A 400,857-nucleotide genomic window follows, 5' to 3' on the forward strand; every position below is an offset into this window, starting at 1 on the left:
GCTCGATCTGGTCGCTGAACTGGCGCAGTTCATCCAGGCTCATCTCGGCCAGGTCCTTGCCGGTGTCAACGCCATACTTCACCGCATGGCCGACGATCTCGTGGCAATCACGGAACGGCAGGCCGCGACGCACCAGGTAGTCGGCCAGGTCGGTGGCGGTGGAGAAGCCGCGCAGGGCCGCTTCGCGCATGATCGCGTGCTTGGGCTTGATGGCCGGGATCATGTCGGCAAAGGCACGCAGCGAATCGCGCAGCGTATCAGCGGCGTCGAACAGTGGCTCCTTGTCTTCCTGATTGTCCTTGTTGTAGGCCAGCGGCTGGCCTTTCATCAAGGTCAGCAGGCCGGTCAGGGCGCCGAACACGCGGCCGCTCTTGCCGCGCACCAGCTCAGGTACGTCGGGGTTCTTCTTCTGCGGCATGATCGAGCTGCCAGTGCAGAAACGGTCGGGCAGGTCGACGAACTGGAACTGGGCGCTGGTCCACAGCACCAGCTCTTCAGAGAAGCGCGACAGGTGCATCATCGCCACGCTGGCGGCAGCGCAGAATTCGATGGCGAAATCACGGTCCGACACGCCATCCAGCGAGTTGCCGGCCACGGCTTCGAAACCGAGCAGCTTGCAGGTCAGCTCGCGGTCGATCGGGTAGGTGGTACCGGCCAGCGCAGCGCTGCCCAGGGGCATGCGGTTGGTGCGTTTGCGGCAGTCCACCAAGCGCTCGTAGTCGCGGCTGAGCATTTCGAACCAGGCCAGCAGGTGGTGGCCGAAAGTGACCGGCTGGGCGGTCTGCAGGTGGGTGAAGCCCGGCATGATGGTTTCGGCTTCGCGCTCGGCCTGTTCCAGCAGGCCCTGCTGCAGGCGGGTGATTTCGGCCAGAATCAGGTCGATCTCGTCGCGCAGCCACAGGCGGATGTCGGTGGCGACCTGGTCGTTGCGGCTACGGCCGGTGTGCAGCTTCTTGCCGGTGATGCCGATGCGGTCGGTCAGGCGTGCTTCGATGTTCATGTGCACGTCTTCGAGGTCGACGCGCCAGTCGAAATTGCCGGCCTCGATTTCAGCCTGGATGGTGTTCAGGCCGTCGATGATGGTGTCGCGCTCGGCATCGCTGAGTACACCGACCTGCGCCAGCATGGTGGCGTGGGCGATCGAACCCATGATGTCGTGGCGGTACAGGCGCTTGTCGAAATCGACCGAGGCGGTGAAGCGGGCGACGAAGGCGTCGACGGGTTCACTGAAGCGGCCGCCCCAGGACTGATTGGTCTTGTCGGTGCTCATGGATTCACTCGTTGAAGGCGTGAACGAAAAAGTGGCGGCGATAATAGCAGGGTTGGGCGTGTGGCCGAAGGACGCCGGTCGACAGAAATCGGCATAAAACCCCGCTCGATTGAGGTAAAGACGATATTCAACGATTGAACGGCAGTGTTCCACGGACCGTCTACAGTTGGACAAAGGACTGGCAGCGAATCTGCCAGCGCAGTGAATCTTTGGCCATCGTATTGGTCTAGAGCGTGACCGCAGTGTCGCTCGACCTGCAACTGTCTACGCTATACCTGTGCGAGACTCACTCAGGAATCCAGAGCAATTATGAATGTCCTGATCGTTGATGACGAATCCCTACCCCGTGAACGCTTGGCGCGGCTATTCGGGGAGCTGGAGGGGTACACCGTGCTGGAGCCCAGCGCCACCAGCGGCGAGGAGGCCCTGGCCCTGATTGAAAGCCTCAAGCCTGATGTGGTCCTGCTGGATATTCGCATGCCGGGCCTTGACGGCCTGCAGGTCGCGGCCCGCTTGTGCGAGCGCGAATCACCGCCATCGGTCGTGTTCTGCAGCGACGCCGATGACGATGAATACGGCGCAGAGGCTTTCACCGACAGCACCCTCAGCCATGTATCCAAACCGATCCATCCCCATGCTCTGCGTGATGCTTTGCGCAAAGCTGAGAAACCCAGTCGCACGCAGTTGGCGGCGCTGACCCGGCCAGGAAGTGAAGGGGGTGGCCCGCGCAGCCATATCAGCGCGCGTACGCGCAAGGGCATCGAGCTGATCCCTTTGCTCCAGGTGATCTATTTCATCGCCGACCACAAATACGTCACGCTGCGCCACGAAGCGGGCGAAGTGTTGCTCGATGAGCCACTCAAGGCCTTGGAAGATGAGTTCGGCGACCGCTTCGTGCGTATCCACCGCAACGCCCTGGTAGCCCGCGATCGCATCGAACGCCTGCAGCGCACGCCGCTTGGGCATTTTCAACTGTTCCTCAAAGGCCTCAATGGTGATGCCTTGACTGTCAGCCGCCGGCATGTGGCTGGCGTACGCAAGATGATGCAGACGCTCTGAGCGCTGCCAGTGCCCCATCGCCGGCGACCTGGCGATGAGGGCGCGCATGGCCAGCCTGGTTAATGACCCACATCTGCTAGCGATACCGACGGAGCTGTTATCATCGGCGGCATTCCTAAGCATCGGGGCGTTCCATGTCCACTCGCGAAATCCGCATTGCCACCCGTAAAAGTGCCTTGGCCCTGTGGCAGGCCGAATATGTCAAAGCCCGCCTCGAACAGGCGCACCCTGGCCTTCTGGTGACGCTGGTGCCCATGGTCAGCCGCGGCGACAAACTGCTCGACGCGCCGCTGGCGAAGATTGGCGGCAAAGGCCTGTTCGTCAAGGAGCTGGAAACAGCCCTGCTGGACAATGAGGCCGACATCGCCGTGCATTCGATGAAGGATGTACCCATGGACTTCCCCGAAGGCCTGGGCCTGTACTGCATCTGCGAGCGTGAAGACCCCCGCGATGCCTTCGTTTCCAACCGTTTTCCCAGCCTCGAAGCGCTGCCGGCCGGCAGCATCGTCGGCACCTCCAGCCTGCGCCGTCAGGCCCAGTTGCTGGCCCGCCGCCCTGACCTGCAAATCCGCTTCCTGCGTGGCAACGTCAACACTCGCCTGGCCAAGCTCGATGCCGGTGAGTACGACGCCATCATCCTTGCCGCGGCGGGCCTGATCCGTCTGGGCTTCGAAGACCGCATCACCGCCAGCATCAGTGTCGACGACAGCCTGCCGGCCGGTGGCCAGGGCGCGGTGGGTATCGAGTGCCGTAGCGCAGACAGCGAGATCCATGCGCTGTTGGCGCCTTTGCACCACATCGATACCGCTGACCGTGTGGTGGCCGAACGCGCGTTGAACAAGCACTTGAACGGTGGCTGCCAGGTACCGATTGCCTGCTATGCCGTGCTCGAAGGCGAGCAGCTATGGCTGCGCGGCCTGGTCGGCCAGCCCAGCGGTGGGACCCTGCTGATGGCTGAGGCGCGTGCACCGCGGGCATCCGCTGAAACCTTGGGGGTGCAGGTGGCCGAAGACCTCCTGGGCCAAGGTGCCGCCGCCATTCTCAAGGAAGTCTATGGTGAGGCCGGGCATCCGTGAGTTCGTGGCGCCTGTTGCTGACCCGTCCTGAAGAGGACTGCGCGGCGCTGGCCCAGACGCTGGCCGCGGCCGGCATTGCCAGCGAGTGCCTGCCGTTGCTGGCGATCGAGCCGGTGCAGATGGATGCTCTGCAGCGTCAGCAGCTTGCCGGCCTAGGGCAGTACCAGGCGATGATCGTGGTCAGTAAGCCGGCAGCCAGGTTGCTGCTTGCGCAGCTTGCTCAAGCAGGGCTGCAGCCGCCCCCAGCTGGTTGGTTCACCGTAGGTCAAGCCACGGCCGCGGTGTTGCAGTCTGCGGGGCTGTCGGTGGCTTTCCCTGCACAGGGTGACGACAGCGAAGCCTTGCTCATGCTCCCGGCGTTGGACCAGGCTATCAAGGGTCCCGCACCCCGTGTCCTGATCGCCCGTGGGATAGGAGGTCGCGAACTGCTGGCCGAGCGTCTTGCAGAGCAAGGTGCTAGTGTCGATTATCTGGAACTGTATCGTCGTTGCCTGCCGGTATACCCGGCGGGCACGCTGGTGGCTCGCATCGAAGCGGAACGCCTGAACGGCGTGGTGGTCAGCAGTGGGCAGGGTCTTGAACACCTGCAACAGTTGGCCGCTGCCGATTGGCCGCGTGTGGCTCGCTTGCCCTTGTTCGTGCCGAGCCCCAGGGTCGCCGAGCAGGCCAGGGCCGCAGGGGCACAACAGATTGTGGATTGTCGTGGCGCGAGTGCCACGGCCTTGCTGGCAGCCGTGCAGCGCAGCGCTGCACCTGCCTCTTAAGGCGCTAAGCTCAGAGCGACGCGCCCCCATGCAAAGGATGGATACGTGAGCGAAACTGTCTTGTCCCACAACGATCAGCCGTCGGCGCAGGAGCCGACGCAACCCGTCACCCCGCCACCTGCCAAACGTTCCGGCACAGGCCTGGCCTTGCTGGCATTGTTAGTGGGTGCCGCCGGGGTCGCAGTGGGCGGGTGGGGTGTTTGGCAGGTGCGGCATCTGCAAGGCAATGAGCTGAGCCAACGTCAGCACCTTGAGACGCTGAGCCAGCGTGCCGCTGCTCTGCAGCAGCGCGAGCAACAGATCAGTGCCCAGTTGGCCAGCCTGCCGGCAGCCAGCGAACTGGAAGACCGCCGCCGCCTGGTGGCGCAGTTGCAGGGTGACCAGCAGCGCCTGAGCCAGCGCCTGGAAACCGTGCTTGGCGAAAGCCGCAAGGAATGGCGCCTGGCCGAGGCCGAGCACCTGTTGCGCCTGGCTACTTTGCGGCTTTCGGCCCTGCAGGACATCACCAGCGCCAAGGCCCTGGTCGAAGGCGCAGACGAAATTCTGCGCGAGCAAAGCGACCCTGGTTCCTTTGCCGCCCGCGAACAGTTGGCGCGTAGTCTGGCAACGCTCAACAGCACCCAGCAACCGGACCGTACCGGGTTGTATCTGAAACTGGCGGCCCAGCGAGAGTTGGTGCAGCACCTCAACGCCCAGTCGCCGGAGTTCGACAGCGATGCCGATGCCCTCGGTGCCTTGACCGCCGATGGCGATGGCGCCAGCCGCCTGGCGCAGTGGTGGGCGGAGATTTCCAAGTACTTCCAGATCGATTTAAACGCCGACGACAATGTACGTCCGTTGCTGGCCGGGCAGTCGCTCAACCAGTTGCGCCTGGCCCTGAGCCTGACCATCGAGCAAGCCCAGTGGGCTGCGCTCAATGGCGACGCCAAGGTCTACACCCAGGCGCTGGATGACGCGCGCAGTGTGCTGGTGGCCAATTTCGACGCTGACAACCCGCAGAGCAAGGCCATGCTCGAAAGTCTAAATGCGCTGGCCGAGCAACCGGTGTCGGTGGTTACCCCGGACCTCAGTGAAAGCCTGGCGGCGGTGCAGGCGTATATCCAGCGCCGCCACCTGCCTGCCGAGGGTGAGGGGGGCAAGCCATGAAGCGTGTGTACCTGCTGGCCGTGCTGGCGATTGTGATCGCCGCGGCACTGGGCATCGCGGTGGCCAAACACAGCGGCTACGTGCTGGTCTCCTACGGTGGCTTCCGTTACCAGTCCGGGCTGTGGGCGGCGCTCGCGGCCCTGGTTGCCGTATTTGTACTGTTGTGGCTGCTGCGCTACCTGGTCGGGCTGGTGCTGACGTCCAGTGGCGTGGTCAACCCGTGGTCGCGACGTAACCGCAGCCGTCGCATTCGCATCGCGATCGAGCAGGGCCAACTGGACCTCGCAGAGGGCCGTTGGGCCAGCGCCCAGCGCCACTTGCACCGCGCAGCCGAGGCCGAACGCCAGCCATTGCTGTATTACCTCGGTGCTGCACGGGCGGCCAATGAACAGGGGCGTACCGAAGACAGGGACAACCTGCTCGAGCGTGCACTGGAGCGTCAGCCCCAGGCGGAATTGGCGGTCGCCCTGGCCCATGCGCAATTGCAGATGGACCGCGGCGAGAGCGACGGCGCCTTGGACGCCCTGTTGGCCATGCAGGAGCGGCACCCGCACAACAACCAGGTCTTGCGCCTGTTGCAGCGCCTGTATCTGGAGCGCGGCGACTGGTCGGCGCTGATTCGCCTGTTGCCTGATTTGCGCAAGGGCAAAGTGCTGCCGGCCGAGGAGCTCGCTGCACTGGAGCAGCGTGCCTGGGGTCAGAACCTGGGGCTTGCGGCGACCCGTGGCGACGATGAGCAAAGCGCCCGTCAGTCGTTGGAGCGGGCCTGGCAACAGCTGACTGCGGCCCAGCGTCAAGAGCCCCGGTTGGTGCTGGCTTATGCCGAACAACTGCGCCAGGTTGGCGCTCAAGGCGAGGCCGAGCAGGTATTACGTGCCGCGCTCAAGCGTGATTACGAAAGTCACCTGGCGCGGCTCTATGGCCTGGTGCGCGGCGATGATCCGGCGCGCCAACTGCAAACAGCCGAGGGCTGGCTCAAGGCGCACCCACAGGACCCGAGCCTGTTGCTGACGCTTGGGCGTCTGAGCTTGCAAAACCGCCTTTGGGGCAAGGCGCGCGATTACCTGGAAAGCAGCTTGCGCATGGAGCGCAACCCAGAGACCTGCGCTGAACTGGCCCGGCTGCTTGCTAGCCTGGGGGAGACCGAGCGCAGCAACCAACTGTTCCAGGAAGGCCTGGGCCTGCTCGATGAGCGTTTGTTGGCCCTGCCATTGCCGCAAGGCGTGCGCGCCTGAGAGATCCCATGAGCCCGCGCTGAGGGCGGGCTCATGGGGTGTTTGAGGCGTCTCGCGATCCCTGCCTTATTCTGTAATACCCTTCGCAAGATTTTTCCCACATTGCGATTGGAAATTTCTGCTGCCCCTCAGTGACTTATCTCCCCTGTAGTGCCTTGAAACAAAGCACCTCTTTCCTCTACCGTTCCAAGCCACTCAATTTGCCCCGGGACCACCACCTTTCATGTTGCCGGCCCGCTTGCGCACGTTTTTTCTACCGGCCTGCCTTGCCTCGTTGGCGGTGCTGATCGCGTCCTTTTACCTGGAGATCACCCTCGGTCTGGTGCCTTGCCCGCTGTGCTTCAGCCAGCGGTTCCTGCTGGGCGTGTATGCCATGATCTGCCTGTGTGCGGCCGTGCATGCGTCGGGCGTTGCCGCTATGCGCCAGTACGCGCGTGCTGCCCTGGGCTGTTCCGCGGCCGGGGCTCTGCTGGCGGCCAGGCATGTCTGGATACAAGGGGAGATCGCTACGAGCCAGGAGTGCCCGGTGCCTTTCTGGCATGTACTGGAACGCTCCTGGGGTGAAGCGGCCCGTCAACTCTTGCTTGGCGGCCCCGATTGCAGCTCGCTGACCTGGAGCTTTCTGGACCTGACCTTGCCCGAATGGAGCCTGTTGTCCTTCTTGCTGCTGGCAGTGCTGCCCTTGACTCGCCTGATGGCGTATCGTTTCCGCACGCTGGCCAACGCTTGATTGGGTGCGGCTGCGCTAGCCGGCACGACCAGTGGTGCTGCCCCAGGGTATTAAACACTTGTATGAACTTTGTCTGCTGCGTACCTTGAAGGGCAGCACGCACGGGAATAATCTCCCTGCACGCCTATCAAAAAACACAACTGCTCGATGCCGTCCTGCTGATGTCACCTTTGTGCCGCACGATCGGGGTGCGAGGTGCAGCGGCATCTACCCAGAAGGGATGAGATCGCCATGCTCGATAGTTGTCAGAACGCCCAGGAACGCTGGGGTGGGGTTCACAAGCTGATCGACCGCTGGCTCAAGGAGCGAGAGGAGCTGGTTCAGGCTTTTCGTGCCTTGCGCGATGCCAAGCCGGCATTTGCGGACAAGGAAAAAAACCGAGATTTCTGCGCGGTGCTGGTCGATTATGTGTCGGCTTGGCATTTTGAAGTCAGCGAGCAATTGGTCAGTGAAGCCAAAGCTTTCGGTGACACGCGTGGCCTGGAGCTGGCCAAGCAAATCACTCCGCGTATCGATGCCATCACCGAAATCGCGTCGGCCTTCAATGACCATTGCGAAAAGGGCGATTGCAAGGACCCGGACCGTTTCGCCAAGAAGCTCGGCGAGCTTGGTAGTCTGCTGCATGAACGCTTCGAGCTCGAAGACTGTCTGATCGAAGTGCTGCATACCGCGCACAAGGAAGAGGGCGCGGTCGAGGCTTGAGGGTCGGCGTCAGTCGCCGACCGCCAGCAGTTCTATCTCGAACACCAGTGGCGTATAGGGCGCGATCAGGTCACCCGCGCCCTCGGCACCGTAGGCTTGTGCCGATGGGATCACCAGGCGCCATTTCGCCCCCGTTTTCATGTGTGGCAACGCCACTTGCCAGCCTTCGATCACCGAGTCCAGGCTGAACCACTGTGGCTGTTGGTTCTGATCGAATACCGTGCCGTCAGGCAACTTGCCTACATAGCGTACCTGCACCTTGCTCTTGGGGTTGGGCTGCGCGCCGTTACCACTTTTCAGTTCACTGTAGAGCACGCCCTCAGGCAGCTCATGCACGCCGGCTCGTGCGCGCTCGTTGGCCATGAAGCGCGCCTCGATGCCTTGCAGTTTTTCCACTTCGGCTTGAACGGCGGTATTGTTCGCCTGTTCTTCATGCTGCTGAAGAATGGCTTGCATGCGTGCCTTGTCGAGTTTCAGCGGCTGGTTCTGGTAGGACTGGCGAAGCCCTTCAACCAAAGCCTCCAGTTGCAACCCAGGCACTTCCTCGCGCAGCCGCTCCCCCAGGCTGGCGCCCAGGCTGTAGGCCACATCGTGATCACTGGGGGGCGCCGTTTCAGGGGCGGCGAGTGCGATGGGAGCCGCCAGGCATAGGCCGATAAAAAGATAACGAGGCATGGTCAACTCCGAGCTCAAGAGCCGAGAAGTATGCCAGCCTTGTTGCATCGATTTGCGTAAATCTCGGCAACCATTTGTTGAGCAACTACACTTTCACGCAGCTGCAAGACAACAACTTTGCCCAGGCATGCAACGCGGCGCCAACGATACTGTCCACATGCCCTAGCGGCGGTAGCAGCACAAGCATAGTATTAGCCGCAATCTCGTCAGCCAGGAGGTAAACCATGTCGGCCAAGAAGAAGCCAGTAAGTACGCCGTTACACCTGCTCCAGCAACTTTCGGGCAGCTTGCTCGAACACTTGGAAGATGCTTGCTCGCAAGCGCTGGCCGATGCGGAAAAACTGCTGGCGAAGTTGGAGAAGCAGCGTGGCAAGGCTCAGGAAAAACTGCACAACGGTCGCCTGAAATTACAGGACGCGGCCAAGGCAGGTAAAACCAAGGCCCAAGGCAAAGCCCAGAAAGCCATTGGTGAACTCGAGTCGTTGCTCGACTCGCTCAAAGAGCGCCAGACGCAAACCCGTTCTTATATCCAGCAACTCAAACGCGATGCCCAGGAAAGCCTGAAGCTGGCCCAGGGTGTAGGTAAGGTGCGTGAGGCTGCTGCCAAGGCCCTGGACCAACGGGCAGTTGCAGCCAAGTCGGCTAAACCAGCCGCTGCCAAAGCGCCTGCCAAAGCTGCGGCCAAACCTGCAGCAAGGTCTTCCACCAGCGCTGCGGCAAAAGCGCCTGCCAAGGCCGCTGCTGCCAAGGCACCGTCGCGCGCTGCTGCCGCCAAGCCTGCTGCCGTAAAAACCCCGGCCAAGGCTGCGGCTAAACCTGCGGCTAAAGCTGCAGCCAGGCCAGTCACTGCCAAAGCGGCTGCAGCCAAGGCGCCATCGCGCACTGCTGCGGCCAAGCCTGCTGCCACCAAGGCCCCCGCCAAAGCCGCTGCTGACAAGCCTGCCGCCAAACCCGCCACGTCCAGAGGCACTGCTGCCAAACCGGCCGCGGCCAAGGCGCCGGCTAAAACCACTGCAGCCAAGCCTGCTGCGAAAACTGCTGCCGCCAAGCCTGCCGCTAAGGCCACAGCCAAGCCAGCTGCCAAGGCCCCGGCCAAGCCCGCAGCCAAACCAGCTGCCAAGAGTGCGGCCAAGCCCGCCGCTGCAAAACCGGCCACCAGCAAACCAGCTGAAACCAAGCCAGCGGCGCCTGCGGTGACCAACTCGGCAGGCCCTGCCGCCCCGGCGACGTCCTCCGCCGCACCGGCAAGCACCTCGCCTCAGGCGCCGTCTTCGGCCTCCTGAAGCCCGGTGGCCGCGACACGCAGCTGAGTCAGCGAGTCGTGGCCATGGACCTGGTCGGGCGCCAGCCTGGCCAGCCAATCGTCCACGGGTTCAGGCGAGCCCGTGGGCCATTGCCTTGCACATGCCTCCAGGCGTTGCAGCAAGTGCTTCTCTGCCTGTAATTCCAAGCCCTTTACCTGCTCACGCAACGCCTGCAGGTGCGGGTCATGCTGCGCGGCCGCCCGCCATTGCTGGCGCAAATGGCGTAGCGGCGTTACCACTTCAGTTTGCCAAGGCTCGGCAATTGCGCGCAAAGCGTCAATTCGCCCGGCTTCTACGGCGACACCTCGGGTTTGCAGCCAGCTCGCGCACAACAGAAGGCACACATCGCCCCCCTCGGCCTGCACGCTCAGGCAAGCCGCTTCGACGCCCGGCCGGCCATACAGGGCCAGGGCGTAATTCCACAGGTCGGTGTACATGATTCCACTTACGCTCCGGGTCGAGGAAGCTGGTAGACTCCGCGACCATCATGATCAGACTATCCAACCTCACTTTACAGCGTGGTCCGCAGCGCTTGCTAGAAGGCGCCGAGATGACCCTGCACGCCGGTCACAAGGCCGGCCTGATCGGCGCCAACGGCGCCGGAAAATCCAGCCTGTTCGCCTTGCTGCGCGGTGAGCTGTCGCCTGATGCCGGCGACTGCCAACTGCCGGGTGACTGGCGCATCGCCCACATGCGTCAGGAGGTCGATACCCTCGATCGGCTGGCCGTGGACTATGTGCTCGACGGCGACGCGCGCCTGCGCAAGGTCCAGGCCGAGCTCGCTGTAGCCGAAACCGCCCACGACGGCACTGCCCTGGCACGCCTGCACAGTGAGCTGGAAAGCGCCGACGGCTATACCGCCGATGCCCGTGCGCGCAAATTGCTGGCCGGTCTTGGTTTTACCAACGAGCAGATGGACCGCCGCGTCGGCGACTTCTCCGGTGGCTGGCGGATGCGCCTGAACCTGGCCCAGGCCCTGATGTGCCCATCCGACCTGCTGCTGCTCGACGAACCGACCAACCACCTGGACCTCGATGCGATCCTGTGGCTCGAAGACTGGCTCAAGGGCTACCCGGGCACGCTGTTGCTGATTTCCCACGACCGCGACTTCCTCGACGCCGTGGTCGACCATGTGTTGCATGTCGAGCAGCGCAAGCTGAACCTGTACAAGGGTGGCTATACCGCCTTCGAGCGCACCCGTGCCGAGCGCCTGGCGCAGCAGCAACAAGCCTACGAGAAGCAACAGGCCCAGCGTGCGCACATGGAAAAGTACATTGCCCGCTTCAAGGCCCAAGCCACCAAGGCCCGTCAGGCGCAGAGCCGGATCAAGGCCCTGGAGCGCATGGAGGAGCTGTCGGCGGCGCACGTGGATTCGCCGTTCGACTTCGTTTTCCGTGAATCGCACAAGATTTCCAGCCCGCTGCTGAGCCTTTCCGAAGGCCGTCTGGGCTACGGCGACAAGGCGATCCTCGACAAGGTCAAGCTGCAGCTGGTGCCCGGTGCGCGCATCGGCCTGCTGGGCCCCAACGGCGCTGGCAAGTCGACCCTGATCAAGAACCTTGCCGGCGAACTGTCGCCGCTGTCGGGCCGCCTGGTGCTGGGGGAGAACCTGGCCGTCGGTTACTTCGCCCAGCATCAGTTGGACTCGCTGGACGACAAGGCCAGCCCGCTGTTGCACTTGCAGCGTATTGCGCCGGCCGAGCGCGAGCAGACCCTGCGTGATTTCCTTGGCGGTTTCGACTTCCATGGCGACCGCGTGGACGAGCCGGTGGTGAATTTCTCCGGGGGCGAAAAAGCCCGCCTGGCGCTTGCCCTGATCGCCTGGGAGCGGCCTAACCTGCTGCTGCTCGACGAGCCGACCAACCACCTGGACCTGGAAATGCGCCTGGCACTGACCATGGCGTTGCAGGAGTTCGCGGGTGCTGTGGTAGTCGTTTCCCACGACCGTCACTTGCTCAAGAGCACCACCGACGATTTCCTGCTGGTGGCCGATGGCAAGGTCGATACCTTCGATGGCGACCTGGACGACTACAGCCGCTGGCTGGTCGAGTACCGGCAGCGCAGCGCACCGGCGAGCAACGCGCCGGTCAACCCGGACAAGACCGACAAGAAGGCCCAGCGCCAGGCCGCCGCTGCCTTGCGCCAGCAGCTGGCACCGCACAAGAAGGCTGCCGACAAGCTGGAGGCCGAACTGAACCAGGTGCATGCGCAGCTGGCCGAGGTCGAAACCGCCTTGGGCGACAGCGGCCTCTATGAGGGGGCGCGCAAGGACGAGCTGCGCGACCTGCTGGCCCGCCAGAGCAAGCTGAAGCAGCGTGAAGGCGAACTCGAGGAAGACTGGATGCAGGCCCTGGAAACGTTGGAAAGCATGCAGGCCGAGCTTGAGGCGCTGTCCTGACAGCGAGGTTGAGCTAGACCGACGCAGGGTGTGCGGCTGTCAGGCTGAGCGTTTGCAACGAGCGCATGATCGAGCGACGCCCGCGCGGGCGGCGCTCGATGTACAACACATCCGACAAACCACGCTTTCCCTTCGCGCCCTACAAAATTTGCTGGTTATTTTTTCGCCAACATCTTAGCTTAACGTTTTGCAACATATGTTCGAACGAGGTGTGTGATGTCGATGGAAGTGTGGTTGGGCTTCTTTGCCGCTTGTTGGGTGATCAGCCTTTCTCCCGGGGCCGGGGCGATCGCCTCGATGTCCAGCGGCCTGCAATATGGTTTCTGGCGCGGTTACTGGAACGCCCTGGGCCTGCAGATTGGCCTGGTCGTGCAGATCGCCATCATCGCAGCGGGTGTCGGCGCCATTCTTGCGGCCTCCGCCACGGCCTTCACCCTCATCAAGTGGTTTGGCGTCGCTTACCTGGTCTACCTGGCCTACAAGCAATGGCGCGCCCTGCCGATGGACATGACTGATGAATCCACCGTGCGTCCGATCGGCAAGCCTTTGAGCCTGGTGTTCCGTGGTTTCCTGGTCAACGTCAGCAACCCCAAGGCCCTGGTGTTCATGCTTGCTGTGCTGCCACAGTTCATCAACCCGCATGCACCGCTGTTGCCGCAATACGTGGCGATCACGGTGACCATGGTCACCGTCGATATGCTGGTGATGGCGGGTTATACCGGGTTGGCTTCACGGGTGCTGCGCCTGTTGCGCACCCCCAAGCAACAGAAACGTCTGAACCGGACGTTCGCCGGCCTGTTCATCGGGGCTGCCACGTTCCTCGCGACCCTGCGCCGCGCGCCTGTCTGACCGTTTCGCGGGGGCCTCGTGCAGGCCCCTCATTTCCCCCGGTCCATCATCCCCTTGAGCAAGTCCAAGGGCATTGGGAAGACGATGGTCGAGCTCTTGTCCCCGGCAATCGACCCCAGCGTCTGCATGTAGCGCAACTGCATGGCGCCCGGCTCCTTGCTGAGCATCTGCGCGGCCTGCATCAATTTTTCCGACGCTTGCAGTTCCCCTTCGGCGTGGATGACCTTGGCCCGCCGCTCACGCTCGGCCTCGGCCTGACGGGCGATGGCGCGCACCATCGATTCGTTGAGGTCGACGTGCTTGATCTCGACGTTGGCCACCTTGATGCCCCAGGCGTCGGTTTGCGCGTCCAGCACCTGGCGGATGTCCAGGTTCAACTGTTCCCGCTCGGCCAGCAGCTCGTCGAGTTCGTGCTTACCCAATACCGCGCGAAGGGTTGTCTGTGCCAGCTGGCTTGTGGCGACCAGGAAGTCTTCGACCTGGATGATCGCCTTCTGAGGGTCGAGCACACGGAAGTACAGCACCGCATTGACCTTCACTGACACGTTGTCGCGGGTTATCACATCCTGCGGTGGTATATCCAGCACCACGGTGCGCAAGTCCACCCGCACCATCTGCTGGATCACGGGGATGAGCAGAATCAGCCCCGGCCCCTTGACCTGCCAGAAGCGCCCCAATTGAAACACCACCCCACGCTCGTATTCGCGCAAGATGCGAAACGCCGACAGCAACAGCACGCCCAGCAGCATCAGCAGGGCCCCGAAACCCAATTGCATGAACATCGTCATTCTCCTTGCGCTGGAGGAGCAGCAGCGCTCACTTCGAGCATCACGCCATGACGCGCGGTGACCCGCACCTGCTGGCCGAGCTGCAAGGGCGTAGTGCACTGGACCTGCCATTGTTCGCCCTGGGCCTGTACTGCGCCACAGAACGGGTTGTCTGCCACCACCTGAGTGACGCTCACCAAGCTGCCCACCAAGCCGGCGTCACCGCTGACCAAGGCCCGCTTGCGAGCTTTGAGGGCCATGCCCAGCACACCCCCTATCAGCAATGCCGAGAGCACCGCCAGGCTCGCGATCAACGCCAGCGGAATGCCGAACCCGGGGGCGTCGGTGTCTATCAGGATGACCGCGCCCACCACGAACGCCACGATGCCGCCAAAACCGACCACACCGAAGCTGGGCAGGAACGCCTCGGCGATCATGAAGGCGATACCGAGCATGACCAGCGCGACACCGGCAAAGCTCACCGGTAGCAACTGCAGGGCATACAGCGCCAGCAACAGGCAGATGCCACCGACCACGCCGCCCACGCCGGAGCCTGGGTTGATGAACTCGAACAGCAGGCCATACACGCCGATCATGATCAGAATCAGTGCCACGCTAGGGTTGGTGATCACGGCCAGCAGGCGTGTGCGCCAGTCCGGCAGATGCTCGACCAGGTTGGCGTCACGGGTCTGCAACGGGTGCGGCTGGTCAGCGGCGATGAGGGTCTTGCCGTGGAGCTGGCGCAGCAGGTCAGGCAGGTCGTTGGCCACGTAGTCGACCACTTTTTGTTTGAGCGCTTCGCTGGCCGACAGGCTCACTGCTTCGCGTACAGCCTGTTCTGCCCAGTCGGCGTTGCGTCCGCGCAGCTGCGCCAGGCCGCGGATATAGGCGGCGGCATCGTTCACCTGCTTGCGCGCAAGGGCTTGTTCATTGCTGTCGGGGTTGGCCTTGTCATCCCTTGGTGCACCCGGTGGGCCGCCAATCTGCACGGGTGTGGCGGCGCCGAGGTTGGTCCCGGGCGCCATGGCCGCTACGTGGCTGGCATAAAGGATGTAGGTGCCAGCGCTGGCAGCACGGGCACCGCTTGGGGCAACGAAGGTCGCAACCGGCACGGGACTGGCGAGGATGACCTTGATGATCTGACGCATGGCGCTGTCCAGGCCGCCGGGGGTATCCATGCGGATCACCACCAACTGCGCGCCCTGTTCCCTGGCCTGGTCCAGGCCGCGTAGCACATAGTCGGCAGTGGCCGGCCCAATGGCATCATCGATGCTCAGCACCCAGATTGCTCCGGGCGCGGCCTGGCTGCCTGGGGCGAGGCCAAGCATCAGCACCAATAACCACCAGCGCCAGCAGCGAGCGATCACCTGTCGTCACCTTGTTCGCTTCCGTTCTCCAAGTTTAGCCCTGCCCGCCCCGGCAGGGCCTAAAATTGGAGATGGGGGCGAAACCGGAGGTGCATCATGCGAATGGCCAAGACCCTGCAGCAGCGCCTGGACCAGGCCAACTGCGACTACGACATCATTCCCCATCCCCACTCGGCGACCAGCCTGGAATCGGCGCGTACGGCTGGCGTGCCGGCCAAGCGGGTCGCCAAGTCGGTCATGCTCGACGATCGCCATGGCAACTACATCATGGCGGTGCTGCCTGCCAACCGGCACCTGGACATGAGCAAGGTGCGCATGTCTGGCGCCTGGCAACTGACCCGCGAAAGCGGCCTGCCGAGCCTGTTCGGTGACTGCGAGCGTGGCGCCATCCCGGCAATGGGTGACGCTTATCAGATAAAGATGCTGCTCGATTCGAGTCTTACCCGCCAAGGCGATGTCTACCTGGAGGCGGGTGACCACGATCACCTGATCCACATGAGCATGGAGCAGTACCTGAAACTTGTGCCGCAAGCGGAAGTACGCGAGCTGTGCTGATGTTCTCAAACCAATGCCGGGCTGGCGTCGTGGACGGCCCGCCCGGTACCCAGGAGGAAACATGGAAGCGCCTACCCATCACTTTTCCGAGCTGTTCAAGCAGTTGGGCTTGCCCGATGATCCTCAGAGCATCGATCAGTTCATCTCCAGCCATTCGCCGCTGAAAAACGAGATCAAGCTGGTGGACGCGCCGTTCTGGACCGACTCCCAGCGCGCTTTTCTCAAAGAAAGCATCATTGAGGATTCTGATTGGGCAGTGCCCTTCGATCAACTCAACGAAGCGTTGCGCCGCCCCCGAAAATAAAGCGCCGAGCGGCACCTGACGAGTGATCGGCCGTTGCTATGCTCAGGAAAACAATAAGGGGATATGCGCGATGAAAGATCCCTACGCACCAGGTTTCTGGTGCACCGTGACCATCCTAGGCACCCTGACGGCCGGTTACTTCTACGGTATCCGCCACACACACCACATGAGCCAGGCTGTGCAGTTTCTGTACGCTGCTGCGGCAGTCGCTGCAGCGGTCGCGCTGCTGGGCCTGACGTGGATCGCGTGGCAGCAACTGCACCTGAACAAGCGCGAGGTGATCCAAGGGCGAACGTTGCTTACCATCTGGAACACCAAGGTGGCGCTACGCCGGGTAGAGACGGTATTCGACCGGTATTTCTGGGGCAGCTATTGGCATTCGGGGCGCACCTTCGAGGAAGTGATGGGCGAGCTCAGAGGTACACCCCTGGAACAAAGCCTGGACGCGCTCAAGCGTCAGTGCCGAGCCCTGGACCGCGAGGTCCACGATCATCACCATCACTGGTTGGCCAACGCCCGGGATCTGTCCAGCGTCGCCACAGCCATGGCACGCGAACGTTATCAACTCGACCTGCTCGAGCCCTCGAGCAGTGGCCATGGCAATACCGCAGTGCTCAATCGTGACCTTGAAGTGCTGGTCTACACATGGTCGGCGCGCCTGCGCAGCTTCGACCATCAGTTGGACGAACTGGAGCGCGCCTACCACTGAAGTGGGTCATTCACCGCGGATGTACTGCTCCAGCTGCACGATCAGGCTGGCCTGCTCGGCGATGGTTTCCTTGACCAGGTCGCCGATCGACAGCAGCCCGAGCAACTCGCCGTTGCTGACCACCGGCAGGTGGCGCAGGTGGCGGTTGGTCATGAGGTTCATGCAGTACTCCAGATTCTGCTTGGGCTCCACCGTGACCACGGGTGCACTCATGATTTCCCGCACCGGCGTAGCCGCCGAAGACCGGCCCTTGAGCACCAGCTTACGGGCATAGTCACGCTCGCTGACGATTCCGATCACCTGGTTGTTCTCCACGACCGGCAGCGCACCGACGTTTTTCTCCGCCAGCATTTTCAGGGCTTCGAGCACCGAGTCGTCAGGGCCGATGGTGTAGACGGTCTGGTGCTGGGACTTGGTCCTGAGGATTTGTTCGACGTTCTTCATACAGGCCTCTGCGGATGGAAAAAACGGGCTCTTGGAGTAACTAAAGCATCCGGCACGCTGGGCTGCACGGCAATGCAGGAAGCGGCATCGAGTCGATTGAAAAACGTCATGGATGCGTCCTGCTCGATACACTGACGAAGGTGCTGCTCCGCAGTCCATAGCTGGCAAGCCAACTCCCAGATAGATGTCGAGGGTACCGCTCAGGTTGGAGGCTCTAGCCGTTCACTGGCCTTTAGCTTGCCGAGGAATCGGTGCCGTCGAAGGCCCTGACGATCGCGGTGGACTGCTGCTGCATAAGGTTGGCCTGGGCGGGTAGGGTGAACAGGCTGATGCTGGCCAGCAGCAGGGTAGTGGCAGTGAGCTTTATCAAATGAATGGGTGTAAGCATTCCTTCGCAGATCAGCGTCATTGGGGTGCCCGTCTACAAACGGGAAGATGCCCACGCTAACATCAGTCACCCATGGCACAGGAGTGCCAGAAACGTGAAGCACTGCACCAACGAAAAAGCCCCGGGCGCAGGCCCAGGGCTTTTTGATATGGCGCACTCGGCGGGATTCGAACCCACGACCCCTGCCTTCGGAGGGCAGTACTCTATCCAGCTGAGCTACGAGTGCAACGCGCACGCATGATACCCATCTGATTCGGTCGCGTCCATCGCCTTGATCTTCGTCCATTTTTCCTGATCCAGGCGCACTTGCGCGACGCATACCAGATTGCGCAATTTTTGCGCAATCACCTCCGCCCGATGCCAGCTCAGCCCGCCGATACCTACTTCGATGTCCAGCAAATCATCTTGCTGGCTGACCTGCACGCTGTGCGGCGTCAGAAACTGCAGGGCGAACAGGTTGAGTACCCGGCACAGGGTGTCCGGCTCGGCTTCGGCTTGCAGGCGATAGCACACGTTGCTGTGGCTACTGCTGGCGGCCCAGACATCGGTTCGGGGCAGGGCGCGTTCGAATGGGTTCATGCTGGTCTCCGCAAAGGTGGGAGAAATTCTGGCAGGTTGATGCGGGTATTTTTTCGCTATTATTTGATGAATGGGCCAGTGCGGCGAATTGATCAATTTGAAGAATACGAGATCAGGGAATTTTTAATGCAAAGCGAACTGGATGCGTATGACCGGCGGATTCTCGAGCTTCTTCAGGAGGATGCGTCACTGTCCAGCGCGCAGATTGCCGAGCGCGTAGGGCTGTCGCAGTCACCGTGCTGGCGCCGTATTCAGCGGCTCAAGGACGAGGGGGTGATTCGTGGGCAGGTCACCTTGCTCGATCGCAAGAAGGTCGGGCTGAACACGCAGATCTTTGCCGAGGTGAAACTGAACGCCCATGGTCGCTCCAACTTCACCGAGTTCACCGAGGCGATCCGGGGCTTTCCCGAGGTGCTGGAGTGTTATGTGCTGATGGGGTCAGTGGACTTCATGTTGCGTATCGTCACGCAGGATATCGAGGCTTATGAGCGGTTCTTCTTCGAAAAGCTCTCGAACGTACCGGGGATTCAGGAGGTGAACTCCATCGTGGCGCTTTCGGAGATCAAGTCCACCACCTGCCTGCCGCTGACCCGCTGACGCTGTCGCCTGCAAGCCGGCCCCTAAACGTCAACCGCGGCCTGCGAGGCCGTGGTGACAGGGGAGCCGGCTTACCGGCGATGATGCACAAGCGGATGTCAGGCCTTGAGCAGGTGCTTCCAGCCGCGGCTCTGATCAATCGCGCGGGCCTGCTCCACGCGGGCTTCCAGCAGCTCGTCAGGCGCTTCGGCCAATGGCAGTTCCGCCAGCTCATGCAGCTTTTTCAGGTCGCCATACAGGCGGTCCATCTGCGGCGCCTCGAGCACCTGGCGCGCATGGTGCAGCCAGGCCAGCAACTGCTCGATACGCGGCAGTTGTTCAGCCAGGTCTTCCGGGCGTTGGGTGTAAAGCGGTAGCTTCAGTGCACGGCCTTCCTCGCCCAGCAGGTGTGCCAGCCAGCTGGCCAGGTGCGCCTTGCCCTGGCGTTCGCCACGGCCCTTGCGCTCTGCGGTCCAGGCACGGGCCAGCAGCCAGCGTGATGTTTCCAGAGAGAATTGGCCCCAGCGAACGTCCTCGAGTTCTTCGAGGAACTGCTCTGGCGCGGCGCGACGGATGTCCTCGTCGTCATTGCCGGCCTGAACCAGCGGGCGCCAGTCTTCCAGCAGCGCGTCCAGGCTGGCGCGCAGGTCACGGGTGCTGGCACGCGGGGCGGCCTGGCCAAGGCTGGCGACCAGTGCACGCAGTTCTGCCAGGCACTGCACCCAGTCCTGCAGCAGGCGCCAGTGGCCATTGTGGCGGTATTGCTCTGCCAGGCGCTGGCTGCTGCCCAGCAGTTGCCAGGCGAGGGCCGCGAAGGCATCGTCGACCGGCATTTCAGCGTCCAGTTCGCTGCTTGGCAAACCCAGCTCGTAGCTGTCGGGCTCCAGCAGGCGGTAACCGCGCTCTGCCTTGCTGATGTCGCACGGCATCAGGGGCAGGCTGGCGGCCAGCTCAGCGGCCAGTTCCAGCAGCGCCTCGGGGGCACCTTCGCGCAGTTCCAGCTCCAGCTCGCAGATCGCTTCCTTGCGTTTGCCGGCGATCACGAAGCCCTGGTCCAGCGCTGCCTCGATCACCACTTTGCTCTTGCCGCGGCCCCAGGCGATCTCGGCGAATTCGCGGGTGAAGTCGGTGGTGAACAGCGGTTTGATGGATTTTTTGTCAAGCTCGGCCAGTTGCTCAGGCCAGCAGGTGGCGTCGAGCTTTTTCAGGTCGAGTTTGACTTTGTCCAGGTGCCACTCGTATTCGTTGCGTTCGGACAGGCCGGCGACGCTTTGGCCACGGCACTTCAAGGTCTGGATGATCACCTCGCCGTCGCGGCGCAGGCGCAGCGCGACTCGGGCAGCAGAAAGTTCGCGCTCAGGGGTGTCGAAGTACTGGTTGAGCAGCTCGCGGGTCTGCCAGCCGGACTTGTTGCGCTTTTTCAGCAGAGGGTGCTCGCGCAGTGCGGCCAGTGTGTCGCGGCTGGCGCGGAGCTTGAGTTCGGTTTCTTTGTGCATCGCAGGCTCGAAGAGGGGCGTGATTGCCGTGCAGTCTACAGCAGTGTGCCGGCAACGGTTTATTCCTTACGGCGGATGGCCCTATGATGGGCAATGCTTCCGAGGAGTTCGCGCATGCCGTTGCCAACGCTGAAAGACCAGTTTGCCGCTTTGATCGCCGCGCCCTCGGTCAGCTGCACCCAGCCTGCCCTGGACCAGTCGAACCGCCAGGTCATCGACCTGCTGGCCGGCTGGTTGGGTGACCTGGGGTTCAGCTGCGACATCCAGCAGGTCGGCCCAGGCAAGTTCAACCTGTTGGCCAGCCGTGGCAGTGGCCCGGGTGGGCTTGTGCTGGCAGGCCACAGCGACACCGTGCCGTATGACGAGCAGTTGTGGAGCAGCGACCCGCTCAAGCTGACCGAGGTCGATGGCCGCTGGGTGGGCCTGGGCAGCTGCGACATGAAAGGGTTCTTCGCCCTGATCATCGAAGCGGTGATTCCATTGCTGGAGCACGACTTCAAGCAGCCGCTGCTGATCCTCGCCACCTGCGACGAAGAAAGCTCGATGTCCGGTGCCCGAGCCTTGGCTGAGGCGGGTCAGCCACTCGGCCGTGCGGCGGTCATCGGTGAGCCGACCGGTCTGCGCCCGATTCGCATGCACAAAGGTATCCTCATGGACCGCATCGACATCCTCGGGCGCAGCGGCCATTCCTCGGACCCAAGCCTTGGCCACAGCGCGCTGGAGGCCATGCACGCGGTGATGGGTGAGCTGATGGGCTTGCGCCGGCAATGGCAGGAGACCTACCGCAACCCGCAATTCACCGTGCCCACGCCGACCATGAACTTTGGCTGCATTCACGGTGGCGACAACCCCAATCGGATCTGCGGGCAGTGCGCCCTGGAGTTCGACCTGCGCCCACTGCCAGGCATGGATGTAGAGCAGCTTCGTGCGGCCATCCGTGAAAAGCTCCGGCCGGTGGCCGAGCGCCATGAGGTGCGCATCGACTACGCGCCGCTGTTCCCCGAGGTGCCGCCGTTCGAGCAGGCGGCCGATGCCGAACTGGTGCAGGTGGCCGAGCGCTTGACCGGCCATCGCGCCGAAGCGGTGGCGTTCGGTACCGAAGCGCCTTATCTTCAGCAGCTGGGGTGCCAGACGATCGTGCTGGGCCCTGGCGACATTGCCTGCGCCCACCAGCCGGGCGAATACCTGGAAATGTCACGAATCGAGCCTACCGTGCGTCTATTGCGTGACCTGATCCGGCACTATTGCCTGAATTAAACGTCCACCCTGCTGATTCGTCTTTGCCTAGAGGAGACCGCGCGTGACCGCAAGCCTGTTCCGACGATGATCCTGAACGCCGTGTGATCCAACGTTCTCCGTCCACTTTATCCACAGGCCCTGTCATGCCCGATTACGTCAACTGGCTGCGTCATGCCTCCCCGTACATCAATGCCCATCGCGACTGCACCTTTGTCGTCATGCTTCCCGGCGATGGGGTAGATCACCCCAATTTCGGCAATATCGTCCATGACCTGGTGTTGCTGCACAGCCTGGGCGTGCGCCTGGTGCTGGTGCATGGTTCGCGCCCGCAGATCGAAAGCCGCCTGGCAGCCCGTGGCCTGACCCCGCACTACCACCACGGCCTGCGCATCACCGATGCCGCAACCCTGGACTGCGTGATCGACGCCGTGGGTGCCTTGCGCCTGGCCATCGAAGCGCGCCTTTCGATGGACATCGCCGCCTCGCCGATGCAGGGCTCGCGCCTGCGCGTGGCTTGCGGCAACCTGGTGACGGCCCGGCCTATCGGCGTGCTCGAAGGGGTGGACTACCACCACACCGGTGAAGTACGGCGCATCGACCGCAAAGGCATCAGCCGCCTGCTCGACGAGCGCTCGATTGTGCTGCTGTCGCCGCTGGGCTATTCGCCGACGGGTGAAATCTTCAACCTGGCTTGCGAAGACGTGGCCACCCGCGCCGCCATCGAATTGGGTGCCGACAAGCTGTTGCTGTTCGGCGCCGAGCCCGGGCTGCTGGATGAGAGCGGCAAGTTGGTGCGTGAGTTGCGCCCGCAGCAGGTCGCACCGCACCTGGCGCGGCTGGGCAGTGATTATCAGGGCGAGTTGCTCGATGCCGCCGCCGAGGCCTGCAAGGGCGGCGTGGCACGTAGCCACATCGTCAGCTATGCCGAGGACGGCGCACTGCTCACCGAGCTGTTCACCCGCGGCGGTGGCGGCACGCTGGTGTCGCAGGAGCAGTTCGAAGTGGTGCGCGAGGCGACCATCGAGGATGTGGGTGGGTTGCTGGAGTTGATCAGCCCGTTGGAGGAGCAGGGCATTCTGGTGCGACGCTCGCGTGAAGTGCTGGAGCGTGAGATCGAGCAGTTCAGCGTGGTCGAGCGCGAGGGCATGATCATCGCCTGCGCGGCGTTGTATCCGATTGCCGATTCCCAAGCCGGTGAGCTGGCGTGCCTGGCGGTGAACCCGGAGTACCGCCACGGCGGGCGCGGTGACGAGCTGCTGGAGCGGATCGAGAGCCGGGCGCGGGCGTTGAGGTTGAACACCTTGTTCGTGCTTACCACCCGGACCGCGCACTGGTTCCGCGAGCGTGGCTTTGCCCCTAGCGGGGTAGAGCGGCTGCCTTCGGCACGAGCATCGCTGTACAACTACCAGCGCAATTCGAAGATTTTCGAAAAGTCTCTGTAAACCAGGCGATCGATGGCCCTGCCAACCCCTGCAAAACGCCGCCCCAGAGGGCGGCGTTTTCATTTACACGGTATGCAGATACCAGTTGTACTCGAGGTCGGAGATCGAATGCTCGAACTCCTCCAGCTCGCTCTCCTTGCACGCGACGAAGATGTCGATGTACTTCGGATCGATGTACTTGTTCAGGATCTCGCTGTCGTCCAGCTCGCGCAGGGCATCGCGCAGGTTGTTCGGCAGGCTCTGCTCCAGCTGTTCGTACGAGTTGCCTTCGATCGGCTCACCTGGCTCGACCTTGTTGGTCAGGCCATGGTGCACACCAGCCAGCACGGCGGCCATCATCAGGTACGGGTTGGCGTCGGCGCCGGCCACGCGGTGCTCAAGGCGTACGGCGTCGGGCGAGCCGGTCGGTACGCGCAGGGCCACGGTGCGGTTGTCCAGGCCCCAGCTCGGCGCGTTCGGCACGTAAAACTGAGCGCCAAAACGACGATACGAGTTGACGTTCGGGCAAAGGAACGCCATCGACGCAGGCAGGGTCTCGAGCACACCGCCGACAGCGTGACGTAGCGCGGCGTTCTGCTCGGGATCCTCGCTGGTGAAGATGTTGTTGCCATCCTTGTCCAGCACGGAAATGTGTACATGCAGGCCGTTGCCTGCCTGGCCCGGGTAGGGCTTGGCCATGAATGTGGTGTCCATTTCATGGTCGTAGGCGATGTTCTTGATCAGGCGCTTGAGCAGCACTGCATAGTCACAGGCCTTGAGCGGGTCAGGGACGTGGTGCAGGTTGACTTCGAACTGTGCCGGGGCGCTTTCCTTGACGATGGCGTCGGCCGGAATGCCTTGTTCCTTGGCGCCTTCGAGGATGTCCTGCAGGCAATCGGCGTATTCGTCCAGGTCGTCGATCAGGTACACCTGGGTCGACTGCGGGCGCTTGCCCGAGATCGGCGAGCGCGGTGGCTGCGGGCGGCCGTTCACGTTCTCCTGGTCGATCAGGTAGAACTCCAGTTCGAACGCGGCGCAGATGGTCAGGCCCATGTCGTCGAACTTGCTCACTACCTGACGCAGCACTTCACGAGGGTCGGCGAAGAAGGGCTCGCCTTCAAGCTCGTGCATGGTCATCAGCAGCTGTGCGGTGGGGCGTTTCTGCCAAGGCTCGTTACTGAGCGTACCCGGGATCGGATAGCAGATGCGGTCAGCATCGCCGATGTCCAGGCCAAGCCCGGTGCTTTCGACGGTGGAACCGTTGATATCGAGGGCGAAGAGGGAGGCCGGCAGGTTGATGCCTTTCTCGTAAACCTTGTGGAGGCTGGTGCGCTCTATGCGCTTGCCGCGCACCACACCATTCATATCTGCAATCAGAAGGTCAACGTAGAGAACCTCAGGATGTTCCTTAAGGAACGCGTTCGCTTCGTTAAGCTGAACGGCACGCGGGGGTACCGACATGATGCAACACCTTTGTTGTTAAAAATATCAATCAAGGGGGGCTTGCAGGACCAGTCAATCGAAAAGCCATACTGATGTCAAGCCAACCCCATGATGCCCTGAAATGGCACATCGACGGCAGATTTGCTGCATATCGGGGCGTGCCATTATCCGCTATTTCCCTGCCAATGGGCTATCTCCGACATGCCGTGTTTTATTTTTTACGGAGGTGTTGTGTAAAAAAATGAACAAGGCTAAGCTCGGTCTCAACCCAAAACACAATAATACGAGGGTCACATGGTCCGCTTGTCGCGACCTGAAAGCGCTGCCTGTGCAGTGCGCTCGGGTATCCCTGCCGTTTCGGCACGCATCGATCGCGCTGTGGCCGCACTGGCCGCAATAATTGACGCTTTGCGTTTCTGGACTACCCCTCGTAGCGCCGTTTCGCTTCCTTTCTTGTATTCCTGCCCTTCGAACTCATTACGGACACGCTTGTTTCCAGTGTATCCACTGTGGTCCTGCGTGGGGGTTTTTGCTTTAGCAACCCACTCCATCCAGAATCAATGCGCGGACCACATTACCTCCTGAGGTATCTATGAGTAACAACCTCGACCAGCTCACCGATTGGTTGAAAGAGCACAAGATCACCGAAGTCGAATGCCTGATCAGTGACCTGACCGGCATCACCCGCGGCAAGATCTCGCCGACCAACAAGTTCATCGCCGAAAAAGGCATGCGTCTGCCCGAGAGCGTGTTGCTGCAGACGGTGACCGGCGATTACGTCGATGACGACATCTATTACGAACTGCTCGACCCGGCCGACATCGACATGATCTGCCGGCCCGACGAAAACGCTGTGTTCCTCGTGCCGTGGGCCATCGAGCCTACCGCCCAGGTCATCCACGACACCTACGACAAGAAGGGCAACCCGGTCGAGCTGTCGCCGCGCAACGTACTGAAGAAAGTCCTGCAGCTTTACGCCGACAAGGGCTGGCAACCGATCGTCGCGCCAGAGATGGAGTTCTACCTGACCAAGCGCAGCGAGGACCCTGACTTCCCGCTGCAGCCGCCGGTAGGTCGTTCCGGCCGCCCCGAAACCGGCCGCCAGTCGTTCTCCATCGAAGCTGCCAACGAATTCGACCCGCTGTTCGAGGACGTCTACGACTGGTGCGAGCTGCAGCAGCTGGACCTCGATACCCTGATTCACGAAGACGGCACGGCGCAGATGGAGATCAACTTCCGTCACGGCAACGCCCTGCACCTGGCCGACCAGATCCTGGTGTTCAAGCGCACCATGCGCGAAGCGGCGCTCAAGCACAATGTGGCCGCCACTTTCATGGCCAAGCCCATGACCGGCGAGCCGGGCAGTGCCATGCACCTGCACCAGAGCGTGGTCGATTCGGTCACTGGCAAGAACATCTTCAGCAATGAAGACGGCAGCATGAGCGAGCTGTTCCTGCACCACATCGGTGGCCTGCAGAAGTTCATCCCCGAGGCGCTGCCGCTGTTCGCCCCGAACGTCAACTCGTTCCGCCGCTTCCTGCCCGACACGTCGGCCCCGGTCAACGTCGAGTGGGGTGAGGAAAACCGCACCGTCGGCCTGCGCGTACCGGATGCCGGCCCGCAGAACCGTCGGGTCGAGAACCGCCTGCCGGGCGCCGATGCCAACCCTTACCTGGCCATCGCAGCCAGCCTGCTGTGCGGCTACATCGGCATGGTCGAAGGCATTGCCGCCAGCGCCCCGGTGCAGGGGCGCGGTTATGAGCGGCGCAACCTGCGCTTGCCGCTGACCATCGAGGACGCCTTGGAACGCATGGAAGTCAGCCGCGCGCTGACCCAGTACCTGGGCAAGAAATTCATCACCGGTTACGTCGCCACCAAACGCGCCGAGCATGAGAACTTCAAGCGTGTCATCAGCTCCTGGGAGCGTGAGTTCCTGCTGTTTGCTGTGTGATCAACCCCTGAGGCCGCCCGCCGGCGGCCTGTGGACCCTGGAGAAGCACATGAGCGTCAAAAACCCGCAAACCCGTGACTGGCAAACCCTGAGCGGCGAGCACCACCTTGCACCTTTCAGTGACTACAAGCAGCTGAAGGAAAAGGGGCCGCGCATCATTACCAAGGCGCAGGGTGTGCATTTGTGGGACAGCGAGGGGCACAAGATCCTCGACGGCATGGCCGGCTTGTGGTGCGTCGCGGTGGGTTATGGCCGTGAAGAGCTGGTCCAGGCTGCCGAAAAGCAGATGCGCGAACTGCCGTACTACAACCTGTTCTTCCAGACGGCGCACCCGCCTGCGCTGGAGCTGGCCAAGGCCATTACCGACCTGGCGCCCGAGGGCATGACCCATGTGTTCTTCACAGGCTCTGGCTCCGAAGGCAATGACACGGTGCTGCGCATGGTCCGCCACTACTGGGCGCTCAAGGGCAAGCCGCAGAAGCAGACCATCATCGGCCGTATCAACGGCTACCACGGCTCGACGGTCGCCGGTGCAAGCCTGGGCGGCATGAGCGGCATGCACGAACAGGGCGGCCTGCCGATCCCGGGCATCGTGCATATCCCGCAACCGTACTGGTTCGGTGAAGGCGGCGACATGAGCCCGGACGAGTTCGGGGTGTGGGCGGCCGAGCAATTGGAGAAGAAGATTCTCGAAGTCGGCGAGGACAACGTGGCGGCCTTCATTGCCGAGCCTATCCAGGGCGCCGGCGGCGTGATCATCCCGCCAGACACCTACTGGCCCAAGGTCAAACAGATCCTCGCCAAGTACGACATCCTGTTCGTCGCTGACGAAGTGATCTGCGGTTTTGGCCGCACCGGCGAGTGGTTCGGCTCTGACTACTACGGCCTCAAGCCCGACCTGATGACCATCGCCAAAGGCCTTACTTCCGGTTACATCCCCATGGGCGGTGTGATCGTGCGTGACAAGGTGGCCAGGGTGCTCAGCGAAGGCGGCGACTTCAACCACGGGTTCACCTATTCCGGGCACCCGGTGGCCGCTGCGGTTGGCCTGGAAAACCTGCGCATCCTGCGCGACGAGAAGATCGTCGAGAAGGTCCGTACGGAAGTGGCACCCTACTTGCAAAAACGTCTGCGTGAGCTGCAGGACCACCCGCTGGTGGGCGAGGTACGCGGCCTGGGCCTGCTCGGCGCGATCGAGCTGGTCAAGGACAAGGCCTCCCGCAGCCGTTACGAAGGCAAGGGGGTGGGCATGATCTGCCGCAACTTCTGCTTCGACAACGGCCTGATCATGCGCGCGGTGGGTGACACCATGATCATCGCACCACCGCTGGTGATCAGCCATGCAGAGGTAGACGAGTTGGTGGAAAAGGCACGCAAGTGCCTGGACCTGACCCTCGAAGCGATCCGTTGAGCGCCTGCTAGGCTAGCGATGTGACATTAAGTCGTTACAAGGGGCTGGTTTCCTTGAAACAGCGCCTTGTAACTTGCCAGACTAGTGGCTGTTTCAGTCGCCCGGCGCTCTGCACGGTAGGTTCTGGCTGCTGAACAGATGGCTAAATAAAAATTCTGGAGCATGACGCATGAAGAAAATGGGCAAGACGTTGTTGGCCGCCGCCCTGATGGGAGCCATGGCCACCGCTGTACAGGCTGAAGACAAGGTGCTGAACGTCTACAACTGGTCGGACTACATTGCTCCGGACACCATCGCGAAGTTCGAGAAACAGACTGGCATCAAGGTCAAGTACGACGTCTTCGACAGCAACGAAACCCTGGAAGCCAAGCTGCTGGCGGGCAAGTCCGGCTATGACGTGGTCGTACCGTCCAACAACTTCCTGGCCAAGCAGATCAAGGCAGGGGTCTACGAAGAGCTCGACCGCTCGAAGCTGCCAAACTGGAAGAACCTCGACGAAGACCTGCTCAAGGCCGTGGGTGACGCCAGCGACAAAGGCAACGAGCACGCGTTCCCATACATGTGGGGCTCGATCGGTATCGGCTACAACCCGGAGAAGGTCAAGGCTGCTTTGGGCGTCGACAAGATCGATTCGTGGGACGCCGTATTCAAGCCGGAGAACATCGCCAAGCTCAAGAGCTGCGGCGTGAGCTTCCTCGACGCACCGACCGAGATGCTGCCGGCCGCGCTGCACTACCTGGGGCTGCCTAGCGACAGCACCAAGAAAGAAGACCTGAAGAAGGCCGAGGACCTGTTCCTGAAGATCCGTCCTTCGATCACCTACTTCCACTCGTCCAAATACATCGGCGACATGGCCAACGGCAACATCTGCGTGGCCGTCGGTTACTCGGGTGACCTGGAGCAATCCAAGGCGCGCGCCCATGAAGCCGGCGACAAGGTCAAGGTCGACTACATCATTCCGAAAGAAGGCGCCGGTACCTTCTACGACATGGTCGCTATGCCCAAGGATGCCGAGCACAAGGAAGCCGCCTACAAGTTCATGGACTTCCTGATGCAACCGGAAATCATGGCCGAGATCACCAACGCCGTACGCTTCCCGAACGGCAACGCTGCTGCGACCCCGTTGGTGGACAAGGACATCACCAGCGACCCGAGCATCTATCCGCCTGCCGACGTGAAAAAGCACCTGTACGCGATCGCCGCGCCAGAAGCTGCTGCCCAGCGCCTGATCACTCGCAGCTGGACCAAGATCAAGTCGGGCAAATAAGCCTGACTGCAACAGCTCTGGGCCGGGGTTTTCCGGCCCAGAGCCGGTGAATGGCAATTGATGATTGCGGCATCGTGGCTGCGAAGGTAAGTTGCGCGCCGGTTTTGCGTGCGTGGCAGCGCTGCGCCGTTACCAAGGCACTGATTGTGAGGACCACCCACTTGTCTATTTCTGTATTACGCAAAGCCTTGATGGCTGGAGCGGGCCTGACGCTGGCATGCAGCGTCCAAGCGGCGCCTACGGTGCACTTCTACAACTGGTCCGACTACATCGGCCCGACCACGCTCGAAGACTTCGAGAAAACCACGGGTATCAAACCTGTACAGGACGTGTTCGACTCCAACGAAACCCTGGAAGGCAAGCTACTGGCCGGCAACACCGGTTATGACGTGGTAGTGCCGTCCAACCATTTCCTCGGCAAGCAGATCAAGGCGGGCGCGTTCCAGAAGCTCGACAAGAAACTGCTGCCCAATTATTCCAACCTGGACCCGGCGTTGATGAAGCGTCTGGAAAAGAACGACCCAGGTAACCAGTACGCCGTGCCTTACCTGTGGGGTACCAATGGCATCGGCTACAACGTCGACAAGGTCAAGGCGGCCCTGGGCGTGGACACCATCGATTCCTGGGCCGTGCTGTTCGAGCCCGAGAACATGAAGAAGCTGTCCAAGTGCGGCGTGGCGTTCCTCGACTCGGCGGATGAAATGCTGCCAGCGGTGCTCAACTACATGGGGCTGGACCCCAACAGCACCAACCCCAAGGACTACGCCAAGGCCGAGCAGAAGCTGCTGGCCGTACGCCCGTACGTGACCTACTTCCACTCCTCCAAGTACATCACGGACCTCGCCAACGGCAACATCTGCGTCGCAGCAGGTTTCTCCGGTGATGTGTTCCAGGCCAAGGCCCGCGCTGAAGAAGCGAAGAAGGGCGTGAACCTGGCCTACTCGATTCCCAAGGAAGGCGGCAACCTCTGGTTCGATGTGCTGGCGATCCCCAAGGACGCCAGGAACGTCAAAGAGGCCCACGCCTTCATCAACTATTTGCTGAAACCTGAGGTTATCGCCCAGGTCAGTGATTACGTCGGTTACGCCAACCCGAACCCCAAGGCTGGCGCCCTGATGGACCAGGCCGTGAGGACTGACGCCGCGGTTTACCCACCGCAGGAAGTGCTGGACAAGATGTTCGTCAACAGTGAGTTGCCACCCAAGGTGCAACGTTTGATGACCCGCAGCTGGACCAAGGTCAAGTCGGGCAAGTAAAAATCCAGGCCCGCCGCCAAAGCAGGGGCGGGCACACAAATCTTGTTGGGAGTTTCACTCATGGCAGTTGCCTCCGGTGCCTATAAGAAAGCCCTCGAGGGTGGCCAGCAACCCAAGCAGGTGTTGGTCAAGATCGACCGGGTCACAAAAAAATTCGACGAAACGGTAGCGGTGGACGATGTGTCGCTGGAGATCCGCAAAGGCGAAATCTTCGCCCTGCTCGGTGGCTCCGGTTCGGGCAAGTCGACCTTGCTGCGCATGCTGGCCGGTTTCGAGCGGCCGACTGACGGGCGCATTTTCCTCGATGGCGTAGACATCACCGACATGCCGCCCTACGAGCGGCCGATCAACATGATGTTCCAGTCCTACGCGCTGTTCCCGCACATGACCGTGGCGCAGAACATCGCCTTCGGCTTGCAGCAGGACCGGATGCCCAAGGCCGAGATCGACGCCCGCGTGGCCGAGATGCTCAAGCTGGTGCACATGACCCAGTACGCCAAGCGCAAGCCGCACCAGCTCTCCGGTGGTCAGCGTCAGCGTGTGGCCTTGGCCCGCTCGCTGGCCAAGCGCCCCAAGCTGTTGCTGCTCGATGAGCCCATGGGTGCGCTGGACAAGAAACTGCGCTCGCAGATGCAGCTGGAACTGGTCGAGATCATCGAGCGCGTGGGCGTGACCTGCGTGATGGTGACCCACGATCAGGAAGAGGCCATGACCATGGCCCAGCGCATCGCCATCATGCACCTGGGCTGGATTGCCCAGATCGGTTCGCCTGTGGATATCTATGAAACGCCCACCAGCCGCCTGGTGTGCGAGTTCATCGGTAACGTCAACCTGTTCGAGGCCGAAGTGATCGACGATGCCGAAGGCCATGCGCTGATCGCCTCGCCGGAACTCGAGCGCAAGATCTACGTTGGCCACGGTGTGTCCACTTCGGTCGAAGACAAGCACATTACCTACGCCCTGCGCCCGGAAAAAATGCTGGTCACAACCGAACAGCCGGACTTCGAGCACAACTGGTCGCGCGGCAAGGTCCATGACATCGCCTACCTGGGCGGCCACTCGGTGTTCTACGTCGAGCTGCCCAGCGGCAAGGTGGTCCAGTCTTTCGTCGCCAACGCCGAGCGCCAGGGCACCCGCCCGACCTGGGGCGATGAAGTGTACGTGTGGTGGGAAGACGACAGCGGCGTGGTACTGCGGTCATGAAACTGCGCAAGCTCAAGCGAGCCTTCCAGCGCCTTATCCCCGAGGGGCGGCACCTGGTGATCGGCGTGCCGTTCATCTGGCTGTTCCTGTTCTTCATGCTGCCGTTCTTCATCGTGCTGAAGATCAGCTTTGCCGAAGCCGACGTGGCGATCCCGCCGTATACCGAGATCTATAGCTACGTCGAAGACAAGGTGCAGCTGGTAATCAACCTGGCCAACTATGGCCTGTTGACCGACGATGAGCTGTACATCTCGGCTTATCTGGGCTCGTTGAAGATGGCCTTCATCAGCACCGTGCTGTGCCTGCTGATCGGCTATCCGATGGCCTACGCGATCGCCAACGCACGCAAGGAAACCCAGACCGTGCTGTTGCTGCTGATCATGATGCCGACCTGGACCGCGATCCTGATCCGCGTATATGCCTGGATGGGCATCCTCAGCAACAACGGCCTGCTCAACGGGTTCTTGATGTGGACCGGGCTGATCGACCAGCCGCTGCAGATCCTCAACACCAACCTGGCGGTGTATATCGGCGTGGTCTATTCGTACCTGCCGTTCATGATCCTGCCGCTGTTCGCCAACCTGGTAAAGCACGATCAGAGCCTGCTCGAAGCCGCATCGGACCTGGGTTCGAGCACCTTCAACAGCTTCTGGAAGATCACCGTGCCGCTGTCGAAAAACGGCATTATCGCCGGCTGCATGCTGGTGTTCATCCCGGTGGTGGGCGAGTTCGTCATTCCCGAACTGCTGGGCGGCCCGGAAACCCTGATGATCGGTAAGGTGCTGTGGCAAGAGTTCTTCAACAACCGTGACTGGCCGGTGGCATCTGCCCTGGCGGTGGTGATGCTGTTGATCCTGATCGTACCGATCCTGCTGTTCAACCGCAGCCAGGCCAAAGAGATGGAGGGCAGGGCATGAAGCGCTTCAGTTTCTCCAAGCTGATGCTGGTGCTCGGCTTGTTGTTCATCTACCTGCCGATGCTGATCCTGGTGATCTATTCGTTCAACGCCTCCAAGCTGGTAACGGTGTGGGGCGGCTGGTCGGTCAAGTGGTACGTCGGCCTGCTCGACAACACCCAGCTCATGGGCTCGGTGATGCGCTCACTGGAGATCGCCTGCTACACGGCGGTGGCGGCGGTGGCTTTGGGGACCCTGGCAGCCTTCGTGCTGACCCGGGTCACCCGCTTCAAGGGCCGCACGCTGTTCGGTGGCCTGGTCACTGCACCGCTGGTGATGCCTGAAGTGATCACAGGCCTGTCGCTGTTGCTGCTGTTCGTGGCCATGGCGCAGACGATCGGCTGGCCGCAGGAGCGTGGCGTGGTCACCATCTGGATCGCCCACACCACGTTCTGCGCGGCCTATGTGGCAGTGGTGGTGTCGGCGCGCCTGCGAGAGCTGGACCTGTCGATCGAAGAAGCGGCCATGGACCTGGGCGCCAAGCCGTGGAAGGTGTTCTTCCTGATCACCATCCCGATGATTGCGCCGTCGCTGGCGGCGGGTGGCATGATGTCGTTCGCCCTGTCGCTGGATGACCTGGTGCTGGCGAGCTTCGTTTCCGGGCCTGGTTCGACCACCTTGCCGATGGAAGTATTCTCCGCTGTGCGCCTGGGCGTGAAGCCGGAGATCAACGCCGTGGCCAGCCTGATCCTGCTGTCGGTGTCGTTGGTGACCTTCATGGTCTGGTACTTCAGCCGCCGCGCCGAAGAGCACCGCCGCAAGGCGATTCAGCAGGCGATCGAAGAGGGGGCTGCTGCCAACGTTTCGCAGCCGCAGATCAAGCGCCCGACGGCCACCGCTGCGTCGGCCTGAGTGCGCTAGCTCCGGCCGGGCCCGCTTCCAAAGGACCGTTGCACGCCGCAAGGGCTGCATCAGTCCAGTGGGAGCGGGCTTGCTTCAGGGCCCGCCTCCCCGCCATGGCCGCCCAACTGACCCTGGTCAGTGTTTTTTCTGAACCCTGATCTACGCTAACAGTCGCATCCCACGAATCATTTGCGCGCAAGCTAGGAGCCTGCATGAGGGTGACGCGTTCACTGTTGGTTGTAGGCTTGGGGCTGCTTGGCCTGCTGACAGGTTGCAGCAAGGAAGAGGCTCCCGAGGTTTTGCCACGGGTGGGGGTACTGCAGGTCCAACCCACTGACTTCGCCGCCAGGGTCACCTTGACGGGCGATGTGCAGGCGCGTGTGCAGACCGATCTTTCGTTTCGCGTGGGTGGCAAGATCATCTCGCGCAGCGTTGACGTGGGCGATCACGTGAAGGCCAACCAGGTGCTGGCCCGGCTGGACCCCAAAGACCTGCAGAACAATGTCGATTCGGCCAAGGCCGAGGTGTTCGCCGCTCAGGCGCGCGTCACCCAGACCAGCGCGGCCTTCGTCCGCCAGCAAAAGCTCTTGCCCAAGGGCTACACCAGCCAGAGCGAATACGACGCCGCCGAAGCATCGCTGCGCAGCAACCAGAGCGCGCTCAAGGCGGCCCAGGCGCAACTGGCCAATGCCCAGGAGCAACTGAGCTATACCGCCTTGGTGTCAGAGGCCGATGGGGTGATCACCGAGCGCCAGGCCGAGGTCGGTCAGGTGGTCCAGGCGACCATGCCGATATTCAGCCTTGCGCGTGATGGCGACCGCGATGCTGTCTTCAATGTCTACGAGTCCCTGCTGGTGGCGCCGCCGAGCGATGCCGGTGTAATGGTCAGCCTGCTCGACGACCCCAAGGTCCAGGCACAAGGCTTTGTCCGGGAAATTACCCCGACCGTATCGGCGCAGAGCGGCACGGTCCAGGTCAAGGTGGGCCTGCGTGATGTGCCTGCGGCGATGCTCCTGGGTTCACCGGTTACCGCCACGGCCAACACGCAAGGGCGGCCGAGCATCGAATTGCCCTGGTCGGCACTGACCAAGGCGTTGCATGAGCCTGCGGTGTGGGTGGTTGGCGAAGGCGACAAGGTTGAGCTGCGCAAAGTCCAGGTAGCCCGCTACCTCACCGGCAAGGTTGTCATCGCCCAAGGCATACAAGGCGGGGAGACGGTAGTCGTCAGCGGTGGCCAGTTGCTGCATCCCGGTATGCAGGTCGAGAAAATCGATGCTAAGGACGGAGGCGCCGCGCCATGAACAAAGTACTGTTGCTGTGTGCGGCAGGCTTGCTGTTGACGGCCTGTGGCAGTGAGGAAGAACAACCTGAAGCCGTGCGCCCTGTGCTGTCGACCGTGGTCGAGGCCCAGGCGCAGTCGCAGCTTGGCCGCTTCGCCGGCACCATCCAGGCACGCTATGAAAGCACCCTGGGCTTCCGGGTGGCCGGGCGCATTGCCCGGCGCTGGCTGGATGTGGGGGCCCAGGTAAAGCCGGGCGACACGCTTGCCACCCTTGACCCCACCGACCAGCAGAACCAGCTGCGCGCTGCCGAGGGCGACCTGGCCAGGGTCCAGGCGCAATGGATCAACGCCCAGGCCAATGCCCGCCGGCAACAGCAGCTGTATGACCGCGGCGTCGGCGCCCAAGCCCAGTTGGACATTGCCCAGACCGACCTGAAAACCACCGGCGCGAGCCTGGAGCAAGCGCGCTCGGCGGTCAGCCAGGCGCGTGACCAGCTCGATTACAGCACCCTGCGCAGCGACCATTCGGCGGTGATCACGGCGTGGCAGGCAGAGGCCGGGCAGACGGTCACCGCCGGTCAGGCGGTGGTCACGCTGGCGCGACCAGACATCAAGGAAGCGGTGATCGACCTGCCCATCGGCATTGCCGAGCAGCTGACCAAGGACCTGACGTTCACGGTTGCCTCGCAACTGGACAACAGCATCAATACCACCGCCACGCTGCGTGAACTGGAACCCCAGGCCGATGCCGCGACGCGCACCCGGCGTGCCCGTCTGACCCTTGCCAGCACTCCCGATGCCTTCCACCTGGGCACCGCGATCAGTGTCACCTTGACCTCGGCGATCACCCCGCGCAGCGAACTGCCGCTGAGCGCGCTGCTCGAGCGTGATGGCAAGACCCAGGTATGGGTCATCGACCCGCAGCAAAAAACCGTCGCTACCCGTGACGTCGCCCTGCTGGAGCGCTCCGCCGACAGTATCGTGTTGGCCTCTGGAGTGCAGCCTGGTGAGCGGGTGGTCACTGCCGGTGTCAACAGCCTCAAGCCTGGCCAGAAGGTCACCTTCGACGAGGAAGCGCAATGAAAGGAAGCTTCAACCTGTCCGACTGGGCGTTGCGCCATCAATCTTTCGTCTGGTACCTGATGTTCGTCGGCCTGCTGATGGGGATTTTTTCCTACTTCAACCTTGGCCGCGAAGAAGACCCGTCGTTCACCATCAAAACCATGGTGATCCAGACCCGCTGGCCGGGCGCGACCCAGGATGAAACCCTGTACCAGGTCACCGACCGCATCGAGAAAAAGCTCGAGGAGCTGGACTCCCTCGACTACACCAAGAGCTATACCCGCCCGGGTGAGTCGACCGTCTACGTCTACCTGCGAGACACCACCAAAGCCGCCGACATCCCGCAAATCTGGTACCAGGTGCGCAAGAAGATCCAGGACATTCGCGGCGAATTCCCCCAAGGTATCCAGGGCCCAGGGTTCAACGACGAGTTCGGCGATGTCTTCGGCTCGATCTACGCGTTCACCGCAGATGGCTTGACCTTGCGCCAGTTGCGCGATTACGTGGAGCAGGCCCGTGCCGAGGTGCGCGAGGTCCCCAATATCGGCAAGATCGAGCTGGTCGGCACCCAGGATGAGGTGCTCTACCTGAACTTTTCCACGCGCAAACTGGCCGCTCTGGGCATCGACCAGCGCCAGGTCATGCAGGCCCTGCAGCAACAGAACGCGGTAACGCCGGCCGGGGTGATCGAAGCAGGCCCAGAGCGGATCTCGGTGCGCACCACTGGGCAATTCGCCTCAGAGAAAGACCTGCAAACGGTCAACCTGCGCATCAATGACCGCTTCTTCCGCCTGGCCGATATCGCCGATATCGAGCGCGGCTATGTCGACCCGCCGTCACCGATGTTCCGTTACAACGGCCAGACCGCGATTGGCCTGGCCATCGGCATGAAGGCCGGCGGCAACATCCAGGTATTCGGCGCCGCACTCAAGAAGAAGATGGACAGCATCGTCAACGACCTGCCCGTTGGCGTAGGCGTTCATACCGTGTCCGACCAGGCGGTGGTGGTGAAAGAGGCCGTTGGGGGCTTCACCAGCGCACTGTTCGAGGCCGTGGTAATTGTACTGGCAGTGAGTTTCGTCAGCCTTGGCGTGCGAGCAGGGCTGGTGGTGGCCTGCTCGATCCCGCTGGTGCTGGCCATGGTCTTCGTGTTCATGGAGTACAGCGGCATCACCATGCAGCGGATCTCGCTCGGCGCGCTGATCATCGCGCTGGGCCTGCTGGTGGATGATGCGATGATCACCGTCGAGGTCATGGTCACACGCCTTGAGATGGGCGAGAGCAAGGAACAGGCTGCGACCTTCGCCTATACCTCGACCGCGTTCCCGATGCTCACCGGTACCCTTGTGACCGTCGCTGGCTTCGTGCCGATCGGCCTCAATGCCAGTTCTGCAGGCGAGTACACCTATACCCTGTTCGCGGTGATTGCCGTGGCGCTTATCGTGTCCTGGGTGGTGGCGGTGTTCTTCGCGCCCGTGCTTGGCGTGCATATTCTCAAGAGCGACAAGCTCAAGGGCCATGAGGCGGAACCCGGCCGCGTCGGGCGAGCGTTCGAAGGTGGGTTGCTGTGGTGCATGCGTCACCGCTGGCTGACCATCGTCGGCACCATCCTGTTGTTCGCCCTGGCCCTGTTCAGCATGCGCTTTGTGCAGAACCAGTTCTTCCCGTCCTCGGACCGTCCGGAAATCCTCGTCGACCTCAACCTGCCGCAGAATGCCTCGATAGAGGAGACGCGCAAGGTGGTCGATCGCCTGGAGGCAAAGATCAAGGATGACCCTGACATGGTGAGCTGGAGCACCTACATCGGCCAGGGCGCCATCCGTTTCTATTTGCCGCTGGATCAGCAACTGCAGAACCCGTACTACGCCCAGCTGGTCATCGTCAGCAAAGGCTTGGAGGAGCGTGCGGGCATGATGGCGCGCCTGCAGAAGCTGTTGCACGAAGAGTTCGTCGGCATCGGCACCAACGTGCAGTCGCTGGAAATGGGCCCGCCGGTAGGGCGGCCGATCCAGTATCGGGTCAGCGGCAAGGACATCGACCAGGTGCGCAAGCATGCGATCGACCTCGCCACCCTGCTCAATACCAATGAGCACATCGGCGAGATGATCTACGACTGGAACGAGCCGGGTAAGGTGCTGCGCATAGAAATCGCCCAGGACAAGGCGCGCCAGCTCGGGCTGTCGTCCGAGGACGTGGCCAATGTGATGAACAGCATCGTCAGCGGCGCGCCGGTCACCGAGGTCAACGACAACATCTACCTGGTGGACGTGATCGCCCGTGCGGTGGACAGCGAGAGGGGCTCACCAGACACCCTGCAGAACCTGCAGATCGTCACGCCCAGCGGCACGTCGATACCCTTGCTGGCATTCGCCACGGTGCGCTACGAGCTGGAGCAGCCGCTGGTATGGCGCCGCGACCGCAAACCTACCATCACCATCAAGGCATCGGTCAACGGCGACATCCAGCCTACCGACCTGGTCGCGCAGCTCAAGCCGAAGATCGACGAGTTCGCCAGCCAGTTGCCTGTCGGTTACGAGGTGGCGACAGGTGGTACGGTGGAGGAGAGCAGCAAGGCACAAGGGCCGATTGCCAAGGTCATCCCGCTGATGCTGTTCCTCATGGCGACGTTCCTGATGATCCAGCTGCACAGTGTGCAGAAGCTGTTCCTGGTGGTCAGCGTGGCGCCGCTGGGGTTGATCGGTGTGGTCGTGGCATTGGTGCCGACGGGCACGCCCATGGGCTTCGTGGCGATTCTCGGGATACTCGCGCTGGCGGGGATCATCATTCGTAACTCGGTCATTCTGGTGACCCAGATCGATGAGTTCGAAGCGCAGGGCTACTCACCCTGGGATGCGGTGCTCGAAGCCACCAACCACCGTCGCAGGCCGATCTTGCTGACTGCTGCAGCGGCCAGCCTGGGCATGATCCCGATCGCTCGTGAGGTGTTCTGGGGGCCGATGGCCTACGCCATGATTGGCGGCATCATCAGCGCAACGCTGCTGACCCTGCTGTTCCTGCCGGCGCTTTACGTGGCCTGGTACAAGATCCGCGAGCCACAGCACAGCGAAGAACCTGCGGCGTGACTTTTGTGGGGGTTGGGTACGACAGCCCCCATGAACGCTTCGAACTGCTAATCAAAAATGGTTATATAAAAATTCTTAAAGAGTATTTTTAAGAATAACTACGCCTGTCTACTATCGCTCCCAAGCCAGGCGCAAATCCCCTTCAAACATGTCTGCCCGGCACCTCACTCACAGGAGAGCGAGCATGAGTGCATCAGTGCGCAGCATCGACGGTCAGGACGAAGCCACCATTTTGCGTGAGATCCAGAGCGCCTTGCGCGATCTGCGTTTCGGTGCAGTGGAAATCACCGTGCACAACGCCCAGGTCGTGCAGATCGAGCGTAAGGAGAAGTTCCGCCTGCAACAGCCCGGCAACAAACCCAGCTGATCACGCACCACACACAAAATTAGAAAAATGCCAATCGGGAGCTTCACCATGTCCATCCGCCGTTATGCACTCGCCGCTTTGGCCAGTGCTGTTATTGCCGGTTCCGCCATCGCCAAGGACTACGAACTGCTGAACGTGTCCTACGACCCGACCCGTGAGCTGTATCAGCAATACAATGCTGAATTCATCAGGCATTGGCAGCAGTCGCACCCGGATGACAAAGTGAAGATCCAGCAGTCCCATGGCGGCTCGGGCAAACAGGCCCGCGCGGTAATCGACGGCCTGCGCGCCGACGTGGTGACCCTGGCCCTGGCGGGTGACATCGACGAGATCGCCAAGCTGGGCAAGGCCTTGCCGGAGGACTGGCAGAAGCGCCTGCCGGACGCCAGCACCCCGTACACCTCGACCATCGTGTTCCTGGTGCGCAAGGGCAACCCGAAAGGCATCAAGGACTGGGGTGACCTGATCAAGAAGGACGTTACGGTCATTACCCCCAACCCTAAAACCTCCGGTGGCGCTCGCTGGAACTTCCTCGCTGCCTGGGCCTACGGCCTGAAGCAAGGTGGCAGCGAAGCCAAAGCCAAGGAGTACGTGCAGGAGCTGTTCAAGCACGTGCCGATTCTGGATACCGGCGCCCGTGGCTCGACCATCACGTTCGTCAACAACGGCCAGGGTGATGTGCTGCTGGCCTGGGAAAACGAAGCCTTCCTGGCGCTGAAGGAGGACGGCGGGGCCGACAAGTTCGAAATCGTCGTGCCTTCGCTGTCGATCCTGGCAGAACCCCCTGTGGCGGTGGTCGACAAGAACGCTCAGAAGAAGGGTAATGAACAGATCGCCGAGGCGTACCTCAAGCACCTGTACAGCCTGGCTGGCCAGAAAATCGCTGCCGAAAACTTCTACCGCCCACGTGACGCGAAGGTCGCAGCCGAATTCGGCAAGCAATTCCCTAAACTGGATCTGGTAACCATCGACAAGGACTTCGGTGGCTGGAAGACGGCACAGCCCAAATTCTTCAATGATGGCGGTGTGTTCGACCAGATCTATCAGGCGCAATAAACGGCCATGGAACAGCGGGGCCGCCTTGCGGCCCAGGATTCACAAGCCTGCACCCGCCTGGCATGACTGCCGGGCTTGGTGCGTTCAACCAGGGATCTTTATGTCACGTCGCATTTCCCCTGTCATACCCGGCTTCGGGCTGACACTGGGCTACACCTTGGTGTATCTCAGCCTGATTGTGCTGATACCGCTGGCCGCCATGTTCGTGCATGCCGCGCAGCTTACCTGGGAGCAGTTCTGGAACATCATCAGTGCGCCGCGCGTGATCGCCGCGCTCAAGCTGAGTTTCGGCACCGCCCTGTTCGCGGCCATCATCAATGGTGTCATCGGTACCCTGCTGGCTTGGGTGCTGGTGCGCTACACCTTCCCTGGGCGCAAGATCATCGATGCGATGATCGACCTGCCGTTCGCTCTGCCCACGGCCGTTGCGGGGATCGCCCTGACCGCGCTTTATGCCCCGGCAGGCTGGGTCGGTCAGTTCGCCACCGACCTGGGCTTCAAGATCGCCTACACCCCTCTGGGCATCACCCTGGCGCTGACCTTCGTCACCCTGCCGTTCGTGGTGCGTACCGTGCAACCGGTGCTGGCGGACATCCCGCGGGAAGTCGAAGAGGCTGCTGCCTGCCTGGGCGCCAAACCACTGCAGGTGTTCCGCCACGTACTGGCACCGGCCCTGCTGCCGGCCTGGCTCACCGGGTTTGCCCTGGCCTTTGCCCGTGGTGTGGGCGAGTACGGTTCGGTGATCTTCATTGCCGGCAACATGCCGATGAAGACCGAGATTCTGCCGCTGCTGATCATGGTCAAGCTCGACCAATACGACTACACCGGCGCGACTGCCATCGGCGTGCTGATGCTGGTGGTTTCCTTCATCCTGCTGCTGCTGATCAATCTGCTGCAGCGCCGCATTGAAACCCCTTGAAGGAGGCCGGCATGTCCAGTTCATCCCTGACTACCGCCGACGCCAATGCCGCACGGCGTGGCAGCGCCACCTCGCGGCGCATCCTGATCGGCCTCGGCTGGCTGGTGTTCGCACTGTTTCTGCTGCTGCCACTGGTGATCGTGGTGTCGCAGGCGCTGAAGAACGGTTTCGGCACCTTCTTCGAGGCGATCTTCGAGCCTGATGCCTTGTCGGCGCTGAAGCTGACGCTGCTCGCGGTCGTCATCTCGGTGCCGCTGAACCTGGTATTCGGCGTCAGCGCCGCCTGGTGCGTGAGCAAGTACACCTTCCGTGGCAAGAGCATCCTGGTCACCCTGATCGACCTGCCGTTCTCGGTATCGCCGGTCATCGCCGGCCTGGTCTACGTGTTGATGTTCGGCGCCCAAGGCTTGTTCGGGCCTTGGCTGCAGGATCACGACATTCAGATCGTCTTCGCTTTGCCGGGCATCGTGTTGGCGACCATCTTCGTCACCGTGCCCTTCGTTGCCCGTGAGCTGATCCCGCTGATGCAGGAGCAAGGCACCCAGGAAGAGGAGGCTGCGCGCCTGCTCGGCGCCAACGGCTGGCAGATGTTCTGGCACGTGACCCTGCCGAACATCAAGTGGGGCCTGATCTACGGTGTGGTGCTTTGTACCGCGCGGGCCATGGGCGAATTCGGTGCGGTATCTGTGGTCTCGGGCCATATCCGTGGCGTCACCAATACCTTGCCGCTGCACGTGGAGATCCTCTACAACGAGTACAACCACGTCGCGGCCTTCAGTGTGGCCAGCCTGTTGCTGATCCTGGCGCTCTTCATCCTGCTGCTCAAGCAGTGGAGCGAGAACCGTATTAACCGCCTGCACCATAGCGCAGCGGAGGAATAAGTCATGTCGATCGAAGTTCGTAACGTCAGCAAGCGCTTCAACAGCTTCCAGGCCCTGGACAACATCAACCTGGATATCCACAGCGGTGAGCTGGTGGCCCTGCTTGGCCCCTCAGGCTGTGGCAAGACCACCCTGCTGCGCATCATCGCCGGCCTGGAAACGCCGGACGACGGCAATATCGTGTTCCATGGCGAAGACGTATCCGGCCACGATGTACGCGATCGCAACGTCGGTTTCGTGTTCCAGCACTACGCGCTGTTCCGCCACATGAGCGTGTTCGACAACGTTGCCTTCGGCCTGCGCATGAAGCCCAAGGGCGAGCGCCCGAGCGAGAGCAAGATTGCCGAGAAGGTGCATGAACTGCTGAACATGGTGCAGCTGGACTGGCTGGCGGACCGCTACCCCGAACAGCTGTCCGGTGGCCAGCGCCAGCGTATCGCCCTGGCCCGCGCTTTGGCGGTGGAGCCCAAGGTGCTGCTGCTCGATGAGCCGTTCGGAGCCCTCGATGCCAAGGTGCGCAAGGAATTGCGCCGCTGGCTGGCGCGTTTGCACGAGGACATCAATCTGACTTCGGTATTCGTGACCCACGACCAGGAAGAGGCCATGGAAGTGGCCGATCGCATCGTGGTGATGAACAAGGGGGTGATCGAGCAGATCGGCTCCCCAGGGGAAGTGTATGAAAAGCCGGCCAACGACTTTGTCTACCACTTCCTCGGCGACTCCAACCGCCTGGCGTTGAGCGAGGGTCATCATGTGCTGTTCCGGCCACACGAGGTGTCGCTGTCGCGCCATGAAACAGAAGGGCACCACGCCGCCGAGGTGCGTGATATCCGGCCATTGGGCGCGACTACCCGGGTGACCTTGAAGGTGGAAGGGCAAAGCGAGCTGATCGAGGCCGAGGTGGTCAAGGATCACGACAGCCTGACCGGCCTGGCGCGAGGTGAAACACTGTTCTTCAGGCCGAAGGTCTGGCAGAAGGTGGCGGATATCTGAGCCGCGTAAACGATTTGGGGCCGCAGAGCGGCCCCAATAACGCTGAAAGGTTGGCATTCTCGTATTGATTTTTGGTTATTAGCAAATGCCTACTTATTCCTTTACCAATATAAGCGCCTCCCTATACTTTGCCTCTCAGCACACAAATTCACAGGAGGCGCCCCCATGCGCAATGAGTCCATTCGCTACCTGATTGTGCCGGGTTGGCAAGGCTCGCCAGACAATCATTGGCAGAGTCACTGGCAACGCACCTTGCCCAACAGCGCGCGGGTCGATCAGCAGGACTGGCTCACCCCACAGCGCCAGGACTGGGTGCAGGCGTTGGAGCAGGCAATCGCTGCTGAACCCTCGCCAGTGATACTCGTTGCCCATAGCCTGGGCTGCATCACTGTCGTCCATTGGGCTGCCCAGGCCAAGCCGGCCTTGCTGCGGCGCGTGCGCGGCGCGCTGTTGGTTGCCCCGGCGGATGTCGAGCGGCCGACCTGCTCGCCCGCCCTGCGCAACTTCGCGCCAATGCCGCTGCAGGCCCTGCCGTTTCCAAGCCAGGTGATCAGCTCGGACAACGACCCGGCCGTGAGCGTGCCGCGCGCCCTGTACCTGGCGCAGGCTTGGGGCGCCGAAGCGGGGTTGCTGACCAATGCCGGGCATATCAACGTCAAATCCGGGCATGAGCGCTGGGAGCAGGGTTTTGCCTACCTGTATCGCTTGCAAAGCCGTGTGGAACAGCGCGCGCTGCGCCGCGCCTGACCGGCACCCCTGTCTATCGTTTGCCTGACGCCCAGCCCGCAGAGGCCTGGGCGGGAGTTAGTCATGACTTTTCAAAACCCGTTTGGCCAGCCGCTGCTGACTTTTCCTGAACTGGACAAGAGCCCGCTCAGCATTCGTGCCAAGGCGCTGGTGTTCATCGACCCACGCTCGCAGCAGGTGCGTCAGGCGCTGGAGTACCTGGCACCGCAAGCCCTGCCGGTGCTGATCCGCGGTGAGACGGGGACCGGCAAGGAGTTGCTGGCACGGCAAATTCACCGGGCCAGTGATCGTGCCGGGCTCTTCGTCTCGGTAAACTGCGCGGCCATCAGCCCTACCTACGCCGATGCCGAGCTGTTCGGCTACAGTGCCGGCACCCAGGGTGGCACCGCCAGCAGCCGGGCGGGCTGGTTCGGCTCGGCCAACGGCGGCACGCTGTACCTGGACGAAATCGCCGACTTGCCGTTGGCGATCCAAGGCAAGCTGCTGGCCGCTCTGGAAAACCGCGAGGTCACCCGCGTCGGCGCGCATCAGCCGCAGCCGGTGGACGTGCGTCTGGTGGCTGCGACCAGCATTGACCTGGCGCGGGTTGTAAAAGCGGGCAGATTCAACGAACGCTTGTACCAGTACTTGCGCGAGGGCGCGCTGGAGCTTCCTCCGTTGCGTGAGCGCTGCGGCGATATCCTGCCGTTGGCTGAGTATTTCGTGGGCATCTACTGTGCACGCCTGCAGCGCCCGGTGCCGTTGATCAGCGAAGCGGCCCAGCAGGTGCTCGAAGCCCACGCATGGCCCGGCAATACCCGCGAACTGGAGAACATCATCCACTTCGCCCTGCTGGTCAATGACAGTGAACAGATCCAGCCAGAGGACCTCGACCTGCCGAACACCGCACGCTAGACGTCGCTCATAAGCAAAGTGGGTAATGGCATTCTGCTTTTGGAATAAGCAGCTAATTAAAAGGTATTGTTGCGGAATAAAAATTCTCGGTATCTTGCGCTCCACGCCCGCTGATGAAACGGTTGGGCACCTGACTTCGCCATCACCGATGGCCCAGAAACAAAACAAGGACCACCATGAAGAAGACCCTGCTGACCACCGCCCTGGCCGCTGCCCTGTCGTTCTCCGGCCTGGCTGCCGCCGCCGAAAAACTGGTGGTTGCCGCTACCCCTGTGCCCCACGCCGAAATTCTGGAGCTGATCAAGCCGACCTTGGCCAAGGAAGGCGTGGACCTGCAGATCAAGGTCTTCACTGACTACGTACAACCCAACGTACAGGTAGATCAGAAGCGTCTGGACGCTAACTACTTCCAGACCCTGCCTTACCTGAAGAGCTTCAACGAGGGTAAAGGTACCCATCTGGAAACCGTGATCGGCGTGCACGTCGAGCCGTTCGGTGGCTACTCGAAGAAGATCAAGAACCTGTCCGAACTCAAGGATGGCGCTACCGTTGCCATTCCTAACGAAGGCAGCAACAGTGGCCGCGCCCTGATCCTGCTGCAGAAGGCTGGCCTGATCACCCTGAAAGATCCTAAAAACGCCCTGGCCACTCCGAAAGACATTGCCGAGAACCCGAAGAACCTGAAGTTCAAGGAACTTGAGTCGGCCATGCTGGCGCGTGTGCTGGACCAGGTGGACCTGGACATGATCAACACCAACTACGCCCTGGAAGCTGGCCTGAACCCGGCCAAAGATGCGTTGGTGATCGAGGGTAGCGATTCGCCGTACGTGAACTTCCTGGTGGCCCGCCCGGACAACAAGAACAGCGAGGCGATGCAGAAGCTGGCCAAGGCCCTGACCAGCCCCGAGGTCAAGGCATTCATCGCCAAGAAGTACAGCGGTGCGGTGCTGCCGGCGTTCTGATACGCCTGCTTACCCCTTGTACGAAAAACGCCGACGCATTTGCGTCGGCGTTTTTTTTTGCGGTGGCCCAACGCTCAGCGTTGGCTACCCAGTGCCCGGCTCAATGCCAGCAGCCACAGCAGTTGTTCGTTGGCGTCAGTCGGGCAGGGGCTTTTCATCGTTATCGTCCTTGTAGTGTGATGGCCATGCGGATCGCAATCTGAAGCGCTTGGAGAAGCCGACCCGAAGAAAAGTTTCCATCACTCTGTCGGCACCAGACGCAAGGTAGTGTGAGCCGGTATCACCCCCATCTGGGCGCGCTGATATTGCCCCTCGATATAGCCTTCAGCCTGGTCCGAATAGTGGCGGTCAAACGGCACGCCACTTTGCCCGACCGGGTTGCTGGTCAAGGCCTGGCCAACGTCGGCGAAGTCGATCAGCCGCCGGGTCGAAGGCCCATACGTCACCGGCCACGGCGCAGGTCCGATTTTCGCTGACAGGTTGTTGGGTACCTCATGGGTCCCCGGTGCAGCAAACGGGCCGACGTTGAACAGCAGGTTCAACGGTTTTTTAATACCCAGTGGATGGTTGTGCGTCAGGGTATGCGCCTTGCCCCATTGCCAGCTGGCTGGGTCTTTGCCAAAGGTTTCACGCAGGTGCGCGAGGGTTTGCTGCCAAGCGATGCGCACGATGGTAGTGCGGTCGGTACGCTGGTCGGCACCGCGCGTGTCCCACCACGGTGATTGCGCGTCCGCTGCCAAGCGTGGCAGGGCAGAGTCGATGGTCCGGGTACTGATGAGCACCGGGAACCAGGTGTCGCCCAGCTCGTCATGCAGCGCGGCATGGGCCAACTGGTAGAGAAACTGGTTGAACAGCGTGGCGCTGGTCGAGTCCAGCGGGTGATCTCCGCGCCAAGCGGCCAGTTGCTCGACCAGCTCCTTTTCCTCCTCGCCCTGGGCGATGTCGCGCAGGGTCGCGAGCAGGGGCGCCAGGGTGCGTGGGCCGTAGTCGTTGGCGGTGTCCAGCTGCAGCGCCTGGCTGTTCTGGGTATCCCACTTCACCTGCGGGTTGGCCAGGTGGCGCTCCAGCTGACGGCCCCGGTCTGGCAAGTTGTAATAGCCCGGTATCGGTACCGCCGCTGGCGGCTGGTAATTGGCTGAAACGATGTAACCGCTGGCCGGGTTTTCCTGCTGTGGGTTGACGCTGAATGGATAGAAACCCAGCTTGTCGGCCTGGACGCTCGCGCCATCGAGGATGAACGACGGGTTGACGCCATCCGGGCGGATCGGCAGTTGCGCCGCCGCCCACCAACCAATGTCGCCACCTGCACTGGCCCAGACGAAGTTGAGCCCAGGCGCCTGAACCATGGCCGCCGCCTCGCGCATCTTGGCAAGGGAGTCGGCACGGTTGAGCTGATAGAAGCCTTCGAGAATCGGATTGTCGGTTTCCAGAAAGGCCCACCACATGGCGATTGGCGTCGTGCCGGCGGTCGCGCCCAGCACGTCGTTGACGATCGGCCCGTGGGGTGAGCGGCGCAGGCTGATGACGACCGGCTGCTCGCCTTTGACGGCGATTTTCTCCTCAGTCTTTTCCAGTGTTCGCCATTGGCCGTTGACCATGACCTGATCGCTGTTTGCCGGGTTGGTCTTTTCCGCAATCAGGTCGACGTCGTCGTTCTGGAACATGGTCAGGCTCCAGCCGAAGTCGCGATTGTGACCGAGCAGCGCGAACGGGTTCAGCGCCTGGAAGTAGCCGTACAGGTTGAACCCTGGCGCCGACAGCTCGGCCTCGTACCAGACGGCCGGCACCGCGAAGCTGATGTGCGGATCGCCGGCCAGCAGCGGCTTGCCGCTGCGGGTACGGCGGCCGGCCACTGCCCAGGCATTGCTGCCTTCGAATTGGGGAATGCCGGCATCGCCAAGGGCTTCGTGGCTGAGACGGGCGAGGGCTTCAAGGCCCTGCCAATCGGCCGTCGCCAGCGGGGTGCCCAACGCGCCGTCAGGTTGCCAGTCGAGGTCGAACATCTTCAGGTACTGCGGCCCGAGCTGGTCGCGGATATAGGTCAAGGCAGGCTCGGTGCGGAACGCGGCGGCAAAACTGTAGGCCAGGTAGCCGGCGATGCTCAGGGTATCCTCAGCGGTGAACGGCCTGGGCGTGATGCCGATCAGGTCGAACTCCATGGGCTTGGGGTGGCTCGCTTGCCAGGCGTTGATGCCATCGAGGTAGGCTTGCAGGGCCTTGTACGCGGGGGACTGGCGGTCCAGCCGCTGCACCATCAGCGCCGCTTGATCACGGATGCGCAGGCTGCGGAACAGGGTATCGGTGGGCAGCAGCTTTTCGCCCAACACCTCGGCCAGCTCTCCGCGGGCCAGGCGGCGCATGATTTCCATCTGGAACAATCGGTCCTGGGCATGCACGTAGCCAAGGGCGCGGTACAGGTCTGCTTCGTTCTGCGCCTGCAGGTGCGGCACGCCGCGGGTGTCATAGCGCACACTGACCGGGGCCTGCAGGCCGGCGATCGCTACCTCGCCGTCACGCTGCGGCAGTTTGCCGTGCACGTACCAGTAACCGGCACCGGTGGCCATGGCCACTACCACGGCTAACAGGGTCAGGCTGCGCTTCATCGAGGCTCCTTGTGCATTCGAGCGGAAATTGTGGTCCGATCTTCGGCAGATTTGCGCAAAGAGCATAGCCCTCTCCAAGGAGTTTCCATGTTTCTCAGCGAAAAACAGAAAATGCTTAGTGGTCAGCTCTACCATGCCGGCTGCCCCGAACTGCAGGCCGAGCAAATCGCCACCAAGCACTGGATGCAGCGCTACAACACCAGCGTCGAACTGCTTAACGAAGCCCGCAATGGCTTGCTTGCCGAGCACTTCGGCCATGTGGGCGAAGGCACGGTCATTCGCCCACCGTTCTATTGCGACTACGGCTACAACATCAGCGTCGGCCGCAATACCTTCATGAATTTCAACTGCGTGATCCTGGACGTGCTGCCGGTACGTATCGGCGATGATTGCCAGATCGGCCCGGCGGTGCAGATCTACACCGCCGATCACCCGCTAGACCCTGAAATTCGGCGTACCGGGCTGGAGAGCGGAAGGCCGGTGACCATCGGCAACAACGTGTGGATTGGTGGCGCGGCAATCATCCTGCCTGGGGTGAGCATTGGGGATAACGCAGTGGTTGGTGCGGGCAGTGTGGTAACCCGCGATGTGCCGGCAGGCGCAGTAGTGATGGGTAACCCGGCGCGCGCGCGTCAGCCAGCCCAAGGGCAATAGCAGCCGACGGCCAGCGTGTTCGATGCCTTGACTTGGCGGCCATCGAGCAAGGCCTTGAGGATTGGCTCGATGAAGCTGTTGCTGGCGTTGCATACCGCGCCTTCGCTGTAGGGGCCGAAGTAGGCGAGGTCGCCTTGACGGTCCCAGATCGCTACGGCTGGAGAGGCGGGCAGGTTTTCACTGCCCGGAAGTTGGGTTATGGGCTGCAGGCGGGTGAGGTTGGCCGGCAGCTGGCCATGGCTGCCGGGCTTTTGCACGACGTGGAAGGTCACGCCCTTGTCGGCGAACTGGCCGAGCAGGTCACTCAGGTGCTGCTGGTTGCCGACGTTGCATGGGCAGGTCGGGTCCAGGAAGTGCACTACGCGAACAGGGCCGGGGCCGGCGAGCTCGGCGGGCAGGCGCAGTTGGGTGCCGTCGAACAGCGTGGTCTGGCTTTCGAACGGGCGCAGGTAGCGGGACTGGAAACTCTCGTATGCCCACCAGAGCACGGCGGCGCATGACAGCAATGCAATGGCTGAAAGTATCGGCTTGATTGTTGGTGTTTTCATGGCCCATCCGCAACCCTGAAGGAGCGGTATCGTTGATTCAAAGTTGGCAAGCTTGCCACGGCGCAGCCAAGAGCTGAATATCCCGGATCAATACTCGCTTCGCTCTGGATGTACCCGATGCCCGCTGCTATTCACCCTGACCGCCTGCGCGCCAGCCTCGCGCCCCTTGGCAAACGCCAACCTTTATCCGTGCAGGCGCAGGATTATCAGCGCTTCTATGGCCTGAACCTGTCGACGCAGAGCTGGCTGGGCGGTTTTCAGGCTGCGGGTTTCGAGCTGGTGGGGCAAGTCTGGCTGCCGGCTCAGCCTGTGGCGACAGTGTTTCTGCTGCATGGCTACTACGATCACATGGGCCTCTATCGCCATGTGATCGAATGGGCAGTCAAGCAGGGTTATGCCGTTATCAGCTGCGACCTGCCTGGCCATGGCCTGTCCAGTGGCGAGCGCGCCAGCATCACTGATTTCGCCCTCTACCAACAGGTGCTCGATGCCCTGTTCGAGCAGGCGCGCGGCCTTGATTTGCCGCACCCGTGGCACCTGTGCGGGCAGAGCACGGGCGGCGCCATCGCCGTCGATCACCTGTTGCATCAGGGGCTACAGAGCCCGGTTGATGGCCAGGTTATCCTGCTTGCGCCGCTCGTGCGCCCACGCGCGTGGCTGTGGTCGAAACTCAGTTATCGAGTGTTGCGCCACTTCGTCAATGGCATTGAGCGGCGCTTCAGCGAGAACAGCAATGACCCGACGTTCCTGCCGTTCCTGGAGGCCGACCCGCTTCAGCCTCGGCGCCTGCCGACAGCCTGGGTCGGCGCGTTGATGGCCTGGGTCAAGCGGATCGAGGCTGCACCCTGCAGTGCGCGGCGACCATTGATCGTGCAGGGGCAGGCTGACGGCACAGTGGACTGGCCCTACAACCTCGAAGTGCTCAAGGCCAAGTTCGCCGAGCCCCAGATACTGCTGCTGCCCGAAGCCCGTCACCACCTGGCCAACGAACTGCCGGCCATCCGCCAGCGCTATTTCGACTTCATCGACCAGCGCTTGGGCTGATCACTTGAGGTTCGCGCCGCTCTGGCCGACTGCCAGGCCGGCGCGCACAGCTGCCACGGCGGCTTGGTAGTACGCTTTGCCTTCGGGTGACTCGGCGAAGGTGGCGAACTCTTCCAGCTCGGCGTCGGACAGGTCGCGGTACACGTATAGCAACGTGTTGTTGAGGTCTTCGCCAATCTGGTTCATCAGCCGCTGGCGCTGGCCTTCGAGCAGGCCTTGGGCCTGGCCACCGCCGAACAGGCCGGGGATCATCGAACTGAGGCTGTCGGCCGCTACGCCGGCGATCGCCAGGCTAACCTCGGCACCGGCTTCGCGGGCCGGGAGCGCCTGAGCCAGGTGCCCGATGATCAGCAGACGGTCATCACTGGCCTGGATTTTCGGCAAGCCCTTGGCGTGCTTGGCCAGTTGGTCCTTGCGCGTGGCCAGCAGTTCGGCAGCTACGATCTTGCGCCCCAGCGGTGACTGGAAAAAGGCCAGTGCCGGCGCGGGGTCGGGCAGCGCGCTGCGCAATTGTGCCTGGGCACGGCGGTCCATGGCCTCAGCCTGGAAGCGCTGATTGCTGTTGCTGACCAGCGCCTGGTAAACCGCAGGCGGCAGGCTGTTGCGGTAGCGCTGCTGGGCGGCGCTCACGGCATCATTGAAATGGGCGCGCTGGTCGGGCCAGCCGGCGGCCTTGTAGAGCTGATCGAGGCTGTCTGCCCAGACAGGCACGGTGCAGATCATCAGCAAAATCAGGGAAAACAGACGGCGCATTCAGGACTCCTGTCGGCAGATGGCTATTGTCCTTGGCTCGGCGCCGGTTTGTCGAGATAGGGGCGTGTTTCTCGGCCAAGTGGCGCTGTGCGAGGGCATGGCTAATGGATATGATGCGCGCCATGCATATCTCCCCTGAAAACCCGATGCTTGCAGCCGTCGTTGACGATCTGGCCACCCGTGGCTGGTCGCAGCAGGCCCTTTTCCTGCCCGCTGAGCTGGTCGGCGCGCTTGCGGCCGAGTGTCGTCGGCGTAATGCCGAAGGCCAGCTCAACCCCGCTGGGGTGGGGCGCGGTGTGGCCCAGGAGGTGCGCGAGGCGATCCGCGGGGACCAGATCCAGTGGATCGACCCGGGTCAGGCCCAGGCCTGCGATCAGTACCTTGAAGCGATGGACCAGCTGCGTCTGGCCATCAACCAGGGCCTGTTCCTGGGCCTTGAAGACTTCGAGTGTCACTTCGCCCTGTACCCGGCAGGTGCGTTCTATCGTCGCCACCTTGACCGTTTCCGCGACGACGACCGGCGCATGGTCTCGGCCGTGCTTTACCTCAATGAAAACTGGCAGCCGCAGGATGGTGGCCAGTTGCGCATGTTCCTGGCTGACGCTGTCGAGCATGATGTGCTGCCCGTGGCCGGTTGCCTGGTGGTGTTTCTATCGGGTGAAGTGCCTCATGAAGTCTTGCCTGCGGGGCGTGAGCGGCTTTCGTTGACGGGGTGGTTCCGGCGCCGTGGTAATGACCCGTTCTGACCCGCCCAAGGTGCTGGTCAGCGCCTGCCTGCTGGGGCAACCGGTGCGCTATGACGGGCGCGCCAGCGGCCATCCTGATCTGTTGCAGCGCTGGCAGGCTGAAGGGCGTGTGGTGCCGTTGTGCCCGGAGGTGGCGGGTGGCCTGCCCACACCGCGCCCGCCCGCGGAGATACCGGGCGGGCAGGGCGGCGAGGTGCTCGATGGCGCCACGCAGGTGCTGACGATCGATGGCGAGGACGTAAGCGCGGCCTTTCTTGCCGGTGCCCGGCAGGCGCTGGCGCTGGTGCGTCGGCATGGCATCCGGGTGGCGGTGCTCAAGGCGGGCAGCCCTTCGTGTGGCAACCGCTTGACCTACGATGGCACGTTCGCTGGGGTGAAAGTGCCAGGGCAGGGGGTGACCACCGCACTGCTGCGGCGGGAGGGCGTGCTGGTGTTCAGTGAACTGGAGTTGGAAGAGGCCCAGCGAGCGCTGGCTGGGCTGTCAGCGTAGTTGGGTGCTGGCCCGTTCGCGAGGGTTACCCGCGAATGGCTGTGCAGGCAATAACGGACTTACTCTCCGGTAGCCGTCTGCTGCACACCCTTGAACCACTTCTGCTCAAGCTCCGCTGTTCGGCCGCTGTCCTTGAGGCGCTGCAGCGCGTTGTTCACCGCGCTCTCGAACGCCGGGTTGTCTTTCTGGAACGGGATGACCAGTTTCCTCTCGCCAAAAGGCTGGCTCAGGTCAAACGGTGTGTCGGCCTTGGGGGCATTTTCCGCTGGGGTCAGGGTGATGTCGTATTTGCCCGTTTCAACACCGGGGAGTATCTCGGCCTCAGGTGTTTCAATGAACTCGACACGCAGGTCCAGTTGTTTGGCCAGCTCTTGGCCGAACTCGATCTCAAAGCCGGTCAGGTGCTCGTTTTCCTTGAAGGCATACGGCGAGTTGTCGGCCTGTACGGCAATGCGCAGTTCGCCCCGATCGGCGATTTCGTCTATCAGCTCGGCTTGAGCCAATGGCGTGATCAGTACTGCCAGCAGTACACCCAGCGTCGAACGCATCTAATGCCCCTTTTCTTTGGCAAATGAATAACTTTCGCCACGACTTTCTTCCTCGTCGTGGTCGAGCGCAGCCTATGACCTTGAAGCCTTGGCGATGTTTAACCCTAACTGAAATTTTTCTCTTTGTGGGCTATGGTGGACTTCCGCCGCCGTTCGTTTGCAGGTGGCGGTCAATGAGTGAATCACAGGAGAAGTGAATGAACAGCCTATTTTCGCGTGCTGCCGTAGCCGGTCTGCTGATGGGGGCCTCGGTACTGGCCAGCGCTGCGGATGCGCTGAAGAGCCAGGAGCCGCCCAAGGATGCCAAGGTCTTCATCGTTTCCCCCGCTGATGGTGCAACGGTCGACAAGACCTTCACCGTCAAGTTTGGCATCGAAGGCATGGGGCTCAAACCTGCGGGTGACCAGACCCCGCACACCGGCCACCACCACCTGCTGGTGGATGTGGACAAGGAGCCTGCAGCCGATCAGCCACTGCCGACCAGTTTGATGCCTGAAGGCGGGGCAGCGCTGCCAGCCGGCCCACAGGTGCTGCACTTCGGCAAGGCCCAGACCGAGACCACCCTTACCCTGACGCCGGGCAAGCACACCCTGCAGTTGGTACTGGGTGACCGGTATCACGTACCGTTCAAGCCAAGCGTTGAGTCGAAGAAGATCACGGTCGAAGTGAAGTAAGCCGACGCCGCTGGCATCGCTAAGGGGGGCGGGCTTGTTGGCCGAACTATAAAGGTGGCCATCAAGTTCGAGGCCCCTCGGCTAAGCGGTTGGGGCCGCTTTGCGGCCCATCGCCGGCAAGCCGGCCCACAGAATGGGCTACCCCAGGACTTTGGATGGGTGTCCAGCTTGCTTGGGGCAGTTCAGAGACCGCGCAGCGCTTGAGGCCTGCGCGCAGCCCGTGGGAGCCGGCTTGCCGGCGATGGGCTGCGTAGCAGCCCTGATAACGGTAACTGACTGGCAGCCGCTACCAGGGCTTGGCAATCAAGCTCAGAACAGTACGCGCGAGCGGATGGTGCCCTTGACGTGCTGCAGCTTCTCTTGCGCCAGGTCGGAGTACTCGGCGTCAACGTCGATGACCACGTAACCCACTTTCTCGTTGGTCTGCAGGAACTGACCGGAGATGTTGATACCGTTCTCGGCGAAGACTTTGTTGATCTCGCTGAGCACGCCCGGGATGTTTTCGTGGATGTGCAGCAGGCGGTGCTTGCCCGGGTGCGCCGGCAGGGCGACTTCCGGGAAGTTGACCGACGATACAGAGGTACCGTTGTCGCTGTACTTGACCAGTTTCTCGGCCACTTCCAGGCCGATGTTGGCCTGGGCCTCGGCGGTGGAGCCACCGATGTGCGGGGTCAGGATCACGTTGTCCAGGCCGCGCAGCGGGCTTTCGAACTCTTCATCGTTGGAGCGCGGCTCGACCGGGAATACGTCGATGGCGGCGCCGATCAGGTGCTTGTCTTTGATGGCCGCGGCCAGGTGGTCCAGCTCTACCACGGTGCCACGGGCGGCGTTGATCAGGATCGAGCCCTTCTTCATCGCGCGGATTTCTTTCTCACCGATCATCCACTGGGTGGATGGCAGCTCAGGCACATGCAGCGAGACGATGTCGGCCAGGCCCAGCAGTTCGTGCAGGCTGGTGACCTGCACGGCGTTGCCCAGCGGCAGCTTGGTCAGCGGGTCGTAGAAGTAGACCTGCATGCCCAGGCTCTCGGCCAGTACCGACAGTTGGGTACCGATCGAGCCGTAGCCGACGATGCCCAGCTTCTTGCCGCGGATTTCGAACGAGTTGGCAGCGCTCTTGATCCAGCCGCCACGGTGGCAGGAGGCGTTTTTCTCGGGGATGCCGCGCAGCAGCAGGATGGCTTCGGCCAGCACCAGCTCGGCCACCGAGCGGGTGTTGGAGTATGGCGCGTTGAACACGGCAATGCCGCGCTCGCGGGCAGCGTCCAGATCGACCTGGTTGGTGCCGATGCAGAAGCAACCGACGGCGACCAGTTTCTTGGCGCAGTCGAAGATCTCTTCGGTCAGCTGGGTACGCGAACGGATGCCGATGAAGTGGGCATCGGCGATCTTTTCCTTGAGTTCCGCTTCCGGCAGCGAGCCAGTGAGGTACTCGATGTTGGTGTACCCGGCGGCCTTGAGGGTATCCACCGCGTTCTGGTGCACACCTTCAAGGAGAAGGAACCTGATCTTGCTCTTGTCGAGAGAAGTCTTGCTCATCTGCGTAAACCTGTATCCCGGAGAAAAAATGGCGAGAAGTGATGCTAGGCGCGGCGTCGGCCTTAGCATGAACAGCGGGAGCGCTATGCTAGCATACGCGACACAATCTGAGCTTATCCCGACAGGTGAAGAGTACTCAGGGTGACTATGAATAAGTCGAGAGTTCCGGCGATGACGCAGCCCGCGGTAATTGATGAACTGATGACCTTGGTAGACCCTGGCAAGGTCCTGACCGATGCCGTTTCCCTGGAAACGTACGGCAAGGACTGGACCAAGCATTTCCCGCCCGCGCCGACTGCCATCGTGTTCCCCAAAAGCGTGGAACAGGTTCAGGCGATCGTTGGCTGGGCCAATCGCCATCAGGTTGCCCTGGTGCCTTCCGGCGGTCGGACCGGGCTCTCCGCCGGTGCCGTGGCAGCCAATGGTGAAGTGGTGGTCGCCTTCGACTACATGAACCAGATTCTCGATTTCAATGCCTTCGATCGCACGGTGGTCTGCCAGCCTGGGGTCATCACCCGCCAGCTGCAGGCATTCGCCGAAGAACAGGGGCTTTATTACCCGGTGGATTTCGCCTCGAGCGGCTCCAGCCAGATTGGCGGTAACATCGGCACAAACGCGGGTGGTATCAAGGTCATTCGCTATGGCATGACCCGTAACTGGGTCGCTGGCCTCAAAGTTGTCACGGGCAAGGGCGAACTGCTCGAGCTGAACAAGGACCTCATCAAGAACGCCACGGGCTATGACCTGCGCCAGTTGTTCATCGGCGCCGAAGGCACCCTGGGGTTCGTGGTCGAGGCGACCATGCGCCTGGACCGCGCCCCACGCAACCTCACTGCCATGGTGCTGGGCACGCCGGACTTCGATTCGATCATGCCGGTGTTGCATGCCTTCCAGGGCAAGCTTGACCTCACGGCATTCGAGTTCTTTTCCGACAAGGGCCTGGCCAAGATCATGGCCCGTGGCGACGTTCCTGCGCCGTTCGCCACCGACTGCCCGTTCTATGCCTTGCTGGAGTTCGAGGCCAGTACCGAGGAGGTGGCCAACGAAGCGCTGGCCACTTTCGAGCACTGCGTCGAGCAAGGCTGGGTACTGGACGGGGTGATGAGCCAGAGCGAAGCCCAGTTGCGAAACCTCTGGAAACTGCGCGAGTACCTGTCCGAAACCATCTCCCACTGGACGCCGTACAAGAACGACATTTCGGTCACGGTTTCCAAGGTGCCGGCCTTCCTGCGCGACATCGATGCCATCGTCAGCGAGCACTATCCCGACTATGAGGTGGTCTGGTACGGGCACATCGGTGACGGCAACCTGCACCTGAACATCCTCAAGCCCGAGCCCATGAGCAAAGACGATTTCTTCGCTTCATGCGCCAAGGTCAACAAGTGGGTGTTCGACATCGTCCAGCGCTATAACGGCTCGATCTCCGCTGAGCACGGTGTGGGCATGACAAAGCGCGATTACCTTGGCTACAGCCGCTCACCGCAGGAAATCGCCTGCATGAAGGCGATAAAGGCCGTCTTCGACCCTAACGGCATCATGAATCCGGGTAAGATCTTCGCTCCTGAATAAAAGCAGTAATCAAAGGAGTCGGCCATGAGTTACCAGCACCAGTACGTAGACGGCACCCGTATCCACTTCCCGTTGGGCAAGGTTGTTTGCGTTGGCCGCAACTATGCCGAGCACGCCAAGGAATTGGGCAACCCCATTCCGAGCGAGCCGTTGCTGTTCATCAAGCCGGGCAGTTGCGTGGTACCGCTGGAGGGTGGCTTCAAGATTCCTACCGACCGTGGGTCGGTGCACTACGAAGCCGAAATCGCGGTGTTGCTGGGCAAGCCGCTGTCGGCGCACCCGTCCGAAGAAGAAGTGCTGGATGCCATCTCAGGCTTTGCCCCAGCGCTGGACCTGACCCTGCGCGACGTGCAAGCCAAGCTCAAAGAGAAGGGCATGCCGTGGGAGACCGCCAAGAGTTTCGACGGTGCCTGTGTACTGCCGCCTTTCGTTGCTGCCGGCACCTTCGACGACCTGGCCGACATTCCCGTGCGCCTGACCATCAATGGTGAGGTTCGCCAGGACGGCAACAGCGCGATGATGCTCAACCCGATCGTGCCGATCATCCAGCACATGGCCTCGCACTTTTCGCTGTTGCCGGGGGATGTGATCCTGACCGGGACCCCGGCAGGCGTCGGGCCCTTCGAGGTGGGTGATGAACTGGTGCTGGAGTTGCCGGGCGTGAGCCGCTTCGAAAGCCGGGTGCTCTGAGCCGAGACTGCGCCGCCCGCGAAGCGGGCGACGCGATTTACCGTTTTTTTCACAACCCATCTGGATAATGCGCGAATCTCCGCCTATTTACCCAGGAACACTCTGTATGGCCCCGTCTTCCAGCGCTTCCGTATCCCCCAAGCGTCGCTTCTACCTGCGCTGGCCATTCGGCCTGGCCGTGGCTGCGGTGATTGGCTATGGCGTGGCCGTGGCAATGCACTGGGATGACCGGGGCCGGCTGTGGTTGCAGGAAGGCTTCGAGAGCAGCGCAGAGCGCGGCGAAAGCGTCTGGTTGCCGGACTACCAGGTCGATATCGATGCCAAGCCCCTGCCGGGCATGGACGACGATGAAGCGTCGGACGTGGCGTTCAATCCGCATACGCGTACGTTATTTGTGGTCATGGGCAAGAACCCGTTCCTGGTCGAGTTGAGCCTCGAGGGTGATGTGCTGAGGCAGATCCCATTGCAGGGGTGGAACAACCCTGAAGGGGTTGCCGTGCTGGAGGATGGCCGCTTGGCCATTACCGATGAGCGTCTGCACGACCTGACCGTGGTCAAGGTGGATGCGCAAACCAAGTCGCTGAACCATGCAGATTTTCAGAGCCACGACTTGGGCGAGTCGGTGCAAAGCAACAAGGGCTTCGAAGCCGTGGCATGGGACCCGATGCGCCAGCGCCTGGTGATCGGCGAGGAGCGGCCGCCAAAGCTGTATACCTGGAGCACCGATGGGCGTAGCCCGCTGCAGGGTGACAAGCAGCCGCTGGCCAGCGACGAACTCGACCTGCGCAACCTCTCCGCCCTGGGCGTCGACCCGCGTACGGGCCACCTTCTGGTGCTGTCGTCGGACTCCAACATGCTGCTGGAGCTCGACGAGCAAGGTCAGCAGGTCAGCTTCATGACCTTGCTGGGCGGGTTCAACGGCCTCAAGGACACCATTCCGCGTGCTGAAGGGGTGGCAATGGATGACCAAGGCAACCTGTACATGGTCAGTGAACCGGCGCTGTTCTATCGATTCAAGAAAACTGACTGAAAAATCAGATATTTCGGATGCTGGCATTAAGCTTTACTTCAGTTGGTCGTGGTTAGATTCGTCGTCCTCAAACCGAGTCTGCCCTATGCGTCGTTATGTTCGTCTGCCCTTGATCCTGGCCGTCACTGGTCTGCTCGCTGTGCTCTTGCTGGGCGTGGCGCAGCAGCAGTTCCGTTTGCTCGAGCGTGGCTGGTTCAACGTCAAGTCCTGGTGGCAGCCCGCTGAACGAAGCATGGGCCTGGATCGCTATCAGGTGGTGATCCAGGCGCAGTCCATCGACGGGCTGGACGATGATGTTTCGGCGCTGACGTACGACCCCGACCGCAAGACGCTGTTCACCGTGACCAACAAGCGGTCCGAACTGATCGAATTGTCCCTCGACGGCCGTATCCTGCGGCGGGTGCCATTGACCGGTTTCGGCGACCCCGAGGCGGTGGAATACGTTGGGCCCAACAGTTACGTGATCACCGATGAGCGCCAGCAACGGCTGATTCGCGTGCGCCTGGAGGATGACACGCTGTTCCTGGATGCCAACGATGCCGAGCAATTGAGCCTGGGTATCGGCCTGAACGGTAACAAGGGCTTCGAGGGCCTGGCCTATGACACGGCGGGCAAACGCCTGTTCGTGGCCAAGGAGCGGGACCCGATGGTGATCTATGAAATTCACGGGTTCCCCCATGAAAATCCGGAGCAGCCCTATGCAGTGCATGTGGCGCAGGACCGCAAGCGCGATGAGGGGCTGTTCGTGAGGGATCTGTCGAGCCTGCAATTCGACGAGCGCAGCGGGCATCTGCTGGCGTTGTCGGATGAATCACGGCTGGTGCTGGAGCTGGACGTGAAGGGAAAACCGTTGAGCACACTGTCGCTGCGCAAGGGTTACCAGGGGCTGAAGCAGACGGTGCCGCAGGCGGAAGGGATTGCGATGGATGAGGCGGGGACCATTTATCTGGTCAGTGAGCCCAACCTGTTCTACGTGTTCAAGCAGCCGGTCGATTGAGTGTGTTGTTGCCCCAACCGCCGGCTTGCCGCCGAGGCGTTACTCGGCAGTGAGGCGCTTGACGCCTTCAGCGGTGCCCAGCAGCAGCAGGTCGGCCGGGCGCGCGGCGAACAGGCCGTTGGTGACCACGCCGACGATCGCATTGATCTGCGCTTCCAGCTCCACCGGGTTGGTGATCTGCAGGTTGTGAACGTCCAGGATGACGTTGCCGTTATCGGTGACCACCCCCTCACGGTACACCGGATCGCCCCCCAGCTTGACCAGTTGACGCGCCACGTGGCTGCGGGCCATCGGGATGACCTCGACCGGCAGCGGGAAGGCGCCCAGCACCGGCACCAGCTTGCTGCCATCGGCGATGCAAATGAAGGTCTTGGCCACGGCCGCGACGATTTTTTCGCGCGTCAGTGCCGCGCCACCCCCTTTGATCAGGTTCAGGTGTGCGTCGCTTTCGTCGGCGCCGTCGACGTAGAACTCTAGATCGCTGACGCTGTTGAGCTCATACACCGGGATGCCGTGGCCCTTCAGGCGCTGTGCCGTGGCTTCGGAGCTGGCGACCGCGCCGTCGAACGCGGTCTTGTGCTGGGCCAGGGCGTCAATGAAGAAATTGGCAGTCGAACCGGTGCCGACGCCGATGACGCTCTTTTCATCCAGCTTGGGCAGAATGAAGTCGACAGCGGCCTGGGCGACGGCCTGTTTGAGTTGGTCCTGGGTCATGCGGGCTCCGGAAAGGGGCAGGGCGGTAATGAAAGGAGGCTAGTATAACGGCTCGGACGGCTTTGCTGTGGTCGCCCGACGTGGCGCTGGGGTAGACTCGCAGCCCTTGTCCCGCGGCCAGTGATGCTTTCCCGATGCTTGAACAGTACGTCAAGAAGATCCTCACCTCGCGCGTCTACGACGTCGCTGTCGAAACCCCGCTGCACAGCGCCGGGCAACTGAGCAAGCGCCTGGGCAACCAGATCTGGCTCAAGCGTGAAGACCTGCAGCCGGTGTTCTCCTTCAAGATCCGTGGGGCGTACAACAAGCTGGCGCAACTGAGCCCGGAAGAACTGGCACGCGGCGTGGTTACCGCGTCGGCCGGCAACCATGCTCAGGGCCTGGCGTTGGCCGCGCGTGAGATGGGCATCAAGGCCACCATCGTGATGCCCAAGACCACGCCGGAGATCAAGGTCGAAGGCGTGCGTTCGCGGGGCGGCAAGGTTGTCTTGCATGGCGACTCGTTCCCAGAGGCGCTGGCCTACTCGCTGAAGCTGGTCGATGAGAAGGGCTTGGTCTATGTCCACCCTTACGACGACCCGCACACCATCGCCGGCCAAGGCACCGTGGCCATGGAGATCCTGCGCCAGCACCCGGGGCAGTTGGACGCGATCTTCGTGCCGGTGGGTGGTGGCGGCCTGATCGCCGGTATCGCGGCCTACGTGAAATACCTGCGCCCGGAAATCAAGGTCATCGGCGTCGAACCTGACGACTCCAACTGCCTGCAGGCCGCCATGGCCGCTGGCGAGCGCGTGGTCCTGCCGCAGGTAGGGCTGTTTGCCGATGGTGTGGCGGTGGCGCAGATTGGCCAGCATACCTTCGATATCTGCCGGCTGTACGTGGATGACGTGATTACCGTCAGCACTGACGAGATCTGTGCGGCGATCAAGGATATCTACGACGATACCCGCTCGATCACCGAACCTGCTGGCGCGTTGGGCGTTGCCGGTATCAAGAAGTACGTGGAGCTCACCGGTGTGAGCGGCCAGACCCTGGTCGCTATCGATTCCGGCGCCAACGTCAACTTCGACCGCCTGCGCCATGTCGCCGAGCGCGCCGAGCTGGGCGAGAAGCGCGAAGCGATCATCGCGGTGACCATCCCCGAGCGCCCCGGTAGCTTCAAGGCCTTCTGCGAGGCCATCGGCAAGCGCCAGATCACCGAATTCAACTACCGCAAGCATACCTCCGACGAGGCCCATATCTTCGTTGGTGTGCAGACCCACCCAGAGAACGACCCGCGCGCCGCGCTGGTGCAACAGCTGACCGACCAGGGCTTCCCGGTCACCGACCTGACCGACAACGAACTCGCCAAGCTGCACATCCGCCATATGGTCGGCGGCCATTCGGCCGGTGCCAGTGACGAGATCGTGCTGCGCTTCGAATTCCCTGAGCGGCCGGGGGCGTTGTTCAACTTCCTCAACAAGCTGGGCGGGCGCTGGAACATCTCGATGTTCCACTACCGCAACCATGGCGCGGCTGACGGCCGTGTCGTCGCTGGGCTGCAGGTGCCGGAGGACGAGCGCCACCTGGTGCCGGCAGCGCTGGCCAAGATCGGTTACCCGTACTGGGATGAAACCGAAAACCCGGCCTACCGGCTATTCCTGGGTTGAGCGGCTAAGCTTGGCTAACCACCCAAGGACGTGACGACATGGAACACCTGACCACCCTCAAGGCCCTGCACATCGTCGCCACCGCGTTGCTGCTTCTGGGGGCGCTGGGCTTGGCGATCTGGACTGTACGCGCCAGGCGCCAGGGCGATGCCGATGCCTACGGCAAGTTGCTGCGACGGCCGCTGGTGTTCGTCTGGGTGTTGATGGGCGTGTGCCTGTTGAGCTTGCCATTCACCGGCTGGTGGCTGGTGCACCTGGTGGGCTGGCCGTTGGGGCAGACCTGGGTGCTGGCTTCCAGCGTCCTCTATACGGAAGGCGCGTTTTCCGCATGGTGGCTGCTGGTGCGCCTGAATCGGCTGCGCAAGGCTGAGGTGGTGGGGTTGCGGTTTACCCTGGCCCTGGCGGTGTTCAGCGGGGTCTGCTTATTGTCCATTGCCGGCCTGATGGGCGCCAAACCGGTCTGAGCCGATGGGGCTGCGCGGCAGCCCCAACCCTTTCAATCCCGCAGGGAAATCACCGGCCAGCCGCGTCGTTCTGCCTCGGCCTGCAGGTTAGGGTCCGGGTCCACCGCCACCGCGTGCGTTACCCGCTCCAGCAAAGGCAGGTCATTCATCGAGTCGCTGTAGAAATAGCTGTCTTCCAGGTCGAAGCCGTTCTCCAGCATCCAGCGCTCCAGCCGCGTCACCTTGCCTTCACGGAAACACGGTATATCGGTACTGCGCCCTGTGTAGCGGCCCTCCTGCATCTCACATTCGGTCGCCAGCAGCACCCGCACGCCCAGGCGGCGGGCAATCGGTGCGGTGACGAAGCGGTTGGTGGCCGTGATGATCACCAGCTGGTCGCCGGCATCGCGGTGCTGCTGCAGCAAGGCCAGTGCCTTGGGCAGGATGATCGGCTCGATGCAGTCGCGCATGAAGTCGCGGTGCCATTGGTCAAGCTGCGCCGGCTCGGTCGCCGCGAGGATTTCCATGGAGAAGGCCAGGTAGGCCTGCAGGTCCAGGGTGCCGTTCAGGTAATCCTGGTAGAAGGCGTCGTTGCGGCGTTTATAGGCGATGGGGTCCAGAATGCCCCGTTCGCACAAATAATCACCCCAGGCGTGGTCACTGTCGCCACCAAGGAGGGTATTGTCCAGGTCGAATAAAGCCAGGCGCATTGCGGTTACTCGCGTCAGCCATAGGGAAGGCCCGCAGAATACGGAGTTTTCACCTCGCTGCACATAAGCGTGGCGGGCGCGTTGCTGCCCTCGCAAGCTTTGTGGAACAATGCGGTGACATGCGTTTGCGAGGTTGCTGCCGTGATCGACCCGGATGGTTTTCGCCCAAATGTCGGGATCATTCTCACGAATGATGCCGGGCAGGTGCTATGGGCTCGGCGGATCAACCAGGATGCCTGGCAATTCCCTCAGGGTGGTATCAACCCTGACGAGACGCCGGAAGATGCCCTGTACCGCGAGCTGAACGAAGAAGTTGGCCTTGAACGCGATGATGTGGAAATTCTTGCCTGCACCCGCGGCTGGTTGCGTTATCGTTTACCCCAGCGTCTGGTACGTACCCACAGCCAACCGCTGTGTATCGGCCAGAAGCAGAAATGGTTTTTACTGCGCCTGCTGAGCAATGAGCAACGGGTGCGGATGGACCTGACCGGCAAGCCCGAATTCGATGGCTGGCGCTGGGTCAGCTATTGGTACCCGCTGGGCCAGGTGGTGACCTTCAAGCGTGAAGTGTATCGCCGCGCCCTGAAAGAGCTAGCACCGCGTCTTTTGACGCGCGACTGACGACGGAGTTCGACCCCGAGCCATGCTCAATACGCTGCGCAAGATCGTCCAGGAAGTGAACTCCGCCAAAGATCTCAAGACGGCGTTGGGTATCATTGTCTTGCGCGTCAAGGAGGCCATGGGCAGCCAGGTCTGCTCGGTCTACCTGCTCGACCCGGAAACCAACCGCTTCGTGCTGATGGCCAGCGAAGGCCTCAACAAGCGTTCCATCGGCAAGGTCAGCATGGCCCCCAACGAAGGCCTGGTTGGTCTGGTCGGTACCCGGGAAGAGCCGCTGAACCTGGAAAACGCTGCCGATCACCCACGTTACCGCTACTTCGCTGAAACGGGCGAGGAGCGTTTCGCATCCTTCCTCGGTGCACCGATCATCCACCACCGTCGTGTGGTCGGCGTACTGGTCATTCAGCAGAAAGAACGCCGCCAGTTCGATGAGGGTGAAGAAGCGTTCCTGGTCACCATGAGTGCCCAGCTCGCCGGGGTCATCGCCCACGCCGAGGCCACCGGCTCGATTCGCGGCTTGGGCCGCCAGGGCAAGGGCATCCAGGAAGCGCGCTTCGTCGGCGTGCCAGGCTCGCCGGGTGCTGCCGTCGGGCGTGCCGTGGTCATGTTGCCGCCGGCCGACCTTGAGGTGGTGCCGGACAAGACTGTCGAAGACATCGACGCTGAACTCAAGCTGTTCAACAACGCCCTCGAAGGCGTGCGTGCCGATATGCGCAAGCTGTCGGCGAAGCTGGCCACCCAGCTGCGCCCTGAAGAACGCGCGCTGTTCGACGTGTACCTGATGATGCTGGAGGATGCAGCCCTTGGCGGTGAGGTGACGGACGTCATCAAGACCGGCCAGTGGGCCCAGGGCGCCTTGCGCCAGGTGGTAGGCGAGCACGTCAACCGCTTCGAACTGATGGACGACGACTACCTGCGCGAGCGCGCCTCGGACGTCAAAGACCTCGGCCGCCGTCTGCTGGCCTACCTCCAGCAAGCCCGTTCGCAATCGCTGGTGTATGCCGACAACACCATCCTGGTCAGCGAGGAACTGACCCCGGCGATGCTGGGCGAGGTGCCCGAAGGCAAGCTGGTGGGCCTGGTCTCGGTGCTGGGCTCGGGCAACTCCCACGTCGCCATCCTGGCCCGTGCCATGGGTATCCCGACGGTGATGGGCCTGGTCGACCTGCCGTATTCCAAGGTCGACGGTATCGAGCTGATCGTCGATGGCTATAAGGGCGAGGTGTTCACCAACCCCAGCGATGTGCTGCGCAAGCAATACAGCGAGGTGGTCGAAGAAGAGCGTCAGCTGGCCCAGGGCCTGGATGCGCTGCGCGAACTGCCTTGCGTCACCCCGGACGGTCATCGCATGCCGCTGTGGGTCAACACCGGCCTGCTTGCCGACGTGGCCCGTGCCCAGCAGCGGGGCGCCGAAGGGGTGGGGCTGTACCGCACAGAAGTGCCGTTCATGATCAACCAGCGCTTCCCCAGCGAAAAAGAGCAGCTGGCCATCTATCGCGAACAGTTGGCGGCGTTTCACCCGCTGCCGGTGACCATGCGTACCCTCGACATCGGCGGGGACAAGGCGCTGTCGTACTTCCCGATCAAGGAAGAAAACCCGTTCCTGGGTTGGCGCGGCATACGCGTGACGCTCGACCATCCGGAAATCTTCCTGGTCCAGACCCGCGCCATGCTCAAGGCCAGCGAAGGCCTGAACAACCTGCGCATTCTGCTGCCGATGATTTCCGGCATTCACGAACTCGAAGAAGCGCTGCACTTGATTCACCGCGCCTGGGGCGAGGTTCGTGACGAAGGCACGGACGTGCCCATGCCACCCGTTGGCGTGATGGTCGAGATCCCGGCTGCGGTTTACCAGACCAAGGAGCTGGCGCGTCAGGTGGATTTCCTTTCGGTAGGCTCCAACGACCTGACCCAGTACCTGCTGGCGGTGGACCGCAACAACCCGCGGGTTGCCGACCTGTACGATTACTTGCACCCGGCAGTGCTGCAAGCCTTGAACACCGTGGTGCGTGATGCTCACGGCGAGGGCAAGCCCGTCAGTATCTGCGGCGAGATGGCCGGTGATCCGGCAGCTGCGGTGTTGTTGATGGCCATGGGCTTCGACAGCTTGTCGATGAACGCTACCAACCTGCCCAAGGTCAAGTGGATGCTGCGTCAGATCAACATGAGCAAGGCCAAGGAGCTGCTGGCCGATGCCCTGAGCCATGACAACCCGCAGGTTATCCACAGCTCGTTGCAATTGGCCCTGAAAAACCTGGGGCTGGCGCGGATGATCGGGCCAGAGGCCAACAAGACCCTCTGAATTCCAGGGCCGCTGTGCGGCCCCAGGGTCTCAGACCGAGAGCTCAACCTCCCCAAGGTGCCCACCAAACGGGCCGAAGCTGCGTTCTATCAGCCTTCTATTACCCTGATCGTCCACGATCAGCACCGTACTGGCGCGTGTCCCGTAGTTTTGGCTGGCAATGAACACACTCGACAGCAGCTTCTCGGTCGCCACGCCCACGCCAGTTTCCGGCAGGTCTGCTTCAGGCGCCGTCTCACCATCGGCCAGCAACGCCATCAAACCCTGCGGGGCCGCTGAATCCAGTACCCGTGCCAGCCCCTCGCGCGCCTTGATCAGCTTAGGCCATGGCGTGTCCAGCCCGGCATTGGAAAGCCCATAGACCCCAGCCGCCAGCAAGCGCGGCGCCGGGTCTCGGGCGTGCAGAAACCCCAGGCGCGCCCCATCGCCTACCAGCAGGTTGAACCCCGAGTACTGTTGGCTGCGGCTGGCGACCTGGTCCAGGTATGCCTCGACCCCAAGTTCACCTTGCAGGTAGGCCGCCACCAGCTCGCCGCGCGAGCGGGGGCCCAATGGCTGCCCGGGGTCGCGAATATTGGTCAGCGCAGCGAACCGCCCCTGCGGCCCCACGCCCAGCCAGGTACCACCGGCCTCCAGGTCACGCCCGGCATATACGCCGGGCGCATCTTCCCAGGGTGCCAGCGCCTGAGTGGGCCGGGCATAGAACTCGTCGCGGTTGGCCGCCACGATCAGCGGCAAGGCATGCCCTGGCCGCCAGGCGAATACGATCAGGCACATAGGTTGGGCCTCTGTGTTTTTTGCCACTGTACCCACAGCGGCGGCGCCGATCCATCCTGTCACAGAGTTCACTAGAGCCCCGAGCCCGGCTTCCGTTACCATGCCGGATTGTTTTGTCGGGGACGACGAATGGAGTTCGCACTCTATCTGCTTCTGGGCGCCTGTGCCGGTGTGCTGGCCGGGTTGTTCGGCGTGGGCGGTGGCATCATCATCGTGCCGGTGCTCGTGTTCAGCTTCACCTTGCAGGGTTTCGACGCTTCGGTGCTCACTCACCTGGCAGTCGGTACCTCGCTGGCCACCATCGTCTTCACTTCGATCAACGCCGTGCTCGAGCACCATCGCCGGGGCGCGGTGCAGTGGCCGGTCTTCGCCTGGATGACCGTGGGTATCTTGCTGGGCGCCGGGGTGGGCGCCAAGACGGCTTCGCTTATCCAGGGCCCGCTGTTGCAGAAGATCATCGGCGTATTCGCCCTGATCATTGCCGCGCAGATGGCACTGGAGCTCAAGCCCAAGGCCAGCCGCGGCATTCCCGGCAAGCCCGCACTCATCGGCGCCGGTGGCGTGATCGGTTGGGCCTCGGCAATCTTCGGGATCGGCGGTGGTTCGTTGACCGTGCCATTCCTGACCTGGCGCAGCCTGCCGATGCAGCAGGCGGTCGCCACGTCTTCGGCCTGTGGCCTGCCGATTGCCGTGGCCAGCGCCCTGAGTTTCATGTGGCTGGGTTGGCACGATGAGCATCTGCCCGCCCATAGCGTGGGCTTCGTGTACTTGCCAGCGCTGGTCGGCATTGCCGTGACCAGCATGTTTTTCGCCCGCTTCGGCGCGCGGCTGGCGCACAAGTTGTCGCCCCGTCTGCTCAAGCGTTTGTTCGCCGCGCTGCTGTTTTGCGTAGGTCTGAGCTTTTTGATTTGAAACCAGAGGAATATCCATGCTGCCTTACCCGCAGATAGACCCCGTGGCCGTTGCGCTCGGGCCGCTGAAAATCCATTGGTACGGCCTGATGTACCTGATCGGCATTGGTGGCGCCTGGCTGCTCGCCTCGCGCCGGCTCAACCGTTTCGACCCCACCTGGTCGCGTGAAAAGCTCTCGGACCTGGTGTTCTGGTTGTCGATGGGGGTCATCGTCGGCGGGCGCTTGGGTTATGTGCTGTTCTACGACCTGCACGCCTACCTGGCCAACCCGACGTTGATCTTCGAGGTATGGAAGGGTGGCATGTCGTTCCACGGCGGCTTCATCGGTGTGATGCTGGCCGCCTTGTGGTTCGGCAAGCGCAACAACAAGTCGTTCTTCGAGCTGATGGACTTCGTCGCACCACTGGTGCCGATCGGTCTGGGAGCAGGGCGTATCGGCAACTTCATCAACGCCGAACTGTGGGGCAAACCGACCGATGTGCCGTGGGCGATGATCTTCCCGCCGTTCAGCGACCCGGCCCAGCTGCCGCGCCACCCATCGCAGCTGTACCAGTTCGCCCTGGAAGGCGTGGCGTTGTTCGCCATCCTCTGGCTGTTCTCACGCAAGCCACGCCCAACCATGGCGGTGTCTGGGATGTTCGCGCTGTTCTACGGCATCTTCCGCTTCGTCGTCGAATTCGTCCGCGTGCCGGATGCCCAACTGGGCTACATTGCCTGGGGCTGGCTGACCATGGGTCAGATACTCTGCATCCCGATGATTCTGGCCGGCCTCGGATTGATCTGGTGGGCTTATAATCGCAAACCCACGGCGAAACCCGCCATCTGATTCCCAACGGCAGGGGCGATCCCCCTGCCGTTATTGTTACAGGTAAGCCATGAAACAGTATCTGGACCTGGTCCGTGACGTCATCGAAAACGGCACCCTTCAGGAAAACCGCACGGGCATCCGTACCATCAGCCTACCGGGCGCCATGCTGCGCTTCGATCTGCAAAAGGGCTTTCCTGCCATCACCACGCGCAAGCTGGCATTCAAGTCCGCCATCGGCGAGATGGTCGGTTTCCTGCGTGGCGTGAAGAACGCGGGTGAATTCCGTGAGCTGGGCTGCAAGGTGTGGGATCAGAACGCCAACGAGAACGCCCAGTGGCTGGCCAACCCGTTCCGCCAGGGCCATGACGACCTCGGCGAGATCTACGGTGTGCAGTGGCGCCAGTGGCCGGGTTACAAGCGCATCCCGCTGAGCAATCCGGCTGCGATCGAAATGGCCGAACAAGCCGGCTTTCGCAGGATTGCCCAGGACGAAGAAGATGGCCAGGCGTTCGTCGTCCTGTACAAGGCCATCGACCAGGTGCGTCAGTGCCTGGACACCATCGCCAACGACCCGGGCAGCCGCCGCATCCTGTTCCACGGCTGGAACTGCGCGCAGCTGGACGAAATGGCGCTGCCGCCCTGCCATCTGCTGTACCAGTTCCACCCGAACGTGCAGACCAGGGAAATCTCACTGACGCTGTACATCCGCTCCAACGACTTGGGCCTGGGCACGCCGTTCAACCTCACCGAAGGTGCGGCGCTGCTGTCGCTGTTCGGCCGCCTGACCGGCTACACGCCGCGCTGGTTCACGTACTTCATTGGCGATGCCCATGTGTACGAAAACCATCTGGACATGCTCAATGAGCAACTCAAGCGTGAACCGCTGCAAGCGCCGAAGCTGGTGATCAGCGATCGCGTACCTGCCTTTGCCGAGACGGGCAAGTATGAGCCTGAGTGGCTGGAGAAGATCGAACCGAGCGATTTCAGCCTGGAAGGCTATGAGCACCACGCACCGCTGACGGCGCCGATGGCGGTCTGATTCACGCGAAGGCCGAGGGCTGCACAGCAGCCCCACGGCGTCAATGCCCGTGGCTACGCCCCACGTGCGAATGCTCAGAATCTGGCACGGATACACCCCCGTTCACTTCCAAACGCTGCAAGATCGCGCATTCCTCTCCCTGCTCACTGCACCGCCTGCGTAATTCCACCAGTTGCTCCTGCAATGCCACCAGTCCATCGATCCGCGCCTGCACGTGTTCGATATGTTCATCGATCAACGCATTCACGCTGCCACATGAACCCGTCGGGCTGTCACGCAGGCGCAAAAGGCTGCGGATCTCGTCCAGGGTCATGTCCAAGGTGCGGCAGTTGCGGATGAAGGTCAGCCGCTCGACATGGGCTTGGGTATACAACCGGTAATTACCGTCGGTACGTGCAGGCTCCGGCAGCAGCTGTTCACGCTCGTAATAACGGATGGTCTCCACTGCACAGTCGGTGGCTTTGGCCAGTTCTCCGATTTTCATGGCGAATCTCCAACAGGTGGCTTGACCCTATAGTGGCTACAGGGTGTTCACTTGGCAACAGGTGCTCACTAAGGATGACCCCATGAACCAGCCTGTCAGCCACGAACACGTGCATGACCATGACCACGTCAACGCCAGTAAACGCCATTGCCACGACGCCCATGCACACAGTTGCTGCGGGCCCCGTGCGGCACCTGCGTTCGTGCAACTGAGCGAAAAGGCCAGTGGTCAGGCCCGCCTCAGCCGTTTTCGCATACAAGCCATGGACTGCCCGACAGAACAGACCCTGATCCAGGACAAGCTCGGCAAGCTGGCCGGCATCGAGCAGCTGGAGTTCAACCTGATCAACCGCGTACTGGGCGTGCGCCATACCCTGGAGGGCACTACTAAGATCGAGCGGGCCATCGAAAGCCTGGGTATGAAGGCAGAACCGCTGGCTGCAGAGGATGAGGGTGGCGCCTTTGCGCCAGCCAAGACTCGCTGGTGGCCATTGGCATTGTCCGGCGTCGCGGCGATCGCCGCCGAAATAATCCATTTCAGCGCCTTGGCGCCTGAGTGGGTGGTAGCCGCGCTGGCGCTGGCCGCGATCCTTGGCTGTGGCCTGGGCACCTACAAGAAGGGCTGGATTGCCCTGAAGAACCGCAACCTGAACATCAACGCGCTGATGAGCATTGCCGTGACCGGTGCCGTGCTGATCGGCCAATGGCCTGAGGCGGCCATGGTCATGGTGCTGTTCACCCTCGCCGAACTGATCGAGGCGCGTTCACTTGACCGTGCGCGCCATGCCATCAGTGGCCTGATGCAGCTTACGCCGGACATGGCCACGGTGCAGCAGGCTGACGGCCAATGGCGTGAGGCGCAGGTGCGCGATGTGGCGATCGGTGCCCTCGTGCGAGTACGCCCCGGTGAGCGTATCGGCCTGGACGGGGAGGTGGTCAGTGGGCAATCCAGCGTCGATCAGGCGCCGATCACCGGCGAGAGCCTGCCTGTGGAAAAGGCCCCTGGCGACAAGTTGTTCGCCGGTACCATCAATCAGGCCGGCGCGCTCGAGTACCGGGTAACGGCCGTGGCGGGGCATTCCACATTGGCCCGTATCGTCAAGGCCGTGGAGGAGGCGCAGGGCGCCCGCGCGCCTACTCAACGTTTCGTCGATACCTTCTCGCGCATCTACACACCTGTGGTTTTCGCCCTGGCTTTGGCCGTAGCGCTCCTCCCGCCGCTGCTGATGGCCGGCGCCTGGTTCGACTGGGTCTACCGCGCTTTGGTGCTGCTGGTGGTGGCCTGCCCCTGTGCCTTGGTGATTTCCACGCCGGTGACCATAGTAAGTGGCCTGGCGGCTGCGGCGCGCAAGGGGATCCTGATCAAAGGTGGCGTGTACCTGGAGGGGGGGCGCAAGCTGGATTTCCTGGCCCTGGACAAAACCGGCACCCTTACCCACGGCAAACCGGTGCAGACCGATACCAAGGTGCTCGACCCCTTGTTCGAAGGCCGCGCCCAGGCACTGGCGGCAAGCCTGGCCGAGCGCTCAGACCACCCGGTATCGGCTGCCATCGCCCAGTTCGCCAGGGCGCAGGGGCTTGAACTGAGGGAGGTCAGCGGGTTCGCTACGTTGGCCGGGCGGGGTGTGCGCGGTGTTATCGATGGCGAAACCTATCACCTGGGTAACCATCGTTTGGTCGAAGAGCTGGGCCTCTGCTCACCGCAGCTCGAAGCGCAGCTGGACCAACTCGAGCGTCAAGGCAAGACGGTGGTGCTGTTGCTTGACCGCTCTGGCCCGTTGGCGCTGTTCGCCGTTGCCGACACGGTCAAGGACAGCAGCCGCGAGGCCATCGCCGACTTGCATGCGCTTGGCATCAAGACAGTCATGCTGACCGGCGACAATCCTCACACTGCCCAGGCCATCGCTGCCCAGGTCGGTATCGACCGCGCCGAAGGCAACCTGCTCCCTGCCGACAAACTGAGCACGATCGAGCAGCTCTACGCCCAGGGGCACCGGGTTGGCATGGTCGGTGATGGCATCAACGATGCGCCGGCGCTGGCCCGCGCCGAGATCGGTTTTGCCATGGCGGCTGCCGGTACCGACACCGCCATCGAGACCGCCGATGTGGCACTGATGGATGACGACTTGCGCAAAATCCCGGCCTTCGTCAGGCTGTCGCGGCAAAGTGCGGCGATACTGAAACAGAACATCGTTCTGGCGTTAGGTATCAAGGCCATCTTCCTGGCGTTCACCTTTGCCGGCATGGCCACGTTGTGGATGGCAGTGTTCGCCGACATGGGCGTAAGCCTGCTGGTGGTGTTCAACGGTCTGCGCCTGTTGCGCAAGTAGCAGCGGCAAGCGGCAAGCGGCGAGCTGCAAGCGGCAAGCTGATCGAGGTGGAATCGAGATCTATGAAACTACACAGTACTGCCTTAGCTTGCAGCTTGCAGCTTGGCGCTTGCAGCTGCGGAGCCCGCCGCTGCGGAGCCCCGCAATGCTGAGTGCCGAGCTCAAAGCCTTCTACATGGTGGCCCGCCTGGGCAGCATCACCCTGGCGGCGAAGAAGCTTGGCCTGAGCCAGCCGACGGTGACCACCCAGATCCGCAACCTCGAAAGCCAGTACGCGGTGGAGCTGTTCTACCGCGGCGGGCGGCGCCTGGTGCTGAGCGAAGAGGGCGTGCGCCTGCTGCCGATGGTCAAGGCGCTGCTGCAACAGGAAGCCGACATCGAGTTCGAACTGCGCAACAGCGGCCATGCCCAAGGCAACCTGCGTATCGCTGCCACCGCGCCGTATTACATCCTCGATCTGGTGAAGATTTTCCGTGAGCGCTTGCCACAGGTGGGCGTGGCCGTGGAGATCGGCAATTCGCAGCAAGTGCTGGAGATGCTGGAAGACTACCGCGTCGATCTCGCCGCCTCCTCACAGTTGCTGGAAGATGCGCGCCTGGTCAGGCGGGTGCTGGGTACGGATCCGCTGGTAGTGGCGGTGCACCGCAATCACCCGCTGGCGCACCGTCAGGTGGTCTCGATCGAGGTGGTGGCAGGGCAATGCCTGCTGATGCGCGAAAAAGGCTCGACCACGCGCAAGCTCACCGAAGAAATGATGCAAGGCGCTGGGGTGAAGGCTGAAGCGATGCTGGAAATCGGCAGCCGCGAGTCGATCCGTGAGGCGGTGCTGCGTAATATCGGCATCAGCGTGATCGCCCGGCACGAGGTGCCGCACAATCCGGAGCTGCGGGTGCTGACCCTGGAAGACGCGCCGGTGATGCACGAGTACCTGTATTGCCTGAAAGAAAGACGCCAGGCCCGCTTGCCGGCAGCCTTCCTCGGGGTAGCCCAGGAAGTGGTGGGGTCGCAGTTCTAGCCAGCAACGCCACTACAAAATCTGCCTATACCACTATCGCCCGCTTTTGCCTCACCGCCACAGAACCTTCGCACAGCCTTCCTAGCATGGCCACATCTGCTCGATGAGGCTTTGCCATGAACCACGCCACCCCAGGCGCACACATGAAAGTGCGCGGTATTCACAAGCGCTTCGGCGCCTTCACGGCGCTGAACGATGTCTCCCTGGACGTCGCTGCGGGCGAACTGGTCTGCCTGCTCGGCCCCTCGGGCTGTGGCAAGACCACGCTGCTGCGCTGCATCGCCGGCCTCGAGCGCCAGGACCGTGGTGAGCTGTTCATTGGCGAGCGTGACATCTCTGAACTGCCGCCACAGGCGCGTGATTACGGCATCCTGTTCCAGTCCTACGCGCTGTTCCCCAACCTCACCGTCGAAGCCAACATCGCCTACGGGCTGACCGGCAGCGGCCGGGATGCAAGTCGCCAGCGTGTGGGCCAGATGCTCGAACTGGTCGGCCTGACCGGCAGCGAAAAGAAATACCCCGGCCAGCTATCCGGCGGCCAGCAGCAGCGCGTGGCCCTGGCCCGTGCGTTGGCGCCGTCGCCTTCGCTGTTGTTGCTCGATGAGCCGATGTCGGCTCTGGATGCGCGAGTGCGTGAGCACCTGTGCACCGAATTGCGCCAGCTGCAGCGCCAATTGGGCATCACCACCCTGATGGTCACCCACAACCAGGACGAAGCCATGCTCATGGCCGACCGCATTGCGGTGATGAACAACGGCCAGGTCGAGCAGTACGCCACGCCGCAGGAAATCTACGATCAGCCCGCCACACCGTTTGTCGCCGAATTCGTCGGCCAGGGCAACTGGCTGCCGTTCCAACGCACGGGCGACAGCTCCGCCCAGGTCGGCGGCATCAGCATGCGTCTGGCATCGGGGGCGCCGCGAGCCAGCAGTGGCCGGTTGTTCTGCCGCCCGGAGGCGATCACCGTCAACCCGGTGGTGCATGAGGAAAACCTGTTCCCGGCCAAGGTCCGCGAGATCACCTTCCTCGGCAACCGCTGCCGCATGAGCTTCGAGCTCCAGGCCCTGCCGGGCCACGCCCTGCTCGCCGAGCTGGCGCCAGAAGCCATGCCGCGTCTGGGCTCGCAGGACATCTGGGTGGCGCTGCCGCCGCAGAGCCTGCAGGTGTTTGCCTGAGATGGGCGCGTCAATGTCGCTGCCGCTCACCCAGGCCAGGCGCGGTGATGTCGCCTTGGGGGACCGCCTGTTCGTCGTCGGTGGCAAAAGCCTGCTGCTGTTCATGCTGCTGCTTGCGGTGCTGATGCCATTGCTGGCGATCTTCTGGCGTGGCTTCAGTGGCGATGCCGGCCAGGGCGGTGGCCTGCACGCGGCCCGTGAGCTGTTCGCCAGCGCGAATTTCCACTGGCTGCTCGGTAACAGCCTGTCGGTGGCCCTGACCGTTGCCGCGATCGTGATCCCGCTGGCCTACCTGTTCGCTTACGCCCTGCAACGCACGCTGATCCCGGCCAAGGGCCTGTGGCGGGGGATTTCGCTGTTGCCGTTACTGGCGCCTTCCATGCTGCCAGCCATTGCCCTGGTGTATCTTTTCGGCAACCAGGGCCTGCTGCGTGGGCTGCTCAGCGACAATATCTATGGCTTCTGGGGCATCGTCCTGGGTGAGGCCATCTACACCTTCCCGCATGCGCTGATGATTCTGCTTTCGGCCTTGTCGCTGGCCGATGCGCGGCTGTTCGACGCTGCTTCCAGCATGGGCGCCGGGTCATGGCGGGCGTTTTGCAGCATCACCTGGCCGGCCACGCGCCAGGCCGTGTTCGCGGCCTTCTGCCTGGTGTTCACCCTGACCATCACCGATTTCGGTGTGCCGGTGGTTGTCGGTGGCGACTACCAGGTGCTGGCACTGGAGGCTTACAAAGCGGTCGTAGGCCAGCAGCAATTTGGCCGTGGTGCATTGATCGGCATGGTGCTGCTGGTGCCGGCGTTGCTCAGCTTCGCGGTGGACGCCTGGCTGCGTCGTCGCCAGGGCGAGTCCATGAACGGCCGCGCCCAGGTGTTCGAGCCCAAGCCGTCGCGCGGCCGCGATGCCTGCTACCTGACCATCGTCGTGCTGGTGTGTGTGGCGCTGGTGGGGGTGATCGGCATGGCGGTGTACTCGTCGCTGGTGACCTTCTGGCCCTACAACATGACCCTGTCGTTCAAGCATTACATGTTCGAGGACACCGCAGGGGGCGGCTGGCTGGCGTATCGCAACAGCGTGACCATGGCCCTCGGCACCGCCCTGATCGGCAGCATCGTGATCTTCGCCGGTGCCTACCTGATGGAGAAAACCCCGGGGCAGCGCCTGCTCAATCAGGCACTGCGCCTGCTCAGCTTCATCCCCATGGCGGTGCCGGGGCTGGTGCTGGGCCTGGGTTACGTCTTCTTCTTCAACCTCAATGGCAACCCACTGCATGTGTTCTACGGCGGCATGGGGCTGCTGGTGGTATGCACCATCGCCCATTACCTGACCACCGCGCAGATGACCGCAACTACGGCGCTACGCCAGCTCGATGGCGAGTTCGAGGCCGCCGCGCTGTCGCTCAAGGCGCCGCTGTACAAGCACTTCGTGCGGGTCACCGTGCCGATCTGCCTGCCTGCGCTGCTGGACATCATCCGCTACCTGTTCGTCTCGGCGATGACCACCGTTTCGGCGGCGATTTTCCTGTATAGCCCGGACACCATCCTCGCCGCCGTCGCCGTGCTGAACATGGACGATGCCGGCAACGTGGGTGGCGCTGCCGCCATGTCGACCTTGATCCTGCTGACCAGCGCCGCTGCATCCCTGCTGCTGGCCGGTGCTTCCCGCGGCCTGCTGCGCCGCTCCCAGGCCTGGCGCCAGCGCGCGCCTGGCCATTGACCGACTGCCCACTCTGATAGGAACCGCATCATGTTCAAGCCCCTTGCACTTGCCGCTGCCGTATCCGCTGTATTCAGCCTGCAGGCCTCGGCCGCCAGCACGCAGCTGACCGTCTACACCGCCCTGGAAGCCGAGCAGCTCAGGAGCTACAAGCAGGCCTTCGAAAAGGCCAACCCGGACATCGAGATCAAGTGGGTGCGTGACTCCACCGGCATCATCACCGCCAAGCTGCTGGCCGAGAAAGACCGCCCGCAGGCCGATGCGGTGTGGGGGCTGGCGGCTTCCAGCCTGGCCATCCTCGACCAGAACGGCATGCTCGAAGCCTATGCACCGAAAGATCTGGGCACGATCTCCGCGAACTACCGTGACGCGGCCAACCCGCCAGCCTGGGTCGGCATGGACGTCTGGGCCGCGACGATCTGCTTCAACACCATCGAGGCTCAGAAGCAGGGCCTGAGCAAGCCGGTGAGCTGGCAGGACCTGACCAAGCCGGAGTACAAGGGCAAGATCGTGATGCCGAACCCGGCGTCGTCCGGTACCGGCTTCCTGGATGTGAGCGCGTGGCTGCAGACCTTTGGCGAGCCGCAAGGCTGGGCTTACATGGACGCGCTGCACCAGAACATCGGCCAGTACGTCCATTCCGGCTCCAAGCCGTGCAAGCTGGCAGCGGCGGGCGAGTTCCCGATCGGTATATCGTTCGAATACCCGGCCGTGCAGCTCAAGCGCCAGGGCGCACCTCTGGACATCGTCCTGCCGAAAGAAGGGCTAGGCTGGGAAATCGAGGCGACCGCGCTGATCAAGGGCTCGCCAAAGGTTGAAGCCGCCAAGCGTCTGGCCGACTTCTCGGCAAGCCCGGCGGCGATGGAGCTGTACAAGGAGAACTTCGCCGTGCTCGCTGCACCAGGCATTGCCAAACCGCAGACCGAACTCCCGGCCGACTATGAACAGCGCCTGATCAAGAACGACTTTGCCTGGGCCTCGAAGAACCGTGACCAGATCCTGGCCGAGTGGCGCAAGCGCTATGATGGCAAGTCGGAGAAAGTAGCGCAGCAGTAACCCGAGGAAGCCATTGGATGACCACGCCAGTCCAGATTATCGACAACACGTTTGCCCTGTATGACCGCCACGGCAGCGACGACTACATCGGCGAAGCCATCACCCAGCTGGAGCACATGTCCCAGGCTGCGCAATTGGCCATGGCCGAAGGCTTCGACGACGACGTGGTGCTGGCCGCGTTCTTCCACGATATTGGCCACCTGTGTGGCGGTGAAGGCGACATGGGCGGTTATGGCGTGGTCAGCCACGAGCGTATCGGCGCTGAGTACCTGCGCCGTTGCGGTTTTGGCGAGCGCATGGCGCGGCTGGTGGAGTATCACGTCGAGGCCAAACGGTATCTGACGCTGCGCAAGCCGGGTTATTACACACTGCTGAGCGAGGCCAGTCGGCGGACGCTTGAGTATCAGGGGGGCGTGATGACTGAAGCGCAGGCGGATGCCTTTGAGCGGGATCCGCTGTTCAGCGTGAGTTTGCGCATGCGGGAGTGGGATGAGCGGGCCAAGGAGGTTGGCGTGCCAGTGGTTGATCTGGCGGCATTGAAACGCAAGGCGTTGGCGTTGCTTCAAAAGGATGCTGCCTGAGCGGGCCTCTCTACGGGGCAAGCCTGCGAATAGGGCCTGCCAGGCACCCTCAAATCTGCAAAACCAGCGCCTCCAGCTGCTCCTGCCGCTCAGGCTGATTCACCCGCGCCCCAGGGTTGAGCGTGGACCACTGCGGATGTGCCCTGGCCTTGCTCAAGGCCTCGGGCAGCTTGCCTTCGCGCCAGGCCTTTTCATCCAGCTCACCGAGGCGAATGCTGTTCTGCGCCGCATGCCCGCGGCTGTCCAGCGCAACCATCAGCTGCTGCTGACGCAACGCCAGCAAGCGCAGCACGGTATCGTCCACGGTCAGTTCGCGCTGGCCCTTCAACTTCCCCAGCAATCTAGCGCCATAATTGCGCGCAGTCTGCAGCGCGCCCCCGGCAATGGCGCCGGCCAGTGCTGCAGCACCTAGCGTGATACCACCGACCAGCAAATCAACGCCTGCACCGGCCGCGGCGCCCGCCGCCACGCCGCTGCCCAGGCGCACGCCGAGTAACTTCAGCGTTTCGGGGTTGAACAAGTCATCGCCCCAGCGCCCATCCAGCAACGGCAGGTCCCCGGCATTGGCATCCTCGCGGCGGAACGCATAGAGCTTGAGCAACGCCTCTACGCAACGCTGCTCACGTTGGCGTACGTCCTGGCGCAGCGCTTCGATAGCCTTGGCCTCGGCTGCCGGTTCGGCTGCAACGCTGCGCCGGCAAGCAGCGCAGTCCAGCAGCAACTCCGCGATCAGCCGCTTGCCGCTTTGCTGGCGAGCGAGGCGCTGCGCCTGTTGGTCGTCGATCAACCGCTGCAGCGCCGGGCGGGCGTCCTCCAGCAGCAAGGCCAGGCTTTCGTAAAGGCGACGTTCGCCGTCTTCCGGGGGCGCCACGCTGTCGAACCGCACCAGCGCATGCAGGCCCAGGCGGGCCAGGGCATCACGCCATTCGGGTTCACGATGCTGGCTGCTGGCGACGAAGTTGAGCACCGGCAACAGCGGTTTGCCGCAACTGGCCAGTACTTCCAGTTCATCGCGGTATTTGGCCAGCACCGGCTCGCGGGCGTCGATCACATACAGGCCGGCGTTGCTGGCCAGCAACTGGCGCAGCACCTTGGCCTCCTGCTCGAAGCGCTGGCGCGCCTCGCTGCCTTGCAGAAAGCGCTCCAGGCGTGCCGGGCCGTCGAGGCGCTCGCCCGGGCGCTCCAGGCGCTCCAGGTAATCGAGCAGGGCGATGGCATCTTCCAGGCCCGGGGTGTCGTAGAGTTCGAGCAGCGCTTGGCCGTCCACCGACAGGCGTGCGCCTTCGACGTGGCGGGTAGTGCTTGGGCGATGGGACACCTCGCCGAAGCCTACATCGCGGGTAAGCGTGCGCAGCAACGAGGTCTTGCCGACATTGGTGTGGCCGACCACGGCCAGTTTCAGCGGCTCAGTCATGGCCATGCTCCAGCCAGGTCAGCGGTGAGGTGTCAGCGTGAGGCAGGCCGAGGCGCTCCAGTGCTTCGTGCCAGTCGCCCAGGCGCTCGGCGTCCAGGGCCTGGCCGGGTGCCGCCTGCAGCAACCAGATGCGCGTGGCGCCGGCATTGCGTGCCAGTTCGGCCAGCAGCGCGAGGCTGCCACGGTCCGGCGAACGGCGCGGGTCGCAGGCGATCGCCAGGCGCGCCGGGGGGAAGCGGCTGAGCTGTTCGAGCAGGCGGTTGCGCGACTCGCGGCTGTCGAGCACACCCGCGTCGGTCACGCCCTTGCTCAGGGCGGGGGGCCACGGGCGCTGGTCGTCCAGTTCCAGCCCGACCAACAGGGCGCCGCTGCTGCCGGAATCCAATTGGCCAGCCTGGAATTGGGGCAGGGAGTGGGGCGCCGTATCTTGCACGCCGATACGTTCGCTGCGCGGCATCAACGCTTCACGCAGTTGCGCATAGCCTGGCAGGCTGAGGTCCAGGGCCAGGCGTTGGCGGCCCTGGCGCCAGCGCCACAGGCACAGCCCGGCCAACAGCACACGGGGCAGCAGGCCATACACCAGCACCACGCCGAGCAGCCAGCTGGCCCACGCCTGGCGGGCGATGTCGAGGGCGGGCAGGGTGTCGCCGCTGAGGCGGATCATGCTCTCGTCCGGCACGGCGAAGCCGAGCAGCGAGGGCAGGGCGCCGAGGGCCTGGGTCAGGTTGACGAAGGGGTCGGCAGCGAGCAGCGTGGTCTCCCAGACGAAGCCATAGCGCCGGGTGGCGAGCAGTGCCAGCAACAGCGCCAGCGCGCTGAGCATGGCCAGCGCCCACAAGCTGTGGACCAGCAGGCCAAGCAGCCAGCGGTTCAGGCGCTGGCGTTGCAGCAGCACCAGCAGCGCCGGGGCCAGGTGCGCGGCCTTGGCATCGCGGGCGAAGCGTTCGCTCAGCCACAACCACAGCCGCCCGAGGTTGGCGCCGTGTTCGCCGCTCAGCACCAGGCCTGCAGCCCATCCCAGCAGCATCAGCAGGTTCAGCCCGAGCAGACTGCCCAGGGCCCAGAAGACGTTGACCGGGCGTTGCCCGTCGCCCAAGGCGGCAAAGGCCATGCCGGCGCCACTGACGACGGCCAGCAGCGTCAACGCCAGCAGCGCCAGGCGTGCGCCTTGCTTCCAGCGCTGCAAGGCGGTGCTGATGCCATCGCGTTCCGCCAGGAACATTGCGCGTGCTTCGATGCGCGCGGCCAGGTCGCCCCCGTGCTGGCGGGCGTGGCGGTTGGCTTCCTGGTCTTCCAGGGGGCCGGCGTGTTCCTCGCGCAGGCGTATCGCTTCGGTGAGCCAGCGCTTGTCCAGTGGAGTCGGTCCAGTCACAAGGTCTTCCATTGCACGGTTCAGGGCGCAAGCATAACCCACTGCGGGTTTGCTATCCTCGCCGGCATGACTACCTCACTCCCTCTCAGCCTGATTGCGGCGCTCGCCGAGAACCGCGTGATCGGCATCGACAACTCCATGCCCTGGCACTTGCCGGGGGACTTCAAGTACTTCAAGGCCACCACCTTGGGCAAGCCGATCATCATGGGCCGCAAGACCTGGGATTCGCTCGGCCGGCCGTTGCCAGGGCGCCTGAACCTGGTGGTCAGCCGCCAGCCGGGCCTGGTGCTGGCCGGCGCCGAAGTGTTCGCCTCGCTGGAAGATGCGCTGCTGCGCGCCGAACAATGGGCGCGTGAGCAAGGCGTCGATGAGCTGATGCTGATCGGCGGCGCGCAGTTGTATACCCAGGCGTTGGACAAAGGCCTGGTCAGCCGCATGTACCTGACCCGGGTGGAACTGGAGCCGCAAGGCGATGCCTGGTTCCCTGAGTTCGACAAGGGGCAATGGCGGCTGGCTTCGAGTGAGCCGCAGGCCGAACCGGACAAGCCTGCTTATCACTTCGAGGTGTGGCACAAGCGTGGTTGAAAGGGGGGCTGCAGCAGCGGCCCCCCTTCATTTCAGGAGTGGCTCAGCTCGGCGTGCTCATCGCCGGCCAGCACATCCTTGTCGGTTTCTTTGAGCAGTTGGCTGGTCACCACGCCCGCCGTCATCGACCCGTTCACGTTCAGCGCCGTGCGGCCCATGTCGATCAGCGGCTCGACTGAAATCAGCAGCGCCACCAGTTCCACTGGCAGGCCCATGGCCGGCAGTACGATCAGCGCCGCGAAGGTCGCACCACCGCCCACACCCGCAACGCCCGCCGAGCTCAGGGTGACGATCGCCACCAGGGTCGCGACCCACAGCGGGTCGAACGTATCGATGCCTACGGCCGGGGCTACCATTACCGCCAACATGGCCGGGTACAGGCCGGCGCAGCCGTTCTGGCCGATGGTGGTGCCGAACGATGCGCTGAAGCTGGCGATCGACTGCGGCACGCCCAGGCGGCGGGTTTGCGCTTCGATGTTCAGCGGGATGCTGGCGGCGCTGGAGCGGCTGGTGAAGGCGAAGGTCAGCACTGGCCAGACCTTGCGGAAGAAGCGCAGCGGGCTGACGCCGGTGGCGGCGAGGATGATGCCGTGCACCACGAACATCAGGCCCAGGCCGATGTACGACACCACCACGAAGCTGCCCAGTTTGAGGATGTCATCCAGGTTGGAGCTGGCCACGACCTTGGTCATCAGCGCCAGCACGCCATAGGGGGTGAGCTTCATCACCACGCGCACCAGGCGCATCACCCAGGCTTGCAGGGTGTCGATGGCCGACAAGGCCCGCTGGCCCTTTTCGGCATCGTCCTTGATCAGCTGCAACGCGGCCAGCCCGACGAACACGGCGAAGATCACCACGCTGATGATCGAGGTCGGTTTGGCCCGCGCCAGGTCGCCTACCGGGTTGCTGGGGATGAACGACAGCAGCAATTGCGGGATGTTGAGGTCGGCGACCTTGCCCGCGTAATCGCTGTGGATAACGTGCATGCGTGCACTTTCCTGGGCACCGGCGACCAGGCCTTCGGCGCTCAGGCCGAACAGGTTGGTCAGGACGATGCCGATCAGCGCAGCGATGGCGGTGGTCAGCAGCAGGGTGCCGATGCTCAGCACGCTGATGCGGCCCAGTGAAGAGGCATTGTGCAGGCGGGCCACGGCGCTGAGGATCGAGGCGAAGATCAGCGGCATGACGATCATCTGCAGCAAGCCGACGTAGCCGTTGCCGACCAGGTCGAGCCAGCCGATGGTGGCTTTGAGGACCGGGTGGCCTGCACCGTAGATCGTGTGCAGCACCAAGCCGAAACCTACGCCCAGTGCCAGGCCCAGCAGGACTTTCTTGGCCAGGCTCCAGTCAGTGTGGCGAGTTTGCGCCAGGCCCAGCAGCAAGGCCAGGAACACCAGCAGGTTGAGAGACAGCGGCAGGTTCATTGAAGCTCCAGGAAAAAGCAGAAGAGGCATCGCCTCTGTGAGCGATTGCGAACGGAAATGCTAACAGCCTGAAAACAAACGAATTTATACCCAAAAGTAATTGGATTAGTCGTTTATGGAATAACAGGCTGTCGCTAATAGCAATGAACACGACGTTTACCATTGTGTGAACGTCGTAGTGAAAGGGGGCACGGGTGGATTGTTGGTCTAGTTTTTCCCGGTCACTTCAGGAGATTGATATATGAAGTTTGCTCCGAAAGCCTTGGCCATCGGTTTGTCCCTGCTGTTCAGTATCGAAAGCGGAGCCACCGAGCTCAAGCATTGGCCAGCCGAGGCGGCCAAGCAGCTCGACGCGATGATCGCCGCCAATGCCAACCAGGGTAACTACGCGGTGTTCGACATGGACAACACCAGCTACCGCTACGACCTTGAAGAAGCCTTGCTGCCATTCATGGAGAACAAGGGCCTGCTGAGCCGTGAAAAGCTCGACCCTTCACTCAAGCTGATCCCGTTCAAAGACACCGCACAGCACAAGGAAAGCCTGTTCAGTTATTACTACCGCCTGTGCGAAATCGACGACATGGTCTGCTACCCGTGGGTGGCTCAGGTGTTCTCGGGCTTTACACTGAAAGAGCTGAAAGTGCAGGTCGATGAGCTGATGGCGTCTGCCAAATCTATCCCCAGCACCTACTTTGACGGGGACCAGGTAAAAGCCATCGAGGTGCAACCACCCAAGGTCTTCACCGGCCAGGCCGAGCTTTACAACAAACTGATGGAAAATGGCATCGAGGTGTATGTCATTTCGGCCGCCTCCGAAGAGCTGGTACGCATGGTGGCGTCCGACCCCAAGTATGGCTACAACGTGAAACCGCAGAACGTCATAGGCGTCAGCCTGCTGCTCAAGGACCGTACCAACGGCCACTTGACCACCGCACGCAAGCAGATCAGTGAAGGCAAGTACGATGCGACGGCCAACGCTGGCCTGGAACTGATCCCCTACCTATGGACGCCGGCGACATGGATGGCGGGCAAGCAAGCGGCGATCCTCACCTACATCGATGAGTGGAAGAAGCCGGTGCTGGTGGGGGGTGATACCCCGACCAGTGATGGCTACATGCAGTTTCATGGCGTGGACGTTGGCAAGGGCGGCATCCACCTGTGGATAAACCGCAAGGCCAAGTACATGGACCAGTTGAACGGGATGATCGCCAAAAACGCGGCGGCCCAGGCCAAGGCGGGGTTGCCGGTGACAGCAGACAAGAACTGGGTGGTGGTCACCCCGGAGCAGATTCAGTAGGCCATTGGGGCTGTGCAACGCCTCGCTGGCAGGCCAGCGCCCCATACCTGTGGGCGCTGGCTTGCCAGCGATGGGCCGCAGAGCGGCCCCAAATCGCTTGACTGACTCGTATCAGCGCTCAGGGCCTCACAGCCCTTCCAGCATCGCCTTGTTGCGCACCGCACCCTTGTCGGCACTGGTCGCCAGCAGGGCGTAGGCCTTCAGCGCGGTGGTCACCTTGCGTGGGCGCACTTCGGCCGGTTTCCAGCCTTTCTTGTCCTGCTCCACGCGGCGCGCAGCCAGCTCTTCATCGCTGACCTGCAGGTTGATCGAACGGTTGGGGATGTCGATCAAAACCTTGTCGCCGTCACGCACCAGGCCGATCGCGCCGCCAGCAGCAGCCTCGGGCGAGGCGTGGCCGATCGACAGGCCCGAGGTACCACCCGAGAACCGGCCATCGGTGAGCAACGCACAGGCTTTACCCAGGCCTTTGGATTTCAGGTACGAAGTCGGGTAGAGCATTTCTTGCATGCCCGGGCCGCCTTTCGGGCCTTCATAGCGGATGATGACGATGTCACCGGCCTTCACTTCGTCGGCGAGGATGCCGCGCACGGCGCTGTCCTGGCTTTCGAAGATCTTGGCGTTGCCTTCGAACACATGGATCGACTCATCGACACCTGCGGTTTTCACCACGCAGCCGTCCAGGGCGATGTTGCCGTACAGCACGGCCAGGCCGCCTTCCTGTGAGTAAGCGTGTTCGAAGCTGCGAATGCAGCCGTTTTCACGGTCGTCGTCCAGGGTTTCCCAACGGGTCGACTGGCTGAAGGCCGTCTGGGTCGGGATACCCGCCGGGCCGGCTTTGAAGAAGGTGTGCACCGCTTCATCGTCGGTTTGGGTGATATCCCACTTGGCGATGGCTTCTTCCATGCTGCGGCTGTGAACCGTCGGCAGGTCAGTGTGCAGCAGGCCGCCACGGGCCAGCGAACCGAGGATGCTGAAGATGCCGCCGGCGCGGTGCACGTCTTCCATGTGGTACTTCTGGATGTTCGGCGCCACTTTGCACAGCTGCGGCACTTTGCGCGACAGGCGGTCGATGTCGCGCAGGTCGAACGCCACTTCACCTTCCTGGGCTGCGGCCAGCAGGTGCAGGATGGTGTTGGTCGAGCCGCCCATGGCGATGTCGAGCATCATGGCGTTTTCGAACGCCTTGAAGTTGGCGATGCTGCGCGGCAGGACCGACTCGTCGTTCTCGCCGTAGTAGCGCTTGCACAGCTCGACGATGGTGCGCCCGGCAGTGAGGAACAACTGCTCACGGTCGGCGTGGGTGGCCAGGGTCGAGCCGTTGCCCGGCAGGGCCAGGCCCAGGGCCTCGGTCAGGCAGTTCATCGAGTTGGCGGTGAACATGCCGGAGCACGAACCGCATGTCGGGCAGGCGCTGCGCTCGTATTCGGCGACTTTTTCGTCGGACGCCGTGGAGTCCGCGGCGATGACCATGGCGTCGACCAGGTCCAGGCCGTGGCTGGCCAGTTTGGTCTTGCCGGCTTCCATCGGGCCACCGGAAACGAAGATCACCGGGATGTTCAGGCGCAGGGCCGCCATCAGCATGCCGGGGGTGATCTTGTCGCAGTTGGAGATGCACACGATGGCGTCGGCGCAGTGGGCGTTGACCATGTATTCCACGGCGTCGGCAATGATCTCGCGGCTTGGCAGCGAGTACAGCATGCCGTCGTGGCCCATGGCGATGCCGTCATCGACCGCGATCGTGTTGAATTCCTTGGCCACGCCACCGGCGCGTTCGATTTCGCGGGCGACCAGCTGGCCCAGGTCCTTCAGGTGCACGTGGCCCGGGACGAACTGGGTGAACGAGTTGGCGATGGCGATGATCGGTTTCTTGAAGTCTTCGTCCTTCATCCCGGTGGCGCGCCACAGGGCACGGGCGCCGGCCATGTTGCGGCCTTGGGTGGAAGTCTTGGAACGATAATCAGGCATGAAGCACTCCTGGCGGCTTAATCAGGTCACAAAAAGGGGAGTGAGCTTCTCTTTTCCTATGCGCCTCAGGCCGGTTGCCACTGGCACGGATGGGGCCGAAGACACTACGGGATCGCCGCGTGCTCGACCAGAGCTCATAAACCCGCCGGGGATGACTGGCGATGAATAGCCCGATTCTACACCGCTGGCGCGGTGAGGGAATGGCGATGTGTCTGGGCGGTGGTTCGGGAAGTGTGACCGGCACTTTGTAGGACCCATCCGAAAAGCCCGATGCGCTGCTGACAGGTACGTCCTGGCTGCTTATGATCCGCCGCGCCGCATGTGCGGCTTCACGAGACACTACCTCAATGGACCTTCCCAGTTTCAGTTCTTACAGAACCTGCAAATTGGCGCTGAGCGCGCCGTCGTCAGGGCTTGCGAAGGCTTGAGTCGATCAGGCTGAGGTTCGCGGGTGCCTGTGTCGGCGCCTGGAGAATCTCATGCAACACCCGTCCGATTTCGTCGTTTCCCCGCTCGACCTGCGTCAGGCTGCCCAGGCGCGGCGTGATGGCCTGCTTCATCCTGAAGGCTACGCCGAAGGCACTGCCGGCTACCTGATGACCAGCGAGTATTCGTGCCTGGATGCCGGCCTCACTGCCAGCCAGGCGATCGACATGCTGCGCCGTGAGGCTGCAGATGCCGAAACCATCTATCAGTCCTATGTGCTCGACGAGAGCCGCAACCTGCTGGGTACGCTTTCCCTGCGCGAGCTGATCCTTGCCGCGCCTGAACAGCCGATCGAGCAGCTCATGGTGCGCAAGGTCATCTACGTATTCACCTCGACCCGTCAGGAGGAAGTGGCGCGGTTGATCCGCGAGCACGACCTGCTGGCGCTGCCGGTGCTGGATCAGGCCGGCCGGCTGGTGGGCCTGGTGACCTGCGATGACGCACTCGATGTGGTTGTCGAAGAGGCTACCGAAGACTTCCACAAGGGCGCATCCATCACCAACCACGTGGGCAACCTCAGGGACGCCACTGTCAGCCTGCTGTACCGCAAGCGGGTGCTGTGGCTGGTGCTGCTGGTGTTTGGCAATCTGTTTTCGGGGGCAGGGATCGCGGCATTCGAGGAAACCATCGCCGCGCATATCGTCCTGGTGTTCTTCCTGCCCCTGTTGGTGGACAGCGGTGGCAACGCGGGCGCGCAATCGGCGACATTGATGGTGCGTGGCCTGGCAACGGGCGAGGTGGTGATGCGCGACTGGTTGCGCATGCTGGCACGTGAATGCGCGGTGGCGCTGGCGCTGGGCGGCACCATGGCGGTGGCGGTGGCATCGCTGGGGGCGCTGCGCGGTGGGACGGAGGTCGCCTTGATCGTTGCCAGCAGCATGCTGGTGATCGTCCTGCTAGGCAGCCTGATTGGCATGAGCCTGCCCTTCATGTTCACCAGGCTCAAGCTTGACCCGGCCACTGCCAGCGGGCCGCTGGTGACTTCGATCGCCGATGCGGCAGGGGTACTGGTGTACTTCGGTATCGCTTCTTACGTGCTCGGCATCTGAGGCACCCAGGGGGCGGCAACGCGGCCCCCTGGGCGTGAATCAGCTGTTGGGCAGCAGCCGGCAGGTAATGCTCTTGATGTAGCGGGTTTCAGAGATGGCCGGGTGAACCGGGTGGTCCGGGCCTTGGCCGCCGCGCTCGAGCAGTTGCAGGTTGCGGTCCAAGTGGCGGGCGCTGGTCAGCAGGATGTTGTTCAGGTCGTCCTCGGGCAAGTGCATCGAGCACGAGGCGCTGACCAGGATGCCATCCTTGGTCAGCATGCGCATGGCCTGTTCGTTGAGGCGGCGGTAAGCGGCTTCGCCGTTTTTCAGGTCTTTCTTGCGCTTGATGAACGCGGGTGGGTCGGCAATGATCACGTCGAAGCGCTCTTCTGCGGCCTTCAGCTCGCGCAGTGCCTCGAATACATCGCCTTCGATGCAGGTCAGTTTTTCGCTGATGCCATTGAGCGCGGCATTACGTTCCACGCCATCCAGGGCAAAGCCTGAGGCATCCACACAGAACACTTCGCTGGCACCGAATGCGCCGGCCTGCACGCCCCAGCCACCGATGTAGCTGAACAGGTCGAGCACACGCTTGCCTTTGACGTAGGGCGCCAGGCGTGCGCGGTTCATGCGGTGGTCATAGAACCAGCCGGTCTTCTGGCCTTCGCGTACCGGCGCTTCGAACTTCACGCCGTTTTCTTCCAGCGGGACCCAGTCCGGCACTTCGCCGTAGACGGTTTCGACATAACGCTGCAAGCCTTCGGCGTCACGGGCGGCGGAGTCGTTCTTGAACAAAATGCCGCTGGGCTTGAGCACCTGGACCAGGGCGGCGATCACGTCGTCCTTGTGCAGCTCCATGGTGGCAGAGGCCAGCTGTACCACGAGAATGTCGAAGAAGCGGTCGACCACCAGGCCCGGCAGCAGGTCAGAATCGCCGTAGACCAGGCGGTAGCACGGCTGGTCGAACAGGCGCTGGCGCAGGGACAGGGCGACGTTGAGGCGGTGTACCAGCAGCGACTTGTCCAGCGGCAGCTTGGCATCGCGCGACAGCAGGCGGGCGCAGATCAGGTTGTTCGGGCTCAGCGCCACGATGCCCAGCGGCTTGCCGTTGGCAGCCTCGAGAATTGCCTGTTGGCCGGCCTGAAAGCCCTGCAGCGGCGTCGCGGTGACATCGACTTCGTTGCTGTAGACCCACAGGTGGCCGGCGCGCAGGCGGCGGTCGGCATTGGCTTTGAGGCGAAGGCTGGGCAGGGACATGACGTCGCTCCGGGAAAAAAGAGCGGGAGTATAACCGGTTGGCCCTTGGTTCGGTGCAGGGCACGACAAAGTGCCCTGCCTGTTCGCCAGCACAAGCGCTACAAGTCGAGCGAGCTACAGGGTTAGAATCGCTCGTCCTCAAAGAGTATGTACGTATGTCCCAAGAACTCAGCGCCGAACAGATCCAGCAAGCCTTGCAAGGCATTACCATCCCGCCGCAACCGCAGATCATGGTCGACCTGCAGTTCGAGCAGTACATGCCCGACCCGGACCTGGAAACCATCGCCAAGCTGATTTCCCAGGATCCGGGCCTGTCCGGTGCCTTGCTCAAGCTGGTCAACTCGCCGCACTTCGGGCTGTCCAACAAGATCGGTTCGATCCAGCGTGCGGTGAACCTGCTGGGTAGCCGTTCGATCATCAACCTGATCAACGCCCAGTCGATCAAAGGCGAGATGAGCGACGAGACCATCGTCACCCTCAACCGCTTCTGGGACACTGCCCAGGATGTGGCCATGACCTGCCTGACACTGGCCAAGCGCACCGGCATCCAGGCGGCGGACGAGGCCTACACCCTGGGGCTGTTCCATGATTGCGGCATCCCGCTGATGCTCAAGCGTTTCCCCAGCTACATGGATGTCCTGGAGGAGGCCTACGCCAAGGCTGACGCGCAAACCCGGGTGGTCGACACCGAGAACCGTGCATTCAATACCAACCATTCGGTGGTCGGCTATTTCACCGCCAAGTCCTGGCGGCTGCCGGAGCACATCAGCGCGGCCATCGCCAACCACCACAATGCCTTGGCCGTGTTCCGCGAGGAGTCGCTGCGCAACACCCAGAGCCAGCTGAAGAACCTGCTGGCGGTGCTCAAGATGGCCGAACACATCTGCGCGTCCTACCGTGTGTTGGGCAACCAGCCTGTCGACCACGAGTGGCATGCGGTCGGCCCGCTGGTACTGGACTATATCGGTTTGTCGGAGTACGACTTCGAGAACCTCAAACAGACCATTCGCGAGCTGGGCGGGCACTGATTCATGCCGGAATTACCCGAAGTCGAAACCACGCGGCGCGGTATCGCGCCGCATCTGGAAGGCCAGCGGGTCAGCCGCGTGGTGGTGCGAGACCGGCGTTTGCGCTGGCCAATCCCGGAGGACCTGGACGTGCGTTTGTCCGGGCAGCGTATTCTCAGCGTCGAGCGGCGCGCCAAATACCTGCTGATCAACGCCGAGGTGGGCACCTTGATCAGCCATCTGGGCATGTCGGGCAACCTGCGCCTGGTGCAGATGGGGCTACCGGCGGCCAAGCATGAGCACGTCGACATCGAGCTGGAGTCAGGGCTGGTGCTGCGCTACACCGATCCGCGTCGTTTCGGCGCCATGCTCTGGAGCCTCGACCCGCTCAATCATGAGTTGCTGCTGCGCCTGGGCCCAGAGCCGTTGACCGACCTGTTCGATGGCGAGCGCCTGTTCCAGCTGTCCCGCGGGCGGACGATGGCAGTCAAACCGTTCATCATGGATAACGCGGTGGTGGTGGGTGTGGGCAATATCTACGCGACCGAGGCGTTGTTCGCCGCCGGTATCGACCCGCGCCGTGAGGCGGGTGGGATATCCCGTAGCCGCTACCTGAAGCTGGCCATCGAGATCAAGCGCGTGCTGGCGGCTGCCATCGAGCAAGGGGGCACGACGTTGCGCGACTTCATTGGCGGCGACGGGCAGCCGGGTTACTTCCAGCAGGAACTGTTCGTCTACGGCCGAGGCGGGCTGCCGTGCAAGCTGTGCGGCACTACCTTGCGTGAGGCCAAGCTTGGGCAACGGGCCAGCGTTTACTGCCCACGTTGCCAGCGGTGAATGGTATGGCCCAATCGCCGGTTTAGCAGCGAGTGGGCCATACGCAGCAGCGCAGCGATCACGCCTTGCCGGTGATCCGGCGGTACTTGGCCATCAACTGCTCTTCGGTTTCCGGGTGCGCCTCATCCAGCGGGATGCAGTCGACCGGGCAGACCTGCTGGCACTGCGGCTCGTCATAATGACCCACGCACTGGGTGCACAGGTTCGGGTCGATCACGTAGATCTCTTCGCCTTGGGAGATGGCCTCGTTCGGGCACTCGGGTTCGCAGACGTCGCAGTTGATGCAATCGTCGGTGATAATCAGGGACATGGGGACTCCGGCCGGGGCTCACCGCCCGGGCATGTTCAACGCAATGGGCACAATTGTGCCGCATTCGCGCCCGCAGTGCACGCGGGCGCGATAATCAGCGCTCAGGCTTACTTCTTGAAGCGTTCAGTCAACGCTTCGGCCACCACTGGGTGCACGAATTTGGTGATGTCGCCTCCCAGCGCAGCGATTTCCCGGACCAAGGTCGAAGAAATGAACGAATAGCGCTCCGACGGCGTGAGGAACAGGCTTTCGACCTCAGGCGCGAGTTGCCGATTCATGTTCGCCAACTGGAACTCGTATTCGAAGTCGGACACCGCCCGCAGCCCCCGCAAGAAGACGTTGGCGCCCTGTTCCTTGGCAAAATGCGCAAGCAGGGTGGAGAAGCCGATGACTTCGACATTGGGCAAGTGCCTGGTGACCTCACGGGCCAGCGCTACACGTTGCTCCAGCGGGAACAGCGGGTTCTTCTTCGGGCTGGCTGCCACAGCGATGATCACGTGGTCGAACAGCCGCGAGGCGCGCTCGACCAGGTCGCCATGGCCCTTGGTAATAGGGTCGAAAGTACCCGGGTACAACACTCGGTTCATCGCGTCATCCTGGCTGGAGTGCGTTGGGGAGTCGGATGGTAGCGCAGCGATTGCGCCCGGCCAAGTCATGCGGCCGGCTGATGGCACTATAGACAGCAGGGGCATTTGTTGTCATGCACTGTGTGCCAGGCGGGTTATCAGGGCGTCGGTGAGCTTCGCGCTGATGGCGTAGACCGACAGTTGTGGGTTGGCACCGATGCTGGTCGGGAACAACGAGCCGTCGTGAATCGACAGGTTTTCCAGCTGATGGTGACGGCCCAGGCTGTCGCACACCGCATGCTGTGGATCTTCGCCCATTGCGCAGCCGCCCATCACGTGGGCGCTGCCCAACCGCGTATGGAACGGCTCCAGGCGCAATCCGTCGATCATGCGTTGGGCCTGCGCCAGGCGGGTAGCTGCGCGGGCATCGCTGTGCGCGGGTGTCACCTGCGTGGCGCCCGCGGCGAACTGGATCTGCGCCATGCTGTGAAAGGCACGGCGCAGGCCGTCTCGCAAGTAGTCGGTGACCGGGTAATCGAGCACCGGTGAGCCATCGCCACGCAGCTCCACCGTGCCGCCTGGGCTTTCGGGATGGAACCCGTCGCGCAACAGCGCAAGCATGACGTGGGTGTGCGGCAGCTCGGCCATGCGCTGGGCATTTTCGACACCCTCGCCACCGAGCAGGGTGCTGGCCAGCGCCGGGTGCAGGGGCGGCACTTCAAGTTTGTAGCCGACCGCGCCATCGACGCCGTCCTGCCATTGGAAGTGGTCACTGTAGATGGACTGCGGGGCGCCGTAATAGGGGTCGATGCGTGCGTCGAAGCGGGCCGCGCTGAAGTTGACCAGGTGCAGGAAGGTCCGTTTGCCCAGGCGCTCGTGGGGGTCAGGAGCCTTGGAGCGCAGTAGCAGGGCGGGGCTGTTGATGCCGCCGCCCGCGAGGATGTAGTGGCGGGCGCGCACCGTGATGCTGCGCCCGTTGGGGTGTAGGCCTTGCGCGTCCAGGCCTTGGCAGCGCAGCTGCGCAATGCGTTCGCCGTCATGCTCGAAGCGTTCGGCCCGGGCCAGGTACAGCAGCTCGCCGCCCTTGTCGAGCAGGGCTGGAATGCGCGTCACCAGCATCGATTGCTTGGCGTTGACCGGGCAACCCATGCCGCAATAGCCAAGATTCCAGCACCCCCTGACATTGCGTGGGATCACCGCCCATCGGTAGCCGAGCTGTTCACACCCACGGCGCAGTACCTCGTTGTTGGCGTTTGCCGGCATCGCCCAAGGGGTGATGCCGAGGTCTTGCTCGATGCGTTCGAACCAGGGACGCAGTGCGTCGTCGCCCAGCCCTTTGACGTTGTGGGCCGTCGCCCAGTGGGCCAAGGTCGGCGCGGGTGTGCGAAAGCTGGAGGTCCAGTTGACCAGCGTGGTGCCGCCCACCGCGCGGCCCTGCAGAATGGTGATGGCGCCGTCCTTGCTCATCCTGCCCAGGCCTTCCTGGTAGAGACTGGCGTAGGCCTCATTCTCTAGCAGGCGGAAGTCACTGCTGGTCTTGAGCGGGCCTTCCTCGATCAGCAGTACCTTGAAGCCTGCGGCGCTGAGCATCTGCGCGCTGGTGGCGCCGCCGGCGCCGCTGCCTATCACGGCGATGTCGGCTTGCACGCTGAGGTCCTGCCCCAGGCGCGAGGCGTCATGGGTGATCCAGCCGCGTTCGAGGCCTTGGCGAAACGGGTCGATGACAGGCATTGAAAGTGCTCTTGTTGTTGTTGTTGTTGTTGTTGTTGTTGTTGTTCAGATTTTCGGTGGCCCCGGGTAGCCACAGGCGGCCCAGCTTTCCGGGCATTCATACCAGGCCATCGTCAGCAGTTGCACGATCGACGCGTGCCCCATGCGCAGCAGGTTCAGGGAACTGCTCTGCCAGCGTTGCAGAAACGCCGCTATCTGCTGTTCACCCGCCAGGTCCCAGGCGCCCCAGACCCCAGTCAGTGGGCCGCGGGTCAGCGGCAGGCTGAGCACATCGAACAGTTGCCGGGTGAGCTTGAGCATTGGCGGGGACAGTGCCGCCAGTTTGTCGTCCAGCCTGGGCAGCACGAGTGTTGCGCTTGCCGACGTACCGGCAAGCACCACCGGGATCAGTGCCCGTAGCAATGGCAGGTCGTCATCGCGCAGTACCTGGTACCCGGTAGCACGCCCCTGCGGGCTGCAGCCGACCAGGCTGGCACTGGCCAGAAACACGCTGGCGCCCAGGCTGAAGCGCAGAAGGTCACGACGTTGCATGGCCCAGACCTCAGCGGATGAACAGTGTGTAGACCAGGCGCTGCAGCGCCTTGCCATATGGCGGGTAAATCAGGCGCGCGGCGTTCAGGCGCTGCTTGGCCAGCACCGCCTTGGCCTTGCTGAAGGTCAGGAAGCCGTCACGGCCGTGGTAGTGGCCCATGCCCGAAGGGCCGATGCCGCCGAACGGCAGGTCGTCCTGAGCGACATGCAGCAGTGTGTCGTTGATACAGACTCCACCGGAGTGGCTGCGCTGCAGCACATGCTCTTGCTCGGCATGGTCGTAGCCGAAGTAGTACAGCGCCAGTGGGCGTGGCCGTTCATTGATGTAGGCCAGTGCACCGTCGAGGCTGTCATAGGGCACTACCGGCAGCAGCGGGCCAAAGATTTCGTCCTGCATCACCTGCATGCTGTCATTCACCTCCAGCAGCACGTGCGGCGGCAGGCGCCTGCCCTGGCGAGGCTCGTCCGGGTACAGGTCGATGACCTGCGCGCCCTTGCTGCTGGCGTCGTCCACCAGCTGTTGCAGGCGCTGCAATTGCCTCGGATTGATGATGGCGCTGTAGTCGGGGTTGTCGGCGATGCGCGGGTACAGCCGGTGGACCGCCCTGCGGTAGGCCTCGCTGAAGGCGTTCAGGCGCTCGCGTGGCACCAGGACGTAGTCTGGGGCGACGCAGGTCTGGCCGGCATTGAGGGTCTTGCCGAATGCGATACGCTCGGCGGCGCTATCGAGCGGCACGCTGGACGAAATGATGGCCGGTGACTTGCCGCCGAGTTCCAGTGTGACCGGGGTCAGGTTCTGTGCAGCCGCCAGCATGACCTGGCGGCCGACGCTGGTGGCGCCGGTGAACAGCAGATGGTCGAAGGGCAGCCGGGCAAATGCCTGGCCGACTTCCACATCACCCAGCACCACGCTGACCAGGTCGTGGGGGAATACCTGCTCAAGCAAGGCTTTGAGCGCCAGGGCGCTGGCAGGGGTGGCCTCACTGAGCTTGAGCATCACGCGGTTGCCGGCGGCCAGGGCGCACGTCAGCGGGCCGATGGCGAGAAACAGCGGGTAGTTCCACGGCACGATAATGCCAACCACCCCCAGCGGCTGGTACAGCACGCGGGCGCTGGCGGGCTGGAAGGCCAGGCCGACGGTTCGCCTGGCGGGTCGCATCCAGCCCTTGAGGTGGCGTTCGGCATGGCGAATCCCCTGTACGGAGGGCAGTAGCTCGGCCAACAGGGTTTCGTCGGCGCTGCGCCCGGAAAAATCCGCATCGATCGCCTCTATCAGCCGTTGTCGATCCGCCAGCAATGCTTCGCGCAAGCTTTTCAGCCATTGCCGGCGTTGGGCCAGCGGCGGCATGGGGTTGCCGGCAAATGCCTTGCGCTGGGCAGTGAATGTGCTTGTCAATTCAGTGTCGAACTGCAGAGGGGGCAAGGCGATAGGAGAAGTCACGGCGGCTCCCATAGGGGCTGAGAATCTCTAGAGCCTATACTCTAATCGGTACGATGGTGCGATTTTTTTCGCGCCGGCGCACGGTGCATCCGGGCCCTGTTACACCGTAAGATGAACCCCTTACCGAAAGCCTGCAGACTGGGAGCTGAGCATGGCCCCGCGCATCAAGACCCGAGAGCGCATCGTGCAGAACAGCCTTGAACTGTTCAATCAACAAGGCGAGCGTAGCGTGAGTACCAACCATATTGCCGCGCACATGGAGATTTCGCCCGGCAACCTCTACTACCACTTCCCCAACAAGCAGGCGATCATCGCCCTGTTGTTCAGCCAGTATGAAGAATTGGTGGACAGCTTCCTGCGCCCCCCGCAGGGCCGCGCCGCTACCGTCGAAGACAAGCGCTTCTACCTCAAGGCATTGCTCGCAGCGATGTGGAACTACCGGTTCCTGCACCGTGATCTCGAGCACCTGCTCGACAGCGACCCTGAGCTGGCTGCCCGTTACCGACGCTTTTCCGAACGTTGCCTGCGCCAGGGCCAGGCGATCTACCGGGGCTTCGTCGAGGCCGGCATTCTGGTCATGGCCCCTGCCCAGATCGAATCGCTGACCATCAACGCCTGGATCGTACTGACCTCTTGGGTCCGCTTTCTCAGCACCACGCGGGAGCACTCCGCTCATCTGGGTGAAGAAGCCTTCAAGCGTGGCGTGTATCAGGTGCTGGTACTGGAACTCGGCTTCGTCACCGCCAACGCCCGCAGTGCCGTGGATGCCCTGTGCCATGAATTCCATGTTCCGTTCAACCAGGCCCTGGAGCGATAGCCCAGAGCCTTCGTGCCATCGATCAGGAGATTGTCATGCCTCTTGCGCAATTGATCACCCCGCAGCAACTGGCCGAGCGTCTGGGCTCGCCCAAGCTGGTGATCCTCGATTGTCGGTTTGCCTTGGAAGACGCGGATTATGGCCAACGCAGCTATGCCGAGGGGCATATAGCCGGGGCCCACTTCGCCGACCTGGAGCGCGACCTGAGTGGCCCGGTAATCAAGGGCCAGACCGGCCGCCATCCCTTGCCTGATCCGCAGCGGCTGGTCGAGCGGCTGCGTGAGTGGGGGCTGGACAATGACAGCGAGGTGGTGCTGTACGACGACGGGCCTGGTGCCTTTGCCGCCCGTGCCTGGTGGCTGCTGGCCTGGTTGGGCAAACGCACCGGTGTGGCCATTCTCGACGGAGGCCTCAAGGCCTGGCACGCCGCGGGCCAGCCATTGAGCCTGGACGCGCCAGCACGGTATGAGGGGACGTTCAGCGGCAAGCCGGATACCAAGCTGCTGATTGACGCCGAGCACGTGGTCACCGAGCTAGCAAGCCCCGAGCTGACGTTGATCGATGCGCGTGCCTTGCCGCGTTTTCGTGGGGATGTGGAGCCGATCGACCCAGTGGCCGGGCATATACCCGGCGCTCAGTGCGCAGCATTCACCGACAATCTGAACGAAGAGGGGCGCTTCCTGGCGCCAGAGCAGCTCAGGCAGCGCTTTGCCGAGAAGCTGGGGGGGCGTTCAGCGGAACGTTTGGTGGCCTATTGCGGCTCGGGCGTGACGGCTTGCCATAACCTGTTTGCCCTGGCGTTGGCGGGGTATCCGCTGGGCAGGCTGTATGCCGGATCGTGGAGTGAGTGGATCAATGATCCCGCGCATCAGGTTGCCACGGGCGACTGAGCCGCGGGTTCATCGCCCATCCACCAGCCACTGCGGAATCCGCCGCTCAAGGTAATACCCCGGGTTTCGCAGGCTGCCCTCGACAAAGCCCACATGCCCACCCCGCTCATGCAGCTCGAACTGAGTCTGCGGTGCCAGCTCGCTCGGCGTGGGCTGGCTGTGGCGGGACACGAACGGATCATCGTTTGCGTGGATGATCAGCGTCGGCGTGCGGTTCTCCCCGAGGTAGTAGCGGCTCGATGAGCGACGGTAGTAGTCGTGTACATCGTCAAAGCCGTTGAGTGGCGCGGTCACTTTGCCGTCAAAATCCCAGAAGGTCCGCAGTTTGCGCAACGATCCGAGGCGGTCGAGTGCGGCAAGCCCTTCATGATGGCCCTGAGCACGAAAATGCCGCTGCTTCACCTGCACATAGGCCATCATTTCGCGCATGAAATGTGCCTGATAGACCTTCGAAAAGCCTTGGCCGATGCGGTCGGCGCACTGATCCAGGCGAAACGGTACGGAAACCGCCACGGCCGCCTGCAATTGGCTGGCGCTGCCACTTTCACCCAAGTACTTGAGCAGTACATTGCCGCCCAGCGAATAGCCGACGGCATATAAAGGGGCCAGCGGGCGTTGGGCACGCAGATGGGCGACCACCTCGGCCAGGTCCCCGCTGGCCCCGGAATGGTAACTGCGTGGCAGCAGGTTCGGCTCGCCAGAGCAGCCGCGCCAGTTCACCGCAACGCTGGCCCAGCCGCGGGCATCGAGCGCCTGCTGCAGGCCTTTGACATAGGGCGAATGGGACGAGCCCGTCAGGCCGTGCAGCACCAGCACCAGCGGTGTATCTGGCTGGTGCGGCCCGTGCCAGTCGAGGTCGATGAAGTCACCATCGGCCAGCCACAGGCGCTCGCGTTTGCGCTCAAGCGCAGGCAGCTTGCGCCACAGCGGGCCCCAAAGGGTTTGCAGGTGAGGGTTGGATAACCCGGTGGCCGGGCGGAACGTGGCGGTAAGGCTGGGCATGCTGGGCGACTCGTGTTGTGCCGTCCTAGATTGCCATGAAATACCGCCGTTGTACCCGCGCTATTGGTCGGTCAGGTCGGTTCGGGCAAAGGTTGTTGCGCAGGGGCCGGGCCGACAGTGATGAATACTTCCTGCGCAGGGGGCAGCCATATCCGGGCGGCTTCGCGAATGTCCATGGGTGTCAGCGCTGCCAGGCGCTGGACATAGGTCGCAAAGTGATCGGCGGGTTGCCCCAGGTGGCTGGAGGTTGCCAGGCTCTTGGCCAGCTCTGCGTTGCTCACCAGGGTGCGATGCAACCTGCCTGCTATCTGGTTGCGCGCCATGTCGCACTCCGCCTGGCTTGGGCCATGCTCGCGCAGGCAGGCCAGCATCCCTGAAACCAGCTCACGTGAGGCATCTCGGTATTCGGGTGCGATGTCCCATTGAATCTGCAGCAGGCTCGCCGCATCGAAGGGGGTGAGCGATGAGTGGATGCTGTAGGTCAAGGCACGTCGGCTTCGCAGCTCTTGTGTAAGGCGCGACTCGTAGCCGCTGCCGAGGATTTCATCGAGCATGGTCAGCGCTGCATACCCCGGCTTGTCGGGGGATGTGGGCAACAGCAGCGCCAGCGTGGCCAGTGTGGTACTTGCGGTGTGTGGTTGATGCCGGGTAAGGGCCTCTGGCAACGGCGCCGGTGGTGGGGCCTGTCCCGCCCAGTGTTGCGGTAGCGCCTGAAGGAGTTCCGTGATGAGGGTTTGCGCCTCGTCACGCGACAGGTCGCCCACCAGGCCGATATCGAGGTTGTTGGCAGAGTAGGCGCGTCGGTGGAAAGCCCGCATTTGCTGCTCGTCGATCCGCTCGAGGCTTTCAGGCGTGCCAGCCCAATGGGTGGCGTAGGGATGGCCATCGAACACATGGCTCATGATCGCCGGGGACACCCCATAGACCGGGCTCGACGCCATTGCGCGAGCGTGATTGAGCAGTCGTTCGCGGATGCCTGCGACGGCTTCCTCGCGGAAGGCGGGGCGTGCCAGCATTTGGGTGAGCAGTTGCAGGGCGCTTGTGCGAAGCGCCGGCAGGCTCAGGCAGCGCAGCGTGATCACCGCCTCGTCCTGGTTCACCCGCCTTGCCATGATCGCACCGAGCCCCTCCATAGCCTGAGCGAACTGGGCGGCGTCCAGAAGCTCGCTACCCTGATCGAGGCTGTAAAGGACAAGGGCGGCGAGGCCCGGGCTGTCGCCATCGAGCGCACTGCCAGCGCGAAAGCGCAGCGCCATGTCGAATATCGGGCGGCCATGGGACGGGCTGAAGCTGACCCTGGCGCCTTCGTCGGTCTGCCATTGCTGTATCTGGGCCGGCAACTGCTGCAGCTGCTCCAGGTCAAGGCCTTGCGCGGACTCCAGCCTGGCCATTGCCGCCACAGCGGTATCGCTCACGGGGCCTTTGCAAATCAGAGGCATATTGCTGGTGGTAAGCGATGTGTTCATGCCGGTGCTCCTGCCTGCAGATGAGTGATGGTCAGCCTTTCGCGGCTCAGGTAGTCGAACGCTACCTGCTGTAATGTCGCGCTATCGAGGTGGCGGATACTGTCGGCTTCTTGATCGATCAGCGAGGGGGGCAGGCCAGCGGCCGCTGCTGCGCCGATGCGGTCAGCTTGCAGGCTGATGCTGTCGTGGCTGAACAGGCGACGGGTGAGCATGCGCAGTTTCGCGCGCTTGAGCTCCTGGGTGGAAAGCGGCGTATGGCGCAGGGTATCGATCGCGGTATAGATCGCCTCCTCGGCCTGCTCGTGCGTAGACCTTTGACTGTTGATATAGGTTGATAGGGTCAACAGCGTGTCACCACGCGCCATTGGCTCATATGCCAGGGTGAGGCCCTTGAGCAGCCGTCGGTCTCGCACCAACTCGCTGTAGAGCCTTGCGCTGAACCCTTTGCCAAGCACCTCGCAGAGCAGGCCCAGGGCAGGCACTGTCGTTGCGTCGGTGGCCGTGGCGTGGCTGGGTACATTGAAGGACATGAACAAACCATCACGGCCTGGCAGTGTCAGCTTCTGGCTTCGCGCCTGCAGGTGCGCGTCATGCCGGGGGACGGGTACTGCGTCAAGCGCAGCCCTGGCAATGCTGCCGAAATACCGGCTCACGTGCTGGCCAAGCGTGGCAAGATCGACGGCACCCACCACCACGAGGGTGGCGTTATTGGGCCGATACCACTTTTGATACCAGGCGCGCACGGTTTCCACGCTCAAGTTGCGCAAATCTGCCGGGTTGCCGAACGTCGCCGTTGCATACGGGCTGCTGCCGTGTGCAAGTGCATTGTGTCGTTCAGCTGCCTGCTGGGCAGGGACGTTGTCAACTTTGAGCCGGCGCTCGTCTTCGATGGCTTTGGCTGCCCGCTCCAGGGCTGCCTGGCCAAAGGTCGCGCCCTCCATGGCATCGGCCATTATTTCTAGGGCAACCGGTAGCCGTGCCGCAGGTAACAGCATTTCGTAGACCGTTGCATCATCGATGGTATTGGCATTGGCCTCCCCGCCGAGCCGTGCTATCACCTGGCTGTATCGGCCCGCCTCAAGTTTGCGGCTGCCTTCGAATATCAGGTGTTCCAGCAGGTGCGAGATGTTGGTATGGCCGGCTGACTCATGGCTGGTGCCCACGTGGTACCGGAGCTGAATCGCGGCGAGCGGGGTGCTGTGGTCTTCACGCAGGTAGACAGCCAGGCCGTTGTCCAGTGTGAAGTGCTGCAACGGGGGCTGGGCGGCATCGGCGATGGACTCGATGCCGGCTGACAGGGTTGTGTCGTCGAGGGTGAACGGTGGAGTCGATGGCATTGCTCAAGTGCTCCTGGTTGGGTGACCAGGAGCAGCTTCGGTGAGATTCTGCGCTTGCCTGCGTTACATAATTACGGCTTGCCGTCAGGCGCGCTGCCACAGCGCGTAATGCACCTGGCCGGTCTTTTTTTCGCGGTGCAGGCGCCAGTTGCCTGGCATTTGCAGGGTAGAGGGAGCCGCTTCGCTCTCGGTGTAGATCCACGCCTGCTCGCGCAGCCACTGGTTCTGCTCCAGCAGGTTGCAGGTGTTGGCCAGCAGGTCCTGATGGAACGGGGGGTCGAGAAACACGACGTCGAACTGTTGCTTGGCCGGTGCTTGCAAGTAGCGCTGGGCGTCGGTCTGGAGGATTTGCCCGCGCGGGCAGCGCAGGATCTCCAGGTTGTTCTTCAGGTTGCTGATAGCCGCTGGGTTGCTGTCCAGCGCAACGGCATCTGCAGCACCGCGGGACAACGCTTCGAGCACCAGGGCGCCACTGCCGGTGAAGGCATCCAGCACCCGGGCGCCTTCGATGTAGGGTGCCAGCCAGTTGAACAGGGTTTCCCGCACGCGGTCGGTGGTCGGCCGCAGTCCGTCGCCTTCAGGCACCGCCAGGCGGCGGCTGCGCCACTCGCCGGCGATGATGCGCAGGTGGCCCTGGCCCTTGCTTTGGCCCTGCTGAGAGCGGGCGGGAGGGGTGGATCTAGGCATTAGTGCTCCGGTACGCCGAGGGGCTGCTCGGCGGGTTTGTCAGTAGGGGCTGGCAGCGGTTTTTGCGGTACGCTCGGGCCGACGGTAACGATCACCAGTTTATCGGCGGCCAAGTGCTTGTTCATGGCTGCCTTGACCTGCTCGACGGTCAGTGCCTGGGACTGCTGCATGAAGTCTTCCAGCCAGGTCAAGGGCAGGTCGTAGAAGCCGATGGCGCCCAATTGGCCGACGATGCTCGCATTGCTGGCGTTCGACAGCGGGAAGCTACCGGCCAGTTCGCGCTTGGCGTCGTCCAGTTCCTGCTGGGTCGGGCCGCTCTTGAGGTAGTCGGCAAGAATGCCTTGCACCAGCTTGAGGGTGCCCTCGCTGAGTTCGGCACGGGTCTGCAGGTTGATCATGAAGGGGCCGCGCACCTGCATCGGGCTGAATACCGAGTATACGCCGTAGGTCAGGCCGCGTTTTTCCCGCACTTCGCTCATCAGGCGCGTACCGAAGGCGCCACCGCCGAGAATCTGGTTGCCCAGCGACAGGGCTGGCCAGTCCGGGTCTTGGCGGTCGATGCCCAGTTCGGCCAGCATCAGGTGGGTCTGCTTGGATGGGAAGTCTATGTGGGTCGCGCCAGCCTTGGGCTCGACGGGTTGCGCAGGCTTGGCCAGTGCCGGGCCTTTGGGCAGGGCGGCGGAGACCTGGGCGGCAATCGCCTCGGCCTCTTCACGGCTGAGGTCGCCGACCAGGGCGATTACCGCGTTGCCCGCTGCATAGGCTTTGGCGTGGAATGCGCGCAGCTGCTCCAGGGTGATGCCCGGGATGCTTTCAGCGGTGCCGTCGCTTGGATGGCCGTACGGGTGTTCGCCATAAAGGTTGCTCAACAACGCCTTGCCGGCGATCTTGCTGGGGTTCTGCTTCTCGTATTCGAAACCTGCCAGCAGCTGGTTCTTGATGCGCTTGAGTGCGTCCTCTGGGAAGGTCGGCTTGCCGGTCACTTCAGCGAACAGCTTCAGGGCCGGCTCGCGCTTGTCCTTGGCACTGAGGCTACGCAACGAGGCCACTGCCATGTCGCGGTAGGAGCCGTTGCCGAAGTCTGCGCCGAGCCCTTCGAAGCCTTCGGCGATGGCGGTCACATCCTTGCCGGCAATGCCCTCGTTGAGCATGGCGTTGGTCAGGGTGGCCAGGCCTGGCGTGTTGCCGTCCTGGCTGCTGCCGGCGGCGAAGGTCAGGCGCAGGTCGAACATCGGTAGCTCGCGGGCTTCGACGAACAGCACGCGTGCACCTTCGGCGGTGGTCCAGTTCTGGATGTTCAGCTGGCGCCGGCTGGGGGCTTTGCCGTCCAGTTCGGCCAGCGATTGCAGGGTATTGGCGGGGCGGGCTGCGGTGCTGTCGGCTTCGGAATGCGCGGGGCGCGCCAGCACGGCGGCAAGCGCCACCACCAGGGCGATGATGCCTGTGCCGATCAGGGTGTAGCGTGGTGCGCTGCGATCACTCATGAGCGGACTCCTCAGGCAGTACATGGGCAACGCTCAGGCGTTCGCGGGTGAAATAGGTGCGTGCGGCGGCCTGGATGTCCTCTGGGGTCACACGCTTGAGTTCGTCCAGTTCGCTGTCGATCAGTTTCCAGGACAGGCCGACCGTTTCCAGCTGGCCAATGGTGGTGGCCTGGCTGCTGATGGAGTCGCGGTCGTAGACCAGGCCAGCGATCACCTGGGCACGTACACGTTCCAGTTCCTCGGCGCTCGGTGGGGTCGTCTTGAGCTCATCGAGCAACTGCCAGACGCCTTTCTCGACATCGGCGAGGGTCTTTTGCTTCTGCACGTTAGGGGTAGCCGAGATCAGGAACAGGCTGTCGCCGCGGGTGAAGGCGTTGTAGCTGGACGAGGCGCCGGCCACCAGTTCCTGACCGCGCTCCAGGCGCGCCGGCAGGCGGGCGCTGTAGCCGCCGTCGAGCAGGGCCGAGATCAGCCGCAGGGCGTGCGCGGTGCGTGGGTCCTTGGCGGTCGCAAGGCCCGGTACGTTGAAGCCGTAGATCAGGCTGGGCAGTTGGGTGCGCACGTGCAGGGTCAGCTGACGCCGGCCTGGCTCGGTCAGCTCCAGCGGCAGCTTGGCCGGCGGAACAGCGCGCTTGGGGATACTGCCGAAGTATTTCTGCGCCAGGCCTTTGACCTCGGCGGCGGTAACATCGCCGACCACCACCAGGGTGGCGTTGTTCGGCGCGTACCAGGACTCGTACCAGTGGCGCAGCTCCTCGACTTTCATGCGTTCGAGGTCGGCCATCCAGCCGATGGTCGGGGTGTGGTAGCCGCTGGCCGGGTAGGCCATGGCGCGGAACAGTTCGAATGCTTTGGCGCTTGGCTGATCATCGGTACGCAAGCGGCGCTCTTCCTTGATCACCTCGATTTCGCGGCTGAACTCATCGGCCGGCAGGCGCAGGCTGGCCAGCCGGTCGGCTTCCAGCTCCAGCGCCACCGGCAGACGGTCGCGGGCCAGAACCTGGTAGTAGGCGGTGTAGTCGTCGCTGGTGAAGGCGTTCTCTTCCGCGCCCAGGTCGCGCAGGATGCGCGAAGCTTCGCCGGGGCCGACCTTGGCGCTGCCCTTGAACATCATGTGCTCCAGGGCGTGAGACAGCCCGGTCTGGCCGGGGGTCTCGTAGCTGGAGCCGACCTTGTACCAGATCTGCGAAACCACCACTGGCGCGCGGTGGTCCTCGCGCACGACCACTTTCAGGCCGTTGTCGAGGATGAATTCGTGGGTGGGTTGCACATCGGCGGCAAAGGCTGCGAGCGGCAGGCAGAGCGTGCCGAGCAACACGCCAGCGGCGCGGCGGGCTAGAGCATTCATAAGGTGTTTAACCTGTTCGGCGGCCTGCAGGGTTTAGCGTCGGCGGGCCAGGAGGTGCTAGGATACTGATCCGGTTGCCTGGCGACCATGCCTGTCGCCGTTCTGGCCTGCAGGTCCATTAAGACAAAACATTGCGCATGAACCAGCCGGCTACAAAATAGTCTGTTCTGCGTTTAGAGAATTCCAGATGAGCCGCTGCTGGCCCATCGCTACCCTGAGATAGCCGTCTTCCATGTTTGGTTCAAACGACGACAAAAAAGCGCCGGCCGAGGCTGGCGAGAAAAAAGGCCTGTTCAGCTGGTTTCGCAAGAAGCCGCAGCAACCTGTCGCCGAACAGCCACAAGCCCCTGATGCGCAGGCAGTAGAGCCGGTATCGCCGCAGCCTGCCGCCGAGCAGCCTGAGCCGGTTGCGGCCGAGCCGGTGGCTGGCGAAGCGCCCACGCCTGCCGTTGAGCCGGTAAGGCCCGCCGAGCCGGTGCTGGCCCCGCAGCCTGCGCCTGTCGTTGCCCCCGCTCCGGCCCAAGCGCTCGCGCCGGTGCCTGAGCCGGCCCCGGCTCCGGCTCCTGAAGTGGCCCCGCTCCCAGAGCCTGCTCCGCTCCCTGAGCCAGTGCCGGTTCCCGAGCCTGCTGCGGCCCCTGTGCGGGTGGACCTGCCGGCACGTTCCGAGCCTGCTGCCGCTCCGCTCGAAAGCCCTGCTCCAGTGGCCGCAGCCCCCGAAGCCCCGGTCAGCAACCTGGTCCTGCCGGTTGCCGAAGAGCCGGTCGCCCTGGTTCCAGACCTGGAGCCCAAGGCCCCGCCAGCGATTCCCGAGCGCCCGGCCCCCGAACAGGCCGTCGCGGCCATCACCCCAGCCGATGCCGAACCTGCCAAACCCGGCTTCTTCGCTCGCCTCAAGCAGGGCCTGTCGAAGACCAGTGCCAGCATTGGCGAAGGCATGGCCAGCCTGTTCCTGGGCAAGAAAGTCATCGATGACGACCTGTTGGACGAGATCGAAACACGCTTGCTGACCGCCGACGTCGGCGTCGAGGCGACGTCGATCATCGTTCAGAACCTGACCCAGAAGGTTGCGCGTAAACAGCTGGCCGATGCCGATGCCCTGTACAAGTCGCTGCAGGAAGAACTGGCCGCGCTGCTTCGCCCGGTCGAGCAGCCGCTGAAGATCCAGGCGCAGAACAAGCCCTATGTGATCCTTGTCGTCGGCGTCAACGGCGCCGGCAAGACCACCACGATCGGCAAGCTGGCCAAGAAGCTGCAGCTCGAGGGCAAGAAGGTCATGCTGGCGGCGGGTGACACATTCCGTGCTGCCGCAGTCGAGCAGTTGCAGGTCTGGGGCGAGCGCAACCAGATTCCGGTGATCGCTCAGCACACCGGTGCCGATTCCGCGTCGGTGATCTTCGATGCCGTGCAGGCCGCCAAGGCCCGTGGCGTCGATGTGCTGATCGCCGATACCGCCGGGCGGCTGCACACCAAAGACAACTTGATGGAAGAGCTGAAAAAGGTTCGCCGGGTCATTGGCAAGCTTGACGCCGAGGCGCCCCACGAGGTGCTGCTGGTGCTCGATGCCGGTACTGGCCAGAACGCCATCAGCCAGGCCAAGTACTTCAATCAGAGCGTCGAGCTGACCGGCCTGGCCCTGACCAAGCTGGATGGCACCGCCAAGGGCGGGGTGATCTTCGCCCTTGCCAAGCAGTTCAACATCCCGATCCGCTTCATCGGCGTGGGTGAAGGCATCGACGATCTGCGCACCTTCGAAGCCGAGCCGTTCGTCAAGGCTCTGTTTGCCGAGCGAGAGCACCCATGATCCGATTCGAACAGGTTGCCAAGCGCTACCCCAACGGCCATGTTGGCTTGCATGAGCTGAGTTTCCGGGCGCGCCGGGGCGAATTCCTGTTCGTCACCGGCCATTCCGGGGCCGGCAAGAGCACCTTGCTGCGCCTGTTGCTGGCCATGGAGCGCCCGACCAACGGCAAGTTGATGCTGGCCGGGCAGGACCTGGGCCAGATCAGCAATGCGCAGATCCCGTTCCTGCGTCGGCAGATCGGGGTGGTGTTCCAGAATCACCAGTTGCTGTTCGACCGCACCGTTTTCAACAACATCGCCCTGCCGCTGCAGATTCTCGGCCTGTCCAAGGCAGAGATCGCCAAGCGCGTGGATTCGGCGCTGGAGCGTGTGTCGCTGGTCGACAAGGGGGAGCTGTACCCGGCCGACCTGTCCACTGGCCAGCAGCAGCGGGTCGGTATCGCCCGTGCGATCGTCCACCAGCCCGCCTTGCTGCTGGCCGACGAACCCACCGGTAACCTTGACCCGCGCCTTGCCGCAGAGATCATGGGGGTGTTCGAGGACATCAACCGCCTGGGCACCACGGTGTTGATCGCCAGCCATGACCTGGCACTGATTGCGCGCATGCGCCACCGCATGCTGACCTTGCAGCGCGGCCGTCTGATCGGCGATGGGGAGGCCGGGCAATGAGCACTACACGTACACCCAAGGTTTCCGAGCGTGTCGCGCCCAAGGCGGCCGACGCGGATACCCGCAAAAAGCGCGGCGAGCATGATGATGACGGCCCGGACTTCCGCACGCTGTTGCATGCCTGGCTGGACAGCCACCGTGCCAGCCTGGCCGACAGCCTGCGCCGCCTGGGCAAGCAGCCAATCGGCAGCTTCTTCACCTGCCTGGTGATGGCCGTGGCGCTGAGCATGCCCATGGGCTTGTCGCTGCTGTTGAAGAACGTCGAGAAGCTGGGGGGCTCCTGGCAGCGCGCCGCGCAGATTTCCCTGTACCTGAAGCTCGACGCGGGCAGCAAGGAGGGCGAGGCCCTGCGCGAAGAGATCAAAGGCATGCCTGGGGTGGCCGATGCCTTGTACATCAGCCCAGGGCAGGCGCTGGAAGAGTTCCAGCAGCAGTCGGGGCTGGGCGAAGCCTTGCGTGAATTGCCCGACAACCCGCTGCCTGGTGTCGTGGTGGTAACCCCGACCGAAGTCGATAAGCCCGCCCTGGAAGCGCTGCGTCAGCGTCTGGCCGAGCTGCCTCGGGTTGAAAACGCACAACTTGACCTGGTGTGGGTGGAGCGCCTGGCGGCGATCCTGAAACTGGGCGACCGGTTCGTCTTCGGCCTGGCGGTGATGCTGATTTCTGCCTTGCTGTTAGTAATCGGTAACACAATTCGTCTACATATCGAAAACCGCCGTACCGAGATCGAAGTCATCAAGCTGGTAGGCGGCACCGACAGCTACGTGCGGCGGCCTTTCCTGTACATGGGCGCGTTGTATGGCCTGGGTGCGGGCCTGCTGGCCTGGGGTATCCTGGCCTTCGGCCTGAACTGGCTGAACGAGGCCGTGGTAGGGCTGTCCGGGCTCTACGGCAGCGACTTCTCCCTGGGCGGGGTGCCAGCATCCGATGGTCTGTCGCTCTTGATCGGAGCGGTGCTGTTGGGGTATATCGGTGCATGGATTGCGGTGGCTCGCCATTTGAACGAGCTGGCCCCGCGATAGTTTTTCTGAGCCAGCATTGACAATTTTTCATCTTTGGAACTTGCACCTTGGTTCCAGGTCTATGTTGGCAGTGCTCACAAGGCACGAGTCTGGTAAGTCGGAGGTTCTTGAATGACCACATCGTTGCAACCTGCCTATGCCCTGGTTCCCGGTGCAAACCTGGAAGCCTATGTGCACACGGTCAACAGCATCCCGCTGCTGACTGTCGAGCAGGAGCGTGATCTGGCCGAGCGTCTCTATTATGAGCAGGATCTTGAGGCCGCTCGGCAAATGGTGATGGCCCACCTGCGCTTCGTCGTACATATCGCCCGTAGCTATGCTGGCTACGGCTTGGCCCAGGCCGACCTGATTCAGGAAGGCAACGTCGGCCTGATGAAAGCGGTCAAGCGCTTCAACCCGGAAATGGGTGTGCGCCTGGTGTCGTTCGCCGTGCACTGGATCAAGGCTGAAATCCACGAGTTCATCCTGCGCAACTGGCGCATCGTCAAGGTGGCTACCACCAAGGCCCAGCGCAAGCTGTTCTTCAACCTGCGCAGCCAGAAGAAACGCCTGGCCTGGTTGAACAACGATGAAGTTCACCGCGTGGCCGAAAGCCTCGGCGTCGAGCCGCGTGAAGTGCGTGAGATGGAAAGCCGCCTGAGTGGCCAGGACATGGCCTTCGACCCGGCAGCAGAGGCGGATGACGACAGCGCCTTCCAGTCGCCTGCACATTACCTGGAAGACCATCGCTACGACCCGGCTGTGCAGCTCGAAGATGCTGACTGGAGCGACAACTCCACCAGCAACCTGCATGAAGCCTTGCAGGGCCTGGACGAGCGTAGCCGCGACATTCTCTACCAGCGTTGGTTGGCTGAAGAGAAAGCCACATTGCATGAGCTGGCGGACAAGTACAGCGTTTCGGCTGAGCGTATTCGCCAGTTGGAAAAGAATGCAATGAACAAGGTAAAAGCGTTGATCGCAGCCTGATTGGCGCCTGATGCCTGAAAAAGCCGCTGACCCGTAGCAGGGTGAGCGGCTTTTTTGTTCGTGCAGGCTTTACCGGCTTGTGGAAGGGGCAGTTAGAGCCCGCGTCTCCATTCAGGGCTTGCGCGAAGCATCCAGTTGCATCAGGTAGCTCGGCCCACCCAGCTGGCTCATCTGCCGGCGAATCCAGCCTGCTCGGCTTGCCACGTAGGCGCTCGGCCGGCTGGCGCTCCACTTGATGGGGCTGGGCAGCACGGCAGCCAATTGAGCCGCCTGCTGGCGGCTCAGCCGACTTGCATCGACACCAAAGTGGTAGCGCGCCGCAGCTTGCGCACCGAACACCCCTTTGCCCCATTCGGCACTGTTCAGGTAGACCTCAAGGATCCGCTCTTTCGACCAGAACAGCTCGATCAGCGCCGTGAACCAGGCTTCCAGGCCCTTGCGCAGCCAACTGCGGCCCGGCCACAGGAACAAGTTCTTGGCCACTTGCTGGGTCAATGTGCTGGCACCCCGGATGCTGCCGCCGCGCTCGTTATAGGCCAGTGCCGCCTGAATGGCAGGGATGTCGAACCCCCAATGGTTGGCGAACTTCTGGTCCTCACCGGCGATGACCGCGACTTTGAGGTCGTCGGAAATATTCTCCCACGGCTGCCAGTCACGCTGCAGGTCGATCGGCTCGCCACTGACCCACGACTGCACCTTGCGCTCGACCATCAATGCCGTGCCGGGAGGCGGCACCGAGCGGAACACCAGCACCAGTACGATGCTGCCGGCAGCGAACCAGAGCAGGGCGCGGGCGAGGCGGCGGAGTAGGGATGACAGCATGGCGATAGCTTGGCCGGACCGGTGGAACGGGCCATTATACAGACCCGATCCCAGGAGTCGTCCCATGCTTCGCACCTTCCTCATGCTCGCCGCCTTTTTTGGCTTTACCGGCGTCGGCCTGGGCGCATTCGCCGCCCACGGCCTGAAAAACCGTCTGAGCGCAGATTACCTGGCCATCTTCCAAACCGGGGTGACCTATCAACTGGTGCATGCCTTGGCAATCTTCGGTGTCGCGCTGCTCGCCGCGCACTTGCCGGGGCGTCTGGTTGGCTGGGCCGGTGGTCTGTTCGCCCTGGGCATCGTGCTGTTCTCCGGTAGCCTGTACCTGCTGACCCTGAGCGGGCTGGGCAAGCTTGGCATCATCACCCCTATCGGTGGCTTGTGCTTCCTGGCCGGCTGGCTCTGCCTGGGCATGGCGGCATGGCGCTTAGGCTGACCAAGCGGTCCACAATCACGACTAATGGCGTGCACTGCCCTTGGGTTAACGCGTTGATCGGCGCTAGAATGCTGGCCCCCAACGCACAATGGTGGCCGTGCGCATGCGCATTCAATTGAACGGTGAACCCTACGAATTGCCCGCTGGCGAAAGCGTCGCGGCGCTGCTGACCCGCCTGGACCTTACCGGGCGCCGGGTGGCAGTGGAATTGAACCTGGATATCGTGCCGCGCAGTCAGCACGACAGCACGCAGCTCAACGACGGCGACCAGGTCGAAGTGGTGCACGCCATTGGTGGCGGCTGATTCCGGCCTGGTGATTCACCTGCAAGCCCAGCAATCTATTCCAGAGGATCTCTGATGAGCAACGTTCGTAGCGACAAGCCCTTTACCCTGGCCGGGCGCACTTTCCAGTCGCGCCTGCTGGTTGGCACCGGCAAGTACCGTGACATGGAAGAAACCCGCCTGGCCATCGAGGCCTCGGGCGCTGAAATCGTCACTGTCGCCGTGCGCCGCACCAACCTCGGCCAGAACCCGGGCGAGCCGAACCTGCTCGACGTGTTGCCGCCGGACCGTTACACCATTTTGCCGAACACCGCCGGCTGCTATGACGCCGTCGAAGCGGTGCGCACCTGCCGTCTGGCCCGTGAATTGCTCGATGGCCATAACCTGGTCAAGCTGGAAGTCCTGGCAGACCAGAAGACCTTGTTCCCCAACGTGATCGAAACCCTCAAGGCCGCCGAAGTGCTGGTCAAGGACGGCTTCGACGTGATGGTCTACACCAGCGATGACCCGATCATCGCTCGTCAACTGGCCGAAGCAGGCTGCATCGCGGTGATGCCGCTGGCCGGCCTTATCGGCACTGGCCTGGGCATCTGCAACCCGTACAACCTGCAGATCATCCTGGAAGAATCCAAGGTGCCGGTGTTGGTCGATGCAGGCGTGGGTACTGCCTCCGATGCCACCATCGCCATGGAAATGGGCTGTGAAGCGGTGCTGATGAACTCGGCCATCGCCCACGCCCAGCAGCCAGTGCTGATGGCCGAGGCCATGAAACACGCAATCGTCGCCGGGCGCATGGCCTACCTGGCCGGGCGCATGCCGAAGAAACTCTATGCCAGCGCGTCTTCGCCGCTGGATGGTCTGATCAAGTAAGAGCTACTGATGACTGAATCGCAAGATACGCCGATCACCACCGACGGCGACGCGCGCCCACACCGCCGCATCAAGAGTTTCGTGATGCGCGCCGGGCGCATGACCGAAGGCCAGCAACGTGGCCTGGACCAGGGCGGCCCGCTTTATATCCTGCCGCTGGCCGACAGCCCAGTGGACTATGACCAGGTGTTTGGCCGCTCGGCGCCGCGCACCCTGGAGATCGGCTTCGGCATGGGCCATTCCCTGTTGGAAATGGCCGCCGCCGCACCTGAACAAGACTTCATCGGTGTTGAAGTGCACCGCCCAGGTGTGGGTGCACTGCTGAACGGCGTGCTGACCGAAGGCCTGAAGAACCTGCGGGTCTACGATTGCGACGCCATCGAAGTGCTCAACCGCTGCGTGGCCGATAACAGCCTCGACCGCTTGATGCTGTTCTTCCCCGACCCATGGCACAAGGCGCGCCACCACAAGCGCCGTATCGTGCAGCTGGAGTTCGCCGAGCTGGTGCGTCGCAAGCTCAAGCCGGGTGGCGTATTCCATATGGCCACCGACTGGGAACCGTATGCCGAATACATGCTGGAAGTGATGAGCGCGGCTCCGGGGTACCGCAACCTGGCAGCGGACGGGGCTTATGTACCGCGTCCCGAAGAACGTCCCATCACCAAGTTCGAGCGCCGTGGTGAGCGCTTGGGCCATGGGGTTTGGGATTTGAAGTTCGAGAAGGTGGATTGATTGGCCGTTTGAGCCTTTCGATTGTGCGCTGATCTGCCTGTGCAAGCCCTTCGGGGCTTGTTTGCATTCAAGGCCCGGGGTGATTTCATGCGGATCAGTTCGGCGCACCCTGTATGGGCAGCCCAGTGGTAGGGCTGCCCTGATGCTGGGGCAGCTTGCAGTGAGCTTTATCCCCGCCGATCAGCGACCACGCCAATCAACACCAGCACCACCAACAGCACCGGCGCCAACGCGTAGTTGTTGAACTGGCTCAGGCCCCTCACCACCCACGGCGTGGCATAGATCAACGCCGCGCCGCTGCCGATCATCACCAGCAGCGCCATGAACGGCACCCGCAGGGCTCCTGCCAGGCCGCCCAGCCGTTGTTCCACCCAGCCCTTGATGTCGGTACCAAACAGCACCAGCAGGCAGCCTACCAAGGCCAGCGAAATCTCAGACAGGTTGCTACGGCTCCAGCGGGAAACCGTTGCCAGCAGGTCAAGTACCAGGTCCATGGGTCATCCTTAGGTCAAGAAATACTGCAGCAGGTCATTGAGGAACAGCTGGCCGCGCGGCGTGGCCACCAACCGATCCGGTTCGACCTGCAAAAGGCCTTTTTGTTCGGCGGCGCGGCGGGCCTCAGCCAGCTGTGCCAGTGGCAGGCCGGTACGCTGGCTGAACAGCTCGGCTTCCACGCCATCGGTCAGGCGCAGGGCGTTCATCAGGAACTCGAACGGCAGTTCGTCCACCGGCAGCAGCTTCTCGCCGGCCTTGAACGGCTTGGCCAGGTTCAGGTAGTCCTTGGGCAGGCGGGTCTTCCAGGTGCGCAGGATGCGCCCATCGACAAAGGTCAGCTTGCCGTGGGCGCCGGCGCCGATGCCGATGAAATCGCCAAAGCGCCAGTAGTTGAGGTTGTGCTTGGCGGCACGCCCAGCCTGGGCATAGGCCGAAACCTCGTACTGCTTGTAGCCGTGGGCCGCCATCAGGGCCTGGCCAGCCTCCTGGATGTCCCAAAGGATGTCGTCCTCGGGCAGTTCCGGTGGCTGGTTCCAGAACACCGTGTTTGGCTCCACGGTCAGTTGGTACCAGGACAGGTGCGTCGGCCCCAGGTCGATGGCCTGGCGCAGGTCGCCCAGCGCATCGTCCAGCGACTGATCGGGCAGGCCGTGCATCAGGTCCATGTTGAAGTTGTCGAAGCCGGCTGCCCGGGCCATGCCCGCTGCGCGGATCGCTTCGTCGCCATTGTGGATGCGCCCGAGCGCTTGCAGTTTGGCCGGCTGGAAGCTCTGCACGCCAATCGACAGGCGATTGATGCCCGTTTGCCGGTACGCCTTGAACTTCTCCTGCTCGAACGTCCCTGGGTTGGCTTCCAGCGTGATTTCAATGTCCGGGGCGAAGGGGATGCGTTGCTCCACGCCGCGCAGCAGCCTGCCGAGGGCATGGGCGCTGAACAGGCTCGGAGTACCGCCGCCGAAGAAGATCGACGAAATCGGCCTCCCCTGAACCGCTGGCAGCTCTTGGTCGAGGTCGGTCAGCAGGGCATCGACATAGGCCTCTTCCGGAAGCTCAGGCCCGGCCGCGTGGGAGTTGAAGTCGCAGTAAGGGCATTTGCGTACGCACCACGGAATGTGGATGTACAGCGCCAAAGGCGGCAGCGTGGCGAAACCCGCCACGCCAGGCTGGCGCGGCTGGGTGGGCAGCACTTCGATCATGCCAGGCCCAGACGTTGGCGCAGCAGGACCATGGCCCGCGCGCGGTGGCTGAGCTGGTTCTTGTCGGCAGGCGCGAGATCGGCGCTCGAGCAGTTGCGCTCAGGCACCCAGAACAGCGGGTCATAGCCAAACCCTTGATCGCCGCTGGCTTCGAACATGATGCGCCCATGCCACAGGCCTTCGCAGAGGATGGGCAGTGGGTCGTCGGCATGGCGTACCAGCGCCAGCACACAGACGAACTGGGCGCCGCGCTGATCTTGCGGGACATCCTTGAGTGCTTCGAGCAGTTTGGCGTTGTTTGCTGCATCGCCCTTACCGTCGGCATACCGCGCCGAGTAGATGCCTGGCGCGCCGCCGAGAAAGTCGACCGCCAGCCCGGAGTCGTCAGCCAGCGCCGGCAACCCGGAAATGCGTGCGGCATTACGCGCCTTGAGGATGGCGTTTTCGACGAACGACAGGCCGGTTTCCTCCGGCTCTACCTGGCTGAACTCACCGATCGAGCGCAGTTGTACAGTCTGGCCGAGCATGGCCTGAAGTTCCTTGAGTTTGCCGGCATTGTGGCTGGCCAATACGAGTTGCTGGAGATTCATCATTCGCCTGGGAACACTTCCTGGTTGAAGCTGAGTTTATGACTGATCCCGCCGGTTTCGACATTCAGGTCGAAGGTCAGCGTCTCGGCCTGGTCGATCTTGAACTGGGCGATATAGTAGATCGCGCCGCGATCGGTGATTTGCTTGAACGATAACGGGTTGCTGCGCCCGGTGAGGTCTTTCACCGTGCCGCTGACCACCGCCATGGCGGGTTTGCTGGCCTTGAGCACGGCAATGTTGAGCACCCCCTGATTCTTGCTGCGTACAAGCCCTGTGGCGGCGGCAATGTCCGGCTGCAGCATGCTGGAGGTGAAGGCGCTGTAGTGCACCGTCACGTCGCCGAACACCTCCTTGCGCTCGGCTTTGGCGGCATCGGCCGCCAGTGCCGGCAGCGCCAGGCACAGGCTGATCAGGAACAGGGCTAGGCGGCGCATGGGGCGATTCCTCTGCTGGGCGTCAGACCGCGAGCGGGTGCTCCTGCAGGCCTGGGCTACTGACGCGGTAGATGCCGATTTCCCCTAACAGATTAGGCCAAAGCCGGCCGCCCCACCCGTTGCGGTGCAAGTGGTCGACGGCCAGGCGGTCCAGGACCTTGGCACGGCGCTCATGGCACAGCTGTTCGAAGTCGGCGAAGGTGCAGAAGTGGATGTTCGGCGTGTTGTACCAGGTGTACGGCATGAAGTCCGAAACCGGCATGCGGCCTTTGGTTGCCAAGTACCAGCGGCAACGCCAGTGGCCGAAGTTGGGGAAGGTGATGATGCACTGGCGGCCCACCCGAAGCATCTCGTCGAGAATGCGGTCGGGGTACTCCACGGCCTGCAGGGCCTGGGTCATGATCACAACGTCGAAGCTGTTGCTGGCGAAGTTGCCCAGGCCTTTGTCCAAGTCCTGTTCGATGACGTTGACGCCTTTGGCCACGCACGCGGCGATGTTGTCGGGGTCGATTTCCAGCCCATAGCCTGTAACCTGCTTGCGGTCACGCAGCGAAGCCAGCAGCTCGCCACTGCCGCAGCCCAGGTCGAGTACCCGGCTGCCGGCGGGAATCCAGTCGTGGATGATTTCCAGATCGGCTCTCATGCTGTCCTCAGATGGCGATGCGGTTCATGTAGTTCGCGAAACCCTGCATGTAGCGAGGCGTGGGGATCAGGAAGGCATCGTGCCCGTAAGGGGAATCGATCTCCAGGTAACAGACGTTCTTGCGTGCCGCCATCAGGGCATTGACGATCTCGCGCGAGCGAGCCGGCGAGAACCGCCAGTCGGTGGTGAACGACATGATGCAGTAGTCGGCCGTGACGTGGGCCAGGGTCGCGGCCAGGTCGCCGCCATTGGCCGCCGCCGGGTCGAAGTAGTCCAGCGCCTTGGTCATCAGCAGGTAGGTGTTGGCGTCGAAGCGCCCGGAGAACTCTTCGCCCTGATAGCGCAGGTAGCTCTCTACCTGGAATTCCACGCTGTGGAAGTCGTAATTGAGCTTGTCGCTCTTGAGCTCCCGGCCAAACTTTTCACCCATCGAGTCGTCGGACAGGTAGGTGATATGCCCGACCATGCGCGCCAGCATCAGACCACGCTTGGGGATCACGCCCTGGTCCTGGAACGAGCCGCCGTGGAATTCAGGGTCGGTGAGGATGGCCTGGCGCGCCACTTCGTTGAAGGCAATGTTCTGCGCCGACAACTTAGGTGCCGAGGCAATGTCGACGCAATGGCGCACGCGGTCGGGGTAGGTCATGGTCCACTGCAAAGCCTGCATGCCGCCGAGGCTTCCGCCGACAATGGCCGCCCACTGCTGGATGCCCAGGCGATCGGCCAGGCGTGCCTGGCTGTGTACCCAGTCTTCGACGGTCAATACCGGGAAATCGGCGCCATACGGCTTGCCGGTGGCGGGGTTGACGCTGCTGGGGCCAGTGCTGCCGTTGCAGCCACCGAGGTTGTTCAGGCTGACCACGAAGAAACGGTTGGTGTCGATCGGCTTGCCGGGGCCGATGCAGCTGTCCCACCAGCCGGGTTTGCGGTCGGTGGCAGCGTGGTAGCCGGCCGCATGATGGTGGCCAGACAGCGCATGGCAGATCAGCACAGCATTGCTGGCGTTGGTATTGAGGGTGCCATAGGTCTCGTAGACCAGCTCGTAGCTGGCCAGAGCGCGGCCACAGGCCAGGGCCAGCGGTTCATCGAACCGGGCTATTTGCGGTGTAACCAGACCGACGGAATCTTCGGGAAGGACAGTGGACATCGACCCTGCTCACGCTTGACGGAGGCGTAAGTCTAAAGAGCGCTACCCCCAGCGGCAAGCAAAGGCTTGCCGCTGAGAACAACAGGGGTCAGATCATCCGCCACAGTTCCTGTGGCATGCCGGCATAGGCTGCCAGCGGGGGCATGACGAACGATTGCAGCACCTGGATGGCGATGAAGGCGAAGATCGGCGAAATGTCCATGCCGCCCAGGTTGGGTACGATGCGGCGGAACGGCGCCAGCACGGGTTCGCTGATCTGGTAGGCCAGCTCGGCCGCTGGGTTGTGGCTGTTCGGCGCGACCCAGGACACGATCACCATGACGATCATCGCGACCCAGAAAATCTTCAGGAACAGCGAGGTGATGCCGATGATCGCCCACATCAGCAGGTGCAGCACATCACCGAAGGTGCCGTAGGTCACCATCAGCACGAAGCCCATCAGCAGAGCCTGGATCACCACTGCCAGCAGCAGCGACGAGGTATCCAGGCCGCCGACGCTCGGGATGATGCGACGGATCGGCTTGAGCAGCGGTTGCGTGGTACGCACCGCGAATTGGCACAGCGGGTTGTAGAAGTTGGCCTTCACCAGCTGCAGCACGAAACGCAGCAGGACGATCACCAGGTACAGGCTGACCAGGGTTTGCACCACGAAGATCGCGGCGCCGGACAATGCATTCATCTAAGACTCCTTATTTGCCCAATTGCTCGGCCAGCTCGGCAGAACGCTTCGCCGCGGCGGCCAGTGCCTGCTCGACGATGGCTTCGAAACCGTTGCTCTGGAACGACTTGATCGCGGCTTCTGTGGTGCCGGCTGGCGAAGTGACCCGGCGGCGCAGCTCGGCGGCGTCAACGTCGCTGGCCACCGCCATGTGCGCGGCACCCAGTGCGGTCTGCAGGGTCAGCTGGGTAGCGGTTTCGCGTGGCAGACCAAGCTTCTCGCCGGCGGCAGTCATGGCTTCGATCAGCAGGAAGAAATAGGCCGGACCGCTGCCCGAAACCGCTGTCACGGCATCGAGCTGGTGTTCGTGCTCAAGCCACAAGGCGGTGCCCACGGCCGATAGCAGCTGCTCGGCCTGCTGGTGCTGTGTGCTGGTGACTTCGGCGGTGGCATACAGCCCGCTGACGCCTTGGCGCAGCAGGGCCGGCGTGTTGGGCATGCAACGTACCACCGGGCGGGCGCCTAGCCAGGCCTGAAGGCTGGCGCAGGTGATGCCGGCGGCAATCGAAACGATCAGCTGGCCATCCTGCAGGTTCGGCTGCAGGGCCTCGCAGACGGTTCTCATCACCTGCGGTTTGACTGCCAGGACGATCACGTCGGCCCCGGCGATGGCTTGTGCGTTGTCTTCGAATACCTCGATACCGTGCTCGGCCTGGACCCGGGTGCGGGTTTCGGCGCCTGGATCGCTGGCGCGGATCTGCGTGGCGTCCAGGCCTTGGGCGCGCAGGCCGCCGATCAGGCTGGCAGCCATGTTGCCGGCGCCGATGAAAGCAATACGTGTCTTGCTCATGTCAGGTCCTTGAGGGAAAGAGAGAGTAAAGCATGGAATCAGACCGGGCCGTAGCTGCGCGCCCCGAACAGGGCGGTGCCGATACGCACCCAGGTCGCACCCTGCGCGATGGCGGCTTCCAAGTCATGGCTCATGCCCATGGACAGGGTATCAAGGCCAAGATTCAGGCCCTCCTGCAGCTGGCGCAGGCTGGCAAAGGCGGCTTCTTGCTCGGCGCGGTCTTCGCTGGGTTCGGGGATGGCCATCAGCCCGCGCAGGCGCAGGTTGGGCAGTGTGGCCACGGCATTGGCCAGGCCCTGCAAGTCCTCGGGCGCACAGCCCGATTTGCTGGCCTCGCCGCTGACATTCACCTGCAGGCAGATGTTCAGTGGCGGCAGGCTGGGTGGGCGCTGTTCAGACAGGCGTTGGGCGATCTTCAGGCGGTCCACGGAGTGTACCCAGTCGAAATGCTCGGCAATGGCTTTGGTCTTGTTCGACTGAATGGGGCCGATGAAGTGCCAGATCAAGGGCAAGTCCTGCAGGTCCTGCTGTTTGGCCAGGGCTTCCTGCAGGTAATTCTCACCGAAATCGCATACCCCTGCGGCATGCAGCTCGCGGATGGCACTGGCCGGTTTGGTCTTGCTGACTGCCAGCAACGTGAGGCTGGCCGGGTCGCGTCCAGCCGCCTTGGCTGCGCTATCGATACGGGCGGCAAGGGCGCGAAGGTTGTCTGCTATGGTGGACATGGATCGATGCCGTTGGCTCAGGAGTCAGCGGCATTCTACCTGCTTGATGGCCGTTGGGGAGTCTCATGGACGTGACTGACCTGTTGGCTCGGGCTGGCGATGCAGGGGCGAGCGACCTGCACCTGGCCGCGGGCGAGATACCGATGCTGCGCGTGGAGGGTGAACTGCGGCGCATGGCGCTACCGAGCATGACGCCTGTGGCGTTGACCGATGCCCTGGCGCCGCTGCTCGATGAGCGCCGGCGCCAGCAGTGGGCGCAAGGTGACGAGCAGGACCTGGCACTGGAACTGCCCCCGCTTGGGCGCTTTCGCCTGAACCTGTTTCGCCAGTTGAATGGCCCGGCGGCCACCTTTCGCTTGATCCCGAAGCGGATCGCGACACTCGACGAGCTCGACCTTGAAGATGTGTTTCGTTCTGTTGCGCAGTGGACTGACGGCCTGATTCTGCTCGGTGGGCCTACCGGCAGTGGTAAGTCCAGCACGTTGGCGGCACTGGTCGATCAGCTGAACCGGCAGCGGCCCTTGCACATCATCACCCTCGAAGACCCTGTTGAAGTTATCCACAGCAGCCAGCGAAGCCTGGTCAATCAGCGTGAGATAGGTCGACACTGCCGCGACTTTTCCCAAGGGTTGCGCAGCGCCTTGCGTCAGGACCCGGACGTGATCGTCATAGGCGAATTGCGCGACCTGGAGACGATTCGCCTGGCGTTGCGGGCTGCGGAGACCGGGCACCTGGTGCTGGCAACCGTACATACGCGCTCGGCTGCCGGTAGTGTCGACCGGCTGGTGGACGTGTTTGCCGCCGAGGAGAAACCGCTGGTGCGGGCGATGTTGGCGGAGTCATTGCGCATGGTCGTTGCGCAGGTGCTGGTCAAGCGTCCGGGGGGCGGGCGGGTGGCAGCCCGGGAAGTGCTGGTGGGTACGTCTGCGGTGCGCAACCTCATCCGCGAGGGGCGCATGGCGCAATTGAATTCGGTGATGCAGGCGGGTACTGCGCAGGGTATGCGCACGATGGAGGGGGCATTGCAGCGATTGAAGGCGCAGGGATTGATCGGGGCCGTGTAGCGGTGGCCCCAGCAATCGATGGGTTGCCTGGCAGGTCAGCGCTTGGCCAGAGCCAACTGCTGCGGCTGCTTCGGCAGCACCCGCTTGGCCACGACGTAATGCTTCTGCCAGTAAGGCTTGCTCAGGTTGTCGATGCTCACCCGCTTGCCGCGGCGCGGTGCGTGGATGAAGCGATCGTTGCCCAGGTAGATGGCGACGTGGTTGACGCGGCGGCTCTTGATGTTGAAAAAGATCAGGTCGCCAGGCTTCAGGTCGCTTTTGGCCACCTTCACGCCGTGGCCCTTGGCCATGGCATTGGAGGTGCGCGGCAGGTCGACGTCAGCCACCTCGTTGAAGGCATACTTGACCAGCCCGCTGCAATCGAACCCTTTTTTAGGGCTGCTGCCGCCCCAAACATAAGGGGTGCCGAGCACATTCACGGCGCGGCTGAGCACGTCGCTGCTCTGTTTCGGCGACATGGCGGCGACCGGCAGGTTGTGCACCTGGCCAGCGTTAGTGGCGCGTGCACGCATCGCGATGTGCTTGCTGGGTGCGCGTTTCACCGTGGCATTGGTGGTATAGCCGGTGAAACCATTTGGAAGACGTTGCTCACGGTTGGTGGCGTGGGCGGCCAGGGGCAATAATAGGCAGAGGGTCAGCCATGTCTTTAACAAAGGCGGCATAGATGAAGCTCTTGTGAAGTTTTAATAGTGGTTTTGGTGTTGGCGCGCAACTTTATAACAGCTTTTCGATCAATTTTTGATCCGTTGGTCGATTGTCATGTTGCCGTACGTCGGCCTGCCGCGAAAAAGTCACATTTTTTTTTAGAAAATTTTCGGCTAACCCATGGGGGCTATGAATGAACAGTTATGAACACGGGGCGCCGTTTCACGACACCCACAGCAAGGTCATTGGCTACCTGTTGTGGATTTTCGGCTTCACTGGCTCGCACCGCTTCTACTACGGCAAGCCGATCACCGGGACCCTCTGGTTCTTCACGCTGGGCTTGCTGGGCATAGGCTGGCTGATCGACCTGTTCCTGATCCCGTCGATGGATCGGGAGGCCGACTTGCGCTTCCAGTCTGGACGCATCGACTACAACATTGCCTGGGTACTGCTGACCTTCCTCGGTATTTTTGGCGTGCATCGCCTGTACCAGGGCAAGTGGATCACCGCGATCATCTACTTCTTTACCGGTGGCCTGTTCCTGGTGGGTGTGCTGTATGACTTCTGGACGCTGAACGGCCAGATTTCCCAGGCCAACGCCGAACGCCGTTGAGCACAAAAAAGGCCTTGTCACGCTGAGCGACAAGGCCTTTTCGTTACTGGCGGGTCTGCCGCTGCTGCAGTAGCAGGTTGCTGAACCCTGCGCCGGCCAGTTGCTTCTGCGCACCGGTCAACTGCTCGCGGTTGCTGTAGGGGCCGACCAGCACGCGGTACCAGGTTTCATCCTTGACCGTGCCTGATTCCACCTTCACCGTCTGGCCAAGCAGGATGATCTGCGCCCGCACCTTGTCGGCGTCAGCCTGCTTGCGGAACGAGCCCGCCTGAAGGAAGTACTGCGTGGTGGCTGCAGGTTTGATCACTGGCGGCGCCGGCGGTGGCGTCTGGCCCAGCAGTGCGGCCTGGGCGCGCGCAGTGTCGATTTTCGCCGCTTCGGCAGGTGTGACCGGGGTCACCGGCTGGGCTGGGACAGGCGGCGTCTTCTCAGGCACGGCTTCTGGCGGCACGATCACTTCCGACTCGGGCAGCAGGGTGTAGAAGTCATACTTGGGCTTTACCGGCTGCTGCGTCGTGGCCGTCGCGGTCTTGCCCGCCTCGGCCACTTTCGCCGGCTTCTGCTGCTCGGGCTTGGCGCGCTTGATGTCGCCGCCCCCAGGCTCGAGCTTCATCAGGAAGACGATGAAGGCGCCGACCGTCAGGCCGACCGCCAGCCATATCCAGCCGGGAATCGGCTGTTTGGCCGGTGCCTGGGTGCGGCTTGCGCCGCGCTTGGGAGCTGGTTTTTTCTTGGCAGCCAACTTACATGCGCTCCAGGGTTTCCAGGCCGAGCAGCTCCAGACCTTGCTTCAGGGTGCGCCCCGTCAGGGCCGCCAGGCGCAGACGGCTCTGCTGTTGCTCGGGGGTTTCGGCGGCGAGGATCGGGCAATTCTCGTAGAAGCTGGAGAACAGGCCGGCCAGGTCGTACAGGTAGGTGCACAACACGTGCGGGGTGCCTTTTTCGGCAACGTTGTTGAGGACTTCACCGAACTGCGCCAGGCGTGCAGCCAGGTCCTGCTCGTGGGCAGCCTGCAGCACGATGTGCCCATCCACCTCGTCAAAGCCCTTGCCCAGCTTGCGGAACACGCCGGCCACGCGGGTGTAGGCGTACAGCAGGTAAGGCGCGGTATTGCCTTCGAAGTTGAGCATCAACTCGAAGTTGAAGCTGTAGTCGCTGGTACGGTGCTTCGACAGGTCTGCGTATTTCACCGCGCCGATACCGACCACTTCACCGATGCGGCGCAGTTCGTCCTCGGCCAGGCTCGGGTTTTTCTCCTTGACCAGGGCGTAGGCACGGTCCTTGGCCTCGGTGAGCAGGTCGATCAGCTTCACGGTGCCGCCATCGCGGGTCTTGAATGGACGGCCATCGGCGCCGTTCATGGTGCCGAAGCCCATGTGTTCCATCTGCATCGGGTGGCCGACGAAACCGGCGCGGCGCGCCACTTCGAACACCTGGTTGAAATGCAGGGCCTGGCGTTGGTCGACGAAGTACAGCGCGCGGTCGGCCTTGAGCACATTGCTGCGGTAGCGCACGGCTGCCAGGTCGGTGGTGGCGTACAGGTAGCCGCCGTCGGCCTTCTGGACGATCACGGGCAAGGGCTCGCCTTCGCTGTTCTTGAACTCTTCGAGGAACACGCACTGGGCGCCTTGGTCCTCGACCAGCAGGCCTTTGGCCTTGAGGTCGGCCACCACGTTGGCGAGGTCGGCGTTGTAGGCGCTTTCGCCCATCACGTCGGCCATGGTCAGTTTGACGTTGAGCAGCTCGTAGGTTTTCTGGCAGTGCGACAGTGAAATGTCCTTGAAGCGCGTCCACAGCGCCATGCACTCGGGGTCGCCGGCCTGCAGCTTGACCACCAGGCCTCGGGCACGAGTGGCGAATTCCTCGGACTCGTCGAAGCGCTTCTTGGCAGCGCGGTAGAAGTTTTCCAGATCAGACAGCTCGTCGCTGGTGATCGGGTTTTCTTCCAGATAGGCCAGCAGCATGCCGAACTGAGTACCCCAGTCGCCCACGTGGTTCTGGCGGATGACCTCATCACCCAGGAACTCCAGGACGCGGGCGACGCTGTCGCCGATGATGGTCGAGCGCAGGTGGCCGACGTGCATCTCCTTGGCCAGGTTCGGCGCCGATAGGTCGATCACGACCTTCTGTGCAGGGCCAGCCTTGCGCGCACCCAGGTGTGCATCGGCCAGGGCGGCATCCAGGCGGTTGGCCAGGGCGTCGGTGTTCTGGAAGAAGTTGAGGAAACCTGGGCCGGCGATCTCGACCTTGCTGATGTCGGTGCTGGCCGGCAGGGCTGCAATCAGCTTTTCGGCCAGGTCGCGTGGTTTCATGCCGGCCGGCTTGGCCAGCATCATCGCGATGTTGCTGGCGAAGTCGCCGTGGGTCTTGTCCCGGGCGTTTTCCACCTGGATCGCCGGCGACAGCCCTTCAGGCAGCACACCGTCGGTGACGAGTTGGGTGAGGGCTTGCTGGATCAGCTGGCGAATGGTGTCTTTCATTGGGATCTCTTTTCGACCGCTAGCGCGGAGGAGCGCCTGGGTGCGCAGGTGGAAAAACTGGGCATTATCCGTTGCTGGGCTCGGGTTGCCAAGCTTCTAGCTTCAAGCTGCAAGCCGCAAGCCGCAAGCCTCAAGCTGCAAGAAAAGGCGCGATCGCCACCGGCCTGCTCTTGCTTGCCGCTTGTAGCTTGCCGCTTGCCGCTCAATAAAGGTCAACCGGGTCGACATCCAGCGACCAGCGTACTTGCCGGCCGCCTGGAAGCTGCTCCAGCACCAGCAGCCAGGCACTGATCAGACGATGCAGTGGTGCCCGGGTTTCGGCCTGTATCAATAGCTGCGCACGGAAGCGCCCGGCTTTGCGCTCCATCGGAGCAGGTACCGGGCCCAACAGTTCAATGCCAGGCAAGTGTTGCTCCGTCACCAGGCGCTGCGCTGCGCTGCAGGCCTCGTCTAGGAAACCTTCGGCCTGCCCTGGCTTGTGCGCTTCGGCGCGCAGCAGGGCAAGGTGGGAATACGGGGGCAGGCCGGCGGCGCGGCGTTCGTCCAGGGCCTGTTCGGCAAAGGCGAAATAGCCTTGCTCGGTCAACTGCACCAACAGCGGGTGGTCGGCCAGGTGCGTCTGGATGACCACCTTGCCGGGCTCTTCGGCACGCCCGGCGCGCCCGGCTACCTGCACGATCAGTTGTGCCATGCGCTCGGTGGCGCGGAAGTCACCAGAGAACAGCCCGCCATCGGCATCGAGAATCGCGACCAAGGTAACCCGGGGGAAGTGATGCCCCTTGGCCAGCATCTGCGTTCCGACCAGGATGCTCGGCTGGCCGCGCTGGATGGTGCTGAACAAATTGTGCATGGCGTCCTTGCGGGCCGTACTGTCGCGGTCGACCCGCAGGATCGGGTAATCGGGGAACAATACCTTCAGGCGTTCCTCGGCGCGCTCGGTGCCCGCACCTACCGGGCGCAAGTCGACATGGTTGCACTTGGGGCACTGGTGCGGCAGGCGTTCGTCGTAGCCGCAATGGTGGCAGCGCAGTACTCCGGCGCGCTGATGCACGGTCATGCGGGCATCGCAGCGCGGGCATTCGCTGAGCCAGCCGCAGTCGTGGCACAGCAGCGTCGGGGCGAAGCCGCGGCGGTTGAGGAAAACCAGCACCTGCTGGCCTGCTTCCAGTGTCTGGCGGATGGCCTGTTGCAGCGGGCCGCTGATGCCGCTGTCCAGCGGCAGGCTTTTCACATCCAGGCGTAGCATGCGTGGTGGGCGCGCGCCTCCTGCGCGCTGGTTCATGCGCAGCAGGCGGTAGCGGCCGGTCAGGGCATTGTGCAGGGTTTCCAGCGACGGGGTGGCCGAGCCGAGCAGGATCGGGATGTTTTCCTGGTGCGCGCGCACCATCGCCAGGTCGCGGGCGTGGTAGCGCAGGCCTTCCTGCTGTTTATAAGAGCCGTCATGCTCCTCATCGATGATGATCAGGCCCGGGTTCTTCATCGGCGTGAACAGCGCCGAACGCGTGCCGATGATGATATCGGCCTCGCCATCTCGCGCCGCCAGCCAGGCGTCGAGGCGTTCGCGGTCATTGACGGCCGAATGCACCAGGGCGATGCGTGCGTTGAAACGCTGTTCGAAACGCGCCAGGGTTTGCGGGCCGAGGTTGATTTCCGGGATCAGCACCAGCGCCTGCTTTCCAGCCTCCAGGGTTTCGCGGATCAGTTGCAGGTAGACCTCGGTCTTGCCGCTGCCGGTAACGCCAGCCAGAAGAAACGCATTGAAGCCGTCAAAGCCATCGCGCACGGCCTCGAAGGCCACTCGCTGCTCTTCGTTTAGCGGCAGTTCCGGCTGGGCCAGCCAGTGCTCATGGCGCTGTTCCGGCAGGTGGCGGCGTGTTTCGAGCTGAACCAGGTCCTTGGCCAGTAACAGGTCAAGGCTGTCCTTGTTGAGGTTGAGCTTGCTCAGCAGGCTGTGCGCGACGCCGTGCGGGTGCTGCGCCAGCGTTCTGAGAGCGTCCCGCTGGCGCGGTGCGCGGGCGATGCGCGGGTCTTCCAGGCGGGCCCCTGGGGCCACGTGCCAGAAGCGCTCCTGGCGCATCTCGGCCGGCTCGCCTTGGCGCAGCAAGGTCGGCAAGGCCCAGCTCAGGGTGTCGCCGAGGCTGTGCTGGTAGTATTGGGCTGTCCACAGGCACAGCTTGAACAGCGGTGCAGGGACCGGTGAAACCGGGTCGAGCAGGGCGCTGGCCGGCTTCAGCTTGTCGGCAGGGACCTCGCTGTGGTCGCAGACCTCCACCAGCACGCCGATCATCTCGCGGCGGCCGAACGGCACGCGGATGCGCATTCCGGGGGTCAGTGCCTGGCGCGCCATGCTCGCCGGCGCCCTGTAATCGAACAAGCGACGCAGGGGGGAAGGCAGGGCAAGGCGTAGAATGACGTCGGACACGCGTAAGGGCTCGCAGGGCGTTTCAAAGACTGGCGAGCCTAGCAGACGACAGTCGGTGCAAGCGACAACTTGCGTCGAGGCGGCGCTCTGGTATTATTCCCCGCCTAATTACGTGCGGTATTCAACAATTGGTGTTGGGTGGCGGCACGCAGCTCGAGGAAGTGACCATGAAAGCTGATATTCATCCGAACTACGAAGCAGTTGCTGTGACCTGCAGCTGCGGCAACAAATTCGAAACCCGTTCGACCCTGGGCAACACCCTGGCGATCGACGTTTGCAACCTGTGCCACCCGTTCTACACCGGTAAGCAGAAAGTGCTGGACACCGGTGGCCGCGTTCAGCGCTTCGCCGATCGCTTCGGTATGTTCGGTACCAAGAAGTAATCATGCGCATGGCGAACCCTTCGGGTTTCGCGTTGTTGCTGAAAAAGGCGCCCCTTGTGGGCGCCTTTTTTGTGGGCGCTCTCTGGCAAGGGTCGGCCCTGGCGTTTTGCCCATTGCCGGACGGGCCGCAGAGCGCGGCGGTGCGCCAGGTGGTCGATGGCGATACGCTGCGCCTTACCGACGGTCGCAGCGTGCGCATGATTGGCATCAACGCCCCGGAGATCGGGCGTAAGGGGCGCGCCAGCGAGCCTTTTGCAGTGACTGCCAAGCAGCGTTTGCAAGCGCTGGTCAAGGCCAGCGACGGCCGTGTCTGGTTGGTGCCCGGCGTCGAGCCCAAGGACAAGTATGGGCGGACCCTGGCGCACGTTTACGCCCGCAATGGCGACAATCTTGAAGCGCGGTTGCTTAGCGAGGGGCTTGGTTACCGCGTCGCGGTTGCGCCCAATGTGCGCCTGGTGGCCTGCCAACAGCTGGCCGAGCAATCCGCGCGCAAGGCAGGCGCTGGCCTTTGGCGCAGTTCCCCGGTACGGCGCGCCAGCCAGGTCCGCCAGTCGGGCTTTGCGGTGATCGGCGGCAGTATTCGCAATATTGCGCGCAATCGTGGGGGCATCTGGCTGGAGCTGGAAACTGACGTGGTGCTGCAGGTTCCCGCTCGTCTGCAACGCAACTTCCCCGCCGGCTTCTTCGATAACCTCAAAGGACGCCAGGTCGAGGCGCGTGGCTGGGTGCTGGATCGTTCCCGCAAGGGTGGGCTAAAGCCGGGGCAGCGACGCTGGGTGTTGCCAATCACCGATCCGAGCATGCTTGAACGTATTTCGAGCTGAAAAGATGTAGACATTTCGCTGTTAGATTGTACACACTGTGGTTCGAATGCCCCCGTGTGTTATAGCGTAAAGTCTTAGGCTAAAGGCCTTGACACAAGTGACCGGCCAGTCTTGTGGCTCCCCGGCTCTTTGCGTATCCTCGGCGGTCCGTCAGAACAGTAAATAGCGGAATGCCCACCATGTCAGACCTGAAAACCGCCGCTCTCGAATACCACGCTCAACCTCGTCCGGGGAAACTGAGCGTCGAGCTCTCCAAGCCCACTGCCACCGCCCGTGATCTCGCCCTGGCCTACAGCCCAGGCGTTGCAGAACCGGTGCGTGAAATCGGCCGTGATCCTGAGCTGGCCTACAAATACACTGGCAAGGGCAACCTTGTTGCAGTTATTTCCGATGGCACCGCCATCCTCGGTCTGGGTGACCTTGGCCCACTGGCTTCCAAGCCGGTCATGGAAGGCAAGGGCGTTCTGTTCAAGCGTTTCGCCGGTATCGACGTATTCGATATCGAAGTCGAGTCGGAAAGCCCGCAAGCGTTCATCGACACCGTTCGCCGCATCTCGATTACCTTCGGTGGCATCAACCTCGAAGATATCAAGGCGCCAGAGTGCTTCGAGATCGAGCGCACCCTGATCGAGCAGTGCGACATCCCTGTGTTCCACGATGACCAGCACGGCACCGCTATCGTTACTGCGGCCGGCATGATCAACGCCCTGGAAATCGCGGGCAAGAAGCTCGAAGACGCCAAGATCGTCTGCCTGGGGGCTGGCGCTGCGGCCATCTCTTGCATGAAGCTGCTGGTCAGCATGGGTGCCAAGGTCGAAAACATCTTCATGATCGACCGCAGCGGCGTCATCCACGCTGGCCGTGACGATCTGAACCAGTACAAGGCCCAGTTCGCTCACGCTACCGACAAGCGCACCCTGGCTGATGCACTGGACGGCGCCGATGTATTCGTTGGCCTGTCCGGCCCGAACCTGCTGAGCGCGGAAGGCCTGAAATCGATGGCTGCCAACCCGATCGTGTTCGCCTGCTCGAACCCGGACCCGGAGATCTCGCCAGAGCTGGCTCATGCCACCCGCAGCGACGTGATCATGGCGACCGGTCGTTCCGACTACCCGAACCAAGTCAACAACGTGCTGGGCTTCCCGTTCATCTTCCGTGGTGCCCTGGACGTTCGCGCCAAGCGTATCAACGAAGAAATGAAGATCGCCGCGGCCATCGCACTGAAGGACCTGGCCAAGCTGCCGGTGCCTAAGGAAGTTTGCGAAGCCTATGGCGTGGAAGGCTTGGAGTTCGGTCGCGAGTACATCATTCCGAAGCCACTGGACGCCCGCCTGATCACCGTCGTTTCCGATGCCGTAGCCAAGGCTGCCATCGAATCCGGCGTAGCTACCCTGCCATATCCGAAGCACTACCCGCTCAACAGCGTGGACGAAGTGTTCAACGGCTGAAGCAAGGCGCAAAAAAGAACCGGCTCAAATGAGCCGGTTTTTTTTTGCTTCGAGCTTCAAGCTTCAAGCTACAAGCTTCAAGCTTCAAGCTACAAGCTACAAGCCTGACCGCGTCAGCATTGACTGGCGCGGTGTGTCAGTCAGCCGAGAACAGCTTGCAGCTTGCAGCTTGCAGCTTGCCGCTCAAGCTACAAGCCTGACCGCGTCAGCATTGACTGGCGCGGTGGGTCAGTCAGCCGAGAACAGCTTGCCGCTTGCCGCTTGAGGCTTGCGGCTTGCGGCTTGCCGCTCAAAACAGATCCATGGGCGCCGCTTCGTCGGCTGGGAGGGGGCTGCCGGGGGCTGCGCCGTTGCCCAGTTCGTCTACCGAGGGGGGCGAATCTTCAGCTTTGAACAGCTCGAAATAGGCGTTAGGCGTGCTCGGGGAGGCGGCGCGGCCGCTCACCGGGTCGACCCGCAGGCTGAGGATGCCTTCCGGTTCTGCAGGCGGATGGTTGGGTTTGTCCTTGAGCGCCGCGCCCATGAAGCTCATCCAGATCGGCAGTGCAGCCGTCCCGCCATATTCGCGGCGGCCCAGGGTTTCCGGCTGGTCGAAACCTACCCACACGGTAGTGACGTAATCGGCATTGTAGCCAGAGAACCAGGCATCCTTGGACTCGTTGGTGGTGCCGGTCTTGCCCGCCAGGTCCGTACGGCCCAAGGCCAGGGCACGGCGCCCGGTGCCGCGTTTGATTACGTCCTGCAGCATGCTGGTCAGGATATAGGTGGTCCGGCCATCGATGATCTGCTCGGCGGTTACCGGCACTTGTGGAGCAGGGGCCGGCTGGCTCGCAGCCGACGGCCCCTCACCTGGCAGCGACGCCGTGCTGATCGGTTGCTCGGGTGCCGCGAGGCCCGCATCGTCTTCGGCGCCCTGCGGCACGCGCGCAGGGTTGGCGGTGAACAGCGTCTCACCGTTGCGGCTCTCGATGCGCTCGATCAGGTACGGGTTGATCTTGTAACCACCGTTGGCGAAAGTGCTCCAGCCGGTGGCGATTTCCATCGGCGTCAGAGTCGCGGTGCCCAATGCCAGCGAAAGGTTGGGCGGCAGGTCCTGCTTGTTGAAGCCGAACTTGGTGATGTAGTCGATGGTGCGGCCTACGCCCATGGCCTGCAGCAGACGGATCGATACCAGGTTGCGCGACTTGTACAGCGCTTCGCGCATACGAATCGGGCCGAGGAAGGTGTTGTTGTCATTCTTGGGTCGCCATTCCTTGTCCAGGTACTCGTCGACGAACACGATCGGCGCGTCGTTGACCAGGCTGGAGGCGGTATACCCGCTGTCCAGTGCCGCACTATAGATGAAGGGCTTGAAGCTCGAACCGGGCTGGCGCTTGGCCTGCATGGCGCGGTTGTAGTTGCTCTGCTCGAACGAGAAGCCGCCAACCAGTGCACGAATGGCGCCGTTGTAAGGGTCCAGCGTGATCAGCGCGCTCTGCGCTGCCGGCACCTGGCTGAATTTGAGTGTGCCGTCGTCCAGGCGCTGCACGCGTATCAGGTCGCCGACCTGGGCCACGTCCGCCGGCGATTGTGGCGCCCGGCCCTGAGCATTGCTATTGATGAACGGCCGTGCCCACTTCATGGTGTCCCAGGCGACGTCTTCTTCGTTGCCGCCACGGGTCAGCACCTTCAGGCCACTCTTCTCGACCTGGGTGACGATGGCCGGTTCCAGCCCGCCCAAGGTGCGCTGCTTGTTCAATTCCTGCAGCCAGGCAGCCTGACCTTTGCCCGGGAAGCGCGATTCAGGGCCGCGGTAGCCGTGGCGCTCATCATAATCGGACAGACCACCGTGAACGGCCTTGTTGGCCATTTCCTGCATGTCGCTCGGCACGGTGGTGGTGACGCGGAAGCCTTCGGTATACGCCTCGCTGCCATAGCGGCCGACCATTTCAGCTCGGGCCATCTCGGCGATGTAGGGCGCATTCACCTCTGGTGCCGATACGTGGTAGCTGGCGTTGAGCGGTTCGGCCAGGGCGGCCTGGTAGCTCGCCTCGTCGATCTTGCCGAGCTTGTACATGCGGCCCAGGATCCAGTCGCGGCGCTCTTTTGCGCGCGCCGGGTTGGCCAGAGGGTTGAAGCGCGACGGCGCCTTGGGCAGGCCAGCGATCATCGCCATCTGCGCCAGGCTCACGTCACGGATCGACTTGCCATAGTAAACCTGTGCGGCAGCGTCGATGCCGTAGGCGCGGTTGCCCAGGTAGATCTTGTTCACGTACAGCTCAAGGATCTCGTCCTTGGTCAGTTCGCGCTCGATCTGCAGTGCCAGCAGAATCTCGTTGGTCTTGCGCGAGAAGCTGCGCTCGCTGGTGAGGAAGTAGTTCTTCGCCACCTGCATGGTAATGGTGCTGCCGCCGGTCTGTATGTGACCGGTTTTCACCAGTTGGGTCGCGGCGCGCATCAGGCTGCCCGGGTCGACGCCGTAGTGATTGAGGAAATTGTCGTCCTCGGCTGACAGAAGCGCCTGTATGAATTGCGGGGGAATGTCCGCGAAGCGGATGGGCGAGCGGCGCATTTCGCCAAATTCAGCGATCAGCTTGCCATCGCTGCTGTACACCCTCAGGGGTATCTGCAACTGGATGCTTCTGAGCGAATCGACCGACGGCAGGTTGGGGCTAAGATACAGAAACGCACCGCTCACACCGAGTACGAGCGCGCAGATGACTGCGACGAAAGACCACCAGAAGAACTTCAGCAGGCGTATCAAGGCTTTTGGGTGTCCAGGTTGAGGGGTGAGTTGCGCACGGAGCCGGCGGACGAAAAAAACGCTGGGCATTATAAGCATTTTTCGCCTCGCCGGGTGACCGGCCGGGCAGCCCGCTGCACCGTCTGGCCATCGAGCCTGGGTGCTGGTGCGGGTTTCAGGGCTGACACAGAGGAGCAGCGATGCTTGGACGCATGGGCAAGGATGCCGGTTCACTGTTGGGGGTTGAAATCGCCGCCGATTCGGTTCGGCTTGTACAACTGCAACGCAGAAAAGGGCGCTGCGAGCGTCTTGCCTGGGAGGCCGAGCCGTTCGAGCCCGCAGGTGCTGGTGAGTGGTGGCAGGTGCCCGATCGCGTAGTGGCGGCGCTGCATCGCGCTTGCCGGCGCAGTGGCAGCCGTCAGCGGCGGGTCGCAGTGGCGCTGCCTGCCTCGCAGGTGATCTGCAAGTTGTGCCAGCTACCGGCCGACCTGCCGGTGGCCGAGATGGAGGCGCAACTCTTGGCTGATGCGGACAGGTTGTTTCCTTTTCCGCTGGAAGACTTGGTGATGGACTTCCAGGTTTTGGGGCCTTCCTGTGGCCAGGCTGACGCGCGTGATGTTCTGGTGGTGGCTTGCCGGCAGACCGTGCTGCAGCCGTTGGAAGCGCTGTTCGACGAGGCCGGCCTGCTGCTGGAGGTCGTGGAGGTCGACAGCATCGCCCTGTGGCGAATGATGCCGCAACCGCGTGCAGACGGCTCCGCGCTGCTGCGCCTCGAACCCGGTAGCGCTACGCTGCATGGCTGGTCTAACGGTGTGTTGCCGCAGCGGCGCGAAGTGCCCTTGGCCCGGCTGGATGAACTGTTTGTCGATAACCCACAGGTGCAGGACCTGCTTCTGACAGGAAGCCTGCTGCTTGAGCAAGGTCGGCTCGATCAGTTGTGCAGCCAGTTGAATAGGCCTTGCCGGCCATTGCCACAGGTGGCTGGCCTTGCATGCCACGACGGCGACATGGCACTGGCGACTGCCCTGGCGCTGGGGGCTTTGCGCTGATGCTGCGTATCAATCTTCTGCCCTGGCGCGAGCAGCAGCGCCAGGCAGCACTTCGCCGCTTTCAATTCAGGCTGATTGGCGGCGTGGTGCTGGCGCTTTGTGTGGTGTTGTTGATGGACCAGCTGGCACGCCAGCGCGCGCAGCATCAGTTGGCTGCCAACCTGGGCCGGCAGGCCGCCATCGCTGGTCTCGATACGCAGTTGCAGCAGCTTGACGTCATTCACCAGGCCCTCGACGCAGCACAGGCCCAAACCGCTCTGCTGGACGCTCTGTTCGCTGATCGAGGGTATCTGACGGCGCTGTTCAGCGCGCTGGAGCGGGCATTACCCGAGGGCGTTCAGGTGGTCGAACTGAAGGTCGAGGGTGAGCGGTTGCACGTGGTCGGGCTGGCTGCGTCCAGTGCTGTGATAGCGCAATTGATGCGCGATCTCGGGCGCTCCGGGGTATTGCTCGACCTGGAGCTGAAGCGGATCGAGAGCTTGCCTGCTGGCGAGAAGTTTTTGCTGCAGGCGCGGATGTCGGCCTCTTGGTCGTGAAACTGCGCACCCGTCTGGACTGGCAGGCGCTCGTGGCGCGCTCGCGCCTGTTCCGGTGTGCCCTGCCGATAGCTGCGGGGTGCCTGGTCGTTGCGGCAGGCTGCCTGATGCGTTGGCCGGAATGGCGGCAACTGCAGCACACAGCCCAGGCAAACCAAAAGGCCCTTGACGACAAGCACCAGGCCAAGGCTGCCGAGGTATCGGCTCGTGTGCATGCTCCGCAAGCGCTGAGCGACGCCCAGCGGCACTTGGACGATATGCGATGGCGTCTGGCGGCCGGCGGCGAAATCAGCGATCTGCTCGACCAATTGGCCGCATCGGGGCATGTGCATGGGCTGCATTTCGAGCGGCTTGAGGTGCTGGATGAGCAGAATCAGCCAGGTTTTGGCCGAACACCGCTGGATGTGCAGGTCGTGGGGCGTTACGCGGCACTGCGAATGTGGCTCGATGATTGGCTTGGGCAGGTTCGCCTGCTGCGTGCCGGTGATATGCATCTGGCCAGTGCTCATGGCAGGCCGGGCGTGTTGAGGTTAAGGCTGCGTGTCGACGCCTTCCACGCCGATGGGGCGGTGGCAGAGCCGGAATCACTGGCTTGGCTGCCTGCGCGTGATCACGTCAGGCCAGCTGTGGCCGACCCCTTTTCTGGCTGGTCGGGCCGCGCTGTAAAGCAAGGGCTCGCCAACATACCGCTCGCTCAGCTGGAAATGGTCGGCAGCTTGTCCCGAGGTATGCAGCATGAGGCTCTGCTGTTGTCTGCAGGGCGGCTCTATCGCGTGCGTGCCGGTGACCGGCTGGGGCGCGATGAGGGGGTGGTGGTGCGCGTGGACGCGCAACAGGTCGAGGTGTGCGAACGGTTGTTCGTGGGGGGCATTTGGCGCGAGCGCACCACAGTGCTGACACTCAGGAAGGGCGTGGACAGGGAGGTCACGCGGGACAATGAACGGGATGATGAAGTGGCTGGTGGCGGCCTTGCTGCCGATGCCTTCGCTGGCAGCGACGCCTTATCAGGGTGAACCGGTTTCGCTGAACTTCCAGGACGTGGAAGTGCGCCTTGTGTTGCAGGTGCTGGCCGATTATGCCGGCATCAATCTGGTCGCCAGCGACACGGTGCAGGGCAGTATCACCTTGCGTCTGCAGGATGTTCCGTGGGATCAGGCGCTGGAATTGGTGCTGCGCAGCAAGGGGCTGGCCCGGCGGGAAGAAGGCAAGGTACTGGTGGTGGCGCCAGCGGCTGAGCTGGCCGAACAGGCGCTGGGGGCGCGTATGGGGTTGGAGCTGGAGGCCCAGTCGCAGCCGTTGCGCCGGGAGTTGCTGCCGATACAACACGCCGCGGCCTCAGAACTTGCCGAGTTGCTGCTGGCTACGTTGGCCGATGACGGTATTCTGACTGGGCGCGGTAGTTTGAATGTGGATGTGCGCACCAATACGCTGGTCGCTCACCAGCCTGAGGACCGGCTTGCCGAGTTGCGCCAGTTGGTTGCGCAGCTGGATGTGCCTGTACGGCAGGTCGAGATCGAGGCCCGCATCGTGGAGGCCAATGTCGATTACGAGCACAGCCTTGGGGTGCGCTGGGGCCCGCGTCTCTATGGCGAAGCCCCTGCGTTGGGCGCGGACGTATTTGTCGATCTTGGGGTGGAGCGGGCCGGTTCCAGCATCGGCTTGGGCGTATTGCGCGGGGGCGTGCTGCTGGACCTTGAACTCAGCGCCATGGAGAAGACCGGTAATGGCGAAATCATCTCCCAGCCCAAGGTGGTAACCGCCAATAACGAGACTGCCCGTATCCTCAAAGGCACCGAAGTCCCTTACCAGGAGACCTCTAAGAGTGGCGCTACGTCGGTTGCATTCCGCGAGGCGTCGCTGTCGCTGGAGGTCACGCCGCAGATTACGCCGGACGGCAAGGTGATCATGACGGTCAAGGTGACCAAGGACGAGCCTGATTTCGTCAATGCCTTGCACGATGTGCCGCCGATCCGCAAGAACGAGGTCAATGCCAAGGTCCGGGTAGCGGATGGGGAAACCATCGTCATTGGCGGTGTGTACTCGACCACGCAAAACAATGTGGTCGACAAGGTGCCATTTTTCGGCGATCTGCCGTATGTTGGGCGGCTGTTTCGACGCGATGTATTACAAGAGAAAAAATCCGAGCTGCTGGTCTTCCTGACTCCGCGTATCATGAGTGACCAGGCGATTGCTGTGAGTCGTTGATTCTGTGCGAAATTTGATACTTGTAGGGCCCATGGGCGCTGGAAAAAGCACCATCGGGCGCCTGTTGGCCAAAGAGCTGCGCCTGCTGTTCAAAGATTCCGACAAGGAAATCGAACTGCGAACCGGCGCCAATATCCCGTGGATCTTCGACAAAGAAGGCGAGCCGGGTTTCCGTGACCGTGAGCAGGCGATGATCGCCGAGCTCTGCGCGCTCGATGGCGTGGTCGTGGCGACCGGCGGCGGTGCGGTCATGCGCGAGGCCAACCGCCACGCGCTGCACCATGGCGGCCGGGTGATCTACCTGCATGCCTCGGTGGAACAGCAAGTGGGGCGAACTGCGCGTGATCGCAATCGGCCATTGCTGCGTACCGCCAATCCAGAGGCGACCTTGCGTAACCTGCTCGAGGCCCGCGACCCGCTGTACCGTGAGATCGCCGACATCGTGGTGGAAACCGACGAACGGCCGCCGCGCATGGTCGTACTGGATATTCTCGAACGCTTGCAGCAATTGCCGCCCCGGTAGGCCGGGACTATTCTCGGCCAGGGCCGAGGCGAGGTTCAACGTTACCGCGTGGGTCGCTCAGCCAGCGCCGCGCCCAAGTACATTGTGGGGATACATGCAGACACTTAAGGTCGACCTGGGCGAGCGTAGCTACCCGATCTACATTGGCGAAGGCCTGCTTGACCAGCCAGAACTGCTGGCGCCGCATATTGCCGGCCGGCAGGTTGCCATCGTTTCCAACGAGACCGTCGCGCCCCTGTATCTCGAACGTCTGAGCAAGACGCTGGGTGCCTATGCGGTGCTGCCAGTGATCCTTCCGGATGGCGAAGCCCACAAGAACTGGGAAACCCTGCAGTTGATCTTCGACGGCCTGCTGCGCGCCCGGCACGACCGCCGCACCACGGTGGTGGCCCTCGGTGGTGGCGTTATCGGCGACATGGCCGGCTTCGCTGCCGCGTGCTATCAGCGTGGCGTCGATTTCATCCAGGTCCCCACCACCCTGCTTTCCCAGGTCGACTCCTCTGTTGGAGGCAAGACCGGCATCAACCACCCGCTGGGCAAGAACATGGTAGGTGCGTTCTATCAGCCCAATGCCGTGCTGATCGACACCGCCACCCTCAAGACCCTGCCCGAGCGCGAGCTGTCGGCGGGCCTTGCCGAAGTGATCAAGTACGGGCTGATCTGCGACAAGCCCTTCCTCGGTTGGCTCGAGGACAATATCAAGGCCTTGCGCGCCCTTGAACCCGCGGCGCTGACCGAAGCGATCCAGCGCTCATGTGCAGCCAAGGCCGCCGTGGTCGGGGCTGATGAGCGTGAGTCCGGTGTGCGCGCAACGCTCAACCTGGGGCATACCTTCGGGCATGCCATCGAAACGCACATGGGCTACGGTGTCTGGTTGCACGGCGAAGCCGTTGCAGCGGGCACGGTGATGGCTCTGGAGATGTCGATGCGCCTGGGCTGGATCGACCAGTCCGAGCGCGATCGCGCAATCCGCCTGCTGCAGGATGCAGGTTTGCCGGTGGTGCCACCACAGGAAATGACCCCGGCGCATTTCATGGAGCATATGGCGGTCGACAAGAAGGTGATCGATGGGCGTTTGCGTCTGGTGCTCCTGCGCCAGATGGGCGAAGCCGTGGTGACCGACGACTATCCGAAAGAGGTTCTTCAGGCCACGCTGTCGGCGGATTACCGCGCGATCGTGGCCCAGCTTTGAGGTTGTGACAGCGCAATGACCAGTTTGCATGCCGATGAGGCGTTTCTCGACCATTACCAGTTGAGCCACGATCCGTTCGCGCCGCGTGTGCCCGGCTTCAAGTTTTTCCCTGCCCAGCGCAAGCCTGTGCTCGGCCAACTGCACCACCTGGCCCGTTACAGCCAGCTGATGCTGGTGGTTACAGGGCCTGTCGGCAGTGGTAAAACCTTGCTGCGCCAGGCCTTGGTGGCCAGCACCAACAAGCAGTCGGTGCAGAGCGTAGTGGTCTCGGCCCGTAGCGCCAGCGATGCCGCCAGTGTGCTGGGCCAGGTGGCCCAGGCGCTTGAGCTGGCCACGGCGGACGTTCAGGCGATCCTCTCCAAGGTAGTCCAGCTTGCCCTCACCGGGCAGGAAGTCTATTTACTGGTGGACGATGCGGAACAACTCGACGAGTCGGCACTCCAAGCGTTGCTGGAGCTGGCTGCAGGTGTCCCGGAGGGGCGCCCGCACGTGTTCCTGTTCGGCGAAGCGTCGCTGATCGCCGGGTTGGACGAGATCCCTGTCGAGGAAGAGCGTTTCCACGTCATTGAACTCGCGCCCTACAGCGAGGAAGAGACCCGCGAGTACCTGGAGCAGCGCCTGGAAGGGGCAGGCCGGGGCATCGAGGTGTTCACCCATGAGCAGATCGTCGATATTCACGAACACTCCGACGGGTGGCCCGGCAATATCAACCAGGTCGCCCGCGATACTTTGATCGAAGCCATGATCGCCAGCCGTAGTTCGGCGAAGCGACCAACCATGGGGTTCAAAATGCCTAAGAAACACGTGCTCGCGCTGTCCGCTGTCGTTGTGGTCGCCGTTGCTGCTGCGGTTCTCATGCCCAAGAAAAGCGACAAGGCGGCCACGGATGCGCCGACGGCCCAAGCCCAATTGCCGCTGGGGGAAGGAAAGCCTGCTGACCCGGCGATCGAGTTCTCAGGGTCGTCGCAGCCGATGCCACTGCCGCTGGTTGGCCAGTCGCAGCCGGTGATGCGCGAGCCTCTGGCGCAGGCCGCCGGCATGGGGGATGGTGAGGAAGGTGGCCCGGCGGACAGCACTGCGCTGCAGCCGGGCAATCCGCCGACGGTCACGACCATCGCACCACCGCAGGGTGAGGCTGCCGGCCCTGCACCCACCATGGCCCAGGCCACTACCAGCACGCCGCCGGCTCAGCCGGTTGCTCCTGCGCAGAAACCGGTAGCAACCCAGCCGGCCAAGCTGGTTGCACCTGCCAAGCCTGCTCCGGCACCGACCCAGGTTGCCACCGCCAAGCCTGCTGCCAAAGCGGCTGGCGGGAGCGGTAACAGTGGCTGGTACACCGGGCAGAAGCCTGGCAACTATGTCGTGCAGATCCTCGGTACCAGCTCTGAAGCGTCGGCGCAGGCCTTCGTCAAGGCGCAGGGTGGCGACTATCGCTACTTCAAGAAAACCCTGCAGGGCAAGCCGCTTTACGTGGTCACTTATGGTAGCTTCGCCAACCGCGATGCAGCGGTTGCGGCAATCAAGAACTTGCCAGCGAAGGTTCAGGCTGGTAAACCTTGGCCACGTACTGTAGCCAGCGTCCAACAAGAGCTGGCTACGGCCCGCTGATACCTTCCGGGCGGCACCACCCCGCCGCCCAGTTGCTGAGCGATAACTGACTTTCGTCTAGCCTGCTGCGCCCGAGCGCGGCAGGCTTTTCTGTCCCAGGCTGCCGGCCACAAGCCAATCTTGCAGTCATGGCTGGAACGCTTCAGACTCGAGCCAAGCCGCTATCACGGCGCATGGCGCAAAACATTCAATATTGCGACATAAATTTTCAATGGTGAGACATGAAAATTTGTGGGCATCGCTGTCGCTGTGCAACAATGGTTTTCCATGGCCACCGCAAAAAAGCTGGCATTTGATCGGCGTGGATGGTAAGTGGTTGTTAAAAAAGAGATTTGCCTCCGGTTGAGAGGTGAACCTGGTGAGAAAGTGTCTATGAAAACAGGTCTGTACCATCCCGAAGAATTCAAGGACAACTGTGGTTTTGGCCTGATCGCCCATATGACGGGCGAACCGAGCCACCACCTTCTGCAAACTGCCATGCAGGCCCTGACTTGCATGACCCACCGCGGCGGTATCAACGCCGACGGCAAGACCGGTGACGGTTGCGGTCTGCTCATGCAGAAACCCGATCAATTCCTGCGTGCCGTAGCCCAGGAACATTTTGCCGTCGAGCTGCCAAAGCAGTACGCCGTTGGCATGGTGTTCTTCAACCAGGACCCGGTAAAAGCCGAAGCTGCTCGCGCCAACATGGACCGCGAAATCATCGCTGCCGGCCTGACCCTGGTTGGCTGGCGCAAAGTCCCGATCGACACCAGCGTGCTCGGCCGCCTGGCGCTGGAGCGCCTGCCGCAGATCGAACAGGTGTTCATCGGCGGTGAAGGTCTGAGCGATCAGGAATTCGCCATCAAGCTGTTCAGTGCCCGTCGCCGTTCGTCCGTGGCCAACGCCCACGACGCCGACCACTACATCTGCAGCTTCTCGCACAAGACCATCATCTACAAAGGCCTGATGATGCCGCGCGATCTCGCGGCCTTCTATCCAGACCTGGACGACGAGCGCCTGCAAACCGCGATCTGCGTGTTCCACCAGCGCTTCTCCACCAACACCCTGCCGAAATGGCCGCTGGCGCAGCCGTTCCGCTTCCTCGCCCACAATGGCGAGATCAATACCATCACCGGTAACCGCAACTGGGCCATGGCCCGTCGCACCAAGTTCGCCAACGACCAGATCCCCGACCTCGAAGAGCTCGGCCCGCTGGTCAACCGCGTTGGTTCCGACTCCTCGAGCATGGACAACATGCTGGAGCTGATGGTCACCGGCGGCATCGACCTGTTCCGCGGCGTGCGCATGCTGGTACCGCCAGCCTGGCAGAACGTCGAGACCATGGACGCCGACCTGCGCGCGTTCTATGAATACAACTCCATGCACATGGAGCCGTGGGATGGCCCCGCCGGCATCGTCATGACCGAAGGCCGCCATGCGGTGTGCCTGCTTGACCGCAACGGCCTGCGCCCGGCGCGCTGGGTGACCACCAAGAATGGCTATATCACCCTGGCGTCGGAAATCGGCGTCTGGGACTACAAGCCTGAAGATGTCATCGCCAAGGGGCGTGTCGGCCCAGGCCAGATCTTCGCCGTGGACACCGAGACCGGTCACATCCTCGACACCGATGCCATCGACAACCGGCTGAAGTCGCGCCACCCGTACAAGCGCTGGCTGCGTCAGCACGCCTTGCGTATCCAGGCGACCCTCACCGACGACCAGGGCGCGGCCAGCTACGACGCTGACCAGCTCAAGCAGTACATGAAGATGTTCCAGGTGACGTTCGAAGAGCGTGACCAGGTACTGCGCCCACTCGGCGAGCAAGGCCAGGAAGCGGTCGGTTCGATGGGTGACGACACGCCAATGGCTGTCCTGTCGCAGCGCGTGCGTTCGCCTTACGACTTCTTCCGCCAGCAGTTCGCCCAGGTTACCAACCCGCCGATCGACCCGCTGCGCGAAGCGATCGTCATGTCGCTGGAGATCTGCCTGGGTGCCGAGCGCAACATCTTCCAGGAATCTCCCGAGCATGCCTCGCGGGTAATCCTCAGCTCCCCGGTCATCTCGCCCGCCAAATGGCGTTCGTTGATGAACCTGGAGCGCGAAGGCTTCGACCGTCAGCTGATCGACCTCAACTATGAGGAACGCATCGGCCTGGAAGCGGCCATCCGTAACATCGCCGATCAGGCAGAAGAAGCGGTTCGCGCAGGCAAGACCCAGCTGGTGCTCAGCGACCGCTATATCGCCCCGGGCAAGCTGCCGGTGCATGCTTCGTTCGCCGTTGGCGCGGTCCATCACCGCCTGACGGAAAAAGGCCTGCGTTGCGACAGCAACATCCTGGTCGAAACCGCCACTGCCCGTGATCCGCACCACTTCGCGGTACTGCTGGGCTTCGGCGCCTCTGCGGTATACCCGTACCTGGCGTATGAAGTGCTGGCCGACCTGATCCGCACCGGCGAAGTGCTGGGCGACCTGGACGAAGTGTTCAAGTACTACCGCAAAGGCATCTCCAAGGGCCTGCTGAAGATCCTGTCGAAGATGGGCATCTCCACCATCGCCTCTTACCGTGGCGCCCAGCTGTTCGAAGCGGTGGGCCTGGCCGAAGAAGTGGTCGGCTTGAGCTTCAAAGGCGTGTCCAGCCGCATCAAGGGCGCGCGTTTCGTCGACCTTGAGGGCGACCAGAAGCTGCTCGCCGCTGAGGCCTGGAGCGGGCGCAAGCCGATCCAGCAGGGCGGTCTGCTCAAGTTCGTCCACGGCGGCGAGTACCACGCCTACAACCCGGATGTGGTCAATACGCTGCAGGCTGCCGTGCAGCAGGGCGACTACGCCAAGTTCAAGGAATACACCACGCTGGTCGACCAGCGCCCGGTATCGATGATCCGCGACCTGCTGAAGGTGAAGGTGGCCGATCAGGCCCTGCCGCTGGATCAGATCGAGCCGCTGGAGGCGATCCTCAAGCGCTTCGACTCTGCTGGTATTTCGCTGGGCGCGCTGTCGCCAGAGGCTCACGAAGCGCTGGCCGAGGCGATGAATCGCCTGGGCGCGCGCTCCAACTCCGGTGAGGGCGGTGAAGACCCGTCGCGCTATGGCACCATCCGTAGCTCCAAGATCAAGCAGGTGGCCACCGGCCGCTTCGGTGTGACTCCGGAATACCTGGTCAATGCCGAAGTGCTGCAGATCAAGGTTGCCCAAGGCGCCAAACCGGGCGAGGGTGGGCAGTTGCCAGGCGGCAAGGTCAACGGCCTGATCGCCAAGCTGCGCTATGCGGTACCGGGCGTGACCCTGATTTCGCCGCCGCCACACCACGATATCTACTCGATTGAAGACCTGGCCCAGCTGATTTATGACCTCAAGCAGGTCAACCCTCAGGCCCTGGTGTCGGTCAAGCTGGTGGCAGAAGCAGGCGTGGGTACCATCGCCGCTGGCGTGGCCAAGGCCTATGCCGACCTGATCACCATCTCCGGTTACGACGGTGGTACCGGTGCTTCGCCGCTGACCTCGATCAAGTACGCCGGCGCCCCGTGGGAACTGGGCCTGGCCGAAACCCACCAGACCCTGCGCGGCAACGACCTGCGCGGCAAGGTACGGGTACAGACCGACGGTGGCCTGAAAACCGGCCTGGACGTGATCAAGGCTGCCATCCTGGGTGCCGAGAGCTTTGGCTTCGGTACCGCACCGATGATCGCCCTGGGCTGCAAGTACCTGCGCATCTGCCACCTGAACAACTGCGCCACCGGCGTGGCCACGCAGAACGACAAGCTGCGCAAGGACCATTACATCGGCACCGTCGACATGGTGATCAACTTCTTCACCTTCGTTGCCGAAGAAACCCGCGAGTGGCTGGCCAAGCTGGGTGTGCGTAGCCTGGGCGAGCTGATCGGCCGGACCGACCTGCTCGACGTGCTGCCAGGCGATACCGAGCGCCAGCACCACCTTGACCTGTCGCCGCTGCTGGGCAGCTCGCACATTCCGGCCGACAAGCCGCAGTTCTGCGAAGTCGACAAGAACCCGCCGTTCGACAAGGGCGAGCTGGCCGAGAAGATGGTGGAAATGGCCCTGCCGGCCATCCGCGATCAGGCCGGTGGCGAGTTCGCGCTCGACATCTGCAACTGTGACCGCTCCATCGGTGCGCGCATCTCCGGCGAAATCGCCAAGCTGCACGGCAACCAGGGCATGGCCGCAGCGCCGATCACCTTCCGCTTCAAGGGCACTGCAGGCCAGAGCTTCGGCGTGTGGAACGCCGGCGGCCTGAACCTGTACCTGGAAGGTGACGCCAACGACTACGTCGGCAAAGGCATGACCGGTGGCAAGGTCACCATCGTGCCGCCAGCCGGCAGCCCGTTCGAAACCCAGCACAGCGCCATTGTCGGCAACACCTGCCTCTATGGCGCCACGGGCGGCAAGCTGTTCGCCGCCGGCACCGCGGGCGAGCGCTTCGCTGTGCGTAACTCCGGCGCCCACGCTGTTGTCGAGGGTACTGGCGATCACTGCTGTGAATACATGACCGGTGGCTTTGTCTGCGTCCTGGGCAAGACCGGTTACAACTTCGGCTCTGGCATGACTGGTGGCTTCGCCTACGTGCTCGACATGGACAACAGCTTCGTCGACAAGCTCAACCACGAACTGGTGGAAATCCAGCGTATCAGTGGTGAAGCGATGGAAGCCTACCGTAGCCACCTGGCGCGGGTCCTTGGCGAATACGTGGAAGAAACCGGCAGCGAGTGGGGGCGTGAGCTCTCGGAGAACCTGGACGATTACGTGCGGCGCTTCTGGTTGGTCAAGCCGAAGGCGGCCAATCTCAAGCAACTGCTGTCCAGTACCCGTGCCAACCCGCAGTAAAAACAGCTGCAAGTGGCAAGCCTCAGGCTGCAAACAACAGCAGTCCGAGGTTTGCCCGGCTTAAGTGATCGTCTTGCGGCTTGCAGCGCGTAGCTTGCAGCTGCTGTTAAGAGGTTTTGAAAAATGGCTGAACGTCTGAGTAACGACTTCCAGTTCATCGAAGTGGGCCGCAAGGACCCGAAGAAAAAGCTGCTGCGCCAGCGCAAGAAAGAGTTCGTGGAAATCTACGAGCCTTTCAAGCCCCAGCAGTCCGTAGAGCAGGCGCATCGCTGTCTGGGCTGCGGTAACCCGTATTGTGAGTGGAAGTGCCCGGTGCACAACTTCATCCCGAACTGGTTGAAGCTGGTCGCCGAAGGCAACATCCTGGCCGCGGCCGAACTGTCGCATCAGACCAACACCCTGCCGGAAGTCTGTGGCCGTGTGTGCCCGCAAGACCGCCTGTGCGAGGGTGCCTGCACGCTGAACGACGGCTTCGGCGCGGTGACCATCGGTTCGGTTGAGAAGTACATCACCGACACCGCCTTCGCCATGGGTTGGCGCCCGGACATGTCCAAGGTCAAACCGACTGGCAAGCGCGTTGCCATCATCGGTGCTGGCCCGGCGGGCCTGGGCTGTGCCGACGTGCTGGTGCGTGCCGGGGTTACCCCGGTGGTGTTCGACAAGAACCCTGAAATCGGCGGCTTGCTGACCTTCGGCATCCCTGAGTTCAAGCTGGAAAAGACCGTGCTGAGCCATCGTCGCGAAGTCTTTACTGGCATGGGTATCGAGTTCCGCCTGAACACCGAGGTGGGCACCGACATCACCATGGAACAGCTGCTCGCCGAGTACGACGCCGTGTTCATGGGCATGGGTACCTATACCTACATGAAAGGCGGCTTCCCGGGCGAGGACCTGCCGGGCGTGCATGACGCGCTGGATTTCCTGATCGCCAACGTCAACCGCAACCTGGGCTTCGAGAAGTCGCCGCAAGACTTCGTCGATATGCAGGGCAAGAGGGTCGTGGTGCTGGGCGGTGGCGACACCGCGATGGACTGCAACCGCACCTCGATCCGCCAGGGAGCCAAGTCGGTGACCTGTGCCTACCGCCGTGACGAAGCCAACATGCCAGGCTCGCGCAAAGAGGTGAAAAACGCCAAGGAAGAGGGCGTGAAATTCCTCTACAACCGTCAGCCGATCGCCATTGTCGGTGAAGACAAGGTCGAAGGCGTGAAGGTGGTCGAGACCCGTCTTGGCGAGCCGGATGCCCGTGGCCGTCGCAGCCCCGAGCCGATCCCGGGTTCCGAAGAAATCCTCCCGGCGGACGCCGTGGTGATCGCGTTCGGCTTCCGCCCAAGCCCGGCACCCTGGTTCGAGCAGCATGGCATCCAGATGGACAGCCAAGGCCGTGTGGTGGCCCCGGAGAAAGGCACGTTCAAGCACCAGACCAGCAACCCGAAAATATTTGCCGGTGGCGATATGGTGCGCGGTTCGGACCTGGTGGTGACCGCCATCTTCGAAGGCCGCAACGCTGCCGAAGGTATCCTGGATTACCTCGAAGTGTGATCGACCCGATGGGGCCGCACAGCGGCCTCATCGGTTTTTGTATACAAAATTGCTTGATCCACGGCACCCAATAGACAAAACGCATGGTCTCAACCGTGCCTTTTGCGCTGGCGTCTGAGAAAATGCCCGCACTTTTTTGCCGGATGCCGACATGACTGCCCTGAAGAACGATCGTTTCCTGCGTGCACTGCTCAAGCAACCCGTAGACGTCACCCCTGTATGGATGATGCGCCAGGCCGGCCGTTACCTGCCGGAATACCGCGCCAGCCGCGCCAAGGCCGGTGACTTCATGAGCCTGTGCATGAACCCCCAGTTCGCCTGTGAGGTCACCCTGCAGCCGCTGGAACGCTACCCGCTCGACGCAGCGATCCTGTTCTCGGACATCCTCACCATTCCCGATGCCATGGGCCTTGGCCTTTACTTCGAGACCGGCGAAGGCCCGCGTTTCAAGAAGGTCATCAGCACCCCGGCCGACATCGAAGCGTTGGCCATCCCTGATCCGCAGAAAGACCTCGGCTACGTGATGGATGCCGTCAGCACCATTCGGCGCGAGCTCAACGGCCGTGTGCCGCTGATCGGTTTCTCCGGCAGCCCATGGACCCTGGCCACCTACATGGTCGAAGGTGGCTCGTCCAAAGACTTCCGCAAGACCAAGGCGATGGCCTACGACAACCCGCAAGCCCTGCACATGCTGCTGGACAAGCTGGCACAGTCGGTCACCAGCTACCTCAACGGGCAGATCCTGGCCGGCGCCCAGGCCGTGCAGATCTTCGACACCTGGGGCGGCAACCTGTCGGCGGCGGCGTATCAGGAGTTTTCCCTGGCCTACATGCGCAAGATCGTCAGCGGCCTGATCCGTGAGCACGATGGGCGCAAGGTGCCGGTAATCCTGTTCACCAAGAATGGCGGCCTGTGGCTGGAGAGCATCGCTGAAGCCGGCGCTGATGCACTGGGCCTGGACTGGACCTGCGAGATCGGCGACGCCCGCCGCCGCGTGGGTGACAAGGTTGCCCTGCAAGGCAACATGGACCCGACCGTGCTGTACGCCAAGCCCGAGGCCATCCGCAACGAAGTGGCACGGATCCTGGCGAGCTATGGCCAGGGTACCGGCCATGTGTTCAACCTGGGTCACGGCATTACGCCGGAGGTCGACCCGGAGCATGCGGGCGTGTTCATCAACGCCGTGCATGAACTGTCCGCGCAGTACCACCAGTGATCTGAGTGCTGCCAGTCAAGCGAATCGGGGCCGCTTTGCGGCCCATCTCCGGCAAAGCCGGTGCCATGCCCTGGTTTTGTTGCATTAAGTTTTAATTCAGCGATCGTCGCTAATCTGGTCCCATCGAAACCGAAACAGGACCCGAACCTCATGAAAGCTCGCTACTTCGCTCTGATTCTCGCCCCCTTGTTCAGTACCGCTGCCTTGGCCGCCGGTTACACCGGCCCAGGCGCTCAGGCGGTGACAACCGTCGCCGCGGCCAATGACGCAGCCGATGACACCCCCGTAGTGCTGCAGGGGTATGTCACCAAGAAGGTCGACAATGACGACAAGTACGAATTCAAGGACAACACCGGCACCATCTCCGTCGAGATCGATGATGAAGACCTGCCGCCGACGCCGTTCAACGACAAGACCAAGGTCAAGCTGACCGGTGAGGTGGAAAAGCACCTGATGAGCCGTGAAGTGGATGTGGACATCGTCGAGATCGTGAACTGACCTGAGGGCCCAATCTTCGGCAAACCGGCGATTGGGCTGCAGCGCAACCCTGTTCAGGCAGCCTTGGGCGCCAGCTTGCTGAGGTGCAATGCCACCAGCAACGCCACCGTCAGCAGGCTGCCGATGAACAGCCCGATACCACTCCAGCCCCACTGGTGCCAGAACACCCCACCTGCCGTGCCCGCCACACTCGACCCCGCGTAATAGCAGAACAGGTACAACGAAGAAGCCTGGCCCTTGGCCTTCAGCGCTCGCCGGCCGATCCAGCTGCTGGCCACCGAATGCGCTCCGAAAAAGCCGAAGGTAAAGATCAGCATCCCCACGATAATCATCACCAGGGGGCTGGCCAATGTCAGCAACAGCCCGCCCGCCATGACCAGAATGCTCGCCCAGAACACCCGCCGGCGTCCCAGTTTATCTGCCAGCGCCCCCACTTGCGCCGAGCTGTAGATACCCGACAGATAAACCACCGATAGCAGGCCGACCAGCGCTTGGTTCATGTGATAGGGCTCGGCCAGCAGCCGATAGCCGATGTAGTTGAACAGGGTGACGAACGCGCCCATCAGCAGGAACGCTTCGAGGAACAACCAGGGCAGGCCCGCGTCCTTGAAGTGCATGACGAAGCCGTCCAGCAGGCTGCGCGGTTTCAGCGTCTGCGCCCTGAAATTGCGCGATTCGGGGAGCACCTTCCAGAACACCAGCGCTGCGATCAGGGCCAGGCCACCGATGGTCAGCATTGCCGTGTGCCAGCTGACGAAGTCGATCAGCACGCCGGTGATCAGGCGACCGCTCATGCCGCCGATGGCATTGCCACCGATATACAAGCCCATGGCCAGGCCGATGTGCTGGGGGTGGATTTCTTCGCTCAGGTAGGTCATCGCCACAGCTGCCAGGCCGCTCAGCGACAGGCCGACCAGCGCCCGCGTGGCGAGTACGCCTTCCCAGGTCGGCATCACCGCGCTGACGATGGTCGATAACGCGGCGCAGAGCAGGGCAAACACCATCACCGGCTTGCGCCCGATGCGGTCGGAAATCGGCCCGGTGATCAGCAGGCCGAACGCCAGCATGCCGGTCGACACTGACAGTACCAGGCTGCTCTGCGCGGCATTGATCGAAAACTCCTGCGACAGCAGCGGCATCATCGGCTGCACGCAATACAGCAGGGCGAAGGTCGCGAAGCCCCCGCTGAACAGGGCCAGTACGGTCTTCATGAAGGCAGGGGTGCCTTTCTCGATCCAGATGTCGTTCAGCGGGGTGGGCTCGGGCTCAGCAGGAAGGGGGGCTACAGCAGTCTTCACGGGTGGGTACCTCAGGTGCAATGAAAAAATCATATAGCTGCCTAATGATTAGATCCAATATATTGTTCGACCTATTTAAGATGTTTGACGACTTGTTCTGGGGGCCCCATGGAACTGCGCCACCTGCGTTACTTCATTGCAGTTGCCGAAGAGCTGCACTTTGGGCGGGCGGCCCAGCAATTAGGCATTTCTCAGCCACCCCTGAGCCAACAGATCCAGGCCTTGGAACAGGAGTTGGGCGCCCGCTTGTTCGAACGTACCAATCGTCGGGTCGAGTTGAGTGAGGCCGGGCGGCTGTTTCTCGGGGAAGCGCGTCAGGTACTCGCGCAGGTTGAGAAGGCGGCTGATGTCGCGCGCCGCGCGCAGTTGGGTGAGCTGGGCGAAATGAAGATCGGCTTTACGTCGTCTGCCCCCTTCACCTCGAAAATTCCCAAGGCTATTCATGCCTTCCGCCAGCGTTTCCCGGCAGTGCACCTGAACCTCAAGGAAATGAGCAGCCGCGATGTCGCCGAGGGGGTGTTCGATGAGTCCATCGAGGTCGGGCTGATGCGGCCCATGCCCTTGCCGGAAGGGCTGGTGGCCACGGAGTTGTTTCGCGAACCATTGGTGGCGGTGATCAATGCCTCGCATGCGCTGGCCGAAGGGACCGAGCACGGTGTGCACATGGCGGCGCTGGCCCACGAACCGTTCGTGTTCTTCCCGCGCAGTTACGGCAGTGGTTTGCACGCCCAGTTGCTCAGCCTGGCGCGGCAGGCGGGGTTCAATCCGCATTTTGCTCAAGAAGCGGGGGAGGCCATGACCATCATTGGGCTGGTGTCGGCGGGTTTGGGGGTTTCAGTCCTGCCGGCTTCATTCCAACGCATGCGCATCGAGGGCGTGGTGTACCGCACCCTGCTGGATGAAGAGGCGACGTCAGCGGTGTGGCTGGTGCAGCGCGAACGAGGCGGGTCGGCGATGGCGAGAGCGTTTGCCGAGTTGGTGACCGGGCAGGTATACGGCTAGGCGGGCAAAAGCGGGCACGATTGGACTGGCCTGCGCGCACCGGCGAGAGCTGGCTTGCCAGCGATGGGCTGCATAGCAGCCCTAATGGAGCTGACTCACTGGAATTGACCTGGAGATGGCACTGCTAAAAGTGCCAAACCTGAAGGCTGATGCCGGTCTTTTAGCGATTAAGGGCCGCTTTGCGGCCCATCGCCGGCAAGCCGGCTCACACATTTTTTCAGGTTTGCAGAACAGATCAGTTCACGCGCGCCAGGTCACCCTTGAGCGCCACACCCGCGATCACCGCGCCAGCATGGCACTCGTAGGTCGCAGCATCCTTGCGTTCGTTCTTCTTGTAGTAGCTGGCGATATTGGTCACCGCGTTGGCGTTCACCTTGCGCGCGGCGTCCTGCAGGGTCAGCAGGGCCGATTGCAACGCCCATTCGCAGGCCGCTTCGTCGCTTTTGTTGAAGGCATTGGTCTTCTTGTTGGTGACCGCGTTGGCGCTGATCACATTGACCTTGCCGCGTGGCTGTACGCCAGCCAGGTAGAACTTCACCGAGCCATCGAGCTTCTTCTCGTTGAGCATCTGCTGCACAACTTTCTCGAAGGGTAGGTACAGGGCGGTGTCACGGGCCTGGCTGACGCCCGGCAGGGCGCAGAGCAGCAGGGCGGTGGCAGCGGTCCAGGTTTTCAGGCGCATCGGGTCTTCCTTGGTTTCAGTGGGGTTGGGTTGCGTCAGTGCCAGCGACGGAAGATCAACGAGGTGTTGACCCCGCCGAAGGCGAAGTTGTTGTTCATCACATATTGATGGTTCATGGCGCGGAACTCGCCGCGCAGGTAGTCCAGTTCACCGCAGCGCGGGTCGACATTATCGAGGTTGAGCGTGTGTACGTAGCGGTCGCTGTTGAGCATCTCGATGCTGAACCAGGACTCCAATGCACCGCAGGCACCGAGGGTGTGGCCGAGGAAACTCTTTTGCGAGCTGATCGGCATACGCGGGCCGAACAGGTTGCTGGTGGCCAGCGTCTCGGCGATATCGCCCTGCTCGGTAGCGGTGCCGTGGCCGTTGACGTAGCCGATGGCCTCGGGCGGCAAGTTTGCGTCCTCCAAGGCCAGCTCCATGGCGCGGCGCATGGTCAGCTGCTCAGGGCGGGTGGTGTGCTGGCCGTCGGCATTGCTGCCGAAACCGACGATCTCGGCGTGGATCTTCGCCCCACGGGCCAAGGCATGTTCCAGTTCCTCCAGCACCAGCATGCCGCCGCCCTCGCCGATCACCAGGCCGTCGCGGCCGCTGTCGTAGGGGCGCGGGCTCAGGTGGGGTGTGTCGTTCTTCAGGCTGGTGGCGTACAGCGCGTCGAACACCATCGCCTCGGTCGGGCACAGCTCCTCGGCGCCACCCGCGAGCATCAGCGGCAGGCGGCCGAACTTGATCGCCTCGTAGGCGTAGCCAATGCCCTGACTGCCGCTGGTGCAGGCGCTGGAGGTGGGGATCAGGCGCCCGGTGAGGCCGAAGAAGATGCTGATGTTGGCGGCGGTGGTGTGCGGCATCATGCGCACATAGGAGTTGGCATTCAGGCCATCAGCCACCGAGTTCAGCAGCATGTTGCCGAACGCCTTGATTTCGTCGGTGCTGCCGGTGGACGAACCGCAGGCCACGCCCATGCGCCCATCGCGGATGCTCGGGTCGCCGAGCAGCCCGGCATCGTCCAGGGCACGCTCGGCGGCAGCCACTGCCAGGCGCGAAACCCGGCCCATGCTGCGCAGTTGTTTGCGGGTCCAGTGGCTTGGCACCTTGAAATCATCGATGGGGCCCGCCAGGCGTGTGTTCAACTCCTCGAAACGGTCCCATTCGTCCATGCGGCGGATGCCGCTGCGCTGGTTGGCGAAATGCCCGCTGATGCTCGCCCAGTCGCTGCCCAGGGCGGTGATCCCGGCCATGCCGGTGACGACGACGCGGCGCATCAGCATAGCCCCCCGTTCACCGCCAGGACCTGGCGGGTGATGTACGCCGCCTCGGGCGACATCAGGAAATTCACCGCGCCGGCCACCTCCTCCGGCGTGCCCATGCGCCCGGCGGGGATCATCTTCAGCAGCTCGTCCACCGGCACGTGTTCGTCGAGCATGGCCGTGTCGATCAGCCCGGGGGCCACGCAATTGACGGTGATGCGTCGCTTGCCCAGTTCTATTGCCAGGGCCTTGGCGGCGCCGATCAGGCCCGCTTTGGAGGCGCTGTAGTTGACTTGGCCTCGGTTGCCGATCAGCCCCGACACCGAGGTGATACAGACGATGCGCCCCGGCGCGCGGCGGCGGATCATCGGCATGGTCAGTGGCTGCAGGACGTTGTAGAAGCCGTCGAGGTTGGTACGTAACACCTGGTCCCAGTCTTCGTCAGTGAGCGCCGGGAAGGCGCCGTCGCGGGTCAGGCCGGCGTTGCAGACCACGCCGTAGTAGGCACCGAAGCGTTCCACGTCGCTTTCGAGAATGGCCCGGCAGGCAGCGCGATCGCTGATGTCGAACTGCAGCACCCGTACCTGCTGGCCCAGCGCGCGGATTTCCTCGGCCACTGCATGGGCCTCGGCCAGGCCGCTGCGGCAGTGCAGCACCAAGTCGTAGCCGGCCCGGGCCAGGCGCAGGGCGATGGCGCGGCCGATGCCCCGGCTCGAGCCGGTGACCAGAATGGTATCAGTCATGGGAAGGTTCCTCTGGGCGTGCTTCGGCCAGGTAGCTGGCCGCTTGGGGCGGGCGGTAGACGTTCAGGCGGGCACTGGCATGGATACCGGGGCCGCGCAGGTGGCATTCGAACACGCCCATGCCGTTCTCGTCTTCGAGCGAACGCAGGGCGTGGATGTGCAGTTCGGCGCCGGCCGGGAAGTGCTCGACATCACATTCGAACTTGCGCGTGCCGAGCAGAAAGCCCAGTTCCACCGGTTGACCATTGCGCCGCGCCCGGCAACCGGCATAGGCCGCCACGCTCTGGGCCATCAGCTCGACGCCGAGCCAGGCCGGCAGGCTGCCATCGGCGCGGTTGAACAGGCCGCCGGGGCGCACGGTGGCGCGGGTGTGGATCTGCTCGTCGTCGCAGCTGTCGACCTGGTCGATCAGAATCATGTCGCCGGCGTGGGGCAGCAGCTCGGCCAGTGGCCAGGGGATCATGGGGTGTCTCCGAGAATCAGGCTGACGTTGTTGCCGCCGAAGGCGAACGAGTTGCTCATCAAACGGCGTGGGCGTTGCGTGCCCATGCGCTGGCTGCCGTCGACCAAGGCCAGGGCCGGCAGTGCCGGGTCCTGTTGGCGGTCCCATACATGCGGCGGCAGCAACCCCTCGGGGTTGTGCCCGCTCAGGCTCAACCAGCAGAACGCCGCTTCCAGCGCGCCGGCGGCGCCAAGCGTGTGGCCGGTCATCGGTTTGCTCGACGAGCAGGGCAGCGTGGCGCCGAACAGCGTATGCACGGCCAGGCTTTCCATGGCGTCGTTATGCGCCGTGGCGGTGCCGTGCAAGTTCAGGTAATCGATCTGCGCGGGTGCAAGGCCGGCATTGTCCAGTGCTTTGCCCATGCACTGCAAGGCGCCAGTGCCGGTCGGGTCGGGGGCAGAGATGTGGTGGGCGTCGGAGCTGGCCCCGGCACCCAGCAATGCGATGTGACTGCCTGCGGCGTTGCCCTCGCGGGTCATCAGGAACAACGCCGCCGCCTCGCCGATGTTGATGCCGTTGCGGTTGACCGAGAACGGGTTGCAGCGCTGCTCGCTGATCGCCTCCAGGGCGCTGAAGCCATTGAGGGTCAGGCCGCACAGGCTGTCGACGCCGCCGCACAGCACCGCGTCGCACAGGCCCAGGTCGAGCAGGCGCCGGGCGCTGAGCAGGGCACGGCCACTGGAGGTGCAGGCGGTGGAAATCACGTAAGCCGGGCCGCTCAGCTGCAACCAGTCGGCGAGGAAGTTGGCCGGTGCGCTCAGCTCTTGCTCGGCGTAGCGGTAATTGGCAGGGAACTGCCCGCTTTGCAGGTACTGCGAAAAGCCTGCGCTGGCTTCGGCGATGCCAGAGGTGCTGGTGCCGAGGATCACCGCGACGCGGTGCGCGCCATACCGGCCGATGGCCTGGCGGATGGCCGGCTCGATCTGCAGGGCTGCGGTGTACAGCAACTGGTTGTTGCGGCTGTGCTGCTCGGGCAGCGGCACGGCGGGCAGGGCGCCGATGACCGCCCCGACCGGTGGCTGGCGCTCGGGGATCCAGCCCGCTGCCGGCTGCATGCCGGAGCAGTCGCCGGCGAACAGGCGCGCGGCCACTTCGGCCTGCCCTTGGCCAAGGGCGCAGACCAGGCCGAGGGCATTGAGGTAGGCGGTCATGGGGTGTCCTCGCGGGGCAGAGGGTCGACTGAATAACGCAGGCCATCACCGAGGTTCAAGTCGAAAGCGTCGGCGGCGCGATAGCGGACCTGCCAGCGATCGCCCAGCCAGCGCCGCTCATTCTGCTGGCGCGCCTGGGGATAAAGCTGCGGCAGTTGCTCGGCCGGGGTAAGGGCAAACAGCACGGCGGCGAACAGCTCGCGCGCGGCCGGGTTCGGCGGCAGCAGGCCATCGGCATGCCACTGCTGGCCATCGAGCAGCTGACGCGCCTGGGGAATGCCCAGCAGGTCGAGCAGCGACCAGCGCAGGTAGCCGTGCTCGCCCTGGATCACCAGCAGCCAGTCCTGGCGCTGGCCAGCCTGTTCACGTTCGACATGCAGCTGCTGCGGCAGTTGCAGCGCAGGCATGTGCGCCGGCAGCGGCGGGCGTGCGGCGCAGGCGCCGAGCAGCAGGCACAGGGCCAGGGCCAGCAGGTGTTTCATGGCTGCTCCAGGGGCTTGCGCGCCACCACGTTGACCAGCGTCTCTTCGCGCTGGCCGACCGCAGGTGGCTTGCGCAGGCCCAGGCGTTCGAGCAGGCCGAAGTCCGTGGCGCGACTCCACCACAGGTAGGGATACGAGACGTTGCGCGGGCCGAACTGGAAGCCTTGCTGGCGCAGCATCTGCAAGTACCCCTCGGCGCTCTTTTGCACGTGCATGGGGTGGCGGAAGAACCAGCGGATCACCCAGGTATCGATGTAGGCTTCGGTGGACTCGGCGAACAGCAGGTAGCCGCCAGGCTTGAGCACCCGGTAGAACTCGGCCAGGGCCTTCTCCTGCTCCACCAGATGGTGGAAGGTCTGGTGGCAGAACAGGATATCGACGCTGGCGTCCGGGTACTGCAGCCGGGCGCAGTCGCTGCCGCGCAGCTCCACCTCAAGGCCCAGGCGGCGGGCCTCGGCGGCGCTCAGCTCAAGGCTGTGCGGGTCGGCATCGGTGCCCATCAGCTTGGCCGGGGCGAACACCTGTTGCAGGTGCTTGAACGACTTGCCCTGGCCGCAGCCGGCGTCGAGCAGCACCGGCGCCTGCGGCGGCTCACCGTCGAACAGTTGGCGCAGGTCGTTGATCGCCACGCGCAGCACATGGTGCTGCCAGACGTGGCTGGCAAGGAAGCGGAAACCGATACGGGTTTCTTCGACGTAGGTGTCGCTGAGGAACGGGCGCTGGTTCATGCCGGGGCTCTCGCGCACAGCTCGGCCAGGGTGCGCAGGCGCCGCCTCGGCTCGGCGACGAACGGGTTGCGGGCGTCCCAGGCGTAGCCGGCGAGGATCGAGCTGATCATGGCGCGGATCTCCGGCGAGCTGCCGGGGTGGTAGATGACGTCCTGGAAGCTGCCGTCGTACCAGCCTTCCACGTACACGCGGAAGGTATCGACGCCACGCTTGAGCGGTTCGGCGAACTCGCCCTGCCAGTCCACCGCCTCGCCTTGCAGTTGGCGGTGCAGCAGGCCGGCGGCCATGCTCGCCGAACGCATGGCGATGGTCACGCCCGAGGAGAACACCGGGTCGAGGAATTCGGCGGCGTTGCCGAGCAAGGCGTAGCCCTTGCCGTGCAGGGCCTTGACGTTGGCCGAGTAGCCACCGATGGTGCGTGCTGGGGTGTCCCACACCGCGTTGGCCAAGACCTTGGCCAAGCTTGGGGTCTGCGCCACGAAGTGCTTGAGGCAGGCATCCAGGTCCTTGGGCGCGGCGGCGAAGCGCTCGGCGGCGGCGACCACGCCCAGCGACGTGCGGCCATCGCTGAAGGGGATGGTCCAGAACCAGATGTCGCGGTGCTGGGGGTGAGTGGTGATGAGGATCTTGTCGCGGTCGAAGCCTGGATGGTCGATGCGGTCCTCGATGTGGGTGAACACTGCCTGGCGCACAGGGAAGTTCGACGGTGCCTCGAGGTCGAGCAGGCGCGGCAGTACGCGGCCATAGCCGCTGGCGTCGAGCACGAACTGCGCCTGCACGTCGTATTCACTGCCATCCGGGCGACGGGCGCGCACCTGCGGCCGTTCACCGCTCATGTCGGCGCTGACGATCTCGTGCTCGTAGCGGATTTCGACGCCCTGAGCCTCGGCCTGGTCGGCCAGCAGCTTGTCGAAGCGCCCGCGCTGCACTTGAAAGGTGCTCGGCTTGCCTTGGCTGAAGGTCTGGCCGAAATCGAAGGCGGTGTATTCCTCGCCCCAGGCGAAGGCAGCGCCGTTCTTGTGCTGGAAGCCGGCTGCTTGCAGGGCATCGAGCATGCCCGCTTCCTCGACGAAGTCGAGGCAGTGGGACAGCAGGCTTTCGCCGATGGAGAAACGTGGGAAGCGCTGGCGTTCGATCACCAGCACGTCGTGGCCCTGGCGCTTGAGCAGCGCGGCGGCGATGGCGCCAGACGGGCCGGCACCGATCACCAGCACCTGGCGTTGTTGCAGTTCAATGTTCGGCATGAGGGCTCCTTGCCATGGAAACGGAATTCGAAAGGATGTGTTGGGCCAGTGCGGCGACACGGCGCAGGCCGAGCACCCACAGGGCGAACAGACACAGGGCCATGGCCCAGAGCGACAGCGGGGTCATGGGTGCGGTTGCGCTCCATCACGGGGGGCCGCCCAGGGGGCCAGGAGGAAGCTGAACGCCAGGCCCAGGCTCACGGCCAGGCCGAAACTGCTCACTGCCGGTGTGCTCGACAGCGCCAGCAGGCCGAACGACAGCCAGGTGGTCAGCGCCGCCAGCAAGGTGCCGAGCAGGCTAACCGCCGCGCCGCCGATGCGCTCGTGCATGAGGATCGCGTAGTCGACGCTGATGGCGGTCACCAGCAGCAGGCCGAACAGGCTGAACAGGGTCAGCGGTTGACCGAGCCAGCCGAGGCTGGCCAGGCTGCACAGCGCCGCCAAGAGCGGCAGGGCGACGATACGCAGTGAACCACGCAAGCCGAACGGCGGCACCAGCAGCACCAGGATCAGCGCGCAGGACAGCAACTTGAGCTCCGCCGCACTGACCTGGGTAGCGGCGAACAGCTGGTTCAGTTCACCGAGGCGGTCGATCAGTTGCACGCCATCGAGGCCATCGGTCTGCAGGTGCAGCAGCGTGGTGTCGCTCAAGCCTTGCAGGCTGACGATGGCGGCTACCCCGCTGTCTTGCTGGCCCAGCCACAACGGCCGCCAGGCTTCGCCGAGCGGGCCGGCCAGGACTTGTTCGATGGCCTGGTCTGGCAGTTGGCGCAGCTGATCAGCCTGCGCGGCCAGCGCGGCCTGCGGAACGCCCAGGGCCAGCAGTGGCTGCCAGTGTTGCGGCAGTACGGCCAGTGCCTGGCGTACCTGGCCTTGAGCGGCCGGGCTGGCAACCAACTGGCTGAGGCTCATGAACCCCTTGAGCTTGCCCAGCTCGACCAGCTCTTGAAGCTCGCCGGACAGCGCCTCAAGGCGGCCCAGCAGTTGTTGTTGATCGGCCCCGCGTACCAGGTAGAACTGGCTGGTGGGCTGGTAGCCGGTGATGCGCGCCACCGCCTGGGCTTCTTCCATCAGTTGCGGCGGGGTGCCAACCCACTGGCGGATGTCGTTGTGGGTTTGCAGCTGCCACAGGCCAGCGGCGCAGAACGACAGCGCCAAAGCCAGCAAGGCGCCGCTGGGCACCTTGCGCAGCAATTGCTCACGCCAGGTGGTGAGGGTTTCGGCGATGCGCAGCGGCCATTGCGCCGGTTGCAGGTCGACCGTGGCCAGCAGCGCTGGCAGCAGGCACACCGCGCTCAGGTAGGCGCCGACCAGGCCGGCTGCGGAAAACGCGGCGATCTGGGTCAGTGCCGGGAACGGGGTGAAGGCCAGGGCCAGGTAGCCGATGCAACTGGTGGCCAGGCTCAGGCTCATGCCCGGCAAGGTCAGGCGCATAGCTGGCCAGCTGCGCCAGGGCTTGAGGCTCCAGCCCTTGGACAGGTAGTGCAGCGGGTAGTCGACCGCCACGCCGATCAGGCTGGAACCGAGTACCAGGGTCATTACGTGCATCTGGCCGAACAGCGCTACGCACACCACCGAGCCGAACAGCATGCCCACCAGTACCGGGACGAACGCCAGCCACGCCCGCCAACGGCGAAAGGTCAGCAGCAACAGCAACAGGATGCCCAGTGTCGCGCCACCCCCGACCCAGGTGATTTCCCGGCTGGCCTGTTGCTGGCCGGCAGCGGCGTGCAGCAGGCCGCTGGCTGCCAGCAGGTGGGCACCGGCCTGGCCGGCCTGGGCGCGGCTCTGCTTGAGCAGTTCGGCTACCTGCAATGGCAGGTGCAGGTCGAAGGCGTTGCCCACGGTGCGCGCGCGCAGCAGCACCCAGGCCTGGCCGTCGGCCTGGGCGACCAGTGCGCCGCTGGTGGTATCCAGTTCGACATTGGCCGGCTTCGGCTGGCTGTTCTGGATACGCCCGGTAAGGCCCAGCCAGTCGTCCTGGCTGGGCACCAGGCTGAAACCGGTGAAGGGGTCGAACAGGCTTTGCACGCGTTGCTCGATAAAGGCGTCCGGGTGCTCGACCAGCTGCTTCCGGTCCTCGGCCGCCAGCATCGCCAGGCGGCCTTGCAGCAGTTGTTCACGCACCGCCTGCAGGTCGGTCTGCAGGCTCCACTGGACCTTTTCGAACAGGCCGCTGGCCTGCCATTGCCCGGCCAGTTTCTGCGCCATGGCCAGCGCCTGCTGGCGGTCGGCATGGCCGACCAGCACCAGCAGCTCGCGGTTGAGCGGCTCCTGCATGCGTTGTTCGGCGCGCTTGACCAGTGGGTCCTCGGTGGCCCCGGGCACCAGGGTCATCAGGTCGGCGGACAGCGGCGCGCCGCGATGCCACTGCCAAGCGGCAATCGCCAGCATGGCCAGCAGCAGGCAGACGAACAGGCGCGGCAACAGGCGTTCAGTTGGCAAAATCACGGCGCTCCGCGTCGCTCAGGGCAGCGCTGCCACTGCTGTCGGGCATGCGCAGCACGGTGCTGTCACCCTGGGTTTCGCTCAGCACGATGCGCTCGACATAGCGCCCGCCGCTGATGTCGATGTGGGTGAAGACCTGCTTGAGCAGCAACGAACGGGGCGTCAGGCGCAATTGCCACTGCTCGGCCTCGCCGCTCAGGCTCAACTCGAAGTCCCGTTGCAGGCCGCTGCTATCGCCTTGCAGCACAGCGAAGAACAGGCGGTTCTGCTCGGCCCCGGCGCTGCGGCTGGGCAGGGTTTGCCAGCCACTCGGGTCGCGCCGGGCAATGCCTTGGGCGTCGATGCGGTAATCCTGGCGCAGTGGCGTTTGCAGCAGCCACAGCAGGCCAAGGTCGCGGGCCAGCACGAAGCGGCCCTTGCTCAACAGGGGCTGGGGCAGGGCACGCAGATGCTTTTCCTGGATGAACGGACCCTTGATCACCGCCGGCGCGCTCAGTTGCTTTTGCAGGTCGTCGAGGCCGAAGGCGAAGGCCAGAGGGCTGATGAGCGACATCACGATTGCAGCGAGGATCTTGCGGGAGCGGCCTTGTGCTCGCGCTGATCTGCCCGAGTTCGAGCCAGGGCGCAGTGCCGAGAATGACCGGTACAGGCTGTGTTTCATGCCAGCACCTGCTGCACGGCGTCGAGCATCACCTGCGGCGAGGCCAACTGCATCTCGCCGCTGTCGATATGCACCGCGACCTGCACGGTGCTGGCCCGGGTCATGCGTTCGCCGGTCATGGCGTCGCTGATCAGGTAGTGGATCTTCAGGCGGTTTTCCCACTCCACCAGGCTGGCGCGCACGGTAAGGCGCTGGCCGAAGGTGGCGCCGCGGATGTAGCGCAGTTGCAGGTCGATCACCGGCCACGCGTAGCCGCTGGCCTGCATCTGCAGGTAGTTGTGGGCCAGGCGGTCGAGCAGGGCGCAGCGGGCCACCTCCAGGTACTTCACGTAATGGCCGTGCCAGACGATGTGCATGCTATCGACGTCGAAGAAGGGAACGACGATCTCGCTGTCGACATGGAAGACCCCGGGGTTACGCATGCAACCTCCAGTGGCGCTGGGCGATACGCTGCAGACAGTGGCGCAGGTCGCTTTCCAGGGCGCGGTCTTCGATGACTGGAGCGAAGTCCGCCAGCAGTGCTTCGTGCATGTGCGCCAGGGCTGGCGGCAGTGGCCGTGCGTCGGCCTGGCGGCTGCGCAGCCAGACACCTTGGTTGGCGGCCAGCAGCGAGGCGGCGGCAACCTGTTCGGTCAGCTCCAGCACCCGCAGGGCATCGCGTGCGGCGATGGTGCCCATGCTCACCTTGTCCTGGTTGTGGCACTCGGTGGAGCGCGAGAACACGCTGGCCGGCATGGTCTGCTTCAGGGCCTCGGCAGTCCAGGCGCTGGCGCCGATCTGCACGGCCTTGAAACCGTGGTTGATCATCGCTCGCTCGGCGTCGGCGCCGGAAAGGTTGCTCGGCAGGCCGTGGTTGTAGCGCACGTCCACCAGCAGCGCCAGCTGGCGGTCGAGCAGGTCGGCGACGTTGGCCACCAGGGTTTTCAGGCTGTCCATGGCAAACGCGATATGCCCGCCATAGAAGTGCCCGCCGTGCAGCACACGCTCAGCGTCGCCATCGATGATCGGGTTGTCGTTGGCGCTGTTCAGTTCGGTTTCGATGAACCCGCGCAACCACCCCAGGCTGTCGGCCAGCACGCCGAGCACATGCGGGGCGCAGCGCAGCGAGTAGCGGTCCTGCAGGCGGTGCAGTGGTGGCAGCGGCGCGTCGATGGCCAGGTCCTGGCGCAGCCAGGCGGCGACCTGGGTCTGGCCGGGGTGCGGCTTGGCGGCGAACAGGCGTTCGTCGAAGTGCTCCGGGTTGCCCTGCAGGCCGATCACATTGAGCGCGGTGATGCGCGTGGCCAACTGCAGCAAGTAATCGGCACGGGCATAGGCCAGGCAGGCCAGGCCGGTCATGACCGCGGTGCCGTTCATCAGCGCCAAGGCTTCCTTGGGGCGCAGTACCAGCGGTTGCCAGCCCAGCTCGCGGTGCACATCGGCACTGCTGCGGCGCTGGCCCTGGTACATCACCTCACGCTCGCCGGACAGGGTCGCTGCCACGTACGACAAGGGTGTCAGGTCCCCGCTGGCGCCCACCGAGCCTTCCTCGGGGATCAGCGGCAGGATGTCGTGGGCGAGAAAGTCGCGCAGGCGCTCGAGCAGTTCCAGGCGAACACCGGAAACGCCGTGGCTCAGCGAACGCAGGCGGGCGGCCAGCACCGCGCGGGTGGCGGGGGCGTCGAGCAGCTTGCCCAGCCCGCAGCCATGGAACGTGTACAGATGCTGTGGCAGGGCCTCCACGTGTTCCAGCGGCACGGCCACCACGCAGGAGTCGCCGTAGCCGGTGGTGACGCCGTAGATCACCCCTTCCTTGTCGAGCAGGGTGTCGAGAAAGCGCGCACCGCGGGCGATGCGTTCACGGTAGGCGGCGTCGTTCTGCAGCGCTACCTGCGCGCGGCGCTCGGCCAGGGCCAGGACATCTTCGATTGCCAGCGGCGATTCGCCGAAGGTGACAGGCTCATGCGGATGCATCGTCATCGGTCTTCCAGAAAGGGTAGAAATTGAACCACTGCAATGGCGCCTGGACGCAGTAGTGCCCCAGGCGTGCGGCATAGCGCGTGGCCCACTCGGCGATCACCTGATCACGCTGGCCGCGCCGCCATTGCAGGCGTTCGGCGAAGGGTTCGAGGGTGATGTGGTAGCGGCCCTGGTGCTTGAGGCAGAACAGTAGGTTGAGCGGGCATTCGAGCATGCCGGCGAGTAGCCAGGGGCCTTGCGGGAAGGCCGCCGGGTGGCCGAGGAAATCCACCTCGACGGTGCGTGCGCCGTGCAAGGGCACGCGGTCGCCGGCGATCGCCAGCCACTCGCCGCGCTCCAGTCGCTCGGACAGCTGCAGCATCACCGCCGGGTCCAGTTCGCTGACCTGAATCAGCCGCAGGTTGGTGGCACCGGCCTCGCCGAGCAGGCGGTTGAAGCGCTCGGCATGGCGGGTGTGCACCAGCACGTTCATGGTCACCTGTTCGCCAATCTCGGCCAGGGCCCGGCACACTTCGAGGTTGCCCAAATGCGCACCGACCAGCATCTGCCCGCGTGCGCCGCGCAGTTGCTGGCGCAGGTTGGCGGGGTCGTGGATCTCGATGTCCTCGATGCGCAGCTTGCCGTTCCACACATCGAGCTTGTCCAGCAGCGCCTCGGCAAACGCCATGAACTGGCGAAACACCTGCCAATGGTTGGGCGCAGCGGTTTGCCCGGCGTTCCATTGGTGCAGCCGCTGCTGGTACTGGCGGGCGCTGCGCCGGGCGCGGCGGCCAAACAGGAAGAAGTAGGCGACGATGAGGTGGATCAGCGGGCTGAGTACGCGGCGCCCGAGCAGGCGCACCAGGGTCGCGGTCAGCTTCATCAACCAGAAGCTGCCCCGTTCCTGGTGCTCGGCCCAGTGTTGTGGCTGTTCGCTCATGCGCGCCACCTGCGCCAGAGTATCAGGGGTGCGCGCAGCAACATGCCGAAGAACAGCTTGGCGTGCATCTTCGAGATCAGCGCATTGTCGTGGAACAGGCGAAAGTGCGAGAGACCGTCCTGTGGGTAGTGCACGCGGGTCGGCAGCCACTTCATGGGCTGGTTGCGCCAGGCCAGGCGCACCAGAATCTCCGGGTCGAAATCCATGCGTTTGCCCAACTTGACGCTGTCGATCATCGCCAGGGTCGCCGGCAGCGGGTACACCCGAAAGCCGCACATGGAGTCAGGTATCTGTAGCGACAGGCTGTTGATCCACACCCACACGTGGGTCAGGTAGCGGGCGTACAGCCGGCCCTTGGGCACGCTGGCATCGTACTGTGGATAACCGCACACCAGCGCCTGTGGATAAGCTTGCGACTGCTCGACGAAGCGGCCGACATCGGCGAGATCGTGCTGACCGTCGGCGTCCACTTGCAGGGCATGGCTGAAACCGAGCCGTGCGGCTTCGCGCAGGCCGGCCATGACTGCGCCGCCCTTGCCTTGGTTGACCGCCAGGGTCACCAGGTGCACGTCAGGCTGGCCGGCGAGGCGCCCCAGCACCTGGGCGCAGGGCGCGTGGCTGGCGTCATCTACCAGCACGCAGGGAAGGCCTGCGCGCAGCAGGTCGGCGACCACGGCCGGCACTGCCTGCTCGTGGTTGTACACCGGGATCACCGCACAGGGCTTATGCACAGACGGCCTCCAGCAGAATACGGCCACTGGAGCAGGGCAACCCAGCGCAGGTGAAGGTGAAGTACAGCTTGCCGCGCGCGCTGTCCCAGCGCAGGGTCAGCGCCAGTTCATCGCCTGGGCGCACCAGTTGCTGGAACTTGAGCACTTCCATGCCGCTGAAGCGCCGCTCGCAATCGAGCAGTTCGCCGCCAAGGTCGATGGCCCAGTCGATCTGGACCACGCCCGGCAGTACCGGGGTCTGCGGGAAGTGCCCGGGAAAACACGCCAGGTCCAGCGGCACGGCCAGGCGCAGGTGCAGTTCGTCGCCCTCGCGGCGCTGTTCCAGCACCTCGGGCGCCAGGCTGCGCTGGGCCAGCAGCAGGGCCTGCAAGTTGGCCTGGGGCAGCTTGCCCTGGCTGTTCAGCGGCAGGCGGCGCAGCAACCGCCAACGGCGTGGCAGGGCCAGCGCTTCGCAGTGGCTGGCCAGGTGCGTGCGCAGGCCGTCGACCAGCGCCCGACGGCCAAGGTTGCGCAATGTGTGCAGGCCGGCCGGGCTTGGCACCAGCAGCGCGCCAAGGAAGGCGCGGCCTTCCTCGATCATGCCCAGGCGCGCTTCGGCGACCCACGGGTGGCTGCACAGGGCCTGTTCGAGCATCGGCAGGGAGATACGCTTTTCTTCCAGCTTGACGATACGGTCCAGGCGCCCGAGCAGGCGGAAGCGCCCGCCTTCGACGAACTCGACGGCATCGGCGCTCTGCTCGACATGGCCGGCTGGCAGGTAGCTGGAGGCGATGCGCAAGGCACCTTGCTCATCCTGGCTCAGTTGCACATCGGCGAACGGGCTCCACAGTTCTTCGCCCTGGCGCCAGGCGATGCCGCCGGTTTCCGAGCTGCCGAGGATTTCCGCCGGCCACTGGCCCAGGCGCTGGTGCAGGCGCTCGCCAGCCTCCGCCGGCAGTTCGCCGCCGGACGAGAACACTAGGCGCACCGGGCGCAGGGCCGGCCAGTCGAGGTTATCGCCCATGCGCTTGAGGAGCGCCGGGCTGGCCACCCAGGCAAATGCCGGGTGTTCGCGGCTGGCACGTTGCAGGTCTTCGGGGAAGGGTAGCGGGCGGCGCTCGAAGCCACGCCCGGCGCACAGGGGCCAGAGCACGCGGAACAGCAGCCCATAGATGTGCTGGGTGGCGACGCTGCCGATGATCCACGCATCGCCCAAGGTGCTGCCCCAGAGTCGTTCCAGGGCGGTCACTTCGTTGGCCAGCTGGCGCAGCTGCTTGTCGATGCGCTTGGGCTCGCCGCTGGAGCCGGAGGTGCAGAGGCTGATCCGGCACTGCGCCAGATCCAGGTCGGCAGGTTCCAGGGCGTTGCCCAGCAAGGCCTCCAGCGTGGCATCGCCTGGCTGATCGCTGAGCCACAGGTCGACCTGGGCATTCCAGCGCTCGCGGGTTGCCGGTTGCAGGTCGGCGGGCAGCAGCACCTCGACTCCGGCACGCCAGGCGCCCAGCAGCGCGGCCGCCAGTTGCGCGGCGTCTTCCAGATGCACTGCCAGGCGTTTGACCCCACGCTGGCGCAGGCCACCGGCCAACTGCAGGGCCTGCCGGCACAGTGCGGCGTGGTCCAGGGCCGGCGCCTGGGTCACCTGGCGCGGCGCTTCCAGCGGGCGCAGCAGGTGTTCGAGGTTGATCCAGTTCATGAGCGTCCTCGCACACGTTGTCTTATCAGCCATTCGATGGCGAACAGCAGGCCCATCGCGGCATAGGCGATCACGCCGTTGTACAGGGTCCACCAGCGCAGTGGCGCCCACAGCGTGAGGCTGGCGGCGATCAGGCCGTTGCACAGAAAGAACAGGCTCCACGCCTCGGTCACCCGGCGCGTGTAGCACACGGCCCGGGGTGGCAATTCAGGGTCACGCAGGCGCGCCAGGCGCTCGGCCATGGGCATACCGTGCAGCAGGGTGCTGCCGAACAGGGCGAGCATGAAGGCGCTGATCAGCACCGGGTACCAGCGCAGCAGTTGCTGGCTGTCGGACAGCCCCAGCACGCCACAGAATGCCAGCGCTGCCAGCGCCATCCACAGGCTGCCCGGGCGGCGCGGCGCGCTCAGGGCGCGGGCCAGCCAGAGGGCGCCAAGCAGCAGGCCGAATTGCCAGGGGGCGAAATGGGCCATGCCGAAATGCACGGCAAACGGATACAGCAGGCCGGCCAACAGCAGACCGAGGCCGATCAGGCGTTTCATGCCGCCGGGTTTACCAGGCGGAACACGGCCTCGACCACGTCATTGACGGTACGTACCGACTTGAAATCGTCAGCGGCGATCTTCTTGCCGGTCTGGCGCTTGATGTGGTCGATCAGATCGACGGCGTCGATGCTGTCGATTTCCAGGTCCTGGTACAGGTTGGATTGCAGAGAGATGCTGGCCGGCTCCAGTTCGAACAGTTCGACCAGAGCGTCGCGCAGGATGTTGAAGATGTCTTCGCGGGTTTGCATGGTACGTTCTCAGGCGGCCTGACGGGCGGTGACGAATGCCGCCAGCGTGGCGACGTTGCTGAAGTGGGTGCGGGTGTCCTTGGCATCGGCGTCGATCTTGAAGCCGTAGCGCTTCTGGATCGCCAGGCCGAGTTCCAGTGCGTCTACCGAGTCCAGGCCCAGGCCTTCGCCGAACAGGGGTTGTTCATCGTCGATGTCCTGAACGCTGATGTCTTCCAGGCCCAGGGCGTCGATGATCAGCTGTTTGAGGTCACGGTTCAGGTCTTGCTGTGGCACGCTCATTGGCGGCGAGCTCCTTGATGAAGTAGTGATGCAGATGGTCGTTGAGCAGCCGCGATGCCTTGGGGGCGGGGCCCAGGGCGGCGAAGGCCTGAGGATCGATATCGGCGCCGACCTTGAGGGTAAAGTGCACGCGGCGGCTGGGAATGCGGTACCAGGGTTCATTCTTGGTCAGCGTGGTGGGGCTGACCTGGATGGTCACCGGGGTGATGATCTTCGCACCGCGCAGGGCGATTGCGGCGGCGCCACGATGAAAGGCCGGCGCCTGGCCGGGCGAGGTGCGCGTGCCTTCGGGGAAGATCACCAGTGGCTGGCCCTGGCGCAGCGACTCCACGGCGGTGTCGAGCATGTCCAGGCTGCCGTCGTTGCCGATGTACTGGGCTTCGCTGACCGGACCGCGGGTGAATGGGTTGTCGAACAGGCTCTGCTTGACCACGCAGTTGGCCTGGCGCACCAGGCCAATGAGGAACACCACGTCGATCAGCGACGGGTGGTTGGCGATGATCATCTGCCCAGGCCGGCCGAGGCGCTCGGCGCCGTCGATCTGGTAAGTCAGCACGCCTGTGGCGTGCATGAACCGCACGAAACGCCAGAACAGCCAACTGATGGTGCGCCGTGCGCGCCGGCGATGGCGTTCGGCACCGCCTGGCAGGCAGGCCAGCAGCGGAAAGACCAGCAGGCGCAGGCACAAACCGCCCAGGCCGAACAGAAAGAAGCTCGCGGCGGTGGCCAGCAGACGCCAATAGTAAGCGTCGCGTGGCCGGCTCACGGCTGTCGTTGCCAGTTCCATGTACGACGATTCCAGGTGTGAGTGAAGGAATTGCAGCCAGTCAGCATGGCTTTGAGCCAGCTGAGGCCGTGAGGCAATTCCACGGGAGGTGTTGCCAACGCCTGCCCGGGCGCGAGTTGCCATTGCTGGCCAGGGGTCAGCAGCAGGCCCAGGGCGTAGGCGAAGGGCACGTCGTCGATCCAAGAGCTGTAGGCCTCGGGGGGCAGTTCCTCGGTGACGATCAACAGCACGGCGGGTGCACCCTCGGCCAGCAGTGCCGCCGCCTCCAGCACGCCTTGCTCGAAGCCGTCGCCCGCGGCCGCCAGGGCGGTCATTTCGCTGGTCGAGCCGCGCAGGATCGACCACAGGCCGATGACCGCGTTGTGCACCGACAGGCTGAACTGGGTGGGCGACAGCGGCTGGCGTGCGGCCAGCTCGCTGAGAATCGAAAAGGTGCGGGGCGTTTCACCGTGGCGCGATACGAACACCAGTGGCAACTGCTCGTGGCCCTCGGCCAATGGCCAACCCACGGCAAAGGCCATGCGCGCCAGGTGGCTGAGGCGACGGCGTTGCATGGCGGGCAGGAAGCTCACGTCAGGCGCCTGCGCATCGCTGCGTGGCGGCTGATGGCCATTTGCCCATAATTGCCAGTCGGCGTGTGTCGAGAGGCCAGGGGCCCACGCGCGCCATTGGCTGATGTCGAAGGTGATCACGGTGCTTTGTTTCCCGCCCTGAGGGACTTCCATGCCGAGGGAATGACTCGGCGTAACGACCTGCCAGGGTTGGCGCATTCATCGAGTGGCGCGCATTATCCCGGTGCCGGGGTCATGTATCAATGCATAGTGGTTCAATCAGACATTGCCTTCGTCTGGACATGACATACGCTGATCGCCATGTACGCGGTTTCCGACAACCGGTCAGGGCAAGGTTGTCGGTCGGGAGGTGCACAACTTGAATGAAGAATGCTGGTCAACGCCGAGCGGGCGCCACATACTCGGGCATTCGTTGATACACGGAGGTCTCTCATGCGGCGCGTGGTGTTCAATCAGAAAGGTGGCGTGGGCAAGTCGAGCATCGCTTGCAACCTGGCTGCGGTCAGCGCCAGCGACGGCTATCGGACCCTGCTGATCGACCTGGATGCCCAGGCCAACTCGACTCAGTACCTGACCGGCCTCACCGGCGAAGACATCCCCATGGGTATCGCCGACTTCTTCAAGCAAAGCCTCTCCAGCGGGCCGTTCAGCAAGAAGAACAAGGTCGATATCTACGAAACCCCGTTCGACAACCTGCATGTGGTCACCGCCACCGCGGAGCTGGCCGATTTGCAGCCCAAGCTCGAGGCCAAGCACAAGATCAACAAGCTGCGTAAGTTGCTCGACGAGCTCGACGAGGATTACGAGCGGATCTACATCGATACCCCGCCTGCACTCAACTTCTATGCGGTATCTGCGCTGATTGCGGCAGATCGCGTGCTGATCCCCTTCGACTGCGACAGTTTTTCACGCCAGGCGCTGTACGGGCTGCTGGCTGAGATCGAAGAGTTGAAGGATGACCATAACGAAGAGCTGGTGGTCGAAGGCATTGTCGTCAACCAGTTCCAGTCCCGCGCCAGCCTGCCCCAGCAAATGCTCGACGAACTGCTGGCCGAAGGGCTGCCGGTATTGCCGGTCTACCTGAGCAGTTCGGTGAAGATGCGCGAGTCGCACCACGCCAGCTTACCGCTGATTCACCTGGAGCCACGGCACAAGCTGACCCAACAGTTTGTCGAGCTGCACTCGCTGCTCGAAGAAAACGCTTAAATCCCTTGGCTGCGTAGCCACTCCAGCAGCGACTGCAGTGGAAACGCGCCCGCCTGGCGGCTGACTTCGCGGCCGTTCTTGAACAGGATCAGGCTGGGAATCGAACGGATACCCAACTGGCCAGCAAGGGTGCGGTTGGTTTCGCTGTCGAGCTTGGCCAGGCGGCAGCGCCCCTCGAGTTGCCGCGCGGCCTGTTCGAAGGTGGGGGCGAAGGACTTGCAGGGGCCGCACCAGTCGGCCCAGACGTCGATCAGCAGCGGCAGGTCGCCTTTGATCTGGCTGGCGTAGTTGCGTTCGTTGAGTTCGAACGACTGGCCCAACAGCACCTGCTGTTTGCAGCGGCCGCATTTAGGCGCATCGCCCAGGCGGGTGGCAGGCAGGCGGTTGAGGCTGTCGCAGTGGGGGCAGGGGACTAGCAACGAGTCGGACATGTGGTTTCCTTGTGGTGTTTGGTCAAGCCCTGTCGCCGGCCAGCAGGTGCCACCGGTTTCGCCCAGGACCTGAGGCCAGGGGGCTGTGAAGCAACTGGCTTGCAGGCTCAGCGGTGCATGGCACCGGCTTCGCCGGTGATCGCCGGCAAGCCGGCTCCCACGGCGACAGTCGTTGGACTGCCGGCTTGCTGGCGACGGGGGACTGCGGCCAGCCATCAGGAGGAGCAGCTGATTTCCAGGTGTTTGCCCCACGCTGGCGGGCGTTCGGCGTAGGCCTGCATTCCGGCTTGTTCCTCGAACGGCGTGCTCAGCACCTGATGCAGCCGCCGCACTTCACTGTAGTCACCGGCCTCGGCGGCTTCGATGGCTTTTTGCGCCAGGTAGTTGCGCAGCACGTACAGCGGGTTCACCGCGTGCATGCGCTCGCGGCGCCCATCGCCATTACCGGCTTCACGCTCACAACGGGCCAGATAGGCTGCGCCCCAGGCATCGAAGCCTGCCAGGTCGATGAAGTCGTCGCGTACGTCCTTGAGTGCCTCGGCCACCGGCTGCTCGCCCAGCCTGCGGAAGAACAGGTTGTAGTCCACACCCCCGCTCTGCATGCGCTGCAGCAGGTGCTCGACCAGCGCCATGTCCTCGTCCTCAGCCGTGGTCAGGCCCAGGCGCCGGCGCATCAGGTCCAGGTAGTGCGCCTGGTACAGCGGCAGGAACAACGCCAGCGCTTGCTTGAGGGGCTCGACCTCAATCACCGTGGTCAGGGCCTGGGCCAGTGCGCTGAGGTTCCAGTGGGCGATCGGCACCTGGTTGGCATAGCTGTAGCGGCCGCGGTCATCGGAATGGTTGCAGATGAAGTTGGCGTCGAAGTCGTCGAGGAAGGCGAAGGGGCCGAAATCGAAGGTGATGCCCAGGATCGACATGTTGTCGGTGTTCATCACCCCATGGCAGAAGCCATAGGCCTGCCAGCGCGCAATCAGCTCGGCGTTGCGCTCGACGATGGTGCGGAACATGGCCAGGTACGGCTGCTCGGCCTCGCGGCATTCGGGGTAATGCTGCGCCAGCACGTGGTCGATCAACACCCGCTGTTGCTCAGGCTGCTTGGTGTAGTAGAAGTACTCGAAATGGCCAAAGCGCACGTGGCTCTGTGCCAGCCGTGTGAGCATGGCGGCGCTCTCGCGGGTTTCACGCCATACCGGGGTACTGGAACCGATCACGCACAGTGCCCGGCTGCTGGGGATGCCCAGGGCGTGCAGGGCTTCGGAGGCGAGAAACTCGCGAATCGATGACCGCAGCACCGCCCGGCCATCGCCCATGCGCGAGTAAGGGGTCTGGCCGGCACCCTTGAGGTGCAGGTCCCAGTGCTCGCCCGCCTCGTTGAGCACTTCGGCCAGCAGCAGCCCGCGGCCATCACCCAGGCGCGGGTTGTACGAGCCGAACTGATGGCCTGAATAGACCATCGCCCGTGGGTCGGCTTCTTCCCAGAGTTTGTGGCCGCTGAACAGCTCGGCGAACACTGGCAGGTCGGCCTGGGCCGGGTCGAGGTCGAGCAAGCCCATGGCCGACTCGCTTGCCACGACCAGGCGCGGCTCTGCGATGGGCTCGGGCAGGACCTGGGTGGAAAACGCGTCGCCCAGGCGGGCGAAGCGGTTGTCGAAGGTGAGTTGGTCGAGGGCTTTCACGGGCTGCTCCTAGGGTTCAGCACAGAATAAAGCATTCGAGCCGTATCAGGCCGGCGCAGTGCCATCGGGTTTTGGTTGTTCCACGGGAATCAGCTGCTGCTTGCCGCCTTTGGTGTCCATCAGGAACACCTCGACCTGGCGTACGGAGATCTTGATGTTGTGCGCCTTGAACTCACGGTTGATGTAGCGGTTGATCTCGTCCAGCGTCGGGTTGCGGTCGCCCAGGTCGCGTACGTGCATGCGCAGTTCGTGGTCCAGCGAGCTCTCGCCGAAGTTGAGGAAATACACCAGCGGTTCCGGGTCTTTGAGCACCCGTGGATTTTCATGGGCGCCCTTGAGCAGCAGGTCGCGCACCAGGTCCAGGTCGGAGCCGTAGTCGATGCCCAATTTCAGCGTGACGCGGGTGACCGTGTCGGTCAGCGACCAGTTGATCAGTTGGCCGGTGATGAAGGTCTTGTTGGGGACGATGATGTCCTTGCGGTCGAAGTCGGTAATGGTGGTGGCGCGGATGCGGATCTTGCTCACGGTGCCGGACAGGTTGCCGATGGTGATGGTGTCGCCGATGCGCACCGGGCGTTCGAACAGGATCATGATGCCGGAGATGAAGTTGGCGAAGATCTCCTGCATGCCGAAACCCAGCCCGACCGACAGCGCTGCCACCAGCCACTGCAGCTTGTCCCAGCTTACGCCGAGGGTCGACAGAGTACTGACGATGCCTATGCCGACGATGGTGTACGACAGCAGCGTGGTGGTGGCGTAGGCGCTGCCTTGGGCCAGGTTCAGCCGCGACAGCACCAGCACCTCCAGCAAACCCGGTAAGTTGCCGGCCAGGGCGAAGGTGATGCCGACGATCACCAGCGCACCGAGCAGGTCGCCGAGGCTGATCGGCACCATGCTGGCGGCCGTGCCGGTGCCGCTGGTGTATTCGTACAGGGTGAAGTTGTTGAGGTAGGCGAACACCGTGATCAAGTCCGCCCACACCCAGTACAGGCCGGCAATGAAGCCACCGAGCAAGGCCAGGCGGATCAGGCGCAACGACTGCTGGTTGACCTGCTCGATGTCCAGCGTCGGCTCTTCGGTGATGACTTCGCCGTCCAGGCCTTCCTTGGCGGCCGCGCGCTTGCTCAGCGCACGCTGGTAGGCCAGGCGCCGCGCGGCAACCGATAGGCCACGTACGAATGCGGCCTCGATCACCAACCAGAACATCAGCAGGTAAAGGGTGTAGATCAGCCGGTCGGTGAGCTTCAGTGCGGTGTAGTAATAGCCAAAGCAGACCGCAACGAACAAGGCGATTGGCAACGCCGTGAAGGCCAGCCCGACGGCCCGGCGGAACAGCGAAGCGTCGCGGTGCGCGGGGCTGCTCAGCAGCAGGCGGCTGAGCAGCCAGGCCATGAGTGCGTAACAGGTCAGCACAACCCCGATGCCCAGCACATCGTCGGCCAGTGCCGACGGCTGGTGCTCGGCCACTGCCACCACGCCGACCAGTGCCAGCACGACGGTACCCAGCCTGCGCACCCAGCCGCGCAGGAACTCGACTTGCGGTTTGTGCCAGCGGAAGTGGATTTCCGCCACCCCTCCTGGGGCGAGTATGCGGTAGGCGGTGTAGAACACGAGCCAGGCCTGGGCCAGTTGCCAGAGCGCGGAGCCAAGGTTGGCGTTTTGCCCACGGGCGTCGATCTGCAGGGCATAGCTGCACAGGGCAAGGCCCAGGCTCACTGGCATCGCCAGGAGGATGTTGATCAGGATCGCCTGGGGCGTGTGCCACTGGCTGTCACGGCGGAAATGGCCGATATCCTGGTGCACCTTGCTCAGCCGTTGGTAGAGGTATTTGCGGCGCCACAGCAGGGCACCGATCACCAGCAGCAATGGCAGGAAAAGCAATGGGCGCTGGCTCAGCCCGTCGCCCAGCTCCTTCAGGCCAGAGCCCCAGGGCAGGTCCGAGACCTGTTTGGCAAAGCGCTCCGGCACCGTCTTCAACCAGTCCCAATCCAGCGGCTTGTTGCTCGGGATCCAGAACATCTGCTCGTCGAGCGTGGTGCGCAGGCCTTGCGCGGTGCTGAGCAACTGCTTCTGGTTGAGCTGCAGGGTGATCGATTCGTTGAGCAGCGCCGACAGCTCGCGGTTAAGGCGTTCAAGCAGGTCGCTGCGGGTGATCGCTACCTCCAGCAGGGCCTTGCGCAAGGCTGGGGTGACGTCTTGCTGCGGCTGGTTGGCCAGCAGTTTGTCGACATAGGTCACCGGGCTGCTCATCTGCTCGCGCTGCTGGTTGATCTCGAACTGGTACAGACGGATGTCAGCGATCTGGTCCGCCAGGTCACGGTCAAGCTTCAGGTGCGGCAGGGCCTGCTTCTGCTTGTAGAGGATCTTCGACAGCAGCAGGCTGCCCTTGAGCACGCTGATCTGCTCGTCCAGGGCTTGATCGGCCTGGGTCAGGCTGTCGAGCTGCTGTTTGGTGCGCAGGTTCTGCTGGGTCAATTCGTTGAGGCGGTCGGTGCTTTTGAGCAGGTAGTCGGAAAGCTTGAGGTTGGCTGCGCTTTCGCTGGCCAGCAGGCTGCTGCCGCCAGCCTTCTGCGCTTCGATCGACTGTTGGGTTACGGTTTGCTGGGACTGGGCCAGACGCTTCTCGTTGATCAGCGTCTGCAGGTCCTGGATTTCCTGTTCCAGACGTGCGGTGCGTTCGATCAGCAGGTCGTGGCGGGCGTTGCCCAGGTCTTGCAGCAGGCCGTTGCCGGCCAGTTCCTGGCGGCGCAGCAGGGTCAGGGCATTGAGCGAGGCCAGTTCGGCACTGAGTTGGTTGCGCTGGTCGGCATTGATCGATTTGCCGCCATCCTTGCCGCTCTTGAGGATGGTGTTTATTTGCTGGCTGCGTGTCTGGTTGTTGCTGATCTCGGCCTGGGCGCGCTCGGGGCGGGTCTGGGAATTGATGATCAGGCTGTTGGCATCGGACAGCGCTTTTTGCAGCTCACCCTGCAGCGTGTTGCGTTCGCTGAGCATCTGCTCGAGCTGCGGCACGCTCAGGCTGGCGTAGCGTTGAGCCACCGGTTGTGGCTTGCTGGCTTTGAGCTTGGCCAGTTCTTTCTGGCTGTCGCTGGTCTCTTTGGGCGCGTCAGCCAGCTGTTGCTTGAGTTCGGCAAGCTTCTTCTCGCTATCTTCCTTGTTGGCAAGCAGGCTCAGGGTTTGTTCGAGCACCTGCTGCAAGGCCTTCTGATCGGCCTCCGGCAGCTTGCGTTCGGCGATCTTGTCGAGGCTGTTCTGGATGCTGGCAGCGCTCGGAGCTTCGGCCGCAGCAGCGGCGAACGGCAGGGACAGGCACAGCCCGAGCAGGGCTGTGCGAAGGTACACGCGCAGGGACATAGGCAGACTACTTATGGATCATGCAGAAACGAAGTTTAGAGGAACAATCCTGGTCCGGGTCGCGTTCCTTCGGGGAATCTGACGCCCACTTTCTGGATCTTGTTCCCGTCCATGGTCGCCACGGTCCAGATCGTGCCGTGCCATTCCACCTGATCGCCCACTACTGGAGCGCCCCCGACCTTCTGTCGGATGAACTGCGCCAGTGGCATTTTCGCGTCCAGGCCGTCGAGTTTCAGGCCGTAAAGGGCTGCCACCGCGCCCAGTTCGGCATCGCCTTCGAGCACGAAATCGCCGAAAAAGCGCAGGTCCAGGCCGCGTTGCGGGGCCTGGCTGAACAGCTTGCCCAATGCGGGCAGGTTGTGTTCGTGGCCGATCACGCACAGCATGTCGCCGACTTCGAGTACGGTACTGCCGGAGGGGTGCAATAACTGTTCGCCACGGAACAGTGCGGCAATACGGGTGCCCTCGGGCATCTTCAATTCGCGCAGGGCGGCACCAATGCACCACTTTTCCGCGCCCAGGCGATAGACGAACAACTCCCACTCGCTGGTAACGTGCACTTCGAGGGCGGACCGCGAGATCGGTGCCGGGTCCGGTGGTACCGTGACTTTCAACAGCTTGGCCATCCACGGCAGGCTGGTGCCCTGCACCAGCAGCGATACCAGCACGATGAAGAATGCCAGGTTGAAGAACAGTTGCGCGTCAGGTAGCCCCGCCATCAGCGGGAACACCGCAAGGATGATGGGTACCGCGCCACGCAGGCCGACCCAGGAAATGAAGGCTTTCTCGCGGCCATGGAAGGCCTTGAACGGCAGCAGTGCGGCCACCACCGACAGCGGCCGCGCGATCAGGATCATCCACAGCGCCAGGCCCAGTGCGGGCAGGGCGATCGGCAGCAGGTCATGGGGTGTGACCAGCAGCCCCAGCACCAGGAACATGCCGATCTGGGCGAGCCAGGCCATGCCGTCGAGCATGTGCAGGATGCCGTGGCGGCTGCGGATGGGTTTGTTGCCCAGCACCAGGCCGCACAGGTAAACGGCAAGGAAGCCGCTGCCGTGCAGGGCGTTGGTCAGCGAGAACACCGCCAAACCGCCAGCGATGACCAGAATCGGGTAGAGGCCGCCGGCCAGGTTGATCCGGTTGACCAGTTGCAGCATCAGCCAGCCACCGCCCAGCCCCAACAGCCCACCGATGCCGAATTCGCGCAGCAAGTGCCCCAGCAGGCTCCAGTGCAGGCCGGTCTGGCTGCTGGCGATCATCTCGATCAGGGTGACGGTGAGGAACACGGCCATGGGATCGTTGCTGCCCGATTCGATTTCCAGCGTCGCCGTGACCCGTTCGTTCAGGCCTTTGCCGCCAAGCAGTGAGAACACCGCCGCGGCGTCGGTGGAGCCGACGATGGCACCGATCAGCAGGCCCTGGATGAGGCTCAGGTCAAACAGCCAGGCCGCGACCAGGCCGGTGAGGGCGGTGGTGATCATCACGCCGATGGTGGCCAGCGACAATGCCGGCCACAGGGCCACGCGGAAGCTCGCCACCCGCGTGCGCAAGCCGCCGTCGAGCAGGATCACCGCCAGCGCCAGGTTGCCCACCAGATAGGCGGTCGGGTAGTTGTTGAAGATGATGCCGCCACCGTCCACGCCGGCGAGCATGCCCACCGCGAGGATGATGACCAGGATTGGAATGCCAAGGCGCGACGACAGCGAGCTGACCAGGATACTTGCGCCCACCAGCAATGCGCCGATCAAGAACAGGCTGTTGATGGTGCTTGCATCCAAAGGCAGGTACTCCGGGATAACGCGGGGAAGAGGACTCGATAGCTTTGAAGAACTAGCAGGTCGCGTGCCAATCGATTCTAACCTGATGAATTGGCAGCATGTAAAGCGTTTCTGCAGATGTAGAAAAGGCACCGCGAAGGGTGCCTTTTCCTGCGTTGCGCCTGCGCGCCTCAGCGCCGGCAAGCCGGCTCCCGCAGGGGGCGGCGGTATTGCCGCTGATGGCGCAAGTGGCTGCAGGTCAGGCCTGCTTCACTTCACGCATCGGCTTGCCCTTGACCGGTGCACCGTTGGCCACGTAGTACTTGGCAGTGCTGCGCGGCAGCGGCTTGCGGTTGCGGATCTTGTCCGAGATTTTCTCGGCGATCATGATGGTGGTGGCGTTGAGGTTGCCGGTGATGATGATCGGCATGATCGACGCATCCACCACACGCAGGCCCTGCATGCCGTGCACGCGGCCTTCGCCATCGACCACCGCCATCTCGTCGGTCCCCATCTTGCACGAGCAGGACGGGTGGAAGGCGGTTTCGGCGTGCTCGCGGATGAACTTGTCCAGTTCTTCGTCCGTCTGCACGTGCGCGCCAGGGCTGATTTCACGGCCACGGTAGGGGTCCAGCGCTGGCTGGGCCATGATTTCGCGCGTCAGCCGGATACCGTCACGGAACTCCTGCCAGTCCTGCTCGGTGGCCATGTAGTTGAACAGGATGCTCGGGTGCTGGCGCGGGTCCTTGGACTTGACCTGGACGCGGCCACGGCTAGGCGAACGCATCGAGCCCATGTGCGCCTGGAAACCGTGTTCCTTCACGCCATTGGAGCCGTTGTAGTTAATCGCGACCGGCAGGAAGTGGTACTGAATGTTCGGCCATTCGAATTCAGGGCGAGTACGGATAAAGCCGCCTGCCTCGAACTGGTTGCTGGCGCCGATACCGGTGCCCTTGAACAGCCACTCGGCACCGATGGCAGGCTGGTTCCACCACAGCAACGACGGGTACAGCGACACCGGCTGGGTGCAGGCGTACTGCAGGTACAACTCAAGGTGATCCTGCAGGTTTTCGCCGACGCCCGGCAGGTCGTGCACGACCGGGATGTCGAGGCTTTCCAGCAGGGCCCGCGGGCCGACGCCGGAGCGCTGCAGCAGCTGCGGCGAGGCGATGGCGCCGGAGCTGACGATGACTTCCTTGCGGGCACGGGCCTCGACGCGCTCTTCGCTGTCGCCGACCAGGTAGGTCACGCCAACGGCGCGCTTGCCTTCGAACAGCACGCGATCGCTCAGGGCGTGGGTGACGATGGTCAGGTTCGGGCGCTTCTTGGCCTGGTCCAGGTAGCCGCGGGCGGTGCTGGAGCGGCGGCCGTTCTTGGTCACCGAGCGGTCCATCGGGCCGAAGCCTTCCTGCTGGTAGCCGTTCAGGTCTTCCGTGCGTGGGTAACCGGCCTGTACGCCGGCCTCGACCATGGCGTTGAACAGCGGGTTGTTGCCTGCTTTGGGGGTGGCAACGCTGAGCGGGCCTTCGCCGCCGTGGTAGTCGTTGGGGCCGATGTCACGGGTTTCTGCCTTGCGGAAGTACGGCAGGCAGTCCAGGTAAGCCCAGTCTTCCAGGCCTGGCAGCTTCGCCCAGCCGTCGAAGTCCATGGCGTTACCGCGGATGTAGCACATGCCGTTGATCAGCGAGGAACCACCCAGGCCCTTGCCGCGGCCACATTCCATGCGGCGGCCGTCCATGTGCGGCTCCGGGTCGGTCTCGTAGGCCCAGTTGTAGCGGCGGCCCTGCAGCGGGAATGCCAGGGCAGCCGGCATCTGGGTGCGGAAATCGAGGCGGTAGTCGGGGCCACCGGCTTCCAGCAGCAGGACAGTGACGCTGGCGTCTTCGGTCAGGCGAGTGGCCAGGGTGTTACCGGCCGAGCCGGCACCAACGATGATGTAATCGTATTCCATGGGGCTTCCTCCGGAAGCAGCTGCGAGCTTCAAACGGCAAGCTGTAAGTAAAAGCAGCCGTGGGAAACTCGCGGATGGATGAGCCTGCAAGGGCCGGTGGCGTTACGCCGACCGGCTCTTTCTTGCAGCTTGCAGCTTGCGGCTTGCGCTGTCGGTCAGAAGACCGACGCGTAGCCGCCCAGTTCGACCTGAACCGACTTGATGCGCGTGTACTGAGCCAGCGAGCTGACGCCGTTTTCACGGCCGACGCCCGACTGCTTGTAGCCACCGACCGGCATTTCGGCCGGCGATTCACCCCAGGCGTTGATCCAGCAGATGCCGGCTTCGAGCTTGTGGATGATGCGGTGGGCGCGGGTGATGTCGTTGGTGCACACGCCTGCGGCCAAGCCGTATTCGGTGTCATTGGCGCGGCGGATGACTTCTTCTTCGGTTTCGTAGGTGAGGATACTCATCACCGGGCCGAAGATTTCTTCCTTGACGATGGTCATGTCGTCGGTGCAATCGGTGAACACGGTCGGGGCCACGAAGGCGCCCTTGGCGAAATCACCTTCGGTCAGACGCTCGCCGCCACACAGCACGCGGGCACCTTCTTGCTTGCCCTTGGCGATGTAGCCCAGCACGCTTTCCATGTGCTGGAAGCTGACCAGCGGGCCGAAGTTGGTGTTTTCGTCTTCCGGGTTGCCGGCGCGAATGCGGGCAACGCGCTCGGCGATCTTGGCTTCGAAGGCCGCTTTCATCTGGGCTGGAATGAACACGCGGGTACCGTTGGTGCAGACCTGGCCGGAGCTGTAGAAGTTGGCCATCATGGCGATGTCGGCGGCCTTGTCCAGGTCGGCATCGGCGCAGATGATCAGCGGCGACTTGCCGCCCAGCTCCATGGTGACTTCCTTGAGCGAGGAGCTCGAAGCGCTGGCCATGACCTTCTTGCCGGTGGTGGTGCCGCCGGTGAAAGAGACTTTCTCGATGCGCGGGTGTTCGGTCAGCCAGGTGCCGACTTCGCGGCCGCTGCCGGTCAGAACGTTGAACACGCCGTCCGGCAGGCCGGCTTCGGTGTAGATCTCGGCCAGCTTCAGGGTGGTCAGCGAGGTGACTTCCGAAGGCTTGAAGATCATCGCGTTGCCAGCGGCCAGGGCCGGGGCGGACTTCCACAGGGCGATCTGGATCGGGTAGTTCCAGGCGCCGATACCGACGGTCACGCCCAGCGGCTCGCGGCGGGTGTAGACGAACGAGCTTTCACGCAGCGGAATCTGCTCGCCTTCGATGGCCGGTACCAGGCCTGCGTAGTATTCCAGTACGTCGGCGCCGGTGACGATGTCGACATAGCGGGTTTCGGAGTACGACTTGCCGGTGTCCAGGGTTTCCAGCATGGCCAGCTCGTCGTTGCGCTCACGCAGGATGTCGACGGCACGGCGCAGGATGCGCGAACGCTGCATGGCAGTCATTGCGGCCCAGACTTTCTGACCGCGCTCGGCGCTTTCGACGGCTTTCTCGACGTCGGCCTCAGTGGCGCGCTGGACGTGGGCCAGAACTTCGCCGGTCGCCGGGTTGATGGCTTCGAAGGTGGCATCGCTGCCAGCGTCGACATAACCGCCGTCGATGTAGAGTTTTTGCGTTCCGAAACGGGCCATAGTGTCCTCGCAAGTGCAGTGTGTGAGTGGCTTTCGCGTCACGCTCCGGCCGGCTGGGCAAGGGCTGTGCGCATTTTTTCAGAGGCCGGTGGTTGCGTGTCCGGGCGCTTCTGTTTAGCCAGTTGTAGTTCCAGGTATTCGTAAGCGATCTGTATCGCCTGGCTGGTGTCGAAGGCATCGCCCGACAGCGCTCCACGCAGCCACAGCCCGTCGATCAAGGCAGCCAGGCCGCGGGCGGCGGTGCGCGCTTCATCGAGCGGCATGGCGCGGCGGAACTGGCAGCACAGGTTGGAATACAGGCGGTGATCGTTGATCCGCTGCAACCTGTGCAAGGACGGCTGGTGCATGCTGGAGGCCCAGAAGGCCAACCAGGTTTTCATTGCCGGGCCATTCACCTGGCTGGCATCGAAGTTGCCATCGATGATCACCCTCAGGTGGGCTCGCGGGCTGTCGTCGGTCAGTGCCTGGCGACGGGCGATCACGCCCTCGTTGAGCATGTTCATGATGTGGCGCATCGTCGCCGCGATCAGGCCGTTCTTGTCCTGAAAGTAGTGACTGATGATGCCGTTCGACACACCGGCCAAACGGGCAATCAGCGCAATGCTGGCATCTCCCAGGCCGACCTGATCGACCGCTTGCAGCGTCGCTTCGATCAATTGCTGGCGGCGGATGGGTTGCATACCGACCTTGGGCATCTTGCTATCTCCTCAGGCCTGACGAGCAGACAACGTGCGGCTGACTCGGCGAGGACCAGTCTATTTTGTTTTGATTGAACGTTCAATCAATAAAGAATAAGCTCTGCGACAATTTGTGCCATTGACAGCTTCCAAGGCTGTTTCGGTGGCACGGATTGACACCCCAGGAAATCGCGTAACCCCCGTATTACAAGGTGTTGACGGGTATTGGCGATGCGAAATGCAGATTCTGCTCAACGGCCATGCGCCTGCGGCAGGCCCTTGGAACGGGCGGGGTGCTCTGTGACGAATGCGCGCAGCCAACTGATTTGGCGAGGCATTTGCACAGACCACCTGTCTGGTTTTGCAACGTTTCTATTCGGGATCACGGTTTCCAAGTTGCTTTTATAACACCTGATGCAGTGGGGGTATTCCACCAATTGCTCGGGAAAAGACTGATTAGCCTCCACAGCCGCACTGCCCGGAGCATTCGTGCAATGAGTTCTGCCTCCCTTACCAAACCCCCCGCCGAGAGGGTACGGGTCAATCGCGTGGTGTTTTACACCTCCGCGCTGATGATCCTCGTTCTGACTGCCTTGCTTATCGCTGTTCCCGAAACCGCCGGTCAGGTACTGGGCGTGGCCCAGAAGTGGCTGACACGCACCTTCGGCTGGTACTACATGCTGGTGATCTGCGGTTACCTGCTGTTCGTCGTTTACCTGGCGTTCTCCGACTACGGCAAGCTCAAGCTTGGCGGCCAGGATGACCAGCCCGACTTCAGCTACGGGGCCTGGGCCGGCATGCTGTTCTCCTCCGGTATCGGTATCTCGCTGCTGTACTTCGGCGCCTCTGAGCCGCTGGACCACTACTTCAATCCGCCGGAAGGCACCCCTGCCAGTCTCGAGGCCGCGCGCCAGGGCCTGCAACTGACCTTCCTGCACTGGGGGCTGCATGGCTGGGCGATCTACGCCCTGGTCGGGTTGGCCGTAGGCTACTTCGCCTACCGCCACAACCAGCCGCTGGCACTGCGCTCGGCCCTGTATCCGCTGGTCGGTGAGCGTTGGGTCAGGGGGGCCGCCGGTAACGCCGTGGACATCTTCGGCATGTTCGTCACCTTGCTGGGCCTGGTGACCAACCTCGGGATTGGCGCGATGCAGGTGTCTTCGGGCCTTGAATACCTGTTCGGCATGGACCATAGCCAGACCAACCTGCTGGTGGTGATTCTGGTCATGGCCGGGGTGGCCACGGTGGCCGCGGTGTCGGGTGTGGAAAACGGCATTCGCCGCCTGTCCAACCTGAACATCATGCTGTTCAGTGGCTTGCTGATCTTCGTGCTGCTGGGCGGCGAGACCCTGCACCTGCTCAATGGCCTGGTGCAGAACGTCGGCGACTACCTCAACGGCATCGTGCTGAAGACCTTCGACCTTTATGTCTACGAAGGCGAGGCCGGCAAATCTGAGCGTTGGTTGGGCCTGTGGACCGTCTTCTACTGGGCGTGGTGGATCTCCTGGGGGCCGTTCGTGGGCATGTTCATTGCCCGTATCTCCAAGGGCCGTACCGTGCGCCAACTGGTCTGCGGCGTACTGCTGATTCCGTTGGGCTTCACCCTGGCCTGGTTGTCGATCTTCGGTAACACCGCGCTTGACCTGGTGATCAACCAGGGCGCTGTGGAGCTGGGCAAGACCGCGCTGGAACAGCCGTCGATGTCGATTTACCAGCTGCTGGAATACTTCCCAGCCGCCAAGATCGTGATCGGTGTGGCGGTGTTCGTCGGCTTCGTGCTGTTCCTTACCCCGGCCGACTCCGGCGCGGTGATGATGGCCAACCTGTCATGCAAAGGTGGCAAGGTCGACGAAGATGCCCCGCACTGGATGGTGGTGTTCTGGTCGGTGATCATCACCCTGGTCACCATCGGCCTGCTGTTCGCCGGTAACTTCGAAGCCATGCAGACCATGGTGGTGCTGGCGGGCCTGCCGTTCTCGGTGGTGCTGGTGCTGTTCATGTTCGGCCTGTACAAGGCCATGAAGCAGGACGTTGCCGTGGAGCAGGAGCGTGCCGAGCTGGCTGCCCGCGGCCGCCGCGGTTTCAGCGAGCGCCTGAGCCAGCTTGAGCTGCAACCGACCCAGGCTGTGGTGCAGCGCTTCATGGACAGGCAAGTCAGCCCGGCCCTCAAAGAGGCGGCCGAACAGCTGCGCACCCTGGGCTTCGATGTCGAGAGCCGTGTTGGCCAATCGCGCAACATGATGGGCCTGCGGGTGATGATGGAAGAGGGCAACCCTTTCGTTTACGAAGTGAGCCTGGACGGTTACATGGCCGCACCGAGCGAGGCGCCGGTCGAAGGCGAGCCCGAGGTGCGCCAGCGCTTCTATCGCGCCGAAGTGTACCTGCACGATGGCAGCCAGGAGTACGACCTGATGGGCTTCGCGCCCGAGCAGATCGTGCGTGATGTACTGGACCAGTTCGAGAGCCATCGACAGTTGCTGGGCCGCGTCTACAGCTGACGCGGCTAGCCCTTGCGCGGCCGGATGCCTGGCCCCGCAAGGGCTACAGCTTTATGTAACGCAGCGTACCCAGCCCCTTGGCACATCCTTGCGCTCCATTTGCCGCGAGGAAGCCGCCCATGCCCATCCAGCCAAGTGCTGTTCCTGACTTTCGTCGGTCAGTCGCTGCCGAGTTTCTCGATCGTCCCACCTTGCGTAGCGTTCTGAGCCAGCAGGTTCTCGAATTGCTGGTCCCCTGGCATGCCGCGCTGGCGGGTGCCGGGCTGCCCGATGCCGAAGCGCTCATACTCAACATTCCTGCCCAAATTGCGTCCGGCCCACAGACCTACGATGCCTGGACACCCCGGCCACTGTTGGAGGTCATGCTTGAAGCATTGCACGCCCGTCAGCCACTGGCGTCGTTGGGGGCTGATGGTGGGGATTTCCTGCTGGCGGTCCGGGAGCCGTGGTTCCTGCGTGACCAGGCGGGTAACCCGTTGCCGTTCGGGACGATCTCGATCGGCGCCCAAATGGCTGCGCTGGATGACCTGCTGCTCATGCTCGCGGACCGCTTCTGCCAAGCGCAGGTCGATTTCTGGAAGGCGCCAGGCAGTCAGGGCGTAAGCCGTGACCTGTGGCTGCAGCACCTGCTCAAGAGGGCGTTGTTGCACAATTTGCCACTGCAGGGGCTGGACCAACAGCAACGTCAGTGCTTGCTGAGCCTGCTGAAGAATCACGGCTCCACACCTGCGGTATTTCTGGTCCAGGTGCAACTCGATAACGATGTTCAGTGGCTGCCCAACCTGCTGGTCAGTGGCGAGTGGGACGAGCGCGAAGTGTTTTTGTGGTGCGCCCCCTCCAGCCTGGTGAAGGCATTTGACTCGCTCGATCTGTTTGCTGAAGCGTTAAGGGCCGAGCTTGCCGAGCATCAGCGCTTCAAGGCCATGGTATGGCACCGCTATGAGCTCGAAGGCGACGTTTTTGCCCAGCAAAGCAGCCTGTTGCTGGAGATCATGCTCGATGACATCGCACGTTTGCGTTATGCCGCGTTGCCAGAGGGTTCGTTGCTTGAAACGGGCTTTGCTGCACTGAGTGACCCCGCGCGCTGGTTCATCGAAGGTTACGGCCAGGCCAGTGATGCACAGATCCCGCTGCCACCAGGCCTGCGCCATGGCAGTGCGGCGAATGGTTTTGCCTATCAGCGGGGCGTGTTCGAACTGGCGTTGGCGCAGGCTCAGTCCGAAGGCGTTGGGGCGCTCGATGATGTGCTCGATTTGCGCAGTTTCACCCGGCGGGAGTTGCGCACGCAGATGCTTGCCGATTTCCCGCTCGAAGCCAATTATTTCCCGGATGACCTGCTTCTGCACCTGCCCACCCATGTCGGCTCGCCCGGTGGTGCTGGCGTCGGGCCGGGTGGTTGGACGACTGAGCCCCACCGCATGAGCTTGACCGAGTTCGCCATCGGTAATCTCTGGTCGCTTCATAACGCGCAGCTTACCGCCATCACCCATCGTGAAAACCAGTTGATCATGGACTGGATGAACGTCGACTACGTCAAGTCGCTGGTGCAGCGGGTCGACATCGGCAAGCACTACCCCATTTACGTCGCGCAGAAGCTGGACGACCCCGCTACACAACCCGAGCGGATCAAACGCTTTGGCCGTGAATGGCGGTGTTCACTGCTGTTCAGCGCGCTCTATGCCCGCATGCAGGGCGAGCTGAGCGACGCCGGCTTGCAGTGCGTTACAGACTTTTGCCATGGCTACCTTGACCCGCAATTGCCAGCGCTGATGTTGATGCCGCTGGCCTTCAAGCGCGGGGCGGGCGAGGTCGAGCCCGATACCGTCAGTGGCATGTATGTCCTGTTCGCCACGGAGCCTGCACGGGTTTTGCTGTATCGGCCGCTGTACAGCGCAAAGCCTCTGCTGGAGTTTGCCAGCCTGGACCTGATGATGAACGCAATCCGCAGGCCCGGGCCATTGCAGGACAGCATCCTTGCGTGGATGCCGTCGGCCTCGCGTGCCGTCTACGCCTATGGCGGCTTCTACGAGCCGCATTGGTCAGGGCCTATCCTGGACAGCCAGCTACTGCCTGCGCGAGGGTATCCGCCAACATTTGCAGCGCAGTTCTGGCGTGATGAGGTCGATGCAAGACTGTACAAGGCCAATCGCGACCTGTTGGTTGAGTTGGCTGACCGCGAGTCGGTTTCCAACGCCGAGAGCCGCTGGGCGATTCTCGTTCAGGGGGCCTGGCTGTTGTTCGATGTGGTGACGTTGATCTTGCGTGGCCCTGTGGCCAGCGTTGCCTGGCTGGTCCAGGCCATTGCCGGGTTGCACAACGACCTGTCGGCCTTGCGCGATGGCAGTGCGTTCGAGCGCAGTACCGCTGTGGTCGACGTGTTGCTCAACGCTTGCATGGCCTTGATGCATTTGCGTCTACCGCAGTTCCCCCTGGGCGAGCCTGTACGCAACCTTCCCCGCCGGGGCGCAATGCCCGTATTGGGTGATGCAGAAGCACAGGTGGCGCTCGTACAAGGCAAGGTCGCTGCGCCGGGAGTGCTGGCGCAGCATGGCTCGACCCGGCTGGATTTTTCCTGGCGCGGCACTCAGGGGTTCAATGTGCTGTCGCCGCAGCAGCGCACCGTGGTGTTCGGCCTGCGCGTCGAGCAATCGCTGGAAGGCCTGGAACCGCTTGCAGAGGGGCCTGGCCGCGGGTTGTACCGCGTGGGTGAGCACTACTACCTCACGTTGGGTGATGGGGTGTACCGGGCCACCTTTGAGGAGCAAGGCCTGCGCATGGTCGGTGCCGACGGTGCCATGGGGCCTTGGTTGGCGTTCGAGCACGGCCAATGGCGTGTGGATCGTGGTTTGCGCTTGCGTGGCGGCATGCCACGCAGCCGCCTTGAAGCTTTGAAAGAGGAGAACCGCAAGAAAGCCGAACAACTCAAGAACGAAGAAGCTGAATTGGCCCGCCATCACAATGCCCTGGCCGAAACCCTGAACAGGCATCGCGACCTGCTCAATGAGAAGGACGAGCGCATCGCAGTGCTGGAAGCGGTGACTGAACCGGACGAGCTGACCCTTCGCGAGCTTGAATTGACCCGGCGCCTGCGCAAGCAGATCAATCTGAAAATCATCTACGAAGTCAAAGGCGTGGTCGAGGCTTCACTCAAGCATGAGCAAGTGGTCAACAGCCTGTACAACATGCGCCACGACGATGCAGCCTACAGCATCGCCCTCACCGCGCAGCGCAGCCTGATCCGCCAGAGCCTGATCGAGAATATGTCCATCTTCTACAACGAGATGGCCATGATCATCAATGCAGAGGACCTGGAAAACCTCGCCCAGCAGCTTGTCATCCACCCAGAGAGTGAGGCCGAGATCAGCCAGTACCTGCAATTTCGCTCTGCCTTGGAACAGGTCATCAAATGGGAGGTGGATCTGGTCGACATGTCCCGGTTGCTGGACACGCTGCTCGAAGAAACCCTCAAAGACGACACGTTCGTGTTCAGGAACGAAGACACGCAAGCGCGCATCAACAAAGACCACGAGCTCAAGAGCACCATCGAGGCGCGGCGGTTGTCAGCCATCGACCTTGATTTCCGTCTGCTTCAAGACCTGGCCGAAGCCAGCCTGGAAAGACGGGCCGATGTCGAGGAGCGGGTGTTATCGCAATACCTCGACTACCTGGCCGGCGACAGCCTGAAGAGCGCGGGCAACGCGCATGGCGACCTGGCGGGAAGCGAGCTGTCGCTGGCCGAGCGGATCGAGGTGTTGACCGGCATCCTGGAGGGCTATGAGGAGGCTGCGGCAATGGCCGACTACCTGGGCAGTGTGGGCGGCGCGGCGATCAGGCAGGAGTCGCTGCAACTGTACAAGAAAACCTTGCACGGGTTGCAGCGCGCTGCCCAAGGCGACCTCGCCCAGGCAGTGCGCGAGCACGAACTCAGCGAGCCCGCGCCACCGCGTCCGACGGTCTATGCCCCGCGCGGTGGGCGGCGCCAGCTGGTCAGGACTCACCGCGGGCGCAAGGTGCTCGCTCAGGAAGTCGAGGTGGATGGTGTCGCCCTCGTCCAGCAACGTGATGAGCGTACCCAGCATGTACTCAAGACCTTCCACCAGCGTGGTGGCGAGTGGGTCGAGGATGCGCCGCAACCTACAGCGTCAGAGCCGCCATTCTCCCCACTGGAACCTCGCCTGGCGCGCAAACGTGCACAGGCCCTGCTTGCAGAGGTCGAGCGGATCACCAAGCTGGCCAGAAGCTTCTTTCAGGCAGAGCAGCCCAACAGTCTGGCCACGGTCATCGACGGGCACCTGGACAAAATGCGCAATGCCCTGAGCACGTTGCCAAGGATGAGCCCCGAAGATGCCTTGTTCGAAAATCTGGGTGAGGGTATCGAGCGCTTGCAGGCTACCCGCCGTGACCTGTTGACCGGTATCTATCTGTCCACCGATCACCCCGACGCCCGCAGCCTGCAATTTCTGCTCGACAACCACCAGGTCACTGTCCAGCGCGCCGGGCCACGCAAGGCATTGGCAGCAGGTGACTACCTGGATGTCTACGAGGTCAGGCGCCAGCCGCGAGCCGGCCAGGTTCAGGGTGATGGGCTGTGGGAGGCACACTTCCACTACCCGGACATCGGCACCCCGGGGCGGCAGTTCAGCAAAGGGCACCTGAAACTGTGGGCGCAGCGCAAACTGGGCCGCCTGGCGCAACTGCGGGCTGCGACCAGCGGCGAAGACCTGGTCGCTATTTACCGGGGAGATTTACGCCTGGCCCAGGTGGAGGGGCTGATCCCCTTCGACTGAATGGCTCAGCGATTGCTGTAGCGGCCGTGCTTGCCATGGGCAGGCATGGCCTGATTGCCGCGTTCTGCAATCATCTGTGCCAGTGATACCAGCTCGATGCCCTGGCTGCGCAGCCGGGGCATTTCCTGTTCCAGCACCTGCAGGGTTTGCGGGTAAGGGTGCCCGATCAGCACCGCCGAGCCTTGCCGGCGTGCCAGTGCCACGCCTTGCTGCAGCTGTGCGGTGATGGCCTCTGTGGTACGGACATCGTCCAGAAACACGTCACGCGAGACGTGCCCAAGGGCCTGTGCCTGGGCCTCGGCGGCAGCGACGGTGGCAGCACTGGTGCGGCTGTCCACGAAAAACAGATGCCGCCGCTGAAGCTCACCCATCAGCCAGGTCATGGCGCTACGCTGGGCGGTCATGCGGCTGCCCATGTGGTTGTTGATGCCGGCGGCGTAGGGCACCTTGGCCAAGGCCGCGTCCAGTCGCCTGGCGAGCTCTGGTAGGGCGATCTCCGGGTGCCAGGCATAGGGCCCGGTGGCGGGGTCCATGGGCATGTGCAGGATTACCGTCTTGCCTGCCTGGTGCGCCTGGCGGGCGAACTCGGTGGCGTGTGGGGTATCCGGCATGATCGCCATCGTCACAGGGCCAGGCAGCGCGAGCGTCCTGCTGTCGCGCTCGGTGCTCTGGCCCAGGTCGTCGATGATGATGCTCATGTAGGCCTCGCTGGCCGGGGCCGCGTGGGCACATGCGGCTGCCAGGCACACCAGCACGGGCAGCAGATACCGCAGCGGATGAATCATTTGCCGGAGGTGATGTTCAGCCCCTTGAGCAGGCTGAGCGCCTGGCTCAGCTGGAAGTCATCATCTTGCGGGCGCTCCTTGCGCTTGCTGCTGCCGGTCGGGCGGTCAGCACCACCGTTGCCGTTGCCCAGGTGGCCCTGCAGGTCGGCTTCCTTGAAGTTCTCGGTATCCACCTCTGCGGTGAGCTTGGCCGGGCGCACCTCGATGTCCGGGACGATGCCCTGTGCCTGGATCGAACGGCCATTAGGGGTGAAGTACAGCGCGGTGGTGAGCTTCAGGGCTCGGTCGTTGGCCAGCGGCAGCACGGTCTGGACCGAGCCTTTTCCGAAGCTGTCGGTGCCCATCAGCACGGCGCGTTTCTGGTCTTGCAGGGCGCCGGCGACGATTTCCGAGGCCGAGGCGCTGCCGCCGTTGATCAGCACTACCAATGGCACGGCCTCACTGGCATCGGCCGGGTCAGCGGAGAAGCGCAGTTCGGAGTTGGCGATACGGCCTTTGGTGTACACGATCAGGCCCTTGGTCAGGAAGTGGTCGGCCACTTCCACCGCCGACTGGAGCACGCCACCGGGGTTGTTGCGCAGGTCCAGCACAACGCCGCGCAGTTTCTTGCCATTGTCCTTGCGCAACTTGGCCAATGCTTTGCCCACTTCGTCCCCGGTCTTGACCTGGAACTGGGTGATGCGGATGTAGCCGTAGTCGTTTTCCAGCAACTGGCTTTTCACGCTCTTGACCTGGATCACGGCACGGACCAGGTTCACATCGAACGGGGTGCCGCCGTCACGTACCAGGGTCAGGGTGATCTTCTCGCCGACTTTGCCGCGCATCTTGTCGACCGCTTCGGTCATGCTCTGGCCACGGGTCGGCGCACCGTTGATCTTGACGATCAGGTCGCCAGCCTGCACGCCAGCGCGCGAGGCGGGGGTGTCATCGATGGGCGAGACCACCTTGACGAAGCCGTCTTCCTGGCCGACTTCGATACCCAGGCCACCGAACTCGCCACTGGTGCTTTCCTGCAGCTCCTGGAAGTCCTCGGGGCCAAGGTAGGCCGAATGTGGATCGAGGTTGCTGAGCATGCCTTTGATGGCGTTCTCCAGCAGCGTCTTGTCGTCTACCGGCTCGACATAGGCCGCTTTGATGCGGTCCATGACCTCGGCGAAGGTGCGCAGCTCTTCCAGTGGCAGCGGCGCCCTGGCGGTCACCTCGGTGGCTGGCACCGCGGCAGGCTTGGCCGGCGCCGGCTCGGCAGCGATGGCCAAAGGCATACCAGTCGCCAGGGCGATGGTCAGGGCCAGCTGGGTGAGACGAGGCGAGTGCAGCATGTCGAACGAACTCCTGATCCTGTAGGCGCTCCTTGGGGAGCATCGGCCCAGCGTGGGACGCCAGGCCGTAAAAAAGTGACTAGGGTTGAAGCTTAACCTCTGCACCACTGGGAAGGGTCGGTGGGCCGGCCCTGCTGGCGGATGGCGAAGTACAAGCCGGCGGCATCCTGGCCGCCGCTGTCGCCAACGGTGGAAATGGCCTCGCCGGCCTTGACGATGTCTCCGGCGCTCTTGAGCAGGCTCTGGTTGTGGCCGTACAGGCTCAGGTAACCATTACCATGGTCGAGAATGACCAGAAGTCCAGCGCCGCGCAACCAGTCGGCGAATACCACGCGCCCGCCGTGCACGGCGCGTACCTGGGTGCCGGGGTTGGCGCTGATCATCACACCGTCCCACTTGGCTCGGGCATCGCTGCCACGGGCTTCACCGAAACGTGCCAGCAATCGACCATTGACCGGCCACGGAAGTTTGCCCCGTGCGGCAGAAAAAGCACCGCCGTAGGTTGTGCTGTCGCTGGACACCAAGGGGCCGAGGGTGGTGCGCGCCTTTTTTGGTGGTTCGCTGTCCTGCTGTGCGGTCAACGCTTGCTGCTGGCGGCGCTTCTGGGCCTCCTGCTCGGCCAGCAGGGCCTTCTTGCGCGCCTCCTCGGCCTCACGGGCCTGGCGGGCCAAGGTTTCCTCGATGGTCTTGAGCACCTTGGCAAGGTCCGCCTGGTCCTGTTCACGGGCCTGCAGCTTCTTGTCGCGGTCTTTCATGTCACTGTTGAGCTTGGCCAGTACCTGCTGGCGTTTGCCACGCTCCGCCTCCAGGGCCTGGCGGCGGCTGTCGAGGTCGGCGCGCTGGGCCAGCAACTGTTCTTGCTGGCGGGAAATGTCCTGTTCGACATTGGCCAGCTGGCGCAGGGTTTCGTTGAAGGCACGCAGTTGCTCCATGCGCGCCTTGCTCAGGTAGTCGTAGTAGCTGAGGGTGCGGGCGAACTTCTCTGGGTTCTGCTGGTTGAGCAGCAGCTTGAGGTATTCCTCGCGGCCATTGTTCTGGTAGGCGGAGCGCGCCTGAATGGCGATCAGTCGTTGTTGTTCAATGCGCGAGCTCTGGAGTTTTTTTTTCTCGGTATCAAGGCGCTCCAGCTCGCCCTCGGTCTTTTTTAGTTGTTGCTGCAGAGCCTCCACCTGCTTTTCGAGGTTGCCGATGTCGGTCTCGGTGGCTTTGAGGTCTTTCTGCACGCCGGATTTTTCTTCCTGGAGCTTGCCCAGCGTCTTCTTGAGCTCGGCGATGTCCTGGCGGGTGGCGTCCAGTTGTTGCTGGGTCTGAGCGCGCTCGTCGGCGAAGGCCGGGCTGAGCAGGCAAGACAGGGCTAGGAAGATCAGGGCGCGAAGCATGAGGTTGGGCGTACCAAGGATGGAGACTGGCCTAGTATGCCCGCCCGGGCCTGCAAAAAAAACGCCTCACGGCGTCAGCGGTAAGTTTCAAGCTACAAGCCGCAAGAAAAGCGGGTGCTGGGTCAATCCCGGTAGTCAAGCGCTTTGGGGCCGCTTTGCATCGCCGGCTTGCCGGCGATGGGCTGCGTAGCAGCCCCAAATAGCTAACTGCCTGGCACAAGACTCCAGGCTTTCTCTTGCAGCTTGCAGCTTGCAGCTTGCAGCTTGCAGCTTACCCGTCGACCAGAATCGAGCTACCCGTCATCTCCGCAGGCTTTTCCAGCCCCAGCAGCTTGAGCATGGTCGGCGCCACGTCGGCCAGCACGCCGCCCTCGCGAACCTTGACCTGGCGTTTGCCGACATAGATGAAAGGCACCGGCTCGGTGGTGTGGGCCGTGTGCGCCTGGCCGGTGCACTCGTCTTCCATCTGCTCGACATTGCCGTGGTCTGCGGTGATCAGCGCTTCGCCGCCCACCTTGTCCAAGGCCTCGACGATGCGACCGACACAGCCATCCAGGGCTTCGACGGCCTTGACCGCGGCTTCGAACACGCCGGTATGGCCGACCATGTCACCGTTGGCGTAATTGACCACGATCACGTCATAGCGCTGCTGCTCGATGGCCTCGACGATGCGGTCGGTGACCTCTGGGGCGCTCATCTCCGGTTGCAGGTCGTAAGTGGCGACTTTCGGCGATGGGATCAGAATGCGCTCTTCGCCTTCGAACGGCTCTTCGCGCCCCCCGGAGAAGAAGAACGTGACGTGTGCATACTTCTCGGTCTCGGCGATGCGCAGTTGGGTCTTGCCGTGCTTGGCCAGGTACTCACCCAGCACGTTGTTCAGGCTGGCCGGGGCAAACGCCGCAGGGGCGGCGATTTTCGCCGAGTACTGGGTCAGGCCGATGTAGGCAGCCAATTTGGGCAGGCGGGCCCGTGGGAACTCGTTGAAATCGGCTTCGACGAACACGCGCGACAGCTCACGGGCGCGGTCCGCGCGGAAGTTCATGAAAATCACGGCATCGCCATCTTCGACCTTTACCGCTTCGCCGATACGCGTGGCCTTGACGAACTCGTCGCTCTCGCCACGCGCATAGGCCGCTTCGAGCCCGGCAGTGGCGCTGTCTGCGGTGTGTTCGGCAACGCTGTCGACGATCAGGTTGTAGGCAGCACTGACGCGGTCCCAGCGGTTGTCGCGGTCCATCGCGTAGTAACGGCCGATCAGGCTGGCGATACGGCCTTTGCCGAGCTTGGCAAAGGTCGAATCGAGCAGCTCGATGGACGACTGCGCACTGCGTGGCGGGGTGTCACGACCGTCGAGGAAGGCATGCAGGTAGATCTTGTCGGCACCACGCTGCGCGGCCAGTTCGGCCATGGCAATCAGGTGGTCCTGGTGGCTGTGGACGCCACCGTCGGAGAGCAGGCCGAGAATGTGCACGGCCTTGCCGGCACCTGCAGCCTGGTCCACCGCGCCTGTCAGCACCGGGTTTTCGAAGAACTCGCCGTCGCGGATGGCCTTGGTCACGCGGGTGAAGTCCTGGTAGACGACACGGCCGGCGCCCAGGTTCATGTGACCGACTTCGGAGTTGCCCATCTGCCCGTCCGGCAGGCCGACATCCATCCCCGAACCGGAAATCAGGCCATGCGGCGCTGTGGCGCGCAGGCGATCATAGACCGGCGTGTTGGCGGCGTAGATGGCGTTGTATTCGGGGCTTTCGCTGTGGCCGAAGCCATCCAGGATGATCAGGACCAGGGGTTTGGGCGTACTCGTCATCAATCAAACTCACGGTTGTTCAAAGATGATAAAGACACGCATTTTAGGGCAAATGCGCCACCTGCGGCGAATATTCGTCCTGTTCCCTGACCAGCGTGGCGCCCGCAGCAACATGAAGGTAGCTTCCCCGCCGGCCTGTCGGGCTTTGGCGGTGTTGGGGGGCTGTGTATACTGGCCGGCATTTTCAATCGCCTGGAACACCGCTGATGGTTGCTCACCTGATTCAATTCGCGACAGATCACTACATCCTGGTTGCGATCTTCGTTGTTCTGCTGGTCCTGCTGCTGCTCAATGAAATCCGCCGCGGCGGCCAGAGCCTGAGCAATGGCCAACTGACCGCCCTGGTCAACGCCGAGAAAGGTATTGTCATCGATATCCGCCCTGCCAAGGAGTACTCCGCCGGCCACATCGTCGGTGCTGTGAACATCCCGCAGGACAAGGTCGCCACTCGCATGACCGAACTGGACAAGCACAAAGAGAAGACCCTGATCGTCGTCGACGCGATGGGCCAGCAGTCCGGCACCATCTGCCGCGAACTGCTCAAGGCTGGTTACAACGCCGCCAAGCTGAGCGGTGGCGTTTCCAGCTGGAAAGCCGATAACCTGCCCCTGGTGAAGTGATATGAACGACGTCATCGTCTACTCCAGCGACTACTGCCCCTACTGCATGCGCGCCAAGTACCTGCTCCAGAGCAAGGGCGTGGCCTTCGAGGAAATCAAGGTCGACGGCCAGCCGCAGGTGCGCGCCGCGATGAGCCAGAAGGCCGGCCGGACTTCGGTGCCGCAGATCTGGATCGGCAGTACCCATGTCGGTGGTTGCGATGACCTCTACGCCCTGGAGCGCGCCGGCAAGCTCGACGCGCTGCTCAAGGCCTGATTTGCACTGCATTCAAAAACATTAGGATAAGGATCTGCCATGACTGACCAACAGACCAACGGCGCAGCAGCCGAAGACAACAGCCCTCAGTTCTCCATGCAGCGTATCTACGTGCGCGACCTGTCGTTCGAGGCCCCGAAAAGCCCGCAGATCTTCCGTCAGACCTGGGAGCCGAGCGTTGCCCTGGACCTGAACACCAAGCAGAAAGCCCTGGAAGGCGACTTCCACGAGGTGGTGCTGACCCTGTCGGTAACCGTCAAGAATGGTGACGAAGTGGCGTTCATCGCCGAAGTTCAGCAGGCCGGTATCTTCCTGATCAAGAACCTCGACGCCTCTTCCATGAGCCACACCCTGGGTGCGTTCTGCCCGAACATCCTGTTCCCGTACGCCCGCGAGACCCTGGATAGCCTGGTGACCCGTGGTTCGTTCCCGGCCCTGATGCTGTCGCCGGTCAACTTCGACGCCCTGTACGCGCAAGAGATGCAGCGCATGCAGGAAGCCGGCGAAGCGCCGACCGTGCAGTAAGCGCTGCCGGTATCGAAAAGCGCCTCTCGGGGCGCTTTTTTGTTGCCTGCTCGGGCCTCATCGCGGGCACGCCCGCTCAGGTGTGGCGTCAGGTGTTGAACAAGGCCGGCGCCAGCTCCAGTACAGGCACTGCATCAGCTCCCGGCAAACCCTTGCTGGCGCCACGCCTCATACACCGTCACCGCGACAGTATTGGACAGGTTCAGGCTGCGGCATCCAGGCCTCATCGGCAGGCGCAGGCGCTGTTCGGCCGGCAGGCTGTCCAGCACCTCGGCGGGCAGGCCGCGGCTCTCGGGCCCGAACAGGAAGGCATCGCCGGGCTGGTAGGCGACTTCATGAAAGGGGTGCGAGCCCTTGGTGGTGAAGGCGAACAGCCGTGGATTGCCAAGGCTTTCCAGGCATCCGGCCAGGCTTTCGTGGCGCTTGAGCGTGGCATACTCGTGGTAGTCCAGCCCTGCACGGCGCAGCCGTTTGTCGTCCAGCTCGAAGCTGATCGGTTCGATCAGGTGCAGGTCGCATCCGCTGTTGGCGCAGAGGCGAATGATGTTGCCGGTATTCGGCGGAATTTCAGGTTGAAAAAGGATGACGTGAAACATGCACGGCTCCAAGCATGAAGATGGTGCACATTCTACCCCCGAACCCGAGTCGCGTTCGAAGGCCTTGCCGCGTGTGATGCTTTCGCTGGCGATCGTCGGCGTGATGGTCGGCCTGATGATCGGCCGCCTCACCACCCCAGAAGAGCGTGTGCTCGAGCAGGTGGAGGTGGTGCAGGATGGGTTGGACCTGTGGTTCAGCGACGAGCCGAAGCTGCATGGCGAGAATGTCGAGGGGACTGTCGCCGTACTGTTCCAGGCCCAGGGCAAGGCCCAGCGCGGGCAACTGACCCTGCAGGGCAAGCCGGTGAGCTGGCGTTTGCAGAAAACGGACGAAGGGTTGCTGCTGAGCGTGATTGCCGCGCGCCCTCTGCGGGGCGAATGGGCCGGTGCAGAGGACGCGGGGCGCTGGCGGGTGCGGGTGCGGCTGCACGAATAAAAGAGGGGATGTCCCGGCCTGCCTGTACCAGGGTCCCCAAAGCTTGCGTTACTGCGTGTAAAAGAGGGGATTCCCGGCCTGCCTGTACCGAGGTCCCCAAAGCTTGCGTCACTGCGTATAAAAGAGGGGATTCCCGGCCTGCCTGTACCGAGATCCCCAAAGCTTGCGTTACTGCGTATAAAAGAGGGGTTCACCCGGCCTGCCTGTACCGAGGCCCCCGAAACTGGAGATGTAGTAGCTATTGCAGGTGGCGTGCCAGTTTTGAAAGTCCGGAAACATTGGGTTTCAGGGCGATCTGGCCGGGTTTTGAGGGGATTTGTGCCTTGGCGCGGTGCAGTTGGCACAGCTTCGGTGCATGGGCCAGAAATGATAGGGGCCGCAAAGCGGCCCCAGCGGTGTCACTGATTCAGCGGGAAGTCAGTGCTCATCGCCCTCATCGTCATCCCCGCCATCGACGTTCATCCCCAGTTCCTTGATCTTGCGGGTCAGGGTATTGCGCCCCCACCCCAGCAGCACCGCGGCATCCCGGCGACGCCCGGCAGTGTGCTTGAGCGCCGTCTCGATCATGATCCGTTCGAAGCTGGGCACGGCGCTGTCGAGCAGGTTGGATTGCCCTCGGGCCAAGGCCTGGTCGGCCCATTGGCGCAGCGCCTGCTCCCAGTTGGTCACCGGTGCCGCGTCCTGCGGGAGGTTGAGCAGCTCGGGTGGCAGGTCGCCGACCAGCACTTCGCGGCTGGACGCCATGACGGTGATCCAGCGGCAGGTGTTTTCCAGCTGGCGGACGTTGCCAGGCCACGGCAGGTTGCGGATGAATTCTTCGGTTTCCGGCTTGAGCAGCTTCGGCTCGACGGCCAGCTCCTGAGCCGCGCGGCCAAGGAAGTGGCGGGCCAGTGCTGGGATGTCCTCGCGGCGGTCGGCCAGGCGTGGGATATGAATACGGATTACGTTCAGGCGATGGAACAAGTCTTCACGGAACTTGCCAGCCTGTACCAGTGACTCGAGGTTTTGATGGGTCGCAGCGATGATTCGCACATCGACCTTCACGGGCACATGGCCGCCCACACGGTAGAACTCGCCATCGGCCAGCACGCGCAGCAGGCGTGTCTGGGTATCGGCAGGCATATCTCCGATTTCGTCGAGGAACAAGGTGCCGCCGTCCGCTTGCTCGAAGCGGCCGCGTCGCAAGTTGGCCGCGCCGGTGAAGGCGCCTTTTTCATGGCCGAACAGCTCCGACTCCATCAGGTCCTTGGGAATGGCGGCCATGTTCAAGGCAATGAACGGTGAGGCAGCCCGCGGGCTGTGGCGGTGCAGGGCGTGCGCCACCAGCTCCTTGCCGGTACCGGACTCGCCGTTGATCAGTACGGTGATGTTGGAGTGGCTCAGCCGACCAATGGCACGGAACACCTCCTGCATCGCCGGAGCTTCACCGATGATTTCCGGGGTACGAGCCAGGGCCTGGGGCACATCGAGGCCTTGCTGTTCCTGCGCATGCTGGTTGGCGCGCTTGACCAGCGAGACCGCCTCATCGACGTCGAACGGTTTGGGCAGGTACTCGAAAGCACCGCCCTGGTACGACGCGACTGCGCTGTCCAGGTCGGAATGGGCGGTCATGATGATGACCGGCAGACGCGGGTGTTGGTCGCGAATCTGTGCCAGCAGGTCGAGGCCGCTGGCGCCCGGCATGCGAATGTCGGAAATGATCACGTCCGGCTGTTGCCGGGCCAGGCGGCCCATCACCCCATCGGCGCTGTCGAAGCTCTGGGTGGTCATACCCTCCTGTTGCAGGGCTTTTTCCAGGACCCAGCGGATGGAGCGATCATCGTCGACGATCCATACGGTTTCACTTCGGCTCATGAGGCGGTGGCTCCTTGTTCCAGTGGCAGGAAGATCGAAAAGGCCGTGTGGCCGGCGTGGCTTTCACACTCGATCAGGCCCTGGTGCTGGCTGATGATGTTCTGGGTAATGGCCAGGCCCAACCCGGTACCGTCCGGGCGGCCACTGACCATGGGATAGAAGAGCGTGTCTTGCAGTTCACTGGGGATGCCGGGGCCGTTATCGATGATCTCGACGCGGGCCACCAGGCGGTGGCGTACATGGCCGATGGTGAACTGGCGCATCGCGCGGCTGCGCAGGGTGATGCGGCCCAGGCGCAACTCGTTCTGCGAGCTGATCGCCTGCATCGCGTTGCGCACGATATTCAGCACCGCCTGGATCATCTGCTCGCGGTCGATCAGTACGTCCGGCAGGCTCGGGTCATAGTCACGCACCAAAGTGATGCATCCTTGGCTTTCTGCGTCGACCAGGCTGCAGACCCGCTCAAGGACTTCGTGAATGTTGGTCATGGCCAGCGATGGCAGCTTGTTCGAACCGAGCATGCGGTCGACCAGGTTGCGCAGGCGATCGGCCTCTTCGATGATCACGTTGGTGTAGTCGCGCAGGCCATCTTCGGGCAATTCCCGGGCCAGCAGTTGCGCCGCGCCACGGATGCCGCCCAGCGGGTTCTTGATCTCGTGGGCGAGGCCGCGGACCAGCATCTTGGTGGTTTCCTGCTTGCTCAGCTGGGCTTCTTCCTTGGTGATGCGCAGCAGGCGGTCACGCGGGTGTACCTCCAGCAGCAGCAGGGTGTTGCCCTGGTGCAAGATGGGTGTCACGGCATAGTCGACCGTGATGGTCTGCCCGGTCAGCGAGGTCAGTTGGGCTTCGCGCTTGGTGAACGGGTGCGCCTGTTCGACCGCCTGGCGCAGCGAGTTGAGCGCCTCGGACGATTCGGTGAACAGTTCACTGATGAACTGCCCATGGCTGCGCTGGCCACTCACGGCCAGGAGCATTTCCGCAGCCGGGTTCATGTACTCCAGGCGCAGCTCGGCGTTGAGCAGGAGCGTAGCTGTGGTCAGGTTGTCCAGAAGCAGACGGTGCTGTGCATCGCTGATGGTCATAAGGCGTCGTTGACCTCTTTTGGCGCTGGCGGGTCCTTGGTCGGGCCAAGGACGAGCGCGCTATGGATCCGCTGATGCCTGGAAAATGCAAGAAACAAACCAAGGCTCCGAAAAGAAGCGGAATTCTCTGATAAAGACCTGTAATTGCGCTTATTCGGAACAGAAGACTCTGATTTACCGTTTCACGTGACCTGTTTTGGTGTGATGGGCGGCGCAATGCGTGACATTGCGCACCAATATAGAGCATAGCCGTGGCTAGTGTTCGACACACAGCTGTGAGGTGGCGCGCACCAGCGCCTGGTGGCGTAAAGGGTCGTTGGTGCGTCGCGCCAAGGCGCGGGCGAGTTCTTGCCTGCAGTCTGGGTAACGTTGCTGGTCAAACCGGGCCAGTTCGAACAGTAGCGTCGCCTGGAGTTGGTCCAGGCGGGGGCGAATCTGGTTGGCAAGGTCGAGCGGTTTAGCCGGCGGGCGTTGCCCTAGCATTGCCCAGCGATCGCGCAGGGTGTACTGGATCAGCTTGTTGGCTTCGATCTGGTCAGCGAAGAACGCAGCGGCGCGCTCAGGGCTCAGGTCGTAGTCCGGTGCCATCTGTTGGACACCTGACAGCACCTGCCGCTCGCGTTCGGGGGCCTCCACGGGCAGGTGGTGGTCCCATTTGTGTACCGCTACCGAGGTGGCCAGGTCCAGGCGCTGCTCGATACTGGAAAGCAAGGGCTGGAATTCTGGCTCAGAAGGTGATGATGCCTGGCAGCCGAGAAGGCCGAAGGTGATGGCGAGCACAAAGGTGGCGCGTTGCATGGTGATCTCCTGTGGATGGAGACCTGATTGTGGATTTGGATGGCGAGTTCTGCTTGTAGGATGCGTCCGATACGGGCAGTCGAAAAACAAAAACGGCCTTCAGAAGAAGGCCGTTTTCGGTGATTTCATCGACGCCAGGCGCCGATCAGATCAGCAGCTGTAGTACAGCTCGTATTCCAGCGGGTGCACGAAGGTACGGACTTTGATCTCTTCTTCGGACTTCAGCTCGATGAAGGCATCGATGAAGTCGTCGGAGAACACGCCGCCCTTGGTCAGGAACGCACGGCCTTTATCCAGCTCTTCCAGCGCTTCTTTCAGGCTGCCGCAAACTTGCGGGATATCTTTCGCCTCTTCAGGCGGCAGGTCGTACAGGTTCTTGTCGGCAGCATCGCCTGGGTGAATCTTGTTCTGGATACCGTCCAGGCCAGCCATCAGCAGGGCGGCGAAAGCCAGGTATGGGTTGGCCGATGGGTCCGGGAAGCGCGCTTCGATACGGCGGGCTTTAGGGCTGCCGACGTAAGGAATACGGATCGAGGCCGAACGGTTGCGTGCCGAGTAGGCCAGCATTACCGGGGCTTCGAAGCCTGGAACCAGACGCTTGTAGGAGTTGGTCGACGGGTTGGTGAAGCCGTTCAGTGCCTTACCGTGCTTGATGATACCGCCGATGAAGTACAGGGCAGTTTCGGACAGACCGGCATAGCCTTCACCGGCGAAGGTGTTCTTGCCTTCTTTCCAGATCGACATGTGCACGTGCATGCCCGAGCCGTTGTCGCCGTACAGTGGCTTCGGCATGAAGGTGGCGGTACGGCCGTATGCGTCGGCAACGTTGTGCACGACATACTTCAGGGCCTGTACTTCGTCAGCTTTCTTCACCAGGGTGTTGAACTTGACGCCGATTTCGTTCTGGCCGGCAGTCGCCACTTCATGGTGGTGAACTTCAACGGTCTGGCCCATTTCTTCCAGGGCGTTGCACATGGCAGTACGGATTTCGTGGTCGTGGTCGAACGGCGGAACTGGGAAGTAGCCACCTTTGACGCCTGGACGGTGGCCTTTGTTGCCGCCTTCCACGTCAGCGCCAGTCATCCACGAGCCTTGCTCGGAGAAGATCTTGAACATCGAGCCGGAGATGTCCGACTGGAACTTCACTTCGTCGAAGATGAAGAACTCAGGCTCTGGGCCGGCGAAGACGGTGTCACCGATGCCGGTGCTCTTGAGGTACTCTTCAGCGCGCTTGGCGATTGCGCGTGGGTCGCGATCGTAGCCCTGCATGCTCGAAGGGTCGACGATGTCGCAGGTGATGATCAGGGTCGGCTCTTCGGTGAACGGGTCCAGGACGGCGGTCTCGTCAACCGGCATCAGGATCATGTCGGAGGCTTCGATGCCTTTCCAGCCAGCGATGGAGGAACCGTCGAACATCTTGCCGACTTCGAAGAAGTCTTCGTCCAGGCCATCACGCGCTGGCATGGTCACGTGATGCTGAGTGCCTTTGGTGTCCGTGAAACGCAGATCAATCCACTTGACGTCATGATCTTTGATGAGTTGAACCGACTTCGACATGTTGTCCTCCGGATGGTCTAGAGCGCGGGGGGCCGCTGCCCTGGAAAAAAGGGTGTTGCCGGGCGCGGATAGTCGGCCAAGCTTACCTGCCTCACAAGGGAGCAAATTGCATGCCAGTGCCCGAAAATGGCGAGGCCGGGATAAAAAGGGGCGTTTACGGGCATTTGAGGCCGGGTTGTCGGGGAAAAGTGCACCCTTACGATGCGGTTTTTGTTACTGGTGCACCAATTACGTGCACAGTTTGGGCCGTGTGCTTCCTTTAGGGGCTTCATCGCCGGCGCGCCTGCTCGCACAGATAAGGCGCCGGTCGTGAGGCCTGCCGATGTCCCCCAGGCGCTGGCTGGCCGGCGATGAGGCCAGTACCGGCAATATAAATCCGACCTTCTGTACAAAAGTTGGTCAAATCCTGAGCAATTTCCGATATAATTCGCGCCCCTCATTTTTCGGCAGGCCCTGCGCGCGCTGTTAACCAATGAAACTTATCGTCAAAGTCTTCCCAGAAATCACCATCAAGAGCCGGCCGGTGCGCAAGCGCTTCATCCGCCAGCTCGGCAAGAACATCCGCAACGTGCTCAAGGACCTCGACCCTGAGCTCGCGGTCGATGGTGTCTGGGACAACCTCGAAGTGGTCACCCGCGTCGAAGACGAAAAAGTCCAGCGCGAGATGATCGAGCGCCTCACCTGCACCCCGGGGATCACCCACTTCCTGCAGGTAGAGGAATACCCGCTAGGGGACTTCGACGATATCGTCGCCAAGTGCAAGCAGCACTTCGGCCACTTGCTCGCCGGCAAGTATTTCGCCGTGCGTTGCAAGCGTGGCGGCCACCATGACTTCACCTCGATGGACGTCGACCGTTACGTGGGTAGCCAGCTGCGCCAGCAGTGCGGCGCCGCCGGCATCGAGCTCAAGCAGCCTGAAGTGACGGTGCGCATCGAAATCCGCAACCAGCGCCTGTACGTGATCCACAATCAGCATCAAGGCATCGGCGGCTACCCGCTGGGGGCCCTGGAGCAGACCCTGGTCCTGATGTCCGGCGGTTTCGACTCCACCGTGGCGGCCTACCAGATGATGCGTCGCGGCCTGATGACCCATTTCTGCTTCTTCAACCTCGGCGGCCGGGCCCACGAACTGGGCGTGATGGAAGTGGCCCACTACCTGTGGAAAAAGTACGGCAGCAGCCAGCGCGTACTGTTCATCAGCGTGCCGTTCGAAGAAGTGGTCGGCGAGATCCTCAACAAGGTCGACAACAGCTACATGGGCGTGACCCTCAAGCGCATGATGCTGCGCGGCGCTGCGCGCATGGCCGATCGTCTGGAAATCGATGCGCTGGTCACCGGCGAGGCGATCTCCCAGGTGTCCAGCCAGACGCTGCCGAACCTGTCGATCATCGATTCGGCCACCGACAAGCTGGTGCTGCGCCCATTGCTGGCCAGCCACAAGCAGGACATCATCGACCTGGCCAACGAAATCGGCACCGCCGACTTCGCCAAGCACATGCCTGAATATTGCGGCGTGATCTCGGTGAACCCGACCACCCATGCCAAGCGTCACCGCATGGAGCATGAGGAGAAGCAGTTCGACATGGCCGTGCTGGAGCGCGCCCTCGAACGTGCCAAGTTCATCTCGATCGACCACGTGATCGACGAGCTGGGCAAGGACGTGGAAATCGAGGAAGTCAGCGAAGCATTGCCAGGCCAGATCGTGATCGACATCCGTCACCCTGACGCCCAGGAAGACGAGCCTTTGGTGCTCGAGGGTATCGAAGTTCAGGTGATGCCGTTCTACGCGATCAACAGCAAGTTCAAGCAGCTGGATGAAACCCGCCAGTACTTGCTGTATTGCGACAAAGGTGTGATGAGCCGATTGCACGCACACCACCTGCTCAGTGAGGGACATGCCAATGTGCGTGTTTATCGTCCGGCATAAGACCCCAGGGCTGTATGGCGGCAGCATCCGCCATCGCCCTCCCGACCGCCGGGCCCGCTGAGCCTTTTACCTTCATATTGGCCGCCTAGACTGGCGGCAACCGAATCCTCTGATCGAGATACAGTTGTGATCGAAAATCTGCGTAACATCGCCATCATCGCCCACGTTGACCATGGTAAAACCACCCTGGTCGACAAACTCCTGCGTCAGTCCGGCACCCTGGAACGTAACGAGCTCAACGACGAGCGCGTAATGGACTCCAACGACCAGGAAAAAGAGCGTGGCATTACCATTCTGGCGAAAAACACCGCCATCAACTGGAACGGCTACCACATCAACATCGTCGACACCCCCGGCCACGCCGACTTCGGTGGCGAGGTTGAGCGTGTAATGTCCATGGTCGACTCCGTGCTGCTGCTGGTCGACGCCCAGGACGGCCCTATGCCGCAAACCCGCTTCGTGACCAAGAAGGCCTTCGAAGCCGGCCTCAAGCCGATCGTCGTGATCAACAAGGTCGACCGTCCGGGCGCACGTCCTGACTGGGTTCTGGACCAGATCTTCGACCTGTTCGACAACCTCGGTGCAACCGACGAGCAGCTGGACTTCAAAGTGGTCTACGCCTCGGCCCTGAACGGCATTGCCGGCCTGGACCACACCGCTATGGCCGAAGACATGACCCCGCTGTACCAGTCGATCGTCGACAACGTACCCGCGCCGGACGTTGACCGTGAAGGCCCGTTCCAGATGCAGATCTCGGCACTGGACTACAACAGCTTCCTGGGTGTCATCGGCGTTGGCCGTATCGCCCGTGGCCGCGTGAAGCCGAACACCCCGGTCGTCGCCATCGACACCAACGGCAAGAAGCGTAACGGCCGTATCCTCAAGCTGATGGGCCACCACGGCCTGCACCGCGTCGACGTCGAAGAAGCCCAGGCTGGCGACATCGTCTGCATCAGCGGTTTCGACGAGCTGTTCATCTCCGACACCCTGTGCGACCCGACTGCCGTCGAAGCGATGAAGCCGCTGACCGTTGACGAGCCAACCGTTTCGATGACCTTCCAGGTCAACGACTCGCCGTTCTGCGGCAAGGAAGGCAAGTTCGTCACCAGCCGTAACATCAAGGACCGTCTGGACAAAGAGCTGCTGTACAACGTTGCTCTGCGTGTTCAGGAAACCGATTCCCCTGACAAGTTCAAGGTATCGGGCCGTGGTGAACTGCACCTGTCGGTACTGATCGAAACCATGCGCCGTGAAGGCTTCGAGATGGCCGTGGGCCGTCCTGAAGTGATCATCCGCGAAGTGGATGGCGTCAAGCAGGAACCGTTCGAGAACGTCACCATCGACATCCCTGAGGAATCCCAGGGCAAGGTGATGGAAGAGATGGGTCTGCGTAAAGGCGACCTGACCAACATGGTTCCGGATGGCAAGGGCCGTGTTCGCCTGGAGTACAACATTCCAGCCCGTGGCCTGATCGGCTTCCGTAACCAGTTCCTGACCCTGACCAACGGTGCAGGCATCCTGACCTCGATCTTCGATCGCTACGACACCATGAAGTCGGGCCAGATGTCCGGCCGCCTCAACGGTGTACTGGTATCGGTCGAGACCGGCAAGGCACTGACCTACTCCCTGGAAACCCTGCAGGCGCGCGGCAAGCTGTTCGTCGAGCACGGCCAGGAGATCTACAACGGTCAGATCATCGGTCTGAACAGCCGTGACAACGATCTGGGCGTGAACCCGACCAAAGGCAAGAAGCTCGACAACATGCGTGCTTCGGGCAAAGACGAAGTCATCGCCCTGGTTCCGCCAGTTCGCCACACCCTCGAACAGGCCCTGGAATTCATCCAGGACGACGAGCTGTGCGAAGTCACGCCGAAGTCGATCCGTCTGCGCAAGAAGATCCTGGACGAAGGCGAGCGTACCCGCGCTGCCAAGAAAGCCAAGAACTGAGTTAGCTCAGGCTGAATGAAAACGCCCCCGATCGAAAGGCCGGGGGCGTTTTTGTTTGTCTGGAGATGCGAGTTGTAGTCTATGTCTCAAGCTGGTGTAGGGAACTTCTTTCAGGCGTGTTCACGCCTTGTGTACGGTTGTAGGGCCGCCTAGCGTGACGTGCTTTCTCCAGAGGAAGCACGCCCATGAAGTACCGATTTGCGCTTGCCATCCCCTGCCTGATGGCCAGTTTCCATGCCAGCGCTCTGCAGGACTGTAGCGGCCTGCGCCCGCAGGAAGTCGTTCACTGCCACATCGGCGATGTGCGGCAGAAGCCTCTGGAGGCCGTGCTGCTCGAACAGGCCTCTGAACCTGGCTACGATTTCCGTCGCTTGCAGATGGTTTCGCAGGTGTGGGACCCAGTGCCGGTGGTTGAACCGCGTCGCTGGGAGCACGACGTCGAGCTGCATGTGCCGCGCAATGCAGTGCCCGGCAAAGCCTTGCTGGTGGTGAACAACGGCGTGCGGCACGGGCCGGCGCAGAGCCCGGACTATACCCGTGAAGCATTGCGCGAAGTGGCTCTCAAGTCGCAGATGGCCGTGGTCATGATCAGCGATGCGCCCAACCAGTACGTGACCTTCAGTGATGTCGAGAAGCCCCTGCGCGAGGATGACGCCGTGGCGCATACCTGGGCACATTCGCTGCGCGGTGCCGCGCCGGAACTACCCCTGCATGTGCCGATGGCTGCGGCGGCGAGCCGGGCGATGGACCTGGCCGAACTGGAACTGGGTAAGCAAGGGCTCACGGTGGACAGTTTCATCATCACAGGTGCCTCCAAGCGTGGCTGGAGCGCGTGGCTCACGGCGCTGGCCGATGAGCGGGTGATCGCCATCGTGCCTGCCGTAATCGACGTGGCGGACACCTCGGACATGCTGGCTGGATTGCGCAAGCGCTATGGCGGTCACTGGCCCTTGGCACTGGGCTCCTACCAGCAGGCCGGTGTGCTGCAACAACTGGGCACCCCGGCATTCGAGCGGCTCATGGCGATGATGGACCCGATGCAGTACCTGAGCGAGGAGGGGCAGCGCCTGGCGATTCCCAAGTATCTGGTGTCTGCCAGCGGCGATGATTTCTTCGCGCCCGACCCCGTCACCGATTATCAGCAACGCCTGCCAGGCCAGACCAGCCTGAGAGTGTTGCCGAACTCGGACCACGGTGGGGTGCGTCAGCAGGTGGTCAGCACCTTGGTGCCGGCGGTGACACGCCTGCGCGATGGCAAAGCGCTGCCGAGCGTGCAGGTGTCAGAGGGCGGGCAACCTGGGCTGATGGCTGTCGACTTGTCCGAGCCGCCCGTGGCAGTGAGGGTATGGACGGCAAACAACAGCCAGGATCGCGATTTCCGCTATGCCTGCGCGGTTCGCTACCAGTCCGAGACGCTGGACCCTCAGCAACACTTCACCCTGCAACGCACGGCGCCAGCAACGGGGTGGCAGGCGCAGTTCGTCGAAGCGAAGTTCGCTGATGGCTTCATCGCCACCAGCCCGGTCAGCGTGCTGCCGCAGACATATCCCGCGCATCCGCCGACGGATCACGGCGGTGCTTGCCGCAGCTTCCCGGCAGAAAGCGCGTGAAGCGCTGGCTCAGTGCCGCATGCCCAGTTCGGCATCGTCCAGCAGGGCCTTGGCCAATGCACTGAGGTAGTGTGCGGCCCAGATCAGTTGCGGGTCGTTGTCCATGACGGCGGTAAGGGTCAGGTCGCGCACGCATCCCAGCAGTTCGGAGGCTTGGTCTCGGGCGTCCTGGCAGGGGATGCCTGCGCAGACCTGGAACAGGGGTCGTTTGTGCTCATCGCCCTGGTAGAAGCAGGTTTTGCCGGGGGTGGTCTGGTTGTTTTCGGTCATTGGTTTTTCACCCGGAGTGTTGTTGTGGATGGCACCGGCTTCGCCGGTTCCGCGGGCTCGCCCGCTCCCACAGGTACGGCGCAGGCCTCGGGCATTGCACAGTCCCTGTGGGGGCGGGCATGCCCGCGAAAAGGCGCGTGCTGCCGGCACGTTCCAAGGCGAGCGATAAGGCATCCGCCTGTCCCCAGGCCAACTGCATGGCCCGCAAGCCATTCACCAGCGTCTCCCGCGTGCGGTCATCCTCGATGCAGTCGAGGGCGCGGTGGCTGTGGTTGTAGGCGATCATCAGGTAATGGGTGATGTTGACCACGACGTGGTCGAGGGGGACGAGGTTTTCGCAGATGGCGTGGGTGAGGGTCGTGCCGTCTGGGAGGTCGAAGTGGTGGGGTGGGTCAGGGACTAGCTTTTTCATATCGGCTCCATGTCATTCATGTGCCACCCGTCCGTTTCCACACATTGGGGTGACAGCTGCACACGGGGTGGAAAACCAGGCACATGGAAAACCCGGTAGGCTCGGAAGCCTCCCGCGTACAGCTGTCATGACGACAGCCTCCATGTTGAATTGCCGAGGTTTCCACACCTCGATCGCTGAACTGTTCAGCGACCTGGAAAGCCTAGGGGGACAGCTTTCCAGTAACAATCAGACGCGAGTCGACAGGGTTTGTAGGGTATTTCGCGAGGGCTGATGTCGCCAGCCCAAACCTGTAGGAACTATCTGTATCAATAGTGGGAAATTTTCTTAGTGGAATAGATGTACAGCGTTGAGTTGCCTTGGGTCGGAGGTGTGAAGACTTGATTTTGGGCAAACTGGAAACCGATATTTCCAGTGTCGGTTACAGCATGTTTCTTTCTACTCAATTACTTACCAAGCTGTCTTTGGCAATAGCCGATGGCCTCAGTACGCTGCCTATTGGCAATTGATTGAGGCTGAAAATGAAGGGCAAGGGGTGGAAGGAACACTTGGCTCGTGGCCAGATCGAGGTCGCAGGCAGTTCATGGAGTCTGCTTCATTTGCGTCCAATCTCACATCAGTTGAAGATCCCGGGCCTGGCTGATCGGGGCATGGGGGAAGTAGCACTGGCGGTCGAGTACTCAAGTCACTGCGTCAGCTAGGGTCCCAAGCAAGGTACTGAACTGGACTTCGAACATATGGGGCACGATCACCTCTTGATCGATCATCGGGGAATTCGCCGTGCCTTCTGCCCTGGTCGTCACAAGCTGTCAGTTCAGTTGCCTTCGGTTATTGCTTCGTTGCCTGAGCGACAGTGCCTATTTACTGGGCATAGCAACTGGTTGACCATCGAGGGTAATCAGTTCGGGTATCCGGAGGGCAGTCGATATGAGGTGTATTTCAACTTGCGTCGAGACTCGCCCCGTAGCCTGAAACTCCATGTGGAAAGTGCTTATGTGCGTGACCCTGGCCATCCTTCGAATCGGCCTACGGCGCTGAAGCGGCACGAGAAGATTAAAGGCTGGTTGCTGATGCTGAAGAAACTGAGAAATGAGCCGATTCGACGGCCTGTAAGGCGATAGCAACCTGTAAAAATACGAAACCCCCAATGAAGGGGGTCGTATCGCGGATGCCCTTAGGGACTAATCCCATCAACCGGCACGGCCGGAACCAGATGGCGGCGTCTAGACACTTCCCGAAGGAAGCTCCGTGTACATCAAGACGGTTAAAAGTCTATTGGGTCTCAGATGGCTCGTCAACGTCCGGGTGCTTTCGGCTTGTAAGCACAATACCCCGGCCGCGGCCCGACCTTCGGGTGGTTCCTGCAAGTATCCGGGCGCTTGTCATAAATGGTGCACAGCCGGCTCTTACGATCCAGGTACATGCAATCATCGTTGCTCATCCGGGTCAGGGTGAAGATCCCCGACTTCTGGTTGAATCGCTCGATGATGCCTTCCTTTTGCAAGCGCTTGGCCACGTTCTTCGGCGGTTCGTCCTTTTCGAACTCGTCCACCACGCCGATGCGGATCAGGTCTTTGATCTTCACTTCCACAGGCAGGGTGCAGCAGGTCGAATGACAGCCCCCGCACATGTGGCTGGCATAGCGTTGCCAGGTTTCCAGGCGGTCGACTTCGGCTGCGGCAATCAGGGTCGTTTTCATCGTTATAAGGGGTGGATCACGGTCTTGGGGCGCGCGATGATACCGGAGTTGTTCAATTTGTGAACAACCTTTTGCCGGATTGGCCAAGCCGGCATGAAAACTGCGAACGGAGACTGTCACTCCCTGTCGAAGGGTCTAGTCTCAACACTCTCCCGCCACTTTCGCCAATTTGCCCGAGGATGCCACATGTCCCAGGAACCCAAAGCACGTGACGCCGAGGTGGCCGACTTTCGCGCCGCTGTACTGGACAAACTGACCTACGCGGTCGGCAAGGACCCGGAGCACGCCTTTGACCACGACTGGTTCGAGGCCATAGCCCTGGCTGCGCGCGATCACATGGTCGATCACTGGATGGATCACACCCGTCAGGCCTATCGGCGCAGCCAGAAGCGGGTCTATTACCTCTCTCTGGAATTTCTCATCGGGCGCCTGCTCTACGACAGCCTGAGCAACCTAGGCCTGCTGGACATCGCCCGTGATGCGCTGGAGGGGCTGGACGTGGACCTGGAGCGCATCCGCCTGCTGGAGCCGGACGCCGCGCTGGGCAACGGTGGCCTGGGCCGTCTGGCTGCCTGTTTCATGGAGAGCATGTCGACGCTGGGCATCGCCGCCCACGGTTACGGCATCCGCTATGAACACGGGCTGTTCCGCCAGGCCATGGTCGACGGATGGCAGCAGGAACAGACCGAAAACTGGCTGGATTTCGGTAACCCTTGGGAGTTCGAGCGCGCCGAGGTGATCTACCCGATCAGCTTCGGCGGCAGCGTCGAAACGGTGCACGATACCCATGGCCAGCAGCGTCAGGTGTGGTCGCCGGGCGAGACGGTGCGGGCGGTCGCCTACGACACGCCGGTGGTCGGCTGGCGCGGCTCCAGCGTCAACACCTTGCGCCTCTGGCGCGCACGGGCGCTGGAAGAGCTGCACCTGGAGCGCTTCAATGCCGGTGACCACCTTGGCGCGGTGGCCGAAGTGGCTCGCGCCGAGAGCATCTCCCGCGTGCTGTACCCGGCCGACAGCACCGAAGCGGGGCAGGAATTGCGCCTGCGCCAGGAATACTTCTTCGTGTCGGCATCGCTGCAGGACCTGCTGCGACGCCATCTGAACATGCACAAGGACTTGCTCAACCTGCCGGATGCTGCGGCCATTCAGCTCAACGACACGCACCCGTCGATCGCCGTCGCCGAATTGATGCGGCTGTTGGTGGACCAGCATGAAATCCCGTGGGAGAAAGCCTGGGAGCTGACCGTCGGCACCCTGGCCTACACAAACCACACCCTGCTGCCCGAGGCGCTGGAGACGTGGCCGGTGGCCTTGATGGAACGCATGCTGCCGCGGCACATGCAGATCATCTACCTGATCAATGCCTACCATATCGATGCCCTGCGCGCGAAGGGCCTGCATGACTTCGACGTGCTGCGGGCGGTGTCGCTGATCGAGGAAGACAACGGCCGCCGGGTGCGCATGGGCAACCTTGCGTTTCTGGGCTCGCACAGCGTCAACGGGGTATCGGCGCTGCACAGCAAACTGATGAAAAGCACGGTGTTCGCCGAGTTGCACAAGCTGTACCCCCAGCGGATCAACAACAAGACCAACGGCATTACCTTCCGCCGCTGGCTGTACCAGTCCAACCCGAAGTTGACGTCGATGCTGGTGGAAGCCCTGGGGCCAGAGTTGCTCGACGACCCGCAAGGGCGCCTGGCCAACCTGGTACCGTTCGCCGACAAGGGCGTCTTCCTCAAGCAGTTCGCCGAGCAGCGCCTGCACAGCAAGCGCGCGTTGGCCAGCATCATCCAGGACCGCGTGGGCGTCACGGTCAACCCAGAGGCGCTGTTCGATGTGCAGGTCAAGCGCATCCACGAGTACAAGCGCCAGCTGCTCAACCTGCTGCACACCGTGGCGCTGTACCAGGCCATTCGTAACGACCCGGGCACCAACTGGGTGCCGCGGGTGAAGATCTTTGCCGGCAAGGCTGCAGCCAGCTATCACCAGGCCAAGCTGATCATCAAGCTGGCCAATGACATCGCCCGGGTGGTCAACAACGACCCCACCGTGCGCGGCCTGCTCAAGGTGGTGTTCCTGCCCAACTACAACGTCAGCCTGGCCGAGAGCATCATCCCGGCGGCGGACCTGTCGGAACAGATTTCCACGGCCGGCTACGAAGCGTCGGGCACAAGCAACATGAAGTTCGGGCTCAACGGTGCACTCACCATCGGTACCCTCGATGGCGCCAACGTGGAGATGTGCGAACAGGTGGGTGCCGACAACATGTTCATTTTCGGCCTGACCGCGCAGCAGGTGGAGGCGCGCAAGCGTGCCGGCGATTTTGGCGCCGTGGCCGCGATCGCCGCCTCCAACCGCTTGAACGATGTGCTGCAGGCGGTTCGCAGTGGCGTGTTCTCTCCAGATGACCCGTCACGCTATACCGGGCTGATCGACGGGCTGGTGGCTTACGACCGCTTCCTGGTCTGTGCCGACTTCGATGCCTACTGGGATGCCCAGCAGCGGGTGGAGGCGTTGTGGCATACGCCCCAGGAGTGGTGGCGGATGGCGGTGCTCAATACCGCACGGATGGGGTGGTTCTCTTCGGACCGGACCATTCGCGAGTATGCGACCGAGATCTGGAAGGTGCTGGATTGAGCCTGGGGGCCGCACAGCGGCCCCACCTGACCACTGGCCTGGCGAGCGCTGAACTACCGACCCGATGTGCCGTCTGACTGCCCAGGCGTGTCTCTTTACTCGCTAGCATTGAACTCTCCCTGTAAACTGCGGGGGTTTTTCTCCCCCATCCTTTCGGAGCCATACATGTCCCGCGTTACCCTGAGTCGCTATCTGATTGAGCAGACCCGCAGCAACAATACCCCTGCCGATCTGCGCTTCCTGATCGAAGTGGTGGCGCGTGCGTGCAAGGAAATCAGCCATCACGTGTCCAAGGGCGCCCTCGGCGGCGTGCTGGGCAGCATGGGCACTGAAAACGTACAGGGCGAAGTGCAGAAGAAGCTCGACGTTATTTCCAACGATATCCTGCTCGAGGCCAACGAGTGGGGTGGCCACCTGGCCGGCATGGCGTCCGAGGAAATGGACAACGCCTACCAGATCCCGGGCAGATACCCCAAAGGTGCCTACCTGCTGGTCTTCGACCCGCTGGACGGCTCGTCGAACATCGACGTCAACGTTTCGGTCGGTACCATCTTCTCGGTACTGCGTTGCCCCAATGAATACCTGAGCCAGAACGAAACCCTGAACGAAAACGCCTTCCTGCAGCCAGGTACCGAGCAGGTCGCCGCCGGTTATGCCATCTATGGCCCGCAGACCATGCTGATCCTGACCCTGGGCAACGGCGTCAAGGGCTTCACCCTGGACCGTGAGCTGGGCAGCTTCGTCCTGACCCACGAAAACATCCAGGTCCCGGCAACCACCGCCGAGTTCGCCATCAACATGTCCAACCAGCGCCACTGGGAAGCCCCGGTTCAGCGCTACGTGGGCGAACTGCTGGCCGGTGAGACCGGGCCGCTGAAAAAGAACTACAACATGCGCTGGATCGCCTCGATGGTGGCCGACGTGCACCGTATCCTGACCCGTGGCGGTCTGTTCATGTACCCGCGCGACGCCCGCGAGCCGAGCAAGCCGGGCAAGCTGCGCCTGATGTACGAAGCCAACCCGATGTCGTTCATCATCGAGCAGGCCGGCGGCGCCTCCACCAACGGTTACGAACGCATCCTCGACATCAAGCCAGAGAGCCTGCACCAGCGTGTATCGGTGATTCTCGGCTCGAAGGAAGAGGTCGAGCGCGTCACCGCCTATCACAAGGAGTAAATCATGCTCGCACCTTGGCAGCCGTTGCTGGAGTGGTGGTTCGGTTGGGGCTCCAGTCCCCAGGCCGTGGCTGACGAGAAGAGCACGCTGTGGTTCGGCAAGCATCATGATGCCGAAGCGCATGCGCTGTTTGGCGAGCTTGTCGAGCATGCCCTGGCGGGCGGGCTCGAGGAGTGGCAGCAAAGCCCGCAGGGGTGGCTCGGCCTGCTGATACTGCTGGACCAGCTGCCGCGCATGATCTACCGCGACACGCCGCGTGCCTTCGAGGGCGACCGGCGTGCCCAGGTCGTGGCCCTGCAGGGGTTGCAGAAGGGCTGGGATTACCAGCTGTTGCCGATCCAGCGGGTATTCGTGCTGCTGGTGCTCGAGCATGCCGAGGTGCTGGACTGGCAGAACCTGTGCGTGGAACGTTACCAAATGCTGCTGGATGAGCAGCCCGAGGCCAACCGGCGGTTGTTCGAAGGGTTCCTGGATTATGCCGAGCAGCACCAGCGGGTGATTGCCCGGTTCGGGCGCTTCCCGCATCGCAATCTGCTGCTGGAGCGGCCAAGCACCAGTGAAGAGATGGACTTTTTGCTGGAGCCAGGCTCCAGGTTTTGAGTAACGAATGGGGCCGCAACGCGGCCCCCATTCGTTTCAGATCCTGAAACTCCCCACCAGATGCTTCAACCGCTCGACCTGGTGTTCAAGGTCGGTGCAGGCACGCAACGTGCTCTGCAGGTTCTGCACCCCTTCCTGATTCAGCGTATTGATCTCGGTGATGTCAACATTGATCGACTCGACCACCGCCGTCTGCTCCTCGGTAGCGGTAGCCACTGACTGGTTCATGCCATCGATTTCGCCAATGCGCTGGGTCACGCTGCCCAGGCGCGCACCCGCCTGGTTGGCGATCCCGACGCTCTGGTCGCTGTGTTCACGGCTCTGGTTCATGGTGCTGACGGCCATCTGTGCACCGGCCTGCAATTCTTCGATCAGGCGCTGAACCTGCTGCGCCGACTCTTGGGTGCGGTGCGCCAGGTTGCGGACCTCGTCGGCGACCACGGCAAAACCTCGCCCGGCTTCACCGGCACGGGCTGCCTCGATCGCGGCGTTGAGTGCCAGCAGGTTGGTCTGTTGGGAAATGCCGCTGATTACATCGAGAATCTGCCCAATGTTGGCGGTGTGGGCATTGAGCGTTTCAATGTTGCCGCATGAATCGCTGATGCGCGCCGACAGCTGGTTCATCACGTCGATGGTGCGCCCGACCACCTGCTGGCCGTCCTCGGCCAGGCCGCGTGCCTCACTGGAGTGTTGCGAGGCCAGCGCTGCGTTCTGGGCGATCTCCTGGGCTGCGGCACCCAGCTGGTTGATGGCCGCGGCCACGCTGTTGGTGCGGCTGGACTGCTGGTCGGCGTTGCAGATGGAGGCATTCGAGGCGCTCACTACCTGCGTGGCTACCGCATTGACCTGGCCAGTGGCCGAGGCCACTTCGCGGATCGACTCATGAATGCGCTCGACGAAACGGTTGAATGACTGGGCAAGGCTGCCGAACTCGTCCTGCGCGTGGATGGCCAGGCGCCGGGTCAGGTCACCTTCGCCTTCGGCAATGTCATGCATGGCCCGGCCCATCAGGTGCAACGGCTCCATCAGCACGCGGATCAGCAGGCCGAGCAGGGCGATGATGACCAGTATCGCGATCATCGTCGCGACGATGGCCGAGGTTCGCAGCTCGCCGAGCATGGCGAAGGCCGCGTCCTGATCGACCACCAGCGCCACATACCAGTCCGCCGAGGGCACGCCGTCGACGTGGGTGAAGCTGATGAACTGCCTGCGTCCATCGAGCAGCACTTCTTCAAGGCCGCTACTGATGTGCGGCGTGTTGTCCGGGTAGACATCCGCCAAGGTCTTGAGCGCCAGGTCGGCCTTGGGGTGGATCAGGATCTTGCCTTCGCCGTTGACGATGAAGGCGTGGCCGTGGCCATCGAAGTCGAGCGTGTTGATCAGGTTGCTGATGGTTTGCAGGTCGGTGTCCACGCCGCTGACGCCTATCAGCCGGCCCCCTTGCTGCACGGGAGCGGCCAGGGTGATGACCAGCTTGCCGGCAGAAGCCGAAATGTACGGTTCGGTCACGATGGTCTGGCTGCCTGCACTGGCTGCCTTGTACCAGCCGCGCGCACGAGGGTCGTAGTCGGCGGCGCGGTTGCCGGCCGGCACCGACAGCATGCTGCCGTCCTGGCCGCCGAAATAGGTCAGCTGAAAATTGCTGGCGTACACCGGCAGCGCCAGGCTTCTGTCGAGGCTGCTCTTGCCCGGGCCATCGACGGCAATCTGCTGGGCCAGCGAGGCCAGCAGCTGAACGCGGCTGTCGAGCCAGGTGCGGATGTTGCCTGCGGTGAGGCGGCCGAGGTCCTGCAGGTTGGCCTGGGTATCGCTGCGCAGGGACTGGCGTTGGCGGTAGTCGTTGAACAGCACGAAACAGGTAAAGGCGACGGCCACCACCAGGGCGGCGGCCAGTAGGATCTTGTGGCTGAACTTGAGATTCTTGGTCATTTTTTTTGGGTCTGCACAAGGCAAGGCAAAGGAGTGCTGCGATCACGCGTCACAGCGTGCTCGCTGTGTCGACTCGGCACGGCAAAACATTAATCGTTTGGGCAGCGCCCGCCGACCAATGGTGTGGAACGAAAAGGGCATGGCAGGGAACCAGGGACCGTTTTTCCCGTCGAAGGTCCCTGCAGGCCTCTCGCCTGCGCCCACCATTCAGGAGTGTTCCTTCATGTCGTTGCGTTCCCTCGCCCTGTTGTCCCTGTGCGTCATCCTGACTGCGTGCAGCAAGATCAACCAGGAAAACTATTCCAAGCTCAAGGCCGGCATGAACAAGGCCGAGGTCGAGCAACTGCTCGGCACGCCCACCGAGTGCTCCGGCGCACTGGGCATGAGCAGCTGTACCTGGGGGGACGAAAAGAGCTTCATCAGCGTGCAATACGCGGCCGACAAGGTACTGATGTATTCAGGGCAGGGCCTCAAATGACGCGTCTGCACCTGCTGCTGGGGTTGTGCCTGGTGATGCTGTTGGGTGGCTGCGCCACGTCGGCCAATGACCCGCTGGCGCCCAAGACCGCCGGCAATGTCGACCTCAAGCGCTATCAAGGCAAATGGTACGAGCTGGCGCGCTTACCGATGCCGTACCAGAGCGAATGCGCTCAGTCCGAAGCGCATTACAACCTCAAGCCTGACGGTTCGTACGGGGTGCTGAGCCGCTGCCGCACGATGGGTGACGAGTGGCTGCGCGCCGAGGGGCATGCCAACATCCAGCAGCCGGGGCATACCGACAGGCTGTGGGTGGAGTTCGACAACTGGTTCACCCGCCTGGTCCCTGGCCTGACCAAGGGGGAGTACTGGATCCTGTACGTGGACGACCACTACCGCTCGGCGATCGTCGGCAGCCCCGACCGCAGGTACCTGTGGATCCTGTCGCGTACACCGACGCTGCCGGCTTGGGAGCGCGAGAGCCTGCTGGCCAAGGCCCGTCAGCAGGGCTACGACACCAGCCGGCTGATCTGGCGAATGGCGGACAAGCAGATCGTGCAGATGCATTGAGGGCATAGAGGCCGCTTTGCGGCCCTCTGTCGTCAGCCCAACAGCTGTCGCAACACCTCGACGAACGCCCGAGCGCTTTCTTCCTCCTGCCCGTGCCGCCCCTGGCGCACCACCCACTGCCCGTTGACCATCACATCGCGCACCTGGCGGTCGCCACCGGCAAACAGCCAGCGGTTGAGAATTGCATCTTCGTCGGCCGTGGCGATATACGGGTCTTGCCCATCGAGCACCAGCCAGTCGGCACGTTTGCCCACGGCCAGCGCCCCCACAGGCTGCCCGACTGCCTGAGCCCCACCCATCAGCGCCGCGCCATACAGCGTACGGCCGACCATCGGCTGATCGTCGCGATAAAGCCGGTTGCGCCGTTGGTCACGAAGGCGCTGGCCATATTCCAGCCAGCGCAGCTCTTCGACCACGCTCAGTGATACATGGCTGTCAGAGCCGATCCCCATCCGGCCACCCTGGCTCAGGTAGTCCACCGCCGGGAAAATCCCGTCACCCAGGTTGGCTTCGGTGGTCAGGCACAACCCGGCCACCGCGCCACTGCTGGCCATGGCTGCCACTTCGTCAGCCTGCGCGTGGGTGGCGTGTACCAGGCACCAGCGCGCATCGACCTGCACATGCTCATACAGCCACTGCAATGGGCGCAGGCCGCTCCAGGCCAGGCAGTCGTCGACTTCCTTCTGTTGCTCGGCAATATGAATGTGGATTGGACATTGCTGATCGCCTGCTGCCAACACCTGGGCGATCTGCCTTGGCGTCACCGCCCGCAGTGAGTGGAAGCACAAGCCCAGTTGCTGCGCGGGTTGTGCGGCGATCGTCGCTGCGAGTTGCGCATGCAGTCGCAGGTACTGCTCGGTGGAATTGATGAAGCGCCGCTGCCCCTGGTTGGGTGGCTGGCCACCGAAGCCGGCATGGCTGTACAGCACCGGCAGCAGGGTCAGGCCGATACCGCTGCTGGCCGCCGCCGCGCTGATGCGCCGGGACAGCTCGGTTGGGTCGGCATAGGCCTTGCCCGCCGGGTCATGGTGCACGTAGTGAAACTCGGCCACCGAGGTGTAGCCGGCCTTGAGCATCTCGATGTAGAGCTGACGGGCGATGACCTGCAGTTGCTCGGGGGTGATTTTGCCGACCAGGCGATACATCAGTTCGCGCCAGGTCCAGAAGCTGTCGTTGGGATTGCCCGCCACTTCGGCCAGGCCGGCCATCGCGCGCTGGAAAGCGTGCGAGTGCAGGTTGGGCATGCCGGGCAGTACCGGCCCTTTGAGGTGTTCGGCGCCCTCGGCCGTAGCATCGGCCTGGACCCCCACCAGATGACCATCGGCGGCCACCTCCAGGCGGACATTGTGGGCCCAACCGGTGGGCAGCAGGGCACGTTCGGCGTAGTAGGCGGGCATTGCGCTATCCTGTGAGTGTTCAGCTTGTATATACATATACAGCCGTTTGCCTGCCGGGTAAACTGCGGCAAGCTACCGTTCATTCATTCCGCACAAGGATCCACGCCGTGCCGACACCTCCTGTCCCCGCGCTGGTCGCCCCGATGGGCGAGGGCCCGGCGCCGTTGTACGCCCGGGTCAAGCAGATGATCATCCAGCAGATCGAAAGTGGCAGCTGGCCCCCGCACCACCGGGTGCCGTCCGAGAGCGAACTGGTCAGCCAGCTTGGCTTCAGCCGCATGACCATCAACCGTGCGTTGCGCGAGCTCACGGCTGATGGGCTGCTGGTGCGGATGCAGGGCGTCGGCACTTTCGTTGCCGAACCCAAGACCCAGTCAGCGCTGTTCGAAGTTCACAACATTGCCGACGAAATCGCCGCGCGTGGCCACCAGCATAGCTGCCAGGTGATCACCTTGGCCGAGGAGACGGCCGGTTCCGAGCGCGCGCTGGCCCTGGACATGCGTGAAGGTCAGCGAGTGTTCCATTCGCTGATCGTGCATTACGAAAACGGCGTGCCGGTGCAGATCGAGGATCGCTACGTCAACGCGCAGATCGCTCCAGACTACCTCAAGCAGGACTTTACCCTGCAGACGCCCTACGCCTACCTGTCGCAGGTGGCGCCGCTGACGGAGGGCGAGCATGTGGTCGAGGCCATCCTTGCCGAGCCTGACGAATGCCAACTGTTGACGATCGAGCGTGGCGAGCCTTGCCTGCTGATCCGTCGCCGTACCTGGTCGGGGCGTCAGCCGGTGACCGCAGCGCGCCTGATCCATCCGGGGTCTCGTCATCGTCTGGAAGGGCGTTTCAGCAAATGAGGCAGATACACTGGTTGCACGCCGAAGAGTACCCGCGCATGCCGTGGAAGAACGGTGGCGGGTTTACCGAAGAAATCACCCGCGATACCGGCGATGGGCTTGATGGCTTCGGTTGGCGGCTGTCGATTGCCGACATTGAGGCGTCTGGCGGTTTTTCGAGCTTTGCCGGCTACCAGCGCATCATCACCGTGCTGCAGGGCGATGGCATGCGTTTGACGGTGGACGGCGAATCCAGCCGGCCGCTGTTGCCCTTCGATGCCTATGCCTTCAGTGGTGAAAGCCAGGTGAACTGTAGTCTGCTGGGCGGGCCGATTCGCGATTTCAACCTGATCTATGCGCCTGGGCGTTACCGCGCCCGGCTGCAATGGTTCAACGGTGGCAGCCGGCTGCTCAGTGCGGCCAGCACCGTGCTCGTGTTCAGTGGCCAGGCGCAATTGCAGGCGAGCATCGATGGGCAACTGCAGCCGCCACTGGGGTTGTACGACTGCTTGCAGGTGAGCGAAAACACCCGCCTGCAGGAGATTGATGTGCTCGGGCGCTGCTGCGTGATCGAGCTGTCCCCTCTATAAGTGGATGTAGTGGCCCTGATCCGCCGGCTTGCAGGCGACAGGGCCATTGCAATCGGTCGAGAGTAACCTGGTAACGCTTCCAAACGGAGCAGTCTGTTACCGAACGCCCCAGGATGGCGCAATGCCGTCCAGTGTGAAAAACGTCTGGTTTTTACCCCACCACAGCTTTTCTTGTTGCTCTGAGCCCTTGACGTGCATGGGCTGCAAGCTGTTTTCAGCGTCCTCGGCGAGGCGCTGTCAGGCAACTTGGCAATTCAATTGCATATGCTTGTATGTACAAGTAAAGCCAAGTGCGCGATCGTGGATAGGCCGTCCCCTTCGCGCTGTAAGCATCCGAGGAGCACTTTCGTGACTGACAACAAGCTGAACAAATTTCGTGATGTCGAAATCCGCGCCCCGCGCGGCAACAAGCTGACGGCCAAAAGCTGGCTGACCGAAGCGCCGCTGCGCATGTTGATGAACAACCTCGATCCACAGGTTGCCGAAAATCCGAAAGAGCTGGTGGTGTATGGCGGCATTGGCCGCGCCGCGCGCAACTGGGCCTGCTACGACAAGATCGTCGAGAGCCTGACCAACCTGAACGACGATGAAACCCTGCTGGTTCAGTCGGGCAAGCCGGTCGGCGTATTCAAGACCCACGCTAACGCCCCGCGCGTGCTGATCGCCAACTCCAACCTGGTACCGCACTGGGCCAACTGGGAGCACTTCAACGAACTGGATGCCAAGGGCCTTGCCATGTACGGGCAGATGACCGCCGGCAGCTGGATCTACATCGGCAGCCAGGGCATCGTTCAGGGCACCTACGAAACCTTCGTCGAAGCCGGTCGCCAGCACTACGGCGGCAGCCTCAAGGGCAAGTGGGTACTGACGGCAGGCCTGGGCGGCATGGGCGGCGCCCAGCCACTGGCTGCAACCTTGGCGGGTGCCTGCTCGCTGAACATCGAGTGCCAACAGAGCCGCATCGACTTCCGCCTGCAGACGCGGTACGTCGATGAGCAGGCTAGCGATCTCGATGACGCCTTGGCGCGCATCGCCAAGTACACCGGCGAAGGCAAGGCCATCTCCATCGCCCTGCATGGCAACGCTGCCGAAATCCTGCCTGAGCTGGTCAAGCGTGGCGTGCGCCCGGACATGGTCACTGACCAGACCAGTGCCCATGACCCGCTCAATGGCTACCTGCCAGCGGGTTGGACCTGGGAGCAGTATCGTGACCGCGCCCAGACCGAACCGGCGGCTGTGGTCAAGGCCGCCAAGCAGTCCATGGCCGTGCATGTGCAAGCCATGCTCGACTTCCAGAGCCAGGGTATTCCGACCTTCGATTACGGCAACAACATCCGCCAGATGGCCAAGGAAGAAGGGGTCGCCAACGCCTTTGACTTCCCAGGCTTCGTCCCTGCCTATATCCGCCCGCTGTTCTGCCGCGGTATCGGCCCGTTCCGCTGGGCGGCGCTGTCGGGTGATGCCGAGGACATCTACAAGACCGACGCCAAGGTCAAGGCGCTGATCCCGGACGACGCCCACCTGCACCGCTGGCTGGACATGGCCCGCGAACGCATCAGCTTCCAGGGGCTGCCAGCCCGCATCTGTTGGGTCGGCCTGGGCCTGCGCGCCAAGTTGGGCCTGGCGTTCAACGAGATGGTGCGCAGCGGTGAACTGTCGGCGCCGATCGTCATCGGCCGTGACCACCTGGACTCGGGCTCGGTGTCCAGCCCCAATCGCGAGACCGAGGCCATGCACGATGGCTCGGATGCGGTGTCCGACTGGCCACTGCTCAATGCACTGTTGAACACCGCCAGCGGTGCCACCTGGGTCTCGCTGCACCATGGTGGTGGCGTGGGCATGGGCTTCTCCCAGCACTCTGGCATGGTGATTGTGTGCGACGGTAGCGACGAAGCGGCTGAGCGTATCGCTCGCGTGCTGACCAACGACCCGGCCACCGGTGTGATGCGCCACGCCGATGCCGGCTATCAGATTGCGATCGATTGCGCCAAAGAGCAGGGTCTGAACCTGCCGATGATCACTGGCTGACAGCCCCGGTGGGCCGCACGGCGGCCCCCAATCGGTGATTTTTGTTGTAAGGACTGCCGATTTCCACTTTCAAGTTTGGAGCGTCATGCAATGAAAACCAACAAGACCTTGCTTGCCTCGCTGTTCACCCTTGGCCTGCTCGGCGCCACCGGCAGCAGCCAGGCTGCTGGTTGGTGTGAGTCCGGCAAGCCGGTCAAATTCGCCGGCCTGAACTGGGAAAGCGGCATGCTGCTGACTGACGTGATGCAGTTCGTGCTGAAGAACGGCTACGGCTGTGCAACCGACAGTCTGCCCGGCAACTCCATCACCATGGAGAACGCGCTGGGCACCAATGACATCCAGGTGTTCGCCGAGGAGTGGGTCGGCCGTAGCGAGGTGTGGAAGAAGGCCGAGGCAGCCGGCAAGGTGGTGGGCGTCGGCGCCCCGGTGGTGGGCGCGCAAGAGGGTTGGTATGTGCCGCGCTATGTGATCGAGGGTGACGCCAAACGCAAGCTCCAGGCCAAGGCGCCAGGCCTCGAGAGCGTGGCCGATCTGGCCAGATATGCCAGTGTCTTCAAAGATCAGGAAGAGCCCGACAAGGGCCGCTTCTACAATTGCCCGGCCGGTTGGACCTGCGAGCTGGACAACAGCAAGATGCTCAAGGAGTACGGCCTGGAAAGCAGCTATACCAACTTCCGCCCCGGCACCGGCCCGGCATTGGATGCTGCGGTGTTGTCCAGCTACAAGCGCGGGGAACCCATTCTCTTCTATTACTGGACCCCCACGCCGCTGATGGGCCAGGTCGATCTGGTCAAGCTGCAGGAAAAGCAGGGTGTGGACAAGACCGTCTCGATCAAGGTCGGGCTGTCCAAGGTTTTCCACGAACAAGCGCCCGAGCTGGTCGCTGTGCTGGAGAAGGTCAACATCCCGATCGACCTGCTGAACCAGAACCTGGCGCGCATGACCAAGGAGCGGATCGAGTCGCCGGCACTGGCCAAGGCATTCCTCAAGGAACATCCTGAAGTCTGGCAGGCATGGGTCAGCGAAGAGGCTGCCAAGAAGATCAACGCGGCGCTTTGAGCGTCCTCTGCCGATGAGTGGAATTTATGTTTCCTGACAACCTGACATTTTCCATCGCCGACTGGGTCAACGGCTGGGTCGACGCCCTGGTGACCAACTATGGCGATGTGTTCCGGCACATCTCCGATACGCTGCTATGGGCCATCGTCGGCCTTGAGGGCTTGTTGCGCGCTACCCCTTGGTGGCTGATGCTCGGTGTGGTGGCCGTGGTCGCCTGGCACGCGACCCGGCGCATCCTGCCGGCCCTGCTGATCACCGGCCTGTTGTTCCTGGTCGGTGCCGTTGGCCTGTGGGACAAGCTGATGCAGACCTTGGCACTGATGCTGGTAGCTACGCTGATCTCGGTGCTGGTGGGCATCCCGCTTGGCATCCTGTCGGCGCGCAGCAACCGTCTGCGGGCAGTACTGATGCCACTGCTCGACATCATGCAGACCATGCCCAGCTTCGTGTACCTGATTCCGGTGCTGATGCTGTTCGGCCTGGGCAAGGTGCCGGCCATCTTCGCTACGGTGATCTATGCCGCGCCGCCGCTGATCCGCCTGACTGACCTGGGTATCCGCCAGGTCGATGGGGAGGTGATGGAGGCGATCAACGCCTTCGGTGCCAACCGCTGGCAGCAGCTGTTCGGTGTGCAGTTGCCACTGGCGCTGCCGAGCATCATGGCCGGTATCAACCAGACCACCATGATGGCCCTGTCGATGGTCGTGATCGCTTCGATGATCGGGGCACGTGGCCTTGGTGAAGACGTGCTGGTCGGCATCCAGACCCTCAACGTTGGCCGCGGCCTGGAAGCGGGCCTGGCCATCGTCATTCTCGCGGTGGTCATCGACCGCATTACCCAGGCCTATGGCCGACCACGCCACGAGGTGAGCAAATGAGCACGCAGCCGATCAGCAAGATCGAGGTGAAGAACGTCTTCAAGATCTTCGGCGACCGGGCCGACGAAGCCATGCGCCTGATCCGCAGCGCCCAGGGCAAAGAGCAAGTGCTGGCGCAGACCGGCTGCGTGGTCGGGGTCAACGACCTGTCGTTGTCCATCGCCAGCGGCGAAATTTTCGTGATCATGGGCCTGTCGGGCTCAGGAAAATCGACCTTGGTACGCCATTTCAACCGCCTGATAGACCCTACCAGCGGGCAGATCCTGGTCGATGGCGAAGACATCCTGCAGTACGACATGGAGGCTCTGCGCGATTTTCGCCGACGCAAGATCAGCATGGTGTTCCAAAGCTTCGGCCTGCTGCCGCACCGCAATGTGATGGAAAACGTCGCCTATGGCCTGAAGGTGCGCGGCGAAAGCAAGCAGCTGTGCGCCGAGCGCGCCCAGCAATGGATCGAGACCGTAGGCCTGAAGGGCTACGAGAAGAAATACCCGCACCAGCTGTCCGGTGGCATGCGCCAGCGTGTCGGCCTGGCCCGGGCACTGGCAGCGGACACCGATATCATCCTCATGGACGAGGCCTTCAGTGCGCTCGACCCCTTGATCCGCGCCGAGATGCAGGACCAATTGCTCGAACTGCAGAAGACTCTGCACAAGACCATCGTGTTCATCACCCATGACCTGGACGAAGCGGTACGCATCGGCAACCGCATCGCCATCCTCAAGGACGGCCGTCTGATCCAGGTGGGAACGCCGCACCAGATCCTCCACAACCCGGCCGATGAGTATGTCGACCGCTTCGTCCAGCGCCGCGCGGTCGCGGTATGAGGGGCAGCATGTCGCACGTTGAGACCGTTGTCTTCAAAGATGCCCCGTTGCGTTGGCAGGACATAGCCGCCGTTGCCCGCCATGGCGCGCCATTGGAACTGGCACCGCAGGTATGGGCGCGTATCGACAACGCCCAAGCCATCGTCCGCCATATCGTCGAGAGCGGTGAGCGTGCCTATGGCGTGAACACGGGCCTGGGCGCACTGTGCAACGTGTCGCTGCAAGGCGAACAGCTCAGCCAGCTATCGCGCAATACCTTGCTCAGCCACGCCTGTGGCGTTGGGCCAGCGCTCGCCGAGGAACAGACGCGGGCGATCATCTGCGCTGCAATCGCCAACTACAGCCACGGCAAATCGGGTATCGCCCGGTGTGTGGTCGAAGCGTTGCTGGCGTTGCTCAACCATGGCATCACGCCGCAGGTACCCTCGCAGGGGTCGGTCGGTTACCTGACGCACATGGCGCACGTTGGCGTGTGCCTGCTGGGGATCGGCAAGGTCAGCTACCGTGGGCACGTCGTCGACGCCGCCCAGGCCCTGGCCGAGGAGGGCCTGCAGCCGGTGCTGCTGGGGGCCAAGGATGGGCTGTGCCTGGTCAACGGCACGCCGTGCATGACCGGCCTGGCCAGCCTCGCCCTGGACGACGCCAGCCGGCTGTTGCAATGGGCCGACGTGACCGGTGCCATGAGCTTCGAGGCACTGCGGGGGCAGATCACTGCGTTCGACCCCGAGATCATCGCCCTCAAGCCGCACCCAGGCATGCAAGTGGTGGGCGAGAACCTGCGCGCGTTGCTCGCAGGGAGCGAAGTGATCGCTGCCAGCAAGGGGATCCGCACCCAGGATGCGCTGAGCATCCGCTCGATCCCGCAGGTGCACGGCGCGGCCCGTGATCAGTTCGCCCATGCTGTGCGGCAGATCGAGGCCGAACTCAACGGCGCCAACGACAACCCGTTGCTGCTGGGCACCCCGGATGACTTCCGTGTGGTTTCCCAAGCCAACCCACACGGCCAGTCGGTGGCAATGGCCGCCGACCTGCTGGCGATTGCCATGGCCGAGATCGGTTCGATTGCCGAGCGCCGCCTGGATCGCCTGGTCAACCCCCACGTCAGTGGGCTGCCGGCATTTCTGGTCAGCAACCCTGGGGTCAACTCGGGGATGATGATCGCCCAGTACGTGGCCGCCTCGCTGTGCGCGCAGAACCGCCAGCTGGCGCAACCGGCAGTGCTCGACAATTACGTCACCTCCGGTTTGCAGGAAGACCACCTGAGCCTTGGCACCAACGCCGCGCTGAAACTGCACCAGGTGCTGGAGAACTGCACCCAGGTACTGGCCATCGAGTATCTGCTGGCGAGCCAGGCGTTCGAATTTCTCAAGCATCAGCGTTTTGGCGCAGGTACCGATGCCGCCTGGCGCCTGCTCCGTGAGCAGGTTCCGGCTTACCTGGAAGACCGTTGGCTGGCGCCGGACATCGCCCGCACCGCCGCGCTGCTCAAAGCTTCGCCAGGGCCGCTGCCTGTTCTCGCGGCACTGCACTGAACAATAACAAAGGAGCCTGTACATGGAAGCCCTGAACCTCATCCCTGGCCGGCTGACGCTGGCCCAACTGCGCCAGATCCACCTGGCGCCACTGCGCCTGAGCCTGGATGCCAGCGCAGCTGCCGCCATCGATGCCAGCGTTGCCGTTGTCGAGCAGATCATCGCTGAAGATCGCACCGCTTACGGCATCAACACCGGGTTCGGCCTTTTGGCCTCGACCCGGATTGCCAGCCACGATCTGGAAAACCTGCAGCGCTCGCTGGTGCTATCGCATGCCGCGGGCATTGGCGCGCCGCTGGACGATGCGATGGTCCGGCTGATCATGGTGCTGAAGATCAACAGCCTCAGCCGTGGTTTTTCCGGCATTCGCCGCAAGGTCATCGATGCCTTGATCGCATTGGTGAACGCCGAAGTCTACCCGCACATTCCGCTCAAGGGGTCGGTGGGGGCTTCCGGTGACCTGGCGCCGCTGGCGCACATGTCCCTGGTGCTGTTGGGCGAAGGCAAGGCGCGTTACCAGGGCCAATGGCTGCCTGCTGTCGAGGCGCTTGCCATTGCCGGGTTGCAACCGCTGACCCTGGCCGCCAAGGAAGGCCTGGCGTTGCTCAACGGCACCCAAGCGTCCACTGCCTATGCCTTGCGCGGCCTGTTCCAGGCCGAAGATCTGTTCGCTGCAGCCATCACTTGCGGCGGCCTCACGGTCGAGGCGGTGCTCGGTTCGCGTTCGCCGTTCGACCCGCGTATCCACGACGCGCGCGGCCAGCCCGGGCAGATCGATACAGCCGCCTGTTTCCGGGACCTGCTGGGCGAGTCCAGCGAGGTTTCGCTGTCGCACAAGCACTGTGGCAAGGTCCAGGATCCGTACTCGCTGCGCTGCCAACCCCAGGTCATGGGCGCGTGCCTCACCCAGCTGCGCCAGGCGGCGGAGGTACTGGCGATCGAATCCAACGCGGTGTCGGACAACCCATTGGTGTTCGCCGTCGAAGGCGATGTGGTCTCGGGCGGTAACTTCCACGCCGAGCCGGTGGCCATGGCCGCCGACAACCTCGCGCTGGCCATCGCTGAAATCGGCGCACTGAGCGAGCGCCGTATCTCGTTGATGATGGACAAGCACATGTCGCAGTTGCCGCCGTTCCTGGTGGAAAACGGCGGGGTCAACTCCGGCTTCATGATCGCCCAGGTGACTGCGGCGGCCCTGGCCAGTGAGAACAAGGCGCTGTCACACCCGCACAGCGTCGACAGCCTGCCGACCTCGGCCAACCAGGAGGACCACGTGTCCATGGCCCCGGCGGCTGGCAAACGGCTGTGGGAAATGGCCGAAAATACCCGTGGTGTGCTGGCCATCGAGTGGCTGGGTGCATGCCAGGGGCTCGATCTGCGCGAAGGGCTCAAGACCTCGGTGAAACTGGAGCAGGCGCGCCAGGTGCTGCGCCGTGAAGTGCCGCACTATGACCGTGACCGCTTCTTTTCGCCGGATATCGAGGCCGCCAGCGCGCTGTTGGCAGAAGGCAGACTGACGGGGCTGTTGCCGCGTGGCGTGTTGCCGAGCTTGTGACACCGGCCAGTTGCCTCGCGCACTATCGCTAGTAACGGAGACTGAATATGAGAACTCTCTGGCAGAACTGCCAGGCGGCAACCATGGCCCAGGGCAGCTACTCGATCATCGAGGACGCGGCCATCGTCAGCAACGCGGGCTTGATCGAGTGGATCGGGCCACGGCCTGACGCGCCGGTGCAGGGCCTCGCTCGCACAGTGAGCCTTGACGGCGCCTGGGTTACCCCCGGGCTGATCGACTGCCACACCCACGCCGTATTCGGTGGCAACCGTAGCGACGAGTTCGAGCGGCGCCTGCAGGGCGTGAGTTATGCCGAAATCGCCGCGCAAGGCGGCGGCATCGCCAGTACCGTGCGGGCCACCCGTGCGGCCAGCGAGGATGAGCTGTTCGCCAGTGCCCGCCAGCGGGTGCAGGCGCTGATGCGTGACGGTGTGACTACCCTGGAGATCAAGTCCGGCTATGGCCTGGACCTGGCCAACGAACGCAAGATGCTGCGTGTGGCGCGGCGTCTGGCCGACGAATTGCCGGTTGCCGTGCGCGCTACCTGCCTGGCCGCCCACGCCTTGCCGCCGGAATACGCCGGGCGCCCCGACGACTACATTGCGCACATCTGCGACCAGATGCTGCCTGCACTCGCCGCCGAGGGGTTGGTGGACGCCGTGGACGCGTTCTGCGAGCACCTGGCGTTTTCCCCGGCGCAGGTCGAGCAGGTGTTCATCAGCGCGCGCGAACTGGGTTTGCCGGTCAAGCTGCACGCCGAGCAGCTCTCGTCGCTGCACGGCTCCAGCCTGGCCGCGCGCTACCAGGCGCTGTCGGCCGACCACCTGGAATTCATGACCGAGGAAGACGCCGTGGCAATGGCCGAGGCGGGCACCGTCGCGGTGCTGCTACCGGGCGCGTTCTACTTCCTGCGCGAAACCCGGCTGCCTCCCATGGACGCCTTGCGTCGTCACGGCGTGAAGATTGCCCTTGCCAGCGACCTCAACCCCGGCACAGCGCCAGGCCTGTCGCTGCGGCTGATGCTGAACATGGGGTGCACGCTGTTTCGCATGACCCCGGAAGAAGCCCTGGCTGGCGTTACCCTCCATGCCGCCACGGCACTGGGCATGGGCGGCACCCATGGCACGCTGGAAATCGGCAAGGTGGCGGACTTTGTCGCCTGGCAGATCGAACGCCCCGCCGACCTGGCTTATTGGCTGGGTGGCGACCTGCCCAAGCGCGTGGTGCGCAAAGGCCATGAAATAGCCCACTGAGCGAGGCGAAATGGACAAGGTACTGAGTTTCCACCAGGGCCGTGTGCCCCTGCTGATCAGCATGCCTCACGCGGGGCTCAGGCTGACCCCGGCCGTGCGCGACGGCTTGGTCGACCAGGCGCGCAGCCTGCCCGACACCGACTGGCATATCCCGCGCCTGTACGATTTCGCCCGTGAGCTTGGGGCCAGTGTGGTGGCGGCAGAGTATTCGCGCTTCGTCATCGACCTCAACCGCCCGGATGACGACAAGCCGTTGTATGCAGGGGCTACCACAGGCCTGTTTCCGGCTGCATTGTTCGAGGGGCAGCCGCTGTTCAAGGAAGGCTGCGAGCCTTCTGCCGAGGAGCGCAAGGTTTATCTCGAGCAAATCTGGCGGCCGTATCACCAGGTCATCGAGCAGGAGCTGGCACGCTTGCGCAGCGAGTTCGGCTACGCACTCCTCTGGGATGCCCACTCGATCCGCTCTTTTATCCCCCACCTGTTCGAAGGCAGGTTGCCAGACTTCAACCTGGGCACCTTCAACGGTGCCAGTTGTGCCCCGGGGCTGGTCGAACGGTTGCAAAGCGTATGTGCCCAAGCGCACGGCTACAGCCACGTGCTCAATGGCCGCTTCAAGGGGGGGCACATCACTCGGCATTATGGTGACCCTGGCGGCCATATCCATGCCGTGCAGCTGGAGCTGGCGCAAAGTACCTACATGGAAGAGACCCTACCGTTCGACTATCGCGAAGACCTGGCTCAACCGACGCAAGTGGTTCTGCACCAGCTGTTGACGGCCATGTTGGCGTGGGGGCAGGGGCACTACGCGCAGTGAGCGACGAGGGCCTGGCCGGGTGGAAAGGCCCTCGCAGTTCGTTTCAGGGGGTGATCATTCGGGCCGGCCCTGCATCCGGGTCAGTTCCTGAAGCAGCTCCAGCTCCTGATGTTCTTTAGCGTCTTGCAGGTTTTGCTGCAGTGCCAGCTCCTCCGCCAGCGGCAGGTCGAGTGCAGCCAGTTCGAGCACCTGCTCGCCATAGCGTTGCTCTATTTCGGCAAAACGGCCGGGGTATTCAGCGCGCAATCGGCGGGTCCAGTCAGCGTTTGCCAGCATGTACTGGATGAACGCATCACTGTTTTCCTTTTGCCTGACGCGCTCCAGGACACTGGAGATCTCGCCCGGTGCCAGCATGGCCGCGCCGCGAAAACGCATACTGTCGGCAATCGGCAGGTCCAGCTCCCGGGCCAGCTCCCGGCGGTAGGCCAGGCGTACCGAGACCCGGTCACCTTGCCCGGTCCGGCTGTTGGCCAGCAGTTCCAGCTGGCCGATCCGGTACAGTTGCAGCAGGCGCCGGTACAAGGCCGGCAAGGAGTCGCCCGCGTCGGTGAGGATGCGGTTGGACATCAGGTACAGCTCGATATTGTTGAATTCCTGAAGTGCGCCGTCATGGCAGGTCTGTGAGCCGGTTACCGGGTCGGGCAAGGCCGCCGCAGCGATGCTGCTCATGGTGGGCAGCTCATGCTCATGGGTTGCCGCAATCACCAGCATGATGCGCACGCGCTCGCAGAACGCGGCTTGCGAGGTAGGGTCGAGGTACGGCGCCGCATTGCGCAAGCGGCCCGCGAGGGCCAACAGGTTCTGGCCATTTTCGAGCGTCTGCAGCCTTTGCCAGCAGTCGCTCAGGGCTTCGTTCTGCGCTTGGTTGCCAAGCGCCCAATCCTCCAGCCTGGGTGAGTCATCGCCAGCGAAGGGCACTGGGAAGTGAGGATGATCGAGGAGTGAGCCCTCATCGGACGATTCAATCAGGATCAGGTTGTCGGGAATGTCGAGGGCGAAGGACAGGCTGTGCTGGCTGTCGGAGAACGTGCGCACCCGTTGGATCGTATCTTCTGACAACGGGTTGTCGAACATCGAAATCGACGAGATCGGCATCGGGTTGTGGATGTTTTCCAGAATATGGTTGGGCAGCTCCGAGATATGGTTGGAGCTCAAATCCAGCAGCTCCAATGGCAGCAGGGCGTCGCACCAGGCTGGCCAGGCCTGCAGGTTCATGTTGGTCAGGCTCAGGGATGTCAGGTTCGCTGAGAGGTTGGCGGGTATCTGGGTAATGGCACCGATCTGGTTACCCGACAGGTCCAGCGACGAAAGTTGCGGCAAACGGGCGAAGGCTTCGATCATGGCCTGGTCGATTTCCAGGCCCATGTTGCGAAATTCCAAGTGCGCGAGTCGCTGCAACCGTACCAGGGCCGACGGCAGCGAGGGCATTGGCGCTACGTGCGCTTCGACGGTCAGCCGGGTGATATTGGGGAAGCGCCCCAGCAGTTCGTTGAGCTGGGCGGTTGAGCCACTGACGCGGGTCAGCGTCAAGGCAGTCACGCGTTCTCCGAAGAAGGCCGGCAGCCGTCTCGGGAAGTGCTCCAGTGCCACATTTTCAAGCTGCAGCCGAAGGTACTGCAAACCCTGCTCCTGCCGGGACCAGAATTCGGTGATCGCCACTTCGATGCGTTGCCGGTCTTCGAGCACCGCTTGGGTCAGCGGGGCGTTGGAACTGGAGGCTTGCGCCCAGCCTTCGATCGCCTCGCGCAGTTGCTGGCGCTCATTCTGGATGCGTTCGAGCCGTTGGGTCAGCTCGGGGGAGTGATCCACATTGACCTGCACATTCATCCGGTTCTCGCTCAGTAGCAGGCGCTGCAGGTGGGTTTCGTTGATCTCGTTACCCTCCAGCGAAAGGCTCGATGGGCGCTGGATCGCTTCTGCCTCGTTGAGCAGGAACGAGGGCAGCGACCGGAGGTTGTTGTCACGCAGCGAAACGTGCGCGATTCGCTCCAGGGCGTCACTGCCCAGCCCGATCGGCCATTGATGCAGTTGCATGGCGTTCAGGCCGAGGTAGTCCAGCGAAAACTCATGGAAGCTGGGGCTGTCGCGCTGCGCGAAACGATTGCCGCTCAGGTCCAGGTACCTGAGCAGTGGCAACTGGGCCAGTTGGTTCATGTCGTTGGAGGTGAGTGCGACGTTCTGGTTGATGAACCTCAGCGCCCGCAGGCCAGGCAAGTGCTCGGTGATGGTGGGGATACTGAAAATGAAAGAGGACGGTGTAATGCTGGGGTCGTAGGCCCGGCTGATCTCCAGCGATTCAAGTTGCGGTACCTGCCTGAGCAGGCGTTGCAGCAAGCGTTCGTTCTGCGCCCAACCGGCGAGGGTGCCTGATGGCAGGTCGTAAAGCCGCAACCTGCGAATATTCGAGGTGAAGAATGCCGGCAGGGTCATGGGGATATCGGCCAGGGGCACCTGCTCCAGGCTCAGCTCGCTGTTGTGGCTGTCCCCCTCGACCAATGCCGTGTCGTACCAGTGCTGCATGATGGCTTGCCGCAGGGCACTGTATTGTTGTGCGGCCTGATCGGATGCTGTTGAAATCCCCTCGTTCCAGTCGTCCAGCCGGCTTTGCATCTCTATGCGTTGATCCACCAGTTGCTGCAGTCGTCCAAGCACTTGCTGTGGGTTACGGCCACCGCCGGCGATGATCATCAGAATCTGATCCGCCGATCTGGGGGTGTGTTCGGCGAGCCCTGTGGCGTTGACCGCCTCAAGCAGGGCCTGGCGGCTGACGATGGGGGCTGTCGGCAGGCCACCACTCAACGGGTAGCCAATACGTCCGTTGGCGAGCCGCATGGGGGAGCGGTAACCCGGCCGTACAGGTTGCATGCCCAGCACCTGCCTGAGCGAGGTACGTGACAACAGGGGGCCTTCCTGCAACCGCAGGCGTAACTCAGCCCCGTCTACGATGCCCACTTGGGCCATCGCCTGGGGCAGCGCGGCATATAACGCCGTACACAGATCGCCATAAACGGTGACCGGCGTTTGCGCCCCTGCCTCAGCGTGGACGATGTAACCTGCCTCGGCGCTGGTAATCACCGTGAAAGACCGTGCATCCGTTGGCCCCACGCTTTCGCGATGAGCAGGCCAGAAGCGGTGCTGGCGAAGTTCGAGGTTGATGTCAGCGGGCCAGCCAGGCAGCCGTTCGAGTGAATGCATGATCAGTCGGTCGGTGTCGCCGTTGCGAACGCTGGCGAGGAACAGCCCTTCGTAGGCCCGGGCCAGGCGTACCTGCTGCTGGAAGACGCGTATCTCTTCAGCCAGGCGCAGAGGCAGCTTGCCCGTGCCGAGTGCTGCCAGTTCGCCGCTGGTGGCGTTTCGCAACACCTCATCGGTGATTGCTGCGGGCACGTTCGGATAGACCCGCTGAATGACTGCCGCGCCGCTAGCCTGGCTGGCGGGGAGGCGCGCGTAGGCACGTTCGAGCTCGGTGGGCCATCGGCTCCTGTCAGGCAGCTGGCGGACAGCCCGGTCCAGCCTGAAGCGGGTCAGGGTGTCCTCGAGCAGGGCAGGCAACCGCTGGTTTTCGGTCAGGACATGGCGCAGCACGTTTTCATGTACATCGCAGATACGCAGTATCTGCAAGGCTGTTTCTTCTGCGAATTGCTCGCTCGCAAGGCCCATGCGTTGCACCAGGGTCGTCATTGGCCATTGCAGAGGTTGCTCCAGGGGCAACAACCAGGCGCCGGCGCCGTTATGGCGAAGCGCAGGCTCGTGCGCAACAGGCCTGGCCGGGTGCACCAGGCGGTATTGGTCAGTGGCCGCAGTGGGCCTGACGATGTATTGGTTACCCTGCACGACAAGCCAGCGCTTGCCTTGATAGTGAAGCAAGCCATGTTCGTCGGGTTCCAGGTTTGCGGGCAGCACCTGGGGGCTGCGGTACGGCGTCAGGTCGGGCTTCCACAGGCGGACCTCGCCATTGGGTAATTCGACAGTTTCCAGCGCTTCGATGAAGGAGGGCGTTTCCACGGGGATCCGTTCCACCTCCTGTTCCTCTCCCGGCCCGCCTGCAGCACCTTCCCCTGGGTTCTTCAGTGCCTTGGCTGCGGCAGAGAGCGCCACCATGAGCGCCACGTTCTCGACAACATCGACCAGATACCCGTAGGCCGCATCACGTTCGTCGTTTTTCCACGCATCGATGCCTTCGTACACCTCGCAGGCCAGCTGTGTCAGGCATACAGCCAGCATCGCCTCGCCCAGGCCCGGCACGAAGAAGCCTGCGATGTTCAAGCCCGTCAGTACGCGCCCGGCAATCAACTGTCGGTGGGCGAGAGCGGTACGTCGATCGACGATCGCTGTTGGTATCGCGTGGAAAAGCACATCCTTTTCGTGGCGCTCGGCTTTCTGGAAGGCCATCACACCCTCGAATGCATGACGAAACGGCTGTGCGATCGGGTACAGCATTGCATGCGGGTCCGGCACCCGCTCATGCAGGCCGCGGACACTCCAGCCGATGGGCGTCAGGCGGTCCTTGAGGCGCGCGATCACCGGGCCTTTGTCGCGGTCGGCTATATGCCTGTCCAGGTAAGCGATGTTCGCCCTCAGTCGACCGCTCAGGTCGGCTTTCAAGGCCTCCAGGGAGGCGAATTCCTTGAGCGGCGTCTCGCTGTCATCAGGGACGTACAGCGCCACGGTGTCTTGGGCCGACGTTCGCAAGGTGATGAGCGCGACGCCGGTGAGTTCGGCTTCCCACAGTGTGAGCAGGCTGAAAGTGATCGCCGGCCTTTCAGATTCGGCTGGGAGCCTGTCGAGGGGGGTGGCAAGGGCGGTGGTGTACAGCACCTCGCTGATGTCGCCCTTGAGGCGGGCGAAATGCAGGGATTGCCTGAATGCCGATACCTCGGCGCGGCCCAGGGTTTGATACACGTTCAGCGCAGCTTCGTCGGCGCTCAGCTGTGCTGTGGCTTGGGGATAGTAGATGGCGTGAACCTTGTCGTGGTATTTGCGGCCCAGGTCCAGGTCACGGCACAGCTCGGCAAACGCCTCCGCTTCGATGTTCAAGGTATTGGTGATGGGCACTGTGCCCATGAAACGCCGGTGATCGACGATGACGGATTTCCTCAGTGGCCCGCCCTCTGCATCCATCCCATTCTTGACGGCGGCGGCAGCATCGAAGTTGTGCAGGGCGCAGTGCAGCAGCGAGCGGGTGGCGCGGTCGATGGCCTGACGGCTGTCGATGGCGTTGGCCACGTCGATAAGGCGTGCATCCACTAGGTAGCAGTTCTGCACATCGACGGTCAGGCCAAACCGTTCGCTGATCGCCTCTGACAGTTGCTGGCTGGCGTAGGACTGCAGCTCGGGAAGCGCTTCAAACAGCCTGCGCACCTGTGCCGCGTGGTCGCGGTGGCGCGCATGTTCGTCACGCCAGGCTTTGCCGATGTCCGGCATTTGCAGGATCGCCGTGGCCAGCCAGGTGGGGGCCTGCTCCCCGTTGCGCATTGCGCGCAGGGTGTCGGGGGAGGCTGATTTCAGCCACGCGGGGATTTTCTGCTCGATGGTGGCGTATGGGGTACCCGGTGGGGGGGTGGTCTTGCCGGTTGGGCTAGGCATCGTGAGGTCCATTGCAGGAAACGGGACAAGGGACTATGGCGAGTGGAAAAGCCTCGATGGGGTAGATAAATCTGGTGGGGTGTCAGCGCAGTGGCAAAGGCATGGCAGGCTTGTGCGGGGGAGTTGTCTTCAGATACATGCTCAAAGCGCAATTCAGGTTTATGATGCCCAACGGCAGACTAAATCCTCACACGGAGTGCGCAATGCAGACCCTCTACCCGCAGATCAAACCCTACGCCCGGCACGATCTGGCCGTGGAAGCGCCGCATGTGCTTTATGTCGATGAAAGCGGCTCGCCTGAAGGTCTGCCGGTGGTGTTCATCCACGGTGGCCCGGGCGCGGGTTGCGATGCTCAGAGCCGTTGCTACTTCGACCCCAACCTGTACCGCATCATCACGTTCGATCAGCGCGGCTGTGGCCGTTCCACCCCGCATGCAAGCCTGGAGAACAACACCACCTGGCACCTGGTCGAAGACCTGGAGCGCATTCGCGAGCATCTGGGCATCGACAAGTGGGTACTGTTCGGCGGCTCCTGGGGCTCTACCTTGGCCCTGGCCTATGCCCAGACCCACCCCGAGCGGGTTCACGGCCTGATCCTGCGGGGTATCTTCCTGTGCCGCCCGCAAGAGATCGAGTGGTTCTATCAGGAGGGCGCCAGCCGCCTGTTCCCCGATTACTGGCAGGACTACATCGCGCCGATTCCGCCGGATGAGCGTAATGACCTGGTCAAGGCATTCCACAAGCGCCTGACCGGCAACGACCAGATCGCCCAGATGCATGCCGCCAAGGCGTGGTCCACCTGGGAGGGCCGCACTGCCACCCTGCGCCCCAACCCGCTGGTGATCGACCGCTTCTCCGAGCCGCAGCGCGCCTTGTCGATCGCCCGGATCGAATGCCACTACTTCATGAACAACGCGTTCCTCGCACCCGACCAGTTGATCCGTGACATGCCCAAGATCGCCCACCTGCCGGCCGTGATCGTGCATGGCCGCTATGATGTGATTTGCCCGCTGGACAACGCCTGGGCATTGCACCAGGCATGGCCCAACAGCGAGCTGAAGGTGATCCGCGACGCCGGCCATGCGGCGTCCGAGCCGGGGATCACCGATGCGCTGGTGCGGGCCGCCGATCAGATGGCACGTCGCCTGCTCGACCTGCCTCTGGAAGAAGCATGAAGGGGCTGCTGCAGCGTGTGCGCGGCGCGCGGGTAGAGGTGGCGGGTGAAATTGTCGGCGCCATCGACCAAGGCTTGCTGGTGCTGGTGGCGGTAGAGCCTGAAGATACCCGTGAACAGGCCGACAAACTGTTGCACAAGTTGCTCAACTACCGCGTGTTCAGCGATGAGCAGGGCAAGATGAACCTGTGCCTCAAGGATGTGGGCGGCGGTTTGCTGCTGGTGTCGCAGTTCACGTTGGCGGCGGACACCCGCAGCGGCATGCGTCCGAGCTTTTCGACAGCTGCACCGCCAGCGCTCGGTGCCGAACTGTTCGACTATCTTTTGCAGCAAGCCCAGGGCCAGCATGCCGATGTGGCGAGCGGCCGATTCGGTGCCGACATGCAGGTACATCTGGTCAATGATGGCCCTGTGACTTTTCTGTTACAAATATGAATGAAAAAACGGCCTAGGTTGTGCGAAACAAGGGGTTTTGTACGATAAATAGTTGATCCAGCCTGATGCGTTGTAACGCATCCTGCTGGATAATCGCGCGCTGTTAGGGCCTGCGTTCGCAGGTTCGTTTTACTCTGACTCGAGCATTGTCTGGATCCGTTTGGGGAATCATTACGCCCTCACGGGGTCCGAACAGTGCTCGCCAACCCGGCATTTGTCGCTGGCCGTTGGTTTCATGATCTGTTTTCGGCGAGGGTTGCTCGTGATTGTTAGTCCCCATAAAGCATCTAGAATCCCCGGCAATCGGCTGCGCAAGGCCCTGATGGCCAGTGCGGCACTGGTCGGCCTGATGAGCGCGGGCCAGCTGTGGGCATTCAATCTTGACGATGTTGCAGCCAAGGCAAAGGATCTCGCCGGCCAGAAGTACGAAGCACCGAAAAGCAATCTGCCGGCAGTGTTCCGCGACATGAAATTCGCGGACTACCAGAAGATTCACTTCCTGCAGGAAAAGGCCGAGTGGGCCAAGGACAAGACGCCGTTCAAGCTGTCCTTCTACCACCAGGGCATGCACTTCGACACACCGGTGAAAATCAACGAAGTCACCGCCACCACCGTCGAGGAAATCAAGTACGACCCGAGCCGTTTCGAGTTCGGTGACGTGCCGCACGACCCTGAAACCACCAAGAACCTTGGCTACGCCGGTTTCCGCGTGCTTTACCCGATCAACAAGGCCGACAAGCAGGACGAAATCATGACCCTGCTGGGGGCCAGTTATTTCCGTGTGGTCGGCAAAGGGCATGTGTACGGCCTGTCGGCCCGTGGCCTGGCCATCGACACCGCGTTGCCTTCGGGCGAAGAGTTCCCGCGTTTCACCGAATTCTGGGTCGAAAAACCCAAGCCGGCCGACAAGCACCTGGTGATCTACGCCCTGCTGGATTCGCCGCGCTCGACCGGTGCCTACAAGCTGATCCTGCGCCCGGGCAACGATACCGTGGTCGATGTGCAGTCCCGCGTGTTCCTGCGTGACCACGTCAGCCGTCTGGGCATCGCGCCGCTGACCAGCATGTTCCTGTTCGGCCCTAACCAGCCGTCCAAGGTCATGAACTATCGCCCAGCCCTGCATGACTCCGAAGGCCTGTCGATCCACGCCGGTAACGGCGAGTGGCTGTGGCGCCCGCTGAACAACCCCAAACACCTGTCGGTAAGCAACTTCAGCGTCGAGAACCCGCGCGGTTTCGGCCTGATGCAGCGTCATCGCGAGTTCAAGGATTACGAAGACCTCGACGACAACTACCAGAAGCGTCCGAGCGCCTGGATCGAGCCTAAGGGCGATTGGGGCAAGGGCACCGTCGATCTGGTCGAGATCCCGACCGCCGACGAAACCAACGACAATATCGTTGCCTTCTGGAGCCCGGAAACCTTGCCAGAACCAGGCAAGCCGTTCGAGTACGCCTACCGCCTGCACTGGACCATCGACGAGGCGCGTTTCCAGGCCCAGGAGCTGGGTTCGGTGACCCAGACCATGCGTTCCACCGGTGACGTCAAGCAATCCAACCTGATCCGTCAACCAGATGGCAGCGTGGCGTTCCTGGTCGACTTCGCCGGCCCGGCCTTGGCCGCCCTGCCGGAAGACGCTGCGGTACGCAGCCAGATCAGCGTCGGTGACAACGCTGAGGTGGTCGAGAACAATCTGCGCTATAACCCAGAGACCAAGGGCTGGCGCCTGACCCTGCGGATGAAGATCAAGGAGGCCAACAAGGCTACCGAGATGCGTGCCGCACTGGTTCGTGACGTTCCGGTCGAGGCGGCCAAGCCGGCCGAAGAAGCCAAGCAGGACAAGGCTGCGACCAAGCATGGCAAGGCTGAAAAAACCGCCAAGGCCGAGCAACCTGCCAAGGCTGAACAACCTGCCGCCGACGCGGCTTCCACCAACGGGGCCCCGGCCACCACTGAACAAGTGCTGACCGAGACCTGGAGCTATCAGTTGCCTGCCGATGAGTAACTCAAGCGCAAGGCCGGAATCGCTTGGCGAGTACCTGGCCCACCTCCCACTGAGCGATGAGCAGCGCGCGGAACTCGCCAGCTGTACCTCGTTCAGTGAGCTGCACCAACGCCTGGCGGGCAATGCGCCCGCCACCACCCACGAGGCCGTACAGGCCTCGGTGGGCCCGCGCCTGACGGTGGGCAGCGCCGCCGAACTGGAAGATGCCGAGATGCTCGGCGTCGACGGCAGCGGCCGGCTGTGCCTGAAGATCGCACCGCCGATCAAGCGCACCCGGGTTGTGCCCGAGCCATGGCGTACCAATGTGCTGATCCGCATGTGGCGGCGCATGACCGGCCGCACCAATGCGCCGCAGCCGCCCAAGCGCGAGCTGCCTCCGGCGCGCTGGCGCACGGTCGGCTCGATCCGCCGCTATATCCTGCTGACCCTCATGATCGGCCAGACCCTCGTCGCCGGCTGGTACATGAAGGGCATCCTGCCGTACCAGGGCTGGTCGTTCGTCGAGCTCGACGAAGTGGTCAACCAGCCGCTGTGGGACACCGTCGTACAGGTCTGGCCCTATGCCTTGCAGACCTCCATCCTGATCCTTTTCGGCATCCTCTTCTGCTGGGTGTCGGCGGGCTTCTGGACCGCGCTGATGGGCTTCCTCGAGCTGCTCACCGGGCGTGACAAATACCGTATCTCCGGCAGCAGTGCCGGCAGTGAGCCGATCGCTCCTGAAGCACGTACGGCGTTGGTGATGCCTATTTGCAACGAAGACGTGCCGCGCGTGTTCGCAGGGCTGCGGGCGACCTTTGAATCGGTCGCAGCCAGCGGCAACCTCGACCGTTTCGATTTCTTCGTGCTCAGCGATACCAACGACACGGACATCGCCGTGGCCGAGCAACAGGCCTGGCTGGACGTTTGCCGCGAGACCAAAGGTTTCGGCCGCATCTTCTACCGCCGCCGCCGCCGCCGTGTGAAGCGCAAGAGCGGTAACCTCGACGACTTCTGCCGTCGCTGGGGGGGCGAATACAAGTACATGGTCGTGCTCGACGCCGACAGCGTCATGAGTGGCGAGTGCCTGAGCAGCCTGGTACGCCTGATGGAGGCCAATCCGGACGCCGGCATCATCCAGACCGCGCCGAAGGCGTCGGGCATGGACACGCTGTACGCGCGCATGCAGCAGTTCGCCACCCGTGTGTACGGCCCACTGTTCACCGCCGGCCTGCACTTCTGGCAGCTGGGCGAGTCGCACTACTGGGGCCATAACGCGATCATCCGCATGAAGCCGTTCATCGAGCACTGCGCCTTGGCGCCGTTGCCCGGCAAGGGCGCCTTCGCCGGCGCGATCCTTTCCCACGACTTCGTCGAAGCGGCGCTGATGCGCCGGGCGGGCTGGGGCGTGTGGATTGCCTATGATCTGCCGGGCAGCTATGAAGAGCTGCCGCCGAACCTGCTTGACGAGCTCAAGCGGGACCGCCGCTGGTGCCATGGCAACCTGATGAACTTCCGCCTGTTCCTGGTCAAGGGCATGCACCCGGTGCACCGTGCGGTGTTCCTCACCGGCGTGATGTCTTACCTGTCGGCGCCGCTGTGGTTCTTCTTCCTGGTGCTGTCGACCGCGCTGCTGGCCACCAACACGCTGATGGAGCCGCAATACTTCATCGAGCCGTACCAGCTGTATCCGCTGTGGCCGCAGTGGCACCCGGAGAAGGCCGTGGCGCTGTTCTCCACCACCATCGTGCTGCTGTTCCTGCCCAAGCTGCTCAGTATCATCCTGATCTGGGCCAAGGGCGCGGTCGAGTTCGGTGGGCGGGTCAAGGTCACCTTGTCGATGCTGATGGAGATGCTGTTCTCCATGCTGCTGGCGCCAGTGCGGATGATCTTCCACACCCGGTTCGTGTTGGCCGCATTCCTTGGCTGGGCTGCGACCTGGAACTCGCCGCAGCGCGACGACGATTCGACCCCGTGGAGCGAGGCGGTACGTCGCCATGGCCCGCAAACCCTGCTGGGTATTGCCTGGGCGGCGCTGGTGGCATGGCTGAACCCAAGCTTCCTGTGGTGGCTGGCACCGATCGTTGGTTCGCTGGTGCTGTCGATCCCCGTTTCGGTGATCTCCAGCCGTACACGCCTGGGCCTGGCAGCCAAGGACGAGAAGCTGTTCCTGATCCCTGAGGAGTACGCAACGCCCCAGGAGCTGCTCGCCACCGACCAGTACACCCACGAGAATCGCTGGCATGCCCTGCACGACGGCTTCGTCCGCGCTGTGGTCGACCCGCGGCAGAACGCCCTGGCCTGTGCCATGGCCACTGCCCGTCATGGCCAGTCGGCAGCGATCGAGGCGATGCGTGCCGAGCGCCTTGCCAAGGCGATAGAGGCTGGGCCCAAAGGCCTGGACCTGGCTACTCGCCTCGCCTTGCTGAGCGACCCGGTCGCCTTGGCGCGCCTGCATGCTCAGGTGTGGGCAGAGCACAATGCGGCCTGGATCGACGCGTGGCGTGCATCGATCAACAACGACCCGCATTCGCCGTTGCTGCCCTTGCACCCGGCGAACGAGGCTCAACCTAGCCTGGTTGGCGCCTGACCGACCCTGGGGCCGCCATGCGGCCCTTTCGCCGGCTTGCCGGCGGAAGGGTTTTCCTATCTTCCTCACCCCCTCGGATTTTGGCCAACAAAGTCCCCCCCGGCTCTAGGTCCCAGGGCCGCCATGCGTTAGCATCCCTCTCCGAAAAGCCATGCCGGCCGGTACGGCCGTGCCAACAATAAGATTCGCTACTTTTCTTGCTAGGGGACTTGGTGATGATGAAGAAATACCTTTCGCGGCTGCTGGTCGGCGTCACGGCGCTGGTCGCGGTGGCCTCGGCCCAGGCCGGTGCCATCGACGATGCCGTCAAGCGCGGTACCTTGCGGGTGGGCATGGACCCGACCTACATGCCGTTCCAGATGACCAACAAGCGCGGCGAAATCATTGGCTTCGAAGTGGATCTGCTCAAGGCCATGGCCAAATCCATGGGCGTGAAGCTGGAGACCGTCTCCACCGCCTATGACGGCATCATCCCGGCCCTGCTGACCGACAAGTTCGACATGATCGGCAGCGGCATGACCCTGACCCAGGAACGCAACCTGCGCCTGAACTTCAGCGAACCCTTCATCGTGGTTGGCCAGACCCTGCTGATCCGCAAGGAGCTGGCTGGCGAGATCAAGTCGTACAAAGACCTGAACAACGAGAAGTACCGCATCACTTCCAAGCTCGGCACCACCGGCGAGATGGTCGCCAAGAAACTGATCGCCAAGGCCAAGTACCACGGCTACGACAACGAGCAGGAAGCGGTGATGGACGTGGTCAGCGGCAAGGCCGATGCCTTCGTCTACGATGCGCCGTACAACGTAGTGGCGGTCGACAAGGCCGGTGCCGGCAAGCTGCTGTTCCTCGACGAGCCCTTCACCTACGAGCCCCTGGCTTTCGGCTTGAAGAAAGGCGACTACGACAGCATCAACTTCATCAATAACTTCCTGCACCAGATCAAGCATGACGGGACCTACGATCGTATCCACGACAAGTGGTTCAAGAACAAGGACTGGCTGAAGGAAATGGAATAAGAAGCAGCTTCAAGCCGCAAGCTGCAAGCTGCAGGAGGAGGTCGGCCCATCCGCGGTCTGCTTGCTCTTGCAGCTTGTGGCTTGCGGCTTGCCGCTTTCTGGAGTAACCACGTGATCAAACACAAGAAAGCCCAATGGCCCTGGCATGCGCTGACTGCGCTGGTCCTTGGGGGCTTGGCGATCAGCCTGTACCTGGCCACCTCGATGATTTCCTACGAGTGGCGCTGGAACCGCGTACCCCAATACTTTGCCTACCAGGCCGAGGACGTGCAGCGTGCCAGCGATTACGGCACGGTGCAGGACATTGTCGTCTCCGGCGATAGCGCCCGCGTTACCCTCAAGGATGAGAGCGGCGGTGAGCAGGTGCTCGAGGTGGCCAAGGACAGCCTGCAACTGAGCCGCGGTGACGATGTGGCCGAAGGTGATCAGGTCGGCGTCACCCGTCACTGGGCTGCAGGCCCACTGGCCTGGGGCCTGTGGACCACCTTGTGGATCTCGGTGGTGTCCGGGGCCCTCGGCCTGGTGATCGGCCTGTTTGCCGGGTTGTGCCGGTTGTCGAACAACCCGACCCTGCGTGACCTGTCGACCGTGTATGTCGAACTGGTGCGCGGCACGCCGCTGCTGGTGCAGATTTTCATCTTCTACTTCTTCATCGGTACCGTGCTCAACCTGTCCCGTGAGTTCGCTGGGGTGGCGGCGCTGGCGCTGTTCACCGGTGCTTACGTGGCCGAGATCGTGCGTGCCGGCGTGCAGTCGATCGCCAAAGGGCAGAACGAGGCCGCCCGCTCGCTGGGCCTGAACGCCAGCCAGTCGATGCGCCATGTGATCCTGCCGCAGGCCTTCAAGCGCGTGCTGCCTCCCCTGGCCGGACAGTTCATCAGCCTGGTCAAGGACACCTCGCTGGTCTCGGTGATCGCTATCACCGAACTGACCAAGAGCGGCCGTGAGGCCATCACCACGTCGTTCTCGACATTCGAGATCTGGTTCTGCGTGGCAGGCCTGTACCTGCTGATCAACCTGCCGCTGTCGCATTTGGCCAGCCGGCTCGAGCGGAGGCTTGCGCAAAGTGATTGAAGTCCGTGACCTTTTGAAGGTATTCGACACCCGAGGCCAGGTGGTGCGTGCGGTGGACAACGTCACCACCCAGGTGGCGAAGGGTGAAGTGGTGGTGGTGCTGGGCCCGTCGGGGTCCGGCAAGTCGACCTTCCTGCGCTGCCTCAACGGGCTGGAGCATTTCGACGCGGGCCATGTGGCCATCAACGGGCTGCGCTTGGAAGACCCGAAGACCGACATCAACGCCTACCGCCGCGAAGTGGGCATGGTGTTTCAGCATTTCAACCTGTTCCCGCACATGACGGTGCTGGAAAACCTGTGCCTGGCGCAGAAGGTCGTGCGCAAGCGTGGCAAGGCCGAGCGTGAGGCCAAGGCGCGGGCGTTGCTGGCAAAGGTGGGCATCTCGGAGAAGGCCAATGAGTTCCCTTCGCGGCTTTCCGGTGGTCAGCAGCAACGGGTGGCGATTGCCCGTGCGCTGGCGATGGAGCCGAAGGTGATGCTGTTCGACGAGCCAACCTCGGCGCTGGACCCGGAGATGGTCGGTGAGGTGCTGGACGTGATGAAGACGTTGGCCCAGGAAGGCATGACCATGGTCTGCGTGACGCATGAGATGGGCTTTGCGAGGGAAGTGGCTGACCGCGTACTGTTCTTCGATCACGGCAAACTGCTGGAAGACTCGCCGCCCGCGGCGTTCTTTGACTCACCTAAGGATCCCCGCGCCCAGACCTTCCTGCGCCAAGTGCTCTGAGGGCAGCTGCAAGCTGCGAGCTGCAAGCTGCAAGCTGCAAGCTGCAAGCTACAAGCTACAAGCTACAAGCTGAGCTGTGATGGCCGGTTCACCGCGTTCGGCTTTAGCTTGAAGCTTGAAGCTTGAGGCTGCCGTTTGTCCCCTCGCGGCCCAGGCCTTCCTGCGCCAAGAGCTCTAGAAGCAGCTACAAGCTACAAGCTACAAGCCGAGCGGTGATGGCTGGTTCACCGCGTTCGGCTTTAGCTTGCAGCTTGCAGCTTGCAGCTTGCAGCTTAAAGCTTGCCGCTTTCAAAGGCTGAAACGGCCGACCATGCCTCGCAGCTGCTGCCCTAGCTGCTCGAGCTCGCCGCTCGAGGCTGCCGTTTGTTCACTGGCTGCACTGGTCTGGTCCGACGCGTCGCGCACGCTGATGACGCTGCGGTTTATTTGCTCGGCCACCACACTCTGCTCCTCGCTGGCCGTGGCAATCTGCTGGTTCATGCCCTGGATGCTCGACACCGTATCGGTGATCTGGCTCAACGCATCCCCCGCCTTGCGGCTCAGCTCGACACTCTGCTCGGTCAGGCGCTTGCTGTTGTCGAGCAGGCTGGTCACCTCGTCGGTGCCGTTGTGCAAGCTTTCGATCAACTGCTCGATCTCCTCCGTCGACTGCTGCGTACGCTGGGCCAAGCCGCGCACTTCGTCAGCCACCACGGCAAAGCCACGCCCGGCCTCACCTGCTCGCGCCGCCTCGATGGCGGCGTTCAGTGCCAACAGGTTGGTTTGCTCGGAGACCGACTTGATCACGTCGAGAATGCTGCCGATGCGCTGGCTTTCGCCCGCCAGATGTTGCATCGCTGCCAGGCAATCGTCCATCTGCCTGGCCAGCTGCTCGATACGGCCTATGGCTTCAGTCACCACCTGATCACCCTGCTGCGCCTGCTGGTCGGCGTTGGTTGCCGCCAGCGAGGCCTGTTCGGCGTTCTGTGCCACTTCCTGCACCGTGGCGCTCATCTGGTTCATGGCCGTGGCAACCTGATCGGTTTCCTCGCGCTGCTGGCTGATGCGCAGTTTGGTGTCCTCGCTGCTGGCCGCCAGTTGCGTGGCGGCCTGTGACAGATGGCCGACCCCCTGATCGATACCACCGATCAGCTCGCGCAGGCTCAAGGTCATTCCCTGCATGCTGGCCTGCAACTGGCCCATTTCGTCACGACGATCTACAGGCTCCACCTGGCTCAGGTCGCCCCGGGCAATGCGCGCAGCCAACGCCAGGGTCTGGCGTAGCGGCTGGGTGATCTGCAAGGTGATCAGCCAGCCGGCCGCTACACCCACCAGCAACGCCAGCAGCGCAACGCTGGTCAGCAGCGAGCGGGCGGCCAGTGCTTCGCTGTCGCGTTGCTCGACCTTCCTCTGACCCAGCTCCAGGCTCACGGCACGCAGTTCGTTACCCATCTGCTCCATGTCGTTTTGCAATTGCTCGACACGCAAGGCGGCGCGGCGGTATTGCTCCAGGCTGGTGCGGTATTTCCCCAGCTCCACGCCGGGCTGGTCCATGACTGCACGCGCAAGGCCCAAGGGGGCGAGGGCTTGGATCAATTGTGCGAGGCTTTTGTCAGCAGCATCCAGCGCCGCCTGGCCGACCTTGCTGAAGTCCTCCAGCGGCGAGAAGGTGTACGCCGGCACCAGGCTTTGCTGGTTGGCGCCGTCCACGTGCCGGGTGAGGCTGTCCATCAGGCCCAGCAGGCCACTTTGCTGGCTGTCGGCAGGCATCTTCAGCAAGGCCTGGGTTTCCAGTTCGTCGATCACAGCGTTGAGCTTCTGCTCCTGTGCCTGCATGGCCTCGCGCAAGCCACGCCGGCTTTCAACGGTGCGTTGCAAGGTGGCGAAATTGTCCTGAAGGCGCTGCAGCAATTGCAGCTTCTGAGTCAGCATCTGGCGTGATTCATCGACGCTGCTGCGTTGCTGCAGCGCGCTCAGCCCGGCGTCGAGCTGTTGCAGGATGCGGCTGATCTGCGCCTTGCTGGCATCATCGGCCAACACCCTGTAGGTGATGCGCTCGGCGCGCAGGTCCTTGACCAGATCATTGATCTGGCCGATTTCGCTGAGCTGCTCGGAGCGCGTAATTGCGCCGTCCAGGGCGCGCCAGCCGCTGACGGCAGTGGCCACGGTGAGCAGCAGTACCACGGCAAAACCCAGAGCGAGTTTGGCGCCGACGCTGATGTTGCCAATCCTGCGGTTGAGGTAGCCGAACATGGCAAGTCTCCATCCAGTTGAGTAGGGGAGCCATGCCGGCGTTTTACTGGCATGACACCCCTGCCCATCGGCGGAAGGCTTGTAGGACTTGACCTGAGAATTGGGTAGGAAATTTCAGCAGCGCGCTTGGGAATTCACACTGGCCCCACGGCCAAATCGCCGGCGATGGGGCCAGTACGGGCTTACAGCCTGAAGCGCCTTACCAGGTCTTGCAGGTGGGTGCCCAGCCGCGCGAGCTCGACACTGGAGCTGGCCGTCTCCTCGCTCGCCGCCGAGGTCTGGTCGGAGATATCCCGCACATTGATCACGCTGCGGTTGATCTCCTCAGCGGTTGCACTTTGCTGTTCAGCGGCCGTGGCAATCTGCTGGTTCATCGCCTGGATCGACGATACGGTCCGGGTGATGGTCTCCAGCGAAGTGCCCGCGCGGCGGGTCAGCTCGACGCTGCTGTCGGTGAGCTGGCGGCTGGCGTCCATCACGCTGGCCACTCGCTGGGTCCCGCTTTGCAAGCCGGCAATCAGCTCTTCGATCTCTTCGGTGGACTGCTGGGTACGCTGCGCCAGGCTGCGCACTTCGTCGGCGACCACGGCAAAGCCACGTCCGGCCTCACCGGCCCGCGCCGCTTCGATAGCCGCATTCAGCGCCAGCAGGTTGGTCTGCTGGGCCACCGACTTGATCACATCCAGCACGCTGCCGATCTTGTCGCTTTCGGCCTTGAGCTGGTTCATCGCCTCGCTGGAGTTGACCACTTCACCGGCCAGTCGCTCGATTTGCGCCACGGCTTCACTGACCACCCGATCACCTTCACGCGCCTGTTGGTCGGCCATCAGAGCCGCTTCCGAGGCTTGCTCAGCGTTGCGTGCCACCTCATGCACGGTGGCCGCCATTTCGTTCATGGCGGTGGCCACCTGGTCGGTTTCGACCTTCTGGTTGCTGACCCCGGCGCTGGTTTGCTCGGTTACCGCCGAAAGCTCTTCGGCGGCGCTGGCGATCTGCGTGACACCGTCACCGATACCCCCTATCAGTTCACGCAGGCCTTGGGTCATGCGCTGCATGCTGGCCTGCAACTGCCCCAACTCGTCACGACGGGTTGCCAGCAGGTCCTGGCGCAGGTCGCCGTTGGCCACGCGCTCGGCGGCGGCCAGTGTCTGGCGCAGTGGCACGATGATCTGCCGAGTGATGGCCCAGGCCGCGATCAGGCCCAGCACCAACGCCAGTGCCGTGGCTGAGACAAGCAGGGCCTTTGCCTTGCGCGAGCCTGCATCGCGGACTTCGGTCTGTGAAACCGTCATCTTCTGGCTGTTATCCATCAGCACGGTGCCTTGATCAGTCATCACCTGCAGGGCCTGATCACTGGCCAATTGCGCGCTACCGAACTGGTTGACCGCATCGCGGTAGGCGGCGAGGGCCGACAACGAGTCGTCGAGGCTGGCGGCATATTCGGCGGGCAGCTTGGCGGGTAGCGCCTTGAGGTTGGTCATGGCCTGGTCGATGGCGTTGAGCGCAGTCTGCTGGTAGTTCGCATCGCCACTGTAGGTGTAGCCGCGCACCTGGAAGCGTGCTTGCTGGAGCAGGGCACTGACCTCTACCGTGCTCTGATAGGGCGTGATGTCGCCGGCTTGCAGCAGGCGTTCCTGCACCTTGCTGATAAGTGCGGCTGCCTTGTCGGCGCTGTCACCCAGTACGCCTCGGCTGGCTTCGCGGCGTTGCCCGGCCTGCTTGAGGTCGGCGAAAGCTTGCTGGTATTTGCGCACCGCCTCCTGCTGTTGCTGCAGGCGCTGATGATCGACGGGCTGTTCGATCTGGCCGAGCATCAGGCTGATCTGGCGGTCGAGGCCAGCGAGGGTTTTTTCCAGTTCGCCGATCGCCGCTTCGCTGCGTTCGCGCTGGTAGTGCTGGCGCGCGATGCGCAGTTCCTGGGTGCCTTGGCTGATGACCGAGATATTGCCCAGCTTGTCACCACGGTCGATGATGCTGTCCATGCCTTGCCAGCCTGTGAAGGTGATGGCCAGGGTCAGTAACAGTACCAGGCCAAAGCCCAGCCCCAATTTGCGATTGACGCTCACATTTCCCAGCGTTTCGGTAATCCATCGGAACATGTTCGACTCCCCGGTAAACTTGGCAGCACGGATTATTGTTGTGTTGCCTAGGCATCGGCCTGCGCCGGGGAAACTTGATGGGAAAAACCTGACCCGTTTGTCAGAAAATCCTTGAGAGCAAGGCTGTTACGGCGGTTTCCACACGCAGGATGCGGTCACCGAGCTGTACTGGCGCGAGCCCTGCCTTGCCCAGCAGCTCGACTTCGTACGGGATCCAGCCACCTTCGGGGCCAATGGCCAGTGTTACCGGGCCTTCGACGGCGCGCGGGCAGGCGGGGTAGGGGCCGGGGTGGCCGACCAGGCCTAAGGTGCCGTCGGCGATCGCGGGCAGGCGGTCTTCGACGAACGGTTTGAAGCGTTTTTCGATGAGCACCTCGGGCAGCACCGTGTCGCGGGCCTGTTCCAGGCCCAGTATCAGGTTGTCGCGGATGCTCTCGGGGCTCAGGAACGGCGTCTGCCAGAAGCTTTTCTCGACCTTGTAGCTGTTGACCAGGATCAACCGCTGTACGCCCAGCGTGGCGACGGTCTGGAACAGCCGGCGCAGCATTTTCGGCCGCGGCACGGCAAGCACCAGCGTCAGCGGCAGCTTGGCCGGCGGCGGCTGGTCGAAGCCGACTTCAAGCTCGGCTTCGTGCTGTGCCAGGCGTACCACGGTAGCGGTGCCCATCAGGCCATTGATGCGGCCTACGCGCAGGCTGTCGCCGACCACCACGCGGTGAATTTCCTGCATATGGGTGAAGCGCCGATCGGCAAGGACGACGCGGTCGGCCGACACGAAGTCGGCCTCTTCTAGAAGCAAAAGATTCACGGCTGGGTCGCTGGCGGCTGGTCGTTATGGTCGTTTGCCGCTTCGTCTTCGGCATGGCTGCGCTTGCGGATCAGGCTGCCGCACAGCACGCCGATCTCGAACAGCAGCCACATCGGCACGGCGAGCAAGGTCTGCGAGAAGATGTCGGGCGGGGTCAGGATCATGCCGACCACGAAACAGCCGATGATCACGTAGGGGCGGATTTTCTTCAGGTATTGCACGTCGACCACGCCGATCCACACCAGCAGCACCACCGCGACCGGGATCTCGAAGGCAACGCCGAAGGCGAAGAACAACGTCATGACGAAGTCCAGATAGCTGGAAATGTCGGTCATCATCGACACGCCTTCCGGCGTGGCGCTGGCGAAGAAGCCGAAGATCAGCGGGAACACCAGGAAGTAGGCGAAGGCCATGCCGGCGTAGAACAGGAAGATGCTCGACACCAGCAGGGGGATGGCGATGCGCTTCTCGTGGCGATACAGGCCCGGGGCGATGAAACCCCAGATCTGCTGCAGGATGAACGGGATCGCCAGGAACAGCGAAACGATCATGGTCAGCTTGAACGGCGTCAAGAACGGCGAGGCCACGTCGGTGGCGATCATCGTTGCGTTGGCCGGCAGGTGTTCGCGCAGTGGTGCCGAGACCAAGGTGTAGATCTGCTGGGCAAAGGAGAACAACCCGGCAAAGATCAGGAAGATGGCAGCCACGCAGCGCAGCAGGCGGGTGCGCAGTTCGGTCAGGTGCGAGACCAGCGGCATGGGCTGGTCGTCTTGCGGTTTTTCGCTCATGGGGTTCGCGGCGGTTGAGACTGTTCGGGCTGCCCAGGTGCAGGGGCAGGCGCTACCGGTGCCGACGTTGGCGTGGCAACGGGCTGCTCGGTGGCCCCTGCAGCGGGTGGCGGGGCAGGCGGCGTCAGCGGGTTGAGGATGCGCTTGGCTTCCTGTTCCATCTGCATGATGTGCTCGTTGTGCAACTGGCGGCGGATGTCATCGGCGCCAATTTCGCGCTCGACTTCCATCTTGATCGAATTGAAGCTTCGCTTGAGCCGGCCGATCCACAGCCCTGCAGTACGCGCGGCACCGGGCAGGCGCTCGGGGCCGAGCACCAGCAGCGCTACCAGGCCGACGAGCAGTAACTCGCTGAAACTCATGCCGAACATGGCTCAGTCTTTCCGCTGCGGCTCTTGGACCGGCTGGGCCTGGCCCTCGATGGTCTGGCCCTGTGGTTGTTGTGCGGTGTTCTGCACGGGCGGTACCGGCTGGGCAGGCGGTGGGGTCTGCTCGGCGGGTTTGCTTTCTTCTTCGTTCATGGCTTTGCGGAAGCCCTTGATCGATTCGCCAAGGTCACTGCCGAAGTTCTTCAGCTTCTTGGTGCCGAACACCAGGACGACGACGACCAGCAGGACGATCCAGTGTTTCCAGTCAAAAATACCCATGGTGCTCTCCTAGAATGCTATTGAGTCAGGCCGAAGGCCCGCGAGCGGCCTTTTCATCGTGCCCGGACAGGCCGAAGCGGCGCTCCAGCTCATCGAGCACTGCTTGTGGATGCTGGCCCAATGCACTGAGCATGACCAGGCTATGAAACCACAGGTCGGCGGTTTCATAGATGACATCACTGTAATCCTTGCTGACCGCAGCGTCCTTGGCAGCAATGATGGTCTCGACCGACTCTTCGCCGAGCTTTTCGAGAATCTTGTTCAGGCCCTTGTGGTACAGGCTGGCGACGTAGGAGCTGTCGGGGGCCGCTTGCTTGCGTTCTTCGAGCACTTCGGCCAGGCGGTTGAGGGTGTCGCTCATGTCAGTGTCCTGCGTTGTAGATGGCATCCGGGTCTTTCAACACCGGATCGACGGTTTTCCACTGGCCGTCTTCGAAGACGCGGTAGAAGCAGCTTTCACGGCCGGTATGGCAGGCGATATGGCCCAGTTGCTCGACCATCAGGATGATCACGTCGGCATCACAGTCCAGGCGCATTTCGTGCAGCTTCTGCACATGCCCCGATTCCTCGCCCTTGCGCCATAGCTTGCCACGCGAGCGCGACCAGTAGATGGCGCGTTGCTCGGCGGCAGTGAGTACCAGCGATTCGCGGTTCATCCAGGCCATCATCAGTACGCGTCCGGTCTTGTGGTCCTGAGCGATCGCCGGTACCAGGCCATCGCTGTTCCACTTGATCTCGTCCAGCCACTCTTTCATCGTCGACTCCAAAACCGGGCCCGCTTCTGTGCCGGGCCCTTTGCGCTAGTGTGCCAGCCAGCAGCGCGGCTGGCTATTGGCGCACGATCAGGTAAAGGCCGGCTGCCAGCATCAGCCACGCCGGCCAGGCGGCCGGGGCGGCCAGGCTGGCGGCCTCGGCGGCGCCTGCGGCCAGCACCGCACCGCCGCCCAGCAGGCCGGCACCGAGCAGGCGCAGCGCCCAGCGGTCGCCCTGGCGACGCCGCTCGGGCAGCTGCGGGTCGTGCAGGTGCGGCTGGGAAAGACGTTCGAGCAGGTCGCGGGTCATGCCGGCCAGGTGCGGCAGCTGTTCGGCCTGGCTGTACAGGTTGCCGAACATGGCCTTGGGGCTGTAGCGCTCGCGCATCCAGCGTTCCAAGAACGGTTTGGCGGTGCTCCACAGGTCAAGGTCAGGGTACAGCTGGCGGCCCAGGCCCTCGATGTTGAGCAGCGTCTTCTGCAGCAACACCAACTGCGGCTGGACTTCCATGTTGAAGCGCCGGGCTGTCTGGAACAGGCGCATCAGTACTTGGCCGAAGGAAATGTCCTTGAGCGGTTTTTCGAAGATCGGCTCGCACACGGTACGGATGGCCGCTTCGAATTCATTGGCCTTGGTATGCGCCGGTACCCAGCCCGAGTCGATGTGCAGCTCGGCGACGCGGCGGTAGTCGCGCTTGAAGAAGGCGATCAGGTTGCGCGCCAGGTAGTCCTGGTCTTCGGCGGTGAGGCTGCCGACGATACCGCAGTCGATGGCGATGTACTGAGGGCTCCACGGTTTGACGGTGCTGACGAAGATATTGCCGGGGTGCATGTCGGCATGGAAGAAACTGTGGCGGAACACCTGGGTGAAAAACACCTCCACACCGCGCTCGGCCAGCAGTTTCATGTCGGTGCGCTGGTCTGCCAGGGTGGCCATGTCGGTCACTGGCACGCCGTAGATGCGCTCCATCACCAGCACCTTGGGGCGGCACAGGTCCCAGTAGACCTGGGGCACGTACATCAGCTCCGAGCCTTCGAAGTTGCGCCGCAGCTGGCTGGCATTGGCCGCCTCGCGGAGCAGGTCGAGCTCGTCGTAGATGGTTTTTTCGTAGTCGCCGACGATTTCCACCGGGTGCAGGCGACGGGCATCGGCCGAAGCCCGCTCGGCGCCCTTGGCGATCAGGAATAGCCAGGCAAGGTCCTGGGCGATCACCGGCTTGAGGCCAGGGCGCACGACCTTGACCACCACTTCCTCGCCGGTCTTCAGGCGCGCGGCATGCACCTGGGCCACCGAGGCGGAGGCCAGCGGTTCGACGTCGAAGCGGCTGAACACTTCACCCACCTTGGCGCCAAGCTGGCTTTCGATAAGCGCCACGGCCTGTTTCGGGTCGAACGGGGGTACACGGTCCTGCAGCAGCATCAGCTCATCGGCGATGTCGGTGGGCAGCAGGTCGCGGCGGGTGGACAGCAACTGGCCGAATTTGATGAATATCGGCCCCAGGTCCTGGAGCGCCAGGCGCAGACGGGCCCCCCGGCTGAGTTCGGAGTGCCCGCGAGGCAACCAACGCCACGGCATCAGCAGGCGCAGGCTGCGCAGCCACCACGGCAGCGGTAGGTCGAAGAGCAAGTCATCGAGGCGGTAGCGGATCACCACGCGCTGGATGCGAAAGAGACGACGGACGGCGAGCAGCTTCATGCGTTATCGCTGGTATCAAGGGATCGGGAGAGGCGCTGCAGGCGCGCCTCGAGGCGTTCTGTATCGACCTTCAGGGTGTCTAGCTCGATGAAGGCAGCTTCAGCTTCGCGCTTGCCTACCAGGGTGCGCGACTCTTCGGCCAGGTACTCGGACAGGTTCTGGCTGAAGCGTGCCAGCCCTTGGCGGGTCCAGCGTGCACGCAGGCGCACGTGGCCGGCGAGCAGCGAAGTGGCGACCGGGCCGAGCCAGCGCTGCAGTTCGTGCTCCCAGTCCAGTTCCAGGTCCTGCAGTATGCCGAACAGGTCGAGCAGCACGGCAGTGTCGCCATGCAGTTCGACCTGAGGGCTATGCAGCACAGCGGTCTTGTCCTTGGCCACGGCCAGTTGCAGCAGGCTACCGGCCGGCGCGCGCAGGCTGCAGTCGACCTCGCCTTGCCAGTGTGCGGCAAGCATCAGGCCCTGTTCATCGGGCAGGATGAACACTTGCAGGGCCGGCTGGCGACAATCGATTTCGATGACCTTGCCTTCCAGCGCACCCAGCCGCGGCAATGCCGTGCTGTCCATGCGCAGGACGCGGTTCAGGCCATGTTCGACGCTGGCGAGCAGCCCTGCCAGCAACATCAGGGCTTGATTCCCCGGTGCACGGCGACGATGCCGCTGGTCATGTTGTGGTAGGTGACCCGGTCGAAACCGGCATCGACCATCATGGCCTTGAGGGTTTCCTGGTCGGGGTGCATGCGGATCGACTCGGCGAGGTAGCGATAGCTCTCGGAGTCATTGGTGATCAGCTTGCCGGCCAGGGGCATGAAGGCGAACGAGTAGGCGTCGTAGGCCTTGGACATCAGTTTGTTGGTCGGCTTGGAGAACTCCAGGATCAACAGGCGCCCGCCCGGCTTGAGCACACGCAGCATCGAGCGGATGGCCTCGTCTTTGTGGGTGACGTTGCGCAGGCCGAAGGCGATGGTCACACAGTCGAAGTGGTTGTCCGGGAATGGCAGCTTCTCGGCGTCGGCCTGGACGAACTCGATGTTGCCGGCAACACCGCGGTCGAGCAGGCGGTCGCGCCCGACCTTGAGCATCGAGTCGTTGATGTCGGCGAGCACCACCTGGCCGGTAGGGCCGACCAGGCGCGAAAACTTGGCAGCCAGATCACCCGTGCCGCCGGCGATGTCCAGCACCCGATTGCCGCTACGCACACCTGACAGCTCGATGGTGAAGCGCTTCCACAGGCGGTGCATGCCGCCGGAAAGCACATCGTTCATCAGGTCGTACTTGGCAGCCACCGAGTGGAACACTTCGGCGACTTTCTTCGCTTTCTGGCTCTCGGGCACATCCTGGTAACCGAAATGGGTGGTGGGTTCGGCGTGTTCGCCTTTGCGCTGGTCGTTCATATCGCTTCACCGGAAAAAATTATCGCCATTCTAGGGCGAATGGGCGCATTTGTCTTGGCAGGGTGTACCGTGCGGCGGGGGCGGGCATAATGCCGATTATGTCTTCATATCCAGGAACACCCGTATGACTCAGATCAGCGTCGAACGCAAACACACCCTCGGTCGCGAGGCGGCCCGTGCCAAGGCTCAAACGCTGGTGGAAAAACTGAGCCGTGAATACGACCTCAAGGCCACCTGGAACGGTGACCGGGTGGATGTCGCCCGCAGCGGCGCCAACGGCAGTGTGCACATTGGCGAAGACAGCATCCGTGTGGACCTGAAACTGGGCATGATGCTGTCGATGATGAGCGGCACCATCAAGGGTGAAATCGAGCGGGCGCTGGACAAGGCGCTGGCCTGAGCCTGACGGGCCGACCGAGGTCGGCCCGTGGCACGCTCAATCGGCCGGAAACGGTACGATGCCGACCACATCTTCGAGCTTCAGATCGCCGCGGTAGATCTTGATCCGTTCGGCGGTGGTGGCGTGCTTGAGTTGTTCCTCTCGCTCCAGGCTCCGGGGCTCCCAGAATTTCAAGTGGCCCTTGGCGAAGTCGCGGGCGCTGGCCTGCTGGCTGCGGTAATGAAAGTGCGCCTCCCACAGCACTTTGGCGGGCGCATGGGTGTCTCGGATTTCATACACGTCCAGGAAGTCACTCGCACGGCGCGTCGGTTTTCTCGCCACCGTTGGCGTGATCTGCAGGCGCTGCCGTTCATGCAGGTAGCGCAATGCAGCGGCATCGGGGTGTTGCGTGGTGAGGTAGGACTGGGTCAGCAGCCGTTGTTTCTCTGCCCGCACGTAGGTTATCGCTTCCTGCAGTTCGCTGCTCAATGCGGCTAGCCGGGGGTCGCCCTTGATGGCCTTGAGTTTGACGGCGATCTCAAGCATGTCTTCGATATGCCAGTCCATGAGGTTGGACAGGGCATTCGGCTCGTTGATGTGACGTGCGGCCTTGGCGATGCGCTCGTCACGGCTGGCGAGCAGGCTGGTGGCGCGTTGGCGCAGTTCGGAGGTGTTGAGGGCCACCGAAGGCTGCTCCGGCGGCAGCTCATACCACTCGCCGTCGCGCTGTTCGAACGTGCTGGCAGGTTGCTGAGTGACGGGGTCGTGTTGCACCGCTCGGTTGCTGCCTTGTGCACGGTCGACCAGCAGCCGGCGACCTTGCGCCGTCCTGATGACCGTGTTCTTGCGAGGGTGTACACGGTGCAGCACTGGAGCGGGGGCGGGGCTTGCGCCGCTGTCCACGTTCACCAGGGCACTGGCAAGCTGCGCTTCAGTGATGTGCACCAGTGTCGACAATTCCTCGATGTACCCTTGCAGCATGGCCTGGTCGATGGCCGGGTGATCGAACGACTGCAGGTACTGGGCCTTGCCGAGCGTGGTCTGATACTCGCGTAATGCATCGCCGAGCAAGCCTGCCTGCTCTTCCTGGGGCAGGTTTGCCGTGGCGATGCCATCATGTGTCCAGATGGTCTGTGAGAACTGCTTGCTGTCCAGCGCTTGCTGCAAGGGCAGAAGATCGACGGCCGCTTGCTCGGTCAGGCGCGTCTTGTCCAGCAACAGGTTTGCCATGTCGCTCAGCTTCTGCGCGCGAATGATCAAGGTTGAATAGGGGCGCAGCGCCACGGCCTCTTCGATCCTGGCTTTCTTGTCCTTGTTCTGGAAGGTGATCAGCGGGTCATCCAGTATCTGCGGCAAGAGGTTGTCTAGCCGCTCACTGACCGTGAGCAGGCGGTTGACGATGCCCAGCGTGTCCTGCATGGCCTGGCGAAGCGAAACATGGCGTTGTATTTGTTCGTCGGTCACGGGCAGTTTGCTCAGGCCGACGGAGCGTTGCTCGATGCTGTTGTGGTCCGTTTGTTCCAGCAGACGGCGAAGCAACAGTATGTCGTTCTCGACGAATGTTTCGCAAAGTACACCCAGGCTGCGCCTGGCGCTGCCGTGCCGGTCCAGCCTGGCGAACCGCGGCTCGATCAGTTGGCGCAGGAGGGAGGCACTGGTTTGCAGCAATGACGCCTGTTTTTCCAGGCACAGCGATATCGTGCGGATCTGCGGCATAAGGGCCTGGCGCCGGGCAGTCAGGGCCTGGTTTCGTTGCTGCAGCTGTTCGTCCATGGCTGCCGGGCCCCCTGCCCTGGCCAAGGCGTGCCCGAAGGCATTGGCATCGGCATCGTAGTCGGCCATCAATCGCTGGTTCGACTCCAGCAGCGGTTTGATCTTCTTCAGCGCGGCGTGGTGGGTAGCCACCGCCTGGTTCAGGCTGTCGAACTGCTGCTGATTCTGCGCGACGACTTGCTGCCGGGTTCTGGGCATGCCGCCAGCCAGGGCGAGGTCCAGTACCCAGGTATCGTTCCAGCGTGTCAGCCAGGGGCCGTAGCGGCGTTGGCGGCCAACGATATGGTAGCCGTCCGGGTTGCCACCCCACCGGCTTTGCCATTCATCCATGTTTTGCGGCGGGCCGATGATTCGCAGGCCTGTTTCGCTTTCCTGCACCTCGTAGGCAGCCCCGTGCAAGTTGACGAAGTAGCGGTCATCGAGGGTATACAACCCGCGAAGCCGGCCTTGGCGCTGCACCTTGAGCCCGTCCAGGGAAATGTTGGCCTGCAGTTGCCCCAGCGCGTGTCGGGTGGGCGCTGGGAGGTTGCCCAGGCGTTGGTTGTCGCCCCAGTTCAGCAGCGCGACGTGGCGTTGGGGCTGAACCGGCGATTGCCAGGCGCCTTCGTCCGGCGCCTCCCGCCAGGGCGCAGCGGCAGCCGGCCGGGCTTCCAGGCCTTCAAGCCATGGCAGCGGGCCTTGCAGCCGGGCCGCAGGGGGTTCTGGGGTGACACTGCCGACATCATGGATCAGCAACATGGCGACATTCGCCAGCAGGTCGGTGACTGCCAGGGCCTTTTCCTCGGGTGTGCCTTGAGTGAGTGCCGACAGATCGTCTTTCAATGCAGCCACTGCAGCCACCACCCAGGCCACGACCGCTGCCGGGCCGCGCAGCAATGGCGTGGTGGCGTTGAACAGCATCCAGCCAAGCTGCCTGGCCAGCGCCCAGCGCTGTTGCGAGTTCGAGACCGCCTGACGCGAGGCAAGCAGTAACAGTGCCTGCACCCTGGCGTTGTGCACCTTGATGTCCAGATCGCCCCGCCAAGGCTCATGCATCAGCGTTACCGGGGTACGCAGCGACTCCAGCGCGTCATCGGTCCACGCGGTGCCACCGCCCAGCCAGTGCGCCAGGCTGGACAGGCCCGGGTGCAGGTGAGGGCGGATGAAGCCACCGTGCTGATACACGGGCCGGTTTTCATCGTCTATCCAGTCGAGCACGTCCTGCTGCAACTGCACATCCGTGCGGATAAGCGCCATCAGCGCATCCAGGCTGGCCTGTTCCATCAAAGGGCGTTGGGCAAAAAACGGGCGGTAGAGTACATAGCTGGCGCTGGCCTGGACATGCAGCAGGAACATGCCATGCACGGTGTCGCCCTTACGGGCGCCTGCGAACGGTCGCAGCAGCAGTGCCGAGACCGTCAATGGCGTCGAGGGCAGTGCTTTGCCCAGGCAAAATTCGGCAATCGCCCGGTAGGCCGTCTCGCCAAGCTGGCCGGCAATTTTCGCCTTGAGGGCCGAAAACGCCAGATTACTGCGCCATTCCTGGGCAAAGCGTTGGACTTGCCCGGGGTCATGCTCGAATGCCTGAAGCTGAGCGGCCACATGCAGCGGATACTGGCCGCCGATGTCGACCGCAGCGATCAGGGCCTGAACGTAATCGAGGGTGATCCAGGCTTGCTCCGGTATGCGCCCTTGGTAGGTCAGGCCCGATGCCACTTCGTTCGACGCGGTGTGCAGGCGTTCTATGGCCAGTTCGGTGAGGGACATGCTTTTGAGGTAAGGCAGCTGGGCTGGCCCTGTCGATGACACAGGCACGACAACGGAGATCGCTATCATCAGCGCGTTGGGGTCGGGCAGTGGCTGGTCGGGGTGGTCGAGTTGCATTTGTTCGCGCAGGCGTCGCCTGGCATAAGCGTGAAGCGTTTCGACATCGTCCAGTGACCCTTTGCTGCCTGCCTGCGCCTGGCGGGCGCCCAACTGCAGCAAGGCGGCGCTGTACAGCAGGCGGTCGCTGGCTTCTGCCGAAGCCAGCCAGCCTGGTAAGGCGATTGCCGGTTGGTCTTGATCCACCACTGGCTGGCCGGAAATGCCAGCGGCGGGGTTGGTAACGGTGTCGAGCGTGTGTTCCAGCGCCTCTACAGAGCTGATGGGCGCCACCCTCAGGAGGCCGAGGCGCTCGACGATGCCATTGAGCATGGCTGTAGCCTGGTGTTCGAACGGGTCGCCGGGCAAGGGACGCTGCGCCCAGCGCAAGGTGTCGAAGCGATACGTTTGGGCCAACTGATCGCGCAGGGCATTGGCGAAAGTGGTCGCATCCCTATAGCTGCGTACTCTGCCCGAAGGGCTGCACCACAGCACCAGGTCGGGCCAGAACAGTACAAAGTCCGGCAGCGTGAACGACAGGATGTTGCCCGGCAGGCCCAGCGATATCTGCAGGGCGCTGACGACCGGTGTGTTGGTGCCGTTCGACAGCAGGCGATAGAGCCTGGCTCTGGCGGTGGCATTGAGCCCCTGGCGTTCCACGTTGTTCAGCAGTGAAGCTTTCAGCACATGCGCCAGCCAGCGCAGGTTGGAGCGCTCGTAAGCGCCGGCGGTGCCAGCCCAGAAGCTGATCTGGGCCTGCTCGAAGGCATCGCCCAGGGCGCCGAGCACTGTGTCGAAATCGCGGTTGAGCATCGCCATATCAAGCGTGATTCTGGGCTGGTCGGCAGGGTTGGCGCCTTGCTCCTGGGGGTAGAAGGGCTGCGGTGGGGCGATGCTGAGTTGATCCCCTGCGCCCAGGTCCATGGGGCGGCCGCTCAGGTAGTGCTCCAGCAGCAGTGGCACCAGCGGCTGCTCTGGCGGCAAGGATGGTTCTGCTCTGAGTACGGTGAACCGCTCCAGGCTTTCAAGGTGCGGATAGTTGCGAACGATCCACGGGTAGCGGTCGGCAAGCACGCTGAAACCTTCGTCAGCCAGCAGGCGGCGTAGTGTCGGGCGTTCGGCGAAGCGGCTGGCCACCAGCTGCCGATAGGTGATGTTCGAGGGCGATACCGCCATGCAAGTCGAGCTCCAGTTTGCAAATGAGCGCGAACACTAGAGGCGGCGAGGTTACCGGGTGAGGTAAATACGTCGCACGCCCGGGTACATTGGACGAAGCGCGCAGAACATAGAGAGCGGTTGCAACGGGCAGTCATGTACTGCCTCTGCTTAGGGTGAAGATTCTAATTTCTGTCTCTAACTTATGCTCAAGCCCACCTCCATGGGCGGTTCCTCTCCACTCGTGAGCATGAGGTACAGAACATGGCTAAAGTAACCGTGAAGAAAAAGGAAGACGCCCAAAGCACGCTGGGCGAAGTGCGCGGCTATGCGCGCAAGATCTGGCTGGCAGGCATCGGCGCTTATGCCCGGGTTGGCCAGGAGGGTTCGGACTACTTTCAGGAGCTGGTAAAGGCCGGTGAAGGGGTCGAGAAGCGTGGCAAGAAGCGCATCGACAAAGAACTCGATGCCGCCAACAACCAGATCGACGAAGCGGCCGAAGAAGTCAGCCGCGTACGTGGCAAGGTCGAAGTACAACTCGACAAGATCGAGAAGGCTTTCGACGCGCGGGTCGGTCGCGCCTTGAATCGCCTCGGCATTCCGTCTAAACATGACGTTGAGGCGTTGTCCATCAAGCTTGAACAGCTGCATGAGCTGCTCGAGCGCGTCGCGCACAAACCATAAGGAGAGCAGGATGGCTGGCAAGAAGAATTCCGATAAAGACGGCAGCTCCTGGGTCGGCGGGATCGAGAAGTACTCCCGCAAGATCTGGCTGGCAGGGCTGGGTATCTATTCGAAGATCGACCAGGACGGCCCGAAGCTGTTCGACTCGTTGGTCAAAGATGGCGAGAAGGCCGAGAAGCAGGCGAAGAAAACCGCTGAGGATGTGGCCGATAACGCCAAGGCCTCGACCACTTCGCGTGTTTCTGGCGTGAAGGACCGTGCACTGGGCAAGTGGAGCGAGCTCGAAGAAGCCTTCGACAAACGCCTGAACAGCGCTATCTCGCGCCTTGGCGTGCCAAGCAGGAACGAAATCAAGGCCCTGCACCAGCAGGTCGATAGCCTGACCAAGCAGATCGAGAAACTGACCGGGGCTTCGGTCACGCCGATCTCGTCGCGCGCCGCTGCAGCCAAGCCTGCAGCCAGCAAGACTGCAGCCAAACCGCTGGCCAAGGCAGCTGCCAAGCCTGCAGCAAAAACGGCGGCGGCCAAGACTGCTGCGGCCAAACCCGCGGCGAAACCTGCAGCCAAACCCGTTGCTGCCAAGCCTGCGGCAAAGCCTGCTGCTGCGAAAAAACCGGCGGTGAAAAAGGCACCGGCCAAGCCGGCCGCTGCCAAGCCGGCAGCACCCGCAGCCAGCGCCGCACCGGCCGCTACTGCAGCGCCAACACCCAGCGCAGCTCCCGCCAGCAGCGCTGCGTCGGCACCGGTGAGCGCTACCGAGGCGTGATACTGCGTCGCCGTCATCGCCGGCAAGCCGGCCCCCACACGTACTGCGCAAGCTTTGAAACCCGCGCAGTACTTGGGGGGCGGCTTGCCGGCGATGGGGCCAGTCGCGCCCCCGGAAATCTGTACCCCTACTCCTCCAGGTAGCGCACCGCCAACTGCTCCGCCGCTTCACGCGCTGGCGCCTGCAGATGCGGCGCCACCAGCATCATCACCTGATACACCACGATCCCTACATCCCCCTCGCGCCCCAGTACCCGCTGGTAATCCAGCGAGAACATGAGCGTCAGGGTGATCTGCTCCACCAGTTGGCCCAGCGCCTGCGTTTCACTGACCACCTGGCCCTGGCCTTTGAGGCTGGCCAGCAGTGCCGCCAGTGTGCGTTTAAGTGCATTGATCAGGCTGCGCATGCCCCGTGCCAGCTTGGGCAGGCGCCCGGTCAGGTTCGACAGGTCCTGGAACAGGAAGCGGTACTGGGCCATGCGTTCGACGATCAAGTGAAGAAAAAGCCAGTAGTCCTCGGCATCCAGGCGCACTTCCAGGGGCGGGTCCAGCAGCGGCATCAGCGCTTCTTCGAAGCGCTCGAACAGGCCGATTATCAAAGGCTCCTTACCGTGGAAGTGGTAATACAGGTTGCCTGGGCTGATGCCCAGCTCGTTGGCAATCTCAAGCGTCGAAACGTTGGGCTCGCCCTGCTGGTTGAACAGCTGCAGGGCGCATTCGAGAATACGGTCGCGGGTCTTCATCCAGTCGTTGTACTCATCGGGTCAGGACATAGGTGCCTGGCGCGGGGCCCAGCGGTGGATAGGTCGCGTTGCCCAGCTCCACCCGCGGCGCCTTGAGCGGGCCGGAACGGGGGGTTATCCACTCCAGCCACAGGGGCCACCAGCTGCCGTCGTTGCGCTTGGCATCGTGGAACCAGGCACGCGGGTCACTCGATAGCCTGGGGTTGTCCAGGTAATAGGCCTTGGGGTTGCCGGGCGGGTTGATGATGCTCTGGATGTGCCCGCTGTTGGCCAGCACGAACCGCCGCTCGCCGCCCAGCAACAAGGCTGAACGGTACACGGCATCCCATGGCGTGATGTGGTCGTTGCTGCCGGCCACGGTAAAGCTGTCGAGGTTGACCTGCTTGAGGTCGATAGGCGTGCCGCAGACCTCCAGCCCGGCGGGGTGGGTGAGCGGGTTGAGCTTGAAGAAGTCCAACAGTTCGCCATGCAGTGCAGCGGGTAGCCGCGTGCTGTCGGCATTCCAGTAGAGAATGTCGAAAGCAGGCGGCGTCTTGCCCAGCAGGTAATTGTTGACCCAGTAGTTCCAGATCAGGTCGTTGGGCCGCATCCAGGCGAAGATCCGCGCCACCTCGCTGCCATCCAGTACCCCGCGCTGGTAGGAGCGGCGCTTGGCCGCTTCGATGGTCTGCTCGTCGGCGAACAGGCTGGCGGGGCTGTCGAACTTGCTGTCGAGCAAGCTGACCAGGTAGGTGGCGCTGCGCACCCGGCGCAGTTGGTGCTTGGCTTGCAGGTGGCCCTGCAGCGCGGCCATGGTCAGGCCGCCGGCGCAGGCGCCCATCAGGTTGGGGTCGCGGTTGCCGCTGATGCTGCGGCAGGCGTTGAGTGCTTCTTCAAGCGCCTCTACATAGCTGGACAGGCCCCATTCGCGGTGGCGCGGGTCGGGGTTGCGCCAGCTGACCATGAACACCTGCAAACCGTTCTTGAGCATGAACTGGACGAAACTGTTGTTCGCCTGCATGTCGAAGATGTAGAACTTGTTGATCTGCGGTGGCACCACCAGCAAAGGCCGAGCGTGCTGTTTCTCACTCATCGGCTTGTACTGGATCAGTTCCAGCATCTCGTTGCGAAACACCACCGCGCCCGGGGTTGCCGCCAGGTTGCCGCCCACTTCGAAGGCCCGCTCGTCCACCTGGCGCGGCAGGCCGTCGTTGTGCCGCAGGTCGTCGAGCAGGTGGGCCACGCCGCGCACCAGGCTCTGCCCGCCGGTATTGAGCAGTTCCTTGACCGCCAACGGATTGAGCAACGAGTTGCTCGGTGCCAGGGCGTCGTTGATCTGGTTGAACAGAAAATGCGCCCGGGCCCGGTCATCGTCGTCCAGGTGGCTTTCATCTATCCACAGGCGGGTCTGCTTCTGCCAGGCCAGGTAGGCCTGCAGGCCACGGCGGTAAAACGGGTTCTGGCTCCATGTCGGATCGCTGAAGCGCGCATCCCGCGGGCTTGGCGAGTAGGGTGTGTCGCCGAGCATGACGCGACCCAGCTGGCCGCTCAGGGCAAGCAGGTGGCGTGCGGTGTGCATGGGGTTGAGCAAACCATGCCGGCCAACATTGCGCAGCGTGGAAATCAGGTCGCGGCCGCGCAGGCCGACGATCGCGTTCTGTGCGTTCATGCTGATGGCTGGGAGCGTTGTCGTTCCTTTGGCCGGTTTGTCTTTCATGGCAGCACTCCTTCGTCAGGCCACGGTCGGGACAGAACAACAGCAAACAGCACCCTAGCCGCCGGAGGCCGGGCGGGGGTGCATGACCGCGCGCTGACGTTCTTGCTCGAGGAACTTCATGATGATCGGGGCGACGGCTTCGGCCCGGGTGATCAGGAACAAATGACCGTCGTCGATAATATGTAGCTGGGCATTGGGAATTCGCCAGGCCAGCAAGCGCATGTTGATCAGTGGGATCAGCGGATCGTCGTCGCCGGCCAGCACCAACGTGGGCTGCTGGATCCTGTGCAGCCAGTGGATGCTGGTCCAGCCCAGCCCGGCGAACAACTGCCAGTAGTAGCCCATCTTGCCGCCGGAGCGCACTTTGGATGCATGGTGCATGGCAAGGTCGGGGTCGCGGCGAAAGGCGCCGCCATAGATCAGCGGCGCGATACGGATCACATGCGAGGGCTGGATGTAGCGCCGGGGACTGGCCATGTTCCACAGCACCCGGGGCTTACCCGGTACCATGAATGCACCGGCGGCGGTGGCGGCCAGCACCAGCTTCTTGCAACGCTCTGGGTAGTCATGGGCGAACTGCTGGGCCAGGGCGCCGCCCCAGGATACCCCGATCGCGTTGACCTGGCCGTAGTCCAGGTAGTCGAGCATGCGCGCGGTCAGCTTGGCCAGGCCGGGGAAGCGATAGGGGCGGCGAGGGGTGGAGGAGCCGCCCACGCCCGGCACGTCGAAGGCAATGACTTCGAGGTCCGGGTCCAGCGCTTCGATGAACGGGAAAACCAGCTCCAGGTTGGCGCCGATACCATTGAAGATCAATAGCGGCGTCAGGTGCGGCTTGCCTGGGCGCACGGCAGTGCGGATGGACTGGTCGTCCAGCTCGACGGTCCGGAATATGTAGTGTGACGACATGCGCATGACTCTGTGGTGAATGAAGCGCCGTGGCCTGCCCGTGGGCTGCCACGGCGTTACAACTCAACGTTCGTGAACGTAAGTTCCCGGTGCGGCTTCACCTGCGGCGTAGGCACGGTTGCCCAGGCGGGTCGGCGCCTTTTTCAGCTCGCCGGCGCGCTCGCTCAGCCATGTCTGCCAATACAGCCACCAGGAGTCGGCATGTTTGTCTGCGTTCTCTTGCCAGGCCAAAGGGTCCCCGGGGCGGTCCACACCGGTCAGGAAGCGTGCCTTGGGGTTGCCTGGCGGGTTGAGGATGCTCTGGATGTGGCCGCTGTTGGACAGGACAAATTCGATCTTGCCGCCAAACAGGTGCGCCGAGCGGTAGCACGACTGCCATGGGGTAATGTGGTCGGCGGTGCCGGCCACGCTGAAGATGTCGCACTTGACCTTTTTCAGGTCGATGGCGGTCCCGCACACTTCCAGTGCATCGGCGCGGGTCAGCGGGTTGTTCTTGAACATCTCGATCAGGTCGCCGTGGAAGGCCGCGGGCAGGCGGGTGGTGTCGTTGTTCCAGAACAGGATGTCGAACACCGGCGGCTCGTTGCCGAGCAGGTAATTGTTGACCCAGTAGTTCCAGATCAGGTCGTTGGGGCGCATCCAGGCGAACACCTTGGCCATGTCGCTGCCTTCGAGCACGCCGGCCTGGTAGGAGTGGCGCTTGGCCGACTCGAGGGTCTGCTCGTCGACGAACAATGCGACCTGGGTATCCAGGGTGGTGTCCAGCACGCTGACCAGCAGGGTGAGCGCATTCACCTTCTTCTCGCCCAGCGCGGCGTAGTGGCCGACCAGCGCGGTGCAGGTGATGCCGCCGGAGCAGGCGCCGAGCATGTTCAGGTCCTTGCTGCCGGTAATCGCCAGGACCGCGTCGACCGCTTCCTTGAGTGCGTCGATGTAGGTCGACAGGCCCCACTCACGCTGGGCTTTGGTCGGGTTGCGCCAGCTGATGATGAAGGTCTGCTGATGCGAGCGCAGGCAGAAGCGCGCCAGGCTTTTTTCCGGGCTCAGGTCGAAGACGTAGAACTTGTTGATCTGGGGCGGCACCACCAGCAAAGGGCGGCTGTGCACCTGTTCGGTGATGGGGCTGTACTGGATCAGTTCCAGCACGTCATTGCGGTACACCACGGCGCCTTCGCTGGTGCCGAGGTTCTTGCCCACTTCAAAGGCGTCCATGTTGACCTGGCTGGGCATGCCGCCGTTGTTGACCACGTCCTTGGCGAGGTTGGACAGGCCGTCGAGCAGGCTCTTGCCGCCGGTTTCGAAGAACCGTTTGACCGCCGCCGGGTTGGACAGGGTGTTGGTCGGTGCCATGGCTTCGGTCATCAGGTTGATGACGAATTGCCCGCGGCTGATGTCCTGGGGCGACAGGTCGCTGCTGCCGATCCAGTCCTGCAGCTCCTTGCGCCAGGCCAGATAGGTTTGCAGGTAGCGGCGGTACAGCGGGTTCTTGCTCCAGGCCGGGTCCTGGAAGCGGCGGTCGTCGCCTTCGGGGGCCAGGCTGGACTTGCCCAGCAGCACGTTTTTCAGCTCCAGGCCGAAATGTGCCACGTGTTTGGCGCTGTGCAGCGGCTGGCGCACGGCCTGGCGCAGCACGGTACGCGCAGAGCTCAGCAGGTCTTTGCGGCGAATGCCGATGACCGGGTTCAGGCCCAGGGTGTTGTCCGAGGCTTGCCGCTGCAACTCATCGTTGTTCTTGTTACTCATCTACGACGCTCCGTTGTCCTGAGACGAGTACCGGTTTGCTGTGGCGCATGCACAGTCGACAGCCCGGTACTGCTACTCGGGTGACCAGTGATAAGGAACAGCGGTGCTGCGGGCCGGATGCTATCGGCGATGAGCTGCGGGGGAGTCTGCGTGTGAAGACAGCCTGCTTTCGCTCGCGACCTCTACATACCAGCCATGCCCTGACTGCCTTCAAAGCAATGCAGGGAACTTGCCAGCTCCATTGGTTACCCGACTTTCATGTAATGCGCAAGACAGCCCATGAATGAGCTGTCTGTAGGGCATTCAAGCAGATGAGATTAGAAAATGCGCTCTAAACCGTGGAAGGCTTGAGCTAGAGCATCAGTTTGACCACTGTTTCGGCAGGATCGCGGGATTTGCCGGCCTTGTGCAGTTCATCGAGGTACTCGGCCCAGAGTTGTTCCTGGCGCAGGCACAGTTGCTCCAGATACTCCCAAGTGAACAGCCCGCTGTCATGGCCGTCGTCGAAGGTCAATTTCAGTGCATATTGGCCAGCGGGCTCGAGGCCGCTGAGGCCGACATTGAGTTTGCCGAATTGCAGGATGGGGTTGCCGTGGCCCTGGACCTCGGCGGAGGGTGAGTGCACGCGCAGGAATTCGGCGGGCAGGTGGTAGACCTCGTCGGGGCCGTAGGTGAGGCTGAGTGTCCTGGAGGCTTTGTGCAGGTTGATGGCGGTGGGCATGCGGGCCATGGTCTGAATCTCTTCTGAGCGACAAGTTGCAAGCTTCAAGCTTCAAGCTGCAAGCTGCAAGCTGCAAGCTGCAAGAAGTGATAGTAGAGCCACCCCACAAGGACCATCTGAACGCAGTGCCGCAAGCGACGCCAAACAGCTTGTCGCTTCAAGCTTCAAGCTTCAAGCTTCAAGCTGCAAGAAGTGATAGTTGAGCCACCCCGCAAAGACCATCTGAACGCAGTGCTGCAAGCGACGCCAAACAGCTTGTCGCTTGCAGCTTACAGCTTGCGGCTTGAAGCTTGCCGCTTAGAGGATGTAGCGCGACAGGTCTTCGTTTTGCGCCAGCTCACCCAGATGGCCGTTCACATAGGCTGCGTCGATCTGGATCGGCGCTTCATCATGGGCGCTGGCCAGGTCGCCAGCACTGAACGACAGCTCTTCGAGCAGGCGCTCGAGCAGGGTGTGCAGGCGGCGGGCACCAATGTTTTCGGTCTTCTCGTTGACCTGGTAGGCGATCTCGGCCAGGCGCTTGATACCGTCGGCCTTGAACTCGATGTTCAGCCCCTCGGTCTTGAGCAACTCGCGGTACTGTTCAGTCAGCGAAGCGTGCGGCTCTTGCAGGATGCGCTCGAAGTCCTCCGGGGTCAGTGCCTTGAGCTCGACACGGATCGGCAGGCGGCCTTGCAGTTCAGGGACCAGGTCGCTCGGCTTGCTCAGGTGGAACGCGCCAGAGGCGATGAACAGAATGTGGTCGGTCTTGACCATGCCCAGCTTGGTGTTGACGGTGCAGCCTTCGATCAGCGGCAGCAGGTCGCGCTGCACGCCTTCACGGGACACATCAGCACCACCGACGTTGCCACGCTTGGCCACCTTGTCGATTTCGTCGATGAACACGATGCCGTGCTGCTCCACCGCTTCCAGGGCCTTGGCCTTCAAGTCATCATCGTTGACCAGACGGCTCGCTTCTTCGTCGCGAACCATCTTCAACGCTTCCTTGACCTTGAGCTTGCGCGCCTTGCGCTTGCCCTTGCCCATGTTGGCGAACAGGCTCTGCAGCTGGTTGGTCATCTCTTCCATGCCGGGCGGCGCGGCGATTTCGACGCCTACAGCGTCGGCCACCTCGATTTCGATTTCCTTGTCGTCCAGCTGGCCTTCACGCAGGCGCTTGCGGAACAGCTGGCGGGTATTGGAGTCGCTGCTGGTCTGCGCGGCTTCTTCGCTGAAGCTGGTGACCCGGGCCTGCGGCAGCAGGGCGTCGAGAATGCGGTCTTCAGCGGCATCTTCGGCGCGGTGGCGCACGCGGATGATCTCCTGCTCACGCAGCATCTTCATGGCCGCGTCAGCCAGGTCGCGGATGATCGATTCGACATCGCGGCCAACATAGCCCACCTCGGTGAACTTGGTCGCTTCGACCTTGAGGAACGGTGCGTTGGCCAGCTTGGCCAGGCGACGGGCAATTTCGGTCTTGCCAACGCCGGTGGGGCCGATCATCAGGATGTTCTTGGGCGTCACCTCGGCGCGCAGCTCGGCAGGCAGCTGCATACGGCGCCAGCGGTTGCGCAGGGCGATGGCCACGGCGCGCTTTGCGTCGTCCTGGCCGATGATGTGGCGGTTGAGTTCGTGGACGATCTCGCGGGGGGTCATGGACATGATGAAAATGGTCCTCGAGCAGAATGAGTCAGCGTGGAAAAGCCCCGTCACCGGGATGGGGCGCCAGAACAGCTGATCACTCGGCCAGGTCCTGCTCCTCGATGGTCAGGTTGTGGTTGGTGAACACGCAAATGTCACCGGCGATGTTCAGTGCGGTCTCGGCGATTTCGCGGGCCGAGAGGTCAGTCTTGTTCAGCAGGGCACGGGCTGCGGCCTGGGCGTAGGCGCCGCCGGAGCCCATGGCGATCAGGCCGTCTTCTGGCTCGACCACGTCACCGTTGCCAGTGATGATCAGCGATGCGTCCTTGTTGGCCACGGCCAGCATGGCCTCCAGGCGGCTCAGGGAACGGTCGGTACGCCATTCCTTGGCCAGCTCGACGGCGGCACGTACCAAATGGCCAGAGTGTTTCTGCAGTTGGGCTTCGAAGCGCTCGAAGAGGGTGAACGCGTCGGCGGTGGCGCCGGCGAAACCGGCGATGACCTCACCGTTGTACAGGCGACGTACCTTTTTGGCGTTGCCTTTCATGACGGTGTTGCCGAGGGATACTTGGCCGTCGCCGCCCATGACGACTTTGCCGTGACGGCGGACAGAAACGATGGTGGTCAAGGGAGAGTCTCCACGCAGCGGGGCAAAATTGCCTGATGCAGACTCATATGGGGGTGGGGGGAAGGATTTCAACCATTGGCGACGAGCTGCAAGCTGCAAGCGGCAAGAAAAACCGGCGGGCCTGCTTTTCTTGTGGCTTGCAGCTTGTGGCTTGCTACGCGGGCTCAGCCCTCGTGGCAGACATGCCCGTCGACCACGGTGTAACGCACCGCGCCGGGCAGGCAGTGGCCGATGAACGGGCAGTTGTCGCCGCGCGAGTACCACTGCTCGCCGGCAACCGTCGAGGCCTTGGCATCGAACAGCACCAGGTCTGCCGCACCCCCCACCTTCAGTTCGCCTGCCGGCAGGCGCATGGCGGCCGCGGGGCCGCTGCTCAGACGGGCGAGCAGGGTCGGCAGGTCGAGCAGGCCATCGTCGACCAGCGTCATGGCCAGTGGCAGCAGCAGTTCGACACTGCTGATACCTGGCTCTGTAGCACCGAACGGGGCCAGCTTGGCATCGCGCTCGTGGGGCTGGTGATGGCTGGCGATGGCTTGGATCACGCCCGATCTGACCGCTTCGCGCAGGCCATCGCGGTCGGCGGCGCTACGCAGTGGCGGTTGCACGTGGTAAAGGCTTGAGAACTCGCGCAGCGACTCGTCGGTGAGGATCAGCTGGTACAGCGCCACATCGGCGGTCACCGGCAGGCCAAGTTGTTGGGCCTGGGCGATCAGCTGCGCGCCACGGGCGCTGGTGATCTGTGTGAAGTGCGCACGTACGCCGGCCTGTTCCACCAGCAGCAGATTGCGCGCCAGGGCCACGGTCTCGGCGGTTTCCGGGATGCCGGGCAGGCCGAGGAAACTGGCCATCGCGCCTTCATGGGCCAGGCCGCCTTGTGCCAGGTCGCGGTCCTGGGAGTGGAAGACCACGGTCAGGTCGAAGGTGGCGGCGTATTCCAGGGCGCGGGCCAGGGTACGGTTGTTGGGGATTTCTTTCAGGCCGTTGCCGAAGGCGACGCAACCGGTGTCACGCAGGGCGACCAGTTCGGCCAGTTGCTCGCCTTCCAGGCCCTTGGTCAGGGCGCCGATGGGGTAGACCTTGCTGTTGCCGGCTTCACGGGCGCGGTCGAGGATCAGCTCGGCCACTGCCGAGGTATCGAGCACCGGCTTGGTCTGCGGCGGGCAGCACAGGCTGGTGACACCACCGGCTACGGCGGCGCGGGTTTCACTGGCGATGGTGCCCTTGCGGCTGTAGCCCGGCTCGCGCAGCGATACGCCGAGGTCGACCAGGCCGGGTGCGGCGATCAGGCCGTCCGCCTGGATCGTACGGCTGGCACTGAAGCCGGCCGGGGCCGCGCCGATGGCGGCAATTCGGCCACCGTCCAGGTGCAGGTCGGTGACGTGGTCCAGGCCACTCTTGGGGTCGATGACCCGGGCGCCAAGAATGCTGAGGGTCACTGGGCGTTCTCCTGGTCGAGTTGACGTTGCGTGTTCTGCCCGCTCATGGCCATGGACAGCACCGCCATGCGCACGGCGATGCCGTAGGTGACCTGGTTGAGGATCACCGAATGTTTACCATCAGCCACTGCCGACTCGATCTCCACGCCGCGGTTGATCGGCCCCGGGTGCATGACGATGGCATCCGGCTTGGCGCCGGCGAGGCGCGCGGTGGTCAGGCCGAACAGGCGGTAGAACTCACCCTCGCTGGGCAGCAGGCCGCCAGCCATGCGCTCACGCTGCAGGCGCAGCATGATCACCACGTCGACGTCCTTCAGGCCTTCGGTGAGGTCGGTGTAGACCTTCACGCCGTACTGCTCGATACCGATCGGGATCAGGGTTTTCGGGCCGATCACGCGGATATCCGGGCAACCCAGGGCCTTGAGCGCGAGCATGTCGGAGCGGGCTACACGCGAGTGCAGGATATCGCCGACGATCGCCACGGACAGGTTCTCGAAGCTGCCTTTGTGGCGGCGGATGGTCAGCATGTCGAGCATGCCTTGGGTCGGGTGCGCATGGCGGCCGTCACCGCCATTGATGACCGCGACATCCGGGCATACATGCTCGGCGATGAAGTGCGCGGCACCGGAGTCGGAGTGGCGCACGACGAACATGTCGGCGGCCATGGCTTCGAGGTTGCGCAGGGTATCGAACAGGGTTTCGCCCTTGCTGGTCGAGGAGGTCGACACATTCAGGCTGATCACGTCGGCCGACAGGCGCTGGGCGGCCAGTTCGAAGGTGGTGCGGGTGCGGGTCGAGTTTTCGAAGAACACGTTGCACACGGTCTTGCCGCGCAGCAACGGGACTTTCTTGACAGCCCGTGCGCCGACTTCGAGGAACGAGTCAGCGGTGTCGAGGATCTCGGTGAGCAGTTCGCGGGGCAAACCGTCGAGCGAGAGGAAGTGGCGCAGCTGGCCCTGATCATTGAGCTGCAGCGGGCGCTTGGCGTCGATTGGCGTCATCGCGGGTGGACTCTTAAAGGGCGGAAGCGGTGGCGAGGTCCTGGCGCTCGAGTGCGAGCGGTGTGGGGCCGGTCAATTTTACCCGTTCATGGGCCGCCAGCGACAGGGTGGCGCCCAGCACGTTGGGGCGGATTGGCAGTTCGCCAGCATCCAGGTCAAGCAGGCAGACCAGGGTCACGCTGGCCGGGCGGCCGTAATCGAACAGTTCGTTGAGCGCGGCGCGGATGGTGCGGCCGCTCATCAGCACGTCGTCGATCAGCACCAGGTGCTGGCCTTCGACCTCGAACGGCAGCTCGGACGGGCGCACTTGCGGGTGCAGGCCGTTCTGGCTGAAGTCGTCGCGGTAGAAGGACACGTCCAGGGTGCCCAGTGGGCTGGTATCGGCCAGCTCCTGCTGCAGGGCCTGGGCTACCCAGACGCCGCCGGTGCGGATACCGATGTAGCGCGGCTCGGTGATGCTGCGGCGGGCGAGATGGGCGCGAAGGTCGACAGCCATCTGCCGGATCAGGTCGGCGGGATTGGGTAGGCTCATTGCGTGTCTCCAGGAGGGCGCCGGGTTGGCCCGACGGCAAAGCGGAAAATTAGGTGTTGGCCTCCAGCCAGCCTTGCAGCAGCAGGGCCGCGGCGATGGCATCGACCGGGTTGTCACGGTAGCTGCCGCGCTGGCCGCCGCGGGCCATGCGCTCACCCTTGGCCTCGAAGGTGGTGAGGCGTTCATCGTGGGTGTGCACTGGCAGGTTGAAGCGGCCGTTGAGGCGACGGGCGAACTTTTCGGCGCGGGCGCTCATTTCGCTTGGCGTGCCGTCCATGTTCAATGGCAGGCCGACGACGATAGCATCGGGCTTCCACTCATTGATCAGTTTTTCCACCTGGGCCCAGTCCGGTACGCCATTTTGCGCCTTGAGCGTGCACAGCTCACGTGCCTGACCGGTCACTACCTGGCCGACGGCCACGCCAATCTGTTTGCTGCCGTAGTCGAAGCCCAGCAGCAGGCGCAGCTCGGCCATCAGGCGTGCCCCGCCTGGCTGGTCAGCAAGCTGAGGTTGATGCCCAGGCTGGCGGCTGCGGCAGCCAGGCGCTGTTCACTGCCCAGGCCAAAGATGATGTCCGGGTCGAACGGGCAGTTGAGCCAGGCGTTGTCGGCGAGCTCCGCCTCCAGTTGCCCCGCTTCCCAGCCGGCATAGCCCAGGGTGATCAGGCTCTTTTCCGGCCCAACACCTTCGGCGATGGCGAACAGCACATCCTGCGAGGTGGACAGCGACAGCCCCTGCAGTTCGACAGTGGCCTGGTAGCTGCATTCGCTGCTGTGCAGTACGAAACCGCGGTCGGTCTGCACCGGGCCACCTTGGTAGATCGGCACCTGCAGGGTGCTGGCCGGCGGTTCCTCGTCCGGGCGCAACTGCTCGAGAATGTCCGCCAGGTTCAGCTCCTGAGGTCGATTGACCACCAGGCCCATGGCGCCATTGGCGTTGTGCTCGACGATATACGTGAGGGTCTGGGCGAAGTTCGGATCGGCCATGTGCGGCATGGCGATCAGGAACTGATGCTTGAGGTAGCTCGGGGCGAGGGTTTTCATGAGGGATAGTGTGGCGCCAGGTGGCGAGGCTGACAAGGCATTCGAGCTGCAAGCTACAAGCTACAAGCTACAAGCTACAAGCTACAAGCTGCAAGAAAAAGCAGGGTGCTCACCGATCGGCCTTTTCTTGTAGCTTGCAGCTTGTAACTTGCAGCTCAATTGCTGGAAAGCCTGTCGCCACGGGCGAACCGCCAGGTGCGGATGATTTCCAGCCTGTCGTATTCCGCCAGGTCTCCGGTAAACGGCGCAAATGGCGCTGCCAGCCGCACGATGCGCTGCGCGGCCTGGTCCAGTACTGGCTGGCCGGACGACTCCAATACCAGCACTTCATACAACGACCCATCGCGGTTGATCGACACCATCATCCGCAGGTTGCCGTAGATCTGCTGGCGGCGTGCTTCGTCGGGGTAATTGAGGTTGCCCACCCGCTCGACCTTCTTGCGCCACTCCTCCTTGTACCAGGCACCCTTGTCGCGCATGGTCGAGGCAGCGTTCAGGCGGTGGATGCGCGGGCGCTTGGCGTACATCTGCTGCTCGTTGGACAGCTCCGCCTCAAGGCTGGCGATCTGGCTCGACAACTGCGAACTGTCAAAATCCGGCGTAGCTGCCGGTTTGGGCTGCGGCTTGCTTTCCTTCGGCTTGGGCTCGACCTTCTGCGCCTTGGGCGCTTGGGTGGCCACCGCGGACTTTTGCGGTACAGGCGGCGGTTTCACCTCAGGCTTAGCCGCCGGCGGCGGGGTGACCTTGTTGATCTTGCTGTCCTGGAACGGCGCGATCTCGGTGGTGGTGGGCACCGCCTTCTTCTCCAGGGTGCCGCTGCCTTGCTGGTTGGCCTGGGCCTGGAAATCGGCCTTCTCGGGCGGCTTCTCGCTTTTGAAGGTGGCCAGGGTGATGTCCATGGTCTGGCGGATTTCAGCCGGCTTGACCACGGTAAAGCCCACGCCGAGGATCAGCGCCAGGTGCACCAAGGCAGCCAGGAACAGGGTAAAACCAAGCCGGTCCACCGGGCGAACGCGCGGTGGAAGCAGGTCGGAGGGGATGTCGGCGGGCAGCGTCATCAGGTATCCACAGTCAGCTTCAAGCTACAAGCCGCAAGCTGCAAGTAACAGCAGACTGGTGCAGGCCAACGTCTTATTGCGGCTTGCAGCTTGAAGCTTGCGGCTGCGCATCATACCCCACTCTGCGCCTTTGCTCCGCGTCGGCGGTCAGCGCGCCTTCAACTGGCGATCAATGGCATCCATCAGCTTGCCACCGATGTCGGTGTTGTAGGCCGCGTCGATCTCGCGGATGCAGGTCGGGCTGGTGACGTTGATCTCGGTGAGGTAGTCGCCGATCACGTCAAGGCCGACGAACAGCAGGCCTTTCGCACGCAGGGTCGGGCCGACCTGGGCGGCAATCCAGCGGTCACGTTCGCTCAGCGGGCGTGCTTCGCCACGCCCGCCAGCGGCCAGGTTGCCGCGTGTCTCACCGCTGGCCGGGATGCGCGCCAGGCAGTAGTCGACCGGTTCGCCGTCGATCATCAGGATCCGCTTGTCGCCGTCCTTGATAGCCGGCAGGTAGGCCTGGGCCATGATTTGCTGGGCGCCGAGCGCGGTCAGGGTTTCGAGAATGACCGACAGGTTGGGGTCACCCGCCCGGTGGCGGAAGATCGAGGTGCCACCCATGCCGTCCAGGGGCTTGAGAATCACATCGCCATGCTGGGCGGCGAAGGCACGAATGATGTCCGGGCGGCGGCTGACCAGGGTTGGCGGCGTGCACTGCGGGAACAGGGTGGCGAACAGTTTTTCGTTACAGTCGCGCAGGCTCTGCGGGCGGTTGACCACCAGCACGCCTTCGGCTTCGGCCTGCTCCAGCAGGTAGGTGCTGTAGACGAATTCCATGTCGAACGGCGGGTCCTTGCGCATCAGGATCACGTCCAGTTCGGCCAGCGGGCTGTCCTGCTCCTCGTCCAGCTCGAACCAGCGCTCAGGGTCGGCGAACACGGTGAGTGGGCGCATCCGCGCGCGGGCCTTGCCTTCGGCCTGGTACAGGTCGCGCTGTTCCATGTAGAACAGGCTCCAGCCACGGGCCTGGGCGGCCAGCAGCATGGCCAGCGAGCTGTCCTTCTTGTAGGAGATGGACGCGATTGGGTCCATGACAATGCCGAGGCGAACGCTCATGGGGGTGGTTCCTCTTGGCGGCCGGTAGCCGCAACGAATCGAAAGAAAAGTGGCTCAGGGTGGCGCCGCCAACGCCGCGGGTCAAGGGGTGCGGTGGATGGAATGGCCACCCGGAGTGTGCTAAAAATGAGCTGCAAGCCTTAAGCTACAAGCCTCAAGAAAAACCTGGCCTTGTGCCGGTGCAGCTTTTCTTGCCGCTTGACGCTTGCACCTTGCAGCTCAATTTCTTCTGGTAGGCATCTATGGAACAACCCCTGAAGGTGATGGTGATCGACGATTCACGCACGATCCGCCGCACCGCGCAGATGTTGCTCGGTGAAGCAGGCTGCGAGGTGATCACCGCCAGCGACGGTTTCGATGCCCTGGCCAAGATCATCGACCACCAGCCGCAGATCATCTTCGTCGACGTGCTCATGCCGCGCCTGGATGGCTACCAGACCTGCGCCGTGATCAAGCACAACAGCGCCTTCAAGGACATCCCGGTGATCCTGCTGTCGTCGCGCGATGGCCTGTTCGACAAGGCGCGCGGGCGGGTGGTCGGCTCCGACCAGTTCCTGACCAAGCCATTCAGCAAAGAAGAGCTGCTCGACGCGATCAGGGCCCACGTGCCCGGGTTCGCGGCGCACGAACAACACGCACCCTGACCACGCCCGAGGCGGTGTGGCCTTTATTTTCCTGATGGGGAAACAGCATGGCCCGAGTTCTGATTGTCGACGATTCGCCGACAGAGATGTACAGGTTGACCGAGTGGCTGGAAAAGCATGGCCACCAAGTGCTCAAGGCCAACAACGGCGCTGACGCTGTGGCCCTGGCCCGCCAGGAAAAGCCCGACGCGGTGCTGATGGACATCGTCATGCCTGGCATGAACGGCTTCCAGGCCACCCGGCAATTGACCAAGGACCCGGAAACCTGCGCCATTCCCGTGCTCATCGTTACCACCAAGGACCAGGAAACCGACCGTATCTGGGCGCAGCGCCAGGGCGCGCGCGGCTTCGTCACCAAGCCGGTGGAAGAACATGCCCTGATCGCCAAGCTCAACGAAGTGCTGGGCGCTTGACCACCCGCCCCCAAGGCGCGTCGCTGACCGCCTTCGAGCTGTTGCTGGACATAGACCGGCGCTGCCGCCTGCTGGTGGCCGACCAGCCGCCCCAGGACATGCGTCTGCAGCAATGGAGCGGTATCGGCTTTCGCATTGCCGGGCAGTGGTTCGTCGCGCCGATGGGCGAGGTGGCCGAAGTGACGCGCGAGCCGCGCAGCAGTCGGGTGCCGGGCGTACAGCCTTGGGTGTGCGGGGTAGCCAACCTGCGCGGCAGGTTGTTGCCGGTGATGGACCTGAGCAGCTTTTTCGGCCTTGGCCCTGCGGCACCGGGCAAGCAGCGTCGCGTGCTGGTGCTGGACCATGAAGACCTGTTCGTCGGCCTGCTGGTGGACGAAGTGCTCGGCCTGCAGCATTTTGCCCTGGATACCTTGGAGCTTTCGCCCCCCCAGCCGCTGATCCGCGCCGCTGCACGGTTCGTTCAGGGGCATTTCCCGCGTGAGCGCAACTGGGCCATCTTCAGCCCCTTCGCCCTGGCCCAGGCGCCGGGCTTTCTCGACGTGGCGCTATAGGACATTCGAACGTGAACAAGCCGGCCACCAATGTCGCCCCCAGCAGCATGACACCGCGCACGCGCAGCATCGTTCAGATCACCGTGCTGTTCGTGGTGCTGATTCTGTCGATCATTCTGCTGTTCGCCAATTTCGCCTACCTCAACACCCAGTCCAACCACGACAAGCAGTACATCGGCCATGCGGGTGAGCTGCGCGTGCTGTCGCAGCGCATCGCCAAGAATGCCACCGAGGCAGCAGCGGGCAAGGCTTTGGCCTTCAAGCTGCTGTCGGATGCGCGCAACGACTTCGAGCGGCGCTGGAGCTACCTGCGAGAGGGCGACCCGTCCACCGGCCTGCCTGCCGCGCCGGTCAAGGTGAAGGATGAAATGGAGGCGGTGCTTCAGGACTGGGAAAACCTGCGCAAGAACACCGATACCATCCTTGCCAGTGAGCAGACCGTACTCTCGCTGCACCAGGTGGCGGCGACCCTGGCCGAAACCGTGCCGCAACTGCAGGTCGAATACGAGAAGGTGGTGGAGATACTGTTGCAGAGCGGCGCCCCGGCCAGCCAGGTGGTGGTTGCCCAGCGCCAGCTGCTGCTCGCCGAGCGCATTCTGGGTTCGGTCAATACCGTGCTGGCGGGCGACGATACGGCGGCGCAGGCTGCCGATACCTTCGGCCGCGATGCCAGCCGCTTTGGTCAGGTACTCGAAGGCATGCTGGCGGGCAATCCGGCGATTCAGGTGACCCGCGTCGAAGATGCCGACGCACGGGCGCGCCTGACGGAAATCGCCGAGCTGTTCCAGTTCGTCGCCGGATCCGTCGACGAAATCCTCGAAACGTCGCCAGAGCTGTTCCGCGTGCGTGAAGCGGCCGGCAACATCTTCAGCCTGTCGCAAACGCTGCTCGACGAGGCCTCGCACCTCGCCAACGGCTTCGAAAACCTGGCCGCCGGACGCACCCTCGATACCGTCGGTGGGTATGTACTGGGCCTGCTGGCGCTGGCCTCGATCATCCTGATCGGCCTGGTGATGGTCCGCACTACCCACCGCCAGTTGCAAGAAACCGCCGAGAAGAACGAGCGCAACCAGCAGGCGATCATGCGCCTGCTCGACGAAATAGAAGAACTCGCCGACGGCGACCTGACGGTGACGGTCTCGGTGACCGAAGATTTCACCGGCGCGATCGCCGACTCGATCAACTATTCCGTTGACCAGCTGCGCGACTTGGTAGCCACCATCAACCACAGCGCCGAGCAGGTGGCAGCGGCGGTACAAGACACGCAGAACACCGCCCGCCAGTTGGCCAAGGCCTCCGAGCATCAGGCCGAGCAAATCAGTGAGGCGTCCGAGGCGGTGGGCGACATGGTCGAATCGATCGACCGGGTTTCCGCGCATGCCTACGAGTCGGCCAAGGTAGCCGAGCGTTCGGTGGCGATCGCCAACAAAGGCAACGAAGTGGTGCACAACACCATCAATGGCATGGACAACATCCGCGAGCAGATCCAGGACACCGCCAAGCGGATCAAGCGCCTGGGTGAGTCTTCCCAGGAAATCGGCGACATCGTCAGCCTGATCGACGACATTGCCGACCAGACCAACATTCTCGCGCTCAATGCCGCCATCCAGGCTTCGTTGGCGGGAGAGGCCGGTCGGGGCTTTGCCGTGGTGGCCGATGAAGTCCAGCGTCTGGCTGAGCGTTCATCCTCGGCAACGCGGCAGATCGAGGCACTGGTACGCACCATTCAGGCCGATACCAACGAGGCCGTGATCTCCATGGAGCAGACCACCGCCGAGGTCGTGCGCGGCGCACGCCTGGCGCAGGACGCCGGGGTGGCGCTGGCCGAAATCGAAGGGGTGTCGCAGACCCTGGCCGAACTTATCCACAGCATCTCCGACGCCGCCCAGTTGCAGACCTCGTCGGCCGGGCAAATTTCCCACACCATGTCGGTCATCCAGCAGATTACCGCGCAGACCTCCGCGGGCTCCGGCGCCACCGCCGACAGCATCCGCCACCTGGCGCGGATGGCCAGCGAGATGCGCCGCTCCGTGTCCGGTTTCACCCTGCCGGCACCCGCCGAGCGGCGCTGAGGAGTCATGATGGCTGCAGCAACAAGCCCCGAGCGCCACGATACCGTCGCTCTGGCCTGGACCAAGGCGTCCATCCTCGATTGCCTGGGGCAGGCGCGCCAGGCCCTTGAGCGCTTTGCCGGGGATACCGGCGATCTGTCCATCCTGGCGTTCGTGGTGGATAACCTGCACCAGGTTCACGGCTGCCTGCGCATGCTCGAACTGCGCGGTGCCACGCGCCTGGCCGAAGAGCTGGAGCTGCTGGCCAGGGCCTTTGCCGAGGGCCAGGTGAGCCCCCGCGGCGACTGCCTGGGCCCGCTGTTCCGCGGCCTTGAGCAACTGCCCTCGTACCTGGAGCGGCTGCGCGGCGCGCGCCATGACCTGCCTCTGGTCATGCTGCCGCTGCTCAACCAGTTGCGGGCTTGCCGGGGTGTCGAACCGCTGGCCCAGGGCAGCCTGATCAGCGCAGCGGCGCAGCGCTTCGCCGGCTCGGACGACCTGGCCAACCTCGACCTGTCGCTGGGCAATTGGCGGGAGCAGGTTCAGGCAGGGCCTGGGCGTGACGCGCTGCGTTCGGTGATCAGCGCGTTGTGCGACGACCTGATGCGCATCAAGGAACGTCTGGACCAGTTCGTCCGCGGGGACCGTCAGCACAGCGAACAGCTGGACAGCCTGTTGGCGCCCTTGCGTCATGTGGCCGATACCCTGGCGGTGCTGGGCTTTCAGCAGCCTCGGCGGGTCATCATCGATCAGGTAATGGCCCTGCAGGCGTTGGCTCAAGGCCAACGCGCGGCGGATGACGCGGTACTCATGGATGTGGCGGGGGCCTTGTTGTATGTGGAGGCGAGCCTCAATGGCATGGTCGGCCCGCTGGAAGAGGGCGGGCAGGGCGGCTTGCCCGGTTCGGACCTGGCCGAGATTCGCCAGCTGGTGTTGAACGAATCGCTGAACGTGTTGCAGCAGGCCAAGGACCTGATCGGCGATTGCCTGGAATCCGGTTGGCCGCGCCAGCGCCTGCAACCATTGCCGGGGTTGCTGCAGCAGGTACGAGGGGCGTTGGCGATGCTGATGCTGCCGGACGCGGCGGAAGTCTTGGCTGGTTGCGCGGGGTATGTGCACGGTTGGTTGCAGCACCTGGATGTCGAGCCGCCGGCGGTTGAGCTTGACCACCTGGCCGATGCCCTCAGCGCCAGTGAGTGTTACCTGCAATGGCGGGTAGCCGACCCTCTGGCCGATGCCCAGCCTTTCCTCGCCAGGGCGCGCGCCAGCCTGGCGGCGCTCGGTGTGCAGTGCACGCTCGGCGAAGACGCCATGGCCCAGGACGGCAGTACCGACGGGGTTGATGACGAGTTGCGCGAGGTCTTCCTGGAAGAGGCCGGCGAGCTGCTGCCGCAGATCGAGCGGCATTGGTTGCGCTGGCGCGCCGATAACAGCCTGCGGGATGCCTTGCTGGAGGTGCGCCGCGACTTGCATACGCTCAAAGGCAGTGGCCGCATGGTCCATGCTCAGGCGGTCGCCGAATTGGCCTGGGGCGGTGAGCACCTGCTCAACCGGGTACTCGAAGGGCGCACGACACTGGCCCCCGAGGGTGTGGTGGCGCTGCAGCAGGTCGTGGTGCATTTGCCCGACCTGCTGGCCGATTTTGCCGCCGGCCAGATGCCGCAGGTGACCGAAATCGAGCAGTTGGCAAGCCACCTGCATGCGCTGGCGGAGAAGGATTCGCCCGCGGGTGCCGAAATCGATGGCCTCGATCCGCTGCTGCTGGACATCTTCCGCAATGAAGCCCAGGGCCATCTGGCCAGCCTGGAGGCATTTCTGCAGCGTACAGACGGTCAGGGCACCGAGGTCAGCGACACCTTGCAACGCGCCTTGCACACCTTGAAGGGCAGCGCCGCGATGGCCGGCGTATTGCCAATCGCCGAGCTCGCCACCGCGCTCGACCGGCTGGTGCGCGAGTACCGGGGGCACCACCTGCCCTTGCAAGCGGCAGAACGCCAATGGCTTGAAGAAGCACGCGGCTTGTTCCAGCTGGGCCTGGCGCAATTGACCAGCACTCCGCTGGCACCCATTTGCGGCGCCGCGCAACTGATCGAACAGGTCGGTGAAGCCGTGGACCTGCGCTTGGCCAGCTTGCATGAGGAGCCGCCGCATGGACGCCGGGGCAAGCGTGACCCGCAGTTGATCGCCAGCTTCCTCGCCCAGTCGATGGACATCCTGCTGGATGCCGAGGCCCTGTTGGCGCGCTGGCAGGAGCAGCCCGGCCAACGCCAGTCGCTGGACAGCTTGCTCGACGGGCTGACCACCCTCTGCCACGGTGCACACCTGGCCGACCTGTGGCAGATGGACGATGTCTGTGAAGCGCTGCTGGACCTGTACGGCGCGGTGGAAGAGGGCAGCCTGGCCGCCGATGGCCGCTTTTTTGTCCTGGCACGGCAGGCGCACGAGGCGCTGCTCGACATGCTCGACGAAGTCGCTGCCGGCCAGGAGCCGACCGCCCGCCCAGCCTGCGTCGAGGGTTTGCGGAGCTTGCTGGACGACGCCCTGGCGCCCGAGGCCACTGGCCTGGTGGCACCAGGCTCGGTCACACGCCTCGATGGCCCCCCGGCGCCGGCTGAGGAGGCGGAAAACCCGGGCGACAAGGAGCTGCTTGAAGTCTTCCTCGAAGAAAGCTCCGACATTGTTGAAAGCGCCGCCGCCGCGCTTGCGCGTTGGCAGGCCGACCCGCGCAACAGCGCCGAGGTGGACAACCTGCTGCGTGATTTGCACACGCTCAAGGGCGGGGCGCGCATGGTGCAAATCCCCGCTATCGGTGACCTGGCCCACGAACTGGAATTCCTGTACGAACTGCTGGCTGCCGGGCGCTTGCCACCGGGTGCACCGTTGTTCGCCCTGTTGCAGAACTGCCATGACCGCCTGGCGCACATGCTCGACGCGGTGCGCCTGGGGCAGCCGCTGCATGCGGCGACTGCGTTGATCGACTACATCCGCAACTTCAGCAGCGCCGCCCTGACCGACAGCGTTGCCGGGCAGGCCCCGGCCGGGGCAGCACCTGCCGACGCACCTGCCGCTTCGCCAGAGCGGCCCCCCGGTGACCTGGTCAAGGTGGATGCCGAACTGCTCGATGACCTGGGCAATCTGGCAGGTGAGCACTCGGTGATCCGTGGGCGTATCGAGCAACAGGTCAATGACGCCCAATTCGCCTTGAGCGAGATGGAAACCACGCTGGAGCGCATGCGCGACCAGTTGCTGCGCCTGGACATGGAAACCCAAGGTCGGATCAGCAGCCGTCAGCCGTTCGAAGGTGACGCCTACGAGGATTTCGACCCACTGGAAATGGACCGCCATTCCCAACTGCAACAATTATCACGGGCATTGTTCGAATCGGCCTCTGACCTGCTTGACCTGAAAGAGACGCTGGCCCACCGCGCGCAGGAGGCGCAGGCCTTGCTGCAGCAGCAGGCGAGGGTGAACAGCCAGTTGCAGGAAGGCCTTACCGCGACGCTGATGGTGCCATTCGAACGCCTGGTGCCGCGCTTGCAACGGGTGGTGCGCCAAGTGGCCAGCGAGTTGGGCAAGCAGGTGGAACTGGTGGTCGGCAACGCCGAAGGCGAGCTTGATCGCAGTGTTCTGGAACGTATGCTCGCGCCCTTGGAGCACATGCTGCGCAATGCTGTGGATCATGGCCTCGAGACCCGGGAAGCGCGCCTGGCTGCCGGTAAACCTGAGCAAGGCACCATCCATCTCAATTTGCTCCATGAGGGGGCCGATATTGTCATCGAGATGACCGACGACGGCGCCGGCGTGCCGCTGGACGCGGTGCGGCGCAAGGCGATCAAGCGTGGCCTGCTAGACCCCCAGGCCCACCTGAGTGACCACGAAATCCTGCAGTTCATCTTGCGCCCGGGGTTTTCCACCGCAGAGAAGATCACCCAGATTTCCGGGCGTGGCCTGGGCATGGACGTGGTGCACGAAGAGGTCAAGCAACTGGGTGGCTCGATGAGTATCGAGTCGGCGCAGGGCAAGGGCGCACGCTTTCTGATTCGCCTGCCGTTCACGGTGTCGATCAACCGTGCCGTGATGGTTCACCTGGGTGAGGAGCAGTACGCCATCCCGCTCAATACCATCGAAGGCATCGTGCGGGTGCCGCCGGCCGAGCTGGCTATCTGTTACCAGCGGGATGTGCCGCGCTACGCCTATGCTGGCCATGAATACGATTTGCGTTACCTGGGCGAGCTGCTGCAAGGCCTGCCGCGGCCGAGCCTTCTGGGCCAGAGCGTGCCATTGCCGGTGTTGCTGGTGCATTCCCAGCAACAGTCGTTCGCGATCCAGGTCGACAGCCTGTCGCCGAGCCGCGAGATCGTGGTGAAGAGCTTGGGCCCGCAGTTCGCTGCCGTGCCAGGGTTGTCCGGCGCGACCTTGCTCGGTGATGGTCGGGTGGTGCTGATTCTTGATCTGCTTGGCCAGTTGCGCGGCCAGCAGCGCCGCCTGGCGCGGCTGCCGGGTGGTAGCGGGGTGCAGCGCACGCTGTTCGGCCCGGCGCCGCGGCGGGCATTGCTGGTGATGGTGGTGGATGATTCGGTGACCGTGCGCAAGGTGACCAGCCGCCTGCTGGAGCGCCATGGCATGAGCGTGCTGACGGCCAAGGACGGTGTGGATGCCATGGCACTGCTGGAAGAGCACCGCCCGGATGTGTTGCTGCTGGATATCGAGATGCCGCGCATGGATGGCTTTGAAGTGGCCACCCGCATTCGTCGCGATGAGCGCCTGAAGGACCTGCCGATCATCATGATCACCTCACGCACCGGGCAGAAGCACCGCGACCGGGCCATGGCCATCGGTGTCAACGACTACCTGGGCAAGCCGTATCAGGAGTCGGTGCTGTTGCAGAGTATCGCCCATTGGAGCCAAACCCATGCTTGAGTTGATCGCAGGCCAGCGCAGCAGCCTGACCGGCCTGTTGTTGCCGTTGGGCGACCGAACCCTGGTGTTGCCCAATGTGGCTGTGGCCGAGCTTATCGGCCAGCGCAACCTGGTGTGCCAGCGTGCCCAACCGTCCTGGCACCTGGGGTGGATCGACTGGCGCCAGCAGCACCTGCCGCTGATCGGCTTCGAGGCAGCGTGCGGTGGTGAAACCCCGTGTGGCGAGCGGGCGCGTATCGTGGTGCTGAACGCTTTGGGCGACACCGGCCTGCGATATCTGGCGGTGTTGCTGCAGGACATCCCACGCTCGTGCAAGCTCGACAGCCAGCTGAATTATGTGGATGTGGCGTTGGCCAGCCTGGAGTTGGCGGCGGTGCAGGTGGGCGAGCAGGTGGCACGGGTGCCTGACCTGGTTGGGCTGGAAAGGCTCGTGCGTGACGCGCACCTGCCATGACAGCAGCTGCAAGCGGCAAGCTTCAAGTTTCAAGCTGATCGCGTTGAGTGGGAGAGTATCGCTCTTGCTCTTGCTCTTGCTCTTGCTCTTGCTCTTGCTTGTAGCTTGTAGCTTGTAGCTTGCAGCTTGCAGCTTGCAGCTCGAAGCAACTTGCAGACGTTTGGGAGGTCTGTTTTTGCATGTATTACGGTGAACGCTTCAACGCTTGGACCCATTTGGTCGGTGCCTTCCTGGCTTGTATTGGGGCCATCTGGCTGATCGTCAGCGCAGGGCTGCAGGGCGATCCCTGGAAGATCGTCAGCTTCTCGATCTACGGCGGCACACTGCTGCTGCTCTACAGCATCTCCACCCTCTACCACAGCACCCGCGGGCGGGCCAAGGTGATCATGCGCAAGCTCGATCACCTGTCCATCTACCTGCTCATCGCCGGCAGCTACACACCGTTCTGCCTGGTGAGCCTGCGCGGGCCCTGGGGCTGGAGCCTGTTCGGGGTGGTCTGGGGGCTGGCGGTGATCGGCATGCTGCAGGAAATCAAGCCACGCTCAGAGGCTCGGGTCCTGTCCATCATCATCTATGCCGTGATGGGCTGGATCGTGCTGGTGGCGGTCAACCCGCTGCTGCAAAGCCTGGGCACCGCCGGCTTTGCCTGGCTGGCGGCGGGCGGTGTGTTTTATACCGTGGGCATCATCTTCTTCGCCTTCGACAGCCGATTCCGACACTGGCATGGCATCTGGCACCTGTTCGTGATCGCTGGCAGCCTGATGCACTTCGTGGCAGTGTCCTTCTACGTGCGTTAGAAGTCGCCCCACAGCTGTTGCGCCACCGACAGGGCCACCACCGGTGCTGTTTCGGTGCGCAGCACCCGCGGGCCGAGGCGGGCAGCGTGGAAGCCCGCGCCCTTTGCCTGGTCGACTTCCGCTTCGCTCAAACCACCCTCAGGGCCGATCAGAAACGCCAGGCGTGCCGGTTTGTCATGACTGGTCAACGGCTCAGCGACAGGGTGCAAGACCAGTTTCAGGTCAGCATCGCTGCCCTTGATCCAGTCTCCCAAGGTCACTGGCGCATGGATGATCGGCAAGGTCGAGCGGCCGCATTGTTCGCAGGCGCTGATCGCCACCTGGCGCCAGTGGGCGAGGCGCTTGTCGGCGCGCTCGTCTTTGAGGCGCACTTCACAGCGTTCGCTGATGATCGGGGTAATTTCATTGGCGCCCAGTTCAGTGGCCTTCTGGATCGCCCAGTCCATGCGCTCGCCGCGGGAAAGCCCCTGGCCCAGGTGTATGTGCAAGGGCGACTCGGCCTGGCCGGCGACGGCCTGGTCGAGGCTCACGCGCACGCTCTTCTTGCCCACTTCGAGCAATTGGCCCAGGTATTCCTGGCCGCTGCCATCGAACAATTGCACGGCGTCGCCGGGTGCCATACGCAGTACCCGGCCGATATAGTGGGCCTGGGCTTCGGGCAGGTCGTGCTCGCCGAGGCTCAGGGGGGCGTCGATGAAGAAACGGGACAGTCTCATGGTTTTGCTCAGGAAGAAGGTTGGACATCGACCTTGCAGGCGCGACACAAGGCCCACCTGCATGGCAGTGCGATTGCTGGTCGGTTAACCCGGATCGCGGAAATCGGGGTGGAAGTTCGCTGGCACCGCCACGCTGACGCTTTCTCGCGTGGCGATATCGATGCCTTCACTGGCCACCTCGGCAAGGAAGTCGATCTGCTCGGGCGTGATCACGTACGGCGGCAGGAAGTACACCACGCTGCCCAGTGGGCGCAGCAGGGCGCCGCGGGACAGGGCATGCTCGAACACTTTCAGGCCACGGCGCTCCTGCCACGGGTAGGCGACCTTGCCCGCCTTCTCCTGGACCATTTCGATCGCCAGGGCCATGCCGGTCTGGCGGATTTCGGCAACATGGGCATGATCGGCCAGGTGCGCAGTGGCACTGGCCATGCGTGAGGCCAACGCCTTGTTCGCCTCGATGACGTTGTCCTGTTCAAAGATGTCCAGGGTCGCCAGGGCCGCGGCGCAGGCCAGCGGGTTGCCGGTGTAGCTGTGCGAATGCAGGAATGCGCGCAGGGTCGGGTAGTCGTCGTAGAACGCCTGGTACACCGTGTCGGTGGTCAGGCACGCGGCCAGCGGCAGGTAGCCACCGGTCAGCGCCTTGGACAGGCACAGGAAATCAGGGCGGATGCCAGCCTGCTCACAAGCGAACATCGTGCCGGTGCGCCCAAAGCCCACGGCAATCTCGTCGTGGATCAAGTGCACGCCATAGCGGTCGCACGCCTCGCGCAGCAGCTTGAGATAGACCGGGTGGTACATGCGCATGCCGCCTGCACCCTGGATCAATGGCTCGATGATGACCGCCGAGATCGTTTCGTGGTGTTCGGCCAGCGTCTGTTCCATGGCGCTGAACATGTTGCGCGAGTGCTCTTCCCATCCCATGCCTTCGGGGCGCAGGTAGCAATCCGGGCTAGGTACCTTGATGGTGTCGAGCAGCAGCGCTTTGTAGGTTTCGGTGAACAGCGGCACATCGCCCACCGACATCGCAGCGATGGTCTCGCCGTGGTAGCTGTTGGTCAGGGTGACGAAGCGCTTTTTCGCCGGTTTGCCGATGTTCTGCCAGTAATGGAAGCTCATTTTCAGCGCCACTTCGATGCACGACGAGCCATTGTCGGCATAGAACACCCGGTCCAGGCCGGCAGGGGTCATCGCCACCAGGCGCTCGGACAGTTCGATCACCGGCTGGTGGCTGAAACCTGCCAGGATCACATGCTCGAGTTGATCGACCTGGTCCTTGATGCGCTGATTGATGCGCGGGTTGGCGTGGCCAAACACATTCACCCACCAGCTGCTGACCGCATCCAGGTAGCGTTTGCCTTCGAAGTCCTCGAGCCACACGCCTTCCCCGCGCTTGATCGGGATCAGCGGCAACTGCTCGTGGTCTTTCATCTGGGTGCAGGGGTGCCACAAGACCTTCAGGTCACGCTGCATCCATTGATCATTGAGGCCCATTGGCACTTCTCCTGGCGTTACGGCATGTTTGACCGCGTAAGCCTAAGCAATGCCAGGAGGCAGGACAACCGCTGCGGGTCAATGGCGACTGGTGTGGGTCCATTCGAACTTGCGGATATGCACGGTGCCGGCTCTGGAGGTGGAGATGGTCAGGCAGCGAAAGGGCCCGGGGAGGTGCTGATAGCAAGGTTGAGTGGAGAAATGCCCAGGCATGAACTCGGTATAGCCGCTGCCTGAAAGCGTCAGCCAATAGAAGTTGTGCGGGGGCGGGGCAAACACGCCCCAATCCAGGCTCTCTGTATCCAGGAGCATCGTTACATCTTCGAAGTGTTGGTCGCTGACGACGTAGCATTCCAGGCGAAGGCTTTCGACCTCCTGGCTGAAGCTGATTTCCACCTCACACTGCTCGCCTATCACCAGTTCGGTGCCGTCCTCACCTTTGCACGCTTCGTGAACACCGGCCCAGCAAGTGCCATTGCTGCGGATACGCAAGCCCGATGGCGTCTGTAACGTTTGTTTGTGCCACAGGAGCTGCCTTTTGACCTGGGCAAAGTGCTCCTCGTAGATCATGCGCAGTTCCTTTTGTCGGTTTTTCTGGCTACCCAGGCCAGCGTTGCGCAAGGGCAGCAGGCCTGTCTACTGACAAAAATGCCAGTTGCCAAAGGCACTTGATGGCGCTGTGGTGGCAGGGTCGCCCTACCTGACGTATTCTTAACGCATCATCTCGGGGCATTTGCCTCTTCCCATTTCTGTAACGTCAACTCGGAGTTCGCCATCATGGCTGCTGCTTGGGTGCGCCTGTGCGCGTTGGTATTGATCGGTGTGTCCAGCGGCGCCGCGCTGGCCAAGGACAAGACACCTTCGGCAATCGTGGTGGGTGGCGGCCTGGCAGGCCTGACTGCGGCCTACGAGCTGCAGGACAAGGGTTGGCAGGTGACCTTGCTGGAAGCCAAGGCCGGCATGGGCGGCCGCTCGGGCCTGGCCACCAGTGAGTGGGTCGGCAACAGCAAGGCTCAGCCGGTGCTCAACCAGTACCTTGAGCGTTTCAAGCTCGAGACACTGCCCGCGCCCGAGTTCGTCCGTACTCCGGGGTATCTGATCGACGGGGAGTACTTCAGCGCCAGCGACCTGACTACCCGCCAGCCAGCTACCGCCGAAGCGCTCAAGCGCTACGAGAAAACCCTCGATGACCTGGCCCGTTCGATCGATGACCCGCTCAAACCGCAGGCCACCAGTACGCTGTTCGCCCTCGACCAGATGAACGTTTCCACCTGGCTCGACAAGCTGCAGTTGCCCAGCACTGCACGGCAGCTGATCAACCAGCAGATCCGTACCCGCTATGACGAGCCATCGCGTCTCTCGCTGCTGTACTTCGCCCAGCAGAGCCGTGTCTACCGCGGCGTCAGCGACCGTGACCTGCGTGCCGCACGCTTGCCTGGCGGCAGCCCGGTGCTGGCCCAGGCTTTCGTCAAGCAGCTGAAAACCATCAAGACCAGCTCGCCAGTCACCTCCATCGTTCAGGATAGCAGCGGGGTCACCGTCAAAGTCGGCAGCGCCAGCTATCAGGCCGATTATGTGGTCATGGCGGTGCCGCTACGTGCCCTGGCCAAGATCCAGATCACTCCAGCCCTGGACACCCAGCACATCGCGGCGCTGAGGGGCACCAACTATGGTTGGCGCGATCAGTTGCTGCTCAAATTCAAGCAGCCAGTCTGGGAAAGCCGCGCTCGCATGTCTGGCGAAATCTTCAGCAACGCAGGCCTTGGCATGCTGTGGATCGAGCCAGCACTCAAAGGCGGCGCCAACGTGGTGATCAACCTGTCGGGTGACAACGCCCGTCTGCTGCAGGCGTTCGGCGACAAACAGATGGTCGACCAGGTATTGATCCGCCTGCATGCCTTCTATCCAAAGGCCCGTGGTGCGTTCACCGGTTATGAGGTCAAGCGCTACAGCGCCGATGCCGGCACAGGCGGTGCTTACCTGGCCTATGGCCCAGGGCAGATCAGCAAGTACTGGCGCCTGTGGGAGCGCCCGGTGCAACGCATTGCGTTTGCCGGTGAGCATACCGACGCGCTGTACCCAGGCACCCTTGAAGGTGCCCTGCGCAGTGGCCAGCGTGCCGCCAGCCAAGTGCAGGACCTGCTGGCCGGCAAGTCGTTCGACCCCGCCAAAGCTGCCCCTGTGGCGGCGACAGGTGCGGCAAGGAAGGACAACGGTGGGTTCTTCTCCAACCTGTTCGGTGGTTCATCCGACAAGGCGGACGACGCCGAGAAGGCACCCGCCAAAGCAGAACCGGTGAAGGCCGAGGAGGCGAAGGTGGACAAGCCTGGTTTCTTCTCGCGGTGGTTCGGCAGCGCCGACAAGCCTGAAACCAAGGCTTCTCCAGCTGCAGAACCGGCCCAGGCCAAGGCTGGCTGAGAGGCGATCACCTGGCCCTGTCACCGCCAAGCGGATGTCAGGGCCAGGGCTGACAACTTGGCATTACCCACTATCGTTAATGTTTCCTTAATAGCCGACTCGGACAATTACCATCGGATTTATCGATAATCCAAAGCAATTTTTTGTGCTTTTATTCGATACGTTACGCGTTAGTCTGTGCACAGCTTCCACGGGGAAACACGGCATCATGCAACTGCGCAATTCACCTTCTCGCTATGGCGTTGTCAGCATTCTCTTGCACTGGGGCGTTGCGCTGGCGGTCTTTGGCCTGTTCGGTCTTGGTCTGTGGATGGTCGGTCTCGATTATTACAGCCCTTGGCGCAAGGCTGGCCCGGACCTGCACAAGAGCATCGGCCTGGTGCTCATGGCCGTCATGCTCGTGCGTGTGCTGTGGCGCTTCATCAGCCCACCGCCGCCGGCGCCTGCCAGCCACGGTGCATTTACCCGGCTGGCCGCCAAGTTGGGGCATTTGGCGCTGTACGTGGGCCTGTTCGCGGTGATGATCGCCGGCTACCTGATCTCGACCGCCGATGGTGTCGGTATTCCAGTGTTTGGCTTGTTTGAAGTACCTGCCCTTGTCAGTGACCTGCCTGACCAGGCAGACCTGGCTGGCGTGGTTCATCTGTGGCTGGCGTGGGGCCTGGTGATTTTCGCCGCGCTGCATGCCGTGGCTGCCCTGAAGCACCATTACATTGACCGTGACGCGACCCTGGTTCGCATGCTGGGCCGCAAAGCTTGACTCTCAACCTCAATTGCAAGGAACTTAAAGGATGTTGAAAAAGACTTTTGCCGCTTTGGCGCTCGGTACCGCTCTGCTCAGTGCTGGTCAGGCCATGGCCGCCGAGTACAAGATCGACAAGGAAGGCCAGCACGCGTTCGTCGACTGGAAAATCAGCCACCTGGGCTACAGCTTCATTCACGGTACCTTCAAGGACTTCGACGGTAACTTCACGTGGGATAGCGACAAGCCTGAAGCCAGCAAGATCAGCGTCGACCTGAAAACCGCCAGCCTGTGGTCGAATCACGCCGAGCGTGACAAGCATATCGCCAGCGCTGACTTCCTGGATGTGAAGAAGTACCCAGAAGCCAAATTCGTTTCCACCGCCGTCAAATCCACCGGCGAAAAAACCGCAGACGTGACCGGTGACCTGACACTGCACGGTGTGACCAAGCCGGTGACCTTCAAGGCCACCTTCAACGGTGAAGGCAAGGACCCGTGGGGCGGTGAGCGTGCTGGCTTCAACGCCACCACCACGCTGAACCTGAACGACTTCGGCATCAAGGGCCCAGGCCCAACCTCGCAGACCCTCGACCTGGACATCAGCGTCGAAGGCGTGAAGCTGAAGTGATCATTGCCTGAGCAATGAAAACGCCGCCCTATGGGGCGTAATGCTGTTCACTTAAGCGGAGCAGCCTTGCGCTCCACCGGATACCGGGTTTTGAAAAATCTTCACCGTCCCAGGCCTTCCTGGGCTTGGGCGGTGATCCAGAAACATCCCCGCAACACCTCCCCGTAACTCAGCCAACCTCCTGCCCGTAGCCGATAGCGATGTACTGGAAGGCGGGTTTGAGCGTATGTCCGATGGTGTTCGACCAAAGGCGATTGCGGCTTGGCTGGCCTCCCGGCGGATGATGTTGTAAGGCAGCAGTGAACAGCATGTTTTGGCTTTTACTGAGCGGCACCACCCTTTCTTCTCAGTCAAACCACCCCATGCATGAAGAACTCAACCGGTACGCTGAAAAACTCAGCAAAGCCCTTTATCTGCGCAACCGTCATCTTTCGCTTGTTGTTCAGAATCTCGGATACTGCGCTCTGGGTCGCTATCGCCGACAGGTCCTTCTGCTTCACGCCCCTGTCCGCTAGCAGAAAGGCCAACGCTTCGGCCTGGCTCGCGAACGGCACCAATACAGAGTCACTTTCATACGCGTAGACGCGGTCCGCTACCATCTCCGCAAAACGTGCCGCAGCGTGGCCTTCGCTGTCTGCATGGGAGTAGAGCTCGTCGATCAATGCCATGCGTGCCTCAAGCTCGGCATCGTCCTTGATGGGGTCATGGCAGGCGGCCAGAAGCTGGGCCATGGTTGCCATCTGAGTGTTCAGGCCATCGAGCATGGGTGAAATATTAGCGATGAAGGCATCTAGTCCATTGGCTTCGACTTTATCCCGCTTCATGTTGTCACCTGTCGAATTGAAATAGGGCGCGGCCCAGGTTGCTACCTGATATCGCTTCTGCACCATTTGTCGTACTCGGCGTGCGACAGAATGGCCTTGATGTAGAGAGTGCCCGTTCGCGCATTGAGCCACGCGATCAGGCGGCATTCGTTTTTCTTGATATCGAACACGTAGATATCAAGCGGCCCTTTGCGGCTGGCGGGCCTGAGTCTTGAGTGGGGGATGCGATCAACATTCCAGCCAGACACAGTGGCCCACGTCTGCCTCAATTGTTCAAAAGATTCAAACCGCAACGTCGCCCTGTCAAAGGTCGTCAGCCACAGGCTAAGGGGCGCTTTCCACTGGCCGTGGGCTTCAATCGCCCTGGTAACCGCCGCTTTCGTTATGACCCGCATTGTGTTGTCCCGGCGCACCAACATTGGGTGGAAAATATCTCGGATCCATATATCTGTCAACCAGATATCTGGGTCGCGATGCATGGTGACCTGGCGATCGCCAATGGATTGATGCCCGTCATACGACGGGCTGGGCGAGGATTGCAACAGCTTTGAGAGCCCGTTGGAGAAGCCGATTGATCCAGGGCAAGCTGGGCTTGATCAGAACGCGGTGCTTACCGTCAGCGACAGATTACGCGGGTCGCCGTAGATGGCCCCGGCATAGAACCCGTATTGGGTGTAGTAGTGTTTGTCGAACAGGTTGTTGGCGTTGAGGCTGACGCTGGTGTCGTCGGTCAGCTGGTACTTGGCCATGGCATTCCAGATGGCATACCCGGACCAGTTCACGTCGGTGGCACCATTACTCACACCGTTGGTGGGCTGGCCAGCCGGGCTGGAGATGGTGCGGATGTTGGTCTGCGCAGTCACGCCGGCACCCAGTGTCAGGCGGTCGAGCGGGCCGCTCAGGCGGTACGTGGTGGAGGCCTTGAACAGGTGCGACGGGTCGCTGCGGCCGTCGCTGTCGACGCGGCGCAAGTGTAGGTAGGTGTAACCGGCGTAGACGTTCCAGTTCGGGGTCAGGGCGCCTGCGACTTCCAGATCGATACCGTCGGTTTCCTGCCCGGAACCGGCCTTGTAGGCGCTGTCGCCGGTCGGGGTGGTCAGGTCGCCGTCCAGCACGGCCTTGTTTTCCTGCTTGGTGCGAAAGTAGGCCGCCGAGGCGTTCAGGCGACCATCGAACCACTCACCCTTGATACCTGTTTCGTAGCTTTGCCCACGAATCGGCTCTACCTTGCTGCCGCTGCTGGTTTCAGAGGTTTGCGGCGTGAAGATATCGGTGTAGCTGGCATACACCGAGTAGTTGTCGCTGAGGTCATAAACCGCGCCCAGGTAGGGGGTGACGATGCCGTTTTCTTCCTGGCTGGTGCGCTCGCCGGCCACGCTGCGGGTGACCGAAGAATAGTTGCTGGTGCGCACGCCAACGATCACCGACAACGGGGCGGTAATGCTCAGGCGGGTGGCGGCGTACATGCCCTGCAGGCGGGTGGTGGTCTTGCTGTGAAGGCCGGTGCGCGAGGCGACGAGGTCATAGTCGTCATCCACGCCATTGTGCCAGTCGGTCACTGGAAAGCCGTTGTTGGCGCGGAACTGGCAGCCCAGTGCAGGCGCGCTGGTCATGCTGTCACCGACCATGGTGCAGGAGTACTGGGGTGACCAGCCGACGGTGCGGCTGTCGTTGTAGCCGACCATGGCCTGGTGGGTGCGGCCGAGCAGCTGGAACGGGCCAGACAGGTCGATCTGCGCCGACTGCTGAGTGGTGTCGCTGGAGCTGTGCAAACCGTTCAGTACGGCGCCGCTGCCGTCCTGGTCCCAATAGCCACCGTAGCTGCCGCGTCCTGCCGAGTTCACCTTGGCAAGGCCCCGGTGGTTCAAGGCTTCGGTGGTGGCCTGGGCGGCTTTCAGGTCCAGGGTCCAGTCGTTGTCGAAGCGGTGCTCTAGCGAGCCGAACGCAGTGCGGGTGGTGTATTCGCCAAAGCTCCAGCTGGGCACCACGTTGGTGCTGCGCGGCAAGTCGGTCTTGCTGCCATCGCGGTACCAGATCGGGATATTCGCCCCCCAGCCGCCGCCCACGACCTTGCTGTATTCATACTGGTAACCGGCGCCCAGGGTAGTGGCGTCGTCCAGGTCGAACTCGAAATTGGCCAACGCGGCGCGCAAGCGCTCTGACTGGTTGTCACGGAAGGAGTTGGCATCCTGCTGGGTCATCACGAAACGCGAGCGCAGGCGGCCATCTTCGGATAGCGGCAGGTTCAAGTCAGCACCCAGACGACGCTTGTCCCAGCTGCCGTAGGTGGCATAGGCGCTGCCGCCGAAGGTTTTGGTCGGTGCCTTGCGGATCAGGTTGACGGTGGCCGAGGGGTCGCCGGTGCCGCCCAGCAGGCCGTTGGCGCCGCGCACGATGTCGATGCGTTCATACAGGTCCATGTTCAGCGCATTACCGCTGCCACTGAAATCGGAGCCGCCCTGGGTCTGCAGGCCATCGACCTTCCAGTTGCTGATCGAGTAACCACGCGCGCGGTAGTCGGTGCGCCCACCCACCTCGGACTTGTTGGCCGTTACACCTGGGGCGGTTTCCAGTGCCTGCTCGATAGTGTGGATATCGCGGTCATCCATCTGCTGGCGGGTGATGGTGGTAACCGATTGCGGTGTCTGCCGTGGCGTCAGTGCCAGGCCTGTGGAGCTACGGGTGCTCTCGACCGTGTAGCCCAACTGGCCGGCGTCGTCGGCAGGCATCAATGCGCTGTCTTCGATCTGCGTGGCCTCCAGTACAAGGGGCTTGCCGTCGGCAGCCATTGCCCCACCGCTGATGGCGACGGCAACGCAGAAGGCCAGCGGCTTGAGGCGACTGCCACTTTGACTGGAGGGAGTGAACGCTGTCGGGATGCTCTTGGGATTCATTTGGGAAGGCTTCGTATTTGCAGATGATTTTTTGTTAGGATTCTAGGGATCAGCCCTCCGGGCTCCAGACCCGACATGTACGGGGATGTAATTGAACGTAACGAGCGCCACCGGCCCTCACCTAACAGGTGTTTTTCTGCATGAGCACGACCCTGCTGGTTGTCGATGATGACGACGAGATCCGTGAACTTCTTTCTGATTACCTGACCGATGCCGGCTACAACGTGCTGTCCGCAGCCGACGGTGAACAGATGCGCGACCAGCTGGCCCAGCACAAAGTGGAACTGGTGGTGCTCGACCTGATGCTGCCGGGTGAAGATGGCCTTAGCCTGTGCAGGCAGCTGCAGGCCACCCCCGGGGTGGCGGTGATCATGCTGTCAGCCAAGGGCAGCACGCTGGACCGCATCATCGGCCTGGAAGTGGGCGCCGACGACTATCTGGCCAAGCCCTTCGAACCACGCGAACTGATCGCCCGGATCAAAGCCGTACTACGTCGTCCGCAACGCCTGGGCACCTGTGCCGAAGAACCCGTGGTGGAGGCCCAGCTGTTCGCAGGCTTTCGCCTGGAACACGCCAAGCGCCTGCTCGCCGGCCCGAATGGCGAGACCCTGACCCTGCCGCGCTCCGACTACCGCGTGCTGCGCGAACTGCTGGAAGCCAACAACCGTGTGGTCTCCCGTGACCAACTGACCCGTAGCGCGTTCGGCCGCGACCACCTGCCCGACGACCGCTCGGTGGACATGTGCGTCAGCCGCCTGCGCCAGCAGCTGCGCCGGGCGCCGGCGGGGGCCGCGCAAATCCTGACCATCCGCAACGAAGGCTACCTGCTGAGTATCGCCACCCTCGCGGCCGGTGCCTGACATGCGCTGGTTTCACCGGCTGTGGCCACGCACCTTGTTTGGTCAGCTGCTGCTGATCATGGTCAGTGGCACGCTGGTGATCCAGTTGATGTCGAGCAGCATCTGGTTCGATGTGCGTTTCGCCCAGGCGCTAGAGGTGCCCGTGCGACTGGTTGCTGCACGCAGCGCCGCCCTGATTGCCCAAGCCGACTGTCAGGGCGGTACATTGCAGGCGCCAGCCCACTACCAGCTTCGCTGCGTCGAAAGCCTGCCTGTGCAAGAGCATGACGAGCGCCCTGGGCGCAGGCGGGTCGAGCTGTTGCTGCAGCAGGCCCTGAAGTACGAACTGGGGCATGCCCAGGACGTGCGCCTGATGAACGTGCAACTCACCGACGAACTGGGCCGACCGATCGTCTGGCGCAGCCTGTTCGGCCTGCGCACGGCCCAGGCGCATATCCAGTTCGCGGTGCCGCTGGCCGATGGGCACTGGCTGACCATTGCGGGCCAGGAACTGCAGGGCTGGAGCGGCGAGTCGGCGTGGTTGCTGATCAGCGATTATCTGCTGCGGGTGTATGCGCTGCGTATCGTCGCCGTATTGCTGGTGTGCCTGGTTGCCGTGCGCCTGTGCCTGCGCCCGTTGCGGCGCCTGGCCGATGCTGCACGCGGCCTGGGCAGTAACCTCGAACAGCCTCCCCTGGCACTGGATGGCCCGGAGGAAGTGCGCCAGGCGGCGCAGGCGTTCAACGCCATGCAGCAGCGGCTGATTGCCATGGTCAACGACAAGGCCTACTTCCTGGCCGCCGTGTCTCACGACCTGCGCACCCCACTGACTCGCATGCGCCTGCGACTGGAACGGTTACCCGATGACGAACACCGCCAGCGCCTGCGGCAGAACATCACGCAGATGGACGATATGATCGGTCAGGTTCTGGATTACCTGCGTGCCGGAGAGCAGCAGAACTTGCAGCAGGTGGATCTGGACCGGCTGGTGACGCGCCAGTGTGCGGACCTGGCGACTGACCAGGAACCACTGCCCGTGCACGGCCGGGTGAACAGCCTGCGGGGTGATGCCCTGCTGCTGCAGCGCTGCCTGCAGAACTTGTTGGTCAATGCGTTGCGTTATGCCAAGGATGTTTCTGTCACGCTGGAGCGAACCACCACAGGGGTATTCATCCACATCGACGACCGCGGGCCAGGGATTTCGCCAGCGCTGCTGCCGACCATTACCGACCCGTTCGTGCGCGGTGAGGGGTCGCGCAGCCAGGCATCCGGGGGATATGGGCTAGGGCTGAGCATTGCCCAGCGGATCGCAGCCAGCCATGGGGGTGAGCTGATGCTGTCGAACCGAGCCGGTGGCGGGTTACGGGTCAGCCTGCTGCTCCCCGCCTAAAGGCTGATCCAGAGGCCGGCGTGTGAGCGTCTTTTACCGATTACCCAGGTTTTCCGTTCCCTGCGTCTGCCTACCCTATGCCTGGTCATCCTGCCTGCGATGGCCCCATGAAACACGCCGTGGCTCCCGCACCTCCCAGTGCTCGCTTGGCAGGCGCCGCCGCTGGATGGTGGCTTGCGCCGAGAGGTTGAGGCACTGGCAACCCACCCACAGGAATATTCTGGGTGAAAGTGCTGAGGTCGGAGAAGTTGAAGAGATCGCCGAGGTCGAGCGACTGCTGCTCAATGGGCATAAAAAATCCGATACCAGGTGGCTGGTATCGGATTCTCTAGAAACCCCGGCTTGGACTCAAATGCTCAAGTGAACAGCATTCGCTCCATGGCGCGGCGTTGTTATTTGCCAGCAGCGTTAGCCGCCTTTGCGGGTCAACAACGCAGGCCGCTCACCACGTGGGCGGCTTGGCAGGTCGTCCAGTTGCTCAGGCGTTGGGAAACGGTCGAGCTTGGACTCCTTGCGGATGATCACAGGCTGGTTTTGCGGCTCTCGCGAGCTACGTACGGCAGGTTCCTGACGGGATGCGTCGTCACGGCCGCTCGAACGGTTGCGGCCAGCACCTTTGCTGTCGCGGCGCGCCTCACCACCCTTGTTATTGCGCGGTGGGCGTTTCTCACCACTGGCGCTGCGCGGCTGGCTGCCGTTACGCCCTTGGCCACCACCACTGTTGCTGCGCCCAGGGTTGGCCTGGGCCTGACCCGCTCCGGCACCAGCACCAGGGCGACGGTTGCGGCCCTGATTCTTGGCATTCTGGTACGGGCTGACGTAGTCGGCACGGTTACCGAAATTGTCGATTTCGTCGTCCAGGAATTCATCCGGAGCACGGTCGGCCGGTACTTTCGGCACACTGTTCTGGCTGGCCTGCTGTTGGCGCGGCTTCTTGTCGCGCGGCTTGCGCGGCTGTTGCTTGTCGGCGGACTTCTCCTTGTCGGCAGACTTGTCGGCAGCCGGCTGCTTGGCCTTGCCTTTATCCTTGCCCTTGTCCTTGCGACCGCTGCTGCCGTCTTTGCCACCGTCACCACGGGCCTGCTGGTTACGGCCGCCGCGACCGTTGTTCTGCGGCCGTTCACGCACCTCAGGTTTCTCGGCTTCTACCTGGCTTGAGTCAAAGCCCATCAGGTCGCCATCAGCGATTTTCTGCCGGGTAACGCGCTCAATGCTCTTGAGCAGCTTTTCTTCATCCGGCGCGACCAGGGAGATAGCCTCGCCCGAGCGGCCGGCACGGCCGGTGCGGCCGATACGGTGAACGTAGTCTTCCTCGACATTGGGCAGCTCGAAGTTGACCACATGTGGCAGCTGGTCGATGTCCAGGCCACGGGCGGCGATGTCGGTGGCGACCAGTACGCGTACGGTGTTGGCCTTGAAGTCGGCCAGGGCCTTGGTCCGAGCGTTCTGGCTCTTGTTGCCGTGGATGGCGGCGGCGCTCAGGCCGTGCTTTTCCAGGTACTCGGCCAGGCGGTTGGCACCGTGCTTGGTACGGGTGAACACCAGCACCTGCTCCCAGGCGCCGAGCGTGATCAGGTGGGCCAGCAGCGCGCGCTTGTGGCTGGCGGGCAGGCGGTAGACCCGCTGTTCGATACGCTCGACGGTCGTGTTCGGCGGGGTGACCTCGATGCGCTCCGGGTTGTGCAGGAGCTTGTCGGCCAGGTCAGTGATGTCTTTGGAGAACGTCGCCGAGAACAGCAGGTTCTGCCGCTTGCTCGGCAGGCGGGCAAGGACCTTCTTGACGTCGTGGATGAAGCCCATGTCGAGCATGCGGTCGGCTTCGTCGAGGACCAGGATTTCCACGTGGGCCAGGTCGACGCGGCCTTGGCCTGCCAGGTCCAGCAGGCGGCCCGGGCAGGCCACCAGCACATCGACACCCTTGGCGATGGCCTGGATCTGAGGGTTCATGCCAACGCCGCCGAAAATGCAGGCACTGACCAGTGGCAGGTCGCGAGCGTAAACCTTGAAGCTGTCGTGAACCTGAGCCGCCAGTTCGCGGGTCGGGGTCAGGACCAGCACGCGCGGTTGGCGAGGGCCATGGCGCTGTGATTTGTCCGGGTGACCTGCCGGAAACAGGCGCTCAAGGATCGGCAGGGCGAAACCGCCGGTTTTACCTGTACCTGTCTGTGCGGCGACCATCAGGTCGCGGCCTTGCAACACGGCGGGAATCGCCCGCTGTTGCACCGGAGTCGGCTGGGTATAGCCCGCAGCCTCGATAGCGCGGACGAGTGCCTCGGAGAGACCGAGGGAAGCAAAGGACATGGGCAATCCTGTTCTGTGGGGGCTGGGCCCGTAGGGATATTCTGCCTGGCGCGACGGGCATCGGTGGGATGCGATCGCGTCCGGTCCAGCTGGGCTTTCACTGCGCATCCGGAAAACGGCGTGAGGACGCAAGCTGCGTCGGTGCCGATCGGGATGCCTGTTGCGAGGCCGAGCGTCCGGGCGTGAGCCGGGCGGGAAGGCCCGAGTATAACAGAGCTATCGCTGTGTGCTGCTTTCCTGCTGCTCAACGGTGTGAGGAAGGTGGCCGGTGCTGCCGATATAGCGTTCGATTATCGCTAGGTAGGCGGGCTCCTCCTTGAAGCGCCGCAGCTCTTCGGAAAACGCCAGTGCCAAGGCATCGCGGCCAGGCTTGCGCGCCAGCCCCAGGTATTGCGCTTGACGGCTGATGACCAGTGGCAGTTCTTCTACCTGCTGCTCGAGGCCGAGATGGCGGCGCAGGTAGCGCCCGACCAGGCGATCGGTGATCAACAGATCGATGCGCCCGAGCACCAGCTTGCCAAAATTGGCTTCGTGGCTTGGCGCCGCTTCACGGCGAAAGCCTGATGCGTCGTTGAACTGCGCGCCATAGGCATAGCCCGGTGAGGTGCCGACCGTCAGGTCGGTGAGGTCGCTCATTTGGTTGACGGTATGGCGACGATGGCTGGATTGATACAGCACGAATTCGACATCCGACATGGGCTCCAGCGGGTAGACCATGTAGGCCTGGCGCGAGTCCACTTTGAAGATGTCCATGACCCCATCGGCCTGGCCATGTTCGATCATGCTCAGGCATCGCTTCCAGGGCATGAACTCCCACTCCAGCTCGATACCCAGGCGCCGGAACACTTCAGTGGTCACTTCGTAATCTATGCCTTGGGGCTGGCCGTTGTGCTGGTACACATAAGGTGCCCAGTCGTCGGTAACCAGGCGCAGGCGTTCGGCCTGCGCCATGGGGCTCAGGCAGGCGAGCAGCAGGATGCAGTAGAAACGGACGATGAACGGCATAACGCGAGATTACGCGCTCGGCTCTGGTAAGGCCAGTTGCAGGCGCTGAGACAGCACCTTCGCGGGTGCCGCGCGCTCACAGCTTTGTGGACTGCAGCAGATACGCTTCGATGTCCTTGCGCTGGGCTCCGAGCGAGAGGCGCAGGCATGGATGACGCAGGCATTGGCGTAACTGTTCCGGCTCCATCGGCCCATAGCGGTCGTTGAGATTCTGCAGTGCCTTGTCCCACCAGGCAGGCGCACAGGCGCGGTCGAATTCGTTGGGGTAGGCGTAGCTGCCATACAACAATTCGCGGGCAAACTGGCGTTCGCGGCTGGGCAGGGTCAAGCTCATGGCCTTGTAACCCAGGCGTTGCAAGGTTGGCGGGCGCGGCAGCTGGTCGTTCACCAACAGCACGTCGGCCAAGGCGGCAGCGCTCAGTGGCTGGGCTTCGTGCTTGCGCAGCCAAGCCTGGATCTTGGCCCGGAACTGGGCTTTGCGGCTCCAGTAGTGGTGGATTACATCGGTGCATTCAGCCAGCGCCAACGTGCGGTAGGCAGCAACCGCCAGGCAGAACTCTTCCAGCGTATAGGCCGTGGGAGCCAGGGGGTGGAATTCGTCCATCATCGCAATCGAGTGGTCCAGGATCCCCGCATCTTCGGCGGCCAGGCCAATCACGCCGGAGTTGACCATAGGCATCTGGCAGTCTGCCAAGCCACGCGCTTGAAGGAGGGGCTGCAGGTTCTGGTAGAGCAGGCACGTGCGGTTTTCGCCGTAGCGCCCGCCGATCGCGTTGCACAGCAGGCTGCCGGGTTTGACCCGCTGGAACAGTGTCAGCGGCGACTTGCGGAAAAATGTGTCGGTGTCGATCAGGACGGCCCGCGGATGTTGCTGGAGTACCTGGCGCAACACGACGTGCTTGCTGCGGAAATGGTACCCGTGAGGTTCGTTCCAGGCCTTGCGGGTTGCCTCATCGAGCAGATGGACCGTGACCGGCAGCTGGGCATAGGGCTGCGGATTATCGGTATAGACCTGGATGTCCATGGCTTGGCCTGCGGACGTGCCCAGGTGGGCCAGTGCGCTGACGATGCTGAAGCAGGCTTCCTGGTGATAGGTGGCAGGGCCGAAGGCCAGATAGACCAGCTGAGGGCGCGAGGGCGTGAGAGGTTGCATGGCTGGCAAGACTCGATGGAACCAGAAAAAGTTAAGGCTTTAGTCTATGACTAGAGCCTTAAGCATTTCTGAACGAGATCTTGCCAAAAAATTTCAGCGAGGCAGCTTCAGGTTGTTCCAGATCGCCAGGCTCGGCTCTGCCTGGTTCAGGGTGTAGAAATGCAGGCCCGGTGCACCGCCTTGCAGCAGTTGTTCGCACATGTGGCTGATGACTTCTTCACCGAAGGCCTGAATGCTGGCGGCATCGTCGGCATAGGCTTCCAGCTGTTTGCGGATCCAGCGCGGGATTTCAGCGCCGCAGGCGTCAGAGAAACGCGCCAGCTTGCTGTAGTTGGTGATCGGCATGATGCCGGGCACTACCGGAATATCCACGCCCAGCTTCTGTGCGCGCTCGACAAAGTAGAAATAGCTGTCGGCATTGAAGAAGTACTGGGTGATGGCGCTGTCGGCACCGGCCTTGACCTTGTGGACGAAGTTGGCAAGGTCGGCTTCGAAGTGGCGTGCCTGTGGGTGCATTTCCGGATAGGCAGCCACTTCCAGGTGGAAGTGATCACCGGTTTCCTGGCGGATGAACTCGACGAGGTCGCTGGCGTAGCGCAGCTCGCCGCTGGCCATGCCCATGCCAGAGGGCAGGTCACCACGCAGGGCGACGATACGCTTGATGCCTGCCGTCTTGTATTCGGCCAGCAGGGCGCGCAGCTCGTCTTTGGTATCGCCGACGCACGACAGATGCGGTGCGGCAGGCACCTTCACTTCGTTCTCCAGCTGCAGCACGGTGTTCAGCGTGCGGTCGCGCGTCGAGCCCCCGGCACCGTAGGTGCAGGAGAAGAAGTCCGGATTGTAGGTGGCCAGTTGGCGGGCGACGCCCATCAGCTTTTCATGACCGGCATCGGTCTTGGTCGGGAAAAATTCGAAACTGTAGCGGCGTTCTTGTGACATCACTCGTTCCTCAAGCAGCAAGCTGCTAGCGGCAAGCTGCAAGTAAAAGCCAGATCGGTGATGGCCGATCTGGCTTGGCATCGTTCAAGATCGTGGGTGCTGGAGCTGCAAGCGGCAATGGCACTGTCTGCCTTTTCTTGCCGCTTGCAGCTTCAAGCTTGCCGCTTAGTAGCGGTAAGCGTGCGGCTTGAACGGGCCTTCGACAGTCACGCCGATGTAGTCGGCCTGCTGCTGGGTCAGCTTGGTGACCACGCCGCCGAAGCCGCGGACCATTTCCAGGGCCACTTCTTCGTCGAGCTTCTTGGGCAGCACTTCAACGGTCAGGCGCTCAGCTTTCTTCTCGGCCGACAGGTCAGCGAACTTCTGCTCGAACAGGAAGATCTGGGCCAGTACCTGGTTGGCGAACGAACCGTCCATGATGCGGCTTGGGTGGCCGGTGGCATTGCCCAGGTTCACCAGGCGGCCTTCGGCCAGCAGGATCAGGTAGTCATCGTTCTGCGGGTCGAAGTCGCCAGCACCGGTGCGGTGGATCTTGTGGACCTGCGGTTTGACCTCTTCCCATGCCCAGTGCTTGCGCATGAAGGCGGTGTCGATCTCGTTGTCGAAGTGGCCGATGTTGCAGACTACGGCGCGCTTCTTCAGGGCCTTGAGCATGTTGGCGTCGCAGACGTTGACGTTACCGGTGGTGGTGACGATCAGGTCGATCTTGCCCAGCAGGGCCTTGTCGATGCTGGCTTCGGTGCCGTCGTTGATACCGTCGATGAACGGCGAGACCAGCTCGAAGCCGTCCATGCATGCCTGCATGGCACAGATCGGGTCAACTTCGGTGACCTTGACGATCATGCCTTCCTGGCGCAGCGACTGCGCAGAACCCTTGCCCACGTCACCGTAGCCGATGACCAGGGCCTGCTTGCCCGACAGCAGGTGGTCGGTACCGCGCTTGATGGCATCGTTCAGGCTGTGACGGCAGCCATACTTGTTGTCGTTCTTGCTCTTGGTGACCGAGTCGTTGACGTTGATGGCCGGGACCTTCAGCTCGCCTTTGGCCAGCATGTCCAGCAGGCGGTGCACGCCGGTGGTGGTTTCTTCGGTGACACCGTGGACGCGGTCCAGCACGGCCGGGTACTTCTTGTGCAGCAGCTCGGTCAGGTCGCCGCCGTCGTCGAGGATCATGTTGGCGTCCCATGGCTGGCCATCCTTGAGGATGGTCTGCTCCAGGCACCACTCGTACTCTTCCTCGGTTTCACCTTTCCAGGCGAACACCGGGATGCCGGCGGCAGCGATGGAGGCAGCGGCCTGGTCCTGGGTGGAGAAGATGTTGCACGACGACCAGCGCACTTCGGCACCCAGGGCAACCAGGGTTTCGATCAGCACGGCGGTCTGAATGGTCATGTGGATGCAGCCCAGAATCTTCGCACCTTTGAGCGGCTGCTCAGCGAGGTATTTGCGACGCAGGCCCATCAGGGCAGGCATTTCCGATTCGGCGATGATGGTTTCGCGACGACCCCAGGCGGCCAGGGAGATGTCTGCGACTTTGAAATCGGTAAAACCTGCAGGCGTGTTTACAGCGCTCATGAGAGCCTCCATTCGTAGTGTGCGAATGGGCGCCGTTGTGCGTTCAGCGTCCGCGGGAGCGGACAACGCCCCATCCGAGCCTGACAGGATGACCCTGCTGCAGCGCCCCTCGGACAGGTGGCGGGCATGGCACCGCGGCGGGTGGCCATGTGAATCGGCGCAGATTATAGCCTTGGCGGGAGTCTTCGCCCAAGGTTTTCTGTCGATTAATCGCGACGATAGTCGATGATCAATGGAGCGGCGCGGGCCGCTCTGCCATCATTACCGTACGTTAGCCAAGCAGGTCAGGAGTACAGATGAACTTTCACACCCGCAAATGGGTAAAGCCCGAAGACCTCAACCCCAACGGCACGCTGTTCGGCGGCAGCCTGTTGCGCTGGATCGACGAAGAGGCGGCGATCTACGCCATTGTCCAATTGGGCAACCAGCGCGTGGTGACCAAGTACATGTCGGAGATCAACTTCGTCAGTGCCTCGCGCCAGGGCGACATCATCGAGCTGGGCATCACTGCCACCGAGTTCGGCCGCACCTCGATCACCCTCAAGTGTGAAGTACGCAACAAGATCACCCGCAAGAGCATCCTGACCGTCGACAAGATGGTCTTCGTCAACCTGGGCGAGGATGGCCAGCCGGCGGCCCATGGGCGGACCGAGATCAAGTATGTTCAGGACCAGTTTCCGGACAGCGCCGTAGAGTGACGTGCTAGGGCTGCTGCGCAGCCCATCGCCGGCAAGCCGGCTCCCACCGCGACCGCGCAGGTCTGCAGATCTGCGCTTTACCTGTGGCCGCAACTGTCTTGCTCAACCTCTAAAAGCCGGCGCAACCCATGTGGGGCTTGCCGGCGAAAGGGCTGTACGGCGAGCCCGGGTTTTCAGGGTTGTGCGCTGACCTTGCGCACCACCCGCCCGATGCTCAAACCTTGTACCAGGATCGACGACAGCACCACGATGTAGGTGATCGAAAGCAGCAGGTCACGCTCCTCGCCCAACGGCAGCGACAATGCCAGCGCCACCGATACCCCCCCACGCAAGCCGCCCCAGGTCAGGACCCGTATGGTGCCCTTGGGCACACTACGCCAGCGGCGCAGCAACAGGATCGCAGGGGCCACGGTCAGCAGCCGCGACAGCAGCACCGCCAGCGCCAGCACACCGCCAGCCGCCAGGTGTAGCCAGTTGAACGGCAGCAGCAACAGCTCCAGGCCGATCAGGGCGAAGAGTAGGGCATTGAGCATGTCGTCGATCAACTCCCAAAAACCATCCATGTAGCGACGGGTCATGTCGTTCATCGCCAGGTTGCGCCCCAGGTTACCGATGATCAGCCCGGCCACCACCATCGCGATCGGTGCCGAAACATGCAGCTCGTAGCACATGGCCGAGCCACCGATGACCAACGCCAGGGTCAGCATGACCTCGACCTGGTACTGCTCGACGCTCTTGATCATGCGGTAGGTGGCGTAACCGAGCAGCCCGCCAAACACCGCGCCGCCAATGGCTTCGCGGGCGAACAGGATCGCCGTGTCCGTCATGCCTGGCGTTTCACCCAATTCGATGATGCCCAGCAGCACGGTGAACACCACCACGGCGGTGCCGTCGTTGAACAGTGATTCGCCGACGATGGTGGTCTTCAGTGGTTTGGAGGCGTTGGCGGTGCGCAGGGCCCCCAGCACCGCGATCGGGTCGGTGGGCGAGATCAGTGCACCGAACAGCAGGCAGTAGATCAGTGGCACCTGCCAGCCGAACATCGCAAACACCCAGTGCGCCAGAAAGCCGATCATCACGGTGGCGATCAGTACGCCGAGCGTTGCCAGCAGCCCGATCGGCCAGCGGTAGCTGCGCAGATCGGTGAGGTTGACGTGCAGTGCACCGGCGAACAGCAGAAACGCCAGCATCCAGTGCATCAACAGGTCATTGAAGTCGATCTGGTTCATCAGCCCTTCGACGCGTTCTTCAAGGCCAGGGAAGCCGATCAGGCTCAGGCCCTGCAGTATCAGAGAGAACAGCAATGCCGTGACCATCACGCCGATGGCAGGTGGCAGGCCGATAAAGCGGTAATTGACGTAGGTGAGGAGTGTGGTGAGGCAGATAAACGCAGCGACTAATTCAAGCATCCCAAATCCTGTAACAGTGGCTTCCAAGTCGTAACCCGAATGGCTCGGGCAGTTCTTTGATGACCTGGCGAGGGACTCGGGACACAGTTTTCGACCTGATTGGCTGGATTCGTTCCACTTTCGATACAGAACTGCTTCGCACCCCACGGTCCCATCAACGCTATATATTCACAGGCTGATAACGTCACAAGGACCTGAAGGCGTGCTGGCAACTTCCCTGGTATTGATCGCGGCCTTACTGCACGCGACCTGGAACACCCTGATCAAATTCAGTGGCGAGCGCTTGCTGGTGATCGCCAGCATGGACTCGGTAGCCCTGGCCTTTGCCGTGCTCGCAGTGGCTTTCGTCGACCTGCCGCCTGCCCAGGTCTGGCCTTGGCTTATCGCTTCGGCATTGGCAGAGCAGTTGTACCGATTCCTGCTGATTCAGGCTTATCGAGTGGGCGATCTGGGGCTGGTCTATCCTCTGATGCGTGGCTTGTCACCGCTGGTGGTACTGGGGCTGACCCTGGCGTTCGCCGGCGAGTCGCTCAGCGAACGGCAGATCATCGGCATATTGCTGATCCCCTGTGGCATGGCGTGCCTGCTGTGGCAGGGAGGTGGCGGGGACCGTCTGCCCTGGTCGATGCTGCCGGTAGTGGCGCTGATCGGCCTGTGCATCGGTTGCTACACCTGGTTCGACGGGCAGGCCGTGCGGTTGTGGGGCAAGCCCTGGGACTACCTGGTATGGCTGACCCTGCTCAGCGCCTGGCCGTTTCCGCTGCTGGCCGGTGTGGCACGGCGGGGGCCGTTCGTGCTGTTCTGGCGCACCCAGTGGCGCTTGGGGTTGGCCGTGGGCTTTTGCGTGCTGTTCAGCTATGCGCTGGTCTTGTGGGCCATGCATCTGGGGTCGGTGGCCGAGGCGGCGGCCTTGCGCGAGCTGAGCGTCATCTTGGTGGTGCTGCTGGGCATGCGCTACCTGAAAGAACCTTTTGGCGGCCCGAGACTCCTAGCTTGCGGGCTGGTGCTGGCAGGCATGCTGGTGATGAAGCTCTAACCTGACGACTGAAGGAGTCCTGTCCATGACCGTTGCCCTGTGGTGCATCCTGATCGCATTGTTCCTACCACCGCTCTGCGCCTTGATCGCCAAGGTCAGCAGTGGCCGCTTCGGCTTGAAGGACAATCACGACCCGCGCGCCTTCCTCGACACATTGTCGGGCCTGCCACGGCGTGCCCATGCCGCGCAGCAGAACAGCTATGAAGCGTTCCCGGCGTTTGCTGCGGCGGTGCTGGTGGCCGATATCGTCGGCAATGCCGAGCAGGTGACGCAGGACGTGCTTGGGGTCTTGTATATCACCAGCCGGCTGCTCTACATCATCTGCTATCTGGCCGACTGGGCGGCATTGCGCTCGCTGGTCTGGTTCACCGGGGTGGCGCTGATCGTGTCGTTCTTCGTTGTCTCAGCCTGAAGCCGGCGGCACTGCTCGCGGCTAAACCGCGAGCAGTGCAGCCATCGGTCAAAGGACTTTAGGCACGTCAGGCAGCGGCTTGCCTTTTGGCCAGAGCATCCATATCTGCCCCTGCTGCTTCATGTTCCCTGCCAGTTCGCCGGCCTCAGGCCCGGTGCCCCAGAATAGATCGGCACGGACTTCGCCTGTAATCGCGCCACCCGTATCCTGAGCGCCCACCGGCCGCACCACCGGTGTGCCGTCCGGGCGCGTGGTGGACAGCCAAAGCAGGCTGCCCAGTGGAATGACCTTGCGATCGATGGCCACGCTGTAGCCCGCGGTAAGGGGTACGTTCAATGAGCCGCGCGGGCCTTCGTTGCTGGCGGGGCGGGTGCTGAAGAACACATAACTGGGGTTGCTCGCCAGCAATTCAGGCACCCGCTGCGGATTGGCCTCAGCCCAGGCATGGATGGCGCCCATGCTCACGTCTTCCTTCTTCAATTGGCCTTGCTCGATCAGCCAGCGACCGATCGGCCGGTACGGGTGCCCGTTCTGGTCGGCGTAGCCCAGGCGCAATTGACTGCCATCTTCCAGCTGTACCCGGCCTGAACCCTGGATCTGCAGAAACTGCAGGTCCATCGGGTCGGTCAGCCATGCCAGTACCGGTGCCTTGACGCCGTCCCGGTAGATCACTTCAGCGGTGTCATAGGGCTTGAGCACGCGGCCATCGAGGCGACCTCGCAGGCGCTTGCCCTTCAGTTCCGGGTAAACGCTGGCCAGGTCGACCACGATCATGTCATCCGGGATGCCGTACACCGGTACCTGAGCCGCGTCGGTGCGCGTCAGGCTGCCGGGGTAGACCGGTTCGTAGTAACCGGTGATCAAGCCATTGGCATTATTCTCGGCCGAGCGCAGGCCATAGACCTGCAATTGCGCCTGCAGGAACGCGCGCACTTGGGTCGCCTCCAGGGCAATGGGCTGTGCTGCTTCGCACGTGGCGGCCCATACCGGGTCCCGCTTGAGTTTTTCACAACCAGTGCGCCAGGCGTTGAAACCTGCGAGCAGGTCGCTGTCGCTGACGCTGGGCAGGTCATCCCAGGCCGCAGGGGTGTAGGTGGCGACGGCGTGGGGTTCAGGCTTGGCGGTTTCGCCGCCGTTGCAGCCGGCCAGCAAGGCCAGGGCCGGCAGCGCCCAGGCGAGATGGCGCAGAGCAGATTTCATGGTTGCATCCTTGGAGGGCAGCAGGTGGTTGCTGCCCATAGTGTTCGTAAGGGTATTGGTCTTTGCACGGCAGGCGAGGATACTGTTGGCCCTTTCCGCTGCCAATGTGACCGTGATGTTCAAATGTTTCACCGCCATCCTGCTGGTCAGCCTGTCCCTGGTAGCCTGCGACCGTGTCGATCCTAACTCACCCCTGGGGCAGCGCAAGGCGATCTTCAAGCAGATGCTCAAGACCAGCGAGGACATGGGGGGCATGCTGCGCGGGCGGTTGCCGTTCGATGGCGAGAAATTTTCAGCGGGTGCGGTGAAGCTCGATAGCCTGGCCCATGCGCCATGGCAGCATTTTCCGCAGGTGAAGGATGCTGGCGACAGCAGTGCGCGGCCCGAGGTCTGGGAGCGCCAGGCGCGCTTTCATGACTTGGCGCAAGCGTTGGAAGGGGTGACGGGCGAGTTGCTGGCGGTAACACGCAAGCAGCCGCTGGATGCGGCGATGCTCAAGGCACCTATGGACAAGGTCGAGGCAGCCTGCAAGGCGTGCCATACAGAGTTCCGTAATCATTGATGCGCCAGCCGGTGGTCTGCAGGCTGCTGGCTGGCGCACGGCACTGAAGCCTCGGATCACTTGGCCAATTCGGCTTTGGCGTCTTCGAGTTCTGCTTTGGATTCGGCCAGTTTCTGTTCACGCTTGGCGATTTTGCTGGAATCGCCTTTCGCCTGTGCCTGCTTCAGGTCTGCTTCGCGCTCCTGAACTTCTGCTTCGGCTTTGCGCACTTTCTGTTCACGCTCTTCTTTCAAGCCTGCATCGGTGCAGTGCTCGGTGTTCTCCTGCAGGGCCTTTTCCAGGCCGCGAATCTCACCCGAGTTATTGTGCGCCCGGGCATATTGCAGCTGGTTTTCGATAGCGCTGCGCTTGGCGGCGCATCCGGTCAGGCCAGGCGTCGGCTGTGCTGCTTGGGCGGCGGCTGCGCTCAAGCCCAGAACAGCCAGCATGACTACGGTAGAAACGACTTTCATGGGAGCCTCCTTGTAGGGGCATATGGCAGTAAGCGCTGCAATGGTGCCCATTCCCCAATACCTAGTGAACCCTTCGGTGGGTAACTTCAGAAAAGTCCTACAAGCCAAGTTGACTGGAAACTGGCTGTCAACGCTCCAGATCGTCGACGGCCTCTTGCAACTCCTTTTTCGCCTCGGCAAGTTTGTCTTTGCGCTTGTTGATGCGCTCCGGGTCGCCCTTTTTCATGGCCTTGTCCAGGTCCTTGGTGCGCTGGTTGACCTCGTGCCGGGCCTCGAGCACTTTCTGCTCGCGCTCTTTACGCAAGCCGGCCTCGGTGCAGTTCGCGTCAACTTCGCTCAGGGCTTTTTCCAGGCCGGCTTGCTGCTCGCTGTTGTTGTCAGCCTTGGCCTGCTCGATCTGTTCGCTGATTGCCTTACGCTTGGCGGCGCAGCCGGTCAGGCCTGTTTGTTCTTCGGTGGGCTGCGCGGCGTGAGCCGACAGAGCGAACGTTACCAGCAGGAAAAGGGTAGAAATACGCTTCATCAAAAAGCCTCCTGAACGGGGCGGGGCAGCAAAAAGTGGGGAAATCCTGCCTTGGTTTTGCCGATTTTTAAACCCTTGGTGGTTTTTTCAGGCTGGGATTGGGGAACATTACCCGTACGCTTTGCCCATGAACTATTGCGAACCAAGGTCCGCTGCCCCGTCAAAACCATCGATCCCACGTGCCCCCAGTACAGCGGCTATCCGTTGTACCTGTTCGTGATTGAAAAAGTTCGCGAGCTGATTGGCCCGTGTTGCGCCAATGCCCGGCAGGGCTTGCCAATCGCGGGCAGACCGGCTGGCCAGCGTTTGCCAGTTCTCGTCCTGTGGCACCTGGCCTGGCGCCGGTACGCCCAACCCTTTGCGCCACTGCGCGAAAGGCCTGTCGCGAGCGCTGTCGAAACTGCGTTGCAGCTGCGCGGCGGTTTTCCCGCTGATGCCTGGCACCGATAGCAGTTGCTGGGCATCGAGCGTCAACCAGTCCGTCAGCGATGTCACCAGCCCTGCCTGCACCAGCCGCGTCCAGGTGCCCTTGCCGGTGCCTGGCATGGCCAGCCCCTGCTTGCCAGTGAGCCAGACGAGGCGGGCGATGAACTGCTCGTGGCAGCCATCGCTGGCTTGCCAGCAACTGTGTGGGCCGTACTGCTGCGCTTCAGGTACAGGCAATGCCTGGCGCTCGACGGCGCGGTGGACCACTTGCTCGAAGCGTGGAATGGTCAGGCCGGCGAGGCTGATCGCAACCTGATCGCCTGGGCGAATGTCGAGTGCCTGCCAGCGAGCAAGGGACCCAAGGCTGACCTGGCTGATCCGGCGATCATCCAATGTGACCGGTTTGAGCCTGAGCAACGGCGTGACTTTGCCCGTGCGGCCGATCAGAAAGCGCACCTCTCGTACCTCTGCCAGCGCTTGGGCGAAGGGGTATTTCCAGGCGGCGATCCAATAGGGGGCGTTGGCCTGCCAGCGGTCGGCCGGGGGGCGGGAGTCCTGTCGCAGAATCACGCCGTCGGTGGCGAAGGGCAGCGGTGAGCGATACCAGTGCAGGCGCCAGTGGCTAGCTTCCTCGGGGGTGGCGATAGCGGTGCTGAAATGCTGACTGTCGGTGAACCCCCAGGCCGCAAGCTGTGTGAGGCGCTCGCCCTGGTTATCCGGCCCGTGCGGCCAGTCCCAGACGAACAGGCCGACGCTCGCACCCCGTTCAGGGCCAAGCTGCTTGCGCGCCAGCATCCCGGCCACGGTCCCACGCGCGTTGCTGCTGCCTGCTTGAGCTTGCACGTGCGCTTGCAGACGCAGGTACAACTCGCCTTGCAGTACGACGTCCCGTGGCTCAGGCAATTGCCCAGTGATATTGCCCAGGTCCTTGATGTGGCGGCTCCAGTCATGCCCTTGCAGGCCATCACCACGGCTGAGCAGCTGTACCAGCCGGCCTTGGCGGTAGACCAGTGTAACCGCCACGCCATCGACCTTCGGCTGCACCCACACGCCCTTCTTGCCGGCCATCCAGCGTGCAACGGCAGCCTCGTCGGGGAGCTTTTCGACGCCGGTGTGGGCCACGGGGTGGGCAATGGGGCCGCGTGCGCTGGCCAGCGGGCTTGGGCCTGTGGATGGCTGGCCAAAGCACTGTTGCAGGTGCAGCAGGTGGTGCCGGGCCTGGTCGTAGAGCTCATCGGCCACCAGCGCTTTACCCTGGCGGTGGTAATGGTCGTCCCAGTTGGCCAGGGTTGCGCGAAGTTGTGCCATTTCGGTTCTGGCTTGCTGGGCACTCCAGTCCGGACAGTGGCCGGCTTGAGCGGTGGACGTGTACAGCAGCAACAGGGCTGCGAGGCGCGGGAACAGTGACATGGCCAGCATCCTTGCGTGGCGGAGTGGAGTGTTCAGGCTAGGCAAGCGGGGCGCGGGTCGGCGGGTTCAGTTGTCAGGTGATGTGTCGCGGGGGGCGATGTCCTGGGGTACAAAAAAGCCCCTGCCGATCACTCGGCAAGGGCTTCGATTCACCGCGGCAGGCTGATTACAGGCCGGCAGCGTCACGCAGCGACTGGGCGCGGTCGGTGCGTTCCCAGGTGAAGGTGGTGAAGGTGTCGTCGCCGACAGTCTTCTGCTGCGGGGTACGGCCGAAGTGGCCGTAGGCAGCGGTTTCCTGGTACATCGGATGCAGCAGGTCGAGCATCTTGGTGATGGCATACGGGCGCAGGTCGAAGCACTCACGCACCAGCTGGATGATCTTGTCGTCCGAGACCTTGCCGGTACCGAAGGTGTTGATCGAGATGGAGGTCGGCTGGGCTACGCCGATGGCGTAGGACACCTGGATCTCGCAACGTTCGGCCAGGCCGGCGGCGACGATGTTCTTGGCCACGTAACGGCCGGCGTAGGCAGCAGAACGGTCGACCTTGGACGGGTCCTTGCCGGAGAACGCGCCACCACCGTGGCGGGCCATGCCGCCATAGGAGTCAACGATGATCTTGCGGCCGGTCAGGCCACAGTCACCTACCGGGCCACCGATGATGAAGTTACCGGTCGGGTTGATGTGGTACTGGGTGTCCTTGTGCAGCAGTTCGGCAGGCAGGGTGTGCTTGACGATCAGCTCCATCACGGCTTCCTGCAGGTCTTTTTGCGAGACCTCAGGGTTGTGCTGGGTCGACAGCACCACCGCATCGATGCCCACTACCTTACCGTTTTCATAGCGGCAGGTGACCTGGGACTTGGCGTCCGGGCGCAGCCAAGGCAGCAGCCCGGATTTGCGCGCTTCGGCCTGGCGCTCGACCAGGCGGTGCGAGAAGCAGATCGGGGCCGGCATCAGCACGTCGGTTTCGTTGCTGGCGTAGCCGAACATCAGGCCCTGGTCACCGGCGCCCTGGTCTTCCGGCTTGGAGCGGTCCACGCCCTGGGCGATGTCCACCGACTGTTTGCCGATGATGTTCATCACGGCGCAGGTAGCGCCGTCGAAGCCGACGTCGGAGCTGTTGTAGCCGATGTCGATGATGACTTTGCGCACCAGCTCTTCCAGGTCGACCCAGGCCGACGTGGTGACTTCGCCGGCGATGATGGCGACACCGGTCTTGACCAGGGTTTCACACGCCACGCGGGCGTATTTGTCCTGGGTGATGATGGCATCCAGGACCGCATCCGAAATCTGGTCGGCGATCTTGTCCGGATGCCCTTCGGACACGGACTCGGAGGTGAAAAGGGAGTATTCGCTCATCTCGACGGGTTCCTAAAATTTACCGATGGTGTGTGTCGCCAGCCGTCCGCTGAAAATGGCGGACCTGTATCTGGAAACCGTTACGCAAGCCCACATAGAGGCTGTCCCCCGGGGCCAGCCCGGCAGCGTTGGCCCAACGGGCCAGGTCGTCCTGTTCAAAACCAAGCCAGAGATCGCCGCAGGCTTCCCGCGCCCAACCCTGATCATGGCTGCACAGTTCGGTGACCAGCAGGCTGCCGCCTGCCTTCACCCGTTTGGCCAAAAGGCGCAGGGCCAGGGCCGGGTCGCTGAAATGGTGCAGGACCATGTTCAGCACAACGCAGTCGGCTTCCACATCCGTTGCACCCAGTGCATCGGCCAACTGCAGGTTTACATTATCCAGACGTTCGCGTTCGCAGACCTGGCGCGCCAGCTCGAGCATGGTCGGGCTGTTGTCCATGGCTGTGACGCAGGCAAAGCGCCGGGCCAGGTCGGGCAGGAAGCCGCCGTCGCCGGGGCCGACTTCCAGCGCGCTGGCCGTCGGCTGGAAATTCAGTGTGTCGAGCAGCGCCAGCAGGCTTTCGCGGTACTGCGGCAGGCCGGCGATCAGGTCCTGCTGGGCGCGGAACTTTTCTTCCACGCGCAGGAAAAAGTCCTGGCTGGTGGCGGCGCGGCGTTGCTGCACCTGGGCGATGCGCGCCTGCACGTCCAGCGGCAGTGTCAGGTCGTCGACCTCTTCGAGCAGCGCGGTATGCAGGCGGCCGCCCAGCCGTTGGCTGTCGGGCAGGGCCCTGCGGTAGAAAATCGCATTGCCTTCGCGGCGTGTAGCCACCAGCTCGGCCTGGGCCAGAACCTTGAGGTGGTGGCTCATGCCCGACTGCCCGATGTCGAAGATCTGTGCCAGCTCCAGGACGCCGAACGAATCGCTGGCCAGGGCGCGCAGGACATTCAGGCGCAGTTCGTCGCCACTGGCTTTGCACAGGGCTGCCAATGTGTCGCTTCGCTGAGGGATCGGTCGCGTACGCAGGTTCATGACGCGGCAGTCTAGACAGGCATCGTTGCCCTAGCAAGGCCAATATCAAAAAGTTTTGATATTGGCGATGAGCTGCAGGAAATAGAGCCCCGCGCGCTCGGGTCCGCTTTCTCTCGCTGATTAAAGCGTGCCGCTGGCCGCTTAAATGTTTGCCCCCAGCCCCCCAGTGGGGGAAAATGGCCGCCTTTTTCGTTACACCACCTATTCAAGCCCCAGGAGATAAGCGATGCCCAGCCGTCGTGAACGTGCCAACGCCATTCGTGCCCTCAGCATGGATGCCGTGCAAAAGGCCAACAGCGGCCACCCAGGTGCCCCCATGGGCATGGCGGATATCGCCGAAGTGCTTTGGCGCGACTATCTGAAGCACAACCCGAGCAACCCGAGCTTCGCCGACCGTGACCGCTTCGTGCTGTCCAACGGCCACGGCTCGATGCTGATCTATTCGTTGCTGCACCTGACCGGCTACGACGTCACCATTGACGACCTCAAGTCGTTCCGTCAGCTGCATAGCCGTACCCCGGGCCACCCCGAGTTCGGCTACACCCCGGGTGTGGAAACCACCACCGGCCCGCTGGGTCAGGGTTTGGCCAATGCCGTGGGCTTTGCCTTGGCTGAGAAAGTGCTGGGTGCCCAGTTCAACCGTGAAGGCCACAACATCGTCGACCACAACACCTACGTGTTCCTCGGCGACGGCTGCATGATGGAAGGCATCTCCCACGAAGTCGCCTCGCTGGCCGGCACCCTGGGCCTGAACAAGCTGGTCGCCTTCTATGACGACAACGGCATCTCCATCGACGGTGAAGTGGAAGGCTGGTTCACCGACGACACGCCCAAGCGCTTCGAGGCCTACAACTGGCTGGTGATCCGCAACGTCAACGGCCACGACGCCGACGAGATCCGCACGGCCATCGAGACTGCGCGCAAGAGCGACCGTCCGACCCTGATCTGCTGCAAGACCATCATCGGTTTCGGCTCGCCCAACAAGCAGGGCAAGGAAGACTGCCACGGTGCTCCGCTGGGCAACGACGAAATCGCCCTGGCCCGCAAGGAACTGAACTGGAACCACGCGCCGTTCGAAGTTCCTGCCGACATCTACGCCGAATGGGACGCCAAAGAAGCAGGCGCCAAGGCTGAAGCCGAGTGGAACAAGCGTTTCGATGCCTATGCCGCCGCCTTCCCGGAGCTGGCCAGCGAACTCAAGCGCCGTCTGAGCGGTGACCTGCCGGCCGACTTCTCCGAAAAGGCCGCTGCCTACATCGCTGAAGTCGCTGCCAAGGGCGAGACCATCGCCAGCCGCAAGGCCAGCCAGAACACCCTGAACGCCTTCGGCCCACTGCTGCCGGAATTCCTTGGCGGCTCGGCCGACCTCGCCGGCTCCAACCTGACCCTGTGGAAGGGGTGCAAGGGTGTGGACGCCAACGACGCCAGCGGCAACTACGTGTTCTACGGCGTGCGCGAATTCGGCATGACCGCGATCATGAACGGCGTCGCCCTGCACGGCGGCCTGGTGCCTTACGGCGCGACGTTCCTGATGTTCATGGAATACGCCCGCAACGCTGTGCGCATGTCCGCCCTGATGAAACAGCGCGTCATCCATGTGTACACCCACGACTCCATCGGCCTTGGCGAAGACGGCCCGACCCACCAACCGATCGAGCAACTGACCAGCCTGCGCAGCACGCCGAACCTGGACACCTGGCGCCCGGCCGACGCAGTCGAGTCGGCTGTGTCCTGGAAGCACGCCCTGGAGCGCAAGGACGGCCCTTCGGCGCTGATCTTCTCGCGCCAGAACCTGCAGCATCAGGCGCGCGACGCCCAGCAGATCGCCGATATCGCCCGCGGCGGTTACGTGCTCAAGGACTGCGCCGGCGAGCCTGAGCTGATCCTGATCGCCACCGGCTCGGAAGTGGGCCTGGCTGTTCAGGCGTTCGACAAGCTGAGCGAGCAGGGCCGCAAGGTGCGTGTCGTGTCGATGCCGAGCACCAGCGTGTTCGACGCCCAGGATGCGGCCTACAAGCAGTCGGTACTGCCGCTGGAAGTGGGTGCACGTATCGCCATCGAAGCGGCTCACGCCGACTTCTGGTACAAGTACGTCGGCCTCGAAGGCCGTGTCATCGGCATGACCACTTACGGCGAGTCGGCTCCGGCCAGCGCACTGTTCGAAGAATTCGGCTTCACCCTGGAAAATATCCTGGGCACTGCCGAAGAGCTGCTGGAAGACTGATGTAACCACGGAGGGCGGTGACGCCCTCCAGGTCGTGTAGGGGAGGGCCTTGCCCTCCATCGCGATGCAAGGCCGCTTCTACAGTTACCGCGCAGACTCGATGCTGGCGAGGTCACTGCAGAAGCGGCCTTGTGCCGCGATGGGCCGCAACGCCGCCCCAACAGCCACCCTGCGTTAGCGAGCCCACCCATGCCTCACCCGCGTCCCTTCAAAGTTGCACTCAACGGTTACGGCCGCATCGGCCGCTGTGTCCTGCGCGCACTGTTTGAGCGTGGGGCAAAGGCTGGCTTCGACATCGTTGCGTTGAACGACCTGGCCGACCAGGCCAGCGTGGAATACCTGACACGCTTCGACTCCACTCACGGCCGATTCCCCGGCGATGTGAAGGTCGACGGCGACTGTCTGCATATCAATGGCGACTGCGTGAAGGTCCTGCGCAGCGCCACCCCCGAGGGCGTCGACTGGGCCGCCCTGGACATCGACCTGGTGCTGGAGTGTTCCGGCGCCTATCACACTCGTGCCGATGGTCAGCGTTTTCTCGATGCCGGTGCGCCGCGGGTGCTGTTTTCGCAGCCCATGGCCAGCGAGGCCGATGTGGATGCAACGGTGGTCTACGGCATCAACCAGGCTTGCCTGACCGGCGCCGAGCGGCTTGTGTCCAACGCCTCCTGTACCACCAACTGTGGCGTGCCGCTGCTGCGGGTGCTGGACCAGGCGTTCGGCATCGAGTACGTGCAGATCACCACCATTCACTCGGCGATGAACGACCAGCCGGTGATCGACGCCTACCATCATGAGGATCTGCGCCGCACGCGCTCGGCTTTCCAGTCGGTGATCCCGGTGTCCACCGGTCTGGCGCGTGGTATCGAGCGCTTGCTGCCGGAACTTGCCGGGCGAATACAGGCCAAAGCGGTACGCGTGCCGACCGTCAACGTGTCGTGCCTTGACATCACCCTGCAGACCGGCCGTGACACCACTGCCGCTGAAGTCAATCGGGTGCTGCGCGAGGCGGCGCTGGATGGCCCGCTCAAAGGCTTGCTGGCTTACACCGAATTGCCCCACGCCAGCTGTGATTTCAACCATGACCCGCATTCGGCGATCGTCGATGCCAGCCAGACACGCGTCTCGGGCCCCCGCCTGGTGAACCTGCTGGCCTGGTTCGACAACGAATGGGGTTTTGCCAACCGTATGCTCGACGTTGCCGAACATTATCTGCACGTCGTCCACCCAACCCGCACCAAACAGCCCTGAAGGACTGCATTCATGACCGTGTTGAAGATGACCGACCTCGACCTGCAAGGTAAACGCGTACTGATCCGCGAAGACCTCAACGTGCCTGTGAAGGACGGTGTGGTAACCAGCGACGCGCGTATCCTGGCTGCGCTGCCGACCATCAAGCTGGCCTTGGAGAAGGGCGCGGCGGTGATGGTCTGTTCGCACCTGGGCCGCCCTACCGAAGGTGAGTTCTCGGCCGAAAACAGCCTCAAGCCGGTTGCCGACTACCTGAGCAAGGCCCTGGGCCGCGACGTTGCGCTGGTCGCCGACTACCTCGATGGCATCGAGGTCAAGGCTGGTGACCTGGTGCTGTTCGAGAACGTTCGCTTCAACAAGGGTGAGAAGAAGAACGCCGACGAACTGGCGCAGAAGTACGCGGCCCTGTGCGACGTTTTCGTCATGGACGCCTTCGGTACCGCTCACCGTGCCGAAGGCTCCACCCATGGCGTGGCCAAGTTCGCCAAGGTCGCTGCGGCAGGCCCGCTGCTGGCCGCCGAGCTGGACGCCCTGGGCAAGGCCCTGAAGGCACCGGCCAAACCCATGGCCGCCATCGTTGCCGGCTCCAAGGTGTCCACCAAACTGGACGTTCTGAACAGCCTGAGCTCGGTTTGCGACCAGTTGATCGTGGGTGGCGGCATCGCCAACACCTTCCTGGCCGCCGCCGGCCACCCGGTGGGCAAGTCGCTGTATGAGCCTGACCTGGTGGACACCGCCAAGGCCATCGCCGCCAAGGTCAGCGTACCGCTGCCAGTCGACGTGGTGGTGGCCAAGGCGTTTGCCGAGAGCGCCGAGGCCACCGTCAAGGCCATCGCTGACGTGGCTGCTGACGACATGATCCTGGACATCGGGCCACAGACTGCGGCCAACTTCGCCGAACTGCTGAAATCGTCGAAAACCATCCTGTGGAACGGCCCGGTCGGTGTGTTCGAGTTCGACCAGTTCGGCAACGGCACCCAGGTACTGGCCAAGGCCATCGCCGAAAGCGCCGCATTCTCCATCGCCGGTGGTGGCGATACCCTGGCGGCCATCGACAAATATGGCGTCAGCGCCGAGATCTCCTACATTTCTACCGGTGGCGGTGCATTCCTCGAATTCGTCGAAGGCAAGGTACTGCCGGCGGTGGCGATTCTGGAAGAGCGGGCAAAAGCCTGACAATGGCGGCGCCTGGCAAAGGGAGCGACCTGATGGTCAAGCAATTGCCTGTGATCTTGCTGGCGGGTTTGCTGAGCGCATGCTCCAGCAGCCCGCCCTCGGACAACGATCCGGCGCAGCCGCCCAAAGGCGGGTGCTACCAGTCTGAGTGGCAGGCCGAGACCGTGCCGGTAATCAGCAAGCGCGTGGGCCCGGAAGGCCTGGAAAAGTATGACGAAGACCACCAGCGCAAGGCGCCTGGCTGCCCATGAACCGATGCGCTTCGTCGGTGCAGGCAACCAAGTGGCCGCTGTGTGGTCATCTAGAGGATATGCAATGAAAGCGCTGATGGCCTTGATGGCCCTGGCGACACTGGCAGGATGCTCGCTGCTGCAGCCGGCGCAACCCGCCCCGGCAGCTACCTGGACCCGCTGGGTCTGTGACAGCCAGAACGAAGTGCTATGGCGCTTCGCTGATGCACAACAGGATTCGGTCGACGTGCGCCTTGGCGGCGGCGACCAGGTCTACCGGCTCAAGGCCGAGCCGAGTGCCTCGGGTGCGATGTACAGCGATGGTGTGCTGGCCTTCCATACCAAGGGCGAGGAAGGCCTGGTGTACTGGGTGGCAACCAACGATCTGATTGGGCGGGGCTGCAAGGCACCGTGACTGGCCGGGCCGCACGGGTGGCCCACACTACTTGAACAGCAACCGCCCCTGCGGCAGGCTTGCACGAAACAAAACGACGCTTGTCGGGAGAGAGATACACAATGGCACTCATTAGCATGCGCCAGATGCTGGACCACGCCGCCGAGTTCGGTTACGGCGTTCCAGCTTTCAACGTCAACAACCTCGAGCAGATGCGCGCCATCATGGAAGCGGCCGACAAGACCGACTCCCCAGTGATCGTCCAGGCTTCTGCCGGTGCCCGCAAATACGCTGGCGCGCCATTCCTGCGTCACCTGATCCTGGCCGCCATCGAAGAATTCCCGCACATCCCTGTGTGCATGCACCAGGACCACGGCACCAGCCCTGACGTGTGCCAGCGTTCGATCCAGCTGGGCTTCAGCTCGGTCATGATGGACGGCTCGCTGGGTGAAGACGGCAAGACCCCGACCGACTACGAGTACAACGTCCGTGTCACGCAGCAGACTGTCGCCATGGCGCACGCCTGCGGCGTTTCGGTCGAAGGCGAGCTGGGCTGCCTGGGTTCGCTGGAAACCGGCATGGCCGGTGAAGAAGACGGCATCGGCGCCGAAGGTGTGCTGGACCACAGCCAAATGCTCACCGACCCGGAAGAAGCCGCGGATTTCGTCAAGAAAACCCAGGTGGATGCCCTGGCCATCGCCATCGGCACCAGCCACGGCGCCTACAAGTTCACCAAGCCGCCGACCGGTGACGTGCTGGCGATCGACCGCATCAAGGAAATCCACAAGCGCATCCCCAACACCCACTTGGTGATGCACGGTTCTTCCTCGGTACCGCAGGAGTGGCTGGCGATCATCAACCAGTACGGCGGCGACATCAAAGAAACCTACGGCGTACCGGTCGAAGAAATCGTTGAAGGCATCAAGCACGGCGTGCGCAAGGTCAACATCGATACCGACCTGCGTCTGGCTTCCACCGGTGCCATGCGCCGCCTGATGGCGCAGAACCCAAGCGAGTTCGACCCGCGCAAGTTCTTCGGCGAAACCGTCAAAGCCATGCGCGATGTCTGTATCGCTCGTTACGAAGCCTTCGGCACCGCCGGCAATGCCTCGAAGATCAAGCCGATCTCCCTGGAAGGCATGTTCCAGCGTTACCTGAAAGGTGAGTTGGCCGCCAAGGTCAACTGATCACAGGCCGCCACGAAAAAACCCGCAGAAATGCGGGTTTTTTTATGGGCCAATGGCCAGCAAACAACCGTTAGTCGACTACCCTTACATTTAGTCATTGATAGCGTTCTGATTGCATTGCGCGTTACGCACTCGCGTCTAGAGTGATTAATCGGATCCAAATTGCACGTCGAAGTCGGTCATAAAAGAGAAAGCAGCATGGATGGCGCTTACCCTCAACCACCGGATGGCAGCTCGGTTCTCCTGGTGGTGGACGATTACCCTGAGAACCTCATAAGCATGCGCGCCTTGCTGGCCCGCACAGATTGGCAGGTGCTGACCGCAGGTTCAGGGATGGAAGCCTTGAGCGCCTTGCTGGAGCACGAAGTCGACCTTGTGCTGCTCGACGTGCAGATGCCGGAAATGGACGGTTTCGAGGTTGCCCGGCTGATGCGTGGCAGCCACCGGACCAAGCTGACTCCGATCATTTTCCTCACCGCCAACGAGCAGTCCGATGCCGCCGTGCTCAAGGGCTATGCCAGCGGTGCGGTGGACTACCTGTTCAAGCCGTTCGACCCGCAGATCCTCAAGCCCAAGGTGCAGGCGCAGCTGGACCAGCAGCGCAACCGGCGCATGCTGCAACGCTTGACGCGCGAACTGGAGGCAGCCAGGGCGTTCAATGCGTCCATCCTGGAAAACGCCGCCGAAGGTATTCTGGTGGTCGACGCTCACGGCAGCATCAGCTTTGCCAACCCGGCGATCTCGCGCTTGCTCGATGCCCCGGTCGAGCAATTGCAGGGCGCGCAGTTGCTTGGCTTGCTGCAACTGCCCAATGCCACCTTATGGAGCGAATCGGATTTCCATCACGCCTACCAGTCGCGGCAGATTTTCCGTATACACGATGCTCACCTGCGCACGTCAGGCGGCCACCTGGTGCCGGTAGCCTTGTCCTGCGCGCCGCTGCCGGCTGATCAGCAGGCGATGGTGGTGACGGTGCTGGACATGTCGGTAGTGCGTAATTTGCACCAGCAGCTCGAATACCAGGCGGTCACCGACCCGCTCACCGGCCTGCTCAACCGCCGAGGGTTCTATCAGGCAGCTGAAAGTGTGCTGCTGCGCAACGAACGCTCGGACAAGACGCAGGCTTTGATGTACATGGACCTGGATGGCTTCAAACGGATCAATGATTCGCTCGGCCACGATGCCGGGGACCGGGTACTGGGTTGGGTTGCCGAGCAGCTCAAGGACTGCCTGGGCAGTGAGGCGCTGCTGGCACGCATGGGCGGAGACGAGTTCACTGCGCTGTTCGATGGCCTGCCGTATCCGGAACAAGCCGGCCGCTTTGCCGAGCAACTGCTTGAGCGTGTGTCCGTTCAGCGGCAGGTGGCCGGCCTGGATGTATCCCTGGGTGTCAGCATCGGCATTGCCACCTACCCGGACTGCGGTGCCACGGTCGAAGGCCTGTTGCGTGCTGCCGATGCGGCGATGTATGCGGCCAAGCAAGCTGGGCGCGGGCAGTACCGTTTCTACGAGCAGGAGCTCAATGGCCGGGCGCGTTCACGGTTGATGCTCGAGGACAGCGTGCGCGACGCGGTCGAGTCGCAAGGTTTCAACATGGTGTACCAACCCCAGGTCGCTTTCGCCGACGGGCATCTGCGTGGTTTCGAAGCCCTGCTGCGCTGGCAGCACCCCAGTGCTGGCGATGTACCGCCGGGCTTGTTCATCCCCTTGCTGGAGGAGGCGCGACTGATAACGCGCCTGGCCAGCTGGATCTACCGCCAGGGCGCGGCGCAGCGCCAGGCCTGGTGTGAGCGTTTTGCGCCGGACCTGGTGCTGGGTATCAGCCTGAGCCGCGCCCAGTTCGCCATGCCTGGGCTGGTCGATGAGTTGCAGCGGGTGATAGAGGATTACCAGCTCAACCCGGCGCAGCTGGAAGTGGAAGTCGCCGAGACCTCACTGATGTACAACATCGACGCGGCGATCAAGCAGATCCACCGCCTGCGCGAGCTGGGCGTGCGCGTGGCGCTGGACGACTTTGGTGCTGGCGACTGCTCGCTGCGCATGCTGCGCGACCTGCCTATCGACACCTTGAAGCTGGACCGTCACCTGGTGGCGCGCCTGCCCGATTCGGCGGCGGATGCCGCCCTGGTGCGCAGCGTCATCGGCCTGTGCGCCGATTACAACGTCACTGTCATCGCCGAGGGGGTGGAAACAGCGGCCCAGGCCACTTGGCTCAAGGCAAACGGTTGCGCCTACGTGCAGGGCTTTCTTGTCGCCCGCCCGATGACCGCCGCCGATGCCAGCGGCTTCCCGGCAATTTTTCCCTGGCCGGCGCCCTGATTGGCTAGAATCGGCATTCGTTACGCCGAATGCCATGCCATGACCGTCTTACGCTATTTGCAAGCTTACCCGCCGCACCTGCAGGAGCAGGTGCAGCTGATGATCGACAGCGACCGCCTGGGTGACTACCTGCAGCGCCGCTATCCCGGTCGCCATGACGTGCAGAGCGACAAGGCGCTGTACGGCTACGCCCAGGCATTGCGCCAGCAGTACCTGCGCAGTGCGCCCAGCCTGGACAAGGTATTGTTCGACAACCGTCTGGACCTCACCCACCGTGCGCTCGGGCTCAATACTGCGGTATCGCGGGTGCAGGGGGGCAAGCTCAAGGCGAAGAAGGAAATCCGCATCGCCTCGCTGTTCAAGGAGGCCGCGCCGCAGTTCCTGCGCATGATCGTGGTACACGAGCTGGCGCACCTGCGCGAGCGTGACCACAGCAAAGCCTTCTATCAGCTTTGTCAGCATATGGAGCCGGACTACCACCAACTGGAATTCGACCTGCGCGTCTACCTGACCTATCGGGAGCTGCCGGGTAACCTGTAAGGATCACGCAGCATGGATGTGAGCAAGACCAAGAGCAGTTTCTATCGCCGCCTGTACGTGGCCTGGCTGATCGACAGCCAGACCGCTACCAGCGTGCCCGCCTTGATGGAAGCCACCGGCATGCCGCGCCGCACCGCGCAGGACACCATCGCTGCGCTGGCCGACCTGGACATTGTCTGCGAGTTCGAGCAGCAGGACGGGGCGCGCAACCACGCCGGGCATTATCGGATCCGTGACTGGGGAGCGATCGACAAGCAGTGGATCATCCGCCACCTACGCCAGATCAGAGAAGTGCTCGGCTACCCGTAAGTCCGTGGGCCTGTATGCCTCGGCCAAAATAGAGGCTAATTGACACTATTGGCCGCTGCCCTGCACGGCGGCTTTGTGTAGTCTCTCTACCAGCGTGATCGAAGACCGCCATCAACAGCCTGTGCCCCCTACTGCAAAAGGACTTGAGCATGCGGCCACTGTTTTGCGTTCTGGGAGTGTTGGCCGTAATGCTGGCGGCGCCAGCCCTGGGCCAGGCCAAGCTGCGGCTGGTGGCCGATACCTGGCCGCCGTTCACCGATGCCGGTATGCCCGGTGGTGGCCTTGCCACCAGCATCGTCACCACGGCGCTGGCGCGTGCAGGTTACCCCAGCGAGTACGAGGAAGTACCGTGGGCGCGGGCGCTGCTCGGGGTGAGCGAAGGCCGCTACGACGTACTGATCAATGCCTGGTACAACGATTCGCGCACCCGCATCGGCCAGTTTTCCAAGGCCTACCTGACCAACCGCATCCGTCTGCTCAAGCGCAAGGGCGACAGCTTCCGTTACAGCCGCCTGGCCGATCTGTACCCCTACAGCATTGCCGTGGTGCGTGATTATGCCTACTCACCGGCATTCGATAGCGACATCCGCTTGCACAAGGTGCCGGTACGCAACTTTTCCTCCGCCGTGCGCATGCTGGCTGCTGGGCGGGTAAAACTGGCGGTGGAAGATGAGTTCGTGGCGCGCTACAACCTGCAGCGCGAACCCGAGTCGGTGCGCAATGTGGTGGTGTTGGTCGAACCCGCGCTGGGCGAGAACACCCTGCATATCCTGGTCAGCCTCAAGCACCCGGAGCATCGGCAGATCGTCGAGCGATTCGAGCGCAGCATCGAAGCGATGAAGGCAGACGGCAGCTATGCACGGCTTCTGCGCCAGCATGGCTTTTGATCTGCGGCGCAGGCAAGAACGATCAGGCCGGTGAGCTCTCTTTGATCAAGTGCGCTGCCAAGGTGCGCAACGGCCCCAACTGCCGGCAGATCAGCGCCAATTGGGTTTGCACCAATCGTTGATGTTCATCCAGTTCTTCGGGCATCTGCTCCAGCGTATTGGCCAAGGCTTCCTCTGCATCGCTGTGGATCGCCACGGGTAACCGCGCTGCCAGGCCGTTGGCGATTTCGTCGAGGCTGGCGGCCAATGCCTGCCCCGCGCCCTCGATCAGCTGCTCATGGACTTCTGCCGGCAGCGCCGTATCACGGTGCGCCCCCAGCCCTGAGAGGTAGCTGAGCAAGGTGTGCGACAGCACCAGGAAGCGGAAGCCCACATCGGCCTCCTTACGGAAGTGCCCCGGCTCCATGAGCATGTTGGCCAGGGTGGTGGACAGCGCTGCGTCGGCGTTGTGTGCGTTGCGCCGGGCCAGGCGGTAGGCCAGGTCATCGCGCTTGCCGTGGGCATACTGCTGCATGATTTGACGCAGGTACACACTGGCGCAGGCCAGGGTGTTGGCCAGCGCCTTGTTCAGGCGCCGGCCTTGCCAGTCGGGGAGGAACAGGAACACTGCGACGATGGCGATCAGGCTACCGACCAAGGTATCGAACAGCCGTGGCAGGAACAGGCCGTAGCCATCGCCGATCTGGTTGAAGCAGAACAGGATCATCAGCGTGATCGCCGCCGTGGCCAGGGTGTAACGGGTGGTCCGGTTGACGAAGAACACCACCCCGGCCACCACTGCGAACGCCGATTGGATCAGCTGATTCGGGAACAGGTCGAACAGCGCCCAGCCAACGGTCAGGCCGATGGCTGTGCCGAAGATCCGCTGCACGAGCTTGCGCCGGGTCGCGCCATAGTTGGGCTGGCAGACGAACAGGGTGGTGAGGATGATCCAGTAGCCTTGGGTCGGGTGGATCAAGTGCACCATGCCGTAGCCCACCGACAGCGCCAACGACAGGCGCAGGGCATGGCGGAACAGCAGTGAGGTCGGTGTGAGCTGGGTGCGCAATCGCTTCCACACATCCTTGAGGTTGCGTGGCGAACGGTCGAGCAGGCTGCTGTCGCTGGCGTCGGCCAGGCTGTCCGGGTTGCTGGCGGCGCCAAGCAGGCGGTCCAGCGTGGCCAGGTTTGCCGCCAGGGCGCGTAGTGAGCGCAACAGCCCGCGCCAGGCGGGGTTGTTCTGGTTGCGCAGGTGCTCCAGCGAGGCGTTGAGGTCATCGAGGGCCTCGGCGAAGCCGGTGGCCAGAACGAACGGCTGGCGCAGCCGGATCGAGCGTGCCAGTTCCTGGCAGGACGCCCCTTGTTTGCGCAGCAGGCGCTGGCAGCGGAACATCACATCGCTGTGGAAGAACGCCTCGGTCAGGGCGTTGTAAGGGTAGTGCGAGGCGCTCACCCGTTCGTGGATGTCCTGGGCCAGGAAGTACAGCTTCAAGTAGCGGCTGACCTTGGAGTTGGGTTGGCTGTTGCCGACCCGGTGCAGAATGATTTCCTTGGCGGCGTTCAGCGCGGCGACCACCTTGCCGTTTTGCCGGGCCAATGCCAGGCGCTGGGCTTCGACATCGAGTGTGCGAATCGGCTCGAACAAGCTGGCCTTGAGCTTGAGGTAGGTGCCCAGTTCGAAGAACAGTTTGGCCAGGCTCTGCTGTACCGGTTGGTTGGAGAACAATGCCTGCCACAGTACCGAGAGCAGGCCATACCAGGCGGCACCGGCCACCAGCAGCATTGGTTCATGCCAGAAGTCGCTGACTTCGCCGCCGCGCTGGTCCACGCCGATCATGGTGTACACCGACAGAATCAGCGTTGCCGACGCAATCGCTCCGTAGCGTTCACCCAGTGCGCCAAGCATGGTCAGGGAGAAGGCGGCCAAGGCCATGGAGATGGCGAAGATCCAAGGGTAGGGGAACAGCAGTTCCACCGAAATTGCAGCGATGGCGAAACACACCAGGGTGACGAGCAACGCGCTGAGGCGGCCTTGCCAGCTATCGTCGGTTTCGGCCAGCGCGCTGGCGATGATGCCGAGGAACAACGGGATGAGCAGGCTCATCTCGTTTTGGTACCAGCACCAGGCCATGCTGCCGGTGAGGGCGATGGTCACCCGGATGGCGTAGCTGAATTTGTCTTGACCCCACAGGCGACGCAATGACTGACGGAACGAACTCGATGACATGATGGCCTGCTGGCAGTGATCGAATGAATGCATTACGGCACGGACCAGCAAGAAGCGTTCCGTGCTGCTGAATGGATTCTACTCTACACGAACTGTGCTGCAGCGTTGGCTGATGCCCATGCCCATTGGAAATTGAAACCGCCCAGATGGCCGGTGACATCCAGCACCTCGCCAATGAAATAGAGGTTGGGGGATTTCAGCGATTCCATGGTTTTCGACGACACCTCGCGGGTATCGACGCCGCCCAAGGTGACTTCGGCGGTGCGATAGCCTTCGGTGCCTGCCGGTACCAGCTGCCAGGCGGCCAGTTTGTCGGCGATCTGCGCCAGCTCCGCCGGGGTGTACTGCTTCATGGGTTTTGATTCGAACCACTGTTCGGCCAGCAGGTTCGCCAGCTTGCGGGTGAACACCTCGCCCAAGACGGTCTTGAGTTCCGCGTTGGCGCGCTCGGCCTGCTGCTGTTGCAGCCAGGCCAGTGCATCACGGTCGGGCAGCAGGTTGATTTCAACGGTGTCGCCGGCCTCCCAGAACGAGGAAATCTGCAGGATCGCCGGGCCGCTGAGGCCTCGGTGGGTGAACAACAGGTTCTCGCGGAAGCGGGTGCCGTTGCAGCTGGCTGTGCAATCGAGCGAGGTGCCCGACAGTTCGGTGCACAATGCCTTGAGTTGAGGCTCGGTGATGGTGAACGGCACCAGGCCTGCGCGGGTCGGTAGCAAGGTATGGCCGAACTGGCGGGCTACCTGATAGCCGAAGCCGGTCGCGCCCAACGTTGGGATCGACAGGCCGCCGGTGGCGATCACCAGCGATTGGCAGGCGAACTGGCCGGCGCTGGTTTGCAGGAGATAGCCGTTTTCGGTCTTCTCGATCTGCTCGATGCTGGTGTTCATGCGCAGCTCGGCACCGGCTTCGTCGCATTCGGCCAGCAACATGTCGAGGATGTCGCTGGCCTTGTTGTCACAGAACAGCTGGCCGAGCTTCTTCTCGTGGTAGGGCACGCCATGCTTGGCCACCAGCTCGATGAAGTCCCATTGGGTGTAGCGGGCCAGGGCCGACTTGCAGAAATGTGCGTTCTGCGAAAGGAAGTTGGCCGGCTCGGTGTACATATTGGTGAAGTTGCAACGCCCGCCACCCGACATGAGGATCTTCTTGCCGGGCTTGTTGGCATGGTCGAGCAGCAGCACCCGGCGGCCACGGCGGGCGCTGAGCTGGGCGCACATCAGGCCGGCGGCGCCGGCGCCGAGGATGATCACGTCGGTGGTGTGCACGGTGTTACCTCATTGCTGGTTCGGGGCCGCTGCGCGGCCATTGCCGGCAAGCCAGCAGCCACGGGCATCGCACAATGCCTGAGGCCTGTGGTGGTCCTGTGGGAACTGGCTTGCCGGCGATGGGCTGCAAGGCAGCCGCAAAAAATGTCAGAGAATGCGGACTTTCAGGGCGCGGCCCTTGATCTTGCCACTGTTCAGCCGCTGCATCGCCTGCTTGGCCAACGCCCGCTCCACGGCCACGAAGGCCTGGAAGTCAAAGATGGCGATCTTACCCACCTGCTTGCCCGGGATGCCGGCATCACCGGTCAGCGCACCCAGGATGTCACCCGGGCGCAGCTTGTCCTTGCGGCCTGCGGCGATACACAGCGTGGTCATGACCGGCAACAGCGGTTCGCCACCTTTGTGCTTCAAGCTGTCCAGCTGGTCCCAGCGCAGCGGGCTCTTTTGCAGTGCCTCGATGGCCTGGGCGCGATGGCCTTCGGCCGGTGCCACCAGGCTCACGGCAATGCCTTTCTCGCCCGCGCGACCGGTACGGCCGACGCGGTGCACGTGGATTTCGGCATCGCGCGCCAGCTCCACGTTGATGACCATGTCCAGGCCATCGATATCCAGACCGCGTGCAGCCACATCGGTGGCTACCAGCACCGAAGTGCTGCGGTTGGCGAACATCGTCAGCACTTGGTCACGGTCGCGCTGTTCGAGGTCGCCGTGCAGGGCCTGGGCCACGATGCCCTTGGCGGTGAGGTGGGCGACCACGTCTTCGCACTGCTGCTTGGTGAAGCAGAACGCCACGCAAGACTGCGGGCGGTAGTGGCCGAGCACGCGGGTGACGGCCTCTAGGCGCTGTTGCGGGTCGATCTCGATGAAGCGCTGTTCGATCTGGTTATCGGTGTGCAGGCTCTCGACCTTGACCTGCTGCGGCTTGCGCATGAAGTCGGCGGCCAATTGCTCGATACCGGCCGGGTAAGTGGCGGAGAACAGCAGGGTCTGGCGGCGCGACGGGGTCTTGCCGATGATGCTGGCGATGGCGTCGAAAAAGCCCATGTCGAGCATACGGTCGGCTTCGTCCAGCACCAGGGTATTGAGCCCGTCGAGCACCAGGGTACCCTTGTCCAGGTGCTGCTGGATGCGCCCTGGGGTGCCGACGATGATGTGCGCGCCATGCTCCAGCGAAGCGATCTGCGGGCCCAGCGACACCCCACCGCACAGGGTGAGGATCTTGATGTTGTCTTCAGCGCGGGCCAGGCGGCGCAGCTCTTTGGCAACCTGATCGGCAAGCTCGCGGGTGGGGCACAGAACCAGTGCCTGGCAACCGAAGTAACGCGGGTTGATCGGGTTGAGCAGGCCGATGCCGAAGGCAGCGGTCTTGCCGCTGCCGGTCTTGGCCTGGGCAATCAGGTCCTGGCCTCTGAGGATGACGGGCAGGCTCTGGGCCTGGATCGGCGTCATCGCGGCATAGCCGAGGGCGTCCAGGTTGGCCAGCATGGCGGCGGACAGCGGCAAGGTGGCAAAAGCGGTGGTTTCGGTGGTCACGAGGCGGGCCTGCGTTGCGAAGCGAAAAATGCCACGCAGTCTACCAGCCTCATGGCCATTCGCCCTAAGACTCCATGTGCTGTTCCGGACGACGGGCACGCCTTCCGTCCGTCGGCGACAGCTGCAGGAAGATCGCCGCCGCCAGCATGGCCATGATACCGATGGTCACGAAGGTCAGCTGGAAGGCGCCCAAGGTGGTGTCCACGCCATCGGCATTGCCGGCTGCGGTGAAACCGCCAAGCAGTGCGCCTGCGCAGGCTACGCCCAGGCTCAGCGACAGCTGCGCGACCACCGATAGCAGGCTGTTGCCGCTGCTGGCGCTGGCATCGTCGAGGTCGATCAGGGTTACCGTGTTCATGGCGGTGAACTGCATGGAGTTCACCGCGCCCAGCAGGGCCAGTTGCACCAGCAGTACGGCATACGGGGTCTGCCCGTCGACCAGCCCCAGGCTGGCCAGCAGCAGGCCGAGCAGCACGGTGTTGCCGGTGAGGACGATCCGGTAGCCGAGCCGCTCGATCAGCGGCCGGGCAACGGACTTGGCGACCATCGCGGCCGCCGCCAGCGGGATCATGCTCATGCCGGCCTGCGCTGGCGAATAGCCCAGCGCCACCTGCAACAGTAACGGCACCAGGAACGGCAGGGCGCCGCTGCCCAGGCGGGCGAACAGGTTGCCCAGAATACCGATGGCGAAGGTGCGCACCCGGAACAGGCTGGGCGAGAACAGCGGTTCGGGATCGCGCCCGGCGCGCAGCCAGTAAGCCGCCAGGCATGCCATGCCGGCGAACAACAGCAGCATCACCCGCAGGTGCGGCAGGTGCAGCTCGCCCAGGCCTTCCATGGCGATGGTGATCAGCACCATCGCGGCGCCGAACAGCAGGAAGCCCGGCGTGTCGAAACGGGTCCGTTCGGCGCCGCGCAGGTCGGGGATGAACTTCCACACGGCGTAGCAGCCGATCAGGCCGACCGGCAGGTTGAGCAGGAAGATCCAGTGCCAGCTGAGAATTTCCACCAGCCAGCCGCCAACCGTCGGGCCCAGCAGCGGCCCCAGCAGGCCGGGGATGGTGATGAAACTCATGATGCGCACCAACTCGGTGCGCGGGTAGGCGCGCAGCACCACCAGCCGCCCGACCGGCAGCATCAGGGCGCCGCCCAGGCCCTGCACCACACGGGCAAAGATCAGGAAACCGAGGCTATTGGCGGCGGCACACAGCAGCGAGCCGAAGCTGAACAGCAGGATGGCACTGAAGAAGATGCGCTTGGTGCCGAAGCGGTCGGCGATCCAGCCCGAGGCGGGGATCAGCAGGGCCACGGTGAGCATGTAGGCGATGATCACACCCTGCATGCGCAGCGGGTCTTCGGCCAGCGAGCGGGCCATGGCTGGCAGCGCGGTGTTGAGGATGGTGCCGTCCAAGGACTGCATGAAGAAAGCGATGGCCACCACCCAGGGGATCCAGCGGGCGGTGGTGGGGTCCAACGGGGTGCGTTCGGGCATTTTATCCTCAAATCATGGGCTGGACAGGCACGGGCAGTTTCATGTGGAGGGGGAAAGCCGGTGCGTTATCTCAGAGACCTGCCGAGTTCCTGCGGATTCAACCGCTTGATGCAGAGCCAGATATTTGACGGTCCTATCACTTTTACCAGTTGAGCATTCGACGACACAGGGTGATTGTAGAGGGAGGCGTGACGGCATGCAGGTTTCTCGCCTCACGATTGCTGTGGGTCGAGGTGGGCCTTACCTGGGCGAGGAAGCAGAAAATGCTGTTTTTCTACGAAAAAGGATGTTTGGCCATGCTGATGGATGCCGCAGGGGCTGAACGCCTGATGCGGTCTGGTCGGCTACCGCTGGTCCTGGGCCAGGCTGATTGTAGGCGATTGGTAGCGACTGACGTCTCTTCATCAGTGCTCAGGGCGATCAGTGGCAGCGCAGGCGATCACGCGCTTTGTTACGACGCGTACGGCTGCGACGGTGTGCCTGGAAGGGCCAAACTTAGTTTGGGTTTCAATGGTGAACTTTACCTTCCGCGGCAGACGGTGTATGCGCTGGGCAATGGCGAGCGTTTTTACAGTCCCAGACTCCGGCGCTTCTGCTCTCCTGATAAGTCTGGCCCCTTTACATCGGCGGGTATTAATGATTATGCCTATTGTCGAGGAGATCCCGTCAACTTTATCGACCCGAGCGGGCGTGCTGGCATTCCTACTCTTCAATTTTTGGCAGGTCGGGAAGTGGGGCGCGGGCCTTTTGTAGACTTCTTTAGTAGGGGGACGCCCGCGCATAATAAAATAATTAGCTACGGCCCGGCGGCAGAGGTTCTAGCGCCGCAGTCGATGGCTGGGCTGGACGATGGGATTGGAATAAATCGAATGGTGCAGGATACTGCTGCTTACGACCCGAAGGGTTTTGCCAAGTATATGAAGAGCTATCTTCCAATGACGGATAAGGTATCAGCCACAGCTGTGAGAGATGTCATTAACTCCATCGAGAGAGGGTTGGACTCTAAACACATTCACATCTCACAGACTTTACCTCCGTCAGCACGGGATGCTCCAAAAATCAACATTAGTTATACGGGTATGACGGAGGTGCATGCAGTCAGGCTAAAAGCGGCTCTTGGGCCGTACGAGAGTCGTATTAGCCAACCTAAACTGCCCGCTAGAAATTATCAGCCCATTCCGGTCCGGAAGTCTGTTGAAGTCATGGCCTTGTGGAATGAAACCAACAGTATTCGAAGCACGTAGGGGTTCGATAATAGGGCTGGGTAGCGTTGGCATGGTTCCCTAGCACAGGGTCTCCGTAGCATGCTCTGCATTATACTCCTCTTCACAGTCTGGTCAGGCCTGCGAAGAGGTTGGTATTGCCCTCCTATAGTGTCAATGTCAGGCCTTTGACCAGTGCCCCGGGCAAATGACTCGACCCAGTGCTGCGTTGTCCATAGGTGCTGGTCGACAGGATCATTTCCCGCTCACAGGTCAGGTCTTCCAGCTGGCTGCCCAGCAAGTTGTACAGGCTGTCATCGAAACGCATGGTGCTTACCGGCCCCTGGATCTGACCGTTTTCCACCCAGAAGGTCGCGAAGCGGGTGAGCCCGGTCATGCGCGCTGCCGGCAGGTCCGAGTAGTTCAGGTACCACAGGTTGCTGATGTACAGGCCAGTACCCAACCGCGCCAGGATGTCTGCGTTGGCGAGATTTCCCGCTGCCAGGCTGAGGGCGCAGGGCGATTCGTAGCCGTCTGCGCCATTGGCCAGCAACTCGAACTCAGCAGCGCTGCGGGCACTGATCAGCCGTTGCTGCGCCTGTCCTTGCTGAATCAACGGCACATCCAGGCGCGGTGAGCCTTCATCGGAAAACGCCGGGCTCAACGAACCGCTGACTTGCTCGGAGAAGCTCACCAGCGGGCTAAGCCGCGCATCGCCGTTGTACAGGCGCTGCAAGGCACTGTTGCCAGTCGCCAGGGCCTGCGCGGAAAAACCGCCCCAACACAGCATGCCGGCGATCTCGTCCATCGCTGCCGGCGCCAGGAAAGCGCGGTAGCTGCCGGGCTTGAGGGTGACCGCCGGGCGCCCGAGAAAGCCCAACTGCTCCCGCGCCTGGCGCAGGCGTGCGCTGAAGTCGTCGGCGCTCCACCGCTGGCCGGCATAGTTGGCCTTCACCGCCTCGCCGTTTGGGTGGAACAGGCTCCAATCGAAGTTGAAGCTGTTGGCCTGGTGCCAGCCGAAGGCGCCGAACGAGCTGGCGAAGCCTCGGCAGATCGGGCCCGCGGCGTATATACCGACCAGGTCCAGGTCACCGGCTTCATGCTCCAGCAGCGCCAGCACTTCGCTCAGGTCTGGCAGCGCCTGCGCTTGTTGGCTGTGGCTGTGCCAGGCGCTCTCGTCCAGGCGCAGGTAAGGGTCGACGGCGAGCAGTGGCAGTGTCTGGCGCAGCTGCTGCAGCGCATCCGCCAGGCGTTGGCGATCCAGCTGCGCATCGCCGCTCAAGGTCACTTGCTGTTCGGCCTGGCGGCCATCGCGGATCAGCCGCAGTTGCGCGCTGGCCTGGCTCACTTCGCCGGCCTGGCGGACCTTGGCGTGGTTGAAACGCACGAATTGCGACTGCTCGGCGCTGTAGCTCAGGGTGAACTGCTCGCCCGCGTGCAGGGCGGCGCGCACGTCCCCGACCAGGGTTTCGAAAGCCTGTTTCATCACGCGTCTCCTCCGAATACGTCGATCTGGCGGAACACGCAGGCCGGCGAGGCGTGCCCTACGCGCACCACCTGGTTGGGTTCGCCCTTGCCGCAGTTGGGCGTGCCCAGCACCTGGAAGGTGCTGCGGTCGCCGACTGCCGACAGGTTGCGCCAGAACTGCGCAGAGATGCCGCGGTAATTCGGGTTCTTGACGATGCCCTTGAGCTGGCCGTTCTCGATCAGTTGGCCCCATTCGCAGCCGAACTGGAACTTGTTGCGCGCATCGTCGATGGACCAGGAACGGTTGGTACGCATCAGGATGCCGTGCTCGATGCCTCCGATCAGTTGCTCGAGAGACTGGTCGCCCGGCTCGATGTTGAGGTTGGCCATGCGGTCGATGGGGGCCCGGTTCCAGCCGCAGGCGCGGCTGTTGGCCACGCCGTCCAGGCCGGAGCGGAACTGCGACAGCGCCCCGCCCAGCGGGCGCAGCAGCAGGCCGTCGCGGATCAGGAACTGCTTGCTGGCGGCGCTGCCGTCGTCATCGAAGCTGTAACTGGCCAGCTCTTCGCCGATGGTTGGGTCGAAGGTCACGTTGAGCAGGCTGGAACCGTACTGCAGGTGGCCGAAGTCGCTGGCGTTGACGAAGCTGGTGCCGGCGTAGTTGCGCTCGTCACCGAGAATGCGGTCCATCTCCAGAGGATGGCCAATGGATTCGTGGATCTGCAGCATCATCTGGTCGGGCATCAACAGCAGGTCGCGCGGGCCGCTGGGGGTGTTCGGGGCCAGCAGCAATTGCAGTGCCTCGTCGGCTACCCGGCTGGCCGCGCCGACCAGGCCACAGCGCTCGATGATTTCGACACCACCCTGCTGGCCGAAGTTGTCACGGCCAAGGCTGCGGCTTTGGCTGTCCTGGCCATCGCTGGCCGTTACGCCAAGGCCTGGGAACAGAAAACGTTGGGCATGGCGCAGTTCGGCGCCGGCGGAGTTGAGGTAGGTTTGCTCGACCAGGCTCAAGCCCAGGCTGGCCTGCCAGTCCACCAGGCGGCTGTCCTTGGGTACGCTGGCCGATTCGGCGGCGAGCAGGCCCAGGCAATCGGCAAGGCTGGGGACGGGCTGGTCGAAGTTGGGCGAGACATGATCGTGGCGTGCGCTGACCACGGGCTGGTCGCGCAGGTCCAGCAGGCTGTGCCGGGCGATCTGCCGGGCCAGCGTCTCGGCTTGCTCCAAGGCGCGCTGCAGCCCAGCCTGGGACAGGTCGGCAGTCGCCGCATAGGCCTCCACGCCATTGACCCGCACGCTGAGCATGGCGCCTTCGTCCAGGCTGAAGCATGGCGGTTCGGCGACATTGCGGCGAACCGACAGCGCTTGGTGTGACTGTTTTACATGGCGTAGGGAAAACAACTCGGCCGTACTGCGCAGCGCAGCAAAACGCTGGCGCAGCAGGGCGCTGGAATCGAACATGCGCAAGCCTCCGTGTACACGGTGGCTCCCCCTTAGAACCACTCGTCCTGCATGCCGAGGCAAGTGGTGTCGCGCGCCTCGAGCAATGCCAGCTCATTATGGCAGCCTGGTACTTCCCAAGTCAGGAAATAACGGGCTGCCTGCAGTTTGCCCAGGTAGAAGTCGCGGTCTGCGGCATTGCCCTTGAGCAGGCCAAGTTCGGCATGGATCGCTTGCTCCAGCCAGCGCCAGCCGATCACGCAATGGCCAAAGGCCTTGAGGTACAGCGCCGAGTTGGCAAGGGCGTCGGCAATCTGGCCTTGGGCAAGATCACCCAGCAGGGCAAGGGTCACGGCTTGCAGGCGACTGACCAGTTGCTCGAGGGGTTGGCGCAAGGTATCAAGATTGGGGTGGTGGCTGGCGCGCTCCGCGGTGCTGGCGATCAACCGAATCAGCTGCTTGAGGCCGGCGCCATTGTTTTGCGCCAGCTTGCGCCCGAGCAGGTCTAGCGACTGGATGCCCTCGGTGCCTTCGTGGATCGGGTTCAGGCGATTGTCGCGGTAGTACTGCTCCACCGGGTATTCGCGGGTGTAGCCGTGGCCGCCGAGGATCTGAATCGCCAGTTCGTTGGCCTTGAGGCAGAAGGTCGATGGCCAGGACTTGACGATCGGGGTCAGCAGGTCGAGCAGTTGCTGGGCTTGAGCGCGGCCGTTTTCGTCGCTGGCGGTGTGGGTGTCGTCGAACAGCCGCGCGGCGTACAGGCCCAGGTCGAAGGCACCTTCCACGTAAGCCTTCTGCGCCAGCAGCATGCGTTTGACGTCGGTGTGGCTGATGATTGGAACCGCAGCGCTTCGAGGATCCTTGTTGTCCGGCAACCGCCCCTGGGGCCGTTGGCGCGCGTATTCCAACGCGTACAGGTAGCCGGCGTAACCGAGCATGACCGCGCCCATACCGACACCGATACGTGCCTCGTTCATCATCTGGAACATGCAGGCCAGGCCCTGGTGCGGCTGGCCCACCAGATAGCCGACACACTGCCCGTTATCGCCGAAGTTCAGCGCGGTGGACGTGGTGCCGCGCCAGCCCATCTTGTGGAACAACCCGGCCAGCAGCACGTCGTTGCGTTCGCCACGGCTGCCGTCCAGATTGACCAGGAATTTCGGGACGATGAACAGCGAAATGCCTTTCACCCCGGCTGGTGCATCGGGCAGCTTGGCCAGGACCATGTGCACGATGTTTTCCGACAGTTCGTGGTCGCCGCCGGAAATGAAGATCTTGTTGCCTTTGATTCGGTAGCTGCCATCGCCGACAGCTTCGGCACGGGTGCGGATATCGGCCAGCGACGAGCCGGCGTGGGGTTCGGTCAGCGCCATGGTGCCGAAGTAGCGCCCCTCGATCATCGGCTGCAGGAACAGACGTTTCTGCTCATCGCTGCCGAAGCTTTCGATCAGGTTGGCCGCGCCCATGGTCAGGAACGGGTAGGCCGTGGTGCCGGCGTTGGCGGCCTGGAAGTGGGCAAAGCAGGCTTGCGAGACCAGGCTGGGCAACTGCATGCCGCCGACTTCGAAGTCGCGGTTGGCATTGAGGAAGCCTGCTTCGAGAAAGGCATCGACCGCCGGTTTCACCTCGGGGATCAGTTCGGCGCGGCCATCCACATAGCGCGGCTCGTTTTCATCGGCCTTGCGGTTGTGCGGGGCGAAGTACTTTTCGGCGATGGTGCGCGCGGTGGTCAGCGCGGCGTCGAACGTTTCGCGGCTGTGCTCGGCGAAGCGCGGGCGCTGGGTCAGGGCTTCTGCGTCGAGCACCTCAAAGAGTTCGAAGGCGAGGTTGCGGGGGCTGAGCAGGGTCTCGGGCATGGTGGCGGTCCTGAGGCGGGATGCTGCGAGTGTAGGGAATCGGCCGGTGAGGGGGGAGATTGATAAGTTTGGGTGATATGGGTTCAAAACGAGGAATGGGACGCGTGTTTGGCGTGGGTGTGGAGCATTTCAACGTTATACGCTGAGAGAATTTTCCCACCACATTCCTCTGTTTCGAGACAGGCAAAAAAAGGAGAGCCGAAGCTCTCCTTTTCGTTACCTCAGCCTGTTCAGCCAATGGTCATCAAGCTGGCATTACCCCCCGCTGCAGCGGTATTCACACTCACCGCCCGCTCGATCACCAGCCGCTCCAAGGCAATCTGATGGTCGCCGCTGGACAAGCCGTGCACGCCGACGATCGCACCGGCGCGCTTGGCCACTTGCTGGCACACGCCACGCAGTTGGTCGGAGTCGCCGTGATGGATCACCGCGTCGAACGCCACCTCATCCTTGTTCCAGTCCGCCACCAGCTTGACCTTGGCCTGCAGCTCTTTTGGCAGGCGACCGCGCAGGGCTTTGCCTGGCTCGCCATCCACCCATACCGCCGAGCTGCCCACCGCCAGGACTGCAGCGAACTGTGCCAGCAGGTCGGCTTCGTTGTCTGCCAGGCACAGCACGTGCTCTCGCGGCAGGATGGTGTAGGTGTTGCGCTCGCCGGTCGGGCCTGGCAGCAGGCGGGCGATGCCGCTCTGCGACTGGCTGGCGAACTGGTCGCACAGCGTGGCCAGCTCCGCTTGCTGGTTATTCTGGGCCCAGGCTTTGAGGCTGTGCAGCGGCTTGATCAGCTGTTCGTGCAGGGTGCGGTCCGGTTTGCCTTCGCCGTCCTGTTGCTGGAAGTGCCGGCCGATGGCGTCGGTCGGGCGGGTCGACAGCAGGCGGTACAGGTACAGAGGGCCACCCGCTTTCGGGCCGGTACCGGACAGGCCTTCACCACCGAACGGCTGCACGCCCACCACCGCACCCACGATGTTGCGGTTGACGTACATGTTGCCGGCGTTGGCGTTCTCCACCACCTTGGCGATGGTCTCGTCGATGCGGGTATGCACGCCGAGGGTCAGGCCGTAGCCGGAGTTGTTGATCTGCTCGATCAACTGGTCGAGGTTGCGGCGGTTGTAACGCACCACGTGCAGTACTGGGCCGAAGATCTCGCGCTTGAGCTCATCGAAGCTCTCCAGCTCGATCAGGGTCGGCATCACGAAGGTGCCACGCTTGGTTTCAGCAGCCTCTGCGATCGCCACCTGATAAACCGGGCGGCCTTTTTCGCGCATGCCCTGGATGTGTTTCTCGATACCGGCCTTGGCTTCGGCATCGATCACCGGGCCAATGTCTACCGCCAGGCGGTCCGGGTTGCCCAGGCGGCTTTCGGCCATGGCACCTTTGAGCATCTCGATCACGCGGTCAGCCGAGTCTTCCTGCAGGCACAGCACGCGCAGGGCCGAGCAGCGCTGGCCGGCACTGTCGAAGGCCGAGGACACCACGTCGATCACCACTTGCTCGGTCAATGCCGAGGAGTCGACGATCATCGCGTTCTGGCCACCGGTTTCGGCGATCAGCGGGATCGGGCGGCCCTGGTTGTCCAGGCGGCCGGCCACGTTGCGCTGCAGCAGGCGCGCCACTTCGGTGGACCCGGTGAACATCACGCCCTTGACGCGTTCGTCGCCGACCAGGCCGGCACCCACGGTTTCGCCGCGCCCTGGCAGCAGTTGCAGCACGCCTTCCGGAATGCCGGCTTCGAGCAGCAGGCGCACCGCCTGGGCCGCGATCAGTGGCGTCTGCTCCGCTGGTTTGGCCAGTACTGGGTTACCGGCAGCCAAGGCTGCGGCGACCTGGCCGGTGAAGATGGCCAGCGGGAAGTTCCATGGGCTGATGCACACCACCGGGCCCAGCGGACGGTGGGCGTCGTTGCTGAAATCGTTGCGCGCCTGCACGGCGTAGTAGCGCAGGAAGTCGACGGCCTCGCGCACTTCGGCGATGGCGTTGGCGAAGGTCTTGCCGGCCTCGCGGATGAGCAGGCCCATCAGCGGCTGGATCTCGGCTTCCATCAGGTCAGCGGTGCGCTCCAGAATCGCTGCTCGCTCGGCGGGCGGCGTGGCCTGCCAGATCGGTGCCGCATTGAGCGCGCACTGGATGGCGTTGTCGACGTCGGCAACGGTGGCTTCCTGGACGTGGCCGACCACATCGCGATGGTCCGCCGGGTTCAGTACCGCGGTGGCCGCGCCTTCGCTGGCGGCGCAGGCGAGCAATGGGGTGGCTTTCCAGTCATTGTGTGCCGTGGCCAGCATGGCGCAGGACAGCGACGCCAGGCGGTGTTCGTTGGCCATGTCGATACCGGCCGAGTTGGCCCGCTCACTGCCATAAAGGTCACGCGGCAACGGGATGCGCGGGTGCGGCAGACCGATGCTGCCTTCCTGGGTGGCCATGCGCTCGATGCTGGCGACCGGGTCGGCGACCAGTTCCTGGATGGAGATCGAGTGGTCGGCAATGCGGTTGACGAACGAGGTGTTCGCGCCGTTTTCCAGCAGGCGGCGCACCAGGTAGGCGAGCAGGGTTTCGTGGGTGCCGACCGGCGCGTAAACGCGGCACGGGCGGTTCAGCTTGCCTTCCGAGACTTTACCGACAACCTGCTCGTACAGCGGTTCGCCCATGCCGTGCAGGCATTGGAACTCGTACTGCCCCGGGTAATAGTTCTGGCCGGCGATGTGGTAGATGGCCGACAAGGTATGGGCGTTGTGGGTGGCGAACTGCGGGTAGATGGCTTCCGGTACTGACAGCAGCTTGCGGGCGCAAGCGACGTAGGAAACGTCGGTGTACACCTTGCGGGTGTAGACCGGATAGCCTTCCAGGCCCTCGACCTGGGCGCGCTTGATTTCGCTGTCCCAGTAGGCGCCTTTCACCAGGCGGATCATCAGACGGTGGCGGCTGCGTTTGGCCAGGTCGATGACATAGTCGATCACATACGGGCAGCGCTTCTGGTAGGCCTGGATGACGAAGCCGATGCCGTTCCAGCCGGCCAGCGATGGCTCGAAGCACAGGCGCTCGAGCAGGTCGAGCGACAGCTCCAGGCGGTCGGCCTCTTCAGCGTCGATGTTCAGGCCGATGTCATATTGCTTGGCCAGCAGGGTCAGCGACAGCAGGCGCGGGTACAACTCTTCCATCACCCGCTCGTATTGAGCGCGGCTGTAGCGTGGGTGCAGTGCCGAGAGCTTGATCGAGATGCCAGGGCCTTCATAGATGCCACGGCCGTGGGAGGCCTTGCCGATCGAGTGGATCGCCTGCTCGTAAGACGCCAGGTATTTCTGCGCGTCGTGCTCGGTCAGCGCGGCTTCGCCGAGCATGTCGTAGGAGTAGCGGAAGCCTTTGGATTCGAAGCGGCTGGCGTTGGCCAGCGCTTCGGCGATGGTCTCGCCGGTGACGAACTGTTCGCCCATCAGGCGCATGGCCATGTCGACGCCCTTGCGGATCATCGGTTCGCCGCTCTTGCCGATGATGCGGGTGAGCGAGGTGGTGAGGCCGGCTTCGTTGTGGGTGGAGACCAGCTTGCCGGTGAGCAGCAAGCCCCAGGTGGCCGCGTTGACGAACAGCGACGGGCTGTTACCCAGGTGCGGATGCCAGTTGCCACTGCTGATCTTGTCGCGGATCAGCGCGTCACGGGTGCCTTTGTCGGGGATGCGCAGCAGGGCTTCGGCCAGGCACATCAGCGCCACGCCTTCCTGGGACGACAGGGAGAATTCCTGCAGCAGGCCCTGGACGATGCCGGCGCGGCCGCCAGCGCTCTTCTGGTTGCGCAGCTTCTCGGCGATCCCGGCGGCCATCTTGTTGGTCGCCTCGGCCAGTGGCGCGCTCAGGCGCGCCTGTTCCAGCAACATCGGCACCACTTCCTGCTCGGGGCGGCGGTAGGCGGCTGTAATGGCCGAGCGCAGCACCGACTGTGGCAGGATGCTCTCAGCGAACTCCAGGAAACACTGGTGCGCGTGGTCGGGCTGTACTTCACCGGCATCATCGGCCGGGTTGTTGGCCTGACCGTTGAGTTCGGTCAGGGTGGCGCCACCCTCCAGCTTCTCCAGGTAGTTGAAGATCGCTTGCTTGATCAACCAGTGCGGCGTGCGGTCGATAGACTGCGCAGCTGCCTTGAGTCGTTCACGGGTAGGGTCATCGAGTTTGACCCCAAGGGTGGTCGTCGCCATTTCTTATCCTCGTTATTGCCACGGTTGTGGCCTAAGCTAACGCCAAGAGTAGCCGTAGGACATTTCAGGTGCAACCAGGTGCAACCCTATTTTTTGGCCGAAGAGGTGCAACTCGTCTGATGAATAATCCTACGCGCTAAAGCTGCCTCTTTCTGATGCATTTTGTTCTGAAAAAAGCAGGTTTTGCTCCAGAAAGGAGCAAAAAAGCGGCATGACCTGAAAATGCACGAGAAGGTGCAACTGGCCGATGAAAAGTGGTTGCACCCCATTAACGTTGTTGCATAGGATTCGCCGCCTGGGTGCAACCGTCCCGATTCGGTTGTACATGACATAAAAACAAACGCCAGGGCACAAGCATGGGCAATCCACTAACGATCACTTTCGTGATCTATATCGCGGTAATGGTACTGATCGGCTTCGCCGCCTATCGCTCCACCAACAACCTTTCCGACTACATTCTGGGCGGTCGCAGCCTGGGTAGCGTGGTCACCGCGCTTTCCGCTGGTGCTTCCGACATGAGCGGCTGGCTGTTGATGGGCCTGCCGGGCGCCATCTACTTCTCAGGCCTGTCCGAGGCCTGGATCGCCATCGGCCTGACCGTCGGCGCTTACCTCAACTGGTTGTTCGTCGCTGGCCGTCTGCGGGTGCAGACCGAGCACAATGGCGATGCGCTGACCCTGCCGGACTACTTCTCCAGCCGCTTCGAAGACAGCAGTGGCCTGCTGCGGATCATTTCCGCCATCGTCATCCTGGTGTTCTTCACCATCTATTGCGCCTCCGGTATCGTCGCTGGCGCCCGCCTGTTCGAAAGCACTTTCGGCATGTCCTACGAGACTGCGCTGTGGGCCGGCGCTGCGGCGACCATCGCCTACACCTTCATCGGTGGCTTCCTGGCGGTTAGCTGGACAGACACCGTGCAGGCTACGCTGATGATCTTCGCGCTGATCCTGACCCCGATCATCGTGCTGATCTCCACCGGCGGATTCGACACGACCATCCTGGCAATCGAAGCGCAGAACCCGGCGAACTTCGACATGCTCAAGGGTGCGACCTTCATCGGCATCATTTCGCTGATGGGCTGGGGCCTGGGCTACTTCGGTCAGCCGCACATCCTGGCGCGCTTCATGGCCGCCGACTCGGTGAAATCCATCGCCAAGGCGCGCCGCATTTCCATGACCTGGATGATCCTGTGCCTGGCCGGTACCTGCGCCGTGGGCTTCTTCGGTATCGCCTATTTCTCGGCCAACCCTGACCTGGCCGGCCCGGTCACCGAGAACCGCGAGCGTGTGTTCATCGAGCTGGCGAAGATCCTGTTCAATCCATGGGTGGCCGGTGTGCTGCTGTCGGCCATCCTGGCTGCGGTCATGAGCACCTTGAGCTGCCAGTTGCTGGTGTGCTCCAGTGCTTTGACCGAGGACTTCTACAAAGCCTTCCTGCGCAAGAGCGCCTCGCAGCGTGAGCTGGTCTGGGTGGGGCGCCTGATGGTACTGGCCGTGGCGCTGATCGCCATCGCCATGGCTGCCAACCCAGAGAACCGCGTGCTGGGTCTGGTGGCCTATGCCTGGGCCGGCTTTGGTGCTGCCTTCGGTCCGGTCGTGCTGATCTCGGTACTGTGGAAAGGCATGACCCGTAACGGTGCGCTGGCCGGTATCGTGGTCGGTGCGCTGACCGTGATCCTGTGGAAGCAGTTCGACACCATCGGGTTGTACGAAATCATCCCAGGCTTCCTGTTCGCCAGCATCGCCATCGTCGTGGTGAGCAAGCTCGGCAGCCCGACGAACAGCATGGTTTCGCGCTTTGAAACCGCTGATGCTGCGTATCACGCTGAAAAGTAATACCTGACACCTGTCGGGTCGAGGTGCCCTGATCGCCGGTAACTGGCGGTCGGGGCGCTGTCGAGCGGCAGCCAGGCCTGACTCCGCCGGCAAGGCAAGGTAAACTTGCTGCCCGCGCAGGAGTTGCCATGAACTATCGTCACGCCTTCCACGCCGGCAACCATGCCGACGTCCTCAAGCACATCGTGCTGACCCGCCTCATCGCCCTGATGTCGCGCAAAGAACAGCCGTTCGCCTATATCGACACCCACGCCGGCCTGGGTCTCTATGACCTGCAAGGCGACCAGGCCACCCGTACCGGTGAGTACCTGGAAGGGGTCGCGCGCTTATGGAATCGCGATGATCTGCCGGCCATCGCCGCCGATTACCTTCGCGTCATCAAACGCCTGAACAGCGATGGCGAGCTGCGCTACTACCCCGGTTCACCGGAGCTTGCCCGCCGGCTGATGCGCCAGCAGGACCGCGCCCTGCTCAACGAAAAGCACCCTGAAGACGGGCCGCTGCTCAAAGAGAACATGAAGAAAGACCCGCGCGTGGTGGTGCACCTGGGCGAGGGCTGGCACGTGCCGCGGGCATTGCTGCCAGTGGCGGAAAAACGCGCGATCATGCTGATCGATCCGCCGTTCGAGCAAGCCGATGAGCTCAAGCGCTGCACCACGTCGCTGAAAGAGGCGATCGGCCGCATGCGCCAGACCGTCGCGGCCATCTGGTACCCGATCAAGGACCAGCGCTCGCTCACACGGTTCTATCAGGACCTGACCAGCACTGGCGCGCCCAAGCTGCTGCGGGTCGAGCTGTATGTTCACCACCAGGACAGCCCACAGGGCCTCAATGGTTCGGGCCTGGCCATTGCCAACCCGCCATGGGGGCTGGAAGACGAACTCAAGGCGCTGCTGCCCTGGCTGGCCAGAGAGCTGGCGCAGACTGCCGGCAGCTACCGCATGGACTGGTTGATCGCTGAATAGAGCGGTTGCCCAGTCAGCCCCTGTCGCCGGCGCGGCACGCGCTTAACGCCGCGCCGCGCCTGTCGGAGCCGCCTTGCCGGCGATAGGGCCAGTTGCAAGTGTTTGCGTTATAATCCCGCCTTTTAGCCGTCACCCGCCCCTGAGGCCGCTGGCGCATCTCTACCGAATGAAGAGGCTGATCCCTTGGCATTGACGATTCTTGGCCTGTCCGGCGCCCTTAGCCATGACCCTTCCGCGGCCCTGTACATCGACGGCAAACTGATTGCCGCCGCCGAAGAAGAGCGCTTCGTGCGTGACAAGCATGCGAAGAACCGCATGCCTTACGAGTCGGCGAAGTTCTGTCTGGAACAGGCTGGCATCAAGCCGTCCGATGTCGACGTGGTCGCTATCCCGTTCGCCCCGATCAGCCTGTTCGGCAAGGCTCGCTGGCACTATGCCAAGCGCTACTGGTACGCACCGGACCGGGCCCTGGACGCGATTCTGATGGGCAACCGTCGCTACAAGCGCTACCGCAAGAAGATCGTCTGGTGCCTGGAGCAACTGGGCTTCGACCCGAAAAAAGTCAAGATCGAGCCGGTCGAACACCACCTGGCGCATGCCTCCAGTGCCTATCACTGCTCGGGCTTCAAGGAAAAGACGGCGATCCTCGGTATCGACGGCAAGGGTGAGTACGCCACCACGTTCTTCGGCTATGGCGAAAACGGCAAGATCCACAAAATCAAAGAGTTCTTCGACCCGGATTCGCTGGGCGGCCTGTACGGTGCGATCACCGAGTTCCTCGGCTTCGAAATGCTCGATGGCGAGTTCAAGGTCATGGGCATGGCGCCCTATGGCGATGCGAGCAAATACGATTTCTCCCGCCTGGCCAGCTTCGAGAACGGCGAATTGGTGATCAACACCGAGTACGCCAACGTCATCGGCCTGCGCCGCTATAAAGAGAAGGGCAAGGGCTTCTACTTCTCGCCGAAACTGATCGAATGGCTGGGCCCCAAGCGCGAAGGCGACATTGCCGACGAGCCCTATATCCATTACGCAGCGAGCATGCAGGCGTTGTTCGAGAAGCTGGCCCTGCAGATGATCGATCACTACCTGGGCGACACCCTGCGTGAAACCGGCAAGCTGGCCTTTGCCGGCGGCTGCGCGCTGAACGTCAAGCTCAACCAGAAGATCATCGCCCGCCCGGACGTCAAAGAGCTGTTCGTCCAGCCGGCTTCCGGTGACGCCGGTACTGCGGTCGGTGCTGCCGCCTATGTGTCCCACGCCCGTGGCGTACCGGTCGAGAAGATGGAGCACGTCTACCTCGGCCCTTCGTACTCCAACGAAGACGTGATCGCCGCCTGTGCCCGTCACCCGAACCAGCCGAAATGGCGCAAGCTCGACGACATGCCTCAGCAGATCGCCAGGATCATGGTCGACGGCAACCCGGTGGCCTGGTTCCAGGGCCGCATGGAATTCGGCCCGCGTGCGTTGGGTGGCCGTTCGATCATCGGCTGCCCGAGCGTCGAAGGGGTGGCTGACCGTATCAACCACCAGATCAAGTTCCGCGAACGCTGGAGGCCGTTCTGCCCGTCGATGCTCGACACCGTCGCCCCGCAAATGATCAAGATCGATCACCCGGCGCCGTTCATGACCTTCACCTTCGAAGTGGCTGAAGAGTGGAAGACCCGCGTGCCGGAAGTGGTGCACGAGGACGGCACTTCGCGCGCCCAGGTGCTCAAGCGTGAGTACAACCCGCGTTACTACGACATGATGAAGGCGCTGGAAGACCTGACCGGCAATGGCGTGTCGCTGAACACGTCGCTCAACCGCCGCGGCGAGCCGATGATCTGCTCGCCGACCGATGCGCTGAACATGTTCTTCGGCTCGGACCTGCAGTACCTGATCATGGAAGACATTCTTGTTGTGAAGGACGGCGCCGCCGCGTATGACCAGCCGCTCTGAGCCGCGCATCCTGCAGTTCTGCCATGGTTATGACGGGCCGTTCCTGGACTGTGCCCGTCAGTACGCCAGCCTGTTCCAAGGCAGTGGCTACAAGGTCACCACGGTATTTCTCACCGGCGCCGCCGACCCGCAGGTTGCGGCTGGCTGCGCGTCGGACGAAGTGCTGTTCCTGCAATTCAGCTCCAAGGCCGTTCGCGGCCTGAAGCTCGGCGCCATACGCGCCCTGCGCCGTATCGCGGCCGAGCGCAATTTCAGCTTCTGCATCGCCCACCGCTTCAAGCCGATCTACGTGGCTTTGTTGGCGACCGGCCTGCCGGTGATCGGGGTGCACCATGCGTTCGGCGACTATGAACGCAAGGGGCGGCGCCTGTTCGCCAACCTGTTCAGCAAGCGGCTGAGCCTGCTTGGCGTGTCGGACGCGGTGCGCGACGACATGCGCCGCTGCCTGCCTGGGTGGCCGGCCGAGCGGATCCAGACGCTGTACAACCGTATCGACATCGAGGCCCTGCAGGCCTCGCTGGTACCGCGCGCGCAAGCGCGTCAGGCCCTTGGCCTGGATGCGCAGGCGTGGGTCGTCGGCAATGTCGGGCGCCTGCACCCGGACAAGGACCAGGCGACCTTGCTGCGCGGTTTTGCCCAAGCCCTGCCATGGCTGCCGGCCGGCGCTCGTCTGGCGATCCTCGGCACGGGGCGGCTGGAAGGCAAGCTCAAGGCGTTGGCTGGCGAGTTGGGCATTGCCGGGCAGGTCGACTTCCTCGGCCAGGTCGCGGATGCGCGCCGCTACTTCCAGGCGTTCGACGTGTTCGCGCTGAGCTCCGATCATGAGCCGTTCGGGATGGTCCTGCTCGAAGCCATGGTGGCCGGCGTACCGGTGCTGGCAACGGCCTGCGGCGGGGCTCGTGAAGTGGTCGAAGGCGTGGGTGTGTTGTTCCCCCTCGGCGATGCCTCGCAGCTGGCCCAGGGCTTGAAGCACATGGCGTTGCTGGATGAGCAGCAGCGCGAAGCATGCGCCTCGCACATGCTGCAGCGCCTGCACGAGCGTTTCTCCGATCAGGCCGTGCGTGAAACCTTCTGGCAGCTGCCGCAAGTCAGTGCGCTGGCGGTGCGCAAGTGATGCTCAATCATATTCAGGCTGTGCGTGAGCGTGGTTGGCAGGTCATCGACGCCGCCGCCTACGCCGAGGCGTGGGAGCGGTTCGGTGGTAGCGTTGCCACGCACCCGCTGGTGATCGAACGATTGGCGGACCTGGCGCAGATCCCCGTGCGTTACCTGGGTTGGCATCAGGCAGGCGAGCTGAAGGCTGGCATTGCCACTTGGGGGCGTCATTTGGCGCTGTCCAAGGACGTGCTCAAGCGTGCCGGCAAGAAAGGCCTGTTCGACCTGGGCAATGCCGAGATCATTCTGCCAGCCGCGGGCGACGCCGCCGCACCCTTGCGCCATACCGCGCGCTACCTGTCCGAGCTGAACCAGGGGCGCTTCAGTGGCCTGAAGGCTCAGAAAGAGCAGTTGGCGATGGCCCGCGCCCATGAAGACCTGTCGAAGAAATTCCGCTACAACCAGCGCCGCGAGTTGCGCCTGCTGGAAGAGGCGGGTGGTGTGGTGCGCCCGATTGCCGATTTCAGTGCTCAGCAGATCGCCGCCATGTACTGCGACCTGTTCCAGCGCCGCTGGGGGTTCCCGGCCACCGGTGCCGAGCGTATGGCCGATGTGCTCGAGCGTCTGCGTGAGCTGCTGATCGGCTCGGTGCTGTTGCTCGACGACAAGCCCATCGCCATCCAGCTGGTCTACCGGGTGGAAGCGCCGCAGTGGATCAGTGTCGAGTACGTCAATGGCGGCGTCGACCCCGAGACCAAGGCCTTCAGCCCTGGCAGCGTACTGAGCTTCCTCAACACCCAGGCTGCCTGGGAAGAGGCTCGCGCACGCAACAAGCCTCTGCGCTTCTCGTTCGGCCGTGCCGACCGCGAGTACAAAGACCGTTGGTGCAACCCTGTGCCGGTGTTCCAGGCGTGAGCCGCAAACAGCAGTTGCTCAAGCGCCATCGGCGCAACAAGCGCCTGGGGCTGCTGGCTGGCCTGGCGGTGCTGGTTGCCCTGGGCACATTCACCTGGTGGTGGCTGCCGGTGTTGCTGCTGCCACTGCTCTGGGCGGGCCACGAAGCCTGGTTCGCCGATCATCTTTTCTATGCCCCGAACGAAGACTACGCCTACGACTTCGGCGAGCAGACCCGCGAAGCGCCTGTCACCTTGCGTGACGGCGTGCTCAAGGTCGATACGGCGCTGCAGGGTAATGAAACGCTGATCGTCGAAGTGCGGGTAAAAAGCAGCTGGCTGGGGCGTTTTCTCGACCCCTGTGTCGAGCTGCTGGGCGATGAGCGCGCTGACCGCCAGACGTTCGAGCGTGGTGTCGACGGCGTTCGCTTCCTGAACCTGACCGGGCTGGCTGCACCGCTGCAGGCGGGTACGCTGCGCGTGCGCGGCCGTCACTGTCGCCTGCAGGGCCAACCGCGCCTGTGGATAACCCCCGGCGTCGACATGCAGCGCCGTCGCCTGATGGTGATCGCACCCCATGCCGATGATGCCGAGCTGGCGGCCTATGGCCTTTACAGCCAGGCCGACGAAGCCTGGGTGGTGACCTTGACCGCTGGCGAAATCGAAGCAGAACACTACCAGCAGATGGGCATGGGCAAGGCCGAGGCAGCACGGCTCAAGGGCCGCCTGCGCGCCTGGGACAGTATTGCCGTGCCGCGCTGGGCCGGGGTGCCAGAGGCGCGTTGCGTGCAATTAGGCTACTTCTGCCTGCAACTGCCGGCCATGCAGGCAGCGCCCGATGTGCCGGCTGTTTCCCGTGAAGCCGAGATGGCCGATATCCGCCCGTTCCGTCGCTTCAACCCGTCGTCGTTGCCGGCTGACAGCGATGGCGCGCCCACCTGGCACAACCTGCTGGCTGACGTGCGTGCGCTGCTGGAGATGGCCCGGCCTGAAGTGCTGGTCCTGCCGCACCCGCAGCTGGACCCGCACCCTGATCACATCTGCGCCCATGTGGCCGTCATGCAGGCCCTTGAGGGCTTGGCGTGGCAGCCGCAGACGCTGCTGTGCTATGCCAACCATCTGCACGACAACGACCGCTGGCCCATGGGCGATAGCGGCGATGGCGTGGCCTTGCCACCGCAACTGAGTGCCGGCCAGCCGTGGGCACCGTGCAGCCTGGTGCTGGACCTGCCAACGCAGCGCGACAAGGCGATGGCCCTGGGCATGATGCATGACCTGCAGCCTGCCGCGCCGTTCAAGCGCCGCTTGCGTCGGCTGTTGCAGCGCTGGCTGGCCGGGCGCCGGCCATCGCCTTACGGTGAGAATGAGTTCTTCCGCAAGGCCGTGCGCCGGCATGAACTGTTCTGGCGCCGTGAGCTGTAGACAATGCCCATGGTTGACCGCGAAGGCGCAGAGCGCCCAAGGAAAGCAATGAAAGTCTTATTTCTGGTGCAGAAAGAACAGCGGGCCATCCTCGATCGCCTGTACGACGGCGTCGCGGCCAACTGTGAGTGCGACCTGCGCTGGTTGACCAGCGATGACCAGCGCAACCTGCGCCGTTATTTCAAGCGCGAAGTGCAGGTCGAGCGCTACGACCGCATCGTGTTCTTCCTGCGCTTCAAGCAGGAAATACGTCAGGCCGCGTTCATCCGTACCGTGCCGAACCTGGTGATCCTCGAGCATGATGCCTACCAGAACTACATCCCCTGCAAGTACACCGGCAAGTTCAGCGCGCATTACCGCAAGCTGCCGTGGGCACGGGTGATCAGTTCCGGCTACATGGTCAGCGAGCGCTTGCGTCAGGAAGGGTTCGATGCGGTGTTCGTGCCCAAGGGGTATGACGAGCGCCTGCTCACGGACCAAGGGCTTGAGCGCGATATCGAACTGGCGTTCGTTGGCAGTACCAACAGTGTTGCCTACAGCGGGCGCAAGGCGTTGCTGGATGAATTGGGGCGGGTGGAAAACCTGGTGGTGACCCGCACCAAATCTGGCGAAGACTATTGCAACACGCTCAACCGGATCCGCTTCTTTGTCAGTGCCGATGTGGGCATGGGCGAGTACATGATCAAGAATTTCGAGGCCATGGCCTGCGGCTGCGTGTTGCTGGCGTTCGACCAGGGGGCTGAAGAAAATAGCGCCTTGGGCCTGCAGGATATGCACAACATGGTGTTGTACGACAGCATCCCGACGCTCCAGGCGAAGCTGCGTACCCTGCGCGCCGATCCGGGCCTGGCCCGGCAAATTGCAGAAAATGGTCGGCATCTGGCGGTTTCCCGCTTCAGTTTCGCTGAAGTTGGCCGTAGCATCGTCGACCATATGCGCCCGGCACTCAGGCCGCACCCGCCCTTGTCCGTCTGGCAGAGGCTGCGGTTGACGCTGGGCATTTAACTAAAAGAGCTTTCGTGACCAGGGAGTGGCTGCGTAAAGTCTGTTGTCGCAACGCGGAGGGAGTCCGGTGCGCTTTTCAAATGATAGTGATGTCACGCTTGTCGTGACCAGCTGCGGTCGGTTCGATCTGCTCAAGGAAACCCTTGAGAGCTTCGATCGCTACAACACAGCGCCCATTCGCGAGGTCTTCATTACCGAGGACTCCGGTGACGACGCTGTTCACGGTGCCGTACCCGAGCACTGGAAGCCCCACTGCACGGTATTCGTCAACCGCCCCAAGCTTGGGCAGTTGGCCTCGATCGACCTGGCCTACAGCCATGTCAAGACGCCTTACATCTTTCATTGCGAGGACGACTGGCGCTTCTACCGCCAGGCCTTCGTCGAAGACTCCAGGGCGATCCTTGAGGCCAGCCCCCAGGTGCTGCAAGTCTGGTTGCGCAGCCATGCCCATGACCTGTCGATCCACAGCCCCTATATCCATCTGGGGGACCGGCAGGTCATCGCTGGGGTGCCCTGCTATCCACTGCACTCCGAGAAAGCCGAGTGGCAGGCCTTTTCCCTGAATCCGGGGTTGCGTCGGCTGAGCGATTATCAGCGCTGTGCGCCCTTTGCCGGCTATGCGGGCGAGAAGGCGCTGTCGCGGCGTTACGCGCAATTGAACCTGACAGCGGTCACCCTGGAGGGAGACGCCGTCCTGCACACGGGCTTTGGCAGCCACGTCACTGTGCCTGAAGAAGTTCACCGCAAGGCCAAACGGCGTAATCGCGACCGGATCAAGCTGGCACTGACCCTGGTGATCGGCGCCTTGGCAGGCATGGGTATATCCATCTTCGTGCACTGATACCGCGCTCGGCGCAGCACCTGGCCGGGGTTTGTAACGCCCTGCCAGGCGCTGGGGCTGAGGTTCAGCGTGCCAGCAGGGCCGCTTGGAAATCGGCGAGGGGGAAGCGGTCGCCCAGTTTCTCCCGTGCGATGTAACTCACCATGTGTTGCACGTTGCGTCGAACCATACGGGCAGACAGTGGTGGGCGCAAAAAGCGCATGTCGGCAACGTCGATCAGGCCCAGGTGCTGGTCGGGCGTGACCACCACATTGCCCAGGTGCAGGGAGCGGAAGTACACGCCGTTACGGTGCAACTGGCGGATCAGGGTGATCAGGCGGGGCAGGTAGATGTCCCAGCTGAAGCCTTCGTCCCGCGACATCTGCAGCAGCGTGCGCCCCGGCAACGGCCTGTACAGCACTGCGGTTCTGCCCGGCAGGTCCAGCTTGTGCTGGCTGATGACCTCGAGTGTAGGGATGCCCAGCTGTGCAAGGCGCGCAGCGTTGTCCACAAAGCGCTGGGAGTAGGGGCGCAGCAGCGCAGATGAAATCAGACGCTTGCGCCGAAAAACCTTGAGGAAGTTACCATCCTCAAGCAGGTAGACTTTGGCGCCATGGCTGTCTGCCTCCAGTATCTGGGCGCCAAGTGTCAGCTGATCGAAGTCGACCTGGGTGAGCCGAGAGCATTGCATGAGTTGAGCCTTGTCGTCTGGCGAGCAAAATGACCGGCAATAATGCCGAAAATAATCCTCCAGCACCATGTTGGTCTTTTTCGACCGACCAGGGGGCTTAAGCCGTATGAAAAAACCGGGCGCAGGTCGTGTGGGCCGTCGGCCCGGCATGTTGTTGCTCCGCAGGCGTGCCGAAAATGACGCCTGTGGTAAAATTTCCGGTTCAACCTGAACAGCGAGCTCGATGATGGCCGAAACACCGCTACCGGCGGAGCACACCTCCAGCCTGAAGATCTACTTCCGGTTGCTGAGCTACGTGAAACCCTATATCGGCATTTTCCTGCTGAGTATCATCGGTTTCGTGATCTTTGCCTCTACCCAGCCAATGCTGGCCGGGATCCTCAAGTACTTTGTCGATGGCCTGAGCAACCCCGAAGCGGTGTTGTTCCCCAACGTCCCCTACTTGCGCGACCTGCAATTGCTGCAGGCGGTACCGCTGCTGATCATCCTGATCGCGGCATGGCAGGGCCTGGGTTCGTTTCTCGGCAACTATTTCCTGGCCAAGGTTTCCCTCTCCCTGGTGCATGACCTGCGCGTGGAGTTGTTCAACAAGCTGCTGGTACTGCCCAACCGCTATTTCGACAACCACAACTCCGGGCACCTGATCTCACGCATCACCTTCAACGTGACCATGGTGACGGGGGCCGCCACCGATGCAATCAAGGTCGTGATCCGTGAAGGCCTGACGGTGGTCTTCCTGTTTGCCTACCTGCTTTGGATGAACTGGCACTTGACCCTGGTGATGGTCGCCATCCTGCCGGTGATCGCGGTGATGGTCAGCGTCGCCAGCAAGAAATTCCGTAAACAGAGCAAGAAGATCCAGGTGGCGATGGGCGATGTGACCCACGTCGCTTCCGAAACCATCCAGGGCTACCGTGTGGTGCGCAGCTTCGGCGGCGAGGCTTACGAGCAGCAGCGCTTCAGCCGTGCCAGCCAGAGCAACACCGACAAACAGTTGCGCATGACCAAGACGGGCGCCCTGTACACGCCCATGTTGCAGCTGGTGATCTACAGCGCCATGGCCGCGTTGATGTTCCTGGTGCTGTTCCTGCGGGGCGACTCGACCGCGGGCGATCTGGTGGCCTACATCACCGCCGCGGGCCTGCTGCCAAAGCCGATCCGCCAGCTTTCAGAAGTCAGCTCGACCATCCAGAAAGGCCTGGCCGGTGCTGAAAGCATCTTCGAGCAACTGGACGAGCAGCCCGAGATCGACCGCGGTACGATCGAGAAGGAGCGCGTGGCAGGTCGCCTCGAAGTACGCAACCTGAGCTTCACCTATCCGGGCACTGATCGCGAAGTGCTGAGCGACATCAGCTTCACCGCCGAGCCTGGGCAGATGATCGCGCTGGTCGGGCGCTCTGGTAGCGGCAAGTCGACGCTGGCGGCGCTGATTCCGCGCTTCTATCACCATGACCAAGGGCAGATCCTGCTCGATGGCGTAGAGATCGAAGACTACCGCCTGCGCAACCTGCGCCGGCACGTGTCGCAGGTGACCCAACATGTGACCCTGTTCAACGACACCGTGGCCAACAACATCGCCTACGGCGACCTGGCCGGCGCGCCGCGTGCGGACATCGAAGCGGCGGCTGCCGATGCCTATGCCAAGGAGTTCGTCGACAAGCTGCCCAAGGGCTTCGACACCGACGTGGGTGAAAACGGCGTGCTGCTGTCCGGTGGCCAGCGCCAGCGCCTGGCGATTGCCCGGGCCCTGTTGAAGAACGCGCCGCTGCTGATCCTCGACGAAGCGACTTCGGCACTGGACACCGAGTCCGAGCGGCATATCCAGGCTGCGCTGGACCATGTCATGCAGGGGCGCACCACGCTGGTGATCGCGCACCGCCTGTCGACCATCGAAAAAGCCGACCAGATCCTGGTGATGGACCAGGGCCGTCTGGTGGAGCGCGGCACCCACGCCGAGCTGTTGGCAGCCAATGGCTATTATGCCCGCTTGCATGCCATGGGCTTGGACGAGCCAGCGAAGGCCGATATCACCTGAGTTGTCGTTGATCGGGGCCGTATGGCCCCGATTGTCACCGGAATTTTCCAGGGCCCGATCTGGCCATAAAGCCGTCGCTTACCCTGTGCTAATATCCTGCCCCTGTTCATTATTTCCATATGGGTTGCCCATGAAGTTGTCCCTGCCGCGTTTCGATCAAGCCCCGGTATTGGTGGTCGGCGATGTCATGCTGGACCGCTACTGGCATGGCGGTACTTCACGTATCTCGCCAGAAGCGCCAGTGCCGGTGGTGAAGGTCGATCAGATCGAGGATCGCCCCGGCGGCGCGGCCAACGTTGCCTTGAACATTGCCGCCCTCGGCGCTCCGGCGGCACTGATCGGCGTTACCGGCCAGGATGAGGCCGCCGACAGCCTGGCCAACAGCCTGCAGGCGGCGGGTGTGCGTTCGGTTTTCCAGCGCATTGCGCACCAGCCGACCATCGTCAAGCTGCGGGTCATGAGCCGGCACCAGCAGTTGCTGCGCATCGATTTCGAAGAGCCGTTCGCCACTGACCCGCTGTCGCTGGGCGCCGAAGTCGAAAGCCTGCTCGACGGTGTCAAAGTGCTGGTGTTGTCCGACTACGGCAAAGGCGCGCTGAAAAATCATCAGAGCCTGATCGAGGCCGCCCGTGCCAAGGGCATACCGGTACTGGCCGACCCCAAGGGCAAGGACTTCTCGATCTACCGCGGTGCCAGTCTGATCACGCCGAACCTCAGCGAGTTCGAGACCATCGTGGGCCGCTGCGCCGATGAGGCCGAGCTGGTCGCCAAAGGCCTGCAGCTGCTGCTGGACCTCGACCTGGGGGCGTTGCTGGTTACCCGTGGCGAGCACGGCATGACCCTGCTGCGCACCGGCCACCCGGCGCTGCACCTGCCGGCCCGTGCCCGCGAAGTGTTCGATGTGACCGGCGCTGGCGATACCGTGATTTCCACCCTGGCTGCAGCCATCGCAGCCGGTGAGGACCTGCCCCACGCGGTCGCCCTGGCCAACCTGGCGGCCGGCATCGTGGTCGGCAAACTGGGTACTGCAGCGATCAGTGCACCTGAGCTGCGTCGCGCGATCCAGCGCGAGGAAGGTTCCGAACGTGGCGTGCTGGGCCTGGAGCAACTGCTGCTGGCCATCGACGATGCGCGTGCGCACAAAGAGAAGATCGTGTTCACCAATGGTTGCTTCGACATCCTGCATGCAGGGCATGTGACGTACCTTGAGCAGGCGCGTGCCCAGGGTGATCGTCTTATCGTCGCGGTCAACGACGATGCCTCGGTAAGCCGTCTGAAGGGCCCTGGCCGCCCGATCAACAGTGTCGATCGGCGTATGGCCGTGCTGGCTGGGCTGGGCGCGGTGGACTGGGTCATCAGCTTCCCTGAAGGCACGCCGGAGAATCTGCTGAGCCAGGTGAAACCGGATGTGCTGGTCAAGGGCGGTGACTACGGTATCGACCAGGTGGTGGGTGCCGATATCGTCAAGGCCTACGGCGGCACAGTGAAGGTGCTGGGGTTGGTCGAGAACAGCTCGACCACTGCAATCGTCGAAAAAATCCGCAAGAACTGACGTGCCCGGGGCCGCGCGGCGGCCCCGGATACTCATTTGTTCAGCGAGGTGCGCGCGCGCTCCAGCAGTGCCCGCGCCTTGTCGCCAAAGCGGCGCAGGTGTGAAGCCTTCGCAGCTTTGCGCTCCACCAGCCCCTGCTGCTTCACCCAATCCTTCCAGCGTATCCGCTCGTCCGCGACCACCCACCCGTCCTGCTGGGCAAAGCTCTCCGCCAGGTAAAGCCCGCGGGTACTGGCCGGTACCAGTTCATCTTTCTTCAAGGTATACAGCTCGGCCAGTGGCTGACCATCCTGGACGGGCATCAGGTACAAGTCCGGCCGCTTACGGTTGAGCCGCGCGACCAGCTGATCGCCCTCCAAGCGTTCATCGACATGGAACAGGCTCAGCTTTTTCGCGTCCTTGGGCACTTGCAGGCGCATGTCGTAGATCAGTTGCAGTGATGCCGTAGGCAGGTGCACGTAAGCCCGTGGGCGCTCCAACAACATCAGGTTGCCGCAATACACCGACCGGGCGGCACCTGATTCGGGGGTCAGCACGAACGGCAGCGCTTCCCGGTAGTGCAGCGCGGCAGCGTAAGGTGCAGGTAGCCAGGTGTCGTTGAAGCGACCACCCAGCCAGCCTTCCGGGGTTTCCAGCAGGCACTCTTCCGCCACTTCCTGGACCGCAGTGTGCAGCGGCAGATTGAGCTCCTGAGCCGGGACATACCCTGAAATCAATTTAAGCACCACATCGCCCCGGTCCTGGCGGCGCTGGCGCACCAGTACCCAATAGTCACGGTGCTGCCAGTGCAGGGTCAGGCGTACCGAAACGCCGAGGTTGGCAAGCTCTGCGACGAAGCGCTGGTTATCGGGCAGCTCGATGGCCCGACGCCGTTGTTGCGTCTGGGCGAAGTTCAGCGGCATGCCGATGCTCTGGTAAACCAGGCTCTCGGGGGTGGCTTCGACATGCAGTGGCAGTGTTTTGAAGTTGCTCGGGTTCTTGCGGATCAGCGTACGCGGCACGAGGCTCCTCCTTGCGTCGGGTCAGTGTCCAGGCCCGGGGATGGGGACAACTCAATGCTGGCCCAGGATGCGGGCGACGGTGGCCACGTTGTGGGCCAGGTGCAACGGGTTGATAGTGCCGACGATAGCACTGCTGACGCCAGGGTGGGCGAACAACAGTTCGAAGCTGGCGTGTACCGGGTCGACACCGGGTGCAAGGCAGACATGCCCACTGGCCAAGGCCTTCTTCACCAGAATGGCTTTGCCGTGTTCGGCAGCGTAGTCCAGTACCGGTCGTTCTGCCTGCTCGTTGAGGTTGAAGGTGACCATGGCGCAGTCGCCTTGTTCGAGGGCCTTCAGCCCGCCGGCGACGGTCTTGCCCGACAGGCCGTAGCCGAGGATCTTGCCCTCCTGCTTGAGGGCTGCGAGGGTCTGGTAGACCTCTTGCTGCTCGAGAATCTCCAGGTCGTTGCCATCGGAGTGCACCAGCACCAGTTCGAGGCGGTCGGTCTCCAGCCGTCGCAGGCTGCGCTCTACTGACATACGGGTGTGGGCTGCGCTGAAGTCGAAACGCGATTGGCCGCCTTCGAACTCTTCGCCCACCTTGCTGACGATCACCCATTCATCGCGCTGGCCGCGCAGCAGCGGCCCCAGGCGCTCTTCGCTGCGGCCATAGGCCGGAGCCGTGTCGATCAGGTTGATACCCAGCTCGCGGGCCTGGGCCAGCAGCAGGCGCGCTTCGTCATCCCCGGGGATCGTGAACCCGGTGGGGTACTTCACGCCTTGGTCGCGGCCAAGCTTGACCGTACCCAGGCCCAGGGGGGAAACCTTGAAGCCTGTGCTGCCCAGCGGGCGGTGGAAGTCGTGCAGGGTTGGCAGGGTCATGGCAGCAGCCGCTCCCAGGCGGGGATGCCCAGTGGCGGGCGTGGTAGCCCGGCGAGCTCGGCCTGGGCGCTGGGGCGGATACCGTCGCGCTGCAGGCTGGCCAGCACGCGGTCACTGAAGTCGGGGGCCAGGGCGAGCTTGGTCGGCCAGCCGACCATCAGCCGTTGCTGGTCGGCGAGGAACGCGTTGTCAGGCCGTACCAGGCCCGATTGCGCAGGTTCTGCGCGGTCCACGCGCAGGGTGGCCCAGCGCACCTGGCTTTGATCTACCCATGGCAAGAGCTGGCTGACCTCCTTCTGGGCTGCAGCAATCTGCGCCGCCGTGTCGCGGGCTACGCCATCGGCTTCAGCCAGGTCGCCACCGAGGTACCAGACCCACTGGCCATCGGCCGCGGGGTGGGTGGTAATGGTGACGCGCGGCTTGGGCCCGCCGCCCAGGCAGTGGGCATACAGTGGTTTGAGGTTGGGGCCTTTGGCCATGACCATATGCAGCGGCCGTGTCTGCATGGCCGGTTGCTCAAGGCCCAAGGCGTGCAGCAGCCCTTCGGTGCCTGCACCAGCGCTGAGCACGATGCGCTGGGCGCGGATGTCACGGCCGTCCACGCGCAAGCCGGCCAGCGTTTCACCTTCATGCAGGGGTTCGATGTGCTCACCGGCGAGCAAGGAGTCGCCTGCCAGTTCAGCCAGGTTGGCCAGCAGGCTGGGAACGTCGACCACCAGTTCGGCCAGGCGATACACCTTGCCTTTGAAGGCGCGGTCCTGCAGGGCGGGGGGCAACTGGTCGCCCTTGACCTGGTCAACCCGGCCGCGCACGGCCTTGCTGGCGAAGAAGCTGGTGAGGTTGCCGGCCAGGGTACCCGGCGACCACAGGTAGTGGGCATCGGAAAGCAGGCGGGTGCGGCTCAGGTCCAGTTCGCCGCTGCCGGCCAGGGCCTCGCGCCAGCGCCGTGGCATGTCGGCGATGGCCTCCGAGGCGCCCGTCAACGCACCGTGCAGGGCGTACTTGGTGCCACCATGGATGATGCCCTGGGATTTGATGGTCTGTTCGCCGCCAAGGCTGGCGCGCTCCACCAGCACTGTCGAATAGCCCAGGCTGCGCAGGCGGGCGTTGAGCCACAGGCCTGCGACCCCGGCGCCGACGATGAGCACGTCAGTGGAAATGGCAGATGGCATGGCGGTACCTCGAATTCTGGGACAGCTGGCAAGTATACAGGCTATGCCTGGGTTGGCTCATCGCCGACCGGCCCCATCAATGCCCGGCAGTCTTGGAGAACAACTGGATCACCACCACGCCGCCGACGATCATTGCCATCCCCAGCATCGCCGGCACATCGAGTTTCTGGCCATAGATCACCAGCGCCGCCACACTGATCAGCACGATCCCCAGCCCCGACCAGACCGCATAGGCGATGCCTACCGGAATGCTGCGCACCACCAGGGTCAGCATCCAGAAGGCGATTGCGTAGCCGACCACCATCAGCAGCAGTGGCAATGGCGTGCTCAGGCCTTTCACTGCCTTCATGGAGGCTGTGGCGATGACTTCGGCAACGATAGCGATGGCGAGGTAGGTGTAGGCGTTCATGGTTCGATCCTCCGGTTCTGGTCCGGCATTCTAGAGGGTCCCTGGATGCGGTAAAGTCATTACCTATCACCCCAGGAGATAGGTTGATGGCCGAGCAGTGGAACCTCGAGCAGTTGCGAACCTTTGCGCGTGTCGTCGAACTGCGCTCCTTTTCTGCCGTTGCCCGCGAGCAGGGCAAAGCGCAATCAGCCGTCAGCAATGCCATTGCCATGCTCGAAGCGGACCTGGGCGTCACGTTGTTCGAGCGCAGCAGCGGCCGCCAGCCCAGGCTGACCGAAAACGGCACTGCGCTGCTGGAGGATGCCCGCGAACTGCTGCGCCAGTGCGAACGGCTCGATGGCCGCGCCCTGGCCCTGATGCGTGGCCAGGAAGCGTTGCTGCGGGTGGCGCAGGATGAAGCCATGCCGTATCAACCGGTGATCGACAGCCTCGACGAACTGGCCAGCCATTACCCTTTCCTGGAAGTTCAACTGGCCAGCGGTGCCCAAGGTGATGTGGCGCGCAAGCTGGTGGAGCGGCGTGCAGACCTGGGTTTGTTTTTCCACCATGAAAGCATGCCTGCCTCACTGGAGCGGCGTGCCCTGGGCAGCGTGGAGATGGTCACGGTGTGCGCGGTGGACCATCCATTGGCGCGGGAAAGCCGCGTGACACGCCAGCAGCTGGCACGTTACCGCCAGTTGCTGATCACCCCACAGCAAAGTGGCTACCCCGGCGGCGAAGCGATCAGCCCGCAGGTATGGCGCGCCGACAGCTTCTACGCCATGGCCGAGCTGCTGATGCGAGGGCTGGGCTGGGCGTGGCTGCCGCGCCATGTGGTGCAATACCCGACCTACCAGGCGCATATGGTCGAGCTCGCCAGCGAATGGCGGCCACCGGCCTTGGTCGTCGAACTGGCCTGGCGCCGTGACGAACCACTGGGGCCCGCCGCGCAGTGGCTGGCCGAGCGCTTTGCGGTGCACTTGCGCGCGATCGGGTAAACTTCGCCGCCATGAACAGAACTCTCTATACCCTGTTGTTCCACCTGGGCCTGCCGCTGGTCGCGCTGCGCCTTTACCTGCGTGCACGCAAGGCCCCGGCCTACCGCCAGCGTATCGGCGAACGCTTCGCCCGCAACCTGCCGGCGATGCGCCAGGGTGGCATCTGGGTTCATGCCGTTTCGGTCGGTGAAAGCATTGCCGCCGCGCCTATGGTCCGCGCGTTGCTCAAGGCCTACCCGGACCTGCCGGTCACCCTCACCTGCATGACCCCCACCGGCTCCGAACGCATTCGCGCGCTCTTCGCCGATGAACCACGCATCCAGCATTGCTACCTGCCTTATGACCTGCCGTGGGCGGCGGGGCGTTTTCTCGACCATGTGCGCCCGCAGCTGGGCATCATCATGGAAACCGAGCTATGGCCCAACCATATTCACCAGTGTGCCAAGCGGGGCATTCCGGTCGCGCTGGCCAATGCTCGGTTGTCCGAGCGTTCCGCCCGTGGCTATGCGCGGTTTGCCAGGCTTACCCGGCCGATGCTCGCCGAAATGAGCCTGATTGCGGTGCAGACCGAAACCGAGGCGCAACGTTTTCGCGACTTGGGTGCCCGCCCTGAGTGCGTGCAGGTCACAGGTTCGATCAAGTTCGACCTGAAGGTCGATGATCAGCTGTTGCCGCGTGCCAGGGCACTGCGTGAGCGATGGGGCGCGGGCGAGCGGCCGGTGTGGATTGCGGCCAGTACCCATGAGGGTGAGGACGCACTGATCCTGCAGGCTCATCAACAGTTGCTGCAGGTGCATGGCGACGCGCTGCTGGTCCTGGTGCCGCGCCACCCCGAGCGTTTCGATGCAGTGCACGCCTTGTGCAGCGCGCAGTTCGCTACCGTTCGCCGTTCTGCCGCGACTGCGGTCGATGCCCAGACCCGCGTGTTGCTCGGCGATACCATGGGCGAGCTGCTGTTCCTCTACGCATTGGCCGACATCGCTTTCGTCGGCGGCAGCCTGGTCGCCACTGGCGGCCACAACCCACTGGAGCCGGCAGCGCTGGCGCTGCCAGTGATCATGGGGCCGCATGTGTTCAACTTCCTCGAAATCAGCGCGATGTTGCGCGATGCCGGGGCGCTGCAGCAGGTGGACGATGCCCAAGGGTTGGCGGTGGTCGTGCGGCAGTTGATCGAGCTGCCGCAGGATGCCCGGCGCATGGGTGAGGCGGGCAGGGCGGTGATGCAGGCCAATCAGGGCGCCTTGCAGCGGTTGCTGGAGGGGCTGGGGCGGTTGATCCGCTGAACCGCGCCTGGTGTTTCTCTAGTAGAAAAGCCGCGGTTCGGAGGAGTCCAGTAAGCTTGCGAGTTTGGTCAAGGCGAAACTCAACTCGGCACGGCTTGGCGTCATCAGGGCGATGCGCACGCCACTGCTGGCTGGGCTGCGCTCAGGCTGGAACTGGCTGCCGCTGACCACCGTTACCCCATTGTTGCGCGCCAGGTTGGCGAACTCATCGCTGGTCCATGGCTCCGGCAGTTCCAGCCAGATATGAAAACTGTTCGGCTGGCTGCGCACCTTGTACCTGCCGAGGATTTCCAGCGCCATCAACTGGCGTGCGGCGGCTTCTTCCTGCTGCACTCGCACCAGTTGTTCAGCCATACCGCTGTTGATCAGGTTGCTGGCCAACTGGGCCATCAGCGGGGACGGCATCCAGACGCTGCTGCGCACCATCGATGACAACCGTGAAAGCGTTTGTGGCGGCGCGTAGAGGTAGCCGATACGCAGGGCCGGCAGCACGCTCTTGGACAGGCTGGTCAGGTACACCGAGCGCTCAGGTGCGTAGGCGGCCAAGGGTTTGTAGTCAGGTGCCGGTTCGAGGAAACCGTAGATATCGTCATCCACGATGAACAGGTCGAATTCGCGGGCAATCTGGGCGATAGCCTCGCGACGCGCGTGGGGCATTACCGAGTTGGTAGGGTTCTGGTGGGTGGTCACACATACCAGCAGCGAAGGGCGGTGCTCCAGGCAGGCGGCCCGCAAAGCCTCGGGAATCAGGCCGTGCTCGTCCATGGCTACCCCGCGCAAGCGGCGGCCCATGCTGTGGGCCAGGGAAATGATGCCGGGGTAGCAAAGCGACTCGCACAGGATCACATCATCGCTTTTTGACAGGCTGCTGATGGCCACCAACAGGCCGTGCTGGGCGCCGGAGGTCAGCACCACCTGTTGCGGGCGAGCTTCAGGCAACCAGCGCTGGATCCATGTGGCGCCAGCCTGCTTGTGCGTTGCATGGCCACCGTCGGTAACGTAGTCGAGCACCTGGTCCAGGTCCGGGGATGCCGCCAGCTCGGTGATTGCTCCGCGCAGCCAGTCGGTCATGTGCGCATCGTTGGGCTTGATGATCGACAGGTCGATCTGGCCGCTTTCCTGCCTGAACGGTGCGGGCCGCGAGGTGGCGGTGGGGGCAGGCGCCGGCCGTTGCTGCAGGACGAAAGTCCCGCGACCAACCTCACCCACCACCAGGCCCCGCTTGGCCGCTTCGTCATAGGCTCGGCCAATGGTGCCAGGGGTCACGTGCAGTGCCTCGGCGAGGTCCTTGAGTGTTGGCAGGCGGTCGCCCGGCGTCAGCCGGCCGTTGCCTATGTCCTGCTCAAGCGCATCGGCAATCATCAGGTAGACCGGCTGCGCCAGGTCGCTGTAGTGAGGAACCCACATGGAAATGGCACCAGAATCTGCAAGAGCGCGGAAGCCTAGCACGAAAGTCAGGATCGGAGTAATCGGGTTTTTACGCTGTAAATTGCCTCTATTGATATGACTTCGAGGGTCGTCTCGGTCGGTCCACCAGGCCCCGCTTGAGCACTGGCGTGGGTGTGATCAATGGGTGCGACGAAGAAATCTTTTGAAATCAATGAGTTGATTGGATCGACTCAATCATGGTGGCAATCGGCCAATGAAATAAATTGAATCGATTCTATTTTTGTAATTACAATGATTGAGTCGATGCAATGCGGCGATGCCTGGAGCGGTATCGCTCTTTCACATCGCCCAGCTGTGAACGGATTCAAAAAAAACAAAGACTGCCGCCTCTGCCCGGCTTGGCACGACACCGAATGGTCAATGGAATAGCACCCGAAATGGAAAGCGCACACCTGCAACAAGCAGCCGAGCCTCAGACGTCACTGGAAATCCGCCTGCCCTGGGTTGTCTCCAGCGCCTGGCAAACCTTGCTCAACAACACCCCGCTCGACTTCGAAACCAGCAAAGAGCTTTACCCGCAACTCAAGGAGCAGGCGCAAGAGGTATTGGGCAAGGCGCTGTGCCAGCAGATACGGGGTTTCGTTGAAGATCCGCAACTGACCAGCATGATCGTGCGCAACTGCCCACGCGATCGCGATGTACCGCCTACCCCTTACTCCGGTGTGCTCAGCCCACGCAGCACGCCAATTGCCTGCCTGGTCAGCCTGACCATGCAGCACCTGATGGGTATTCACCCGGTTGTCTACGAGGGTGAAAATGACGGTCGGCTGTTTCGCCACGTAATCCCGGCCCGTACCTCCTCCAGTCACAAGAGCTCGCATGGCTCGCGGCTGCGGTTTTCCTACCATGTCGACAATCCCGACCTGCCATTGTCTTCCGAGCCGCTGGGGACCGTGTCCTGCTGCCCGGAATACCTGTCGTTCTTCGGCATGCGCTGCGACCCCCGTATCAGCACCACCTTGGTCAACCTTGATGCCGTGATCGCAGCGCTACCCTTGGCGACCGTGCGCGAACTTTGCGACGCTCAATTCGAAATCCGCCGCCCTGACTCGTTCACCGGTAACCGCCGCTGCACTGCCGAGCTGCCGGTGCTGGTGCGTGGCCATTCAGGCGAGTGGTTGTGCCGCTTCGACAGCGAGAACACCCACGGCCTGAACCTGCGCGCCGAGCAGGCCCTGGCCACCCTGCGCGGGTTGTTGGAGACCCGGCGTTTCGATGAGCCACACCTGCTGCTGCCAGGCGATTTCATGATCTTCAAGAACCAGCGTGTGCTGCATGCCCGCGATGGTTTCGAACCCCAGAACGACGGCGCTGACCGTTGGCTGCTGCGGGTGTTCGCGGTCAACGACCTGAACCGGGTGCGCTTCGCCCGGGCCGACCACCTTTACGAAGTGCTCTCCTGATTTCTCTTCATTCATCGACGGAATTACTGCTATGGAACTGTTAGGCGCTTACTGGGCGGAACACTGGCTGCTGGCGATCCTGCTGCTGGGCGCCATTGCCTTTGTCGCGGGCTTCGTGGACAGCATTGCCGGGGGCGGCGGGTTGTTTCTGGTACCAGGGTTTCTGCTGGTGGGCATGCCGCCTCAGGTAGCGCTGGGGCAGGAGAAACTGGTCAGTACGCTGGGCACACTGGCGGCCATCCGCAACTTCCTGGCCAACAGCAAGATGGTCTGGCAGGTGGCACTGGTCGGCGTGCCTTTCTCACTGCTCGGCGCCTACCTGGGGGCGCACCTGATCGTGTCGATCTCTCAGGAAACCGTGGGCAAGATCATTCTGGCGTTGATCCCTTTCGGCATCCTGATCTTCCTCACCCCCAAGGACCGCCCGATAGAGGAGCGGGCGCTGTCGACGCGGATGCTCTACACCGTCGTGCCATTGACCTGCCTGGCCATCGGCTTCTACGACGGCTTCTTCGGCCCAGGCACGGGCAGCATGTTCATCATCGCCTTCCACTACCTGCTGCGGATGGACCTGGTTTCCAGTTCGGCCAACTCCAAGACGTTCAACTTCGCCTCCAACATCGGTGCGCTGGTCGCATTCATCATGGCCGGCAAGGTGGTCTACCTGCTGGCGCTGCCCCTGGTGGCTTGCAACATCCTCGGCAATCACATGGGCAGTGCTCTGGCGCTGCGCAAAGGCAACGACGTGGTGCGCAAGGCGCTGGTGTTTTCGATGTTGTGCCTGTTCACCAGCCTTGGCGTGAAATACCTGGTCTGACATTACCTTCTGGGAGACAAACCTGATGAAAACTGCATTCGTAACCGGCGCCTCCTCAGGCTTTGGCCGGGCCATATGCGCCACCCTGGTTGCCAAGGGCTACCGCGTGATCGGGGGCGCCCGCCGTATGGAAAAGCTGCAGGCGCTGGAGCAAGAACTTGGCGACAACTTCATTCCACTGGCGCTTGATGTGACTGATGGGCAGTCGATCAGCGCAGCGGTGGCGCAGATCAACGAAGCTGCACCGGGCATCGATGTGCTGGTCAACAACGCGGGATTGGCGCTGGGTATCGAGCGGGCCCAGGCCTGCAGCGCCGAGAACTGGCAGCGCATGATCGACACCAACATCACCGGCCTGGCCATGGTCACCCATGCGGTACTGCCGCAGATGGTGCAGGCCGACAGCGGCATGATCATCAACATCGGTTCGATTGCCGGTACCTATCCCTACCCGGGCGGCAACGTCTATGGTGCGAGCAAGGCGTTCGTGCGGCAGTTCAGCCTGAACCTGCGCGCCGATCTGGCAGGGACCCGCGTGCGGGTCAGCAACATCGAGCCAGGGCTGTGTTCCGGGACCGATTTTTCCGTGGTGCGCCTGAACGGCGACCTCAATGCGGTGGATGCCTTGTACCGTGACGTGCAGGCGATCCTGCCCGAAGACATTGCCGCCACGGTTGCGTGGATCGCTGAGCAGCCGCCCCACGTGAACATCAACACCCTCGAAATCATGCCGGTGGCGCAGAGCAGTGCGGCCTTGAATGTGGCGCGCAATCTGCCGCCTTGCTGATTACGGTCAATCGCACTTTTGGCATTCTTGGCTAGTCTTAACGGTTGGCGGCATCACTTTGCCGCTACCGTGATGACCCGAGGCGTCGGCAAAGCCCCGAGCGCCCGAAACCTGATCAGGAGTGCACGATGGACCTCAACCGTCGGCAATTCTTCAAGGTCGCCGCTGTCGGCCTTGGAGGCTCGAGCCTGGCGGCGTTGGGCATGGCCCCGACGCCGGCCTTCGCCGAGCAGGTGCGCCACTTCAAGCTGGCGCACACCAAGGAAACCCGCAACACCTGCCCCTACTGCTCGGTCGGCTGCGGCCTGATCCTTTACAGCCAGGGCGATGCGGGCAAGAACGTCAAACAGAACATCATCCATATCGAAGGCGACGCCGACCATCCGGTCAACCGCGGCACCCTGTGCCCGAAAGGCGCCGGTCTGCTGGACTTCATCCACAGTGAGAGCCGCCTCAAGTACCCCGAAGTGCGCAAGGCGGGTAGCAAGGAGTGGGTGCGGGTGAGCTGGGACGAGGCACTCGACCGCGTTGCCGAACTGATGAAGCAGGACCGCGACGCCAACTTCATCGAAAAGAACGACCAAGGGCAAACCGTCAACCGCTGGGTTACCACCGGTTTTCTCGCTGCCTCCGCCGCCTCCAGCGAGGCCGGCTACCTGACCCACAAGGTCATCCGCGCAACCGGCATGCTGGGGTTCGATAACCAGGCACGTGTCTGACATGGCCCGACGGTGGCAAGTCTTGCCCCGACGTACGGCCGTGGCGCCATGACCAACCACTGGTCAGATATCGCCAACGCGAATCTGGTCCTGGTGATGGGTGGCAACGCAGCAGAAGCGCACCCGTGCGGCTTCAAGTGGGTGACCGAGGCCAAGGCGCACAACAAGGCGCGGCTGATCGTGGTCGACCCGCGGTTTACCCGTACCGCCTCGGTGGCGGACTACTACGCGCCAATTCGTACCGGCAGCGATATCGCCTTCATGGGCGGGCTGATCAATTACCTGCTGAGCACTGACAAGATCCAGCACGAGTACGTGCGCAACTACACCGACGTGTCGTTCATCGTCAAAGAAAGCTATGGCTTCGAAGACGGGCTGTTCAGTGGCTACGACGCGGCCAAGCGTGTGTATGCCGACAAGTCCGGCTGGGGTTACGAACTGGGCGAAGACGGTTTCGCCAAGGTCGACCCGACCCTGCAGCACCCGCGTTGCGTGTTCCAGTTGATGAAGCAGCATTACAGCCGCTATACCCCGGAGCTGGCGAGCATGACCTGTGGCATGCCGCAGGACGCCATGATGAAGATCTGGGAAGAAATCGCCACCTGCTCGGCACCGGGCAAGACCATGACGATTCTCTATGCACTGGGCTGGACGCAGCATTCGATCGGCGCTCAGATCATCCGCAGTGCGGCCATGGTCCAGTTGCTGCTGGGCAACGTCGGCATGCCGGGTGGCGGGGTCAATGCCTTGCGCGGGCATTCCAACATCCAGGGGTTGACCGACCTTGGCTTGCTCTCCAACTCGCTACCGGGCTACTTGAGCCTGCCTGGCGATGCCGAGCAGGACTATGCCGCCTACATTGACAAGCGGGCTTCCAAGCCGCTGCGCCCTGGGCAGCTGTCCTATTGGCAGAACTACGGCAAGTTCCATGTCAGCCTGATGAAGGCCTGGTATGGCGCCAATGCCACGGCAGACAACAACTGGGGTTACGACTGGTTGCCCAAGCTCGATGTGCCGGCCTATGACGTGCTGCGCATGTTCGAAATGATGGGCCAAGGCAAGGTCAACGGTTACATCTGCCAAGGTTTCAACCCTATCGCCGCATTGCCCGACAAGAACCGCGTGACAGCGGCCTTGGGCAAGCTCAAGTGGCTGGTGGTCATGGACCCGCTGGCCACCGAGACCTCGGAGTTCTGGCGTAATGCCGGGCCCTTCAATGACGTCGACACGGCCAATATCCAGACCGAAGTGATCCGCCTGCCCACCACCTGTTTCGCCGAGGAAGATGGGTCGCTGGTCAACAGCAGCCGCTGGCTGCAGTGGCACTGGAAGGGCGCCGACGGCCCGGGCGAGACCCGCACCGACGTGCAGATCATGAGCGAGTTGTTCCTGCGCATGCGCCAGCGCTACCAGACCGAGGGCGGCACTTACCCTGACCCGATCCTGAACATCAGTTGGCCCTACAAGCTGGCAGACGAGCCGTCACCGGAGGAACTGGCCAAGGAAATGAACGGCTGGGCGGTCACTGATGTGACCGATCCGACCGGTACGCTGATCAAGGCCGGGCAACAGTTGGCAGGCTTCGGCCAGCTCAAGGACGACGGCAGCACAGCGTCCGGCTGCTGGATCTTCGCCGGCTGCTGGACCGAGCAGGGCAACCAGATGGCCCGGCGTGACAACAGTGACCCGTACGGCATGCATCAGGCGCAGAACTGGGCCTGGGCCTGGCCGGCCAACCGCCGCATCCTGTACAACCGTGCCTCCAGCGACCTGCAAGGCAAGCCCTGGGACCCGGAGAAAAAGCGCCTGGTATGGTGGAACGGCAAGGCCTGGACCGGCACCGACGTGCCCGACTTCAAGGTCGATTCGCCACCGGAAGCGGGCATGAACCCGTTCATCATGAACCCCGAGGGCGTCGCACGGTTCTTTGCCATCGACAAGATGGCCGAAGGGCCATTCCCCGAGCACTATGAGCCGTTCGAGACGCCGATCGGCATCAACCCACTGCACCCGAAGAACAACAAGGCCACCAGCAACCCGGCCGGGCGGATCTTCGATTCGGTGTGGGACACCCTCGGCAAGCACGACGAATTCCCCTATGCGGCGACGACCTACCGTTTGACCGAGCACTTCCACTTCTGGAGCAAACACTGCCGGCTCAACGCCATTGCCCAACCCGAGCAGTTCGTCGAGATCGGTGAGGTGCTGGCCAACGAGAAGGGCATCAAGGCAGGGGACCGCGTGCGGGTGTCGAGCAAGCGCGGGCATATCGAAGCGGTGGCGGTGGTGACCAAGCGGATTCGCCCGCTGCAGGTCAACAACCAGACCGTGCACCAGGTCGGCATCCCCTTGCACTGGGGCTTCACCGGCGCGACGCGGCACGGTTACCTGACCAACACCTTGGTGCCCTTCCTTGGTGACGGCAACACGCAGACGCCGGAGTCCAAGTCGTTCCTCGTCAAAGTGGAGAAAATCTGATGGCCAGCCAAGACATCATTGCCCGCTCGGCCACCACCACCGTACCCCCTTCGGTACGCCAGCAAGAGGAAGTCGCCAAGCTGATCGACACCACCAAATGCATCGGCTGCAAAGCGTGCCAGGTGGCGTGTTCGGAGTGGAACGAGCTGCGTGACGAGGTGGGCCATAACCACGGCACCTACGACAACCCCCAGGACCTGACGGCCGAGACCTGGACCCTGATGCGCTTCACCGAACACGAGCGCGACGATGGCAACCTGGAGTGGCTGATCCGCAAGGACGGCTGCATGCACTGCGCCGAGCCAGGTTGCCTGAAGGCCTGCCCCAGCCCGGGAGCGATCATCAAGCACGCCAACGGCATCGTCGATTTCAACCAGGACCATTGCATCGGCTGTGGCTATTGCATCACTGGCTGCCCGTTCAACATTCCGCGCATCTCGCAGAAAGACCACAAGGCCTACAAGTGCTCGCTGTGTTCCGACCGCGTGAGCGTGGGCCTGGAGCCTGCCTGCGTGAAAACCTGCCCGACCGGCGCGATCGTCTTCGGCAGCAAGGACGAAATGAAGGTGCATGCTGCCGAACGCATCGTCGACCTCAAATCGCGTGGCTACGACAACGCCGGGCTCTACGACCCGGACGGCGTCGGCGGCACGCACGTGATGTATGTCTTGCACCATGCCGATACGCCCAGGCTGTATGCCGGCCTGCCGGACCAGCCGGTGATCAGCCCGCTGGTGGGCTTGTGGAAGGGCATCACCAAGCCCCTGGCGCTGCTGGCGATGGGCGCGGCGGTGCTGGCCGGGTTCTTCCACTATGTGCGGGTTGGCCCGCAGCGGGTCGAGGAGGACGAACACCGCAACCCCGCGCCACCTGATGACAGCGTGCACCAGGTGGACCCCGCGGTGCATGTCTATGATCCGAAGCAGCCCGGTGGGCAAGGGGAGCAGCGGCCATGAACGACGAAAAACCCATATTGCGTTACAACGCCAACGAACGTACCAACCACTGGATCGTCGCCATCCTGTTCGTGCTGGCCGGGCTTTCTGGGCTGGCGCTGTTCCATCCGGCGCTGTTCTGGCTCAGCCATCTGTTCGGCGGGGGGCCGTGGACACGGATCTTGCACCCCTTCATCGGCGTGGCCATGTTCGTGTTCTTTCTGTTCCTGGTGGTGCGTTTCTGGCGCGCCAACTTCATCACTGCCAACGACCGCCTGTGGCTGCGCCGCATCGACCGGGTGATGCTCAACAAAGAGGAGGGCGTGCCGCCGATCGGCAAGTACAACGCTGGCCAGAAGTTGCTGTTCTGGACGCTGTTGGTGTGCATGCTGGTGTTGCTGCTCAGCGGCCTGGTGATCTGGCGCGCGTATTTCAGCCATTTCTTCGACATCGGTTCGATCCGCCTGGCGTCGTTGGCCCATGCGCTGGCGGGCTTCGTGCTGATCCTCAGCATCATCGTGCACATCTACGCCGGTATCTGGATCAAGGGCTCGATCGGCGCCATGCTGCATGGCTGGGTCAGCCGCGCCTGGGCACGCAAGCACCATCAGTTGTGGTACCGCGAAGTGACCGGCGACAAGACGCCGAGTGACCATGGACGTAAAGAAGGATGAAGGCTTGAGCACGATACTCGAACCGGGGCAGATCGAAGCGTCGGCGGTGATGCCGCCGTTCTTGCACCTGCCGCCCTCCAACCTGTTCGAACTGCGCGCCGTGCGCCTCGAGCAGCTCGCTGCAGGGCATGCCCTTGGCGACTATTTGCGTCTGGTCGCACGGCTGTGTCGCATTCAGCAGCAGCTTGTGGATAACCCGCCTGGTGGTTTGCCAGTGGCCGATGACCGGCAGCGCCTGTGCATAAGTCATGGCTTGCCACCCCTGGCAGCCGATGGCCTGGTGCGCGAGGGGGCGTGGCTGGTGTGGTTGCAGGCGCTGCTCGACCGGTTCGACGATGAGGCCGGTGGCCCTTTGGCGGCAGCCTTGCAGGCACTGCGCGGCAGTGACGACAGCCAGCGCAAAGGCTGGGGTGCCGCATTACTGGCAGGGCAGTACGACGCTGTGCCCGTCGCTTTGGTGCCGTTTCTGGGTGCCGCGCTGCAGGCGGCGTGGTCCAGCTGGTTGCTGGGGCTACCGTCACCTGAGCTCAAGCCGTCGGGCAGCCAGGCCCAGTGCCCGGCCTGTGGTTCGCCAGCCATGGCCGGGGTGGTACGTAACCGTGGCAAGCACAACGGCCTGCGTTATCTGGCGTGCTCGTTGTGTGCCTGCGAATGGCATGTGGTGCGGGTCAAGTGCGTGTACTGCGAGGCGAGCAAGGGTTTGCGCTACACCAGCCTGGAGGATGACCGCCATGCGCCGGGCAAGGCGCCGCTGCGGGCTGAATGCTGCCCGGGGTGCAATACCTACCTGAAGCAGAATTATCTTGAGAACGACGCTGCTGCCGAGCCGTTGGCCGATGATCTGGCCAGCCTGGCACTGGATATCCGCTTGGACGAAGAGGGCTTTCATCGGCTGGCACCCAACCTGATGCTGGCGCCGGGTGGTGGCTGAGTGTCTACACTGCACAATTGAGTTGCCCTCATCGCCGCAAGCCGGCTCCCACCAAGCGCCGGCTTGCCGGCGATGAGGGCCGAACAGACAATGGATAAGGTAGTACCTGATGTCTTCAAGCCTCGCCAGCAACACGCCACGGCTCCCGTCCATCGACACCCTGCTACGCCACCCGGCCTGCCTCCCGCTGATCGAGCGCCATGGCCGCGACGCGGTGCTTGCTACCCTGCGCCAACTGCTCGACGACCTACGCGAACCTGTTCGCAACGGCCAACTCGGCACTGCCGAACTGGGCGCTGAAATCCTCCTGGGCCGCAGCGGCGAGCGCCTGGCGGCCCAGCAGCGCAGCCAGGTACGCCGCGTCTTCAACCTCACCGGCACGGTACTGCACACCAACCTGGGGCGTGCCCTGTTGCCGGAGGAAGCCGTTGCAGCCATGCAGACCGCCGCCCGCCATCCGCTCAACCTGGAGTTCGACCTTGCCACCGGCAAGCGTGGCGACCGAGACGATCTCATCGAAGGGCTGATCCGCGAGCTGACCGGCGCCGAAGCGGTCACCGTGGTCAACAACAATGCTGCCGCCGTGCTGCTTGCACTCAACAGCCTGGGCGCGCGCAAGGAGGGCATCATCTCCCGCGGGGAGCTGATCGAGATCGGTGGCGCCTTTCGCATTCCCGACATCATGGCCCGTGCCGGTGTACGCCTGCACGAGGTCGGCACCACCAACCGCACCCATGCCCGCGACTACGAAGCTGCCATCGGCCCGCGTACCGGCTTGTTGATGCGGGTGCATTGCAGCAACTACAGCATCCAGGGCTTCACCACGCAGGTGCCCACCGCAGAGCTTGCACGTATCGCCCACCTGCATGAGCTGCCACTGCTCGAAGACCTGGGCAGCGGCAGTCTGCTCGACCTGACCCGCTGGGGCCTGCCCGCCGAACCGACTGTGCGCCAGGCCCTGGCCGATGGCGCGGATATCGTGACCTTCAGCGGTGACAAGCTGCTGGGCGGCCCGCAGGCCGGGATCATCGTCGGGCGCAAGGACCTGATCGCCAGGATCAAGAAAAACCCGCTCAAACGCGCCCTGCGCGTCGACAAGATCACCCTCGCGGCCCTCGAAGCCGTGCTGGCGCTGTACCGCAACCCGGACAGGCTGGCCGAGCGCTTGCCCAGCCTGCGCCTGTTGACCCGCACCCAGGCTGAGATCCACGCCCAGGCCGAGCGCCTGGCACCCGAGCTCAAAGCCCGTCTCGGTGGGCAATGGGCAGTCAGCGTCGAGCCTGCGCTGGGCATGATCGGCAGCGGCAGCCAGCCGGTCGCCCGCCTGCCCAGCGCCGCGCTGTGCCTGCGCCCACAGGTGTCGAAGAAATTGCGCGGGCGCAGCCTGCATGTGCTGGAACGCGCCTTGCGCGACCTTGCGGTGCCGGTACTTGGCCGTATCGACGATGATGCGTTGTGGCTCGACCTGCGCCAACTGGACGACGAAGCCCAGTGGTTGGCGCAGTTACCGGCCCTGCAGCTGGGGCCGGTGCAGTGATCGTTGGGACTGCCGGCCACATCGACCACGGCAAGACTGCATTGCTCCAGGCCCTGACCGGGCAGGCCGGCGATCACCGCCAGGAAGAACGCGAGCGCGGCATGACCATCGACCTGGGCTATCGCTATGCCGCCCTCGCCGAAGGCGCGCCACTGACGGGCTTCATCGATGTGCCCGGCCACGAGCGTTTCATCCACAACATGCTTGCCGGCGCCCATGGTATCGATCTGGTGTTGCTGGTGGTGGCTGCCGATGACGGCGTCATGCCGCAGACCCGTGAGCACCTGGCGATCATCGAGTTGCTGGGCATCCCCCAGGCACTGGTGGCAATCAGCAAGTGCGACCGGGTCGCGCCGGCGCGCGTGGCCGAGGTACAGGCGCAGATTGCGCAACTGCTGGCGCCCGGGCCTTATGCCGGGGCGGCGCAGTTCCCGCTGTCGAGTGTCACCGGCGAGGGGGTCGAGGCGCTGCGTGATGCTGTGCTGGCGGCGGGCGAGCGCTTGAAGCGGCGCAGCGTGCGTGGGGGCTTTCGCTTGGCTATCGACCGCGTCTTCGCGGTCACCGGGGCTGGCCTGGTGGTCACCGGTACGGCGCTGGCCGGGCGTGTCAGCGCGGGTGATACGTTGTTGCTGGGCAAGGCCGGTAAAGCCGTGCGCGTACGCGGTCTGCATGCGCAGAACCAGGCCGCGCTGGTGGCTGAAGCCGGGCAGCGTGTGGCACTGAACATTGCAGCCGAGCGGCTCGCCATGGAGCAGGTGCGCCGTGGCGACTGGCTGGTATCGCAGTGGCTGCACGCGCCCAGCACACGGGTGGACATCGAACTGCAACTGCTCGCCGGGGAAGCCCGTCCCTTCGAGCATTTCAGTGCCGTGCACGTACATCTGGGCACCCAGGACGTCACCGCGCGGGTCGCCCTGCTCGAAGGCGAGCGCCTGCCTGCAGGCCAGCGTATGTTCGCCCAATTGTTGCTCAATGCGCCGCTGCAAGCCGTGCACGGCGACCGCCTGGTGCTGCGCGACCAGCGTGCCCAGCGCACGCTTGGCGGCGGTACGGTGCTGGACCCGTTCGCCCCGAGCCGGCAGCGTCGCAGCGAGGCGCGCTTGCGCCAGTTGAAGGTGCTGCGTGATGCCGAGGGGCTGGAGCAGGCCCTGATGGCCTTGCTCCACAACGCGCCGGGCGGGCTTGACCCGCAGCGGCTGGAGCGCCAGTTCAACCGCTTGCGTGAGGGCTGGCAGTTGCCTGCTGATGTGCAGGTGGTCGCCACAAGGCAAGGCCAGTTGTTGTTCGCCAAGACCCAGTGGCAGGCGCTCAAACACCAGCTGCGCGAACAACTGGTGTCGTTCCACGAGCTGGAGCCCGATCAGCTCGGCCCGGACCGTGACCGCCTGCGCCGCTTCGCCGCTTTGCCCATCGAGCGTCCCGCCTTCGTCAGCCTGCTCGAGGAAATGCTCGGCGAAGGCGTCATTGCCAGCAGCGGGCCGTGGTTGCATCTGCCCGATCACAAGGTGCAGTTGAGCGACGCCGACAGCGCGCTATGGTCGCGGCTGCAGCCAAGGTTGCTGGAAGGGCAGTTCGATCCGCCATGGGTGCGGACGCTGGCCAGCGAAGAACAATGCGCCGAGGCGGATGTGCGCCTGTTGCTCCGAAAGTTGGCCAGGCTTGGCGTCGTGCATCAGGTGGTACGTGACCTGTTCTACCCCGAGGCGACGCTACAGCGCATGGCAGAGCTGCTGCTTGGGCAAGCGAATGAAACACCGGTAGTGCAGGTGGCCGCATTTCGCGATATGTTGGGCATCGGTCGCAAGCGCAGTGTGCAGATTCTGGAATACTTCGACCGTATCGGCCTGACCCGCAGGGTTGCCGATCAGCGTCACATCCGCGCCGACAGCGCCCTGGCCCAGCAGCAGGCCAGGCACTGAGTTCAAGGAAGGCACTCGCGCCCGGTGGCGCGGCCGGGCTTCAAACCCGGTTGGGGACGGCAGCCGTTCCCGGGCAGGTTCGACTCCCGCTGCCTTCCGCCAATTTCCTGGTCACGCGCGCTCGCCGCACAGGTCCAGCGCAAACCACGGCTCTGCAGCCTCTGCATCCAGCCCCGCGCCCAGCAGCGCAAACAGCTTGCCCAGCGCCGCCTCACGGGTCATGCCACCGCCACTGACCAGGCCGGCACCACGCAGGCGGTTGCCCGCTGCATAGGTATCGAACACCACCGAACCCTCTGGGCACTGGCTGATGGCAACCAGCATCACCCCACGTTGGCGCGCAGAGCGCAGCACGTCGAGCAGGGCCTGGTCATCCGACGGCCCGGTGCCGCTGCCGTAACACTCCAGCAGCAGCCCTTGCACCCCGGTGTCGAGCAGCGCACGCAGGTGTTCGGCCTGCAACCCCGGGAATACCGGCATCACCGCGAGGTTCACTGGCTGGCGCTGCTGGCGATAACCCAACTTGGCCGGTACGTCGCTCGCCCGCTCGCCTTCACGATGACGCGGCAACGCGGCGAAGGCGTCGAACGCTTCGCTGCGAAGCTTCGAGGCGCGGCAGCCCGGCAGCAGCTGGCCATGGAAGTACAGCTGTACGCCATCCTCAAGGCCTTGTTCGAACTGGTGCAGGGCACCGCACAGGTTGTCCCAGGCATCACTGCCCGGTGCACCGGCCGGCAACATAGACCCGGTCAGCAGTACGGGTACCGGCAGGCCCAGCAGCAGGAACGACAACGCCGCCGCGCTGTGGGCGAGGGTATCGGTGCCATGCAGCACCAGCACGCCATCGTGGCCGTCATTGTCCACTGCATCGACGATGGCATCACGCATCGCCAGCCAGTTGTGCTGCTGCATGTTGGCACTGTCGAGCAGTGGGTTCATTTCCTGCAGCGTCCACTGCAGCTGGGGTGCATCGCTCAGTTGGGCGAAGTGTTCGCGCATTCGCGCATCGAAACCACCGGCCGGTGCCAGCCCTTCGGCGGTTTCGAGCATGCCGATGGTGCCCCCGGTGTAGAGGACGAGAAGATTCTTGACTGCACGCATGGAAAGCATCCGTAGCGGTGAGCGGAGAGTAGGCAGCCGCCCGCGAATGGGGCGGCTGGGCAGGCGAGGATATCAGCGCTGCGGCTGAACTTGGCCGACGGTCGTGTCAGCGGCAGTTTCGGCCTGAGGATTGGCCGGCCAGGCGTCGCGGTCCAGGTCCAGGTCGGCGAATTTGCTCGAGTCGAACACAGGCTGCTTGATGCCGGCTTTGCGCTGGTCATCGTAATCGCGCATCACGCGCAAGCCGACCTTGAACAGCAGGGCCAGGGCGACCAGGTTGACGAAGGCCAGGCAGGTCATGGTGATGTCGGCGAATGCGAACACGGTCGTCAGGTCCTGTACCGAGCCCCATACCACCAGCGCCAGCACCAGGCCACGGAACACCAGCAATACCACGCGGTTGCGGCTGAGGAACTGCAGGCTGTTCTCACCCAGGTAGTAGTTGTAGAGGATGCAGGTAAAGACGAAGAGCGACAGCGCGACGCTGACGAACAGGCGGCCCCAGTCACCGACCACCGCGGCCAGCGAGTTCTGGGTCAGGACGATACCGTCACCTTCGAAGCCCGGGGTATAGAAGCCAGACAGCAGGATCAGCAGGGCGGTGCAGGTGCAGATCAGGAAGGTGTCCAGGAACACGCTGAATGCCTGGACCACGCCTTGTGCGCCCGGGTGTTTCACGGCTGCCACGGCAGCAACGTTGGGCGCACTGCCCAAGCCTGCTTCGTTGGCGAACACGCCGCGCTTCACGCCCATGACGATGGCGCTGCCGAGCAGGCCGGCGAATGCAGGGTCCAGACCGAAGGCGCTTTTGAAGATGGTTTCCAGCATGGCCGGCACGTGTTCGATCTGGGTGCCGATCACGTACAAGGTTACGGCGATGTAGGCCAGGGTCTTGACCGGTACCAGCAGGTCGGAGACCGCAGCGATACGCTTGATGCCGCCCAGGAACACGATGGCCAACAGCACCGCCAGGGCGATACCGGTGTGGCTTGGGTCAAAGCCGAAAGCGTTCTGTAGCGAGTGTGTCACGGTGTACGACTGCAGGCCCATGAAGGCGAAGCCGTAGGTGACCAGCAGCAGGATCGAGAACACGATGGCCATGCTCCTGAGCTTCAGGCCGTGCAGGATGTAGTAGGCCGGGCCACCACGGTACAGGCCATCGCCATCGGCGCGCTTGTACACCTGGGCCAGGGTGCATTCGAAGAAGCTGCTGGCCATGCCCACCAATGCGGTGACCCACATCCAGAACACGGCGCCCGGGCCACCCAGGGTCACGGCGATGCCGACACCGGCGATGTTACCGGCGCCGACGCGGCCGGCCAGGCTCAGCATCAGGGCCTGGAAGGAGCTCAACTGGCCTGCCTGGCCACGCAGCGATTCCTTGAACACACTGAACATGTGGGCGAAATGGCGGAACTGTACGAACCGCGAGCGGATGGTGAAGTAACCGCCGAGACCGACGATCAGCACGATGAGAAGCTTCCCCGAAAGGAAATCGTTGAGTGCTTCGAGCATTGGAAAATGACCTCGATTCTTATTCTTCGCGTGGAAAGACCAGCGGACGGCAGGCGCACCGCTATCGTTGGGGCGCATGGTTGGCCATGACAAGAGTGGTTACAATTTCGCTGGTTGCTCTGAGTTGATGCGACTTGATGCTACACTTGCGCCATTCGCGTCACCCTGGATGCCTAAAATGAGCGATCATTTCGCTAGCAACCTCAAATTGGCCTGCAGCCACTACCGCTCTATCTCCGAAGTTTGCCGCCAGCTGTCGATCAACCGCGCGCAGTTCAACAAGTACCTGAGCGGGCAGAGCCGTCCGACAGCGTTCAATCTCAAACGCATCGGTGATTTCTTCGGTGTCGAGGATTACGAGCTGAATTTGCCACCCGAACAGTTCGCCCGCTTGATCGGCGCCCGGGTATCGGCTTTGGCCGACCAGCCCAGCGACCCGATCAGCGAGCTGTTCCGCCCGCTGCACGAGCACGCCGGCAACCTGTCGCGCTATTGCGGCTACTACTTCGAGTACTCCAACTGCATGTCGGTACCCGGCACGATCCTGGTGTCGCTGGTGCACCTGCGCGAGGAGCGCGGCCGCTTCCTGTTCGAACGCCAGGAGCGCCAGGAGCGCTCGAGCGCTACTGACCTGCATGCCGAGGTGCGTTGCCGCTACCTGGGCGCGGCGTTTCAGCTGCAGGACCGGATGTTTCTCATCGACTACGAGTCGCTGACCCTGAACGAGATGAGCCAGACCATCCTCATCCCCAGCTTCAAAAGCCGCATCACCCGCTTGAATGGCCTGAAGACCGGCGTCTCCAGCGGCGACCGGCGCAACCCGGCCTGCACCCGCGTGGTGTGGGAGTACCTGGGTGAGGAGATCAATCGCATCAATGCCTACCGGCAGGTGAAGCTGTATCGACCGGATGATCCGCGCATCGATGACGATGTGCGTGAGCGGTTGAGTGTGGGCCCGCTCAGTAACGGGTTGTTCGAAATCGAATAGATGAGCGCTTGTACAGGTATTGCCGCCGGTGACCTCTGAGAAGTAAATGGCCAGTTGGTGGGCCAACTTTGCCGGGGCCGCACCGGTTGGGAAGGGGCCGGACTCCCGGCTCATTGCCTGTTCAATGAAGGCTCAAAGTTGTCGCAACCACTCCCCAACCGGATGCCCCTCGCTGAGTAGCAGCTTCAACGACATCAGGCAGCAAATAGTGATCAGCAATGGCTTGATCAGCCGTGGCCCGAAGTACAGTGCACAACGTGCGCCGAGTTGCGCACCGACAATGGCGCAAACTGCCATGGCCAGTGCCAGGGGCCAGATGATTGCGCCGCTGAAAGCAAACACCGAAAGGGCGCCGAGGTTGCAGGATGCATTGAGCAATTTGCTGCTGCAGATCGCCTGCATCAGGTGTTGCCCCAAGAGTAACGTGAAGGCCACCATGAAAAATGACCCCGTGCCTGGCCCGAATATACCGTCGTAGAACCCAATGACTGGAGCAACTGCCAGCGTGAATACCAGATACGAGACCCTCTGCCTGCGCGCCTTGGTATCAAGCTTGGGGCTGAGCGCGAAATAGAGGGCCACTGTAATCAGCAAGATGGGTACAACTGATTCCAGGAGGGCTTTGTCGAGCATGCTGATCGACAATGCGCCTGTAGCGCCACCGACGAACGACAAAGCGGCCATGGACCAGCCAGTTCGCCATTCGATCATTCGCTTGCGCGCGAACGCCCATACGGCTGAAACACTGGCTGAAGAGGCCTGAAATTTATTGGTAGCCATTGCCGCCACCGGATCGACACCTGCGATGAAAAAGGCCGGCAACGTGAGTAACCCTCCGCCTCCTGCTATCGCATCAAAAAAACCGGCGAGCAATGCGATCGAGGCCAGCGGTAAGAGTAATGAAACTTCAATCTCCATTTATATCTCCCCCGCCTTGGCCGCGTACGAGCAGTGGATCTTGTTGTAAAGTCACTGGCCTTGCATCCGTTGAATACCCGAATACTCGAACCAGCAATCTTCGGTTGTCCTTGAAAATGTCGCGAGCATGAGGTGCCTGGCTATTGTTGATCAATAGTGCGGAGTCAGGGCTTGGTAAGAAGTCGGTGCTGGCTGGCAGTTTGTTGAGTGTGAGGTTGAGGATCTGAGATCTGGACTTTGAGTTTAACCCTGTCATTGTTATTTCTTTGTATGTAGGGGAAGGTGGAACTTGTTTTTAGGGTGCTGACTATCTAACTCGATATTTTTTACCGCGGATGTAGGGCCGCGCTCTTGTGATTCGTGGGGAATGTCCGTTGCTATGGTAGGAATCGTCTTACGCAGGCAGTGCTGTCAGCCTCAGGGTTGGACTTCCCCGCCTGGAAACCGCAAAATGACGCCTTTCCCTCATCAACCTGTTCGGATCTGCTGACTCTATGCGTATGCGCCTGATGCTGTTGGGTGGTGGCAATGCCCTTGGGCAAGCGCTGATTCGTCTCGGGGCCGAGGAGGACATCGCATTTCTGGCGCCGCGCCCGCCGGAAGACGGCTGGGCGCCGGCCAGCCTGACCCAGCTGCTCGACGATCATCGCCCCGACGCCTTGGTCAACCTGGCTTACTACTTCGACTGGTTCCAGGCCGAGTCGGTCAGCGAACAGCGCCTGGCTCAGCAGGAGCGGGCGGTGGAGCGGCTGGCGGAGCTGTGCCAGCACCACCAGATCACCCTGGTGCAGCCTTCCAGCTACCGGGTGTTCGATGGCTCGCGTGCTACAGCCTATAGCGAAAAGGATGAGCCGGTGCCGTTGGGCCTGCGTGGTCAGGCGTTGTGGCGCATCGAGCAGAGCGTGCGTGCGGCGTGCCCGCAGCATGTGCTGCTGCGCTTTGGCTGGCTGCTGGACGAGAGCATCGACGGTGCCTTGGGCCGCTTCCTGACCCGCGCCGAGCAGCCACAGGAACTGCTGCTGGCCGATGACCGTCGCGGTAACCCGACGCCGGTCGACGATGCCGCACGGGTGATCCTGTCGGTGCTCAAGCAGCTCGATTGCACCGCGCCGCTGTGGGGTACTTACCACTACGCCGGTAACGAGGCGACCACGCCGCTGGCGCTGGGCCAGGCGATCCTGGCAGAGGCCGGGCAGCACCGCCAGCTGGCCGTGCAGGCGCCGACCGCGCAGGCCCATGCCGCCCGCCCGGATGCCAGTGAAGAACCACAGAACGCAGTGCTGGCCTGCAAGAAAATCCTTCATACCTTCGGCATCAAGCCGCGTGCCTGGCGCGCCGGCCTGCCGCCTTTACTGGACCGATTCTACCGCCATGGCTGACGCCCCCATCCTGATCACCGGCGGTGCCGGCTTCATTGGCTCCCACCTGTGCGATGCGTTGCTGGCTAAAGGCTACGCGGTGCGTGTGCTCGACGACCTGTCCACTGGCAAGCGCGACAACCTGCAACTGGGCAACCCGCGCCTCGAGCTGGTCGAAGGCGATGTTGCCGATGCCGCACTGGTTCAGCGCGCCGCGACCGGTTGCAGCGCAGTGGTCCACTTGGCTGCGGTGGCTTCGGTGCAGGCCTCGGTCGAAGACCCGGTAAAGACTCACCAAAGCAATTTCATCGGCACCCTGAATATCTGTGAGGCCATGCGCCTGCAGGGTGTGCGCCGGGTGCTGTTCGCCTCCAGCGCGGCTGTGTATGGCAATAACGGCGAAGGCCAGTCGATTGCCGAGGAGACGCCCAAGGCGCCGCTGACCCCCTATGCGGTGGACAAGCTGGCCAGCGAGCAGTACCTGGACTTCTACCGTCGCCAGCATGGGCTGGAGCCGGTGGTGTTCCGCTTCTTCAATATCTTCGGGCCGCGCCAGGACCCATCCTCGCCGTACTCCGGGGTGATCAGCATCTTCAGCGAGCGAGCGACCCAGGGGCTGCCGATCACCGTGTTTGGCGACGGCGAGCAGACCCGCGATTTCCTTTATGTCGGCGATCTGGTGCAGGTGATGGTGCAAGCGCTGGAAATGGCGCAGGTGGAAGAGGGCGCGGTGAACATCGGCCTGAACCAGGCAACCTCGCTCAACCAGTTGCTCAAGGCACTGGAAACGGTGGTGGGCAGCCTGCCGGCGATCAGCTATGGCCCCGCGCGCTCGGGTGATATCCGCCATTCGCGTGCGGATAACCAGCGCTTGCTGGCCCGGTTCGACTTCCCGCAGCCGACCTCGATGGAAGAAGGCCTGGCTCGTTTGCTCGGCAAGGCGTGACTCAGGGGGCTTTGAGGCCCATCGCCGGCTAGCCGGCTTCCACAGGGCTGGGGCAGTTCTTGTGGCTTGCGCCGTATCTGTGGAGGTTGACTTGCTAGCGCGCTCGGGCGCTGGGGTTCCGGCGTCTGTGCCGGCCCTATCGCCGGCAAGCCGGCTCCCACAGGACTGCGGCAGTTCTTGAGGCTTGCGCGGTACCGGTGGGAGCCGGCTTGCCGGCGATGGGCTGCGTAGCAGCCCTGATAACGCTAACTGACTGCCATCAAGCCTTGACCGGCTTGCACCGCAGTGGTCAGAACTTGTAGCCAAGGCCAACCATGTAGACCCATGGGTCGACTTCCACGTTGACCTTGGTCTTGCTGTAGCCCAGCGCGCTCGGGCCGTCGACGCTGGCCTTGGTGTCGATATCGACGTACCAGACCGAGGCGTTGACCAGCAGGTTGTCCGTCAGCATGTAGTCCATGCCCAGTTGGCCGGCGATACCGACCGAGTCCTGCAGCTCGAGGTTGCTGAAGCCTTGTTGCTTGCGCTCGCTGCTCAGGTCTTCGTCGAAGAACAGGGTGTAGTTGATACCGATGCCAGCGTAGGGCTGGAAGCGCGAGCTGGGCGCCATCGGGTAGTACTGCAGCGACAGGGTCGGTGGCAGCTGCTTGATGTCGGCCAGCTTGCCGTCCAGGCCGCCGCCCAGGCCTTTGACACCAACGGTGTGCTGGAACGGCGTGGCGGCCAGCAGTTCGAGGCCGATGTGGTCGGTGAGCATGTAGGCGAAGGTCAGCCCCAGCTGGGTGTCGCTGTCCAGTGTCGCCTTGGTGCCCGACACCTTGTTGCCGTCGAACTTCAGGTCGCCGCTGCTTTCGTTCGGGGCGGTGGTGATCGCGCCTGCACGAAGGATCATGTCTCCCGCCTGGTAGGCGTGGGCGGCAGGGGCGGCGAGCGCAAGGGCCACAAGTGAGGCGCCGAGCAAGGACTTGTTCATGGAAGCTCCGAAAGGACGTGAGTAATCGAGTTGTCCAATGGTACGGAGCCGTCTAAACGTAATGTTTGACCCAGCTCAAAGAACTGCATTCATGAATTAGAAACAGTTCTCACTTCAGCTCATAAGCGTATATTTTCTCGGCTTCCATCTGGTAACCGGCGTCGGCCAGTTCGCTGCTGGAGGCTTTGACATGCAGCTTTCCTTCAATCCAGTACGGCTGGTACAGGTCTTCTACGCGTACCCCCATTTCGCTGAAAATATGCACGATCTGGTTGGAGGGTGGTGGCGGAACATGGATGCAGGCGCCGTAGTAGGGCACCAACAGAAACTCGGTAGTGCGACCTTCTTCGCTGACCTCCAGCGGCACGATATAGCCGGGAAGTTTGATGTGCTGGCCGTCCAGTTCCTGCACCACCGGCGCATCGGGCGCTTGCTGGCGCGCCGCTGGGGCAGATTCCGCGGACAGGGCATTGCTCAGCTGCGACATGTCGTGCAGTGGGGCCAGCTGCGGCGGGATGATCGGCGCGCCTTCGGGGATCAGTGCAGGCCAGTCGAGTTCGCGGGGCTCGGCCGCCCAGGTGGGGGCGGCGAGCATCAGTAGGGATAACAACAGCGCGCGAAGCATGGCGTTTTCTCAGAGGTGAATCGACAGGCCATCGGCCAGCGACTGCCGATAGGCGCGCCAGGCCGGCACGCTGCCCATCAGCAGCGCTGCGCCGAGGATGATAGCAAGCAGCGTCCACTCGTGCGTGCTGGGCCAGGCCAGCGGCAGGTACAGGCCGTAATTGGCCTGAACGTAGCCTTGGGCCAGCGCGATGCCGGCATACAGCAGGCCGAGCCCGGCAACGATACCCGCACTGGCCAGCGCCAGCGCTTCAAGCACCAGCAACCCGGCAATGTGCCAAGGCCGGGCGCCCACCGAACGCAGAATCGCCATCTCCCGGCGACGTTCGTTGAGGCTGGTGAGAATCGCCGTGAGCATGCCGATCAAACCGGTCAGTACGACAAACAGCGAGACCACGAACAAGGCTTGTTCGGCCGTGCCCATCAGGCTCCACAGCTCCTGCAGCGCTACCCCGGGCAAGATCGCCAGCAGCGGCTCGCTGCGGTATTCATTGATCTCGCGCTGCAGGCTGAAGGTGGCGATCTTGCTGTTCAGGCCGAGCATGAAGGCGGTGATGGCGGCCGGCTGCAAGTCCATGGTTCGGGCCTGCTCGGCGCTGATGCGCCCGGCGCCACGTGCAGGCACGCCGTTATGCCAGTCGATATGGATCGCCTCCATCCCCGCCAGGCTGATGTGCAGTGTGCGGTCGACCGGCGTGCCGGTGCGTTTCAGCACGCCGACCACGGTGAACGGCTTGTCGTCATGCTTGACCAGGCTTATCGCCGCCACGCCGTGAGCCAGCACCAGCTTGTCGCCAAGCCTGTAGTGCAGGGCCTCGGCCACCTCGGCGCCCAGCACCACCTCGAACGGATCACTGGCAAACTCACGCCCCTGGCTCAGCTCCAGATGCTGCCGGCGACCATACTGGTAATGGCTGAAGTACTCACCGGTGGTGCCCATCACCCGATACCCGCGGTGCGAGTCGCCCAGTGAAATAGGGATCGCCCACTTCACCCGTGGATCCTGGGCGTAATGCTGGTAACTGTCCCAACGGATATTGTTGGTGGCATTGCCAATGCGGAATACGGAATACAGCAGCAGGTTTACCGAGCCCGAGCGGGCGCCAACGATCAGGTCGGTGCCGCTGATGGTGCTGGCGAAACTGGCACGGGCTTCGGTGCGCACGCGCTCGACCGCCAGCAGCAGGCACACCGACAAGGCGATGGCGAAGGCGGTGAGGAACGCGGTGAAACGGCGATTGGCCAGGCTGGCCAGGGCAAGGCGAAGCAGGTACATCAGGCCTCCCGGGGCTTGGCTGCGCGGTTCAGCTCGGCCAGTGACAGATGACGGTCGAACAGCGGTGCAAGGCTCTGGTCATGGCTGACGAACAGCAGGCTGGCGCCGGCAGCACGGCATTCATCGAACAGCAGGCGGATGAACGCTTCCCGGGTGTCGGCATCCAGTGCCGAGGTGGGTTCGTCGGCGATGACCAGCTCGGGTTGGCCGATCAATGCACGGGCCGCGGCAACCCGTTGTTGCTGGCCAATCGATAGGCTGTCGGCGCGGCGGGCAAGCAGTGCGGGCTCGTCCAGGCCCAGGTGGGCCAGCAGTGCGCTGGCCGCCTGGTGGACACTGCCATGACGCTGCTCGGCCCGAGCCTTGCGGCTGCTGGAGAAGCGACATGGCAGTTCGACGTTTTCCCGTACCGAAAGAAACGGCAGCAGGTTGAACTGCTGGAAGATATAACCGGTGTGATCGACCCGAAAGCGGTCGCGAGCGCTCTGGCCCAAGCCGCCGAGATCCTGGCCGAGCAACTGGATACGGCCCTGGGCAGGCACGTTCACCCCGCCCAACAGCCCCAGTAGCGTGGTCTTGCCACTGCCGCTGGGGCCCTTGAGGAACAGGGCTTCGCCTGCTTCCAGGCGAAACGCGGGGATATCCAGCAATGGCGGCTGCCCCGGCCAGGCAAACACCAGGTCTTGCAGCGCGATCAGCGGCAGGCTCATTCAGAACCGAACCACGGCATTGGCAGGCGAGGTTTCCAGGCCTTTCTGGCCGTTCGGGCCGATCAACTGCACATTGATTTTTTGCGTAGCAGGGAAGGCCTTGAACAGCGGTGCGAGGTCGAGCTCAGCGATTTTCTCCGGGGCGGAGCATTTGAGCTGATAGTGCGCTTCGATATCGCTGTGCTGGTGGCCATGCTCATGCTCATGCTCATGCTCATGGTCATCACCGTCGTCATCTTTTGCCGCATCACCGAACAGTGGGCTCTCCAGTTCCTGAGCCTCTTCCGTGCAGCCAGCAGCCGCTGGCAGACCAAACAGCTTCAGGGGTTGCTCGAGCTGTTGGCGCACGGCGGCGACCTTGGCTTTGTCGGCGTCGCTGCTGGCACTGTGTTCAAAGCCCACGAGGTTCATTGCCGGGCTGTCGAGCTCCAGCTCGAGGGTGTTGCCGTCGAGTACCACGTTGAGCTTGGCCACCCCGTGCTCATGCGCGCCGAGCGTGCCGTGGGCGTGATCATGGTCATGGTCGTGTTCGTCGTGGGCATGAGCCACGGCCAGGGGCAGCAGGGCGAAGGGCAGGGCGAGCAGCAGGCGACGCATGGACGACTCCAGAAGTGGGCTGGGAATGAATTGGTGATGTTATAACAGCTTTTATCTGTGCCGCCAGCCTGCGTTCTGCAGGTTTCATGTTGTTGTAGCATGGGGGCATTGGAGCGCTAGAAGGAATGCATCGTGAGAATTCGGGGACAGATTGGGGACTGGCCGGTGGACCTGACCATCGAACTGGAGCCCGCGGAGTGGGCGCAGTTGGGGCGGCAGCTTGAGGTGCCTGTGGCGGCCGACGCCACACCGCAGGCCATGGCGGCAGCGCCGCGCCAGGATGATGGGCAGTGGACGGCCGCCCGCGAGGTGCTTCGTAAGGCGGGGCAGATGAACGGGCCTGAATTGCTGGACCGGTTGGAAGGGCTGGCGGGCAGTACGGCGGCGGGTAAGCGGCTGTTGGTGCGGTTGCGCCACAGCAGTGAGGTGAAGGTGGAAAGTGGCGCGGATGCGCCGGTGTATCACTGGATCGGTTGAGGCGATTGCCCTGTGCGGCCGCGCAAGCGAGGGCATAGCCCTCGCCTGTTGTGCGAATCAGAACATGGCCGAAGACAGCCTGCGGCGGTAAACCGCGACCAACGGATGGTCGCCACCGAGCAAGTCGAACACCTGCAGCATCGCCTTCTGCGGCAAGCCGTTTTCATAGGCGCGGTTACGCTGGAACAGTTTCAGCAGGCCATCCAGCGCCGCTTCATACTGCTGGCGTGCCAACTGCTGGATGCACAGTTGGTAGGCCGCCTCATCATCCTGGGAGTTCTGCGCCAGGCGGCTTTTCAGGTCGGCGACTTCCGGCAGGCTGGCGGCCTGGCGCAGGAAGGTCAGCTGCGCTTTGGCCCCGGCCAGGGCAGCCTTGTGCTCATCGGTCGTGACCGCGTCCAGCACGACCTGCGCTTCGCCCAGCTCGCCGCGCTCGGCCAGGCAGCGGGCATACAGGATCAGCGCCTCGGCATTGCTGTTGTCTTCCCCCAGCAGCGCCTGCAGCAGTGCCTCAGCTTCGGCGAAACGGCTCTCGGCGAACAAGGCTTTGGCCTGTTCCAAGGGGGATGCTGCCGGCGCGGCAGGCATCTGCACATGCGGCTCAAGCATGGCGCGGATCGCTGACTCCGGCTGCGCGCCGGCAAAGCCGTCGACTGGCTGGCCATCCTTGAACAGCACCACCGTGGGCAGGCTGCGAATGCCGAACTGGGCAACGACTTGCTGCTCAACGTCGCAGTTGATCTTGGCCAGCAGCAGCTCGCCCTGATAACCCTCGGCGATCTTCGCCAGCAGTGGCATCAGCGCCTTGCAGGGCGCGCACCACTCTGCCCAGAAGTCCACGAGGACCGGCTTGTGAAAGGAATTCTCGATCACCAGTTGCTGGAAGTTGGCGTCGGTGGCATCGAAGATAAACGGTGTTTCCTGGCTCATCGTGACTCTCGCAAATCCGTGAATGGCACCACTATAAAGGCTCGCGGCTGGCGTGGTACAGGCTGACCCGGCGGAATTCGTGCGGCTCGGCCAGGTCCGGGAGGGTCAGTGCTTCAAGCACGCCCAGCTGCTGGTAAAGCGGGTGGCTGAAGTCGCGTACTCGGGAATCGGCCACCAGGGCCTGACGGCCACGGCCGAGGAAGGCATCCAGCAGCGGCAGATTGGCGCGGTCGTAGAGCACATCCGCAACCAGAATCAGGTCGAAGCGGTCGTCTTCGGCAAAGAAGTCGTTGCTGTAGCTGAGCTCGACCCCGTTCAGCTCGGCGTTGGCGCGGCTGGCATCGAGTGCCAGCGGGTCGAGATCGCAGGCCACCACTTCCGATGCGCCGGCGCGCGCCGCGGCAATGCCGGCGATACCGGAACCGGCGCCGAAGTCCAGCACGCGCTTGCCGGCCACCCACTGCGGGTGCGCTGCCAGGTAACGGGCCATGGCCAGGCCGCTGGCCCAGCAAAAGCTCCAGTACGGTGGGTCTTCGAGAATGCGCCGGGTTTCTTCGCTGCTGAAGGCGCGGTCCATGTTCTGATCGTCGATCAACCAGAGTTTGAGCGCGCACCCGGGCAGTTCAGTGACGACCAGCCGCGCTTCGCCGATCAGGCCGCTGAGGGCCTGTTGCAGGGCAAGCGGCGCCACCTAAGGCGCCTTTTTGAAACGCAGCGGGCCAGTGGCCTGAGTCTGGGCCTGGGTGATGCGCACGGGCGGCAGGTGCATGATCAGTTGGCCCGATTGGCTGGCGCGCCCACGCAGCTCGACCCGACCGCCGGCCGGGAAGACCTCGGGGTTGAAGCGCAGGCGGTAGGGCAGCGCCTGGCCGGTGCCGGTCAGGGTACTGCTGGCCAGAAGCTGTTGCGGGCGGTCGCGCTCGTCGATGACCAGCAAGGCCAGTTCCACGTCGGCACCGCGGGGGATTTCCAGCAAGGTACCGCTCAGTTCGCGTTGATAGGCGGGCAGCGGGCCCAGCGGTTCGGCCTTTTTCGCCACCTTGGCGGGCGCAGGTGCCGGGGCTGGCTCGGTCTTCGGCCGGTCGCTGCCACAGGCGGCGAGCAGGGCGGCGCAGCCCAGCACGACGAGCGCTCGATAATGCATGGGGTAATCCTTCAGGGGCAGATTTACCTTGGATGTTAACCCCTTTGGCTTGTCTTGCCAGTGGGATGCGCTACCATGGCCCTCCCTTTTTTTGTTGCCTGCCACCATGCACTGTCCCTTTTGCGGTGCCAACGACACCAAGGTCATCGACTCGCGCCTGGTCGCCGAGGGCGAACAAGTGCGCCGCCGTCGCGAATGCGTGGCCTGCGGCGAGCGTTTCACTACCTTCGAAACCGCCGAGTTGGTATTGCCCCGGCTGATCAAGCAGGACGGCACGCGCCAGCCTTTCGACGAAGAAAAGCTGCGTGCCGGCATGCAGCGTGCGTTGGAGAAGCGCCCGGTCAGCGTCGAACGCCTCGAGGCGGCCCTGGCGCATATCAAGAGCCGCCTGCGCGCTACGGGTGAGCGCGAAGTCAAGTCGCTGGTGGTGGGTGAGCTGGTGATGGCCGAATTGCGCAAGCTCGATGAAGTGGCCTACATCCGCTTCGCTTCGGTATACCGGCGCTTCCAGGACCTCGATGAGTTCCGTGAAGAAATCGACCGCCTGGCCCGCGAGCCGGCTAAAGAGTGAGCATGCCGAGCCAGACCGCGATCCTCGACGCCCATTACATGGCCCGTGCCCTGGAGCTTGCCCGCAAGGGCATCTACACCACGCACCCCAACCCGCGTGTGGGTTGTGTGATCGTCCGTGACGGTGAAGTGGTGGGTGAGGGGTGGCATGTGCGTGCCGGTGAACCCCATGCCGAAGTGCATGCCCTGCGCCAGGCCGGTGAGCGTGCCCGCGGTGCCTGTGCATACGTGACGCTGGAGCCGTGCAGCCACCATGGCCGCACCCCACCGTGTGCCGAGGCGCTGGTACAGGCAGGCGTGGCGCGGGTGGTGGCAGCCATGCAGGACCCCAACCCGCAAGTCGCCGGGCAGGGCCTGCGCCGCCTGGCCGAAGCAGGCATCGAAGTCGCCAGCGGCGTGCTCGAAGCCCAGGCCCGTGCCCTGAACCCCGGGTTCCTCAAGCGCATGGAGCACGGCTTGCCGTTCGTGCGGGCCAAGCTGGCCATGAGCCTGGATGGCCGCACCGCCATGGCCAGCGGCGAAAGCCAATGGATCACCGGGCCTGCGGCTCGCTCTGCAGTGCAGCGCCTGCGCGCCCGCGCCAGTGTGGTGCTGACCAGCGCCGCCAGCGTGCTGGCCGACAACGCACGGATGACCGTGCGCGCTGCCGAGCTTGGCCTGGACCCCGACACCACCGCGCTGGCGCTCAGCCGCCCCCCCTTGCGCGTACTGATCGATGGCCGCCTGCGCCTGCCACTGAACGCGCCGTTCTTCCAGGCCGGCCCTGCGCTGGTGGTAACCGCCGTGGGCGACGACCCGCGCTACGCTCAGGCTGGCCATGAGCTGCTCAGCCTGCCGGGCAGCAATGGCCAGGTCGACCTGCTCGCCTTGATGCAAACGCTGGCTGCGCGGGGCGTCAACGACATCCTGCTGGAAGCTGGCCCTGGCCTGGTCGGCGCTTTTGCCCAACGTGGCCTGATCGACGAGTACCTGCTGTTCGTCGCCGGCACTTTCCTTGGCTCCCAGGCCCGCCCGTTGCTGGACTGGCCCCTGTCGAAGATGAGCGAAGCGCCACGGCTGAAAATCACCGAAATGCGTGCAGTGGGCGATGACTGGCGGGTCACGGCCATCCCTCTGCCGGCGCCCGGCGTATAATGCCGGGCTTGCCCCGCGCAACCCGTTTTTGAGGAAGACCCCATGTTCACCGGCATCATCGAATCCATCGGCACCATCCGCAGCCTGACCCCAAAGGGCGGTGACGTGCGCGTCTACGTCGAGACCGGCAAGCTCGACCTGGGTGACGTCAAGCTCGGCGACAGCATCGCCGTCAACGGTGTGTGCCTGACCGCCGTTGAGCTGCCAGGTGATGGTTTCTGGGCCGACGTCAGCGTCGAAACCCTCAAGCGCACCGCTTTCATCGACTTCAAGAGTGGCAGCAAGGTCAACCTGGAGAAGGCCCTGACCCCGACCACCCGCTTGGGCGGCCACCTGGTCAGCGGCCACGTCGACGGTGTCGGTGAAATCATCTCGCGCAGCGATAGCGCTCGCGCCATCCAGTTCCGCGTGCGTGCACCCAAGGAACTGGCCAAGTACATCGCCCACAAGGGTTCGATCACCGTCGACGGCACCAGCCTGACGGTCAACGAGGTCAATGGCGCCGAGTTCGAGCTGACCATCGTCCCGCACACCCTGTCCGAAACCATCATGGCCGACTACCGCGCAGGGCGTCGGGTAAACCTTGAGGTCGATTTGCTGGCCCGTTACCTGGAGCGCTTGCTGCTGGGCGACAAGGCTGCCGAACCGAGCAAGGGCAGTGGCATTACCGAAAGCTTCCTGGCCGCCAACGGCTTCTTGAAATCCTGATTGAGAAGGGGGTGCCGCGTGGCGCTCAACAGCATCGAAGAACTGGTCGAAGACATCCGCCAGGGCAAAATGGTCATCCTCATGGATGACGAAGACCGTGAAAACGAAGGCGACATCATCATGGCGGCCGAGTGCTGCCTGCCTGAGCACATCAACTTCATGGCCAAGCACGCCCGTGGCCTGATCTGCATGCCGATGACCCGCGAACGTTGTGAAACGCTCAAGCTGCCGCTGATGGCGCCGCGCAACGGTTCAGGCTTCGGTACCAAGTTCACCGTTTCGATCGAAGCGGCCGAAGGCGTTACCACCGGCATCTCGGCGGCCGACCGCGCGCGCACCGTGCAGGCCGCAGCCGCCAAGGATGCCAAGGCCGAAGACATCGTCAGCCCGGGCCACATTTTCCCGCTGATGGCGCAGCCTGGCGGTACCCTGGCAAGGGCCGGCCACACCGAGGCCGCCTGCGACCTGGCACGCATGGCCGGCTTCGAGCCTAGTGGCGTGATCTGTGAGGTGATGAACGATGACGGCACCATGTCGCGTCGCGCCGAACTCGAAGTGTTCGCCGCCGAGCATGGCCTGAAGATCGGCACCATCGCTGACCTGATCCACTACCGCATGATCCACGAGCGCACCGTGCAGCGCGTTTCCGAGCAGCTGATCGAAAGTGAGCTGGGTGAGTTCAACCTGGTCACCTACCGCGACGCAGTGGAAGGCGATGTGCACATGGCCCTGACCCTGGGCAAGGTCTGCGCCGAAGAACCGACCCTGGTGCGTGTGCACAACATGGACCCGCTGCGCGACCTGCTGCTGGTCAAGCAGCCTGGCCGCTGGAGCCTTCGCGCCGCCATGGCCGCAGTTGCCGAGGCCGGCAGCGGCGTGGTGCTGTTGCTGGGCCACCCGCTGGATGGCGACGTGCTGCTGGCGCATATCCGCGAAAGCGCAGGCGATGCACCGACCAAGGCACCGACCACCTACAGCACCGTGGGTGCCGGTTCGCAGATCCTGCGTGACCTTGGCGTGCGCAAGATGCGCCTGATGAGTTCGCCGATGAAATTCAATGCGATATCCGGATTCGATCTGGAAGTTGTAGAATACGTGCCCTCCGAGTGACTTGAGGCGGCGCCTGCGCCCTCACGCTCGAGTCCAAACCCTCCCGAGGCCGCCAGTGCGCGGCCTCGCTCTTGAAGATGAGAACATCGGAATGACCCTGAAGACCATCGAAGGTACCTTCATTGCCCCCAAAGGTCGCTATGCTTTGGTGGTTGGCCGCTTCAACAGCTTCGTCGTAGAAAGCCTGGTAAGCGGTGCCGTTGATGCCCTGGTACGCCACGGTGTCAGCGAAAGCGACATCACCATCATTCGTGCCCCTGGCGCGTTCGAAATCCCGCTGGTTGCCCAGAAGGTCGCCCAGCAAGGTGAATACGACGCGATCATCGCCCTGGGTGCAGTGATCCGTGGCGGTACCCCGCACTTCGAATACGTGGCGGGCGAATGCACCAAGGGCCTGGCCCAGGTGTCCATGGAGTTCGGTGTGCCGGTGGCCTTCGGTGTCCTGACCGTCGACTCCATCGAGCAAGCCATCGAGCGTTCCGGCACCAAGGCCGGTAACAAAGGTGCTGAAGCTGCCCTGTCCGCTCTGGAAATGGTCAGCCTGCTGGCGCAGTTGGAGGCCAAGTGATTAGCGACGAAAGCGATCGTTTCAACCCGCGCGATCCCAAACCTGCGGATGCCGGCAAGCCATCGAAGAGCGCCAAGCGCCGCGAAGCCCGCAAGCTCGCGACCCAGGCCCTGTACCAATGGCACATGGCTCAACATTCGCTGAACGAGATCGAAGCGCAGTTCCGGGTCGATAACGATTTTACCGATGTCGATGGCGCCTATTTCCGCGAGATCCTGCATGGGGTCCCGGCAATCAAGAGCGAAATCGACAGCGCGCTGAAACCGTGCATGGACATCGCCCTGGAAGAGCTCGACCCGGTCGAACTGGCCGTATTGCGCCTGTCCACCTGGGAGTTCATCAAGCGCGTCGATGTACCGTATCGCGTGGTGATCAACGAAGGCGTAGAGCTGGCCAAGGTCTTCGGCGCCACTGACGGCCACAAGTTCGTCAACGGCGTGCTGGACAAGCTGGCACCTTCGCTGCGCGAAGCAGAAGTCAAGGCGAACAAGCGCTGATCCTGGCGCTGTCGAGCCATGGGTGAGTTCGAGCTGATCAACCATTACTTCGCCGCCGCGCCCTGTGCGCAGGGCGGTGAGGGCGTGGCACTGGGCATTGGCGACGACTGCGCCTTGCTCGAGCTTGCCCCGGGCGAGCAGTTGGCGGTGTCTACCGACACCCTGGTTGCCGGGGTGCACTTCCCGACGGTCTGTGACCCGCGTCTGCTCGGGCAGCGCTCACTGGCCGTGGCGGCCAGCGACCTTGCAGCCATGGGCGCCAATGCCATCGGCTTCACCCTTGCCCTCACCCTGCCCGACGTTGGCCCCGACTGGCTTGCCGCCTTTGCCGACGGGCTCAGCCGCATGGCCCAGCGTTGCCGCATGAGCCTGATCGGTGGCGACACCACGCGCGGCCCTTTGAGCATCACTGTCACGGTTTTCGGCAGCGTCCCGGCTGGGCAGGCCCTGTGCCGCAGCGGTGCCCGGCCGGGTGACCTGCTGTGTGTGGGTGGCGTGTTGGGCAAGGCAGCCGGTGCGCTACCGTTGGTGCTGGGCGAGCGAGAGGCACCTGCCGAGCAGAGCGAGCCCCTGCTGGCCCACTACTGGTCGCCGCTGCCTCAATTGGGGCTGGGCCGTCGCTTGCGCGGGCGAGCGACGGCGGCGCTGGATATTTCCGACGGCCTGCTCGCCGATTGCGGGCATATCGCCAAGGCCTCCGGCGTCGCCCTTGAGGTGAACCTGGCGCAGGTGCCAGTGTCTCCTGCACTAGAGGCCTTTCTCGGGCACGATGCGGCGGTGCACGCGGCGCTCACCGGTGGCGACGACTACGTATTGGCGTTCACCCTGCCGCCTGAGGCGCTTTCATCCCTGGCGGACGCCGGCATACATGTCATCGGCCGGGTGCTACAAGGGCAGGGTGTGACCCTGCGTGACCGCCAAGGCCAGGACATCACCCCCGTACAGCGGGGCTATCAACACTTTAGGGAGACACCGTGACCGACCACCCCAACCAGGTGCCTGCGGAGTTCGTTCCGCCCTCGGTCTGGCGCAACCCATGGCACTTCATCGCGTTCGGCTTCGGTTCGGGCACGCTGCCCAAGGCGCCCGGTACCTGGGGCTCGATGGTGGCCATTCCGTTCATCCCTCTGTGGCAGATGCTGCCCGATTGGGGGTACTGGCTGCTGCTGGGCATCACCATGCTGTTCGGTTTCTGGCTGTGCGGTAAAGTCGCCAATGACTTGCGCGTGCACGACCATGAAGGCATTGTCTGGGATGAAATGGTCGGCATGTGGATCACCCTCTGGCTGGTGCCGGAAGGGTGGCAGTGGATTCTGGCGGGGTTCCTGATGTTCCGCTTCTTCGACATCCTCAAGCCATGGCCGATTCGCTGGATCGACCGTCATGTGCACGGCGGTGTCGGTATCATGCTCGATGATGTCCTGGCTGGGGCGTTCGCCTGGTTGGGTATGCAGGTTCTGGTGTGGGCGGTTGGCTGAGACAGGGAGCGCTTTGATGGCCATTCGGACTGTGCTGCTGGCAATACTGCTCTGCTGTGCCCATGGGGCGCTGGCAGCCGAAGGCGTACCGAAACAGGTCCATCTGGTCAGTGAAGAGTGGCTGGATTACACCAATGCCGATGGTACCGGCGTGGCCTGGGATGTCTTGCGCAAGGTGTTCGAGCCTGCCGGCGTCAAGGTCGTGGCAAAAAGTGCCCCTTACAGCCGGGCCGTCGGGCTGGTCAAACGCGGCGAGGCCGATGCCTGGGTCGGTTCCTACAAGGATGAGAACGAGGACAACCTCTACCCGCGCTGGCACTTCGACATGGACCACATCTATGCGCTGGGGCTTGCCAGCAAGCCGGTGCCGACCTTGGACACCGTGGGTCAGTATCGCCTGGCCTGGGTGCGTGGCTACGACTACGGCAGCTACCTGCCGAACGTGAAGGCGGCGCGTGAGATCCAGCGGCGCGAAGGCATCCTGCCAATGCTTGAACATGATCGCGTGGACTTCTACATCGATGCGCTGACCGAGGTTGACTACGTTCTTGGCCAAACCTCCCAGCCAGAGCGGTTCCGTCGCACCCATGTCGCCGAACTGCCGTTGTACCTGGCCTTTGCCCGCAACGAACACGGCAAGGCCCTGAGTGAGCTGTTCGACCGACGCATGGCTGAACTGGTACGCAGCGGCGAGTTGAAGCCTATCTTCCAGCACTGGAAGCAGCCGTATCCCTTTACTGCCGACAGCAAGCCCCAATAGCACCCAGGGCTGTCACAGGCTAACCGAATATCGAACTTTTCGATCTTAACCCACGGTATTCAGCCAGCGCACAGGCGCTGACCTGCTGATACAATCGCTGCACGAGAATTTTCCTACTTATCCAGGAGCACAACGTGCCCGTCGTCTTTGTTGCCGCCTCTAAACTCCCGACTCCCTTCGCGACTTTCACCATGCATGGTTTCCTCGACGAAGCCACCGGCCGTGAGCACGTGGTGCTCAGCCTGGGTGACATCGCCGACGGTGAGCCGGTGTTGGGGCGCCTGCATTCCGAGTGCCTGACTGGCGATGCCCTGTTCAGCCAACGTTGCGACTGTGGCTCGCAGCTGGAAGCGGCCCTGCAGGCCATTGCCCGTGAAGGCCGTGGCGTGCTGCTGTACCTGCGTCAGGAGGGCCGTGGCATTGGCCTGCTGAACAAGATCCGCGCCTATGAGCTGCAGGACGGCGGTGCCGACACTGTAGAGGCCAACGAGCGCCTGGGCTTCGCTGCCGACCAGCGTGATTACGCGATCTGCCTGCCGATGCTCGAGCACCTGGGTGTGAAGTCGCTGCGCCTTATGACCAACAACCCGCGCAAGGTCAAGGCGCTGACCGATATGAGCATCAAGGTTGCCGAGCGTGTGCCACTGCATACCGGGCATAACCCGCACAACCGCTACTACCTGGCGACCAAGGCCGACAAGCTTGGCCACATGCTGGGTAACGAACACCAGGGTGAGGTTCCCCAGGCGTGACCCGCAGCGAGGTGAAGCGGCGCCTGGCGCTGGCCTGGTGGCAATACCTGGCGGTCGGCCTGGTGCCGCTGCCGGTGATGGCCTGGGCCTTTGGCGGTGGCGATGCGCTGATCCCGGTGCTGGCCATGCCGCTGTTCATCGCCGGTGCGGCAACCATGTTCCTCAGCCTGCCGCGTTTTGGCGCCTACAAGCGGGCCTTGATCGCCACTTCCAAGTCACTTGGCACCGCTGAAGAGCCGGCCGCCTGGATCGAGCTGGCTCGGGTGCGGCGCATGGCCATGCTGTTCGCCTGCTTCCCTGCCTGGGTCGCTGCACTGTCGGTGCTGGTAGGGCTCGAAGCAGTGCCGCAAATCCTTCTGGCGTTATCCACCGTGGTGGTGCTTTACCTCTACCGCATCCCGCGTCAGCTGGGGTGATGCGCGGCCTGCTCTGCCTGCTGGCGCTGCTGGCCTGCACTGTCCAGGCTGGCGAGCCCCTGCGCGTGGTCAGCCTTGCCCCATCGATGAGCGAAATCATGCTCGAGCTGCAGGCCGACGACCTGCTGGTGGGCGTGCTCGACGGCGGCGAGCGCCCGGCGGCGCTGCGTAACCTGCCTTCGGTGGGGCGCCAGGGGCAACTGGACATGGAACGCCTGCTCAGCCTCAGGCCCGACCTGCTGTTGCTCTGGCCCGGCAGCGTGGCAGCGGCCCAGCGCGACCAGCTCACGCGCCTGGGTATCGCCACCTTCAGTGCAGAACCTCACGACCTTGAGCAACTGCTCGAACAGATCGAGGCCATTGCCGTGCGTGTAGGGCGGGCAGAACAGGGGCGGCAGTATGTGGGCGGCCTGCGTGAGCGGCTGCAGCACCTGCGTCAGCACTATCGGCGTGAACAGCCGCTACGGGTGTTCTATCAGGTCTGGGACCGGCCCCTGTACACCTTGGGTGGGCGACAGGTGGTGAGTGATGCCTTGGCGGTGTGTGGGGCGCGCAATATCTTTGCCGACCTGAGCCAGCCGGCACCGCAAGTGAATGTCGAATCAGTGCTGCTGCGCGATCCGCAGGTGATCCTGGCTGGCGACCAGGGGCAGTTGGCAAGCTGGAAGGCTTGGCCAGGTTTGAGCGCTGTGGCCGATGGCCGTCTGCTGGTGGTGCCAGACAAGGGCCTGGAGCGGCCCAGCGGGCAGATGATCGAAGCCACCGCCCGCTTGTGTGCGCTGCTCGAATCTAAAGCGCCGGCGTCCAGGTGACGCTGAACAGTGCCGTGCGGCCCTCTTCGCGGTAGCCGTAGCTGGCGCCATCGTAGCTGTACAGCGCACGGCTGTAGCCTTTGTCCAGCAGGTTATCCAGTTTGATTTCCAGCTTGAGCTCGTCGGTCGCTGCCCAGCTGCCGCGCAGGCCCAGCAGGCCATAGCCGCCGAGGCGGTTGCGGTTGGCCTCATCGTCGTAGCTGGCGCTGACAGCCTGCCAGCTGCCCCCTACCGTGAAGCGCTCGAATTGACGGTCCAGGTCCAGGCTCAAGGTGCGCCGTGCGCGGCGGGCGAGGGTGTGGCCGCTGTCGCGATCACGCGGATCGATCAATGCCAGGCCCAGCTGGCTGCGCCATTCGCCCCACTTTTGCTCCAACGCCATTTCCACCCCGTTGATGCGCGCCGAGGCGACATTACGCGGGATCGAGTCCTGGCCAAAGATAATCGCATCACGCAGGTCAGTACGGTACAGCGACGTTTCCAGGCGGCTGTCGCGGCTGAGCTGGCTGCGCCATTGCAGCTCGTAGCTTCTGGAGTGCTCCGGGTCCAGCTGCGGGTTGCTGTACTGTGGGTAGTACAGGTCGTTGAAGGTCGGGGCCCGAAAGCCTTCGCTGTAGGACAGCAGCACATCGTTGTGGGTATTCAGCGGCACGCTAAGGCTACCGCTCCACGTGGTCTGGCCGCCAAACTGCTGGTTCTGGTCGCGGCGCACGCCCAGTTCGGTAGACAGGTGCTCGCCGTGGAAGCGATGCTGGATGAAGGCGGCGCGGTTCCAGCGGCTGTCTTCACTGAAATCGGTGCTGGCGTGCACGCGGTCTTCGTACCAGTCGCCACCGATCAACAGGTTCTGCCGCTCGCTCAGGGCCAGGTCGTTCTGCCAAGTGACCTGGTCGCGATAGGTGTTGAACACCGAGCGCTCATCACTGAGTTTGTCGCGCTTGTCGTCGCGATTTTCGCTATGGCCCAGCTCCAGGCGCGAATGCCACAGGTCATTGAGCTGAGCGTCGAAGTACGTGCCCAAGCTGCTGACGCTGAACTCGGTGTAGGGCTTTTGCCCGAAGCCGCCGAATGGATTGTCGTACTCGCTGCGGCCTCGGCTGTCGAGCAGGTTCAAGCCAGCTTCGAAGCGTTCGCTGAACGTGTGGCTCAGGCTCAGGTTGAACGACGTGTTGCGGTAGGCGTCATGATCGCCGTCGCTGGCGAAGGACGGGCCGGTCGAGTCGATGCCTGCCGTTTCGTCCAGGCTCGCGCCCAGGTTGAAGCGGGTCGCGCCGTCGCCGCCGGACAGGCCCAGGCTGCGTTGCCAGGTCTGGTTGGTGCCTGCCGCCATGCGCAGGCGCGGCTGCAGGCCCTGGCCGTTGCTGCGCCGGGTGAAGATCTGAATCACGCCGCCGATGGCATCGCTGCCGTAGATCGCCGAGCGTGAGCCACGCAGCACTTCGACACGTTCGATCTGGTCGACGTCGATAAACTGCAGGCCGCTGTCGCCGGAGGTGGCATTGGCAATACGCACACCGTCGACCAGTACCAGGCTCTGCGCGGCTTTGGTGCCGCGGATGAAAATACCCGGCAGGCTGCCACGGCCACCGGTGGGCGCGACTTGCACGCCGGGCACGCGGGCGAGCAGGTCGGTGACACTGGTCGGTTGCAGGCGGTCGATGTCGCTGCGGGTGAAGACGGTATTGGCTGCGCTGGTGGCGGTGCGTGATTCGGCCTGGCGGTTGGCGCTGATCAGCATGTCGGGGAGCTTCAGTGCGTCGTCGCGTTCGGCGGCCAGCAGCTGGACCGGAAGACAGAGCAGTGTGGCGGTAAGGGTTGGGAATTTCATTGGCATTACCATAGCAATCGCCGGCAAGCCGGCTCCCACGCGTACCCCGCTGTTCTTCGGTTCAGCGCAATACCTGTGGAGCTGGCTTGCCGGCGATGGGCCGCAAGGCGGCCGCGGGAATTACAGGCCGAGCCTGGCCATGCGCGCCTTCACAGACGCCTCGATGCCGGCTGAATCCAGCCCGCATTCAGCCAGCATCTGCGCAGGCTTGGCGTGCTCGACATAGAGATCCGGCAGGCCCAGGTGCAGCAGCGGCTTGACCACCCCCTGGCTGGCCAGGAACTCACCCACGGCAGCCCCGGCGCCGCCCATGATGGCGTTCTCTTCGAGGGTTACCAGCAGGTCATGACTGCCTGCCATCTCCAGCACCAGCGCTTCGTCCAGCGGCTTGACGAAGCGCATGTCGACCACGGTGGCGTTGATTTGCTCGGCGACCTGCAGGGCTTCGGCCAATTGCACGCCAAACACCAGCAAAGCGACCTTCTCGCCCTGACGACGGACGACGCCCTTGCCGATTTCCAGCGGGTCCAGGTCGCCACTGATCGGCGCGTTGGGGCCGGTACCGCGTGGGTAGCGTACGGCGGCCGGGCCGTTGTACAGGTGGCCGGTGCTGAGCATCTTGCGCAGTTCGTTTTCGTCGCTGGGGGTCATTACCAGCATGCCCGGGATGCAGCGCAGGTACGACAGGTCGTAGCTGCCTGCGTGGGTCGGGCCGTCTTCGCCGACCAGGCCGGCGCGGTCGATGGCGAACAGCACGTCGAGGTTTTGTACCGCCACGTCGTGGATCAGCTGGTCGTAGGCGCGCTGCAGGAAGGTCGAGTAGATCGCGACCACTGGCTTGCTGCCTTCGCAGGCCATGCCCGCCGCCAGCGTGACGGCGTGCTGCTCGGCGATGGCCACATCGAAGTAGCGCTCGGGATACCGTTCACTGAAGGCCACCAGGTCCGAGCCTTCCTTCATTGCCGGGGTGATGCCCACCAGGCGGTTGTCGGCAGCGGCCATGTCGCATAGCCATTGGCCGAACACCGCCGAGTACTTCGGCCCGCTGGCCTTCTTCGGTGCGGCCGGCTTGTCGGCAGGCTCGAGCTTGGTGATGGCGTGGTAGCCGATCGGGTCGATCTCGGCCGGCGCGAAGCCTTTGCCTTTTTTGGTCACCACGTGCAGGAACTGCGGGCCTTTGAGGTCACGCATGTTACGCAGGGTGGCGATCATGGTCGGCAGGTCGTGGCCATCGATCGGGCCGATGTAGTTCCAGCCCAGCTCTTCGAACAGGGTGCCGGGCACCAGCATGCCTTTGGCGTATTCCTCGGTGCGACGGGCAATCTCCCAGGCACCGGGCAGGCGCGACAGCACCTTCTTGCTGCCCTCGCGCATGCTTGCGTAGGTGCGGCTGGAAAGAATCTTGGCCAGGTAGTTGGACAGCCCGCCAACGTTGCGCGAGATCGACATGTCGTTGTCGTTGAGGATGACCAGCATGTCGGCGTCGACTTCCTGGGCATGGTTCAACGCCTCGAACGCCATGCCGGCCGTCAGGGCACCGTCGCCGATCACGGCAATCGACTTGCGCGCGCTGTTCTGCAGGCGGGCGGCAATGGCCATGCCCAGTGCGGCGCTGATCGAGGTGCTGGAGTGGCCGACGCCAAAGGTGTCGTACTCACTCTCGCTGCGGCGCGGGAAGGCGGCGATACCGTCCTTCTGGCGCAGGCTCAGCATGCGGTTACGCCGGCCGGTGAGGATCTTGTGCGGGTAGGCTTGATGGCCGACGTCCCACACCAGCCGGTCATCCGGGGTGTCGAAGACGTAGTGCAGGGCGATCGTCAGTTCGATCACGCCCAGGCCGGCGCCAAAATGCCCACCGGTCTGACCCACGGTGTAGAGCAGCTCCTGGCGCAACTCGTCGGCCAGGTGCTCGAGGTCGGCTTCGGCCAGCCGGCGCAGGCCGGCAGGCGTGTCAGCGCGGTCGAGCAACGGCGTGACCGGGCGTTCGCGGGGGATCTCTTGAAACGTCGTGGGCATCAGGCGAGTCGTTATAGATGTTAAGACGCGGCAGTTTACCCCATTGTGGGTAAAGTGCCCATTCAACCAGAGGTGGCGCGCCCCCTGTGTGCGGGTTCGAAGCCGTGCTTAATGGCGGCGTTCGACGATGTAGCGCGCCAACGCTCGCAGGGGTTCTGCGTTTTCACCAAACCCTTCAAGTGCGACCAGCGCCTGGTCGCGCAGTTCGATCGCATAGGCCTTGGCGGCTTCCAGGCCAAGCAGGGCCGGGTAGGTCGGTTTGTCACGGGCGATGTCGGCACCCTGGCGCTTGCCGAGAGTGGCGGTGTCGCTTTCCACGTCGAGGATGTCGTCCTGCACCTGGAATGCCAGGCCAATGGCCTGTGCATAAACCTGCAAGGCGTCCAGCTGCGCCTGCTCGGCGCGGCCGCTGGCCAAGGCACCCAGGCGCACGCTGGCTTCGATCAGTGCGCCGGTCTTGTGCCGATGCATGAACTCGAGGGCCTGCTGGTCCAGCTTCACGCCTACGGAGCCAAGGTCGATGGCCTGGCCTCCGACCATGCCGGCAGGGCCTGCAGCCTTGGCCAGGGCCTGGACCATGGCCAGGCGGATGGCGTCGGGCTGCGGGCTCAGCCGTGGGTCGAGCAGGGCACTGAAGGCCAGGCTCTGCAGGCCGTCGCCGGCGAGGATCGCGCAGGCTTCATCGAAGGCTTTATGGGTGGTCGGCTGGCCGCGGCGCAGGTCGTCATCGTCCATGGCGGGCAGGTCGTCATGCACCAGCGAATAAGCGTGTATCAGCTCCACTGCGCAGGCGGCGCCGTTGGCCTGTTCGGCCGCTGCACCCAGCGCTTGGCAGGCAGCATAGGCGAGCAGCGGGCGCACGCGCTTGCCGCCGTTCATCACGCTGTAGCGCATCGCGGCGTATAGCCGCTCAAGCTCCTTGGTGGGCGCGATGAACAGGGGTTCGAGGGCCGCATCGACGCGCGCCTGGCTACTGGCCTGGTAGGCACCGATCATGCCTCTGGCTCCGCATCGAAGGGCTGAGCGGCGAGCTCGCCGTCGCGTTCGAGCAGTATCTGTACTTTCTGCTCGGCCTGGGCCAGGGCGCCCTGGCAATCGCGGGTCAGGGCGATACCTTGCTCGAAGGCGGCCAGCGAGTCTTCCAGCGACAGTTCGCCGTTCTCCAAGCGTTCGACCAGGGTTTGCAGGTCGGCGAGGGATTGCTCGAAATCGATGGAGGCTTTTTTGCGGGCCATGGCGACGGGTCTCGGAGGCTGTACAGAACGGCGCGACACTAGCAGAGCGGGGCGGGGGGAGCAAACTTGAGGGTGAATTTCCCGGCCCAATCGCCGGCAAGCCGGCTCCCACAAATTGGACTGCCCCCCAAAAGTTGGACAGCTTTAAGCTGCAGCCCGAGTCCTGTACTCCACAGGGCTCAGGCCATTGAGCCTGAGCTTGATGCGATCATGGTTGTAGTAGTGAATGTACTCATCCAGACCCGCTCTCAGCTCATCAATGCTCGCGAAACGCTTCAGGTAGAAAAACTCGGATTTGAGCGTGCCGAAGAAGCTTTCCATAGCCGCGTTGTCCAGGCAATTGCCTTTTCGAGACATGCTCTGTTTTACACCGCGCTCGCTGAGCACACGGCGGTACTGGGCTTGCTGGTAATGCCACCCTTGATC

At 63.0% G+C, this 400,857-nt stretch carries 355 protein-coding genes, 2 tRNA genes, 4 pseudogenes and 1 riboswitch (1 of these 362 only partly in view); of the genes and pseudogenes, 189 read left to right on the forward strand and 172 right to left on the reverse strand.

Annotated elements, in window-relative coordinates:
• Window positions 1-1,270 carry the 5' portion of an argininosuccinate lyase gene (gene argH / locus ACIPZC_RS01615; protein ID WP_241804992.1) on the reverse strand. Its footprint begins 125 nt before the window's first position, so 1,270 of the gene's 1,395 nt are visible here — the first part of the coding sequence; it begins with the start codon at window positions 1,268-1,270; its stop codon lies off the left edge, out of view.
• 309 nt (window positions 1,271-1,579) lie between these two features.
• Here argH and ACIPZC_RS01620 point away from each other — a divergent pair, with 309 nt between their 5' ends.
• The 7 genes from ACIPZC_RS01620 to rsd all read left to right on the forward strand — a co-directional run bounded on the left by ACIPZC_RS01620 (window position 1,580) and on the right by rsd (window position 7,982).
• Entirely contained in the window at window positions 1,580-2,329 is a 750-nt protein-coding gene (locus ACIPZC_RS01620; protein ID WP_400624415.1) for a LytR/AlgR family response regulator transcription factor, read from the forward strand.
• Between the two features lie 134 nt (window positions 2,330-2,463).
• Entirely contained in the window at window positions 2,464-3,405 is a 942-nt protein-coding gene (hemC, locus tag ACIPZC_RS01625; RefSeq protein ID WP_267820136.1) for a hydroxymethylbilane synthase, read from the forward strand.
• Window positions 3,402-4,169: a uroporphyrinogen-III synthase gene (locus ACIPZC_RS01630; RefSeq protein WP_400624417.1), complete on the forward strand. Its 768-nt coding sequence runs from the start codon at window positions 3,402-3,404 to the stop codon at window positions 4,167-4,169. Before hemC ends, ACIPZC_RS01630 begins: the two co-directional genes overlap by 4 nt.
• A 45-nt stretch (window positions 4,170-4,214) precedes the next feature.
• Window positions 4,215-5,315: a uroporphyrinogen-III C-methyltransferase gene (locus ACIPZC_RS01635; protein ID WP_400624419.1), complete on the forward strand. Its 1,101-nt coding sequence runs from the start codon at window positions 4,215-4,217 to the stop codon at window positions 5,313-5,315.
• Window positions 5,312-6,550 carry a heme biosynthesis protein HemY gene (locus ACIPZC_RS01640; protein ID WP_400624421.1) on the forward strand — a complete coding sequence of 413 codons (1,239 nt, stop codon included), beginning with the start codon at window positions 5,312-5,314 and terminating at the stop codon, window positions 6,548-6,550. Before ACIPZC_RS01635 ends, ACIPZC_RS01640 begins: the two co-directional genes overlap by 4 nt.
• A 223-nt stretch (window positions 6,551-6,773) precedes the next feature.
• The gene (locus tag ACIPZC_RS01645; protein ID WP_400624423.1) at window positions 6,774-7,280 is read left to right on the forward strand and encodes a disulfide bond formation protein B; all 507 of its coding nucleotides are present in this window, start codon (window positions 6,774-6,776) and stop codon (window positions 7,278-7,280) included.
• A gap of 231 nt (window positions 7,281-7,511) precedes the next feature.
• Window positions 7,512-7,982, forward strand: a complete 471-nt coding sequence (rsd, locus tag ACIPZC_RS01650; RefSeq protein WP_241804999.1) for a sigma D regulator — start codon at window positions 7,512-7,514, stop codon at window positions 7,980-7,982.
• Between the two features lie 9 nt (window positions 7,983-7,991).
• Here the strand turns inward: rsd and ACIPZC_RS01655 are convergent, their stop codons facing one another.
• Window positions 7,992-8,657: an FKBP-type peptidyl-prolyl cis-trans isomerase gene (locus ACIPZC_RS01655; protein WP_400624425.1), complete on the reverse strand. Its 666-nt coding sequence runs from the start codon at window positions 8,655-8,657 to the stop codon at window positions 7,992-7,994.
• Between the two features lie 224 nt (window positions 8,658-8,881).
• Here ACIPZC_RS01655 and ACIPZC_RS01660 point away from each other — a divergent pair, with 224 nt between their 5' ends.
• The gene (locus ACIPZC_RS01660; RefSeq protein WP_400624427.1) at window positions 8,882-9,940 is read left to right on the forward strand and encodes an AlgP family protein; all 1,059 of its coding nucleotides are present in this window, start codon (window positions 8,882-8,884) and stop codon (window positions 9,938-9,940) included.
• Here the strand turns inward: ACIPZC_RS01660 and ACIPZC_RS01665 are convergent.
• Window positions 9,916-10,398, reverse strand: coding sequence for a TIGR02444 family protein (locus ACIPZC_RS01665; RefSeq protein ID WP_400624429.1), 483 nt, complete (start codon window positions 10,396-10,398; stop codon window positions 9,916-9,918). The genes ACIPZC_RS01660 and ACIPZC_RS01665 overlap by 25 nt on opposite strands.
• Window positions 10,399-10,448: 50 nt before the next feature.
• Between ACIPZC_RS01665 and ACIPZC_RS01670 the strand changes: the two genes are divergently transcribed.
• A complete protein-coding gene (locus ACIPZC_RS01670) occupies window positions 10,449-12,359 on the forward strand; it encodes an ATP-binding cassette domain-containing protein (protein ID WP_241805003.1) in 1,911 nt (636 codons plus the stop codon).
• Window positions 12,360-12,575: 216 nt separating this feature from the next.
• On the forward strand, window positions 12,576-13,208 hold the full coding sequence (locus ACIPZC_RS01675) for a LysE family transporter (RefSeq protein WP_241805004.1): 633 nt from the start codon (window positions 12,576-12,578) through the stop codon (window positions 13,206-13,208).
• A gap of 29 nt (window positions 13,209-13,237) precedes the next feature.
• Here ACIPZC_RS01675 and ACIPZC_RS01680 read toward each other — a convergent pair whose 3' ends face one another.
• Window positions 13,238-13,990 (reverse strand): slipin family protein, encoded by a 753-nt coding sequence (locus ACIPZC_RS01680; RefSeq protein WP_400624432.1) that lies wholly within the window; start codon window positions 13,988-13,990, stop codon window positions 13,238-13,240.
• A gap of 2 nt (window positions 13,991-13,992) precedes the next feature.
• Window positions 13,993-15,342, reverse strand: coding sequence for a nodulation protein NfeD (locus ACIPZC_RS01685; RefSeq protein WP_400624434.1), 1,350 nt, complete (start codon window positions 15,340-15,342; stop codon window positions 13,993-13,995).
• Between the two features lie 96 nt (window positions 15,343-15,438).
• On the opposite strand from ACIPZC_RS01685, the gene ACIPZC_RS01690 reads away from it, so the two are divergent.
• From ACIPZC_RS01690 to ACIPZC_RS01700, 3 genes are all read left to right on the forward strand, one after another.
• On the forward strand, window positions 15,439-15,897 hold the full coding sequence (locus ACIPZC_RS01690) for an aminoacyl-tRNA deacylase (protein WP_400624436.1): 459 nt from the start codon (window positions 15,439-15,441) through the stop codon (window positions 15,895-15,897).
• Window positions 15,898-15,958: 61 nt separating this feature from the next.
• Window positions 15,959-16,201 (forward strand): DUF2789 domain-containing protein, encoded by a 243-nt coding sequence (locus ACIPZC_RS01695; protein WP_241805007.1) that lies wholly within the window; start codon window positions 15,959-15,961, stop codon window positions 16,199-16,201.
• A gap of 70 nt (window positions 16,202-16,271) precedes the next feature.
• Window positions 16,272-16,910, forward strand: a complete 639-nt coding sequence (locus ACIPZC_RS01700; protein ID WP_241805008.1) for an NADH:ubiquinone oxidoreductase subunit N — start codon at window positions 16,272-16,274, stop codon at window positions 16,908-16,910.
• Window positions 16,911-16,916: 6 nt separating this feature from the next.
• Here ACIPZC_RS01700 and ACIPZC_RS01705 read toward each other — a convergent pair whose 3' ends face one another.
• The 4 genes from ACIPZC_RS01705 to ACIPZC_RS01720 all read right to left on the reverse strand — a co-directional run bounded on the left by ACIPZC_RS01705 (window position 16,917) and on the right by ACIPZC_RS01720 (window position 18,321).
• Complete coding sequence (locus ACIPZC_RS01705) at window positions 16,917-17,354, reverse strand: CBS domain-containing protein (RefSeq protein ID WP_400624439.1); 438 nt, start codon at window positions 17,352-17,354, stop codon at window positions 16,917-16,919.
• A gap of 232 nt (window positions 17,355-17,586) precedes the next feature.
• Complete coding sequence (locus ACIPZC_RS01710; protein WP_400624440.1) at window positions 17,587-17,742, reverse strand: hypothetical protein; 156 nt, start codon at window positions 17,740-17,742, stop codon at window positions 17,587-17,589.
• A gap of 149 nt (window positions 17,743-17,891) precedes the next feature.
• Window positions 17,892-17,968, reverse strand: a tRNA-Arg gene (locus ACIPZC_RS01715).
• Window positions 17,959-18,321 carry a hypothetical protein gene (locus ACIPZC_RS01720; RefSeq protein WP_400624442.1) on the reverse strand — a complete coding sequence of 121 codons (363 nt, stop codon included), beginning with the start codon at window positions 18,319-18,321 and terminating at the stop codon, window positions 17,959-17,961. The genes ACIPZC_RS01715 and ACIPZC_RS01720 overlap by 10 nt, the downstream gene beginning before the upstream one ends.
• A gap of 126 nt (window positions 18,322-18,447) precedes the next feature.
• On the opposite strand from ACIPZC_RS01720, the gene ACIPZC_RS01725 reads away from it, so the two are divergent.
• A complete protein-coding gene (locus tag ACIPZC_RS01725; protein ID WP_267820170.1) occupies window positions 18,448-18,918 on the forward strand; it encodes an Lrp/AsnC family transcriptional regulator in 471 nt (156 codons plus the stop codon).
• A 98-nt stretch (window positions 18,919-19,016) separates the two neighbouring features.
• Here the strand turns inward: ACIPZC_RS01725 and ACIPZC_RS01730 are convergent, their stop codons facing one another.
• Entirely contained in the window at window positions 19,017-20,393 is a 1,377-nt protein-coding gene (locus ACIPZC_RS01730) for an inorganic triphosphatase (protein ID WP_400624444.1), read from the reverse strand.
• A gap of 114 nt (window positions 20,394-20,507) precedes the next feature.
• Here ACIPZC_RS01730 and argE point away from each other — a divergent pair, with 114 nt between their 5' ends.
• Both argE and argA read left to right on the forward strand, forming a co-directional pair.
• Window positions 20,508-21,650: an acetylornithine deacetylase gene (gene argE, locus ACIPZC_RS01735; RefSeq protein WP_400624446.1), complete on the forward strand. Its 1,143-nt coding sequence runs from the start codon at window positions 20,508-20,510 to the stop codon at window positions 21,648-21,650.
• 125 nt (window positions 21,651-21,775) lie between these two features.
• Window positions 21,776-23,074 (forward strand): amino-acid N-acetyltransferase, encoded by a 1,299-nt coding sequence (argA, locus tag ACIPZC_RS01740; protein ID WP_400624448.1) that lies wholly within the window; start codon window positions 21,776-21,778, stop codon window positions 23,072-23,074.
• Between the two features lie 63 nt (window positions 23,075-23,137).
• Here argA and ACIPZC_RS01745 read toward each other — a convergent pair whose 3' ends face one another.
• Entirely contained in the window at window positions 23,138-24,514 is a 1,377-nt protein-coding gene (locus ACIPZC_RS01745; RefSeq protein WP_241805017.1) for a glutamine synthetase family protein, read from the reverse strand.
• 574 nt (window positions 24,515-25,088) lie between these two features.
• On the opposite strand from ACIPZC_RS01745, the gene ACIPZC_RS01750 reads away from it, so the two are divergent.
• From ACIPZC_RS01750 to ACIPZC_RS01835, 18 genes are all read left to right on the forward strand, one after another.
• On the forward strand, window positions 25,089-26,447 hold the full coding sequence (locus ACIPZC_RS01750; RefSeq protein ID WP_012312227.1) for a glutamine synthetase family protein: 1,359 nt from the start codon (window positions 25,089-25,091) through the stop codon (window positions 26,445-26,447).
• Window positions 26,448-26,496: 49 nt separating this feature from the next.
• Entirely contained in the window at window positions 26,497-27,858 is a 1,362-nt protein-coding gene (locus ACIPZC_RS01755; RefSeq protein ID WP_400624451.1) for an aspartate aminotransferase family protein, read from the forward strand.
• Window positions 27,859-28,027: 169 nt separating this feature from the next.
• Window positions 28,028-29,125, forward strand: coding sequence for a polyamine ABC transporter substrate-binding protein (locus ACIPZC_RS01760; RefSeq protein ID WP_400624453.1), 1,098 nt, complete (start codon window positions 28,028-28,030; stop codon window positions 29,123-29,125).
• A 161-nt stretch (window positions 29,126-29,286) separates the two neighbouring features.
• Window positions 29,287-30,381: a polyamine ABC transporter substrate-binding protein gene (locus ACIPZC_RS01765; protein ID WP_400624455.1), complete on the forward strand. Its 1,095-nt coding sequence runs from the start codon at window positions 29,287-29,289 to the stop codon at window positions 30,379-30,381.
• Between the two features lie 60 nt (window positions 30,382-30,441).
• A complete protein-coding gene (gene potA, locus ACIPZC_RS01770; RefSeq protein ID WP_241805021.1) occupies window positions 30,442-31,584 on the forward strand; it encodes a polyamine ABC transporter ATP-binding protein in 1,143 nt (380 codons plus the stop codon).
• Window positions 31,585-31,619: 35 nt separating this feature from the next.
• Complete coding sequence (locus ACIPZC_RS01775; RefSeq protein ID WP_241805185.1) at window positions 31,620-32,501, forward strand: ABC transporter permease subunit; 882 nt, start codon at window positions 31,620-31,622, stop codon at window positions 32,499-32,501.
• Window positions 32,498-33,391 (forward strand): ABC transporter permease subunit, encoded by an 894-nt coding sequence (locus ACIPZC_RS01780; RefSeq protein ID WP_241805022.1) that lies wholly within the window; start codon window positions 32,498-32,500, stop codon window positions 33,389-33,391. The genes ACIPZC_RS01775 and ACIPZC_RS01780 overlap by 4 nt, the downstream gene beginning before the upstream one ends.
• A gap of 203 nt (window positions 33,392-33,594) precedes the next feature.
• Window positions 33,595-34,683 carry an efflux RND transporter periplasmic adaptor subunit gene (locus tag ACIPZC_RS01785; RefSeq protein WP_400624458.1) on the forward strand — a complete coding sequence of 363 codons (1,089 nt, stop codon included), beginning with the start codon at window positions 33,595-33,597 and terminating at the stop codon, window positions 34,681-34,683.
• Complete coding sequence (locus ACIPZC_RS01790; RefSeq protein WP_267820192.1) at window positions 34,680-35,747, forward strand: efflux RND transporter periplasmic adaptor subunit; 1,068 nt, start codon at window positions 34,680-34,682, stop codon at window positions 35,745-35,747. The genes ACIPZC_RS01785 and ACIPZC_RS01790 overlap by 4 nt, the downstream gene beginning before the upstream one ends.
• Window positions 35,744-38,809, forward strand: a complete 3,066-nt coding sequence (locus ACIPZC_RS01795; RefSeq protein WP_400624460.1) for an efflux RND transporter permease subunit — start codon at window positions 35,744-35,746, stop codon at window positions 38,807-38,809. The genes ACIPZC_RS01790 and ACIPZC_RS01795 overlap by 4 nt, the downstream gene beginning before the upstream one ends.
• 184 nt (window positions 38,810-38,993) lie before the next feature.
• Complete coding sequence (gene oscA / locus ACIPZC_RS01800; RefSeq protein ID WP_119688096.1) at window positions 38,994-39,176, forward strand: sulfur starvation response protein OscA; 183 nt, start codon at window positions 38,994-38,996, stop codon at window positions 39,174-39,176.
• A gap of 48 nt (window positions 39,177-39,224) precedes the next feature.
• A complete protein-coding gene (locus tag ACIPZC_RS01805; protein ID WP_400624462.1) occupies window positions 39,225-40,232 on the forward strand; it encodes a sulfate ABC transporter substrate-binding protein in 1,008 nt (335 codons plus the stop codon).
• Between the two features lie 100 nt (window positions 40,233-40,332).
• Complete coding sequence (cysT, locus tag ACIPZC_RS01810) at window positions 40,333-41,151, forward strand: sulfate ABC transporter permease subunit CysT (RefSeq protein WP_161871732.1); 819 nt, start codon at window positions 40,333-40,335, stop codon at window positions 41,149-41,151.
• An 11-nt stretch (window positions 41,152-41,162) separates the two neighbouring features.
• Window positions 41,163-42,032: a sulfate ABC transporter permease subunit CysW gene (gene cysW, locus ACIPZC_RS01815; protein WP_400624465.1), complete on the forward strand. Its 870-nt coding sequence runs from the start codon at window positions 41,163-41,165 to the stop codon at window positions 42,030-42,032.
• A gap of 3 nt (window positions 42,033-42,035) precedes the next feature.
• Window positions 42,036-43,025 carry a sulfate/molybdate ABC transporter ATP-binding protein gene (locus ACIPZC_RS01820; RefSeq protein WP_012312241.1) on the forward strand — a complete coding sequence of 330 codons (990 nt, stop codon included), beginning with the start codon at window positions 42,036-42,038 and terminating at the stop codon, window positions 43,023-43,025.
• 165 nt (window positions 43,026-43,190) lie between these two features.
• Window positions 43,191-43,772: an alpha/beta hydrolase gene (locus ACIPZC_RS01825; protein WP_400624467.1), complete on the forward strand. Its 582-nt coding sequence runs from the start codon at window positions 43,191-43,193 to the stop codon at window positions 43,770-43,772.
• Between the two features lie 63 nt (window positions 43,773-43,835).
• Window positions 43,836-44,666: a sigma 54-interacting transcriptional regulator gene (locus ACIPZC_RS01830; RefSeq protein WP_400624469.1), complete on the forward strand. Its 831-nt coding sequence runs from the start codon at window positions 43,836-43,838 to the stop codon at window positions 44,664-44,666.
• Window positions 44,667-44,842: 176 nt separating this feature from the next.
• Window positions 44,843-45,628: a MetQ/NlpA family ABC transporter substrate-binding protein gene (locus ACIPZC_RS01835; RefSeq protein ID WP_241805030.1), complete on the forward strand. Its 786-nt coding sequence runs from the start codon at window positions 44,843-44,845 to the stop codon at window positions 45,626-45,628.
• A 239-nt stretch (window positions 45,629-45,867) separates the two neighbouring features.
• Here the strand turns inward: ACIPZC_RS01835 and ACIPZC_RS01840 are convergent, their stop codons facing one another.
• The gene (locus ACIPZC_RS01840) at window positions 45,868-48,231 is read right to left on the reverse strand and encodes a penicillin acylase family protein (RefSeq protein WP_400624471.1); all 2,364 of its coding nucleotides are present in this window, start codon (window positions 48,229-48,231) and stop codon (window positions 45,868-45,870) included.
• Between the two features lie 87 nt (window positions 48,232-48,318).
• Here ACIPZC_RS01840 and ACIPZC_RS01845 point away from each other — a divergent pair, with 87 nt between their 5' ends.
• Window positions 48,319-48,885, forward strand: a complete 567-nt coding sequence (locus tag ACIPZC_RS01845) for a sugar O-acetyltransferase (protein ID WP_400624473.1) — start codon at window positions 48,319-48,321, stop codon at window positions 48,883-48,885.
• Here the strand turns inward: ACIPZC_RS01845 and ACIPZC_RS01850 are convergent.
• Window positions 48,864-49,433: a DUF6436 domain-containing protein gene (locus tag ACIPZC_RS01850; protein ID WP_400624475.1), complete on the reverse strand. Its 570-nt coding sequence runs from the start codon at window positions 49,431-49,433 to the stop codon at window positions 48,864-48,866. The genes ACIPZC_RS01845 and ACIPZC_RS01850 overlap by 22 nt on opposite strands.
• Before the next feature lie 117 nt (window positions 49,434-49,550).
• Here ACIPZC_RS01850 and ACIPZC_RS01855 point away from each other — a divergent pair, with 117 nt between their 5' ends.
• Entirely contained in the window at window positions 49,551-50,477 is a 927-nt protein-coding gene (locus tag ACIPZC_RS01855) for an alpha/beta hydrolase (RefSeq protein WP_400624476.1), read from the forward strand.
• Here ACIPZC_RS01855 and ACIPZC_RS01860 read toward each other — a convergent pair whose 3' ends face one another.
• Window positions 50,478-51,230 (reverse strand): DUF2059 domain-containing protein, encoded by a 753-nt coding sequence (locus ACIPZC_RS01860; protein ID WP_400624478.1) that lies wholly within the window; start codon window positions 51,228-51,230, stop codon window positions 50,478-50,480.
• A 113-nt stretch (window positions 51,231-51,343) separates the two neighbouring features.
• On the opposite strand from ACIPZC_RS01860, the gene ACIPZC_RS01865 reads away from it, so the two are divergent.
• Window positions 51,344-51,976 (forward strand): 2OG-Fe(II) oxygenase, encoded by a 633-nt coding sequence (locus ACIPZC_RS01865; protein ID WP_400624822.1) that lies wholly within the window; start codon window positions 51,344-51,346, stop codon window positions 51,974-51,976.
• On the forward strand, window positions 51,963-52,466 hold the full coding sequence (locus ACIPZC_RS01870; RefSeq protein ID WP_400624480.1) for a DUF523 domain-containing protein: 504 nt from the start codon (window positions 51,963-51,965) through the stop codon (window positions 52,464-52,466). The genes ACIPZC_RS01865 and ACIPZC_RS01870 overlap by 14 nt, the downstream gene beginning before the upstream one ends.
• A 59-nt stretch (window positions 52,467-52,525) precedes the next feature.
• Here the strand turns inward: ACIPZC_RS01870 and ACIPZC_RS01875 are convergent, their stop codons facing one another.
• On the reverse strand, window positions 52,526-53,014 hold the full coding sequence (locus tag ACIPZC_RS01875; protein ID WP_267820234.1) for an ABC transporter substrate-binding protein: 489 nt from the start codon (window positions 53,012-53,014) through the stop codon (window positions 52,526-52,528).
• A gap of 197 nt (window positions 53,015-53,211) precedes the next feature.
• Here ACIPZC_RS01875 and ACIPZC_RS01880 point away from each other — a divergent pair, with 197 nt between their 5' ends.
• The gene (locus ACIPZC_RS01880) at window positions 53,212-53,688 is read left to right on the forward strand and encodes a DUF4399 domain-containing protein (protein ID WP_241805040.1); all 477 of its coding nucleotides are present in this window, start codon (window positions 53,212-53,214) and stop codon (window positions 53,686-53,688) included.
• A gap of 309 nt (window positions 53,689-53,997) precedes the next feature.
• On the opposite strand, the gene serA is transcribed toward ACIPZC_RS01880, so the two are convergent.
• Entirely contained in the window at window positions 53,998-55,227 is a 1,230-nt protein-coding gene (serA, locus tag ACIPZC_RS01885; RefSeq protein ID WP_039602651.1) for a phosphoglycerate dehydrogenase, read from the reverse strand.
• 171 nt (window positions 55,228-55,398) lie between these two features.
• Between serA and ACIPZC_RS01890 the strand changes: the two genes are divergently transcribed.
• The 4 genes from ACIPZC_RS01890 to ACIPZC_RS01905 all read left to right on the forward strand — a co-directional run bounded on the left by ACIPZC_RS01890 (window position 55,399) and on the right by ACIPZC_RS01905 (window position 59,513).
• On the forward strand, window positions 55,399-56,796 hold the full coding sequence (locus ACIPZC_RS01890) for an FAD-binding oxidoreductase (RefSeq protein WP_400624483.1): 1,398 nt from the start codon (window positions 55,399-55,401) through the stop codon (window positions 56,794-56,796).
• A 24-nt stretch (window positions 56,797-56,820) separates the two neighbouring features.
• Window positions 56,821-57,486, forward strand: a complete 666-nt coding sequence (locus ACIPZC_RS01895; RefSeq protein WP_400624485.1) for a fumarylacetoacetate hydrolase family protein — start codon at window positions 56,821-56,823, stop codon at window positions 57,484-57,486.
• 106 nt (window positions 57,487-57,592) lie between these two features.
• Window positions 57,593-58,516 (forward strand): SdiA-regulated domain-containing protein, encoded by a 924-nt coding sequence (locus tag ACIPZC_RS01900; RefSeq protein WP_400624487.1) that lies wholly within the window; start codon window positions 57,593-57,595, stop codon window positions 58,514-58,516.
• A gap of 85 nt (window positions 58,517-58,601) precedes the next feature.
• Window positions 58,602-59,513 (forward strand): SdiA-regulated domain-containing protein, encoded by a 912-nt coding sequence (locus tag ACIPZC_RS01905; RefSeq protein WP_400624489.1) that lies wholly within the window; start codon window positions 58,602-58,604, stop codon window positions 59,511-59,513.
• A 39-nt stretch (window positions 59,514-59,552) separates the two neighbouring features.
• On the opposite strand, the gene rpiA is transcribed toward ACIPZC_RS01905, so the two are convergent.
• Window positions 59,553-60,227 carry a ribose-5-phosphate isomerase RpiA gene (gene rpiA / locus ACIPZC_RS01910; RefSeq protein ID WP_241805045.1) on the reverse strand — a complete coding sequence of 225 codons (675 nt, stop codon included), beginning with the start codon at window positions 60,225-60,227 and terminating at the stop codon, window positions 59,553-59,555.
• A 134-nt stretch (window positions 60,228-60,361) separates the two neighbouring features.
• On the opposite strand from rpiA, the gene ilvA reads away from it, so the two are divergent.
• Together ilvA and ACIPZC_RS01920 are read left to right on the forward strand one after the other, a co-directional pair.
• On the forward strand, window positions 60,362-61,876 hold the full coding sequence (gene ilvA / locus ACIPZC_RS01915; protein WP_400624491.1) for a threonine ammonia-lyase, biosynthetic: 1,515 nt from the start codon (window positions 60,362-60,364) through the stop codon (window positions 61,874-61,876).
• Between the two features lie 38 nt (window positions 61,877-61,914).
• Window positions 61,915-62,340, forward strand: coding sequence for a DUF2269 domain-containing protein (locus ACIPZC_RS01920; RefSeq protein WP_400624493.1), 426 nt, complete (start codon window positions 61,915-61,917; stop codon window positions 62,338-62,340).
• A 32-nt stretch (window positions 62,341-62,372) separates the two neighbouring features.
• On the opposite strand, the gene ACIPZC_RS01925 is transcribed toward ACIPZC_RS01920, so the two are convergent.
• Window positions 62,373-63,029 carry an HAD family hydrolase gene (locus tag ACIPZC_RS01925; protein WP_400624495.1) on the reverse strand — a complete coding sequence of 219 codons (657 nt, stop codon included), beginning with the start codon at window positions 63,027-63,029 and terminating at the stop codon, window positions 62,373-62,375.
• A 141-nt stretch (window positions 63,030-63,170) separates the two neighbouring features.
• Here ACIPZC_RS01925 and ACIPZC_RS01930 point away from each other — a divergent pair, with 141 nt between their 5' ends.
• The gene (locus ACIPZC_RS01930; protein ID WP_012054016.1) at window positions 63,171-63,650 is read left to right on the forward strand and encodes an RNA pyrophosphohydrolase; all 480 of its coding nucleotides are present in this window, start codon (window positions 63,171-63,173) and stop codon (window positions 63,648-63,650) included.
• Between the two features lie 22 nt (window positions 63,651-63,672).
• Window positions 63,673-65,952: a phosphoenolpyruvate--protein phosphotransferase gene (ptsP, locus tag ACIPZC_RS01935; protein WP_241805049.1), complete on the forward strand. Its 2,280-nt coding sequence runs from the start codon at window positions 63,673-63,675 to the stop codon at window positions 65,950-65,952.
• A 30-nt stretch (window positions 65,953-65,982) separates the two neighbouring features.
• Here ptsP and ACIPZC_RS01940 read toward each other — a convergent pair whose 3' ends face one another.
• Window positions 65,983-66,729 carry an NRDE family protein gene (locus ACIPZC_RS01940; RefSeq protein ID WP_400624498.1) on the reverse strand — a complete coding sequence of 249 codons (747 nt, stop codon included), beginning with the start codon at window positions 66,727-66,729 and terminating at the stop codon, window positions 65,983-65,985.
• Between the two features lie 129 nt (window positions 66,730-66,858).
• On the opposite strand from ACIPZC_RS01940, the gene ACIPZC_RS01945 reads away from it, so the two are divergent.
• From ACIPZC_RS01945 to ACIPZC_RS01955, 3 genes are read left to right on the forward strand one after another with little or no spacing between them, the layout of a single operon-like run.
• On the forward strand, window positions 66,859-67,641 hold the full coding sequence (locus ACIPZC_RS01945) for a sulfite exporter TauE/SafE family protein (protein WP_349975919.1): 783 nt from the start codon (window positions 66,859-66,861) through the stop codon (window positions 67,639-67,641).
• Window positions 67,642-67,657: 16 nt separating this feature from the next.
• Complete coding sequence (gene lgt / locus ACIPZC_RS01950) at window positions 67,658-68,467, forward strand: prolipoprotein diacylglyceryl transferase (protein WP_241805052.1); 810 nt, start codon at window positions 67,658-67,660, stop codon at window positions 68,465-68,467.
• A gap of 49 nt (window positions 68,468-68,516) precedes the next feature.
• Window positions 68,517-69,488, forward strand: a complete 972-nt coding sequence (locus ACIPZC_RS01955; protein WP_400624501.1) for a thymidylate synthase — start codon at window positions 68,517-68,519, stop codon at window positions 69,486-69,488.
• A gap of 40 nt (window positions 69,489-69,528) precedes the next feature.
• Here ACIPZC_RS01955 and cadR read toward each other — a convergent pair whose 3' ends face one another.
• Window positions 69,529-69,972 carry a cadmium resistance transcriptional regulator CadR gene (gene cadR, locus ACIPZC_RS01960; RefSeq protein WP_400624503.1) on the reverse strand — a complete coding sequence of 148 codons (444 nt, stop codon included), beginning with the start codon at window positions 69,970-69,972 and terminating at the stop codon, window positions 69,529-69,531.
• An 82-nt stretch (window positions 69,973-70,054) separates the two neighbouring features.
• Here cadR and ACIPZC_RS01965 point away from each other — a divergent pair, with 82 nt between their 5' ends.
• From ACIPZC_RS01965 to ACIPZC_RS01990, 6 genes are all read left to right on the forward strand, one after another.
• Entirely contained in the window at window positions 70,055-72,301 is a 2,247-nt protein-coding gene (locus ACIPZC_RS01965; RefSeq protein WP_400624505.1) for a heavy metal translocating P-type ATPase, read from the forward strand.
• A gap of 145 nt (window positions 72,302-72,446) precedes the next feature.
• The gene (locus ACIPZC_RS01970; protein WP_349975921.1) at window positions 72,447-73,316 is read left to right on the forward strand and encodes a LysR family transcriptional regulator; all 870 of its coding nucleotides are present in this window, start codon (window positions 72,447-72,449) and stop codon (window positions 73,314-73,316) included.
• A 116-nt stretch (window positions 73,317-73,432) separates the two neighbouring features.
• The gene (locus ACIPZC_RS01975) at window positions 73,433-74,491 is read left to right on the forward strand and encodes a putative 2-aminoethylphosphonate ABC transporter ATP-binding protein (protein ID WP_400624507.1); all 1,059 of its coding nucleotides are present in this window, start codon (window positions 73,433-73,435) and stop codon (window positions 74,489-74,491) included.
• 1 nt (window position 74,492) lies between these two features.
• The gene (locus ACIPZC_RS01980) at window positions 74,493-76,208 is read left to right on the forward strand and encodes a putative 2-aminoethylphosphonate ABC transporter permease subunit (RefSeq protein WP_400624509.1); all 1,716 of its coding nucleotides are present in this window, start codon (window positions 74,493-74,495) and stop codon (window positions 76,206-76,208) included.
• Between the two features lie 30 nt (window positions 76,209-76,238).
• Window positions 76,239-77,264, forward strand: coding sequence for a putative 2-aminoethylphosphonate ABC transporter substrate-binding protein (locus ACIPZC_RS01985; protein WP_241805059.1), 1,026 nt, complete (start codon window positions 76,239-76,241; stop codon window positions 77,262-77,264).
• Between the two features lie 17 nt (window positions 77,265-77,281).
• On the forward strand, window positions 77,282-77,845 hold the full coding sequence (locus ACIPZC_RS01990; protein ID WP_400624512.1) for a phosphonate degradation HD-domain oxygenase: 564 nt from the start codon (window positions 77,282-77,284) through the stop codon (window positions 77,843-77,845).
• A gap of 49 nt (window positions 77,846-77,894) precedes the next feature.
• Here the strand turns inward: ACIPZC_RS01990 and ACIPZC_RS01995 are convergent, their stop codons facing one another.
• Window positions 77,895-79,259: a GTPase/DUF3482 domain-containing protein gene (locus ACIPZC_RS01995; protein WP_349975925.1), complete on the reverse strand. Its 1,365-nt coding sequence runs from the start codon at window positions 79,257-79,259 to the stop codon at window positions 77,895-77,897.
• A complete protein-coding gene (locus tag ACIPZC_RS02000; protein ID WP_241805062.1) occupies window positions 79,252-80,643 on the reverse strand; it encodes a DUF2868 domain-containing protein in 1,392 nt (463 codons plus the stop codon). The genes ACIPZC_RS01995 and ACIPZC_RS02000 overlap by 8 nt, the downstream gene beginning before the upstream one ends.
• 54 nt (window positions 80,644-80,697) lie before the next feature.
• Here ACIPZC_RS02000 and ACIPZC_RS02005 point away from each other — a divergent pair, with 54 nt between their 5' ends.
• On the forward strand, window positions 80,698-81,216 hold the full coding sequence (locus ACIPZC_RS02005) for a dihydrofolate reductase (RefSeq protein WP_267820274.1): 519 nt from the start codon (window positions 80,698-80,700) through the stop codon (window positions 81,214-81,216).
• A 32-nt stretch (window positions 81,217-81,248) separates the two neighbouring features.
• Here ACIPZC_RS02005 and ACIPZC_RS02010 read toward each other — a convergent pair whose 3' ends face one another.
• Window positions 81,249-82,640 carry an L-cystine transporter gene (locus ACIPZC_RS02010; protein WP_241805064.1) on the reverse strand — a complete coding sequence of 464 codons (1,392 nt, stop codon included), beginning with the start codon at window positions 82,638-82,640 and terminating at the stop codon, window positions 81,249-81,251.
• Window positions 82,641-82,881: 241 nt separating this feature from the next.
• On the opposite strand from ACIPZC_RS02010, the gene ACIPZC_RS02015 reads away from it, so the two are divergent.
• A complete protein-coding gene (locus ACIPZC_RS02015) occupies window positions 82,882-83,937 on the forward strand; it encodes a haloacid dehalogenase-like hydrolase (RefSeq protein ID WP_400624515.1) in 1,056 nt (351 codons plus the stop codon).
• Between the two features lie 126 nt (window positions 83,938-84,063).
• Here the strand turns inward: ACIPZC_RS02015 and ilvD are convergent, their stop codons facing one another.
• Window positions 84,064-85,905, reverse strand: coding sequence for a dihydroxy-acid dehydratase (ilvD, locus tag ACIPZC_RS02020; protein ID WP_016393334.1), 1,842 nt, complete (start codon window positions 85,903-85,905; stop codon window positions 84,064-84,066).
• A 479-nt stretch (window positions 85,906-86,384) separates the two neighbouring features.
• On the opposite strand from ilvD, the gene mgtE reads away from it, so the two are divergent.
• The gene (gene mgtE / locus ACIPZC_RS02025; RefSeq protein ID WP_400624518.1) at window positions 86,385-87,440 is read left to right on the forward strand and encodes a magnesium transporter; all 1,056 of its coding nucleotides are present in this window, start codon (window positions 86,385-86,387) and stop codon (window positions 87,438-87,440) included.
• A 39-nt stretch (window positions 87,441-87,479) separates the two neighbouring features.
• Here mgtE and ACIPZC_RS02030 read toward each other — a convergent pair whose 3' ends face one another.
• Window positions 87,480-88,676, reverse strand: a complete 1,197-nt coding sequence (locus ACIPZC_RS02030) for a class I SAM-dependent rRNA methyltransferase (RefSeq protein WP_400624520.1) — start codon at window positions 88,674-88,676, stop codon at window positions 87,480-87,482.
• Window positions 88,677-88,885: 209 nt separating this feature from the next.
• Between ACIPZC_RS02030 and ACIPZC_RS02035 the strand changes: the two genes are divergently transcribed.
• A complete protein-coding gene (locus tag ACIPZC_RS02035) occupies window positions 88,886-89,704 on the forward strand; it encodes an HDOD domain-containing protein (protein ID WP_241805187.1) in 819 nt (272 codons plus the stop codon).
• 3 nt (window positions 89,705-89,707) lie between these two features.
• On the forward strand, window positions 89,708-90,520 hold the full coding sequence (gene mutM / locus ACIPZC_RS02040; protein WP_241805067.1) for a bifunctional DNA-formamidopyrimidine glycosylase/DNA-(apurinic or apyrimidinic site) lyase: 813 nt from the start codon (window positions 89,708-89,710) through the stop codon (window positions 90,518-90,520).
• Window positions 90,521-90,578: 58 nt separating this feature from the next.
• Here mutM and ACIPZC_RS02045 read toward each other — a convergent pair whose 3' ends face one another.
• The 5 genes from ACIPZC_RS02045 to ACIPZC_RS02065 all read right to left on the reverse strand — a co-directional run bounded on the left by ACIPZC_RS02045 (window position 90,579) and on the right by ACIPZC_RS02065 (window position 95,099).
• Window positions 90,579-90,830 (reverse strand): YfhL family 4Fe-4S dicluster ferredoxin, encoded by a 252-nt coding sequence (locus tag ACIPZC_RS02045; protein ID WP_009683359.1) that lies wholly within the window; start codon window positions 90,828-90,830, stop codon window positions 90,579-90,581.
• 107 nt (window positions 90,831-90,937) lie between these two features.
• Window positions 90,938-91,417, reverse strand: a complete 480-nt coding sequence (gene coaD / locus ACIPZC_RS02050) for a pantetheine-phosphate adenylyltransferase (RefSeq protein WP_039601221.1) — start codon at window positions 91,415-91,417, stop codon at window positions 90,938-90,940.
• 111 nt (window positions 91,418-91,528) lie between these two features.
• The gene (locus ACIPZC_RS02055; protein ID WP_400624523.1) at window positions 91,529-93,127 is read right to left on the reverse strand and encodes a GMC family oxidoreductase N-terminal domain-containing protein; all 1,599 of its coding nucleotides are present in this window, start codon (window positions 93,125-93,127) and stop codon (window positions 91,529-91,531) included.
• A 45-nt stretch (window positions 93,128-93,172) separates the two neighbouring features.
• A complete protein-coding gene (locus tag ACIPZC_RS02060; protein ID WP_400624525.1) occupies window positions 93,173-93,658 on the reverse strand; it encodes a twin-arginine translocation pathway signal protein in 486 nt (161 codons plus the stop codon).
• A gap of 10 nt (window positions 93,659-93,668) precedes the next feature.
• Window positions 93,669-95,099 (reverse strand): coniferyl aldehyde dehydrogenase, encoded by a 1,431-nt coding sequence (locus ACIPZC_RS02065; protein ID WP_400624527.1) that lies wholly within the window; start codon window positions 95,097-95,099, stop codon window positions 93,669-93,671.
• A 151-nt stretch (window positions 95,100-95,250) separates the two neighbouring features.
• Between ACIPZC_RS02065 and ACIPZC_RS02070 the strand changes: the two genes are divergently transcribed.
• Together ACIPZC_RS02070 and ACIPZC_RS02075 are read left to right on the forward strand one after the other, a co-directional pair.
• Window positions 95,251-95,916 carry a TetR/AcrR family transcriptional regulator gene (locus tag ACIPZC_RS02070; RefSeq protein ID WP_241805071.1) on the forward strand — a complete coding sequence of 222 codons (666 nt, stop codon included), beginning with the start codon at window positions 95,251-95,253 and terminating at the stop codon, window positions 95,914-95,916.
• A gap of 35 nt (window positions 95,917-95,951) precedes the next feature.
• Window positions 95,952-96,806 carry a sulfurtransferase gene (locus ACIPZC_RS02075; protein WP_400624529.1) on the forward strand — a complete coding sequence of 285 codons (855 nt, stop codon included), beginning with the start codon at window positions 95,952-95,954 and terminating at the stop codon, window positions 96,804-96,806.
• 9 nt (window positions 96,807-96,815) lie between these two features.
• Here the strand turns inward: ACIPZC_RS02075 and ACIPZC_RS02080 are convergent, their stop codons facing one another.
• The 6 genes from ACIPZC_RS02080 to ACIPZC_RS02105 all read right to left on the reverse strand — a co-directional run bounded on the left by ACIPZC_RS02080 (window position 96,816) and on the right by ACIPZC_RS02105 (window position 104,130).
• A complete protein-coding gene (locus tag ACIPZC_RS02080; RefSeq protein ID WP_349975934.1) occupies window positions 96,816-97,808 on the reverse strand; it encodes a hydrolase in 993 nt (330 codons plus the stop codon).
• A gap of 71 nt (window positions 97,809-97,879) precedes the next feature.
• Window positions 97,880-99,274, reverse strand: coding sequence for a M16 family metallopeptidase (locus tag ACIPZC_RS02085; protein ID WP_400624532.1), 1,395 nt, complete (start codon window positions 99,272-99,274; stop codon window positions 97,880-97,882).
• On the reverse strand, window positions 99,271-100,611 hold the full coding sequence (locus ACIPZC_RS02090) for a M16 family metallopeptidase (RefSeq protein WP_400624534.1): 1,341 nt from the start codon (window positions 100,609-100,611) through the stop codon (window positions 99,271-99,273). Before ACIPZC_RS02090 ends, ACIPZC_RS02085 begins: the two co-directional genes overlap by 4 nt.
• 84 nt (window positions 100,612-100,695) lie before the next feature.
• Entirely contained in the window at window positions 100,696-101,298 is a 603-nt protein-coding gene (gene rsmD, locus ACIPZC_RS02095) for a 16S rRNA (guanine(966)-N(2))-methyltransferase RsmD (RefSeq protein ID WP_241805076.1), read from the reverse strand.
• Complete coding sequence (locus ACIPZC_RS02100; RefSeq protein ID WP_400624536.1) at window positions 101,298-102,782, reverse strand: M16 family metallopeptidase; 1,485 nt, start codon at window positions 102,780-102,782, stop codon at window positions 101,298-101,300. Before ACIPZC_RS02100 ends, rsmD begins: the two co-directional genes overlap by 1 nt.
• A complete protein-coding gene (locus tag ACIPZC_RS02105) occupies window positions 102,775-104,130 on the reverse strand; it encodes a pitrilysin family protein (protein ID WP_241805078.1) in 1,356 nt (451 codons plus the stop codon). Before ACIPZC_RS02105 ends, ACIPZC_RS02100 begins: the two co-directional genes overlap by 8 nt.
• A gap of 232 nt (window positions 104,131-104,362) precedes the next feature.
• Here ACIPZC_RS02105 and ftsY point away from each other — a divergent pair, with 232 nt between their 5' ends.
• From ftsY to rpoH, 4 genes are all read left to right on the forward strand, one after another.
• On the forward strand, window positions 104,363-105,931 hold the full coding sequence (gene ftsY, locus ACIPZC_RS02110; RefSeq protein WP_400624538.1) for a signal recognition particle-docking protein FtsY: 1,569 nt from the start codon (window positions 104,363-104,365) through the stop codon (window positions 105,929-105,931).
• A complete protein-coding gene (ftsE, locus tag ACIPZC_RS02115; protein WP_400624540.1) occupies window positions 105,928-106,599 on the forward strand; it encodes a cell division ATP-binding protein FtsE in 672 nt (223 codons plus the stop codon). The genes ftsY and ftsE overlap by 4 nt, the downstream gene beginning before the upstream one ends.
• The gene (gene ftsX, locus ACIPZC_RS02120; protein ID WP_241805081.1) at window positions 106,596-107,621 is read left to right on the forward strand and encodes a permease-like cell division protein FtsX; all 1,026 of its coding nucleotides are present in this window, start codon (window positions 106,596-106,598) and stop codon (window positions 107,619-107,621) included. Before ftsE ends, ftsX begins: the two co-directional genes overlap by 4 nt.
• 111 nt (window positions 107,622-107,732) lie before the next feature.
• A complete protein-coding gene (rpoH, locus tag ACIPZC_RS02125) occupies window positions 107,733-108,587 on the forward strand; it encodes an RNA polymerase sigma factor RpoH (RefSeq protein WP_012312302.1) in 855 nt (284 codons plus the stop codon).
• A gap of 111 nt (window positions 108,588-108,698) precedes the next feature.
• Here the strand turns inward: rpoH and mtgA are convergent, their stop codons facing one another.
• Window positions 108,699-109,409, reverse strand: a complete 711-nt coding sequence (mtgA, locus tag ACIPZC_RS02130) for a monofunctional biosynthetic peptidoglycan transglycosylase (RefSeq protein WP_400624542.1) — start codon at window positions 109,407-109,409, stop codon at window positions 108,699-108,701.
• A gap of 64 nt (window positions 109,410-109,473) precedes the next feature.
• Here mtgA and ACIPZC_RS02135 point away from each other — a divergent pair, with 64 nt between their 5' ends.
• The 4 genes from ACIPZC_RS02135 (at window position 109,474) to trmB (ending at window position 111,730) form a co-directional block, all read left to right on the forward strand.
• Window positions 109,474-109,845, forward strand: a complete 372-nt coding sequence (locus ACIPZC_RS02135; RefSeq protein WP_241805082.1) for a DUF423 domain-containing protein — start codon at window positions 109,474-109,476, stop codon at window positions 109,843-109,845.
• Window positions 109,846-109,948: 103 nt separating this feature from the next.
• Window positions 109,949-110,149 (forward strand): sulfur carrier protein ThiS, encoded by a 201-nt coding sequence (thiS, locus tag ACIPZC_RS02140; RefSeq protein ID WP_400624544.1) that lies wholly within the window; start codon window positions 109,949-109,951, stop codon window positions 110,147-110,149.
• A gap of 54 nt (window positions 110,150-110,203) precedes the next feature.
• Window positions 110,204-110,998 carry a thiazole synthase gene (locus ACIPZC_RS02145; RefSeq protein ID WP_008092966.1) on the forward strand — a complete coding sequence of 265 codons (795 nt, stop codon included), beginning with the start codon at window positions 110,204-110,206 and terminating at the stop codon, window positions 110,996-110,998.
• 9 nt (window positions 110,999-111,007) lie between these two features.
• Complete coding sequence (gene trmB, locus ACIPZC_RS02150) at window positions 111,008-111,730, forward strand: tRNA (guanosine(46)-N7)-methyltransferase TrmB (RefSeq protein WP_400624546.1); 723 nt, start codon at window positions 111,008-111,010, stop codon at window positions 111,728-111,730.
• Between the two features lie 167 nt (window positions 111,731-111,897).
• Here trmB and ACIPZC_RS02155 read toward each other — a convergent pair whose 3' ends face one another.
• The 9 genes from ACIPZC_RS02155 to ACIPZC_RS02195 form a co-directional block, all read right to left on the reverse strand.
• A complete protein-coding gene (locus ACIPZC_RS02155; RefSeq protein ID WP_241805084.1) occupies window positions 111,898-112,224 on the reverse strand; it encodes a DUF3392 family protein in 327 nt (108 codons plus the stop codon).
• 9 nt (window positions 112,225-112,233) lie between these two features.
• Complete coding sequence (gene hemW / locus ACIPZC_RS02160; RefSeq protein WP_400624549.1) at window positions 112,234-113,421, reverse strand: radical SAM family heme chaperone HemW; 1,188 nt, start codon at window positions 113,419-113,421, stop codon at window positions 112,234-112,236.
• Entirely contained in the window at window positions 113,418-114,014 is a 597-nt protein-coding gene (rdgB, locus tag ACIPZC_RS02165; protein ID WP_046787037.1) for an RdgB/HAM1 family non-canonical purine NTP pyrophosphatase, read from the reverse strand. The genes hemW and rdgB overlap by 4 nt, the downstream gene beginning before the upstream one ends.
• Window positions 114,011-114,445, reverse strand: coding sequence for a DUF4426 domain-containing protein (locus ACIPZC_RS02170; protein ID WP_267820322.1), 435 nt, complete (start codon window positions 114,443-114,445; stop codon window positions 114,011-114,013). Before ACIPZC_RS02170 ends, rdgB begins: the two co-directional genes overlap by 4 nt.
• Before the next feature lie 22 nt (window positions 114,446-114,467).
• Window positions 114,468-115,088: a methionine biosynthesis protein MetW gene (gene metW, locus ACIPZC_RS02175; RefSeq protein ID WP_241805087.1), complete on the reverse strand. Its 621-nt coding sequence runs from the start codon at window positions 115,086-115,088 to the stop codon at window positions 114,468-114,470.
• 7 nt (window positions 115,089-115,095) lie between these two features.
• Window positions 115,096-116,235: a homoserine O-acetyltransferase gene (locus ACIPZC_RS02180; RefSeq protein ID WP_241805088.1), complete on the reverse strand. Its 1,140-nt coding sequence runs from the start codon at window positions 116,233-116,235 to the stop codon at window positions 115,096-115,098.
• A gap of 88 nt (window positions 116,236-116,323) precedes the next feature.
• Entirely contained in the window at window positions 116,324-116,914 is a 591-nt protein-coding gene (locus ACIPZC_RS02185; protein WP_400624552.1) for a YggT family protein, read from the reverse strand.
• A 10-nt stretch (window positions 116,915-116,924) separates the two neighbouring features.
• Entirely contained in the window at window positions 116,925-117,743 is an 819-nt protein-coding gene (proC, locus tag ACIPZC_RS02190) for a pyrroline-5-carboxylate reductase (protein WP_400624554.1), read from the reverse strand.
• Window positions 117,744-117,781: 38 nt separating this feature from the next.
• The gene (locus ACIPZC_RS02195) at window positions 117,782-118,468 is read right to left on the reverse strand and encodes a YggS family pyridoxal phosphate-dependent enzyme (protein WP_400624556.1); all 687 of its coding nucleotides are present in this window, start codon (window positions 118,466-118,468) and stop codon (window positions 117,782-117,784) included.
• Between the two features lie 65 nt (window positions 118,469-118,533).
• Here ACIPZC_RS02195 and ACIPZC_RS02200 point away from each other — a divergent pair, with 65 nt between their 5' ends.
• Window positions 118,534-119,532 carry a type IV pilus twitching motility protein PilT gene (locus tag ACIPZC_RS02200; protein ID WP_400624558.1) on the forward strand — a complete coding sequence of 333 codons (999 nt, stop codon included), beginning with the start codon at window positions 118,534-118,536 and terminating at the stop codon, window positions 119,530-119,532.
• 35 nt (window positions 119,533-119,567) lie between these two features.
• Here the strand turns inward: ACIPZC_RS02200 and ACIPZC_RS02205 are convergent, their stop codons facing one another.
• Window positions 119,568-120,194 (reverse strand): C40 family peptidase, encoded by a 627-nt coding sequence (locus tag ACIPZC_RS02205; RefSeq protein WP_267820333.1) that lies wholly within the window; start codon window positions 120,192-120,194, stop codon window positions 119,568-119,570.
• 176 nt (window positions 120,195-120,370) lie between these two features.
• On the opposite strand from ACIPZC_RS02205, the gene ACIPZC_RS02210 reads away from it, so the two are divergent.
• The gene (locus tag ACIPZC_RS02210; protein ID WP_241805093.1) at window positions 120,371-120,790 is read left to right on the forward strand and encodes a TM2 domain-containing protein; all 420 of its coding nucleotides are present in this window, start codon (window positions 120,371-120,373) and stop codon (window positions 120,788-120,790) included.
• Window positions 120,791-120,833: 43 nt separating this feature from the next.
• Here the strand turns inward: ACIPZC_RS02210 and ACIPZC_RS02215 are convergent, their stop codons facing one another.
• From ACIPZC_RS02215 to ACIPZC_RS02225, 3 genes are all read right to left on the reverse strand, one after another.
• Window positions 120,834-121,532, reverse strand: coding sequence for an SPOR domain-containing protein (locus ACIPZC_RS02215; RefSeq protein ID WP_400624561.1), 699 nt, complete (start codon window positions 121,530-121,532; stop codon window positions 120,834-120,836).
• A 1-nt stretch (window position 121,533) separates the two neighbouring features.
• Window positions 121,534-123,270 (reverse strand): arginine--tRNA ligase, encoded by a 1,737-nt coding sequence (gene argS, locus ACIPZC_RS02220; RefSeq protein ID WP_241805095.1) that lies wholly within the window; start codon window positions 123,268-123,270, stop codon window positions 121,534-121,536.
• A 202-nt stretch (window positions 123,271-123,472) separates the two neighbouring features.
• Window positions 123,473-125,692, reverse strand: coding sequence for a primosomal protein N' (locus tag ACIPZC_RS02225; RefSeq protein WP_267820341.1), 2,220 nt, complete (start codon window positions 125,690-125,692; stop codon window positions 123,473-123,475).
• Window positions 125,693-125,859: 167 nt separating this feature from the next.
• On the opposite strand from ACIPZC_RS02225, the gene rpmE reads away from it, so the two are divergent.
• The 4 genes from rpmE (at window position 125,860) to ACIPZC_RS02245 (ending at window position 128,612) form a co-directional block, all read left to right on the forward strand.
• Window positions 125,860-126,075 carry a 50S ribosomal protein L31 gene (gene rpmE / locus ACIPZC_RS02230; protein ID WP_039603147.1) on the forward strand — a complete coding sequence of 72 codons (216 nt, stop codon included), beginning with the start codon at window positions 125,860-125,862 and terminating at the stop codon, window positions 126,073-126,075.
• A gap of 2 nt (window positions 126,076-126,077) precedes the next feature.
• Window positions 126,078-126,899 (forward strand): thermonuclease family protein, encoded by an 822-nt coding sequence (locus ACIPZC_RS02235; protein ID WP_400624564.1) that lies wholly within the window; start codon window positions 126,078-126,080, stop codon window positions 126,897-126,899.
• A 179-nt stretch (window positions 126,900-127,078) separates the two neighbouring features.
• Window positions 127,079-128,347: a malic enzyme-like NAD(P)-binding protein gene (locus ACIPZC_RS02240; protein WP_241805102.1), complete on the forward strand. Its 1,269-nt coding sequence runs from the start codon at window positions 127,079-127,081 to the stop codon at window positions 128,345-128,347.
• A 28-nt stretch (window positions 128,348-128,375) separates the two neighbouring features.
• On the forward strand, window positions 128,376-128,612 hold the full coding sequence (locus ACIPZC_RS02245) for a hypothetical protein (protein ID WP_400624566.1): 237 nt from the start codon (window positions 128,376-128,378) through the stop codon (window positions 128,610-128,612).
• Window positions 128,613-128,636: 24 nt separating this feature from the next.
• On the opposite strand, the gene ACIPZC_RS02250 is transcribed toward ACIPZC_RS02245, so the two are convergent.
• A complete protein-coding gene (locus ACIPZC_RS02250) occupies window positions 128,637-131,090 on the reverse strand; it encodes a penicillin-binding protein 1A (RefSeq protein ID WP_241805103.1) in 2,454 nt (817 codons plus the stop codon).
• Window positions 131,091-131,269: 179 nt separating this feature from the next.
• Between ACIPZC_RS02250 and pilM the strand changes: the two genes are divergently transcribed.
• The 11 genes from pilM to ACIPZC_RS02305 all read left to right on the forward strand — a co-directional run bounded on the left by pilM (window position 131,270) and on the right by ACIPZC_RS02305 (window position 146,256).
• Window positions 131,270-132,118: a type IV pilus biogenesis protein PilM gene (gene pilM / locus ACIPZC_RS02255; RefSeq protein WP_400624568.1), complete on the forward strand. Its 849-nt coding sequence runs from the start codon at window positions 131,270-131,272 to the stop codon at window positions 132,116-132,118.
• Window positions 132,118-132,654 carry a PilN domain-containing protein gene (locus ACIPZC_RS02260; protein WP_241805105.1) on the forward strand — a complete coding sequence of 179 codons (537 nt, stop codon included), beginning with the start codon at window positions 132,118-132,120 and terminating at the stop codon, window positions 132,652-132,654. Before pilM ends, ACIPZC_RS02260 begins: the two co-directional genes overlap by 1 nt.
• Window positions 132,651-133,667 carry a pilus assembly protein PilP gene (locus ACIPZC_RS02265; protein ID WP_400624570.1) on the forward strand — a complete coding sequence of 339 codons (1,017 nt, stop codon included), beginning with the start codon at window positions 132,651-132,653 and terminating at the stop codon, window positions 133,665-133,667. Before ACIPZC_RS02260 ends, ACIPZC_RS02265 begins: the two co-directional genes overlap by 4 nt.
• The gene (locus ACIPZC_RS02270; RefSeq protein ID WP_400624572.1) at window positions 133,591-134,859 is read left to right on the forward strand and encodes a type IV pilus secretin PilQ; all 1,269 of its coding nucleotides are present in this window, start codon (window positions 133,591-133,593) and stop codon (window positions 134,857-134,859) included. Before ACIPZC_RS02265 ends, ACIPZC_RS02270 begins: the two co-directional genes overlap by 77 nt.
• 4 nt (window positions 134,860-134,863) lie before the next feature.
• Entirely contained in the window at window positions 134,864-135,382 is a 519-nt protein-coding gene (aroK, locus tag ACIPZC_RS02275) for a shikimate kinase AroK (RefSeq protein WP_241805111.1), read from the forward strand.
• A gap of 94 nt (window positions 135,383-135,476) precedes the next feature.
• Window positions 135,477-136,574, forward strand: a complete 1,098-nt coding sequence (aroB, locus tag ACIPZC_RS02280; RefSeq protein WP_241805113.1) for a 3-dehydroquinate synthase — start codon at window positions 135,477-135,479, stop codon at window positions 136,572-136,574.
• Window positions 136,575-136,589: 15 nt separating this feature from the next.
• A complete protein-coding gene (locus tag ACIPZC_RS02285) occupies window positions 136,590-138,182 on the forward strand; it encodes an SPOR domain-containing protein (RefSeq protein ID WP_400624575.1) in 1,593 nt (530 codons plus the stop codon).
• Window positions 138,183-138,554: 372 nt separating this feature from the next.
• Complete coding sequence (gene gltB, locus ACIPZC_RS02290) at window positions 138,555-143,000, forward strand: glutamate synthase large subunit (RefSeq protein WP_400624577.1); 4,446 nt, start codon at window positions 138,555-138,557, stop codon at window positions 142,998-143,000.
• A 123-nt stretch (window positions 143,001-143,123) separates the two neighbouring features.
• Complete coding sequence (locus ACIPZC_RS02295; protein ID WP_267820362.1) at window positions 143,124-144,542, forward strand: FAD-dependent oxidoreductase; 1,419 nt, start codon at window positions 143,124-143,126, stop codon at window positions 144,540-144,542.
• A gap of 151 nt (window positions 144,543-144,693) precedes the next feature.
• Window positions 144,694-145,758, forward strand: coding sequence for a uroporphyrinogen decarboxylase (gene hemE / locus ACIPZC_RS02300; protein WP_400624579.1), 1,065 nt, complete (start codon window positions 144,694-144,696; stop codon window positions 145,756-145,758).
• Window positions 145,759-145,908: 150 nt separating this feature from the next.
• Window positions 145,909-146,256 (forward strand): YgiW/YdeI family stress tolerance OB fold protein, encoded by a 348-nt coding sequence (locus ACIPZC_RS02305; protein WP_400624581.1) that lies wholly within the window; start codon window positions 145,909-145,911, stop codon window positions 146,254-146,256.
• Window positions 146,257-146,309: 53 nt separating this feature from the next.
• Here ACIPZC_RS02305 and ACIPZC_RS02310 read toward each other — a convergent pair whose 3' ends face one another.
• Window positions 146,310-147,467, reverse strand: coding sequence for an MFS transporter (locus tag ACIPZC_RS02310; RefSeq protein ID WP_241805189.1), 1,158 nt, complete (start codon window positions 147,465-147,467; stop codon window positions 146,310-146,312).
• 195 nt (window positions 147,468-147,662) lie between these two features.
• On the opposite strand from ACIPZC_RS02310, the gene ACIPZC_RS02315 reads away from it, so the two are divergent.
• The gene (locus ACIPZC_RS02315) at window positions 147,663-148,556 is read left to right on the forward strand and encodes a LysR substrate-binding domain-containing protein (protein ID WP_400624583.1); all 894 of its coding nucleotides are present in this window, start codon (window positions 147,663-147,665) and stop codon (window positions 148,554-148,556) included.
• Between the two features lie 235 nt (window positions 148,557-148,791).
• Here ACIPZC_RS02315 and ACIPZC_RS02320 read toward each other — a convergent pair whose 3' ends face one another.
• The 21 genes from ACIPZC_RS02320 to ACIPZC_RS02420 form a co-directional block, all read right to left on the reverse strand.
• Window positions 148,792-149,238 carry an excinuclease gene (locus ACIPZC_RS02320; protein ID WP_241805125.1) on the reverse strand — a complete coding sequence of 149 codons (447 nt, stop codon included), beginning with the start codon at window positions 149,236-149,238 and terminating at the stop codon, window positions 148,792-148,794.
• A 35-nt stretch (window positions 149,239-149,273) separates the two neighbouring features.
• The gene (locus ACIPZC_RS02325) at window positions 149,274-150,500 is read right to left on the reverse strand and encodes a beta-ketoacyl-ACP synthase (RefSeq protein ID WP_400624585.1); all 1,227 of its coding nucleotides are present in this window, start codon (window positions 150,498-150,500) and stop codon (window positions 149,274-149,276) included.
• Window positions 150,500-151,228 (reverse strand): 3-oxoacyl-ACP reductase FabG, encoded by a 729-nt coding sequence (gene fabG, locus ACIPZC_RS02330; protein ID WP_400624587.1) that lies wholly within the window; start codon window positions 151,226-151,228, stop codon window positions 150,500-150,502. Before fabG ends, ACIPZC_RS02325 begins: the two co-directional genes overlap by 1 nt.
• On the reverse strand, window positions 151,221-151,691 hold the full coding sequence (locus tag ACIPZC_RS02335; RefSeq protein WP_241805128.1) for a hotdog family protein: 471 nt from the start codon (window positions 151,689-151,691) through the stop codon (window positions 151,221-151,223). Before ACIPZC_RS02335 ends, fabG begins: the two co-directional genes overlap by 8 nt.
• Entirely contained in the window at window positions 151,688-152,881 is a 1,194-nt protein-coding gene (locus ACIPZC_RS02340) for a beta-ketoacyl-[acyl-carrier-protein] synthase family protein (RefSeq protein WP_241805129.1), read from the reverse strand. The genes ACIPZC_RS02335 and ACIPZC_RS02340 overlap by 4 nt, the downstream gene beginning before the upstream one ends.
• Entirely contained in the window at window positions 152,878-153,363 is a 486-nt protein-coding gene (locus ACIPZC_RS02345) for a hypothetical protein (protein WP_241805131.1), read from the reverse strand. The genes ACIPZC_RS02340 and ACIPZC_RS02345 overlap by 4 nt, the downstream gene beginning before the upstream one ends.
• Window positions 153,360-154,091, reverse strand: coding sequence for a class I SAM-dependent methyltransferase (locus tag ACIPZC_RS02350; RefSeq protein WP_400624590.1), 732 nt, complete (start codon window positions 154,089-154,091; stop codon window positions 153,360-153,362). Before ACIPZC_RS02350 ends, ACIPZC_RS02345 begins: the two co-directional genes overlap by 4 nt.
• Entirely contained in the window at window positions 154,088-155,335 is a 1,248-nt protein-coding gene (locus ACIPZC_RS02355; RefSeq protein ID WP_267820375.1) for an NAD(P)/FAD-dependent oxidoreductase, read from the reverse strand. The genes ACIPZC_RS02350 and ACIPZC_RS02355 overlap by 4 nt, the downstream gene beginning before the upstream one ends.
• A complete protein-coding gene (locus ACIPZC_RS02360; protein WP_241805135.1) occupies window positions 155,322-155,462 on the reverse strand; it encodes a hypothetical protein in 141 nt (46 codons plus the stop codon). The genes ACIPZC_RS02355 and ACIPZC_RS02360 overlap by 14 nt, the downstream gene beginning before the upstream one ends.
• Window positions 155,459-157,786, reverse strand: coding sequence for an MMPL family transporter (locus tag ACIPZC_RS02365; RefSeq protein ID WP_400624593.1), 2,328 nt, complete (start codon window positions 157,784-157,786; stop codon window positions 155,459-155,461). The genes ACIPZC_RS02360 and ACIPZC_RS02365 overlap by 4 nt, the downstream gene beginning before the upstream one ends.
• Window positions 157,770-158,336, reverse strand: coding sequence for an outer membrane lipoprotein carrier protein LolA (locus ACIPZC_RS02370; RefSeq protein WP_241805190.1), 567 nt, complete (start codon window positions 158,334-158,336; stop codon window positions 157,770-157,772). Before ACIPZC_RS02370 ends, ACIPZC_RS02365 begins: the two co-directional genes overlap by 17 nt.
• A gap of 104 nt (window positions 158,337-158,440) precedes the next feature.
• On the reverse strand, window positions 158,441-158,866 hold the full coding sequence (locus tag ACIPZC_RS02375; protein WP_400624595.1) for an acyl-CoA thioesterase: 426 nt from the start codon (window positions 158,864-158,866) through the stop codon (window positions 158,441-158,443).
• Complete coding sequence (hutH, locus tag ACIPZC_RS02380) at window positions 158,859-160,403, reverse strand: histidine ammonia-lyase (protein WP_400624597.1); 1,545 nt, start codon at window positions 160,401-160,403, stop codon at window positions 158,859-158,861. Before hutH (ACIPZC_RS02380) ends, ACIPZC_RS02375 begins: the two co-directional genes overlap by 8 nt.
• On the reverse strand, window positions 160,384-161,322 hold the full coding sequence (locus ACIPZC_RS02385) for a glycosyl transferase (RefSeq protein ID WP_267820383.1): 939 nt from the start codon (window positions 161,320-161,322) through the stop codon (window positions 160,384-160,386). The genes hutH (ACIPZC_RS02380) and ACIPZC_RS02385 overlap by 20 nt, the downstream gene beginning before the upstream one ends.
• Entirely contained in the window at window positions 161,319-162,053 is a 735-nt protein-coding gene (locus ACIPZC_RS02390) for a glycosyltransferase family 2 protein (protein ID WP_400624599.1), read from the reverse strand. Before ACIPZC_RS02390 ends, ACIPZC_RS02385 begins: the two co-directional genes overlap by 4 nt.
• Entirely contained in the window at window positions 162,046-163,725 is a 1,680-nt protein-coding gene (locus tag ACIPZC_RS02395) for an AMP-binding protein (RefSeq protein ID WP_400624601.1), read from the reverse strand. The genes ACIPZC_RS02390 and ACIPZC_RS02395 overlap by 8 nt, the downstream gene beginning before the upstream one ends.
• Window positions 163,722-164,267: a hypothetical protein gene (locus tag ACIPZC_RS02400; RefSeq protein ID WP_400624603.1), complete on the reverse strand. Its 546-nt coding sequence runs from the start codon at window positions 164,265-164,267 to the stop codon at window positions 163,722-163,724. Before ACIPZC_RS02400 ends, ACIPZC_RS02395 begins: the two co-directional genes overlap by 4 nt.
• Window positions 164,264-164,518, reverse strand: coding sequence for an acyl carrier protein (locus tag ACIPZC_RS02405; RefSeq protein ID WP_267820387.1), 255 nt, complete (start codon window positions 164,516-164,518; stop codon window positions 164,264-164,266). Before ACIPZC_RS02405 ends, ACIPZC_RS02400 begins: the two co-directional genes overlap by 4 nt.
• A gap of 9 nt (window positions 164,519-164,527) precedes the next feature.
• The gene (locus tag ACIPZC_RS02410) at window positions 164,528-164,800 is read right to left on the reverse strand and encodes a phosphopantetheine-binding protein (RefSeq protein WP_400624605.1); all 273 of its coding nucleotides are present in this window, start codon (window positions 164,798-164,800) and stop codon (window positions 164,528-164,530) included.
• Complete coding sequence (locus tag ACIPZC_RS02415) at window positions 164,769-165,587, reverse strand: 1-acyl-sn-glycerol-3-phosphate acyltransferase (protein ID WP_267820390.1); 819 nt, start codon at window positions 165,585-165,587, stop codon at window positions 164,769-164,771. The genes ACIPZC_RS02410 and ACIPZC_RS02415 overlap by 32 nt, the downstream gene beginning before the upstream one ends.
• Window positions 165,563-166,279: a beta-ketoacyl synthase chain length factor gene (locus tag ACIPZC_RS02420; RefSeq protein WP_400624607.1), complete on the reverse strand. Its 717-nt coding sequence runs from the start codon at window positions 166,277-166,279 to the stop codon at window positions 165,563-165,565. Before ACIPZC_RS02420 ends, ACIPZC_RS02415 begins: the two co-directional genes overlap by 25 nt.
• Window positions 166,280-166,591: 312 nt before the next feature.
• Between ACIPZC_RS02420 and ACIPZC_RS02425 the strand changes: the two genes are divergently transcribed.
• Window positions 166,592-167,365, forward strand: coding sequence for a ParA family protein (locus ACIPZC_RS02425; RefSeq protein ID WP_400624609.1), 774 nt, complete (start codon window positions 166,592-166,594; stop codon window positions 167,363-167,365).
• Here ACIPZC_RS02425 and trxC read toward each other — a convergent pair.
• The 7 genes from trxC to betI form a co-directional block, all read right to left on the reverse strand.
• Window positions 167,362-167,796: a thioredoxin TrxC gene (trxC, locus tag ACIPZC_RS02430; protein ID WP_400624611.1), complete on the reverse strand. Its 435-nt coding sequence runs from the start codon at window positions 167,794-167,796 to the stop codon at window positions 167,362-167,364. The genes ACIPZC_RS02425 and trxC overlap by 4 nt on opposite strands.
• Before the next feature lie 215 nt (window positions 167,797-168,011).
• Entirely contained in the window at window positions 168,012-169,472 is a 1,461-nt protein-coding gene (gene selO / locus ACIPZC_RS02435; protein ID WP_400624613.1) for a protein adenylyltransferase SelO, read from the reverse strand.
• Between the two features lie 45 nt (window positions 169,473-169,517).
• Window positions 169,518-172,826 carry a mechanosensitive channel MscK gene (gene mscK, locus ACIPZC_RS02440; protein ID WP_400624615.1) on the reverse strand — a complete coding sequence of 1,103 codons (3,309 nt, stop codon included), beginning with the start codon at window positions 172,824-172,826 and terminating at the stop codon, window positions 169,518-169,520.
• 35 nt (window positions 172,827-172,861) lie between these two features.
• The gene (locus ACIPZC_RS02445; RefSeq protein ID WP_241805155.1) at window positions 172,862-174,604 is read right to left on the reverse strand and encodes a potassium/proton antiporter; all 1,743 of its coding nucleotides are present in this window, start codon (window positions 174,602-174,604) and stop codon (window positions 172,862-172,864) included.
• Between the two features lie 238 nt (window positions 174,605-174,842).
• On the reverse strand, window positions 174,843-176,534 hold the full coding sequence (gene betA / locus ACIPZC_RS02450; RefSeq protein WP_400624617.1) for a choline dehydrogenase: 1,692 nt from the start codon (window positions 176,532-176,534) through the stop codon (window positions 174,843-174,845).
• A gap of 155 nt (window positions 176,535-176,689) precedes the next feature.
• Complete coding sequence (gene betB / locus ACIPZC_RS02455) at window positions 176,690-178,162, reverse strand: betaine-aldehyde dehydrogenase (protein ID WP_241805159.1); 1,473 nt, start codon at window positions 178,160-178,162, stop codon at window positions 176,690-176,692.
• A 38-nt stretch (window positions 178,163-178,200) separates the two neighbouring features.
• On the reverse strand, window positions 178,201-178,857 hold the full coding sequence (betI, locus tag ACIPZC_RS02460) for a transcriptional regulator BetI (RefSeq protein ID WP_400624620.1): 657 nt from the start codon (window positions 178,855-178,857) through the stop codon (window positions 178,201-178,203).
• 476 nt (window positions 178,858-179,333) lie between these two features.
• On the opposite strand from betI, the gene ACIPZC_RS02465 reads away from it, so the two are divergent.
• Both ACIPZC_RS02465 and ACIPZC_RS02470 read left to right on the forward strand, forming a co-directional pair.
• Window positions 179,334-181,337 carry a BCCT family transporter gene (locus ACIPZC_RS02465; protein ID WP_400624622.1) on the forward strand — a complete coding sequence of 668 codons (2,004 nt, stop codon included), beginning with the start codon at window positions 179,334-179,336 and terminating at the stop codon, window positions 181,335-181,337.
• Window positions 181,338-181,456: 119 nt separating this feature from the next.
• Window positions 181,457-186,124 carry a dermonecrotic toxin domain-containing protein gene (locus ACIPZC_RS02470; protein ID WP_400624624.1) on the forward strand — a complete coding sequence of 1,556 codons (4,668 nt, stop codon included), beginning with the start codon at window positions 181,457-181,459 and terminating at the stop codon, window positions 186,122-186,124.
• Between the two features lie 5 nt (window positions 186,125-186,129).
• On the opposite strand, the gene ACIPZC_RS02475 is transcribed toward ACIPZC_RS02470, so the two are convergent.
• The 4 genes from ACIPZC_RS02475 to gpmI form a co-directional block, all read right to left on the reverse strand.
• A complete protein-coding gene (locus ACIPZC_RS02475; RefSeq protein ID WP_400624826.1) occupies window positions 186,130-186,897 on the reverse strand; it encodes a divergent polysaccharide deacetylase family protein in 768 nt (255 codons plus the stop codon).
• A gap of 8 nt (window positions 186,898-186,905) precedes the next feature.
• Entirely contained in the window at window positions 186,906-188,228 is a 1,323-nt protein-coding gene (locus ACIPZC_RS02480) for a S41 family peptidase (RefSeq protein WP_267820405.1), read from the reverse strand.
• A gap of 92 nt (window positions 188,229-188,320) precedes the next feature.
• Window positions 188,321-189,607, reverse strand: coding sequence for a murein hydrolase activator EnvC family protein (locus ACIPZC_RS02485; RefSeq protein ID WP_400624626.1), 1,287 nt, complete (start codon window positions 189,605-189,607; stop codon window positions 188,321-188,323).
• A gap of 271 nt (window positions 189,608-189,878) precedes the next feature.
• Window positions 189,879-191,414 carry a 2,3-bisphosphoglycerate-independent phosphoglycerate mutase gene (gpmI, locus tag ACIPZC_RS02490; RefSeq protein ID WP_400624628.1) on the reverse strand — a complete coding sequence of 512 codons (1,536 nt, stop codon included), beginning with the start codon at window positions 191,412-191,414 and terminating at the stop codon, window positions 189,879-189,881.
• Window positions 191,415-191,620: 206 nt separating this feature from the next.
• On the opposite strand from gpmI, the gene ACIPZC_RS02495 reads away from it, so the two are divergent.
• Genes ACIPZC_RS02495 through secB form a run of 3 tightly spaced genes read left to right on the forward strand, consistent with a single transcriptional unit; the run spans window position 191,621 to window position 192,815 of the window.
• The gene (locus tag ACIPZC_RS02495; protein WP_400624630.1) at window positions 191,621-192,034 is read left to right on the forward strand and encodes a rhodanese-like domain-containing protein; all 414 of its coding nucleotides are present in this window, start codon (window positions 191,621-191,623) and stop codon (window positions 192,032-192,034) included.
• Window position 192,035: 1 nt separating this feature from the next.
• On the forward strand, window positions 192,036-192,290 hold the full coding sequence (gene grxC / locus ACIPZC_RS02500; RefSeq protein ID WP_241805168.1) for a glutaredoxin 3: 255 nt from the start codon (window positions 192,036-192,038) through the stop codon (window positions 192,288-192,290).
• A 39-nt stretch (window positions 192,291-192,329) separates the two neighbouring features.
• The gene (gene secB / locus ACIPZC_RS02505; protein WP_012312355.1) at window positions 192,330-192,815 is read left to right on the forward strand and encodes a protein-export chaperone SecB; all 486 of its coding nucleotides are present in this window, start codon (window positions 192,330-192,332) and stop codon (window positions 192,813-192,815) included.
• 134 nt (window positions 192,816-192,949) lie between these two features.
• Here the strand turns inward: secB and trmL are convergent, their stop codons facing one another.
• Window positions 192,950-193,411, reverse strand: a complete 462-nt coding sequence (trmL, locus tag ACIPZC_RS02510) for a tRNA (uridine(34)/cytosine(34)/5-carboxymethylaminomethyluridine(34)-2'-O)-methyltransferase TrmL (RefSeq protein WP_008093177.1) — start codon at window positions 193,409-193,411, stop codon at window positions 192,950-192,952.
• On the opposite strand from trmL, the gene ACIPZC_RS02515 reads away from it, so the two are divergent.
• Entirely contained in the window at window positions 193,410-193,847 is a 438-nt protein-coding gene (locus ACIPZC_RS02515; protein ID WP_400624633.1) for a hypothetical protein, read from the forward strand. The two genes, trmL and ACIPZC_RS02515, sit on opposite strands and share 2 nt — an antisense overlap.
• A gap of 417 nt (window positions 193,848-194,264) precedes the next feature.
• Here ACIPZC_RS02515 and ntrC read toward each other — a convergent pair whose 3' ends face one another.
• From ntrC to glnA, 4 genes are all read right to left on the reverse strand, one after another.
• Window positions 194,265-195,701, reverse strand: a complete 1,437-nt coding sequence (ntrC, locus tag ACIPZC_RS02520) for a nitrogen regulation protein NR(I) (protein ID WP_241805173.1) — start codon at window positions 195,699-195,701, stop codon at window positions 194,265-194,267.
• Complete coding sequence (gene glnL / locus ACIPZC_RS02525; RefSeq protein WP_046784991.1) at window positions 195,698-196,783, reverse strand: nitrogen regulation protein NR(II); 1,086 nt, start codon at window positions 196,781-196,783, stop codon at window positions 195,698-195,700. The genes ntrC and glnL overlap by 4 nt, the downstream gene beginning before the upstream one ends.
• 255 nt (window positions 196,784-197,038) lie before the next feature.
• Entirely contained in the window at window positions 197,039-197,581 is a 543-nt protein-coding gene (locus ACIPZC_RS02530) for a chorismate mutase (RefSeq protein WP_241805176.1), read from the reverse strand.
• A gap of 150 nt (window positions 197,582-197,731) precedes the next feature.
• Window positions 197,732-199,138 (reverse strand): type I glutamate--ammonia ligase, encoded by a 1,407-nt coding sequence (gene glnA / locus ACIPZC_RS02535; protein WP_060480427.1) that lies wholly within the window; start codon window positions 199,136-199,138, stop codon window positions 197,732-197,734.
• 472 nt (window positions 199,139-199,610) lie between these two features.
• On the opposite strand from glnA, the gene thiI reads away from it, so the two are divergent.
• From thiI to ACIPZC_RS02550, 3 genes are all read left to right on the forward strand, one after another.
• Window positions 199,611-201,065, forward strand: a complete 1,455-nt coding sequence (gene thiI / locus ACIPZC_RS02540) for a tRNA uracil 4-sulfurtransferase ThiI (protein WP_241805180.1) — start codon at window positions 199,611-199,613, stop codon at window positions 201,063-201,065.
• 126 nt (window positions 201,066-201,191) lie between these two features.
• On the forward strand, window positions 201,192-203,012 hold the full coding sequence (gene typA, locus ACIPZC_RS02545; protein ID WP_267820423.1) for a translational GTPase TypA: 1,821 nt from the start codon (window positions 201,192-201,194) through the stop codon (window positions 203,010-203,012).
• 185 nt (window positions 203,013-203,197) lie between these two features.
• On the forward strand, window positions 203,198-204,622 hold the full coding sequence (locus tag ACIPZC_RS02550) for a PhoPQ-activated protein PqaA family protein (RefSeq protein ID WP_400624637.1): 1,425 nt from the start codon (window positions 203,198-203,200) through the stop codon (window positions 204,620-204,622).
• A 9-nt stretch (window positions 204,623-204,631) separates the two neighbouring features.
• Here the strand turns inward: ACIPZC_RS02550 and ACIPZC_RS02555 are convergent, their stop codons facing one another.
• The 3 genes and pseudogenes from ACIPZC_RS02555 to ACIPZC_RS02565 form a co-directional block, all read right to left on the reverse strand.
• The gene (locus ACIPZC_RS02555; RefSeq protein WP_400624639.1) at window positions 204,632-204,892 is read right to left on the reverse strand and encodes a DUF3077 domain-containing protein; all 261 of its coding nucleotides are present in this window, start codon (window positions 204,890-204,892) and stop codon (window positions 204,632-204,634) included.
• A 139-nt stretch (window positions 204,893-205,031) separates the two neighbouring features.
• Window positions 205,032-205,304: pseudogene (locus tag ACIPZC_RS02560) on the reverse strand (hypothetical protein); the annotation flags it as partial.
• Window positions 205,305-206,598: 1,294 nt separating this feature from the next.
• Complete coding sequence (locus ACIPZC_RS02565) at window positions 206,599-207,003, reverse strand: YkgJ family cysteine cluster protein (RefSeq protein WP_241804115.1); 405 nt, start codon at window positions 207,001-207,003, stop codon at window positions 206,599-206,601.
• Window positions 207,004-207,189: 186 nt separating this feature from the next.
• Here ACIPZC_RS02565 and ACIPZC_RS02570 point away from each other — a divergent pair, with 186 nt between their 5' ends.
• From ACIPZC_RS02570 to ACIPZC_RS02580, 3 genes are all read left to right on the forward strand, one after another.
• Window positions 207,190-209,640, forward strand: coding sequence for a glycogen/starch/alpha-glucan phosphorylase (locus ACIPZC_RS02570; RefSeq protein WP_400624641.1), 2,451 nt, complete (start codon window positions 207,190-207,192; stop codon window positions 209,638-209,640).
• Window positions 209,641-209,805: 165 nt separating this feature from the next.
• Window positions 209,806-210,816 carry a class 1 fructose-bisphosphatase gene (locus ACIPZC_RS02575; RefSeq protein WP_012312365.1) on the forward strand — a complete coding sequence of 337 codons (1,011 nt, stop codon included), beginning with the start codon at window positions 209,806-209,808 and terminating at the stop codon, window positions 210,814-210,816.
• Between the two features lie 3 nt (window positions 210,817-210,819).
• A complete protein-coding gene (locus ACIPZC_RS02580; protein WP_400624644.1) occupies window positions 210,820-211,416 on the forward strand; it encodes a DUF924 family protein in 597 nt (198 codons plus the stop codon).
• 36 nt (window positions 211,417-211,452) lie between these two features.
• On the opposite strand, the gene ACIPZC_RS02585 is transcribed toward ACIPZC_RS02580, so the two are convergent.
• On the reverse strand, window positions 211,453-212,283 hold the full coding sequence (locus ACIPZC_RS02585; protein WP_372490520.1) for a methyl-accepting chemotaxis protein: 831 nt from the start codon (window positions 212,281-212,283) through the stop codon (window positions 211,453-211,455).
• A gap of 24 nt (window positions 212,284-212,307) precedes the next feature.
• A pseudogene (locus tag ACIPZC_RS02590) lies at window positions 212,308-213,345 on the reverse strand (cache domain-containing protein); the annotation flags it as partial.
• A gap of 223 nt (window positions 213,346-213,568) precedes the next feature.
• Here ACIPZC_RS02590 and bamE point away from each other — a divergent pair.
• Both bamE and ACIPZC_RS02600 read left to right on the forward strand, forming a co-directional pair.
• A complete protein-coding gene (bamE, locus tag ACIPZC_RS02595) occupies window positions 213,569-213,823 on the forward strand; it encodes an outer membrane protein assembly factor BamE (RefSeq protein ID WP_012312368.1) in 255 nt (84 codons plus the stop codon).
• Entirely contained in the window at window positions 213,820-214,392 is a 573-nt protein-coding gene (locus ACIPZC_RS02600; RefSeq protein ID WP_241804111.1) for a lipocalin family protein, read from the forward strand. The genes bamE and ACIPZC_RS02600 overlap by 4 nt, the downstream gene beginning before the upstream one ends.
• A gap of 32 nt (window positions 214,393-214,424) precedes the next feature.
• Here ACIPZC_RS02600 and ACIPZC_RS02605 read toward each other — a convergent pair whose 3' ends face one another.
• Window positions 214,425-215,789 (reverse strand): formimidoylglutamate deiminase, encoded by a 1,365-nt coding sequence (locus ACIPZC_RS02605; protein WP_400624647.1) that lies wholly within the window; start codon window positions 215,787-215,789, stop codon window positions 214,425-214,427.
• Between the two features lie 143 nt (window positions 215,790-215,932).
• On the opposite strand from ACIPZC_RS02605, the gene hutC reads away from it, so the two are divergent.
• The 10 genes from hutC (at window position 215,933) to hutG (ending at window position 227,158) form a co-directional block, all read left to right on the forward strand.
• Window positions 215,933-216,643, forward strand: coding sequence for a histidine utilization repressor (gene hutC / locus ACIPZC_RS02610; RefSeq protein WP_241804130.1), 711 nt, complete (start codon window positions 215,933-215,935; stop codon window positions 216,641-216,643).
• Window positions 216,640-217,212, forward strand: coding sequence for a HutD family protein (locus tag ACIPZC_RS02615; RefSeq protein ID WP_241804109.1), 573 nt, complete (start codon window positions 216,640-216,642; stop codon window positions 217,210-217,212). The genes hutC and ACIPZC_RS02615 overlap by 4 nt, the downstream gene beginning before the upstream one ends.
• Before the next feature lie 348 nt (window positions 217,213-217,560).
• Window positions 217,561-219,240, forward strand: coding sequence for a urocanate hydratase (hutU, locus tag ACIPZC_RS02620; RefSeq protein WP_400624649.1), 1,680 nt, complete (start codon window positions 217,561-217,563; stop codon window positions 219,238-219,240).
• Between the two features lie 90 nt (window positions 219,241-219,330).
• Window positions 219,331-220,299 carry an ABC transporter substrate-binding protein gene (locus ACIPZC_RS02625; RefSeq protein WP_400624651.1) on the forward strand — a complete coding sequence of 323 codons (969 nt, stop codon included), beginning with the start codon at window positions 219,331-219,333 and terminating at the stop codon, window positions 220,297-220,299.
• Window positions 220,300-220,325: 26 nt separating this feature from the next.
• Entirely contained in the window at window positions 220,326-221,177 is an 852-nt protein-coding gene (locus tag ACIPZC_RS02630) for a proline/glycine betaine ABC transporter permease (RefSeq protein ID WP_241804106.1), read from the forward strand.
• A complete protein-coding gene (locus ACIPZC_RS02635) occupies window positions 221,174-222,004 on the forward strand; it encodes a glycine betaine/L-proline ABC transporter ATP-binding protein (protein WP_241804105.1) in 831 nt (276 codons plus the stop codon). Before ACIPZC_RS02630 ends, ACIPZC_RS02635 begins: the two co-directional genes overlap by 4 nt.
• An 8-nt stretch (window positions 222,005-222,012) precedes the next feature.
• Window positions 222,013-223,536 (forward strand): histidine ammonia-lyase, encoded by a 1,524-nt coding sequence (gene hutH / locus ACIPZC_RS02640; protein ID WP_400624654.1) that lies wholly within the window; start codon window positions 222,013-222,015, stop codon window positions 223,534-223,536.
• A 22-nt stretch (window positions 223,537-223,558) separates the two neighbouring features.
• Window positions 223,559-225,091 carry a histidine ammonia-lyase gene (gene hutH / locus ACIPZC_RS02645; protein WP_400624655.1) on the forward strand — a complete coding sequence of 511 codons (1,533 nt, stop codon included), beginning with the start codon at window positions 223,559-223,561 and terminating at the stop codon, window positions 225,089-225,091.
• A 47-nt stretch (window positions 225,092-225,138) separates the two neighbouring features.
• Window positions 225,139-226,344, forward strand: coding sequence for an imidazolonepropionase (gene hutI / locus ACIPZC_RS02650; RefSeq protein ID WP_400624657.1), 1,206 nt, complete (start codon window positions 225,139-225,141; stop codon window positions 226,342-226,344).
• Window positions 226,345-226,354: 10 nt separating this feature from the next.
• Window positions 226,355-227,158, forward strand: coding sequence for an N-formylglutamate deformylase (hutG, locus tag ACIPZC_RS02655; protein ID WP_400624659.1), 804 nt, complete (start codon window positions 226,355-226,357; stop codon window positions 227,156-227,158).
• 54 nt (window positions 227,159-227,212) lie between these two features.
• On the opposite strand, the gene ACIPZC_RS02660 is transcribed toward hutG, so the two are convergent.
• Window positions 227,213-232,744, reverse strand: coding sequence for a dermonecrotic toxin domain-containing protein (locus ACIPZC_RS02660; protein ID WP_400624661.1), 5,532 nt, complete (start codon window positions 232,742-232,744; stop codon window positions 227,213-227,215).
• Window positions 232,745-232,947: 203 nt separating this feature from the next.
• On the opposite strand from ACIPZC_RS02660, the gene pip reads away from it, so the two are divergent.
• From pip to ACIPZC_RS02695, 7 genes are all read left to right on the forward strand, one after another.
• A complete protein-coding gene (gene pip, locus ACIPZC_RS02665) occupies window positions 232,948-233,919 on the forward strand; it encodes a prolyl aminopeptidase (RefSeq protein WP_012312379.1) in 972 nt (323 codons plus the stop codon).
• On the forward strand, window positions 233,916-234,353 hold the full coding sequence (gene dtd, locus ACIPZC_RS02670) for a D-aminoacyl-tRNA deacylase (RefSeq protein ID WP_400624663.1): 438 nt from the start codon (window positions 233,916-233,918) through the stop codon (window positions 234,351-234,353). The genes pip and dtd overlap by 4 nt, the downstream gene beginning before the upstream one ends.
• A gap of 322 nt (window positions 234,354-234,675) precedes the next feature.
• Window positions 234,676-236,355: a glucan biosynthesis protein gene (locus tag ACIPZC_RS02675; RefSeq protein ID WP_400624665.1), complete on the forward strand. Its 1,680-nt coding sequence runs from the start codon at window positions 234,676-234,678 to the stop codon at window positions 236,353-236,355.
• Window positions 236,348-238,921: a glucans biosynthesis glucosyltransferase MdoH gene (gene mdoH / locus ACIPZC_RS02680; protein WP_400624667.1), complete on the forward strand. Its 2,574-nt coding sequence runs from the start codon at window positions 236,348-236,350 to the stop codon at window positions 238,919-238,921. The genes ACIPZC_RS02675 and mdoH overlap by 8 nt, the downstream gene beginning before the upstream one ends.
• Before the next feature lie 218 nt (window positions 238,922-239,139).
• On the forward strand, window positions 239,140-239,937 hold the full coding sequence (locus ACIPZC_RS02685; RefSeq protein ID WP_241804128.1) for a transporter substrate-binding domain-containing protein: 798 nt from the start codon (window positions 239,140-239,142) through the stop codon (window positions 239,935-239,937).
• Between the two features lie 111 nt (window positions 239,938-240,048).
• Window positions 240,049-241,011, forward strand: coding sequence for an amino acid ABC transporter permease (locus ACIPZC_RS02690; protein WP_400624669.1), 963 nt, complete (start codon window positions 240,049-240,051; stop codon window positions 241,009-241,011).
• Entirely contained in the window at window positions 241,004-241,738 is a 735-nt protein-coding gene (locus ACIPZC_RS02695; protein ID WP_400624829.1) for an amino acid ABC transporter ATP-binding protein, read from the forward strand. Before ACIPZC_RS02690 ends, ACIPZC_RS02695 begins: the two co-directional genes overlap by 8 nt.
• Before the next feature lie 288 nt (window positions 241,739-242,026).
• Here the strand turns inward: ACIPZC_RS02695 and ACIPZC_RS02700 are convergent, their stop codons facing one another.
• From ACIPZC_RS02700 to ubiE, 11 genes are all read right to left on the reverse strand, one after another.
• On the reverse strand, window positions 242,027-243,970 hold the full coding sequence (locus ACIPZC_RS02700; protein ID WP_400624670.1) for a methyl-accepting chemotaxis protein: 1,944 nt from the start codon (window positions 243,968-243,970) through the stop codon (window positions 242,027-242,029).
• A 182-nt stretch (window positions 243,971-244,152) separates the two neighbouring features.
• Window positions 244,153-246,069, reverse strand: a complete 1,917-nt coding sequence (locus tag ACIPZC_RS02705) for a methyl-accepting chemotaxis protein (protein ID WP_400624672.1) — start codon at window positions 246,067-246,069, stop codon at window positions 244,153-244,155.
• 100 nt (window positions 246,070-246,169) lie between these two features.
• Window positions 246,170-246,877: a 16S rRNA (uracil(1498)-N(3))-methyltransferase gene (locus ACIPZC_RS02710; RefSeq protein ID WP_400624674.1), complete on the reverse strand. Its 708-nt coding sequence runs from the start codon at window positions 246,875-246,877 to the stop codon at window positions 246,170-246,172.
• Entirely contained in the window at window positions 246,874-247,665 is a 792-nt protein-coding gene (gene tatC / locus ACIPZC_RS02715) for a twin-arginine translocase subunit TatC (RefSeq protein WP_241804094.1), read from the reverse strand. The genes ACIPZC_RS02710 and tatC overlap by 4 nt, the downstream gene beginning before the upstream one ends.
• Window positions 247,662-248,036: a Sec-independent protein translocase protein TatB gene (gene tatB, locus ACIPZC_RS02720; RefSeq protein WP_400624677.1), complete on the reverse strand. Its 375-nt coding sequence runs from the start codon at window positions 248,034-248,036 to the stop codon at window positions 247,662-247,664. Before tatB ends, tatC begins: the two co-directional genes overlap by 4 nt.
• 3 nt (window positions 248,037-248,039) lie before the next feature.
• Window positions 248,040-248,312: a twin-arginine translocase TatA/TatE family subunit gene (locus ACIPZC_RS02725; protein WP_241804092.1), complete on the reverse strand. Its 273-nt coding sequence runs from the start codon at window positions 248,310-248,312 to the stop codon at window positions 248,040-248,042.
• Window positions 248,313-248,337: 25 nt separating this feature from the next.
• Window positions 248,338-248,673: a phosphoribosyl-ATP diphosphatase gene (locus ACIPZC_RS02730; RefSeq protein WP_241804091.1), complete on the reverse strand. Its 336-nt coding sequence runs from the start codon at window positions 248,671-248,673 to the stop codon at window positions 248,338-248,340.
• Window position 248,674: 1 nt separating this feature from the next.
• A complete protein-coding gene (gene hisI, locus ACIPZC_RS02735; protein ID WP_400624680.1) occupies window positions 248,675-249,067 on the reverse strand; it encodes a phosphoribosyl-AMP cyclohydrolase in 393 nt (130 codons plus the stop codon).
• A gap of 73 nt (window positions 249,068-249,140) precedes the next feature.
• Entirely contained in the window at window positions 249,141-250,760 is a 1,620-nt protein-coding gene (gene ubiB, locus ACIPZC_RS02740) for a ubiquinone biosynthesis regulatory protein kinase UbiB (RefSeq protein ID WP_241804089.1), read from the reverse strand.
• A complete protein-coding gene (locus ACIPZC_RS02745; protein ID WP_400624682.1) occupies window positions 250,757-251,380 on the reverse strand; it encodes an SCP2 domain-containing protein in 624 nt (207 codons plus the stop codon). The genes ubiB and ACIPZC_RS02745 overlap by 4 nt, the downstream gene beginning before the upstream one ends.
• A complete protein-coding gene (gene ubiE / locus ACIPZC_RS02750) occupies window positions 251,380-252,150 on the reverse strand; it encodes a bifunctional demethylmenaquinone methyltransferase/2-methoxy-6-polyprenyl-1,4-benzoquinol methylase UbiE (RefSeq protein WP_012312396.1) in 771 nt (256 codons plus the stop codon). Before ubiE ends, ACIPZC_RS02745 begins: the two co-directional genes overlap by 1 nt.
• 124 nt (window positions 252,151-252,274) lie before the next feature.
• Here ubiE and ACIPZC_RS02755 point away from each other — a divergent pair, with 124 nt between their 5' ends.
• Window positions 252,275-252,550 (forward strand): polyhydroxyalkanoic acid system family protein, encoded by a 276-nt coding sequence (locus ACIPZC_RS02755; RefSeq protein ID WP_241804087.1) that lies wholly within the window; start codon window positions 252,275-252,277, stop codon window positions 252,548-252,550.
• A 36-nt stretch (window positions 252,551-252,586) separates the two neighbouring features.
• Here the strand turns inward: ACIPZC_RS02755 and ACIPZC_RS02760 are convergent, their stop codons facing one another.
• Window positions 252,587-257,320, reverse strand: coding sequence for a dermonecrotic toxin domain-containing protein (locus ACIPZC_RS02760; protein ID WP_400624685.1), 4,734 nt, complete (start codon window positions 257,318-257,320; stop codon window positions 252,587-252,589).
• Window positions 257,321-257,563: 243 nt separating this feature from the next.
• Here ACIPZC_RS02760 and ACIPZC_RS02765 point away from each other — a divergent pair, with 243 nt between their 5' ends.
• Together ACIPZC_RS02765 and ACIPZC_RS02770 are read left to right on the forward strand one after the other, a co-directional pair.
• The gene (locus tag ACIPZC_RS02765) at window positions 257,564-257,983 is read left to right on the forward strand and encodes a phasin family protein (RefSeq protein ID WP_241804085.1); all 420 of its coding nucleotides are present in this window, start codon (window positions 257,564-257,566) and stop codon (window positions 257,981-257,983) included.
• A 10-nt stretch (window positions 257,984-257,993) separates the two neighbouring features.
• Window positions 257,994-258,749 (forward strand): phasin family protein, encoded by a 756-nt coding sequence (locus ACIPZC_RS02770; RefSeq protein ID WP_400624687.1) that lies wholly within the window; start codon window positions 257,994-257,996, stop codon window positions 258,747-258,749.
• A gap of 127 nt (window positions 258,750-258,876) precedes the next feature.
• On the opposite strand, the gene ACIPZC_RS02775 is transcribed toward ACIPZC_RS02770, so the two are convergent.
• The 14 genes from ACIPZC_RS02775 to gshB all read right to left on the reverse strand — a co-directional run bounded on the left by ACIPZC_RS02775 (window position 258,877) and on the right by gshB (window position 272,977).
• Window positions 258,877-259,491 (reverse strand): TetR/AcrR family transcriptional regulator, encoded by a 615-nt coding sequence (locus ACIPZC_RS02775; protein ID WP_267820484.1) that lies wholly within the window; start codon window positions 259,489-259,491, stop codon window positions 258,877-258,879.
• 13 nt (window positions 259,492-259,504) lie between these two features.
• Window positions 259,505-261,187: a class II poly(R)-hydroxyalkanoic acid synthase gene (gene phaC, locus ACIPZC_RS02780; RefSeq protein WP_241804082.1), complete on the reverse strand. Its 1,683-nt coding sequence runs from the start codon at window positions 261,185-261,187 to the stop codon at window positions 259,505-259,507.
• 54 nt (window positions 261,188-261,241) lie between these two features.
• Window positions 261,242-262,093 (reverse strand): poly(3-hydroxyalkanoate) depolymerase, encoded by an 852-nt coding sequence (gene phaZ / locus ACIPZC_RS02785; RefSeq protein ID WP_241804081.1) that lies wholly within the window; start codon window positions 262,091-262,093, stop codon window positions 261,242-261,244.
• 63 nt (window positions 262,094-262,156) lie between these two features.
• The gene (gene phaC / locus ACIPZC_RS02790; RefSeq protein ID WP_400624690.1) at window positions 262,157-263,836 is read right to left on the reverse strand and encodes a class II poly(R)-hydroxyalkanoic acid synthase; all 1,680 of its coding nucleotides are present in this window, start codon (window positions 263,834-263,836) and stop codon (window positions 262,157-262,159) included.
• 352 nt (window positions 263,837-264,188) lie between these two features.
• Window positions 264,189-264,566: a DUF971 domain-containing protein gene (locus ACIPZC_RS02795; protein WP_267820491.1), complete on the reverse strand. Its 378-nt coding sequence runs from the start codon at window positions 264,564-264,566 to the stop codon at window positions 264,189-264,191.
• Between the two features lie 288 nt (window positions 264,567-264,854).
• Window positions 264,855-266,198: an ATP-dependent protease ATPase subunit HslU gene (gene hslU / locus ACIPZC_RS02800; RefSeq protein ID WP_241804078.1), complete on the reverse strand. Its 1,344-nt coding sequence runs from the start codon at window positions 266,196-266,198 to the stop codon at window positions 264,855-264,857.
• Window positions 266,199-266,274: 76 nt separating this feature from the next.
• Complete coding sequence (hslV, locus tag ACIPZC_RS02805; protein WP_012312406.1) at window positions 266,275-266,805, reverse strand: ATP-dependent protease subunit HslV; 531 nt, start codon at window positions 266,803-266,805, stop codon at window positions 266,275-266,277.
• Between the two features lie 164 nt (window positions 266,806-266,969).
• Window positions 266,970-268,241, reverse strand: a complete 1,272-nt coding sequence (locus tag ACIPZC_RS02810; RefSeq protein WP_241804077.1) for a dihydroorotase — start codon at window positions 268,239-268,241, stop codon at window positions 266,970-266,972.
• On the reverse strand, window positions 268,238-269,242 hold the full coding sequence (locus tag ACIPZC_RS02815) for an aspartate carbamoyltransferase catalytic subunit (RefSeq protein ID WP_012312408.1): 1,005 nt from the start codon (window positions 269,240-269,242) through the stop codon (window positions 268,238-268,240). Before ACIPZC_RS02815 ends, ACIPZC_RS02810 begins: the two co-directional genes overlap by 4 nt.
• Window positions 269,243-269,255: 13 nt before the next feature.
• Window positions 269,256-269,774, reverse strand: a complete 519-nt coding sequence (pyrR, locus tag ACIPZC_RS02820; RefSeq protein ID WP_241804075.1) for a bifunctional pyr operon transcriptional regulator/uracil phosphoribosyltransferase PyrR — start codon at window positions 269,772-269,774, stop codon at window positions 269,256-269,258.
• A 49-nt stretch (window positions 269,775-269,823) separates the two neighbouring features.
• Window positions 269,824-270,249 (reverse strand): Holliday junction resolvase RuvX, encoded by a 426-nt coding sequence (gene ruvX, locus ACIPZC_RS02825; protein WP_012312410.1) that lies wholly within the window; start codon window positions 270,247-270,249, stop codon window positions 269,824-269,826.
• Window positions 270,249-270,818 carry a YqgE/AlgH family protein gene (locus tag ACIPZC_RS02830; RefSeq protein ID WP_241804074.1) on the reverse strand — a complete coding sequence of 190 codons (570 nt, stop codon included), beginning with the start codon at window positions 270,816-270,818 and terminating at the stop codon, window positions 270,249-270,251. The genes ruvX and ACIPZC_RS02830 overlap by 1 nt, the downstream gene beginning before the upstream one ends.
• Window positions 270,819-270,973: 155 nt before the next feature.
• Complete coding sequence (locus tag ACIPZC_RS02835) at window positions 270,974-271,876, reverse strand: energy transducer TonB (RefSeq protein WP_241804073.1); 903 nt, start codon at window positions 271,874-271,876, stop codon at window positions 270,974-270,976.
• Between the two features lie 147 nt (window positions 271,877-272,023).
• Window positions 272,024-272,977, reverse strand: coding sequence for a glutathione synthase (gene gshB / locus ACIPZC_RS02840; protein WP_241804072.1), 954 nt, complete (start codon window positions 272,975-272,977; stop codon window positions 272,024-272,026).
• Window positions 272,978-273,219: 242 nt separating this feature from the next.
• On the opposite strand from gshB, the gene ACIPZC_RS02845 reads away from it, so the two are divergent.
• From ACIPZC_RS02845 to ACIPZC_RS02875, 7 genes are all read left to right on the forward strand, one after another.
• Window positions 273,220-273,621 (forward strand): PleD family two-component system response regulator, encoded by a 402-nt coding sequence (locus tag ACIPZC_RS02845; protein ID WP_241804071.1) that lies wholly within the window; start codon window positions 273,220-273,222, stop codon window positions 273,619-273,621.
• A 47-nt stretch (window positions 273,622-273,668) separates the two neighbouring features.
• Window positions 273,669-274,034 (forward strand): twitching motility response regulator PilH, encoded by a 366-nt coding sequence (pilH, locus tag ACIPZC_RS02850; protein ID WP_400624696.1) that lies wholly within the window; start codon window positions 273,669-273,671, stop codon window positions 274,032-274,034.
• Window positions 274,031-274,585: a chemotaxis protein CheW gene (locus ACIPZC_RS02855; protein WP_241804069.1), complete on the forward strand. Its 555-nt coding sequence runs from the start codon at window positions 274,031-274,033 to the stop codon at window positions 274,583-274,585. Before pilH ends, ACIPZC_RS02855 begins: the two co-directional genes overlap by 4 nt.
• Before the next feature lie 47 nt (window positions 274,586-274,632).
• The gene (locus ACIPZC_RS02860; protein WP_241804126.1) at window positions 274,633-276,657 is read left to right on the forward strand and encodes a methyl-accepting chemotaxis protein; all 2,025 of its coding nucleotides are present in this window, start codon (window positions 274,633-274,635) and stop codon (window positions 276,655-276,657) included.
• A 9-nt stretch (window positions 276,658-276,666) separates the two neighbouring features.
• Window positions 276,667-281,556, forward strand: a complete 4,890-nt coding sequence (locus ACIPZC_RS02865) for an Hpt domain-containing protein (protein ID WP_400624698.1) — start codon at window positions 276,667-276,669, stop codon at window positions 281,554-281,556.
• The gene (locus tag ACIPZC_RS02870) at window positions 281,549-282,010 is read left to right on the forward strand and encodes a chemotaxis protein CheW (protein ID WP_241804067.1); all 462 of its coding nucleotides are present in this window, start codon (window positions 281,549-281,551) and stop codon (window positions 282,008-282,010) included. The genes ACIPZC_RS02865 and ACIPZC_RS02870 overlap by 8 nt, the downstream gene beginning before the upstream one ends.
• Before the next feature lie 179 nt (window positions 282,011-282,189).
• A complete protein-coding gene (locus ACIPZC_RS02875; protein ID WP_267820508.1) occupies window positions 282,190-282,807 on the forward strand; it encodes a hemolysin III family protein in 618 nt (205 codons plus the stop codon).
• Here ACIPZC_RS02875 and ACIPZC_RS02880 read toward each other — a convergent pair.
• The 3 genes from ACIPZC_RS02880 to ACIPZC_RS02890 form a co-directional block, all read right to left on the reverse strand.
• Window positions 282,804-283,523, reverse strand: coding sequence for a 16S rRNA (uracil(1498)-N(3))-methyltransferase (locus ACIPZC_RS02880; protein ID WP_400624701.1), 720 nt, complete (start codon window positions 283,521-283,523; stop codon window positions 282,804-282,806). The genes ACIPZC_RS02875 and ACIPZC_RS02880 overlap by 4 nt on opposite strands.
• Window positions 283,524-283,607: 84 nt before the next feature.
• Complete coding sequence (locus tag ACIPZC_RS02885) at window positions 283,608-285,014, reverse strand: adenosylmethionine--8-amino-7-oxononanoate transaminase (RefSeq protein ID WP_267820512.1); 1,407 nt, start codon at window positions 285,012-285,014, stop codon at window positions 283,608-283,610.
• A 78-nt stretch (window positions 285,015-285,092) separates the two neighbouring features.
• The gene (locus tag ACIPZC_RS02890) at window positions 285,093-285,584 is read right to left on the reverse strand and encodes a hypothetical protein (protein ID WP_400624703.1); all 492 of its coding nucleotides are present in this window, start codon (window positions 285,582-285,584) and stop codon (window positions 285,093-285,095) included.
• A gap of 207 nt (window positions 285,585-285,791) precedes the next feature.
• Here ACIPZC_RS02890 and ACIPZC_RS02895 point away from each other — a divergent pair, with 207 nt between their 5' ends.
• The 3 genes from ACIPZC_RS02895 to ACIPZC_RS02905 all read left to right on the forward strand — a co-directional run bounded on the left by ACIPZC_RS02895 (window position 285,792) and on the right by ACIPZC_RS02905 (window position 288,802).
• Window positions 285,792-287,432, forward strand: a complete 1,641-nt coding sequence (locus tag ACIPZC_RS02895; RefSeq protein ID WP_400624705.1) for a flavin monoamine oxidase family protein — start codon at window positions 285,792-285,794, stop codon at window positions 287,430-287,432.
• A 208-nt stretch (window positions 287,433-287,640) separates the two neighbouring features.
• Complete coding sequence (locus tag ACIPZC_RS02900; protein WP_267820518.1) at window positions 287,641-288,192, forward strand: cytochrome b; 552 nt, start codon at window positions 287,641-287,643, stop codon at window positions 288,190-288,192.
• Between the two features lie 31 nt (window positions 288,193-288,223).
• Complete coding sequence (locus tag ACIPZC_RS02905; RefSeq protein WP_400624707.1) at window positions 288,224-288,802, forward strand: YceI family protein; 579 nt, start codon at window positions 288,224-288,226, stop codon at window positions 288,800-288,802.
• A 47-nt stretch (window positions 288,803-288,849) separates the two neighbouring features.
• Here ACIPZC_RS02905 and ACIPZC_RS02910 read toward each other — a convergent pair.
• The 4 genes and pseudogenes from ACIPZC_RS02910 to ACIPZC_RS02925 all read right to left on the reverse strand — a co-directional run.
• A pseudogene (locus ACIPZC_RS02910) lies at window positions 288,850-289,102 on the reverse strand (IS4 family transposase); the annotation flags it as partial.
• 50 nt (window positions 289,103-289,152) lie between these two features.
• Complete coding sequence (locus ACIPZC_RS02915; protein ID WP_400624709.1) at window positions 289,153-289,626, reverse strand: type II toxin-antitoxin system HigA family antitoxin; 474 nt, start codon at window positions 289,624-289,626, stop codon at window positions 289,153-289,155.
• Between the two features lie 41 nt (window positions 289,627-289,667).
• A complete protein-coding gene (locus tag ACIPZC_RS02920) occupies window positions 289,668-290,168 on the reverse strand; it encodes a type II toxin-antitoxin system HigB family toxin (protein ID WP_400624711.1) in 501 nt (166 codons plus the stop codon).
• A 54-nt stretch (window positions 290,169-290,222) separates the two neighbouring features.
• Window positions 290,223-292,520: a TonB-dependent siderophore receptor gene (locus ACIPZC_RS02925; protein ID WP_400624713.1), complete on the reverse strand. Its 2,298-nt coding sequence runs from the start codon at window positions 292,518-292,520 to the stop codon at window positions 290,223-290,225.
• Between the two features lie 140 nt (window positions 292,521-292,660).
• On the opposite strand from ACIPZC_RS02925, the gene ACIPZC_RS02930 reads away from it, so the two are divergent.
• Window positions 292,661-293,380: a response regulator gene (locus ACIPZC_RS02930; protein ID WP_400624715.1), complete on the forward strand. Its 720-nt coding sequence runs from the start codon at window positions 292,661-292,663 to the stop codon at window positions 293,378-293,380.
• 1 nt (window position 293,381) lies between these two features.
• Window positions 293,382-294,749 (forward strand): ATP-binding protein, encoded by a 1,368-nt coding sequence (locus ACIPZC_RS02935; protein ID WP_400624717.1) that lies wholly within the window; start codon window positions 293,382-293,384, stop codon window positions 294,747-294,749.
• Between the two features lie 141 nt (window positions 294,750-294,890).
• Here the strand turns inward: ACIPZC_RS02935 and ACIPZC_RS02940 are convergent.
• The 6 genes and pseudogenes from ACIPZC_RS02940 to ahcY form a co-directional block, all read right to left on the reverse strand.
• Window positions 294,891-295,035 (reverse strand): annotated as a pseudogene (locus ACIPZC_RS02940) (IS4 family transposase); the annotation flags it as partial.
• Between the two features lie 122 nt (window positions 295,036-295,157).
• Window positions 295,158-297,050 (reverse strand): DEAD/DEAH box helicase, encoded by a 1,893-nt coding sequence (locus tag ACIPZC_RS02945; RefSeq protein WP_400624719.1) that lies wholly within the window; start codon window positions 297,048-297,050, stop codon window positions 295,158-295,160.
• Between the two features lie 216 nt (window positions 297,051-297,266).
• Window positions 297,267-298,055, reverse strand: coding sequence for an ABC transporter substrate-binding protein (locus tag ACIPZC_RS02950; RefSeq protein ID WP_267820528.1), 789 nt, complete (start codon window positions 298,053-298,055; stop codon window positions 297,267-297,269).
• A gap of 76 nt (window positions 298,056-298,131) precedes the next feature.
• Window positions 298,132-299,208 (reverse strand): hypothetical protein, encoded by a 1,077-nt coding sequence (locus ACIPZC_RS02955; RefSeq protein WP_400624721.1) that lies wholly within the window; start codon window positions 299,206-299,208, stop codon window positions 298,132-298,134.
• A 93-nt stretch (window positions 299,209-299,301) separates the two neighbouring features.
• Entirely contained in the window at window positions 299,302-300,147 is an 846-nt protein-coding gene (gene metF / locus ACIPZC_RS02960) for a methylenetetrahydrofolate reductase [NAD(P)H] (protein ID WP_241804052.1), read from the reverse strand.
• Between the two features lie 165 nt (window positions 300,148-300,312).
• Window positions 300,313-301,722, reverse strand: coding sequence for an adenosylhomocysteinase (gene ahcY / locus ACIPZC_RS02965; RefSeq protein WP_046785039.1), 1,410 nt, complete (start codon window positions 301,720-301,722; stop codon window positions 300,313-300,315).
• A gap of 20 nt (window positions 301,723-301,742) precedes the next feature.
• Window positions 301,743-301,839, reverse strand: a riboswitch (S-adenosyl-L-homocysteine riboswitch).
• A 179-nt stretch (window positions 301,840-302,018) separates the two neighbouring features.
• Between ahcY and ACIPZC_RS02970 the strand changes: the two genes are divergently transcribed.
• Window positions 302,019-302,420, forward strand: a complete 402-nt coding sequence (locus ACIPZC_RS02970) for an acyl-CoA thioesterase (RefSeq protein ID WP_012312432.1) — start codon at window positions 302,019-302,021, stop codon at window positions 302,418-302,420.
• A gap of 173 nt (window positions 302,421-302,593) precedes the next feature.
• On the opposite strand, the gene ACIPZC_RS02975 is transcribed toward ACIPZC_RS02970, so the two are convergent.
• The gene (locus ACIPZC_RS02975) at window positions 302,594-303,829 is read right to left on the reverse strand and encodes a sodium:proton antiporter (RefSeq protein ID WP_267820536.1); all 1,236 of its coding nucleotides are present in this window, start codon (window positions 303,827-303,829) and stop codon (window positions 302,594-302,596) included.
• A 202-nt stretch (window positions 303,830-304,031) separates the two neighbouring features.
• On the opposite strand from ACIPZC_RS02975, the gene ACIPZC_RS02980 reads away from it, so the two are divergent.
• Window positions 304,032-304,865 (forward strand): EamA family transporter, encoded by an 834-nt coding sequence (locus ACIPZC_RS02980; RefSeq protein ID WP_267820538.1) that lies wholly within the window; start codon window positions 304,032-304,034, stop codon window positions 304,863-304,865.
• 25 nt (window positions 304,866-304,890) lie between these two features.
• Complete coding sequence (locus tag ACIPZC_RS02985) at window positions 304,891-305,277, forward strand: MAPEG family protein (protein WP_241804049.1); 387 nt, start codon at window positions 304,891-304,893, stop codon at window positions 305,275-305,277.
• Window positions 305,278-305,325: 48 nt separating this feature from the next.
• Here ACIPZC_RS02985 and ACIPZC_RS02990 read toward each other — a convergent pair whose 3' ends face one another.
• A complete protein-coding gene (locus ACIPZC_RS02990; protein ID WP_241804048.1) occupies window positions 305,326-306,477 on the reverse strand; it encodes a murein transglycosylase A in 1,152 nt (383 codons plus the stop codon).
• A gap of 115 nt (window positions 306,478-306,592) precedes the next feature.
• On the opposite strand from ACIPZC_RS02990, the gene ACIPZC_RS02995 reads away from it, so the two are divergent.
• Window positions 306,593-307,039, forward strand: coding sequence for a cytochrome c (locus ACIPZC_RS02995; protein ID WP_241804047.1), 447 nt, complete (start codon window positions 306,593-306,595; stop codon window positions 307,037-307,039).
• A 56-nt stretch (window positions 307,040-307,095) separates the two neighbouring features.
• On the opposite strand, the gene ACIPZC_RS03000 is transcribed toward ACIPZC_RS02995, so the two are convergent.
• The 5 genes from ACIPZC_RS03000 to ACIPZC_RS03020 form a co-directional block, all read right to left on the reverse strand.
• A complete protein-coding gene (locus tag ACIPZC_RS03000) occupies window positions 307,096-307,491 on the reverse strand; it encodes a DUF1090 domain-containing protein (RefSeq protein ID WP_400624726.1) in 396 nt (131 codons plus the stop codon).
• Between the two features lie 127 nt (window positions 307,492-307,618).
• The gene (locus tag ACIPZC_RS03005) at window positions 307,619-308,014 is read right to left on the reverse strand and encodes a DUF1090 domain-containing protein (protein ID WP_241804045.1); all 396 of its coding nucleotides are present in this window, start codon (window positions 308,012-308,014) and stop codon (window positions 307,619-307,621) included.
• A 132-nt stretch (window positions 308,015-308,146) separates the two neighbouring features.
• Window positions 308,147-309,850, reverse strand: coding sequence for an NAD-dependent DNA ligase LigB (gene ligB / locus ACIPZC_RS03010; protein WP_400624728.1), 1,704 nt, complete (start codon window positions 309,848-309,850; stop codon window positions 308,147-308,149).
• 166 nt (window positions 309,851-310,016) lie between these two features.
• Window positions 310,017-311,207 (reverse strand): methionine adenosyltransferase, encoded by a 1,191-nt coding sequence (gene metK, locus ACIPZC_RS03015; RefSeq protein WP_012312441.1) that lies wholly within the window; start codon window positions 311,205-311,207, stop codon window positions 310,017-310,019.
• A gap of 19 nt (window positions 311,208-311,226) precedes the next feature.
• Window positions 311,227-312,219 (reverse strand): metalloregulator ArsR/SmtB family transcription factor, encoded by a 993-nt coding sequence (locus ACIPZC_RS03020; RefSeq protein ID WP_241804043.1) that lies wholly within the window; start codon window positions 312,217-312,219, stop codon window positions 311,227-311,229.
• A 226-nt stretch (window positions 312,220-312,445) separates the two neighbouring features.
• Between ACIPZC_RS03020 and tkt the strand changes: the two genes are divergently transcribed.
• From tkt to ACIPZC_RS03070, 10 genes are all read left to right on the forward strand, one after another.
• A complete protein-coding gene (gene tkt, locus ACIPZC_RS03025) occupies window positions 312,446-314,443 on the forward strand; it encodes a transketolase (protein ID WP_267820551.1) in 1,998 nt (665 codons plus the stop codon).
• Window positions 314,444-314,632: 189 nt separating this feature from the next.
• Window positions 314,633-315,694 carry an erythrose-4-phosphate dehydrogenase gene (gene epd / locus ACIPZC_RS03030; RefSeq protein WP_241804041.1) on the forward strand — a complete coding sequence of 354 codons (1,062 nt, stop codon included), beginning with the start codon at window positions 314,633-314,635 and terminating at the stop codon, window positions 315,692-315,694.
• 12 nt (window positions 315,695-315,706) lie between these two features.
• On the forward strand, window positions 315,707-316,870 hold the full coding sequence (locus ACIPZC_RS03035; RefSeq protein ID WP_241804040.1) for a phosphoglycerate kinase: 1,164 nt from the start codon (window positions 315,707-315,709) through the stop codon (window positions 316,868-316,870).
• A gap of 32 nt (window positions 316,871-316,902) precedes the next feature.
• The gene (locus ACIPZC_RS03040; protein ID WP_241804039.1) at window positions 316,903-317,121 is read left to right on the forward strand and encodes a hypothetical protein; all 219 of its coding nucleotides are present in this window, start codon (window positions 316,903-316,905) and stop codon (window positions 317,119-317,121) included.
• Between the two features lie 64 nt (window positions 317,122-317,185).
• Window positions 317,186-317,515: an MliC family protein gene (locus ACIPZC_RS03045; protein WP_241804038.1), complete on the forward strand. Its 330-nt coding sequence runs from the start codon at window positions 317,186-317,188 to the stop codon at window positions 317,513-317,515.
• 101 nt (window positions 317,516-317,616) lie between these two features.
• Window positions 317,617-318,681, forward strand: coding sequence for a class II fructose-bisphosphate aldolase (gene fba / locus ACIPZC_RS03050; RefSeq protein ID WP_008093958.1), 1,065 nt, complete (start codon window positions 317,617-317,619; stop codon window positions 318,679-318,681).
• A gap of 198 nt (window positions 318,682-318,879) precedes the next feature.
• Window positions 318,880-321,000 (forward strand): putative bifunctional diguanylate cyclase/phosphodiesterase, encoded by a 2,121-nt coding sequence (locus tag ACIPZC_RS03055; RefSeq protein ID WP_400624733.1) that lies wholly within the window; start codon window positions 318,880-318,882, stop codon window positions 320,998-321,000.
• Window positions 321,001-321,039: 39 nt separating this feature from the next.
• Window positions 321,040-321,540, forward strand: coding sequence for a M48 family metallopeptidase (locus tag ACIPZC_RS03060; protein ID WP_267823861.1), 501 nt, complete (start codon window positions 321,040-321,042; stop codon window positions 321,538-321,540).
• Window positions 321,541-321,552: 12 nt separating this feature from the next.
• Window positions 321,553-321,849 carry a helix-turn-helix domain-containing protein gene (locus ACIPZC_RS03065; protein WP_241804035.1) on the forward strand — a complete coding sequence of 99 codons (297 nt, stop codon included), beginning with the start codon at window positions 321,553-321,555 and terminating at the stop codon, window positions 321,847-321,849.
• Window positions 321,850-321,998: 149 nt separating this feature from the next.
• Complete coding sequence (locus tag ACIPZC_RS03070) at window positions 321,999-322,736, forward strand: substrate-binding periplasmic protein (protein WP_400624736.1); 738 nt, start codon at window positions 321,999-322,001, stop codon at window positions 322,734-322,736.
• A 22-nt stretch (window positions 322,737-322,758) separates the two neighbouring features.
• Here ACIPZC_RS03070 and yccS read toward each other — a convergent pair whose 3' ends face one another.
• The 4 genes from yccS to mdtD form a co-directional block, all read right to left on the reverse strand.
• Window positions 322,759-324,942 (reverse strand): YccS family putative transporter, encoded by a 2,184-nt coding sequence (yccS, locus tag ACIPZC_RS03075; protein ID WP_267820561.1) that lies wholly within the window; start codon window positions 324,940-324,942, stop codon window positions 322,759-322,761.
• Window positions 324,943-325,025: 83 nt separating this feature from the next.
• Complete coding sequence (locus ACIPZC_RS03080; protein WP_400624738.1) at window positions 325,026-326,207, reverse strand: NAD(P)/FAD-dependent oxidoreductase; 1,182 nt, start codon at window positions 326,205-326,207, stop codon at window positions 325,026-325,028.
• 147 nt (window positions 326,208-326,354) lie between these two features.
• Window positions 326,355-327,692, reverse strand: coding sequence for an ATP-dependent RNA helicase DbpA (dbpA, locus tag ACIPZC_RS03085; protein WP_400624832.1), 1,338 nt, complete (start codon window positions 327,690-327,692; stop codon window positions 326,355-326,357).
• Between the two features lie 112 nt (window positions 327,693-327,804).
• Window positions 327,805-329,232 carry a multidrug transporter subunit MdtD gene (gene mdtD / locus ACIPZC_RS03090; RefSeq protein ID WP_241804032.1) on the reverse strand — a complete coding sequence of 476 codons (1,428 nt, stop codon included), beginning with the start codon at window positions 329,230-329,232 and terminating at the stop codon, window positions 327,805-327,807.
• A gap of 263 nt (window positions 329,233-329,495) precedes the next feature.
• Here mdtD and ACIPZC_RS03095 point away from each other — a divergent pair, with 263 nt between their 5' ends.
• Window positions 329,496-330,476, forward strand: a complete 981-nt coding sequence (locus ACIPZC_RS03095; RefSeq protein ID WP_400624740.1) for an RHS repeat-associated core domain-containing protein — start codon at window positions 329,496-329,498, stop codon at window positions 330,474-330,476.
• 124 nt (window positions 330,477-330,600) lie between these two features.
• Here the strand turns inward: ACIPZC_RS03095 and ACIPZC_RS03100 are convergent, their stop codons facing one another.
• The 4 genes from ACIPZC_RS03100 to putA all read right to left on the reverse strand — a co-directional run bounded on the left by ACIPZC_RS03100 (window position 330,601) and on the right by putA (window position 339,381).
• On the reverse strand, window positions 330,601-331,920 hold the full coding sequence (locus tag ACIPZC_RS03100) for a TldD/PmbA family protein (RefSeq protein WP_400624742.1): 1,320 nt from the start codon (window positions 331,918-331,920) through the stop codon (window positions 330,601-330,603).
• Complete coding sequence (locus ACIPZC_RS03105; RefSeq protein ID WP_400624744.1) at window positions 331,920-333,362, reverse strand: TldD/PmbA family protein; 1,443 nt, start codon at window positions 333,360-333,362, stop codon at window positions 331,920-331,922. Before ACIPZC_RS03105 ends, ACIPZC_RS03100 begins: the two co-directional genes overlap by 1 nt.
• 32 nt (window positions 333,363-333,394) lie before the next feature.
• Window positions 333,395-335,197, reverse strand: a complete 1,803-nt coding sequence (locus tag ACIPZC_RS03110; RefSeq protein WP_400624746.1) for an acyl-CoA dehydrogenase — start codon at window positions 335,195-335,197, stop codon at window positions 333,395-333,397.
• Between the two features lie 230 nt (window positions 335,198-335,427).
• Window positions 335,428-339,381: a trifunctional transcriptional regulator/proline dehydrogenase/L-glutamate gamma-semialdehyde dehydrogenase gene (gene putA, locus ACIPZC_RS03115; protein WP_241804028.1), complete on the reverse strand. Its 3,954-nt coding sequence runs from the start codon at window positions 339,379-339,381 to the stop codon at window positions 335,428-335,430.
• 356 nt (window positions 339,382-339,737) lie between these two features.
• Between putA and putP the strand changes: the two genes are divergently transcribed.
• The 8 genes from putP to ACIPZC_RS03155 all read left to right on the forward strand — a co-directional run bounded on the left by putP (window position 339,738) and on the right by ACIPZC_RS03155 (window position 349,378).
• Window positions 339,738-341,216 (forward strand): sodium/proline symporter PutP, encoded by a 1,479-nt coding sequence (gene putP, locus ACIPZC_RS03120; RefSeq protein ID WP_241804027.1) that lies wholly within the window; start codon window positions 339,738-339,740, stop codon window positions 341,214-341,216.
• Between the two features lie 128 nt (window positions 341,217-341,344).
• On the forward strand, window positions 341,345-342,181 hold the full coding sequence (locus ACIPZC_RS03125) for a 23S rRNA (adenine(2030)-N(6))-methyltransferase RlmJ (RefSeq protein ID WP_241804026.1): 837 nt from the start codon (window positions 341,345-341,347) through the stop codon (window positions 342,179-342,181).
• Window positions 342,182-342,364: 183 nt separating this feature from the next.
• Entirely contained in the window at window positions 342,365-344,122 is a 1,758-nt protein-coding gene (locus ACIPZC_RS03130; protein WP_115273446.1) for a carbamoyltransferase, read from the forward strand.
• The gene (locus tag ACIPZC_RS03135) at window positions 344,106-345,236 is read left to right on the forward strand and encodes a glycosyltransferase (protein ID WP_400624750.1); all 1,131 of its coding nucleotides are present in this window, start codon (window positions 344,106-344,108) and stop codon (window positions 345,234-345,236) included. The genes ACIPZC_RS03130 and ACIPZC_RS03135 overlap by 17 nt, the downstream gene beginning before the upstream one ends.
• Window positions 345,236-346,132 (forward strand): antimicrobial resistance protein Mig-14, encoded by an 897-nt coding sequence (locus tag ACIPZC_RS03140; RefSeq protein ID WP_241804023.1) that lies wholly within the window; start codon window positions 345,236-345,238, stop codon window positions 346,130-346,132. The genes ACIPZC_RS03135 and ACIPZC_RS03140 overlap by 1 nt, the downstream gene beginning before the upstream one ends.
• Complete coding sequence (locus ACIPZC_RS03145) at window positions 346,129-347,532, forward strand: PIG-L deacetylase family protein (protein WP_400624752.1); 1,404 nt, start codon at window positions 346,129-346,131, stop codon at window positions 347,530-347,532. The genes ACIPZC_RS03140 and ACIPZC_RS03145 overlap by 4 nt, the downstream gene beginning before the upstream one ends.
• 48 nt (window positions 347,533-347,580) lie before the next feature.
• Window positions 347,581-348,537 (forward strand): glycosyltransferase, encoded by a 957-nt coding sequence (locus ACIPZC_RS03150; RefSeq protein WP_400624754.1) that lies wholly within the window; start codon window positions 347,581-347,583, stop codon window positions 348,535-348,537.
• A 67-nt stretch (window positions 348,538-348,604) separates the two neighbouring features.
• Window positions 348,605-349,378 (forward strand): glycosyltransferase family 2 protein, encoded by a 774-nt coding sequence (locus ACIPZC_RS03155; RefSeq protein WP_241804020.1) that lies wholly within the window; start codon window positions 348,605-348,607, stop codon window positions 349,376-349,378.
• Between the two features lie 64 nt (window positions 349,379-349,442).
• Here ACIPZC_RS03155 and ACIPZC_RS03160 read toward each other — a convergent pair whose 3' ends face one another.
• Window positions 349,443-350,048, reverse strand: a complete 606-nt coding sequence (locus ACIPZC_RS03160; protein WP_241804019.1) for a toluene tolerance protein — start codon at window positions 350,046-350,048, stop codon at window positions 349,443-349,445.
• Between the two features lie 226 nt (window positions 350,049-350,274).
• On the opposite strand from ACIPZC_RS03160, the gene msbA reads away from it, so the two are divergent.
• Together msbA and hldE are read left to right on the forward strand one after the other, a co-directional pair.
• The gene (gene msbA / locus ACIPZC_RS03165) at window positions 350,275-352,083 is read left to right on the forward strand and encodes a lipid A export permease/ATP-binding protein MsbA (protein ID WP_400624757.1); all 1,809 of its coding nucleotides are present in this window, start codon (window positions 350,275-350,277) and stop codon (window positions 352,081-352,083) included.
• A gap of 130 nt (window positions 352,084-352,213) precedes the next feature.
• Entirely contained in the window at window positions 352,214-353,635 is a 1,422-nt protein-coding gene (hldE, locus tag ACIPZC_RS03170; RefSeq protein ID WP_241804017.1) for a bifunctional D-glycero-beta-D-manno-heptose-7-phosphate kinase/D-glycero-beta-D-manno-heptose 1-phosphate adenylyltransferase HldE, read from the forward strand.
• A gap of 32 nt (window positions 353,636-353,667) precedes the next feature.
• On the opposite strand, the gene ACIPZC_RS03175 is transcribed toward hldE, so the two are convergent.
• From ACIPZC_RS03175 to ACIPZC_RS03190, 4 genes are all read right to left on the reverse strand, one after another.
• The gene (locus ACIPZC_RS03175) at window positions 353,668-354,636 is read right to left on the reverse strand and encodes a metal ABC transporter ATPase (RefSeq protein WP_241804016.1); all 969 of its coding nucleotides are present in this window, start codon (window positions 354,634-354,636) and stop codon (window positions 353,668-353,670) included.
• 51 nt (window positions 354,637-354,687) lie between these two features.
• A complete protein-coding gene (locus ACIPZC_RS03180; protein ID WP_400624759.1) occupies window positions 354,688-355,500 on the reverse strand; it encodes an aldo/keto reductase in 813 nt (270 codons plus the stop codon).
• A complete protein-coding gene (locus ACIPZC_RS03185; RefSeq protein WP_400624761.1) occupies window positions 355,497-356,672 on the reverse strand; it encodes an NAD(P)/FAD-dependent oxidoreductase in 1,176 nt (391 codons plus the stop codon). Before ACIPZC_RS03185 ends, ACIPZC_RS03180 begins: the two co-directional genes overlap by 4 nt.
• Window positions 356,673-356,748: 76 nt before the next feature.
• Window positions 356,749-357,081 carry a multidrug efflux SMR transporter gene (locus ACIPZC_RS03190; protein WP_241804013.1) on the reverse strand — a complete coding sequence of 111 codons (333 nt, stop codon included), beginning with the start codon at window positions 357,079-357,081 and terminating at the stop codon, window positions 356,749-356,751.
• An 86-nt stretch (window positions 357,082-357,167) separates the two neighbouring features.
• Between ACIPZC_RS03190 and ACIPZC_RS03195 the strand changes: the two genes are divergently transcribed.
• Both ACIPZC_RS03195 and waaA read left to right on the forward strand, forming a co-directional pair.
• Window positions 357,168-358,058 carry a LysR family transcriptional regulator gene (locus ACIPZC_RS03195; protein WP_400624763.1) on the forward strand — a complete coding sequence of 297 codons (891 nt, stop codon included), beginning with the start codon at window positions 357,168-357,170 and terminating at the stop codon, window positions 358,056-358,058.
• Between the two features lie 11 nt (window positions 358,059-358,069).
• Window positions 358,070-359,341 (forward strand): lipid IV(A) 3-deoxy-D-manno-octulosonic acid transferase, encoded by a 1,272-nt coding sequence (gene waaA / locus ACIPZC_RS03200; RefSeq protein WP_400624765.1) that lies wholly within the window; start codon window positions 358,070-358,072, stop codon window positions 359,339-359,341.
• A gap of 18 nt (window positions 359,342-359,359) precedes the next feature.
• Here waaA and ACIPZC_RS03205 read toward each other — a convergent pair whose 3' ends face one another.
• Complete coding sequence (locus tag ACIPZC_RS03205; protein ID WP_400624767.1) at window positions 359,360-360,748, reverse strand: PLP-dependent aminotransferase family protein; 1,389 nt, start codon at window positions 360,746-360,748, stop codon at window positions 359,360-359,362.
• A gap of 419 nt (window positions 360,749-361,167) precedes the next feature.
• Here ACIPZC_RS03205 and ACIPZC_RS03210 point away from each other — a divergent pair, with 419 nt between their 5' ends.
• From ACIPZC_RS03210 to ACIPZC_RS03255, 10 genes are all read left to right on the forward strand, one after another.
• Complete coding sequence (locus ACIPZC_RS03210; protein ID WP_241804009.1) at window positions 361,168-362,193, forward strand: TauD/TfdA family dioxygenase; 1,026 nt, start codon at window positions 361,168-361,170, stop codon at window positions 362,191-362,193.
• 31 nt (window positions 362,194-362,224) lie between these two features.
• Entirely contained in the window at window positions 362,225-363,010 is a 786-nt protein-coding gene (locus ACIPZC_RS03215) for a TSUP family transporter (protein WP_241804008.1), read from the forward strand.
• A gap of 25 nt (window positions 363,011-363,035) precedes the next feature.
• Complete coding sequence (locus tag ACIPZC_RS03220; protein WP_267820607.1) at window positions 363,036-363,797, forward strand: SDR family NAD(P)-dependent oxidoreductase; 762 nt, start codon at window positions 363,036-363,038, stop codon at window positions 363,795-363,797.
• A gap of 128 nt (window positions 363,798-363,925) precedes the next feature.
• Complete coding sequence (gene fdnG, locus ACIPZC_RS03225; protein WP_400624769.1) at window positions 363,926-366,994, forward strand: formate dehydrogenase-N subunit alpha; 3,069 nt, start codon at window positions 363,926-363,928, stop codon at window positions 366,992-366,994.
• On the forward strand, window positions 366,994-367,950 hold the full coding sequence (gene fdxH / locus ACIPZC_RS03230) for a formate dehydrogenase subunit beta (protein ID WP_267820611.1): 957 nt from the start codon (window positions 366,994-366,996) through the stop codon (window positions 367,948-367,950). The genes fdnG and fdxH overlap by 1 nt, the downstream gene beginning before the upstream one ends.
• Window positions 367,947-368,603 carry a formate dehydrogenase subunit gamma gene (locus ACIPZC_RS03235; protein ID WP_349975217.1) on the forward strand — a complete coding sequence of 219 codons (657 nt, stop codon included), beginning with the start codon at window positions 367,947-367,949 and terminating at the stop codon, window positions 368,601-368,603. Before fdxH ends, ACIPZC_RS03235 begins: the two co-directional genes overlap by 4 nt.
• Window positions 368,604-368,607: 4 nt before the next feature.
• Window positions 368,608-369,534, forward strand: coding sequence for a formate dehydrogenase accessory protein FdhE (gene fdhE / locus ACIPZC_RS03240; RefSeq protein WP_400624770.1), 927 nt, complete (start codon window positions 368,608-368,610; stop codon window positions 369,532-369,534).
• Between the two features lie 109 nt (window positions 369,535-369,643).
• Window positions 369,644-371,071 carry an L-seryl-tRNA(Sec) selenium transferase gene (gene selA / locus ACIPZC_RS03245; protein WP_241804003.1) on the forward strand — a complete coding sequence of 476 codons (1,428 nt, stop codon included), beginning with the start codon at window positions 369,644-369,646 and terminating at the stop codon, window positions 371,069-371,071.
• Window positions 371,068-372,990, forward strand: coding sequence for a selenocysteine-specific translation elongation factor (gene selB / locus ACIPZC_RS03250; RefSeq protein WP_400624771.1), 1,923 nt, complete (start codon window positions 371,068-371,070; stop codon window positions 372,988-372,990). Before selA ends, selB begins: the two co-directional genes overlap by 4 nt.
• Window positions 372,991-372,996: 6 nt before the next feature.
• Window positions 372,997-373,092, forward strand: a tRNA-Sec gene (locus ACIPZC_RS03255).
• A gap of 9 nt (window positions 373,093-373,101) precedes the next feature.
• Here ACIPZC_RS03255 and ACIPZC_RS03260 read toward each other — a convergent pair.
• Window positions 373,102-374,091: an asparaginase gene (locus ACIPZC_RS03260; protein WP_349975220.1), complete on the reverse strand. Its 990-nt coding sequence runs from the start codon at window positions 374,089-374,091 to the stop codon at window positions 373,102-373,104.
• A gap of 72 nt (window positions 374,092-374,163) precedes the next feature.
• On the reverse strand, window positions 374,164-375,606 hold the full coding sequence (locus ACIPZC_RS03265; protein WP_241804000.1) for a sodium:alanine symporter family protein: 1,443 nt from the start codon (window positions 375,604-375,606) through the stop codon (window positions 374,164-374,166).
• Window positions 375,607-375,784: 178 nt separating this feature from the next.
• Here ACIPZC_RS03265 and ACIPZC_RS03270 point away from each other — a divergent pair, with 178 nt between their 5' ends.
• Window positions 375,785-376,594 (forward strand): helix-turn-helix transcriptional regulator, encoded by an 810-nt coding sequence (locus ACIPZC_RS03270; protein ID WP_241803999.1) that lies wholly within the window; start codon window positions 375,785-375,787, stop codon window positions 376,592-376,594.
• 132 nt (window positions 376,595-376,726) lie between these two features.
• Here ACIPZC_RS03270 and ACIPZC_RS03275 read toward each other — a convergent pair whose 3' ends face one another.
• On the reverse strand, window positions 376,727-377,512 hold the full coding sequence (locus tag ACIPZC_RS03275) for a TSUP family transporter (RefSeq protein WP_400624774.1): 786 nt from the start codon (window positions 377,510-377,512) through the stop codon (window positions 376,727-376,729).
• A 494-nt stretch (window positions 377,513-378,006) separates the two neighbouring features.
• Here ACIPZC_RS03275 and ACIPZC_RS03280 point away from each other — a divergent pair, with 494 nt between their 5' ends.
• Window positions 378,007-378,891, forward strand: a complete 885-nt coding sequence (locus ACIPZC_RS03280; protein WP_400624776.1) for a sugar nucleotide-binding protein — start codon at window positions 378,007-378,009, stop codon at window positions 378,889-378,891.
• Window positions 378,884-379,816 carry an NAD-dependent epimerase/dehydratase family protein gene (locus tag ACIPZC_RS03285; protein ID WP_241803997.1) on the forward strand — a complete coding sequence of 311 codons (933 nt, stop codon included), beginning with the start codon at window positions 378,884-378,886 and terminating at the stop codon, window positions 379,814-379,816. Before ACIPZC_RS03280 ends, ACIPZC_RS03285 begins: the two co-directional genes overlap by 8 nt.
• 289 nt (window positions 379,817-380,105) lie before the next feature.
• Here ACIPZC_RS03285 and ACIPZC_RS03290 read toward each other — a convergent pair whose 3' ends face one another.
• The 5 genes from ACIPZC_RS03290 to ACIPZC_RS03310 all read right to left on the reverse strand — a co-directional run bounded on the left by ACIPZC_RS03290 (window position 380,106) and on the right by ACIPZC_RS03310 (window position 383,996).
• Window positions 380,106-380,789, reverse strand: a complete 684-nt coding sequence (locus ACIPZC_RS03290; protein WP_400624779.1) for an OmpW family protein — start codon at window positions 380,787-380,789, stop codon at window positions 380,106-380,108.
• A gap of 109 nt (window positions 380,790-380,898) precedes the next feature.
• A complete protein-coding gene (locus ACIPZC_RS03295) occupies window positions 380,899-381,414 on the reverse strand; it encodes a DUF3299 domain-containing protein (RefSeq protein WP_400624781.1) in 516 nt (171 codons plus the stop codon).
• A 9-nt stretch (window positions 381,415-381,423) separates the two neighbouring features.
• Entirely contained in the window at window positions 381,424-382,689 is a 1,266-nt protein-coding gene (locus tag ACIPZC_RS03300) for an ABC transporter permease (RefSeq protein WP_241803994.1), read from the reverse strand.
• The gene (locus ACIPZC_RS03305; protein WP_241803993.1) at window positions 382,689-383,399 is read right to left on the reverse strand and encodes an ABC transporter ATP-binding protein; all 711 of its coding nucleotides are present in this window, start codon (window positions 383,397-383,399) and stop codon (window positions 382,689-382,691) included. The genes ACIPZC_RS03300 and ACIPZC_RS03305 overlap by 1 nt, the downstream gene beginning before the upstream one ends.
• Window positions 383,400-383,996, reverse strand: a complete 597-nt coding sequence (locus ACIPZC_RS03310) for a DUF2796 domain-containing protein (protein ID WP_400624783.1) — start codon at window positions 383,994-383,996, stop codon at window positions 383,400-383,402. It lies immediately after the preceding gene.
• A 132-nt stretch (window positions 383,997-384,128) separates the two neighbouring features.
• Between ACIPZC_RS03310 and ACIPZC_RS03315 the strand changes: the two genes are divergently transcribed.
• The gene (locus tag ACIPZC_RS03315) at window positions 384,129-384,473 is read left to right on the forward strand and encodes a hypothetical protein (protein WP_400624785.1); all 345 of its coding nucleotides are present in this window, start codon (window positions 384,129-384,131) and stop codon (window positions 384,471-384,473) included.
• Between the two features lie 57 nt (window positions 384,474-384,530).
• Here the strand turns inward: ACIPZC_RS03315 and trxA are convergent, their stop codons facing one another.
• From trxA to ACIPZC_RS03330, 3 genes are read right to left on the reverse strand one after another with little or no spacing between them, the layout of a single operon-like run.
• On the reverse strand, window positions 384,531-385,403 hold the full coding sequence (trxA, locus tag ACIPZC_RS03320; RefSeq protein WP_400624787.1) for a thioredoxin: 873 nt from the start codon (window positions 385,401-385,403) through the stop codon (window positions 384,531-384,533).
• A 31-nt stretch (window positions 385,404-385,434) separates the two neighbouring features.
• Entirely contained in the window at window positions 385,435-386,094 is a 660-nt protein-coding gene (locus ACIPZC_RS03325; protein WP_400624789.1) for a class I SAM-dependent methyltransferase, read from the reverse strand.
• Complete coding sequence (locus tag ACIPZC_RS03330) at window positions 386,095-386,547, reverse strand: YbaY family lipoprotein (protein ID WP_267820639.1); 453 nt, start codon at window positions 386,545-386,547, stop codon at window positions 386,095-386,097.
• A gap of 106 nt (window positions 386,548-386,653) precedes the next feature.
• Here ACIPZC_RS03330 and nrdR point away from each other — a divergent pair, with 106 nt between their 5' ends.
• The 12 genes from nrdR to ACIPZC_RS03390 all read left to right on the forward strand — a co-directional run bounded on the left by nrdR (window position 386,654) and on the right by ACIPZC_RS03390 (window position 395,352).
• On the forward strand, window positions 386,654-387,118 hold the full coding sequence (gene nrdR, locus ACIPZC_RS03335; RefSeq protein WP_008092351.1) for a transcriptional regulator NrdR: 465 nt from the start codon (window positions 386,654-386,656) through the stop codon (window positions 387,116-387,118).
• A gap of 2 nt (window positions 387,119-387,120) precedes the next feature.
• Window positions 387,121-388,251 (forward strand): bifunctional diaminohydroxyphosphoribosylaminopyrimidine deaminase/5-amino-6-(5-phosphoribosylamino)uracil reductase RibD, encoded by a 1,131-nt coding sequence (ribD, locus tag ACIPZC_RS03340; RefSeq protein WP_400624792.1) that lies wholly within the window; start codon window positions 387,121-387,123, stop codon window positions 388,249-388,251.
• Between the two features lie 42 nt (window positions 388,252-388,293).
• Window positions 388,294-388,959, forward strand: coding sequence for a riboflavin synthase (locus ACIPZC_RS03345; RefSeq protein ID WP_400624794.1), 666 nt, complete (start codon window positions 388,294-388,296; stop codon window positions 388,957-388,959).
• Between the two features lie 18 nt (window positions 388,960-388,977).
• Entirely contained in the window at window positions 388,978-390,069 is a 1,092-nt protein-coding gene (gene ribBA / locus ACIPZC_RS03350; protein WP_241803985.1) for a bifunctional 3,4-dihydroxy-2-butanone-4-phosphate synthase/GTP cyclohydrolase II, read from the forward strand.
• Between the two features lie 91 nt (window positions 390,070-390,160).
• Entirely contained in the window at window positions 390,161-390,637 is a 477-nt protein-coding gene (gene ribE, locus ACIPZC_RS03355; protein ID WP_008092356.1) for a 6,7-dimethyl-8-ribityllumazine synthase, read from the forward strand.
• On the forward strand, window positions 390,634-391,134 hold the full coding sequence (gene nusB, locus ACIPZC_RS03360; RefSeq protein WP_012312511.1) for a transcription antitermination factor NusB: 501 nt from the start codon (window positions 390,634-390,636) through the stop codon (window positions 391,132-391,134). The genes ribE and nusB overlap by 4 nt, the downstream gene beginning before the upstream one ends.
• Before the next feature lie 18 nt (window positions 391,135-391,152).
• Window positions 391,153-392,112, forward strand: a complete 960-nt coding sequence (gene thiL / locus ACIPZC_RS03365; protein WP_241803984.1) for a thiamine-phosphate kinase — start codon at window positions 391,153-391,155, stop codon at window positions 392,110-392,112.
• Complete coding sequence (locus ACIPZC_RS03370; protein ID WP_241803983.1) at window positions 392,109-392,612, forward strand: phosphatidylglycerophosphatase A; 504 nt, start codon at window positions 392,109-392,111, stop codon at window positions 392,610-392,612. The genes thiL and ACIPZC_RS03370 overlap by 4 nt, the downstream gene beginning before the upstream one ends.
• A 16-nt stretch (window positions 392,613-392,628) precedes the next feature.
• On the forward strand, window positions 392,629-393,372 hold the full coding sequence (locus ACIPZC_RS03375) for a substrate-binding periplasmic protein (protein ID WP_400624798.1): 744 nt from the start codon (window positions 392,629-392,631) through the stop codon (window positions 393,370-393,372).
• 134 nt (window positions 393,373-393,506) lie between these two features.
• Entirely contained in the window at window positions 393,507-394,124 is a 618-nt protein-coding gene (gene ribA / locus ACIPZC_RS03380; RefSeq protein WP_241803981.1) for a GTP cyclohydrolase II, read from the forward strand.
• Complete coding sequence (locus ACIPZC_RS03385) at window positions 394,121-394,540, forward strand: MFS transporter (protein ID WP_241803980.1); 420 nt, start codon at window positions 394,121-394,123, stop codon at window positions 394,538-394,540. The genes ribA and ACIPZC_RS03385 overlap by 4 nt, the downstream gene beginning before the upstream one ends.
• A complete protein-coding gene (locus ACIPZC_RS03390) occupies window positions 394,540-395,352 on the forward strand; it encodes a cobalamin-binding protein (protein ID WP_400624800.1) in 813 nt (270 codons plus the stop codon). Before ACIPZC_RS03385 ends, ACIPZC_RS03390 begins: the two co-directional genes overlap by 1 nt.
• Here ACIPZC_RS03390 and ACIPZC_RS03395 read toward each other — a convergent pair.
• The 5 genes from ACIPZC_RS03395 to ACIPZC_RS03415 all read right to left on the reverse strand — a co-directional run.
• The gene (locus tag ACIPZC_RS03395; protein ID WP_400624802.1) at window positions 395,330-397,180 is read right to left on the reverse strand and encodes a TonB-dependent receptor domain-containing protein; all 1,851 of its coding nucleotides are present in this window, start codon (window positions 397,178-397,180) and stop codon (window positions 395,330-395,332) included. The genes ACIPZC_RS03390 and ACIPZC_RS03395 overlap by 23 nt on opposite strands.
• Before the next feature lie 120 nt (window positions 397,181-397,300).
• Window positions 397,301-399,196, reverse strand: coding sequence for a 1-deoxy-D-xylulose-5-phosphate synthase (dxs, locus tag ACIPZC_RS03400; RefSeq protein ID WP_400624804.1), 1,896 nt, complete (start codon window positions 399,194-399,196; stop codon window positions 397,301-397,303).
• A 108-nt stretch (window positions 399,197-399,304) separates the two neighbouring features.
• Window positions 399,305-400,192 carry a (2E,6E)-farnesyl diphosphate synthase gene (ispA, locus tag ACIPZC_RS03405; protein ID WP_241803976.1) on the reverse strand — a complete coding sequence of 296 codons (888 nt, stop codon included), beginning with the start codon at window positions 400,190-400,192 and terminating at the stop codon, window positions 399,305-399,307.
• Complete coding sequence (locus ACIPZC_RS03410) at window positions 400,189-400,431, reverse strand: exodeoxyribonuclease VII small subunit (protein WP_054900824.1); 243 nt, start codon at window positions 400,429-400,431, stop codon at window positions 400,189-400,191. The genes ispA and ACIPZC_RS03410 overlap by 4 nt, the downstream gene beginning before the upstream one ends.
• Before the next feature lie 144 nt (window positions 400,432-400,575).
• The coding region (locus ACIPZC_RS03415; RefSeq protein ID WP_400624807.1) for an IS3 family transposase at window positions 400,576-400,857 on the reverse strand (282 nt) is incomplete at its 5' end.

The organism is Pseudomonas sp. NPDC089743 (assembly GCF_044748785.1).
GTDB lineage: Bacteria > Pseudomonadota > Gammaproteobacteria > Pseudomonadales > Pseudomonadaceae > Aquipseudomonas > Aquipseudomonas putida_X.

What these genes read in the sequence shown, in the direction of transcription:
- ACIPZC_RS01620 (WP_400624415.1), top strand. Translation starts at nt 1,580, where the DNA reads ATGAATGTCCTGATCGTTGATGACGAATCCCTACCCCGTGAACGCTTG.
- hemC (WP_267820136.1), top strand. Translation starts at nt 2,464, where the DNA reads ATGTCCACTCGCGAAATCCGCATTGCCACCCGTAAAAGTGCCTTGGCC.
- ACIPZC_RS01640 (WP_400624421.1), top strand. Translation starts at nt 5,312, where the DNA reads ATGAAGCGTGTGTACCTGCTGGCCGTGCTGGCGATTGTGATCGCCGCG.
- ACIPZC_RS01645 (WP_400624423.1), top strand. Translation starts at nt 6,774, where the DNA reads ATGTTGCCGGCCCGCTTGCGCACGTTTTTTCTACCGGCCTGCCTTGCC.
- rsd (WP_241804999.1), top strand. Translation starts at nt 7,512, where the DNA reads ATGCTCGATAGTTGTCAGAACGCCCAGGAACGCTGGGGTGGGGTTCAC.
- ACIPZC_RS01655 (WP_400624425.1), bottom strand. Translation starts at nt 8,657, where the DNA reads ATGCCTCGTTATCTTTTTATCGGCCTATGCCTGGCGGCTCCCATCGCA.
- ACIPZC_RS01660 (WP_400624427.1), top strand. Translation starts at nt 8,882, where the DNA reads ATGTCGGCCAAGAAGAAGCCAGTAAGTACGCCGTTACACCTGCTCCAG.
- ACIPZC_RS01665 (WP_400624429.1), bottom strand. Translation starts at nt 10,398, where the DNA reads ATGTACACCGACCTGTGGAATTACGCCCTGGCCCTGTATGGCCGGCCG.
- ACIPZC_RS01670 (WP_241805003.1), top strand. Translation starts at nt 10,449, where the DNA reads ATGATCAGACTATCCAACCTCACTTTACAGCGTGGTCCGCAGCGCTTG.
- ACIPZC_RS01675 (WP_241805004.1), top strand. Translation starts at nt 12,576, where the DNA reads ATGTCGATGGAAGTGTGGTTGGGCTTCTTTGCCGCTTGTTGGGTGATC.
- ACIPZC_RS01680 (WP_400624432.1), bottom strand. Translation starts at nt 13,990, where the DNA reads ATGTTCATGCAATTGGGTTTCGGGGCCCTGCTGATGCTGCTGGGCGTG.
- ACIPZC_RS01690 (WP_400624436.1), top strand. Translation starts at nt 15,439, where the DNA reads ATGCGAATGGCCAAGACCCTGCAGCAGCGCCTGGACCAGGCCAACTGC.
- ACIPZC_RS01695 (WP_241805007.1), top strand. Translation starts at nt 15,959, where the DNA reads ATGGAAGCGCCTACCCATCACTTTTCCGAGCTGTTCAAGCAGTTGGGC.
- ACIPZC_RS01700 (WP_241805008.1), top strand. Translation starts at nt 16,272, where the DNA reads ATGAAAGATCCCTACGCACCAGGTTTCTGGTGCACCGTGACCATCCTA.
- ACIPZC_RS01705 (WP_400624439.1), bottom strand. Translation starts at nt 17,354, where the DNA reads ATGAAGAACGTCGAACAAATCCTCAGGACCAAGTCCCAGCACCAGACC.
- ACIPZC_RS01710 (WP_400624440.1), bottom strand. Translation starts at nt 17,742, where the DNA reads ATGCTTACACCCATTCATTTGATAAAGCTCACTGCCACTACCCTGCTG.
- ACIPZC_RS01720 (WP_400624442.1), bottom strand. Translation starts at nt 18,321, where the DNA reads ATGAACCCATTCGAACGCGCCCTGCCCCGAACCGATGTCTGGGCCGCC.
- ACIPZC_RS01725 (WP_267820170.1), top strand. Translation starts at nt 18,448, where the DNA reads ATGCAAAGCGAACTGGATGCGTATGACCGGCGGATTCTCGAGCTTCTT.
- ACIPZC_RS01730 (WP_400624444.1), bottom strand. Translation starts at nt 20,393, where the DNA reads ATGCACAAAGAAACCGAACTCAAGCTCCGCGCCAGCCGCGACACACTG.
- argE (WP_400624446.1), top strand. Translation starts at nt 20,508, where the DNA reads ATGCCGTTGCCAACGCTGAAAGACCAGTTTGCCGCTTTGATCGCCGCG.
- argA (WP_400624448.1), top strand. Translation starts at nt 21,776, where the DNA reads ATGCCCGATTACGTCAACTGGCTGCGTCATGCCTCCCCGTACATCAAT.
- ACIPZC_RS01745 (WP_241805017.1), bottom strand. Translation starts at nt 24,514, where the DNA reads ATGTCGGTACCCCCGCGTGCCGTTCAGCTTAACGAAGCGAACGCGTTC.
- ACIPZC_RS01750 (WP_012312227.1), top strand. Translation starts at nt 25,089, where the DNA reads ATGAGTAACAACCTCGACCAGCTCACCGATTGGTTGAAAGAGCACAAG.
- ACIPZC_RS01755 (WP_400624451.1), top strand. Translation starts at nt 26,497, where the DNA reads ATGAGCGTCAAAAACCCGCAAACCCGTGACTGGCAAACCCTGAGCGGC.
- ACIPZC_RS01760 (WP_400624453.1), top strand. Translation starts at nt 28,028, where the DNA reads ATGAAGAAAATGGGCAAGACGTTGTTGGCCGCCGCCCTGATGGGAGCC.
- potA (WP_241805021.1), top strand. Translation starts at nt 30,442, where the DNA reads ATGGCAGTTGCCTCCGGTGCCTATAAGAAAGCCCTCGAGGGTGGCCAG.
- ACIPZC_RS01780 (WP_241805022.1), top strand. Translation starts at nt 32,498, where the DNA reads ATGAAGCGCTTCAGTTTCTCCAAGCTGATGCTGGTGCTCGGCTTGTTG.
- ACIPZC_RS01785 (WP_400624458.1), top strand. Translation starts at nt 33,595, where the DNA reads ATGAGGGTGACGCGTTCACTGTTGGTTGTAGGCTTGGGGCTGCTTGGC.
- ACIPZC_RS01790 (WP_267820192.1), top strand. Translation starts at nt 34,680, where the DNA reads ATGAACAAAGTACTGTTGCTGTGTGCGGCAGGCTTGCTGTTGACGGCC.
- ACIPZC_RS01795 (WP_400624460.1), top strand. Translation starts at nt 35,744, where the DNA reads ATGAAAGGAAGCTTCAACCTGTCCGACTGGGCGTTGCGCCATCAATCT.
- oscA (WP_119688096.1), top strand. Translation starts at nt 38,994, where the DNA reads ATGAGTGCATCAGTGCGCAGCATCGACGGTCAGGACGAAGCCACCATT.
- ACIPZC_RS01805 (WP_400624462.1), top strand. Translation starts at nt 39,225, where the DNA reads ATGTCCATCCGCCGTTATGCACTCGCCGCTTTGGCCAGTGCTGTTATT.
- cysT (WP_161871732.1), top strand. Translation starts at nt 40,333, where the DNA reads ATGTCACGTCGCATTTCCCCTGTCATACCCGGCTTCGGGCTGACACTG.
- cysW (WP_400624465.1), top strand. Translation starts at nt 41,163, where the DNA reads ATGTCCAGTTCATCCCTGACTACCGCCGACGCCAATGCCGCACGGCGT.
- ACIPZC_RS01820 (WP_012312241.1), top strand. Translation starts at nt 42,036, where the DNA reads ATGTCGATCGAAGTTCGTAACGTCAGCAAGCGCTTCAACAGCTTCCAG.
- ACIPZC_RS01825 (WP_400624467.1), top strand. Translation starts at nt 43,191, where the DNA reads ATGCGCAATGAGTCCATTCGCTACCTGATTGTGCCGGGTTGGCAAGGC.
- ACIPZC_RS01830 (WP_400624469.1), top strand. Translation starts at nt 43,836, where the DNA reads ATGACTTTTCAAAACCCGTTTGGCCAGCCGCTGCTGACTTTTCCTGAA.
- ACIPZC_RS01835 (WP_241805030.1), top strand. Translation starts at nt 44,843, where the DNA reads ATGAAGAAGACCCTGCTGACCACCGCCCTGGCCGCTGCCCTGTCGTTC.
- ACIPZC_RS01840 (WP_400624471.1), bottom strand. Translation starts at nt 48,231, where the DNA reads ATGAAGCGCAGCCTGACCCTGTTAGCCGTGGTAGTGGCCATGGCCACC.
- ACIPZC_RS01845 (WP_400624473.1), top strand. Translation starts at nt 48,319, where the DNA reads ATGTTTCTCAGCGAAAAACAGAAAATGCTTAGTGGTCAGCTCTACCAT.
- ACIPZC_RS01850 (WP_400624475.1), bottom strand. Translation starts at nt 49,433, where the DNA reads ATGAAAACACCAACAATCAAGCCGATACTTTCAGCCATTGCATTGCTG.
- ACIPZC_RS01855 (WP_400624476.1), top strand. Translation starts at nt 49,551, where the DNA reads ATGCCCGCTGCTATTCACCCTGACCGCCTGCGCGCCAGCCTCGCGCCC.
- ACIPZC_RS01860 (WP_400624478.1), bottom strand. Translation starts at nt 51,230, where the DNA reads ATGCGCCGTCTGTTTTCCCTGATTTTGCTGATGATCTGCACCGTGCCT.
- ACIPZC_RS01865 (WP_400624822.1), top strand. Translation starts at nt 51,344, where the DNA reads ATGCGCGCCATGCATATCTCCCCTGAAAACCCGATGCTTGCAGCCGTC.
- ACIPZC_RS01870 (WP_400624480.1), top strand. Translation starts at nt 51,963, where the DNA reads ATGACCCGTTCTGACCCGCCCAAGGTGCTGGTCAGCGCCTGCCTGCTG.
- ACIPZC_RS01875 (WP_267820234.1), bottom strand. Translation starts at nt 53,014, where the DNA reads ATGCGTTCGACGCTGGGTGTACTGCTGGCAGTACTGATCACGCCATTG.
- ACIPZC_RS01880 (WP_241805040.1), top strand. Translation starts at nt 53,212, where the DNA reads ATGAACAGCCTATTTTCGCGTGCTGCCGTAGCCGGTCTGCTGATGGGG.
- serA (WP_039602651.1), bottom strand. Translation starts at nt 55,227, where the DNA reads ATGAGCAAGACTTCTCTCGACAAGAGCAAGATCAGGTTCCTTCTCCTT.
- ACIPZC_RS01890 (WP_400624483.1), top strand. Translation starts at nt 55,399, where the DNA reads ATGACGCAGCCCGCGGTAATTGATGAACTGATGACCTTGGTAGACCCT.
- ACIPZC_RS01895 (WP_400624485.1), top strand. Translation starts at nt 56,821, where the DNA reads ATGAGTTACCAGCACCAGTACGTAGACGGCACCCGTATCCACTTCCCG.
- ACIPZC_RS01900 (WP_400624487.1), top strand. Translation starts at nt 57,593, where the DNA reads ATGGCCCCGTCTTCCAGCGCTTCCGTATCCCCCAAGCGTCGCTTCTAC.
- ACIPZC_RS01905 (WP_400624489.1), top strand. Translation starts at nt 58,602, where the DNA reads ATGCGTCGTTATGTTCGTCTGCCCTTGATCCTGGCCGTCACTGGTCTG.
- rpiA (WP_241805045.1), bottom strand. Translation starts at nt 60,227, where the DNA reads ATGACCCAGGACCAACTCAAACAGGCCGTCGCCCAGGCCGCTGTCGAC.
- ilvA (WP_400624491.1), top strand. Translation starts at nt 60,362, where the DNA reads ATGCTTGAACAGTACGTCAAGAAGATCCTCACCTCGCGCGTCTACGAC.
- ACIPZC_RS01920 (WP_400624493.1), top strand. Translation starts at nt 61,915, where the DNA reads ATGGAACACCTGACCACCCTCAAGGCCCTGCACATCGTCGCCACCGCG.
- ACIPZC_RS01925 (WP_400624495.1), bottom strand. Translation starts at nt 63,029, where the DNA reads ATGCGCCTGGCTTTATTCGACCTGGACAATACCCTCCTTGGTGGCGAC.
- ptsP (WP_241805049.1), top strand. Translation starts at nt 63,673, where the DNA reads ATGCTCAATACGCTGCGCAAGATCGTCCAGGAAGTGAACTCCGCCAAA.
- ACIPZC_RS01940 (WP_400624498.1), bottom strand. Translation starts at nt 66,729, where the DNA reads ATGTGCCTGATCGTATTCGCCTGGCGGCCAGGGCATGCCTTGCCGCTG.
- ACIPZC_RS01945 (WP_349975919.1), top strand. Translation starts at nt 66,859, where the DNA reads ATGGAGTTCGCACTCTATCTGCTTCTGGGCGCCTGTGCCGGTGTGCTG.
- lgt (WP_241805052.1), top strand. Translation starts at nt 67,658, where the DNA reads ATGCTGCCTTACCCGCAGATAGACCCCGTGGCCGTTGCGCTCGGGCCG.
- ACIPZC_RS01955 (WP_400624501.1), top strand. Translation starts at nt 68,517, where the DNA reads ATGAAACAGTATCTGGACCTGGTCCGTGACGTCATCGAAAACGGCACC.
- cadR (WP_400624503.1), bottom strand. Translation starts at nt 69,972, where the DNA reads ATGAAAATCGGAGAACTGGCCAAAGCCACCGACTGTGCAGTGGAGACC.
- ACIPZC_RS01965 (WP_400624505.1), top strand. Translation starts at nt 70,055, where the DNA reads ATGAACCAGCCTGTCAGCCACGAACACGTGCATGACCATGACCACGTC.
- ACIPZC_RS01970 (WP_349975921.1), top strand. Translation starts at nt 72,447, where the DNA reads ATGCTGAGTGCCGAGCTCAAAGCCTTCTACATGGTGGCCCGCCTGGGC.
- ACIPZC_RS01975 (WP_400624507.1), top strand. Translation starts at nt 73,433, where the DNA reads ATGAACCACGCCACCCCAGGCGCACACATGAAAGTGCGCGGTATTCAC.
- ACIPZC_RS01980 (WP_400624509.1), top strand. Translation starts at nt 74,493, where the DNA reads ATGGGCGCGTCAATGTCGCTGCCGCTCACCCAGGCCAGGCGCGGTGAT.
- ACIPZC_RS01985 (WP_241805059.1), top strand. Translation starts at nt 76,239, where the DNA reads ATGTTCAAGCCCCTTGCACTTGCCGCTGCCGTATCCGCTGTATTCAGC.
- ACIPZC_RS01990 (WP_400624512.1), top strand. Translation starts at nt 77,282, where the DNA reads ATGACCACGCCAGTCCAGATTATCGACAACACGTTTGCCCTGTATGAC.
- ACIPZC_RS01995 (WP_349975925.1), bottom strand. Translation starts at nt 79,259, where the DNA reads ATGACTGAGCCGCTGAAACTGGCCGTGGTCGGCCACACCAATGTCGGC.
- ACIPZC_RS02000 (WP_241805062.1), bottom strand. Translation starts at nt 80,643, where the DNA reads ATGGAAGACCTTGTGACTGGACCGACTCCACTGGACAAGCGCTGGCTC.
- ACIPZC_RS02005 (WP_267820274.1), top strand. Translation starts at nt 80,698, where the DNA reads ATGACTACCTCACTCCCTCTCAGCCTGATTGCGGCGCTCGCCGAGAAC.
- ACIPZC_RS02010 (WP_241805064.1), bottom strand. Translation starts at nt 82,640, where the DNA reads ATGAACCTGCCGCTGTCTCTCAACCTGCTGGTGTTCCTGGCCTTGCTG.
- ACIPZC_RS02015 (WP_400624515.1), top strand. Translation starts at nt 82,882, where the DNA reads ATGAAGTTTGCTCCGAAAGCCTTGGCCATCGGTTTGTCCCTGCTGTTC.
- ilvD (WP_016393334.1), bottom strand. Translation starts at nt 85,905, where the DNA reads ATGCCTGATTATCGTTCCAAGACTTCCACCCAAGGCCGCAACATGGCC.
- mgtE (WP_400624518.1), top strand. Translation starts at nt 86,385, where the DNA reads ATGCAACACCCGTCCGATTTCGTCGTTTCCCCGCTCGACCTGCGTCAG.
- ACIPZC_RS02030 (WP_400624520.1), bottom strand. Translation starts at nt 88,676, where the DNA reads ATGTCCCTGCCCAGCCTTCGCCTCAAAGCCAATGCCGACCGCCGCCTG.
- mutM (WP_241805067.1), top strand. Translation starts at nt 89,708, where the DNA reads ATGCCGGAATTACCCGAAGTCGAAACCACGCGGCGCGGTATCGCGCCG.
- ACIPZC_RS02045 (WP_009683359.1), bottom strand. Translation starts at nt 90,830, where the DNA reads ATGTCCCTGATTATCACCGACGATTGCATCAACTGCGACGTCTGCGAA.
- coaD (WP_039601221.1), bottom strand. Translation starts at nt 91,417, where the DNA reads ATGAACCGAGTGTTGTACCCGGGTACTTTCGACCCTATTACCAAGGGC.
- ACIPZC_RS02055 (WP_400624523.1), bottom strand. Translation starts at nt 93,127, where the DNA reads ATGCCTGTCATCGACCCGTTTCGCCAAGGCCTCGAACGCGGCTGGATC.
- ACIPZC_RS02060 (WP_400624525.1), bottom strand. Translation starts at nt 93,658, where the DNA reads ATGCAACGTCGTGACCTTCTGCGCTTCAGCCTGGGCGCCAGCGTGTTT.
- ACIPZC_RS02070 (WP_241805071.1), top strand. Translation starts at nt 95,251, where the DNA reads ATGGCCCCGCGCATCAAGACCCGAGAGCGCATCGTGCAGAACAGCCTT.
- ACIPZC_RS02075 (WP_400624529.1), top strand. Translation starts at nt 95,952, where the DNA reads ATGCCTCTTGCGCAATTGATCACCCCGCAGCAACTGGCCGAGCGTCTG.
- ACIPZC_RS02080 (WP_349975934.1), bottom strand. Translation starts at nt 97,808, where the DNA reads ATGCCCAGCCTTACCGCCACGTTCCGCCCGGCCACCGGGTTATCCAAC.
- ACIPZC_RS02085 (WP_400624532.1), bottom strand. Translation starts at nt 99,274, where the DNA reads ATGAACACATCGCTTACCACCAGCAATATGCCTCTGATTTGCAAAGGC.
- ACIPZC_RS02090 (WP_400624534.1), bottom strand. Translation starts at nt 100,611, where the DNA reads ATGCCATCGACTCCACCGTTCACCCTCGACGACACAACCCTGTCAGCC.
- rsmD (WP_241805076.1), bottom strand. Translation starts at nt 101,298, where the DNA reads ATGCCTAGATCCACCCCTCCCGCCCGCTCTCAGCAGGGCCAAAGCAAG.
- ACIPZC_RS02100 (WP_400624536.1), bottom strand. Translation starts at nt 102,782, where the DNA reads ATGAGTGATCGCAGCGCACCACGCTACACCCTGATCGGCACAGGCATC.
- ACIPZC_RS02105 (WP_241805078.1), bottom strand. Translation starts at nt 104,130, where the DNA reads ATGAATGCTCTAGCCCGCCGCGCCGCTGGCGTGTTGCTCGGCACGCTC.
- ftsY (WP_400624538.1), top strand. Translation starts at nt 104,363, where the DNA reads ATGTTTGGTTCAAACGACGACAAAAAAGCGCCGGCCGAGGCTGGCGAG.
- ftsE (WP_400624540.1), top strand. Translation starts at nt 105,928, where the DNA reads ATGATCCGATTCGAACAGGTTGCCAAGCGCTACCCCAACGGCCATGTT.
- ftsX (WP_241805081.1), top strand. Translation starts at nt 106,596, where the DNA reads ATGAGCACTACACGTACACCCAAGGTTTCCGAGCGTGTCGCGCCCAAG.
- rpoH (WP_012312302.1), top strand. Translation starts at nt 107,733, where the DNA reads ATGACCACATCGTTGCAACCTGCCTATGCCCTGGTTCCCGGTGCAAAC.
- mtgA (WP_400624542.1), bottom strand. Translation starts at nt 109,409, where the DNA reads ATGCTGTCATCCCTACTCCGCCGCCTCGCCCGCGCCCTGCTCTGGTTC.
- ACIPZC_RS02135 (WP_241805082.1), top strand. Translation starts at nt 109,474, where the DNA reads ATGCTTCGCACCTTCCTCATGCTCGCCGCCTTTTTTGGCTTTACCGGC.
- thiS (WP_400624544.1), top strand. Translation starts at nt 109,949, where the DNA reads ATGCGCATTCAATTGAACGGTGAACCCTACGAATTGCCCGCTGGCGAA.
- ACIPZC_RS02145 (WP_008092966.1), top strand. Translation starts at nt 110,204, where the DNA reads ATGAGCAACGTTCGTAGCGACAAGCCCTTTACCCTGGCCGGGCGCACT.
- trmB (WP_400624546.1), top strand. Translation starts at nt 111,008, where the DNA reads ATGACTGAATCGCAAGATACGCCGATCACCACCGACGGCGACGCGCGC.
- ACIPZC_RS02155 (WP_241805084.1), bottom strand. Translation starts at nt 112,224, where the DNA reads ATGGACCTGGTACTTGACCTGCTGGCAACGGTTTCCCGCTGGAGCCGT.
- hemW (WP_400624549.1), bottom strand. Translation starts at nt 113,421, where the DNA reads ATGATCGAAGTGCTGCCCACCCAGCCGCGCCAGCCTGGCGTGGCGGGT.
- rdgB (WP_046787037.1), bottom strand. Translation starts at nt 114,014, where the DNA reads ATGATGAATCTCCAGCAACTCGTATTGGCCAGCCACAATGCCGGCAAA.
- ACIPZC_RS02170 (WP_267820322.1), bottom strand. Translation starts at nt 114,445, where the DNA reads ATGCGCCGCCTAGCCCTGTTCCTGATCAGCCTGTGCCTGGCGCTGCCG.
- metW (WP_241805087.1), bottom strand. Translation starts at nt 115,088, where the DNA reads ATGAGAGCCGATCTGGAAATCATCCACGACTGGATTCCCGCCGGCAGC.
- ACIPZC_RS02180 (WP_241805088.1), bottom strand. Translation starts at nt 116,235, where the DNA reads ATGTCCACTGTCCTTCCCGAAGATTCCGTCGGTCTGGTTACACCGCAA.
- ACIPZC_RS02185 (WP_400624552.1), bottom strand. Translation starts at nt 116,914, where the DNA reads ATGAATGCATTGTCCGGCGCCGCGATCTTCGTGGTGCAAACCCTGGTC.
- proC (WP_400624554.1), bottom strand. Translation starts at nt 117,743, where the DNA reads ATGAGCAAGACACGTATTGCTTTCATCGGCGCCGGCAACATGGCTGCC.
- ACIPZC_RS02195 (WP_400624556.1), bottom strand. Translation starts at nt 118,468, where the DNA reads ATGTCCACCATAGCAGACAACCTTCGCGCCCTTGCCGCCCGTATCGAT.
- ACIPZC_RS02200 (WP_400624558.1), top strand. Translation starts at nt 118,534, where the DNA reads ATGGACGTGACTGACCTGTTGGCTCGGGCTGGCGATGCAGGGGCGAGC.
- ACIPZC_RS02205 (WP_267820333.1), bottom strand. Translation starts at nt 120,194, where the DNA reads ATGCCGCCTTTGTTAAAGACATGGCTGACCCTCTGCCTATTATTGCCC.
- ACIPZC_RS02210 (WP_241805093.1), top strand. Translation starts at nt 120,371, where the DNA reads ATGAACAGTTATGAACACGGGGCGCCGTTTCACGACACCCACAGCAAG.
- argS (WP_241805095.1), bottom strand. Translation starts at nt 123,270, where the DNA reads ATGAAAGACACCATTCGCCAGCTGATCCAGCAAGCCCTCACCCAACTC.
- rpmE (WP_039603147.1), top strand. Translation starts at nt 125,860, where the DNA reads ATGAAAGCTGATATTCATCCGAACTACGAAGCAGTTGCTGTGACCTGC.
- ACIPZC_RS02235 (WP_400624564.1), top strand. Translation starts at nt 126,078, where the DNA reads ATGCGCATGGCGAACCCTTCGGGTTTCGCGTTGTTGCTGAAAAAGGCG.
- ACIPZC_RS02240 (WP_241805102.1), top strand. Translation starts at nt 127,079, where the DNA reads ATGTCAGACCTGAAAACCGCCGCTCTCGAATACCACGCTCAACCTCGT.
- ACIPZC_RS02245 (WP_400624566.1), top strand. Translation starts at nt 128,376, where the DNA reads ATGAGCCGGTTTTTTTTTGCTTCGAGCTTCAAGCTTCAAGCTACAAGC.
- pilM (WP_400624568.1), top strand. Translation starts at nt 131,270, where the DNA reads ATGCTTGGACGCATGGGCAAGGATGCCGGTTCACTGTTGGGGGTTGAA.
- ACIPZC_RS02260 (WP_241805105.1), top strand. Translation starts at nt 132,118, where the DNA reads ATGCTGCGTATCAATCTTCTGCCCTGGCGCGAGCAGCAGCGCCAGGCA.
- ACIPZC_RS02270 (WP_400624572.1), top strand. Translation starts at nt 133,591, where the DNA reads ATGAACGGGATGATGAAGTGGCTGGTGGCGGCCTTGCTGCCGATGCCT.
- aroB (WP_241805113.1), top strand. Translation starts at nt 135,477, where the DNA reads ATGCAGACACTTAAGGTCGACCTGGGCGAGCGTAGCTACCCGATCTAC.
- ACIPZC_RS02285 (WP_400624575.1), top strand. Translation starts at nt 136,590, where the DNA reads ATGACCAGTTTGCATGCCGATGAGGCGTTTCTCGACCATTACCAGTTG.
- gltB (WP_400624577.1), top strand. Translation starts at nt 138,555, where the DNA reads ATGAAAACAGGTCTGTACCATCCCGAAGAATTCAAGGACAACTGTGGT.
- ACIPZC_RS02295 (WP_267820362.1), top strand. Translation starts at nt 143,124, where the DNA reads ATGGCTGAACGTCTGAGTAACGACTTCCAGTTCATCGAAGTGGGCCGC.
- hemE (WP_400624579.1), top strand. Translation starts at nt 144,694, where the DNA reads ATGACTGCCCTGAAGAACGATCGTTTCCTGCGTGCACTGCTCAAGCAA.
- ACIPZC_RS02305 (WP_400624581.1), top strand. Translation starts at nt 145,909, where the DNA reads ATGAAAGCTCGCTACTTCGCTCTGATTCTCGCCCCCTTGTTCAGTACC.
- ACIPZC_RS02310 (WP_241805189.1), bottom strand. Translation starts at nt 147,467, where the DNA reads ATGAAGACCGTACTGGCCCTGTTCAGCGGGGGCTTCGCGACCTTCGCC.
- ACIPZC_RS02315 (WP_400624583.1), top strand. Translation starts at nt 147,663, where the DNA reads ATGGAACTGCGCCACCTGCGTTACTTCATTGCAGTTGCCGAAGAGCTG.
- ACIPZC_RS02320 (WP_241805125.1), bottom strand. Translation starts at nt 149,238, where the DNA reads ATGCGCCTGAAAACCTGGACCGCTGCCACCGCCCTGCTGCTCTGCGCC.
- ACIPZC_RS02325 (WP_400624585.1), bottom strand. Translation starts at nt 150,500, where the DNA reads ATGCGCCGCGTCGTCGTCACCGGCATGGCCGGGATCACCGCCCTGGGC.
- fabG (WP_400624587.1), bottom strand. Translation starts at nt 151,228, where the DNA reads ATGACTGATACCATTCTGGTCACCGGCTCGAGCCGGGGCATCGGCCGC.
- ACIPZC_RS02335 (WP_241805128.1), bottom strand. Translation starts at nt 151,691, where the DNA reads ATGATCCCCTGGCCACTGGCCGAGCTGCTGCCCCACGCCGGCGACATG.
- ACIPZC_RS02340 (WP_241805129.1), bottom strand. Translation starts at nt 152,881, where the DNA reads ATGACCGCCTACCTCAATGCCCTCGGCCTGGTCTGCGCCCTTGGCCAA.
- ACIPZC_RS02345 (WP_241805131.1), bottom strand. Translation starts at nt 153,363, where the DNA reads ATGAAACACCTGCTGGCCCTGGCCCTGTGCCTGCTGCTCGGCGCCTGC.
- ACIPZC_RS02350 (WP_400624590.1), bottom strand. Translation starts at nt 154,091, where the DNA reads ATGAACCAGCGCCCGTTCCTCAGCGACACCTACGTCGAAGAAACCCGT.
- ACIPZC_RS02355 (WP_267820375.1), bottom strand. Translation starts at nt 155,335, where the DNA reads ATGCCGAACATTGAACTGCAACAACGCCAGGTGCTGGTGATCGGTGCC.
- ACIPZC_RS02360 (WP_241805135.1), bottom strand. Translation starts at nt 155,462, where the DNA reads ATGACCCCGCTGTCGCTCTGGGCCATGGCCCTGTGTCTGTTCGCCCTG.
- ACIPZC_RS02370 (WP_241805190.1), bottom strand. Translation starts at nt 158,336, where the DNA reads ATGTCGCTCATCAGCCCTCTGGCCTTCGCCTTCGGCCTCGACGACCTG.
- ACIPZC_RS02375 (WP_400624595.1), bottom strand. Translation starts at nt 158,866, where the DNA reads ATGCGTAACCCCGGGGTCTTCCATGTCGACAGCGAGATCGTCGTTCCC.
- hutH (WP_400624597.1), bottom strand. Translation starts at nt 160,403, where the DNA reads ATGACGATGCATCCGCATGAGCCTGTCACCTTCGGCGAATCGCCGCTG.
- ACIPZC_RS02385 (WP_267820383.1), bottom strand. Translation starts at nt 161,322, where the DNA reads ATGAGCGAACAGCCACAACACTGGGCCGAGCACCAGGAACGGGGCAGC.
- ACIPZC_RS02395 (WP_400624601.1), bottom strand. Translation starts at nt 163,725, where the DNA reads ATGAACTGGATCAACCTCGAACACCTGCTGCGCCCGCTGGAAGCGCCG.
- ACIPZC_RS02400 (WP_400624603.1), bottom strand. Translation starts at nt 164,267, where the DNA reads ATGAAACGCCTGATCGGCCTCGGTCTGCTGTTGGCCGGCCTGCTGTAT.
- ACIPZC_RS02405 (WP_267820387.1), bottom strand. Translation starts at nt 164,518, where the DNA reads ATGCAAACCCGCGAAGACATCTTCAACATCCTGCGCGACGCTCTGGTC.
- ACIPZC_RS02410 (WP_400624605.1), bottom strand. Translation starts at nt 164,800, where the DNA reads ATGAGCGTGCCACAGCAAGACCTGAACCGTGACCTCAAACAGCTGATC.
- ACIPZC_RS02415 (WP_267820390.1), bottom strand. Translation starts at nt 165,587, where the DNA reads ATGGAACTGGCAACGACAGCCGTGAGCCGGCCACGCGACGCTTACTAT.
- ACIPZC_RS02425 (WP_400624609.1), top strand. Translation starts at nt 166,592, where the DNA reads ATGCGGCGCGTGGTGTTCAATCAGAAAGGTGGCGTGGGCAAGTCGAGC.
- trxC (WP_400624611.1), bottom strand. Translation starts at nt 167,796, where the DNA reads ATGTCCGACTCGTTGCTAGTCCCCTGCCCCCACTGCGACAGCCTCAAC.
- mscK (WP_400624615.1), bottom strand. Translation starts at nt 172,826, where the DNA reads ATGTCCCTGCGCGTGTACCTTCGCACAGCCCTGCTCGGGCTGTGCCTG.
- betA (WP_400624617.1), bottom strand. Translation starts at nt 176,534, where the DNA reads ATGGAATACGATTACATCATCGTTGGTGCCGGCTCGGCCGGTAACACC.
- betB (WP_241805159.1), bottom strand. Translation starts at nt 178,162, where the DNA reads ATGGCCCGTTTCGGAACGCAAAAACTCTACATCGACGGCGGTTATGTC.
- betI (WP_400624620.1), bottom strand. Translation starts at nt 178,857, where the DNA reads ATGCCCAAGGTCGGTATGCAACCCATCCGCCGCCAGCAATTGATCGAA.
- ACIPZC_RS02465 (WP_400624622.1), top strand. Translation starts at nt 179,334, where the DNA reads ATGAGTTCTGCCTCCCTTACCAAACCCCCCGCCGAGAGGGTACGGGTC.
- ACIPZC_RS02470 (WP_400624624.1), top strand. Translation starts at nt 181,457, where the DNA reads ATGCCCATCCAGCCAAGTGCTGTTCCTGACTTTCGTCGGTCAGTCGCT.
- ACIPZC_RS02480 (WP_267820405.1), bottom strand. Translation starts at nt 188,228, where the DNA reads ATGCTGCACTCGCCTCGTCTCACCCAGCTGGCCCTGACCATCGCCCTG.
- ACIPZC_RS02485 (WP_400624626.1), bottom strand. Translation starts at nt 189,607, where the DNA reads ATGCTTCGCGCCCTGATCTTCCTAGCCCTGTCTTGCCTGCTCAGCCCG.
- gpmI (WP_400624628.1), bottom strand. Translation starts at nt 191,414, where the DNA reads ATGACGAGTACGCCCAAACCCCTGGTCCTGATCATCCTGGATGGCTTC.
- ACIPZC_RS02495 (WP_400624630.1), top strand. Translation starts at nt 191,621, where the DNA reads ATGGTTGCTCACCTGATTCAATTCGCGACAGATCACTACATCCTGGTT.
- grxC (WP_241805168.1), top strand. Translation starts at nt 192,036, where the DNA reads ATGAACGACGTCATCGTCTACTCCAGCGACTACTGCCCCTACTGCATG.
- secB (WP_012312355.1), top strand. Translation starts at nt 192,330, where the DNA reads ATGACTGACCAACAGACCAACGGCGCAGCAGCCGAAGACAACAGCCCT.
- ACIPZC_RS02515 (WP_400624633.1), top strand. Translation starts at nt 193,410, where the DNA reads ATGCACGGCTCCAAGCATGAAGATGGTGCACATTCTACCCCCGAACCC.
- trmL (WP_008093177.1), bottom strand. Translation starts at nt 193,411, where the DNA reads ATGTTTCACGTCATCCTTTTTCAACCTGAAATTCCGCCGAATACCGGC.
- ntrC (WP_241805173.1), bottom strand. Translation starts at nt 195,701, where the DNA reads ATGAGCCGAAGTGAAACCGTATGGATCGTCGACGATGATCGCTCCATC.
- glnL (WP_046784991.1), bottom strand. Translation starts at nt 196,783, where the DNA reads ATGACCATCAGCGATGCACAGCACCGTCTGCTTCTGGACAACCTGACC.
- ACIPZC_RS02530 (WP_241805176.1), bottom strand. Translation starts at nt 197,581, where the DNA reads ATGCAACGCGCCACCTTTGTGCTCGCCATCACCTTCGGCCTTCTCGGC.
- glnA (WP_060480427.1), bottom strand. Translation starts at nt 199,138, where the DNA reads ATGTCGAAGTCGGTTCAACTCATCAAAGATCATGACGTCAAGTGGATT.
- thiI (WP_241805180.1), top strand. Translation starts at nt 199,611, where the DNA reads ATGAAACTTATCGTCAAAGTCTTCCCAGAAATCACCATCAAGAGCCGG.
- ACIPZC_RS02550 (WP_400624637.1), top strand. Translation starts at nt 203,198, where the DNA reads ATGAAGTACCGATTTGCGCTTGCCATCCCCTGCCTGATGGCCAGTTTC.
- ACIPZC_RS02555 (WP_400624639.1), bottom strand. Translation starts at nt 204,892, where the DNA reads ATGACCGAAAACAACCAGACCACCCCCGGCAAAACCTGCTTCTACCAG.
- ACIPZC_RS02565 (WP_241804115.1), bottom strand. Translation starts at nt 207,003, where the DNA reads ATGAAAACGACCCTGATTGCCGCAGCCGAAGTCGACCGCCTGGAAACC.
- ACIPZC_RS02570 (WP_400624641.1), top strand. Translation starts at nt 207,190, where the DNA reads ATGTCCCAGGAACCCAAAGCACGTGACGCCGAGGTGGCCGACTTTCGC.
- ACIPZC_RS02575 (WP_012312365.1), top strand. Translation starts at nt 209,806, where the DNA reads ATGTCCCGCGTTACCCTGAGTCGCTATCTGATTGAGCAGACCCGCAGC.
- ACIPZC_RS02580 (WP_400624644.1), top strand. Translation starts at nt 210,820, where the DNA reads ATGCTCGCACCTTGGCAGCCGTTGCTGGAGTGGTGGTTCGGTTGGGGC.
- bamE (WP_012312368.1), top strand. Translation starts at nt 213,569, where the DNA reads ATGTCGTTGCGTTCCCTCGCCCTGTTGTCCCTGTGCGTCATCCTGACT.
- ACIPZC_RS02600 (WP_241804111.1), top strand. Translation starts at nt 213,820, where the DNA reads ATGACGCGTCTGCACCTGCTGCTGGGGTTGTGCCTGGTGATGCTGTTG.
- ACIPZC_RS02605 (WP_400624647.1), bottom strand. Translation starts at nt 215,789, where the DNA reads ATGCCCGCCTACTACGCCGAACGTGCCCTGCTGCCCACCGGTTGGGCC.
- hutC (WP_241804130.1), top strand. Translation starts at nt 215,933, where the DNA reads ATGGGCGAGGGCCCGGCGCCGTTGTACGCCCGGGTCAAGCAGATGATC.
- ACIPZC_RS02615 (WP_241804109.1), top strand. Translation starts at nt 216,640, where the DNA reads ATGAGGCAGATACACTGGTTGCACGCCGAAGAGTACCCGCGCATGCCG.
- ACIPZC_RS02625 (WP_400624651.1), top strand. Translation starts at nt 219,331, where the DNA reads ATGAAAACCAACAAGACCTTGCTTGCCTCGCTGTTCACCCTTGGCCTG.
- ACIPZC_RS02630 (WP_241804106.1), top strand. Translation starts at nt 220,326, where the DNA reads ATGTTTCCTGACAACCTGACATTTTCCATCGCCGACTGGGTCAACGGC.
- ACIPZC_RS02635 (WP_241804105.1), top strand. Translation starts at nt 221,174, where the DNA reads ATGAGCACGCAGCCGATCAGCAAGATCGAGGTGAAGAACGTCTTCAAG.
- hutH (WP_400624654.1), top strand. Translation starts at nt 222,013, where the DNA reads ATGTCGCACGTTGAGACCGTTGTCTTCAAAGATGCCCCGTTGCGTTGG.
- hutH (WP_400624655.1), top strand. Translation starts at nt 223,559, where the DNA reads ATGGAAGCCCTGAACCTCATCCCTGGCCGGCTGACGCTGGCCCAACTG.
- hutI (WP_400624657.1), top strand. Translation starts at nt 225,139, where the DNA reads ATGAGAACTCTCTGGCAGAACTGCCAGGCGGCAACCATGGCCCAGGGC.
- hutG (WP_400624659.1), top strand. Translation starts at nt 226,355, where the DNA reads ATGGACAAGGTACTGAGTTTCCACCAGGGCCGTGTGCCCCTGCTGATC.
- ACIPZC_RS02660 (WP_400624661.1), bottom strand. Translation starts at nt 232,744, where the DNA reads ATGCCTAGCCCAACCGGCAAGACCACCCCCCCACCGGGTACCCCATAC.
- pip (WP_012312379.1), top strand. Translation starts at nt 232,948, where the DNA reads ATGCAGACCCTCTACCCGCAGATCAAACCCTACGCCCGGCACGATCTG.
- dtd (WP_400624663.1), top strand. Translation starts at nt 233,916, where the DNA reads ATGAAGGGGCTGCTGCAGCGTGTGCGCGGCGCGCGGGTAGAGGTGGCG.
- ACIPZC_RS02675 (WP_400624665.1), top strand. Translation starts at nt 234,676, where the DNA reads ATGGCCAGTGCGGCACTGGTCGGCCTGATGAGCGCGGGCCAGCTGTGG.
- mdoH (WP_400624667.1), top strand. Translation starts at nt 236,348, where the DNA reads ATGAGTAACTCAAGCGCAAGGCCGGAATCGCTTGGCGAGTACCTGGCC.
- ACIPZC_RS02685 (WP_241804128.1), top strand. Translation starts at nt 239,140, where the DNA reads ATGAAGAAATACCTTTCGCGGCTGCTGGTCGGCGTCACGGCGCTGGTC.
- ACIPZC_RS02700 (WP_400624670.1), bottom strand. Translation starts at nt 243,970, where the DNA reads ATGTTCGGCTACCTCAACCGCAGGATTGGCAACATCAGCGTCGGCGCC.
- ACIPZC_RS02705 (WP_400624672.1), bottom strand. Translation starts at nt 246,069, where the DNA reads ATGTTCCGATGGATTACCGAAACGCTGGGAAATGTGAGCGTCAATCGC.
- tatC (WP_241804094.1), bottom strand. Translation starts at nt 247,665, where the DNA reads ATGAGCGAAAAACCGCAAGACGACCAGCCCATGCCGCTGGTCTCGCAC.
- tatB (WP_400624677.1), bottom strand. Translation starts at nt 248,036, where the DNA reads ATGTTCGGCATGAGTTTCAGCGAGTTACTGCTCGTCGGCCTGGTAGCG.
- ACIPZC_RS02725 (WP_241804092.1), bottom strand. Translation starts at nt 248,312, where the DNA reads ATGGGTATTTTTGACTGGAAACACTGGATCGTCCTGCTGGTCGTCGTC.
- ACIPZC_RS02730 (WP_241804091.1), bottom strand. Translation starts at nt 248,673, where the DNA reads ATGAGCGACACCCTCAACCGCCTGGCCGAAGTGCTCGAAGAACGCAAG.
- hisI (WP_400624680.1), bottom strand. Translation starts at nt 249,067, where the DNA reads ATGAAAGAGTGGCTGGACGAGATCAAGTGGAACAGCGATGGCCTGGTA.
- ubiB (WP_241804089.1), bottom strand. Translation starts at nt 250,760, where the DNA reads ATGAAGCTGCTCGCCGTCCGTCGTCTCTTTCGCATCCAGCGCGTGGTG.
- ACIPZC_RS02745 (WP_400624682.1), bottom strand. Translation starts at nt 251,380, where the DNA reads ATGTTGCTGGCAGGGCTGCTCGCCAGCGTCGAACATGGCCTGAACCGC.
- ubiE (WP_012312396.1), bottom strand. Translation starts at nt 252,150, where the DNA reads ATGAACGACCAGCGCAAAGGCGAACACGCCGAACCCACCACCCATTTC.
- ACIPZC_RS02755 (WP_241804087.1), top strand. Translation starts at nt 252,275, where the DNA reads ATGACTCAGATCAGCGTCGAACGCAAACACACCCTCGGTCGCGAGGCG.
- ACIPZC_RS02760 (WP_400624685.1), bottom strand. Translation starts at nt 257,320, where the DNA reads ATGGCGGTATCGCCCTCGAACATCACCTATCGGCAGCTGGTGGCCAGC.
- ACIPZC_RS02765 (WP_241804085.1), top strand. Translation starts at nt 257,564, where the DNA reads ATGGCTAAAGTAACCGTGAAGAAAAAGGAAGACGCCCAAAGCACGCTG.
- ACIPZC_RS02770 (WP_400624687.1), top strand. Translation starts at nt 257,994, where the DNA reads ATGGCTGGCAAGAAGAATTCCGATAAAGACGGCAGCTCCTGGGTCGGC.
- ACIPZC_RS02775 (WP_267820484.1), bottom strand. Translation starts at nt 259,491, where the DNA reads ATGAAGACCCGCGACCGTATTCTCGAATGCGCCCTGCAGCTGTTCAAC.
- phaC (WP_241804082.1), bottom strand. Translation starts at nt 261,187, where the DNA reads ATGAAAGACAAACCGGCCAAAGGAACGACAACGCTCCCAGCCATCAGC.
- phaZ (WP_241804081.1), bottom strand. Translation starts at nt 262,093, where the DNA reads ATGTCGTCACACTACATATTCCGGACCGTCGAGCTGGACGACCAGTCC.
- phaC (WP_400624690.1), bottom strand. Translation starts at nt 263,836, where the DNA reads ATGAGTAACAAGAACAACGATGAGTTGCAGCGGCAAGCCTCGGACAAC.
- ACIPZC_RS02795 (WP_267820491.1), bottom strand. Translation starts at nt 264,566, where the DNA reads ATGGCCCGCATGCCCACCGCCATCAACCTGCACAAAGCCTCCAGGACA.
- hslU (WP_241804078.1), bottom strand. Translation starts at nt 266,198, where the DNA reads ATGTCCATGACCCCCCGCGAGATCGTCCACGAACTCAACCGCCACATC.
- ACIPZC_RS02815 (WP_012312408.1), bottom strand. Translation starts at nt 269,242, where the DNA reads ATGACGCCAATCGACGCCAAGCGCCCGCTGCAGCTCAATGATCAGGGC.
- pyrR (WP_241804075.1), bottom strand. Translation starts at nt 269,774, where the DNA reads ATGAGCCTACCCAATCCCGCCGACCTGATCCGGCAGATGGCTGTCGAC.
- ruvX (WP_012312410.1), bottom strand. Translation starts at nt 270,249, where the DNA reads ATGGCCGAGCTGCGCCTGCTGCTGGGCTTCGACTACGGCAGCAAACAG.
- ACIPZC_RS02830 (WP_241804074.1), bottom strand. Translation starts at nt 270,818, where the DNA reads ATGAAAACCCTCGCCCCGAGCTACCTCAAGCATCAGTTCCTGATCGCC.
- ACIPZC_RS02835 (WP_241804073.1), bottom strand. Translation starts at nt 271,876, where the DNA reads ATGACGCTGCCCGCCGACATCCCCTCCGACCTGCTTCCACCGCGCGTT.
- gshB (WP_241804072.1), bottom strand. Translation starts at nt 272,977, where the DNA reads ATGAGCGTTCGCCTCGGCATTGTCATGGACCCAATCGCGTCCATCTCC.
- ACIPZC_RS02845 (WP_241804071.1), top strand. Translation starts at nt 273,220, where the DNA reads ATGGAACAACCCCTGAAGGTGATGGTGATCGACGATTCACGCACGATC.
- pilH (WP_400624696.1), top strand. Translation starts at nt 273,669, where the DNA reads ATGGCCCGAGTTCTGATTGTCGACGATTCGCCGACAGAGATGTACAGG.
- ACIPZC_RS02860 (WP_241804126.1), top strand. Translation starts at nt 274,633, where the DNA reads ATGACACCGCGCACGCGCAGCATCGTTCAGATCACCGTGCTGTTCGTG.
- ACIPZC_RS02865 (WP_400624698.1), top strand. Translation starts at nt 276,667, where the DNA reads ATGGCTGCAGCAACAAGCCCCGAGCGCCACGATACCGTCGCTCTGGCC.
- ACIPZC_RS02870 (WP_241804067.1), top strand. Translation starts at nt 281,549, where the DNA reads ATGCTTGAGTTGATCGCAGGCCAGCGCAGCAGCCTGACCGGCCTGTTG.
- ACIPZC_RS02875 (WP_267820508.1), top strand. Translation starts at nt 282,190, where the DNA reads ATGTATTACGGTGAACGCTTCAACGCTTGGACCCATTTGGTCGGTGCC.
- ACIPZC_RS02880 (WP_400624701.1), bottom strand. Translation starts at nt 283,523, where the DNA reads ATGAGACTGTCCCGTTTCTTCATCGACGCCCCCCTGAGCCTCGGCGAG.
- ACIPZC_RS02885 (WP_267820512.1), bottom strand. Translation starts at nt 285,014, where the DNA reads ATGGGCCTCAATGATCAATGGATGCAGCGTGACCTGAAGGTCTTGTGG.
- ACIPZC_RS02890 (WP_400624703.1), bottom strand. Translation starts at nt 285,584, where the DNA reads ATGATCTACGAGGAGCACTTTGCCCAGGTCAAAAGGCAGCTCCTGTGG.
- ACIPZC_RS02895 (WP_400624705.1), top strand. Translation starts at nt 285,792, where the DNA reads ATGGCTGCTGCTTGGGTGCGCCTGTGCGCGTTGGTATTGATCGGTGTG.
- ACIPZC_RS02900 (WP_267820518.1), top strand. Translation starts at nt 287,641, where the DNA reads ATGCAACTGCGCAATTCACCTTCTCGCTATGGCGTTGTCAGCATTCTC.
- ACIPZC_RS02905 (WP_400624707.1), top strand. Translation starts at nt 288,224, where the DNA reads ATGTTGAAAAAGACTTTTGCCGCTTTGGCGCTCGGTACCGCTCTGCTC.
- ACIPZC_RS02915 (WP_400624709.1), bottom strand. Translation starts at nt 289,626, where the DNA reads ATGAAGCGGGATAAAGTCGAAGCCAATGGACTAGATGCCTTCATCGCT.
- ACIPZC_RS02925 (WP_400624713.1), bottom strand. Translation starts at nt 292,520, where the DNA reads ATGAATCCCAAGAGCATCCCGACAGCGTTCACTCCCTCCAGTCAAAGT.
- ACIPZC_RS02930 (WP_400624715.1), top strand. Translation starts at nt 292,661, where the DNA reads ATGAGCACGACCCTGCTGGTTGTCGATGATGACGACGAGATCCGTGAA.
- ACIPZC_RS02935 (WP_400624717.1), top strand. Translation starts at nt 293,382, where the DNA reads ATGCGCTGGTTTCACCGGCTGTGGCCACGCACCTTGTTTGGTCAGCTG.
- ACIPZC_RS02945 (WP_400624719.1), bottom strand. Translation starts at nt 297,050, where the DNA reads ATGTCCTTTGCTTCCCTCGGTCTCTCCGAGGCACTCGTCCGCGCTATC.
- ACIPZC_RS02950 (WP_267820528.1), bottom strand. Translation starts at nt 298,055, where the DNA reads ATGCCGTTCATCGTCCGTTTCTACTGCATCCTGCTGCTCGCCTGCCTG.
- ACIPZC_RS02955 (WP_400624721.1), bottom strand. Translation starts at nt 299,208, where the DNA reads ATGCAACCTCTCACGCCCTCGCGCCCTCAGCTGGTCTATCTGGCCTTC.
- metF (WP_241804052.1), bottom strand. Translation starts at nt 300,147, where the DNA reads ATGTCACAAGAACGCCGCTACAGTTTCGAATTTTTCCCGACCAAGACC.
- ahcY (WP_046785039.1), bottom strand. Translation starts at nt 301,722, where the DNA reads ATGAGCGCTGTAAACACGCCTGCAGGTTTTACCGATTTCAAAGTCGCA.
- ACIPZC_RS02970 (WP_012312432.1), top strand. Translation starts at nt 302,019, where the DNA reads ATGAACTTTCACACCCGCAAATGGGTAAAGCCCGAAGACCTCAACCCC.
- ACIPZC_RS02975 (WP_267820536.1), bottom strand. Translation starts at nt 303,829, where the DNA reads ATGCTTGAATTAGTCGCTGCGTTTATCTGCCTCACCACACTCCTCACC.
- ACIPZC_RS02985 (WP_241804049.1), top strand. Translation starts at nt 304,891, where the DNA reads ATGACCGTTGCCCTGTGGTGCATCCTGATCGCATTGTTCCTACCACCG.
- ACIPZC_RS02990 (WP_241804048.1), bottom strand. Translation starts at nt 306,477, where the DNA reads ATGAAATCTGCTCTGCGCCATCTCGCCTGGGCGCTGCCGGCCCTGGCC.
- ACIPZC_RS02995 (WP_241804047.1), top strand. Translation starts at nt 306,593, where the DNA reads ATGTTCAAATGTTTCACCGCCATCCTGCTGGTCAGCCTGTCCCTGGTA.
- ACIPZC_RS03000 (WP_400624726.1), bottom strand. Translation starts at nt 307,491, where the DNA reads ATGAAAGTCGTTTCTACCGTAGTCATGCTGGCTGTTCTGGGCTTGAGC.
- ACIPZC_RS03005 (WP_241804045.1), bottom strand. Translation starts at nt 308,014, where the DNA reads ATGAAGCGTATTTCTACCCTTTTCCTGCTGGTAACGTTCGCTCTGTCG.
- ligB (WP_400624728.1), bottom strand. Translation starts at nt 309,850, where the DNA reads ATGTCACTGTTCCCGCGCCTCGCAGCCCTGTTGCTGCTGTACACGTCC.
- metK (WP_012312441.1), bottom strand. Translation starts at nt 311,207, where the DNA reads ATGAGCGAATACTCCCTTTTCACCTCCGAGTCCGTGTCCGAAGGGCAT.
- ACIPZC_RS03020 (WP_241804043.1), bottom strand. Translation starts at nt 312,219, where the DNA reads ATGAACCTGCGTACGCGACCGATCCCTCAGCGAAGCGACACATTGGCA.
- tkt (WP_267820551.1), top strand. Translation starts at nt 312,446, where the DNA reads ATGCCCAGCCGTCGTGAACGTGCCAACGCCATTCGTGCCCTCAGCATG.
- epd (WP_241804041.1), top strand. Translation starts at nt 314,633, where the DNA reads ATGCCTCACCCGCGTCCCTTCAAAGTTGCACTCAACGGTTACGGCCGC.
- ACIPZC_RS03035 (WP_241804040.1), top strand. Translation starts at nt 315,707, where the DNA reads ATGACCGTGTTGAAGATGACCGACCTCGACCTGCAAGGTAAACGCGTA.
- ACIPZC_RS03040 (WP_241804039.1), top strand. Translation starts at nt 316,903, where the DNA reads ATGGTCAAGCAATTGCCTGTGATCTTGCTGGCGGGTTTGCTGAGCGCA.
- ACIPZC_RS03045 (WP_241804038.1), top strand. Translation starts at nt 317,186, where the DNA reads ATGAAAGCGCTGATGGCCTTGATGGCCCTGGCGACACTGGCAGGATGC.
- fba (WP_008093958.1), top strand. Translation starts at nt 317,617, where the DNA reads ATGGCACTCATTAGCATGCGCCAGATGCTGGACCACGCCGCCGAGTTC.
- ACIPZC_RS03055 (WP_400624733.1), top strand. Translation starts at nt 318,880, where the DNA reads ATGGATGGCGCTTACCCTCAACCACCGGATGGCAGCTCGGTTCTCCTG.
- ACIPZC_RS03060 (WP_267823861.1), top strand. Translation starts at nt 321,040, where the DNA reads ATGACCGTCTTACGCTATTTGCAAGCTTACCCGCCGCACCTGCAGGAG.
- ACIPZC_RS03065 (WP_241804035.1), top strand. Translation starts at nt 321,553, where the DNA reads ATGGATGTGAGCAAGACCAAGAGCAGTTTCTATCGCCGCCTGTACGTG.
- ACIPZC_RS03070 (WP_400624736.1), top strand. Translation starts at nt 321,999, where the DNA reads ATGCGGCCACTGTTTTGCGTTCTGGGAGTGTTGGCCGTAATGCTGGCG.
- yccS (WP_267820561.1), bottom strand. Translation starts at nt 324,942, where the DNA reads ATGTCATCGAGTTCGTTCCGTCAGTCATTGCGTCGCCTGTGGGGTCAA.
- dbpA (WP_400624832.1), bottom strand. Translation starts at nt 327,692, where the DNA reads ATGCTGGCCAACCTGGACGCCCTCGGCTATGCCGCGATGACGCCGATC.
- mdtD (WP_241804032.1), bottom strand. Translation starts at nt 329,232, where the DNA reads ATGCCCGAACGCACCCCGTTGGACCCCACCACCGCCCGCTGGATCCCC.
- ACIPZC_RS03095 (WP_400624740.1), top strand. Translation starts at nt 329,496, where the DNA reads ATGCTGTTTTTCTACGAAAAAGGATGTTTGGCCATGCTGATGGATGCC.
- ACIPZC_RS03100 (WP_400624742.1), bottom strand. Translation starts at nt 331,920, where the DNA reads ATGAAACAGGCTTTCGAAACCCTGGTCGGGGACGTGCGCGCCGCCCTG.
- ACIPZC_RS03105 (WP_400624744.1), bottom strand. Translation starts at nt 333,362, where the DNA reads ATGTTCGATTCCAGCGCCCTGCTGCGCCAGCGTTTTGCTGCGCTGCGC.
- ACIPZC_RS03110 (WP_400624746.1), bottom strand. Translation starts at nt 335,197, where the DNA reads ATGCCCGAGACCCTGCTCAGCCCCCGCAACCTCGCCTTCGAACTCTTT.
- putA (WP_241804028.1), bottom strand. Translation starts at nt 339,381, where the DNA reads ATGGCGACGACCACCCTTGGGGTCAAACTCGATGACCCTACCCGTGAA.
- putP (WP_241804027.1), top strand. Translation starts at nt 339,738, where the DNA reads ATGGGCAATCCACTAACGATCACTTTCGTGATCTATATCGCGGTAATG.
- ACIPZC_RS03125 (WP_241804026.1), top strand. Translation starts at nt 341,345, where the DNA reads ATGAACTATCGTCACGCCTTCCACGCCGGCAACCATGCCGACGTCCTC.
- ACIPZC_RS03135 (WP_400624750.1), top strand. Translation starts at nt 344,106, where the DNA reads ATGACCAGCCGCTCTGAGCCGCGCATCCTGCAGTTCTGCCATGGTTAT.
- ACIPZC_RS03140 (WP_241804023.1), top strand. Translation starts at nt 345,236, where the DNA reads ATGCTCAATCATATTCAGGCTGTGCGTGAGCGTGGTTGGCAGGTCATC.
- ACIPZC_RS03150 (WP_400624754.1), top strand. Translation starts at nt 347,581, where the DNA reads ATGAAAGTCTTATTTCTGGTGCAGAAAGAACAGCGGGCCATCCTCGAT.
- ACIPZC_RS03160 (WP_241804019.1), bottom strand. Translation starts at nt 350,048, where the DNA reads ATGCAATGCTCTCGGCTCACCCAGGTCGACTTCGATCAGCTGACACTT.
- msbA (WP_400624757.1), top strand. Translation starts at nt 350,275, where the DNA reads ATGGCCGAAACACCGCTACCGGCGGAGCACACCTCCAGCCTGAAGATC.
- hldE (WP_241804017.1), top strand. Translation starts at nt 352,214, where the DNA reads ATGAAGTTGTCCCTGCCGCGTTTCGATCAAGCCCCGGTATTGGTGGTC.
- ACIPZC_RS03180 (WP_400624759.1), bottom strand. Translation starts at nt 355,500, where the DNA reads ATGACCCTGCCAACCCTGCACGACTTCCACCGCCCGCTGGGCAGCACA.
- ACIPZC_RS03185 (WP_400624761.1), bottom strand. Translation starts at nt 356,672, where the DNA reads ATGCCATCTGCCATTTCCACTGACGTGCTCATCGTCGGCGCCGGGGTC.
- ACIPZC_RS03190 (WP_241804013.1), bottom strand. Translation starts at nt 357,081, where the DNA reads ATGAACGCCTACACCTACCTCGCCATCGCTATCGTTGCCGAAGTCATC.
- ACIPZC_RS03195 (WP_400624763.1), top strand. Translation starts at nt 357,168, where the DNA reads ATGGCCGAGCAGTGGAACCTCGAGCAGTTGCGAACCTTTGCGCGTGTC.
- waaA (WP_400624765.1), top strand. Translation starts at nt 358,070, where the DNA reads ATGAACAGAACTCTCTATACCCTGTTGTTCCACCTGGGCCTGCCGCTG.
- ACIPZC_RS03205 (WP_400624767.1), bottom strand. Translation starts at nt 360,748, where the DNA reads ATGTGGGTTCCTCACTACAGCGACCTGGCGCAGCCGGTCTACCTGATG.
- ACIPZC_RS03210 (WP_241804009.1), top strand. Translation starts at nt 361,168, where the DNA reads ATGGAAAGCGCACACCTGCAACAAGCAGCCGAGCCTCAGACGTCACTG.
- ACIPZC_RS03215 (WP_241804008.1), top strand. Translation starts at nt 362,225, where the DNA reads ATGGAACTGTTAGGCGCTTACTGGGCGGAACACTGGCTGCTGGCGATC.
- ACIPZC_RS03220 (WP_267820607.1), top strand. Translation starts at nt 363,036, where the DNA reads ATGAAAACTGCATTCGTAACCGGCGCCTCCTCAGGCTTTGGCCGGGCC.
- fdxH (WP_267820611.1), top strand. Translation starts at nt 366,994, where the DNA reads ATGGCCAGCCAAGACATCATTGCCCGCTCGGCCACCACCACCGTACCC.
- ACIPZC_RS03235 (WP_349975217.1), top strand. Translation starts at nt 367,947, where the DNA reads ATGAACGACGAAAAACCCATATTGCGTTACAACGCCAACGAACGTACC.
- selA (WP_241804003.1), top strand. Translation starts at nt 369,644, where the DNA reads ATGTCTTCAAGCCTCGCCAGCAACACGCCACGGCTCCCGTCCATCGAC.
- ACIPZC_RS03260 (WP_349975220.1), bottom strand. Translation starts at nt 374,091, where the DNA reads ATGCGTGCAGTCAAGAATCTTCTCGTCCTCTACACCGGGGGCACCATC.
- ACIPZC_RS03265 (WP_241804000.1), bottom strand. Translation starts at nt 375,606, where the DNA reads ATGCTCGAAGCACTCAACGATTTCCTTTCGGGGAAGCTTCTCATCGTG.
- ACIPZC_RS03270 (WP_241803999.1), top strand. Translation starts at nt 375,785, where the DNA reads ATGAGCGATCATTTCGCTAGCAACCTCAAATTGGCCTGCAGCCACTAC.
- ACIPZC_RS03275 (WP_400624774.1), bottom strand. Translation starts at nt 377,512, where the DNA reads ATGGAGATTGAAGTTTCATTACTCTTACCGCTGGCCTCGATCGCATTG.
- ACIPZC_RS03280 (WP_400624776.1), top strand. Translation starts at nt 378,007, where the DNA reads ATGCGTATGCGCCTGATGCTGTTGGGTGGTGGCAATGCCCTTGGGCAA.
- ACIPZC_RS03285 (WP_241803997.1), top strand. Translation starts at nt 378,884, where the DNA reads ATGGCTGACGCCCCCATCCTGATCACCGGCGGTGCCGGCTTCATTGGC.
- ACIPZC_RS03290 (WP_400624779.1), bottom strand. Translation starts at nt 380,789, where the DNA reads ATGAACAAGTCCTTGCTCGGCGCCTCACTTGTGGCCCTTGCGCTCGCC.
- ACIPZC_RS03295 (WP_400624781.1), bottom strand. Translation starts at nt 381,414, where the DNA reads ATGCTTCGCGCGCTGTTGTTATCCCTACTGATGCTCGCCGCCCCCACC.
- ACIPZC_RS03300 (WP_241803994.1), bottom strand. Translation starts at nt 382,689, where the DNA reads ATGTACCTGCTTCGCCTTGCCCTGGCCAGCCTGGCCAATCGCCGTTTC.
- ACIPZC_RS03305 (WP_241803993.1), bottom strand. Translation starts at nt 383,399, where the DNA reads ATGAGCCTGCCGCTGATCGCGCTGCAAGACCTGGTGTTTGCCTGGCCG.
- ACIPZC_RS03310 (WP_400624783.1), bottom strand. Translation starts at nt 383,996, where the DNA reads ATGCGTCGCCTGCTGCTCGCCCTGCCCTTCGCCCTGCTGCCCCTGGCC.
- trxA (WP_400624787.1), bottom strand. Translation starts at nt 385,403, where the DNA reads ATGAGCCAGGAAACACCGTTTATCTTCGATGCCACCGACGCCAACTTC.
- ACIPZC_RS03330 (WP_267820639.1), bottom strand. Translation starts at nt 386,547, where the DNA reads ATGCATTATCGAGCGCTCGTCGTGCTGGGCTGCGCCGCCCTGCTCGCC.
- nrdR (WP_008092351.1), top strand. Translation starts at nt 386,654, where the DNA reads ATGCACTGTCCCTTTTGCGGTGCCAACGACACCAAGGTCATCGACTCG.
- ribD (WP_400624792.1), top strand. Translation starts at nt 387,121, where the DNA reads ATGCCGAGCCAGACCGCGATCCTCGACGCCCATTACATGGCCCGTGCC.
- ACIPZC_RS03345 (WP_400624794.1), top strand. Translation starts at nt 388,294, where the DNA reads ATGTTCACCGGCATCATCGAATCCATCGGCACCATCCGCAGCCTGACC.
- ribE (WP_008092356.1), top strand. Translation starts at nt 390,161, where the DNA reads ATGACCCTGAAGACCATCGAAGGTACCTTCATTGCCCCCAAAGGTCGC.
- thiL (WP_241803984.1), top strand. Translation starts at nt 391,153, where the DNA reads ATGGGTGAGTTCGAGCTGATCAACCATTACTTCGCCGCCGCGCCCTGT.
- ACIPZC_RS03375 (WP_400624798.1), top strand. Translation starts at nt 392,629, where the DNA reads ATGGCCATTCGGACTGTGCTGCTGGCAATACTGCTCTGCTGTGCCCAT.
- ACIPZC_RS03390 (WP_400624800.1), top strand. Translation starts at nt 394,540, where the DNA reads ATGCGCGGCCTGCTCTGCCTGCTGGCGCTGCTGGCCTGCACTGTCCAG.
- ACIPZC_RS03395 (WP_400624802.1), bottom strand. Translation starts at nt 397,180, where the DNA reads ATGAAATTCCCAACCCTTACCGCCACACTGCTCTGTCTTCCGGTCCAG.
- dxs (WP_400624804.1), bottom strand. Translation starts at nt 399,196, where the DNA reads ATGCCCACGACGTTTCAAGAGATCCCCCGCGAACGCCCGGTCACGCCG.
- ispA (WP_241803976.1), bottom strand. Translation starts at nt 400,192, where the DNA reads ATGATCGGTGCCTACCAGGCCAGTAGCCAGGCGCGCGTCGATGCGGCC.
- ACIPZC_RS03410 (WP_054900824.1), bottom strand. Translation starts at nt 400,431, where the DNA reads ATGGCCCGCAAAAAAGCCTCCATCGATTTCGAGCAATCCCTCGCCGAC.